Source organism: Exiguobacterium sp. RIT594 (assembly GCF_003339585.1).
GTDB lineage: Bacteria > Bacillota > Bacilli > Exiguobacteriales > Exiguobacteriaceae > Exiguobacterium_A.
In genome coordinates, this window is the sequence record NZ_QPKF01000001.1 from 692,059 (window position 1) to 1,150,192 (window position 458,134).

Consider the following 458,134-nt stretch of genomic DNA (forward strand, 5'->3'; position numbering starts at 1 on the left):
TTGGTAGGCGATGCGACACAAGGATTAGCTGTCGTCGCTGACGGCATGGGGGGACATGCAGCCGGTGAAACGGCGAGTGCCATCGTCAAGCAGATTTTTGCCGAAGCATACGCAGATATGCCAAACCGCCCGATGGAGTTATCTTCCTGGATTGAACGATTAGTGAAAGAAGCCAATGCGCAGATTCAACGTTTTTCTCAAGTCGAAAATTTGTCGATTGTCGGCACGACGATGGCCTGTGTCTGCTGGTCGGATGATTTACTTGTCATTGGACACGTAGGGGACAGCCGCGTCTATGCCCTGGAAGCAGGACAATTAAAACAGCTGACGGATGACCATTCCTATGTCAACATGCTCAAACAATTAGGGGAATTATCGGAAGCAGAGCTTGAAAATCATCCCCGTCGTAATGTCATTACACGATCCGTCGGTTCGAACGAGTCCGTGGATGTCGACATTCAAGTCCGGGATGCACCGGACTATGATATCGTGTTAGTGTGCAGCGACGGCTTGTCGGATGAGGTGCCTCATGAAGTCATCGAGCAGTTGCTTCAAGAAGATGCACCGCTCGATACGATTGTCGAACGTCTCGTATCCGAGGCGAATGACCGGGGAGGCGCAGACAACATTACGATTGCTGCAATCCGTTTTAAAGAAAGAGAGAGGATCTGAATATGCGTTACGGAGATCGATTGAACGACCGCTACCGCATAGAACGGTTAGTTGGAAATGGCGGGATGGCAAACGTTTATCAGGCATATGATGAAATCTTGAATCGAACTGTCGCAATCAAAATTTTACGTACAGAGTTTTCGCATGATGAACAATTCATCCGTCGATTTGAACGAGAGGCACATGCTGCGACGAGTTTAAATCATCCCAACATCGTCGCGGTTTATGACGTAGGAGAAGAAGAAGCGATTTATTATATCGTAATGGAATATATTGATGGCATGACGCTGAAAACGTATTGTGAAGGGCGGGCACTGCCGGTCGCAAAAGCGATTGACATCATCAGCCAAATTTGTGATGCAATTGATCATGCCCATGCACACAGGATTATTCATCGCGATATCAAACCGCAAAATATGTTGGTACGTGAGGATGGGACTGTCAAGGTGACCGATTTCGGCATTGCGGTCGCCATGTCGAATGCGACCCTGACCCACACGATGTCAGTCCTCGGATCCGTGCATTACTTTTCGCCGGAACAGGCAAAAGGAAAATTTGCGGATGAAAAATCAGATATTTATTCGCTGGGAGCCGTTTTGTACGAACTCGTGACGGGGCAAGTGCCGTTTGAAGGCGATTCACCGGTTGCTGTCGCCCTGAAACATCTGCAAGATACCGCCCGTCGTCCGACCTCGTTAAATCCGGCTGTGCCGCAAGCTTTAGAAAATTGCATCATGCAAGCTCTCTCAAAAGCGCCGCATGATCGGCAACAAACGGTTGCTGCCTTCAAAGAAGACATGGTGACCGCGATGTCAGCTGAACGGGCCAATGAAGGCATTCGCGGGGACGATTTGATGGAAAAGACGATGGTGCTCAGCCCTGTGTCCCTGCCAACAGCCGACATTGAACACACAGCACCGGTTCCGAAGGTCGCTACTGTCATGCCGAAACCAGAAAAGAAAAAGAAACGTGCGTGGTGGATCATCTTATTGTTTTTATTCATAATGGGCGGAGCCGCAACGACTTTTGCCATGTGGCCTGACCCGACGGTCGTCGTACCGGATGTAACAGGCAAGGATGCCGACGAGGCGGAAACGAAGCTTGAAAAAATGGGATTCGTCGTGGAATCGACCGAACGCTCAAGTGATACGGTGGAAGAAGGGTTCGTCATCAGTCAGTCACCGCGTGAACAGGCGACGGTTAAAAAAGGATCGACGGTGGATTTGATTGTTTCGACAGGAAGCGATCCGGTCGAGGTGCCGGACGTCTCAGATGAGACAGAGAAAAAAGCGATCGCCATCTTAAAGGACAGCGGTTTTGAAAAAGTGGATGTCGAACGGGAAGAATCGGAAGACATCAAACGTGGAAATGTCATCCGGCAGTCGATTTCAGCTGGAACGGAAGTCATCGCGAAAGAACAGATGATTACCATCACGGTCTCAAACGGATCACCCGTATTCGTTCTGAAAGATTTGACCGACTTATCGAGTGCTGAAGCAAAAGCTTATTTGGATGAGATGGGACTGGACGGAACGTTTGAACAGGAGTTCTCAAGTGAGGTCGCGCTCGATCAGGTCATTCGTCAATATCCGCAAGCCGGTGCGCAGGTCGAACCAAACGATTCGGTCACGGTCTTTATTTCTCGCGGAGAGGAAGAAAAGACCATCACGGCGACGTTCCCTGAAAAAGTAGTCTATGATGGCGTCAGTGAAGACGAGGAGCCTGCGCCACGTCAACTCGTTCGGATTGAGACGGAAGATGCCAAAGGAAAACGAACCGTCATTGAAGAATCGATTGATCAGGATGAAACATTTGATGTTCCCTTGACGATTGATCCGGGAGAAGAAGGTAAGATTACGATTTATAAAGATGACGAAGTGTACCGGGCGAAGACGATTACGTACAATCAGGCAAAATCACAAGAATAACGAGCAGGACGTTAATCCTGACAAAGGAGGGCATAGGATGGCAGAAAATCGAATTGAAGACAATCGGGATGGAACGATTATCCGTTTACAGGGTGGATTTTATGATGTCATGACGCCTCAAGGTGAAATCCGTTCACGGGCACGCGGTAATTTCAGAAAACGGGGCATCAGCCCTGTCGTCGGCGATGAGGTCGTGTTACACATCGAAAGTGAGACCGGATATATCCTGGAAGTAAAGGACCGTCAAAATTTCCTGGTCCGCCCGCCAGTTGCCAATATCGATCAAGCGTTGTTGGTCGTATCGGCAGCAGAACCTGATTTTTCTGCCCATCTGTTGGACCGGTTTTTAGTCTTGATTGAAGCAAAGGAAATTCAACCGATCATCATCTTGACGAAGATGGACTTGTTACAAGGTGAAGCCGAACAAGGGGTATTGGAAGCAATTTCCGCGTACCGGACCATCGGATATCACGTCATCGAAACGTCAAGTGAGACATTGGCCGGAGTCGAATCCGTCCGTCCATTGTTAAAAGATAAAACGAGTGTGCTGGCCGGACAATCCGGTGTAGGGAAAAGTTCGTTGTTGAATGCCTTGGAACCTTCGTTGGCACTCGAAACGAGTCATATTTCGAAGGCGCTTGGTCGTGGACGCCATACGACCCGTCATGTGACATTGATCCCGCTTGGCGAAGGATTGATTGCAGATACCCCGGGGTTCTCGAATCTTGATTTTCCGCACGAAATGGAACTCGAGGAGTTACGGTGGTGTTTCCCTGAATTTGTTGCTTTACAGGACGAATGTAAGTACCGTGGCTGTCTGCATTTGAATGAGCCTGGTTGTGCCGTTAAACAAGCCGTCGAGGCCCAGGAAATCATGGCTTCCCGGTATACGAATTATGGTATGTTTGTAGAGGAAATCAAGAATCGGACGCGGAGGTATTAAGATGATTAAAATCGCACCATCAATCTTATCAGCAGATTTTGCAAATTTAGAGCGGGATGTCAAAGCCGTTGAAGCAGCCGGAGCCGATTATATCCATTTCGATGTCATGGACGGTCAATTTGTTCCGAACATCTCATTCGGACTTCCTGTCTTAAGCAGTTTACGTCAAAAAACAGATATGGTTCTCGACGTCCATCTCATGATTGATCGTCCGGAAAACTTTGTCGAAGCCTTCGTTGCAGCAGGGGCTGATATCGTGACCTTCCACGTCGAGGCGACGAATCATGTCCATCGTGTGCTACAACAAATCAAAGCAGCCGGAGCAAAAGCGGGTGTCGTGCTCAATCCGCATACGCCGCTGTCGACGATCGAACACGTGCTCGAGGATGTGGACATGGTCTTATTGATGACGGTCAATCCGGGATTCGGCGGACAAGCGTTCATTCCGGGTGTCATGAAGAAATTAAATCAACTGGCTGCAATGAAAGCGGAACACGATCTATCGTTTGAGATTGAAATCGATGGCGGAGTCAATGCGGAAACAGCGAAATTATGCATTGAGAATGGGGCAAACGTACTTGTTGCAGGTTCCGCTATCTACAATGCACCGGATTATTCAGAAGCAATCACTAGTATTCGGAATGCCGCTCACGTATAATAAGAGCAGAATCAAAATTGAATGAAGACCGCAAGGGGTGTCGCGTCAAGCGGCTGAGAGAAGTGATTGGACTTTAACCCTTCGAACCTGTTCCGTTCAGACGGACGTAGGGATGTGGCGCACGCAGGCAGTACGGCGTTCGTCGTACTGTCTTTTTGCCGTCCTGCGATTTTATTTTTAGGAGGAAAAAAGGATGAAACGGCTACAAATGTTAATGGAAATTGCAATCTTTGCAAGTCTTGGTGTGGTGTTCGATTTATTAATCCCGTTTAAAATGCCGCAAGGGGGTTCGATCAGTTTGGCGATGCTGCCAATCTTCGTCATGGCCTTTCGTCATGGTGTCATCGGTGGGGTCGTGACGGGAGCGCTCGTCGGAACGATCCAACTGATGTTCGCTCCGCAAATTCTGACAGTCATTCAGCCGTTACTCGATTATACGATTGCGTTTGGAGTCGTCGGACTGAGCGGACTATTCGCACGGCAAGTCAAAAAAGCAGCAGCAGCCGGGAAGAATGGCCGTTTGATGGCGATTGTACTAGGTGCGACATTGCTTGGTGCAGGTTTGCGTTATGTCTGTCACGTCATCAGCGGAATCGTGTTCTTCGCTGAATATGCGGAAGGGCCGGTCGTTCCGTACTCGTTGATCTATAACGCGATGTATATGGTTCCATCGTATCTGTTATGTGGTATTGTCGCAGGACTTCTGTTTACGACAGCGCCCCGACTTCTTCGTTATTCGGCACGAGGTGTCTGATGCGGGTCGTGATTGTAGCGGCCGGTCCGACAGAAGACATCCCGTCCCTGAAACCGTTTCTGAATGAGAAGACGGTTGTCATCGCCGTTGACGGAGGTGTCACCGAATTGGCGCAGCAAGGTCTCGCTTTTGACTTGGCGATTGGTGACTTTGATTCGCTCGGATACAAACCGGAAGGAGCGATCATCCATCCGGCTGAAAAGGATGAGACCGACTTGGAACTGGCTTTACGCCATGTCAGTCAACAGTATGAAGCAACGGAAGTGTTCATATTCGGTGCGACCGGAGGACGACTTGATATGACGCTTCAAAACGTCTATCTGCTAAAACAATTTCCGGCAGTCCGCTTGATGACGAAGCGGGAAGAGGTTCGTTTCTTACAGCCGGGGACGTATGAGATTGAGGCAGATGGATTTCACTATCTCTCTTTCATCCCGCTCGTTCCGACACGTCTGACCCTCCGCGGGGTCAAGTATCCGTTGACGAATCATGACGTGCCGATCGGCGGATCATTGACCGTCAGCAATGAATGGACACAGCACGGAGTGGCGAACGTGACGGTGCATACCGGTGAAGTGATTGCTTTACGAAGTTTGTCAGACCACTAAAAAACGTGATCGGCTTTAGGATATCCTAAAAGTCGATCACGTTTTTTTGTAGTTTTGTTTTTAAGATTCCAATGTCGAGCTGGCTGCCTGACGTTCGGTTTGAGCCGCAATATGTTTTCCTTTGACAAACAGATGGTAAGAGGCCCACGTCAAGACGAAGAACGGAACGCCGATATACAGCGCAATCCGTTGATCCGCTTGGAAAGCCAGGCTGATCAGTACAAGCATGTTCAAAGAAAACGAGATAATCGGCAAGACCGGGAAGAACGGGGTCTTGAATTTTAATTCGCTGACAGCATGTCCCTCTTTGATGAATTGACGACGGAAGGCAATCTGCGAGGCGGAAATCGAAATCCATCCGACTTGTGCCCCGAGTCCGGCGAGTGATAACAGCCAGATGAAGACGGTATCTTCCGCGAAAAAGGCAGTCAACAGCGATAACATCGCAAACAACATCGTAAAGCATAAAGCACGCATCGGTACCCCACGTGAGTTGACGATGGCAAGTTTCTTCGAAATCATACCTTCCTGTGACATCGACCATAACATCCGGGTAGCAGCGTATAACCCCGAGTTTCCGACCGACAGTAAGGCGGTCAACACGACGATGTTCATTAAATCGGCTGCATACGGAATTCCGATCGCATCAAATACCATGATGAATGGACTGCTGATGCCGCCGGCTGTTTCATAAGGAATTAACGCCCCGACGATCGTAATCGAGAGGACGAAGAAGATGAACGTCCGCCAGACGGTATTACGGATTGCTTTTGGAATCGATTTTTCTGGATCATTCGATTCTCCGGCAGCAACCCCGATCAATTCGGTCCCTTGGAATGCAAAGTTGACGGCAATCATCGTTGTCAATACCCCAAGAGCACCGTTCGGGAATAATCCGTTTGATGTAAAATTGGCAAATAAACTTTCCGGACGTGCTGCTGTCATATCGATCCAGCCAAACCAAGCTGCTCCCCCGAGCGCGATGAAAAATAGAATGGCAAGGACTTTCAGACTCGAGAACCAGAATTCAGCCTCCCCGAAGGCTTTTGCGGATACCGCATTGAGACCGAATAAAATAACGGTGAAAATTGCACACCAGATGACGATTGGTGTATCCGGAAACCACCGGTCCATCAGACTGCCGGCTGCCGTGATTTCGAGCGCCACCGTGACCGCCCAACCGAGCCAGTAAATCCAACCGACCGCAAATCCGATACCCGGTCCGATGAACCGTGTCGTATACGTTTGGAAAGATCCGGAGACCGGCATATGGACAGCCATCTCTCCTAAACATAACATCGTCAGATACATGATGGTCCCACCCACGATGTAACTGAGAACCGCCCCGAGCGGTCCCGCTTGCGAAATCGTCAATCCAGAACCGAGGAACAGTCCCGTACCGATAATCCCTCCAAGTGAAATCATGAAGAGATGCCGGCTTGTCATTTCTCTTTTTAACTGCATGTTGACCCTTCCCCCTTGAAAAAAATAACTGCTCATTTATTGTAAGCGTTTTCAATTAGTCCGACAATTAGTTTATAAGAAAAATAAAAAAAGACCAAAAAAAGAACCGGAAGGGAAGATTCCCATCCGGTTACTGCGCCTTATACGCGTTCGACTTTACCTGATTTGAGCGCTCGAGCTGAAACCCAAACCTTTTTAGGTTTACCGTCAACGAGGATACGTACTTTTTGTACGTTGATTCCCCAAGTGCGTTTCGTTTTGTTCAATGCGTGTGAACGGTTGTTTCCCGACTTCGGCGATTTCCCAGTAACGTAGCATTTACGTGCCATGTGTTCCGCCTCCTTTTATGTTGTTTTGCGTTCGTCCTAATAGACACTTTGCTATCTTAGCATGCTGTTAAGACGGTTGCAACATAAAAAAAGTAGCTGACAAGAAAAAAACTTGACAGACAACCTCAAAATTTAAAATAATGAATGAGGATGATGGTAAAAGTTCATTTGACCGCTACTATTTTTCACATATTCATTGTATAGTCAGTACGGCGACTTTTCAATAGTAGGTCCTTATAGTAGAATTATGAGAAGAACACAATTAACAAAGGGGGCTACTCAAGTGGCGATCGAGATGAAAACGACTTATGGAAAAATTGACGTAGATAACGATGTCGTTGCGCAACTTGCAGGCGGAGCAGCGATGGAATGTTTTGGTGTCGTTGGTATGGCATCCCAGTCGCAGATCAAAGACGGACTGGCTGAACTGTTGAAACGCGAAAACTTTGCACGCGGTGTCATCGTCCGGCAGGTATCGGAACAAGTTCACATCGATATGCATATCATTGTTAGTTACGGAACAAAAATCTCAGAAGTCGCAAACAACGTCCAGAGCCGTGTGAAGTATTCACTCAGCCAGGCACTTGGTTTAGAAGTGACATCTGTGAATATTTTTGTCCAAGGAGTCCGCTTGACGAATGTCTAAGGCGGGAATAGAGGAGGAAACTTTAGTGAGCGTAGATCGTTTAACAGGAGCGCAACTGGTCAAGATGATCCAGAATGGCGCAGCGAATCTCTATCAAAATGCGGATTTTGTCGATTCGCTGAACGTTTTCCCGGTCCCAGACGGTGACACGGGAACAAACATGAATTTGACGATGACGTCGGGCTCGAAAGAAGCCGCAAAAACAACGACAGACTCAGTCTCAGAAGTTGCCACGGTTTTTGCGCGTGGTCTTTTAATGGGAGCACGCGGGAACTCCGGCGTTATCTTAAGCCAATTGTTCCGGGGGTTCTCGAAATCAATCGAAGGCAAAGATGCGATTGATACAAAGGAATTCGCAGATGCCCTGCAAAAAGGGGTCGACACAGCGTATAAAGCAGTCATGAAACCTGTCGAGGGAACGATTTTGACAGTGGCACGCGAGACAGCTGTCGCAGCCATTGCCCAGTCAGAAACAACGACTGATCTGCTTGAATTGATGCGCGGTATCGTTGAAGCGTCAAAAGTATCACTCGAAGGTACACCGGACTTGTTACCTGTACTTAAAGAAGTCGGCGTCGTCGATTCCGGTGGTCAGGGACTTGTTTGTATCTATGAAGGATTCCTTGCGACACTCGAAGGGAAAGAGCTTGAAAAGCCGCATGCACCGGTCATGGAAGCACTCGTCGAAGCAGAGCATCACAAATCGGCTCAAAGCTTCATGTCGACGGAAGAAATTCATTACGGCTACTGCACGGAAATCATGGTTCGTTTCCAGGACGATAAATTGGCGAAAACACCATTCAGCGAAGAAACCTTCCGGAACGAACTTGCGGAATTCGGAGATTCTTTACTCGTCGTTGCCGACGAAGAGTTATTGAAGGTTCACGTTCACGTTGAAACACCGGGTGAAGTCATCACGAAAGGTCAACGGTTTGGTGAACTCGTCGCCGTCAAGATTGAAAACATGCGTCAACAACACTCGACAATCCTCGAAGAAGAGGGTGTCAATCAGGTGGCAGCTCCAGTCGCGACGAAAGCGAAAGCACAGTCGGCACTTGTGACAGTAGCGATGGGCGAAGGAATCAGCGAACTCTTTAAATCACTTGGTGTCAGTGTCGTCATTGAAGGCGGACAAACGATGAACCCGTCAACGGAAGACATCGTTAAAGCCATTGAAGATGCCCATGCGGAACATGTCTATGTCTATCCGAACAACTCAAACATCATCATGGCGGCAGAACAAGCGGCATCGGTTGCTTCTTGCGGTGTGACGGTCGTGAAATCGAAAACAGTTCCTCAAGGGCTTGCCGCGACAATCGTCTACAATCCGGAAGCGACAGTCGCTGAAAACGAACGTCATATGACGGATGCGATTGCAGCTGTTAAATCCGGTCAAGTCACATATGCCGTCCGCGATACGAGCATCGATGGTGTCGAGATTAAAAAAGACGATCATATGGCGATCGCCGAAAAACAAATCATCGCAACGGATCATTCGAGTCTCGGTGCGGTCAAGAAACTCGTTGACACACTCGTGACGGACGAAGATGAAATCATCACGGTCCTGTTTGGTGAAGGCGTGGCGCAAGCAGAGGTTGACGAACTTGTCGCCTACATCGAATCCATCAATCCGGAAGCGGAAGTAGAAGTGCATGACGGCAAACAGCCGCTCTACTCGTATATCCTGAGCGTCGAATAATATAAAACGTGAACGTACCTTTTCACACATCCCACCATCTGCGATAATAGAGGTGGGATTTTTGTTTAGTTGGAAGAGAGGGGAAAAGAAGATGAAGTACCGGAGTGTATTTGATATCATCGGTCCGATCATGGTCGGACCATCCAGTTCGCATACAGCGGGGGCAGCACGGATTGGATTAATGGCAGGGAAACTGTTTGGTGAACAGCCGACGGATATTACGATTACGTTTTATGGATCATTTGCGGACACGTACCGGGGACACGGAACGGACGTCGCCATTATCGGCGGTGTTCTCGGCTATGATACGTTTGACGACCGGATTCCGGAATCAATCAAGATTGCGGAACGAAAAGGGATCCGGATTCATTTTGAAACAAGTGAGGCGTTGACGGACCATCCGAATACGGCACGTGTTCATTTGACGGATGGACAGGCGGAGTTTGAACTCGTGGGTATTTCAATCGGCGGGGGAACGATTGAGATTACCGAGTTGAACGGTGTGCCGTTAAAGTTATCAGGCGGCGGACCGGCCCTGATCGTCCTGCATCATGACCGTTTTGGTGCGATTGCGGCCGTCACAAGCATTTTGGCCGATTATGAAATCAACATCGGACACATGGAAGTATCGCGCCATGAAAAAGGCAAACAGGCATTGATGGCCATTGAAATCGATGACCGGATGCCAACTGCTGTACTTGAAGAAATCAACCGTTTACCACAAGTCGAGCGTTCTGTCATGATGGGAGAGTGAAGAGATGTTTAAATCCGTAAAAGAACTCGTCGCACTGGCGACTGAAAAAAAGGTACCGATTTCAGAAATCATGATTGAACAGGAAATGACCGTTCGGCACCTTGAGCGGGATGAAGTCCTCGGGATGATGGAACGGAATCTCGAAGTCATGGAAGCGGCGGTCGAACGTTCGCTGACAGGGGACGGCGTCGAGTCCGTCACCGGTCTGACCGGCGGCGATGCCGTCTTGCTGCAACGCTACCGGGCGAGCGGTCAAGGGTTATCCGGTGATCTGTTGTTAGATGCCGTCAGCAAGGCGATTGGAACGAATGAAGTCAATGCCGCGATGGGCAAAATTTGTGCAACGCCGACGGCCGGTAGTGCGGGCGTCGTCCCGGGAACATTATTCGCAGTTCGGGAACGCTTGAATCCGAGTCGCGAACAGATGCTACGTTTCTTGTTTACATCCGGAGCATTCGGCTTCGTCGTGGCGAACAATGCGTCCATTTCCGGTGCGGCGGGTGGATGTCAGGCGGAAGTCGGTTCGGCAACGGCCATGGCGGCGGCGGCAATCGTTGAAATGGCGGGTGGAACACCCGATCAATCGGCCCATGCCTTTGCAATCGCCCTGAAAAATATGCTAGGACTCGTCTGTGATCCGGTTGCCGGACTTGTCGAAGTACCGTGTGTAAAACGGAATGCGATGGGCGGAGCGAATGCGCTTGTCGCTGCTGATATGGCGTTAGCCGGCATCACGTCACGGATTCCGTGTGATGAAGTCATCGGCGCGATGTATGAAATCGGTCAAATGATGCCATCCGCTTTACGGGAAACGGCCAAAGGAGGACTCGCCAACACACCGACCGGACGTTGGCTCGAATCAAAAATCTTTGGGGAACTCTCGAATGAATCCATTAAGTAAAGTGACTGCATTAAAAGGAGTGGGGCGTGATTTAGCCCGTAAACTCGAAGAAATGGATATGCTGACGATTGCGGACGTGCTTGAGCACGTCCCGTTTCGTTATGACGATTTTGTGACCGGCAGTCTGACAGAGGCCATCCATGAAGACAAAGTGAAATTCACGGGACAGGTTCAATCGGAAGCGCTTGTCCGTTATTATGGAAAAGGAAAAAACCGGCTCACATTCCGTCTGCTTGTCGAAGACCGTTACAGCGTCACCGTGACGATGTTCAACCGTGCCTTTTATAAAGAGCAGTTAAAACTCGGCGAAGAAGTGACGGTCAGTGGTAAATGGGATTTACACCGCATGACGATTTCGGCGACGGAATTACAATTCGGAGCGATTGAAGGGGAATTGACGCCGGTCTATTCGCTAAAAGGAGATATGCGGATGAAGACATTCCGGCGGGTTGTCGAACTGGCTTTTGCCGAAAGCGACACACTCGAAGAACGCGTTCCAGATAACATTCGCAAAACGTATCGGTTACTTGATCGCATGACGATGTTGCGCCGGTTGCACTTCCCGACGACCCGGCAAGATTTGACGACTGCCCGGAGAAGTTATGTCTATGAAGAATGCCTGTACTTCCAACTGAAGTTACAGACGTTACGTCTCGGAAAACGAAAGGGACAAGGTCTTGCTTTGCCGTTGTTCCAGCAAGAAATCGACCGATTCATCGCAGCGTTACCTTTTCCGCTCACGGGAGCACAGCAACGTGTGACGGAAGAAATCTTAGCCGATATGCATCGACCGGAACGGATGAACCGGCTTCTCCAAGGGGATGTCGGAAGCGGGAAGACGGTAGTGGCAGCCATCGCCCTCTTCACCGCAGTCCGTGCCAATAAACAAGGGGCATTGATGGTGCCGACAGAAATTTTAGCGGAACAGCATGCTTCATCACTGGCTCCATTGCTCGAGCCGCTCGGAATCAAAGTAGGATTACTGACGAGCTCCGTCAAAGGAAAAAACCGGGTGCTCCTACTGGAAGCATTAAGGCAAGGGGAAATTGATGTGTTAGTCGGGACACATGCCTTGATTCAAGATACGGTCGTTTTTAAGGATCTTCATCTTGTCATCACGGATGAACAGCACCGGTTTGGTGTCGAACAACGAAAACGTCTCCGGGCGAAAGCGGAGCAGGCGGATGTTCTTTATATGACGGCCACACCGATTCCACGGACACTTGCGATTTCCGTGTTTGGTGATATGGATGTCTCAATCATTGACGAGATGCCGGCAGGAAGAAAAGAAATTGAAACTTATTGGGCAAAACCGGAACAAATGGAACGTGTCTTTGGGTTTGTCGAAAAAGAGTTACTGCTCGGTCATCAAGCGTATGTCATCACGCCACTGATTGAGGAATCTGAATCACTGGATGTGCAAAATGCAATCGAGCTGCATTTGCTTTTAACAGAACGGTTTTCCACGCAACGTGTCGGATTGATGCACGGCCGTCTCAGTTCGTCAGAAAAAGACGACGTCATGCAGGCCTTTAAAGAAAATCAAGTGCAAGTCCTGGTCTCGACAACCGTCGTCGAAGTCGGTGTCAACGTCCCGAATGCCTCGATTATCGTCATTTATGATGCGGAACGGTTTGGTTTGGCCCAATTACACCAGTTACGCGGCCGGGTCGGGCGGGGAGTAGCCCAATCGTTTTGTATCCTGATTGCTGATCCGTCTTCCGATACAGGAAAAGAACGGATTAAAACGATGACTGAGACAAACGACGGCTTTAAGTTGGCTGAAAAAGATTTGGAATTACGCGGAGCCGGAAACTTCTTTGGAACCGAGCAAAGCGGATTACCCCGATTCGTGCTGACGGATCCAGCACTCGACATCCAAGTGATGGAGACTGCACGAAACGACGCAGTTCGTCTGTTACGTTCCGATGCCTTTTGGCAACAACCGGAGTACGCAGTTTTACGGCAATACATCGAACAGCAGGGACTGCTGGACGGAGAAAGAATCGAATAATACTTGAAAGTGAACAACAAGGGATATATACTACTATTAGTACCAGGTGATAATGGTAGACATCCTTCTTGTGGGAGGAACATACATGCGGGTACCTAAAAAAGAGCGACAAACTGAATTACAGCATACAATTGAACAAAATCCGTTCATTACGGATGAAGCGTTAGCGACTCATTTCAACGTCAGTATCCAGACGATTCGTCTGGACCGGATGGAAATGAAGATTCCGGAACTACGTGAACGGATCAAACACGTCGCAACAGAACGGTTAGATGATGTGCGTACATTGACTGAAAATGAAGTCATTGGTGATATGATTGACCTGAAACTGGATACATCGGCGATTTCGATTTTAGAAATCCTACCGGAACACGCGTTCAGCCGAAATGCGATCGCCCGCGGACATATTTTGTTTGCCCAAGCGAACTCATTGGCAATCGCCCTGATTGATGATGAACTGGCCTTGACGACAAAAGCCAATGTCCAGTTTACGCGATCCGTCCATGTTGGTGAACGTGTCGTGGCGAAAGCTTTCGTCAGCTCGCATCGACAAGATGGACGATCGGACATCAACGTCGAGAGTTTTGTCGGCGATGAGTGTGTGTTCATCGGTGAATTTACGGTGTATCGAAGTAGTAAGGAGGAGTCAAGATGATTTTAGCAGTAGACGCAATGGGAGGAGATCATGCTCCACGCGCCATCGTAGAAGGAGTCGTCCAATTTTTAGCGGAACGCCCGACGGAACAGGTTGAAATTCGGTTGGTCGGCGATGAATTGAAGTTACGTTCGTATGACATCAAGGATCCACGTGTGAAAATCGTCCATGCTGCATCCGTCATTACCGGAGAAGATGAACCGGTCCGCGCAATCCGTCGCAAGAAAGATAGTTCACTCGTGGTGGCTGCAAACCTGGTGAAATCAAAAGAGGCAGATGCCTTGATTTCAGCAGGCAACACGGGTGCACTCATGACAGCCGGATTGTTCGTGATCGGTCGAATCGAAGGAATTGACCGTCCGGCATTAGCGCCGACCTTCCCGACCCGAAATGGAAAAGGGGTCGTCATCCTAGATGTTGGTGCCAATCCAGATGCAAAAGCAGAACATCTTTTGGATTATGCGATCATGGGGTCGGTCTACGCAGAACAAGTCAGAGGAATCAAACAGCCGAAAGTGGCTCTGCTGAATATCGGATCAGAAGCCGGTAAAGGCAACGCCCTGACGAAAGAGACCTATCCTCTGCTTGAGACCGCTCCGATCCATTTTGTCGGGAACGTTGAGGCGCGAGAAGCGATGAGCGGTGAAGTGGATGTCATCGTAACGGAAGGATTTGCCGGAAATACGCTCTTAAAGAGTACAGAGGGTGCTGCCAGCATGATCATGGGTGTCATGAAAGAACAATTCATGAGTTCATTCAGTTCAAAAATTGCGGCCTTGATTCTAAAGCCGAAACTGAAAAAAATGAAACAACTGCTTGCTTATGAAGAATACGGCGGAGCCGGATTGTTCGGAATTGCCGCTCCGGTCATCAAAGCACACGGCTCAAGCAATGCCTACGCATTCAGCCGGGCATTGGCACAAGCAGAACAAATGGTTGAACAGCAGGTAGTCACAAAAATCATCGAGGCAAAGACAACAAAAGAAATCTAAAGGGGTGAGACGGATGGGTAAAACGGTTTGGATGTTTCCAGGTCAAGGTTCACAAATGCCAGGAATGGGACAAACGCTTCTACATCATGAAGAGTCACGTCAAGCATTGATGGACCTTGGGACACGGATTGGTCTCGATTTGACGGATTTATTGACGACGGGCACAAAAGAAGATTTGAAGCCGACAGAAATCGCACAACCTGCCATCGTTGCACACAGCACATTGCTTGCGAATCGTTATGCGGCACTTGGCCATCGACCGGACTTTGTACTCGGACATAGTGTCGGAGAGTACAGTGCACTCGTTGCAGCGTCTGTGTTAACAGCAAGTGAAGCGGTTTACCTCGTTCGCGAACGAGGTAATCTGATGAATCAAGTGACAGGCGGTACGATGGCAGCTGTCATCGGGCTGAACGATGTCGAAGCCGCGCATCATGCAGTCGAGTCCATCGCAGCAACAGGAGAAATCGTCCAAATCGCAAACTACAACTGTCCGGGACAATTCGTGATTTCAGGACAAGTTGCAGCTGTCGAGACAGCGACTGCGAAATTAAAAGAGTTGGGTGCGAAACGTGTCCTGCCGCTTGATGTATCGGGAGCGTTCCACTCGTCGTTAATGACTCCATTCGCCTCACGATTTGAAGATATCTTGGTTTCTTCACCTTTCCAGGCGGCGAAAACAAAATTCATCTCGAACGTCGATAGTGATTTTCACGATCAGCCGGATGAATTGATTCGTTTACTGGTTCAACAATTGTATTCACCGGTTCGTTTTGAATCGTGCGTGGAAAAATTGATTGAAGAGGGTGCGGATACATTTATCGAATTCGGTCCGTCATCACCACTGAGTGGTCTCGTCAAGCGGATTAAAAAAGATGTCAAGATCGTCAGCATCACGACACTTGAACAATTGGAAGCGGAGGCGATTCGTTGAATAAAGTAGCACTCGTAACCGGTGCATCACGCGGAATCGGAGCCGCTATCGCCAAACGATTGGCGACAGACGGATTCCGGATCGTCGTGAACTACGCCGGTAATACAGCAAAAGCAGAAGAAGTCGTATCGTCTATCGTCGATGCGGGTGGGGAAGCCATCGCCGTCCAAGCAGACGTTGCAGACGCCGAACAGGTGAAAGCATTGCTGAAGACGACACTGGATACGTACGGCCAGTTGGATTGCGTCGTCAACAATGCCGGTATCACGCGGGATGGTCTGTTGATGCGAATGAAAGAAGCCGATTTTGACGCCGTTCTGAATACGAACTTAAAAGGTGCGTTTCTTGTGACGCAAGCAGCGACGCGCCCCTTATTGAAATCGAGCGGGCGCATCATCAATATCGCTTCCGTCGTCGGAATCACCGGTAATCCGGGTCAAGCCAACTATGTGGCGGCAAAAGCCGGTCTGATCGGATTTACGAAGTCGGTCGCACGTGAACTGGCGAGCAAAGGCGTTACAGCAAATGCGATTTGTCCCGGTTTCATTGAAACCGATATGACGGATGAATTGACAGAAACCCAACGCAATCAGACACTCGACCAAATTCCGTTAAAACGATTTGGTCAGACGGAAGATATCGCGTCGCTTGTCAGTTTTATCGCATCAGACAATGCCCGTTACATCACTGGTCAAACTTTGGCAGTCGATGGCGGCATGACAATGTAAGTGAACTGTGGTACTACTTTGCCAAATTGGCAATCATCTTATATACTCAACTCATGGAGGGATTTTCAAATGACAAAAGAACAAATTTTAGTAGACGTGCAAGAAGCAATCGCAGAGAAGTTAGGCAAAGAACAGAGTGAAATCACACTCGACAAATCGTTTAAAGACGATCTCGGAGCAGATTCACTTGAAGTCATGGAACTCGTTATGGATCTCGAAGACAAATTCGAAATCACAATCGAAGATGACCAAGCAGAAAACCTAAAAACAGTCGGCGATGTCGTCAGCTACATTGAAACACAAGTCTAATACATGAAGCTGGGCCCACCGCGTTTTTGCGGTGGGATTTAGCTGTTTAGGAGGCATTATGACGAATCAAAAAGGACGTCGTGTCCGAAAAGGACCGTATGTAAAGCGACGGAAAGACTCACGGGCTTTGGCGCAAATTGAACAGAAGTTCAGCCAGTTGCAAGAACGGCTGGATATTCATTTTGCGAATGTAGAACTATTGAAGCAAGCATTTACGCATTCTTCTTTTGTAAATGAACAACGTGAATCAGATGGGGATAACGAACGTCTGGAGTTTTTAGGCGATGCCGTATTAGAATTGACGGTCTCCAGGTATTTATTTCAGCACTATCCGGAACGTTCCGAGGGGGAATTAACAAAGCTGCGTGCGGCCATCGTGTGTGAGCCGTCACTGGTCCAGTTCGCGAATCATTATGAGTTTTCTGAAATGATTCTACTTGGTAAAGGGGAGGAACTGACAGGGGGAAGAAATCGTCCGGCGTTACTTGCGGATGTGTTTGAAGCCTTCATCGGAGCCTTGTATCTGGACCAAGGGATTGAAGCTGCAGAACGATTCCTCGCCGAAGCGGTTTTTCCGAAAGTGGCGTCTGGATTTTTTGAAGAACAAACTGATTTTAAAAGCCAGCTCCAAGAAGCCATCCAACGGGTCGGACTTGGACAAATCGAGTACGAAATCATTGAGGAACGTGGTCCGGCGCACAGTCGTGAGTTTATCTCGCGCGTACACATCGCCGATAAGCTGGAAGGCATCGGGACCGGTCGTTCGAAAAAAGAAGCCGAACAGCAAGCAGCTAAACAAGCCTTGCTGGAACTCAAAAACAGCTTCTGACATGCAAAAGGCACCCATTTTAAAATGGAGTGCCTTTTTTGAAGGATCTTAAACGGTTTTGAGTGATTTCAGTTCGTCGACGATAGCATCGACTTCTGCTAACGTCAAGGACTCACGCATCATGACGAAGTCGTAAATCTCTTTTAAATCATCATTTTTTGTGCCGTCGAATTGTTCCGCCTTGATGACGCCTTTGTTGATAATGTTTAATTTATCCAGAATGTCTACAATCATTTGTTCAATTGTCATGTCTTAAAATCTCCTCTTCATTTCTTTAAGCCTAACATTACCATAAAAGCTACCATTTTGTAGACCTTTCGGCTATGGTAAACTAAAAGAAAATCAAAAAGAAATTTAAACATATGGGTGGTCAAGATGTACTTAAAACGAATTGAAATCAATGGCTTCAAGTCATTTGCCAGTCGGACGGAGCTCGACTTCCTTCCGGGAGTCACAGCCGTCGTCGGACCAAACGGCAGTGGGAAGTCCAATATATCGGATGCTGTGCGCTGGGTGCTCGGTGAGCAATCAGCTAAATCATTACGCGGTGGGAAGATGGAAGATGTCATCTTTGCCGGAAGTATCACGGAACACCGGAAACAATTTGCGGAAGTCACGCTCGTGCTCGACAATGAGTCGGGGACTGTGGCCTTGCCGTATCAAGAAATCAATGTAACGCGGCGTGTCAGCCGGAACGGCGACAGTGATTATTTTTTAAATAAAAAACCATGCCGATTAAAAGATGTTCTGGATTTATTCATGGATACCGGATTGTCGCGTGACGCGTTCGCCATCATCGGTCAAGGACGGGTCGAACAAGTGATTTCCGGAAAACCGGAAGAACGACGCGCGGTCATCGAAGAGGCAGCAGGCGTCTTAAAATACCGGAACCGTAAAAAACAAGCCGAACGAAAGTTGACGGATACAGAAACAAATTTGTCACGGGTCGATGACATTTTATTTGAACTGGGTGGACGAATTGAGCCATTACGAGAACAGGCGTCACTGGCAAAAGAATTTTTAGTTGCGCGGGAACGGTACGACTTCTTGGAACGGGGCATCCTTGCAACCGAAATTCAACAATATAAGACACAGCTTGCTGACGTGTCGACGGAAATCGAATCGTGCCAAACTCAATTATTGACGGAACAAGACCGATTGCAAGATACGATTGCAACACGGGAAACGCAAGAAACGTCGCTAGAAGAGACGCGGCGACTTGAGACGGAGATGCAGGATCGTTTACGGCTTGTCTCGAATAAACTCGTTGAAATCGAAGGGGCTTTGAACCTCGCGAAAGAGCGGGAAAAACACGGGGCGGAAATGAAGGCGCGTCTGGAACAGGAAGTAGCAGTTGCTGAACAACGGGTAGCGCAAATCGAGCAAGAGGAACAGGCGGTGCTGAAACAACAGCAACAGACACAGCAACTGTACCTCGATACTGTGGCGCAACGGGAACAAGCCGATGCTGCCTTGTCTTACTCCGACCGGGATTTTGAAAAAGAAGCCGAACAATTACGTTCGGAAGCCTTTGAAGTAGCCAGCCGTCTGGCGGCGTCAACGAATGCTTACCACCGTGCCAAACAAGATCTCCTTCATGCAGAAGAACAGCAAATCAGCTTTTCGGAAAATGTCGGGTCAAAACAAACGGACCGCTCGACGTATGAAGCGGAAACGATTCGTCTCGGGCAACAGGTGGAAGAGTTGCGGAACCGTTTAGAAACGTTGCGTCAAGAAGAACACGCACAACAAGACCAGCACCGTCAGCAACAAGAGACGTTGCGGCAAATGGAGCAATCCATCATCGATCTCCACCGGCGTCGCGATAAGACGGAAGACCGGATCGAGTTTTTGGAATCGGTCAAAGCGGACTACAGTGGCTATTTCGGAGCCGTCAAAACCGTTTTGAAACAACGTGACCGGATTGCCGGTATCCATGGCGCTGTTGCGGAACTGATTACCGTTCCTGCCCGTTTTGAGGCGGCAATCGAAACGGCACTCGGCGGAGCGATGCAAAATGTCGTCGTCGATACAGATGTGACAGGCCGGAAACTGATTCAAGAACTACGCCGGTTGAATGCCGGTCGGGCGACATTCATGCCGCTCGCGTCCATTCAGCGTCGTGAACTGAGTGCTTCCGTGCAAGAAAGTCTGTCCGGCATGTCGGGCTACCTCGGCGTTGCGAGCAATCTGGTCACGACACGGGAAGATTTCATCAAACTGAAAGAGAATCTGCTTGGGACGACTCTGGTCGTGGAATCGCTTGAACAAGCGAATACGATTGCCCGTTCGACAGGACACCGTTACCGGATCGTGACGCTCGAAGGCGATGTCGTCAACGTCGGAGGATCGATGACGGGAGGCAGTCGGAAAAAAGGAACCCCTCTCTTCAGCCAGTCGCGTGAACTGGAAGAGTTGCAGACAGGATTAAAACAGGGTCAGGCTGTTATTCGGGAACAAGAGCGACGCCGTGATGAAATGAGAACAGCTAACGCACAACTTGCCGGTTCACTTGAAGAAAATGTCCGCAACATTCAACTGGTCCAGGCGCAACTGGAAAGTGTCCGTGAAGCCTTTACAGAGGCGAAACGCAGTCTCGCCGTCACCGCTTCGGAATTATCGGTTCACGATGGTCAGCTGAATCGCCTTGCTGAACAAGCGGCCGAAGCAAAAGCAATCATTGCAACATCAGAGCAGGACATGGAACAGTTGACGAAACGCCAAGTGGAACTGCGCCAGGCTCTCGATCAACTGAAAGAAGCGCAGTCACGCGGGGCTGTTGCAGTCGAAGAATTAAAACAACAACAAGCAGAAGCCTTGCTTGAAGAACGGACGGTCAGTATGACACGCGATCAAATCGATCGTGAAGTCATGCGTCTCCGCGAGACACTGAGTCATGCGAAATTAGAAAGAAGTCATAAACGACGTGATTTGAAACATATTCTAGAAGGATTCGATGAAGCGAAGATTGATGCGCTGCACGTTGAAAAAATGCAGATGCAACAAGAACAAACTTCAGTCGAACATGAATTGACGCTTGTGACGAAAAAAATCCGGCAGGCAGCAGAAGACTTGCGTCTGTTACGGATTCAGGAAGCGAAATTGACGGAAGCCCGTCAGGCGACGACGCAACGTCTTGATCAAGCCCGTCTCGCCCAGGGACGACTCAGCACACGTCTTGAGACACGTCACGAAACACTGGAAGAAATGGGACTGATCGCGGACTTGATTCAACCGTTGACCACTTCATTCGAGGAAGCCAAGGAAGAATTACATCTCTTGAAACGGCAACTCGAGGAAATCGGGATTGTCAATCTCGGTGCCATCGAGGAATTTGCTGAAGTCGATCAACGCTTTACGTTCTTGTCGACGCAGCGTGACGATTTAGTCAATGCGAAAACTGATTTGTATGCTGTCATTGAAGAAATGGACCGGGAAGTCGTCCGATTGTTCAAACAGACATACACAGCCGTTCGGGAACATTTCCGGGAAACCTTCCGGGAACTGTTTGGCGGCGGGGAAGCCGACTTGATTTTAGTGGATCCAACCGACCTGTTGACAAGCGGTATCGATATCGTAGCCAAACCACCCGGCAAAAAGTTACAAAATCTGTCCTTGTTGTCCGGTGGGGAACGTGCCTTGACTGCGATTGCGCTGCTATTCGCCATCTTAAAAACACGACCGGTCCCATTCTGTGTCCTCGATGAGGTCGAAGCGGCCCTCGATGAAGCGAACGTCGCCCGGTTTGGAGAGTTCGTCCATCAACTGGCACGCGAGACACAGTTCATCATCATTACCCACCGAAAGGGAACGATGGAGTCCGCCGATGTCCTGTATGGCGTTACGATGCAACAAAACGGTATTTCTGAAGTATTATCCGTTAAACTGGAAGAAGCGAGACGGACACTCAGTGAAGAAGTAGAACCAAAGGGGATAAAAAAATGAGTTTCTTTAAAAAATTAAAAGATCGTCTGACGACATCCACGCAAGAAGTGACGTCGAAGTTTACGGAAGGCTTGACGAAAACACGGGACGGGTTGGCGAATGCCGTCAACGATCTCGTCTACCGTTTCCGTGAAGTCGACGAAGATTTTTTCGAAGAGTTGGAAGAAGTATTGATTCAGGCCGATGTCGGTGTCACGACGACGATGGATCTTGTTGAAAAGCTAAAAGTTGAAGTCAAACGTAAAAATGTCAAGGATACAAAAGAAGTGCGTGACGTACTGGTCGAAGTCGTCGCGAGCATGTTGGTGGAAGAGGAAGAGTCGGAACTGGATCTCAGTCACGAACTCAATGTCATCTTATTTGTCGGTGTCAACGGCGTCGGGAAAACAACGACGATTGGTAAACTGGCGAACCGTCTGAAAAACGAAGGCAAAACGGTCATGCTTGCAGCTGGCGATACGTTCCGGGCCGGTGCCATCGATCAACTTCAAGTCTGGGGTGAACGTTCCGGTGTGCCTGTCATTCGTCAAGGTGAAGGGTCGGACCCGGCAGCGGTCATCTATGATGCGGTTCAAGCTGCTAAAGCCCGAAAAGTCGACGTCCTGATTTGCGATACAGCCGGTCGACTGCAAAACAAAGTCAATTTAATGAATGAACTCGAAAAAGTAAAACGTGTCATCGAACGGGAAATTCCGGGGGCGCCGCATGAAGTATTGCTCGCCCTTGACGCGACGACCGGTCAAAATGCGATGGTGCAAGCAAAAGCCTTTAAACAAGCGACGGATGTCAGTGGGATCGTTTTGACGAAGCTCGACGGAACAGCGAAAGGTGGAATCGTCCTTGCGATTAAGAACGAGTTGGATTTGCCGGTGAAATTCGTGGGTCTCGGTGAAAAAATTGATGACTTACAACCGTTCGATGCCGAACAATTCGTCTATGGATTATTCGGAGATGTCTTTGAAGAAAAAGAAACGGTCGAAGAAGTCCGAGAAGAGGACTGACCACGATTTCCTTGTAAAGAAAAAAACTTGACAACACACTGTGAGGGCTGTACTATACTATCTGTAAAGGAATTTCACTTAACAACCGCGGAGGTGTTCGAATGACACTTGATAAGACGAACCGGATGAATTATCTGATTGACTTTTATCAGGAGCTTTTGACGCCGAAACAACGGAATTATATGTCACTCTATTACCTAGATGACTTTTCGTTAGGTGAAATCGCCGATGAGTTTGAAGTCAGCCGACAAGCAGTCTACGACAACATAAAACGTACGGAAGCGATGCTTGAACAATATGAAGAACGACTGGGTTTGTTCGCAAAGTATGAACAGCGAAAGATACTTCTTGATCAGTTGAAGCAACTAGACCTTCCGAGCGAAGCTCACGTGACCATTACGGCACTCGAGCAATTAGAGTAGGGGGCAATTTCATGGCATTCGAAGGATTATCGGAACGGCTTCAAGCCAGTCTCGCTAAAATGCGGGGTAAAGGTAAGATTTCTGAAGCGGACGTAAAAGAAATGATGCGTGAGGTTCGCCTTGCGTTATTAGAAGCTGACGTCAACTTCAAAGTCGTCAAACAATTCGTAAATGATGTGAAAGAACGTGCAGTCGGGCAAGATGTCATGACGTCTCTCACGCCAGGTCAGCAAGTCGTCAAAATCGTCCATGACGAATTGACGAAACTGATGGGGTCAGAAGTTTCTCCATTGACGTTATCGAACCGTCCGCCAACCGTCATCATGATGACCGGTTTGCAAGGGGCTGGTAAGACGACAACAGTCGGAAAACTTGCGAATCATTTACGGAAGAAACAAAATCGCAGTCCACTGCTCGTTGCAGCGGATATTTACCGACCGGCTGCGATCAAACAGCTCGAGACGTTAGGAAAACAACTCGAACTGCCTGTTTTCTCAATGGGAGATCAGGTCAGTCCACAAGAGATTGTCACTAATGCCCTCGACTATGCAAAAGAGCATCACCACGATATCGTGTTGATCGATACGGCGGGACGCTTACATATCGACGAGGACCTCATGCAGGAACTGGTTGATGTGAAAGAAATCGCCAAACCGAATGAAATCTTCCTTGTCGTCGATTCGATGACGGGTCAGGATGCCGTCAATGTCGCCGAAAGCTTTAATGAAAAGCTCGGTGTGACAGGTGTCATCTTGACGAAGCTCGACGGGGATACTCGAGGCGGAGCAGCACTCTCCATCAAGGCAGTCACCGGAGCACCGATTAAGTTCGTCGGTCTTGGAGAGAAGCTGGACGCAATCGAGCCATTCTATCCGGAGCGGATGGCGTCACGGATTCTCGGCATGGGAGATATGCTGACGCTGATTGAAAAAGCGGAGTCTCAAATGGACGCGACACGCGCCAAAGAGCTCGAAGGCAAAATGCGCGATGCATCGTTCACGTTTGACGATTTCATCGAGCAGTTACAGCAAGTGAAACAGATGGGTCCTTTGGATGAGTTGTTAGGAATGATTCCGGGTGCCGGTAAAGGAAAGATGAAGGGTCTGAAAAATGCCCAAATCGATGAGAAGCAACTTGTTTATGTCGAAGCGATTATTCAATCGATGACAAAACGAGAGCGGACTGAACCGGAAATTCTCAATGCGAGTCGTCGGAAACGGATTGCGCGCGGCAGTGGTCGTAGCATTCAAGAAGTGAACCGATTGATCAAGCAATTTGAAGACATGCGGAAGATGATGAAACAATTCTCCGGCCAAATGGGCAAAGGGAAAAAGAAAGGCGGCTTTGGCCTCCCATTCTTCTAAAAGTCTTTTCACTTTTGCTGGAACGTTGTATACTAGTGAAGTTGTCAATTTGACTAAACCAAAAAACTATTTATTATCTGGAGGGACTTACGAATGGCAGTTAAAATTCGTCTTAAGCGCATGGGCGCAAACAAATCACCTTTCTACCGTGTGGTAGTAGCAGACTCACGTGCACCACGTGATGGTCGTTTCATCGAGCAAATCGGATACTACAACCCGGTTGCTAAACCAGAAGCAGAAGTAAAACTTAACGAAGAGCTTGCTCTTAAATGGCTCGCTGAAGGTGCTAAACCTTCAGACACAGTTCGTAACCTCTTCTCAAAAGCTGGTATCATGGAGAAATTCCACAACGCGAAACTCGCGAAGTAAGACGATTGGAGGTGAGCGAAAGCTTACCTCCTTTTTGTATGGCAAAATAATAACGGGAAACAAGACTTGGGAATAAGGAAGTGGAACAGATGGAATGGTTGGAAGTCGCAAAAATCGCCAACACGCACGGTTTGAAAGGCGAATTGAAACTACTGGCAAGCACAGATTTTCCGGAACAGCGCTTTAAAGTCGGCAATGATGTATTTTTAGAATCAAACGGAACATACACACCGTTTACGATCAGCAGTTACCGGAAACACAAACAATTCATCATGGTGACGTTCAAAGGAATGCAACACATCAATGATGTTGAGAAATACAAAGGCTTGAAACTGTATGTTCAGCCGGAAGCCTTACAGGAACTCGGGGAACATGAATTTTATTATCATGAAATCATCGGCTGTACGGTCTTCGACGGTGAAAACGAAATCGGTGTCGTCTCTGATATTTTAGAAACGGGAGCAAATGACGTATGGACGATCAAACGTCCCGGTAAAAAAGATGTGCTGATTCCCTATATCGAACAAGTCGTCGCCTCAATTGACGTCGAAGCCAAACGGATTCAAATCACACCGTTACCGGGTTTGATCGAAGGATGAACATTACGGTCCTGACGCTATTTCCGGAAATGTTCACAGCGCTTAATCACTCGATTGTCGCCCGTGCGCAAGAGGAGAAGCGGATTGAACTCAACTATGTCAATTTCCGGGACTATTCGACGAATCGTCATGGGCGTGTCGATGATTCTCCATACGGTGGAGGGGCCGGAATGTTATTGACTCCCCAACCGGTGTTTGACGCGATTGCGGCATTGCCTGAAGCCAACCGGCGAATCATTGCCCTGACACCGACGGGGCGGCGATTTGATCAGCGTCTTGCTGAAGAATGGTCAACCGAAACGGAGCTCGTCTTTTTGTGCGGTCATTACGAAGGCTTTGACCAACGGATCCATGATGAGCTCGTGACGGACGAAGTGTCGCTCGGTGACTTTGTTTTGACCGGTGGCGAGCTTGCCGCGATGACGATGATTGACGCCACCGTCCGCCTGTTACCGGATGTTCTCGGAAAAGCTGCCAGTCATGAAGACGACTCGTTTTCGACCGGATTGCTCGAGTATCCGCATTATACGCGTCCGGCTGACTTTCGGGGTTTAGTGGTTCCGGATGTCTTATTGTCCGGCAATCATGCCCGGATCGAAACGTGGCGCCGTGAACAGGCATTGAAACGGACACTGGAACGGCGACCGGATTTACTTGAGCAGGCCGATTTGTCCGAGACCGACCGTCGTTACTTGCAATCAATTTCAGGATTGTCAAACGACTGAAACTGTGATAAGTTAAAACATGTGGCAAAAGCCACATATTAACGATGTTCCGCTGTTGGATGCCAAGGGCAAATGAAGATACGAACATTGGTGAAAAAAGGAGAAATCATTCATGAACACACAACAATTGTTCCGTGAAATTACACAAGAACAAATCAAGTCAGACGTCCCTGCATTCCGTCCTGGTGATACAGTCCGCGTCCACGTTAAAGTCGTCGAGGGTACGCGTGAGCGGATCCAGCTTTTCGAAGGCGTAGTCATCAAACGTCATGGTGGCGGCATCAGCGAAACGTTTACAGTTCGTAAGATTTCTTACGGAGTTGGCGTTGAGCGTGCATTCCCGCTCCATTCACCACGTGTAGCGCAAATTGAAGTCGTTCGTTACGGTAAAGTCCGTCGTGCGAAACTTTACTACCTCCGTAACCTTCGCGGTAAAGCGGCTCGTATTAAAGAAATTCGTCGTTAATCATGTGAAAAAGTGGCTTGTCTCCGGACAAGCTTCTTTTTTTTACCGTTTATGCGTATACTAGGTTTAGGCAAGAGATTGAGTTGAAGGAGTGGAACGCGTGAAGGAGTTATTTAGTTGGATCAAGGCGCTGGTCGTGGCGCTCGTAATTGCGTTCATCATCCGAACGTTTTTATTCGTTCCGGTCATTGTAGACGGCGAATCGATGATGCCGACGTTACACAATTCGGACCGAATGATTGTCAATAAGGTTCCTTATTATTTCAATGAACCGGAACGGGGAGACATCGTCGTCTTCCATGCAACGGAGACACGGGATTACATCAAACGTGTGATTGCTGTTCCAGGTGATACGATGTACTACAAAGATGATACGTTATACGTCAACGATAAAAAAGTCGTGGAACCTTATCTGAACGAGTTTAAGGCGCAGATGAACGGTGTTCCGTTAACAGAAGACTTTACATTGGAAGAAAAAACAGCACAAACGACCGTTCCCGAAGGAAAAGTGTTTGTAATGGGAGATAATCGTCAAAACTCGAAAGACAGCCGGGACATCGGTTTTGTAGACGAAGACCAAATCGTCGGTACGACGAACTTCGTTTTCTATCCGTTTAATGATGTTCGATCGGTCAATTGATGATTTCAGCAAGTAATCAAGTAATTAAGTAATTAAGTAATTAAGAAACGGAGTTCACTGCATGTGGACTCCGTTTTTTTGTTCGGACCGGCACAGGGTTCTTTTCTGACGAAAAGTTGCGTATACTAGAGAATGGATCGTTTCTCTCGAACAGGCAGTGGATCGGTCACACGAGACACGATGTATAAATCGTTCATTATTAGCAGTCCAAGCACTATGAAAACTTGAGGTGGAAGAAATGACAATACAATGGTTCCCGGGACACATGGCGAAAGCACGCCGTGAAGTCACGGAAAAATTAAAGTTGATTGATGTCGTCATCGAATTGGTGGATGCACGGTTACCGATGTCGAGCCGTAATCCGATGGTCGAACAAATCACAGCAGGAAAACCGCGGCTGATCGTCCTGAATAAATCAGACATGGCTGATGCCCGTCTGACCGAAAAGTGGATGCAGGCACTTCGGAAGGATGGTGTCGACGTCATTGCAGTCGATGCGAAGCATAACAAGGGGTTAGGACAGATTCATGAAGGTGCCTTACGCCTGATGAAAGACAAACATGACCGGATGCGGGATAAAGGGCGGAATCCAAGTGCGATTCGAGCCTTGATCATCGGAATTCCAAACGTCGGGAAATCAACGTTGATCAATCGATTGGCTGGACGGAACATCGCGATTACTGGCGACCGTCCAGGTGTGACGAAGCGTCAACAATGGATCAAAATGAAGACGGGTGAGATGGAACTGCTTGATACACCGGGAATTCTCTGGCCGAAGTTTGATGACCAGCTTGTCGGCTACCGGTTAGCGGCAACGGGCGCCATTAAGGATGATATCCTAAATATTGATGATATTGCCTTGTTTGCCATCCGTGAGTTGATGACGCGTTATCCGGAACAATTAAAACTGCGTTATCGTCTCAAGGAAATCACGGGAGAAGCTGTTGATGTATTAGAAGCCATCGGAAAAAACCGTGGTTTCGTAACCGGCGGCTATGTCGACTTTGAGCGGACAAGTGAAATGTTACTTCACGAACTCCGAACGGAGAAAATTGGTCGGGTTACGCTCGAGACCGTCGAAGAGTGGGCGACCGTTACAGAATAAGACAGGCTTGGACTTCTCGAGATGAGAAATCCAAGCTTTTTTCGAAAAGGAGTCAAGTCATGAACATTTCTGAAATCAAAGCACGATTAGCAATCGTCTCACAGGAAGAATTTGAACAAGTAAAAATCGAGTTCGCACAAGATACCCGAAAAGGAGTCGTTGCTGCCCTGAAACAGGCAGAACGCCGGTTGTTAAATGAAGCGCAACAACGACTTCAGTTTCAAGAGCGATCGTGTTTTGAAGACGAGTACCGCGCGAAAGGTCACCAGCGCATTGCTGGAGTGGATGAGGTCGGCCGGGGACCGCTTGCGGGACCGGTCGTCGCAGCAGCTGTCATTTTACCGGTCGATTTTTATCATTCCGGGCTGACAGATTCAAAACAGATGTCGAAAAAACAGCGACTTGCTGCGTATGAGCACATTCAGGAAGTCGCAGAAGTCGCAATCGGTATCGTCGAACCGGAAGAGATTGACCGGATCAACATTTACCAGGCCTCTAAACAGGCCATGCAGCAGGCTGTCGCTCAATTGACGCCGGATGCCCTGTTAGTGGACGCGATGACGCTTGATGTCGATCTCCCGCAGGAATCCCTGATTAAAGGAGATGCCCGGAGCATCTCGATTGCAGCAGCAAGTGTCGTCGCGAAAGAAACACGGGATACGATGATGGAACAATACGCCATGATTTATCCGGAGTATGGCTTTGAACAACATGCCGGATACGGGACGGTACAACACTTACAGGCACTCGACCGTATAGGGGTGACGCCGATTCACCGGAAGACATTTAAACCGGTCCTCGACCGACTTTAGGAGGTGAGCTATCATGCAGATTGAGCATCGTGCCTTACTGCCCTTTAAAATAATTGATTCGGCCAACCAACCGTTACGTGAAGGGGCAAACGTCATCGGTAAAGTATTGAAACTGCTTCCGGACGGTCTGATGGAACTGCAGGTCGGACAACGTGTCTTGACGGCGGGAACGACAGCCGAGCTAAAAGAGGGAGCGACCTACCGGTTTTTGGTCACGAGTACAGATGGACAGCCCGTGTTAAAAATTGTTTCACAGGAAACCAGTTCTCCGAAATTACCGGTGCTTCCGACATTTGATCGGATCGCTCCACTTTCAGCGGAATCCGTCCCGCACACGACACGGGATGTCTTGCAACAGCTGGGGCAAAAAGTGATGGAAGGATCCGGAACAGCCTTCAAACAAGCCATCATCGAATTGGTTCAACTCGCTCGGAGTGCGGATGGGACAACAGAGGGGCAGCTCGACCGGAAGACGAGTGATCAGGTGCTGGCCCAACAGGTCATTCAAGCGACAAATGAAACCGGACGCGGTATATTTTTGTTTCAATTACCGCAATTTGGTCCGTTCGAAGAAGTCGATGTCACGATGGAGGCACCCTTTGATCAAAAAGAATTTAACCCGGATCACGCACGAATTGCTTTTTACTTAAAATTGCCGAAAGTCGGCGAAATTGCATTGGATTTATTAATCACGGATCGAAAAATCGCGATTTCCGTTTTCCATCCGGATGACCGGATTGCCGCTTTTATGTCCCACTATCAGCCGACCATCGAACAACGTCTGCACGAACAGGGATATGATTTGATCCGCTTCGAACAAATAGAAGCGGAAAAAGAACGGATACCGTTCCAACCGACGGATCGAAACGGAAGGGTGGATTATCAGATATGAAAAAAGCCATCGCCTTATCCTATGAAGAGCAGATGCAGGCTCCGAAGGTCGTCGCGAAAGGATCAGAACGGGTGGCGGAGCGAATTCTCGAAGAAGCCCTACAACACGGTATTCCGATTCGGCAAGACAAGACGTTGGTCACCTTGCTCGACGCCGTCCAAGTCTCAGAGCAAATTCCAAATGAATTATACGGGGTCATTGCCGAGTTATTCGCCTTTTTATATCAACTCGATCAAACAGGAATTTCGAAGAAATAAATGCTTTCGGTCGATAACGATAGACAGCGCTTCCAATTTTAACTACAATGAAAGAGCCGAAACTAAAGGGGTTAAGGGGGATTTTTTCATGAATGTACATGAATATCAGGCAAAAGAGTTACTTCGTTCGTACGGTGTACCTGTTCCGAACGGAATTGCAGCATTTACAGTTGAAGAAGCAGTCGATGCAGCAGAACAATTGTCAGGTCCGATCAAAGTCGTAAAAGCACAGATTCACGCAGGGGGTCGCGGTAAAGCCGGTGGTGTTAAATTGGCAAAATCGCAAGAAGAAGTGAAAGAATTCGCGACAGAGTTACTCGGCAAAACACTCGTCACGCATCAAACAGGTCCAGAAGGTAAAGTCATCCAACGTCTTCTTGTTGAGGAAGGTTGCGCGATTGACAAGGAATACTATCTCGGGATTGTCCTTGACCGTGTAACGGGACGTGTCGTCATCATGGGTTCAAGTGAAGGCGGAATGGATATTGAGGAAGTCGCGGAAGCAACTCCGGAAAAAATCATCAAAGAAGTGGTTGATCCGGCAGTCGGTTTACAAGCTTTCCAAGCGCGTAAATTGGCGTTTGCAATGGGTGTTCCGGTTAAACTTGTCAATAAATTCGTCGGTATGGTCACGAAATTGTATACATTCTTCGTCGATAAAGACTGCTCGATTGCTGAAATCAACCCACTCGTCACAACAAAAGACGGTGATGTCTTGGCACTTGATGCAAAACTCAACTTTGATTCAAACGCGTTATACCGTCATGCGGATGTCGTTGCACTCCGTGACGAGTCAGAAGAGGATCCGCGTGAAGTGGAAGCTTCTAAAAATGACTTAAACTATATCGCACTCGACGGAAACATCGGATGTCTCGTCAACGGTGCAGGTCTCGCGATGGCGACGATGGATATCATCAAGCATTTCAGCGGCGATCCAGCAAACTTCCTTGATGTCGGTGGCGGTGCGACAAAAGAAAAAGTAACAGAAGCCTTTAAATTGATTTTATCGGATGAGAACGTCAAAGGGATTTTCGTTAACATCTTTGGTGGAATCATGAAGTGTGACGTCATTGCAGAAGGTATCGTTGCCGCAACAAAAGAAGTGGGCTTAGAATTGCCACTCGTCGTCCGTCTCGAAGGAACAAATGTCGATGCCGGGAAACAAATTCTCAAAGATTCAGGTCTAGCGATTACAGCAGCTACATCAATGGCAGACGGCGCAGAAAAAATTGCTGCGCTCGTGAAGTAAGGGGGAGCTAAGGATGAGTATTTGGGTAAATGAATCAACAAAAGTCATCATTCAAGGAATTACAGGGAATCAAGGGATGTTCCACGGCGAACAGATGATTGATTACGGAACGAACCTCGTAGGTGGCGTGACACCAGGTAAAGGTGGAACGGAAGTATTAGGAGTACCGGTCTTCGATACAGTAGCACAAGCAGTCGAAAAAACAGCTGCCAATGCTTCAATCATCTATGTACCGCCTGCATTTGCAGCGGATGCCATCATGGAAGCAGCGGATGCGAACATCGCTTTGATCATTTGTATCACGGAAGGAATTCCGGTTCTTGATATGGTCAAAGTAAAACGTTATCTGGACGGAAAACCAGTCCGTCTGATCGGTCCAAACTGTCCAGGTGTGATTACGCCAGGCGTTGCGAAGCTTGGGATCATGCCAGGATACATTCATACACCAGGTCACGTCGGAATCGTTTCACGTTCTGGAACGTTGACGTATGAAGCCGTGCATCAATTGACGACAGCAGGAATTGGTCAATCAACAGCAGTCGGAATCGGTGGCGATCCGGTCAACGGAACAGATTTTATTGATACGCTCAAAGCGTTTAATGAAGATCCGGAAACAAAAGCCGTTATCATGCTTGGTGAAATTGGTGGAACGGCAGAGGAAGAAGCGGCTGAGTGGGTCAAAGCCAACATGACGAAGCCGGTCATCGGATTCATCGGTGGACAAACAGCACCTGAAGGCAAACGGATGGGTCATGCCGGTGCCATCATTTCAGGTGGTAAAGGAACAGCTGCAGAAAAAATCAAAACACTTCGTGCTAACGGTATCGAAGTGGCAGAAACGCCAGCTATCATCGGTGAGACGTTGATTCGTGTCATCAAAGAAGCCGGTATTTACGATGAATGTGTCACAGGTTCAACTGTGAACTAAACAAGAGGCCAGCTGTCCTGATTTAATCAGGACGGCTTTCTTCTATATAAAAGGAGCGGAATGAATGGACAGAGAACTGTATGCACGTTTTGCGACTTGCCGGGTTCCGTATTCAATCGTTGTCTTGATCGAGCAGTACGGTCTTTTACCGGTAGAGGATTTACCCGTGTCAAAATCCATCAAAAACCGTTATCAGCAAGCCCTACAATTGGATCAAGTCCCAACGAACCTTCTTGTTCCCGGAGACCCGTGTTTCCCGATGTCGTTACTTCAGATTCCTCAACCTGTCTACGGTCTTTTCTTCAGCGGTGACCCTTCCTTATTACAACAGCCGATGATCAGTATCATCGGAAGTCGTCAACCTTCTCCTTCACACTCAAAACGTTTATCTTTCTTACGTCCCTTTTTTGAGTCTCCATTCGTCACGGTGTCAGGTGGCGCCCTTGGCATTGATTCTCTTGTACATCGTCTTTCCCTTAAACATCATCAAGCGACGATTGCTGTGTTAGCGAGCGGTTTTGATTGCCTGTATCCCGTCCGGCATTCACAACTGTTTCAGCGGATTCAACAAGCAGGTCTGCTGTTATCGGAGTATCCCGCTCCAACCCCAGTCAAGAAATATCAGTTTTTAGAACGAAACCGGATCATCTCTGGCCTGGCTTCAGGATTGATCATCGTCGAGGCAACCCGGAAAAGCGGAACGATGAACACGGCCGGTCACGCGCTGGAACAGGGGAAAGACGTGTATTGTATCCCCGGTTGTCCGACAGAAAAACACTTTCAAGGGACAAATCAACTGATTGCGGAAGGGGCGATTCCACTCTTAAATCCGGAAGAAGTTTCAAAAAGTATCTTGATGAACGTTGACAAATGGGAATCGAGACTACTATGATAAGTGAGATTAAAATACGAGTACGCCTCTAATAGGGAGCGATTGTAATGGCAAAATATTTAGTAATTGTCGAATCACCTGCAAAGGCAAAAACCATCAAACGTTATCTCGGTTCAAACTATACCGTGAAAGCTTCGATGGGGCATGTCATCGACTTACCGAAAAGTCAAATGGGTGTTGACGTAGAACATGACTATGAACCAAAGTATATTACGATTCGTGGTAAAGGTCCGGTTTTAAAAGAGTTAAAAACGGCCGCTAAAAAAGCACAAAAAATCTATCTCGCAGCCGACCCGGACCGCGAAGGGGAAGCAATCGCTTGGCACTTAGCGAAAGCCCTCGGTGTCGATGAATCGACAGAATGCCGGGTCGTCTTTAATGAAATCACGAAAGACGCCATCAAAGATTCGTTCAAGAGACCCCGCAAGATCAATTATGATCTTGTCGATGCACAACAGGCACGGCGTATCTTGGACCGTCTCGTCGGTTACAGTATGAGTCCGTTACTTTGGAAGAAAATTAAAAAAGGATTATCAGCAGGACGTGTTCAATCGGTTGCTGTGAAGATGATCATTGACCGTGAACAGGAAATCAATGCCTTTTTACCGGAAGAATATTGGACGATTAAACTAGAGCTTGATGCCAATGGTGAAAAACTCGAAGCCAACTTCTACGGAGTTGACGGAAAGAAACGTGAATTGCACTCGGAAGAAGAAGTCAATGAAATATTGGCAAAACTGTCAGAGTCCTTCACGGTAGATTCCGTGACGAAAAAAGAACGTCGCCGGAATCCGGCCTTGCCGTTTACAACGAGTTCGCTTCAACAAGAAGCAGCCCGCAAGCTGAACTTCCGTGCGAAAAAGACGATGATGATTGCCCAGCAATTATATGAAGGAATCGAGCTCGGAAAAGAAGGGACGGTCGGTTTGATTACGTACATGCGGACCGATTCAACCCGGACATCTGAAACCGCCAACATTGAAGCACAAGGGTTCATCGAAAATGCGTACGGAAAAGAATATATCGCTGTTGAAAAACGGAAAGAGAAAAAAGCAGCGAATTCGCAGGATGCCCACGAAGCGGTTCGTCCGACATCGACGATGCGTGACCCGCAACTTGTCAAATCGTATTTATCCCGTGATCAGTTCCGGTTATACAAATTAATTTGGGAACGGTTTGTTGCGAGCCAAATGGCTCCGGCTGTTCTCGATACAGTCAAAGTCGACTTGGTTTCAAACGATGTCATGTTCCGGGCAAACGGTTCGACGGTCAAATTTGCCGGATTCATGAAAGTTTATATTGAAGATACAGACGATGAGACAGTAACAGACGTCAAGGACGGTTTGCTACCACCGCTTGAAGACGGTGAAGTATTGGAACAGGAAATGATTGAGCCGAAACAACACTTTACCCAACCACCACCGCGGTATACCGAGGCACGTCTCGTCCGAGCGATGGAAGAACTCGGGATTGGCCGTCCATCGACGTATGCACCAACACTCGATACGATTCAAAAGCGTGGTTATGTGACGCTCGAAGAGAAAAAATTCTTGCCGACCGAACTCGGGGAACTGGTCATTGATATGATCAGTGATTATTTCCAAGAATTCATCACGGTTCAATTTACGGCTGACATGGAAGCATTGCTCGATGCAATCGAAAAAGGGGACATGCAGTGGACGGAAGTCGTCGATCCGATTTATAAATCGTTTGAAAAACGTCTGACACGTGCAGAAGCCGAAATCGAAAAAATCGAAATCAAGGATGAACCGGCCGGAGAAGATTGTGAAGTCTGTGGTCACGCGATGGTCATCAAGATGGGTCGTTATGGTAAATTCATGGCGTGCTCAAACTTCCCGGAATGCCGCAACACCAAACCGATTCAAGTTGAGATCGGTGTCAAATGTCCGACGTGTGGAACAGGTGAAATCGTCGAACGCCGCAGTAAAAAAGGACGCCTGTTCTACGGCTGTTCGAATTATCCGGAATGTGAATTCGTCTCATGGGATAAACCGGTCGAAGAACCATGCCCGGTTTGCAGCAGTATGATGGTACAAAAGAAAATCAAGAACGGTGTGAAAGTAGAATGTACGTCTTGCGGACATCACGAAACACGCATCGATCAGGAGCAAGAGGAGGAATGACCGATGAAGCGGGTAACCGTAATCGGCGCCGGTCTCGCAGGTTCTGAAGCAGCATGGCAACTTGCGAAACGCGGTGTACAAGTAGATTTATATGAAATGCGACCAGTCAAGCAGACACCTGCTCACCATACCGACCAATTTGCAGAGCTCGTCTGCTCGAACTCACTTCGGGCCAATCAACTGACAAATGCAGTCGGTGTATTAAAAGAAGAAATGCGCCAACTCGACTCACTTATCCTCAAAGCTGCCGATCTTGCGAGTGTGCCGGCAGGTGGTGCGCTTGCTGTCGATCGACATGACTTTGCCGGATACGTGACGGAAACATTAAAAAATCATCCGAACGTCACGGTGCATCATGAAGAACTTGAAGCGATTCCGGATGGTCCGACCATCGTCGCGACAGGTCCTTTAACAAGTGCCGCCTTGTCCGAATCCCTGAAGCAGTTCACCGGAGAAGATTACCTGTACTTCTTTGACGCTGCCGCACCGATTCTTGACGGTGATACGATTGACCGCGATAAAGTGTATTTAAAGTCACGTTATGATAAAGGGGAAGCAGCTTACTTGAACTGTCCGATGACAGAAGAAGAGTTTATGCATTTCCACAATGAGTTGATTCAAGCGGAAGTCGTTCCATTAAAAGAGTTCGAGAAGGAAATCTACTTTGAAGGTTGTATGCCGTTTGAAGTACTGGCGTCACGCGGACCGAAAACACTGTTGTTCGGACCGATGAAACCGGTTGGGCTTGAAGATCCGAAAACGGGTGAACGTCCGTATGCCGTCGTTCAACTCCGTCAGGATAACTCGGCCGGAACACTGTTCAACCTCGTCGGATTCCAGACGCACCTCAAATGGGGCGAACAAAAACGGATCATCCGTTTGATTCCAGGACTTGAAAACGCTGAAATCGTTCGTTATGGTGTCATGCACCGCAATACGTTCGTCAATTCCCCGAACTTGTTGCAACCGACGTATCAAACACGGACACGTCCGGATCTATTCTTTGCCGGGCAGATGACAGGTGTCGAAGGATACGTCGAATCAGCTGCTTCCGGTTTGACGGCAGGTATCAATGCGGCTCGTTTAGTTAATGAAGCGGAACCGATCGCCTTCCCGAAGGAAACGATGATGGGTGCGATGGCGCATTATATTACGACGACAGAAGGAAAAAACTTCCAACCGATGAATGCGAACTTCGGACTGGTACCGGGACTTGCCGACCAAACCGGTCGAATGAGAAAACCGGAAAAATATGCGCTCCTTGCCGAGCGGGCATTGGATGCAATTAAAGACTTTACCGATATGTAAAGAGGATGGGGGAGAAGGCGCAAATCAGCGTTCTTTTCTCCCATTTCTTAATTTGTCATAAAAGCGTGATAATTTTGTTATTTTTCCGATTTTTGGTCTATTGTCAGACTACTTCCGGTGTGCTATGCTAAGGGCGATTCGAGTATGAAATGGTTAGAAGGGGGCTCATCAATGGGAGTAGACTCAGAGTTTGATGTACTGCGAAAATCGTTTTTACGGTACGTGCACATCGAGCGTCAATTATCTCCAAATACGGGCCGTTCTTATGATCAAACACTTCGACAATACGCCGCTTTTTGCCTCGATCATCAGCTGAGATCGATTGAATTGGCAACTGCACGGCGTTATTTGTTTGCTCTTTATGACCAAAAAGCATCTAAATCAACGATCGCTCAAAAAGTATCTTGTTTGAAACAGTTCGGACGTTTTGTGACGCGGGATACAAATGACGTCAATCCTTTTGAGGGATTAAAGGCACCGAAACGTGTCCAAACGTTGCCGACGTTTTTAGTACCATCAGAATACGAACGATTTTTAGAAGTTTTCCGAACGTCGGATTCATTAGGCGTACGGAATGTGGCATTGATTGAGTTGCTGTATGCGACAGGAATGCGTGTCAGCGAATTAGCCGGATTGAACGTAAAAGATTTGGATCCGGACTTGGAATATGTGCATGTATACGGAAAAGGACGAAAAGAACGGATTACACCGATCGGATCCTTTGCGAGAAAAGCCTTGTCCGAGTATTTGATGGAACGACAACCGGCCGAGGATGAAGCACAAGCCGTTTTTCTTTCTCGTTCTGGTCGCCGTTTGACAACGGACGGGATTCGGAAAATCTTAAAAAAGGCAGATCCGTTTTTATCGAAACACGTGACACCACATGCTTTACGACATAGTTTCGCGACCGATTTACTGGAACGTGGAGCAGATTTACGAGCGGTGCAAGAATTGCTTGGGCATGCTTCATTATCGACGACAGGGCAATATACACACGTCACGACGGAGCGGCTACGGCATGTTTATCAGCAAGCGCATCCGCGTGCCTAAGGGAGGAAATAGCATGTTTCATGCAACGACGATTTTTGCGATTCAACATAACGGTCAATCTGCAATGAGCGGGGATGGACAAGTGACTTTTGGTAATCAAGTCATCATGAAGAAAAGTGCAAAAAAAGTCCGGCGTCTCTATGGTGGAAAAGTGATTGCCGGGTTTGCCGGAAGTGTAGCCGATGCGTTTACATTATTCGAAAAGTTTGAAGCAAAACTTGAAATGTACAATGGAAACCTGCAACGGGCTGCCGTGGAATTAGCAAAGGAATGGCGGGGTGACAAAATGTTACGCCAGCTGGAAGCTTTGTTGCTTGTCATGGATGGAACACATTTACTTCTTGTTTCAGGTAACGGAGAAGTCATCGAACCCGATGACGGGATTTTGGCCATCGGTTCAGGCGGAAACTATGCGCTTGCCGCGGGTCGGGCACTGGCTCGGCACGCTGCACACATGACGGCTGAGGAAATCGCCCGTGCCGCTCTTGAAACAGCAGGAGAGTTGTGTGTATTCACGAATGATCAAATCATTTTAGAAACGATTGGGGGAAGTGCAGATGCATGAATTTACACCGAGACAAATCGTGGAAAAACTAAATGAACATGTTATTGGTCAAGCGGACGCGAAACGAGCCGTCGCGATTGCACTCCGAAATCGTTACCGCCGTCAGTTGCTCGATCCGAGTCTGCGGGATGAAGTGACACCGAAAAACATCTTGATGATCGGACCGACAGGAGTCGGGAAAACGGAAATTGCCCGTCGACTTGCGAAATTGGTCCGTGCACCGTTCGTTAAAATCGAAGCTACGAAATTCACGGAAGTCGGTTATGTCGGACGTGACGTTGAATCGATGGTTCGTGATTTAGTCGAAGCCTCACTACGGCTTGTCAAAGACGAGAAAAAGGAAGCTTTGAAAGAGCGGGCTGAAGCGGTTGCGAATGAACGAATCGTCGATGCCCTTGTCGGTAAAAAAGCTTCGGCGGGTCTTGGCGGAGGAAATCCGTTTGAGATGCTGTTCGGTGGGACTCCAAAACCGCCCGAGCAGGAAACTGCCAGCGATACAGCCGATCGGTCCGTCATTCGTCAACAATTGTTCCAAGGTCAACTAGAAGACCGCATTATTGATGTGGACATCGAAGAACGCCAAATGGATTTGTTCTCCGGTCAACAAGGCATGGAAGGTCTTGCGAATCTACAGGATATGCTCGGGCAAGTCATGCCGAAAAAAACAAAGAAACGCCAGCTGAGTGTCAAAGAGGCACGTCCGATTTTGACAGCAGAAGAAGCGGAACGATTACTCGATTTAAATGAAGTCCACGATGAAGCTGTTCGTCGTGCTGAACAGATGGGAATCATCTTCGTCGACGAAATCGACAAGATTGCAACGAAGGGGCAAGATAGTGCCGGTGTATCACGTGAAGGCGTACAGCGTGATATCTTACCAATCGTCGAGGGATCGACTGTCGTGACGAAGTATGGTCCTGTGAAGACGGATCATATGTTATTCATTGCAGCCGGTGCTTTCCATATGGCAAAACCATCTGATTTGATTCCGGAGTTGCAAGGACGTTTTCCGATCCGGGTGGAACTCGACAGTCTGACCGAAGATGACTTCGTTAAAATTTTGACTGAACCCAATCAAGCATTGTTGAAACAATATAAAGCTTTGCTTGGAGCGGAGCAAGTCCATGTCACGTTTACCGAAGACGCGATTCGTCAAATTGCACGGATTGCGGCACAAGTGAATGATGAAACAGATAATATCGGTGCTCGCCGTTTATATACCATCATGGAGCGTGTATTAGAAGAATTATCGTTTGAAGCGGCAGAGATGCCAGAGACAGACGTCACCATCACACCACAATATGTCATGGACCGCGTCGGAAAAGTAGCAGATGATCGTGATTTAAGTCAGTTCATCTTATAAGTGGAGGAAGAAAATCATGAATTTATTGGCAAAAACACGAAAGCTTAACACGATGTTACAACAAGAAGCAAGCACACATGTCGACTTTAAGGTCATGGCAGATCGTTTAAGTGAAGTCATGGAATCAAATACCTTTATCGTCAGCCGTCGTGGAAAGTTATTAGGAATTGCGATTAAACAACAAATCGAGAATGCACGGATTCGTGGATTCCTTGAAGAGCGTCAGTTTCCGGAAGATTATACAAAAAAATTGTTTAATGTGACGGAAACGACAGCAAACATCGCAATCGACAGTGAGCATACAGCTTTCCCGATCGATAACCGCGATATGTTCGAGACATCCAAAACGACGATCGTTCCGATCATCGGTGGCGGTGAGCGACTTGGAACACTTGTCCTTGGCCGGATGCTCGAAGATTTTAATGAAGAGGACTTAGTGCTTGCGGAATACGGAGCAACAGTTGTCGGAATGGAAATCTTACGTGAGAAAGCCCATGAAGCGGAAGATAAAGCGCGGAAGAAAGCCGTCGTTCAAATGGCAATCAATTCTTTATCCTATTCGGAACTTGAAGCCATCGAACACATCTTCGAAGAGTTGGACGGAAACGAAGGGTTGCTCGTAGCCTCTAAAATTGCCGATCGTGTCGGCATCACGCGTTCAGTTATCGTGAATGCTCTGCGGAAACTTGAAAGCGCCGGCGTCATCGAGTCCCGTTCACTTGGTATGAAAGGGACATATATCAAGATTTTAAATGACAATTTCCTCTATGAGTTAGAACGCATTAAATCGAACTAAAAAAAGGAAAAAATAGAATTTAAAAGAAGACCTAGTAAAGTACTAGGTCTTCTTTTTTTTATAGGTATTATTTATCATTTTTATAAGAAAAGGGTTTAAAAAGCGAAATATTAACATCTCATTACCCTATTTTTCAAAAAACTTCTTTTCAAACATTGACCTATTTGTTTCAATTATTTCAGATATGTTACTAACCGCTTACGGTATAATACTAAGTTTTACGAGATAAATAGAGGTGGAGGTTGAATGATGAACTGGCTTGGTTCAGATTATGCAACAATGACACAGGCTGTCGATCGGACGGTGGCAGCGCAGAAAGTAATTTCAGCAAACATTGCGAACGTCGATACACCTGGATATAAAGCAAAACGTGTAGTGTTTGGCGATGTTTTGGACTCAGAGATGAAAATGAGTTTAAAACGACACGCAACAATCGGTACTTCAGGAAGCATCGTCGAACAATCGTCTGCTATGCGTAATGATGGGAATGGGGTCGATATTGACCTCGAAATGTCTGAATTATCACGCAATCAAATTGAGTACGAAGCATTGGTTGAACAATTGAACCGGAAATTTTCCGGAATTCAATCCGTCATCCGGGGAGGACGTTAATTCATGAGTATGTTTTCAGGTTTTCATACATCAGCAACGGGATTGACGGCACAGCGTCTGCGACTCGATACCGTATCTGCCAATATCGCCAATGCTCAGACGACACGCGGTGAGCTTGTTAACGGAGAATGGCAACCATATGCCCGTAAGTTAGCCGTCTTGAAAGAAACAGGCAACGGGGTGACAGTCAGCGAGATTCGAAAAGACCAAGAACCATTTAAATTGGAATACAATCCGAATCATCCGGATGCGGATGAACTGGGATATGTAAAAATGCCGAACGTCGATCTCCTGAAGGAAATGGTCGACATGATGGGGGCGACGCGTTCTTATGAAGCGAATGTCACAGCGTTGAATGCAACAAAAGCAATGTTGGTCAAAGCGATGGAAATCGGCAAGTAAGAAGGAGATGACAAGATGGCGATTCAACCAATTCAAAGTATGCAGATGGTCTTACCGTCTCAATCTGTTGCTAAAACGACACCAAGTGATTTCAGTGAAGTATTGAGTCAGGCCATGAACGGTCTGAACGAGGCGCAACAAGCCTCTTCGCAAGCACGAGTCGATCTTGCGACTGGAAAAACGACAGACTTACATAACATCATGATCAAAACAGAAGAAGCATCGCTTTCTATGCAACTCGCTATCGAAGTCCGGAATAAAGGCATCGAAGCATACCAAGAAATGATGCGTATGCAACTGTGATTGTTGAGGAAAGCGTGGGAGATGTTTGATGAATGAAGGACTAAAAACGCGCTTTGGCGCATTAAAAACGACATGGCAGGAATGGTCGCTCGTCAAAAAAGCAACGATCATCGGAATGATCTTATTTCTAATTGCAGCTATCATTGTTGCAGCCATTTGGTTAAGTAAACCAACGATGACACCACTGTACTCAAAGTTGTCACCGCAAGAGGCTGGGCAAGTGACTGAGAAATTAAATGAAGATGGTGTACAGTCCGAAGTCGTCAGTGGGACAGACGGTGTAACGATTCTTGTACCGGAAGAAAGTGCCGAAAACTTAAAAGTGGAGTTGGCGACAGCCGGAATACCTAAATCAGGTCAAATCGATTATTCCTTCTTCAGCGAAAACGCCGGATTTGGAACAACAGATAAGGAAATGAACATTCTCGAGCGGGACACGATGCAGACGGAATTAGAAAATCTGATTACGCAAGTCAACGGGATTGATGCTGCGAAGGTCATGATTACCTTACCTGAAAAAAGTGTTTTCTTATCAGATAAAGAAGAGACATCAACTGTCTCGGTCGTCTTGACATCAAGCGCCGGCAGCGACTTGAACCAGCAGACGGTTCAAGGTCTGTATCATCTGATTGCGAAAAGTATCCCGAATTTAAAAGAAGAAAACATTACCATCATGGATCAGTACTTTACGTATTATGAGCCGGGTAAAGGAGCACAGACTGCAGGCGGAACGGATCCAATGCAATTGAAGAAAACGACGGAAAAAGATTTACGCCAACAAATTCAGCAGATGCTGTCAGTCGTTCTCGGTCCGCAAAAAGCATTGGTTTCTGTTACGGCAGATGTCGACGTTACGCAACGGCAAGAGGAACAAAAATTAGTCGAACCGGTTGATCCTGATAAAATCGAGGGAATCGTGACATCGGCAGAGAAAGTCGCTGAAGCGTATACGGGAGCGGCCAATGAAGGAACTGCAGGAACGGGTGAGAATGAGACCATTAACTTCCCGCAAGGTACGGGTACGGCAGGGGACACAAGTGAGAAGACACATGACATCATCAATTACGAAGTCAATCGAATTACAAAACAGATTACCGGTGCACCGTATGAAATTCGGGATTTGGGAATTCAAGTCATCGTTGAGCCACCTAAAGGACAAAATCAAATTGATCCGCAACTTCAAACAGATTTACAGACTATGATGTATTCGATCATTCGTACTTCACTGACGAAGACGGATGCGAAGACGACCTTAACCGATGCAGAGCTTGCGAATAAAGTCGTCGTCATGTCAAGACCGTTTGCCGAGACGCCGAAACAGACAGTAACAACGGAAACAACACCAATGTGGGTCTGGTTTGCATTAGGTGCCGCAGCACTGGTTGTAGTAGGAGCCATCTTCCTAATGTTGCGTAGAAGAAAAACAGCTGAGATTGAAGAACTGGAAGAGTGGACACCAATCGAGACAGAGATTCCTGAACTGTCGACAGAGGACACAAGTGAAGGAGCGGTCAAACGGAAACAGCTTGAGAAGCTTGCCGCATCCAATCCGGATGAATTTGCGAAGTTGTTACGCACCTGGTTAGCGGAGGATTGATGAGATGAAGAAATTAGAGATGAGTAGTCGGGAAAAAGCCGCAATTTTAATGATTTCGCTTGGTCCGGAAGTCGCGGCCAGCGTATATAAACATTTGTCGGAAGAAGAAATGGAGTGGCTGACATTACAGATTTCGAGCATGAAACGGATTGATCCGGATGAGAAGCTCGAAGTGTTAGTAGAATTCCATGAATTAGCGACAGCACAAAATTATATCACGCAAGGTGGTATCGGATTCGCCAAATCCGTGTTGGAAAAAGCATTAGGTGAAGAGAAGGCGATGGAACTCATTTATCGTTTGACGTCGACGCTTCAAGTGAGACCGTTTGAGTTTGCCCGCAAAGCGGATCCGAAACAATTGCTGAACTTCATTCAAAATGAACATCCGCAAACGATTGCCTTGGTCTTGGCACATCTGGATCCGGTCAAATCGGGACAAATTTTATCAGAACTTCCGGCAGAAGCCCAGTCAGATGTCGCCCGACGGATTGCAACGATGGACCGGATGAATCCGGAAATCATCAGTGAAGTCGAACAAATTCTTGAACGGAATCTATCGCAAGCGGGCATGCAGGATTATGCCCAGTCTGGTGGAATCGAGGCGGTTGTTCAAGTCTTGAACGGTGTCGACCGGACGACGGAACGAACGATTCTCGATACGCTTGAAATTCAGGATCCGGAATTGGCGGAAGAAATCAAGAAACGGATGTTTGTCTTTGAAGACATCGTTACACTCGATGCCCGAGCTATTCAACGGATTATCCGGGAAGTTTCGAATGAAGACTTGTTGCTTTCGCTCAAGGTGTCTTCAGACGACGTGAAGGAAATGGTATACCGCAACATGTCCCAACGAATGGTCGAATCGTTCAAAGAGGATATGGAATTCATGGGACCTGTCCGATTACGGGATGTCGAAGAAGCACAAAGCCGGATTGTCGGCATCATCCGTCGCCTAGAAGATATGGGTGAGATCGTGGTAGCCCGTGGTGGAGGAGATGATATCGTTGTCTAACGTCATTAAGCGTCAAGTTGTTTTCGACCGGACGCAACGAACGATTTTCCATCAGACGGAATCCGAGCAGGTGACTGAAACCGAACCGCTTGTTTCTTATGATGAGATGATGCGGGAAGGACAAGTCCAACTAAAGCAACAGCAACTGTTGATCGAACAACAAGAACAAATACGGCGGGCAGCTTTGGAGCAAGAGCGGCTCCGCGTGCTGGAAGAAGCGAGACAACAGGGTTACGAAGAAGGTTTTCAGTCGGGTCAACAAGCTGGACGAACACAATACGAACAACGGATTGAGGAAACGAACCAGCTTGCGAACAGGCTCGAACAGATGTTTTCAGAACGAGTCCTCCTGATGGAAGATGAATTGTGTGCACTGGCCCTTCAATTGACGCATCAGTTTATGGAGCAGCTTCACGATAAGGATGAAGAAGCACTTTATCAGACGATTCAACAGTTGATTCTTCAATTTAGAGATCGTGAAAAATTAATTGTCTATACATCAGCTGAAGACTTTGAACGGGTTGTCTTACTGGATGAACGGTTACAGACCATTTTAGGAGGGACGGCAACGATCCGTTTACGGATTGATCCCGAGCTTGATGCACGAGATTTCCGGATTGATTCAGAGAATGGTGCCATCACGGGTGGATTGTCAATCGGTTATCAACGATTAATGGAGCAACTCACCGAGGTGTTACACGATGTATAAACTCAAACAGTTACAAGCAGCGATTCGAGATATTCGTCGGGAAGAACTTGTCGAGCATTCTGGTAAAGTCGTTCAAGTCATTGGTTTGATGATTGAATCACGTGGTCCGACAGCTGTTGCCATCGGCGAGCGGTGCTTGATCCGGATTCATCGTGGAGACGAGATTGAGGCAGAAGTCGTTGGATTTCGAGAAGGACATGTACTATTGATGCCATATGGTGAAACGACGGCCATTGCACCGGGATCGATCGTCATCGCAACAGGAAAACCGCTTCATGTTCCTGTCGGAGATGATTTGATCGGGAAAGTCCTGGATGGTCTCGGACGATCATTAGACGGGAAATCACTGGCGCATTTACGGACGACTTCAATTGTCCGTAAACCACCAAGTCCACTCGATCGTCCGCGGATCGATCAAGTGTTATCAACAGGGATTCGTGCCATCGACGGCTTATTGACCGTCGGACAAGGGCAACGAGTCGGACTATTCGCAGGGTCGGGTGTCGGTAAATCGACATTACTCGGTATGATTGCCAAACGATCAACGGCTGATATCAATGTCATCGCCTTAATCGGTGAACGGGGCCGTGAAGTGAAGGAATTCATTGAGGCGGAGTTAGGTGAGGAAGGCATGAGCCGTTCGATCATCGTCGTAGCGACGAGTGACCAGCCGCCACTCGTTCGACTCAAAGGAGCGTATACGGCAACGGCGATCGCTGAATATTTTCGGGATCAAGGAAAAAATGTCGTATTGATGATGGACTCCGTCACACGTTTTGCCATGGCTCAGCGTGAAATTGGTCTGGCGACCGGCGAACCACCTGCTTCAAAGGGATATACACCGAGTGTGTTCGCCTTGCTTCCACAACTGTTGGAACGAAGCGGTAAAACGACAGAAGGTTCCATTACAGCATTTTATACCGTCCTGGTTGACGGTGATGACATGAACGAACCGATTGCGGATGCGGTCCGCGGGATTCTCGATGGTCATTTTGTCCTCGACCGAAATCTCGCAAACAAAGGGCAATATCCGGCAATCCATATCTTACGCTCCATCAGCCGGGTCATGAATCAAATTACTTCGACCGAACATAAAGATAGTGCGATTACGTTCAGACAGTTACTGTCGACATACCTCGATGCCGAAGATTTGATCAATATCGGCGCTTATAAAAGCGGTACAAACCCCGACATTGATCGGGCTGTTGAAAAATATCCTGAATTAATCGGATTTTTAAAACAACGTGTGGAAGAAAAAAGCCATTTTGAAGATGGAATGAGCCGTCTGATTTCGACAATCCGTTAAAGGAGGTGCACGAATGAAAACCATATATGAACGCATCATTCCTTTAGCGGAAGCGGAAAAGGATCGTGTTTCAAAACATACTGCTGAAAAAAAGAAACAATATGAAATCGAGGTCGAGAAATTGTACCATCTTCTCGTTCGTTATGAAGCTTTTTTAAAAGCACAAAATGAAACAGGAACGGTTGAGCTGCTTGCTTCTCAATACCGTGAACGTGCACGCGATGTCGTCAAACAACAGATTGAACGCCAACAATTATATGTTACCCAGGCGAAAAATCAGTATGAGCGGGCTCAAATCGATTTAAAAGAGGCTTTGATTGAAGAAAAGAAATTTACACGACTGCAATCAAATCAATTAGAAGAAAATCGGCGGACACTCGCTTTGGTGGAACAGAACCAAATGGATGAATTAGCATTATTGCAGTTTGGAAGAAGGCGAACGACATGAGTGAGAACAAGTCATCAAAACAATGGATTTTGCCCTTATTAATCATCCCGTTGTTATTGTTATTATTTACAGCCTATCTCGTATTAAATTACGCTAATGGGCGTCCGATTTTTTCATTACCTTTCGCATCGGAAGAAGTGACGGATTCAAAAGTAACGTCTTCGAAAAATTCAGAGATCGAACAACGCTTGAAATTAGCCAATGCTGAAATCAAAAAACTACGGGCGAAGACAACTGATCAAGCAGAACTCATCCAAGCAAAAGAACAGGAAGTCGTCCGGTTGATTGCGGAACGGGATCGGTTGAAAAACACGCCGGCTACACCTGCAACAACAGGGACAGATAAGTCTGCTTCGAAAAAGACTGCTGATGTGACAGATGTCTATGCGGAGATGACGCCGAAGGATGCAGCCAATATTTTCAACGAATTGAGTCCGACGGAAGTCGTTTCAATCATTAAAGAAATTGATGCTGAACAACAGGCAGCCATCATGGCAAAGATGGATCCTAAAAAAGCTGCAGCGTTGACACAATTGTTGGCAGTCCAATAAGGGGTGAGAAAATAAGATGAACTTGACGGATGTACAGCAAGCACAAACAGCTAAACCGGTTACGAAGTGGAACGGGAAAGAGCTCCCGGCGAATGGCGTTGGAAATTTTGCTTCGTTACTTCAATACTTAGTGCAACCTCTAGCTGAGGGCGTACAGAACCCTTCACTGGATCAACAGGCAATACCGACTGAAGGGGAGACGAATCTCGAAGTCAAACCGCTGTTGGAACAATTGACCGCACAGCCGGAAAAAGTGTTACAACTTCTGGAGCAACCTGAAGTAGAAGATATAATACATGATCCTAAAAAAGCAACGGAGCTGATTCAGTTCATTAAGACGATACAAGACGGACAGCCGGGAAAAGCGATGGAGTTATTCGAACAATTCCCAGCTTTCCTCCAACAAGTACTTGCAACGGTGATGTCGACCGTCGTCGCTAAGGAACATGTGAAAGGAAATGACTTACCGGCAGGACTAAATGCTCCGGTCATTCAGGCGACTGATGTTTCAGGGACTGTTGGACCGTTTCCGGTAATGCCAGTTGTAACGGCGGTTTCAGCTGTACCGCAAACTAATCCGACGTTAATGAATGCTCCAGGTACTAAAAAAGAGGCAGTGATGCCTTTGCTTTCAAATCGCCTTGTCTCATCTGAACAAACGACACCAACACTGAAAACCAATGTCATGACTAAAAAGGTGATTGAATCCATTCAGGTAGCTGCCGATCCGGAAGGGAAAGAACAACCATCACCGTTGACCGGATTGAAATTTGAACGTATGAACGGTGTATTAGGGGTAGGAGTTCGGCCATCCGTCATGCAACCAAATGTCGATGAACAACTCACGTCCCGGATTGAAGCGGCGATGAAACAAGCACCATTTTTAAAAGGCGCGGACGGTTCGACACGCATGTCGATCCGCTTATATCCAGAACAATTGGGTGAGGTCGTCATCCAGTTGGATAAAAAAGACGGTTTATTGACAGTAAAGCTTTTCGCGGCGACAGAACAAGCAAAACAAATGCTGGATCAGCAACTCGGAAAGCTACATACATCGTTGCAGCCGCAAGCACCACTCGTCAAAGTCGAAACCGGGATGTTGGCATCGAGTGTCAAAGACTTTGAACAAGGTTTGCCGCAAGAGCGACGGGAACGCCAGCAAGAAGAACCTGCACCGTACGAAGAAGAACTAGAGGAGGATGAAGATGACTGATTCCATCAAAAATGATGCGTCGTCCTATCAGTTACCGGAGAAAACGAAAGTACCATCCAGTAACTCGATGGACAAAGACATGTTCATGAAAATCCTGATTGCCCAATTGTCCAATCAAGATCCGACGGCACCGATGGAAGACAAGGAGTTCATTTCGCAGATGGCTCAGTTTTCTTCTCTTGAACAGATGCAAGCGATTGGCAAAGGGATGGATACGATGATGCTCAATCAGCATGCGGCGGCTCTGATGAACTACAGTAATTTGATTGGAAAAAGTGTCAGCTATGAAGGTGAGACTGTCACGAAAGATGCAACGGGAGCAGATGTGACATCGACCGGTAAAGTGACGGCAAACGTCCTCAGTGTAAAGCGTGACGGGGTCGATGTCATTGCCGAGTTATCAAACGGAAAAAGTGTCAGTGTCTACGAATTGACTGAAATTAAAACAAAGGAGGAAAAATAATGTTACGTTCAATGTATTCAGGAATCAGTGGGTTAAAGAACTTCCAAACAAAGTTAGACGTCGTCGGGAATAACATCGCCAACGTCAATACATTTGGTTATAAAAAAGGCCGTGTCACGTTTAAGGATCTTGTCAACCAATCAGTTGGTTCCGCATCAGGTAATGGTGGAGGTGTCGGTGGGACAAACCCGAAACAGGTAGGACTCGGGGCCTCGATGTCAACGGTCGATAACGTTTATAATCAAGGAGCGTTACAAAATACAGGTCGAACGCTTGATGTCGGGATTTCCGGTGAAGGATTCTATCAAGTCTTAACGGCAGACGGTGTGCGTTATTCTCGTTCCGGTAACTTTTATACAGATCTTCAAGGGAACATCGTAACGGGAGATGGAAATTATCTCGTAGGATTGTCTGATCCACCGCCTGCCAACCCTGGACAGCCACCTGCCGATCAAGCAAATCTACCTGCCAACCAATACGATGCTCAAGGGCAAATCACAAACAAAGTAAATAATGGCTACATGAAGTTACAAATTCCGACGGGAGCACAGAACCTTGCAATCGGAAAAGACGGACTAGTCACATTCGTTGATGGAACGGGTAACTTGCAACGAGTTGGTTACGTATCAATGGCCAATTTCGCTAACCCGGGTGGTCTTGAAAAATCAGGAGTGAACTTGTTTGCCGCTTCTCAAAACTCGGGTATCGCAGCGACTGGAACGCCAAGCACAAACGGTCTTGGTCAATTAACATCCGGAACACTTGAAATGTCGAACGTCGACTTATCGGAAGAGTTTACGGAAATGATCATCGCCCAACGCGGATTCCAGGCGAACACCCGGATCATCACAACATCAGATCAGATTTTAGAAGAACTCGTTAACTTGAAACGATGATTACTTTAACGACATTACGTGAAACACCGCTTGTCTTAAATGCAATCTTAATCGAAGCGGTCAGGTCGACACCCGATACGACGATCCAGTTGGTCGGGGGACAGACTTATGTCGTCAAAGAAACATTGGAAGAGGTAAAAGCAGCCACAATCGATTTTTACCGACAAGTCGGTTTAACGGGCTTGAACAGTGCTAGGAGGCTCGAAGATGGCAGAAGAAAAGAAGAAGAGTAAGTTGAAATTACCACTCATCATGGTTGTCGTCGCGATTATGATGGTAGGTGCGGGCTACATGCTTTCAAAATATTTGTTAACGAGTGATCCGACCGAAGCGAAAGTCGAACAACCGACAGGAGCGGAACTTGAAGAGCGAAGTTTTCAAACAGATGATTTGACGACGAACATTGCAGACGAACGATTCTTAAATGTTCAGTTTACAATCGTCACGGATGATGCAGCAACACGGGAAGAACTGGAATTACGCAAGTTTCAAATCAACAATATCATCTTAGGGGATTTAGCTTCGATGAAAAAACAAGATTTAGATTCTAAACAGGACATGGCGAAACTCGAAGAAAAATTACGGGGGCAATTTAAAAAGCTCCTGCAAGAAGGCGATGTTCAACGTGTCTACACGACGAAAAAAATCATCCAGTGAGGTGGCCGCATGAGCGAAGTATTATCACAACATGAAATTGACGCCCTGCTATCAGCCATTTCAAGCGGAGATATGGAAGTCGAGGAAATACGCAGTCAAGAAGAAGAACGTCGTGTGAAAGTATATGACTTTAAACGGGCGTTGCGATTCTCAAAAGACCAGATGCGGAACTTAACGCGGATTCATGAACAATTTGCCCGAGTCTTGACGACCCATTTCTCAGCACAGCTTAGAACATACGTCCAGTTTACGGTCAATACGGTCGAACAGCTTCCTTATGACGAATTCATTCATTCCATTCCGAACATGACCTTAATTAATTTAGTGAATCTTCATCCGTTAGACGGACGGGTCATCTTCGAAGTGAATCCGAACATCGCGTATGCGATGCTCGATCGATTGCTCGGCGGACCGGGGGAAGGTATGAATAAGATTGAGAACTTGACGGAAATCGAAACCCGGATCTTGACGCAGTTATTCAAACGCGCTTTTGTTCAATACGGGGCAGCGTGGGAATCGATTGCCGAAATCGAAGCCGAGTATGATGATTTGGAAATCAATCCACAATTTCTTCAACTCGTCTCACCGAATGAAACGGTCATTCTCGTCTCGATTTACGTGACGGTCGGAGAAGTAAGCGGAACGCTTAATGTCTGTCTGCCGTTCGTGACACTCGAACCAATCATTCCGAAACTATCGAGTCACTTTTGGATGCAACAAGAGAAACGAAAGTCAGCCGATAACCAAGAGTCAGAACATATGCAAACACAGTTGATGGGATCAATCGTCGATTTGAAAGCAGTGCTCGGCCAGACGGAACTTTCGTTTGGAGAATTGTTACACCTCGAGGTAGGCGATTGCCTGTCCCTCCAGACACGTACATCCGATCCGGTTGAATTGTTCGTCGATGATCGGAAAATGTTCAAAGCGCGGCCTGGTCTGAACGGGAAGCATCTCGCTTTACAAGTCTTACAACGAATTGAGGAGGAATAACATGAGCGATATGCTTTCGCAAGATGAAATCGATGCATTATTACGTGGAACCCCATCGGCTGAAGAACCAACCGATACCAGTTCAACGGATGATTTACATCAATTGGATGAGATGGAAATTGATGCGCTTGGAGAAGTCGGGAACATCTCGTTAGGAAATTCCGCGACAGCCCTTTCTGCATTGTTGAATCAAAAAGTCGAAATCACGACACCACACGTGCGGATGATTACGATGGAAGAATTGCGGAGTCGTTATCCGATTCCCCACGTCGCTCTTCGCGTTGGATATACAGAAGGATTCAAAGGAGAAAACGTTTTGATTTTGACACAACGGGATGCTTCCGTCATTGCGAATTTAATGATGGGCGGCGATGGTGTCGTTGATGAGAGCCTTGAGATGGAACCGATTGCGCTGTCTGCCGTTCAGGAAGCGATGAACCAGATGATGGGAGCGGCTGCGACCTCGATGTCGACCGTGTTCTCAATGCGCATCGATATCTCGCCTCCAGCGGTCGAAATTTTTGATTTCTCGCAAGAAAAAACAATTGTGGACAGCTTCTCGTTATGGGAAAGCATGGTCATCATCGAATTTGATTTGAAAATCGGAACGCTGATCGACTCAAAAATCGTCCAATTGGCACCACTTGAATTTTCCAAACAATTGATTCAGAAATTATTCAATGCCAGTACGACAACGAGTGAACCGGCACCCGCAGTTCAAGTCCCTGCACCAGAACCGGTCCGGGAACAGCCGGCCGCGTCTCAGCCGCAGCCGGAACCCCGGTATGAAGCACCACCCGAACACAAAAAGGAGCCGGTTGGCGTCAGTCCTGTTCAGTTCGGTCAGTTTTCTGAAGTGCAACAAGAAGGTCCGCCCGGCAACATCGGCATGCTCTACGATGTACCGTTGAATGTCACAGTCGAACTGGGACGGACGCGCCGGTCAGTCCGGGACATTTTGGAATTAACACAAGGTTCCATCATTGAACTGGATAAATTAGCAGGAGAACCCGTTGACGTGTTCGTCAATAATACATTGATTGCAACGGGAGAAGTCGTCGTCATCGAAGAAAACTTCGGTGTCCGGATTACAGAGATCGTCAATACAAAAGAACGTCTGCGGATGTTCTAAGGAGGAAATAGGATGAGTGCAAAAGTTTTGATTGTAGATGATGCAGCTTTCATGCGAATGATGATTAAGGAAATTTTATCGAAAAACGGCTATGACGTCGTCGGTGAGGCTGAAAACGGACGTGAAGCCGTTTCGAAATATAAAGAGTTAACGCCGGATCTCGTCACACTTGATATCACGATGCCGGAAATGGACGGGATTTCAGCATTAAAAGAAATCAAAGCCTTCAACCCGGCTGCCAAAGTCATCATGTGTTCGGCGATGGGACAACAATCGATGGTCATCGATGCGATTCAAGCCGGAGCAAAAGACTTCATCGTCAAACCGTTCCAGGCAGACCGTGTACTCGAAGCCGTTTCGAAAACCATTTCATCATGAGAAGACTGACCTGTTTGACCTGTCTTCTCCTGTTCCTGCTGACGCATCAGGTCGGTGCCGAAACAGTGGAAGAGAAGCTCAACCCATCTAAGAAAAATGAACCTACAACACAACAGGTCGACGGGTCATCGACAGTCGTCACGGTCGTAAAAATCGTCGTGACACTCGCAGTTTTGATTGGTGGATTCCTGCTTGCTGTCCGTTTCATCAATGAACGGACAAAGGGAGTCCGTCAATCGAGCCGACTGTCGCATCTCGGTGGTGTCCCGCTTGGCAAAGATCGATCCGTTCAGCTCGTGAGGGTTCACGGTAAGATTTATGTTGTCGGTGTCGGTCAAAACGTTGAATTGCTTGATACGATTGAAGAAGATGACGAATGGTTAGCAACGGATACATCCGACAGCCCACCACATACGTCAGCCGCATCTCCGTTTCTGGAATCATTTAAGCAACAGCTCGATCAGTTCCAGAAGAAACGAGGACGGTCATGACGACGATTGAAAACTTGATCTCCTTGGATACGCCGTCCGGGACGGCAACTTCCATCAAATTACTGGTCTTACTTACGCTTTTATCATTAGCACCGTCGTTACTGATTTTGATGACATGTTTCACACGCGTCATCGTCGTCTTATCCTTTGTGCGTTCTGCTTTAGGAACACAACAAACACCGCCGAACCAACTGCTTGTCGGACTGGCGTTATTCATCACATTGTTCGTTATGGCGCCTATTTTAACGGAATTGAACACGACGGCCTTACAACCGTACATGGACGACAAAATCAGTCAAGAGGAAGCCTTTGATCAAGCCGGAGGAACGATGAAACGTTTTATGTCTCAGTACACACGGAGCAATGACTTAGAACTCTTTTTGAAATATGGCAATTACGAGAAGCCGGAGAAGGTGGAAGATATTCCGCTCGTCGCGTTAGTACCGGCCTATGCCATCAGTGAGTTAAAGACGGCGTTTCAAATCGGATTTATGATTTTCATTCCGTTCCTCGTCATCGATATGGTCGTTTCGAGTGTCTTGATGTCGATGGGGATGATGATGTTACCACCGGTCATGATTGCCTTACCGTTTAAATTATTATTGTTCATTTTAGTAGATGGTTGGCATTTAATTGTCGAATCACTACTCGTCAGCATGCGATAGGGAGGGACGACATGACGCAGGAAATGATTATTCAATTAGCCAGTTCGGCCGTATGGACCTTGTTAAAGGTGTCAGCTCCGCTCTTGCTCGTCTCACTCGTCGTTGGACTTCTCGTCAGCATCTTGCAGGCGACGACTCAAATTCAAGAGCAGACCTTATCGTTTGTTCCGAAGATTGTTGCCGTTTTTTTAGCACTCGTCTTTTTCGGTCCATGGATCATGGAAGAACTCAAAACGTTTACGATTGAAATCTTCAAACAGATTGCCGAGGTTTCGCGGAAATGACGTTACTGTCCTTTGTCAGTGTTTTTTTACTTGTATTTGGTCGACTCGTTGGATTTTTAGTGGCTGCTCCTTTGTTTTCATCGAAGCAGTTACCCGCTCAGCATAAATTGGCAATCGCTGCCGGACTTGCCTATTTTGCCAGTTATGCGGTCAAGACGACGGTTCAAGTCGATGACATCGATTTCTTTTTTCGAATGGGAACAGAAGTCATCATTGGGCTCGCCCTCGGTTTGCTCGCCAGTTTTTTACTGTATGCGCCACAAATGGCCGGATCAATCATTGATTTACAGATGGGGCTGGCGATGGCATCGGCATATGATCCGATGTTTGGTGGTCAATCGCCGATCGTCGGCCGATTTTTTTACATGTTGACACTGCTCGTGTTGCTGGCATCAGATATGCATTTGATTTTACTGGATGGCATCTATACGAGTTTTAAAATCTTTCCGCCCGGTAGTGCGATTAACGTTTCCGGAGAAGCCGGCATGAGCTTAGTCGTTCGTGTCGTCGGGCTCGCGATGCTCACGGCTCTTCAAATGGCGATGCCACTTGTGGTCGCCCTGTTTTTAGTTGATTTGGCGCTTGGGTTTTTAGCGAAAACCGCACCCCAGTTCAATATTTTTGCGATTGGATTTTCTGTCAAGTTATTGATGGGTTATGCGATTTTGTTTTTACTCGCCGGAGCAACCATTACCGGGATTTCTCGATTTGTTCCCTTATTACAAGACGTATTGTCCGATGCGATTCAATTACTAGGAGGTTGAGATGGGAAAATATACATTAACGCTTGACCTCCAGTATTTTGCGGGCGAAAAGACGGAAAAGGCATCCCCTCGAAAACGTGATGATTCTCGAAAAAAAGGTCAGGTCGCAAAGTCGGCTGATTTAACAAGTAGTTTGATGTTGTTCGGAATGTTCTTGATTTTATTTTTCTTTGGTCCGTTTCTAGGGAAACGGTTCGTCATGGTATTAGAAGATGGACTGAGTGCCCAAACGGTCTTAGTCGCTGTCGAAGAAGGACGCGTCCAGGAAGTCATGATTGAAATGCTGGTCCAAATGAGTATTTTGGTTGCACCCTTCTTTTTGACAGCAGTCGTCATCGGCATTTTAGGGAATTTTGTGCAGATTGGAGCATTGCTCAGTACAGAATCGATTCAACCGAAACTCGACCGGATCAATCCGCTGCAAGGCGTCAAACGAATCGTCAGCATGAAAGCATTAATTGAATTCTTAAAATCGGTATTTAAATTACTTGTCATCGGTGTGACGAGTGGAACAGTCTTATGGAATAACAAAGTAGAAATTTCACGTTTGACGTCAGAACCGATTGGTGACGCCTTGGCGATTATCGGTCATCTGACGTTCCTGTTGGGGATTTCAGTCAGTATCGCGTTGATCGTCCTTGCTGTCCTTGACTTTGCTTATCAAAAATTCGATTTTGAAAAGTCGATTCGGATGAGTAAACAAGACTTAAAGGATGAGCATAAGAATACAGAAGGGGATCCGCAAATCAAAGGGAAAATCAAACAGCAACAACGGGAAATGGCGATGCGGCGGATGATGCAGGAAATACCGAACGCCGATGTAGTCATTACGAACCCGACCCATTACGCCGTAGCGATTCAGTATGATGACGGCAAACATGCCGCACCTATTGTCGTCGCCAAGGGAGTGGATGCTGTCGCATTCCGGATTCGGGAGAAGGCGACAGCAGCTGAGATCCCGATTATTGAAAATAGACCGCTCGCACGAGCATTATTCGCAAAATCAGAAATAGGAATGGCAGTGGATGAATCATTTTATCAGGCACTCGCTGAAACACTCGCCTTTGTCTATCAAATGAAACAAGCGAAATGAAAGGATGAAGCATCATGACCATTTCAACACGAGATTTATCTGTCCTGCTAGGCGTCATTATGATTGTCTTCATGCTCGTCATTCCACTGCCAGGATTTTTACTCGATTTTCTTATCATCATCAACATTTTGATTGCCTTAATGGTCTTACTTGTCGCGATGAACGCGAAGGAAGCATTGGAATTTTCTGTGTTCCCGACCCTCTTGCTGATCGTGACCCTGTTCCGATTGGCACTAAACGTCTCGACGACCCGATCGATTCTCTCGAACGGGAACGGTGGAGAAGTCATTGAAGCATTTGGTAGTTTCGTTGTCGGCGGAAACGCTCTGGTTGGATTCGTCGTATTCCTGATTCTTGTATTGATTCAGTTTTTGGTCATCACGAAAGGATCGGAGCGGGTATCGGAAGTATCGGCCCGGTTTACGCTCGATGCGATGCCCGGAAAACAGATGGCGATTGATGCCGATTTGAACTCCGGTATGATCGACGAATTACAAGCCCGGACACGCCGCCAAAAAATTCAGTCGGAAGCCGATTTTTACGGCGCGATGGATGGAGCTTCGAAATTCGTCAAGGGAGACGCGATTGCCGGAATCATCATCGTCATCATCAACTTGATTTTCGGAATGATCATCGGTGTCGTCCAACAAGGGTTACCGATGACCGAATCAATCAGCTTATACACCTTGTTGACGGTCGGTGACGGTCTTGTCAGTCAAATCCCGGCCTTATTGATTTCTGTCGCAACCGGAATTATCGTTACCCGCTCGACTTCTGACGGTAACTTAGGGGAAGACATCATCGGTCAGCTCTCACGGACACCGCTCCTCGTCATGATTGGAGCCGGTGCCATCTTCCTGTTAGGTCTTTTTACAGCGATTCCCGATTACGTGACGATTCCTGTCGCGGCAGCAGCGGCCTTTTTCGCTTGGCGATTGACCCGAACGTCAAAAGCAGCTCAAGAAGAAGTCGCTGTCGAAGAGGCACCAACTGAAAACCTGCGATCGAGCGAATCCGTCATTTCCCTCTTGAACGTCGATACGATCGAGTTTGAATTTGGCTATGGTTTGATCCCGCTCGCAGATGAAGCACAAGGTGGGGATTTACTCGACCGGGTCGTCATGATCCGGAGACAGTTGGCACTTGAACTTGGATTCGTCTTACCGACAGTCCGGATTCGTGACCATCTGCAACTCCCGCCGAACCACTACCGGATTAAAATCCGCGGAAGTGAGATGGCAACCGGCGAACTGCTGCTCGATCATTATCTGGCAATGAGTCCGGGTGTCGATGATCCGGAAATCCAAGGGATCGAGACGGTTGAACCCGCGTTCGGGATGCCGGCCTTATGGATTGATGAACGGACGAGAAGCCGGGCTGAGATGTCCGGATATACAGTCGTCGACCCGCCATCTGTTGTCGCCACACATTTGACGGAACTTCTGAAAAAACATGCGGCCGATTTACTCGGCCGGGAAGAGACAAAACAACTGGTCGATCATTTAAAGGAATCGCATCCGATTTTAGTCGACGAAGTGACACCGCAATTGTTGTCGATCGGCGAGCTGCAAAAAGTGTTCGTGCAGTTGTTAAAAGAAAAAATCTCAATTCGAAACTTACCGCTTATCTTTGAGACACTCGCTGATTATGCGGCTGTGACGAAAGATAGTGATTTGTTAGCTGAATATGTCCGTCAAGCATTAGCCCGACAAATTACGGAACAAGTCTTACAAGGAGACATATTACACGTTGTGACGGTATCGAGTGAACTGGAGATGGAGATCCAGTCAGCGATTCAAAAAACGGAGTTCGGCAATTATTTGGCGCTTGATCCGGATAAGGCAACACATTTCATTGAGTCATTAAATGAATTGACGGCAGAATTCGAACGGTACGGAGCTCAGCCAATCGTTTTGGCATCACCAAGTATTCGGATGTTTGTTCGTCAATTAACAGAACGTTATTTCCCGGATGTACCTGTTCTGTCTTATAACGAATTGATTCCGACAATTGAAGTCAAGAGTATTGGGGTGATTTAACACATGATGGTAAAACGAATTATCGCAAATTCTGTCAGCGAAGCGATGGAACTGGTTAAACAAGACTTAGGAAATGATGCCATCATTTTGAACACACGACAGATCAAAGTGGGCGGTTTGTTCGGCTTATTTGCACAAAAAAAAGTGGAGCTCGTCGCCTCAGTCGAAGAACATCCGATCGAAAAAATAATACAGCCTGTAAAACAGGTTACGGCTGAGCTGCAACCAACTAAATCAGTCGTTCAAAGTCATCCGTCAATGATCGAGCCGCTTAGTCCGAAGATTGTCTCGTTCGCTTCACGGCGGTTGCCGGAAGCGCTGAGCTCATACGAAGTTTTGCTTGCTGAACCTGCCCTGCAACATGAAGCGGAGGCACTCTATGATTTATTGGTGTCCACTTACTACAAGACCAATGATGTGAGACAGGTCGAACAAGCCTTCATCGCGACTGTGACTGCTCCTATTCAAGTCACGACGGCAACTTCCCGTTTCATCATGGTGACCGGACCGACGGGAGTCGGAAAAACGACGACGCTTGCTAAACTGGCTGCTTATTACCGCCTTACGAAACAACAAACCGTTGGATTGATTACGACGGATACATATCGGATTTCAGCCATCGAACAATTGCGGACTTATGCCGACATCATCGATATTCCGTTACGCGTCGCCTATGATTTACAAGAATTCGAACAAGCGAAAGTCGACTTATCCGACTGTGACGTCATCCTGGTCGACACGGCGGGAAGAAATTTTCTTGACGCGGGTTATGTCGAACAGTTAAAAAAGCGGCATGATTTTTCAGAGACGGATGTATTTCTTGTACTCAGCTTAACGTCGAAGTACCGCGATTTAGAACAGATTCAACAACGGTTCGATCAAGTCCCGTTGTCCGGATTCATTTTTACCAAAGCCGATGAGACAACAGATTTGTGGTCGATTTACGGACTGACGAAAAAGACACAGTTGCCTGTGTTTTGTCTGACGACAGGACAAGAAGTACCTGAAGACATCATCTGGCCGACAAGTGCAGAAGTTTCCCGAATGATTGTAGAAAGAGGGTTAAGATGATGCCAGAAGATCAGGCACGAGCGTTAAGATCAAAAGTTTCTGTACGGCAGACCAAAACCATTGCAATCGTCAGTGGTAAAGGCGGGGTCGGAAAAACGAATGTCGCGGTGAATCTCGGTGTCGCGCTATCGTTGCAAGCCAAAAAAGTATTAATCATTGATTTGGACATCGGCATGGCGAATGTCGGTGTGCTGCTCGGAAAATCGTCTAGAGTTTCATTGATGGATTGTGTCAAGGAACGGTCACCCTTGACCCAAGCCGTCGTCGAAGCGACGCCGGAGCTGCATTTCATTCATGGCGGAAGCGGATTCACAGAATTAATGGATCTGACGGATCACGATGTCGAATTCATGATGAGCGAGTTTCGGTTTTTCTATGAATATGATTTCGTCTTACTCGATCTGGGTGCCGGAGCAACACATCAGACTTTTGATTTCATCAGCAGTGCGGATGAAGCATGGCTGGTCGTGACGCCTGAACCGACGTCAATCATGGACGGATACGCTTTCGTCAAACTTGCGCATCACCACGCACATGAACTTCCTGTCGCAGTCATCGTCAATCGGGCAACGAACGGCCAAGAAGCGCTTGAAACATTTGACCGTCTACAACAGGTCAGTCAGAACTTTTTGGAAAAATCGTTGCGCTTCGTCGGTTTTTTGCCGGATGATCCGACTGTCATGAAGGCAGTCAAAGCCCAACGACCATTTTATGTATTTGATCGGACGAGTGATGTCAGTTGGCGACTTGATCATATTACGACATCGCTGACGGGGCTTCAGGTCCAGGAACAGAAATTTTTAGACCGGTTACTGAATCGTTTGAAAAAACGGCATAACCGTGTCCGCTAACCATAAAGGAGGATACGTTCCATGGATTTAAATGAATATTTAGGATTGTTTCTTGATGAATCGATTGAACATTTACAAGCCATTAATTCGAGTTTGCTGATTTTTGAACAACGGCTCGACGATGAAGCCGTCATCGATCAAATTTTCCGATCCGCTCATACGTTAAAAGGGATGGCCGGAACGATGGGGTATGATGCCATTGCCGATTTAACACATGAAATGGAAAGTGCACTTGATTTAGTCCGTTCGAAGACACAACCTGCCACACCCGAATTGATTGATGTATTATTTGTCGCAGCTGAACAGCTGGAAACGATGGTCGAGGACATCAGTCAAGGTGGTACCGGGAAGCTGGATGTGGCAACAACCGTCGTTCGTTTGAAACAGTTTATCAATATGGATTCGGAACCAAGTCAGGATACGGACAAACCTGCAGCAACAGTCATGAAAAACTTTGAGTGTGATGTCTATTCCGAGTCGGTTGTCCGTCAATCGATGGCTTCCGGTTATCAAGCCTATGTCATTACGGTGGAGTTATCGGCGGATGTCATTTTGAAGGCGGCCCGGGTGTATATGGTATTTGACCGCTTGCAAAACCTTGGGGATGTCATCTTGTCGAATCCGACTTCGGATGAACTGGAACAAGAACAATTCGAGACCCGTTTTGATGTCTTGTTCGTGACGATGAAATCTGCTGACGACATTCAAAGTGAAGTCAAAGCCGTTTCGGAAGTCGCTCAAGTGTTGATACAGCCATTCGAAGTGCCGGTCGAACCAGCAGCAGCGGCGACGTTGCTCGAGCCGGTTGAAACGCCGGTCATCAATCCGGCGACGGATACTTCGAACGAGACACAAACACCGGTTGCGGCAAAAACGATTCGTGTCAACCTCGAGCGGATTGATCGATTGATGAATCTGTTTGAAGAATTCATCATTGACCGTGGACGTCTCGAACGGATTGCGGCGGAAGCCGGTTCTTCTGATTTGACGGAGACGGTTGAACGGATTAAACGCGGAACAAATGAACTGCAGTCACTTGTCCTGACATTACGGATGATGCCGATTGAACAAGTCTTCAATCGTTTCCCGCGGATGGTACGTTCGGTATCGAAAGATGTCGGTAAAAACATCAAGCTCCACATTACAGGAGCGGAAACAGAACTCGACCGGACGGTCATTGATGAAATTGGGGATCCGCTCGTCCACTTGATCCGAAATGCAGTCGATCATGGAATTGAAAGCAAAGCTGACCGGATTTTAGCCGGAAAAGCAGTCGAAGGAAATCTGTCACTCCGGGCTTACCATTCCGGAAACCGTGTGTTCATCGAGATTGAAGATGACGGCGCAGGCATTAATCAGGAACGGGTGACGAAAATTGCCCTTGAAAAAGGATTGTTGACGGAAGAAGAGGCAGCGTTGTTGACACCGGAAGAAGTATCGATGTTATTGTTTGCGCCTGGATTCTCGACGGCAGAAACCGTCACCGACTTATCAGGCCGTGGTGTCGGGCTGGACGTCGTTAAATCGAAAATTGAATCGCTCGGTGGAGAAGTCTTCGTCGAGACGAAACGCGGAGAAGGAACGATTTTCAGAATCAGTTTACCGCTGACGTTATCGATTATTTCTGCGATGCTCGTCAAATTGGGAGAAGAAACATATGCGATCCCGTTGACAGCCATCCTTGAAACGACATCGCTGAAGCAGGACGCCATTTTACAAGCCCACCGGGAAAAGGTATTCGATTTCCGTGGCCAGCTTGTTCCATTGATTTCATTAAATCAAGTATACGGATTACCGCATGCGGAAGCAGACGCCTATTCTGTCGTCGTCGTCCGAAGCGGCGAGAAATTAGCAGGGTTGATAGTCTCAGAACTGATAGGACAACAGGAAATAGTCATGAAACCGCTAGGCAGTTATCTTGAGGGGATTCGTGCGATTTCAGGTGCGACGATTCTGGGTGACGGACAAGTTGCGTTAATCATTGACAGCAATGCACTGTTACGAAAGTGAGGGAATGAAGAATGGAACAAAAATGGGTCGTCTTTCAATTAGAAGAAAATGCATATGGAATTGATGTGCAATCGGTTCGTTCAATCGAACGTGTCATTCCGATCACACGTATCCCAAATGCCGCATCTTATGTCAAAGGTGTCATCAACTTACGCGGAGTCGTTACACCCGTGATTGATTTGCGGACACGTTTAGGATTTGAGTCCGTCGAGGAAACAGAAGAAACACGGATCATCATCGCAACACTGGAACATGGAGATGCAGGATTCATCGTGGATTGTGCAAATGAAGTCGTTGAAGCAGCAGATGTCCGGATTGAACCGCTGGCAGATTCAAAACAAGACGAGACCAACTATTTAACGGCCATCGCTAAAGGGGAAGATCAACTGTTCTCTTTACTCGAGCCAAACCGTTTATTTGAAGAGATTATCCATGCTTAATCGAATGGAACAGGATGTCTTTCGAGAAATTGGTAATATCGGGGCAGCACATGCGGCAACCGCTTTATCCACGTTGCTGGGGCAACCGGTTGAAATCGAAGTCCCTTCAGCGGACTTGGAAGGGTTCTCGACCATCATTGAGCGGGTCGGAGGTGCTGAAGCTTACACAGCAGGAGCACTCCTTCGATTTTCTGGGGATATTAAAGCATCCTTATTATTTTTAATGCCACTCAAGGATGCTGAGAAACTCGTTTCTCAGTTATTGCAACAGCCATTTCAATTTTTTTCGGAGCACCATGCACTTGGTGTTTCAGCATGGGAAGAGATCGGGAATATTTTGATCGGCGCTTATGCCCGCTCGATTTCCGATTGGCTGGATTTATCCGTCCATGTCACGGTCCCGGCCTCTGCTTTTGATATGGTGGGAGCAATTTTGGAAGTTGCCTTACTTGAGTCAACAAAATTTGGTAACATGGCAGTATACATCGATACACGTTTATCCAGTTCAGGTAATGATTTGAATGGTCATTTATTGTTACTACCTGAAGAAGGTGCCTTTGATTCGGTCTTTCAACGATTGGGTGTGGATATTGATGGATGAAGTCGTTCGGATTGGAATTGCAGAATATGCAGTCAGCCAAAAACCGATCATTCTTCGGACGGCTGGTTTAGGTTCTTGTGTCGGTGTCATCATCTACGACCAAGAGCGTGGGCTGTCGAGTATGGCACACGTGATGTTACCGGACTCGTCAATCAGTCGGAATATCGCACTGGAAATCGGAAAGTTCGCCGATACAGCAGTCGTCGAGTTGGCACGTCGTCTTCGTCATAGTGGAGCAATTCGTCTCCGGGCAAAAATTGCCGGTGGTGCACAAATGTTTCAATTTAAATATGAACACGAATCGATGCGAATCGGTGAACGAAATATTGCGGCGGTAAAATTGGCTTTACGAAAAGCGAACGTCCCACTCGTTGCGGAAGACGTTGGTGGAACAAATGGTCGAACGATCGAGTTCCATTCTCAGACTGGTCGGTTAGTCATCCGGACAGTCAACGTCGGAACGCTGGAAATTTAGAGGAGGAATGGTCATGCGTGAGGAATTACAACAACTTTGGAATCAATGGCTATCGACGCGTGATGTAGCGGTAGCTGACCAGTTACTGCTAAATTATGAACCTCTTGTGCACTACCACGTTCAGCGTCTCAGCGCGACACTTCCGAAGAGTGTCGATCGTGATGAATTAAAAAGTCTTGGGATGATGGGATTGTATGATGCGCTTCAAAAATTCGATCAAAATCACAACAATAAATTTGATACGTATGCAGCATTCCGTATTCGCGGCGCCATTTTGGATGGCTTACGGAAAATTGACTGGTTACCCCGGTCGTTACGCGAAAAATCAAAGCGGGTCGAAGCCGCTGTCGAGATTTTAGAACAAAGTCTTCAACGGACCCCGACGATTGATGAGGTTTCATCGATTGTTGATATGAATCCGGAAGAAGTCAAGACGGCACTGGCTGAGAGCTATTTTGCGAATATTCTATCGATCGATGAAGCCGTGACACTTCAAGACGAAGGAAAAGCGATGGCCGTTTCCTATCTGGATCCGGATGCAGCAACACCTGAGGATACGCTTTTGATGCGGGAACTGATTTCGAAATTGGCGGAAGAAGTGGAGCAATTATCCGAGAAGGAACAATACGTCGTATCCCTCTTTTACTTTGAAGAACTGACATTGACGGAAATCGGGGAAGTCCTTGGTTTATCTACTTCACGAATTTCACAGATTCACTCGAAAGCGCTCCGAAAACTGAAACAAGCGTTAGGGAGTGCTTATCTTTCTGACCGCGTCGCGATGTGAAAGGACATACCATGACACTTTTTTATATTTTGCTAGCAGCACTCATTTGTTACGGTCTTTTGTTATTGTTTAAGCAACAAGCCCTTTTGAAGGACCGCGTCACACACCTTGAACGACAGAAGCAGGAAACGGAAGAAATTCTGTTACAATTCATGCAACAGGTGAATGAGCTGACGGAAGGGGAGGTAATATCCCGCCCGTCGACTCCGGTCGGACAAGAATGGAAAGGCGAGATCATTGTAGCTGAAGAATCAGAGCGATCCGATTATCCGTCTGCACCGGTAAACGTACCTGGAAATGAGGACAAACCGGACGACCGGGTAGAAGAACCGCCTCTATTGGATGTTAAAGATCAACTCGAAAAAGGTGCTGATTTAGATCAATTGGCCCGTTCATTGAACCGGGGAGCCGGAGAAGTGGCCTTGATTGCTAAACTTTCTCAGAAAACGAAGGTTGCCCGGCGTTAAACTTTATGCTATATTAGTCTACGGTGTTAATTACGCACGCATGTATCGCCGGCTGCGGTGCCTTTAATAGGTTAGCTGGAACAACGATCATCGCGGAGGACATCCAAAACCCAAAAGGAGGAATTCATCATGGCAGTAATCTCGATGAAACAATTGTTAGAAGCTGGTGTACACTTTGGTCACCAAACACGCCGTTGGAACCCGAAAATGGCAAAATACATCTTCACAGAACGTAACGGAATCTACATCATTGACCTACAAAAAACGGTTAAAAAAGTAGACGAAGCTTACAACTTCATCCGTGAAGTAGCGTCTGAAGGCGGAAACGTTCTTTTCGTTGGTACGAAAAAACAAGCTCAAGACACTGTGAAAGAAGAAGCGATCCGTGCTGGTCAATACTTCATCAACGAACGTTGGTTAGGTGGAACACTCACGAACTTCTCTACAATCAAAAAACGTATCAACCGTTTAAAACAACTCGAAAAAATGGAAGAGAACGGTACATTCGAAGTTCTTCCTAAAAAAGAAGTCATCATTCTTAAAAAAGAAATGACTCGTCTTGAGAAATTCCTCGGCGGTATCAAAGATATGCCAGGCGTTCCAGATGCACTCTTCATCGTTGACCCACGCAAAGAGCGTATCGCGATTGCAGAAGCACACAAACTCAACATCCCAATCGTTGCGATCGTTGACACAAACTGTGATCCGGACGAAATCGACTACGTCATCCCAGCAAACGACGATGCGATCCGTGCAGTCAAATTGCTTACTGGTAAAATGGCTGACGCAATCCTCGAAGTTAAACAAGGCGAAGATAACGTAGCACCTGAAACTACTGAAGAAGTAGTAGCAGACGCTGAGTAATTCGTGATGCCAGGTGATAAAGGGAATTGACCTTTTATCACCTTTTTTTTGAAAATAAGGACGTTATAAGGAGGAATATCGAATGGCTATTACAGCAGCTATGGTAAAAGAACTTCGTGAAAAAACTGGTGCAGGGATGCTTGACTGCAAAAAAGCACTCGTCGAAGCAGATGGGGACATGAACGCAGCAATCGACTTCTTGCGTGAAAAAGGAATCGCTAAAGCAGCAGCTAAAGGCGACCGGATTGCAGCAGAAGGTTTGACAGCTGTTGCAGTTAACGGCAACAAAGCAGCACTTGTTGAAATCAACTCGGAAACTGACTTCGTTGCGAAAAACGAACGTTTCCAATCACTCGTTCAAAACATTGCAGACGCAGTACTCCGCAATGGTTCTGAAACGGCTGAAGCAGCACTTGCTTCTGAATACGAAGCAGGAAAAACAATCGACACATACATCTCAGAAGAAGCATCAACAATCGGAGAGAAAATCTCACTCCGTCGTGTAGCGCTCTTCGCTAAAGAAGACAACGCAGCATTCGGTTCTTACCTCCACATGGGTGGTCGTATCGGTTCTGTCGTCGTCGTCGAAGGCACAACAGACGAAACTGTTGCAAAAGATATCGCAATGCACATTGCTGCAGCGCGTCCACTTTACGTCGACCGTTCTTCTGTCACAGAAGAAGAAAAAGCACGTGAAGAAAAAGTTCTTACAGAGCAAGCACTCAACGAAGGCAAACCTGCTAACATCGTTGAGAAAATGATTGCTGGTCGTATGAACAAATTCTACGAAGAAATCTGCCTCGTTGACCAAACATTCGTCAAAGATCCAGACTTCAAAGTTGGTAAATATGTAGAATCTAAAGGCGGGAAAATCGTTTCATTCGTACGCTTCGAAGTTGGAGAAGGTATGGAGAAACGTGAAGAAAACTTCGCTGAAGAAGTAATGAACCAACTTAAAAAATAAGAATCAGGATTTCCTGATGACAAGAGAAGGAACACGTATGCTTCAATCCACTTTCGTGTGGAAGTGGGTCGTGTTCCTTTTTTACGGAATTTAGCAAGGGGGACATAGTCATGCAACCGAAATATAACCGGATTGTGTTAAAATTGAGCGGAGAAGCGCTCGCAGGAGATCAAGGGTTCGGAATTCATCCTGGGATTGTCAATTCGATTTCGAATCAAATTAAAGAACTAGTCGAATTGAACGTAGAAGTCGCAGTCGTCGTAGGTGCAGGAAACATTTGGCGCGGTAAGACGGGAGCGGAGCTTGGGATGGACCGGGCAAATGCCGATTATATGGGAATGCTTGCGACCGTCATGAACTCGCTCGCTTTACAAGATAGCCTGGAATCCGTTGGTGTCGAAACACGTGTTCAGACGTCGATTGAAATGCGACAAGTCGCTGAACCATACATCCGCCGCCGGGCAATGCGTCATCTTGAAAAAGGACGGGTTGTCATCTTTGCAGCCGGAACAGGAAATCCGTACTTCTCAACAGATACGACAGCGGCGCTTCGGGCAGCTGAAATCGAGGCGGAAGTCATCTTAATGGCGAAAAACAACGTCGATGGCGTCTACTCGGCTGATCCAAATGTTGATCCAGATGCGAAGAAATTTGAGACATTATCTTACTTGGATGTTCTTAAAGACGGTCTTCAAGTCATGGATTCAACGGCAACATCACTTTGTATGGACAATGACATCCCGCTCATCGTCTTCTCGTTGATGGAAGAAGGAAACATTAAACGAGTCGTCATCGGTGATGAAATCGGGACACTTGTAAGGGGGAAATAACATGTCACAAGCAATTATGAAACAAGCAGAAGAACGGATGGAGAAAGCACATCTGTCATTGAAAAAAGAACTTGCGACGTTACGTGCAGGACGTGCAAACGTATCAATCCTTGATCCGGTTCAAGTGGACTACTATGGTTCACCGACACCACTCAATCAAGTCGCAAACGTCAACACGCCGGAAGCGCGTTTGATTTTGATTACACCGTGGGATAAATCGATGGTGACAGAAATCGAAAAAGCGATTCAACGTGCAGATTTAGGGCTTGCTCCTTCTTCGGACGGGACAGTGATTCGTTTGGCAATTCCGCCGCTGACAGAAGATCGTCGGAAAGAACTCGTGAAACTTGTCAAAAAGTACACGGAAGAAGGAAAAGTCGCTCTTCGGAACATTCGTCGTGATACGAACGAACAACTGAAAAAACAAGAAAAAGACGGCGTGTTGACTGAAGATGACCTCCGCGGTTACACAGAAGACGTTCAAACATTAACGGACAAATTCGTTAAAGTACTTGATCAAACGGCGACGGATAAAGAACAAGAAATTATGGAAGTATGACATGTAATATTGTCAGGTTGGGGACTCTTTGTCACACGAAGAGTCCCTTTCTTCTTAAACTAAACGAGGGGAGGAAGAAGTAAATGTTTCAATGGTTAAATCAGACTAAAGAAGTAATTGAACAACAAGTTCCTGAACACATTGCGATTATTATGGATGGAAACGGACGTTGGGCAAAAAAACGAGGCCTTCCCCGTATCATGGGGCATCGTGAAGGGATGAAATCCGTCCGGGAAGTTGTTCGGACGGCAAATGAATTAGGTGTAAAAAGTTTGACGTTATATGCTTTTTCAACCGAAAATTGGACGCGTCCTGAAGAAGAAGTCAGTTTCCTGATGAAACTGCCGGCCCAATTTCTAGAGTCGGATCTGAAAGATTTGAATGAACGGAACGTCAAAGTCGAAGTGGCGGGAGAAGTTTCGCGTCTGCCGATTTATACACGGGAAGCCGTTCAGCAAGCCAAAACGGATACAGCAGACAATACAGGACTTCGATTGATTTTTGCCCTCAATTACGGAGGACGGGATGAAATCGTTCAAGTCATGCAAAAAATTGCTGAAAAAGTACAGGCCGGTGTATTGCGGCCTGACATGATTACGAATGAAGTCATTGAACAAGAGTTAATGACAGGTTCGATGACAGATGTCGATCTCGTCATTCGTACGAGTGGGGAACAACGACTTTCCAACTTTTTATTATGGCAAGCTGCCTATGCCGAGTTTTACTTTACGGATGTCTTATGGCCCGAGTTCCGGCGTGACCAGTTCTTAGCGGCGATTGAAGACTATAATCAACGGACGCGTCGTTTTGGCGGAGTCTGACTAAACGAGGACATATCTTATGAAAACACGAATTATTACAGGAATATGGGCAGGTGCCATCTTTTTAGTATTACTTTATCTAGGAGGACTCCCATTCCTTGCTTTTATGGCAATTTTGACGATCATCGGCTATACCGAACTGATTAAAATGCGACAATTGTCGTTCAAGTCAATTCCGGTCCTGTTGTTTGGAGCGGGAACCTTACTTCCGTTCATCGGATTGTATGAACAGGCTAGCGAACAGTCGCTTTCACTCGGATTGTCTCCGATTGGATGGGGCATGTTAATTGTCTTGATCGGTTTATTTTGGACAGTGTTCTCCAAAAATGTCTTCACCTTCGACGATGTGGCATTTTTGCTGTTGACTGCAGTCTATGTCGGAGTAGGATTCGCATCGTTTACGTACATTCGTCTGCTTGAAAACGGCCTGACGTTTTCCTTACTGATCATCTTGTTGATCTGGTTTACGGATTCGGGTGCGTACTTCGTTGGGAAAAGTCTCGGGAAAACAAAATTGTGGCCGGCCATCAGCCCCAATAAAACAGTTGAAGGAGCACTCGGTGGTGTCGTTCTTGCGATCATACTCGGAGTGGTGTTTGAACTGATTCATCCGACAGTCGGTCTCGGAACCGTCGTATTGTTGGCACTGATCGTTGCCGTTGTCGGTCAATTAGGCGATTTAGTCCAGTCAGCGTATAAACGTCATTACGGTGTAAAGGATTCCGGAGCATTATTACCCGGACACGGTGGGATTCTTGACCGGTTCGACAGTATGATCATTGTCTTTACCGTTCTGATTGTACTCGGTATATTCGGATAAGGAGGAAAAAAGATGAAACAGGTTAGTATCATTGGGGGAACTGGGTCGATTGGGACCCAAACGTTAGATGTCATCGCAGCAAATCCGGACCGTTTCCAACTGGTCAGCTTTGCGTTCGGGAAAAACATCGAGGTTGCCTTACCCTGGCTGAATCGTTTACGTCCGGAGCTGGTAGCTGTCTTAGACGAGACGGTAAAAGAACAACTCGAAGCAGTTCTTGATTACGCGCCAACAGTGCTCGTCGGTGAAGAAGGATTGATTGCTGTCGCAACGGCAGAACAAGCGGATATCGTCATTACAGCCGTCGTCGGTGCCGTCGGGCTTCGTCCTACGCTTGCCGCCATTGAAGCGGGAAAAGCGATCGGATTGGCAAACAAAGAAACACTGGTGACAGCCGGACACCTCGTCATGAAAAAAGCACGTGAAAAAGGTGTCGCGATTCTTCCGGTCGATAGTGAACATGCCGCGATTTTCCAATGTCTGAATGGCGAACGGCGTCAGGACGTCCGACAAATCATCTTAACCGCATCCGGCGGCAGTTTCCGAGATCAAACACGGGAACAGTTGGCAAACGTAACGGTGGAGCAGGCGCTAAACCATCCGAACTGGTCGATGGGAGCCAAAATTACGATTGATTCGGCGACGATGATGAATAAAGGATTTGAAGTCATCGAAGCGCACTGGTTGTTTGATGTCACGTACGATGAAATCGATGTCGTTCTTCACCGGGAATCCATCATCCACTCGATGGTCGAATTCAATGACGGTGCGGTTATGGCGCAACTCGGGATGCCGGATATGCGTGAACCGATTCAATATGCCCTTACATATCCGTCCCGCCTTGAAATCAAAGGGGGAGAACGGTTAAACTTAAAACAAATCGGACGCCTGAATTTTGCGGAAGCTTCATTTGAACGTTATCCCCTGCTTCGTCTTGCGTTTGAAGCAGGACGTGCCGGTGGATCGATGCCTTCCGTGCTCAATGCTGCGAACGAACAAGCTGTCGACCGTTTTTTAAAAGGGGAAATCAGCTTTTTAGAAATTGAAGCGAGCGTCGAGGCGGCTCTTCAAGCACATGAAAACATCGAAGATCCGTCTTTGGACCAGATTTTAGAGTCGGATCGTTGGGCCCGTGCGTTTGTTGCGTCCCTCTCACTCACTAACTAAGGATGGGATAACAATGACGACCTTTATATCAATCGTTTTGATGTTCGGTGTACTTGTTGCCGTGCATGAATGGGGTCATCTCGTCATGGCAAAACGGGCAGGAATCCTCTGTCGCGAATTCGCCATCGGATTTGGTCCGAAAATTTTTTCTTTTTTCAAAAATGAGACGTTGTACACGGTCCGCCTGTTACCAATCGGCGGATATGTCAAAATGGCCGGGGAAGAACCGGAATTCGTTGAAGTCAAACCGGGGCAAACCATCGGGTTGGGGCTTCGTGACGGTGTCATTGAGACGATGTATCTGGATGCTTCCCGTCCGGAGGCGGATCAAGTCGTAACCGTCGAAAAAATTGATTTGTTGAACAAGTTAGAAGTCATCGCCTTACAAGATGAAGTATCGACACGTTACCCTGTCTCGAAGACGGCGTTTCTTGTTGAAGGACAAACCAAAACTCAAATCGCGCCATACGATCGAACGTTCGGATCGAAATCCGTTTTCAAACGTGTTCTAGCCATTGCGGCAGGTCCGGCCATGAACTTTGTCCTCGCGTTTGTTATCTTGTTCGGTTTAGCATTGTATAATGGTTCACCGACCGGAGAAAGTGTCATTGGTACTGTCCAAAAAGGATCTCCGGCCGACAAGGCAGGTCTTGTCGAAGGAGACCGGATCGTTTCCGTCAATGGAACAGAGACGGATAAATGGACGGATTTACGGGCCGGGTTCCAAGATCAGGCCGGAAAAAAGACAACCGTCGTCTACGAACGAGATGGTCAGGAACAAACGACGTCCATCACACCGAAGGTCCAACAGCAAGGTGATCAAAAAGTCGGAATCATTGGTGTGACGAATGAGACAGAAAAATCATTTGGAACAGCTTTACAGACAGGGGTTTCCGAAACATGGCGGATGTCGACCTTGATCGTCGGAGCGGTCGGAGATCTCGTAACGGGTGTCGTCGGTGTCGATCAATTATCCGGTCCGGTTGGAATCGTCAAAATGACGGATCAAGTTGCCGACAGCGGATTTTCGATGTTGCTGACATGGACTGCATTGCTTTCAGTCAACTTAGCAGTGTTCAACTTATTACCACTACCGGCTTTAGACGGTGGCCGATTATTGTTCCTGTTTTTAGAGGCGTTACGCGGGAAACCGGTCGATCCGCAAAAAGAAGGCCTGGTCCATTTTGTTGGATTTGCACTGTTGATGCTCTTGATGTTGGTCGTCACATGGAACGATATCCAGAAGTTCTTTTAAATTATTAGTCAAAGGGGTTCACGACTCACATGAAACAATCCAAATTATTTATGCCAACTTTACGTGAAGTACCATCCGATGCAGAAGCCATCAGTCATCAGCTTTTGTTACGGGCAGGGTTCATGCGTCAAAATGCAGCCGGAATCTATTCATATCTTCCACTGGCGAAACGTGTCCTGTCGAAAATTGAGACAATCATTCGTCAAGAAATGGAGGGAGCTGGTGCGCAGGAATTGTTGATGCCAGCTATTCAACCGGCAGAACTATGGGAAGAAACCGGACGCTGGGATATTTACGGTCCGGAACTGATGCGTTTGACTGACCGTCACGATCGGCGGTTTGCGCTTGGTGCGACACATGAAGAGTTGATTACGTCCATCGTCCGTGATGAGCTGAACTCCTATAAAAAATTACCGGTCAATTTGTTCCAGATTCAAATGAAGTACCGGGATGAGCGCCGTCCACGGTTCGGATTACTCCGTGGACGTGAATTCATCATGAAAGATGCCTATTCATTCCATTCGTCGCAAGAGAGTTTGGAAGAAGAGTATCAAAACATGTTTAATGCTTATTCAAAAATCTTCACACGTGTCGGACTCGAGTTCCGTCCGGTCGTCGCGGATTCCGGTGCGATTGGCGGTAGCGGAACACATGAATTCCATGCCTTGGCTGCCATCGGCGAAGATACGATCGTGTATTCTGATCAGTCGGATTATGCGGCGAACCTGGAGATGGCCGAATCGGTCGATCAGTACACGAAACAAGATAAAGCATCAGAAGCGTTGGAAGAAGTTCACACAGGTGACGCCAAAACAATTGAAGCTGTCAGTGCAGTACTTGGATTACCGGAACAGGAGTCAATCAAAACGGTTGTCTTCAAAACGGAACAAGGTCTTGTCATGGCGCTCGTCCGTGGTGATCATGAAGTCAATGACATTAAACTGAAGAATTATCTCGGTGCTCTCGATATCATGATGGCAACGGATGAAGAAATCGAACAGGCGCTCCATTCGACACCGGGAACACTCGGACCGATCGGAGCCGACATGAAGGTTGTTGCGGATTACGCTGTTCGAGCATTAACAAATTCTGTTTGCGGCGCGAACAAGCCGGAAACGCATTACGTGCATGTCGATCCAAGCCGCGACTTTGAAGCAGAATACACAGATTTACGATTCGTTGAAGAAGGTGACCTCTCACCGGACGGACAAGGACACGTCAAGTTCGCTCGGGGAATCGAAGTCGGACAAGTCTTTAAACTCGGGACACGTTATTCAGAAGGCATGAATGCTACGTTCCTTGATGAAGGCGGGAAAGCCCAACCGTTGATCATGGGTTGTTACGGGATTGGTGTCTCGCGGACGATGTCTGCTGTCGTTGAGCAACATTACGATGAGCGCGGTATCATCTGGCCAAAAGCCATTGCCCCATTTGATGTTCATCTGATTGCCGTCAACGGTAAAAATGCAGAACAAATGCAAGTGGCGGAAACGGTCTACCGTGACCTGACAGCCGCCGGATTCTCAGTTCTCTTTGACGATCGGAAAGAACGTGCCGGAGTCAAATTCGCCGACGCAGACTTGATTGGACTGCCAGTAAGAATCAATGTAGGTAAAAAAGCACCGGACGGTATCGTGGAACTGAAAGCACGACGCGGTGGAGAAGCAGAAGAAATTCAACAAGCAGATCTTCTTGAAGCTGTTCGTTCGCTTTACGAAGGTTTACAATAAGTAATGGGAACGGTCACTTTTCGTAAAGTGACTGTTTTCTTGTCTCACACCCATTCGCCCCTTGGGCAATCTGCAAGAGGAGGAGGAGTGGCTGTCATGGTGTGAAGCAACAACGACAGCACAAATGCGAGTGGACACACAACAACGCATGTCGCTCTTGATGAGCGATTTAGAATTACCGACCGGCATCGTCGAAGAATTTTTTACAGATGCTTCACTTGAAAAATTACGGGTCCAAAAAGCAACTGCGACATGGACTTTCCATATCCGACTGGCTCAGGTCTTACCTCAAAACGTTTATCAGATGTTTTACAGTCGACTGAAAAGCCGTTACCAACAGTTTGCGGAGGTCAAATTACTGCTTGAATCCGAGCAACGTCCCGACGCCAAACTGTTTATTGATTATTGGCCGTATATCGTCGAGGATTTAGCTGATGCCTCGTCTGCGATGCGGAGTCATTTAAGCCGTGTTTTGCCGGAATACCGGGACAATAAGCTGTTTATTCCGGTTCGCAGTGAACCGGAAGCCGGGTTCCTGAAAAACGATCTTTGCGGTGAAATGCAATTATTGTACGGGGCATACGGATTTCCGAAATTTGTATGTGAACCGGTCGTCCAGATGGATCAAACCGAGCAGGAAGAATTACGGAACCAGGTCAAACAGGAAGATATTGATGAAGCCAAACGAATGCTTGAACTTCAATTCAAACGGGAACAATCCCGTGACGATGACGAAGGCCCGATTGATATCCGGATTGGAAAACCGATTCAAGACGAAGTGGTACCGATTAAGACAATTCAAGATGAGGAACGCCGGATTGCGATCCGGGGACTTGTTTTTGCGGCAGAAAGCCGGGAACTCCGCAGCGGAAAAACGATCTTTACCTTTAAACTGACCGACTATACGGATTCGTTGGTCGTCAAAATGTTTGCCCGTGACGAGACCGATGTCAAAATCCTGTCGGCTATCAAAAAAGGCATGTGGATTCAAGTAGCGGGCCGTGTCGAATTTGATACGTTCTTGCGTGACTTGTGTATGATGATCGCCCAATTGTCCGAAGTCAAAATGGAACTGCCGGCCGATCCATGGGCGGGTGAAAAACGTGTCGAGTTACATGCCCATTCCCAAATGAGTCAGATGGATGCTGTCATGAACGTGACGAAATATGTGGAGCGAGCAGCTGCCTGGGGGCACCCGGCAGTCGCCATCACTGATCACGCGGGGGCGCAAAGCTTCCCGGATGCGTATTATGCCGGAAAGAAAAACAACATCAAAGTGTTGTACGGGATTGAAGCGAACGTCGTCAACGACGGGGTCCAGGTCGCGTATCATCCGGTCGACCAGGACTTGGAAAAAGCAACGTTTGTCGTCTTTGACGTCGAGACCACCGGATTATCTGCGATGTATAACAAAATCATCGAGTTAGCCGCTGTTAAGATTTACGATGGGGACATCATCGACAAGTTCGAAGCGTTTGCTGATCCAAAACATCTCTTGTCAGCGACAACGATTGATTTAACGGGAATTACCGATGAGATGGTCCGCGGAAAACCGGATCCGGAACAAGTCGTTAAAGAATTTATGGACTGGGCGGGCGATTCGATTCTCGTTGCCCACAATGCTTCCTTTGATATCGGGTTCTTAAATGCCACATTACGATCCGGCAATCATGACGAATCGGCTTTACCCGTCATCGATACGCTCGAACTCGCCCGTGTCCTGATGCCGAGCCTTAAAAATCACCGTTTGAATACGCTCGCTAAACGATTTGATATTGAATTGACCCAGCATCACCGGGCAATCTACGATGCGGAAGCGACTGGCTATTTGATGCTTAAACTACTGCAAATGGCGGATGAGATGTTTAACATGAAAACTCACCTTTCGCTGAACCGGGAGATGGGGAAAGATATCTCCCGATCACGTCCGTATCATGCGACGGTCTATGCCAAAAACCGGACGGGTCTGAAAAACCTGTATCAATTGATTTCACTCGCGCATACAAAACACGTCCACCGGGTCGTCCGGACACCGCGTTCGCAACTCGTTGCACACCGGGACGGTTTGATCATCGGTTCGGCCTGTGACAACGGGGAAGTATTTGATGCCGCTCTCAATAAATCAGATGAAGATTTGGCGAAGGTCATGCGGTTTTACGACTTTATTGAGATACAGCCGCCTGCGATGTACGGCCATTTAATCGAACGGGAAATCGTTCAAAATGAATTGGAACTGCGGGATTTGATCAAAAAGGTCATCCGGGTTGCGGAAGAAAACGATATTTTGCCGGTCGCGACGGGCAATGTGCATTATCTGGATACACATGACGCCACCTATCGGGAAGTGTTGATTCGGACGCAGGGCGGTGCCAATATGCTGAATATGCGCAAACAATTGCCGCCGGCCCACTTCCGGACGACACAGGAAATGATGAGTGATTTTAAATTTTTAGGGCCGGAACTGTCGGAACGGCTTGTCATCACCAATAGCCAGGAAATTGCCGGCTGGTTTGAAAATATCGATATCATTCCGAAAGATTTGTTCACGCCTAAAATTGAAGGCGCGGATGAAGAGGTCCGGTCGTTGTCATATGACATGGCGCATCGTATTTACGGCGATGTCCTGCCGGAAATCGTCGAGGCTCGTCTGGAAAAAGAACTCAAATCGATCATCGGTCACGGATTTGCTGTCATTTATCTGATTTCGCACAAGCTCGTTAAAAAATCACTCGATGACGGATACCTCGTCGGGTCCCGGGGATCGGTCGGGTCGAGCCTTGTCGCGACGATGACGGAAATCACGGAAGTGAATCCCCTGCCACCGCATTACGTCTGTCCGAATTGTAAGGAGTCGGAATTCTTTGATGATGGATCGGTTGGTTCCGGATTCGACTTACCGGATAAAACGTGTAAGACGTGTGACGTGCCGTTAATCAAAGACGGGCACGATATTCCGTTTGAGACGTTCCTTGGATTCAAAGGGGATAAAGTACCGGATATTGATTTAAACTTCAGTGGAGAATACCAGCCGAAAGCCCACGCCTATACAAAAGTCTTGTTTGGTGACGACTATGTGTACCGAGCCGGGACGATTGGGACGATTGCCGAGAAAACGGCTTACGGCTACGTCAAAGGGTATCAATCTGAAAATGACCTCAATTACCGGAATGCTGAAGTCGACCGGCTTGTCAGCGGTGTGACCGGTGTCAAACGGACGACGGGTCAGCACCCGGGTGGGATCATCGTTGTTCCGGATTATATGGACATTTATGATATCAGTCCGATTCAATTCCCGGCGGATGACATGGGGTCCGAGTGGAAAACGACCCACTTTGATTTCCATTCGATCCACGATAACCTCTTGAAACTGGATATCCTCGGACATGATGATCCGACGATGATCCGGATGCTGCAAGATTTATCGGGACGCGATCCGAAAACGATTCCCGTCGATGATGCAGAGGTCATGAAGATTTTCAGTTCGACAGAATCGATTGGCGTGACACCGGAACAGATTGATTCGAAAACCGGGACGCTTGGGATTCCGGAGTTTGGGACAAAATTTGTCCGACAGATGCTTGAAGAAACAAAACCGACGACTTTTTCAGAGCTTGTCCAGATTTCCGGTCTGTCTCACGGCACGGATGTCTGGCTCGGTAATGCCAGTGAGCTGATCTATAACGGAACATGTGAACTGAAAGACGTCATCGGTTGCCGGGATGATATCATGGTCTATTTGATTTATGCGGGTCTTGAACCGTCACTTGCCTTTAAAATCATGGAATCGGTCCGTAAAGGGAAAGGTCTTTCGATTGAGATGGAAGAGGCGATGATTGAAAATCATGTACCGCTGTGGTACATCGATTCGTGTAAAAAAATCAAGTACATGTTCCCGAAAGCCCACGCCGCGGCCTATGTGTTGATGGCTGTCCGGATTGCTTATTACAAAGTCCATCATCCGATGTACTATTATGCCTCTTACTTCACGGTTCGTGCCGGTGATTTTGATATCGGGGCGATGAACAAAGGATCGGCAGCGATTCGCAAAGTATTGCAGGATATCAAAGATAAAGGATTTGAAGCAACGGCGAAAGACAAGGGACTGTACACCGTGCTTGAGATTGCGCTTGAAATGATTGAACGGGGCTTTACCTTCAGCAAAGTTGATTTGTATAAATCGAGTGCCTCCGAGTTTCTGATTGATGGAGATTCGCTATTGCCGCCGTTCGATGCTGTCACCGGTCTTGGAACGAATGCGGCGAAACAAATCGTCGAAGCCCGAAAAGGCGGTGAGTTCCTGTCGAAGGAAGATTTGCAAAAACGGGCGAAACTCTCGAAGTCGATTATCGAAACGCTGGATAATCTAGGTTGTCTGGAAGGTCTTCCGGATGAGAACCAACTCTCGTTATTTGACCTCTAAAGCCTTGCGGATGCTTGCTTAAGAAGGTGCATTATGCTATATTGAGTGAGGAAATGTTTTTTATACTACGACCTGGAAGGAGTAGGGGGACCTGCTCCTTTCTTGTTTGTTTTTTGAAGGAGGATGAAGATGACGAACGTAACTGAGAAGGTCGAACAACTCGCAAAACCGATCGTAGAACGAGAGGGGATGGAGCTTGTCGACGTCGAATTCGTCAAAGAGGGGGCGGATTGGTTCCTACGTGTCTCCATCGATAAAGAAGGTGGCGTTGACCTGGAAGACTGTGTCAACATCAATGAAAAGTTATCGGAAGCATTGAATCAAGATGATCCGATTGACGAACCCTACTATTTAGATGTTGCGAGTCCAGGTGCTGAACGACCACTCAAAAAAACCGAGGATTTCGAAAAGGCGATTGGCAAACATGTCTATATCAAGACGCATGATCCCGTCAAGGATGCGACAGAATTTGAAGGTACATTACTGACTTATTCTGAAGAAATGCTTGAACTCGAAGTCCGTGTGAAGACACGAAAATTGAAAATTGAAATACCGGTGAACAAGATCGCGATGGCGCGGCTTGCGGTAGTGTTCTAAGGAAAGGAAGAGAACGATGGGACCACAGTTACTTGAAGCAATCGAACAAATCGCTAAAGAAAAAGAGATTGATAAGAATATCATCATCGATGCGCTGGAACAGGCATTGATTTCCGCTTACCGCCGCAACTTCGGAAAAGAGTCGGAGGCAGTAAAAGTCGAATTTGACCAACAGACAGGAGATATCCGTGTCTTTGCCTTAAAAGAGGTTGTTGAACGTTTGACACAGCCGGAAGAACAGCTTTCACTCGAGGAAGCACACGAAATCGATCCAACGTATGAACTCGGTGATTTCCACAAAGTCGAAGTGACACCAGGTGATTTCGGACGTGTCGCAGCACAAACGGCGAAACAAATCGTCACACAAAAGATGCGTGAAGCAGAGCGGGAACGTATTTACAATCATTTCGCCGACCGGGAAGATGAAATCATGACCGGAATGGTTGAACGTCAGGATGCACGTAATCTGTACGTTAACCTCGAGGGGATTGAAGCCGTACTGACGACACACGAACAGATGCCGAATGAACGTTTCGGAATCCGGGAATACATCAAAGTATACGTGACGAAAGTCGATCCAATGGTCAAGGGGTCAGGCGCATCGATTCTTGTATCGCGGACACACCCGGGTTTATTAAAACGTCTGTTTGAAATCGAAGTACCTGAAATCGCCAGCGGCGAAGTTGAAGTGAAATCGGTAGCACGTGAAGCCGGCGACCGTTCGAAGATTGCCGTTGCTTCCGACGAGATTGATCCTGTCGGTGCATGTGTCGGTCAAAAAGGAGCGCGTGTCCAACGGATCGTTAACGAATTAAACGGAGAAAAGATTGATATCGTCCGTTATTCAGATGATCCGAAAGAGTATGTTGCCAACGCTCTGAGCCCGGCACAAGTCGTTGCCGTATATGTCAATGAGCCGGCAAAAGCGACAATCGTCGTCGTACCTGACTTCCAATTGTCACTTGCGATCGGGAAACGTGGTCAAAATGCCCGTTTAGCTGCCAAGTTAACAGGATGGAAAATTGACATCAAGAGTGAATCAGAAGCAGAATCGATGGAATTGAAAGATGTCTTCATGAAAGTCGAACCTGCGGCAGCAGAAGCAGTTGACGTGGAAACGGTCCAAGTCGAAGGCGAGGAATAATTCGTGCAAAAAAAGGTACCATTACGCAAATGTGTCATCACACAAGAAATGCGTCCTAAAAAAGAGTTGATTCGGGTCGTCCGGACACCTGACAGTGAGGTTGTCGTCGATCTTAATGGTAAAATGAATGGGCGAGGCGCCTATTTGACGAAAGATGCAACTGTCATTGCGACAGCCAAAAAGAAGCGCACACTCGATCATCATCTGAAAGTCAAAACAACAGATGCGTTATATGATCAATTGCTTGCGATCGCGGGAGGTACACATGAGTAAATGGGAATCGCTCCTTGGTCTCGCGAACCGAGCGCGGAAAGTGACGACTGGAGAAGAACTCGTACTAAAAGAAGTACGGGGAGGACAAGCCAAACTCGTCCTCTTAGCAGCAGATGCGGGGGCTGCCACGCGTAAGAAAGTGACGGATAAATGTACAAGTTATCGTGTTCCGTACATCGAAGTCGGAGATCGAAACATTCTTGGACATGCACTTGGGAAAGACGCGCGTGTTGTCGTGTCAGTCAACGAAGCCGGATTTGCGAAAAAGCTAACGGAACTCCTCTCGAACGATTAACTGGAGGTGGATCTTTTGGGTAAACGTGTATACGAATTCGCGAAAGAACAGAATGTAACGAGTAAGCAGGTCATCGCCCAGCTCGAAAAGCTGGAAAAACCCGTTAAGAATCATATGGCGGTTTTAGATGAACAGACAGTACAGCAACTCGACAAAGTATTTAATCCCGAGAAACATCGGGTCCAAAAAACGGAGGCTCCAAAACAAGTGAAATCAGACAATAAACCGAACAGACCAGGAACAACTAACAAACCAGCAGGGAACCAATCACGCAATACAAAAGGCGGACGTCCGGAATTCGGAAACCGCAATAACCGCGGTGGAAAACGCCGTCCACAGAAAAAAGTGGAACCACGTAAACTGGAAGTAGCAGATCCAAATTCAAAATCAAGTCAACGAAAAGCAGCACGTCGGGCGCAAGAAGAAGCAATGGCGAACGTCGTTCAATACGCAGACAACTTAACAGTCGGCGAATTGGCTGAAAAAATGGATAAAAAACCAAACGAACTGATCATGAAATTGATGGGAATGGGCGTTATGGCGACCATTAACCAGGACCTCGATGATGAGACGGTTGAATTGCTTGCATCTGACTTCGGATTTGAAGTCGAGAAAACAGTGAAAGTCGATGAAACAGACTTCGATGCATATGAACTGAATCTCGATAACTACGAATTGTCAGAACGTCCACCGGTCGTTACGATCATGGGTCACGTTGACCACGGTAAAACGACATTGCTTGACTCGATCCGGAACACAAAAGTCACAGCAGGCGAAGCCGGCGGGATTACGCAGCATATCGGTGCTTACCAAGTTGAAATCGAAGGAAAGAAAATCACATTCCTCGATACACCAGGTCACGCCGCGTTTACAACAATGCGTGCACGCGGGGCAGATGTCACGGATATCGCCATCATCGTTGTCGCAGCAGATGACGGCGTCATGCCGCAAACGGAAGAAGCGATCAGCCACGCAAAAGCAGCTGGTGTTCCGATCATCGTTGCTGTCAACAAAATGGATAAAGAAGGCGCTAATCCAGACCGCGTCAAACAAGAATTGACGGAATTCGAACTCGTAGCCGAGGACTGGGGCGGCGATACGATCTTCGTACCGGTTTCAGCACTTAAAGGAGACGGAATCGACGAGTTACTTGAGATGATTCTGCTTGTCTCGGAAGTACAAGAATACAAATCAACACCGGACATGCACGGACGCGGAACGGTCATCGAAGCGAAACTCGATAAAGGACGCGGGCCTGTCGCAACATTGCTTGTCCAACACGGAACACTTCGTGTCGGTGATCCAATCGTCGTCGGTCATACGTTTGGCCGGATCCGGGCAATGGTCAACGATATCGGTCGTCGTGTCAAAGAGGTTGGTCCATCGACACCAATCGAAATCACAGGCTTAAACGATGTACCAAAAGCCGGAGATCAATTCTTTGCGTTTGAAGATGAGAAAAAAGCCCGTCAAATCGGGGAAGCGCGTTACCAACGTGAAATCGAGGCACAACGCCGTGATTCAGCGAAAGTCAGCTTGGAAGATCTCTTCGACCGGATTAAAGAAGGCGAAGTCAAAGACCTTAACATCATCATCAAAGGTGACGTTCAAGGTTCTGTCGAAGCCCTCGCCGGTTCACTTAAGAAAATTGACGTCGAAGGTGCGAAAATCAACATCGTCCACTCAGGTGTTGGTGCGATCACAGAAGGTGACGTCATCTTGGCTTCAGCAGCTAACGCCATCATCATCGGCTTTAACGTCCGTCCAGATGGTAACGCGAAATCGATGGCAGACCAAGAGAAGGTTGAGATTCGTCTCCACAAAATCATCTACAATGCGATTGAAGAAATCGAGCAGGCGATGAAAGGTCTTCTTGATCCGGAATTCGTTGAGAAAATTATCGGTCAAGCTGAAGTTCGTGACGTCATCAAAGTCTCGAAAGTCGGAACGATTGCCGGTGGTTATGTCACAGAAGGTAAATTGACACGTGCTGCAGGTGTCCGTGTTGTTCGTGACAGCATCGTTATTTATGAAGGAAAACTCGATACGTTGCGCCGCTTCAAAGACGATGTCAAAGAAGTAGCAGCCGGTTACGAGTGTGGAATCAAGATCGAACGTTACGACGACATCAAAGTAGACGATGTCATCGAAGCATTCATCATGGAAGAAGTAAAACGCAAGTAACAGAACGGATCAGAATCCGAACTGGAGGGATATAGAATGAGTGTACGTTCCAACCGTGTAGCAGAACAGGTGCGTAAAGAAATTACGCAAATGTTGATCAAAGATGTGAACGATCCGCGTGTCAAGGCGGTGACGGTAACTGGTGTTGAAGTCACAGGTGACTTACAACAAGCAACGATCTTTTATTCGGTGCTCGGTGATGAAACGGTGCGTGAAGAAGCGCGCGTTGGTCTTGAAAAGTCAAAAGGGTTCATGCGTAAAGAAATCGGATCACGGATCCGTTTACGGAAGACACCTGAATTGCTGTTTGAGATCGATACATCTGTCGAGTACGGATCACGGATCGATGAATTGCTCCGGAACTTGAACAAGGATTAACAAGACAAGGGCAACCACACCTGTGGTTGTCCTTTTTTAGGAGGGACGAGGATGGAACCCATCGGAGTATTACCGTTAGATAAACCAGCAGGTATGACGAGTCACGATTGTGTTTTTCGACTGCGTCGCCTTTTCCAAACAAAAAAAGTCGGACATACCGGAACGCTTGATCCGGAAGTGACAGGTGTCTTGCCGATTTGTCTCGGACGAGCAACGAAGCTTGCGCGCTTCATTACGGACGAAGGAAAGAAGTATGTCGCAGAAGTGACGATCGGCTATGCGACGACAACCGAAGATGCCCACGGGGAAACCGTTCGGGAAACGCCGGTTCCACCTGATGCATTTACGGAGCAGCAAGTCGATGAAATACTCAATCAACTGACCGGACAGCTGGAACAGACACCGCCCTATTATTCGGCCGTGAAAGTAAACGGGAAAAAATTATATGAATATGCCCGTAAAGGCATCGAAGTGGAACGACCGACCCGGATCGTCCAAATCGATACACTGGACCGAACATCTGAATTGACTTTTAAAGACGGTGTCTGCCGTTTTCAAATCGAGATTGCCTGCGGAAAAGGCACATACATCCGGACACTTGCGGTTGAAATCGGTGAACGGTTAGGTTATGCGGCTCATATGAGTGAGTTGCGGCGGACGAGCTCGGGTGCGATGTCCGAAACAGAAGCGGTGACACTTGCAACACTTGAAGCCTGTGAGACGGTGGAAGAGCGGATGCAGTACGTTTTACCGATTGAACAAGTCATTCAAAAGTGGCCGCGGTTGACTGTAGACGCCGAGACAGCCGCCCGTGTCTTGAATGGTGCCAAGTTACCAGGCATTCCGGTCGAATTTGAACGCTTTACTGTCTATAATGAAGAGGGCATCCCTTTAGCAATCTATCGGCTTGATTCCGAAATCAATATGGGACGCGTGGAAGTCATGTTACAAATCGATTAGGATCGGAGAGATCAGGAATGGACATCATTCATTTAACATATCCAGAACAACCAGTAGAAGATCCGGCTGTCATCGCACTCGGTTTTTTTGATGGCGTACATCTTGGACACCAACGTGTATTACAAACCGCAATTGAAAAAAGCCGCGACTTACATCTGCCGGTAGCGGTCATGACGTTTGATCCGCATCCGAAACAAGTACTTGGTAACGGCACGGAACAGATTCTCTACATTACACCGCTGGACCGGAAACTCGAAAAGATGGCGCAACTGGGCATCGACCGGGTGTATGTCATTGAATTCACGGTCGCTTTTTCAGAGTTGTCCCCACAAGACTTCGTTGACCACTATTTAATTGCTGCCGGAGCACGCCACATTGTTGCAGGATTTGATTATTCGTATGGACGGTTCGGGGCAGGCAAAATGGCGACGCTTGATTTCCACAGTCGTGGACGATTTGATCATACGATCGTTTCAGAACACCAGGCAGACGATGAAAAGATCAGTTCGACACGAATTCGTCGTTTACTCGCAGATGGCGCCGTCGCAGAGGCAGCCCTGTTGTTAGGTGAGCCGTATCAAACGAAAGGGATTGTCATTCATGGTGACGCCCGCGGTCGCCAAATTGGGTTTCCGACCGCCAACATCCGCCCGGAATTTGCTTATGTCATTCCGAAACTCGGTGTTTATGCGACGTTTGTTCATCTAGAGGATGGGCGGAAATTTCCGGCAATGACGAACATCGGACGGAGACCGACGTTTTATGAGACGGGAGAAGTCAGTATCGAAACTCACCTGCTCGCATTCGACGAAGATTTATATGGACAGGAACTGAAGCTCGAATGGATGGCTTACTTACGGGACGAACAAGCATTCGATGGAATCGAGAGTTTAAAAAATCAACTTGCCCAAGATAAAATTCACGCGATGCAGGCATTAACGGTTTGACAGACGGTGACAGGTTCGTTATGATGGGTCAGTACGAATACGTACAGCCGGTTGGCTTGGCATCAGGTCTCACCATCCGATGCTCGGCAATACGGTCATTCAAAAGATGGAGGTGGAGTGACAATGGCACTCACTAAAGAACGTAAAAATGAAATTATCGAAGCTTATGCTACGAAACAAGGCGATACTGGTTCGCCGGAAGTACAAGTTGCTGTTTTAACTGAACAGATCACAACTTTAAACGATCACTTACGTACACACAAAAAGGATCACCACTCACGTCGTGGTCTCTTGAAAATGGTTGGTCGTCGCCGTAACTTGCTCACATACCTTCGTAACAAGGATGTTTCACGTTACCGTTCATTGATCGAGCGTCTTGGTCTTCGTCGCTAATCCGAACAGATCAACAAGGAAGCAGGAGCATCGTCTCCTGCTTCTTTTTTTTGCCGATTCATGGACATTTGACGCAAGAACATCCATAATTAGATTTGAATGAAAAAACGGATAGAAGTGAGAGGGGATTTGTGCATGTCACAAACAAAGCAGACGTTTTCGACCGAACTCGGTGGACGTCCATTAACAATTGAAATCGGTCAACTGGCCAAACAAGCAAACGGAGCAGCATTGATCCGTTACGGTGAGACGGCAGTCCTTGCGACGGTCGTAGCATCAAAACAACCGAAAGACTTAGATTTCTTCCCATTAACAGTGAATTATGAAGAAAAATTATATGCAGCAGGTAAGATTCCAGGCGGCTTCCTAAAACGTGAAGGACGTCCGGGCGAAAACGCGATTTTGACATCACGTTTGATTGACCGTCCAATCCGTCCCTTGTTCCCGGATGGATTCCGTCATGACATCCAAGTCGCAACGACGGTCTTATCTTCAGATGAAGACAATTCACCAGAAGTCGCAGCGATGATCGGGGCTTCCATTGCCTTATCGATTTCAGACATTCCATTTGATGGTCCGATTGCAGGCGTGACGATTGGTCGCGTGAACGGTGAGTTCATCATCAACCCGACAATGAGTCAAGCAGCTGAAAGTGATATCGACCTTCAAGTTGCCGGAACGAAACATGCGGTCAACATGGTCGAAGCCGGAGCAAAAGAAGTGTCGGAAGAAGCAATGCTTGAAGCGATTCTTCTCGGACATGATGTCATCAAGGCATTGATTGCGTTCCAAGAAGAAATCGTCGCAGCCGTTGGTCAAGAAAAATTCGCCTATACGGTTTCTTCGTTTGACGAGACACTTGTCAATCGCTTGAAAGCCGATGCACTTGCAGAAGTGACGATGGCCGTTCAAGTCGAAGAAAAACAAGCACGCGATCTTGCCATTAATGAAGTCATTTCGAAATATATCGATCAGTACGCAGCAGATGACTCGATTACGGAAGCGCAATTAGCAGAAGTATCGGGTGTCTTGAACAAATTCGTCAAAACAGAAGTCCGTCGTTTGATTACAGAAGACAAAGTCCGTCCAGACGGTCGTGGTCTTGCTGAAATCCGTCCGCTTGACTCGGAAATCGGATTGTTACCACGTGCACACGGTTCAGGTTTGTTCACACGTGGTCAAACACAAGTCTTGTCTGTTGCGACGCTCGGTGTCGCAGGAGATGCGCAAATCATCGATGGACTTGGACTTAAAGCAGAAAAACGTTTCATGCACCATTATAACTTCCCGCCGTTCTCAGTCGGAGAAGCTCGTCCGATGCGTGCACCGGGTCGTCGTGAAATTGGTCACGGAGCACTCGGGGAACGTGCACTGTTACCAGTTCTTCCATCAGAAACAGATTTCCCTTACACGATTCGTCTTGTATCAGAAGTACTTGAATCAAACGGTTCATCTTCACAGGCGTCGATTTGTGGATCAATCCTTGCCATGATGGATGCAGGTGTGCCGTTGAAAGCACCGGTTGCCGGAATTGCAATGGGCTTGATTAAAGAAGGCGAAAACTATTCGATCCTGACAGATATTCAAGGGATGGAAGATCATCTCGGCGATATGGACTTTAAAGTCGCAGGAACGAAAGACGGAGTGACTGCGCTTCAAATGGATATGAAGATTGGCGGAATTACGCGTCAAATCTTAGAAGAGGCGCTTGAACAAGCACGTCTCGGTCGTTTACACATTCTCGAACACATGAATTCAGTCATTGCTGAACCACGTGTCGAGTTGTCTAAATATGCACCGAAAATCGTCACATTGAAAATCAATCCGGATAAAATCCGTGATGTGATTGGACCCGGCGGTAAAGTCATCAACAGCATCATCGATGAGACGGGTGTTAAAATCGATATCGATCAAGACGGAACAGTCTTTATCGCGTCAACGGATCAAGACGGCATCAATCGTGCTCGTCAGTTGATTGAAGATATCGTCCGTGAAGTCGTCATCGGAGAAGAATTTGACGGGACAGTTCGTCGCGTCGAAAAATTCGGTGCTTTCGTCGAACTATTCAAAGGAAAAGATGCTCTTGTACACATTTCGGAATTAGCACTTGAGCGTGTTGGCCAAACTGAAGATGTCGTCAAATTAGGCGATAAATTGAAAGTCCGTGTCACAGAAGTCGATGACAAAGGACGTGTCAATGCATCGCATAAAGTATTGCTTGTTGAAGGTATGAGTGCGGAAGATCGTGCTGCATACGATGAAAAGAAAAAAACAGAGCGTGACAGCCGCCCGCCGCGTCGGGATACTGGATCTCGCCCACCACGTGACGGACAACGTCCACCGCGTCGTAACTAATGAAAACAAAGGTGGCTCAACGGTGCGAATACGTGCACCGCGGGCCACCTTGTTTCATATTTCAAGGAGGAATGAACGATGGTCGAAAGACTTGTATTAAAGAATGGGGTTCGAATCGTCAGTGAACGGATCGAGAATGCCCGGAGTGTAGCAACCGGTATTTTCATCAAAGCCGGTTCGCGGACGGAAACAAAAGAAGAACATGGCATCAGCCATTTGATTGAACATATGATGTTTAAAGGGACGAAAAAACAATCGGCAAAAGAAATTGCCGTTTATTTTGACCGCTTGGGTGGTAATATTAATGCATTCACGAGTAAAGATCAGACCTGTTATTATGTAAAGACATTGGATGAACATGCCATCACGGCGTTTGATGTCCTCGCTGACATGTTTTTGGAGTCGACGTTTGACGAAGAGGAACTGGAAAAAGAAAAGCGGGTCGTGATTGAAGAAATTAAAATGTATGAAGATACACCGGATGATTTGGTACATGAACTGTTAGCCGTTGCGGCGTATGGGGAAGATGTCATGGCCCGACCGATTCTTGGTACGGAAGAAAGTGTCAAGCAACTCAGCCGTCAAATGATTGTAGCCTACCTGCAGGAAGCGTACGCACCGGAACAAATCGTCATCTCGGTTGCAGGGCATGTGACGGACGAACTAATTACACAAATTAAAAATCGATTCAGTACACTGCAGGCAAGTGAAACCGTCCGCCAGATTGAAGAACCGATTTTGAAAAGTGACTCGTTGCAGAAGGAAAAAGACACGGAACAAGTCCATGTTTGTTATAATTTCCAGGCAATCCCTTCCGCTGACGATCGTTTGCCGACGTTAGCCTTACTCAATAATGCGTTCGGTGCGACGATGTCAAGCCGCTTGTTCCAATCGATTCGCGAAGACCGTGGATTAGCCTATTCCGTCTTTTCGTACTATACGACGTTTGATGATCATGGCACGTTTACGATTTATGTCGGAACATCAAAAGAAACGCTGGAAGAAGTTGAAACCGTTCTTTCGACGGAAATCAAGCAACTGCTCGAACATGGTCTGACGACGAAAGAGCTCGAAGATGGAATCGAACAATTAAAAGGATCGCTGATTTTAGGAAATGAGAGTATATCCAGTCATATGAACCGTAATGCCCGGAATGAACTCCATTTAGGAATGCATCCGACACTGGAAGACGTCCTTGCAGAAGTGGAACAGATTACGTCTGCTAGCGTTCAGGAAATGATTGCCTATATCTTTAGTGAGCCACCGGCTAAAGCTTACATCTTGCCGGAAATCGATGAGGCAGACCTTGAAACCGAGTAAGCCTTACCCTACACTGAAATAGCATGTAACTGAAAAACAAGTTGTTGAGAAAGAAGGAATACCCTTGAATTTAGCTGAACTAATCGAAGTCATTCAGACTCAAAAAACGGAACGTATGGTAGAGGCAGTCGTGACGTCTTTAACAACCGATTCACGTGATGTGAAGCCAGGTACATTATTTGTCGCCATTAAAGGTTATACAGTGGATGGACACGATTATGCCAAACAGGCCGAAGCACAGGGGGCTGTCGCTATCGTGTCGGAACGCCTGCTCGATGTGACGATTCCTGTCATTCTTGTCAGAAGTACGACCCGGGCGATGGCAGAACTTGCCGGTAAGTTTTATGATTACCCTTCTGAAAAGATGCGGATGATCGGAATCACCGGAACGAACGGAAAAACGACGACGACGACGATCGTCCGGGATGTCTTGGCTCAGTTGGGCCGGAAAACGGGAATCATCGGTACCGTCGAAGTCAAAATTGGTGACCGGGTCGTCCCGAGTCGCAATACGACACCTCAAAGTTCGGAACTGCAAGCCTTTTTCCATCAGATGCACCAAGAAGGCGTCGAGGACGTCATCATGGAAGTCTCCTCACACGGATTGGAGCTTGGACGGGTGACCGGAACAGATTTTGACGTGGCCGGTTTTACAAACTTGACACATGATCATCTCGATTTCCATAAAACGTTCGAGAATTATGCACGGGCAAAAGGCTTGCTCTTCGCACAACTCGGGCAACGGCTATCCGATAAAAAAGTCGCAGTCCTGAATGCAGATGATGAGATCAGTCAGTTATTTGAGATGATGACGGGTGCCCGTGTCATGACATACGGGATTGATCAACCGGCCGACTTGATGGCTACAAATATTACACAAACGCTTCAGGAAACAACATTTACGATGGTCTATCAGGAACAAACGGTCGAACTGACGGTTCAATTCATCGGTCGATTCAACGTCTATAACTTACTGCTTGCCACAGGCATCCTTCTTTCAATCGGCTACAGTTTAACTGAGATTTCGAATGCGATCACTCAGATTCAGCCGGCAAAAGGTCGGATGCAACGTTTGCCGATTGACGGTTATAACATTTATGTGGATTATGCGCATACGCCGGATGGTATCGAACAATGTTTGAAAGCATTAGTTGATGTTCCAAAAGAAAATATCGTCTTTTTAATTGGAACAGGCGGTAATCGGGATGTGACCAAACGGCCGATGATGGGACAACTTGCCTCGACGTACGCGGGAACAGTCGTCATCACGACGGACGATCCCCGTTTTGAATCGTATGAGTCGATCACATCCGGAATCGCATCCGGTATGCTTCACGATCAATTCGTTGAAATCGGAGACCGGGAAGAAGCAGTCCGCTACGCAGCGAGTCTCGCTCGACCGGACAACATCGTCATTCTAGCAGGAAAAGGGCATGAAAAATATCAAATCATTGGGGATGAGAAGACACCCCTCGACGAAGAAGTACTCGTCAAAGAGATGATACGCCAATTGGAGGAAAAGAAGTGACTTATCAACAACTTGAAATTGAACAGGCGCAGTTTGAACAGTTTGTAAAAACCCATCCGAAAGGAGACCTTTTGCAGCTACCTGCTTGGGGATCCGTCAAGGCGGCAACTGGCTGGACACATGAGCGGATTGCGGTCGGAACGTCAACCGGTCAACTGGTCGGCGTCGCGCTGTTGTTATTTAAAAAAGTTCCGAAATTACCGTTTACATTATGTTATGCTCCCCGTGGATTTGTCGTTGATTATACGGATCAGGCAGCCGTTGCGGCATTACGGGATGCGGCGATTCGAGTCGCAAAAAAACGAAAAGCGATTACGATTAAACTCGACCCGAACGTCGACCGGACGGAATATCCGAACTTGCTTCAAGAAATGAAGGAACTCGGATTTAAGCACAACGGATTCGGAGGCGGATTTGATTATGCGCAACCGCGCTTTACGATGGAGACGAGTCTTGAAGGATCGGAAAAAGAAATCTTTGACCGTTTTCATTCCAAGTTTCGTTATAATGTCCGTTTGGCCGAACGAAAAGGAATTATTTGTTACGAAGCATCGCGGGACGAGTTAAAAACATTTGCGAACCTGATGGTCGAAACAGGAGAACGCGACGGATTTTCGATTCGCGGTCTCGATTATTTTGAAAATCTCTACGATCATCTGCGTCCGACTGGAGATGCGGCATTGTTTTTAACTAAACTGGATGTCGTCCGGGCGCTTGAAAATACGGAAGCCGCCTTATTACAAGCAGATAAGGAGTTAACAAAAATTCATCGACAGTTGGAAAAAGAAACGGTCGAGAAAAAAATCAACAGCTTAAATAATCGACTCGAACAGACGACTGCCCAGATTGAAAAGGCAGAGAAGTCCAAAACTGAACTGATGGCGATTGCGGCAAAACATCCAAACGGAGTGATTCTTTCGGGTGGTTTGTTGACGCTTGCCGGTCGCCGGTCGTATTACCTATACGGTGCCTCGTCAAATGAATACCGTGAATTCATGCCGAACCACTTGATGCAATGGACGATGATGCGTCATGCGAAAGCGCACGGAGCCATTTCATATGACTTCGGAGGTGTGAGTGGATCCACGGATCCGGACGATCATTATGCCGGGTTATACGCCTTTAAATCAGGTTGGGGCAGTGAAATGATTGAAAAAATCGGAGAATTCGACTATGTCCTGAACAAGCCGTTATACTTGTTGCTTGAAACAGGATTGCCGATTCTTCAAAAACTCCGGAAGAAGTTACGCCGTTAATGAAACGGGGAACAATCTTCATCTGGATTTTGTTCCTGCTGGTCATGTTTGCCATCGGATCCTTTCTTGCCGCGTCTACTAATCGGATGCCAAGCATTTTGATGGATCAGCCGGAGTTGGGACTGGAAAGTTGTCCACGAGACCGTGCCGGCGAGAACCGTCTCATTAACGACAGTGCCAATCAATTGAAGCAACTTCATCCGGCCGTCCGTACCGGTGCGGAGGATTTGATTCGTCTCAGTCATTCCTGCTACAACATTGATATCCGGATCACACAAGGGTATCGGACAAAAAAACAGCAGGATGCACTGTATGAACAAGGCCGCTCACAAGCAGGAGACGTAGTGACCAACGCGCGCGGTGGAGAATCGATGCACAATTATGGTTTAGCGATTGACTTCGTTCAAATGATAGACGGAGATATTTCTTACGATTTAGAATACGACGGAAATCAATCAGGTAAAAGTGACTGGCGTGAGGTGGCTGCTGTCGGGAAAGCGCTTGGCTTTGAGTGGGGTGGCGACTGGAAACGGTTTGTCGATTATCCGCACTTCGAGATGACATTCGGTTATTCCTTGAATGAGCTTCAAGCAGGCGAGAAACCGAGCCGGCAGGAAAAAGCAAACCGAACAGAGGAAATCGAGAAGCTGTTGAATCCGTAAAACGAACATCGTGTGGACCGAAAGAGTGGTCACACGATGTTTTTTTTCGTTTTCACCATCCCTGTTGTTGGCAGAATGGCAAAGTTCGGCTAGAATAGTGATAGTGATAAGTGGACGGCTCACGAAAAGTGAATATAAATAGGAGGTCATATCGTGTCAAAGAAAAAGACGGAAAAGGTAAGCGTCTTTGCTCTTGGTGGCGCCGGTGAAATCGGTAAGAACATGTACGTCGTCGAACTCGACGAGGACATCTTCGTAATCGATGCCGGGTTAATGTTCCCAGGAGATGAGATGCTTGGAATCGATAAAGTCATTCCAGACATTAGTTATTTAAAAGAAAACAAAGAGCGGATTCAAGGGATTTTCATTACTCATGGACATGAGGACCACATTGGTGCCCTCAGTTATGTCTTACGGGACTTAAAAGTACCGGTTTATGGAACACGTTTAACGCTTGGTTTGATTGAAATTAAATTAAAAGAAGCCGGTTTATTGAAAAAGGCAGATCTTCGTCCAATTGATGCCAAGACGAAATTAACCGTAGCAGGTCACTTCATTACGTTCTTCCGCGTTAATCACTCGATTCCGGATGCAGTCGGGGTATGTATCCAAACATCGCAAGGGGCGATTGTCCATACGGGAGACTTTAAATTTGACTACACACCAGTCGATGGCAAACAAGCTGATTTCGGGAAGATTGCCGCAATCGGTCAGCGTGGTGTCCTGTGTCTCTTATCGGACTCGACGAATGCCGAACGTCCTGGAATGTCCGGCTCAGAATCAACGGTCGGTTCCGAACTGAATGATGTCATCTACGAGGCACCAGGTCGCGTCATCGTAGCTTCATTCGCATCAAACGTTCACCGTCTGCAACAGGTCTTTGCAGCGGCAGAAGCGAACAACCGGAAAGTTGCAGTTGTCGGTCGCAGCATGGTCAATATCGTGGAGGTCGCTCAACGTTTGAACTACTTGCGCTTTAAACAAAAAACGTTGGTTGAACTGTCGGAAATCAATCGACTTGATGACAATCAAGTTGTGATCTTAACGACGGGTTCGCAAGGCGAACCGATGGCAGCTCTCACACGCATGGCACGGAATGCGCATAAGCAGGTTAACATTCGCTTAAACGATACAGTTGTCGTTGCAGCGTCACCGATTCCCGGAAACGAGAAATCCGTTTCGAAAACAATTGATCTCTTGTTCCGCGCCGGTGCAAACGTCATCTACAACCAGCGGAAAGTTCATGTATCCGGTCACGGACACGCAGAAGACTTGAAGTTGATGCTGAACCTGATCAAACCGAAATTCTTCGTTCCCATCCACGGGGAGTTCCGGATGCAAAAGGCTCACAGCCGTTTAGCACAAACGGTTGGTGTCAATGCGAACAACATCTTTATCATCGAAAACGGGGATGTCGTCGAGTTTGAAAAACGGAAAGCCCGGATGTCGCGTAAAGTGAACGCCGGAAACGTCCTGATTGACGGAATCGGTGTCGGGGATGTCGGAAACATTGTCTTACGTGATCGTCGTCTGTTGTCACAAGATGGTGTTGTCCTCTGTGTGATTACCATCAGCCGAAAAAATAAAACGATTGTCTCCGGGCCAGAAATCATTTCCCGCGGATTCGTTTATATGCGCGAATCAGAAGATATGATTAATGAAGCCAACCGTATCGTTGCCAAGCAATTGCAAGGGAAATTGACTGGTGAGCTCGACTGGACAGAAATGAAATCATTGATTCGTGACAAGTTAAGTTCATACTTGTATGAACAGACGAAACGTCGTCCGATGATTTTACCAATCATCATGGAAATTTAACAAAAGGAGCGACTCAGGGAGGCCGATGGATGGTCAGCTGAGTCGTTTTTTTATCAGGAGGTCAGAGAAAGATGGCAACAGCAAAAAAAGGACCGGTCCGGAAAACATCACCACAAAAGCGCTCCACGGCGAAAAAACGGCCACCCGCGAAAAAACAGCGTCAACCGATCCAATATCGTACATATGCAGCAATCATCGCGGTCCTTTCGTTGCTGGCGTATGTTTTAGCACTTGGACAGTTTGGACGTGTCGGTGAAGTACTGGCCGAGTTTGCGAAAGATCAGGTCGGACAGTTTGGTTCCCTCCTGTACGGTTTAATCGGTGGAATGCTGTTACTGATCTTATCAAACCAAGAACGGGTAGCCAAATGGGCCTGGTCCTCCTTAATTTTAGGTGGATTAATCTGGATTGATTTGCTACTCGGTCAACCGCGTGGTGCCATGAATGCATGGCTCTATCAAGGTTCTTCCTATTACATCTCTAGTTTTGGGGCATTTATGATCGGTTTATTTCTGATTGTGACAGGGATTCATCTCCTTCAGCCGACATTTTTCAGTGAACTGGCTTTCGGGGTCAAGGAACGGATTCAGGAATTCCGGCAACGCGAGCGGCAGACAGTAGCAAAAGAAAGTCCTCAGAAAAAGAAACCGACCCAGTCAGAAACGCTGGAACAACCGGTTGATAAAAAGAAAACATTGAAAAAACAAGCCGTCGAAGAACTCGTGCCGGAAGAAGCACCGGTCAATCTTCAAGATGTACCAATCATTGGATTTGCGGATCATGTCGAACCACAAGCGAAAGAACCGCAAGGACCGTTGACGATGACGGAGACACCGGACGGATATCAATTGCCGTCGCTTGATTTACTGTCAGAACCCGTCACTAAAGATTTATCAGGCGAAAATAAACGATTAAAAGACAATGCGACGAAACTGATTGCTACGTTAAAGTCGTTTGGAATTGGAGCAAAAGTCTTAAAAATCCATCTTGGGCCAAGTGTGACGAAATATGAGATTGAACCGGATCAGGGTATCAAGCTAAGTCGAATCACCGGACTGGCCGATGATTTGGCACTTGCGCTCGCAGCAAAAGATATCCGGATTGAAGCACCGATTCCCGGAAAAGCTGCCGTCGGAATTGAAGTGCCGAACCGTGAAGTCGCGATGGTCTCTTTACGAGAGGTCTTAGGGGCGGAAAGTGTCCAGGCAGACCCGGACCGCTTACTCGTTGCGCTTGGTCGAAGCATTTCCGGTGAGACGGTCACAGCGAAACTGAATAAAATGCCGCACGTCTTAGTCGCCGGTTCAACCGGATCCGGGAAATCGGTTTGTATCAACGGGATGATTGTCTCGATTTTAATGCGGGCTCGACCGGATGAAGTCCGGCTGATGATGATTGATCCGAAGATGGTCGAACTGAATGTCTATAACGGGATTCCCCATCTGCTCGCACCTGTCGTGACGGATCCGAAGAAAGCGGCACAGGCTTTAAAACAGGTCGTTTCGGAAATGGAACGGCGGTATGAAATCTTTAGCCAAAACGGAGCACGGAATATCGAAGGCTACAATGCCTTGATCGATAAGATGAACGCAGAGGAAAAAGTCCACCAACGTCTGCCGTATATCGTCGTCATCGTCGATGAGTTAGCCGACCTGATGATGGTCGCCTCAAACGAAGTCGAAGATGCCATCATGCGTCTCGCTCAGATGGCGCGGGCCGCCGGGATCCATATGGTCATCGCGACACAACGGCCAAGTGTCGACATCATTACCGGCGTCATCAAGGCCAACATCCCGTCCCGGATCGCTTTCAGCGTTTCCAGTGGGACGGATTCCCGGACGATTCTTGATACAAGCGGAGCAGACAAGTTGCTCGGACGAGGGGACATGTTATTGCTCGGGAACGGAATGAATAAACCGGTTCGTGTCCAGGGAGCATTTTTGTCAGATGAAGAAGTCGAAACAATCGTCAATCATGTCATTTCCCAACAAAAGGCACAGTATGTCGAGGCGATGATTCCGAAGGATATTCCAGAAGGGGAGACGGAAGTCGACGATCCGTTATACGATGAAGTTGTTCAGTTCATCTTGACGCAAGAGACAGCATCCACCTCGATGATTCAACGGAAATACCGGATCGGCTACAACCGGGCCGCCCGACTGATTGATGCGTTGGAAGAAAATGGTTTGATTGGTCCGTCTGAAGGATCAAAACCGCGTCGTGTCATGGGGCATTAACGGTTGAAAGAGGAGAGAGCCACCTGAGGCTTTGTCCTCTTTTTTCAGGTAAAAACCAAAAAACGAAAACTTAAACCGTTTTCATCAAAATAGTTGTCAGACGTCTGTTGATTTTGTGCGGGATATTTGTCATACTCAGTCATATGAGTTGGCGTACCCGATAAAGGTACGTGAGCGACTTTTTCACAAATAGATAATGAAAGCGCTCACATTACAGGAAGAGGAGTTGGCGATGATGAAAAAACAGTATGCATTCGCATCAATGATGACTGTTGCGACAGTCGGATTAGCAGCATGTGGAGGTTCGGCGGACAACGATTCAAATAAAAAGGAACAGTTTTCTGTAGCGATGGTTGCCGATAAAGGCGGAATCGACGACAAATCATTTAACCAGTCGGCATGGGAAGGGCTTCAAGCGTACGGAAAAGAAAATCAGCTTAAGCAAAATGAAGGCTACTCCTATCTTCAGTCTAAGTCCCAACAAGACTACCAACCGAACTTGTCCCGACTCGCACGAGGCGGGGAAGATTTAGTATTCGGAATCGGGAATACGTTTAACGAAGACATCGAGACTGTAGCGAAACAATTTAAGGATACTCAATTTGCCATCGTCGACAATGTCGTACCGGGTAAAAATGTGACATCAATTACGTTCAAAGAGAACGAAGGCGCTTATCTTGCAGGAATTGTCGCAGCCATGCAGACAAAAACGGACCATATCGGATTTGTCGGCGGCATGAAGATGGATGTCATTGAGCGATTCCGTGCCGGATTCGAAGCAGGCGCGAAATCCGTTAATCCAAAAATCAAAGTCGACGTCCAGTACGCTGAGGACTTTGCAGCACCGGAAAAAGGACAGGCAATCGCAGCCGGAATGTACGGAAAAGGCGCAGATATTATTTTCCCGGCTGCCGGCGGAACAGGAAACGGTGTCTTCACAGAAGCGAAGAACCGTAAGAAAAACGGCGAAGATGTTTCAGTCATCGGAGTCGACCGGGATCAAAAAGAAGAAGGGATGCCGGAAGACGTGACGTTGACATCGGTCATCAAGCGCGTAGATCGTGCGGTTCAGGATACAGCCAATGCGGCGAAAGACGGAAAACTAACGGGTGGGAAAACGATTCGTTACGGTTTAAAAGAACAAGGTGTCGATTTAGTAGAGTCAGACAAGCTGTCAAAAGAGACATTGAAAAAAGTCGAACAAGCTAAAAAAGCTGTTGTTGAAGGAAAAACAGTTGTCCCTGAACAATAAGCGATAGGTGGAAAAGGGGTATTCTTAGGTAGAATGCCCTATTTTCTTCCAATCTTATTTACGTTATGAAAAGGGTTACAAAAGCGCCAGAAGTCAGACTTCTAACCTGTTACAAAATGATTGCAGGATTGAGTCCGGCATCATATACTTATCTTGGCTGGAGTTCTCATACGTCAGAAGTCTGAGCACTGGTTACAACTAGATAGAGGATGGAGATGCGTCATGTCGATTAAATTAGATCATCGTTTGCTTTATTTACGTGTGATTGAAAAAATCAAGTCTGACATCGATGACGGCGTTTACAAGGAAGGCGAAAAGTTACCTTCAGAGTTTGAACTTTCAAAGCAACTTGGCGTTAGTCGAGCGACTCTTCGAGAGGCTTTACGAATTCTTGAAGATGAGAACATTGTCATCCGTAAACACGGTGTCGGTACGTTTATCAATGCAAGACCACCGTTTACTTCAGGGATTGAGGAGCTTTACAGTGTCACGGAGATGATTGCGCGTGCAGGTATGATTCCGACCTCAGAAGTCCTGTCATCAGAAATGGTACAACCAACTGAACGTGATCGAGAACGTTTTCAGTTAGGACCGGATGAACTGGTTTATCGAATCGAACGAATCCGACTTGCGGGAGATGTTCCTGTCGTCTATTGTGTCGATAAGATTCCAAGCCATTATATTAAAAATGAAGAACAGTTTACGTCCTCGACGTCACTGTTTGACGCCCTAGAAAAAGAATTAGGACGCCGTGTCACTCATGCGGTCACGCACATCGAGCCGCGGATTGATCCCAAAATCGCTGAACAATTACATACGGACCAACCGTTACTCGTATTGCGGCAAACGCATTATGATGAGCTTGACCGATCCGTTCTTTATTCAGCGAACTACTTCCGTGCGGATAAGTTTGATTTCCATGTCATCCGTAAGCGTGTCTAACCACTCGTTTTAGGGGTTCCACTGAAAGCGCTTTCCACCTACCTACGTAACGCTCCTCATCACCAGCCTCAGGTGCTTGACGTAGTCAGGAACTTTGTATGACCATATTCGAAAGGGGATTATTTCAGATGAAAAAGAAGTCACTTCTCGCATTAGCAGCAACAGGTTTAGCAATGAGTTCGGTACTCGCAGCATGTGGTGGTAACGATGATTCGAAAGATTCAAGCGGCGGAGACGAAAAAGCAGGCTTCAAAGTAGGTATGGTTACAGATACGGGCGGTGTTGACGATAAGTCGTTCAACCAATCAGCGTGGGAAGGGATTCAGAAATTCGGTAAAGACAACGACTTAAAAGAAGGTACAGGCTACAAGTACCTCCAGTCAGCGAAACAATCGGATTACCAACCGAACCTTCAGCAATTGGCTCGTGCGAAATATGACTTGATTCTCGGTATCGGATTCTTGATGGCAGAAGATATCGGTAAAGTTGCCGATCAGTTTAAAGACAACAACTTTGCACTCGTCGACATGGTCGTTGATAAGCCAAACGTAGCCTCAATCGTCTTCAAAGAAAACGAAGGATCATTCCTCGTTGGTGTTGTTGCCGGTTTGACAACAAAATCAGATAAAGTTGGTTTCGTCGGTGGTGTTAACTCTGACTTGATCAAAAAGTTCGAAAGTGGATTTAAAGCCGGCGTTAAAGCCGTCAACCCGAAAGCAGACATCGAAGTTCAATATGCAGAAGACTTTAACGCTGCTGAAAAAGGACAAGCAATTGCTTCAGGTATGTACGGTAAAAAAGTCGACGTCATCTATCATGCTGCTGGTGGAACAGGACAAGGTGTCTTCACAGAAGCGAAAAACCGTAAGAAAAACGGCGAAGATGTTTGGGTAATCGGTGTCGACCGTGACCAAGTTGAAGAAGGTATGCCAGAAAACGTTACATTGACGTCAATGGTCAAACGTGTAGATACAGCAGTTGAACAAGTAGCAAAAGATACGAAAGACGGTAACTTCCCAGCTGGTAAAGTCGTTGAGTTCGGTCTCAAAGACGGCGGAGTTGATATCGCACCATCACAAGACAACGTAGCGAAAGACGTCTTGACGAAAGTGGAAGACTTCAAAAAACAAATCATCGCTGGCGACATCAAAGTTCCAGCTACTGACGACGAGTACAAAGAATACGAAGCGTCACTGAAATAAACTGGAAGCGGGGGTCGCTAGTACTGCGGCCTCCCCTTTTAAACTAAACATGGGAGTGGATTTTCTTGGAATACGTCATTGAAATGCTAAACATACGAAAAGAGTTTGGCAGTTTCGTCGCAAATGATAACATCACGCTCCAGCTTCGGAAAGGTGAGATTCACGCTTTACTTGGTGAAAACGGTGCCGGAAAATCGACGCTGATGAACGTCTTATTTGGTTTGTATCAGCCTGAGGCTGGAGAGATTCGTGTACGTGGTGAGAAAGTCAATATTACGAGTCCGAACGTTGCGAATGATCTGGGGATCGGGATGGTACACCAACATTTCATGCTCGTTCAAAATTTCACGGTAACAGAAAACATCATCTTGGGTGCAGAACCGAAAGCCGGTCTAAAGATCGACCGAGCAGCGGCACGTGAAAAAGTCCGCCAAATTTCGGAACAATACGGTCTTGCCGTTGATCCAGATGCAAAAATCGAAGATATTTCGGTAGGGATGCAACAGCGTGTTGAAATTTTAAAAACACTGTACCGTGGTGCGGATATTCTAATCTTCGATGAGCCATCTGCTGTTTTAACCCCACAAGAAATCAAAGAATTGATTCAAATCATGAATCGATTGATTGCTGAAGGGAAATCGATTATCTTGATTACCCACAAATTGAAGGAAATCATGGAAGTCGCCGATCGCTGTACGACGATTCGTCGTGGTAAGTATATCGGAACAGTTGATATCGATGAAACGATGACCCAATCAAGACTGGCTGAGATGATGGTAGGGCGGGAAGTAAACTTCAATGCGGAGTATTCCAAGGCAACTCCACAAGAACTTGTACTGGACATCAAAGACTTAGTCGTCAAAGACAGTCGCGGTATCAAGGCAGTAGACGGATTGAACCTCGATATCCGGGCCGGTGAAATCGTCGGAATCGCTGGAATCGACGGGAATGGACAAACGGAGTTGATTGAAGCCATCACTGGTTTGCGTAAAGCAGACAGCGGTGAGATTTTCCTCAATAACAAATCCATCAAGAACTTAAAACCACGAAAAGTGACGGAATCCGGAGTCGGACATATTCCACAAGACCGTCATAAACACGGTTTGGTCCTCGACTACTCGATCGGGCACAATATGGTGTTACAAACGTATTATCAAAAACCGTATTCAAAAGCAGGCATCATGAACTACGGTCAGGTCATGGAAAAAGCAAAAACCTTAATCGAGAAGTTCGACGTCCGAACTCCGAGTCCGGAAACATTTGCCCGCGCCCTGTCAGGTGGAAACCAGCAAAAGGCAATCATCGCCCGTGAAGTGGATCGTTCCCCTGACTTGCTGATTGCGGCACAACCAACCCGTGGACTAGATGTCGGAGCCATTGAATTCATCCATGAACAATTGGTGCTCGAACGAGAAAAAGGCCGTGCTGTTCTATTGATTTCATTTGAATTGGAAGAAATTCTACAGGTGTCGGACCGGATTGCGGTTCTTTATGAAGGACGTACAGTTGCTTTCCTTGATCCAAAAGAAACAAACGAAATCGAACTTGGCTTCTTGATGGCCGGCGGTAAGAAAGAGGAGGTCGGTCGTTCATGAAACTGGAACGTTTTTACGGAATATTGATTCCGATTCTGTCCATCATCCTAGGAATGGTCGTCGGTGCAATCGTTATGCTGGCTGGCGGTTACAATCCGGTTGATGGGTTTGATCAATTGTTTTATGGAATATTCGGAGAGCCCTACAGTATCGGTGAAACATTACGAGCTGCTGCTCCGCTGATTTTTGCGGGTCTTGCTGTCGCCTTCGCTTTCCGGACAGGACTCTTTAACATCGGAGTGGAAGGACAAGTGTTGGTCGGCTGGATGGTTGCCGTCTGGATCGGGATTGAGTTTGACCTCCCGACAGCGATTCACTTGCCGCTCGCGCTGATTGGAGCGGGACTTGCTGGAGCACTTTGGGCATCCATCCCGGGTATCCTAAAAGCAAAATTCCACGTGCACGAAGTTATCACGTCGATCATGATGAACTATATTGCCCTGTATGTGACGAATGATATTTTACGTCACGTCATCGGGATTGAAAACGAACGGACGGAGTCAGTAAAGGAATCCGCTTCACTTGCTTCACCATTCCTGCAAGAATTGACGGATTTCTCACGTCTGCATAACGGGATTTTCATTGCTGTTCTCGCAGCACTCGTCTTTTGGTTCATCCTTTGGAAAACGACGCTCGGTTATGAATTACGGGCAGTTGGTTTCAATAAGAGTGCAGCAGAATATGCCGGTATGGGCGTCAACAAGAACATTGTTCTTTCATTCGTCATCTCAGGTGTATTTGCAGGACTCGCCGGAGCGATGGAAGGATTAGGAACATTCCAAAACATGACGCTGAATGCCTCATTCACAGGTGTCGGATTCGACGGGATTGCCGTTGCTTTACTAGGTGCCAACAATCCGATTGGGGTTGTCCTTGCCGCCTTACTGTTTGCAGGTCTGAACATCGGTGGTCTTTCGATGCAACAAATCGGAATCCCGCCAGAGTTAATTAAAATCATCATCGCGTTTATCATCATCTTCGTCGCATCGGGTTACGCGATCCGTCTTTTGATCGAGAAGTTCACGGTCAAGAAACCCGAAGATAAAAAAGTGAAAGGAGCCGATAAATAATGGGCTTTTTAGAAGTACTGTATATTATCGTACCGATCGCACTTGCCTATTCGGCTCCGTTGATCATTGCAGCACTCGGTGGAATCTTCAGTGAGCGTTCTGGTGTGGTCAACATCGCACTTGAAGGATTGATGGTCATGGGGGCATTCTCAGGTATCGTCTCGGCCTTAACGTTATCGAAGATGGGTTTAGGCGCTGCCAGTCCTTGGATTGCCATGCTGATTGCCATCGTTGTCGGAGCCGTCTTCTCGTTGTTCCTCGCAATTCCGGCCATTTTATTCCGTGCCGATCAGACGGTTCTCGGAGTAGCGATTAATATGTTAGCTGTCGGTCTGGCGATTTTCCTTGTGCGTGCGTTTTATGGAAAAGGACAGACGGATTCGATTCCGAACCGGATTTCGAAAGAAAACGTCCCGTTTTTATCAGATATCCCGGTACTGAAGATGTTTTTTGCTAACGTCTATTACACGTCATACATTGCGATTGCGTTGGCATTCGTCGCATGGTACGTCATCTTTAAAACACCGTTCGGTCTCCGTCTTCGTTCGGTCGGGGAACACCCGATGGCGGCAGATACGATGGGAATCAATGTCACGAAAATGCGTTTCATCGGTGTCATGATTTCAGGTGGTTTTGGTGGTCTTGCCGGCGCTGTTTACGCGACATCGATTTCACTCAACTTCAGTGTCACGACGATTCTTGGACAAGGATTCCTTGCGATTGCAGCCATGATCTTCGGAAAATGGAATCCACTCGGAGCAATGGGCGCAGCCTTATTCTTCGGATTCGCTCAAGCGATTTCGATCATCGGGCAACAGTTACCGCTTTTGGATCAAATTCCACAAGTCTACTTGTTGATTGCACCATACTTGCTGACGATTTTGGCACTTGCCGGTGTCGTTGGACGGGCGGATGCACCGAAAGCTGTCGGTGTACCGTATATCAAAGGAAAACGGTAACGTTTCCTGTCTTATATCACTTTTCTGCGCTCGCCGTAGAAAAGTGATTTTTTTTACGAAAAAAAAGATCTGCTCCTGTAAGAGCAGACCGGTGAGTCGAATATTATTCGTATTTAAGCGCGTCGCCTTCAAATGATTCGTCCGCTACTTTGATAGAATCTGTCGGGCATCCTTCGAAGGCATCGATCATATCATCAAATAACGCTTCTGGAATTTCAGCTGTTCCCTTGTTATCATCTAAAATGACATAAGCCAAGCCCTCGTCATCGTAATCATAAATATCAGGGGCAGCTGCGCCGCAAGCACCACATGCGATACATGTGTCTTTGTCAACAATTGTAAATTTAGCCATCGGTCATTCTCCTCTCGATTCGAAAACATTGGAAACTAAGTACTGTTCTCATCTATAAGTCATTGTATCGGACTCATGCGCGCATTTCAATGAAGAAGAGGCAGAAGTATGTGAATAAACCAATTGAGGGAGTAAAATCGCCGTTACCGATTCTTTAGTAGATTCAACATAGCGTAAATCAGATAGGGAATGTAAAATAAGAACGAATGTACGAATTGGGAGTCGGATGTATTCGGAACATGAACAAGGCATCCCGGTAACAACTTGCGATATGACGGAAAGGAGGACTGACATGGAAAAAACAATCGTCCGACAAATCGTACTAGAAGCCATCAGTCGTTTGCAAAATGAACGGACAGATCGAAGCTTATTTCATCTGATTCAAGGAAAACGTTCAGCGACTTCCTTACAAGATGCCCATTTTTACGGACTGGAAGCTATTTTTGGAATGGTTCCATTAAAAAAAGACCGGTTTGAACAACTGTTACAGGAGCTGGAACATGCCGGCTGGATCGAGCGGGAGCAAACTTTGATGATTACAGATGCCGGAAGAGCACAAATCACTTCGCCTTTTTTACTGGATGACTTAGGGGGAGAACTGCGCGGTTATCCGATGCAGTTGTGGAAACGGATCAGTCTGTTGATTCAATCGATTGTCTGTCTCGATCAAAACACTTTTTTTATTCCGATACAACAAGACAGCGGGATAAAAGAGTGGGTCAGACAACAAATCCGTCAGATACCCGAACGGTCGGTTTGGATAACGGCTGTATATCAAGAACTGAATAAGGCGTTACATCAATTGACAGAACGAGATGCGATTCTCATCAGTTACCGGTTATCCGGACAAAAAACGGGGTTATCGTTTCCTCAATTGAGTGAACGGCTGGGAACGGACTTGCTTTCGCTACAGTTGGAATTTGTGATGGCCTGGCGAAGATGTCTACGGGCCTTACCTGAAGACGGTCTGATCCTGTCGCTAGGCAACGATATTGATCATTTTAAAATGACGCAGTCTGCGAAAAAGACCTGGGAATTACTGAAACAAGGCTACAGCGTTCAACAAATTGCCGAGAGGCGACGATTAAAAAAAAGTACGATGGAAGATCATCTCGTCGAAATCGCAATGTATGCTACTGCTTTTCCGCTCGAACAGTTTGTGACTGCTATCCAATATGAAGAGGTTGTCCGGGTCTCTGACCAGTTACAGACGTTCTCACTGAAACGGATTAAACAGGAATTGACGCAGGAAATGGACTATTTTCAAATCCGTATCGTCCTGGCAAGAAAGGTGGATCGTCCATGATGGAAGACGTATTAAAACAAATCTTTCGATATGATGGATTTCGTGACGGGCAACGTCAAATCGTCGAATCGGTCCTTGACGGTCATGATACAGTCGCTATCCTGCCGACAGGCGGAGGGAAATCGATTTGTTACCAATTGCCGTCTTATCTGCAAACGACCGGACTGACGTTAATTGTATCCCCATTGCTGTCACTGATCGAAGACCAGGTCATGCAGATCAAACGGCGGGGGGAACGATCCGTCGCCAAGTTGACGTCGCTTGAGTCGCGTGATCAAAAAGACCATATTTTACGCCATCTGAATCAGTTACGTTATTTATATCTGTCTCCTGAGCAGTTGGCTGTCCCGCAAATCCAACAACGGTTAGCGGACATCAAAATCAATCTGTTTGTCGTCGATGAAGCCCACTGTATCTCGCAGTGGGGGCACGAGTTCAGAACGGAGTATGCCAAACTGGGGTCTATCCGAAAACAGCTGGGTAATCCGACTTGCCTGGCTTTGACGGCTACGGCAACGAATCAAGTCGAACAGGACATCATTCAGGGGCTGGCACTTACACAACCTAACCGGATCCGTCATTCCGTCAACCGACCGGAAATTCAACTCATTGTTGAACAAACTGAACAAAACGAAAAAGATGCAGTGTTGAAAAGACGATTGAAGACCACCAATCGTCCATGCGTCATTTATACGACGACGCGGAAAGAAGCAGAACGAATCGCGGCGTTTGTTCCTCAGGCGGCCTATTACCACGCCGGTCTTGAACCGGAAGATCGACAACTGATTCAACAACAGTTCCTGCACGACGAAATTGATTGTCTGGTTTGTACCAGTGCATTTGGTATGGGTGTTGACAAAGGAAATGTCCGGACCGTCATTCATTATACGATGCCGGCGACGATTGAAGCCTATATGCAGGAAATCGGACGAGCGGGACGGGATGGTCAGCCCTCGACTGCTGTATTACTCTATGCACCAGGTGATCCACAACTGCAACAATTTTTAGCGGATAAACAATATGCGTCGTTGCTTTGGATTGATCAAGTGACACAATCCCGCGGACAAGGGGAGTCTTTTGAATCGATTGAACAACGCCTTCATCTCGAACCGGATGATCCCGCCTATCGATTGTTAAAAAGTCAACTTAAGGAAGGGAAAACAAAATCGCAAATTATTGACTGGCAGGAAAATCGGAAAAAAATACGTTTACGTGAACTTATGCAAATGATAAATTATATTCAAAATACGTTTTGTCGCCGTGCCTTCATCTTGGAGCATTTTGGCGAGAAGCCAGTTGTACAAGACCGGTGTTGTGACAATTGCGGTACGCTCACGGTGGACGAACCCGTCATAGAGGTCGATGTGAATCAACTTGACTGGAAACGTCGGCTAGAAGAAGTCTTTTTTTCATCCCGTCCTTCAGTGTAAACTAATAGTATTCCTTATTTTTTAGAAAAGGTGATGAAATTGAGTAAACACGATCAACGAAAAAATCGGCAAGATGAACAACAACGAACATCATTACCTCCCCGTTCCTCGAGAATCGAACACGTTCGAAATGAACGGTTAAAACAACCATTTGCTAAAAATCCACTCGCGATTACCCTCACCGTTTTGATGATTACCATTATCATTGCCTTTGTCTCCATCGGTTTCATGATGTAAGCGCACATTGTGAACGGAGATTTTTTTCCTTTACGGGTATACTAAAGGGAAGAAGAAAGGAGGCACGGTGCATGGATCGTGGGAAATATAATATCAAAGCAGTTGCTGCATTGGTGGGACTCAATCCGACGACCATTCGTGCTTGGGAACGGCGGTATCAAGTATTGGATCCGGATCGGAGCGAATCAGGCCATCGTATTTACAGCGATAACGATGTTGCCAAGCTGCGGTGGATTGTCGACAAACAAAAAGAAGGGCTATCGGTTTCGAAAGCCATTCAACTATATGAAATGCCGGTGAACCGAACGGAGGTTCCAACCGATTATGGAATCGAACTGCGTGACCAACTGTTCGAAGCACTGACGAGTTTCGAAGAACGGCACGCGCATGACATCATGAACAAAGCCTTTTCGATGTTTAGCTTTGATAAGGTCATTCAAGACATCGTCGGTCCGTTGTTACATGAAATCGGGATGCGATGGGAAAAAGGAACGATTACGATTGCCCATGAACATTTTGCGACGGCGTTCTTACGGGCGCGTCTCTCGACGTTATCCCTTCAAATGCCGATTAACCCCTTTTTGCCACGCATTCTGTGCGTTTGTGCACCGGAAGAAGAACATGAACTTGGATTGCTCTTCTTTACGCTGTATCTGCGTCAGAGCGGATTCGATGTCATTTTCCTTGGCGCGGGTATTCCAGTACCCGATCTTGTGGCAGTAACGAAACAGCTGACTCCTCGAGCAGTTGTTTTATCTTGTACGATTTCCGATCATTTAAAGGACCTGGATGAAGCAATTAACGAGATTCATCTGCATGCGCCGCAAACGGAAATTGGTTTGGGTGGCTATGCCGTTGACCAACATCCGGAAAAGTACGGGGATATGTTGCTTGGATCAGATGATACCGCTTGGAAAAGTTGGTTAAGTCGACTCACTCCGACAACTGGTGTATAGTGTGAGTCATATCGAACGGAGAGCTTTTGTACTCTGCCGAGTAACTGGAGGAGTCTAACATGAGGTTTGAGCAATTTAAACAAGGTCACTTACGGGTCTTCGTGTCAAAGCAAGAACTGTCTGCCCATGACGTTCGACCAGAAACGTTGGCTGTCGGAAAAGGACAAACATTATTACGTAATTTACTAGAAGAAGCAGAATCAAATTACGGATTTCATGCCGTCGGGACACTCGACTTTTTCGTCACATTTTTTCCGAATGACGGGATGTTGGTCGATGTTCGGCGTGAAGGTGCCTTGCCGGAAGAAACGTTTGAAGAATTTGATCAAGTGGAAATCAGGATGACGGTCGATATCGTGCATCATGTCTTATATCAACTGGATCAGTTGGAAGATGTCATTCAAGCGAGTCATGGTCTTGGGCGTCACATCGATCAAACGGAAACGGGTGGTACGCTGTATTTCTTTGAAAACCGTTATTATTTATACTTCCAAGAACAAATGAAGCAACACGTTGAGCAGACGATTACAACGATTCTGTCGGAATACGGATCACCGAGTCCGAAAAGTCCACTCGTGATGTCGGAATACGGCAAAACGATTCTGTTGGAACAAGCGGTTCCGGCTCTGATCGCAACCTTTACACCTTGATTCGGATGACCCGTTTTAATCGGGAATCGTCAACGTGTAGCTAAAAAGTCACTTCACCGAATGGATTCGGGAAGTGACTTTTTATGTGTCTGAACGGTTCTTGCGACCATTTTGTGTTTTTTCATACAAAAAGTGATGGTATGATAAGCATTGAACGTAAGATGAAGGAGTGAACAAGATGAAAGTGGCAGTATTGTTTGGCGGAATTTCTGGTGAACGTGAAGTTTCATTAAATAGTGGGAAATCGGTAATTAATGCGCTGGAAAGTAAAGGGCATGAAGTCGTTGCCGTCGACTTTCATCCAGAGCGTGCGGAGGAAATCTTAAATCTACAAGTCGAGGCCGCTGTCATTGCCCTTCACGGCAAGTTTGGTGAAGATGGTCGTGTCCAAGCACTACTAGAGATGGCAGGCATTCCATATACAGGTTCAGGAGTATTGGCGTCAGCGTTAGCGATGGACAAGGCGCGCTCGAAAGTACATTTCGAAAAAGCAGGCATTCGAATTGCGCGGGATGTGTTGGTCGAGCGAGGGGACGACATCGAACAAAAAGTCAAACAATGGGACAAGCAATTCCCTTGTGTCGTCAAGCCGGCACAAGAAGGTTCTTCGAATGGTTTAACGATTGCGACGGACGAACAGATGCTGCGTCAAGGCATCGAACTGGCTTTTGAGGCGGATGATGCGGTTTTGATTGAACAATTCATCAAAGGGCGTGAAGTTACAGTACCGGTTCTCGGGGCGAAAGGACAAGAAAAAGCCTTGCCGGTCATTGAGATCATTCCGAAAAATGAATTTTATGACTATGAGTCAAAATACGCAATCGGTGGATCGGAACATATCTGTCCGGCACAGTTTGACGACAAGACGACACAAACCTTACAGGAATGGGCTGTTTTAGCCCATCAAGTGTTAGGATGCGCCGGTTATTCGCGGTCCGATTTCCTTGTTCCCGATGAAGGGGCACCGGTTATTCTGGAGACGAATACGTTACCGGGGATGACCTCTACGAGTCTGTTCCCGGATGGTGCACGAGCTGTCGGAATCGACTATCCGGAACTGGTCGAAACATTTATTGAACTGGCGATTATGCGTCATCAAAGTGAATCGGCAAGCAAAAAAAAATGAAAATGAAGTAGATGGTAGAAAGCGCTTACAAATATGGTGGTAACCCCTTTCATTACGGCTCGGAAAAAGGTATACTTTATCCGAACAAGGAAACGGCATAGGGGATGCCACTTATGGGGAGGAACGTTGGAATGATCACTGACCAACAACACGCAAATCATCGCAAGAATGTACTCGAAGCAACACAAGAAATCGTCAAGGAAGCACTTGAAAAACTTGGTTACCCAGACGAGATGTATGAACTGTTGAAAGAGCCACTCCGGATGTTGACAGTCCGGATTCCGGTTCGAATGGATGACGGATCAACCAAAATCTTTACCGGTTACCGTGCCCAGCATAATGATGCTGTCGGCCCGACGAAAGGTGGAATTCGTTTCCATCCTAACGTAACGGAAGTCGAAGTCAAGGCATTGTCCGTCTGGATGAGTCTCAAGGCAGGAATCGTCGATTTACCTTACGGCGGGGGTAAGGGCGGAATCATCTGTGACCCACGTGAAATGAGTTTCCGTGAAATTGAACGGTTAAGTCGCGGATATGTTCGTGCCATCAGTCAAATCGTAGGTCCGACGAAAGATATTCCGGCACCGGACGTCTTCACGAATTCACAAATCATGGCGTGGATGATGGATGAGTACAGTCGAATCGATGAATTCAACTCACCAGGCTTCATTACTGGGAAACCATTAGTGCTTGGTGGTTCCCATGGTCGTGAGACGGCAACGGCAAAAGGTGTCGCCATCATGATTCGAGAAGCGGCTGCCAAAAAAGGAATCACGCTTGAAGGGGCACGTGTCGTCGTTCAGGGATTCGGTAACGCGGGAAGCTTCTTATCGAAATTTATGCATGATCTCGGTGCGAAAGTCATCGCCATCAGTGATGCATACGGAGCATTACACGATCCGAACGGTCTTGATATTCCGTATCTACTCGATCGTCGCGATTCATTTGGTACGGTAACGACCCTTTTCAAAAATACGATTTCGAATAAAGAGTTGTTGGAACTGGAATGTGATATTTTAGTCCCGGCAGCCATTGAAAATCAAATTACAGAAGACAATGCCCATGACATTAAAGCGAGTATCGTGGTCGAAGCGGCAAACGGTCCGACGACGAACGAAGCGACGAAGATTTTAGCGGACCGTGATATTTTGATTGTTCCGGACGTTCTCGCTTCAAGTGGTGGTGTAACAGTCTCTTACTTTGAATGGGTTCAAAATAATCAAGGATACTACTGGACGGAAGAAGAAGTGCATGAAAAACTTGAAAAAGTGCTCGTGAATTCCTTTAACCAGGTGTATCAAACGGCTCAGACAAGAAATGTCGACATGCGACTTGCAGCATACATGGTCGGTGTCCGGAAAATGGCGGAAGCGTCACGATTCCGTGGTTGGGTTTAATCTAAGTCAAGCTCACTTCTAAGTGAAGTGAGCTTTTTTGTATGGTTATTTCTTTCTTCAGCCGGAAAGATTTGCTAAGATGAAAAAAAAGCAAGCGGAAGAGGCGAAAGAGATATGTTGGATTGTATCGTCATCGGCGCAGGACCTTGCGGGTTATCAGCTGCAATTGAAATGCAGGACCGGGGATTGTCCGTCGAAGTGATTGAAAAAGGAAATATCGTGGAAGCCATTTATCAGTACCCGACACACCAGACGTTTTTTTCAAGCAGTGAAAAATTAGAAATCGGCGGTGTGCCTTTTATTAATAAAGAATTGAAACCGAAACGGCAAGATGCACTCGTTTATTACCGGGAAGTGGTACGGCGAAAAGAAGTTATCGTGCGACCATTTGAGACGGTTCAACACGTCGCGCACATCGACGGCGGGTTTAACGTGACTTCGCTTCGCAATCAGCAAGTCGTGACACGGGAAGCCAAATCGGTTGTTCTCGCGACCGGTTATTATGGACTGCCGAATAAGATGAATGTACCGGGGGAAGAGTTGCCACACGTCTTCCATTATTTTAAAGAAGGTCATCCGTTTTATGGCCAGGACGTTGTCGTAATCGGCGGGAAGAATTCGAGTGTCGATGCGGCAATTGAACTTGAAAAAGCAGGTGCCCGTGTGACGATGTTGTATCGCGGCGAATCGTATAGTCCATCGATTAAACCGTGGGTCCTGCCGAATTTTGAATCCCTGGTCCGGGCGGAAAAAGTGACAATGGTGTTTGACGCAACGATTGAAGAAATTACGAATGCGGAAGTGTTATATTCTGTTCACGGCGAACAGTTGGCTGTCAAAGCTGATTTTGTCTTCGCGATGACGGGTTACACACCGGATATCGGACTGTTCGCCGATGCCGGAATTGAAATCGATTCAGAAACAGGCATCCCTGTATTTGATGAAGTGACGATGGAGTCGAACATCGACGGCATCTATATCGCTGGTGTTGTTGCAGCCGGATATGACGCCAATAAAATCTTCATCGAAAATGGACGATTCCATGGTGAATTGATTGCCGACAGTCTCCTGCATCGTCTGAAACAAGAAACTGCACGATCATAATGTATATGTACACAAAGGGAGAGGCGTTCATAGCCCCTCCCTTTGTTGTCTGTTCTTTTATTCGACGCGGAAAGATTCTTCCAAAGCAGGGTGCGTCGCACTAATCTCAAGTTCGATCATTAATTTCAACCGTGCTTTTTGAGAATTCAGTCCATTTGAGAAAATCACACCGAGTTCTTTTAACTGTTGTCCGCCCCCGGTATACCCGTATACATCCTGGACGATTCCGTTGAAACAACGACTGACGATGACGATCGGCATTTGTTGTGTCAGTGTCTGAATCGCATCGACCAGGCTCGGCGGCACGTTTCCTTGACCGAGTACTTCTAGCACAAGGCCATCGTAACCGAGTTCGCTGACCGCAAGCAGTAAATCAGGCTCCATCCCGGCATAGACTTTGAGGACAGCAACGCGTTTGCTCAATTGTGTCACCATGTGGGTTGGTTTGAGAAGCGGTGTGTTAAATAAGTAAACATGATCTTTCGTCACCATACCCAAATTTCCGAAATGGACGGATTTAAAAGTATCGACGGAAGAAGTATGAGTTTTTGTGACGTTAAATGCAGAGTGGATTTCCCCGTTGAAGACGACGAGGACCCCTTTGTCTTGAGCAGCCTTACTGACGGCAACCCGTAAGGCGGTAATCAAATTAAATTCACCGTCTGATCCGACCTCATTGGAAGAACGCATCGCACCAGTCAAAACGATCGGGATCGGCGCTCCAATCGTGAGCTGGAGAAAGTATGCCGTTTCCTCTAACGTATCCGTGCCGTGTGTGATGACGACGCCGTCATATGCACCGTCCTCTAATTCCTTATCGATGAAGTGAGCAAGTCGCAACATGATTTCTGGTGTGATATGCGGAGACGGCAGATTGGAAAAGTGGCGTGTTGTAATGTCAGCAATGTCGGTCGCTTTGGGCAATGAGGCATCCAACGGATTGATTTCATTAGGTAAAACGTGACCGGAATGGTTTTGCGCCATGGCGATGGTGCCTCCGGTATGAATCAAAAGTAGTTTTTTCATTAAGTAGTCGTCGTCGTAAAACGAGCAACCTTCACCTTCTTTCCCGTCATTTTCATTAACATTGTACCCTTTTTTTCCAGAGAAACAATGGGTGCGGTTTTCTTTTTTGATAGAAACCTTTATTCTAAGAGAATAGGAAGGGGGAGGAGACGTGTTACCAATCGTTTTCTCAGGAATTGCCCCAGGAATTGCATTGCTGACATATTTTTATCTGCGTCACGAACATGAATCAGAGCCCGTAGGGTATATCCTGCGTAGTTTTATTTTCGGGATACTTCTTGTTTTTCCTTTAATGTTCATCGAATACATCATTCAAAATGAGTTTGGAGGACTGGAACCGATTCAATTGGTTCGTTCTGCTGTGACGGAAGAATTTGCAAAATGGTTTGTTGTGTTTTATACCGTCTATATCCATCAGCGGTTTAATGATTATTATGACGGAATCATTTATGCGGTCGCTTGTTCCTTAGGATTTGCGACACTGGAAAATATTTTATATTTGATGGTCAATGGGACGGTTGAACATATGATTTTCCGGGCGTTGTTACCGGTCTCCGGACATGCTTTATTTGCAGTCATCATGGGATTTTTTATGGGGAAAGCTAAATTTTCGAATCATCCGTATCGCTGGCTCGGATTATCGATTTTTGTTCCGATGATTGTACACACTATCTTTAATTTGTTAATATTGGAAAATGGTGGTATATCTATTGTGCCGATTTTATTTATGATTGGATTATGGACGGTCGGTCTGTATCAAATTCGAAGTGCAAATCGTTTGAACCAACGCCACAATAGAAAAAGTAACTGAATAGAATGGGCTGGGAGAGAGTAAGATGATAGAAACCGGAGATTTAGTCATGTTGACCAATCAAGAGGACCGTCAAGGGCGAACGAAAGTGACAGCCGTGACGAACCGACTGATTTGGATTGAGGCACCAAGTGAAGTCTCGACGTTAAAAACTTTTATCTTGTCAGATCAAGAACAAGTCGGATTTTACTTTTTTAAGGAAAAAGGAAAGCTGTATGGATTTGAGACGGAAGTCGTCGAACGTCAAAATGATCCGTTACGAGGTCAACGGTATGCGTTACGCCGGCCAAAAGAAGACATGATTCAGCGTGTCCAGCGCCGGCAGTTCGTCCGTGTGCCTCAATTGTTGGATGTAGCTGTTCATCCACATAAAACGGCTTTTGAACCATTCACTTCTGTGACGCTTGATTTATCGGCAGGCGGAATTTTAGTATTGGCTAATCAAATTCCAGTCGAAGTGAAGGAAGAGCTGGAATTAACCTTTTTATTGCCGACGGGAGACGGCGTGACTCATACAGTCGATGTTTTGGCAGAACTTGTCCGTGTTGACCCGAGAGAGGCCCGTTACGAACTAGCTTTTCAGTTTACTCGGATCAATGACCGAAATCGTGAACTGGTCTTACGGCACTGTTATCAAGCGCAAATGAAAAATTCACGGCGTGGGACGAATCCATTCACGTAAGGGCATTTTTTTGCTATGATAACGGTCGATACTACACACCACTTACGTTGGTGATGATGGAAGGAACGAAGTCACTCATGAAGAATATTCAAATTGCCTTAGACGGACCTGCAGGGGCCGGGAAAAGTACGATTGCCAAACAGTTAGCAGCACATCTCGATTATGTGTACATCGATACAGGGGCCATGTACCGTGCCGTCACGCTGGCCGCGTTAGAACAGGGGCTTGATTTAGAAGATGGTCCGGTCCTTGGAGAATTGATGAAATCACTCGATCTCCGTCTGACACCGGGAGAACACGGTCAACGGGTCTTCATCGGAGAACGGGAAGTGACGGAAGCGATTCGAACGAATGAAGTGACGAATAACGTTTCGTTTGTCGCCCGTCAGGCAGAAGTCCGGTCGGCGCTTGTCATTGCCCAACGCAAACTGGCGGAACATGGAGGAATCGTCATGGACGGTCGTGACATCGGCACAGTCGTCCTGCCTGAAGCCGAACTGAAAGTCTTTTTGACGGCATCGGTCGAAGAACGCGCCAGCCGCCGCCACCGTGAGAATGTCGCCCGCGGAATGGACAGCGATTTAGAAGCATTACAGGAAGAAATTGCCCTGCGCGATCAGCGAGACAGCGAACGGAAGGTTTCCCCGCTTAAGCAAGCAGAAGATGCCATTTACCTCGATACGACAGAATTGAACATTGATCAGGTCGTCGCCCGGTTAACTGAACTTGCAGAAGGTGTCCTGAAATGAAGAAAAACGAATTTGTTTATCGATTAGCACGATTCATCGTCCTGATGATTGCTAAAACGGTTTTCCGTTTAAAAGTGACGGGGAAGGAAAATATTCCGTCTGACGGATCACTCTTAGTCTGTGCCAACCACAGTTCCAACTGGGACCCGGTCTTTTTGGTCAGTGCCATTCCGACCAGCCGCTCCGTACGCTACATGGCGAAAGAAGAATTGTTCAATATCCCGGTTCTCAAGCAAATCATGATTTCAGCCGGAACTTATCCGGTCGGTCGCGGACAAGGTGATCGTCAGGCACTGAAGCGGACGATTGAATTGTTAAATTCGGATGAAACGGTCGGAATTTTTCCAGAAGGGACCCGATCGGCGCCAGGAGAGTTCACATCAGCCCAACCCGGTGTCGGATTCTTCGCTTTGCGTTCGCCGGCCCAGATCTTGCCGATTGCAATCATCGGCGATTACCGTCCGTTCCGAAGAATGCGCGTTGCCATCGGAAAACCGGTTGACATTACGGATTTAAGAGATCAACGAGGAGCGGCGAAGGCGATTTCCGAACGGATTTTGGAAGAAATCAAAACCGTCTACTTCAATCACGCGTAATGCCTTGACAAATAGTCAGAATTGTAAGAAGTTAGAAGAAGGATAAACGTATTCATACGTTTCTTGTACTCATCGTGAGGAGGTTGTGTTGGAATGGTCGAAGAAATGAAAGATATGCCTGATTTTGAAATTCATCGGGACCAGGTAATAACCGGAACGGTCGTGAAGATTGAAGACAAGCAAGCACTCATTGATATCGGATATAAGACAGAAGCAATCCTGCCGATTAGCGAAGTATCGAGTCTCCATTTGGATGACATTCAAGGTGCGCTCAAAGTCGGTGATGAACTACAAGTAAAGGTCAAGAAAATAACAGATGAAGAAGTAGTTGTTTCCAAACGTGAAGTAGATGCCTTGCAGGCATGGGAAAAAGTTGAAGCGAAATACGCATCGGGTGAAATTTTTGATGTTGTTGTAAAAGACATCGTCAAAGGCGGCCTTGTCGTCGATATCGGTGTTCGTGGATTCATTCCGGCTTCTCTTGTAGAACGACATTACGTGGAAGACTTTTCGGATTATATTGGTCGGACGATTGCTGTTAAAGTCGTCGAACTGGATCAAGAAAAAAATCGTGTCATTCTTTCGCATAAAGCCGTTGTCGAAGGCGAGCTGAATGCGAAGAAAAAAGAAACACTCGAACAGCTTGAAGTGGGCCAGATTTTAGAAGGAACAGTTCAACGCTTAACGGATTTTGGTGCGTTTGTTGATATTGGCGGTGTGGATGGATTAGTCCATATTTCTGAAATGGCACACCACCGTGTAGAACGGCCGTCTGATATCGTCACGGAAGGACAACAAGTCGAAGTGAAAGTACTTGGTGTCGACCGCGATACGGAAAAAGTAAAACTTTCAATTAAAGAAACGCAGCCGGGTCCGTGGCAACAGATGGAAGGTAAAATCGAAGCGGGAGATATCGTCAAAGGACGTGTCCGTCGAATCGTCCAGTTCGGTGCTTTCGTTGAACTAGCGCCACAGGTGGAAGGACTGCTTCACATTTCGCAAATCGCGAACCGTCACATCGGATCGCCGTCAGAAGTGCTTGAAGAAGGCCAGGAAATTGAAGCAAAAGTTCTTGAAGTGCATCTTGCGGAGCATAAAATTTCCTTGTCAACACGTGTGCTGGAGCAGGAAGAATCGTCGGAAGATGACTATTCTCAGTATACGGATCAAAACGAAGGATTTTCAGTTGCTGATCTTGCTGAGAAAGAATCGGATTCAAAAGAATAACGTAGTAAAAGTGGACACGAAACGTGTTCACTTTTTTTATGTTCCGATAGATATGGTATAAAACCGCTTCATTTGGTACAATAGAACGGCTATGAAGCGAGAGAAGAGAAAGAAGGTGTTGGGATGGCAATTCCAGTAGTGGCGATCGTAGGTCGCCCAAATATCGGAAAGTCGACGATTTTTAACCGGGTGATTGGAGATCGGGTTTCGATCGTAGAAGACAAGCCAGGCGTTACCCGCGACCGTATATACGGAACTGGAGAATGGCTGAATCGTCATTTTCATTTGATTGATACAGGTGGAATCGAAGTCGGGGATGAGCCCCTACTTCAAATGATGCGTCATCAGGCGGAACTCGCCATCGATGAAGCGGATGTCATTATTTTTATGGTCAACGGCCGTGAAGGCATTACATCAGCAGATGAAGAAGTTGCAAATATGTTATTCCGTTCAAATAAACCCGTGGTCATTGCGGTCAACAAAGTCGATAACTTTGAAATGCGCGATTTGATGTACGAGTTTTATTCATTAGGATTTGGTGATTTGTATCCGATTTCCGGAACGCATGGTTTAGGACTCGGGGATATGCTTGACCGTGTGCTTGAACTGGCACCGGATAAAGAAGATATCGAATACGATGAGGACACGATTAAGTTTGCTTTAGTCGGACGTCCGAACGTCGGGAAATCAAGTATGACGAATTCGATTCTCGGTGAAGAACGGGTCATCGTATCAAGTGTCGCCGGTACAACGCGCGATGCAATCGATACACCGTTCTCACGGGATGAACAAGAATACGTCATCATCGATACAGCCGGTATGCGCAAACGCGGAAAAGTCTATGAATCAACAGAACGATTCAGTGTCATGCGTGCACAAAAAGCCATCGAACGGGCGGATGTCGTCTGTGTCGTATTAGATGGTGAAGAAGGTATCATCGAGCAAGATAAAAAAGTTGCCGGTTATGCCCATGAAGCAGGTCGTGCAATCGTCATCGTCGTCAATAAATGGGATGCCGTTGAAAAAGACGATAAAACAATGAAAAAAATGGAAGAGGAAATTCGCGAAGAATTCCGGTTCCTTGATTATGCACCAATCGTTTTCGTCTCGGCGAAAACAAAACGTCGCTTACAGACGTTACTTCCTGTCATCAAACAAGCAGCGAAGAGTCATGCACAACGCATTCAGACAAGTGTCTTGAATGATGTCATCGTAGATGCGGTGGCGATGAATCCCGCACCAACGGATAAAGGTGTTCGTCTGCGGATTAACTATGCGACACAGGTCGCTTCCCGTCCGCCGACATTCGTTTTATTCGTCAATGATCCGGAATTGTTACACTTCTCGTACAAACGTTATCTGGATAACCGGATTCGTGAAGCCTTTGATTTTACAGGAACACCGATTCGGATTCTGGCACGTCAAAAACAATAAGGACAAGGTGAATCATGATGAAAAAAATCGCAGTCATTGGAGCCGGGAGTTGGGGAACCGCACTCTCACTCGTTTTAGCCGATAACGGTCATGAGGTCATTCTTTATGGTCGGGATCAAAAAAATGTTGATGCCATTAATCAAAATCATGAAAATACGCAGTTCTTACCAGATGTGACGTTGCCGGAATCACTTCGGGCAACAACTGTTTTAAGCGAAGCTGTTGAAGGGGTCTCACATATCTTGATTGTGACGCCCTCTTCTGCGATTCGTTCTGTATCGCGTCAACTGAATGAATTGTTGACGGAACCGGTCGTGTTGATTCATGCCTCGAAAGGGATTGAGCCTAAAACACACTTGCGGCTGTCGGAATTGATGGAACAAGAAATTGACGCCTCTAAACGTTCGGCAATTTGTGTGTTGACGGGTCCATCCCACGCGGAAGAAGTCGCATTACGCAAGCCGACGACTGTGACGGTTGCTTCAACGGATATGGCAGAGGCTGGACGTGTGCAGGAATTATTTACGAATGATAATTTCCGTGTCTATTTGAATGCCGATATCATCGGAGCCGAATTGGGCGGAGCATTCAAGAATATCATTGCTTTAGCAGCCGGAATGGCGGACGGGTTAGGGTACGGCGATAATGCCAAAGCGGCCTTGATCACCCGTGGAATGGTTGAAATTGCACGGCTCGGCACATTGTTCGGCGCTAATCCGATGACGTTTACCGGATTGACCGGCATGGGAGATTTGATTGTCACGTGTACATCGGTCCACAGCCGGAACTGGCGTGCAGGAAATGCGATTGGCCGGGGGGAAAAACTCGAAACCGTTCTCGAAAACATGGGAATGGTCGTCGAAGGTGTCCGGGCGACGCAAGCCGCTTATGATTTAGCAGAAACCAAGCAATGTGAGTTACCCATCACGACAGCGCTCTATCATGTCTTATTTGACGGACACACTCCGGCAGAAGAAGTACAGAAGTTGATGCGCCGTCCGCAAAAAAATGAGATTGAACATCTGTTTACGATGAAAGATTAACGGAGTGGGGTGGAAACCTTGAGTCCTGGATTACTAAAAATGTGGATTTCATTCGCCGGGATCGGTTTGTTTGCGATCAGTGTCTTATTGGTCACGATCAGTCGGACCAAATTATCCGGAGGCTGGCAATTTTTGATGTCGACCATTGCTTTTCTTTGTTTCATCGTCGCATCAATCATCATGGTCTTTATCGTCATGGCAGGTCCGAGCGCATGAAAAAACTTCTAGTGGTTTTCATGCTGGTCCCGGTCATGTTGTTATCCGGTTGTCTGTTTCCGGACAGTCAAAAACCGTCGAATCGGGTTCCTTATCCGGAACAGATTCGGACGGTCCAAAATGCAGTGGACGCGTATCAAAAGGATACTGGGGTTTTGCCGATTAAAACACGAGAAGCAGATACGCCATTAATGGAACGCTATCAAATCGAACTGGGACGTCTGATTCCGCGATACATGAGTGACCCGCCTCCAAACAGTTTTGAAGGTGGCGGTACATTCATTTATTTACTCGTCGACGTCGAGAAAAAACCGACCGTCAAATTGATGGATTTGCTTGTAGCAGAAGAACTTCAAAAGCTTCAAGTACGGATTGATACGTACCGTAAGAAAAATGACAAGTATCCCTTCAAAGGTTCGATCGGGAAAAATCAGTTCACGCTGGATTATAAAAAGTTGTTTATTAAAGAAGAACCGAAAGTGCCAAGTCCGTATTCGGACGAAAAATTGTCCATCTATGTCGATGGGCAAGGGCAGTTGTTCATCAACTACTTGCCTGAACTCGAAAAAGCCGTCGAAACAGCGAAGAAAACACCAAAACCCGGTCAAGATATTCGGCATTTGCTTTACGATGAACAACCTTTTGTTCCTGCATACTCCCAAAGTTACACAATCAACAAAAAAGGCGAACCTGTGTTTTCTGAAGAATCGATCGAAGAATCAGAAAATTAATAGGGATTCTAACGAAAATGTTGTAATATCAACGTTTATAAGGTATGATTAGCCTCGAAGAAGTGATTGGGAGGGGGTGAACGTAATGAACAAAACTGAACTCATTCAAGCAGTTGTCGAAAAATCAGGTCTGACTAAAAAAGACGTGACGAAAGTTGTAGAATCAACATTCGAATCGATCACTGAGACACTTCAGTCTGGAGAGAAAGTCCAATTGATTGGCTTTGGTAACTTCGAAGTCCGTGAACGCGCAGCTCGTAAAGGTCGCAACCCACGTACAAAAGAAGATATCGAAATCCCAGCAAGCAAAGTACCGGCTTTCAAACCAGGTAAAGCATTGAAAGATGCGGTTAAGTAATTCGGCTACATAGTCGTTCGAGGAAATCCTCGGACGGCTTTTTTTGTGGACATTGAGAGACGAGAAAACGGACTGATTATGGTATATTAAAAAAGAAGAAAATCCATCAACGAGATGGCACTGGAGATCGGGGGGTAAAAGCATGAATCATCAAGAGCTGCTCGTGGAAGAAATGGTCACTGCACTCACTACAAAACAAACAACACAATTGGCTCGGCATGTGGATTTCCCTTCCATCAATCGTGAACAAATCAGTTGGTTGATCGATGTCGCCCAAAATGAAACGTTGGCTTGGCAATCACTTGTCAAAGGTGTGCATTATGCACAAGTGGCCTTACTGTTACACGAACGTGTCGGAGAGACCGAAAGAGGTTCAAAAGAACGACAATTGCTGGTTTTGGCGGGGGATTTGTTTTCGAGCTATTTCTTCGAAGAATTGGCGTCTCTTCCCCAAACGGCACTCGTAACACTCGGGCGGACCGTTCAGCATGTGAACGAAGCAAAATGTGCCCTTCATGAGGAAAACTACGATTCAACCGAAGAGTATGTCTTATTATGGTTAAAGGCAGAATTCGGATTGGTTCAAGGACTAGCAACGATTAGCGGAAGAGACTGGTTGACGGAGGACGGACAACGTTTAATCCGTCAACGGGCACGAAGCTTACAGGCAAGTGCCCAACAACTGTTATTATCTCATCTGGAACAGATGGCAGTAGCGTAATATCTTCGAAAGGGTGAACTGCGTGCAGACACAAGAAAAAGAGAAAAAAGTATATGAAGTGTTTCAATCGATTTCGAGTAATTATGATCAAATGAATTCCATCATCAGCTTCCGTCTTCATAAATTGTGGAGAAAAGAAACGATGCGGCGGATGAATGTGTTTCCGGGAGCAAAGTGTCTCGACTTATGTTGCGGAACTGCCGACTGGACGATTCAACTTGCGAAAGCAGCCGGTCCGACCGGTGTGATCAAAGGGCTCGATTTTTCTGAAAACATGTTGAAAGTCGGCGTGGAAAAAGTTGAAGCGCTTGAAATGAAAAATGTCGAACTGATTCATGGAAACGCGATGGACCTTCCGTTTGGCGACCATTCGTTTGATTACGTGACAATCGGCTTCGGACTGCGGAACGTCCCGGATTATTTGCAAGTCATTAAAGAAATGCACCGCGTCCTAAAACCGGGCGGGACGGTCGTCTGTCTCGAGACGAGCCAACCGACAGCACCGTTATTTAAAGAAGCCTACGCACTGTATTTCGGGAAAATCATGCCGCAAGTCGGTCGTTTGTTTGCAAAATCCTATGATCAATACAATTGGTTGCAAGAATCGACCGAAGTCTTTTTAGATCGTGTCGAGCTGAAGCAGCTGTTTGAACAGGCCGGTTTTATGCAAGTTGAAGTAAAAGCATTTGCAGGTGGGGCGGCTGCAATGCACCTCGGAAAGAAGTGGTGAGATGTCACTGCATTCAATTTATCGGGATGTAACAAAAGAAGTGAATTTAGTGGATCAATTTTTGATCAGTCACATCGCATCGAACGATCCGACAATCGATGCTGCCGGACAACAATTGCTGCAAGCAGGCGGCAAACGGATCCGGCCTGCGTTTGTTCTGTTGGCATCAAAATTCGGGCGGGCGGACCGCGATGAACTCGTTCGTGTTGCAGCCAGTCTCGAACTGGTCCATATGGCTTCGCTCGTGCATGATGATGTGATTGATGATGCCGAACTGCGACGCGGAAAACCAACCGTCATGCAACATTTTGATGAAGAAGTTGCTCTCTATTCCGGTAACTTTTTATTCGGGGAAGCGGTTAAGTTGATTGGTGAAGTCGGGAAACCGGAACTTGTCCAAGTGATGGTCCATGCGATGCGTGAAATCTGCGAAGGCGAAATCGAGCAGATTTACGATCAGTACGACTGGGAACAATCCATCAAACGGTATATCAAGCGGATTGAACGGAAAACGGCGATCTTGATTGAAGCCAGCTGCCACCTTGGGGCAATTGTCGCGAACTGTTCACCGGAAGATACAAAAGCGTTACGACAATTTGGGCGTGACATCGGTCTAGCTTTCCAAATTGCAGATGATTTGCTTGATTTTACGGCCAAACGGACGGAACTCGGAAAACCTGTCGCGGAAGATTTACGGCATGGTCATAAAACCTTGCCTGTGTTTTATGCTTCGGAAGATCAAGACTTTTTTCGGGAGTTACAAAAGATCCGTTCGATGCCGAGTCATGAAGAAGTCGCTCCTTTACTGGACCGGCTGCAACAATCAGATGCGTTGGAGCGCACGCAACAAACCGTTGATTTATATATCCGGCGGGCGATTCTTCGCTTGAATCAGCTGCCAAAATCGTCAGCCAAACGTTCTTTGGAAGAAGTCGCTCGATATGTCGGGAAACGTAAAGGTTAAAAAAATGTAAAAAATTTCTTGCCGCTTGTCCATTTACGCAGTAAACTTACTATGTAAGCGCTTTTTTATCTGTATTTCATAGGGGGAACTAGCAATGGAGCAAACGTTTTTAATGGTAAAACCGGATGGTGTTGAACGAGGTTTGATTGGGGAAATCATCTCTCGTATCGAACGTAAGGGATTTGTCATTCGTGAAATGAAAATGATGCAGGTATCTGAAGAATTGGCTCAAGCTCATTACGCGGAACACGCAGAAAAACCATTTTTCGGAGAGTTGGTCACTTTCTTGACATCTGGTCCAGTCGTCGCCCTTCGTGTTGAAGGCGAAGATGTCGTCACGGTTTCACGGATGATGATCGGGAAAACGAAACCGACGGAAGCACTGCCAGGAACGATTCGGGGCGATTTCGCGAACACGATGAGCGAGAATGTCATCCATGGTTCAGACAGTGTGGAAAGTGCCGAGCGTGAACTCGGTCTTTGGTTTCAAGGACAACCATTAAACGTTTAATGTCGGCAAGACGATTGAGCAGCTGCTCAATCGTCTTTTTTTGTTTTTTGGAAAGGAAATGGCTTTATGCTAAGATAGAAAATAAGATAGGGAGTGTATTAAAAACAATCCCGACAGAGAGAGGATTTGTGAGGTGGACTATGCAGGACTATGAGCTTTTCATCCAACGTTTCTTGAAAAAATCAGGAATTGATTTAGGACAATATAAAGAAGCCCAGATGAAGCGGCGATTGACAGCGCTACGCGATAAAAAAGGATATAGTACGTTTGCTTCCTATATGCAGGCGATGGAAAAAAGTGCGACATTGTATGACGAATTTCTGGATCGCATGACCATTAACGTCAGCGAGTTTTTCCGGAATCCGATTCGATGGCAACAACTCGAACAAGATATCTTACCTGTATTGCAAGCCCGTGCTCACGGACGAATCCGAACCTGGAGTGCTGCCTGTTCGACAGGGGAAGAGCCGTATTCGTTAGCGATGATCTTAAACGAAAAGATGGATCCGGCACAATTTACGATTCAGGCAACGGACTTGGATGACCTGGTTCTCGAAAAAGCGAAACAGGGCCGTTACGGGGCATCCGCTTTAAATGAAGTGGAGGACGCACGAAAAAAACGGTACTTCATCGAACAAGAACAGCAGTTTGAAGTCGTTCCGGAAATCAGACGTCTCGTTCGGTTCAGTAAACATAATTTGCTCGGTGACCGATATGATACCGGGTTTGATTTGATCATCTGCCGGAACGTCTTGATTTATTTTACAGAGGAAGCCAAGGCGCATGTCTACCGGTCGTTCGTCGACGCCTTAAAACCGGGCGGTATTTTGTTTGTCGGTGGAACAGAACAGATCTTCCAACCGGAACGGTTTGGTCTGAAGATGAAGCAAAGCTTTTTTTACGAAAAAATCCAAGGATAAGAGGGGATGAGGCAATATGCGTTACATGACAGCAGGTGAATCACACGGTAAAGGATTATCGGTCATCATCGAAGGAATCCCTTCTGGTCTTATCATTGATTTTGACGAAGTACAACGTGAGATGACACGTCGCCAAGGTGGTTATGGTCGAGGGCGGAGAATGCAGATCGAACAGGACGCGGTAGATGTCCGTGGGGGAATCCGCCATGGCTATACGACGGGCGCACCGATCAGCCTGTTCATTGAGAATAAAGATCATACCCACTGGACACAAGTCATGCAGGCAGAACCGTTACAAGAAGAGTTGGAGCGTCCGCGGACGCTAACCCGTCCAAGACCGGGACATGCCGATCTGGTTGGTGGATTGAAATATGGGCACCGGGATTTACGGGATGTCCTCGAACGTTCATCTGCCCGGGAAACGGCGGCACGTGTCGCTGTCGGTGCGATTGCCAAACAACTGTTGCGCCAACTGGAGATCGATTTATTCTCGCATGTCCGCTCGATTGGTGGCGTCGATGCGGATGTCATCAATCCACTAACATATCGTGACGCGATTGAGACATCACCTGTCCGCTGTGCCGACGAAGAAGCAGCGGAGCGAATGATGGCAGCGATTGATCAAGCCAAAAAAGACGGAGATACGTTAGGCGGGGAAGTTGAAGTGGTCGTGACGGGTGTCATGCCGGGAATCGGCTCCTTTACGCAAAACGAGACGAAACTCGACAGTCGTATCGCCCGGGCTGTCATCAGTGTCAATGCGATGAAAGCAGTCGGATTCGGAGACGGATTTGAGCTGGCACGACGAAAAGGCAGTACCGTCCAAGACGAGATTCTGCATGATGAGACCGGTTACTTCCGTAAAACGAATCATCTGGGCGGGATTGAAGGAGGTATGTCGACCGGGATGCCGATTCGGGTTCAGGTAGCGATGAAACCGATACCGACGCTGTACCGTCCCCTGCAATCAGTCGACATTGAAACAAAAGAACCATTTGTTGCCCAGATTGAACGAAGTGACGCATGTGCCGTTCCGGCTGCTGCGGTCGTACTGGAAGCCGTCGTAGCCGTTGAGATTGCGGCAGCTGTCCTTGAGATGTTCGGTACATCGACGCTTGATCGTCTTAAGCAGGCTGTTACAGACTACCGGGAGGAGGTGCGTCTCTTTTGACGCATCTGATCATCGAAGCAAGCCGTCCTTATCCGGTCTATGTCGAAGCGGAGGCTATCCGTCATATTCGTGAAATCAAACAAGCGCAAGAAGCAGATCGGTTTTGGATTATTACGGATCAGACCGTAGCGGATTTGCACATGGTGTCGATTCGAAGTCAGCTCGAAAGCTGTTTTCCGTTGACATCTCAATGTGTCAGTACCGTCGATCCGGGAGAAGGCAGCAAATCATTATCCGTCTATCAACGGTTATTAGAAGAGGGAATTGAGCTGGGTGCAACCCGTAAGACGATGATCCTTGCCGTCGGAGGCGGCATGATTGGTGACTTGGCCGGATTCGTCGCAGCGACTTTCCTGCGCGGAGTTCCCTTCATTCAAATCCCGACGACCCTGCTTGCTCACGATTCGAGTGTCGGGGGAAAGGTTGGATTAAACTTACGTTGGGGTAAGAACTTAGTAGGTGCTTTTTATCAGCCTTCTGCTGTTTTGTACGATCCCGCCTTTTTACAAACATTGCCTGACCGCGAATGGAGAAGCGGTTTTTTTGAATTAGTGAAGCACGGATTATTGGCGCGTCCGACATTTGCTGAAGATTTGCTCGGACTTGAATTGGCAGATATCAAACAGTTAGCGCTGGCAGACTGGATTTCAGCCGGGATTAAAGTGAAACAACATATCGTCGAGCAGGATGAACGTGAGGCGGGCATCCGCGCCTTTTTAAATTATGGACATACGTTTGGCCATGCGGTCGAATATGCGAGTGCGGATCTTTCCCACGGAGAAGCGGTCGGAATTGGACTGGTCTTTGTATCGTTACTCGAAGGAAATGAGCGTCAAGCCTGTCAACTGGTGGAACTGATTGGTCGAATCGGTGTCGTGTTACCGGAACGTCAACCGTTTGAAAGATACTTGGAGTTGATGAAACGGGATAAAAAAAATGATGCGTCGATTCGATTTGTTTTACAAGGTCAAGACGGATTTGGCTTAGAAGCAATCAACCGGAAACGTCTAGAAGAAGCATACGATCAAACAGTGAGGTGTTTACAGTGGGTTTAAAAGGGACAGTACGCGTACCAGGCGATAAATCAATGACCCATCGTGCATTTTTGATGGGTGGAATCGCAGAAGGGACAACCGTGATTTCAAACGCCTTGCTAGGAGCAGACTGTTTGGCATCACTCGCAGCAGTCGAGGCACTTGGGGCAAAAATTGACCGGACGGAACAAGACATTCAGATTACCGGTACCGCTACTCTGAAGGCGGCAACGATTGACTGCGGCAATTCAGGAACGACAATTCGTTTGTTGAGTGGGATTTTGGCCGGCGGACAGGAAACATACATTTTAACAGGAGATGCATCGCTACAGCGACGGCCGATGGACCGGGTGACTGTCCCGCTTGCGACACTTGGCGCGGACATTGAGGGCACAAACGCCCCGCTGACAATCCATGGTCAACCGCTTGTGGGCACGACCTACACACTGCCGGTAGCGAGCGCTCAAGTCAAAAGCGCGGTGTTATTGGCCGGATTGTTTGCAACAGGAGAGACGACAGTCGTCGAACCGATTTTATCGCGGGATCATACGGAGCGGATGTTACCGAAATTCGGAGCAAATCTGACGATTCAAGAACAGGAACAAGGACGACAGATTCGTCTGCAAGGACCGGTCCGACTAAAGGCAACGACGATCGATATTCCGGGTGACCCTTCCTCGGCGGCTTTTTGGTGGGCAGCGGCGGCTTTAGGGGACGATAGCCAAGTCACGACGGAACATGTCTTGATGAATCCGACTCGGACTGGATTTTTGCAAGTGTTACGCCAGATGGGTGCCAGTGTCGAAATCACAAATCGCCGTGAAACGGCGGGAGAAGAGACTGCGGATGTAACCCTGACGACGACTCACTTGCAGGCAGTAGCCATCGAAGGGGAGCAAATCCCTTCGTTAATCGATGAAATCCCGTTGCTTGCTTTGCTTGCGACGCAAGCAGAAGGACGGACAGTCATCCGGGATGCAGCAGAACTGCGTGTCAAAGAGACGGATCGAATCGAGACGGTCGTATCGACCCTTCAAAAAATCGGGGCAACGATTGAAGCAACGGAAGATGGCATGATTATTGACGGACCGACACCACTCACAGGAGCGACGGTCGACAGTGCGGGGGACCATCGTCTGGCCATGATGTTGACGATTGCCTCGACATTACAGCCGGAAATTCAAGTCCTTGGGAATGAAGTAGTTGAAGTCAGCTACCCGACGTTTTATGATGATTTAAAGACACTGCAACAAACGAATCCCTGACAAAGATCGCGAACAGTGAAATAGAGGAAAGTGAGGCGTTTGCCTTGAACGAAAACGTATTAAAAGAGATCGTCGAAAGTCTCGAACATGGTCACACGTCAGAAGCATTAACGGCGCTCGAACAGCTTGAAAAAACCGGGACGGATGAAGACCGTTTAGCGGTCGCCGATTTGTATATCGAACTGGGCTTATCCGATCGGGCAGTCGATTTACTGGCACCTTTGTATGTCGATTATTCGGGAAATGCCGGTGTAGCTTTATTACTGGCAGAATGTTACATCGATCTGGACCGGGAAGAAGAGGCCATCACTGTGCTTGAGCAGGTCGATGTGACGGATATTGAGAATGGCCCCCGGACACTGGTTTTGCTGGCTGACCTGTATCAGTCCCAAGGGCTCGATGAAGTGGCGTTAGCTAAATTAAAACAAGCGCGTGACCTGGCCCCGAACGAACCGCTGCTGGCATATGGACTGGCGGAACTCTATATGACACTCGGTGCCTTTGATCAAGCCGTTCCTTTGTTTGCGGAAATCGCGGCTGATCCGCTTTTACGCGAAGAGTTACCGCTTGATGCCCTCTATGCGGAATCACTGGCGATGATCGGTGAGTTCGAAGAAGCGATTCCACTGTATGAACGTGCGGTTGCCGAGCGCTCGGATCTGCATACATTATTCGGTCTCGCCATGACGGCACACCGGGTCGGACAACACCAAAAAGCGGTCGAGACATTCCAGCAACTGATTGCGCAGGATCCCGACTATACGTCGGCCTATGTTCCGTACGCGGAAAGTCAGTCGGAACTCGGCTTGACGAAAGAAGCACTCAATGTCATCAAGCAAGGAATCGAGCGTGATGATTACAACGATGAGTTACGGACGATGGAAGCCTTGTTCCTCTTGAAGCTCGGTGACCGGGAAGGCAGTGTCAAAGCGTTACGTGAAGCGTTGGCCCTCAACCCGGAATCGCTCGTCGCAGCGGAACGTCTGTTGGCTTTACTCGCAGAGGACGAAGATCATGATGCGACGCTTGAGACGATTTCCGCCATCGAAGAACATGTGACGGCACCAATCCTGACGTGGTATCGTGCCCGGTCGCTATACGCGCTCGAAGAATATACGCAGGCGATGGAGAAATATGCGCAAGTGGAAGCTGCTTTTGCAGATGATGCATTATTCTTAAAAGAGTACGGATATGCTCTCGTAGAAGAAGGGCGCCGCGATGAAGGACTGGTCTTATTACGCCGGGCAGCCAATCTGACACCGGAAGATGCCGATCTAGTCGACTATGTCGAACGAATGGATGGATGACTTCACTGGAGAAGGGAGTAGGATTAAGATGACAGAGAGAAAGCAGCGTTTCTTGCGCCGCATCTTGACCTATTATACGTTGAAACGTCGGGAATCAAAGTGGATCATCGATTATTGGCTTCGAAACGATTCGAAGCTTGAACAGGTTCATTTTGTTCAAAATGCCATGTTTGCGCCCAAGGCAATAATCATTACGACCTATGGATTTGATGCAGACCCTTTTCTCTTTAAAAAAGGAGAGGTCAAGACGACCGATCCGGAAAAAGCCTATCATGATATTCGTTTGACCGATGAACCGATCTATATCGAGTTGAATTTTCAAGGAATGATGATGGATGACGAGTACCTCTCGCTGTTAGAGGAAAATCCTTTTCGACCGGAAGTGGCCGTTGAACCGAAGTTGGCAGATGCGGCAATGAATTTCATTGCGGCGACCGTCAACCGTCAAGAAGAAGAACGTTTGGTCCGATTGATTGACGAGGCGCTCGATGCCCGGGATAAAAATCGTTTCCAATCGCTTTCGGACGAATTACGGATCATTCGCAGTCAACTTTGATCGGAGAATCGAGTCGTTTGCCTCCCTTCGACTGAACCGAAGGGAGGCTTTTTTTCGAAATCGAAACTAAGGGAAAAATATGAAGAAAAATTGTAGCTAATTTCATAAAACGTTCACATTAAAGAAGCAGTTCCAAAAGCGGATATGATACATTAAATGTGACGAAATGTAAGTGAACAGGAAAGGGGGGAATGACTTGCGTTTCAAACCATCCGATGTTCAAAGGACGAGAAACGAACAAGCGTATATCGATACGTTGATTGTCCCATTGATTCCCGTCGGATTCGACGAAGCGATGCATGCTTTCTCGGAATGTGCAGATATGACGATGACTGTCGCGACGGAAGTCGAACGGCAACTGTCGGGACGGGCGATGCTTGTTCCGCCAATGACGTATATTGGTGAACCGTCCATCGACCAGCTCACCAGTTGGGAGCAGGCCGCATCTTCAGAGCAGTTTCGATTTGTAACGTTCATTACTGCCGATTTACGGTGGAAAGAGACATCGGTCACGGACATCATTTATGTCCCGCGTTTATCACTTGAGACGATGAGTCGCGATCAACAAGGTCAGATGGTCGGGAATTTTGTCGGGCAAGTCTTAGAGCAGTTAGGAAACCGCTGGACCGCGCTATGAAGCGGTTGACGCAATGATTTTATTAAGATACTATTACCATGTGAGAAATTTGTGTGAAGTACTGTGGTCTTGGGGCACAGCGTACATCACGAGGGGGGATCGAGATGGCTCAAAACGGGTCTAACGTAACACGTCGTCAATTCTTGACGTATACATTGACTGGAGTCGGCGGCTTTATGGCGGCGACGATGGTCATGCCGATGGTCAACTTCGCAGTTGACCCAGTCCTGAAGAAATCAGGAGCAGGCGATAAAGTAAAAGTAATGAAGTTGTCGGACATCACGACAGAACCAAAACGGGTTGACTTCAAAAAACAAACACAGGATGCGTGGTATGAGTTTGAAGAAACGTTATCTGCGTGGGTGTTTAAAAACGATAAAGGCGAAGTATTGGCTTTATCACCGATCTGTAAACACTTAGGATGCCAGGTCAGTTTTGGAGCGGATCCGACGCACCCAGAACAATTCTATTGCCCATGTCACTTCGGCCGGTATACGAAAGATGGCGTTAACGTACCAGGTACGCCTCCGACGAAACCGCTTGATGAATATGAAAAGCAAGAGAAAGATGGTTTCCTTTACCTAGGTAAACCAGTCGAAAGAGGTGCGTAAGCGATGATGCAAAAAATTTATGATTGGATTGATGAGCGCGTTGATATTACGCCACTTTGGCGAGATATCGCCGATCATGAAGTTCCAGAACACGTTAACCCGGCCCATAACTTCTCAGCATTCGTTTATTGTTTTGGCGGGTTGACATTCTTCACGATTGTCATCCAGATTCTTTCAGGAATGTTCTTGACAATGTATTACGTACCAGACATCATCAATGCGCATGCTTCCGTGTATTATCTTCAAAACGAAGTAGCACACGGTCAAATCGTCCGTGGTATGCACCACTGGGGTGCATCGGTCGTCATCGTAATGTTGTTCTTACATACATTACGTGTCTTCTTCACAGGTTCATACAAAAAACCACGTGAATTGAACTGGGTTGTCGGCGTACTGTTATTCTTCGTTGTCTTAGCACTTGGTCTGACAGGATATCTGTTGCCATGGGATATGAAAGCATTGTTCGCAACGAAAGTTACGATTCAAATTGCGGAAAGTATTCCTGTCATCGGTGGTATCGCGAAAACACTCCTGGCGGGTGGGGAAATCGTCGGTGCAAGCACAATCGCTCGATTCTTTGCGATTCACGTCTTCTTCCTTCCTGCAGCATTGTTCGTCTTGCTCGGGGCCCACTTCATGATGATCCGGAAACAAGGGATCTCTGGACCACTTTAAACCGACACTTATCATTAGACAACTAAAAGGGGGAGAACACGATGCATCGTGGTAAAGGAATGAAATTCGTCACCGATTCACGGGTGTCGATCAACAACCGGATGCCGAATAAGTCAAAAGACTATTCGGAGTATCCAGGTCGGACGGAAGCGTTCTGGCCAAACTTCTTGCTTCGCGAATGGATGGTAGGAGCGGTCTTCCTGATCGGCTTCATGACATTGACTATCGTTGAAGCAGCACCGCTTCAAAATATCGCTGACCCGACGAATACGTCGTACATTCCACTTCCGGACTGGTACTTCTTATTCCTCTATCAGCTCTTGAAATATCAATTTGCGGCTGGTCCGTACATTTTAATGGGTACCGTCATCCTTCCGGGTCTTGCGTTTACGGCACTGCTTGTTGCGCCATGGCTCGATCAGGGACTCGAACGTCGCCCGGCAAAACGCCCGATCGCGGTCAGCATGATGTTACTTGCAATCGTATCGATTGTCTTCTTGACATGGGAATCAGTTCAGACAACACACTGGGATACTATCCATAAACAAGGTGAGTTGACAATGAACGAAGGTCCAAAAATCGATACAGCAGCAAAAGGTTTCGAGATTTACTCGAACCAATCATGCGTCAACTGTCACGGGAAGAACCTCGAAGGCGGCGCAGCAGCTCCAGCCCTCGTCGGGACGAAGAAGACAGAAAAAGAGATTTATGATATCGCAGTTAAAGGTATCGGTTCGATGCCTGCTGGACAGTTCAAAGGTTCAGACGCCGATCATAAAGAACTTGCTAAATTCATCGCATCATACGGTGAAGGCGGAGAAAACAATAAATAAGACAACCGGCCGGGGGAATTTTCCTCCGGTTTTTGTCTATCATGAGGTGACGATATATGCCGTTCATTCATATTTTAAAACATAAAGCTGTACTTTGGCTGCTCGCTTTGATCAATCTGGGCGGAACATTATACGGCTATTACTGGTATCAGCCGCAACTCGCGCAGTCGAAATGGTACTATTATCCGTTCATTCCGGATAGCCCGACAGCCTCATTCTTTTTTACGATTATCGTCTTTTTATGGATTTTCAATCGACGATCGCGTTTATTTGAAGCCCTTGCTTTCGTCACCTTGATTAAATACGGGGTTTGGGCAGTTGTCATGAATGCGTTGATGTTACAGGAACTCGGGACGGATGATTCCTTTTTGACCGCGATGGCTTTGATGCTGATGGTCTCACACGGAGCGATGGCATTTCAGGCACTTCTGTATGCGCCAGTCATGACGTTTCGGGTCAAGGAACTGGTCCTCGTCTCGATTTGGGTCATTCATAACGATGTCGTGGATTATGTGCTCGGACAGTGGCCGCGGTATCCGGCACTTGCCGAACATATCCAGTGGATCGGATACGGTTCATTCTGGTTGACCGGATTATGTCTTTTGATGGGATATTGGTTTGTCGCACGCGATTCAATTGACAATAAGTTCGCTTGAACATAAAATAAGACTATAATCTTTTTTTATGAAAGGAAGCGACGATATGGCGAACTATTTAATCTATCTGGCGATCATCATCATCGTGCCGATTTGGGCGCAGATGCGTGTCAGAAAGACGTACAAAAAATATCAGGAAGTTCCGATTCACAGTGGAGTGACAGGAGCGCAGGTCGCAGACTTCATCATGAAGCAAAACGGGATTACGGATGTTCGTCTTGAGCCGATTGGCGGAACGATGTCCGATCATTACGACCCTACGAATAAAGTCGTCCGCCTGTCGGAAGATGTCTATTACGGTTCGACGGTATCAGCGGTTTCAATCGCGGCACACGAAATCGGCCACGTCATCCAAGATGCGACGGATTACGGAATGATGCGGGTCCGTCACCGGATTGCCCCGGTGGCTTCGATTACGTCTAACTTGTCATTCCCGTTACTATTGATCGGTTTCTTGGCGGGCATGAGTGGACTGGCGATGCTTGGAGTCATCTTGATGCTAGGTGCAGTCATCTTCCAACTCGTGACGTTGCCGGTTGAGTTTGATGCTTCCAAACGGGCGATGGTCCAGTTAACGGAACACGGGATCATCGACGCGGAAGAAGAACGCGGTTCGCGCCGGGTCCTGAATGCAGCAGCTTGGACATATGTCGCTGCGACGCTCGTTGCGGTTGCCGAGTTTATTCGCTTAGCATTGATTGTCTTTGCACCGTCAAGTGATGATTAAAAACAGGTAAATAAAAAGACGAGGAATCCAATCGGATTTCTCGTCTTTTTTTGTAAGGTATCCAATCACGTTTCTTTGATCGGAATTCGGTTTTCATCGAAGGTGAATCCTTCTCCTGTCACTTCATAAACGTCATGCAAGGTGATGAAGGCATGTTGATCGACTGATTTGACAAGTGTCTTCAATCGTGTGATTTCATTTCGGGCGACGACGACATACAGTACTTCCAAGTCGCGTCCTGAGTACCCGCCCTTGGCGATCAGGCGAGTCGTCCCGCGGTTCATCGTCGCATGAATACCATCCGCGATTTCCGTTCGTTGATCACTGATGATCATTGCGGCTTTTCCGGCATACGTCCCTTCTTGCATCCAGTCGATGACGCGAGCACCGACATAGACGGCAAGTAACGTGTACATCGCCTGTTTGTAATCGAGATAGCTCAGTGATGCGATAATGACAAAAAAGTCGAAGACCATGAAGGTCCGGCCGATCGACCAACCAAAATACCGTTTGGTCAAGCGGGCGATGATATCGACACCACCGGTCGTCCCGCCGTTATTGAAGATGATGCCGAGACCGACACCGATAAAGACACCGGCAAATAAAGCCGCGAGGACCATATCATCTTTCAAGAAAATTTCAAGCGGTGAGTATTTGGCAATCAATCCATACCAAATCGAAAAACTGAACGTCCCGATCAACGTATAGACGAATGTCGTCCGTCCGAGCAACTTATAACTGACGAAGAATAACGGAATGTTGAGCAATAAATTCGTGACGGATGGGGAAAACCCGAATAATCCCTTTAAAATCAAGGTGATGCCGGTAAATCCTCCCTCGGCCAACTCGTTCTGCACGTTAAAATGATAGATACCAAAAGCGAAAATAAAGGATCCGATCAAAATCCAGATGATATTTTGAATGCGAATCGGAAACTGGAATGGGGGTGCCATCTGATTGCTCCTCTCTGACATGACTCTTTCTCTAGGGTAACGGCAGACGTCAAAAAAGACTAGCTTTTCTGATGAAAATCACTTGAAAAGTGGCAGATGTAGTTTTTAGTCGGCAATTTGATTACAATGAGCAGGGGACAGGACATTACTTAATGAAGAGAGAGTGAACTAGATATGAAAAAAGCGATTGGGATTCTCTGTTATCCATCAGTCGGCGGCAGTGGTGTCGTAGCGACGGAACTCGGTATGAAATTGGCAGACCGTGGACATGATGTCCACTTCATCACATCGAGCATTCCGTTTCGACTGACCGAGTACCGGCCGAACATCACCGTTCATTTGGTCGAGGTCAATCAATATTCGGTTTTTAAATATCCACCGTACGATATCACGCTGGCGTCGAAAGTAGCGGAAGTCATTGACTTGTTTGATCTTGACGTCATTCATGCCCATTACGCTGTGCCGCATGCCGTTTGTGCGGAGCTCGGGCGGAACATGGCGAAGAAAAAGGGAGTGGCTGTCGTAACGACTTTACACGGGACGGATATTACCGTCATCGGACAAGATTTAGAGATGCAGCCGGCGATCCGGTACGGCATCGAAAGTTCGGATGCCGTGACGGCAGTTTCCGAAAGTCTGGCACTTGAAACAAACATGACATTAAACGGACAGTATTCGATTGACGTGATTCCGAACTCGATTGATGAAAGCATGTATTATCCGATGCGCGATGAACGATTGAAACGCCATTATGGCATTGAGCCGGATGAGGTCGTTGTCATCCATATTTCAAACTTCCGACCGGTCAAACGAATCGACGATACGATTGCTGCGTTTGCGATTGCGTCAAAAGATCGTGCCATGCGCTTGTTATTAGTCGGAGACGGCCCGGAAATGGGGCAGACGAGACGACGGGCAAAGGAACTGGGGATTTACGACAAAATTATTTTTGCCGGCAAACAGGAACATGTCGCCCAGTTGTTGGCGATCAGTGATATTCATTTACTGTTGTCGGAAAAAGAAGCGTTCGGACTTGTCGTCCTCGAGGCAATGGCCGTCGGTGTGCCGAGTGTCGTCTCGAGTGCCGGTGGATTACCGGAAGTGATACAAGACGGGAAAACGGGATTCATCGTGCCGACGTATGATGTCAAGGCCGCAGCGGACCGGATTGGACAGTTGGCGGATGATGCGACACTGCGGGAAGAATTGGCGGAGGAAGGGATTCGCGATACCCGGAGACGGTTTGATTCCAATCAGGTCGTTCGTGCCTACGAACTGCTGTATGAACGGGTGTGTGCACGCTATGAAAATGCTTGACTACGCCAATCAGATCATTCGAACGATTGAAGAGGCGGGCGGCGAAGCGTATATCGTCGGTGGAGCGGTCCGGGATATGTTACTCAAACGGGAACCCGGAGACTACGACCTGGCCACTTCTCTTCTTCCGGAAGCAGTCATGCCTCTCTTTCCGGTCGTGATTCCGACCGGACTCGATCATGGCACGGTCACGGTTGTCCTCGATCATGTCCCGTTTGAAGTGACGACATTTCGTTCGGAAAGCACGTACAGTGACCGCCGGCGTCCGGATGAAGTGACGCTCGGTGTCAGCTTGGAAGAAGACCTGACGCGTCGTGACTTTACGATCAATGCGATGGCGTTGAAGCCGACCGGGCTCGTGGATCTGTTTGGCGGTCAAGACGACTTGGCAGCAAAAGTCGTCCGGACGGTCGGTCGAGCGGAAGAACGTTTTAATGAAGATGCCCTGCGGATGGTCCGGGCATTTCGATTTATGAGTCAGTTGGACTTTATGCTCGACCAGGAGACGGAACTGGCGATCAAAAACCAAAAACAGCACCTTCAATCGGTTGCTGTTGAGCGGATTGCGATCGAGTTCGAAAAACTGTTGTTAGGTCCCGGACGTGAAGCGGCCTTGGCGGCGATGCTCCGAACCGGAATCCAGCAGTACATGCCCCATCTGAACGAAACAATCATCAAGCAGTTGATGACGCTCCCGTTTAAAGGTGTATCGTCAGATGACGTCTGGACACTCGTCTTAGTCGCAGGACTCCGTCCGGAAGCGTTACGGGCCTGGAAACGTTCGAAAAAACAGGAAGGGCGTGCGAAGACACTGGCTCCGCTTGTTCAGGAAGCGACGTTATCCGATTGGCAGCGTTACCGGCTGTCGGACGAAGAGTTGGAACATTTGAACGAGATGACAGGACGCCGACATGAAGCGCGGACGTCCTTGCCGATCCGGCGGCTGCAAGACTTAACGGTCAACGGGCGTGACATGATCGAGCTCGGTTTGCAAAAAAGCCAGATTAAAGAAGCGCTTCATCACCTGGAGCGACAAGTCGTACACCGCCAACTGGACAATCAACGCGAGATTCTGTTAAAGGAAGTGATGAGTTGGAAAAAACAACACGGGACCGAGTCCTCCACGCACTGATGCAGACCGACTGGATATCGGGACAAGAGTTGGCAGATCATTTAAATATTTCACGTACCGCTATTTGGAAACAAATTGTAGCATTAAAAGAAGCCGGATACATCATCGAAGCGAATAAAAAAACAGGCTATCATTTAGCCGATCAAGGTGACCGGTTGACCCCACTTGCGATTCAACAACATTTGCGGACACAGACGCTTGGACAACGGATCATCCATCTCGAACAGACAGAAACGACGCAACGCATTGCCCATGAACAAGCTCAGCAAGCCGCAAACGAAGGTACACTGATCGTCTGTGACTTTCAAACCGGCGGTCGGGGGCAACTCGGACGCACGTGGTATGAGACGCGGGGAGCAGGCATTGCGATGAGTTTGATTTTGCGACCGGAAGCACCGCTTCACCAAGCCGGTCAATTGACATTACTTGCCGGTATCGCTTTAGCTGAGACGTTACGAACGCTCGATGTTCCGGCAACGATTAAATGGCCAAACGATTTGCTGATCGGCGGACGAAAAGTAGCCGGTATCTTGACAGAAATGCAAACGGAAGCGGATCGTATTAATTCCGTCATCATCGGAATCGGTATCAACGTTCATCACGAACAGTTTTTGGAAGAGTTGGCAGATCGGGCGACGTCGTTAAAATTAACGACAGGAAAATCAATTGCCCGCGCTGAAATCGTCGCGTTGTTTTTAAATACGTTCGAGCCGATGTACCGGAAGTGGTTGACGGACGGATTCGCCTCATTTGTTCCGGCATGGGAGAAACATGCCGATCGATTGAACGATTTAGTGACATTACGCACACGACAAGAAACCGTGACCGGAATCTTACGCGGAATTCGGACGGATGGGACTTTGCAGCTCGAAACGGAGACGGGGCTGAAAACTTTTCATTCCGCCGAATTGATTTACTGGACGGAAATGTAAGCTCGGACGTTTGCAGTCTGCTTTTTGAATCATGTATAATGAATGCGAGGATGATAGCCATTTGGAGTCATACCGGTTAGAGGCTTTTATTCATAACGTTTATTTGACTGCCTTGATCCTACTCGGACAGGGACAGAAGGATGATATTGCACTTATCCACGCCTTCTTTCCTATGGATTATTTTAGGAAGGAAGGCGTTTCCTTTTGTCCTCTCTAAACTACGAAGGAGAGAACACACATGCATACGATGACACCTTTATTAAAAAAACAACAGGCGGGCGAAAAACTCGTCATGCTGACGGCATACGATTATCCGTCAGCCAAACTGGCAGAAGCCGGACAGGTCGATTTGCTACTTGTCGGTGATTCACTCGGAAACGTCATTCTTGGCTATGATTCGACGATTGCCGTGACCGTAGACGATATGGTCCATCATGCGAAAGCCGTTCGACGCGGGGCGCCGGCGACATTCATGGTCGTCGACATGCCGTTTGCCAGTTACCATGGTTCGTTTGACCGGACGCTTGAAGCAGCAGCCCGTATTTTCCAAGAAAGCGGAGCAGACGCCCTGAAACTTGAAGGAGCCGGAGACATCTTGACGACGATCCGCCGTCTGACCGATGCCGGGATGCCGTGTGTCGCACATTTAGGACTGACACCACAATCGGTCGGGGTGCTCGAAGGATTTAAAGTCCAAGGGAAATCGCTTGAAGCAGCGGAACAGTTGATTGCCGACAGTTTGGCAGCAGAACAAGCGGGAGCGAAGATGCTCGTCCTCGAATGTGTGCCGCATCCCCTCGCAAAACGTGTTCAGGAACTCCTGAAGATTCCTGTCATCGGGATTGGTGCAGGGGCGGATGTTGCCGGACAAGTATTGGTTTATCATGATCTTTTGACGTACGGTGTCGGCCGGCTTCCGAAATTCGTCAAAGCGTACACGGATTGGAACACATCAGGTACGGAAGCGATTGCGCAGTATGTCCAAGAAGTCAAAAACGGGACATTCCCTGAACTCGCCCATTCCTTTATGATGGATGAAGAATTGATCGGGGCGTTATATGGAGGATCAAAAGAATGAAAATCATGCAGAGTGTCGAACAACTGAGGGAAGCGTTGGCAGGACAAACATCGATCGGATTCGTTCCGACGATGGGATTCTTGCATGAAGGACATGCCTCTTTACTGAACCAGGCACGTCAGGAAAACGATATCGTTGTCTTGAGTATCTTTGTCAATCCGACCCAATTCGGTCCAAACGAAGATCTAGACCGTTATCCGCGCGATGAACAGCGCGATCAACAACTGGCGCAAGCAGCAGGCGTCGATTACCTCTTTTATCCGACGAATGATGTCATGTATCCGCTCGATATGGCGCGGGTTACCGTTCGTTCGGGGGATGACGTCTTATGCGGTGCATCACGTCCGGGACATTTTGACGGAGTCTTGACGGTCGTCAGTAAATTGTTTAATATTGTCCAACCGACGCGTGCCTATTTCGGATTAAAGGATGCACAACAATTGGCATTGATTGAAGGATACGTCGCAGATTACTTCGTCCCGGTTGAAATCAAGCGGTGTCCGATTATTCGTGAAGCGGATGGACTGGCGAAATCGTCGCGTAACGTCTATTTGTCGGAAGCAGAACGCAAGCAAGCGCCCGGAATCCAGCAGGCGTTGCAACAAGCCAAACAAGCGCTCGACGCCGGAAAACCACTTGAAACGGTTCTTGCACAAACCCGTACGTCCCTTCAATTTGAAGGAACGACGATTGATTATGTGGAAGCCGTCGCCTATCCGACGCTCGGACCGGTTGAAGCGGAAACAGAAACGATTTTACTTGCGGTTGCCGTTCAATTTGCATCGGCACGGTTGATTGATAACTTACTATATACGAGAGGAGCATGATCATGTTACGCACATTCATGCATGCAAAATTACACAAAGCCCGTGTCACGGAAGCAAATCTCCATTACGTCGGCTCGATTACGATCGACGAGGATTTGCTCGATGCGGTCGGGATTCTCGAAAATGAGAAAGTCCAAGTGACGAATAATCAAAACGGCGCACGGATTGAGACGTATGCGATCAAGGGTGCCCGTGGTTCTGGCGTGATTTGTTTGAACGGAGCAGCTGCCCGTCATTTCCAAATCGGAGATGAAGTCATCATCATGGCCTATGCGCAGTTGACGAACGAAGAAATTTCATCACATGTTCCGAAAGTCGCGGTCCTTGATCAGGATAATTCAATCAAGCAGATGTTATCGCAGGAAATCGCACATACGATCTTATGATTTTTGAGGGACCCGAGATACATTCGGGTCTCTTTTTTGTTAAGATGGAACTTGAGATGCCATATATAGAAGATATGGATGGTTAAAGGTGGAGATGAGTCGTGAAAAAGAAGTTTGTTGTAGTGGATTTAGAGACGACCGGACATTCGATTAAATCCGGCGATGAGATGATTGAAATCGGAGTGGCAGTAATTGAAGATGGTCAGATTACAGATCGTCTGTCGGCATTTGTCCGTCCACAAAAACCGATTCCGCCGTTTATTTCTCAGTTAACCGGTATTAAAGATGAGGACGTGGCGCAGGCGGAGTCCTTCGCGACCATTGCACCGCGTGTGCTTCAATTACTCGATGGCGGTGTGTTCGTCGCCCATAATGTGCAGTTTGATTTGACCTTTTTGAATGAAGCACTAGAGGAAGAAGGATATTTGCCGTACTCCGGTCCGGTCATTGATACAGTGGAGCTGGCAAGAATCTTATTGCCGACTGCCGAAAGTCATTCCTTGTCCCATTTGACGGAAGCGTTACAACTGACGCATCATGAAGCACACCGGGCTGGGAGTGATGCCGAGGCAACAGCGGAATTGTTACTCCATCTACTTACGCGTCTACAGGATTTACCGCTCGATACATTACGACATTTACGTCGGTTAGCGGGAAAGCTGTTTAGCGCCATTGAAGAAGAAATCGACCAAGCGATTCAAACGGTGGGATTGGAGCCCGATGACCGTTTTGATTATTTCCGTAAGCTGGCTTTAAAGAAACGTACCGAACCGGAAGAATGGATGGAACGGACAGAACTGGAACCGTTCAGTCCGTTCGTCGACCGCTTGAATGAAACGGTATTCCCGCAACTGTTTCCTGGATATGAACCGCGTATGGGACAACTTGAAATGATGCGTCACGTCTATCAGTCGCTTGATCAAGAAACGCCATTACTGGTCGAGGCAGGAACAGGAACCGGGAAATCGCTTGGTTATCTTGTACCGGCGGCGCATTATGCGATTGAACATGAAACGCCGATCATCGTCAGTACGCACACGATTCAACTGCAGGAACAATTATTTGCAAGGGATTTGCCGCTTTTACGCCAATTGTTTGAAGCACCGGTCGACATCACCCTGTTAAAAGGCCGCAGCAATTACATGGACTTGCGCAAGTTCGAGTTTTTCCTCAGTGAAACGGAAGAACCGTATAACTTCACGCTCGCTAAAGCGATTTTGTTGGTCTGGTTGACGCAGACCGAGACAGGAGACCTGGAGGAAGTCAGTTTACCCGGCGGGGCAGCGCAAGGTAATATCGCCATCAAACAACTGATTCAGTCGGACAGCCAGTCGCAACTCGGACGATTTGACCCCTGGTACAGCCGCGATTTCTTCCATCATGCAGTCCGCCGGGCAAAACAGGCGACGATTATCGTCACGAACCACGCCTTGTTGTTCAGTGATATTCAATATGAAGCCGGCGTCTTGCCAAAGGGATGCCCCTTGATTTTAGATGAAGCGCATCAAATCGAAGAAGTGGCCAGTCATCATTTTGGATTGGTTTTTGACGGCCATTCCTTTGACCGGATTTTCAGACAACTTGGATTCTCTTCCGATAAAAAATTATTGACGCGTCTGATTAGTTTATCGGATCAATATGACTTGACGGAGTTGGTCGAAGCGCACAGTGAAACGATCGATGAGACGTTGACGGCACTGCTTGAAGAAGCAGACGGACTGTTGACGATCATTCAAGCCTACGGTCTTGAACTCGCATCACGAAAAGAACGGCGTGAAGGACGGGTTACAGTTCGTTTCAAACGACTGGATCATTCGATGCGTGCCGTACAGGAGAGCGCGAAACGGGTCGAACTGGTCTTGAGACGGTTACGGCAAGCCATTCGGGCGATTCATAAACTGTTCCATGATCAACGGGAACATATGAGTTACCGTGAGCGCTCGGTCGTAGCCGATCTGAAGGCTGTCATCGGCCAACTGGAAGAAGTCGAACAGGCGATTTTCGAGACGATGCTCGCACCTCACGACGAGACGGTTTCCTGGATTGAAACGACAGCTAAAAATCGAAAGTTAACACGGATTTATACGCAACCGATTGATATTTCAGACCGTCTGCACCGGGAAGTGTTTTCGAAGCGGACCTGTATCTTAACGTCTGCGACCTTGACGGTTTCGAATAAATTCCAGTTCATCGAAAAACGGCTTGGACTATCGGAACTTGAGACACGGCGTTTCATCGTCCCATCGCCGTTTGGCTATGCCGAGAAAGTCCGGCTGATGGTCCCGACCGATTTACCGTTATTGCAGGATGTGCCGCAAGCGACATATTCTGAAGTCATTGCGGATGCGATCATCCGGATTGCCGAAGTGACGGAAGGCCGGATGTTGGTACTCTTTACGTCAAACGAGATGTTACGTCAAACACATGATGCGACGAAAATGGCCTTGCCGGAACGGTTTACGCTGCTGTCCCAAGGTATCACCCAAGGGTCACGACAACGGTTGATGAAACAATTCAAACAGCTCGATGCCTGCATCCTGTTCGGTACAGCCAGTTTTTGGGAAGGCGTTGACGTTCCGGGTGATGATCTCAGCTGTCTTGTCATTGTGCGCCTGCCGTTTGCACCACCCGATCAACCAATCGTTCAAGCACGTTCCGAGCAGATTGAACAGCAAGGCAAATCATCGTTCTTCGAATACAGTTTGCCGCAAGCGATCATTCGCTTCAAACAAGGATTTGGCCGCTTGATCCGGACGACAAATGACCGGGGGGTCGTCTTCATTTTTGACCGCCGGATCGAGACGACACGGTACGGAAAACGATTCGTTTCCAGTCTGCCCAATGTCCCGCTTTTAGCGCAACCGCTCGACGAATTAACGGCTGAGTTGGAATTGTTCTTAAATGAGACGGATTGAGTCTGTTAAAATAAGCATTATCGCATTATAATAGATGTAGAAAAATGAGGGAGGATATAAGATGGATTCGAAAATCGAGACGCTAGCAACCGTCAAGGTCAACCGCCATGACGATACGTACAAGATTGTAGACTTATTGAATCGCACGTTAAAAACAGAAGATTTGATGTTTGGTCTGGCACTGGACGAAAAAGATAAGGAGCAGATGGTCTTCACCATCTACCGCACATGAAGTGGAAGATCGTCATTGGTCTGATCGGCTTCATCCTTTTGATTACGCTCATCGGGACAGGTGTGTATCAATTCACCATTGCTGAGGCAAAAGAACGTGAACAAACCGTTGCCGTACAGGCGGAAGCACGTTTGAAAAAAGAAGTGGCACCGCAACAGATTCAATTTAATTATGTATTTAATGGAAAAACCCAGTATAGTGTCTTTACGATTAAACAGGATGGTCAAGCATTACGGGCATTCGTTCCAAAAAAAGGTGAAATCGAGACGAGACGTGTCAAGGATGGGATGAAGATTGCCGATGTCATTCGACAAGCGGGCAATCCGGAGAACATCGTTTCAGCGAAATACGGTTTTGAAGACCGGGCGCTGATTGAGATTGTCACTAAAACGACGACCGGATACGATTATTCGTATTATACCTATCAAGAGGGATCCTTCATCAAACGATTACGGATCAACTAAAAAAGGAGTGGGCAGGATGTTATCGAAACGGGTACAACAACTGACACCGTCAACGACACTGGCGATTACTGCAAAAGCGAAAGCCTTGCGTGAAGAAGGACAAGACATCATCGGACTCGGTGCAGGCGAACCGGATTTCAACACTCCAGAATTTATCATCCAAGCGGCATTTGCAGCAGCTGAAGCGGGCGATACGAAATACACGCCGTCCGGCGGAACAGTGGCTCTAAAAGATGCCATCATTGAAAAAACACGCCGTGATTTATGGGTCACGTACGACCGTTCGGAAGTCATGGTCGCTTCAGGTGCAAAACATGCCTTATCGACATTGTTCCAGGCGATTTTAGATCCGGGCGACGAAGTCATCGTCCCGGCTCCGTATTGGGTCAGCTATCCGGAGCAAATCAAACTGAGTGACGGCGTTCCTGTCATCCTCGAGACGACGGAAGCATCACGCTTCAAAGTAACGCGTGATCTGCTCGAACAGCACATCACGCCCAAAACAAAAGCACTTGTTTTAAACTCGCCTTCCAATCCGACAGGGATGGTCTACACGAAGGAAGAACTTGAAATGGTCGCAGATGTGGCGATTGCCCACAATTTACTTGTCATCAGTGATGAAATCTATGAAAAGCTGTTATATAACGGTGTGACGCATTTATCGATTGCGACGTTACCACATATGCGCGAACGGACCATCATCATCAACGGCGTGTCGAAATCGCATGCCATGACAGGCTGGCGGATTGGTTATGCCATCGGACCAAAAGACATCATCAGTGCGATGACGAACCTTGCCAGTCATTCGACCTCAAACCCGACATCGATCGCGCAAGCGGCATCGGTCGCAGCCTATGCGGAAGGTGACGCACCCGTTGAGGCGATGCGTGTTGTGTTTGAAGAACGCTTGGAACAAATTTACGACCGGTTGATTCAAATTCCAGGCTTAACCTGCCTGAAGCCGGAAGGTGCTTTTTACCTGTTCCCGCATGCCTTACAGGCAGCCGAAATGTGTGGCTTCTCAAACGTCGATGACTGGTGCACAGCGGTCTTGTCGGAAGCGAAGGTCGCCCTGATTCCGGGATCCGGCTTCGGCGCACCAGAATATGTCCGGTTATCGTATGCGACAGACCCGAAACGGGTACTGGAAGCATTAGACCGGATCGAAGGATTTATCACGGCACATACGGCCGTTTAATAGAGAGAGGATGTTGACTTTTGAAAGCAATGATTCGGGATGTAGAAAAACACGTAGGCGAGGAAATCACGATTGGCTGCTGGCTCGCCAATAAACGTTCGAGCGGAAAAATTGCGTTTCTTCAATTACGTGATGGTTCAGGCTTCATGCAAGGAGTCGTCGTCAAAGAAACAGTCGGAGAAGAATTGTTCAAAACGGCGAAAGGCTTGACGCAGGAAACATCGATGTGGGTGACTGGCGTCATCAAGTCGGATGGTGGACGGACAGCCATCGGTCACGAAATGGAAATCACAGCGATCGAAGTGATTCATGAAGCGGTCGATTATCCGATTACACCAAAAGCGCACGGAACGGATTTCCTGATGGATAACCGTCACCTCTGGTTACGATCGAAACGTCAACATGCCGTCATGGTTGTCCGGAACGAACTGATTCGGGCGACATATGAATTCTTTAACGAAGAAGGATTCATTAAAGTTGATCCTCCGATTTTAACCGGCAGTGCACCGGAAGGAACAACTGAACTGTTCCATACAAAATATTTTGACGAAGATGCCTACTTGTCGCAATCCGGTCAGCTTTATATGGAAGCAGCCGCGATGGCACTCGGTAAAGTCTTCTCATTCGGTCCGACATTCCGCGCCGAAAAATCAAAGACACGCCGCCACTTGATCGAGTTTTGGATGATGGAGCCGGAGATGGCGTTTTATGATCATGACATGAACCTCGAAGTTCAGGAAAACTACGTGTCGCATCTTGTTCAATCGGCTTTGAAAAACTGTCGTCCGGAACTTGAGTTGCTCGAACGTGACTTGACGGTTCTTGAAAACATTCAAGCCCCGTTCCCGCGTGTAAAATACACGGAAGCGATTGACATGTTAAAAGAACAAGGTTTTGACGATATCGAATTCGGCGACGATTTCGGTGCGCCTCATGAAACGGCAATCGCCAACACGTTTGCGCGTCCCGTCTTCATTACACACTGGCCGAAAGCCATCAAACCATTCTACATGAAGGAAGATCCGGAAAACCCGGGCTTCGTGTTATGTGACGATTTGATTGCGCCGGAAGGTTATGGAGAAATCGTTGGTGGTTCGCAACGGGAAGAAGACTATGAGAAGTTGCTTGCCGGTATGAAGGAACATGACCTGGATGAAACCGGTGCTTACAAATGGTACTTGGAAACACGTAAATATGGATCAGTACCGCACAGTGGTTTTGGTCTTGGACTTGAACGGACTGTCGCCTGGATCACAGGAGTCGAACACGTCCGCGAGACGATTCCATTCCCACGTCTGCTGAACCGATTGTATCCGTAATAGTGATCGAAATCGACCCATCCCTCGGACGGGTCGATTTCTTGCTTACAATAAAGAATCGAGGAAGTATCATGGATCATAATTTAATTCAGCTGTTTGAAGAAGGAACGGTTGTCCTTCCCAAACGATTGTTTACAGAAGCCAAACGTCTTGGCATCAGTTTTGTTGAGTTTACGCTGATTGGACAATTGTTTGCCTGTCGCGCCGAAGGGATGGAGATGCCGTCGCCAGAGGAGCTCAGTAACCGGCTCGGACTTTCGGAAACGGAAACGATTGAGACGACACTCGGATTGCTTCAAAAAGGATTACTCGCCATGGAGAACGTTGCCGGCTCGGAACGTTATTCCCTGGTGCCGCTCTATGAAAAGTTAATGGCACCACCGGAACAGGAAGCGCCAAACTTCGATACGATCAATCCGTCTGTCTTCCAGCATTTTGAGCGCGAACTTGGGATGATGTCGCCGTTTCAGATGGAACAAATCATTCAATGGTTGACGATTGAAAACATTGCAGAAGAACTTGTTCTCGCAGCTTTACGGGAAGCCGTCTACCATAATGTCCGGAAGATGACGTACATCAATCAAATTCTCCGGACGTGGGAACGAGAAGGCATCAAGACGCTCGAAGATCTTGCGACGAGAGGGAGCTGATAAGGATGTTACGCAAAGCAGAGATTGATCGAATTGAATCGACACTCGAAGAGATGTTTCCGGAAGCTTTCTGTGAACTGGTTCATCAAAATCCGTTCGAACTCGTCGTTGCCGTGGCACTCAGTGCGCAAGCAACCGACGTATTGGTCAATAAGGTGACCCCTGGGTTATTTGCCGCTTATCCGACACCGGATCAGTTGGCCGCAGCACCGGTCGAAGAGATTGAGGAAAAAATCAAACGGCTTGGTTTGTATCGCAACAAAGCAAAAAACATCAAAGCGTTGGCGGAGCAACTGCTGGTTCTTCATGGTGGGGAAGTCCCGACGGATCGCGCAGGGCTTGAAGCCTTACCGGGCGTCGGACGAAAAACGGCGAACGTTGTGTTGTCCGTTGCGTTTGACGTGCCGGCCTTCGCAGTTGATACCCACGTCGAACGGGTATCGAAGCGTCTTGGCATCTGCCGCTGGAAAGACAATGTGACGCAAGTCGAACAGACCTTGATGAAACGCTTTAAGCGGGAACGATGGTCGAAGCTGCATCACCAGTTCATCTTTTTTGGGCGATATCACTGTAAGGCTCAACGACCAAACTGTCTGGAATGCCCGTTGCTCGATATGTGTCGGGAAGGGAAAAAACGGACAAAAGGATTATTGCCGCCTGTTGAGGGAGAATGACAAAACAGCGTCCTGCCACTTTTGGCGGGACGCTGTTGTTGGTTGGAAAATTACCCGTTCCATGGTGTATCGGACCATTCGCGGCGCTTTTTCGTAATCGGAACCTTTTTGAAGCCCCAGTTTCGGAAATCCTGATCGGGACTGTCACGGCGGATATAAATTTTATTTTTGATGGCTTTGAAAATTCGGTTTTCGTCCCCATAATGGACAAACCGGGGTTTCACCTCAATGACACCACGTCGGACGCGGGAAAGAGGAAGACAGACGAGATCGGCAATCTCAAGACCCGATTGGTAGAGGTCGCTATCTTTTTCAGCAAAAATAAAGCCTTTAATTTTTTGACGGCTTTTCTCCACATCCAAATGAACGGTGCCGGAGTTGAAGATATCAAAAAATGCTTTTTGAATCAGTAGATTCTGATAATCATCCCGACTTTCAAGCACGACACGGGCGCTTGTTGCTTCCGTCTCCTCAAGAAACGCGTAAAATGATTTCATCAGGTGGGCAAAGGCAACGACATACGGATCTTTCGGTGTCGAATAAAATTCATGTAGTTTTTGTTTATCGACTTCGACGCTGACGATCGTACAATCGATGTCGACTAAAAAGTCCGGTAAGGCGACCCAAAAATGCCGTAACATATCAATCGTGATTCCGTCTTCTTTGCCGTACGGGTGTTCCGCCTTTAAGATTTCTTTCAGATGAAGCGGAATATGCGGATCTTCGAAAACAGATGATTTGAACGCCATCAATCGTTTGCGTAATGGACTCGGCTCACCGGTTTCGTCTGAGTCGATGGCATATTTATATTCCATCAAGACCCCGGTCAGATTAAACTGGGTATTTCCTTTTGGTGTCCCGGTCTCATCCACGAACATGACATATTTTTTGGCTGTTGGGTTTGTAGTCCTAGGAAATCCTTTGACATCAACGTTTTTCACGTTTTTGGGTTCTCTTTTATTCAAGCGAATCTCCTCCAATTGCACACATACTGCACACTTTTATTAAAACCAAGCACATTTATTACCTCTTTATGTAACTTTACACTGACACGGCCATATAAATCCATGGTTATTGCACAACTTGCATGACCAATCTTTCTTGGATACTGTTCCGTAGACTTCGTCAAGGTATACGAGAGGATGTGTCTCAATATTGCTTTTCTCGTTCATCGCATCCAAAGCGGATTCGGACTGCCTGTTTACCGGGAAGGGGGTTCTTTTTTATATTCGTCATATCGCTTCTCCTTCCTGCCTGATAGGAGTAGCTTCAGAAAAAGACACATGATGTTTCTCGTTAAAAAAGGAATAAGCAGCTTGGTAGAGGCGTGAACAGCCCGGTTTATAAAAAAAAGCCGTCAACTAGACGGCTGGGATGTTACCATTCAAATCCTTCTTCACTGTAAGATCCATCAGAATTAAAGAATTTTTCTTCTGCTTTACCGCTTGACGTATTCGTATAGATGACATAGACATCGAGTTGATCGTACGTATCCGCCATTTTTTTAGCAGCTTTACGAGCATCGGCCTCATTCGTAAACGTTTCAGTCATAGTTGCTTTTTGATGATTCTCTACACCGTGTTCTTCATAACCTTCTACTGACCAGACTTTTTTTGATGACATAACCAACATCCTTTCATTGTAGAGCGAGTTGTGTAACGCTTTGCTGTTTATCATTATGCTTTGTTTGATTAAAATCCGTCAAATTGTCATTCTGACATCTGACTCATTGCATCAGTTGATCGATATAACGGACAGACTTGATCGTTTCGTTAAAGCGTTTTAAACTGGTTTTCGGTTGAAATGCCTGGACGGACAGTTGTTTTAACTGGTCAACGGCACTCTCGACCATCGCCGGACGCAAATAAGGACTGTTCTGTGCATTTTGTTGCCAGGCTTCGATCAGGACGTCTGCTTGTGCGACGAAGGGCATGACATCCGTTTGAAAGTCATATTCCTGACCATTTCGTCCAGCCTGGTAAATCCGTTCGATATCCTGAAGTAACGGTTCTATTGTCATTTGTTTTTAACTACTCCTCTCGGCCGATACGATACAATCACATATCATGGTACAATAAACGCGTTAGGAGGGGAATCCTTTTGAATTACCCGAACGGTAAAAAATTTCAGAAACCAGTAGAACCGCATGGTATGGCGATCCGAAGTGCACGCTCTAAGGAATCGACTTTTTCAAATCGCGGAATGAAGCTTGAGAAACTCATCAATGAAAGTAATATGTTTTATTTGACGCATAATCGGGCAATCATTCACAAGAAACCGACCCCTCTACAAATCGTCCAAGTCGATTATCCGAAACGGTCGGCAGCCGTCGTCAAGGAAGCGTACTTCAAGCAACCTTCGACAACCGACTATAATGGTGTGTACCGCGGAAAATACATCGATTTTGAAGCGAAGGAAACCAATCATAAAACATCCTTCCCCTTAAAAAACTTTCATACCCATCAAATCGAGCATATGCGTCAATGTATCGCACATGGAGGAATTTGTTTTGTCATCATTCGATTCAGTATGTATAATGTGCAATATGTGTTGTCTGCAGAGCATTTGTTCCCCTGGTGGGAGCAACTGGAAACGGGTAGAAAATCGATTCCGCTAGACGAAATCGAACGGCATGGAAAAAAACTCGAGACAGGTGCGTTTCCTGCGATTGATTATTTACCAGCAGTGGACGAGTTATATTTCACTTGAGAAACTTTACAGATTGAAGGAGAAGGATAGCATATGGAAAGAAGTCGTGTCGCACGTCGTGAAGAAACGAAGACGTCAGCCAAACAAACGAATCGGACAAAACGTCCGAAAAAGAAAAAATCAGGCGGGACCGGCGGTAAAGGTCCACTTTGGAAAAAGCTCCTACTGATCGCGACAGGATTGTTCATCCTGATGATGATTGCAGGTGGAGGGTTTGCAGCATATGCTGTCGCGACCGCACCGGAACTTGATGAATCAAAGTTACGTGATGCACTCCCGCTAAAAATTTATGCGAGCAATAAAGAAGAAATCAAAAAGGGTGGGACGAGTCGGGAGTATGTGTCGATTAAAGAAGTTCCTGATGTCGTAAAAGATGCCTTTATTTCAATCGAAGATCGACGCTTCTATCAGCATAACGGAATCGACTTCCGTCGCTTGGGCGGCGCCATCATTGCCAACATCACAGATGGTTTTGGTTCTGAGGGAGCTTCAACGATCACGCAACAGGTCATCAAACAATCGTTTTTAAGTTCAGACAAGACCATTACCCGGAAAGTCCAGGAACAATGGTTAGCGATCCGGTTGGAACGGGACTACACGAAAGAACAGATCCTTGAGATGTATTTGAATAAAAACTATTACGGTCAAGAATCATACGGCATTCAAACGGCTTCAAAAGCCTACTTCGACAAGACGGTCGATAAGTTGAACTATGCGGAAGCGGCGATGCTTGCCGGCTTACCGCAACGTCCATCGGCTTACGATCCGATTCAAGGAGATCCGAAGTTGACGAAATGGCGTCAAACGCAAGTACTGAACGCAATGTTGACGACAGGTGTCATCACGCAAGCACAACGTGACAAAGCAGTTGATCAACCGATTTCAAAATTGATCAACCCGGCACCAAAATCAAAAGATGATGCGGCTTACGACAGCGTCATCTTCGATATGGTGTCGCAGGAGTTAGAGGATGTCTTCGGTTTAGAAGGCAAGGACATCTACGGTCAAGGATTGAAAGTTTATACATCAATTGATAAGCCGATGCACGATTATATGAACGAAGCGATTAAAAAAGATCAAGTCGTCCAGTTGCCGGATTACGCGGAAGCAGCGGCAACGGCAGTCAATACACAAACGGGTGAAATTTTAGGGATTGTTGACGGAAAAAAACCGGGTACAGGCACTTCACGGCGTAACTTTGCCAAAGAACCGCACCAGCCCGGTTCATCAGCGAAACCATTTTTCGCATATGGACCAGCCATTGAAAATGAGAAATGGTCAACGGCTAAAATGATGACCGACCAGGAAACAGAAGTAAACGGCAAAAAAATCGGCAACTACTATGATGGTTACCGTGGGACAAATACAATTCGCTACTGGCTGAAGATTTCTGCCAATACGCCTGCCATTCAAACGTTCCAACAAATCGGCGGTGATACGGTCGAAAGTTTTGCAGCTAAGTCTGGATTAGGTTTAGAAAAAGACGAATCGATTTCACCGGCTTATGCAATCGGTGGGATGAAACACGGATTCAATACGACGCAAATGGCTTCTGCCTATGCGACGCTTGGTAACGGCGGTGACTACATCAAACCGCACATCATCAAAACGATTGAATACAGCGACGGGTCAAAAATCAAATCACCTGTCAAACCGAAAAAAGCAATGCAGGATTATACAGCCTATATGTTAACGGATATGTTACGTGATGTTCTCAAACCGGGCGGGACGTTCCCGAGTGCCGCTCTTGCTTTTGACGCAGCAGGTAAAACCGGAACCACCAATGCGTACAAAGATGTTTGGTTTGCCGGTTACACCTCTGATGTCTCGATCAGTGTCTGGACGGGAACAACGAAGTCGGGTAACAACAACGGTGCCGGTTTAAGCGGACCGACAAACAGTACAATGGCACAAAATATTTGGAAAGATTTTGTCACGAAAACGCGTGACCGGACGCCTGCTCCGTTTGAGCAACCGAGTTCTGTCCTCAGTATCGGTGAGGAACTGTATGTCAAAGGGACAAAAGAGCCGGTTGTCGAAAAAAAGGCAGTACCAGCTCCGACTGGCTTACAAGCATCTTACAATGAAGACTCGGAGTCTGGTGAACTGACATGGAGTTACAATGATTCTGCCCTTCGGACAAACGGCTATGACAGCGTGTCGTTTGAAGTGACGATGACGGATCCGGATGGAAAACAGTCGGTGCTTGGCACCAGCTCAACGAATCGAATGGGCATTAATCGACTTGATCCGGGTCGGACGACGTTCACAGTCGTTGCGAAAGCATCCGGAGAAAAGTCTGGTCCGGTATCGACGACTGTGACTGTTGCAGACGTCGAAACAGAAGAACCGACGACGGACGAACCGACAACGGATGAACCAACGACGGACGAACCGGCAACGGATGAGCCAACGACGGACGAACCGGCAACGGATGAGCCAACGACGGACGAACCGGCAACGGATGAACCGACGACGGACGAACCGGCAACGGATGAGCCAACGACGGACGAACCGGCAACGGATGAACCGACGACGGATGAGCCGGCAACAGATGAGCCGGCAACGGACGATCCAGCCTCAAGCGACGGAGCATCCACTCAGTCGGACCGAGGAAATTCATCGAACGGCAACCAAGGGCGCGGTCAGGATAATGCGCCCGCCGATCCACAATCAGAATCAGAAACGCAGCAATAACGAGTAGAGCGATTACTTGAAGAAGATAAGACCGGAGAAACGGGTATGTTTCTTCGGTCTTGCTTCTCTTTTTTTGTATAATGGAGGTCAGGAAGGAAGTGAGGCAATGGAATCAAGACAATCACTTGTCACCTATTTAGAAGAATTAAAAGCCGATCGTTCCTTCATGGAACGTGTCACATATATGAAAACGATGGAAGCGACTGTCGGACGTTATGCACCGTTTCCAAAAGAGATGCCGGAGCGTTTACGCCAGGCACTAGAAGGCAGAGGCATCACATCGTTGTATCGCCATCAGGAACTAGCGTTTCGAACGGTCCAAAGCGGCGCATCGACGGTGATTGTAACACCGACGGCTTCAGGGAAAACCTATTGCTTTAATTTACCAATTTTATCCCATCTCTTAGAAAATCCAAATGCACGGGCACTATATCTGTATCCGACTAAAGCATTGGCTCAAGATCAAAACAGTGAGTTGTTGGAGCTGATTGATGAGATGGAAGCGCCGATCCGTTGTTTTACGTACGATGGAGATACGTCACCGACGATTCGGACAAAAGTTCGAAAAGCCGGGAACATCGTGATTACGAATCCGGATATGTTGCATTCCGGAATCTTGCCACACCATACGAAATGGATTGAACTGTTTGAAAATCTATCGCATATCGTCATTGACGAACTGCATACGTATCGTGGGGTATTTGGAAGCCATGTCGCGAATGTCATTCGACGGTTGCGACGGATCTGCCGCTATTATGGCAGTGATCCGATCTTTATCATGACGAGTGCGACGATTGCCAATCCGAAAGAATTAGCGGAACGTTTGACAGAGAAAGAAGTCCAATTGATTGACGACAACGGGGCACCAACCGGTCGAAAACACTTTATCGTCTATCAACCACCAATCGTCAATGCGCAGCTCGGCATCCGTCGTTCGGCAACCCTTGAGACAAAACAATTGGCATCGCGATTCATTAAAAAGAAGTTTCAAACGATTGTTTTTGCCCGCTCACGGGTACGGGTTGAAGTGTTATTAACCTATCTCCGAAGTTTGATCCGGTTTGAACTGGGACCGAAATCAATTGAAGGATATCGAGGCGGATATCTTCCGAGTGAACGCCGGGATATTGAAAGACGCTTGCGTAAAGGTGAAATCACCGGGATTGTCTCGACCAATGCACTAGAGCTCGGTGTCGACATCGGGCAACTACAAGTCTGTATCATGAACGGTTATCCGGGAACGATTGCTTCCTTATGGCAACAAGCCGGTCGAGCCGGTCGACGACAAGACGACGCGTTGATCATCTTAGTCGCTTCTTCCGGGATGCTCGATCAGTATGTCGCCGAACGTCCGGAATTGTTTTTAAATCAATCACCGGAAGCGGCACGGCTCGACCCAGATAATCTGATTATTGCCGTCGATCACATTAAATGTGCGGCATTTGAACTGCCGTTCCGGCAGGGGGAGGCGTTCGGGACACTGGAGACAGAAGATATCCTCGAATACCTGGTCGAAGAACGTGTTTTGCATCAACGCGGGGAACGTTATTATTGGATGAATGATGCGTTTCCGGCGCATGGTATTTCTCTGCGCTCCAGTGATCAGGAAAATGTCATCATCGTGGATCAAACAGAAGTCCCGAATCGTGTTATCGGAGAAATGGATACGTTTAGCGCGATGACCCTGTTGCATGATGAAGCGATCTATTTACATGGGGCGGATCAATATCAGGTCGAGGTCTTGGATTTTGAAGAGAAAAAAGCCTTTGTTCGTGCCGTAGACGTCGATTACTATACAGATGCCAATTTTTCAGTCGAACTTTCTGTCCTCGATGAGGATGACAGTTACACGAACGGAGACTTTAGTGTCGCGAGAGGGGATGTCAGTGTCCGGGGTATGGCCACGATGTTCAAGAAAATAAAGTTCGGAACACATGAAAACATCGGATCAGGTCCGATTCATCTTCCGGAACGGGAAATTCACACAACGGGTGTCTGGTTTTCGTTGCCGGAAGAAGCTTCCTCGAGTACGGAACTGGAACAAGTCATCGAGGGGGTCGCGAACAGCTTGAGACGGGTCGCGCCGCTGTATTTGATGTGTGATGCCAGTGATGTCTTCGTTGTGCCCCAGGTCAAAGCAACCCATACACAAAAACCGACCATCTATCTGTATGACCGTTACCCTGGCGGTGTCGGATTGGCAGAATCGATTTACAAACAACGTGGCGTCATGCTACGTGCCGCACGGGATTCAATCGAGACCTGTCCTTGTCAGGATGGTTGTCCGGCATGTATCGGAATGATCGGCTTGTCTGATGAAAAAGAGCGGACAATCAGAATGCTAGCTGAAATGGAGAAGGAATTATCATGAAAAATAAGCTGAGACGGATGTTGAAGACGACGGAGACCGAGCCGACAGCAAGCTCCTCATCGACGGATCAGGAACAAATGACATCAGCCGAACAAACCGCATGGCTCGATCGAGGAGCAGATATCCTCACGTTTGAAGACGAATGGATTGTCCGGATTGATCACCGGTATCCACTGCATGCCAAACATGGATATCGTTCGTATGCCGAAGTGTTTGAATCGTTGCAGTTGCCCCATCCGCCACTCGCCCTCGATGTCCCGCTCGAACAGGTCATATTTTTCGATACGGAGACGACCGGATTAAAGGGGACGGGAACGACGATTTTTTTGCTCGGATTCGCCCGCTTTGAACGAGGGGAGTTGCTGATGCGGCAGTATTTTTTACCGCATCCGCATTATGAGGCGGCTCTTTATCATCATTTTCTGCATGATATCGGGGATGATGTCCGGTTCGTCACCTATAACGGAAAAAGCTTTGATTGGCCGCAGATTAAGACCCGTCACGTTTTTGTCCGGGAGCGTGTCCCCCGTCTGCCGAAAGTCGGTCATTTGGATTTACTCCATGTCTGCCGACGGATGTTCAAAGGAATGTACGATTCATTCCGTTTGACGGCAATGGAGGAGCGAATTGGATTTGAACGAATGGATGATTTACCTGGATTTTTAGCACCGATGCATTATTTTCAATACGTCGAACACCAGAATCCGGCGATTATGGAAGGCGTATTAGAACACCATTTGCATGATTGTTTGACACTGGTGAGTTTATATGACGAATGTAATCGGCTTGTGACGCACCGCCAAGAAGCCACGTCACGGATTCGTGAGAACATCGGGGTCTGGTTAGCGGATTTAGGTATAAATGAACAATCAGCCGAACATTTTGGACAAGCTGACGAATTGACGGCTCAAGGCTGGTTGCGTCAAGGACGGTTATATAAAAAACTGCAGCAACATGAGAAGGCTAAAATCTGCTTTGAAAAAAGTGGAACGTATGAAGGATTCATCGAACTGGCAAAATGGGCCGAGCACATTGCCAAACAACCTTCCGTTGCTTATGATTATACTGAACGAGCCAAATGTCTATTAGAAAATCAACAGTTGTTAGCTTCGCGGCGAGAACGATTGTTTGCTGAGTTGGACCATCGGAGCTTACGCCTGCAAAGGAAGTGTCGCGGATGAATGTCGTTGCAGTAACAGGGTATAAACCGGCGGAACTCGGGATTTTTGATCAAAAACATCCAGGAATCAATATCTTAAAAGCTGCCTATCGGGAACGGATAATCCGTTTGATTGAGGACATGGGTACGACCTGGTTCATTACGAGTGCCACGCCAGGGTGTGAACTTTGGGCATGTGAAGTCATTCTGGAACTTAAACAAGAGTATCCGGAAATACGGTTGGGAATCCTGCTTCCTTTTTTGGAACAAGAGTCAAAATGGAAAGAGCCGGTTCAAGCGCAATACCTGGCTGTGTTGAATCAAGCGGACTTCGTGGATGCCATCAGTCAAAAACCGTATGAAAATCCATCCCAGTTCCGAAACAAAACAGAGTTCATGATTCAAAAGAGTCAAGGGTTGTTGTCTGTCTATGATGAAGAACACGGCGGATCCGCCAAGTATTTAGTGGAACGTGCTAAACTAGAGATGGAACGTTCGGATTATCAATTGTTTCTGATTACGCAAGATGATTTAGCGATGATGGAACAAGAGCAGAACTACAATGAACAGTGGGAGTGAAGCATATGTATAAGCCGTTATTGACAGCAGATGATATTTACAAAAAAGAGTTCAAAACCGGACTACGCGGATATGTGATTGAAGATGTCGATGGTTATCTTGATCAAGTCATCAAAGATTATGAAGGATTTGAACGGGAAATCGAGCGTTTAAAACGAGAACTGGAAGAAGCGAAATCTTCATCTTCTTCTGTCGGTTTCAAACGGGAAGAACGAAGAGTGGAACCGGAAGTGACGGCTCCACCATCTAATTCGTCCAACTACGATATGTTGCGCCGGATTTCTAATCTTGAAAAAGCGGTTTTCGGACGTCCCCATCAAGAAGATTGATTGCTGCCTTACTTATAGCAAGTATCAGGACATGACATGAAAAAACGGATCCTCTGTATAGAGAATCCGTTTTTCGTATTACGAACGATGCAGAAGCACTTCAGCTTCCGGTAACTCTTCTTTTAAGACATAAAGCGCCACACGATCATCTAAATCCTTACTGAAACGACGGAACAGAAACGACGTTTTGACGCCGCGTTCCATCCGGACATGGAGTCCTGCTTGTTCGAGCCGGTCATGATCACGGGCCAACCGCTCTCCCTTTTCTCCAAACTCTTCGCCGAGCAAGACCCAGCGCAACGACTCTTTTGTCCGCCGTGTCACGATGAAGAGAAAACACAAAACAAGTACTACAATCAATATAATCCGAATCGTATTAAAGTCCATGGAAAACCTCACCTCATCTTTATCATACGTTCTTAACGGGCATAAAGTAAACGTTCAAGATAACGTGAGAAGGGTTGAATCTTCAAACCTTGTTGACGATACGCAATGTACCCGTCTGGTCGAATCAAATAGAGACCGGCCTGTTTGATTCCGAACTTCCGGGCGAGTTCACCGCCTTGGTCGACGACACCGTCATCTTTCAGTTCCTGATGAATCGAAACGGTCTCAAACAAATCTGGATAAGAATAAGCTAATTCCTTAAACGGCAGGAGAATCTGTTCGTTCGCTTCCCGGGGGAGAAACAGCAAGAGCAGGAAATTACGATCCGCACGCCGTAATAACAGTTCATTTTTTTTCGTTCGCGGATTCACGACTTCACTATAAGGCATCGGTTCTCCCGGACGTGGTGTCAAAAGTGGGAACCGTCCTTGTGTAACAAACAACCGTGACGTTTGATAGTTGCTGTTAAGTTGCGCGATCCGGTTCGTGACGTAGTGATGTAACGGTGTAATCTTTAAGCTGTTCCGAATGACTTTTTCCTGAAGCGGTAGTAAAAATGGAATGTTAATCTGTAATAATTCAGTCGCGAGGTTCGTAGAACGTAGAATACCGCGTGCCGCTTCACGCCGCTCGACGCTGTAAGAATCGAGTAAAGGGAAACTTGCCTTGAACCGGTGAACACACCAAAGTTTCCAGGCTAAATTCATCGCATCGGCGATTCCGGTGTTCATGCCCTGCCCGCCAACCGGTGAATTGATATGGGCAGCGTCACCAATTAAATAAATCCGGTGGTGCCCGAATTTTTCAATGATTCGGTTGTGCACCCGGAACATGGAATACCAATGGACCTTCTTCAATGTAAATGGAACCTTTGCACGATTTTTTAAGAAATCTTCAATGGCAGAATGATCAGTCGGGACAGTCCCGTTTGTCAGATTTCCTGTTATCCGGAAAAGATTCGACTGAAGTGGGAAGGATTCAATGACACCATGATCAGAAAAGAAGATATGCACTTCTTCGGAAGATAATGGCCAATCGACTTCAATGTCGGCCAGTGCCCAAGATTCCTTAAAAGACTTACCGCTGAACGGAAGTCCAAGTTCGCGCCGGACGAAGCTGTTGGCTCCATCCGCCCCGATGATAAAAGAAGCATCAACGGTTTCCGTGACATCGTTTTTTCGAATCGATGCGGTAACAAACGTCGGAAATTGGGCGAAGCCGGTCAACTCTGTTTCGCGTTCGACCGTATGACCGTCTTCTTTTAAACGCGTTTCAAGAATACGTTCTGTTTCGCTTTGCGGCAACAACGTGACGAAAGGAAACGGTGTATTTAAATCCGTAAAATCAAGTTTTGCCTGCCAGGCTCCATTAACATATAAGTTCCCTTGATTGATTTTAATGGCATTCTCCATTAAAGCATCCGCTACACCAAGGCGTGCAAACAATTCGAGCGACCGGGCCTGAATGCCGATTGCTTTTGAAACGACAGATGGACCGCTTGCCCGTTCGATGATTCGAAACGTCAATCCGTAACGGGACAAGGCAAGCGCTAATGTTAAGCCGGTCGGTCCAGCCCCAATGATCAGTACATCTATTTTTTTCTTCACGGATAGCCCCCCTTATTTTACTTCTTAGCCGAAACTCGCTACCATTAAACTATCGACTGGACGGCAAACCGTCTGAAAGGATGAGAGCAGTGAACGAGCAATTATTTACGACAGAACGTTTGATGAGTAACTTTAGAGAATACATGCAGCAAAACGAAGCGTACATGACGAAAATTCAAGCATTAAATGCCTATTATAAAGTTGTGGCCGGATCAATTTTAGCGGATCGAATCGCCAAAAATGCCGATTTAATCGTTCGGATGCGTCATCTCGAAGAAGCGTATCAGAAAGTGGCGCAGGAAACACGATGAAGGATTTCCAATTAAATGATGTCAAGCGTGCATTTACGTCTTCGACAGAACAACTTCCTAAAAATGCCGCTGCAGTTTTAGTTCCTTTAGTGGAGCGGGACGGAGAAGTGCATCTGTTGTTCCAAGTGCGGGCGAAGACATTACGATCGCAACCGGGAGAAATTGCTTTTCCGGGTGGAAGGATTGATCCGGGCGAACAACCAAGAGAAGCGGCGATTCGTGAAACGATGGAAGAACTGAACGTCAGTTCTACGGATATTGAGATCATCGGGACATTGGAGCCACTTGTGACGCCGAATCGCTCCATCATCTACCCGTACCTCGGCATTCTGACAGCGGAGGAAATCGACCCATCCCCGATGGAAGTCGATCACATCTTTTATGTAGCACTCGCTGATTTACTTGCAGCGGAACCGATTCAAGGCGAAATGGAGTGGCGAATTCGTCCCGGTAAAACCGTACCCACGGATCGTCTGGCGAATCGTGATGCATACGTCGACCGGACGTATAAAACGGTCGAACATTTTTATGAACATGAAGAGTATTTAATTTGGGGGCTGACAGCCAAAATTTTACGGCAGATGTTACGGACATTGACGCAATACTAGCTTTTTCACAGGTTCTTTTATATGATTAAGAATATCTGAACGTGTCAGGAGATGAAGAAGATGGAAGAAGAAGAGTTATTTGATTATATCGTCGGTGATATGGTAAAAACAAAAGAAGGTTGGGTGGCAGAAGTCACGGCTGTATTAACCAATACAGTAGTGGGTGACCTCTCGCATACTAAAAACTTTGAATCTCTCGGTTTTGAATTCGAGAAACAAGTTTTGATCAAATCAGAGATTGAATTATTAGAGCGTAAAACAAAATAAACAGCGAACCGGACAGAATCTTCTGCCGGTTTTTTTGTGTTTCCTAATCGTGTAAATCAGGTTTCAGAAAAGTTAAATGAGGGAAATTTTACAAAGATAATAAAGAATAGACTTGACTACATTAAGGTGTTGGAGGGATCGTACGTGATTGAATTTAAAGCAGTTGGAAAAACATATCCAGATGGAACGAAAGCGGTCCGAGATTTAAATTTTACAGTCAATCAGGGGGAAATCTTTTGTCTGATTGGTCCATCCGGTTGTGGGAAAACGACCACGATGAAAATGGTCAATCGATTGATTGATCATACGGAAGGACAAATTTGGATAAATGGTCAACCGATTATGTCAATCGACGAACACGAATTACGTCGTCAAATTGGTTACGTCCTTCAGCAAATTGCCTTATTTCCGCATATGACGATCGAAGAAAATGTAAGTGTCGTGCCGCATTTACTGAAATGGGACAAAAAGAAGGTAGAAGAACGTGTCCATACCTTGTTCCAACTCACCGGATTAAATGAGAATTTAAGAAAAAAGTATCCGGGTGAACTTTCAGGCGGCCAGCAACAACGCGTTGGTGTCATGCGGGCGTTAGCGGCAGAACAAGACGTCATCTTAATGGATGAGCCGTTCTCGGCACTCGATCCGATTTCGAGAGATCAATTACAAAATGATTTATTGCGATTGAACGCAGAACTCGGTAAAACTATCTTATTCGTAACCCATGACATGAATGAAGCGTTAAAACTCGGCAGCCGGATTTGTTTAATGAACGAGGGCGAGATCGTTTTAATCGGGACAAAAGAAGAAATCTTGGCCAGTAAGGATGAATTCGTTCAAGAGTTCATGGGACAAGTCAGGGGGACTTTCCAATGACAGGATTGTTTGAGACGTATCAGGACCGTAAAGCTGAATTACTGCAGGCTTTAATTGAACATATTCAACTGTCTGTTCTATCACTTGTAATTGCCTGTCTGATTGCAATTCCCCTCGGTATTTATCTGTCGCGGCATAAAAAGTTTAGTGAATGGTCAATTGGCGTCACGTCAGTCATCCAAACGATTCCTTCACTTGCGTTGCTTGGCTTGATGATTCCGCTCGTTGGAATCGGGACGGTTCCGTCAGTCATCGCTCTTGTTTTGTATGCTCTTCTTCCGATCGTTCGTAATACGTACACGGGCTTAGCAGAAGTAGACCCTTCCTTGAAAGAAGCGGCACGCGCTTGCGGGATGACACCGATGCAAAGTCTGATGAAAGTCGAGTTGCCGCTCGCCTTACCTGTCATGATGGCCGGCATCCGGACAGCAATGGTCCTGATTATCGGGACAGCGACGATTGCCGCCTTGATTGGTGCAGGAGGACTCGGCTCAATTATTCTGCTCGGGATTGACCGGAACGATAATTATCTCCTCTTACTCGGTGCAATTCCTGCCGCTTTGTTGGCACTTTTGTTTGATGCGTTGTTAAGACAGACGGAAGTTGCTACAAAAAAACGCCAAACGGGCCGACTCGTCGTCGCACTTGCCTTAATCGCGACATTGATCATCACACCGTTTGCGCTCGGACGGACCGAGCAACCGGATTTGGTCGTCGCCGGAAAATTAGGTGTCGAACCAGAAATTCTGATGAATATGTACAAATTAGTCATCGAAGATCAGACGGATTTGAATGTCCAAGTCAAACCGAACTTCGGGAAAACGACATTTGTCTATAAAGCTCTACAGTCCGGCGACATTGACTTGTATCCGGAATTTACGGGAACAGTCCTTGCCAGTCTAATCAACGAAAAGCCGGTCTCAAACGATAAACAAGCCGTCTTTGAACAGGCACGTGACGGACTTGTTAAACAAAAACTGGCATTACTGCCACCGATGAACTACAACAATACGTATGCCGTTGCCGTTCCGAAAAAAGTAGCGGATCAATACAAATTAAAAACGATTTCCGATTTACAGCAAGTAGCGGATCAATTAAAAGCCGGATTCACATTAGAATTTAAAGATCGTCAAGACGGTTACAAAGGGATTCAGGAAAAGTATGGCGTTAACTTTAAAGAAGTCGTGACGATGGAGCCGAAATTACGGTATAAAGCTGTAGAGTCGGGAGACATCCAAGTCATTGATGCCTATTCGACCGATCCGGAAATCGCAAAATACAATATGGTTGTCCTGGAAGACGATCAACAGTTATTCCCGCCTTACGAGGGAGCACCTCTTCTTCGTCAAGAGACGTTAGATGAGTATCCGGAAGTCGAACAGGCATTAAAACAGCTGGACGGAAAAATTTCCGATAGTGAGATGTCGAAAATGAATGAAGCGGTCGCTTATGGTGGAAAAACGGCGAACGAAGTCGCACGCGACTATTTACGGAAAGAAGGAATTTTGAAATGAGATTATTATTGATCAGTAATCCGACGGCAGGAACGAACCGCGCCGGACTTTTACAGGATGTGATTGATCCGTTGGCAGCGATGTTTGATGAAATCGTCATCCGTCAGACGGCTCAAGCCCTGGATGCCTTACATTTCGCGGAAGAAGCGGATGGTTTTGACGCGCTCGTCGTCATTGGCGGAGACGGAACAGTTTTTGAAGTCATCAACGGGATCGCGAAACTGGAAAACCGTCCGGTTCTCGGTATCATTCCGGGAGGCACATGTAACGATTTTGCGCGGACCTTGGGCTTGCCGATGGTTCCCCGGCTAGCTGCTGAGATGATAGCGACCCAGCAAATCGTCGAAGTCGATCTTGGTCAAGTCAATGATACGTACTTCTTGAATTTCGTTGGTTTGGGTCTTGTTGCGGAAGCGTCCATCGGGATTGATACGGAAGAAAAAGCACGCTTGGGTAAAATGGGATATTACCTCTCGACAATCCGGTCAAGTATGGAAGCAGAGCCTTTTTCGTACGAACTGGAGTTAGCGGAAGGTCAAAAAATGACCGGAGAAGCGGTCTTGATTTTAGCTGCGAACGGCGAATCACTCGGCGGCATTGAAACCAACCTGTCGCAAGGGGCTTACAACGATGGAAAACTGGATCTTGTAATCGTCGACGAAGTGAACTTGACGACGATCCGAGATGTCATCTTACAAAAAATCGGTCTAGCGACGGAACCGTCGTTTACGCATGTTTTGACTAGCGGCTTCACCCTGAAGACCGATTCTCCGAAAGTCATTGATACGGATGGAGAAAAGGCGATGCATTCGCCAATCGAAGTCAAAGTATTACCGGAATATTTAAAGATGTACAGTGGTCGAATCGATACATTAGTATAAAGCTGTCCACCAATTGAATTATTTACTAATCGAAGTCCATTACGCGGACTTCGATTTTTTTATCTTAAAACCCATTTGATTCATCACGAATATGCGGTTATGCTTTGACGCTTTAAAGAAAATGTTTGATAAAGGATGACTTCCCGGACGAACTTTTGTACAATGGAAAAGTATTTTTGAAAAGGAGGTCGAGTGCCATGAAAGGAAATGCATGGGCTTCGAAGATCGGATTTATTTTAGCGGCAGCTGGATCAGCGATTGGGCTGGGCGCCATTTGGAAGTTTCCCTATACAACGGGAACAAACGGAGGTGGGGCATTTTTATTATTATTTTTAGCCTTTACGCTCTTGCTCGGATTACCGGTCCTGATTGCAGAGTTCTTAATCGGTCGGACGAGTGGAAAAACAGCGTTACAGGCTTTTTCAGAGCTTGGTCATAAAAAATATACGTTTATTGGCTGGCTTGGTGTCATCGCCTGTTTTCTGCTACTCTCGTTTTACAGTGTCATCGGTGGCTGGGTTCTCATCTATATCGTGTTAGGGTTTTCCGGTAATTTAACCGCGATGAGCGGAGCGGATTTAGGAGAATTATTTGCCACAGTCTCGGGTTCTCCCGCTTACGCCATTACTGGACAGCTGATTTTCTTGCTCATTACATGTGTGATCGTTTTACGCGGCGTACAGGCCGGAATCGAAAAAATGAGTAAAATCATGATGCCGCTACTGTTTCTGTGTTTCATCATTCTTGTTGTCCGTTCGTTGACGCTTGAAGGCGCAGGGGCAGGAGTCCGCTTCTTTATCGAACCGGACTTCTCTGCCTTAAACCGGACATCGGTCCTTAGTGCATTAGGGCAAGCATTCTTTTCTTTATCGTTAGGCGTATCAGCGATGCTGACTTATGCTTCATACATGAAGGAACGGGGGCAAATTAATCGATCCGCTGCGTGGATTGTGTCACTGAATGTCGTCGTCTCCTTGCTTGCTGGATTCGCCATTTTCCCAGCAGTTTTTGCCTCGGGTCTTGATCCGGCAGAAGGACCGTCTTTATTGTTCATCGTCCTGCCGACGGTGTTTAGTCAAATCCAATTCGGTTCCCTGTTTTTGGTCCTGTTCTTCCTCTTGTTTGCATTCGCATCAATCACGTCTTCGATTGCGATGCTTGAAGTGGTAGTATCGGCAATTACTGACCGGAAAGAAACGGCGACCTTCCGAGATAAAAAGCGCAATACGATGATTGCGACAATATTAATTGGTGTGATTGGTATCCCGTCCGCTCTGTCGTTTGGTTTGGCATCTGACATCACGTGGATGGATAAGACGATTTTTGACTGGATGGATTTTACCGTTTCAAACATTCTCATGCCGATCGGCGCCTTGTTAATTTCATTTTTTGCCGGATTTAAATTGGACCGGACCCTGGTTGAACAAGAACTTGTGACAAGCCCGATGATGAAACGCTTACTGCCATTCTGGCGTTTTAGTATTTGTTATCTGAGTCCGGTCGCGATTTTGATTATCTTGATTTGGCCGCTGTTCGGTTCTTAAGAAGAAAAATATAGTGACTACCTGTCTTTTGAAAAAGTTCGTCTGCATTTTTTTGCGGATGGACTTTTTTTGTCGCCGGTAAGGTCGCAGAAATCAAACTTGAGGCGGATGCAACACGTCATAGATTATGGTGAAATAAGAAATACAGAGGACTAACATTTCGCTAAAACGGGAAACTTTTTGTTATATGATTCGTAATGGTAAGATATAAGTAATAAATAACTAACCTGAAGACAGATAGAAGAAACAATCAAAAGGGGTGGTGATGAAATGAAGCCTTCTACATGGTGGGTCCTTGGATCAATCGGTCTGATGTTCGTATTTCTTCAAGTGGCGGATGCCTTGAATTTTTCCGGTATCTTCATTGCATTAGGTCTCTGGTTCATCTGGAGCGGTTATCGCGCTAAACCGGGAAAACGGTATCGGACTGAACGGAAATCAACGGAACTAAAACGCCAAAACGTTAAAAAGAAACTGTTACTGGATGACGAAGACGAGTTCGTCGGAAGTGTCATCTTAAAACCGGAACAAGCAACACGCAGATTTGATGAAACGGATGATTTAGAGCTTCAAGTCTTACAACGAACAGTCGAAGAAGGATTCGTCAAACTTCAATCCTTTGATCAAATTATTCCGGCGATTCGTGATAGTGAAATCCGGTCCGAGATGCGGATCGTTTCCCGTGAAGCCCATGTGTTGTTTGAAGAACTGTTTACGGCGCCGCGTGAAGTCAAAAAAGTCCGTGATTTCTTTACATTCTATTTAGATTCCCTGCTCTCGATCTCAGAAAAATTTGCAGATCTCGAACGACGAGGGGCGCAAGTTCAAATGGAAACACGGGAACAATTACAATCCAACCTCAAACTCATCGCTGAAAAACTAAAACAACAGCAAACACTGTTGTTGGAAGGCGATACGGTAGATTTAGAACGTGAATTGTTGACGATTGAAAAGGTTTTGGCACAAGAGTCGGAACAACGAAAACAGGAGGAGAGTTATAAACATGACCCATTCTGATAACAATAGCTGGCAACAATGGCCGGAGGAAGAATCAACGACACAACCGACGATTTCAGATCCGTCCGTTGATTTAAATCTTGCGGAAACTTCATCCCAACCCACTGTACCGGTCCGTCCGGTTGAAGACATGATTCCAAGTGACGTTCCGGTCGAACAACGCCAAAAAATTGAACGGTTACTTCAAGTCATCGATTTAAAAAAATCAGATGCCGTCATGCAGTACGGAGCACCGGTTCAACGCGAATTGTCACAGTTTTCAGATCAAGTGTTGAGTGAAGTGAAAATGAAAGACGGCGGTGATGCCGGGAAGCTGTTGTCGGATTTAATGCAACGGGTGCGTCAGATGGATCCTGACACGTTACAGGAAAAGAAAAGTTTCTGGTCAAATGTTCCGGTTATCGGCCGGGCGAAGAAAAAAGCAGAAACGTACTTTTTACAGTATGAAAAAATGAGTGCTTATCTGGAAGAAGTCGTCCATAATCTGGATCGCTCCAAATTTGGTCTGATGAAAGATATTACGTTGCTTGATCAAATGTATCAAAAAAACAAACGATACTTCGAAGAACTGAATCTTTACATTGCAGCAGGGGAAACAAAAATCGCACACGTCAGAGAAAACGAAATCGAACCGTTACGGATGGAAGTCGAACGGTCACAGGATCAGACCCGGTTACAGGAGTTGAATGATATGATTCAGCTTGCTGATCGATTCGAAAAGAAAATTCACGATTTAAAACTATCACGGACGATTAGTTTACAAATGGCTCCCCAAATTCGTGTAATTCAGCAAAACAATCAAATCTTGGCAGAAAAGATTGAATCGGCGGTCGTTAATACGATTCCACTCTGGAAAAACCAAGTGGTGCTTTCGCTGAGTCTATCACGGCAAAAAACTGCCTTGCAGATGCAGAAAGACGTCACGAATACGACCAATCAATTACTGGAACAAAATTCGCGGTTGCTAAAAGATTCTTCCATCGAGATTGCAGAAGAAAATGAAAAAGGAATCGTATCGGTCGAATCCTTGAAAGTGGCGCATCAAAATCTGATTGAAACGTTGGACGAAACGTTACGGATTCAACAGGACGGTAAACAAAAACGTCGTGATGCGGAACATGAGCTGGAACGAATGGAAAATGAATTAAAACAAAAAGTCATGGAAGTGGCTTCAAAAAATCGTGAATTACCAAACCGCCCTTACTAAGGAACACATTTATGTGTTCCTTAGTGGTTTATTCAAAAAGGAGAGATGTGTGATGAAAAAACAACATCAATGGGATACAACCTGGCTTTTATTTGCGCGGATGATGGCGGATCGGCATTCGAAATGTGCTTCAAAATCTGTTGCCTGTGTCATCGTCAAGGATGAAAAACCCATTTCGATCGGAATCAACGGCACACCGAGTGGACACATGAATTGCAATGAAATTTATTTAAAACAAGAGAACATTCTTTATAAAGCCGCAGCAGAAGGACAAAGTCAAAAGCATCCTGATTTGTCTATCGTACATAACGGTCAAGTCTTTTACCGCTGTGACAATCAGGAAGAACACCATGAATGGTCGAAGATGAATGAGATTCACGCTGAAATCAATGCACTCGGAAAACTGGCGGCAGATTCGACCAGTGCCCGTCATGCGACAGCATACGTGACCCACAGTCCATGCCATGCCTGCAGTTTGGCTTTGATCGCCTCAAAAATCGACCGTGTTGTTTATTCGACAGGATATGAATATGGGGATGGATTGACACTCATGCGTCAAAGCGGGATTGAAGTGCTTCATCGTCCCTTAACAGAAGAATATTTTCTTGAAAGAATTTTCGATAAAGACTTGTAAACGCTTCCATCACATTGTATTATGAAATTAAGCATTGCCATGGTAATTATTCACTCTTCCATTCGGGATAACTTCAGACGAAGTTGTCCCACTTTTTTTTGAAAAATAAATTGACATATTTCCAATATTCTGCAATGATGTATATAGAATATGACGAAGCGGAATGCCGCATTTTCATTAGAATTGTCTATCAAGGAGCTGGAATGCCAGGTCGTTGAAAAAAAGTCCTGACTCAAATGAGTCAGGACTTTTTGTATGATTACTGCAGAATAGCCCAGGAAGTTTGAAGACGCTCGGCTCGAATGAGCGCCTTTTTCGCTGTCGCGCCGGCTAACACCGTCAGCAAACGTTGGCAGAGAATGTCCGGTTGTGTTTGATGAAGAAACAGTTGTTGGATGAACCGCGAGAAAACGACATCGTTCGTTGCGAGTTGCCGTTTTAACGTTGAATGGGACATCTGATTGATTTCATCCGCACCCAAACCCGCTCCCGGATTAAATGAGGATATAATCAACAGCTTAACAGGAGTAGCATCAAGCGATAAACCAAGTGATTCAACCTGTTGGCATGCTAAGACCATTTCTTGATAGATGAGTTGGTGTAACAAACAAGGCTCTTTCAGAACAAGCGGATCATAAACAGAGACGGCTTGGCGAAGTTGTTCACGTGTTACGGTAGATGGATTCGGCTCCGATACTGAATCTTGAACCATGTCATAACAAGTCGATAATGAAAAAATCATCCGGCATTCCTCCTTATCATGGATAATTTGTCTTCACTTGTCATTTTAAATCATAAATGAAGCGCTTACAATGAATGTTTTAACATATGCAGGAACAGAAAAGATTTGTTATCATGAAAGGCAGAGTAAATGAGAGGAGTGTTGACGATGATTCGATTATTTAAAGCCATTCCGGAGCTTGAGATGCCGGTTTATAGCGGACAAGACTATCCACTCGAAGGAACCGAGACGACATCCGGCTTTCTGATTTCCAATCATGTTCCGGGAGAACAGGTAGAAGAAACCCTACTCGTCGCATCGGCTGAAATTAAAACGAGCCAGACAGGTCGTGAATGGTTACAATTTACCTTCAACTCTCCAAGTGGTGCATGTAAGGGAAAACAATGGTTGAACCAAGGGACAGCGGAAGAGGCGATGCGTCCTTATCTTGAGACCGGTATCGTGCATATCTCTGCCAAAGTCGAAGAATATCCCGTTGATTCCGGCAACAAGTCATTAACCGTTCAGCGGGTGAAAGCGGTTCACGATCAATCCGGCACGGCATTTTTACCGCAAATGCCTGCCGGTGAATCTGCACGTGACTACCGTAATCAATTAATTGGTCTGATCGATGAGATGCAGGCACCGCTTCGACAAGTAGCACACCGTGTTTTATCGACATATTGGGAGGATTTTTCGACCCGCCCGGCGGCATTGTATCATCACCATGCCTATATCGGCGGATTGTTGAAACATACGGCTTGTATGATGACGATTGGTTTTGGAATCTGTCAATCGGAACGGCCGAACTTGACGCTCTTACAATGTATCCAAGAAGCCGAAGCGGATCATAAAAACGACTTGTTCCAGGCGAGTGACCGGGATATGCGTCAATTTGCCTGGGATGACAGTTTTGATGCCTTATATCAGGCGGCACGTTCGATTGCCTTGTTGAACGAACGTCCACATCAGGATGAATTACTGTTGGGGATTTTGTTGCATGATATTGGAAAAATCTTTGAATATACCCATCTCGGAGCGAGCGAGGACCGTTTTTCCCGTTTGGTCCAAGCAGAACCGGTCGATGAAAAACTGTCCGGTATTGCCTTAGATCCGAACGGTGTGTTGATGGGACATATGCCATATGGATGTTTTGTTTTGGAACAAGCGCTACAAACAGAAGCAGTCCGACTTCCGGTTGATCAGTACCACCGGTTAATGCATATGATTTTATCGCATCATGGCAAAAAAGAGTGGGGATCAAGCGTCACCCCGCAGACGACAGACGCCTGGTATTTACATGCCATCGACTTACTGGATGCACGAAAAGAAAAATGGCGGCAGTCGCAGTTAACTTAAGGAGTGAACACATGTCATCACGAATTCAAACAACCCTCGTCACGGGTTTTTTAGGGGCAGGGAAAACAACATTATTGAACCGGATTGTTGCGAATCCGATTGAAAAAGTGGCTTTACTTGTCAATGAAGTCGGTGCCGTAAACATTGATGAGGCGCTGATCGAACGCAGTGACGAGGAAGTCATTGAACTTACAAACGGCTGTATCTGCTGTTCCATTCGTGGCGATTTGCGGGATGCGTTGCTCCGGATTGCTAAAAAAAGACGGGACGGTGAGATGGCCTTTGACCGTTTGATTGTCGAAACGACAGGGATTGCCGATCCGGGTCCAATCTTACAGACGTTTTACTTTGAACCGGCAGTCGAGCAACAGTATCACATCTCGAGTGTCATTACAGTCGTCGATGCCTATCAACTGGAACGGCAATTGACGTTTGAAGAAAATGTCCGTCAAATCGGCTTTGCGGACACTTTGTTGTTAAATAAAACCGATTTGATTTCGGCGGACGAGGTCACGGTGGCAGCCAAACGCTTATCGGAACTAAATCCAACGGCATTGATTCTACCGACGATCGAATCGGACACGCCGATTCAACAGTTATTCGAAACGTTTCATTTCCCGAAGCAGGAAGAAGAGCGGCTGGCACACCAAACAGACGGTTTGCAAAAAGCAGCGGAGTCCTTCACCGCGTTGACGATTACCGAACAAGTCCCGTTGCACCGGCAACGCTTCGGTGCCGTTCTTCGGGAAATTCTCGAAGCGTATGCGGAAGATTTATATCGTTATAAAGGAATCATTCATTTCTCGGATACGAATCGGAAAATCATTTTACAAGGAACAGGCATGATTTACGGAACGGCAACACGTGGTGAATTTGAAGGACTGAAACAAACAACGCTGGTCTTCATCGGAAAAAATTTAGATGAACAAGCGATTCGAAAAGGTGTAAAGGCGGCGAGAGAACATGGTTGAATTATATTTTGACGGAGCAGTCCGTCCCTCGAATGATGATGCGGCAGTCGGGATTTTTTGCAAAAATTCAGAAGGTCAGGTCATCGAACGGACATTTAGGATTACGGCTGAGAATAATCATGAAGCTGAATTTCAGGCATTTTTAAAAGCAGTGGAATTAGCGGAAGAATTATTGGCACAAGGGGAAAGTGTATTTTCTTTCCGAACGGATTCAGAAGCCGTTTCGTTGGCAGTCGAACGCGAGTTTGCCAAAAATAAGCGGATTCAGATTTATTTTGATCCGGCATTCGAACGGTTTTCCCGTTTACCGCTAGCATTCGTCAAATGGATTCCGCGATCGGAAAATAAAGCTGATCGAGTGGCAAAAGATGCTTTAAATGAATATTAATCAAAAAACTGGTCGGATCTCACAGATCCGGCCAGTTTTTTCATGGAGACGTCTCATCGACCGGATCTTCCAGTCGTTCGACTAAGATTTGATCAATCCGCCGACCATCCAAGTCAACGACCTCGAAACGATAACCGTTGCTCGTCACGTGACTTCCCCGGACCGGAAATTCGCCGAGCAGATATAAGACGAGTCCAGCCACCGTATGATACGTGTTTTTTGCTTCGCCCGGTAAATCTGTTTTGATACCAAGAACACGTTTCAGGTCATCAATATGCAACAACCCATCCGCCAGGTAAGATCCATCCGTCCGTTGCACCAGTTCCGGCTCCTCTTCGACCGTCGAGATTTCACCGACAAATGCTTCGAGAATATCAAACAACGTAATCATTCCCAAAAAACCGCCATACTCGTCGAGCACAAAGGCAATCGAAACCGTTTCCTTCCGCATCCGTTCGAGCAGGACGGTCGCTTGCAATTGTTTTGGGACAATGAGGGGTGTATGAATCATCGATTCAATCACAGCTATCGGTTGCTCGGCAGCCAGGATTTCCTTCGCATCGATGTATCCGACGAAGTGATCCAAATCACCGTGACCGACGGGAAGATTCCGGTGTTTTGCAGTCCGTAAATCAGCTAAGATTTGTTCCGGTGAGTCCGTTAAGTCAATCCATTCCGTCACCGTACGCGGTTCCATTAATTCATAGGCTAACTGATCATGAAAGGCAAATACCCGAGAGACCTGTTCTGCTTCTGACATGGCGAACGTTCCTTCTTTCGTCCCGCGAATCAGTAATTGTTTAACCTCATCTTCCGTCTCGTCTTCCGTTTGAAGGCGATCAAGTCCGATCATCCGAAAAATAACACTTGTGGATTTACTTAAGATGAAGATAAATGGTCTTAAAATACTCGAGAATAAGCGCATTGGTTGTGCCAAGACCATCGTGACACGTTCCGGACTGACAAGGGCGATGCGTTTCGGGACCAGTTCACCGACAACGAGCGATAAGTAGGTGATGATGGTGACGACCACGATATAGCCGACCGTACTGGCATAAGGAGCCAACCACTCAAAACGGGCGAGCCAGTCAATTAACGGAGCGGATAAAGCAGCACCGCCAAAGGCCCCGTTGATGATGCCAATCAAGGTAATGCCGACTTGAACGGTCGACAGCAAATCCGTCGGACGTTCCAAAAAGTCGAGGGCTATTTGAGCGGATTTTTTTCCGTCGTCCGCATATTGTTGCAGCTTGGATTTTTTGGAGGACAGTAAAGCCAGTTCCGTCATCGCAAATACTCCGTTCGCCAGAATTAAAAGTAAAACAATTGTTAAGTTAATCAACCACATCTAGCATTCACTCCTTTTTGATAACAAACTATTCCCCAAACTGGCCTCTATCATTCCCATTCGTGACGGTTTCCGTTAAACTATTAATGTATCAGCAGATAAAGGGGGAAATTAGCATGGAATACCGTTTAGAACACGACACGATGGGGGAAATTCGTGTCCCGGAAGCACAAGAATGGGGAGCACAAACACAACGGAGCTTGGAAAACTTTAAGATTGGAACAGAAAAAATGCCGATTGAAATCATTCGGGCATTTGCGGTTCTCAAAAAAGGAGCGGCTTTAGCCAATCGTGATTTAGGTGTCCTTGATCAAGAGAAAGCCGAAGTGATTGCCGAAGTATGTGACGAAATCATCGCCGGACAATTCGACGCAGAATTTCCACTGGTCGTTTGGCAAACCGGATCCGGTACACAGTCGAACATGAACGTCAATGAAGTCGTCGCACGTGTCGCGACACGGAAACTTGCCGAACGGGGAAGCAAGCAAGTCATTCATCCAAATGACGATGTCAACAAATCACAGAGTTCGAACGATACATATCCGACCGCGATGCATATCGCAGCGAAAACGATTGTCATCGATCAACTGTTGCCAGCGATTGATGCCATCCATGCGACGCTCGACGAGAAAGCAAAAGCCTTCTCAGACATCGTCAAAATTGGCCGGACACATTTACAGGACGCAACACCAATCACACTGGGACAAGAAATCAGTGGGTGGGTCCGTATGTTACAGCTTTCGAAAAAGATGATTGAGTTGACGTTAGAGCCATTGACGGAGCTAGCCATTGGCGGGACTGCAGTCGGAACCGGAATCAATGCCCATCCAGAATTCGGAGACCGGGCAGCTGAAAAAATGAGTCAAGAAACGGGGAAATCATTTGTCAGCGCAGAAAATAAGTTCCATGCCTTAACAAGTCATGATCAACTCGTCTTTTCACATGGCGCCATCAAGGCGCTGGCGATGGATGCGATGAAAATCGCCAATGATGTCCGCTGGTTGGCATCGGGTCCTCGTGCCGGAATTGGTGAAATCACGATACCGGAAAATGAACCGGGAAGTTCCATCATGCCTGGAAAGGTCAACCCGACACAAAGTGAAGCGCTGACAATGGTAGCCGCTCAAGTTCTCGGAAATGATGCGACAATCGGTTTTGCAGCAAGCCAAGGGAACTTTGAATTAAATGTCTTTAAACCGGTCATCATGTATAACTACATCCAATCGGTTCGTTTATTGACGGACGCCCTTCAATCCTTTAATGACCATTGTGCCATCGGAATCGAGCCGGAACGGACGGTCATTGCCGAGAACGTCGACCGGTCGCTGATGCTTGTTACGGCACTGAATCCGCATATCGGCTATGAAAATGCAGCTCGGATTGCTAAAGCGGCTCATAAAGAGGGTACAACTTTAAAAGAGGCTGCGCTTGCAACCGGTTTATTGACAGAAGAACAGTATGACCAGTGGATCGTTCCAGCAGAGATGGTCCATCCTAACCTAAAGGCATAATCGAAAACGAGGGTCTTCCCTCGTTTTCTTTTCAGTCGAACGGATGATTTCGGCTGTATAGAAAGAGAGGGAAGACTTGTGGAAACAACAAAAAAACAAATTGAAAAACAAATCGATCAAACGATTCTCATGGTCGAACGTTTACTCCGGATGGATTCTGTTCCAAAATCGGAGTTGCTTGTTTTCGCACAGTGGCTTAACCGATTTAGCGAACACGATCAAGCAGAATTTTTCGAACGGCAGACTGCTCGCTGGGTGAGTGAGTTGGACAGCGTGGTAGAAGAAGTGCCGCATGAACAACTCGTCACACTACTCGCACCTGTCATAGATCATCTATCAGAACGGGGACGGAAAAAAGTCGTCCGGAAAGAAATGATTCTTTCGGTCACAAAACGGTTTTTAGATAATATCCAGTGGAAAAAAGCACTGGAACAAGAACGATACATGACCCGTTTTTTTGGATCCATCGAAGATACATTGGAAGTCGGATACGATTTGCATGTCGATGCGATGTTGATTGACTACGAAATCATCCGAATGACGAATGATGCATTGATTGTGAAGTTGTTTAAAAAATTAGAAGCATCGTTTATTCCGCTGATTTTGATTGGACCAAATGACCCGGGTGTCCGTCAAGCTTGTTATGCGCTCGGGACAGACGACTATTGGGATGAAACCGTCGGAATCGATGAACGTAAAATTCGTCTGAAGCGTTTGCTCCGAAAACTACGGACAGTTTCTTCGTCGATGTTAGTCGATGAATTGACAGGAGCCTTTAACCGGAAATACCTTCAAAATGCTTACCGGAGACGGACATCCCGCTTAGAACGTGATGGTCAATTGTTTGCCTTGGCCATCTTTGATTTAGATCACTTTAAACGGATCAATGATTTGCATGGTCATCCAACGGGGGATCTTGTGTTGACCGAACTGGCGTCCTTGACGAAACAAGCCCTTCGACAAGACGACGAATTGATTCGTTTTGGGGGAGAAGAATTCATGGTGTTGTTTAGTGCGGATGATTCGAATCATGCTACAGAAATGATGGAGAAAGTTCGGGCACGGATTGAACGTCATACATTTCCAAATGGATTGAAAGTGACGGTTTCCATCGGATTAACAGTCATTGACGATGTAATGCGGGATTTGGAGGAAATGACATCTGAAGCGGACGAAGCGCTTTATCAAGCTAAGCGAAATGGGAGAAATCAGGTTATCGTCTATGCAATGGCTACTGCCAAAGAGAAAGTGAAAGCCGTCATTAAAATCGAAAAGACGATTCTTCCATCTCTTTCGCTGATGGAAATCCCGAGCCATCCGAAATATGATTTTGACCTCGTGGCGGACAATCAAAAAACAGCGGGTGTGATTCAATTGTATGTCATGCCGCTTGAACAACTGGCAGCATCAAATTTTAAGCTTGTCGATGAATGGAAGCAGACACGTGACCAAATCATTGACGTGATTGCGATTGCCGGCGAAGAAAATCAATTGCTTGGTCAAGCGCTTGAACGAGGCGTTACGGATTATTGTTTGTCTCCTCTCGATCCACATCAGTTGGAAGAGCAAATTCGACAATGGGCGATTCGTCTTCCGTAACGGCAGTACACTAAAAAGACACCTCGACTTTCTGGAAGTCGAGGTGTCTTTTGAAAACAAAAGAATGTTAACGGAGCGGACGATCAAACTGTTTGATCGTAAAAGCTTCTGAATGTTGTGGATCAACCGGATGAAACATCTCGGACAAACAAACGAAGTCATCCGGAATCTCGGGATAATAAACATCCCCTTCAATGACGGCATCGATTTCCGTTGCATAAATCCGCTTGGTAAGTGGCAGTGTTTGCTGGAACAGTTCGCCACCGCCAATCAAAAAGACTTCCTCTTCCGACTCCGCGAAAGCAGCCAGTCCGTCTAAATCATGCCAGATGGTAATTCCTTCTGAATGGAAATTTGGATCACGCGTAATGACAATATTTTCGCGACCCGGTAATGGACGTCCGATTGACAGAAATGTTTTTCGGCCCATGATGACCGGTTTGCCGTAAGTCGTTTTCTTGAAATGGGCCAAATCAGCGGGGAGATGCCAGGGCATCTCGTTATCCCGACCAATGACCCGGTTTTTTGTATAGGCAACGATCTGCGAAATCATACGGCGACGACTCCTTTAATATGCGGATCAGGATCATATCCTTCAATGATGATATCGTCAAACGTAAAATCTTCAATACGTTCCACTTCCCGGTCAAAACGAATCGTCGGTAAAGGTTTTGGATTCCGGCTCAATTGGAGATTGACTTGATCCAAGTGATTTGAATAAATATGGGCATCACCTAAAGTATGAACAAAATCGCCGACCTCAAGTTTACATACATGGGCAATCATATGGGTCAATAAAGCATAGGAAGCAATATTAAACGGTACACCCAAGAAGACATCTGCTGACCGCTGATAAAGCTGGCAAGATAGTTTTCCGTCCGCGACATAAAACTGGAACAGCAGATGACAAGGCGGTAAAGCCATCTCTTCCAATTGACCGGGATTCCAAGCGCTGACAATTAAACGACGTGAATCCGGATTGACCTTGATTTGTTCAATGACCTCGGCTAATTGATCGACGGTCGTTCCGTCCGGTTTCGGGAAAGAACGCCACTGGGCACCATAGACCGGTCCGAGGTTGCCCTCTTCGTCCGCCCACTCATTCCAAATGCGGACACCATGTTCTTGCAGGTAGGAGATGTTGGTTTCACCGGAGATAAACCAGATCAATTCATGAATGATGGACTTCATATGTAACTTTTTCGTCGTTATCATCGGAAAACCATCCTGTAACGGGAACCGCATTTGATGACCAAAAATACTGATGGTCCCGGTTCCCGTCCGATCTTCTTTTTTGATGCCGTTCGTTAAGATTTCCTGACAAAGCTGATGATACTGTTTCATGAATAATGTCCCCCTATTAAAGCTATCTTCCTATTGTAGCCGAACCTCCTGGATCGAATCAACCGTTGGAAGAGGACGGAAGATGGCGGCGGAACAAATAACTGAACAGACCAAACAACGGTACGATGTCCCGCCAGCCAAGGCGTATGTCCTGGCGTGCCCGTATCCGGTGTAACATGAACAGCTGTAAAATATAAAACATTACCAAATCGACCGTCATCGTGCGAACGAATTGATTGGTCGTGAAATAGACTTGGAAAATGGCCCAGTCTGAACGTGCTAAAGCTAACCAGATGATGACAGCTGACAGAACAGTCAGCAGGGCGACAACGTAAGGAATGAATTTCCGGCGTCGAAACGGCAAAAACGTTTGTCGCGGGATGGCGAGAGCTAGATACGGCATGAGAATAAAGGATCCTAACGCAAATGCGCCAAAACTTGCTAACATCGGTGAAGGTTTCAAGAACCGTTTTTCATCTAAAAAAAGCATGAAAAACGCGGCTGGATAGATGCCAAGTAACGTAAATAAACTGAGTGCAGACGTATCGAACTGGCTTTGATCAAACCGTAAAAAGGACAGGAGAAAACCGGAAGGAAAAACTCTGTTATTCCCAAACAGTAGGATGAAGACAATGGCAATAGCCCAGACTAGAAACAATAAATAACGACGGTACATGTTGGTACGCCTCCTCTCTTAAATCATTTTCCTCTATCGAAAAAATTCAAACGTGAAACGCTAGGTCCAGTATACAGGAATCCGGATGAGGGAATCCTCTTGTCCTGGTTACAATATTCGTGATACGCTAACGATGAAATAAATGGAAGCGCTTTATCGATAAATGCAATCGCTTGCATAAATTGTTCATAAGAGGAGTCGATCAATCATATGGAACGAAAATGGTGGCATGACAGTGTAGTCTATCAAATTTATCCGCGTAGTTTTAAAGATTCTAACGGAGACGGAATTGGAGATCTTGTCGGTATCATCGAAAAATTGGATTACTTAAAAGAACTTGGAATTGATGTCATTTGGCTGAGCCCTGTCTATGACTCACCAAACGATGACAATGGATATGATATTCGGGATTATGAAGCGATCATGGCTGAATTTGGAACGATGGCAGACTTTGATCGTCTGCTCGATCAAGCACATGAGCGGGGCATCAAAATCGTCATGGATCTTGTAGTCAACCACTCCTCGGATGAGCATGCCTGGTTTGCAGAGTCACGGAAAAGCAAGGACAACCCGTATCGCGATTATTACATTTGGAGAAGTGCCAACGAAGACGGTACGTTGCCGAACAACTGGGGATCGATTTTTTCCGGACCGGCTTGGGAATTAGATGAAACGACAAATGAATATTTTTTACACCTGTTTTCTAAAAAACAGCCCGACCTCAACTGGGAAAACGAAAAACTCCGTCAAGAAGTGTATCAGATGATCACCCGTTGGTTGGATCGCGGGATTGACGGTTTCCGGATGGACGTCATCAATTTAATTTCGAAGACACCCGGACTTCCGGATGCGACGGTTCCTTCCGGTGCTTTGTATGGAGACGGCGGACAACATTATATTAACGGACCACGAATTCATGAATTTTTAAAAGAGATGAATGATGCATCGTTTGGTCAATATGATGTATTGACGGTCGGGGAAATGCCGGGAGCGACGACCGAAGATGCAATCCTTTATACAGATCCGGAGCGAAAAGAAGTCAACATGGTCTTTACATTTGAACACATGGACCTGGATTCCGGTCCAGGAGGCAAATGGGATGTCCAACCGTTTAATCTTCAAAAACTAAAAGAAAACTTTACGAAGTGGCAAGTTGCCTTACATGAGAAGGGCTGGAACTCGTTGTACTGGAATAATCACGATCAGCCGCGGGTCGTCAGTCGATTCGGAGACGATACGACGTATCGTGTTGAATCCGCTAAAATGTTAGCGACATTGCTTCACCTGTTAAAAGGAACACCTTACATTTATCAAGGGGAAGAAATCGGCATGACGAACGTTGCCTTTGAATCGATTGAGGAATATGAGGATATCGAAATCCGCAATATGTGGAAAGAGCGGACCGAGCAGGGGGCTTCACCGGCAGAGTTATTGCGTGCTGTCCACATCAAGGGGCGGGATAATGCCCGGACACCGATCCAATGGGATGCAACCGAGCACGGTGGTTTTACGACAGGTACACCCTGGCTGAAGGTCAATCCGAATTATCCATCGATTAACGTCGAACAGGCCTTAGCAGATTCCGATTCAATCTTCTATTACTATAAACAGCTGATTGCGTTACGTCATCAGCACGATTTAATCGTGTACGGCGAGTATGCGTTGATTTTAGAAGAGGAGACCGATGTCTATGCCTATACGAGAACATATGAAAATGAAACATGGTACGTTTACTGCTCATTCAGTAAAGAGAAAGTAACCGTTCCACTTTCACACGATACCTCTGATTCAGTCATCGGAAATTACAATGAATCTCCGTTGGTCTCGAAAGAAGAGTTGGTCCTTCGGCCATATGAAGCAATCGTCTACCGAATATTCCGGTAAAAAAGAACAGCATGTAAACAAGGAAAAAACAAGGATGGCGGACATGAAATCCGCCATCCTTGTTTTTGGTTGTTGAAGTCCGTTCTTTCGATTAAAGAAAAGTCACAAACTTCTATTCTAAGTAAACCACACGACATTCAAGAGGTCGCTTTGACGACTTGTTTAATCGTATCGATAATCTGCTGTTGCTCATCTTTGGTTGTTTCGAGTCGTATGCCATATAAACGCTGGGAATCAAGCCATTTTTCATGTAAAATCCGTCCGTTCAGCTTTAATGGTTCGAGACCGCGTATAAGAGAAAATTCGACGACAATCGACGTCGAACGGTCGATCGGCAGCTTCAGCGGTGTTGCAATCGCCATGCCACTAGGTGAGATATTATGGATCTTCATCGATCCAATCGGCGTCCGTTGTCCACCTTTGACAAGATAAAATTCACCAGCAACCGGTTCATCAAAATGAAACCGGAAAGATTCGTTGCGTTTAATCTTCAAGATGAACACCTCCTGATTTCCATTATCCGTTAAAAGAGGACAATCTTCTAGCGAAATGTTAAAAATCAGGAAGGTGATTGTATCAAGCTGCTAAATCCTTAGAGGGAGTGGTCGGGTGAATCCGTTTAGCAAGATACATGAAGGGAGTGGCGACCCAGGCAATGACGAATTTGGCGAGATAAGTGGTGATGAAAATCTGCCACCAAATATCAAACGGTAAGCTGTGAAAGGCAATCGCACAAAACGTCAACGTATCAATCAATTGACTGAGGACCGTCGACCCGGTTGTCCGTAACCAAAGTTTCTTTTCCCCCGTCTTTTGACGGATCTTGGAATAGATAAAGACATCAAATAATTGTGATACCAGGTAGGCAGACAAACTACCAAGCGCAATCCAAGGAAGTAAACCGAATAACAGGTTCAATGAACTTGACATGTCTTTCGCCAGGGTGTCATTAAGTGGCGTGTACAATATGCTGTATTGCATCAATAACGTTGTCGTGATCAATGAGAAAAATCCCATATAGACGCCTTGACGCGCTACTTTTTTTCCGTACTTTTCATTTAAGATGTCGGTAGCCAAATAACAACTTCCGTATACGACGTTCCCTAATGTGAAAATATAAGAATAAAGTTCAACTTGTTGTGTGACTTGGATATTGGCAATGATTGTTGCGATGGCAATCCACATCATCAAACCGGTTTTGCCAAACAGACGATAACTGAGTAATAACAATCCCATCGTAAGTAAGATGGAAGGAAACCATAACCATTCGTTCATGTGAGAACTCCTTTCTGAATCATACAATCCAAAATTTTACGCTTTTTTTTGGTCGATGTCAAAAAAAAACCGACGCCTGATTGCGTCGGTCGAGCCTCAAGGGCGTTGTAAGGAATAGCGTTTACGACGGCCCTTACTAAAATAACCGTCTTGTTTGACGAATCCGTTTGTCTTCAAAATCTGAGAAGCGATCTCTTGATGGGGAGATGTCGGTAAGACACGGGCACGTACTTCGTAAAGAGACAATACATTTGATTGCTCAAGTGCCTGTTGTACTGCCTTTGTTCCAAAACCGCGGCCGCTGTACGGGTCGAATATCATCAAATCAAGTTGGAAATAATGCCCCATTTTTAATAAGAGTACACGACCAATCAGTTGTTCGTCGACGAGAAGATCAAAGTAGAAGTCTTCGGAATAACTGTGTTCAACAGAATCGAAAGCGCGCTCGACCCCAAGCTCATGGTCGTATCCTTGAATTTCCTGTCGAGATAATCCGTAAGCCTGTTCGCCGTACTTTAAAAAGTGTTCGAATTCAGTCTGATCTACATGACGTAGTGTTCGGCGTTTTAAATCCATGACGGTGTCCTCCTCTGATCGCAATTCACTCTGCTCATTTATTATAGCGACTTCAGGAAACAAATTGCAAAAGATAGCTGAAGAAGTAAGGAACGGGGGGGAAGCGAAAAAGTAAGTTGTAAACGGATTGTGATTGTTTCAATTCGTGATGAATATGGTAAAGTAATGATGTAGACATCTGGATGCTGGAAGGGGTTGGAAAATGTGTTCACAGAACGGGATGGAATCAAATTACGCTTAGAACAAATCGAACGCTTATATTCTGATTTGAATCGGGAAGCGAAACAATTGACGGAGCGGTTACGCCAACTTGACGAACAAGGGGACGAAGTCCGTCATGATCTTGCATTAAATAAAGAAGATCGCGACCACTTGAAATCAAGTATCGATGAGACATTGCAGGCATTGTTACAACGGACAACTGTTGATGCCAAAGTCGAGCAGGAAAAACAAGAAGATTTAATTTCTAAAAAAGCACTCATCGAAGATATCGAAGGGTTATTGAAGAAAAAGAAATAAGCTGGCGCAGGCTAGCTTATTTTTTTCTGGGAGTGAAACGGATTGAATAAACAAAAAGTCGTATTGACGACGTGCTTAAGGCCCACAGATAAAGTCAGGACCAGATTACAGCGACTTTATGAAACAGAGCGAACCATCGACTTCGACGTCATCGAGCGAAAAAAAATAGGACTGCAGGCACTTCGCGAGCAGTATCAGCGTCCCGTTCTTGTCGTGGATAAAAACCGATTGGAATATTATCCGCAAGATGCAGACAGCTCTTTTTTCTTTCATCCGTCCAGTGCGGTTTTTCGAATCAAACAATTTGACCGGAATGGTCATGATCCATTGATTACAATCGCCCGGTTGCAAAAGGGGATGACAGTCCTTGATTGTACGTTAGGCTTAGGAGCAGACGCCATCGTCATGAGTCACGCAGTCGGACAGTCTGGTCAAGTCATCGGTTTAGAAAGTAATCCGGTGACAGCCTTGATCGTACGGGAAGGGTTACAACAATGGATCGAAGGATACCAACCAATCATTGACGCGATGCGACAGGTTGAAGTTCAGTGGGCGGAAAACTTCACGTACTTGAAGCAATGTGCCAGCAAATCGATAGATGTCATTTATTTTGATCCGATGTTTGAAAAAACCGTTTCAGAATCAACGCATCTTGACGGACTGCGACAACTGGCAAACTATGAAGCGTTGACCGAACAAGTAGTAGCCGAAGCGAAGCGTGTCGCGCGACAAAGAATCGTCTTAAAAGCTCATTTTGAGAGTGAGTTATTTGAACGATACGGATTCGAACGGACGAAACGAAAATCGTCCAAACTTCATTATGGTGTCCTTGAATTATGACGACAAAACCCCCTCTGAGTCTGACTCAGAGGGGGTTTACCTATTAGTTAGGATTATTCGACTGCTTCTTTTAATTCTTCTTCCATATCGTCAAATTTCTCTTGAACCGATTCAACCGGTTGTTTCGTCAAGAGACTAACGACAACGGTGAAGAATAAGCTAGTGAAGAATCCGGGTACCATCTCATAGAGTGTCGTACTGAGACCGAGCTGAACCCAAATGATGACGGTGATTGCTCCGGACAACATACCGGCAAGCGCACCTTGTTTCGTCATCCGTTTCCAGTAAAGCGAAAGCAGGATAATTGGACCAAAGGCGGAACCAAAACCAGCCCAGGCATAACCGACCAATGATAAGATCGTGGCAGACGGATTCCAGGCTAAGACGGAACCGATGACAGCGATGACCAGGACGGCCATTCGTCCTGTCAAGACGAGCTGTTTATCTGTCGCTTTTTTATTTAAAAACGTTTTATAAAAATCTTCTGTTAAAGCACTTGATGTGACGAGCAACTGCGACGAAATCGTCGACATGATAGCAGCTAAGATTGCTGCCATCAGGAATCCTGTGATGTAAGGATGGAATAAGACGTCAGAGAAACGGATGAAGACGGTTTCTGGGTCGCCGAGACCGTTTCCTTGTCCTTCAAAGTAAGCAATTCCGACAAGTCCTGTCATCATGGCACCGAGAATCGAAACAAACATCCAACTAATTCCGATGCGGCGTGCTTTTTTCAAATCTTTGACCGAACGAATGGCCATAAAACGGACGATGATGTGGGGCTGTCCGAAGTAGCCGAGTCCCCAAGCAAGGAATCCGATGATTCCGAGGAATGTCGTACCTTTTAGCGGATCAAACAATGTAGGATCCAGATTTTCTGCATAGTTGTAGGCACCATCAATTCCGCCTACATCTGTCAACGCCACGATCGGTACAAGAACGAGGGCGATGAACATGATACAACCCTGGACGAAGTCGGTCCAACTGACTGCGAGAAAACCGCCAAACAATGTATAGGCGACGACGACCGCAATCGTCAAGAGCATACCATAATGATAATCAAAGCTGAATGAGCTTTGGAACAGCTTACCGCCGGATACGATACCAGCTGATGTATAAAACGTGAAGAAAACGATAATGACGACGGCAGAAACAGTCCGTAAGACACGTGACGTATCTTTAAAACGATTTTCTAAGAAGTCAGGAATCGTAATTGAATCATTTGCCATTTCCGTATAAAGACGAAAACGTGGCGCTAAAATCAAATAGTTTACGTAACAACCAATTAACAGCCCTAAAGCAAGCCATAAAGCCGATACACCGGTCGCGTACATCGCTCCGGGTAATCCCATCAACATCCAGCCACTCATGTCGGATGCTCCGGCGGATAGTGCCGTGACTCCGGGACCTAAATCCCGACCACCTAACATATAATCTTCCGTGTTTGTCGTTCGCTTGTAGGCAATGTAGCCGATGGCGAGCATCATGACCAGATACAAGCTGATTGAAATCCATTCTTGCGTCATAACAATAAAGCCTCCAATAATCTTTTTTTTGCGCTGTTCATTCATCTGTCAAAATAAGCACAATCGATTTGTTCCCCACCTTACAGGGTCTAAAACGACAAAGCAAGTCTTCACAATGTCATGAAAAGTGGCTTCAGCCCTCGTCTATCAAGGGGTCGGGACACTTTCCGTCCCTCTTAATGTTCTATTTTTCTGAATTCGGTCATGAAAATGTCGTCAAATGGAAAGGAAATAGAAATGAAGAGTGTTATTAAAAAAGGTATAATTAAAATTTTTTCTGCATGAAAAAAGGCGATTCAAGTGATATAAAAATCACTTGAATCGCAGGTGGAAACGTAACTTAATCTGTAAAGACAATCGTCTGGTAAGCCGTTTGAAGACGGTCAAGAGCTTCGTCCAACTGACTTCGCGGGCATCCGAAATTCAGGCGTTCAAACGTCGAAGCATTTTTTCCGAACGGTTCTCCGTGTGTCAGTGCGAGACCAGCCTGGTTGACTAACCAGTCAGCCCGCTCTTTCGAATTAAACGGAAGAGCGGCACAATCAATCCAAAGCAAGAAAGTGGCGTCCGGTGTAACGACGGTGAGACGAGGCATTTCCGTCCGAATCCGTTGTATGGCATGGTTACGGTTCTCTTCCAGGTAAACCAACAACTCCTGTAACCAGTGTTCACTTTCCGGGTCCTCATAAGCAGCAATAATAGCGGTTGCCGCAAAAGCATTCGGATGCACGAAGTTCGCCTGCTGCACCTGCTCGATTTTAAGACGCAAGTCAGCGTTCGGTACAATCAGATATGAAGCATAAAGTCCCGGGATATTGAATGTTTTAGATGGGGCACTGACCAGTATTACCTGATCGTATTCAAACGCGATAATCGGATGATGCGTTACATTCGAAAACAGCAAGTCGGCGTGGATTTCATCCGACAAGACATAGACGCCGTATTGTTTAGCAAGTGCAACCAGTCGTTTCAATTCATCGAAGCTGAATACGCGACCGGTCGGGTTATGCGGATTACATAAAATGATCATGCGCGCTGTCTTCATCTGTTGTTCGAGCAATGTAAAGTCGATTTCATACCGGTCATGTTGTAAACCAAGCGGATTTTCGACTAAACGTCTTCCGTTCGCTTCTATAACATGATGGAAAGGCGGATAGACAGGGGTCTGGATGATGATTTCATCATTTTTTTCCGTCAATGCCAATACACTATGTGCGAGTGCGGGAACGACGCCGCTCGAATACAGGATCGTTGCCGGATCAACCGATTGGTCATAACGTTTGTCAAACCAATGTAGAATGGCATGTTTGGCTTTTTCTTCGAACAGAGAATAGCCAAAGTTGCCGCTTGCTGCCCGTCTTGTCAAAGCTTTTGTTATCGAGTCGGCAGGACGGACATCCATATCTGCAACCCACATCGGAATCAGTTGATCCGATCCGAACAGTTGTTTCAAACCATCCCATTTGGCGGACCCGGTTTGTCTTTTCTCCAACACTTCATCAAACATATGCTCATTCATTTTGTTCAGTCCTTTCAATATAAACTTAACTATATCTTCACAGTACCGAACAGGTCTCAATTCGGCAAGTTAGAAAAATAGAGGTTTTAAACAAAGGACGCATGGGAAAACTCAATATCGTACACAAAAAAAAGGACGGGGTGGATTTTATGTTACATTCAAAAGTGTTAGTAGGACGATCACCAGAAGAACTCGAAGAACGACTTAATCATTTCTTTGAGGAAAATGGTGTCGGTTCAAATTCAATCATCACACTTAAATTCTCGACATTCGTCGCATCGAAAGCGGATGAACATTATTCTGTGTTGATTGTCTTTGATAACTCATTAACTAAAACAGTCCTTTAATGCATCAGAAAACAGTTAGGGGGAACTGAGTTTCCCTTAACTGCTTTTTTTGTATTTTCCTGAAAAAGTTGATATTCATTTAGGCTTACGTTATACTAATATTAGAAAAAACAGGCTTCCGTAGGTTAATGGCAGACCTCAGCAATGGTAATGCTGCAGTGCGAGTTCGATTCTCGCCGGAAGCATCAAAATAAACAGGTCTTCCGTCACAAGTTAATCACTTGAACGGAGGACCTGTTTTTTTGTTTAGAACAGGGACTGATCTTGAAGGAGACATCCATGAATCAATTAAATATTTCGATTGGTAACGAAATCAAGCGGATCCGGCAAGAACGGAATTGGACACAAGCCGAACTGTGCCAGGGGATTTGTAGTCAGGCAGAAATCAGTAAAATCGAGAACGGACGAAATTCACCGACAGTTGATTTATTACAACAACTTGCGGAACGTCTTGAAATACCTGTTTCTTTCCTACTCGAAAATCGAAAACAGCAAGAAAGTATAAAAAAAATAGACCATACGTTGCTACAATTAACTCGAGAAGGAAACTATGAACAAATTCTATCGTATGATATTACTACTGGTGATAGATTTCATGAGACAACATTATTACTTGAATATTATCGAATCATTAGCGAGTATCGTATAGATAATTATGATTATCGGACAACATCGGTTCAACTTTCTCGATTAATTGAACATAATGATATTAAATATAATTATCCGGATTTATACTTAAGAGCAAAGATGGCAATAGCTATATTGTACGCAGAAAATCAGGAATATAGACAAGCTGAAAAGCTGTACAAAGAGTTAGAAGAGACGCATTTTGAATTTAGTAATGAAAAAGTGATCGAACAGCAATTAAAAATTATATATAATCATGCAAAACTACTGTTTAAGATGGGGAACTTTGAAGAGAGTCTGACTACTGCATTAAAAGGTATTCATTCGAGTGTGCTGTTGAGTAATGCTTCTTATATCGCACATCTTTATTATCAAAAGGGAGAAGTGTTAGAAGTACTGAACGGTGATGGTGAAGAAACCTCTCAAAGTTATGTTATCGCATATGAATTATTTAAAGCATTTCACATGACTCGATATGCGAATACTGTTAAAGAAGTAAAACGAAAATTTCTTTTTACCGAATAAAATGAATATTGATTAAAAAAGGGCTGTTTATAAAATGATTCCACTTTCAAATTCAATCGGAAATCAATTAAGGCGAATTCGACTTGAACAACAACTTACTCAAAAAGAAGTTTGTCAAAATATTTGTAGCCAAGCAGAATTAAGTAAAATTGAACAAGGAAAAGTATCCGCAACGATTGAAACAATTCAAAAAATCGCAAATCGACTAAATGTTTCAATGCTACAATTATTCGAGGAAGACGCACAAGCGGTATTGTTTCAAGAATATGATCAGGGGTGGACACAACTCTTTCGTAATCAAAAATTTGATGCTGTTATTAATTCTGTTAAAGAAACTTTATCTACTCCAATAAATATTAATGTATATCTACTTGCTAAATATTTTGAATTAATCGCATTAGAAGGTAAAAAAAGGTTGGATTATCGATCCTGTATCTCGGAATTATCATTTTTAGCAGATCAAGAAGAAGTATGGTATGAATCACCGTTAATGTATATAAGAATCAAATTAGCAATCGCAAATTACTATTATTTAAATCATCAGTTCGTACATTCTAGAAAGATTTACGAAGCATTACTAGTGATGGATTACAATACAGAAGAATTAAAAAACTTACGGATTAAGATTTTATATAACCATGCCCAACAACTGTTCTTTCAAGAAGACTACCGTGAGGGAATGAAAGTGACGGAAATAGGTATATCTGAAAGCATAGAACGAAAAAATTCTTCTTTTTTAGGACATTTTTTTTATCAACGTGCGAATTTTAAAGAAAAGCTAGAATTTGATGAAATCAAAAAAATAAAAGAAGATTATACGCTATCATATACGTTATTCACTGCATTTAATTTAGAGCGTTACGTCGAGATTGTTGAAAAAGGAAGAAATGATTATTTATTATTTAAGTTCTTATAAGGTTATATCTAAGGGAGAAAGTTAATGAATTCACTACCTGTATCAATTGGAAATGAAATCAAACGCATTCGTAAGCAAAAGAAAATGACGCAAAAAGAGTTGTGTGAAGGTATATGTAGTCAGGCGGAAATTAGCAAAATTGAAAATGGACGCAATTCACCAACAATTGACTTGTTGCAACAAATTGCCAAACGGTTGCGTATTCCGATGTCGATGTTGTTTCGTGACCAATATAAAAGTGAACAATTCCGTGAATGTGACCGACTTCTCAACGGCTTATTCCGAAGCCAACAATTTGATGAGCTAATGAATCAAATTGAACAAATAAGAAGTCGGTCAACAGTCAAGGAAATTCTACTCTTGTTGAAATATTTTGAAATCGTGTGTAATGAGCGTACTAAAAAGGTCGATTTCCGAACAAGTATCTCACAATTAGTTCGTTTAACGGATACGGCAGAAGTTTGGTTTGAATCGCCTCAAATGTACCTCCGTATCAAGATGGCGATTGCAAATTTTTACTTTGAAAACAAGCAGTTTGTTCATTCAGAAAACGTATATGAAGAAATATTAAATTTAAATTTTGATACGATTGAACTAAAGAAAACCAGAATTAAAATAATGTATAACCATGCCCAACAATTATCATTTCAAAAAAATTATGAAAAGGGTCTAAACGTAGTAGCGACTGGAATCAAAGAAAGTCTTGCGTTGGACGATGCATCATTTTTAGGGCATTTTTATTTTCAACGCGGCTACTTTACCAAAAAAACCAATGGTGATATCAAAGACGTTAAGAGAGACTTTACGCTTTCTTACAGCATGTTTAAAGCCTTTGAGATGCCGAGCTATGAACAACTTGTCATTGATAGCCACGAAGAATTTTTACTCTACAGATTTTAAAATGTTTCCCCGGCCTTCTCACATGCAGAGAGGGCTTTTTTGACGAGTTCCTCCGCCCGGTCCGGATATTGCTGATGTCCTTCCAGGATAATGGTCTGGACATCTTCAATCCCGAAGAAACGAAGGATGTCGAGCATGTAACGAACGGCATGTTCGGAATCAGCTTTATCCGCTGTTGAATAGTCCCCGCCGCGTGAATGCAGCAACAAAACTTGTTTGCCCGTCACTAAGCCGACAGACCCTTCTGCTGTATAACGAAACGTCTGACCTGCTTGTGCAAGATAGTCCATATAATTATGAAGCGGAGCCGGAACGGTCAGGTTCCACATCGGGAAGGAAAAAACGACTTTATCCGAGTCGAGAAACCCGGTCAGATATTCTTGTAATTTGTCGAGCGGCACATGTTCATCGGTCTCAACAGATTCTCCACGAAATAGTTGGGCGGCAGCAGTGGCGAGACGTAAATCAAAAAACGGTAACCGTTCCTCGAATAAATTGAGTACGACGACTTCATCATCCGGATGATGGGTCCGGTAACTCGCGAGAAACGCTTCGTTCATGTGCGAACTGATTCCTTTCTTTTGATGGGTACTATCATTTGCTTCGATAAATAACAAACGGCTCATGACATAACACTCCTTTCAATCTTTACTAGTCAAATACCCGATTGAAGACTTCTTTAGACGTGGAGAATGAAAAGCAAATTGATGGAGGATTTAGGTTTTAATTCCAACTTGATAAGGAAAAGGAAAGAATGAATTGACAGAAAAGAGGGGATGATATGAAGGCGCATAACCGTCCTTCATCAGCAAATCTTCACTATCATCGCGAAGTAAACGCAAATTATCGGCTGTTCGGAATGATTATCTTTGTGCTGACTACTTGCGGTGCCGCTCTGTATGTTTTTTCAAGTAGCATCAGTCAAACTGGTTTAGAGCAGTCTGTCGGATGGCGGGCATTTTTAATTTTCATCGTGGGTGTAGTTCAATTTTTAATCGGAAAAAGTAGTCTGACCGATCGGTGGAAACCGCATGTGATGTCAAGCGTCTTCCTATTGATACCTTTTATCTACTATCCATATATCGACAATGGAGCACAGACGGTATGGGCAGCCTCGTTGTTGTTTGTCTTGACGTCTCTTGTCGTGATCAATCGGACGATGTTGCTGTATGCGACAGGAATCAGTGTCCTTTCCTTGCTGTATGTCTGGTTAAAAGAACCGACAGGAATCTCGACCTTCAGTCTGACCGATCATATCGCGCGAATTGGATTGATTCTGATTGCCACTCTCATCAGTCTGTTGATTCATAGACAATATGTCACACGTTTGGAACGAAACATCGATTACCTGACACGATTAAAAGAACAAGCTTTCTTCGATCCGGTTACGGAACTGGCGAACCGGTCCTTTTTTGTCATTGAAACGGAGAAAAAAGCAGTTTCGGGAGATATCATCTGTCTGATTGATCTCGATGATTTTAAGACAGTCAATGATGCGTTCGGTTACCGGACGGGGGACCGGACGCTTCATGTGATCGGAAAGCGCCTGATGACCCGTTTTTCCGATTGTATCGTGGCGAAAGCGAGTGGAAGTGCTTTTTTATTACATGCAACATCTACGCCACCGCATCAACTATGTGATGAGATTTTAGCCAATATTTCTGAACGTGTCCAGATTGATTTTAAGCAAATCAATGTAACGGCAAGCATCGGGGTTTCATTCGTCAACGGGGAATCGATTGATCACGTCATCAATGATGCCGAGATTGCTTTATTTACGGCAAAGTCAAATCGAAAAAATACGTTTGCGATTACGGATCAGGTAACCCAAAATGAACGCAAACGAGCAATGCAACTGACACGGGACCTGTATGATGCTGATCTTGACCGGGACTTTTTTGTGCTGTTTCAACCACAAGTCAGCGCAGCTAATCACCGCATCACGGGTGCTGAGGCACTAGTCCGGTGGAATCATCCGAAATATGGCCTGATTTCACCACTGGAATTCATTCCATTGGCAGAACGGACACGATTCATCGAGACACTTGGAGGATGGGTAATGCGTAAAGCCTGCCTGCAAGGACAGAAATGGTTAGACCAAGGACGAAAACCAATAACGATTGCCGTCAATGTTTCGCCTTGGCAGTTGCGACAAGAAGACTTTACCGAAAAGGTTTTGGAGATTCTACGAACGACCGGTTTTCCGCCCTACTTATTGGAGATTGAAATGACGGAACATATCTTTATTGAGGGAACGGTACAAATCATTGAAACCTTAAATGAGTTGCATCTCCACGGGATCCGGATTGCCCTTGATGATTTCGGAACGGGCTTTTCATCGATGCAGACGCTTGTCGAATTACCCTTCGATCAGTTAAAAATTCCGAAAGAGATTGTCCGGGAGGCGGTTGACTCGGAAGAAAAACGAGCCATCGTCGAGACGATCATTCAACTGGGAAATCGGTTGAAGATGACAATTGTCGCAGAAGGAATCGAAGCGATGGTAGAAGCGGAACTTTTGACAGGATTAGGATGTCAGACGCTTCAAGGGTATTTGTTCCACAAACCATTGGAAGCGTTATCAATTGAACCATTACTCGAGTTAGAAGCCTAACACAAAAGCTCAACCATTTTCACTTTCGTCACGAGACGTCTGTAGAAAACGGTTGAGCTTTTTCACGTTATAAATAGCGGGCGAAACGCCGTTCAAGCATTTCCTGACCGGCAGCGATGACGGCACAGATTCCCCAGTAAATGAAAGCGATGACAAAATAAACTGTCATGTAGTCAAACTCCCGTCCACCGACAATCTTTGCCCGTTGAAAAATCTCCGGGACTGTAATCATGGCGGCAAGCGAAGAGGCTTTCACCAAATCAAGAAGGACATTTGACAGCGGCGGAATTGCCAGTCGAACAGCCTGAGGCAGGGTGATGCCGACGAACACACGGTATCTGGAAAGTCCTAGTGACTGGGCAGCCTCCCGTTGACCGCGGTCCACCGACAAAAGGGATGAACGAATGATTTCAGCCATATAGGCAGCGCTATTCAGACTAAAGCCGGCAATGGCAGCGGTCAAGGCATCCAGTTGAATATTGATGACCGGTAAACCAAAATAAAACATGAATAACAAGACGAGAATCGGGACACCACGCATAAATGAAATATAAAGGGTGGCAATCGTCCGTAACAATCGTGATGTGGATAACCGCGCCAAAGCAAGTAACAAGCCGAGACCAAGGCCGATCATCATGCTGAGAACCGAAATCCAAAGAGTATGGCCAAGACCACCTAAAATGTAGGGAAACGCTTCTCGTGCTAATTCTGGATTAAAGACGGACCGCCATTCAATTTCAAAGAAGCTGTTCAATTCACGTCAACGAGCGTCGTCTTGATATCAGGCATTTTCGAGACGTCTTTGTTGGCGTAAAATGTCTTCGACAGTTTAGCAAGCGTTCCATCTTTCTTCATCTTGTCGATTTCAGCATTGATGTTCGACTGTAATTCTTTATTGTCTAAATCCATGATGAGTCCGACCTGGCTGGGATTATAAGCGATATCAGGATGAATCGTAATGTCAAAATCTTTAAAGAAATCGACAGCTAAACTTTGTAAATAATAATCGTTTAAGATGACATCTGTCCGTCCGTTGGAAACATCACGCAAATATTGATCATTCGTCGCATTATCATAGGTGACTTCTTTTGCACCGAATTTCTTAGCGACTTGCATATAGGTCGTCGTCGCTTCTCCCGCTGCTTTTTTGCCTTTTAAATCTTCGAGAGACTTGATGCCGGATAAATCACTTTTACGGACAATCGCCGTCCCGTACGTATATTTGTATGGTTTAGAGAAAGCAAACTTTCCTTTACGTTCATCGGTAATCGTAATATCATTGGCGGCTAAATCAACTTGACCGGTGTTTACACTCGTCAACATACCGTCAAAAGACATTTCTTTAAATGCCACCTTCAAATCAAGACGTTTAGCGATCTCTTTGACGACTTCGACATCAAAGCCGGTTAATTTATTACTTTTTTCTTCATGGAATGAAGTCGGATAAAGTGTACCAGCCGTTGCAACTGTCAAGGTTCCTTCTTTTTGAATCTTATCGTATGCGGTCATCTGTTTTTCTTCCTGACCACATGCACTAAGGACCAGGGCAGTTCCTGCAATCAAGAGGCCCGTCCATTTCACAGAGTTTTTCATCGTTTCCATTCTCCTTTTCCTTATAGACACTGATAATTTATTTTCTATTTAAAAGTACCATGGAAAATGGAATTGGCGCAAAAAAGAATAGCTTCTTGAAAAATATTTTATGCAAAAAAATTATTCACCCATATGTAAGCGTTATCATCAAGATGAGACGGTCTATCAAGGGATTTGAAGAACTAGATTTTAGAAATATACATAGTGGCGAATAAACATAAAAGAGTGTAAAGTGTATTTTAACAGAATATACAGAAAATTTAGAACGGTTAGGAGCGTGGTAATATGTCATTTCATCAAATGCCGCAACGGCAAGGACTATATGATCCGAGACAAGAACACGATGCGTGTGGAATCGGGGTTTATGCTCATCGGACGGGACGAGTAAGTCATGAAATCGTTCAAAACGCCTTGAAGATGTTGTGTCAGATGGAACATCGGGGGGGACAAGGGAGTGACGCCAAAACAGGCGATGGAGCCGGCGTCCTCACACAAATACCAGATCGTCTTTTCCGCCAAACGTTACGAAATATCAACTTGCCGCGCAGTGGGGACTACGGGGTGATGATGATGTTTTTGCCGCGGGAAGACCGCTTCCGTCAACGGTTGGAACGTGTTTTGGAATCGATCATCTTATCGGAAGGACAAGGGTTAATTGAGTGGCGAACGGTCCCGGTTACGAACACGGTGATCGGAGATAAAGCGCGTCAAACGGAACCCGTCATCCGGCAATGCTTTATTGAAGCCAAAAACGTCGAAGGATTAGCGTTCGAGCGGACACTGTTTTTGATTCGCCGACTGTTTGAGCGAGAAGCGGAGCAACTCGGTATCGAACAATACGTCTTAAGCAGCTCCAGCGAGACGATTGTCTATAAAGGACTGGTAACGACGGATCAGCTCGGTCTGTATTTTAATGATTTGCAGGATGAACGGTACCAGTCCGGTTTCGCGATCGTCCACTCGAGATTCAGTACGAACACTTTTCCGAGCTGGAAACGTGCCCATCCTAACCGTTATCTCATCCATAATGGAGAAATCAATACGTTACAAGGGAATGTCCGGGCAATGCGGAGTCGTGAAAACGGCTTGGCCAAGACGACATACGGCCGTCGGGCAAAAGATGTCTTACCGATTTTGGACGAGTCGGGCAGTGACTCCTCGATGCTTGATAATGCGTTCGAGTTTTTATATCTGTCTGGCTTGACACTGGCAGAAACAGCATTGATGCTCGTGCCGGAACCGTTTGAACATGCAGAGGTCCGACCGGCCAAACGGGCCTATTACGAATACCACAGCAGCATGATGGAACCATGGGATGGTCCGTCAGCGATTGTCTTCACGAACGGCAAACAGATTGGGGCGACACTCGACCGAAATGGTCTGCGACCGGCGCGGTATATGATGATGCGGGACGGTCACTTCATGTTATCTTCCGAATCCGGTGTCTTACCGGTAGCTGAGCACGATATCTTATTCAAGAAACGTCTTGTTCCGGGAGAGCTGCTACTTCTTGACTTTGCGTCCGGCCAATTGATTTCCGATGAAGAGGTCAAGCGTGAACTTGCGATGCGTCATCCGTATGCCGAGTGGTTGGCGGAAGAGATGATTTCATTACCGGCAGGCGTGAAAACGGAAGAGGTCTCGAATCTCGGAACGTTCCAGCGGTTGTTTGGTTACACACGGGAAGACATCGATCAGTATTTGATTCCGCTGGTGGAAGAGAAAAAAGATCCGTTAGGTGCGATGGGAACGGACATCCCGCTCGCTGTGTTAAGTGAACGGCCGCAATCTTTATTCCGGTATTTCAAACAGTTATTCGCACAGGTGACAAATCCGCCGATTGATGCGTTGCGGGAACAAATCGTCACGTCGACAATGACCTGGCTCGGTCAACAAGGAGAACTGTTGACACCGAACCGGCAAAATTGCCGTCGGATCCGTCTGAGCTCACCGGTTCTTACGCCAGCGGAAGCAGCGGCGTTAAAGCAGACGAAACTCGTCCACAAGACACTCTCGACGGTGTTTGACGGTCAGCTGGAGGAAGCGCTCGAATCGTTACTCGAGCAAGCTGTCCATGCCGTCCGGGGAGGCTGTGAACTGTTGATTCTTTCCGACCGGAATGTCCGGCCGGGTGCTGTCCCGATGCCGATTCTCCTCGTCACGAGTGCCGTTCACCATCATTTGATCCGGGAAGGTTTACGGACGAAAGTCAGTTTAATCATCGAAGGCGGCGAAGTCCGGGAAGTCCACCATTTTGCCGCCCTGATCGGATACGGAGCTGATGCCGTTCATCCTTACCTTGTCTATGCGACGTTACAGGATGCCGTTGTCGAAACGATGCCTGACTATGCGGAGCGATACCGGTCCGCAGTGACAGAGGGTGTGGTCAAAGTCATGTCGAAGATGGGCATTTCGACGGTCTTCAGTTACCGGGGCGCTCAAATTTTTGAGGCTGTCGGGATTTCCGAAGAAGTCATCAATCGGTACTTCACAGGAACCGTCTCGCAACTCGACGGTTTGACCTTGTCACTGATTGAACAGGAAGCGCTTCGTCAACATGAAGAAGGAATCAAACGGACACGCCTCGAGTCCGGCAGTGTCTTCCGCTATCGCCACGACGGGGAACATCATGCGTTCAATCCGGCAACGATTCATTTACTGCAACATGCTTGCCGAACCGGACGGTATGATTTGTTCAAAACCTATTCTTCCCGGATCCAGGAAGAACCGGCGACATTTTTGCGTCATCTGATGTCTTTCCGGGAAACGGCACCGATTTCACTTGCCGAAGTTGAACCGGTCAGTGAAATCGTCAAATATTTCAAGACGGGAGCGATGTCTTACGGTTCGCTGTCGAAAGAAGCGCACGAGACGTTAGCGATTGCGATGAACCGGTTGGGCGGTAAAAGTAACAGCGGTGAAGGCGGTGAAGAAGAGGACCGGTATCATTTGGATGAAAACGGGGATTCCCGGATGAGTCGGATCAAACAGATAGCATCTGGTCGATTCGGTGTCACGAGCGATTACCTCGTCCATGCCGACGAACTGCAAATCAAAGTGGCACAAGGAGCGAAGCCGGGGGAAGGCGGACAGCTGCCGGGTGAAAAAGTCTATCCGTGGATTGCGCGTGTCCGTGCCTCGACACCGGGCGTCGGATTGATTTCACCTCCACCGCACCATGATATTTATTCAATCGAAGATTTGGCGCAGTTGATTCATGACTTGAAACGCGCAAATGACCGGGCACGGATCAGTGTCAAACTGGTCGCAAAAGGCGGTGTCGGAACGATTGCTGCCGGCGTCGCCAAAGGATTGGCCGATGTCATCGTCATCAGCGGTCATGACGGGGGAACCGGTGCTTCACCGAAGACCAGCATTCAGCATACGGGATTACCGTGGGAGCTGGGCTTGGCCGAAACCCATCAGACGCTGGCTTTAAACGGTTTACGGGACCGTGTCGTTCTGGAAACGGACGGAAAGTTATTGACGGGACGCGATGTCGTCATCGCTGCGATGCTCGGTGCCAATGAATACGGCTTTGCGACGGCACCGTTAATTGCCGTCGGCTGCATCATGATGCGGGCCTGCCATCTCGATACATGTCCGGTCGGCGTTGCAACACAAGATCCGAAGCTTCGTGAGAAATTTACAGGGTCAGCGGATCATGTCGTTCACTTCATGGAATTTGTCGCCGAAGAAGTCCGCGAATATTTAGCGCAGCTCGGTGTGAGACGTTTAGCCGATTTAGTCGGCCGGACGGATCTGTTGCAAACATCGGACCGGTTAAAGACGCATTGGAAAGCAGCCAGTCTCGATTTATCCCGTCTGTTCGTCATGCCTGGATATTCGGCAGAAAATCGGCAGTATCAGGAGCATCGCGTCTCGGATTCCTTTGACGGACGGGAACTGGAAACTGTCATCACGGATGATTCCTTTACGGAACAACAAACCTTTGCCTTCCCGGTCACCAATACGGACCGGGCCATCGGGACGAATACCGGATCACGTTTGACACGGCTTTACGGCGCGATGGGGCTTCCGGCGGATCGGTTAACGCTGAATCTGACGGGTTCAGCCGGTCAAAGTCTTGGTGCGTATATCCCGCGTGGCATGACGTTAAATGTGTCGGGAGATGCCAACGATTATGTCGGCAAAGGACTATCCGGCGGCGTCATCGCCGTGCGTCCGCAGGCAAAATCCAGTTTCGTCTCCTCGGATCAGGTCATTATCGGGAACGTGGCACTGTACGGGGCAACGAGTGGAGAGCTTTACGTCAACGGTCAGGCCGGGGAACGATTCGCTGTCCGGAACAGCGGAGCGACGGCAGTCGTCGAAGGGATCGGAAATCATGGTCTCGAGTATATGACGGGCGGAAGTGTCGTCATTTTAGGTGATGTCGGACTGAACTTTGCCGCCGGAATGTCCGGCGGTGTCGCGTACGTCCTGCCAAAAGACGTCACCCGTTTTGAGGCCCGGATCAACCGAGAGCTTGTCGTAACCGGAGCTGTTTCCGACCCGGAAGAGGCCACCCGCTTAAAAACGTTCATCGAGCGGCATGTCGCCCGGACGAACAGTGAACAAGGTCATGCGATTTTAGCAAACTGGGATCATGTCCTCAGCTCGTTTATCCGTGTCATCCCGACAACCTATCAAGCTGTCACGACTTTGATGGCAGGCTACGCGCAACAGGGACACAATACAGAAGAAGCGATGTTGCTGGCATTTGAGACGCATATCGGTCGCGGAACAGGAGGGAAAAAATGAAGAGACGAGATCAATTCATGAACGTTCCTCGCCAGGCAGGCAAGGAACGTGACAGCAGGGAACGAGTTGGCGATTTTAATGAGTACAAAGAACGTTTTTCTGAAGCGGAAGCGTCGGAGCAGGCCAGCCGTTGCATGGATTGCGGGACACCGTTTTGCCATGTCGGTGAGACGTATGGACAAGTCAAAATCGGGTGTCCGGTCTACAATTTGATTCCGGAATGGAACGTGCTTGTCGAACAGGGAAATTTTCACGAAGCCCTGCAGCGGCTCCAAGAGACAAATAACTTCCCGGAATTCACAGGACGCGTCTGTCCCGCGCCGTGTGAAGGATCATGCACCCTCTCGATCAACGAACCTGCTGTCACAATCAAACAGATCGAACGGACCATCATCGATATCGGTTTTGAAAAAGGATGGGTCCAACCGCGTATTCCGTCGATCAGAAGTCAACACCGGATTGCAATCGTCGGTTCAGGGCCGGCCGGCTTAGCGGCAGCCGATCAATTGAACCAAGCGGGGCATCAAGTGACGGTGTTTGAACGGGAAGACCAAATTGGTGGATTATTGACGTACGGAATTCCGGCGATGAAACTTTCGAAAGACATCGTTGCCCGTCGTGTCCGCCTGCTCGAGACGGAAGGGATCACGTTCAAAACCGGTGTTACGATCGGTCTTGATTTATCACTGGATCAACTGGAAGCCGATTACGATGCGGTCATCCTCTGTGTCGGTGCAACTGAACCAAGAAAAATACCGGACGCTCCGAGTAGTGGTGTCGGATACGCGATGGATTATTTAACAAGCGTGACGCGGCAACTTTTGACAGGACAATCGTTAATCGACCTGCATGACACACGGGGGAAAGATGTCCTCGTCATCGGAGGCGGCGACACGGGAGCGGACTGTGTAGCGACGGCACTGCGGCAAGGCTGCCGCTCCGTCGTCCAGTTCGGGAAACACGAGATGCCGGGTCCGGAACGGGCACCGGACAACATGTGGCCGGATACACCGAACCTGTACAGCCTCGATTATGGTTATGAGGAAGCGCTCGTTCAATTCGGTCGTGATCCACGGGAATACTTGATTGCGATTGAGCGTTACACGACGGATGAAGCCGGACGTTTGACCGGCGTCTGGACGATTCATAATGAAAAAATCCGCCATGGCGATGGACGGGTTGAGTTTCAGAAGCTTCCCGGCACCGAAAAATATTATCCGGTCGATACGATGTTGATTGCAATCGGGTTCAGCGGTGTCGAGCAGGATGTTCTACGTCATCTACCGGTTGAGACACAGAACGGGAAGATTAAAACGCAGTCGTACGCGACCGGCCGACCGGGTGTATTTGCCGCCGGCGATGCCCGGCGCGGTCAGTCATTGATTGTTTGGGCCATCCGGGAAGGACGGGAAGTTGCTGAAAAAGTTGAGCAACACCTCCAGACCTTGCACCAGCAAACCGGTTGATCAGTAGTGAAATCAAAAAACGTTCGAGACTCCTCACCACACGGGGAGATTCGAACGTTTTTTGGTTTGTCATGAATGTTGGACAATGTTAAAAAAAGAAAATCGATAATCCAGTTTATCTTGTACCCATTTCGAAGCGCTTTCAGCTAGGATAAAAGAGAAGGAGTGATCAGGATGGATGCCATTACTATTATCTTTGTCTGTGACTCGGGGCTGGTCAGCAGTGTCATGGGAGCCAAAGTGTTGCGGAATCGATTACAAAAAGAGCAGCTTCATGTAACAGTCGAGACATGCCGGGCGAAAGAAACCCCGACAGAGACCAGGTTTCTAGTCGGTCCCCGGCAAATCGTATCCGATTTGCCGATCGATTCTACGTGCAAGGTATTTGCTGTCGATCATCTGTTGGCAGCGGCGTCCTATGATGATTTAATTAAGACCATTAGAAACGAGTTGATGCAATGTGACTGATTTTACGGCCCGCGAGCGGGAAATCCTATTTTATTTACTGACGAAATCAGAACCGGTTCAGATTCAGGAAATCGCAGAAGCACTCGAAACTTCGGAGCGGACGATTCAACGGGAACGCGAGCGGCTTGGACAAACGGTAGCGCCGTTTCAGTTAGAAATGAGTTACATCCGGGGAAGGGGCTTACAGTTGAGTGGCGATGAGGGACACAAACGGGAACTCCGTGAAGCATTGTTGTTATCGCATCGGCAGTTACCATCGGCGGAAGATCGGCAAGTCGAGCTTGCGTATCGCCTCTTACAAGAAGAAGGAATGATCAAACTGCAGGCTTTGGCACATGCCATGTACATCGCGCCAAGTACGATCAGTCAAGATTTAGAACAGGTTGATGAATGGTTTTGTCAGTATGCGCTGGAGTTAAAACGTAAAAAGGGATTAGGGGCGGAGGTCATCGGTGAAGAAATCGACAAGCGCCGCTTGCTGGTATCATTGATTTTCACCCAATGGGATGTCTTGTCCTTTTACCGATTTCTTCAGGGGCACGTCGATCAATTGCCTCATTTACTTCAAATCCACCAGAGGGAGTGGATTGAGGCAATTAACCAATCGTATGCCGTCATCGTTCCTTTGACGAAACAACAGGATATCAGTGACCGTCTCCTGATGCGGGCGGCACTGAGTTTAGCGGTGCAAGCAATCCGGATGGACCGGTTCCCGATGGTCTACGAACTGAAAGCGTATCCGCTCGAAATACTGCATCACGTCGATACGTTACAGCAACGGTTGCCGTATCCTTTATCGATTGCCGAGCGGCAATGGATTTCTGAGGAATTACGGAATTTCCAACAAGATCAGCTGGAGACCGGTGAAGAATTGGTCATTCGACTGCGTGTTAAACGACTCATCGAACAAGTTTCCTTATTGTACGGGGAAGCTTTTATGGAAGACCGGGCACTCGAACACGGTTTAGTCAGCCACATCATGTCATACACGAAACAAAACATCGTCAATCCGTCCTATGTCATCAAACAAATTGAACGGGAATATCCGCGTCTGTTTGATGCCGTCAAACAAGCAGCTGAATTCGTCTTCAACGATCAAACGTTTGCAGATTATGATTTGGCATTTTGGGTGATGCACTTTGGTGCCGTTTTAAGTAAACCATTGCCGAAAATCCCGTACCGTGTCCTGGTCGTCTGTTCAGCGGGACTGGGATCATCCAAATTATTGATGAACCGGTTGCGACAGGAGTTTACGGAATTGGAGCAGGTCGAAAGTTCGTCGCTCTTTGGCATCGGACGTCTACAGTTGAAAGATTATGACTTTGTGTTATCGACGGTGCCGTTACCGGATATCAGTCAACCGCATCTGCTCGTCAACCCGTTATTGCCCAAAGAAGAGGTTGAGCGAATCCGGAAGTTGCTCGTTTCCTTACCTAAATCCTTCCAAGCCGCTCCTCGACAGGAATCATCCGGCTGGCTGGATTTATCCAGATTGGAAGAATTGGTCAAGACGGCCCGTCAATTAAGTGACGCCTTTTCCATCGAAACGATTTCCGCACAAACGGAAGGATTGGAAGAAATCCTTCTTGAAATCAGCAACGGACTGGTCGATAAAAATGTCACCTCATCGGCGGTTCAGTTGTCAACGCAATTGTTACGCCGGCACGAGATGTCCGGACTCGGGATTCCCGGTACACGCCTGGCATTGTTTCACGGTCGCGACGATTCGATTCACCGGGGGGGATTTTTCATCTATGAGCTCGAACAACCGATTGAGCTGCTCGGGATGGATCAAGCAATTCAACCGGTCGAACGGATGTTAGTTTTGGCGGCACCGGAAGAAGCGACGGATCAGCTGTTGCAACTGCTCAGTTCGATTAGTGGCGCCATCATCGAAAATGATCTGCAAACCCATCAGTTTGAATACGGAGATATCCATCAGCTCCGGCAGATCTTGAACCGGACGTTCCGGAAAGTCATTGAACGGGAACTGCAGCCGGTCGAGCAACCGCTTGATTTTTCATTGTGACGGCAAATCAGGAGAACCATTCGTTGGTACGGATGGTTCTTTTGGTCTTGTCCAAGAAGGTTGCCAAAACGTGAACTAGGAAAGATTGAGTAAGCGTTTCCAGAGCGCATACAATAAGGGCATAGCAAAGCACTTATCCTACGATGCAAATGAAATGGAGGGTACACCAATGACAACAACACAAGCAGGAAAACGCGGATTGCGTGTCCAGGTTCAACGGTTCGGAAGTTTCCTCAGCGGAATGGTCATGCCGAACATCGGTGCGTTCATCGCCTGGGGAATCATTACGGCGTTATTCATTCCGACCGGGTGGGCACCGAATAAAAGTCTGGCAGAATTAGTCGGTCCGACGATCACGTATCTGTTACCGCTACTGATTGGTTTTACCGGCGGGAAGCTCATGCATGATGTAAGGGGAGGCGTCGTCGGAGCACTGGCGACGATGGGGGTCATCGTCGGAACAGAAATTCCGATGTTCCTCGGCGCAATGGTCATGGGACCACTCGGGGGATTCACAATCAAGAAATTTGATCAACTGATTGAAGGGAAAGTCAAACCGGGTCTTGAGATGCTCGTCAACAACTTCTCAGTCGGAATTATCGGCGGTTTGCTGATGATCGGTGGGTTTAAACTGTTTGGTCCATTAATGACAGGACTGGATGACATCATGGCAGCAGCAGTCGGAGCAATCGTTAGTGCACACCTGTTACCGCTCGCCAGTCTGTTCATCGAACCGGCTAAAATCTTGTTCCTCAACAATGCGATTAACCACGGGATTTTAAGTCCGCTCGGCTTGGATCAAGTCAGTGAAGCCGGAAAATCAGTTCTGTTTTTACTTGAAGCGAATCCGGGTCCAGGTCTCGGTTTGTTACTCGCCTATTCGGTCTTCGGTTCCGGAGCGGCGAAAAAGACGGCTCCAGGGGCGGCCTTCATCCAATTTATCGGCGGGATTCATGAAATTTACTTCCCGTATGTGTTGATGAAACCCGTACTCTTGCTCGCGATGATTGCCGGAGGAATGAGCGGTATCCTGACATTCGTCTTATTTGATGTCGGCCTTGTCGCACCCGCTTCACCCGGAAGTATCATAGCCGTCCTTGCGATGGCGTCGCGCGGTTCATACGTTGGCCTCGTTGCCGGCATCTTGATTTCCGCATCGGTAACGTTCGTCGTCTCGGCGGTCTTACTCAAAACGAGTAAAGCAAAAGAAACATCACTTGAAGAAGCGACAGCCAATGTCAGCGCGATGAAAGGCAAAAATTCGATTGCTTCATCGCTCGTCTCGGCTGAATCGGCAACTTCGTTAGCAGAAGTCGAACACATCATTTTTGCCTGTGATGCCGGAATGGGGTCAAGTGCGATGGGAGCATCCGTCTTACGTAACAAAATCAATAAAGCCGGATTGCCGATTAAAGTGACGAACACGTCAATCAGTCAACTCCCGAAAGACGCAGAGTTCATCATTACGCACCAGGATTTAACGCAACGGGCGAAGGAACAGGTACCGCAAGCCGAACACCGGTCCGTCGAAAACTTCTTGAATGCCGGTTACTATGATCAACTGGTCCATGAAATTGAAACGGCGCGTAATAAAATTTCTTAAAAAATAGATAGGAGTGAATGCATGATGGCAACAGCGATGAAATTAGAAAAAGAGATGGTGTTACTGAATCAACACTTTAGTTCAGACGAGGAAGCGATTGAAGCAGCCGGAGCATTACTTGTTAATCACGGGTATGTCCGTCCGAACTATATCGAATCGATGAAAACCCGTCACCGCTTATCGACGGTCTATATCGGTAACCACGTCGCGATTCCCCATGGTACGGAAGAGTCGAAAGGCGAAGTCCTGAAAACGGGATTATCGATTCTGCAAGTTCCGAACGGTGTGTCGTTCGGAACAGAACAGGCGAAGCTGATCATCGGGATCGCCGGCATCGGCGACGAACACCTGGAACTGCTGTCGCATATTGCCATCATCTGTTCGGATGAAGAGAATGTCGAACAGTTGGTCAAGGCGCAAACAGCCGAAGACATCATTCAATTGTTAACTGTGGAGGTGTAAGGCATGAAAGCCGTTCATTTTGGAGCAGGAAACATCGGTCGGGGATTCATCGGCTTACAATTGGTTAAATCCGGTTATGACGTCTGTTTCATTGACGTCAACGCCGAAGTCGTCGAAGCATTGCAGTCGCGCCGGGCATATACGGTTGGCTATGCGGCAGAAGAAGCGGCGGCAGAGGAGGTATCCAACGTGACTGCCTTGAATAGTCAAACTGAAGCCGAGCAGGTGATGGAAGCAATCGCTACAGCCGATGTTGTGACGACGGCAGTCGGTCCAACGTTGCTCGCAAGAATCGCGCCGTTACTGGCAGAGGGAATCAAACGGCGGACGACAATGAAAAACGTATATGTCATCGCGTGTGAAAACATGATTGAGGGGTCCAGTCACTTGCAGCAAGAAGTGATGCAACATCTGGATACGATGCCGCCGGGCGTCTTTTTCCCGAATGCCGCCGTCGACCGGATCGTTCCATTACAACATCATGAAGATCCGTTATATGTCGAAGTCGAACCGTTTTTCGAATGGGTCATTGAGACGAAAGACTTACCAGACGGGTATCCGACGTTTGAAGGGGTAACGTACGTCACGGACATTACACCATTCATCGAACGAAAGTTATTCACCGTTAACACCGGACACGCGATTGCCTCATACCTCGGTGCGTTATTTGGAAAAGAGACGATTGCTGAAAGTCTGCAGGACGTCCGTGTCCGACGCGGTGTCCAGACCGCTTTGTATGAGACCGGTTGGCTGTTGCTTGAAAAATACGGCTTTGATCCAAAAGATCACAGTGCGTACATCCAAAAAAATATTAAACGATTTGAAAATCCGCGGATTCATGATGAAATCGTCCGCGTCGCCCGTTCGCCGATTCGTAAACTCGGACCACGCGACCGCCTGGTCAAACCGGCCCGTGAATTAATGGATCGCGGAATCGAAGCGAATGGATTGGCCTTAGGGATTGCAGCCGCCTTAACCTATTCCGATCCAAATGATTCAGAATCTTCTGAATTAAATACCTTTATTGAACAAAATGGCATCCGAAAAACCGTCGCGACTTATCTGGGACTGGAAGCAGACGAACGTCTTAGTCAACTGATCGTCAGTCAGTATGAACAGATGCACCCGATGAGTGATTCCATTGCCTAATTCCGTTTGACTTGAACCAGTTCCGGTGTTTACCAGAGACTGGTTTTTTTGTCTTTAACTAAATTTAGCGAGAATTCTCCCACCTCTAAGCGTCTCAGGGCGAAGCCCAGCATAGGTGGGAGATGAATCGCCCTGTTTTTCAAGACTGAGATTGTTTGATAAAATCAGTGTAACGAATCAAAAGGAAAGGTGTGATTGCGTTGCTGAAGGCGTACAAGTTTCGACTCTATCCGACGAAACCACAACAAGAATATTTCGTGAAGACGTTGGATGTGCGAGAGTGGACATGCACTTGCGGTGCGCATCATGATCGAGATATCAACGCAAGTATCAACTTGTTGCTGTTAGCAGACTGAAAACCCTTCAGGGTGGGAACCACCCGATGAGATTGGTCAATAATCGTAGCTCGTAAAAGTACGGTCTTCCCAAGAAGCTCCCACTTCAATTTGCGAAGCAAATAAGTGGTGAGTAATTCACGTCCAATTGTTTTAGGACAAGCATTATAGTTTTCTAATTTCCAAATCATTAACATAAATCAATCGTCTTGTGTATAACAGATTTAGAATATTCGTTATCGAATATTTTTTGTGGTTATTGCGATGTACGCTATAGAAACGGAACTATTCTCCGATCCGATTCTTAGTTAAGAGAAGGTGGCATTATGCAAAATTATAAAGTGAACGTATATATGGTAAAAGGAGCACGATTAAAAACCAATCATTCATTGACAGCTAAACACTTGATTTATACAAGTCAATTTTCATCGCACACACCGGTTGAACTGCTTCATCAATTGCTGTTAAATCGTCTGACACTCGAGCAGGAAGAGAATCATCACTTGATGTATACCCTCGAAGTCAACACGGTCGTTGACCAATACGTCATCGATGTCCGTCTTTCTTCTGAAGTAGACGTGTCGGAAACGATGGAACGTGGACTGATTGAACTGATTGAACGAGAAGAGGTGAGACATATTCAAGCGCTCGAAATCGGGAAGCCGGACTATGCCGAATTTGCTCATTTGGTTTTGCATGTCAAACCGGGAGCACTTCGTGTCGATCAAGAGAAAATGCAGCGTGTGTTCGACGGATCTGGTGTCAACGGTCAAATCATTTTACAAAAAGAGCGGATCGACAGCCGGGAACCGTGTCACTCGATTCAATTGTTAATCGGCGGGATGGAAAAAAGTTTATACAGTCTATCGCATTATCAACTAGATCCGCTGTTCCGGAAATACGGCTTAGTCATCCAGTCCTTAAATCTGTTACCGTTTGATCTGTTTTTGATTCGTGATAAAGTGGCGATGTTATCGTCTGCTGACGCCACTCGGCTATGGATTGATGACATTACGACTTCCAAAAACGGCAGAAGCCATCAAATCTGCTTTAAGGACGGTCAAGAATTCATGACGGTCATCTGTGATTTACACGGTTCGATCCGCTCGTATAAATGTTCTTGAGAGGGTCTTTGACGTTTAACATGGTTTCATTTCGGTTAAATCCTTTAGAGAAGAAGCTGAAGCTAAAGAATTGGAGATGAAGGCTATGTTATCAGAAAAGCAAATTGAGACATTCAAAACACGTTTGTTAAAAGAAAAAGATAAAACGGAGACAAATATCGAAAATCGTGAAGTTGATTACGACACAGGGGAACTGTCGAGCTACGATAACCATCCGGGCGATTCAGGAGACGAACTCTTTTTACGGGAACGGGATCAAGCGATGACGGATATGCAGGAAGAGATGTTATCAGACGTTGATGTCGCTTTAAAAGCAATCGAAGATGGTACGTACGGTATCTGTAAAATCTGTGGAAAAGACATCGAAATCGAACGTCTTGATATCATTCCGGAAACGTTGTTATGCATTGAAGACGCTAAAAAAGAAGAAGAAAAAATCGGGAACGATCCGGCATCCCGTCCGAGTGAAGAAGCGGTACTTGATCCGTCCGTCACGGCAACCGGAAAAGATATCGACGGGGCAACCGACGGATTCAGTAAGGTCGGTGAGTTCGGTAACTCAGACACACCTTCTGACAAAGAGGATGGTATTGACCCGACACGCTAAGTTAAACGAGCAACACGTCCATCCATTTTAGGAGGACGTGTTTTTTTTATAAAAATTTCTGAATAAAAAATATCGGAAAATTTTGACTTTTATCAAACATTTGGTACGATAGAAACGAGAAGACGTTTCGATAGGGGTAAAATGAAAGCGTATACATGGGATACCTTCTCGTCGTTTGACCATTTTATTTGAGGGAGGAACAATCAGATGATTTATGAGATTCCAAACACGCAAGGGTCGAAGGTACAGTACAAGGATCGTTATGAAAATTTCATTAATGGCAAGTGGATGGCACCGGTCGGTGGAGAATATTTTGATAACGTGACGCCGATTACGGGGAAAGTATTATGTCAAGTAGCCCGTTCAGGGAAAGAAGATGTCGAATTGGCACTGGATGCGGCACATGCGGCAAAAGATGCCTGGGGCAAGACGTCAGTCGCAGAACGGTCAAACATCTTAAATAAAATTGCGAATCGGATGGAAGAAAATCTTGAAATGCTCGCCTATGCAGAAACGCTTGAAAACGGCAAAGCTGTACGCGAGACACTGAATGCCGACCTTCCGCTCGCTATCGATCACTTCCGGTACTTTGCAGGGGTCATCCGGGCGCAAGAAGGTTCAATCGGGGAACTCGACAACGATACAGTCGCCTATCATTTCCATGAGCCGCTTGGAGTCGTCGGTCAAATCATCCCGTGGAACTTCCCGATTTTAATGGCTGTCTGGAAACTGGCACCGGCACTCGCGGCAGGAAACTGTGTCGTCTTGAAACCAGCGGAGCAAACACCGGCAAGTATTCTGTTGCTGACGGAACTGATTGAAGACTTATTACCTCCAGGTGTCTTGAACATCGTCAACGGTTTCGGACTGGAAGCCGGAAAACCGCTCGCCTCAAGCAAACGGATTGCGAAGATTGCCTTCACGGGTGAGACGACGACAGGACGACTCATCATGCAGTATGCGTCGCAAAACATTATTCCGGTCACACTCGAGCTCGGCGGGAAATCCCCAAACATTTTCTTTGCTGATATCATGGATGCCGATGATGCCTTCTTCGATAAAGCGATTGAAGGGTTATTGATGTTTGCCTTGAATCAAGGGGAAGTCTGTACATGTCCATCGCGTGCCTTGATTGACGAATCGATCTACGAACCATTCATGGAACGTGTACTGGAGCGGGTCAAAGCAATCAAACTCGGCAATCCGCTTGATGCTGATGTCATGATGGGTGCCCAGGCGTCGAGTGAACAAATGGAAAAAATTCTGTCGTATCTTGAAATTGGAAAATCTGAAGGGGCCGAATGCCTGATTGGCGGCGAACGGAACCATCTTGACGGCGATTTGGCGGATGGTTATTACATTCAACCGACAATTTTTAAAGGACACAACAAGATGCGGATTTTCCAAGAAGAGATTTTTGGTCCTGTTCTATCGGTCACAACGTTTAAAACAGAAGAAGAAGCGTTGCAAATCGCTAATGACACACTGTACGGCTTAGGTGCCGGTGTCTGGACGCGTGACATGAACCGGGCATACCGCTTCGGACGAGCGATTGAAGCAGGACGCGTCTGGACAAACTGTTACCACCAGTACCCGGCACACGCCGCGTTCGGCGGTTACAAAATGTCGGGAATCGGCCGTGAAAACCATAAAATGATGCTCAACCATTACCAGCGGACAAAAAACCTTCTCGTCAGTTACAGCCCGGATAAACTTGGTTTCTTCTAATCGAAGAAAGGATGTGGCGACATGGTCGAACGTGTACTTGCGACCGATGCCGGCTTGGAATTGATTGAACGGTTGAAAGCGAAACACGGACCGTTGATGTTTCATCAATCGGGTGGATGCTGTGACGGCAGTTCCCCGATGTGTTTTGCGGAAGGCGATTTATTTTTAGGCGACCAAGATTTATTGATCGGTACAATCGGTGGCTGTCCTTTTTATATCCATGAGGATCAATATGCCTACTGGAAACATACGCAACTGATCATTGATGTCGTTGATGGTCGAGGCGGAATGTTTTCCTTGGAAGGTGTCGAGGGCAAACGATTTTTGACACGTTCTCGCGCGTTTACGTCCGAAGAATATGCGGAGCTCACAGCTACTGCCAAACCATAGAACAATCAAAAGAAGACACCTCGCCCGAGTATTTAAGTGCTTGCGACTTAGATACACAGGGTGGAAGGTGTTTTTTTTGTGGCATCACGTTATAATTAAAAGATATTTTACAAAAAGAGGAGGACGAAACATGGCGACTTTTCAAGAGTTGACGTCCATTGAAGCCGTGAGGGATTTTTATCTCGGACAGCGGGCGAGTTTTATTTATGTTTCGAGTCCGGGCTGCGGTGTCTGCGCTTCGTTGTTTCCGCAGATTGAGCCGATATTAGCAAGTCATCCCGAATTTCGGTCGGGACATGTCGATTTAGGAAGCGTTCCGGAAATTGCCGGAGAATTTTCCGTGTTTACTGCTCCGGCTTTGCTGTTTTTTGTGAACGGGAAAGAAATTCACCGGGAAGTACGAATCGTTCCAATTGAACCGTTTACTAAAAAAGTCGAACAGCTCAGCCGATTGGTGGCATCGCTCGATTAACAATATCACATCGTCAGGAGGAAACAGACATGCGTTATCCTTATTTAGGTTGGACCGGACAAACAATCGGTGTGACGGCTCCGTCTTCCGGATTACCGGAAGAACTGCATCCGATGATTGAAGAGGCGACGAATCGATTACGGGATCGACAAATGACTGTTCAAGTCGGACAAACCGTTTGGACACAACAGCAGGCAGCAAGTGCGCCGGCTCAAACGCGGGCGGACGAGCTGAATGCAATGCTGCAAAATCCGGAAATTGATGCAATCATTCCACCGTTTGGAGGGGAACGGGCGATTGATGTGTTACCATTCCTGGATTTCGAACGAATTCCGGCAAAGTGGTTGCTCGGGTATTCGGATATCAGTACATTACTGTTTGCGATTACGGTCAAGACCGGCATTGCGACGGCGCACGGACCAAACTTCGTCGACATGCGCAGTGAAGAATGGGATGAAACGACGACAGCTTGGCGACGAGTTCTCGCGACGCCTGCCGGAGCGACCGTGACACAGTGGACATCTGATTTGTATCAGACGAATTGGAATCATGCGGAACGGCCCGAACGTTACATGTACCACCTCGACGCGGCAACAGAGTGGAAAACAATCGATTCGGTCCAAAAACAGGTATCCGGCCGGTTGCTTGGAGGATGTCTTGAAACGATTCGTCATCTCATCGGAACGCCGTACGGAGATGTGGTCACGTTTCAGACGGATCAGCTGAATGAAGAACCGATTCTTTGGTACTTTGAAGTATCGGAAGCGAGTGCCACCGACGTTCACCGTTCGCTGATGCAGATGTACCTTGCGGGGTGGTTCGAGCGGGCATCGGGCATCGTGTTCGGACGAACAGCCGGCGGGCGGACGGTTGAGGAGTATACCATCCTCGACGTGTATGAAACGTTTAAAGAACTGTTGGACATTCCGTTATTTTACGATCTCGATATCGGTCACCAACCGCCGCAAATGACACTCGTCAACGGAGCATCAGCTACCATCACGATTCAAGGAAAAGATTCTAGATTAGACATGACATTCCAGTAATCTAGAAGAGGAGGACAGATATGGCGAGTCGGAAATTTCAATCGTTAGCAGCGTACAAGCGGGTGCACATCAATCCGGAAACACGGCGGATGACCCTGCCTGAACCGTTTTATGATGCGTTACAGGTAAAAGATGAACTGATGTTAGCACAGGTTGGTCAAGTGCTGATTATTCGTAACCCACAGGAAATAGTCACGACGGAAACGGATTTGCTGTCGGACATCGTCGAAGAAGGATTTACGGGACAAGAATTGGTTCAGGAATTTGCTTACCGAAAGGCACAACACGAACATCGTCTGCGGCAACAAATTTTACAAGAAGAGGATGCCGAGTCTTCGGCACAACTACAAATTGATCTTTAAGAGCAGATGAGGAGTGGGAGCAATGCGAACACGAACGAAAATCGGTTTAGGTGTAATCGGTTCCGGGATGCTTGCAGCGAGTTATTACTTTTATGAAATGGCGATCGCGACCAATCCGAAACCCTTTTTATCCAACAACCGTGATTTGAGTGACGAGATGGTCCGTCTGATGCAGCCGGGGCAGACGTGGATTAAAGAACAGCCGCTGGAACTGATTGAAGTCAAGGCGCATGACGGATTAACGTTACGCGGGCATTACTTACCACCGCTTGTTCCATCGAATCGGGTCGTCATTTTAGTTCATGGATACGGCGGTGTCGGAACAGACTTAGCCGGATTTGCGTATCTGTATCATCAAGCCGGTTTCCATGTCATGATGCCGGATAACCGCGGACACGGAAAAAGTGACGGGAACTATATTGGATTTGGTTGGCATGACCGGGAAGATTGTCTCCGGTGGACCGAATATCTGGTAGCTCGTCTTGGCCAGGAAAGTGCAATCTTTTTGCACGGGGTCTCGATGGGAGGAGCAACCGTTCTGATGACCAGTGGAGAACTATTGCCGCCGCAAATCAAAGGTATCATTTCCGATTGTGCCTACACGTCGGTTAATGCGGTCCTTGCCTATCAAATGAAACGGATGTACCGTCTGCCGCATTTCCCATTCCTGACGATGACAAGTATTTTGACGAAATTAAAAGCCGGTTATTTTTTCAGTGAAGCCTCGGCACTTAAGCAAGTAAAACGAGCGACGGTTCCGATTCTGTTTTTACACGGCGGAGCCGATACGTTTGTTCCGACCTCGATGGTCTATGAATTGTATCAAGCCTGTCCGACAGAAAAAGAATTGGTGGTCATTCCGAATGCAGCGCATGCGATGGCTTATTTCGAGGATCCGGACACATACGACACGGTCGTGGAACGATTCGTCCGGCGGATTTTAGACGAACCGACAGAAAAGGTGTAAAAAAATGCATGAAACCGTTGACACGAAAAAAACTATTTAGTATTCTAATAACATAAATAGAAGTCGTCGTGGCGGAACTGGTAGACGCGCTAGACTCAGAATCTAGTGGTGGCAACACCGTGGAGGTTCAAGTCCTCTCGGCGGCATTTTAAGATGAAAACAGGAGTACTCTTCGCCAGAAGAGTGCTCCTGTTTTTTTATTTCGAAAAATTTTGATTCATGCCCTTAACAAGTTTGTTCGTAAAATTTGAATTTTTCTGATAAAATATGTGTTAAGGAAAAGTTTTTGAGGAAAATACATGAAAGAAGGCCTTTGTCTTCAGGAGAGGAGTAACAACATGAAAAAGCATTTATCGGTATTATTTTTATTGCTCAGCTGTCTCGTGGTATTAAGCGCATGTAGTATCGGTTCACAGGACGAGGTCTCGAAAGACAAGACGTACAAGGTTGGAATCGATGTTACGTATCCGCCGTTCGAATATAAAGACGGGGACACGTACAAGGGAATCGATATCGACCTCATCAAAGCGATTGCAAAGGATCAAGGATTTAAAATCAAGTTTGAAGCGATGGATTTCAGCGGAATCATTCCCGCTCTTCAAGCGAATCAACTGGATGTAGCGATTGCCGGAATGAGTATCACACCGGAACGGAAAAAAGTCGTGACCTTCTCTGATCCTTACTTTGAAGCCGGATTGATCCTGGTCGTCAAAGAAGATGAAAACAAAATCAAATCAGTCGATGATTTGAAAGGCAAGAAAGTTGCGGTTAAAAAGGGAACTACAGGTGCAAAATATGCGACGGACAATGCAGATAAACTAGGCATTACAGTTACTCAATTCAATGACAGTCCAGCGATGTTCCAAGAAGTCAAAAACGGAAACGCGGCGGCATTGATTGAAGATTATCCGGTCATCTCGTATGCCAACAAACAACAAAATCTTGGTCTGAAACTCGTCGGAGACCGTTTGAATGGTGATAATTACGGAATTGCCGTCCTCAAGGGTGAAAACGAAGAGTTGATGAAAAAAATCAACAAAGGACTCGCAAACCTGAAAGAAAACGGGGAGTACGACAAAATCGTCGATACGTATTTGAAATAAGCCATTTGAACGAATGACAAGGGAGTTGAGTCACTGATGGAAGTCGCAAAAACGGCGTTTCCGTTTTTTCTGGAAGGGTTACAGATCACCCTCTATATCTTTATCATCGCGGTCATCGTCGGATTTTTAATCGGCTTGATCGTCGCCTTGATGCGTTTATCACCACTTAAGATTTTAAACGGGATTGCCATCGTCTACATCGATGTCATCCGGGGAACGCCCTTTATCGTCCAATTGTTCTTCATTTATTTTGGACTCAATTCGCTTGAGTGGCTGTCGATGGACCGGATGTATGCCGGAATCCTGACAGTTGCGATCAACGCCGGAGCATATTTCGCCGAGATTATCCGGGCCGGGATTCAATCGATTGATAAAGGGCAGACAGAAGCGGCGCGCTCTCTCGGTATGACAGGACGTCAAACGATGACGCAAATCGTTTTACCGCAAGCCTTCCGCCGGATGTTGCCGACGATTACGAACCAATCGATCATCAGTTTAAAAGATACGTCGTTGCTATCGATCATCGGGATCGCGGATTTGACGCAACAGGGACAAGTGCAACAAGCAACGACATTTGAACCGTTCATCGTTTGGACAGTTGTCGGTCTGATGTACTTCGTCGTCATCTATCTCCTTTCATTGTTAGGGAAATTCTTGGAACGGAGGTTTACACTGCGATGAGTATCATTGAAGTAAAACAATTGAAAAAGTCATTTGGTTCAAATGAAGTGTTAAAGGATATTTCGGTTGAGATTCAAGAAAAAGAAGTCGTTTGTGTCATCGGACCTTCAGGATCCGGAAAAAGTACGTTTCTCCGCTGTTTAAACCGGCTCGAAGATATTACAGGAGGGATCGTGATTGTTGATACACACGACATTACGGATCCGAAAGTCGATATCAATAAAGTACGGGAAGAAGTCGGGATGGTGTTTCAGCATTTCAACTTGTTTCCCCACAAGACAGTGCTTGAGAACGTCACACTTGCACCGATGAAAGTCCGGAAAACGGACAAAACGCAAGCGAAACAGCGGGCTTTCGAATTGCTGGATAAAGTCGGATTACGGGAAAAAGCCGATAATTATCCGGGAGAACTGTCCGGTGGTCAAAAACAACGGGTCGCCATTGCCCGTGCTCTGGCCATGAATCCGAAAATCATGTTGTTCGACGAACCGACTTCGGCACTCGATCCAGAGATGGTCGGCGATGTTCTTGCCGTCATGAAGCAATTGGCACTCGAAGGGATGACGATGATTGTTGTTACGCACGAGATGGGATTTGCCCGTGAGGTCGGGGATCGGGTTCTTTTCATGGACGGTGGTTTCATCGTCGAAGAAAACATTCCGAGTTTATTGTTTGATTCTCCGCAACACGAACGGACGCAGTCATTTTTAAGTAAAGTGTTATAAATGATGAAATGAAGCAGGAATGACCTTCAGGGAGGTCATTCCTGCTCTTTTTTTGATGGAAACGCCTGTTTTTGCTTAGAGACGTTTCAATCATAAAGAACACAGGGTACAGTCATAAGAAAAACTTATACATTTGTGACTGAGAAATTGGGAATTCGAAACGCACTGACCTAAAAGAAGTAGTAATATAATAACTAAGGCAAACACTTTTGACATACAGGCCTTCGTTAAGGGTTATGTTCGGATGAAATGTCAGGAACATGACGATTACCGAATTTTTATGTCATATGATTTGAAAGCGCTAACAGGTAGAGAGCTGGAAACGTACTGATACAGTACAGGAGTGAAACGAATGAAACGGGGGGAACCGTACATGGCAAGCCAGGACCAACAAGCATTTTATGGACCGAACCTTGGGTACATCATTGAATTGTATGAACGTTTTTTAGAAGATGCTTCTTCAGTTGATGAAGAAACACGGACATATTTTGAACAGAATGGTGCTCCGGTTTCAGAACGTGAAACGAAGCAACCGGTCGAAACGGGAGATTTCGAAAAGTATTTGGCCGCGAGTCGTTTAGCTGATCAGATTCGGGCGAAAGGTCATCTGGTGGCTGATATTTATCCGCTCAAAGATCATCCACGGGAAACAGAACTGCTCGAGCTCCGTCAATTCGGATTGACGGAAGCCGATCTACGCGCCATGCCTGTCACACTCGTTTGTCCAGAACCACCGGCTCATCTTCAAGATGCTTTTGAAGGAATCGAGCACTTAAAGGCTCAGTATACAGGGGCGGCAGCGGTTGAATTTCAGCATGTCGATGACTTGGATGAAAAGAAATGGTTGCGGCAAAAGATTGAACAAGGGGCGTTGACAGCTAAGCTGACAATCGATCAAAAAAAGCAATTGTTCAAACGTTTAGCGGAAACCGAATTATTTGAGAAATATTTGCACAAAACGTATGTCGGACAAAAACGTTTTTCAATCGAAGGACTCGATGCGATGGTTCCGCTACTCGACACGATTGTTGGACATCTGATTGCCAACGGATCGGAAACGATTAACATCGGAATGGCGCACCGGGGAAGACTGAATGTCTTAGCGCACGTTTTAGGAAAACCATATGAAATGATTTTTGCAGAGTTCCAACATGCGCCGAACCATGATTTGGTTCCTTCAGAAGGATCAATCGGGATCACGTACGGTTGGACGGGAGATGTCAAGTATCACCTCGGATTAAACCGGAAGATGGAGCAACAATCGAGCAACGTTCGAATGACGCTTGCGAACAATCCGTCTCACCTTGAATTCGTCGATCCAGTCGTCGAAGGCTTTACACGGGCTGCGCAAGACGATCGCTCACAAAAAGGAGCACCTCGTCAGGAACAGGGAAAAGCGGCTGCCATTCTTATTCACGGTGATGCTGCGTTCCCGGGACAGGGCATTGTTGCTGAAACGCTCAATTTAGCTAACTTAAAAGGATACAATACAGGCGGAACGATTCATATCATTGCCAACAATACGATTGGTTTTACGACAGAACCGACTGATTCCCGTTCAACACGCTATTCGAGTGATTTGGCAAAAGGTTACGAGATTCCTGTTTTCCACGTCAATGCGGATGAACCGGAAAGTTGTCTGGCCGTAGCACTCCTTGCCAGCGAATACCGGGCAACATTCAACAAGGACGTTTTGATTGACTTGATCGGGTACCGTCGATTCGGACATAACGAGATGGATGAGCCGATGAATACGAATCCCGTTCTCTACGATTTAATCCATAAACATGATTCAGCACGCGTTCTGTATGCCAAGCAACTGGTCGAACAGGGCGATGTCGCAAAAGAAGATGTGACGAAGATTGAATCTGACATCAATGAGATGATGAAAGCGGCACGGGAGAAAGTCCCGAATGTGGAAAAAGAATACGGCGGAGTCATGCCGGATGTCGTCTTCAAAGGAGTCCCGCACATCGAGACGGGAGTTGCGGTCGAGAAATTGACGGACTATAACGAGCAACTCCTCGAGTGGCCGAGTGGATTTAACGTTTTCCATAAACTTGAGAAAGTCCTGAAACGCCGTACGGACGCCTTAACGACGAAAAACGGCATCGACTGGGGTCATGCTGAAACATTGGCATTTGCTTCAATTCTTTCCGATGGCACACCGATTCGATTAAGTGGTCAGGATTCGGAACGGGGAACATTTGCCCAACGAAATATTAATCTGAATGACGTGAAGACCGGTAAATCGTTTTCACCGATGCACAGCTTGAAGTCAGCAACAGCATCGTTTGCTGTCTACAACAGTCCATTATCGGAAGCAGGCGTTCTCGGATTCGAATACGGCTATAACGTCTTTGCGCCGGAAACACTTGTTTTATGGGAAGCTCAGTACGGTGACTTCGCAAACTCCGGTCAAGTCATCTTTGATCAGTTCATCTCGGCAAGCCGTGCAAAATGGGGGCAGACGTCCGGACTTGTCATGCTGTTACCACATGGATACGAAGGACAAGGGCCGGAGCACTCAAGTGGCCGTTTGGAGCGGTTCTTGACGTTATCGGGCGAAAAGAACTGGACAGTTGCCAATGTTTCAAGTGCGGCACAGTACTTCCATCTGCTTCGCCGTCAAGCCGCGATTCTTGGAAAAGAAGAAGTACGTCCGCTAGTCGTCATGACACCGAAAAGTTTACTCCGCCATCCACTCGCGACGTCCGATTTATCTGAACTGACAGACGGTTCTTTCAAACGGCTTGTCGAGCAGGAGGGGTTGGGACAAACACCGGAACAAGTTGAGCGGATTGTCTTCTGCAGCGGAAAGGTTGCAATTGACTTGGCAGAAGCCGTCTCGAAATCAGACGATGATTTCAACTGGTTGCACATCGTACGGATTGAAGAAATTTATCCGTTCCCGGCCAAACAGTTAAACGCGTTGTTGGAACGATATCCGAATGTCAGTGAATTTGTCTGGGTTCAGGAAGAACCGAAAAACATGGGAGCCTGGACATACATCGAGCCGCGTCTTGAATCGGTTGCCATCAACGGAATTACAACCGTCCGTTACATCGGTCGTCGTCGACGTTCGAGTACAGCGGAAGGTGATCCGACGGGGCACAAAGTTGAACAGGCGCGAATCCTGACAGAAGCCTTGACACGAACGACAGTCGATCAACCAAGCACATCAGCTACTTCCGAAACAAATGTCTAATCTGAAATCAAGTGGGGTCAAACACGAAAAGTCTTAGGGGGACGAATTAACATGGAAATCAAAGTGCCAGAACTTGCAGAATCGATTACGGAAGGTACGGTCGCATCGTGGTTAAAACAGCCCGGCGATCAGGTAGAAAAAGGGGAAGCCATCGTCGAACTGGAGACAGATAAAGTCAATATCGAAGTACCGTCTGACGAAGCTGGAATCCTGTCTGAAGTAATGGCTGCCGAAGGGGATACAGTCCGCGTCGGAGAAACGATTGCTATCATTACAGCAGGTGGGGAATCGGCACAACCGACAGAAGCAGCTCCAGCACCTGAATCAAAAGAAACACCTGTTGCCGAAGAACCGAAAAAAGAACAACCGGCAGCCGTCGCAGCAACAGAGGCGACGTCACACGCCGATCGTCCAATCGCTTCACCGGCTGCCCGGAAAATGGCACGTGAAAAAGGAATTGATTTAGCACAAGTCGCGACACAAGATCCACTCGGTCGCATTCGTGTGCAGGATGTTGCGACATTTGAAGTCGCACCACGCGAACAGGCACAAGCACCACAAGCTCCGGCGCCGCAAGCCGCACCGCCTGCTGCTGCCCCTGGCAAACCGGAAGAACGGATTAAAATGTCGCGCCGCCGTAAAACAATTGCCAATCGCTTAGTCGAAGTGCAACAAACAGCGGCAATGTTGACGACGTTCAATGAAATCGATATGTCTGCCGTCATGTCCTTACGGAAACGCCGTCAGGAAAAATTCGTCAAGGACAATGAAGTCAAACTCGGTTTCATGTCGTTCTTCACGAAAGCAGCCGTTGCCGCCTTGAAAAAAATGCCGTATTTGAATGCTGAAATTCAAGGGGACGAAATCGTACTCAAGAAATTCTACGATATCGGAATTGCGGTTTCCGCACCGGACGGTTTGGTTGTACCGGTCGTCCGTGACGCTGATAAAAAGAACTTTGGCGAAATTGAAAAAGATATCATCAATTTGGCGGTCAAAGCCCGGGACAACAAACTCGGCTTATCGGATTTGACAGGCGGAACATTTACGATCACAAACGGCGGAACGTTTGGTTCATTGATGTCGACACCAATCCTGAACGGACCGCAAGTCGCGATTCTCGGGATGCATGCGATTAACCTGCGTCCGATTGCCATCGACGCTGAGCGGATGGAAAACCGTCCGATGATGTATGTCGCACTTTCCTATGATCACCGGATTGTTGACGGGAAAGAAGCCGTCACGTTCCTGAAGCACATTAAAGACTTGCTGGAAGATCCGGAATCATTGATCTTTGAAGCATAAGTCGATTTGAGAAAGAGGTGTTCTTCCTACGAGAGGGAGAACGCCTCTTTTCGTTTTTTCAGATAAGCTGGTGATCCGTTTGATTACAAGTCTGTCATCGATTCTAAAAACTTCTTCACCTTACCTATATGTTTCCTTCACAGTCGTCACGTAAGATTCAGTCTGTAAGTTACTTTTAAGGGGGAAATACAACATGATGAAACAGATTGGCGTTACCGTACTTACAGGAGCAATTGCCGCAACGAGTTTTGGGAGTATTGACGCTTCGGCACATGGCAAACATGATCTACTCGATCCAAATCGTGTCGTTAACATTGCCCACCGAGGTGCTTCCGGGTATGCACCGGAACATACGATGACAGCGTATCAACTAAGCCATAAAAAATTAAAAGCCGACTACATCGAAATCGATTTGCAGATGACGAAGGACGGTCAATTGATTGCGATGCACGATGAGACGGTCGATCGGACGACGAACGGAACCGGTGCCGTCAAAGACAAGACATTAGCTGAAATCAAACGCCTCGATGCGGGAAGCTGGTTCAATACAGCGAATCCTGATTATGCGAAGGCTGAATATAAGGGACTCCAAGTTCCGACACTTGATGAGATTTTTGATAAATATGGCAAACATGCGAACTATTATATTGAAACAAAATCACCTGAAGTTTACCCGGGAATGGAAGAAAAACTACTGAAAACATTAAAAGATCATGGTCTATCCAGCGAGCGTGTTAAACCGGGACAAGTCATGATTCAATCGTTCAGTCAAGCAAGTCTATTAAAAGTTAAAGCACTTGATGAAGGGTTTCCACTCGTCCAGCTGATGGAAGCATCAACAGTCCAATCACTCACGCCTGAGGCACTTGACGAAATTCAGACATACGCAGTCGGACTCGGACCCTCATTTAAAGGACTGACGCGCGAAAATACGGCAATGATTCGGGAACGTGGCCTGTTGCTTCATCCTTACACGGTGAACGAGAAAGTCGACATGGAACGGATGCTCGATTACGGCGTGACAGGAGTTTTTACGAACTATGCGGATCGCTTCAACGAAGTATTACATGACATGAAAAAGAAATGAATCGTTTAAAAGTCAGTTTCCTGTTCAGGAAATTGACTTTTTTTGTTCAGATGACATCTAAGTCTCTTTCCGTTACGTATACTGATAAAAGCACATCGTTTATGTTCGATTGGTATCGAACATGATACGATGTAACAACAGTGTTAAGTGGGATTTAAAACGGGTTCCATGAACAGGGAAGAGAGGAAAGACATGCGAATCACTCAATATACAGACTATGGACTTCGCGTTCTGATTTATTTAGGTCTTCACCGAGAAGAAGTCACACCGATGCCGGCGATTGCCAATCATTATGGGATATCTTCCAATCATTTGATGAAAGTGACACAACAATTGACGAAGCTTGGATACGTGGAATCGACACGCGGACGAACAGGCGGACTCCGGTTGATTCGCGATCCGGAGGAAATCAATATCGGAAAAGTCGTTCGTGAGATGGAGCCGATGGATATCGTCGAATGTTTTGCCGCAGATGGCCATTGTGTCATCGAACCTCAATGTCAACTCAAGGGGATTCTTGGTCGTGCGTTGCGCGCCTTCATCCGTGAACTGGAGCAACATACATTAGCCGAGCTACTCAAAAACCCATACGAACTGAATTTGTTATTTGCAAAAACGGATGCTAACCCTTCACGTTAAGTGAACGGTGGCATCCGTTTTTGTATGTGTGTCTAGTTAAGTTAAAAAGGAGTCAGCTCATTTTAATTTTGGACCGGGCCGTTTTTTAGGCGTTACATGTTCCGGGTTTTTGGCAAGGTCATCTTGAACAGATCCTTTCCATAGCGGAACATCACTGTAATACGCGGCGCGGGCAATTAAATGTCCGCCGATTGGTGCTGTAATCAAAACAAACAGGATTCCGAGCAAGACGCGGGAAGAGAAAAATCCATCTTCCACGACGAAATAGATGATGACGCCAATGAGGATGCTCATGACGCCGAGTGTCGCACTCTTAGAGGCGGCATGCGCGCGTGTGTAGAGGTCAGGTAACCGGATAAGGCCTAGTGCCGTCACAAGGCTGAAAAATGCCCCGATCAATGCAAAGGCAGCTACAAAATAATCACTGATTGCGGTCACGTTCGATGATCTCTCCTTTCTCGATGAATTTAGAGAAGGCGACGGTCCCGATGAAAGCTAATATCCCAATCAATAAAATGACTTCAAGATAGTCGCTTGTCCGAAGGATGATGGATACGAGACCGACGACGGAAATCAAGCTGATCCCGATCGAGTCGAGGGCGATGACCCGGTCAGCAACGGATGGTCCTTTGATGACCCGGTAAAATAAACCGAGCATGGACAGAAAGACGCCTCCTAAAGCGATGAATAGTAACGTCTCGAACATCAGCGGCTCACCTCCAAGATGGCTTTCTCAAAACTGTTGCGGATCGAGGCGACGGCATCATCCGCCTCGGGCATGTGCAGGGCATGAATGTACAACGTTTTGTTATCGTCCGAAATATCGACGACCAATGTACCCGGTGTCAACGTAATCAGCATCGATAGCAATGTAATTTGCCAATTGTGTTCGAGTTCGGTTTCATAGGCAAAGATACCGGGCTTAATATCAAGACGCGGTTTCAGGATGATGGACAGCACCTGAAGGTTCGCAACAACCAGTTCATATAAAAAACGAATGACAAGTCGGATCAAGGCGATGAACGGTCCGAGATAAAACCGGCTGCTGAACCCCCGCCGCATTGCGAACATCGCAATCAATCCTAGTAAATAACCGATGATGAACGATGACGCCGAGAAGGAGTTCGCAAGAAACATCCAGAGGAACGCAAGCAAGATATTGAGTAATAACTGAAATGGCATGGATTAATCCTCCTTCAGTACAGCTTGAATATAAATTGAGGGATCGACAAGTGGATCAACCGCCTGCGAGATGAACGGCCGGACCGCTTCCGTTCCGATACCGTACAAAACGGTAATCCCAACCAAAATAAGTGCCGGTGCGAGCAACTGCTTCATCAGGTGGCGTTTCGGTCCACTGTAGGTTTTCGGTGTTCCCCAGAATCCCCGGATGAAAATCTGCATTACGGAATAGAGCACGAGCAGACTTGAAATCAAGACGACGAACGGACCGACTAAATCCCCGGCTTCAAAACCACCCCGGACGATCAGCAGTTTTCCGATGAACCCGCTGAGTGGCGGAATTCCGGCGAGTGATAATGCAGCGATGAAATACGTCCACCCGAGTAAGGGATAGTCTTTGATCATTCCGCCCATGTCTTTTAGACGACTTGATCCGGCGATACCAATCATGACACCGATCAACAGGAACAAGGCCGCCTTGATCAACATGTCATGAATCAGGTAGAAGACCGCTCCTTCAAGTGACTGACGGGTCATGACGGAAACACCATACAAGATGACGCCGACCGCAACGATGATGTTATAGATTAAGATTTGTTTCACGTCACGTGTCGCCAGCGCACCGATGACACCGATGACGATCGTTGCCAGTGCAAGCCAACCGAGAATTTGGTGCGTAAACTCTTGCTGGTGCGAGAAAAACAGGCTGTATGTCCGCAAGATCCCGTAGACACCAACTTTCGTCAACAAGGCGCCGAACAGCGCAAGAACGGGTGTCGGAGGCACTTGGTAGGAGCCCGGAAGCCAAAAGTACAACGGGAAGATGGCGCCCTTTAAGCCAAAGACAATTAAAAACAGAACTGCGATGACACTGAGGATACCGGGTTGATTGATTTCAGTAATCTTTTGTGAAATATCAGCCATACTCAAGGAACCAATGACACCATATAAAAAGGCGACGGTCATGACGAACAAAGCGGATGAAATGACGTTAATCAACAAATACTTCAGTGATTCCCGAAGTTGCGCCGGCTTGCCTCCAAGAACAATCAAGACGTAAGACGAAATTAGAAACACTTCGAAAAAGACGAACATGTTGAAAATATCACCTGTCGTGAAAGCACCATTGACCCCGACGAGTAAAAACTGAACGGCGATGTAATAGTAAAACCGTTGATGCAAGTCGGATAAATAATACATGGAATACCAGACGACAAAAAAGACGAGTAAGCTTGTCGTCAGGACGAGCAAGGCTGATAACATATCTGATACGAGCGTGATTCCGAACGGAGCCGGCCAGCTGCCGAGTGTAACGGTCAGAATGCCGTCTTGGCGGACGCTATAAACGAGATAGCCGGCTGCGACGATCGTTAAAAAGGTCGAAGCAAGCGAAAACGTTTGTTGCAGATGAAGCCGGTTCGGAAACAGCATCAAGATGACACCGGTGATCAGTGGAATTAAAAGCGGTAGTAACGGTAAATTAATCATGCGTATCGGTTCCTTTCATTTCCTCCAGATTGTCTGTTCCCAGTTCCTGATAAGCCCGATAAGCCAGGACAAGGAAAAATGCGGTCACTCCAAAGCTGATGACGATAGCCGTCAAGACAAGCGCTTGTGGCAGTGGGTCCGTATACTGGGTGACGCCGTCTTTGAGGACGGGAGCGGCACCAGTCTTCAGACCGCCCATCGTCATGACGAGCAAATGAGCGGCGTGACTGAGTAAGCCCGTTCCGATAATGATACGTAAGACACTTTTTGAAAGAATGAGATAGACGGCACACATCGTCAGGATGCCTGCTGCAATCGCCATGATGATTTCCATGCGTTAATCACTCTCCCCAATCGTTTGAATAATCGTCATCGTCACACCGACGACGACAAGGTACACCCCTAAATCGAACAGCATCGCCGTGTGTAAGGACGTTTTTCCGAACAGCGGCAAATTAAAATAGTCGTGGGCATGTGTGAAAAATGGTTTGTTGAACAACAGGGCACCTGACGCTGTCAGGACGGAAATCAGCATTCCGATGGCTGTCATCTGTTTATAATCGACGGGCAGGATTTGCCGAAGCGTCTTGATATCAAAGGCAAGCAAGATCAAGACGAGGGCGGAAGCCGTTACAAGACCGCCGACGAAGCCGCCGCCCGGTGTGTAATGACCGGCGAAAAACAGGTAGACGGCAAACAAAAAGATGATGAACGTGATGAACGTCGTCGCAGATTCCAAGATGACGTCATTCGTATGCTTTTTGATCGGATTTTTCATTTATCGGTTCCTCCTGTCTTCCGGAAATTAATCATCGCGTAGATACCAAGACCGGCAATTGCTAATACACTGATTTCAAACAACGTATCAAAACCCCGGAAGTCGACGAGGATGACGTTGACCATATTACCGCCGGCGGCTAAGTCCGCCACGTTGTCGATGTAATACTGGGCAATCGAAGCGAATGAACGTTGGCTGAGTGAAGCCAGTGCGACCAATGTGACGCTTAACCCGACGAGTGCCGAGATGGCGGCATTGCCAAGTTTAAACTTAATCCGTTCCTCTTTCCGGCTGATTTCCGGCATATGATAAAACACAAGCAGGAACAAAGCGACGGACACCGTTTCGATGACGAGTTGCGTCAAAGCCAGGTCCGGTGCCCGGAATAAGACGAAGAACAGCGCGACCGTATAACCGACGACACCAAGCAGAATAATCGATGTCAAACGGGACCGGGCAAACGTAATCGACAAGGCGCTGCCCACGAGGACAAGGACTAAGACGACTTCATAAGTGTGAACCGTACTGAGTGGATTCACATCAAACCGGAAGGCGTCAAGGAAATACAGGCTCGATAAAATCAGGATGACGATAAAACCGAAGATGTAGACCAAGTAAGACCGCATGTAGCCAGTCATGACTGTATCATGGATAGCGGTCGATGTCCGTTCCCCTCGACGCAACAGGGCGTCATATTGATGATTGAGTGAAACCTGTTTCGGCATCCGGTGATACAACGAGCGCCATTTCGGTAAAGTCAGGAATAAAACCGTACCGACTGAGATGATCAGGACGGTTAAGAACAGTTCCAGGTTAAATCCGTGCCAGAGTTTGATCTCGACTGGAATCGTCCCGCCATTTGCAATCACTTTCGGTAAAATCGCTTCAGCGGCCGGACGGATCAATGTGTTCGACAACAGGTTCGGGAACAAGCCGATCAAAATGACCAATGAAACAAGAACGAGCGGCGGAATCAGCATGCCGATCGGTGCTTCATGCGGTTTTTTCGGCAACTTCTCGAGTTGTCTTGGACCGAGGAACGTCCGGTAGACAATTAAAATACTGTAGACAAATGTAAAGATGCTGCCGATGACCGCAACGAACGGGAACAAGAGTCCGATTGTATCGAGATGGAACAATCCGGACTCTGATACTTCGAGCACACCGGTTAAAAACATTTCCTTACTCAAGAAACCGTTGAAGGGTGGGACCCCTGCCATCGACAACGTGCCGATCGTCGCGATCGTAAACGTCACCGGCATCAGTTGCGATAAGCCGCCGAGTTTTCGGATATCCCGTGTGCCGGTCTCGTGATCAACAATCCCCGCCATCATGAAGAGACTTCCTTTGAATGTGGCATGGTTAATCAAATGGAAGACGGCAGCAACGGTCGCAACCGTATAGAGGCTGTCCGGTAAGATTTCGACCTGCAATGCAGCAGCTCCGAGTCCGAGCAATGACATGATCAGACCGAGTTGGGAAATCGTCGAATACGCTAAAATCGCTTTTAAATCGACCTGTTTGACGGCGTTGAGCGACCCCCAGAAGAGTGTGAACATTCCGACAGACGAGACCAGATAAAACCAGAGTGGTGTTTCAGCAAAGATGGGACTCATCCGGGCGACGAGATACAGACCGGCCTTGACCATTGTGGCCGAGTGGAGGTAAGCACTGACCGGGGTCGGCGCTTCCATTGCATCCGGTAACCAGATATGAAACGGGAACTGAGCCGATTTTGTAAAAGCTGCCAGTAAAAACAGAACAAGCGACACGGTGAAGAGCGGATCACCTGAATAAGTGCCGACCGTCGCCAGCGATTCCCGGATACTGAATGAACCGGACAGCAGCGACAGCAGGGAGATTCCGCCGAGCATCGACAAACCACCGAATACAGTAATGAGCATCGACTTTTGTGCACCGTAACGGGAGCGTTCCCGCTCGTACCAATAACCGATTAAAAGGAAGGACGAAATTGATGTCAATTCCCAAAATAGATACATGACGATCATATTGTCAGATAAGACGATTCCGAGCATCGCCGTCATGAAAAGAAGTAGGTAAACATAAAAATTATGAAGAGCTTCTTTTTTAGCATCAAGATAATAGATGGAATACAGGACGACGAGCGAACCGATTCCGGTAATCAACAATGCAAACAGCAGACCCAGACCGTCCACGTAAGCAGTAAAGTTGATATCGAGCGAAGGAATCCATTTCATCGTCGCAACGACTGTTTTTCTGGCCATCGTCTGGCTGAGGAATTGACTGAAATAGGCGACCAATGTCAGCGGAACGAGTAAAACGAACCAGCCGGTGTGTACCGATCGAATTTTTTTATACAGCAATGGAATGAAGAGACTGACGAGTAGCGGCAATAAAATTGCCAAATGAAGCAATGACACATGATTCCCTCCTTTTCATATCGTTCATTTCATCGAAAAAAATGAAAGAAGGACGTAGTACGCAAGCGAGCAGTCGTGCTTGTGACGAGTCCTTTTTATCCAATCATTCGATTCTCATGAAGCATCTGTTAAAAGTATAACGTAGATTTCGGCTCTCTGCATGACGCGAACCTTCCTGATGTAGTGCAGGAAAGCGGTTTTTGAGTAAATTATTAAATATGTAGGAACACGGCAGAAAAATGAGAAAAAAAGTCCGAAAAAATTTTAAAAGACAAGGGTAATTTGATTACAATCGTCTTTTTCAGGGAAAACCAACTAAGTCTAAAAATTCAGCGAACAGAGGTGCCGTCATGAAAAAGTCATTTAAACAAGGTTTGGTCATTGGTGGAATCGCAGCCCTATCTGCGTTAGTCATCAAGCGTTATAAGCAAGCGGGGGATTCGTCAGAAGGATTCAGCAATCCAGCTGCACTCGATCGTCAACCGAGCATTGATGCCAAAAAGGATGAAACAGAAGTCGGACTGACACAACTCGATTCGATTCACCGGGCGGATTGGCAAGCCAACGGGTTTCCGCAAACGCATGCCGAACTGGAACGTCTGGAAAAAGAAGATAACCAGTAAAAAACACGCTCTCGTCTGAGAGCGTGTTGTCATGTATAGAATTAAGCGCTTGTCGAAACAAGTGCTTGAATTCGTTCGCTGTGCGCAGCATACGAAGAGAGATGCTCAAATTGATGTAACGTTAGAGTCGTCATCCGACTATGGCCGGTACTGGATTCAAGAGACAGGTACGCTTCGTTTTGATCTTGACCACCACCGTCAAAACGAATTTTTGCCGTAATCGTCCGTCCATCGTTTGCTTGCATATAAATATCGTAACCGCCGAAATCAACTCGGTTGAAGCGGTTAGCTTCGCTTACGATTCGTTTAAAAGTTTCAATCAATGAATATGACATGCTATTTCCTCCTTATGTGAAAACCATGTGACCTAACGAGCAATCACCAATCAGTATCGATTATGTCTTTTCCCAGTATATAGAAAAATTAAACCTTTTAAAAGAATCTTTATTTTTTTAAGTTTTATTTGCTATGAAACGCGTTTCATACTTTATGATAATTCACGACAGCGCGTGACTATCGTAAACGATGGGCGTGAGCTGAGTAGTAGTGGAGGAGACCTGTTCTTTTCTAAACAGAGGTCTTAAAATGTGTCAGATGTAGCTGAAAAAAAAGACACAAAAAGGAGTTGGATGTAAGTCCAACTCCTTTTTGTGTCTAAAAACCGGTATTAAACTAATTTGTTAATGAATCGATACTCAAAGTTCAACGTTGTGATAGACTTGCTGGACGTCTTCCAAGTCTTCCAGTGCATCAATCATTTTTTCGAACTGTTGGACGTCTTCGTCGGATAACGTCACTTCATTTTGGGCGAGCATGACCAGTTCTGCAACTGAAAAGTCAGTGATTCCTGCTTCTTTCAGTGTTTCTTGAACAGTATGGAACTGTTCCGGCTCGGCATAGATGATGACCGATTCTTCTTCTTCCAAGATGTCACGGACATCGATATCCGCTTCCATCATCAATTCTAGGACATCGTCAGCTGATTTGCCTTCGAAAGCAAAGATGGCTGTCGCATCAAACATGTAAGCGACCGATCCACTGACCCCCATGTTTCCGCCGTTTTTACCAAAAGCGGCCCGAACGTCTGAAGCTGTCCGGTTAACATTGTTCGTCAATGTTTCGACGATGACCATTGAACCGCTTGGTCCAAATCCTTCGTAACGTAACACGTCAAAGTTTTCTTCTGCGCCGCCTTTTGCTTTTTCGATGGCCCGATCGACGATAGCGCGTGGAACACTATATGTCTTCGCACGCTCGAGAACCACTTTTAACGCCTGGTTGGATTCAGGGTCCGGCTCCCCTTGTTTAGCGGCCACATAAATCTCCCGACCGAACTTCGCATAGACGCGACTAGTATTTTTGTCTTTCGACGCCTTTTTTTCTTTAATGTTATTCCATTTACGACCCATCAGAATCCACTCGCTTTCACATGACTTCGATTTAATTAGGAACTTACTGGTTCCTTCTGCCTCATCAGTATACCGCATAAGTTGTTGATTGCTAAACTGAAAAGATAGCAAAATACGTGTTTTTTCATGATTAACGTTTACAACCAGTCTGAAATCGGGAAGTAACAGAAGATGAAATCTAGCATGTGAGAGGAGAGGGACTATGAATAAAGCAGCTGTGTTTCACCGGGCCCTGTCGCCGTATGTCTATACATACGATCGAGATACGGTACATATCCGTCTGATGTCGGCAAAGGGAGACGTGGATCGTGTCGAATTGATTCATGGCGATCCTTATGAATGGGATGCGGAAAAAGAAGAAGATCGGGATTGGAACTTTGATCCGGATAAAGAGAAGTTTTGGAAAACGGCGACGGCAGAGATGACGTTCGCGGGATCGGATGCGACACACGATTTTTGGTTTATCGCGATTCAACCGAAAAAGAAGCGGGTCCGTTACGGCTTCAGAGTTCATGCAGACGGTGAATCCGCCGTTTACACCGAACGCGGGTGGTACGATGAGGTACCGCTTGATCACCCGGGCTACTATTTTGCTGTTCCGTATATGAATGCGGTGGATGTATTTGACACTCCGGCATGGGTGAAAGATACGGTCTGGTATCAAATTTTTCCAGATCGGTTCGCAAACGGGGATGTAACGAATGATCGGCCGGATACCATCGCCTGGGGTGCCGAGGCACCAGCCTTTAATAATCACTTCGGAGGCGATTTTCAAGGAGTGATCGATCATATCGATTACTTAAAAGACCTGGGGATTACCGGCATTTATTTTTGTCCGGTCTTTGTCGCACCGTCTAACCATAAATACGACACTCTTGATTATTTACGTCTGGATCCGAGTTTCGGGACAGAAGAAACGTTTCGGGAAATGGTTCGATTGCTTCACCAAAATGGAATCCGGATTTTACTCGATGCGGTCTTTAATCATGTCAGCGTCGAGCATCCGGCCTTCCAAGACGTTTTAGCTCATGGGAAAGAATCGCAGTATGCAAACTGGTTTATGATTGATTCGTTCCCGGTCCAATCAACACCGATACCCAATTATGAAGTATTTGCTTTTGAAAGCAATATGCCGAAACTCAATACGGCCCATCCGGATGTGAAAGACTATCTATTAAAGGTAGGGCGTTACTGGGTGGAAGAGTTCGGGGTTGATGGTTGGCGACTGGATGTCGCGAGTGAAGTGGACCATGCGTTTTGGCGCGAGTTCCGGCGGGAAGTGCGTGCTGCTAATCCTGAAGCGTATATCGTCGGGGAATGTTGGACGGATTCGCAAGGGTGGTTGCTCGGTGATCAGTTTGATGCGGTCATGAATTATGGCTTGACGGAAGCCTTTTTAACCTTTTTTGCGACGAACGAAAGTACGGCCTCTGCATTCAGTCATGCCGTCGCAAGGAATTTAAACAGCAACACGATGAATGTCAACGAAGTGATGTTTAATCTCGTTGATTCCCATGATACACCTCGTGCTTTGACGCGGGCAGACGGGAACCGTGAGCGGATGAAGCTGTTGATGTTGTCGCTCTTGACGTTCACGGGAAGTCCGGTCATTTATTATGGCGATGAAATTGGTTTGACGGGTGGCCAGGATCCGGATAACCGGAAGTGTATGGTCTGGGATCCGGCGGAACAAGATGCGGACCTCTTGGCGTATATTACGCGGTTGATTGATTTACGGAAGCAACATCCGGGTCTCGCCAATGCCAGCGGCTATCAATTCGAACAACTGAATGACGCGTCGGCAAGTTTTCTGATTCGTCGCCAATCCGATGAAGCGACTTATTTGATTTTGTTTAACAATGGTTCAGAGGACGTCCATTTTGATTTGACAGATCCAACCGTTGATTTGATGGACGGACAACGTTATACGGAATCGGTCACTGTAGGAAGGGTGTCCGGGAAAATTCTCCAAATAGAACAAGAATAACCGAACAAAAAACATCTGTTCAGAAAAGACTACTTTCTGAACAGATGTTTTTTATATGCTTGGAAAGACTCAGAAAAACGGATGAATCAGCAGACCACTTCTCAATTTAGGTTCGAACCAGGTCGACTTCGGAGGCATGACTTCGCCCGCATCAGCAACTGCCATCAGCTCGGTTAAGCTGGTTGGATGGAGATGGAACGCGACAGCCATCGTACCTTGGTCGACGAGTTGCTCAAGCCCGGTATAACCTCTCACACCACCGACGAACTGAATCCGTGCATCCGTCCGAGGATCTTCGATTCCGAGAAAGGGTGTCAACAATTCATCTTGAAGGATGGCAACATCGAGATCCTCTTTGACAGAAGGACGGTTTTTCTCATAATCGAGTGTGTACCAGGTCTGTTTGACATACATTTCAAACCGGTGTCTTTTTGTTTCTGTTGCGCGTCCCTTCGTAATAGTGAACCGGCTGCTGATTCTTTCCAGCAAGTCATCGACAGACTGACCGTACAAATCTTCAACAACGCGATGGTAACCTTGGATGTTCAATTGATCACTTGAGAAAGAGACGGCGAGAAACAGTCCGGCATCTTCGTGAGGATTCAACCGTGCCACTTGTGCGGCTGCTTCCGCCCGGTGGTGTCCGTCAGCAATATACAGGTGATCGTGACGGGCGAACTGACTGCCGATTGTCATCATGGCATCGCGGTCCGTAACTTTGTAGATCGTATGTTCAATCCCGTCTTCAGCTGTAAAGTGATAGAGGGGGACTTGATTGGTCTGTTCCGTGACGACTCGGTTCAGTTCGTCATCTGCGTGATGGGCCAGCAAAATCGGACCGGTATGGGCAGCAAGTGACTGGACGTGGCGGACGCGATCCCGTTCTTTATCCGGTCGTGTGAATTCGTGTTTCCGAATGATGCCCTGATCATAATCCGCGACAGAGACACAGCCGACAAAACCGGTCTGCGTGTGCTCACCGTCGGTTAGACGATAGAGATAATAACTCTCGACCTCGTCTGTCAGGAGAATACCGCGTTCCATCGCTTCCTTGAAATGCAGAGCAGCTTGTTGATACACACGCGAATCATGATCATCGATCAGATCCGGTAACGTCACTTCTGCCTTATCGATTCGTAAAAAAGACAGCGGACGCCGCCGGACTTCTAAACGTCCCTCCGCCCGATTAAAGACATCGTACGGGAGGGAAGAGAACGCTTCTGCATATTTCGGATCAGGTCGCAAGGCGTGGAAAGGTTCAAACGTAGGCATAATCATCGCTCCTTAAAGTAGTCTTGTTTTTAATACACCTGGAATGGCATTTAGTTGTTGTAATGAGATGGTTTCATCGAGATGGTTATCAATATCGATGATCGTGTAGGCGATGCCATCTTTACTGCCGTTGATCATGTTGGCAATGTTGATTTGTTCGGTCGCAAGGACTGAGGCAATTTGACCGACCATGTTCGGAATGTTTTGGTGCGCAATCGTGATACGTCGTTTACCGGAATAGGGTAACTCGACGGACGGAAAATTGACTGCGTTCCGAATATTACCGGTCTCAAGGAACAACTTCAATTGATCAACAGCCATGATGGCACAATTTTCTTCTGCTTCCGCTGTCGACGCTCCGATATGCGGCAACGGAGTGACACGAGGCAGAGAGAGAATGAAGGCATTCGGGAAATCGGTGACATAATTGGCCAGACGGCCGGACTTCAAGACGGTGGCCAAAGCCTGTTCATCGATCAATTCACCACGTGAAAAATTAAGCAAGGTTGCACCTTGTTTGATTTTACCGAGCAACCGCTCATCAAGCAGATGCTGGGTCGCATCAATTAATGGCAGATGCAACGTGATGTAATCACTTGTTGCCAGCAACTCTTCGAGATTGGTGACACGATGGACCTGATTCGAGACACGCCATGCGGACTCGACAGACATATGGGGATCATAGCCGGAAACCGTCATGCCGAGTTCGTGGAGTGTATTCGCTAAACTCGCTCCGATGGCACCAAGTCCGACGATGCCGATTCGTTTCCCGAGTAATTCCGTACCGGCAAATTGTTTTTTATTCGCCTCGATCCGTTCGGGGATATCCGGTCCACGCAGGTTGTTTGTCCATAGGATACTCGGGATTAGTTTTCGGGCCGTCAAGAACAGGCTGGCAATGACAAGCTCTTTGACGGCATTGGCATTCGCACCAGGCGTCGAAAAGACGGGAATCCCCCGATTCGCCAGTTGATCAAGTGGGATGTTATTGACACCGACGCCGGCACGGGCGACCGCTTTCAAGGAAGTCGGAAACTTCATGCCATGTAAATCTTTACTGCGAACAAGAAACGCATCCGCTGTTTCGATGTCTTGTTTGACGACATATTGATCGGTGAAGCGTTTTAATCCTTTTTCCGACACGTCATTCCAAAGTTGTATATGATGCATTTAACGTTCCCCCTGTTCAAATCGTTTTAAGATGGCAATAAGGGCATCGACGCCTGCAGTCGGCATCGCGTTATAGAGACTTGCGCGCATTCCTCCGACAGATCGATGTCCTTTTAAATTGACGAGATGATGACGTTCTGCAAATTGCAGAAATTGTTTATCTAATTCCGTGTGACCGGTAGTAAAAGGAATGTTCATTCGGCTCCGGTCCGGCAGGGCGACGTGATTTGAAAATAGGGCAGACTGGTCCAAGTACGCGTAAAGGGAAGCCGCTTGCTTGTGATTACGCTCGACGACCGTATCGAATCCCTGCTCCTTGATCCATTCGAGGACCAGTTTCGTCAAATAGATGCTGTATGTGGGCGGTGTATTGTATAAAGAATGATGAGCGGCATGTGTATCGTACCGTAAATAGGAACCTAAACGGTCTGGTGTACGTTGTAACAGCTCATCTTTTATGATGACAAGCGTCATTCCGGCTGACCCGAGATTTTTTTGAGCTCCCGCATAAATCACATCAAACTGACTGACATCAATCGGTTCCGATAAAATGGAGGAGGAGAAATCAGCCACTAACGGAACATCGACTTGTGGAACGTCGGTGAAAGTCGTTCCTTCAAGCGTATTGTTCCATGTGAGATGCAGATAATCCGCGTCAGAATAAATGGGACCGGCCGGAATCGAACGGTAGTTGTCCGCATTAGATGAAGCAACGATACTTGTTTTTACAAAAGCCGCGGCATCCTGCATCGCTTTTTGTGACCAGCTGCCTGTATCGATGAAGTCGACGCGTTGCTGATTCGTCGCCAAGTTCAACGGCAACATGGAAAATTGAAGCGTTGCCCCGCCTTGTAAAAATAAAACATGGTAATGATCCGGAATCTGCAAGAGTTCCCGAAGCAAAGCCTCTGTATCCTGAAGGATATTTTCAAACAAGGCAGAACGATGACTTAATTCCAAAACGGATTGTCCAGAACCTTGGTAGTTCAGAAGCTCAGATTGAGCCTTAAGTAAAACCGGTACCGGTAGGACTGCCGGACCAGCTGAAAAATTAAAAACCGTCATCTCATTCCGCCTCCAATAATTTTCAGAAAATATTCACAACTAAAGTGTAACGGAATGAAAACAGTTAATCAAACTCCATTTCGAAAGGAACTTGAATTTTTTGGAACAGGGGGAGCGTTCGACAAAAAAAGACCAGTTCTCCTAAAGGGAGACTGATCCGATCGATGTATCTGAAGAAAGTATGGAATTCAGGACGGGTCAAGCGGCGTAAGTTGATGAAAGTGCCACTTCCAGCCTTCGCTCGTCCAGTGATAAAGCGAAACACTTCGGAAGCGACCGACATACATGCTGCGACCGTATGAGAAATGATCTTCCACGATTTCCTGTACCAGGGCCGTCGTTTCGAAAACTTCGACGACAATCGACTCGCTGAGTTGATCGCTCCACTGAATTTGATCCGGATCGACATAATGATCGAGATACGTCTCGGCATCGAACTGCCGGCCTTGTCCGTCAACAAAAGAAAAATCGGATGATAACAATTGATGCATCTCTTTCCGGTTACCTTGCATCAAATAATCATGACGGTTTGTCAAGAGGAGTTGAAGCTGTTCATGTTTAGCTGAAGTTTCCATGAGAATCATCCTTTCGTCCTTACCTGAATGATGAGATTTCAAAAAAAGATAAAACAAAAAAAGACCCTGCAACAGCAGAGTCTTGAAAAATTAAAGTTTAGTAACGTTAGTTGCTTGTGGTCCGCGTTGGCCTTCTTCAACTTCAAACGAAACTTCTTGACCTTCGTCAAGTGATTTGAAACCGTCTGTTTGAATAGCTGAGAAGTGAACGAAAACGTCGTCGCCGCTTTCACGTTCGATGAAGCCAAAACCTTTTTCTGCGTTAAACCATTTTACTTTACCTTGTTCCATGTGTGTTGCCTCCTGCGTATGACTGAGCCATACTGATTATTACTACCGTGATCAATTTCATCGAGTCAAAAGTGTAACCTTTATATCTCCACCGAACAACAATAATTACTTAATAATATACCATGTCCGGTTTGAAAAAGATAGGGGTAGGCGGAAAAGAATTAAAAAAGAGGATCCGCAGCTGCGGATCCTCTCAGGAAAATTAAAGTTTAGTAACGTTAGTTGCTTGCGGTCCGCGTTGGCCTTCTTCAACTTCAAACGAAACTTCTTGACCTTCGTCAAGTGATTTGAAACCGTCTGTTTGAATAGCTGAGAAGTGAACGAAAACGTCGTCGCCGCTTTCACGTTCGATGAAGCCAAAACCTTTTTCTGCGTTAAACCATTTTACTTTACCTTGTTCCATGTGTGTTGCCTCCTGCGTATGACTGAGTCACACTGATTATTACTACTGTGATCAATTTCATCGAGTCAAAAGTGTAACCTTTATATCTCCACCGAACAACAATAATTGTTTATAATATACCATGAAAAAATGAGAAAAGGAAGTAATAAACAAAAAAAGTGGCAATTCCCCCTAAAATTATCAAACTCACTTGAAGAAAAGTTATTCCTTAAAGGAATGTATGCATGCAGTTCGAATATCTATATTCGAATATCTATATAGGAGGAACAAAATCGCGAAAGGATTAATGGATCGGTTCGCGTTGGGATCGGACTTGTTTTACAGCAGTAATCAAATAGCCGTGAATAGAAGGGTGTTGGTTCGGGCTTGTCCAGACATCCTGAAAAATTTGTCTTAACGTAAGTTGAACTCTTTTTTCGTCATTCAACATACGTGTGAGAAGTAAGTATAAGGACTTTTCGTACCGATCGTATAACGCTTCGAGAGCGTGCTTATTTTTTAATTCGATTTGTTTAAATAACTCTGTATCTGTATTTATACGCATGCTCTCCTCCTTTTAATTGTTTACAACCCGTTTGTAAACATTTTGTTACTTATTCAGATATTTTATAGTTTTCCCGAAAAAAGAATTATCAAACGCTTTAACTCTCTAAAGTTAAAGAATTATGAATTCATACTATTTTTTAAAGGAGGAAATTAATCATGGGAACCATTTTTCTTCGACCATATCAACTGTCTGATGCAGAGCAGCTACTCCGGTTAAATCTTCGGAATCAAGTACATTTTGAATACTGGATGCCTGTAAAACCGAAACCAGGTAGTTATACATTGCCGAAGCAATTGGAACGAATCGAACAGATGCTTGAAAACAGTTTGGCGGATCGATCATATGCCTATGGAATCTTTTTAACGGAAACCAATCAATTAATCGGTGAAGTTTCTGCAGCTTTCGTCGAACGGTTTCCGGCCGAGACATGTATGATCGGATATCAATTGGACCGCGAACACAATGGAAAAGGAATCATGGCGGAAGCTGTTCGACAGGCGGCAAGGCTTTTATTTGAGACCCATCAGTTTCACCGTCTACGGGCGGAAGTGATGCCGGAAAACATCGGTTCCATCCGAGTATTAGAAAAAGTGGGATTCAGAAGAGAAGGGCTTGCGAAAAAAAGCTTGTACATAAACGGTGCATGGGAAGATTTTATTTTGTTCGCGCTGTTAAAAGAAGAGTTTGCACCCGGTTAACAGATCCATATCAAAGTGACATCGTCCTGATGACCGGGTTATAAAAGAAACGGAATCTATCTTTTTTTAAGATAAATCACTGAAATGGTCAATTGACAGAGTGGAATAACCTTAAATCCGAACGTTAAGTGCCTTTTTTTCCTGAAAGTATGTTTTTTGACGAAATGTTTTTGACAAACCATTAATTGTTCGTTACAGTATTATAGTACGAACGTTAAAGTGTTATTTATAAAAAATATTCGTTATTTGAGGTGTTAGTGATGGATGTAGTATTTGATTACGAAGATATTCAATTGATTCCAGCTAAATCAATCGTTGGAAGTCGTTCGGAATGTGATACGACGGTCGAATTTGGAGGACGACGCTTTAAATTGCCTGTCGTGCCAGCTAATATGCAGACGATCATCGATGAAAAAATCGCAACTTTTTTAGCTGAAAACGGCTATTTTTATATCATGCACCGGTTTGAGCCGGAAACGCGACTGAACTTTGTTCGCACGATGCAGGAACGGGGATTGATTGCTTCCATCAGTGTCGGTGTGAAAACGGAAGAATATGCGTTCATCGAGACATTGGCACACGAAGAATTGACGCCGGAATATATCACGATTGATATCGCGCATGGACATTCGGAAGCGGTCATCCGGATGATCCAACATATCAAACACGTGTTACCGGACAGCTTTGTCATCGCAGGTAACGTCGGGACACCGGAAGCTGTTCGCGAACTGGAACATGCCGGCGCAGATGCAACAAAAGTCGGGATCGGACCAGGGAAGGTTTGCATTACGAAAATTAAAACGGGATTCGGTACGGGTGGATGGCAGTTGGCAGCATTGAGATGGTGTGCCAAGGCTGCCAGTAAACCAATCATTGCAGATGGTGGTATCCGGACACACGGAGACATTGCTAAATCGGTCCGTTTCGGGGCGACGATGGTCATGATCGGTTCATTGTTTGCCGGACACGAAGAGTCTCCTGGTGAAATGCAGGAAGTCGACGGTTTACAGGTGAAGGAATACTTCGGGTCCGCTTCGGAATTTCAAAAAGGTGAAAAGAAGAATGTCGAGGGTAAAAAGATGTTCGTTGAATTTAAAGGAAGTTTGTCCGACACCCTGATTGAGATGGAACAAGATTTGCAATCGGCGATTTCCTATGCGGGCGGCAATAGACTGCAGGCGATTCGAACGGTTGATTATGTCGTTGTCAAAAATTCAATTTTTAACGGCGACAAAGTGTATTAAACAAGTCGGAGTGGGACCAATCTTGGGTCTCACTCCGATTTTTTTTGCAGTTAATTGTAAACGCTTACTTAAAAGGAAAACGGGTAAAGATAATGGTGTATATTTTCAGAATATTTCATTTAAAGGGAGTGGATGAATTGAGTCAAGAGATTACGACTTACTTAGCAGACAAGTTCAATACGGTCCGGAATCAGACATTAACCTTGATTGAACCGTTGGAACAAGAGGATTTTGTAATTCAGGCAAGTACGGATGTCAGCCCGCCGAAATGGCATATTGCCCATACGACATGGTTTTTTGAACGGATGATCCTTCAAGAGTATGACGATACGTATCACGTTTTTGATCCGGTATACAACTATTTATTTAATTCCTACTACAATTCGATTGGTCCGTATCAACCGCGCCATCAGCGAGGGGTGCTGTCACGTCCCACCGTCAAGGACGTCATTGCTTACCGTAAACATGTCGATCAGGCAGTCTTGACATTGTTGCGACAAGAACGAGAGACGGCGCTTCAACAGGTCATCGAGCAATTGGTTGAAATGGGATTGCAGCATGAACAGCAACATCAGGAGTTAATCTTGATGGATGTAAAATACAACTTTTTTACTAATCCGTTATTGCCGGCGTATCAGAACCGACAAGTCGAGCGACATGGAACGGATCAGTCGCTGCCGCTTACGTTTACACGATTTGAAGGGGGACTCGTTGAAATCGGTCATGAGGGTAGAGGATTTGCCTTTGACAATGAAAGTCCGGTTCATAAAGCGTGGCTAGAACCATTTGAACTCGCAACACGTCCCGTCACCAACCGGGAGTTCATGGCATTTATTGAGGCGGGCGGGTATGAGCAAGCTGAATATTGGCTGTCGGACGGCTTCCAAGTCGTGACGCAACAACAGTGGAAAGCACCTCTCTACTGGATGAAAGATCAACAGGGTGACTGGTCCATCTTCACATTGAACGGCGTTGAACCTTTGCAGTTGGATGAACCGGTTTGTCATGTCAGTTTTTATGAAGCCGATGCCTACAGCCGGTGGTGCGGGAAACGTCTACCGACTGAAGCCGAATGGGAACACGTCGGACGGCAAGTTGATCAACAGGGAAACTTCATGGAACAAGGTTCCTATCATCCCGTTCCGGTTCAAGTCGCGAATCAGTCGGTGAACGGTATGTTCGGTGATGTCTGGGAATGGACGGCAAGTGCATATGCTCCCTATCCGAAAAGTCGACCGCTTGAAGGAGCGCTCGGGGAATACAATGCCAAGTTCATGTGTAACCAGATGGTTCTTCGCGGCGGTGCCTGTGTGACTCCGGGTAATCATATCCGTGCGACGTACCGGAATTTCTTCCCACCTGCTAAACGTTGGCAGTTCAGTGGCTTCCGATTGGCGGGTGACCTCTAAATGCGGCAACAAGTCGAAAGTTTTGATATGTACACGGATCAGCAGAACATGCTCCAAGAAGTGTTACACGGTTTAGCGCAACCTCAAAAGGTATTGCAGGCAAAATACTTTTATGATCAAACCGGATCGGAATTATTCGAACGGATTACACAGCAACCGGAATATTATTTGACGCGGACGGAAATCGATATTCTATCCGAACACCAAGCGGCGATTGCAGATTGTATCGGACCGGTCCACACACTGATTGAGTATGGAAGCGGCAGCAGTCGTAAAATCAAAAGTTTACTCAGTTCCCTGCATCAATTGGAACAATATATGCCAATCGATATTTCGAAAGATTTTCTGATCCAATCCGCTCACCAATTATCTCAAGATTATCCGGGACTCCGGATCAAAGCGGTTTGTGGTGACTATTCCGCCCCTTTGCATTTACCGGTTGAAGATAAACAAAAAAAGGTGATTTTCTTTCCCGGTTCGACAATCGGAAACTTTAATCCGCAGGAAGCAGCAGCCTTTTTACAACAATCGAGTCAATTGCTAGAGAAGGGAGACGGTTTCTTAATCGGAATTGATACAAAAAAAGAAACCGATCTGCTCCATGCGGCTTACAATGATCGAGCCGGCGTTACGGCACAGTTTAACTTAAATATCTTGCGGCATATCAATGAAACACTTGGAGGGACGTTTGATGCCGAATTGTTTGAACATGTCGCTTTTTATAACGAACAGCAGGGGCGGATTGAAATGCATCTGAAAAGCCGGATCAATCAAATCGTCACGATTGCCGATCAGCGCTTTCCGTTTAAAGAGGGGGAAACGATTCATACGGAAAATTCCTATAAGTACAGTCAGGAAGAATTTCAAAGGTTGGCCAAACAAAACGGATTTACTCCAATCAGATGTTTTATGGATGCCAAGCACCAGTTCAGCGTACACTACTTGGAAAAGGCGCGGATCTGATTAAAACGATAAGGGGGAAACATCAGTCCGTTTCATAAGCCAAAAAGAAGGGATCGCTCATCTGCGACGATGGCGATTCCTTCTTTCGTTCAAGACAGCACGTTATCTGCTGACTTCTGCTTTTCAGTGTTAACTCAGTCGACTACCGTCAGGAAGCGGATGTTCCGGACACGCCAGTACCGGCATCAGATGATCTTGTGTCCCTAATTCGAGAATACGGCCGGTCGTACCGGTAACGATTCCCGGAACATTCAGCAGGACCAACGCCTGTTTCCCGACGATTTCTTCGTACTCGAACCGAGATTCTTTCCAATCCAGAAATACGGACTGTTGAAAGTCTCCGAACGCAATCAACAGATTTAAAAAGCTAGGTTCGGCATCTGAAACATGGAGGGAGCGGATGGTGCCGACACGAATATCCAGTGTTTCGAATTGTTCAGGGGTCACCATATCTTTTATCGGGTGCACATCCAAAACTCCTTTGAATTTCATTTTTAAGAACGTTTGTTCCTTTTTTAGAAAGGGTATACCTTTACTAAAGAGGGAAGTACATGAATCATCAGCAGGTTATTGCAAAAGATAATCGTTCAAATCAATATCCAAATCTTTTCCTAATGCCAATTTGGATAACTCCTGACCGAGATACGGACCAATCGTTAAACCGGAAGCCCCGAGACCATTTGCGACAAGAACATTCGGATGAGTCGTCAGTCGACCGATGACAGGTAAGGAATTGCTCGTATAGGGGCGAAGTCCAACCCGCATTTCGTTGATGTTGGCTTCTTCCAGTACCGGTGCGACCGGAATGGCACGTGTCAATAAAGCGTACATTCCTTTAACAGTCGGCTGAAGGTTGTAATCGAGCTGTTTTTCATGCGTCGAACCGAGTGCAAGTTTTCCATCTTCGATCGACACGAGATACAACCCGCGTTGTCCCATGATGACAGGCCAATCCTTTGATTGTTCATTCGAAATATCCAAATGAAGAATCTGTCCTTTTTCGGCACGAATATCAAGACGCGTTTGTAACGGTTCGAGTAATTCATTAATCCAGACACCGGCCGTCAAGATGATTTGATCGGCATAATGGATGTCGGGCCCGATTTGAACCCCTTTGACGTGACCGTCGACGACGACTAGCGAGGCATCGGCCTCAAGAACGGTAGCCTGGTGTTTGATTGCTCCGCTTTCTAAGGCCGCCCGTAAGGCACGTCCGTCGACACGGGCTCCTCCAGAGACGAATAAGGCATCCTCAATCGACTCGATCAAGGGAAACATCGATCGGACTTGGTCAGCCGTCAACCGTTCAATTTGTTGGATTGCCGGTGCTTCCGGAAAACGATTTTCTGCAATCGTCTGCATCTTTTCAATTTTTGACGTCTCATGTAAGGCGATGGTTCCGACTTTTTGATAGCCCGTCTTCGTTTCACCGAGCGCTTCCAGTTCTGGAATTAGCGTATCGTAATAATGAGCACCGTTATTGGCTAGTCGATACCAGGCTTTGTTGCGTCGTTGTGTCATCCAGGGACAGATGATACCAGCTGCGACATGAGTGGCACGTCCGGCTTCTTTCCGGTCAATCAGCAGGACCGTTGCACCTTGTTTCGCTAAATGATAAGCGGTCGATGTTCCGAGGATGCCGGCACCGACAACGATATGGCTGTACATGTTTTTCATCTCATTTCTAAAGTGATCTGTATCAAGTGTAAAGAAAAAACAGACAAACGACAAATCCAATCGATTCAGCACATTATAAATATGGGGAATGATGGGAAAGTAAAACTATTTATCAAAATGTTTCGTATACTGAATATAAACCGATATTTCACACAAAATATACGATTAGAAACGGTCCAATCAGGAAACATACCCTTATAGGCATTTGATCCCGACATCATCGACTCGAACATGTAGTCACTATTGAAGGAGGGGAAGGCAATGAACATTAGTCGCGCCATCGTACGCAAACGCTACACGGATCACACTTTGTTTTATTCTGCCATCCTAATTTGGAAGTTGCTCTTCTTCCTGCCCTTGCTCATGTATGTCAACAGTGGGTCGGACAACGTTTTTCGTCTTTATTTTGTACCTTATTTGACGGTCATCGTTTTATTTCGTGTCATGACCTATTTTGCCACGTATAAAGCGTCTTTTATGGAGATGACCGAGATGGGATTATCCGTCTTTTTAATCATCGCGGATTTTTATTTAATTGCGTTGTTTGATGTACCGTTACCGTTCGGGATGATCATCATGCTGTTATCGATTTTACACTTTACAGCTGCGTTTAGCCGGTTCCGTTGGTTCCGCCGCCGGTTATGGCTAAATCGTCATTTAGAGATTTTAAATTTTTTGACCGATCACGGAGAGACCCCCGTTAAGATTGCTGTCGTTTCGGAAGATGAAATGCTTGTGACAACAAAAAGTGGTAAAGAATTTACGTATCGTCATGTCTACTGGAATGGCTTTTACTTCGAACGGGGATAAAGCAAGGGGACTGTAGTGCTGAAATAGGGCTACAGTCTTTTTTTTATGGAAATCGAGCGGATTGTTTGCGATACTGTGTGAATAAACCGTAACGAAAAGAAGGTGAATGTTCATGATACGCTGTCTAATGGTGACGACAGATCATCAGGTTGTAGTGGATGATGGTTTAGATCGTCTTCGCGCACCCGATATCAAATGGTATTTTGTCGATTTTAATCAACCGACGGAGCAGGAAAAACAACAGCTGGTGTCTGCTTTTGATTTTCATCCGTTGGCCCTTGAGGATTGTTTTCAATACTTGCAGCGTCCGAAGTTAGAATATTACGACGGATACAGCTTTTTTGTATTGCATGCCCTGGATACGGAGTCACTCAAAGGAAAAGAAATTAACCTGTTCGCCAATGAGAACTATGTCGTTTCTTATCACGAGGAGCCGTCGAGTGAAATCGATGTCGTGTTTCAAGCTTTTCAGCGTATACATAATAATCCGGAACAGTGGACCATTGAGATCGTTCATAAAATCATGGATAAAATCGTCGATGGTTACTTTCCGATCGTACATACGTTAGAAGATAAGATTTTTGCACTGGAAGGGCGATACGAACAACGCGGAAATGATAAACGGATTATGGAAGAGATTTTTGAGATTCGATCCGATTTGCTAGTCGTCGCCCGGACGATTTTGCCGATGCGGGATTTGTTGTACCGGGTCGTTGAATCGCGCCGGCTTGCGATTCATGCCAATAAAAAAGCTTTTTTTCAGGATATTTATGATCATCTGCTTAAGCTGAACGAGATGATTGAGTACAACCGGGAGATGACGTCTGAATTCCGGGATAATTTCATTTCGCTCAACTCCTACCGGATGAATAATATCATGAAGACATTGACGATTTTTACGACCATCTTCATGCCTTTAACGTTCATCGCCGGCATCTACGGGATGAACTTTGAACATATGCCCGAACTGACAACGCGTTTCGGCTACTTCTTCACACTGGGAGGGATGGCAGTCATTGCGATGGGGATGATTCTATATTTCAGAAAAAATCACTGGTTCGATGAGTAAGAGGAGGAAGTCAGATGGACATTCGGCAATTGACATTTTTTACGACAATCGTAGATCATGCGTACAATTTAACGCGGGCTTCCAAGCATCTTCGTATTTCACAACCGGCGCTCAGTCAACTGGTGCGGGAATTTGAAGAGATGGAACAGGTAGAGTTGTTTATGCGTCACCATGGACGATTAACCGGTCTGACGGACGCCGGACAGCAATTTTATGAGGATGCCCTGAGTGTTCTGCACGGACACCAACAAATGATGGAACATCTTCACGAACGGTCGCGTGTCATCCGAGGAAAAGTCCGGTTAGGGATTCCACCGGTCATTTTGCCCGTCCTTTTTTCACAACTGATTCCGAAATTGATGGCGGAACATCCCGGGATTGAACTGGAAATCATCGAAGAGGGAGCGTTTGAATTGAAGCGCCGCCTGTTGCTCGAAGAACTGGACTTGGCGATTTTAATTGAACCGGGGGAATCCTATGGCATAGAACGGTATCGATTGATCGAGGATGAGGTCGTTGTCGCAGTGAGACCGAGTCATCCGTTAAGCGAAGCCAAAAGTGTCTCTTACCGTGATCTCTCAGCGGAACCGTTGGTCATTCTTAATGATAGTTTTATGCTGCATCATCAGATTTTATCCCAGTTCCGGCACGTACAAGTCGAACCGCAGATCTTTTTTACTTCCGGTGCGTGGGATTTGTTGATCGGCATGGTGCAGGAACTCGACGTCGTGTCGATTTTGCCGGAGCCGATTCTTCGATTCCATCATGCGGAAGACATCCGGATTTTACCGTTTGACCCCCCGATGCTATGGGACGTGTCGTTAAATCATTTAGCAGGAGTCGAGCAGCGTCCGCTTGTGCGTCACGTCCGGGACTATGTCTTACATTATTTTAAATCCTATTGGCCGCATCCATCCAATCGTGGAGAAAGCGTTAAAAAGAACCCGGATCAGTCACCTCTTCTCTAAGAAGTGGAACTGATTCGGGTTCTTTATATAAAAAGGGGGCCGCTCATGGAGGAAAATTAAACGGTTTGATTCAGATGGCTGATGCTCGAATAAGCTTGTTTGAATTGTTCGAGTCGGTCCGTCGTCGCCAAACTGTTTCGTTCCATCTCGATTTGTTTGTGTAACGTTCCGGATAATGCGGTATACATCTCGTCGAGCAAGTGGGCGATGTGTTGCTGCGCGAGCTCGCGCAACCGCTGCTCTTCCGTTTCAAGATAAGATGCCGCATCCGGTTTCGTCAACTGCATCAAGGCATCTTTTAGTTGTTCTTTTTCATTCCGTTCAAAAAAGGCTTTCGGATTACGGAAATACTGTTTGACGGACTGGTACGGTGTCGCATCTTGGAAAGGCCCCTCAAAATGGACGGATGTCATCGCCGGTGCTTCGAACGGCGAAAGTTGGAAAGAAGGGTTCAACTTCGTCGCATACCGCTCTTCTTCCTGGAAGCGTTGGATTAGAGCTGTTTTAATCCAACCGTCAATCCGGAAATGGGTCACGCGTAATTCTTGTTCGAAATCATATTTCAAAAAGCCGAGTAGTTCGACCAATGCTTCGTGTAAGGCTTGCTGCTTTGTAGCATTCGCAAAGCGGACGGGATGATATGCTTCTTTAAAGAAATCAGGAAAACGGTAATAGATCCGTTGGTTGACATGATGTAACAGTTCATGAATTTCAGCGAATAAGGCATGCCGGAGTAAATCGGTCCGCCGGTCTGAAAAGTGTGTGTCGATCGTCTGACTCAAGTCATCCAGTTCTTCTAGCCGTGTTTCTTTTCGGGCGATGTTGAATTCGGTCTGTTCCATCAATTGGCGTAAGCGATGGACGGTTTTCTCCGTTTCTTCCGACAACACTTGAACGGCCAGCCCTTTGAGATCCCGTTCCAGGAACTGATGGAAGGCGGATTCGAAGACTGGCAGACCTGAATCCAACGTGCGATCCATCTGCTTCTCGGCTAATGCGTGAAGGCTCGAGACGCCGAACAAACGAGGCGACCGAATACCGAACCGTTGTAATTCAGTCCCGACGTATTGCAGGACTGCTTGTTTTTCAGTGTCGTTTTGTGCCAGGTCAATTGCATTGACGATGAAAAACATTTTGTCCAGTTCAAACGCATCTTTGACACGACCGAGCTGAATCAGAAACTCACGGTCGGCACGGGCGAAGGCGTGATTGAAATACGTCACGAATAAGATGGCGTCCGCATCTTTGATGTAGTCAAAGGCAACATCGGTATGACGGGCATTAATCGAATCGGCACCCGGTGTATCGACGAGAGTGATCCCAAGGCGGGTCAACGGACTATCGAAGTACAAATCGATGACATCAACAAAGCAACTGAGATGCTCTTGGGCGACATAATCCGTAAACGTCGTTTGATCGACGGTTTGTATCGTTCCGACGAACGGCGAAACAGACGGATACCCTGTTAAAAAGGCACGTAAAAAAGAGGTATCCCGTAATGTATGGTCCGGTTGAGATTCAATCCAATGTGCTGCTTCCTGCAAGGACGTAATCGTCACATCAAAAGCCTGAAGCAGGTCATTTAATTCATCGACGAGTTCCTGTTCCGACTTAAAGCGGATCGTTGCAGTACCGTGCGGATGTACCGTACTGACCGGATTGATCCTGTTGATCGAAGCGGTCGTCGGATTAGGTGAGACAGGCAGAACCGGTTGTCCGAGTAACGCATTACAAAACGACGACTTGCCGGCACTGAACGCACCAAACAAAGCAATTGTGAACGTACTGGAGGAGACGCGGTTCAGTTTGTCTTGCAGGTAGGCGACCGTGTCTTCGAATCCGGAAACGGATGCTAAAATCGTTTGGATCTGTTGTATATCTTCCAACGTATAAGCCCGTGTCTCCTCGACGTCTTGTGAAAGAGTTGCTTCTTCAGCAACGGCGACTTCCCCGATTACTTCCTGCGGCTGGAACGGAACTAACGCTTGCTCGGCTTGGCTCAGGTCCTGTTGCCATTTCAAGACCTGTTGTCGAGCCGCTTCCAGTTGTTGGTTCGTCGGCGAGTCCGCCTGTTCAAGATACGTTTGGAGCAATTGCCGGGAGTCGGCTTCGGTTTTCAACAGCTCACATTTTTGGCGTAAAGCGGCTTGTTCCGTCAGCAGGTCCTGTTTGACACTGCCATCTGTCTGTTCCAGTTCTGTTCGAATGCTGTCACGCCAGCGGTTCGTCTCTTTTGTATACCAGTCGGCCGTCAAACTGACGACACGATTCGTAAACTGGAGGACGGACTCACCGGTAATCGTGATACCTTCCTGGACGGCATCCTCGATGACACGGAGTGGCGGGTCGAGTGGATAGGTATCAATCTGCATCGTGTGCTGATCAGATAAGAGGCCGGCTTCCGCTAAAGATTGTTTCATCAACTTCCGCAGATGCAAAGCGATTTCAGATGTCGTAACGGAGCGGTACGCCCTCATGAGTTCGTCCGTGACCTGTTGCTGGGTGATCTGCGTCTTTTTGGCACTTCTGAAGAACCCGACTTTAAAGGAGGGTTGTCGTGTTTCCAAAAAGGTCCGCATTTTTTCACGAAGCTCAAACGGCATTAGTGTAGCATTGCGCAATAAGCTTTCCCGGTGCTGTGAAAAACGGCCGACCCACTGTTCCGGTGCCATCAGTTCGAGTTGCAAATCGAGCTGATGCAACTGTTCAAACAATACTTCGGAGTGTTGCCGCTCGGACGAAGTGATGACTTCGTCCGTCGACTGGACCGCTTCTTCGATGCGTGTTTCAAGATACGTTACGTGTTCGGCGTGTAAGGACTCCAGTGTCGTAACAGCTGATTGCAATAGTTTCGGCTGGACGTCACGAATGCTTTGGTCGACAAGCTGTTTAACGGTCAGGAAATCATTTTCCGGATGATCCGCTTCCCGTAAGCTCGTAAAGAAAATTCCTTTTGGCTCGACGCCATGGGTTGCAAATGACTGAATGACCGAACGCTTAAAGGCGGCAAACGATAGTTCGCCGGACTGGTGTTTATCGATTTGATTGACGATCAAATATAATTCAGGCACGGAAGTCAACAATTCACGGGTGACGGTGAAATTCAATTCGGATTGGACATGGTTGTAGTCCATGACGTAAAAAATCATGTCCGCTAAGTGTAAAGCGGACTCCGTGGAAATCCGGTGGGCGTCATCGACGGAATCAACACCGGGCGTATCCATTAAAACAAGTCCTTCCGGTAAGCTTGAACCGGCATGTGTGATATCGATCCGTTCGACGGTGCCGTCCCGTCCTAATGTCTCGAGATGCGGTAAGTCGGTTGCGTCTAACTGGACGGCAGGACGATCATGAAAATGGACGATGGCCGCATCCTGCTCGTCCCGACGTAATGTGACGATATTGGCACTGGTCGGAATCGGGCTGGTCGGTAAAATGGACTCGCCCGTCAAGGCGTTGATCATGCTGGATTTCCCGGCAGAAAAATGACCGGCGAAAGCAATCGTAAATTCGCGTTTTAATAGTTTTTCGGAAAATTTATTTAATTTGTCGAGTCGGAGTTGATCCGACGAGGGTTGAATCAATGTCGTGAGAAGCGCGGTCGCTTCAATGTGATTCGTTAACCGTTCTTCAAATGAGCGCATGCGTGTGAAACCCCTTTCTTACAATCCAGTTTCAGTGTATCACGCTTATTTTGGTTCCGTCATCTGTTCATCGGTAAGTTCCGCAATCAAGCAGCAGGCGAGACATTAAAACTTACGGATTCCGCAAAATGATATATGATAATAACAAACCGATTACCATGCTATTTGTCGAAAACCCGGGATATGCAGAGGCATCAAAAAAGACTGAATTCCCGCTCTTCGGGGAATTCAGTCTGATAAGGAATCTTAGTTTTTTGAATCAACCGTTCGTTTCCGGGACGACCATATCCGACTCGTCAGGAGCGTGTTCCGTTGTCTGCATCAGTCGGAGAAGGTGGAGTTTAAACAGGTACATGACGAGCAGATGAATGTTGGCCTGCGTCGATTTGTAAATGATCCACGGTAAAGCCGGTACATACTCATGAATGGCAATCAGGCACTCCTGGGATCCGGGAATCTGTCGGAACTCAATCCGCCCTTTGCTGTCTTCCTGAACTTGTGCAAACAGTCCGCCGGTAATCCGGTACGTCGCTTGCTCGGCATCCTGAAACGGATCTTTTGTTAATTCAAGAAGCGGTGCATCGAGGAACGGCACTTGAATCTTTACGACGGTCTCATTCGCAATGCTTGAAGTCAGGAACGGTTTGGCGAATGAGGAAAGCCATGATACATAGTTATCAGCCGCCCAGTTGGCATCGCGACCTTCCGGCAAGCGGACGCGCTGAACGGATCGCACATCAAGCGCTTCCTCTTTTTGAGAGGAACGGCCCGACTGTTTCTTTTGGTCTTTTTCTTCCTGCTCTTCTTTTAACGCCATGCGGACAGACTCTTCAAACGTAATTTTTCCGTCGCTGATGCCGTCGACCATCTTATCTGGATCTGCGACCATCTCATGAACCATACTCTCGACAAGAGGATAGACCGTCTCTTTTGGTTCGCCCGAAACTAACGTCACCCAAAGGCGGGACAGTTTAACTGTCATTAATGGAATATCAAACGTCGGTTGGTGTTTCCCCATGACTTCTGCCGTTTTCAAAATCATTTCCTTATACGTCATCGATTCCGGACCGCCGATATCGATGGCACGGTCTTTCAAATCTTCCCGTCCGACACTTGCTCCGAGGGCATGAATGACGTCCGGCAATGCGACGGGATGTGTCTGATTCCGTGTCCATTCCGGTAGCAACATGACAGGCAGCCGCTTAACGAGCTTCGATAAAATGGGGAAGGAAGACCCTTTTGGGCCGACGATCAACGCGGCCCGGATCGTCGTTACCGGTGTCCCGTAAGCACCAAGCACACGTTCGACTTCCAATCGGCTTTTCAAGTGGCGCGACAAGTCTTCCGTCTCCTCCGGAATGATTCCGCTCAGGTAGACGATTTGCTGAATGCCATTTTCCTTGGCGGCGCGGGCATAGTTGTCGGCTAAAATCAAATCCATATCTTCGAATGAGCCCTGTGTCAATTTAGCGGACGGCATCATCGAATGGACCAGGTAGATCGCGATATCCGCGCCTTGTAATCCGTCGATGGTATCATTCAGCGAAAACAAATCACACGAACGCCACTCGACATGGTCTTCATCATCCTTGTCATCGCCGTTTCGGGATAAGGCGATGACATCATATTTTTTCTTGAGTTCGTTCAAAAGATTGTGTCCGATATATCCGGTTGCGCCTGCAAGTGCCAGGCGTTTGCGTGTTTGTGTCATATGTTTTCCTCCTTGATTGACATTACTTGTTGAATTTACCCGAATCAAACCGTTCGTAATCCCTTCAGATGTTTTCATGAGATAACAGGCTTGATGTGTGAAAAACAGGGAAAAAGAAAAAGAAGTCAAATGAGTGAAGACGAATTATCGTTTTCCAGGTACATACTACTTACTTTTTAATTTAAGGAGAGGGCGAAGATGAATGCAGTCTGTTTCTTAGATGATCAACATAATAAGCGGTATCAGATGATTTTAAAACGCTTGAGTACACGGAATCGGACGAAAACGCCGTTTCAGGCAATCCTGTTTTTAGCAACGGGGAATTTACAATTGATGCAACTGTTCAGTGATTATTTTTTTCCGGAAACAGGGGAGTTTTTTTATCAGGAAATGTTGGCTGAACCTGTTGATGACCGGATGATTGATGTGGAACGTCAGCTTTTGGTACAACTGTACAACGGCCGTACGACGGTGACCGTAATCGAAATCATCGACCAGTTGAACCCGAAAGAGTTAAAGTTGGCGCTCGGAGCGATTCAGGTGCGGATGTTTGGGACGGATGAAGAAGTGGGTCATCGTCAAACGTGACGGGGGTTTGAAAGAAAAGGGGCTGAATCAGCCTCTTTTTTTTGTTTTTTGTCATTGGGAAAAGCAAAGAAAAAAGAATAAAAGAAAAATCATTAAAAGATGTTTGTGATATCAGTTTATTATCATAAAACGGTATCCGAATAAAAGCTAAGCTTGTTTATTAAGATTTGATTGAACAGGTGAAACACTGGAAATAAGATGTAAGTAACAGGAAATGGATGACGTTACAACTGAAATTTCTGACTGGGATGTGAGAGGAGTGGACGTATGCAACTCAAGCAATCGATTTACTTTCATTCACCGATTTTTCTTCAAAATATCTTAACGACGATTTACGGTCGCGTGCTGTATCAGGAACGGTATGGTCCGGTTTACCAGAAACGGTTACAAGAATTAAAGGAAAAAGAACGTTTTCGGACGAATGCGCAAGTGGAACAACTGGCACGACTGAATCAATTTCTACTGTTTTGCCAGACGTACAGTCCGTATTATCAAGAACTGTTCGAGCAACACCAAATCAGATTACCGCTTCAAGCATTGGACGAGTTAAAGCGCATTCCGGTGTTGAGCAAGGAAATCCTCCGGACACGCAATGCGGATGTTCATGCAAAAATCCGGGCGCCGATTCTCGGGAAAACAGGCGGAACGACGGGGAAGTCGATTCAAGTCCATTATACAAAGGAAGACATGCAGATCCGGATGGCACACCTCGACTATTTTAAATGGACCCACGGGATCGAACGCGGCATGCGACGCGCCAGTTTTACGGGTCAGACATTGGCCGCAGCATCACAGAAAGCACCCGTTTATTGGCGGATGAATAAAACGATCAACCAGATGTTGTTTACGATCAAGAATATTAATCCGCAAACAGCAACCTTATACATCGAACAATTGAACCGGTTTAACCCGGAATCAATTGACGGCTTGCCTTCAGGCATGATCGAAGTAGCCCGTCATGCCAAAAAATACAATATTCCGTGTACGTTCCGACCGAAAGCAATTTTCCCGACGGCGGAAATGATGACGCCGGCGGAACGCCAATTGATTGAGGAAGTGTTTCATGCGCCGATTTTTGATCAGTATGCCTCATCCGAGGGAGCGCCTATCGTTGCGGAGTGTCGTTACGGTAAAAAACATCTGCATTATGAAATGGGCATCATTGAGGTCGAAGAAGATGGTCAGATTCTCGTGACGAGCTTTGATACACACGGCACGCCACTCGTCCGGTATCGTGTCGGGGATCGGATGACGCTGAGTGAAACAACGTGCCAGTGCGGGCACGCCGGGCCGGTCATAGCGTCCATTGACGGGCGGGGACGAAGTTTCATTCAACTGAAAGACGGTCACCGGATTTTCGAGGGAGAACTGGCCGGTATCGTTCGCGCCTTCCCGAACTGTATCGAACGGGTCCAGTATATTCAATCCGACAAGGAAGAAATCGTCATGCTGTACGTACCGGATGAACGTTGTTTTAAAGAAGAACATGAAAAGGAACTGTACTTCGTCCTGAAACGATTGTTTGGCGGACAAATGGAAGTATTGTTACGGGCAGTTCCGGAAATTCCGAAAGAAATCAGCGGGAAAACGTTGTTAATCAAACAATTGTTACCGGAGACCAGTTGAAAATTAAAAAATTTAAAAAAACAGATTACCTTTATTTTCCGAAAAGGTAATCTGTTTTTTTTTAATTTTTTTCAAAAAAGCACTAATTTGTTAAAGGTGGAAAATCATTAAAAAGGAAGCCGACGAGGTAGATTTTGTCATGTGATTGTCAGAATGCCGACGTAAACTGAACGTATTAAGGATACATTCTAATGAAGGCGTCAAGTCAGTGATCGAAAGGACGTGCGCAGATGGGAATCAAAGAGCAAGTCTATCTGTTTTCACCGGTGTTCATGCAAAATCTTCTCACCACCTTGTACGGCTATCGACTTCAACGGGAACGGTATGGACCAGCATACCAAAAACGATTTCAAGAATTAGCGGACAAATGGAAAAAGCCAATCGATGTGGAACGGGATCAATTGACACGTCTCAATACGTTTTTGCTGTTTTGCCAGCAACATAGTGTGTATTACAACTCGTTGTTCCAAGAATTAAAGTTGCAGTTACCTTTCCAGACACTGACAGAGCTTAAGCAAATTCCATCCCTGGAAAAAGAAACGTTACGGCAACGAATTGAATCGATTCGAACGGATCTCGATGCGCCGATTCTTGGTAAAACAGGCGGGACGACAGGGAAATCGATTCAAGTCCGGTATACAAAAGAAGATATGCAGGTGCGGATGGCCCATCTCGATTTTTTTAAGGCGACTCACGGTGTCCAAAAGGGCATGCGCCGGATCAGTTTTACGGCACAGGCCCTCGTTTCGGAACGTCAACAGAAACCCGTCTACTGGCGGAGGAATCATGCGCTGAACCAATTGCTGTTCACTGTCAAGAAACTCAATCCTGAGACGATGACCGCTTATTTGCAGGCAATCGACCGGTTTGATCCGGAATCGATTGACGGGTTGCCGTCAGCAATGATTGAACTGGCCTATCATGCCAAACGGATCGGGATGGAGTTGCAGTGTCGGCCGCGCGCCATCTTTCCGACGGCTGAGATGATGACCGCGACGGAACGGAAATTGATTGAAGAGGTGTTTCATGCGCCTGTCTTTGATCAATATGCGTCATCGGAAGGAGCACCGATTGTCTCCGAATGCCGCTTCGGGAATAAACATCTGCATTATGAGATGGGAATCATTGAAATCGAACCGGACGGACAAATTCTTGTGACAAGTTTTGATACACACGGGACGCCGCTTGTCCGGTACCGGGTCGGAGATCGCATGACGAGCAGCGGGAAAACCTGTTCCTGCGGGCATCCGGGTCCCGTGATGGATTCGATTGACGGTCGCGGACGAGGGTATATCGTCAAACAAAACGGTCAAAAGGTTTTTGAAGGTCAGCTGTCGAGTCTGGTCAAAGCGTTACCGAACAGCGTCGAACGGGTCCAATATATCCAAAACAGTGAACGGGACATCACATTTTTGTATATTCCGGACCGGACCCGTTTTTTATCGGAGCATGAGGAACAACTGTACCGATTTTTAAAAACCTTACTCGGCGCTGAGATGAACGTCTCGTTACGTGCCGTCGACAACATCCCGCGGGAAGTCAGCGGCAAGACGCTTTTGGTGAAACAGTTGATGTAAACGGAACACGGATCCAAGTGAGGATCCGTGTTTTTTTGATGGATTTTTTTTACAATTATTGTAGTATGAAAGAAGATCACCAAAAAGGAGGAAGACGATGAGGCGAAACGGGACTGTATTACTGATCGGGAGCATACATTTTGACCGACCGGATAACGGAGACTTACTTCATGTGCAAGGCATGTCGATCCTGACACCGGACCGGCAAAAACAAATTGAGGACGTATTAAATGTCCTGTCCGACTTTCGTCCGACGAAGATCATGATCGAAACTCGTTCTGAACATCAACGGGACTTGACGCAGGAATACAAGGCCTATCGTGCCGGGCAATTGACGCTGACCGCCGATGAACGGCATCAGCTTGGTTTTCGTCTGGCGGCTCAAATGAATCTTACCGATCTCCTGGCGATTGACTGGAATCAGATGCTTGACGGAGTGCCGTCGCTCGGTCAGCTGAGAGACGAAGAACCGGAACGATTTGACGAGATTATCGCAAAAGAGACGGAACGGATGCGACAGATGGAGTACGAGTTTTCTGAACTGCCGTTACTGTCGTTTCTACATAAAATCAATACAGACGGACGGACGCGGGAGATGCATCAAACCTATTTGACACTCGCCTGTCTTGGAGTGTCGGGGATGGAATGGATGGCCCGGTATTGGTATGCCCGGAACCTGATGATCTTTAAAAATATCCTGACACAGAGCGAAGGGCCCGAGGAACGGATTGTTGTCATATACGGATTGGCACATGTGTACTTGCTCCGGCAACTTCTGACGGATTGTGATGAGATTACGCTTTTAACACTCGACGATATCATTTAATAAAGGAGACATACATATGTTATTTCATTATCATCTTTGGACACCGTTCGTTGAAGAAACGGAACGGTTTTATCAGCAACTCGGTTTTCAGGTGACACAACGGATTGGTAAATACGAAGGCGCGTTCACCTCGTTTGATCCTCCGCTCGATTGGGACGATTTCCGTGAGCAACAGATTTTGTTTCGGATCATCGAGATGAAACGGGGGGCCATCAATATTACGTTTGGTTACGGAAAAAAGGTGATGTTCGATCATATCGGATTTCTCGTAACGGAAGCCGACCGACTAAAGGTAATCGACCGGGCGGAAGGTCTGGGACTGACAGTTCAGGCAAACGAACGCCGGACGTTCATCGGAACGCCGTTTGGTTTCCGGGTTGAATTGCAGACCCATCCGGATGCCGTCGAGTCAGAAACAGGGGACCAACTCCTGCAACTTGGAATCGCGACACCAAAGCCGGGACTTGAGCCGTTATTGTCTCAGTTACTGGATCGGGCGGTTCCGGAAATCACGACGTCTGTCTCGCAACGGATGCATGCCAGGAAGGCTGTATTTTCCGGAACACCTGCGCTATCGTTGCAAGATCCGAACGGTCTCGAAGTCCGGACGGTGAACCCGCTTGCGTTAATCAACGGACGGATAGAGGACCAGAACCTTTAAAGGTGTCGCATCTGTCAGCAAACGCTCAAAACATTCGGCTAAATCGTTGGAAGCAACTGTTTGCTCGAACAAATGTTCGAGACGGGGAACATGCGGTGCCGTCTTGAAAAACCATGCGGCATGTTCTTGGTAATCCCATCCATCACTCGAACCGACGAGCCGCAACTCCTTCTCGTAAAAAGCCGGTGTCAATGACAGTGTTTCATGATTCCCGTCTGAAAGAATGCAAAGCTGTCCATGGGGAACAAGTTTTTCCTGTAATAAGACGAAAGCGTCCTGTCGTGCGGAACATTCCAGTGCATGTGTAAACGTCTCATCAGTGTCTGAGTATAAAGCATGCGCTCCGAGTGACAGTGCAAGCGATGAGCGGACGGGATCAGGGTCAAAGACGACGATCCGGTCGACATGATAGAAGTGCCGCAGATAGAAGACTGTCAGCAGTCCCATGACACCCATTCCGGTCACAAGCACCGAATCTGTCGTTCGTGGCGCTAATTTCCGTACGCCTTTCGCGGCATCGCACGATAAGATGTTCAGTAACGCAAGTTTAGGGGATATGCCGTCCGGCACCGGGATCGCTTTGGACTCCTCGACAAGGGCAACATCCTGATGACCGTAAAAAGCGAGTAAGCGGTCGCCGACTTGAAAGCGGGTGACGTTGTCACCGACAGCGAGGACGGTGGCATAACTTTCGTAGCCGGTCTCTTTCGGATAGACAGGAGCCGGATCGGTCGGGTCGTCGCCCCGGACTTGCGGCAGTTCAGCCCCGATGCTGATTGCACCGGCAATCGTCCGGACAAGCAGTTCGTGTGCCTGTACCGGAGGAAGATGATGTCTGGTCCAGGTGAGAGACCGGGCTGCCGTGACCTGTAATCGGTGTTGATGCATTAAAAAAACCTCTTTTCTGAAAAAATTGTCTTCTTCTAGTATAAGGTAAATAATCCCTTATCCAATTAAAAATATGACAATTTTGTAAGTTTTAAACTGTTGGGTGAGGATCCATTTCCAATTCAAGATATGTTATTCTGAAAAAAAGATGGAATCAGAAAAGGATGTGGTCTTCATCGAACGAATCGAAATGTCCATCCATCGTGGATTAGTAGAGTTGAAAAGTTTAGATAAACGGATTCAAAAAGCGCAGACGAAATCGTTTATCGGTGTGCAAAGTGGCAATCAGGCACCGGCGGGATATCCGTCTGTTGTGGTATTTGCGGAAGAAGCGAAAGCGAACCTTCAGTCAGTCCGCGATTTAATGGAACGCCGGAACCGGATCAAGTCTGCTATCACGGCATCGAATGCCGTGACGATCGTCCGGATGGAGGGGCGTGAGATGACTGTCGCGGAAGCGATTGACCGTCGGGATACAGGCCTTGTGTATGAAAGGCAACTGTTGCAGACGTTACGCGAACAGCTCCGACAAGTCGAACAGACGATTGAAACGGAACGGCAAGACGTCGTACGGCGGGCAGACAGCCATATCGAAGCGACATACGGGTCACGGGAACAAGGGAATGCGGACGAGATGGAAAAGTCACGCCGTCTGTTTCTCGAGCGGCTGGAGCCGAATCTGATTGATCCGTCAAACCTGCGTCAAGTCATGACTGAACTCGATGAGACGATTAATATGTTTGAGACGGAAGTGGATTTTACGTTATCGGAAAGCAATACCGTAACGAAAATTTTCGCCTGAGGAACATCCCCTGTTTGCCTGATACTCCTGTGACCAAACACGCTTGTTTTGTGCGATAACAAAACAACGGTGCGCTGGCACCTCACATCGGTTCCGTTGAGAACCAGAAGTGAAAGTTCAACGTTGACAGCTCAACCGACAACGAACAACGCTGAACGCTCAGAGAATGAAAGTAGAACCTTTAACGAATAAAGAACGATCAAATCCACGAGATAATGGTAATAGAGAGGACTTGTTTGCTGCCTCTAGGAGTACCGCGTGGCTGGGCCGACAGGGGGCTTACATAATAGCCGACAGGAGAGGATGAGGAAGATGTTGAATGGGTATTTAATGATGCTTGATATCCCGAATCTTGCGCTTGCTGCACTCATTATCGGTATCGTTTTGACTGTAAGGTACGGACGACTTTTTGTTCGCCGAGACATCCCGGTATCAAATAAACGATTGGCAGCCGTTCTGTACGGTTGCTGTCTGTTCGGTTTGGGCGGGACTGTCCTGGTGTATACGTGACGAGACAACCTTTTTTGAAGCGGAGATCTCCGTTTCAAAAAAGGTTTTTTTGTTTCCATCACGAAGGAGATAATGTCAGTGGAATTGAAAAGAAGGAGGAACTGAACATGGATGGATTATTAAAACGCCGAATCGGAGCGGGAGTTGTCGACTTAGTTGTCCAAGGGATGGTTTCCGGTCTGCTCGAGAAAACGGTATTGAAGCGGATTAAGAACAAGGCAGTGCATTCACTTATTACGGAGCCGGTCGTTAATTTTTTGATTGAGACGGTCCAACTGTCAACAGGTAGCGGACAAACCGTCGGGCAACGTCTGTTTCAAATTCAGGTCGTCAGCGAGAACGGCCAGCCGCTCGCCGTCAAACAGATCGCGAAACGGATTGTGTACCGGGAGACGATTGCGCCGATTAAAGGCTGGAAAAATCGGAAAGTATATCTGCGAGACGGATCGATCCTGCCGGAAGATGAATTTGCCGGGACCCGGGTCATCCGGAAAATCAACTAGGTTCGCGGGTGGACTCGTAAAAACAAATCAAACGGAGGAGGATGACAGATGCACAGTCTGCTGTCCTCCTCTTGCTGTGAAATCAATACGTCGTGCTGAACGAATAAGTCGTCTCGTGAAAGGAGGGAATTGGACCGTTAATGAGAGATGACAGAAGGAAATCGGTTGAATCAAAACAAATACCGGAAAAAAAAGTATCGGTATGATGCGCTGCTGTAGACAACACAAAGCCGGGCTGGGAAGTTTCCATTGTCATCCAGCGGCCGCTTACGGCTTCATGAACAGAGATGACCGGTTGTTGATGAAATAAATAATAGGTATCGGCAGGAGACCTTGAAAACATCTTGTCTAAAAAGAAACGGTTCAGACGACGCCCTAACCGAAAATCAAAGGGTGTTCCTTTCGTCTGTTGCAAGCAGGGATTAATCGACAGCGCCGGTACAGGGTGGATGAAACAAGAACTGGAAAACTTTAAATCATGTTTTGTAATACTAGCTTTTAAATTACCGCTTAGGTTAAAGAAAATAGGAAGCGACAAAGAGAGGCGAAGCGGCTGGTTGGTCGTCGCTGTATAACGGAGAATCAATTGATTGCTGTTAGTCAGTACATAAAGAACGTTGATTGCGATCACCTGTCCGTTGACAGCGATTTCCGCCGACAGACGAAGTCCGGATTCTTGTGTTGTCGAAAACGGTTCAGCTGTGAATAAAAGTTGATGTAATGCCAGATCGATTTCGTGAACGGAACCGGACGACGTATCATACAACCGGCCGGATAAACCGCGAGGAATCGCAGGAACCGTTACTAAAGAACAGTCAAACATAATATTTTCGGGATGACCATTTCGGTCAGGTACGATCAAACGTTCAATGCTTCCTCCTTTGCTTGCAATCTCGACTTCCATTCCCCGATCATTGTTCAAACGATATCGTGCCGACCGGTCTTTTTGTGAATTCATCCGGACCTGCAATTTCTTTCCTCCTCTTTTCGTGTGAAATTAAACCCTTTTTAACGGTATAATACATATACAATAATCAAATCAGTAAAATTATTCCCTTTTACTTTACCACGCATAAAATATTTTAATCTATTTATTTACTAAAACTTTTTACTTAAAATAATTAAAAAAAGAGGCGGATGCATGATGGCGACGATCAAAGATATTGCAAAAGAAGTGGGTTGTTCGATTTCGACGGTATCCCGCGTATTGAATAATGACCCGACGTTATCAGTGGGAGACGAGACGAGAGCCAGGATTTTTGAAGTGGCGGAAGAAATCGGGTACCGGAAAAAAACACTGAAAACACTCGTGAAGAACATCGCGTTTTTATATTGGCTGACCGATAACGAAGAGCTCGAAGATGTCTATTTTCAAACGATGCGGGTGGAAATCGAAAAAAAAGCACGGGAAAACAACATCGAATTGACGACCTACAAACTCGAAGGCGGGATTGAAAAAATCCCGTTGGATATCGACGGATTCATTGCCGTCGGTTCATTCATGAACCGGGAGCTGGAATATTTGAGAGAACTGACACCGCATGGCGTATTCATCGACTCTACACCGGATCCCGCGCATTACGATTCGGTTCGTCCGGATCTTGCGCAAATCACCCGTCAGGCAGTTGAAGTGCTGGTGGAGCAAGGTCATGAAAAGATCGGGTTTATCGGCGGCACGTATCATAACCTCGATACGGACGCGGAAGAGATGGATGGACGGGAGCGGGCGTTTCGTCAAACGATGGAGGAACGTGACTTGTTGCGGGAAGATTTCATCTTTTGCCGGCGGGGATTTTCGGTCGACAATGGACATTACTTAATGAATCAGGCGGTCGAACAACTTGGGGAAGAGTTGCCGACAGCGTTTTATGTAGCGGCGGATCCGATTGCAGTCGGTTGTTTACAAGTCTTGAACGAGCAACAGATCGAGATTCCGAAACGGGTCAGTCTGATCAGTGTCAATGATACAAGTATTTCGAAATATGTGTCGCCGCCTCTGACGACGTTCCATATTGACCTTGAGGAGATTTGTCAAAATGCGATTCAACTTTTACTGGAACGTGTGTTAAAGAAACGAAATATCGTCAAAACGGTCTATATCGGTGCGGAATTGATTACGCGTAAAAGCACTTTGTAAATAAATTTAGTAAAATTTTTTACTAAATTTATTTACAAAGTTTTCTTGTGGTGCTATATTTTGATTATTAGAGCGCTTACAAAAAGTGTTTTAATCTTTTCATAATATGATCCACAGGAGGAAAAAGTAGATGAAAAAAACCATTACATATATGACGGTCCTGAGTAGTCTGGCATTGACAGCCTCGCTCGCGGCATGTGGTCCCGGGGAAGAAGCGCAGGGAAGCAAGGAACAATCATCAAACAAAGAAGCGAAGCTGATCGTCTGGGAAGACATTGAAAAAGGTGAAGGGATCAAAGACATCGTTTCAAAATTCGAACGGGACAACGATGTCGACGTAAAGGTCATCGAAAAACCGTACGCCAAGCAAATCGAGGATTTACGATTAGATGGTCCGGCAGGGACGGGTCCCGATTTATTGACGATGCCGGGGGATCAGATTGGGACTGCCGTAACAGAAGGAATCATCAAGGAGATGGATGTTCCGAAAGAGGTCCAGTCGATTTATACCGATGTTGCCCTTGATTCGCAAAAAGTGAACGGAAAACTCTACGGTGTCCCGAAAGCGGTGGAAACAACGGTTTTATACTACAATAAAAAACTGGTCTCAGAAGACAAGTTACCGAAAACACTGGAAGAGTGGTACGCCTTATCGAAAAAAACGACAACCGGGCAATCGTTCGGATTCCTCGCTTTGTTTGATCAAATCTATTATGCCCAAAGTGTCTTAAGTGGATATGGCGGTTATATTTTCAAACAAGATGATCAAGGAAAATACCAGACAAAAGAAGTCGGCCTTGCGAATACCGGAGCCATCGAAGGCGCGTCCTATATTCAAAAGTTCTATAAGGAAAAATTATTCCCGGCAGGCATCATCGGTGAGCAGGGAATCAACGTTCTTGAATCCTTGTTTACGGAAGGGAAGGCAGCCGCCATCATCTCTGGTCCATGGAATGTCGAGCCGTTTACGAAAGCCGGCATTGATTTCGGTATCACAAAACTGCCGGAACTTGAAAACGGGAAAAACATGAGTTCTTTCATCGGCGTCAAAAGTTATAATGTCAGTGCCTATTCCAAACGATCGGAGCTTGCGAGCAAACTTGCGCTTTATTTGACGAATGCGGAAAACTCTAAAAAACGTTTTGAAATCACAAAAGAAGTTCCTGCTGTCAGTGCGTTGGCAGAAGACTCTGCCGTCACAAAAAGTCCAGCCGCACAAGCAGTAGCCGAACAATCTAAATTTTCCGAGTTAACACCGAACGTCCCCGAAATGAATGAAGTCTGGAAGCCGGTTGATGCCGCACTTCAAACGATTGCCACCGGAAAAGCGGAACCGGAAGCAGCGATGAAGCAAGCCGTCAAGACGATTGACGGTCAGATTAAGGCGAAACACGGAACGAAATAACCGTGTTTGATATGACAATGCCTGACAGTCGGATACTCTAATAAAGAGGTGAAGGACGTGCAACATCGGAAAATTGGATTAGTGTTATCAATCATTCCAGGACTTGGCCAACTGTATCACCGGCAATGGATGAAAGGCGGACTCTTGCTCGCAGTCAGCATTGCCTTTTGGATAGCGTTCGCCGATCTGCTCAACATGGGGCTATGGGGAATCGTAACACTCGGAACAGAAGTGCCACGCGACAACTCGATTTTCCTATTGGCACAAGGCATCATCGCGATCATCGTCCTGTTATTTGGGATCGGTCTGTATGTATTTAATTTACGGGACGCCTACCGTAATGGAGAAAAGCGGGATCAAGGCGTCCGACCGGATTCTTTGTGGTCGGATTATCGGAATTTAATGGATCAGGGTTATCCCTATTTAGTCAGCGGACCTTCGTTGTTTCTATTGATCTTTGCCGTAATCTTTCCCATTTTGTTCAGTTTCGCCTTGGCGTTCACGAATTATGATTTGTACCATTCCCCGCCTGCCAAACTGGCGGATTGGGTCGGATTTTCTACCTTTGCTCAAATCTTCACAGTTGATATTTGGCGGTCGACGTTCTTTGATGTGTTGTCTTGGACAATTGTCTGGACCTTGGTCGCCTCGACCTTACAAGTGTCGCTCGGTATTTTTTTAGCAGTACTCGTCAATCAAAAAGAGGTCCAGTTCAAACGTGTCATTCGGACGATTTTCGTCTTGCCGTGGGCGGTTCCCGGCTTTGTGACGATTCTTGTCTTTGCCGGACTCTTTAATGACAGCTTCGGTGCCATCAATCTGGACATCTTGTCTCTGTTCGGTCTTGATCCGGTCCTGTGGTTAACGGATGAGAAGTGGACACGTGTTGCCCTCGTTTTTATGCAGGGATGGCTCGGATTCCCGTACGTCTTTTTAGTGACGACAGGTGTCCTGCAATCAATTCCGAATGATTTATACGAAGCGGCAACGATTGACGGGGCGTCGATGTTTGCGAAGTTTCGACATATTACGATGCCGATGGTACTGATTGCAATGTCGCCGATCATCATTACCCAGTTCACGTTTAATTTCAATAACTTTAATATCATCTATCTCTTTAACGGGGGCGGACCGTCCGTACCGGGTTCCAATGCCGGCGGAACGGATATTCTCGTCTCCTGGATATATAAATTGACGATGCAGTCCGGTCAATATGCGTTAGCGGCCGCCTTGACAATCTTACTGTCGATTTTTGTCATCGCGATTGCGTTATGGCAGTTTAGACGTACGAACGCCTTTAAGGAAGGAGCGTGATCGGGATGGCGACTGGAAACAAGACACGGACGGTTCGTCTGACGCTGACCTATTTGATTCTGCTGTTCGTTGCGACCTGCATCATCTATCCCCTCCTGTGGACGATTGGTGCGAGCTTTAATCCGGGCAACAGTTTAGTCAGCACGTCGATCATTCCAAAAAATCCGACACTGGATCATTACCGGGAATTATTTGCCGGAAAAGAAAGTCTGCAATACGGTCATTGGTATATGAATTCTTTGAAAATCAGTCTCTTTACGATGCTCGGGACGGTTGTCAGTGTTTCTTTTACAGCCTATGCTTTTTCAAGGTTTCGCTTCAAAGGACGCCAGCAAGCCTTGACGTTGTTCTTGCTGTTACAGATGATTCCGCAGTTTTCAGCCTTGATTGCCCTGTTCGTGCTGGCCCAGCTACTTGGCATGATGAATAGTCATTGGCTGCTGATTCTGTTATATATCGGCGGGCAAATTCCGATGAATACCTACTTGATGAAAGGATATATGGATTCAATTCCGGTCGACCTCGATGAAAGTGCCAAACTCGACGGCGCCGGTCATACCCGGATTTTCATCCAAATTATTTTACCGCTCTGTCGTCCGATGCTTGCCGTGGTCGCGATGAATGGATTTACGGGACCACTCGGGGATTTTGTACTGGCTTCGACAATTTTACGGACGCAGGAAGCGTATACGTTGCCGATTGGACTGTTTAATCTTGTCAACGAAGCGATGGGAGCGAGCTATACGACGTTTGCTGCCGGAGCGATTTTGATCAGCATCCCGGTCGCAGTTCTATTTGTCCTGCTGCAAAAACATTTTGTGTCCGGACTGACGGCCGGGGGAACAAAAGGGTAAGAGAGAAAGAACAGCTAAATTGGTGAGTGAGGGAGAGTTTAATAATGGGACGAAAAATCTATACATCAAAGGCCAGACATCTGTTGCACGGCGGGGACTACAATCCGGATCAATGGCTCGATATCCCGGACGTCTTACAGGACGATTTACGGTTGATGCGTCTCGCGCATACGAATACGTATTCCATCGGCATTTTTGCCTGGAGTGCGCTCGAACCGACCGAAAATCAGTTCACGTTCGACTGGCTTGACCGGATAATTGACGATATTCACGCAAACGGCGGACAGGTCATTTTGGCGACACCAAGCGGGGCACGTCCGGCCTGGTTATCGCAAACATATCCGGAAGTGTTGCGTGTCGACGAGCGCCGTGTCAGACAGCTTCACGGCGGGCGTCATAACCACTGTCTGACATCACCGGTGTACCGGGAAAAAACACAACGGATCAATCGCTTATTGGCCGAGCGGTACGGGAATCATCCGGCGCTGTTGATGTGGCATGTTTCGAACGAGTACGGCGGTGAGTGCCATTGTCGGCTCTGTCAGGCAGCCTTTCGTGATTGGCTGAAAGTGAAGTATGAGACGCTCGAGGCACTGAATGCCTCCTGGTGGAGTGCCTTTTGGAGTCATACGTTTGACGATTGGTCGCAAATCGAGTCGCCGTCACCAATCGGCGAAAGTATGGTTCATGGTCTGAATCTCGACTGGAAACGTTTTGTGACCGAGCAGACGATTTCATTTTTTGAGCAGGAAAGTGTTCCCCTGCGCGAGTTGACACCAAATCTTCCCATCACCACCAATTTCATGGCGGATACCGAGGACCTGATTCCGTTCCAGGCCCTTGACTACAGTCGATTCGCGAAGAATGTCGATGTCGTCAGTTGGGATGCTTATCCGACCTGGCACAATGACTGGGAAACAACAGCTAATTTAGCGATGAAGGTCGGATTCATCAATGACTTGTTCCGGAGTTTGAAGCAGCAACCGTTCCTCTTGATGGAATCGACGCCGAGTGCCGTCAACTGGCATCCCGTCAACAAAGCGAAACGTCCGGGCATGCACCTGTTGTCCTCGATGCAAATGATTGCCCACGGTTCCGACAGCGTGCTGTACTTCCAGTGGCGGAAATCCCGCGGCTCGTCGGAAAAGTTCCACGGGGCGGTCGTCGATCATGACCGGTCGGAAGAGAACCGGGTCTTTCAGGAAGTCGCCCAAGTCGGACGGACCCTCGAGCAACTGGACGCCGTCGTCGGCACGACGCGTCCCGCAGAGGTCGGGATTCTTTACGACTGGGAAAACAATTGGGCCTTAAATGATGCGCAAGGGTTCGCAAACGACACGAAACAGTATCCGCAAACCCTCCAGGAACATTACCGCTTTTTTTACGAGCAGGATATTCCGGTTGATGTCATCACGAAGGAACAGCCGTTTGATGCTTACAAACTGTTGATCGTGCCGATGCTGTATCTGGTCAGTGCGACGACCCTGGAGCGGTTGCAGCGTTTTGTCGAACAGGGCGGGACGTTAGTCACGACGTACATGACGGGTCTCGTCGATGAGCATGATTTGGCGTATGCCGGATGGCCGGAAGAACTGCAGACAATCTTTGGGCTGACACCGGCGGAGACGGACACGTTGTATCCGAGCGACCGCAATCACGTGATGTTCAACGGGAAACAGTATGAACTGCAGGAGTATGCGACGGTCATTCAGGTCGACGAAGCGGAGGTCGTCGGCCGCTATACGGACGACTTTTATCGACAGACGCCGGCTGTGACGAAACATCGGCTGGGACAAGGAGAGGCCTGGTATATCGGCGGGCGACTCGAGGCTGCCTTCCAGCGTGACCTGTATACATTACTGACGGACCGTTTACGGATCGAGGCACCGCTCGCGACATCGCACCGTGCGGAAGTATCCGTTCAAGTACGTCGCGGTCAGGAGACGGATTACGGATTCATCCTGAACTTTTCCGAAGTCGAGCAATCCATCGAACTGTTGGAACCGTTGCTGGAATCTGCGACACAAACGGAGATCAGCGGTCAGTTGATACTTGCCCCGTATGAAGTCAAGATGGTCGAACGGAAGAATCGCGATCAAGTATGAATGTAATCAAAACGGCTTTTCAGACAGAAATAACTTCTGTCCGAAAAGTCGTTTTTTGATATGTCCGTTAAAAGACGGTTTTCTCTTGTGGAAAGCTCATCCATTCGAGCAGTGTTTTAGCCGGACGCGACAAGACCGCTTGTTTTTTCCAAATCAAGTAGGTGTTGGCGGTGAGCGCCGGCGTCAGCGGGACGAAGGTGAGTTCACTTCCGCTCGTATTGACGATGCGGTCGAGACACAAAGCATGACCGACTCCTTCCTTGACGAGGAGCGAAGCGTTGAACAGCAGGTTGTATGTTCCGACGATATGGACCGTGTCCCAGTCCAAACCGGTCCGTTCCGCGAACGTCCGGTTTCCTTGGAGTTGTTCCGAAACGATTAACGGGAGGTCCCGTAAATCGTCTGCTGTTACCGTCGCCTGTTGCCCGAGCGGATGATCGCGCCGTGTCAAAATCCCCCACTGATCAGGCTGATTCAGTTTCAGGTAATGATAGGCCTTGACGTCAAACGGTTCAATGACCAGTCCGAAATCCAGAATTCCCTTATCGAGCTTATCCAGAATATCCTGACCGTTCCCGCTGTGTATCCGAATCGTGACGTCCGGATGCTGTGATTGCATTTGTTTGAATGACCGGATGACCGGCAACAGACTTTCCGTTTCACCGCCGCCGATATAAAGTTCGCCACGCAACGTTTCCTCGGTCACAAGATTGGTGACGATTTTATCGGCCAGCGTCACAAGTTCGCGCGCCCGTTCCGCCAAATAGTACCCGCTTTCCGTCAGGACGATGCCTCCCGGAGTCCGGTCGAACAACGGACCGGCCAATTCGTCTTCTAACCGTTGGAGTTGACGGGAGAGTGCGGGCTGGGAAATCCGGAGAATCCGGGCCGCCCGGGTGATGTTTTTTTCCTCGACGACTGCCAAAAAATAACGTAATTGTTGAATTTCCATGACGTCCTCCTATGCGTTTTAGTTATGGATAATGATTTCATATTAGCATTAGACATGGAGGATGGATACTCGTAACCTTGTAGACAAGCAACAACTAAGAGGAGGAATACAAATGAACACACCACTGAATAAAGTCATCGTCATCATGGGCGCGTCAAGCGGAATCGGCGAAGCGACGGCACGACTGCTCGCGTCACGCGGAGCCAAATTAATGCTCGCCGCCCGTCGAATCGAGCGGTTACAAGTCATTCAGGAAGCCTATCCTGAAGCGTATATTCAAATCAAACAGGCCGACGTCACCCGATTCGATCAGGTTGAAGCCGTCGTCGAGGAATCAAAAGCCGTCTACGGACGGATTGATGTTCTCTTCAACAATGCCGGCATCATGCCGACCGCTCCGCTTGCGGCCGGACACCGGGAGGACTGGAAAAACATGCTCGACATCAACGTGATGGGCGTCTTGAACGGAATTGCCGCGACACTGCCAATCATGGAACAGCAACAGTCCGGTCATATCATTGCGACAGATTCGGTTGCGGGACATGTCGTCTATCCGGAATCCGCCGTCTATTGCGGGACGAAGTTTGCCGTCCGGGCAATTATGGAAGGATTACGTCAGGAGCAACGTGAAAATAATGTCAAATCGACAATCATTTCACCGGGAGCCGTGCAGACGGAATTGTATACGACGATCAGAGATCAAGCAACAGGCGAGTCACTGCGTCAAGCGCAACAAGAGTGGGGATTGACGAGCGAAGATGTCGCCCAAGCCGTCCTGTATGCCATCGATACACCGGACCGTGTCTCAATCAGTAACTTAATCATCCGTCCGACGCAACAACAAGTGTGATGCGGATGGAGCATTCATCGATCTACCATCAAATCGAAAATCGGCTGGTCGAGTCACACGATGCCGTATTCGAGCAAATTCATGCCGTACAGCGGGACGGGGAACGACTGCTCCACCGGTTGAATCAGCACCTGTTGTCTCCGGCCGAGTTTCGCGAGACGCTGGGCGAGCTGATCGGTCAGCCGGTGGATGAGAGTGTAGTCGTTTTACCCCCGCTTTATACAGACTTTGGACGGCATATCTCACTTGGGAAAGACATCTTCATCAACCGCGGAGTCATGTTGACGGATCTCGGTTCGATTCAAATTGATGATCATGTGCTGATCGGTCCGTTTGCCAAGTTGTTGACCGTCAATCATCCGGTCAGTCCGTCGAAACGGCGGGGGCTGACGGTGAAACCGATTCACCTGAAACGAAATGCCTGGATCGGAGCAGGGGCAACGATTCTGCCGGGCGTGACCGTCGGTAAACATGCGATTGTCGCAGCAAATGCGACCGTGACAACAGATGTACCGGACTTGGCGATTGTCGCCGGCACTCCGGCACGAATCATTCGTTATATCGATGAATCAGAAGACTGATATGAAGCGTCGAGTCGGGATTGTCACCGTTCTCCTCTCGCTCGGACTTTCAGGTTGCGGTCCGTCAGTTTCGGTTTCAACCGAAGTCAAACAAGAGATCAAGGAGAGCGATACTATGAACATCAACGTCAACGGTCAGGTTGCTTCCGTGCAACTGGAAAATAACGCGACAGTAAAAGCTATACTTGCGGAAATGCCGTTTACAATTCAGATGGACGATTTACACCAGAATGAGAAATACTATTATTTCGATAAGTCGTTTCCGGCGAATCCCCAACCGATTCAGACGATTGAAGCCGGAGACGTGCTGCTGTATCAAAATAACTGTTTGGTGATTTTTTATCAAGCGGCTGAACCGATTGTTCCGTATACACGAATTGGAAAAATTAGTCGTTTTCAGGAGATCCAGGCGTCGTTCGGCAACAAGTCTGTTTCCGTGCAATGGTATGAAGGAGAGGGAGGACAATTATGACAAAATCCAAGACACCCGTAGAACATCCTTTTCAACGGGGAGAAAAAAATGAAGCCTTTGAAGCGTATTTCACGGGACAAAGTTACCTCCATCCGTTCGTCAATGATTCATCGCTCGAAATTTCAGTCGGTCAGGTGACATTCGAACCGGGCTGTCGCAACCATTGGCATATCCATCGGGGCGGATATCAAATCCTACTCGTGACAGATGGGGAAGGGTGGTATCAGGAGATGGGCAAACCGGCCCGTCTGTTGCGAAGCGGAGATACGGTCGTCACATATGACGGCGTCAAGCACTGGCATGGCGCGACGTCAGACAGCTGGTTTTCGCACCTGACCATCACGGCAGGGACTCCGGACTGGCTGGAGCCGGTTTCGGAACGGGAATATGACTTGCTGAAGAAATAAATGAAAAACGAGATCTACCTTCAGTCCGTCATTTGGACTAGAGCGTAGATCTCGTTGTCGTTTGGAGGGAAAAAATTAAAACGAACTTCCGAGAGTCCAGAAGGAATCTCCCAGTTGCTGCATCAGTTCGTTGGCCCGACTTTCAATGCTTTCCGGTAACGTCGCTTGACTAAAGTAGGCCAGGTCAAGACTTTCTCCGTCAAGCATCGCAAGTGTCCCCGTGACGTTTTTCGCATGATAGAGATGAATGACGCCATGCACTTCATCGCCGTTCGGATATCGGTAGTAAAAGCGAGGACCGGAAAAGACGCCGATCAGTTCCAGTTCGCTTGTCTGTAATCCGGTTTCTTCGTGTAGCTCGCGAATAGCGACTTCTTCGAGCGTTTCGCCGAGTTCCATCGATCCGCCAGGCAATCCCCAGTCGAGCGTATCGGACCGGTGTTGGAACAAAACTTCCTGCTGGTCATTTGTCACAAGGACGGTAGCGCCGACACTGATGATCGGACGACTGCCGATGAGTTGTCGTAATTCTGAGATGTATCCCATTTAAATCAATCCTTTCTTTTTCATCGTTTTGACAATATGGATGTTTACCGTGCGAATCCACCTTCGGCATGGATGACTTGTCCGGTGATCCAGGCGGCGTCTGCACTGACGAGAAACGCAATCGTCCGAGCAGCGTCCTCCGGTGTCCCGATCCGTCCGAGCGGAAACTGCGGTATCAGGTGCGTCCGGATGTCGTCCGTCATCCAGGTCGAATCGGTCGGTCCAGGATTAAGCGCATTGACGGTAATGCCGAGCGGTGCGACGGCTGTCGCAAAGGAAGTCGTGAAAGACGAGACAGCCCCTTTCATTGCAGCATAGGCCAGTTCTTCGGGCATCGCGCCAAGATCCTGTCCGGACGTCAAGTTGACGATCCGGCCGGCCTGCAAACCGGCTTCTGCGAAAGCCCGGGCAAACAAGGTCGATAATAAAAGCGTACTCCGGACATTGACGGCGTAATGAGCATCGAGTGCCGTCGCGTCAAGCGTCGCGAGATTCGTTTGTGTCGAATGTGCCGCATTGTTGATCAGGACGGACGGGGTGCCGAGAGTCGAGCACGTATGCGCAAGCACACGTTCTGCCGCATCCGGCGCCGACAAGTCAATTTCGAGCGCTTCGCTTCGGACATCGTTTACTGCCAGTTCTGCTTGGAACGTCTCAATCCATTTACGATCCGCTTTCCAGTATGTAAAACAAATCGTCATCCCTTCTGCCGCAAGTTTCCGGCAAATGGCCGTCCCGATATCGCGGGGGTGGCTTGCCCCGGTAATGAGGGCAATCCGGGGAGTATACGACATAACAACGCCTCCAGTTCCATTAAGTATGTGCTTGTTCATCTTACCGCTCCCGAAGGAACAACGTCCAGAAAAAAGAGGGATTTTTTTACAAAAATCAATAGGAACAGTCGATACGGAAATGATAGGATGGAAAAAAGAAGGAGGGAGCCGTTGTGAAACGTAAATATGCCACCCGATCTTCATGGAAGCGGATCGTAAAACGCGATTACCGGGAGCTTTATCTTGAGACAACATCGTTTACGGGTTATGTGACACGGCTTGATCTGATCCGGGTGACAAACCCGTTGTCGGTTCGTTATTCCGAGCAGGAGATTCAGATTGTGGGTGACGGCTATGTCTGGCTTCAACAGTTTCCGGCAGGGCAGAAGCACGTCATCACGACGATGTTTAATGCACACGGACAAATCGTACAGGTATACGTCGATATTTGTCTTCGGCATGGACGGGATACGACCGGGATTTTTTGGGACGATTTAATGCTCGATCTCGTATTATTGCCGTCCGGAGAATGTTTTGTGCTGGATGCGGAGGAACTCGAGTTGGCCCGGGAAACAGGGGTGGTCAATCAGGACCAGTACGCGGCAGCATGGAAGGAAACGAAGATATTGCAAGATCAAATCCGGACGAACAAGCTGTTGTTCCAGCCGCTTGCCCGTGTGCACCATGATTTACTGGGTAATGTGTGATTAGAACAAGCATATCCCGTTGATTATAAAGAAAATCAACGGGATAGCGGGAATCTGAAGTAATCGCAATCAAAGGTATGCTGCTAAACGATTTTGTTATGGTTATTGTAGAGAACAAACAGAACGATACTGATGACGGCTAAGCCGACCACGATGAGCACCATCATGATGGTTCATCTCCTTTTTTCTACTACAACACGATAAATTCCGTTAGTTATCTTTACCCGAAAATCAACAAAATGAGTAAGTTGTCTGAAGAAATCTGTTACTAAATCGAGACAACTGATAAGAAATCGTCTCTTAACCGTCAAGGAGGAAATCATCATGAAACAGGCGTACATCTTTGATATGGACGGCACGTTATTTCAAACGAATCGGATTCTGGGTCATGCGTTAGAAGATGCATTCGACTTCTTACGCATGAATGGCCGCTGGAGCGGGGCAACACCGCTGGCTGAGTATCAGGCCATCATGGGAGTGTCATTGCCGGAAGTCTGGCAAACCTTACTGCCGGCGCATTCGGATGAAGAGAGGCTGTGCGTTGACCGGACGTTTCAAGACGCGTTGATCCGTCACATCGAACAAGGACACGGTGCCCTGTATCCGGGAGCGGAAGCGACACTTCACGCCTTAAAAGAAGCAGGGCATCGGCTCTATGTCGCAAGCAACGGCTGGAAAGTGTATTTAACGGCCATCGTCCGGCAGTATGGACTGGACCGCTGGCTCGATGGCGTTTATAGCATCGAAGACGTCGCGTCGTCACAAAAAAGTGATCTCGTCGCCTACATCTTGTCTGGGCACCAGTTAACGGAAACGGTTGTCGTCGGAGACCGGATGTCTGATTTTCAGGCGGCTAAAGTCAATGGGTTACCAGCAATCGGCTGCCGGTTCGATTTTTCAAACGAAGCCGAGCTGGAACAGGCCGATGCCGTCATTGAAGACTTACAGGAACTGATGCAACTGGATTTAAAGGCCATAACACCATGACAGAACAGACGAAAACCGGCTCCTCTCCTAAAGCGGAAGAGACAGCCGGTTTTGGTTTACCCGATCAGTTTTTTTGGAACAGGGCGGTCCACAGTCCGGACAGTCCGAAGACGGGATCGGTTGGAGCGGCCTCCTGCATCAAGCGGATGTCATTCACAGCGAACGTGTCGAAAATCGACCGCAGTTTCTCTTCCGTAAAGCCGAGACCGCCGTTTAGGCTCCGTTCGCGGTAAACATCCCAGTCGGTCATGTCGGATCCGCCGTACTGTCCGCCTTCGACGAAGCAGGTCAAAGCAAAGCAGCCGCCCGGCCGCAGGGCATCCGAGACGATCCGGATGTAGTCGGGCCGCCGGTGCGGAGCGATATGATGAAAACAGCCGGAATCATAGACAAAATCGTAGGCACCGTGTTCGAACGGCAGTTCAAAGAGATTTCCTTGACGGAACGAAACATTGAGTTGCCGCGCCCGTGCCCGTTCATTGGCCCAGTCGACCGAGGTTTTCGCGAGATCGACCGCGTCGACCTGACTACCGTGTTCCGCGAGATACAAAGCATTTCGTCCGGGACCGCTTCCTAGTTCGAGCACCCGGTTCACCGGAATCTCCAGTTGTTCGACATAGCGGACCAGGTTCTCATCCGGTTTGTCGACGAAAAAAGGGATCCGTTTCGTCCGGTCGGCATAAAATCCGTCCCAAAAAGCGGTCGGTTCCCGAAGTAAAGCGTCAAGCATCTGTAACAGATCGTCGTGCGTCCGAATTGTTTCGTTCATCATTAGTCCTCGTTTCTTCCCGGCAGGTTTCGCAGGCGGACTGCCGTCGTGAGTGTTTCTTTCAAGTGTTCCGCCCGTTTTTCGGTAAAGGTCGTCCAAAACGTCTCACCGATGATTGCGAGTTCGTCCGGCGAATAGACACCGGGTTCAAAGCTTCCCCAACAACCGTCCGTCGTCAGTTGATCCCAAAAGACATAATCAGCAACAGGATAATGGGACAGCGGAACGTCGCCGCCCATCGGTTGCAGGTCAACGAGCTCTGGACAAAGCCACATCGCGGTCGCGACGGACAACAGACCGCCGTGCCGTTCGTTTAATCCGTCGAGTCCCGCAGCATGCAACGCTTCCTCGAAGGCCCGGTAGCGGTGTGTCGTGATGACGACGAGTTCCGGATACTTAAAATTGATCTGTTTGACGAATGCCGATTCTCAGTATGCCCCTCCGTGCCCGTTGCAAAGGATGAATCGAGTGAACCCTTGCCGGTGCAGATTAACGATGATTTCTTCGAGCATCATTGAGATCACCGTCGGACTGACGGTGACGGTCCCGATTTGATTGGCATGTTCTTCGGAGGTGTTAAACGGCAGTGTCGGTAAGACATAGGCGTTTAACCGTTCACCGAAAACAGCGGCCTGGTGCTCGGCAATCAATGTATCAAGATGCATCGGCAGATACGGTCCGAACTGTTCGGTTGCCCCGACCGAGAGAATCGCGGTGACAGTCTGACTGTCTTGAATAACCTTCGTACTGTTTTTATAGTTGAGCATGAATTCATTTCCCTTCATTCAAAAACTTGGCGTAACTCGATTTGTCCTTCGCCGTGACCTTGCGGATCCGGCATACGTCTGGCCCAAGTGATCGCTTCCTCTCTTGACGCCACATCGATCAAAATAAATCCTGCCAATTGATCCGCCGACGGTTCAAACGGTCCGGATGTGACGTCCGGTTCTTCATTTGGTTGGTGAAACGAAAAGCGAACGGCTTCCCGCGTCGGGTGCAGTCCTTTTGCCATGACCCGGACCCCGGCTTCGACCAGGTCCCGGTTAAAGGCGGCCATCGCTTCCTGAAGGAGTGGATCCGGAAACAGACCGGCTTCAGAGCGGTTTGACGCTTTAACGAGCAATAGGAATAACATGGACCAACCTCCTTGCGATAATTGAACATATAGGTAAAAAAACTTCTACTGTTTCTTATTCGACAAATGGGTTGTAAATCCTGTTTTTTTAACTAAAAAATGGGTGTTAAAATTCTTTTGATGGAAGAAGAAAGGAAAAAGTTGCTCCGTCAAACCCCTTCGTTTAGCATAAAGTCAGAAGAATGAAATCAATTCTTATCAGGAAAGGAGCAGGGAAATGGTCTATTGTATCGGCATGTTTGTGCTCGGTATCGTTGCTCTGACGGCGCGGGGACTGTATTTTGACATCTTCCGCTGGACGGAGTGGGGGAGTGTCTTCGTTTTTCTCCCGGCAGCTCTGTTGCTTTTTTGGGTGGAACGGTGGCAACAAAAACAAGATGCGGCATTCAACGGAAGCGGGACCGGTTACACGTCGCGTCTTAGTGACCGGCAATCAACGGGGATCAAACAGATCTACCAGGCGGAGACGGTCGTCGGTTCCTACCGCCGGACGTTTAAGAAGGCCTGGCACCGCTGGTTCGTCGCTTTTCCGAAAGTGGAGAATTTTTTCCTGAATCTCGATTTTGATCTGTCGCAGCGCGAACTCCGGTTCGAGGAAAAAGCGGGGCAACGGCTGTGGAGCAATCAGACCGAATGGACGATTGAGGAAGGTGGCGAAACCGTCGGCGACATCCAAACTGAAAATACGGTCCGGCACGCCGTCGAATTTACTGAAGTACTAAAGATGACGTACCATGGTGAGACGTATCAGATCCGGTCACCCCGGTTATCCCGACGGATTGAGGTAAGGCGTGCTAAGAAAACGATTGCGACAAGTCACCGGAAACGGCACCTGCTGACGTTTGATGTCCCGGATCTTGAGACACGGTCGGTCCTACTCGCTGGCATGATTTTGTTTCGTCTCCATTTTCGCGAGTGAAGCCGGATAATTTTACATGACTTGGTACAGACAGGGAAATCAGCTATCCTAGACAGGTAAGCAAAATTAAAAGCAGAAAGCAGGCGATTTTTGATGAGCAATCCACTGAGTCAACTCGCATGGACCTTTGTCTCCGAGTGTGACATCCCGCAAGACGTAACAGGATTATTGATTCAAGGGGAAGAGGCGTTGTCCGCCTATAAAACGATCCGGGACGTCGCGATTTTTACGACACACCGGCTGATCATTCGCGACGCGCAAGGGTTGACGGGGAAGAAGGTCGAAGTCTATTCAATTCCCTACAAGTCGATCAACATGTATTCAACGGAAAACGCCGGCGGGATGTTTGACATCAATTCGGAAGTCCAACTGTTTACGCGGGCCGGAACGATTAAAATCAATCTCAATAAAAAGGTCGATGTCCGAAAAATTGACTTGCTGATTGCGAACGCGATTCTTTAAAAAGGGGGACTGGACGATGAGACGAGGAATTCAAAAAACGGCGTTGCTGGTTGTCTTGACGTTACTTGCAAGCCTCTGCCGGACGAAACGGGTTCGTTAATTTTATTTCAATTCCCGTAATTCGTGTATAAAATGATTTCATACAGGCACGGGCGATGCTACTCCTTCCAAACCTTCAGCTGTCATAACAGGTAAAAAAAGAAAAATGTTCAAAAAAAACGGATCCGTCAAGGACCCGTTCCGCAACTGACGCTATACTGTTGTGCTGTTTTTTTGCTGTAACAGATCGTCGGGGTCATGCCGGTTTCGCTGTCATAGTCGTACCACACGACATCATACATGCGACCGTAGTCCGGGTCGACCATTCGTTTGTCGAGGATGGCGGTGTAACTCTGATACGGATGACCCTGTTCATACAAATAATGGCGGATGGCGCCGCTTTCGGTCTCATTTGAAAAGACGACCTGCGACAGCAAGGGGAAGACGATTAACAAGGTGATTACGAATCCACCAATCCACAGACCGATTTTTTGCCAACGCTTCATTTGAAAATCACTCCATTTCAGTTAAAATATTGAAGTTTTATGTAAAACAACGACCGACAGCCACTGGATTGTCGGTCGTTTTGGTTTACCCTGTCTTTCGCATCGACTCAAACAAACGTCCCTTGTAGACGTCCGCGATCGTGTTCAGGAAGGATTCGGAAAAACGTTTCGGGAAATACGGTTTCGCATAAAAATACTGATAGGCCCGTTTTAAGTCATCCCACTGCGTACACGGATCCGTCTGCCGGAACCGGGCGACATCAATGATTCGCGTGCCGGTCGGCGTCAGCAGAATGTTTCGTAAGTGAATGTCGGATGGGTTCAAGCCGACCGAGCGGGCTTCTGCTAAAGCCTGATCGACGGTCTGGATGACATCGTCCGTTATTAGCGTGCCGCTGATCAGACATTCGAACAATGTCTGTCCTTCGATGTATTCGATGACGAGGTAGTCCGAACCATACTCATACTGTTTGGCGTACGTCGCAAACGAATCCAATTGTTCGTAAATCGATCCTTCAATTGCTGCCAGATGTCGGTGCGACGGGAAAAATTTTTTAATCACCCGGTCGGTTCCGGTGATGCGAAATACAAAAGCACTGCGGCCTGTTCCAATCCATTCCAGTTCGTCCGGATACGACGTTACCGTAAATCCCTCCGGCGTCTCCGTCAGATGGATGGCACAAGCCAGTTCGGAATCTGTCTTCACACATGCCACTTCCTTTCTCTTCTTTTATATTATACGACGTTTGGCCGCGGATGGTTTCATAAAACGGCTCCTGTGTGAAAGTTTTGAACATTTTGTGATATGCTGAAAATGTACGGATACTACTTAGCTCAAGGGGGCATTTTGATGACTACTTTACAACAATGGCGTGACCATTTTGAAGCGCTTCGTGCATACGATGAAGCCGTCGCATTACTTTACTGGGACATGCGGACATACATGCCGGAACAATCCGCCGACAACCGTTCGAAATCAATCGGCTTCTTATCGACGGAAAGTTTCCGCCGCCGGACGGGAGCAGCGTATCAAACGTTGCTTGAAGCGATGGGGCAAGAAACGTTGACAGGCGTCGAAGCCGTTTCCTACGCCAAAGCAAAACAAGCGTACGACCGGGACTCGAAGATTCCGGAAGCGGAATACCAGACGTTCATCACGTTAATTTCGGAAGCGGAAAGTGTCTGGGAGAAAGCGAAGGACGCAGATGATTGGGACTTGTTTGCACCTTACCTGGAAAAGATTGTCGCGATGGAACGGAAGTTCGTCGAGTACTGGGGGTATGACAACCATCCGTACGATGCGTTGCTCCATGACTATGAACCGGGCATGACCGTTGCGGAACTCGATCCGTTGTTTGCCGAACTGCGCCAGGCGATCATCACGCTCCTGCAACAACTCGACGGAAAAACATTCCCGACACTCGACTGGTCAGCCGACCGCGAGACACAGATTCGATTGAATCACGAGTGGCTGCAGGATATCGGTTATGACTTCACGGCGGGGCGACTCGATGAGACCGTCCATCCGTTCCAAACGACGATTAACCGGAAAGATGCCCGCGTCACGACGAAGTACGATGAAAATGATTACCGCAATTCGGTTTTCGGAACGATGCATGAAGCCGGACACGCAACATATGAACAAGGCATCGATCCGAATCTCGATACGCTCGGACTCGGGGACGGGGCCTCGATGGGGATCCATGAATCACAGTCGTTGTTCTTTGAGAATTTCATCGGCCGGAATCAAGGATTCCTGTCTGCCCGCTATGCCGGTCTGCAACGAGCGATTCCTTCATTGACGGATGTCCTGTTTGAGACGTTTTATGCCGCGGTCAACGAAGTCAAACCGTCGCTGATCCGGATCGAAGCGGACGAATTGACGTATGCTTTGCATATCATCATCCGCTACGAGCTCGAAAAACGCCTGATTACGGGCGAACTCGAAGTCAAAGACCTGCCGGCGGAATGGAACCGTCTGTACAAGGAATACCTCGGAGTTGATGTTCCGACGAACGCAAAAGGTGTTCTGCAGGATGTCCACTGGTCCGGCGGATCGTTCGGTTACTTCCCGAGTTACGCGCTTGGTCTCGTCTACAGTGCTCAGCTGAACGAAGCGTTACGCCGTGACGTCAATGATGTTGATCAACTTATTGCCGACGGAACACTGGCACCCATCAAGGAATGGTTGAACGTCAACATTCACCGGCACGGAAAAGCGAAGACCCCGGCGGAACTGATTCAAGCAGCAACCGGACAATCGATTTCCGTCCAGCCGTTGATTGACTACTTGACGGCGAAATATACGCGGGTCGTCGAAGCGTTATGATGCGCTGGTTCGCCCATCGCGGAGCGAGTGACCGGTTTCCGGAAAATACGCTCGAAGCGATTGAAGCAGCAATTCCGTTCGTCGACGGCATTGAATTCGATGTTCACTTTTCACGTGACGGAGTCGGAGTCATCATTCATGATGAGACGGTGAACCGGACGACGGACGGAACGGGGCGGGTCGTCGATTTGACGCTCGCTGAACTGAAACAGCTCAACGCCGGAGCCCGGTTCAAAGGAGACGGCGGACCGGTTCAAACGACGATTCCGACTCTTGATGAAGTACTGACCCTGCTTGCACCGACAAAGCTGTTGCTCAACATCGAGCTGAAGACGGATACGATCCGGTATCCCGGGATCGAAGCGTACACACTCGAACGGTGTCGTGCCCACGGTATTGCGAATGACCGCCTGATTTTTAGTTCGTTTAATCATTATTCGGTCGCGACCGTCCGGGAACTTGATCCGACGATCGAGACAGCGATTCTCTATCCGTATCCGTTGTACCACCCGGAGCAACAAGCCATCCTGCTCGGGGCAAAGGCGATTCATCCGGATTACCGCCGCGTAACACGAGAAGATGTCATCCTTGCCCATCAGGCCGGGATTGAAGTCCGGGTCTATACGCCGAAAACGGCTGCTGATGTCAGACGGATGATGGAGATCGGGATTGACGCCGTCATCGTCAATGATCCACAAGCATTTCAGAAAAGTCTATCCATCCCATAAGGAGGTAGCGTCATGCGGAAGGAGCATCTGTTCATCATTTTAGCGTCATTGGTCGCACTCGTCATCGGTCTGCAGATTGGTTTTGCCAGTCTGCCGGCACCAAAACCAAAACAGGTCGAGGAATCGGTGACGCGACCGGATGATTTTCAGGCAGGACTCCGCGACGCCAAAACCGAATTAAAGATGGTACAACGGTTTGCCCGTACCAGCACGCTCGAGCACACTCGTTCGAGCCAAACCTGGATTTATTCCAGTCCGACACCGACGCGTATCGCCGTCGATTGGTATTACGTTGCGAGTTATCCTGAAAAAAATGTTCAGATGACCCGAAATGACGTGTCCCGGATTTTAACGTATGACCGGTACCTCGTCGTCATCCGCCCGATTTACGGGGTGATCGAAGACAGTGAACTGGAACAATTTGCGCTTCGCTTTTCGAGCTATTTCATGACAGTACAACAACAAAAGGAGGATGACGATGTCAGGTAAAATCATTCTGTTGATTGGTGGATCGGGCAGCGGGAAATCTTCCTTGATCAAACGCTTACGCCAGGAATATGAACGGGTCCGCTTTATTCCGTCTGTGACGACACGTCCGAAACGTCCGACGGAACATGACGGGGAAAGTTATCATTTCGTTGACGTCAAGACGTTCCAACAATTGATCCAGGAGAACGGATTCATTGAGTATGCCCACGTACACCGGGCATGGTACGGTACGCCACGAAAGGCATATGAAGAAATTTTAGCGACGGACGGAATCGTCATCAAGGATATTGATCCGAAAGGGGCGGCAGCGTTCAAGACGTTGTATGCCGACCACGTCATCACGATTTTCGTCTCCGTTCCGCCGGATTTGATGAAGGAACGGTTGCTGATGCGGGGGGATACACCGGAGTTTGAAGCGCGGCTCGTCGATTATGCCGATGCCTGGAAAGAACGGGATCATTACGATTACATGATTGAAAACATTGATTTTGAACAAGCCTATGCCGATCTGTTAGGAATCATTTCCGCGTATATTCCCGGACAACCGTCCGAATCATAACAGCAGGGAAATTCCCTGCTGTTTTTTGATGCCTGTCTGGAAGAAAGGAGAACCTGCGATGGATGGACTCGTTCAGCTTTTGCAACAGCAACCGGAACTCCGGCATCTGACCGGCTGGACCCGTCTGCCGACGCGTTACTCTGCTTCACCGAAATATACAGTCCATGACGAAAGCGGACTGTCGATCCTCCATACGGCTCCGCTCACAGCATTTCGGCGGAAAAAACGGGAGTTTGAAATTTTGCGGCAACTGAAACAAGACGGACTGCCGGTCCCGGAACCACTCGGCTTAAATCAGCTTCCGGAAGCCGCTGTCTGTTACAGCCGTTACCGTTTCCTGACCGGTTCGACGATCCAAGATTGTGTACCGCTTGGTCGAGACATCGAGTACCGGCTTGGTCAGGAGACAGGACGGTTATTGAAGCAAATCCACCGTTATGCAGGACCGCCGGCAACGAAGTGGGCGGTCCGGTGTCGGGCGAAACACAACCGGTACGTCACGCTGTATCAACAGGAAGCGTTACCGTTGACTGGCGATCAAGCAATTTTGTCCTTCATTGAACAAAACATCGGATGGATTGCAGACCGTCCGAATCGTTTGCAACACGACGATGTTCATCTCGGCAATCTGATTACGGACGGGGAGCATCTCGTGGGAATGATTGATTTTTCGAATCACGATAGCGGCGATCCGTGGCATGATTTCGTCAAAATGGGATTGTTTCAGGTCGAAAACAGCATTCCGTTTGCCGTCGGTCAAGTCGATGGTTATTTCGGAGGGGACGTTCCGGAGCTGTTTTGGCGTGTCTACAGCATCTATCTGGCGATGGCCTGTTTTTCATCCATCGTCTGGACAAGCCGGCATGCACCGGAAGAAATGGACCAGATGCGCCGGCGGATCGAACGTGTACTGTCCGACCACCGGCGGTTTGAGCATACTGTCCCAGATTGGTATGAGACGTTTGACCGGACGTGATCGTCTGAGCGGAACTCCCGTTCGACAGGAAAAACCGTGCCCTTTACCGATTGACTCGGTCAGGACACGGTTTTTTTTCGGTTCAGTTCCCGTCCCATGTTTCGTTGACACGGGACGCATAAAAGCGCAGGGCGCTGCCATAAGCACGGATTTCGGGATTCTCCGTCGTATCAACAAGCGTTCCGATCAATCGTTCGATTGCTTCGGCCGATCGGTCGAGATTATGTAACGTCAGTGCTAAAAACGTCTGTAAGGCGGCATGATTCGGGAAGTGAACGAGTCCCTCTGTTAGGGTCTGATACGCGTTATCGTATCGCCCGAGGGCACGGTAGGTACTGCCGAGTCCGACGTACGCTTCCTGCAAATCGGGTTCGGGCAGCCCCAGTTCGATGGCAGCGACGTAATGCGGGACGGCAGCCGCTTCCTCTCCGAGGTTATCATGACACCAGGCCATCTGGTAATGAATTAACGGATCGTCCGGTGCTTGGTGCAGATAAGAAGCGACCAAGGCTTTCGTTGCGTGATACTGTTTCGCTTGACGGAGACGCGAGACGGCAGCAAAGTCGAAATGAACCTCAGAAGATATGTTGACGGATGGATGATAGACGAAGGTCAGAGGATGACACGGCTGTTCATCCGGTAATACGCTGTAGCGAAACTGCAGACCGAGCCGAGAAGCGATAGCGAGCGCCGGTTCGTTATCCGGATGGATGAAAGCTTCAATCTGTTGAAAATCAAGTCTTGTGAAGACAAATGTCAGCACGGCAGGAAGGGCTTCCGTAGCATAGCCCTGTCGTAAAAACAGCGGATTGATCTGGCAATGGACGTGTGCCGTCCGGATGTCCGGACGATGAAGGGCTGAGACTATAACCGTTCCGGGCACCGCTCCATCGTCCGAACGAAACAACTTAAACGTATACGCGTCTTGCCCGGAAGGATCGTCGGCGCCTTGAATCCGTAACCGCTTCGTCTCAAGCGTCATGGAAACTGTCATCTGAAGTCACTCCTCGCATGTGGTATCAGTAGAAAAACCCTTCAACCAATGAGGTTGAAGGGAACGAGATTAATTTTGTTGTTCGAGTTTCGTCAAGAGTGTCCGGAACGTATCCAGTTCAGCATCCGAAAAGTCAGCAAAGACGTCAGACAGGTATTCCATCTTCATTGCTTCGAGCTTCCCGTATAATTCGATGCCGTCTTCTGTGGCCCGGAGTTCAACGACACGACGATCGAGTTCGCTGCGTTCACGTGAAATCAAGCCTTTTTTCGTCAACTCATCGGCCAATGCCGTAATCATACTCGCTGAAAACTGAAATTCGTTGGATAAAGCCGATGCGATTTGAGGACTGCTTGTGCAAAGCGACTTTAGGATAAAAAATTCGTTTCGCGTCAAGTAAGTCGTGAACATACTCCGGACATCTTTTTTGATGGCGCGGTAGTTCATGCGTAAGCCTTTTTCTGTATCGACGATCAACTGATCGCGGTTTGCTACTTCTAATGTAGTTGCCATAGTTTCACTCTTTCTGTACCGTAGTTTCTTCTTCCGAGATTTAGTATAGTGAAAAATTTTAGTTTAATCAATATTTTTCTCTTGAATCATCTGTTTACTTAACGGTTGGACCTGTTTGATGATGTCCTCGACGTTTCGGAGTTCCGGGTAGAACCGGCGGAAGAAATAGTCAATCCGGTGCGGATCGTTCCCGGCAATCGTCACGGCCATACAGATGTAGGCGATGCCGATTCCTTGGCGGGGCAGGAACGGATTCGGCATGACCTGGGCACATTTCAAGGCGAGCGGACTATGGACGGAGACGGCTTCGATCAATTCTCCGTAATTGCGGATATCGACGTAATGGAACATCCGGATGAGTTCATTGATCAACTGTTGATCGGAATCAAGCATCATCTGGGACGTGACCAGTTGTTTGTCGAGATCGTTGATGACGGCGGAGTGATCAATGAAATAGTTTAAGTTGTCCGATGTGATCCGAACTTTATGAGGATCCGATAAAATTTGTTGGACCGTCTCGTCTTCAAATTGTTTCAATTGTTTTTTGATGTTGACGAATTCCTGATCGGCGATTTCAAGGAGTCCCGCGACACGGCTGAAACTGCGGCGGACTTCAGCCGGTACGCTGTTCGGATTTTTGTATCCTAAATCATGTTCGATTTCGGCCCAGGCGTGTTGTAGAATCGAACGAATCTGGATTTCGGCGGTATGTTCCTTAAAACGTCCGTATTCGCTGAGGGCGAGCCGCTGTTCATTCAACGCAGCAACGAAGTGGACGGACAGATAACCGAACTCGGTCGTGTCGAGCAAAGTGGATTTGTCGACGGATTGATCCCGGTCAATTGAAAATTCATTTTCGATGATCCGGGCCGCTTCCCGGACATCATCGTGAAAATACGTCACGATCCGAATCCCCGTTAAATCGTGGACATCGCGAAGCGATTGGTATTTATTCGGTTGCCGTAACACTTTTTGGTACAGACTGTCGGACTCTTTCGTCCGGGCGACGATCGAATGGTATTTGATGCCGGCTGCATCGAGCAATTCCGATAATAAAACTTTTAATTTATCGGCAAAGGCATCATAGTCTTCCTTGTCATTGACATATTCGAGCATCATCGTATTTAAGTCCTGCGATTGCACGGGATTCACCTTCCTTGTCATGTCTTCTTCTGACATTATTGTAGCACTCGTTTTCACTGGACGCACGGCAGGACCCTGTTTCAAGGAGGACGCTTCGTGGGAAAGACAGAGTAGAACATCTGGGAGGGGTGCTAGAATGGAAATTTTGGACGCGCGGGCGTTGCCAGCTGATCATTCTGATATCTTACATGTCACACCATCATCGGTTTATTTCCGCCGCCGACTCAACGACAGTCAATTTCATATCAGCCGGTTTGATTTAGAGGATCAAGAACAGGTCGATCTGACGCCTGACGTGTTGCAGGACCACGGACCGACCCGGCCATTCGTCAAAAAGGGAAAAGTCTATTGTCTGAACGAACAGAACCGGGAAGACGGTGGAGAAACACAGCTCCTTTCCATCGACCTGAATTCAGGAAAAAGCGAACATCTCGCCACGTGGCGTCTTGGCGGCGATTTGACGCTCTACTGGGTCCTGAATGAACGGTATATGGTCTTGTTGCATGTCGACAAAGCGACGACAGCCTTTTTGTATGATGTCGAGACGACGCGTGAGCATCCGATTAAAGATGAACGGTTGTACGGCATCACGGAAAACTACCGTGAGCTGTACTTTTTCCTCGTCACGTTAGCGGATGCTGATTATATCGTCTGCAATGCCCGGCTCGATGAATTTTCCTTTTATGATGCCCTGGAGAGCGGCGTCATTTCACCCGAAGATCCGATCGACCATTCGGAAAGTCTATTGATTGCTCCGCTGTCAACAATCGTCGCGGAAATCGAGCAAGGAGTGAAACGCCTATCCTTTCGGACGTTGTTGCGGCTGGACGGAGAAGGGGATACCGTCCAGTACCTGGGCGAACAGGACGGCCATCTCGTGTTTAGTGCCTATACAGAACGGCTGAATGAAGAAGTATTTTATGAAATCAAGGAACAATCGGCCGTTACGGAGCGGGAACGGATTCGGTGGAGTGATTTCGAACCGCTGGATTTCACGTATGACGATGTCGAGTCGACGATTTTCATCGTCAATGACCGGTCGGATCAGCACCATGAAGTGATGAACCTGCGGACCGGTGCCCGTTATCTGGACCGTGACCCGTTTGAGCGGGTGTTGCGTGACCGGTTTTACCTGCATGAATCCATTGGGACGGACGCCGAACCGATGGTCACGGTGTATGACGGCGAGCAGGCGGTCCGTCACCGGTTCGAGGATGCCTATTATATGATTGTATCCGGAGAATTGGTCATTCTGTCCGTCAATCAGTTAAAATGAACGAAACAGCCGAACATTTCATGAGATCACACTGTGAAGAAGACAGTGTGATTTTTAAAGAGAAGATACGTTTATTTCATATACCGAAATTAATGTAAAAAAAAACAAAAAGAAGAATAAAAAGTATAACCTTGCATTCGTTAAAAACAATAAAAAACTCCCCTCTTTCAGCGAAATACGCCAAGCAGGAGGAGGAGTGGTATGCTTATTCTGAGTCAGTCGTCCGTGTGAAGATGTCGACCTGAATGTTTCCGGCCGTCGCACGTGAGTATGGGCAAACACTGTGTGCGAGTTTACCAAGCTCCGCAGCTTGTTCTTCTGAAACACCACGGACAAGAACATCAAGTTCTACTGAAAGTGTGAATCCGTCTGTTGCTTCATTCAACGTGACATGTGCCGTTACTTCACTGCCGTCATGTTTGATACCTTGTTTCCGGGCAACCAGGTTTAAAGCGGAATCAAAACAAGCCGAGTATCCGGCAGCAAATAATTGTTCCGGGTTGGTTGCTTGTTTTTTAGATCCCGGTACAGGCATGGCGAGTGCAACGTCTAAGATACCGTCTTCCGATACGACGCGGCCGTCACGGCCTCCGACAGCTGTAGCAGATGATGTGAACATTGGTTTCATAATGATAACTTCCTTTCGGGTTGGCTGATTATTTTAAGTAGCTTACAATTAGATTTTATACAATCTATATAAGAACGCAACTATTATGCTTGAAGGAGGAATTTATATGCCGAATCCCTTATTACTGGAGGAACAACTCTGTTTTCCGTTTTATGCGATTTCCCGTGAAATCACGAAGCGATACCGTCCCTTGCTCGAACCGCTGGGGTTAACCTACCCGCAATATTTGGTCATGCTTGTCCTGTGGGAGCAGGATCAACAATCGTTAAAAGCGGTCGGGGAGCGATTGCACCTCGATTCGGGAACATTGACACCCTTATTAAAGAAATTAGAAGCTTCCGGTTTAGTCAAACGGGTCAAAAATCCGGCGGACGAACGTCATATCCAAATCACGTTGACGGCAGACGGTCAAGCCCTTCGAAATGAGGCCGAACAAATTCCGCTGGCTTTAAAAGAATTACTGGGTGTATCGGACGAAGACATGGAACTGGTCAAGCAGACCTTAAATCGCCTGACCATAAAAATGAACGGGACTGATTGACAGTCCCGTTCATTTTGACTATTTATTTGCGGCGGAATCCTTCTTCTTCAAGGTAGTTCGCTGCTTCTTTATACGAATTGAATGCACCGTCAAGCAAGTCGCCCGCGTACACCAGCCATGTATCGAGGTCTTCGTTTAATAACGTCAGCTCGAACTGGTTGTCGTTGACCCACGTTTCTTCCAGCGTTTCGACCGTTTCGACCGTTTCGAGCGCTTTGATCGCATCTTGTAACAAGAGGATTAAAGCGGGCTCGGAGAACTCACGGATGTTGACGAAACCTTTCCGGTCCGTCTCATATCCCGGTAATCCTGCAGCGTAGACAAAACCGTTGCCGTTCGGGTGAAGATGATAGACGACGATTTTTTTCTCGAACTGACTCTCCGGGAAGTGGAAATTGACACGGTTAAGCGAAACTTCTTTCCGGACAAGTTGTGGGAAAGTCTCGATGATGTTTAATTTTTCTTCAAATGTTAGCATGGTTCCTCCTTGAAATACATTTCTACTCTCTTATATATGCGATGATTCGCAGTGAAATGTCAACGTCTGTTTGATGACAGTGAAACTTGAGCAAGTCTCTTCCCGTATGAAAAAAGGAAAGGCAGGGGATTGGATGCAACCAAATCAACCGACCGGGGACTGGCAACGTCTGCCACGTGCCTCGGTGACCGCCGAACGTCAATACGTCGGCATTAAGTATACCATTTATTTGCTACTGATCGGAACGGCAACCGTGGTTCAGGTCAAGTGGCTAGATTTATCCCCCTGGTGGATGTGGATTCTCGCCGGGTTGTGGACAGGATTCTTTTTACTCCAGTTCGTGTACATCCCGAAGATCCGGCAAAAGTATTTTAAATACCGGGTAGATGATGAGTTTTTAGTCGTTGAGTTCGGAATCTTTATTTTACGCCATGTCGTGACACCGCTCGTCAAAGTACAAATCATCGATACGTCGTCCGGTCCGTTGCTTCGCCGATTGAATTTGATGAACATGAACGTTCATACAGCGTCCGGTCAAATCGAATTGCCTGGACTCGATGTCACACAAGCGGTTCTCTTGCGACAACGGATTGAACGATTTGCGAAACTCGAGGAACAGGAGGAGGAGTCGTTATGACACGGAGGGTGCATCCCTTGTTCATCTTAATGACGACGTTGACGCAGCTCCGCTCCCTCGTCATCCCGATTGCGGTCATTTTATTTAATGATTTAAAGAATGACGGATTTGGCATGTATACGATGATCGGCGCTGTGGTCATCAGTTTCCTCTTACTCGTGTTCGGCATCATTTCGTGGTACTTTTATACGTTTACGATTGATGAACAGTCGATTCGGGTCAACAAAGGAATCTTTCGAAAAAGTGAACGGACAACGCAACGCCAGCGAATTGAATCGATCGGGATCAATCAAAATCTGCTGGAACGAATCCTTGGTTTAGCGACACTGACCGTTGAGACTTCATCCGACAGCGGAAAGCCGGAAGTCGAATTAAAAGGGGTCCGGCTCGAGTTTGCGAAACAATTGAAGTCGACGATTGCAACAAGAGTGTCGCAACCAACTGAACATACTGTTCCGGCTGCCACCTATACCGTCGGCTTGATGGATTTAATCAAAGCAGGCGCGTTATCAGGCCGACTGGGTCTCGCGCTCGTCGGGTTCGGAGCCGTCTATCAGTTCGCTAACCGGTTCATTGAGAAATACATCAGCCGGGCATTTGATGAGCTGTTGCATCTATCACTGGTCTTGTTACTGATCCTTGGCGGGTTACTGTTGCTCTTGATCTATCTTGGGTCAATTTTAGTATTCGTCCTCCGCTACGGAGCGTTTCGGGCAACACGCGAGAAAGAGCGGATGACGATCGGCTACGGTCTCCTGAACCGGACGGAAGTTGTGTTTCATCAGGATAAGGTGCAGGCACTCGTCATCGAGGAAAGCTGGATCAAACGGCGGTTGAAGCGGGCCCATCTTTCGCTGCACATCATCTCGGCAAGCGGCGAAGAAGAGAAGTTGCTGTTACATCCGTTCATTCGGACCGGTGAGATTGATTCCTTTTTACAGGAGTTTTTACCGCGTTTTCAATTGCAACATCCACACAAGCGGGCCGTTGACCGGGGATTTTTTTACGTCGTCCGTTGGCCGCTGCTCGGTTACAGCCTGGGCTTAATCCTGCTGAATGGAGTAATGGTGTATGGCTTACCGGAACCTTTCCGTTACTTCGGGTTACCGTTTCTCCTGCTGTTACCGGTGTACTATGCGGTCGCCCGGTCCGGCTATCAAAATACCCGCTATGGACATCACGACGATTTGTTTGTCTTACGAAAAGAACTCGTCAACCGGGAAACGATTTATGCGCCCCGCCTGAAAATTGAAGCTTTCTCCGGCCACGTTTCTCGTTTTCTCGAACAGAAGGATATTCTGAAGTTTCAACTCACATTACGCGGATCCAGCGTGTTTCATGCCGGTTACTTTACACAGGCGGAGTTTGAAGATGTTTTAGCATGGTACCAACAGACTTTTCTTAAACCCCCAACTCCACCGGCAGGGACACCACTGTCCGGTGACGAATAGACTCTTAGTAGAAACAGACGAAAAAGGGAGTGAATCATGGTGCGGAAATGGATGTTTATTCTCTTGCTGATTGTGCTTGGGATTGGAAGTCTGATCGGATACGACGGATACCGGATCCAGCAAACGTTAATCGGACAGTCCGACCGCTCCCGCCTCCTGCCTGCCGAGAAGAAGAAGGACGATACAGCGGATCAAGCATGGATGAAGCAACAGGACACGGAACAACTGCAATTGACGACGACGGATGAAGTACGCATCGGGCGTTATCTCCCGGCCGCATCTTCTTCTGACAAGACGGTTGTACTCCTTGCCGATGATGTTCGTTTCGGTTCGTCACAGACGGCACCACTGATCCGCTTTTACCAGGAACAGCTGGGCTATAACGTGTTCGTCCCGGACCGGCGTGGTCAAGGAGCGAGCGAGGGGACAGTGAATTATGGCTGGCTCGACCGGTTGGATCTGATTGATTGGACCAACCAATTGATGGAAGAGACCGGAACCCGGCATGTCGTATATCACGGAGTAGGGATTGGCGGGGCGACGGTACTGCTCGCTGCAGGAGAACCGACCGTCCCGAAACAAGTGAAGGCCGTCATTTCTGAAGGCGCTTATGCCCGCCTGGATGACTGGTTCCAGTCACTTGCGAAAGTCAACCTGCCGTATCCGGCCGGACCATCTCTTGCTGTCGCAAGTAGTTTTAATAAAGTCGAACAGGACTTCTTTTATGGAGATGTCTCCGTCACGCGACAAACGAGTCGGATCATGGTACCGACGTTATTCATCCAGGGGATGGAGGACAAGGTGGTTCCGCCCCGGATGGTGTATGAACTGTATCAGGCTAAACCTGGCATCAAACAATTGTATCCGGTTCGCGGAGCCGGTCACGGCAGTACCTATTCCGATAATCCTGAGAATTACAAAAAGCGTCTCCGCTTATTCGTTCAACCTTTTGTCAGGACACCGTAATCCGTGGTGGAAAGAGAAGGACTGACGAATGTTCGGAAAGAGAGACGGAAAGGGGCGACAAGAGAAATGCCCGAGTTAGTTTGGGTAGGCAATGAAACACCGTTTGTCGATGTCATCTCGATGGAATCCGTCGGACCGATCACGGTCGGACGATTCGGAGGTTGCAGCCGTTCCGGACAAACCAAAAATGAAGATGGATGTATCGTCTGGATCGGGGCGGACTGGGAATGGACGATGTTGCTCGACGCGCATGATACTGCCGAGAGTGCCGTCTTATTGATTGATTACTTGACGTCGCACCGTCTAGAGATCGAACGGATTCTGAACGAACCGGTCGAAACGATGTTTGCCTCTCTGGAGCGGTATGTCGTCTCGTTATTGGAAAACAAAACATTTCGGACCGCCTGTCAAACCGTTCAGGGTGAGACCGCCTGTCTGTTTCTTGTCCGCAAGGGAAAATATGTCTGGTGGTTATCGGTCGGCGATGTTCTCGCCTATCTGTTCCATCCCGATTTAAGTAACTATCTGCAATATAAATTAAACGAACGGCAGTTTTTTGAATGGATCGGCCGGGTGAATACGTTTGATTTACCCGTTCCCTGTTACAGCCGGGGAATTCGTGAATTACGACAGGGAATCAATCAGCTGCTGTTGACGACGGACGGATTGATTGAATGTCCCGGAGCGCCGTTCCAAGACGGGAAACAGCTGGAACAAGTAATGACGACGTCGTATGTCGGCGTCAAGACATTATTGACGACGATTGAACAGCTTGGTGTCCGGGACAGCACAACCATCTTAGCCTGGGCAGTCGAAGTCGAAGAAAATGTAACGATGCCCGGTAATTCAAAATAAAAGCATGACCCGTCTTTTCCATATGTAAGGGAAAGGGGTCATGCTTTTATTCGGTTGCAGTCGGTTCAGGATCCGTCTGATTGGTTGGCAAGGGAATCGGCTCATGCGAGGTATCTTGTTCTGCATGGGTCAACGGTAAGGCAATCCCGACGCTTGTCAACAAAGCAATCAGTGTGGCATTCGTTAAGGTTTGGTACATTCGTTACCCCTCCTTTCCTAAAAGTGTGTCACCTTTTTAACTATTCTGAATATTTATGTATGATTCGTCAAGTAATCGCCATCTTCGTAGTATTCTTTTTTCCCGTTAAACCGGTATACTTAAACGTGAAAAAGGGGGATCTCGCTTGAAACTTACTAAAGCCAACACACGTATTTTAGAGTCACTGTTACCACGTTTGAACCTGAACGTCGAAGAACCGGAACGGACGGATATCGAGCGCCGTCTCCAAGCGGATCTTTATGAAGCCCAACGCTTACAAAAACCGTTTGAAACGGTCCACGGCCAATCACCGGAAGAACGGCTGAATCAAATGATTGCCGAAATTCCGGAATTGCGACGGGTCGAGACCCAAAAGCGATGGACGCGAAATTACGTTTCAACGATTTTGATGTTTATTTTCATCGAAGGCATCGATGGGATTTTCCAGTTCGCCCTCGCGGATTACATCTTATTTTCCATCATCGCCTTATTTTTGATTGACGCGATGTCGATTTTGATCACGTCCCCGAAAATCCGCGACGTCAAAAAGCGGGTCTGGGTCCAATTTTTAGTCAGCTTCATCTTGTTTGCTACCTATAAAGCAGTCTTGATTCAATTCGTGCCGAATCCGGTCGTCCTGATGCAAGTCAGCGGTACCCCGGCCTATCTGATTGGAATCGGTGGATTAGTCGGACTGTATCTCTATTGGTCCAAAAATCCGCTTCGTAAACGCGCATAAGGCAGAAGGAGGGAAAAAGATGGAGTTCACGCACTGGAAAAGACGTTTGCAAGATCATCTGGAACGGATGGGATTTGATTTACGACTCGAACGACTTGCCATGCAAGACATCCTGAAACTTGAGGCAACCCATGGTGCTTTCTTATTTTTCCCGATTACAATCAATTTATATGAACGGATGGGATGGCAGATGGTGGCGATTGAATCGCACCATCCGGAGGATATCGACGATTTGTTTGCCGAAGCCCAGGTCCAGTCCTTATTTCAAATGACGATGATGACCTTTGAAGAGGAAGAACGGGAATTCATTTTAGGGTTCTACAGCAATACCGGCCGTTATCTGACAGATACGCTGTCATTGACCGGACAACTGGTCCGCATCATCGAAGAAGAATGGAATGACGGCGAACCGCTCCGGATTGCGACGTTCGAACCGTTCCCCGGTCTGTTCGTCGCTCCATCCTTTGCCCATCAGACGTATGCCTTTGCTGCCGTCGAAGACGATTGGCAAATGTTCGTCGGACGGACGGGACGTCCGGCAAGTGATTACCGTTTGGATGGAACGATCCTTGCACCGCATCGTGTCCCGGAAGGCGAGCTGTTTACCCGGATTCCACTGACCGTCCCGCTCCATCAGTTCGAGGATGTTCGGACACAATTGCAGTCGGAGCAGGAGGAAGTTCAAACGTTCCTCGCGCAAGCGATGGCGACGATCCAAGCTTACGATCCGTCATTCGGTTTTGCCTGGCGGGGGACGGTGACGTTTTTCCATGGCATTCCCGTCAATCCGTTCGCCCAGCGACTCTGGCTGGAAGACGGACAAAAACGGTTCCGCATCATGCAACAGGGATCACGGCGGATTTTAGCGATTGGTGACACGGCACCGGAAGCCATCGAACGTCTCGACCAAGCAGTCGGGGCGGGCGAACCGGACGGAACACCTGTCAGTGCCGTCGGTCAGCTGTTGTTAGGGATTTGGAAACAATTTGAGTCCGATGAGACAACCTATTTAACGGACGTGACCTGTGAGGGCATTTCAAGACAACAGGTCGAGAACCGGATCCGTAATGCCTTGGCGCGACAGGAAACGATTGAATGGATCGTCCAGGCACAAAACAGTAATGACAGTTGCCGATTCGCAGGGCTGACCATCACGTTCCCGCATCGCCCACCGGGTGTTGTCCAGATTAAACGGGCGGATGATGTGACCAGAAGCAGCTGATGATTTGAAAAAAACAGATTAAAAAACCGGACGCCTGCAGGTGTCCGGTTTTTTGTCTTAAATTCCAAGTGAGGCAATCAGCTTCCGAATGCGTTCTTCCGATTGTTTCGGCGTCAAAATCAACAATTGATCGCCTCCGATCAACCGGGTTTGCCCGCGTGGTGTGATGATGGCGTCGTGCCGGATGACGGCGACGACCAGCAAATCCTGGGGCATCTCAATCTCCTGCAGTGTCTTTCCGTCAATTCGGCAAAAGGACGGAACGCTGACTTCGACGATTTCGGCATTCGGATTCGCGACCGTCATGAATTGAATCAACGGTTCGATATCGATTGCCGGTTTCGCATCGAGCTTCATCAGCTTGACGATCCAGGGTAAGGCCGTTCCTTGCAAAAGCGCCGACGTCATGACGGCGAAAAAAACGATATTGAACAACGGATAGGCATCCGGCAGACCACTGGATAACGGATAGGTCGCGAGAATAATCGGGACGGCGCCGCGCAAACCGGCCGCTGTGATGACACTCTGTTCGCGGAAATTGTACCGAAAAGGCAACAAGGACAAATAAACGGCAAGCGGACGGGCGATGAGAATCAAGGTCAGAACGATGACACCTGATACGAACAACGTCTGAGGATCAAGCAGTTGCCTTGGGAACACAAGCAGTCCGAGCATGATGAACATCCCGACTTCTGCCAGGTGGGAGAGACTGCCGCTGAACCGAACGAGAATATCACGGTAAATCAAATCATGATTACTGAGCCAAATCCCGGTGACGTAAACGGCTAAGAAGCCGCTCGCATGAAGGCTTGTCGCGACACCGTAGGAAAGGAGCGCCCCACTGATCAGCAGCGTCGGATATAAAGCCGACGACTGCAACTGAATCCGGTTCATCAAGGAGGTCAACAGCCAGCCGACGAACAGCCCTATGACAAGACCGATTCCCATCTCGTAAAACAACAGCCAAATCCCTTGTACGATAGAAAAGGCTTCCGGATTTAACGCAAACTCAGTGAACAGAATCGTCAAGAAAACGGCCATCGGATCATTCGTTCCCGATTCCGCTTCCAGCGTATGTTTGACTTTCTGGTCAATCGGTCGACCGTTCAGCAATGAAAAGACCGCTGCTGCATCGGTCGAGCCAATCAACGCGCCGATGAGTAACGCCATCGGCCAGCTGAAATCCAGCAGGTAATGTGCCACCGTTGCAATCAGGCCGGTCGTGACCAGGACACCGACGGTTGCAAGCGATAATGCTGCCGGAAGAACCGTTTTGAAATGACGCCACTTCGTATTCAAGCCGCCGTCAAATAAGATGATGACGAGTGCGATCGTACCGAACAGACGGGCCTGCTCGAAGTCCGCAAAATCAATTAATCCAGAGACATCCGTCCCGGCCAGGATACCGACGATCACAAATAAAATCAGGGTCGGGACGTTCAGACGGACAGAAAATTTCGTCGTGACGATAGCAAGCAACAAAAGAATACCGGCAAGCAACAGGACGGTCCCTTCGTTCATAGGCGATCCCTTCCTTCGATGAAAGACGTCTTTTTTTTAGTATACGTCATTCCTCGTTGCAGCTTCAGAAAATAGTTTGCCGGAAGATGTGTATAAATCCGTAAAAAAAGGAAAACACGTATCATAATGGATTATGGAATAAGGAAAGAGGAGGCATCTTATATGAACATCTGTGTAGTCACAGGAGCAAACTCCGGTATGGGAATGGTGACGATTCAAGAATTGCTCGAACGTGGTGACCGTGTCATCGCGACCGTCCGATCGGAGAAAAAAGCGACGTTATTAATCCAACTGTTGCGGGAACATGCGGTGTCGGACAAGAACCTGGAAGTCGAGGTCGTACAGCTGGATCAACTCGATTCCGTCCGGCGTTTTGCGGATGTGTTGTTTGACCGGATCGGTCGGATTGATCGCTTGATTCTGAATGCCGGTATCATGGTTCCCCCGTATCATGTGACGAAGGACGGGTTTGAATCCCAGTTTCAGGTCAATTATCTCAGTCACTTCTATTTGATTGAACGATTGTTGCCGTTGATTGAGCAGGGACATGATCCCCGCGTCATTTCGATTTCCTCCTTAGCAGGAGAAGGCGGAATGATCCGGACCGATATCGAGCTCGAGGCGATCGCGCATGTCAAAAAAGAACAGTATAATCCGATGAAGTCTTACCGGGAATCAAAGCTGTTACAAATGGTCCATATGCGGGAGTTGGCCGAGGTATACGGGACGCGGGCGACGTTCGTCAGTGTCCACCCGGGAATCGTCAACACCGACCTGTTCTACCGGGGGAAATACGGAAAAGTATTGAAGACCGTCCTCAAACCGATTGCCCAAGTCGGATATTGGACTGGAAAACTGTATACACCGGAATACGGAGCGAAAACCGCCCTGTACCTCGCAACGACGGACGATGTGCTCGATAATGGGGGATACTATGCCGATTCCGCCCCGCGTCTCAGTAATCCGGTCGTTGAGGATGAGGCGTACCGCAAACAGGCCCGTGCCCTGTCAAAACGTTGGGTCGGACTTGTCTAAATGATAAAAAAGGTCTACCGACTCGTGGGAAGTCGGTAGACCTGTGTTGTGCAGACTGGGGGTCTGTTCACCCCCTGACTATACAATAGGGCGAGAGAGAATTTTGAAATATGAAAAATTTTACAAAGTCCTGCGATTTGATGATTTTTTGATGTCTTGAAGCAAAACGGTTTTCTTCTGGCGTTACTTTCGTTAGGATGAAAGTAAATTTTTAAAAAACGGGAGGAACACGATGATACGATCAGCTACTACACACGATGTCCAACGGATTGCGACCTTGTTGCGTGAAAAAGCCGAACTGTTTAAGAAACGGGGAAGCCGCCAATGGTCCGCGTATCTCGAGACCGATCTAGAAGCGCTCGTGAAGCGCGACCTGCACGCCGGAAGACTTTTTGTCTATGAACAAGGACCGGACTTACTGGGTTCGATTGCGTTATTGCCGTCACTCGAATGGGATCAGACACTATGGTCGGACAAGGAAGGGCTTTACATCCACCGGATCGTTGTCAGTGAATCTGCAAAAGGTTTAGGAATCGGAACACGTTTATTGCAGCACGTGATCGCCGTCGCCCAAGCGGAACAAGAAATATTACGACTTGATTGTTTGGCGTCGAATGACTTTTTAAACGGCTACTATGCGTCATTCGGTTTTGTCCCTAAAGGTGTTCGTGACGGTTTTGCGACATATGAGCATGTGGGGATGCCGGTGCCGAAATAAAGCGGTATTTAGATAGGACAAGTGATGGATGCTTTGGTATGGTTAGAGAAAGAATTATTCGAGGAGTGATCGGATGCGACTTCAGATTGGTTTTATCGGCTTTGGAAAAAGTACGACCCGTTATCATCTGCCCTATGTCATGATTGAGGACCAGTTTGATATCACCTGGATTTATAACCGGAAATCAAAACCGGAATTAGAGGCAACTTATGAATCCAAATTGCCTCATGTCCGGTTCACAACGGATCTCGATCTGATGTTGAAGGACCCGGAGCTCCAGGTCGTCGTCATCAATACTCCGCCGGCGACGCATTTTGCCTATGCGCTGCAAGCATTACAACACGGAAAACATGTGCTGGTCGAAAAACCGTTTACCGTGACGGAGCAGGAGACCCGTCGACTGTTCGAAGAAGCGCACCGGCAAGGCGTTAAGTTGCTCGCGTATCAAAACCGGCGTTTCGACAGCGATTTTCAAGTCGTTGAACAAATCATCCGATCCGGTAAGCTCGGACGCCTCGTTGAGGTCGTCTCACACTTCGATCTCTATCGACCGGAGGCTGCCCCTGCCATTGCGCGTCCGGAAAATGGCGCCTTATATGGTCTCGGTGTGCATACGATTGATCAAATCGTCGCTTTATTCGGGAAACCGGAACGGGTCGGATATGATATCCGGACGGTTCGCCTAGCCGGTAATCCGGATGATACATTTGCCCTCGATTTTTACTACCCGGAGTTAAAAGTCAGTGTCCGGACCAGTCATATCGCATTGGCCGGTGCGCCGCGCTGGATGCTTCACGGGACGAACGGGACGTTCATCAAGCAGCATATTGACCGGCAGGAGCTGGATCTTAAAGCCAACTACTTCCCGGGAGAAGAAGGATTCGGTGAAGATTCCGAAGATGATTTCGGTCGATTGTTGTACCATGACGATCATGGTCATTTACAGGATGTCCGGATTCCGAGCCCGGTCGGAGATTACGGTAAGCTGTATCGTGCCTTTTATGAAAGCATCGTCCACGGTACACCGTTACCGGTCTCGGAAGAAGACACGAAATTGGTCGCTCACCTGATGGAACAAGGGTTCTCGAAGCCGTCCCCCTTCATTTTAGATCTCTGAAATTAAAAATCTTTAGATATCAATATAATTACATCTCAGCGATCTGCCTATGCAGCGCTGAGATTTTTTGTTATAAAGGAAAAGATATCACAATTTTTCAGAATTTTCTTATGGAATATTGATTAAAATTTCAAAAAGATGGGAAAAATTGTGTATACTACAGACACAAGGGGGTTTATCATGAAAAAAATCATTACGTCCATCATTCTGGCAGGTGTTTTGTTCGGTGTGTTCAGTCCATCGCTCATTGCAGAAGCAGCCACGAAATTGACGGTCACGACAGATGTGTTACGCGTTCGTGAAAAACCATCGACAACAAGTAAAATCCTGGGGAACATCACTAAGGGAGCCGTCTATACTTCGAACGGGACATCCGGCAGTTGGTATAAAATCACGTACAAATCAAAACCGGGCTACATACACAAAGATTATGTCCGTACCTCTACGACATCGAAGTATACATCGACCGGCGCCCGTTATACGACGGTCGGTACACTGAATGTCAGAACTTCTCCCAGCTTAACAGCAAAAACCGTCACGCAATTGAATAAAGGCGTCAAGGTGGCATCTTACGGGACAACGGGCAGCTGGACACGTATTTTATACAATGGCAGCTACCGTTATGTATCGACACAGTATTTGACGAAAACAGCACCAAGCAGTTCATCAAAACAATTAAACGTCCCGTATTACAATCAATACACACTCGGCTATCCGTCAGGCTGTGAGTTCGTTTCACTAAAAATGGCACTCGAATATAAAAAGAAAGCAGTTTCTGCTTCTTCTTTATATAATCAAATGCCGAAAAGCATGGCAAACGCCACTTATAAAAACGGCAAGTATTACTGGGCAGATCCGGAAAAAATGTTTACCGGTAACCCGGCAGGAACACTCGATTATTATAAAAACTGGGGCATTTATCCGAAAGGCATCCTGCCGCTCGCGAAAAAATACCGGAGTGGTGCCGTTGACATTTCTAAACAAGGGGTCAGCAAAATTGAAAGTGAAATCCGGAACGGCAACCCGGTCATCGTTTGGGCGACCGTCGATTTCAAAAATCCGTACGGCTACTTCTCATGGATCAAGCCGGACGGTAAAACGTTTACAGGGTACCGCAACTACCACGTCATGCTCGTGACAGGTGTCTCAAGCAGCGCGTTTACTGTGTCGGATCCATACCGTGGAAAATACACGGTCAGCCGTTCACAATTTACGTCTGTTTACAATACGACAGGACAGTACGCATTATCCGTCCGTTAATCGATTGACCGGTGAAGCCTTCCGCTTCACCGGTTTTTTTCATGGCACGGATGTGATGGTAGAATGAGGAATGTTCCAAATTTAAAAGAATTGGGAATCGATTAAAAAGTCGTGTAAAATAATGACAACCTCGAACGCTTTCTCTCGAAAGGAGTGGTAAAGAAATGGATGAAAAACGACTGGAACAGCTGGAGCAGGAAATCGTCCGATTAAAAGCACGCGTCGATCAGTTGGAACGTCAGCCGGCGAAAGACCCACAACCGGAACCGGTCTCTTCCGTCGCACGACCTGCCGTCCGCCCGGCATTCGTCAAAAAGACCCGGACACCGGTCATAAAACAAGCGCGGACGCGGGATGAGTGGGAAAATGTCCTGGCGACGGTCTGGCTGCCGCGAATCGGGGCGATTTTTGCCGCCATCGGAGCGATTTTTCTCTTTTCCTACGCGTCGTTAGCGGGACTGATCAGTCCAGCCGTCCGGATTGGGAGTGGAGTCGTCATCGGCTTACTCGTCATGGCACTGGGGGAGTTTCAGTATGAGAAAAAACGACGGGATCTCGGCGTCGGACTGGTCGCGACCGGGACAATCGTTTCCTTGTCCGCCTTATTTGCCGGTATGGCCTTATATCAATTTTATCCGCCGTTGTTGGCTTTTTTCCTGGAAATCGTCGTACTCGCCATCGTTTACGGATTGATGTTGTGGATGCGCTCGACGGCGTTACTCGTGTTAGTCTCGATTACCGGCTTTTTATTGCCGTTTCTCCAGTTAACGGATGAGCCGAACGTCTTCTTATTTTTACTGTATGAAGTCCTGTTATTTACCGCTTTAGTATTTGCCGTCCTTCGTCTGAAGGCGGTCAAAGCGTACCCGGTTACTGCCGGGATCTTTTTCCTGGCCCTTATCTTCGGCAGTCTCACCGTCAATTTTGAGACACGTCCCTTGATTGACGAAATCACTTTACTCGGGGCATCTCTCATCGCCTATCTCGGTCTCGCGTACGTCGGGACCAAACTTCCGATCACCTACAATTACCCGAGCTGGATAGCGGGTGGATTCGTTCTGCTCAGCCTGTCCGTAGTCGACTGGCCGTTTGCTTACGGACTCGCGGTTCTGTTTGCACTCATCGCTTACGCCGTCGCGAATCGAACGAAAGAGGCGTGGCAAAACGGCGTTGGACATGTTGCCATCCTGTTTGCGATTTCGCAGATTCCGGTCGATCCGCTGAGCTTCGGTGATCAATTCCGTTCACTCCTCTATGCTCTTATGATTGCCGGATTGTGGTTCATCAAGCGGCAGGAAGTACCGCATCAACGCTTTTTCGGAATTGTCGTATACGTGATGTTCGTCCTGTATACGATTGGAACGTATGAGACGTATCGATTCAACGACCGTTCGTATGCCGTCGCCGTATTCGGTCTGACGCTCGCGACGACAGCCTTCATCGTCTTGCTCGTCCGGACACACGGGGAAGCGATCTGGAAAAAGTATTGGCAAATCGTTCTGCTTTTTGCAGCGGCCGGTGTGTTCGTGACCTATACGCTGATCGTGATGGAACTGCCGTTTTACGCTACGCTTGATCAAACGGACCGGAGTACGACGTTATCTGTTGCCTACATCCTGTTATCGTTTGTCCTCGTGGCGATCGGCCGGATTCGCGGGACAGCGGCCTGGCGCCTGTCCGGTCTGCTGTTATTGTCGGTCAGTGCCGTCAAACTGTTGCTGTTTGACTTGTCGTTCTTGTCGTTGATTCAAAAAGCGTTTGTATTCATCGGCTTCGGCATCGTCGCCTTTATCATTTCGCGGACGTATTTCAAGAAACGTGAATCCTGAATCAGTCATCCTCCCTCCGGACAATGCCGTCTGCAAGGGAGGATTTTTTTATTGAAATATATTGATAACGATTATCATTATCGACTATACTGATTGATGAACTTACTTAATCATCAGGGGGAACCATTCATGCGACATAACAAAACACTGACAATCAGTCTCTTATCCATGACGGCTTTACTGGGAGCCTGTACCGAACAACCCGCGACGACCGAACCGGCAGCAGCCAAGCCGAATCAATTCGAGCAAGTCGTTGCCGATTACCGGACATATGCGATTGCGGAACTGGAACAGTTCACGAAGCAGACGGAAGCGTTCACGACAGCCGTCAAAGACGGTGACTTGGCACGGGCGAAAGCACTATATGCACCAACACGGATGCATTATGAGCGGGCGGAACCCATTGCGGAAGTATTCGGAGACCTCGATCCGAAAATCGATGCCCGTGAAGGGGACGTCAAAGCGTCGGAGTGGGGCGGCTACCATCGGATCGAACAGGGCTTGTTTGAAAAAGGAACGACAAAAGGATACGAAGAGTATGCCGACCAATTGATGAAAGATGTCCACCTGCTCCGGGCGAAAGTCGAGACGGTCGAGGTGACGCCGGAACTGCTTGTAACCGGTGCGACTGATCTTTTAAACGAAGTCTCGACGTCAAAAGTCACAGGGGAAGAAGACCGGTATTCGCATACCGACCTGTATGACTTTGCAGCCAACGTCCAAGGTGCGGAAAAAATTTATCATTTGTTAAATCCGGCTCTGAAAAAACAGGATGATGCCCTGTCGAAAGAGATTGCAGCCCGCTTTGCTGATGTGAACGGATTATTGGAAGCGAAAAAGAAAGATGACGGATACGTGCTCTATACCGAGTTGTCCAAATCAGATGTCAAACAATTGAGTCAAGCCATCAACGAGCTGGCGGAACCGCTCTCGAAGATGGGGATCGTACTGGAGGGCTGAACGATGACACGGACTACTTTAGAAGCCGGAGTCACCCGGCGTGACGTCCTGAAAGTCGCCGGTCTGACAGGGCTTGGAGCCGCTCTTTACGCAAGCGGACTCGAACGGTTTTTACCCCGTGCCCTGACGGCTCAGGCGACAGATCAAGTCCCGTTCTACGGCAAGTATCAAGCGGGTATTCTGACACCGCCCCAAAACCACGTCCAGGTCGTCGCCTTTGATGTCCAGACGACCCGGCGCGATGAATTGATTGATCTGTTGAAACGTTGGACGCGGGCATGCGCCCGGCTGACAGCCGGATTACCGCTCGGCGACGCGGACAGTGCCTATGTTCCTCCGGAAGATACGGGCGAAGCGGAAGGACTGTCAGCGGGCCACCTGACGTTTACATTCGGTTGCGGTCACAGTTTATTTGCCAAGGACCGGTTCGGGATTGGTCATAAACGTCCGGAGTTGCTGCGGGAGTTGCCGGTCTTTGATCTCGATCAACTGGATCCGCAATGGGCGGGCGGCGACCTCGTCGTCCAGATTTGTGCCGACGATCAACAAGTCGTGTTTCATGCGTTACGGAATTTGACCCGGATTGGTCGCGGTGTCGTCAAGATCCGCTGGACACAAGCCGGTTTTCAACGCTCCAAGGCGGCGGATGCAGCAGGTGGGACACCACGGAATCTGTTCGGATTCAAGGACGGGACGGGGAATCCAGACGGGACGCAGGACGCTGTCCGAAAACAACACCTCTTTTACCAGTGGCAGGACGGTTCACCTTGGTTGACGAACGGTAGTTTCCTGGTCGTCCGCCGGATCCAGATGCATCTTGAGGTATGGGACCGGACGATCCTGAAAGAGCAGGAGCGGACATTCGGTCGCGAACGCGCATCCGGTGCCCCGCTTGGGTCGAAAGAGGAATTTGCAGCGGTGACACCAAGCAAACGGACGGCGCACGGTGAAGCACAACTTCCAAGTGACTCGCACACAGCAGTCGCCCACGGATCAGGAAAAGAACAACTGTTGCGCCGCTCCTATTCCTACCAGGCCGGGATTCACGAAACGACCGGTGCCCTCGATGCCGGCTTACTGTTTTTATCGTATCAACGGTCACCGGAACAGTTCATCACCATTCAGAGACGGTTAGCAGCGTCGGACCGTTTAAATGAATACATTACCCATCGTGGCAGTGCCGTTTTCGCCTGTTTCGGCGGAATTCAAAAAGGAGGCTACATCGGTGATGCGCTTTTTGCTTAATTTCTTTTTACCGGTACTTCTCTGTACGATGATCGGGATGCCGGTCGTTCATGCCGATGCGAAAACCGATGCCTTGTATGTTTCAATCGGTCAAGCTTTGTCGGCGGTCAACGACGGTGACCGGAGCAGCTTACAGACAACGCTCGCGACGCTTGAACAGCAGGTCACCCGGTTGCCGGCTTCTGCCGAACAACAGAATATCGAACAGAAGCTGACGGTCGTCAAGCAGCAAACCGCTTTGCCTGCCGTCAAGCAGCAATTGACGGAATTGTCGACGGCGGTCCGGGCGCTGGAAAAAACCAAACAGCCGAAGGACGATTCAGCCGCTAAAAAACGGTTAAAAGAACTGTTCACTCTAACGAAGCAACTGAGAATGGCGACTGACATGTCCGAGCGTCAGCAGTTGCAGTCGGAATTGCTGACAGCCTGGACGGACCGGGAAACAGTCGTCCGGGAAACGAGCATCGGGCACTACGGTCAGGTCGAGATGGGGCTGTCCGCAATCCGGATTGCTTTGGCCCGTGAAACATTTGATCCGTCGGAGTTGAATCAGGCACTGGAGCAGTTTGATGCCAGTATCCGTTCTTTTCTGAACGGGGATACGGTGAAAGCCGCGAAGCAGACAGGTCTCGTCGAGTTGACCGCGTTACTGAGACAAGCGGACCAGCAACTCGCGAATCAGGACGTCCCGGCAGCGCAGAAAACGCTGACGACCTTTATCGAACGTTGGCCGAGCGGGGAAGGGGAAGTCCGGACCCGGAGCAGTTCTCTGTATACGACGATTGAATCGGATGTACCCGTTTTGTTGTCGCGTTTAGATGAAACGATGGTAGCTTCCACCCGGACTGACTTAGCCCCGATCATCACGTCACTTGAAGTGTTAGCGCAGAAAACGACGTATTCGTTTGTCGATGCGATGCTCGTCATGTTGCGGGAAGGGCTCGAAGCCTTGCTGATCATCAGCGCGCTCGTTGCCTTTACCCGAAAAGCCAAGGTGCCAGGCGAACGGATGATTTGGAGTGGGGCACTGTTCGGATTGCTCGCGAGCGGCGCACTGGCGCTCGTGATTCAACAGTTCTTTTCAACGGCACTTGCTGCTGTCGGACGGGAACAGATTGAAGGATGGACCGGACTGGCCGCAGTCTTGATGATGCTGCTCGTCGGTTCGTGGTTACATTCGAAAACGGCGGTTGCTTCTCGTCAAACGGAACTGGCACTGAATCTGGCGGGACGGTCTTTGTTTGCCGTCAGCTTTTTGACGATTTTCCGGGAAGGGGCCGAAACGCTGCTGTTTTATGTCGGCATGGCCCCCGCCATGACATCGACCGCTTTAGCCGGAGGGATCGTGCTGGCAATTGCGCTCATCGGGCTTCTTTCGCTTGCTGTCATTTATTTAGGGGTTCGCTTACCAATCAACCGGCTCTTTATAGGAGCGACCGGATTGATTTATCTCATGGCGTTCAAAATATTAGGTGCCAGTCTGCATGCCTTGCAAATTACGGGCCTCTTGCCGATCCATGTCATGTCATATATCCCGTCATTGCCTTGGATGGGGATCTATCCGACGTATGAGACAATCATTCCGCAAGTCGGACTATCTGTTTTAGTTGGTTTGTTGATCTATCTGAGACGTCGCTCTCCTTCGGGTCTTCGGAAAGCGGTTTAAGCCGTTTTTCAGTTTCATGTTTTATTCATTATGTTTCGGGAATAACTTTATATCGAGAGTAGATTGTTGGCTCGCATGAAGGAGAGGAAACAAGATGATTGAAACAAGAATCGTACGGAACATGACAGCTGTCGACGCAGAAGTGACGAGCTTGAAGTCAAGCGGCTATTCGAATAAACAAATTTACATCTTTGCGAAGGATGAAGAATTGGCGGAACGAATTGCCAATGACACTCAGACGTTGGCATATCGGGTAACAAAAAAATCATTTTTTGAGACATTGATGTCGACAGTCCGCAGCAACCGAAAAGACCGCATTGCCCAGTTGTCGGAACTCGGAATGACAAAGGATGTAGCAGAAGATTTGGAAGAGGAAGTTCGCCACGGCCGGATTGTCATCGTCGGCTCAAAATCTGACTTACTGAATCCGGCGTTTGCCGCTTCTTATGTCGAAGATGAGACGACAGAGTACGGCGCAGGTGTTCCGAAACTCGAAGAGGAAGAAACGACGACGACCTTACCGGCTGACCAAAACGTCAAGTTGGATAAAAAATAAGGGACGCCGATTAAACAGGAACTGGCAACAGCATCAGTTTTCCGACGAACAAGGGTGACGGAATCGAATCCGTCACCCTTGTTCGTTTATACACGATCATTCTTTTATGGGTCTTCTATCGAGTGATTCATGTAAATTCATTACCTCATTATACGGAATATGACGCCGTAAACCGGTTGATGTTTTGATTTCAATGATTCCGTGGGCGTGAAAAAGAGCGGTAACCGTTCCCGTCAATGCGGTCTCGGTTCCCCGGTCGAGGTAATGGACGGTTACCAGACTACCGCTTCGAATGGCATCTTCTAACACTTGTGGAAAAACAGTTTTTGTTTGTGTCGTCGGTCGGGCAGGATGCGTTTTGTACAAGTGTTCCAATTGCAGGATATGATTCCGTGTCGTGCGTTGTCGCCACTTTCGCTCCGTTCGTTTCTTGGACTGTAACACGTCGTTCCACCTCCGATAGAATCGTTTAAATGTAGACGAGACACTGCATCAAAATATTCCCCATTTATTTGGGAGATAAACCCGGTTGTGGAAGAGAAAGACACCGTACCGGAGCAAAGAAACAGAGGTTGGTTTTGAATGTCCGATTTGCGGAAAAAGACTAGAAGTATGCCAGGAATAGAGGAGGAACTGTCTGATGGAACGAAGTACGTTAATTGCCCTTGAAAAACATTTATATGCCATTCAACTTGAACTGGACGGCCTTGCCCGTCTAATTACCAAACAGTTGATGCAACTCAGTCAAGTCGCCGCTTCAGTCGAACACTTCCGGCGGATGAGCTTTGATTTATACCAAAAGCGGGAGACACTCGACCGGATCCCGCCCCAGGTTTTATATGAAACAGCGTTAGATTATGAAGATTTTCTCGATGAAGAGTTTGATGATATCCCACCATCCTGGGCATTACGTCAGGATGAAGCAGAAGCACTCGATCAGTTATGGTGGTTTGAGTTTTTCCGGATTCAGGCCGACGTGGAGGATTGGTTGAGTTTGTACCTGATTCGGCGTATTCGGGAAGATATCCGTTATGTGCCGCCGGTCATTGAAAAAAATGCGTACGCGTTATCCGATGATGCGCGGCAGGTTTTTTGGCGTCTGTTGCAACGATCCGTCGCCAAACCGTCTTCGAAAATCAAGGCCAACCAACTGTCTTGCCGGATGGGCATATCGGAGATTGCCCGGTACGCACGGTTTAACCTGGAACGGACACGCCTGGCGATTGAAGAACTGACAGCACGGGGCATCATCTCGATTGAAGAAGAAAATGAAAAGCTGAATCTTCGTGTTCGTCTACAAGTGATTTAAGGAGATGAAACGTTCAATCATGCGTTCATCGTGACGCGCAGATGGGCCGATCCAAATCAAATGACCGGGACTCGCCGACTCGATGAACTGGGCATGCGCAATCGCACGCCGGGCATAGAGGGCATGTTCGAAGGGAACGGCCCGGTCCGCCTTGGAATGGATGATCAGTACCGGACAGCGGATAGCTTGCAAAATCGGCCGGTCGATCTGTTGCGTCAAATCAAACAAGACGCCCCGCCCCGGTCCGTTCTGCAGTCCGACTTGATACAACAATTGTTGATCGACTCCATTCAGTTGACGCCGAATCTCGTCCCGTTGCAACAGGCTAGTCATTTCGACCATCCGGACAGACGCTTCTTGCGGAAATTTGACCAACTTATCTTTTACGTAATGCCACAGGACCCATTGCAGGAGCTGTAACGGACGTTGAAGGAGCGGTTGGACAAGCCACGCCTGATAAGGAAGCGAGATTTCGTGTGTCATCGCACAGGCAAGGACAAGTGAACGGACAGCCGGATTATTGCTTGCCAACGCAATTGCGGTCGGTCCACCGGCGGAAATGCCGTAGACGGTATAATGTTCGATGTGGCGCGAAGCCAGCCATCTTTTGTAAAAAGCAGCCAATTCGCTTGGCGATGAGGCGACATGGAGCGGTGTTTTCCCGTATCCCGGACGAGACGGAACGATGACCCGGTAACCGGCTTCGATCAATCGTTCCACATGATAGACTTCCCGGTAATCAGACTGTGTGCCATGAATCAGTAAAATGACGGGACCCGTTCCGCTGTCCCGGTAATCGAATCGGTAACCCTCCCAATCGGCAATGTGCTGCATCCAAATTCTCCTATCTCTTAAATATTTCCATATTATTGTTAATTTTCCTACCTATTTAAGGTATAATCCAAGTATAATCAAACATCTTATGGATAGGAAATGAGGATGCCCCGTGCCAAATGAAAAATTATCCAATCGGGATCGATTACTAGCGGTTCGAGAAATTTTTGAACAGTATTCCGATGAAGAAGAGACGTTGACATTGGAAGAATTAAGTACAGAATTGTCGAAAAGGGGACTGATTGAAAAGCTGTCCCGGAAGTCTTTAAAAGAAGATATCGCGGCTCTTGCCAAATCAGGTTTTGACATCCATGCGGAAGAAACTAAAAACGGTCTGGCGATTCCGTATCATCTGGTCAGCCGTCCGTTCGAATACCACCACTTGCGTTTACTTGTAGATGCGATTGCCAGTGCGAAGTTCATTTCTGAGAGTGAAACGGAAGTTTTGGTCCGCAACATTCATACTTTGACGAGTAAACGTCTTGCGAAAACGTTGACGCCGGTCATACATACCGTCAAGAAACCGAAAGGCGTCATTCCTTTTTCGATTGATACCATCCAAAAGGCCATCATCGAACAGGACATCATCAGTTTTCAATATCAGGGAAAGTTCAATGAACGGACTCGAAAATTTGAGTTACGGCGGGACGGCGACTATTATCTCGTTACCCCGGCTCATTTAATTGTTGATAATGGGAACTACTACTTGATCGGCCGTGATGAACGTGTCGAAGAAATTCGGACGTACCGGGTCGATCGCATCGTCAATTGCAGTGTTTTTGAACCGGCGCAGACACCGGTCGAGGTCGAATCGACGTATTTGAGCAGCATGTTCAATATGTACGGGGGAGAACAGGAACAGCTGACGTTGAAGTTCCATGAGAGCGTCATGCCGACAGTCGTCGATCGCTTCGGGACGGACATTCGTTGCCGGCGTTTAGAAGGGGACTGGTTTGAGGTCAAGGTGGGAGCACTGTTCTCTCAAGGTTTCATGATGTGGCTGATTCAGTTCGCGGAACAAGCGGAGATTCTTGAACCGGTCTTTTGTCGGGAAGCCTTTAAAAACAAAGTCCTGGAGCTTGCTAAAGTCTATCAAACGGGAATTGCGGTCAGTCAACCGATGAATGAGAGTGTCTAATACGATAGAAGCAGATCTTTTGCCGAACGGGGCAGAAGATCTGCTTTTGTCGTTTTTTGTCGTATATTCATATTTGAATATTTTTGAGCGGTTTTTCCGATTACCATTAAGGATATCTTATTTTTGTTACAGGAGGGGCATCATGCAACATATGGAAAAACCACGGATGGGAAGCGTTATTGCGGGCGTGTCATACCTCTTTTTTATCTGTCTGTCGTACACGTCTTGGTATTTATTATCGATTTTTGCATTTAATCTTCTTTTCAGTACAGAGCTCTTAATGTCGATGGATCTTGTAGTCTTCGGCTTTAGTCCTTTATTTGCATTAGGCATCACGATGTTTTCGCTGAAAGTGTTGAAGCGGCATGCTCAGCCGAAATTCGGACCTTACATATTGGTAATCTATAGTATCTCGACCAGCGTCTTGATTTATTACTCTATCGTCTACTCGATATTGCCGCGAATCTGACGAGGCTTGCATGGTGCGGTCTTTTGGAATATGCTACGGATAGAGTATTAGCATGTTTTGGAGGAGGGGATACGATGAATACACAGTATATCCTGGACTGGATGCCACTCGTGCTTCCGGTTGCTGCCATCGTCTTTATTGTCATCATCGCGCGTAAAGCGTCTAAAATTGATTCTAAATAAGCAAAAGAAGGTGTTCCGGTATCGGAGCACCTTCTTTTTGATTTAACGTTCGATTTGTTCCCGGACATACTTTCGGAACAGTTGGAGATCGTACGCCGGTTCACTGCGGCTGAATTCAATCCCGTCGAGAAGGCGTGCGTGGGCAACGGCTTCCGGAAAATCGATCCGCGTTAACCATTCGACGGTTGTTTCCTCGTGACGGCGCGGGAATGCCTGTTCGAGTTGTGAAGCGATTTTCAGAAGCGGATGCTGGCTGTGTTTTTTAATCGGAGCCGGTTGCTTCATCCCTGTCATCCGGACGACGGGTTCAGGTTCTGTGGAAACGACCTGTCGTTTCCGAATCAAATAGAAGGTGATTCCGACAGCAAGAATCGCCAACACAATCCCTGCCATGTTCAGATAAAACAGTGTATCGGAACTCATACTGGCCGCTTTCAGACTCTCTTGCGGGGCGATGTTTGATAAATCCGTCGCCTGCGCTCCCGTCTTTTGATCAATCTGTTCTGCGAGCGGTAACGTCCAGGTAAAGAGAGAGCCGAATGCTTCAAGTGCCGGACGGGTCAAGTTCGCGACAGAACCAAACAGTGCTTCTTTGAGCAAGCGGATCACGGTAACGAGGATCAGACTGCCCCCTAGAAACAGCGAGACACCTGCAGTAATCCGGCGCCATTCTACGAGATGCTGTCTTAAGAAGGGAATTGCCCATAACAGACCAAGCAGCAGATAGGTGCCGATCGGCGGAGAAAGGCCGGGGAACAACAGGGTCAGCCCGGTCAGCCCCGTCGCACTGATAGCAAATTTATACGGATGATCGACGGTCTCGAGCCACGCACCGACGGCGGTGGCGAGTAACAGCAGAATACTGATCAACGGAGAGACGAACAGAAACGCGATGGCCGCGACCAGTTGCACGCCAATCCGGATGTTGCGTGCCGGAATGACTACGAGCAGCGGGAAAATCAAAATAATGAGTGGTGCCTGCAGGAGACTGATGACGAGAATCCACCAGAGAATCATGCGCTCACCCCCTTGTGCCGGTGTCCAAGATGAATTTCCGCGGTCGTCGAGGGGACGGTCCGTTGAAGACGTTTCGTGAAATAGCGGCGTTCGAGCGGTAAATCATATTCTGAAATCCGGGCGAGACACTCCATCGTCCGCAAAAATTGGTCCTTTCCTTTTCCCGAGGGAACGTGATACCACTGCCCATCCCGGTTGACCATTGAAATCCAGAGACTGTACGAGGCGCCTTGTTTTTCAAGTTCCCGGATAATCGTCGCCGCCCGCGAAAGTAACTTTTCAAAATCACCGCGTAAGGCTAAACCGTCCGCGGACAGCCCATCAATGATGACGGCATAATCATGATTGCGCATCCGGTCATACTGATAGGAATACAGTTCTCCTGTTTTCGCATAAGCCGACCAATAGATCGTCTTCGCATCACCTGCGTAAGGGATGACGGAGTGAAAGCTCGACCGATCCGTGAACGGACTCGACCGGTCAATCGTGTCACCGGGAATTTGGCGTTCGTTCCATTCGACCGAGGCCGGTGCAAAATCCGGGAAGACATGCCCGAGTTGTTGAATCGGCAACGTCAAGTAGAGCGTCATCAGATGGAACGGGTCGGAAATCATGATATCAAACGACTGAATCCGGATCGTGCCCCGTTTGGCTGCCGTGACGTCGATTTGAAACGGGACGCTGGCCTGACGCGGAACAAAGACATGTTGACGCCAAAACTGGCTGCTCGCGTCCTCGATCCGGACCTGTTCCCCGAGAAGACCGGATACCGTCACTTTACCAAGGGAAAACCGTGTCGGATTATGGATTTCAAACGGGATGAGTAACGGATCGTCCCGGAAGGCGCGGACGGTTTCGACGAGCCGGACGCTCAGACGTGCTCCGAGGTACTCGAGGTACTTCGGTAAGAGGTAACCATATAATGTGTACGCGACGAGCAGTGTCGCAAGCAGGAGCGAGCCGTACAGCGTACAGATGCCGGCAGCGACGGCAATCCAAAATAAAATCATCGGATGAAAGGACTTCGGTGTAATCAATTGCATATTACACCTCGGTCGGAACAGTCAACGATTCCAAAATCTGTTGGACCAAGCGGCCGTTCGTCATCTTCAATGTCGCTTCAAGTGTCAGGACAAGCCGGTGGGCAAGCAGCGGCGTTGCGAGTTGCTTAATGTCTTCCGGTGTCACGTATGTCCGGTCATGCATCCAGGCCCGTGCTCGTGCGGCTTGCAGGAGTGCCAAGGTAGCACGGGGACTCGGACCGATTTCCACGTCACGGTGCGCCCGCAAGGCATCACAGACGTCGAGCAGGTAATCTTCGACCGCATCTTCGATCGTGACGGCCTGTACCTCCTGTTTCCAGGTATTCAGTTGCTCAAGCGGCAATTGGAACGTACTCGGTTGTAAGTGAGCTCCCTGCAACAAGGCTTTTTCGACCCGGCGATCAAGTGGAGCGAACGACAGCTTAAACAAAAAGCGGTCGAGTTGTGCATGGGGGAGGGGAAACGTTCCCTGACCGTCAAACGGATTTTGAGTCGCGATGACTAAAAAGTGTTGCGGTAACGTATAAGAGGTATCTCCGATCGTGACCTGTGCTTCACCCATCGCTTCGAGCAGGGCGGACTGTGTCCGCGGCGTCGTCCGGTTAATTTCGTCGACAAGAACGATATTAGCGAACAGCGGACCAAACCGTTGTTCGAATGAACCGGTCAACGGATTAAACAATTCCATGCCAAGCAGATCGGTCGGTAACGTATCCGCGGTACATTGGACGCGGGAAAACTTGGCATCAAGTGTATTGGCCAGTGATTTGGCCAGTGTCGTCTTACCGGTACCCGGCCGGTCCTCAAGCAGAACGTGACCTTCCGACAACAGACCGATCAGCAGATGATCTATGACATGTTCTTGTCCGAGGACTGCTTGCTTTAAGTTCGTTCGTAATTGTTGGAACATGGATAAATCCCCCTTTTTATTTCGTATTCTTAAAGTTTACGAAAATTCAGATAAAACTGCCAGTGATTTAAGTCTGTTTTCCAGATTTAGTGGTTTTACTAGGAGAGAAACGAAAAAATCCTTGACCCGGGACAGGTCAAGGAGCGGCACTTAGTCTTCAAACAGTTCATCCATTAAGCTGTCAATTTCCTGGCGGCGGTTATTCGTTTCGTCCCGGAGAATCCGGATCGAACGACCGCGCCATTCAAGCCAGTCGCCGATCGTTGCGGCACGGGGCAGACGCGAGCGGGGGACTTGAACCGTTTCACGGCTCTCCGTCTCACAAATTGCCTGATCCCCTTCAAATTCCGTGACGGTCATTTTCATCGTGAATCCTCTCCTTTACTCAGGGCGTAAGTCGGTCCGGCTTTTGACTTGAATCGTCTCCCCGTCTGACGTGTACTGAACGGTGCCCATCCGGTCCGTCCGATCGACCTGGATGCTTTCTGCCGCGAGCGCATTCATGACGGTCGGACGCGGATGACCGTAAGCATTACCTTCACCGGCTGAAATCAAGGCGCGGGAAGGGTGGACTGCTTGTAAAAAGGGAATCGAGGACGAGGTATCCGCACCATGATGCCCGACTTTTAACACATCAGCTTTTAAATCCATTCCGGATTCGAGCAAATCCTGTTCCGTCCGAATCGGAGCGTCTCCCATGAAGAGAAAAGTATTATTGCCATGAACGAGTTGCAGAACTGTACTCCAGCTATTTAAATCACGGGTGCCGTCGCGGAGCGGGGCGAGTAAGTTCAGTTTCACTTCGTCACTCGGAATCGAGACACCGGCCTTAGCCGTTTTAATGGTGATTCCTTGCCGTTTGACGGCGAGTAAAAAGTCCCGATAGGTTTCCGTCGTGTGGTTGACGCGTGGGGCATAGACTTGATCAACGGGCAGGGCATCGAGAATCGTATCGAGACCACCGATATGATCTGCGTCCGGATGTGTCGCGATGACGGCTGTTAAGCGGGTGATGCCAAGGTCCTTCAGATAGCGGACGACATCGTCTCCTTTCCCGTTGTTCCCACCGTCAATCAAAATCGTTTCGTTTTTCGTCTGAATCAATGTACTGTCACCCTGACCGACATCAAAGCCGTAGACGTGAATGACGGAACCTGATTCCGGACGATCACCAGGTGACGGTTCGTCGTCGCGTGTCATATAAAAGACGACAATCAGACACAAGGCAAGCAACAGAACGGAACCCCATTTCATGGCTATCCCTCCCGTTTCTCAAACAGATACAACATGCCGTTACGCGGATGACCGAAGCGGGGACCGACATACCCCCGTTTTTTTAAGGCAGACCGCATCAGAATCATCATACCGCCGTGTCCGACGAGCAGGACCCGGTCATGTTCTTGTTGTTCAAACGTCAACTGGTTCAGGAGAACCGTAATCCGCTCGTTGGCATCCTTGATTTCCGCTTGAATCCGCTTGCTGAAGGGGGCGACAAGTCGTCCTATCAACGCCCAGGCGAGAAACGGGAGGCGGATTCGCGAGCGGATGGTCGGGAATGGGACTTCCCGTAACAGGTCCGTTATGATGATGTCGTTTCCATATACACTTTTCGCTGTCTGAACGGCACGCGGCATACTGCTGGCGTAACAAATCGTCCAGTCGATGTTTCCGAGTTCAACCGGCTGGACATCGATGGTCGAGACGTCATAACGTTCAATCCAGGCCTCGATATCGGCTGCGCTGATCCAGCCTTTGGTCGGGTAACCCTCCGTTACCCGGTGGTGTCTGACTAATCCAATCTGTTTCATATGTTTGCGACGGTCGCTTGCATCAAGAAACCGTCCACCTCTCTTTCCATCTCTCTCTATCGTCTAGCTGTCATTATAGGGCAAGGCGGATCGCCATGCCGCACAGTAAGGCACCAAGAATACTCAGTAAACTGCCGATGATATAATATTCCGCAAAACGGCGGTCGTCAAACTGTTTAAAGCGGGCCAATGCCTTTAAGGCAATGATGAATCCAATGGCGCCCGTTGCATTGACTGCCACCAAAGAGACGATGATGGCCCGTTCGACGAGTCCGATGTAACGGCCGACGCCGTTGATTTCCGTCGTATAACTGCGGGCGGAATCCTCGACTTCATGCGTGACGGACCGCTTCAGACCGTCCAGTTGTTCTTTTCGTGTGACCTTCCGCTCAAAATGCGATTCAATCAAGCGGGGCGCAAAGGGGGCAAGCAGTGGGGCAATCCCGCGTCCGATTAACTCCGTTGCAATCAAGCCCCAGACGCTGATCCACAGGATTTGATCCGGTAACGTAAACGATGCCGGCCAAGCGACAGGGGTGAAAAAGAGGACGATACCGGTCAGAATCCCGATATGGAGCAATTGATCGATCCAAAAGGCAAGTGCCGGAGGCAACAGTCGCTTTAAGGGCGAACCGTCAAGCAAGGCATGTGTGACGATGATTCCGGCGCCGATCATCCAGGCCGTCTGACCAGTCACGTCATTCATCTGGTAAAAGAGTCCGAGGACGGCGGCTGTGCCGATGCTATGTATCGTTATATGTTCGAGTAATACCCGAAACGTGCGTTGTTTCAACTTCGCCATCCGTTGACTCTGGAACGGAAAATCCGCCAACAGATGGACGAGGAGCAGACTTAAGAGCAAAGTCATCCGATCGCCTCCCAGACTTGTAACTGGTTTAAGGCATCGATCAATGCCTGTTCGAGACGTTTACGTTGTTTACGTTGGGAACGGGCGACAAGTTTCGCGACATTCATCCGGGCATCTTTTTCGTGAAAGCCCATCTTCAAACCGATTTCTTCGTAAGTAGCGTCCGGATGCTGATCCATCAGCCGGTGTAATTCGATTTGCCGGTCCGTTTTGCCGAAATACGCCGGGTATAACATCTCGATATAACCGTTCAGCAGGGCGGTCGGCAAATAAGGCGGTCCGGCAAAGGAAATCCGGTTTGCGGTCTGTTTTGCCGCTTCCTGGGCCTCAAAAGCGAAAATGATGGCACTTCCGTTTGCTTCATCGGCATGAGTCGTCGATAACGTCTCATATTGACCGAATCCGATTCCGATATAACCGTTTAACGGTTGATTCAACAGCATCAACATGAGCGGATAACTGACGGCATATTCGTTGAATACGCCAAGCAGACTGTCACCGGACTTGATTTGAAACGGTACGAGTGCTGCCGGAAATGCTCGGTTCAGCTGATCCGCCAACCGATGCAGATCGGTTAATAATTGTTCTTTACTGGAATACGCACGGGAATTTTGAATATCAAATGAAACTGCAACAGCTTGCATACAGATCCTCCTTGTTACCGAATATGCGGTTACTTATCGGTTGTTACCGATTAAAGGGTAACAATAGATTTGTTACTGTATTTAGAGTAACAGGGAAGCGTAAAAAAACAAAGACTGATTCAAATCTTTTTTATTTTTTCTTTAAGTTAACATAACATATATTATCAATAGTTAATAATTATTGTCTCATAAGTCAGGTAAACTCAATATAGTGAGACAAAACAAAAAAACACGGGATTAACCGTGTTTCCGACAATCGTAATGATGTGTCCGTTCCAAGCGGCTCATCAAACGATCCAAGAAAATATGATGCCGGCGTTCGAGCTGCGTGATTCGTTCAAGCGGTAACCAGGCGAAATGGAAAAAATCACCGCAATCTTGACCGTCACCAGCAACACAATGCGTCCATCTGTTTTCCTGACATTCGATATGAGCATGATAGAAATACGTGTAATGCACCCGCATGCGTTCCGGATAACGCATTTCTTCTTCACCTACGTACTGGACGGTCGCGAGCGATAAACCACTTTCCTCGAGCGTTTCCCGAACTGCCGCTTCCTTGGCGATTTCGGCATCTTCGATTGTCCCGGCAGGAATTTGCCAATCACTGTCTGGAGCGGATTGCGGATGAAAAACAAGTAGTTCCCATCCCTCTGGTTGCTCCCGTGTGATATAGATTGCTACTTTTTCGCGTCTTCTGAATTTCATCGTCATCACCTCTCCAGTTGGCAGATGGCACAAAAGCAGCCGAGGAACATGTCCGTAGCTGCTTGATGAAACGAATCCTATAAGCTAAAGCTCCGAACTGCCCGCTCCACATACTTCGTGGTAATCTTGCCTGACCATTTTCTTTTATTGTAGCGGTTATTGGCGGTCGTTTCAATTTGTAAACGGGTGATTTGCCGATAATTCGAAGAAAAGTCTGATAAAGCGGTCAAAACAGGCGCCAGAAAGCTAGAAACGAACGGGAAAGAGCGACTTTACGCCATATTTCATAAAAAAAGACACCCCTCTATCAAAATGAGGGGCATCTGACCATCAAACGGTATACCAATCGAGAAGCGGACCGAATTTTTCTTCATCATAGGCAAACGAACCGTTTGATAACCGGTCGAGGAAGGACAACGATTGGACTTGAATCGTCTTTTCCTGCTCTTTTCCGATCAAAATCAGTTCTTTTGCTTGTGTGACGTCGATTAATGCCGCGACCTGATGCGGTTTTGATTTTAAATCACGTAACAGTTGTGTACCACGCAAGGCACGGTTCGAGACCTGGAACTGATCCGCCAGGCGCATCTTCTTCAAGGCACCACGTTGCGTCAACAGGACGATATTGGGTGCTTGTTTGAAGCCGATCGCTCCGGCGACGACATCCTGGTCACGCAGATTGATCGCTTTCACACCAGCTGCCCGGACACCGACGACCGGGACATCGTCTTCCGTGAACCAGAGACCAAATCCATGCTGGGTCGTTAAGAACAATTGCTCTTGTCCGGTAGAAACCTTGGCATACAGGACTTCGTCATCCGCTCGTAAACGGACACCCTGAAGCGGTTTTGACTTCCGCTGGGCATTGTAGTCGCTCAATTTCGAGCGCTTGACCATCCCTTGGCGGGTCACGAACAGACAGTGTGAGGTCTCGTCAAACGTCCGGACGAGGTCAACCGATAAAATCCGGTCGCCGGAATCAAGCGGCACGAGATTGGCGACGTGTTGTCCGCCGTCTTTCCACTTCGTATCCGGCAACTGATGGACCGGAATCAGGAGATAATTTCCCTGAACGGTCCAGACGATGACATGATCCGTTGTCATCGCTTGTCCTTGATACAGGAGACGGTCCTGCTCTTTCATCTCCGGCAAATCGTTGGTCGCTCCGAAAGAACGCATCGAAGAGCGCTTGATATAGCCGTTTTTCGAGACGAAGACCATTGTTTCCTCGACCGCGATCATGACTTCCGTCTTCAGTTTCAATTCTTCGACTTCCGCTTCAACCGTCGAACGCCGGTTATCCGCAACCTGCTCTTTTAAGACCGTCAATTCCTTGATGATCAATCGGTTCCGCGTTTTTTCGTCGTTTAGAATCTTCTCAAGACGGGTGATTTCTTTTTCGAGTTTTGCCGCTTCGTCCTGTAATTCGACGATATCGGTGTTCGTTAACCGGTACAACTGAAGCATGACGACCGCTTCTGCCTGGCGGTCCGTGAAACTGAACCGTTCAACCAGCTTGTCTTTCGCTTCCGATTTGTTGGATGCGGAACGAATCAACGCAAGTGTCTCGTCGAGGACTGAAATCGCCGTCATCAAGGCAGAAACGACCTCTTGGCGGCGTTTCGCCTGCTCGAGATCAAACGACGTCCGGCGGATGACAACATCCTTGACGTGGCTGAGGTAAGCATCAAGCAGGGCAAGAACGCCCATCTGACGCGGTGTCCGCTCGTGAATCGCGACCATGTTGTAGTTATAGGCGACTTGCAGATCGGTCTGCTTCAAGTAGAAGTGAAGCACCCCTTCTGCGTCCGCTTCTTTTTTCAGCTCGATGACGACACGAAGACCGTCGCGGTCCGTCTCGTCGCGGACTTCCGCTACCCCTTCGACTTTACGGTCCAGGCGGAGTTCTTCCATCCGTTTGACGAGGTTGGCCTTATTGACTTCATACGGGAGTTCCGTAATCAGGATTTGTTGGCGCCCGCCGCGTAACGTCTCAATCGTTGCCCGAGAGCGGATGATGACTTTGCCACGTCCGGTTTCGAACGCTTTTTTGATCCCGTCAAGCCCTTGGACGACTCCGCCGGTCGGGAAATCGGGGCCTTGCATGTGGGTCAATAAATCATCGACGGTATGAACCGTTCCGGAAATTCGGCCGATCGCGGCATCAAGGACTTCACCGGCATGGTGCGGCGGGATTTCCGTCGCATAACCTGCTGAAATTCCAGTCGATCCGTTCATTAACAGATTCGGTAAGAGAGACGGAAGAACAAGCGGTTCTTCGGTCGTATCATCAAAGTTCAATGTATAATCGACGGTCTGCTTGTTAATCCCGTCTAAAATCAGACTCGATACTTTCGACAAACGGGCTTCCGTATACCGCATTGCTGCTGCACTGTCGCCGTCAATCGAACCGTTATTCCCTTGCATGTCGATTAATGGATAACGCAGTTTCCACTCCTGGCTCAAGCGGACCATCGCTTCATAGACCGATGAATCGCCGTGCGGGTGATAGTTACCGATGACGACGCCTACCGTTTTCGCAGATTTCCGGTAAGCGCGGTCGAACAGGTTGCCTTCCGTATGCATCGCGTACAAGATCCGGCGTTGAACCGGCTTCAAGCCATCACGTGCGTCCGGCAAGGCCCGGTCCTGGATAATATATTTCGAGTAACGTCCGAACCGGTCCCCGACGACTTGCTCGAGGGACAGGTTCAAAATGTTTTGCAGGTTAGACATATCAGTTCACACTCTCTTTCGTCACATGTTCATTTTCAATGATCGAGAGGTCTTCCGTCAGTCCGAACGCTACATTGTCTTCAATCCAGCTCCGGCGGTGTCCGACATTGTCGCCCATCAGCACGGAAACTCGTTTCTCAGCGACAGCTGCATCATCGATCGTGACACGAATCAACGTCCGTGTATCGGGATCCATCGTCGTTTCCCATAATTGCGGGGCATTCATTTCACCAAGCCCTTTATACCGCTGAATCATATAGCCTTTACCGAACTTTTTCGTTGTTTTCGCCAGGGTTTCTTCATCCCAGACGTACTCGAACTTCTCGGATTTGCCCTTCCCTTTCGAGACACGGTAGAGCGGCGGCAAGGCGACGAAAACTTTTCCGGCATCAATCAACGGACGCATGTAACGGAAGAAGAACGTCAATAACAAGACTTGGATATGCGCCCCGTCCGTATCGGCATCCGTCATGATGATGACTTTGTCGAAGTTGCAATCGGACAGGTCAAAATCTGCTCCGACGCCACTCCCGATCGCATGGATGATCATATTGATTTCTTCGTTTTTCATGATGTCGGCAAGTTTGGCTTTTTCCGTGTTCAGGACTTTCCCGCGTAACGGTAAAATCGCCTGGAACGTCCGGTTCCGGCCTTGTTTGGCTGAACCGCCGGCAGAATCTCCCTCGACGAGGAACAATTCATTTTTCTCAGCATTTTTCGACGCGGCAGGAGTCAGTTTCCCGTTTAAGATGCTTGAACGTTTCTTTTTCTTGCCATTGCGGGCTTCTTCGCGGGCTTTCCGCGCTGCTTCGCGGGCTTGAGCGGCGCGGATCGCTTTTTTGATCAGGAGGGTCGCCGTTTGCGGGTTTTCCTCGAGATACGTCGATAAGCGGCGTGTGATGACGGCGTCACAGCTCGTCCGGGCTTCCGGTGAACCGAGTTTTGATTTCGTTTGTCCTTCGAATTGCAGGAATTCTTCCGGAATCCGGATCGAGACGATCATCGTCAGTCCTTCACGGATATCATTACCATCGAGGTTTTTATCTTTTTCCTTAAGCAGCGTGTTTTTGCGGGCATACTCGTTCATCACCCGTGTCATCGCTGTTTTGGCACCGACTTCGTGGGTTCCGCCGTCGCGTGTCCGGACGTTGTTGACGAACGACAGGACGTTTTCCGAATAGGCATCCGTGAACTGGAAGGCGATATCGACTTCGATCTCATTTTCCGTTCCTTCAAAGGCGACTGTCGGATGTAACGTATCTTTGTCGTCATTTAAATAGCCGACGAATTCGCTGACGCCGTCTTCGTATTGGAACGTGTCCGCTTTGTCCGACCGTTCATCGGTCAGGGTGATTTTCAGACCTTTCAGCAGGAAGGCTGATTCACGCAGGCGTTCCGCCAACGTATCGTAATTGTATGTCAAAGTGCTGAAGATTGTTCCGTCCGGCTTGAAATAGACGCTTGTTCCTTTTTGGCGCGTCGTTCCCGTTTCAAGCAAGGTCGTTTTCGGAATTCCCCCGTCTTCGAACGTTTGCTCAAACTGTTTCCCGTCGCGGTAAATCGTGACTTTTAACTGTGTCGACAGCGCGTTGACAACAGATGCCCCGACACCGTGCAGTCCGCCCGATGTTTTATAACCGCCTTGACCAAATTTACCGCCGGCATGAAGCACCGTGAAGATGACTTCCGCCGTCGGTTTTCCGGAAGCATGCATTCCGGTCGGCATACCGCGCCCGTGGTCACGGACCGTGATTGCATTATCTTTATGGATGATGACATCGATCTGTTCCCCGAATCCGGCCAGCGCCTCATCAATCGCGTTATCAACGATTTCATACACCAAATGGTGGAGTCCGCGATGATCGGTCGAACCGATATACATACCCGGGCGTTTCCGGACTGCTTCGAGTCCTTCTAATACCTGTATGGCATCATCATTATAATTGTTTAAATCTGTCGCCATGTTTTTCACCTCAAATAGAAAAACGTCGAATATTCCAAACGTTCGTTCGTTTTTCTAGTAGTCTGTATCTAATTGTAGGCATCTTCTTGCTATCTGACAAGGATAATCTAAAAAACAAATAAAAAAGACACCGGCGTTCAACGCTTGGTGTCTGGTCAAATCCTGTTCATAGATACTGATGTTCAATTTTAATACACCGGTTTTCGATGTACGGAATGCCGGCGCCGAGGGCTAAACTTTCTGCTTCGACACTCGATAATCCGAGTTGATTCCAAATCATGCCGACGTCACCGTGAGCGACGGCATCCTTCGCAGCGTCCGCCAAAAACTCCGAGCGACGGAAAACATCGACGATATCGATACGGCCCGGGATGCTGGCGACACTCGGATACACTTTCTGGCCGTTCCATTCATTTAAGGTTGGATTGACCGGAATGACTTCGTACCCGTGTTGGACGAGATAATCGGCAATCCAGTTCGCCGTTTTTCCGGAATCGCTCGATACCCCGACGACGGCGATCCGTTTCGCTTCTTTTAACAGCTGACGTGCTTGTTGATCTGAAATCATATTATTTCCCCCTTATGTTAAATACAAGATAGTCTTAATCTATATACCCGATTCAATTTGGATTAAGCCTTTCAACTGGAGGAAGGAACGCGTCCAAAGTGTAAAAATCAAAAACGGTCTGTACGAAAACGAGACGACCAACTACCCGTCGGATGGAATTTCGATGCAACTGAGAGCGAAATGATTTTTTTGCGGAAAATAATCGTTTTAAAAGTTTACATAATACTATTATTGTATTTTATTGCAGTTATAACGATGAAAAGCTGATTTGCAACGAGTCGAATGATTACCCGTCTGCACAGTTTTCGATGCAACTGAGCGCTCTCTGTCTGACAATTTAACGTTGCGTGAAATAACTATTTCACGCAAACTAGTGTACCAACTACCAACGTTTGGTATACTCATGACAGAGAGGGGATAGAATGATGAGTTTATTTAAAAACCTGGGAAAAACCGTGAAAACGGCCCCCCTTCCCGCCCATACGATCGATCTTCCGGGATATGTCCGGATGCCGGATTTTATCCGGTCTTACATCGATCATCTGGCGTCGAAAAATTTCTCGAAGGCGACGATGCGGCGGTATGTGTATGATTTTGATTCATTTTTCCAGTTTGTCGCGGAAGCGTCGGGGGAAGCGATTGAAGCGCGCGATATCACGCAGGAAGCGTTTCTTGAAATTGATGGGTCCGGGATTGCCGCTTATGCGGAATACTTAGCCTTAACAAAGCAAAATGCCCCGAGTGTCATCAACCGGAAACTGTCGGCACTGCAGTCCTTGTTCCGGCATTTGATCGATATCGGGGTCCTGTCGGAAAATCCGGTCGCAAAAATCAATCGTCCGAAACAGGCGAAACGAGATCCAGTCTACTTAACAAAACGGGAATGGGATGAGTTGATCCAACTGTTGCCGTCAAATATCGAGATGAATGCCCGGGAAGCGGCCCATTATGAACGGGATCGTGTCCGGGATATCACGTTGTTCCAGGTGCTCGGTTACAGCGGCATGCGGCTCAGTGAAATGACGCAATTGACCTGGAGTGCCATTGATTTTCACGAAGGAACGATTCGGGTCATCGGAAAAGGTAACAAGGAACGGGTCATTCCGCTTGCGAAGCCGGTCCGGGTCGCCTTGCGGAAATACGCCGCACACTATAGTCTGACTATGCGGGGACCAGAGCCGATTTTTCAAAAGCAAGGCAAAGCGCTCAGTCCCCGGGCTGTTCAACATATCTTAAAACGCCACGTTGACCGGTTGCGCCCCGTGCTGCCGTTTTTGGAACGGAAACAGATCACACCCCATAAATTACGGCACACGTTTGCGACGCGCCTGGCGACAGGCGGGGTCGATGTTCTGACGATTCAACAATTACTCGGTCACGAATCGGTCGCGACGACGCAGGTTTATGCCCACATTGGTGATCAGGAGAAAAAACGGGCAATCGAATTATTTGATAGTGAACGATAATTGTATTATGTCACCTAAGTAGCACGGAAAGGAGAACTTGGATGAATTATGGATTAAGTGAACGGAAAATCAAACAAATGTCGGATACTTATGCCTTTCGTCGCGGGAAACGTTACGTCGCTGCCAAAAAAGTGACATTACGGAACTACCAATCCGGTGATCTGCTCGTCGAAGCCGCCGTGCAAGGTGAATCCGTCTTTACGGTCACGGTCCGCGTGAAGGAACACGGTGTTGATGCCGGTTGCAACTGTCCATCGCTTGCAATGGATCAATCGTTTTGTGGGCATATTGTCGCCGTGCTGTTAGCGATGCATCATGTCCAAGTCTACGGCACACCTGCCGGAAAGCAGTCGTTGATTCGTCCGTTTGCGACGACGCGACAGACGGAAGACGCAGCGGTAACGGCTTATTTGCAAACATTAAATAAGACGGAACGGGCAAAAATCAGGTTTGATGTCAACGGTTCGGCAGTTGTGATGGAAAGTATCACGGCACAACAGCGGTTTACGATCAGTCCCGCCTATTTCGACCGACTCCTGCACACGGGTGACCACTTACGGAGTTTGGCCGATGTTTGGCTCAGTCCCCCGCTCAAACAGCGTCTCGTCAGTGGTCCGCCGGTCGTAGAACTGGCGCTCGACCGGGAAGCTGGTGGACTTGAACTGCTCGTGACGTTTAGCTATCGGGGGGTTCGGATCAATCCGTTACAAGAGACGGATTGGCTCGGGCGCGATGTATCGCTCGAAGGGGCCATCCTCCGCTACGTGACGGAGAGTGGTTTTTCCGAGCAGAACGGTCGCTATCGGTTAGAGGAAGAAGCGGCAGAATATCAATTTCTGAAAGGTTTGCTCGATCCGCGCGTTGTTTACGGGGAACTCGTCGTGCAAGTGACGGAAAGTATCCGCCAATCCTTACCGAGCGGACCGTTTCATCCGCGGATCGATGTCGAGACGACCGACCGCCTGGATTGGTTAACCTTCCGCTTTTCCATGGACGGGATTCCGGAAGTGGAACTGAAACAGGTCTTGCAGTCGCTTGTCACCCGGAAAACGTACCACCGGTTAAAAAGCGGTCAGTTCGTCTCATTTGAGACCCGGGCGTTCGAACAGTTGCAACGTGTCTTTCGGCAACTCGAAGCCACGGAGCAGGACCAACTTGAAGCGATTCTTCGCGCACCGGCCCTGCCGAACCTTAAACATCTGGTCGGCGCCTCCTTCTTGCATATCCATAAACAATTGACGGAACGGTGGCTCGAGCTGAAAAATGGAACCGGTGTCTACCTGAACTTCCCGGAAGTACTCGACCGGCACTTGTATCCGTACCAACGGGCAGGCATCCAGTTCATGGCGAATCTCGCCGGGCATGACGGGCACGGGATTTTGGCGGATGAGATGGGACTCGGGAAAACGATCCAGGCGATCGGTTATCTCGAGACGCTTCCACCGGGCCGGATGTTGATTGTTGCCCCTGCTTCACTCCTTCACAACTGGCAGGCGGAACTTACACGATTTGCCCCGACGAGAACGGTGCATCTGTTGACCGGAGCGCGGAAACAACGGTTGAAGCAGCTTGAAACGTTACCGGCGGACGGGATTTTTCTGATTTCCTACCCGTCGTTACGGGCCGACATGGAGGCACACCAGACCGTCGAATACGATGTCGTAATTTTCGATGAGGCACAACACCTGAAGAATCCAACGTCACAAACCGCTGTCCGCTTGCGCCGTATTCGGGCGAAACGTCGGTTTGCCTTGACCGGAACGCCGCTTGAAAACCGGACCGATGATCTCTGGTCGATTTTCCGGGTCATCTTCCCCTCCTTGCTGCCGGACTTACAGACGTTTCAAACGTGGTCGCATGACGAGATCAAACGATTCATCCGACCGTTTCTGATGCGCCGGACCAAAGGCGAGGTGTTGCAGGATTTACCGAAGAAGCGGATTGTTCACCATTATACGGAACTCGGTCCGACACAGAAAAAGCTTTATGCGTCCTACTTATCTAAACTGCAACTGGAAACATTGCAGCATCTTGACGAAACGAAGCGCGAGGACCGGATCAAGTTGCTCGCCGGTTTAACACGTTTGCGGCAGATTTGCTGTGATCCGGCGTTGTTTGTCGACGGCTATACAGGCGAATCAACAAAACTGGAACGGTTGCTTTTGTTAATTGAAGAAAAATTAGCCGCCGGACACCGGCTGCTGATTTTTTCCCAGTATACGAAGATGCTCGGTCGGATTCAGGAGCGGTTGGCCGAGCGGCAACATAACCACTTTTTATTGACCGGTGAGACCCCAATCGAAGACCGCGTCTTGATGTGTGACCGGTTTAACGCTGGTGAAACGGATCTGTTTTTAATTTCCTTGAAGGCTGGCGGAACCGGTCTGAACCTGGCGACGGCGGATACCGTCATTTTATACGACAGCTGGTGGAATCCGGCCGTCGAACAACAGGCGGCGGACCGGGCCCACCGATTAGGGCAGCAGTCTCCCGTCGAAGTGATTAAATTACTGATGACCGGGACAATCGAGGAAAAGATGGCCGAATTACAGGATCGAAAGGCTTCGATGATCGATGCCGTCCTGTCAGACCAAAAACCGGACGCACTGACGATTCATGAGCTTGTCCGACTGCTGGAGGATCCCCCGGTTCCGGTCGACCTGACAGCCGATTAACAATACAAATCAAAGAAATCTCCAAAAAAATAAAGGACCTTCAATCCGTTGCCTATCAACAGGTTTGAAGGTCTTTCGACAATCAAATTCAGAAAAAAAGGTTTTAACTTTTGAAAGACAGGGGTATATCTACATTAGCACCGTACAACACGGTCGCTTTTCAATTATTGTTTCTCAATATCAGCGTAATGACCTGGGAGAGAAATGCTACTTACTCACTTCGTTTTTCATTTCTGAATGAAATCCAATGAAACTAGCATTTAGCGCACGATTTTCTATATGGGACCCGCTGTCCCACTCCTACATGCATTACCTTTTGAGGGCTATACCAAATTCAAGGGGGAAATGAACATGTCAGTAACATTAAAAGTAGAAGAACGCGAAGTACGCCCACGCTCACTTAGAAAGCAATTACGTCATGAAGGAAAAGCTCTTGGTGTCGTGTATGGCTACAAAGTGGAAAGCACGCCAATCGCATTTGATGAAAAAGCATTGGTCAAAGTCATCCGTGATCACGGTGAAAACGTCCTGGTCGCTCTTCAAATCGGCGGCAAGAAAGTCAACACGTTGATCAACAAGCTTGATATGGATATCTTCACACCAACAATCAAACACGTTGAATTCATCGCTGTTAAAATGGATGAAGAAACAGAAGTCGAAACGGATATCGTCCTCGTCGGCGAAGCAGCCGGTGCAAAACTTGGCGGATTCCTTTCACAAACACTCTTTAAAGTAACAGTTGCTGCAACGCCAGATAAATTACCGGAACGTATCGAAGTGGACGTGACGGATCTTGCAATCGGAGATTCAATCACAGTAGCTGATCTTCCGGAAGAAAAAGATTTCCGTGTTGTCACAGAAGGTGACATCCAAGTCGCAGCTGTCGTTGAATCGACACTTGAAGCTGAACTTGAAGAAATCGAAGAAGCTGAAGCTGAGGCACAAGCAGCTGACGCAGATGCATCAACAGACGATTCAGAACAAACTTCTGAAGAGCAGGCTGAAGAAAACAAAGAAGACAAAGAATAATGGTTTCTCCCCTCCCCTCGCGGAGGGGTTTTTTTATGGGGATTGACAAGTTAGAGCGTCAGACGTACAGTGAAAGCTGTACACTATATTACACATCCACTAGGGGAGCCAGTTGGCTGAGACGATTCACTTCGGACCCTTTGAACCTGATCTAGTTCATACTAGCGTAGGAAAGTGGAGCGGAATCCTCGTGCTCTTTTTCTGCCTCCGTGCAGGTTACACGACCGCTCTCTTTTCATAGAGGGCGGTCTTTTTGTGGTTTCTTTGTGGGTGTGCATTTAAAGGAGAAGTGATTATGAACAGTTGGAAAATGAAAGAAATCATCGTCATGATGATGCTCGCCGTTGCGTGCGGCGTTCTCTACTTAGGCTGGTCGACGTTATGGTTGCCGATCTCCGCTATCTTCGGCCCGGTCGGCTCAAACTGGATGTTCGGCATCTGGGTCATTGCCAGTCCCCTCGTCGCCTACATCATTCAAAAACCCGGTGCCGCATTGATTGCCGAGGTCGTCGCAGCAGCGGTCGAATTGTTTACCGGCAGTCATTTCGGCTTGTCCGCCTTATTGATTGGCCTGGCGCAAGGCATTGGAGCGGAAGTTGCCTTTGCCTTGTTTGGTTACCGGACATTCAACACCTTTACCTTGATGCTGTCCGGTCTGTTTGCCGCAGTCGGCAGTATGGTCTATAGTCTGATCGTCAATGGGTTCGCCTACTATACGACGACCACTCTTCTGTTGACGTTTTCACTGCAACTGCTCAGCGGGGCCTTGCTTGGCGGATTACTTGCGAAAGTCATTGTCGATGCTCTCGTTAAGACAGGGACACTGAACGGCTATGCCATCGGACGGCAACGAAAGCAGCGTGCCGCATGATGCAGTGCGAGCACTTGACAGTCCGCTATCCGGATCAGGATTACCCGGTCTTACACGATTTGTCGGTTACGATCGATAAAGGAGAAACGACATTGCTCGTCGGTCCAAGCGGCAGCGGCAAGACGACCTTTTTACATGTCCTCGCCGGTCTGATGCCGGAGACGATTGAAGCCGATGTCAGCGGTGAATGGACGACGGACGGAACCGTCGGGATGCTATTCCAACAGCCGGACGATCAGTTTTGCATGCAGACGGTCGGGGCGGAAATCGCCTTTAGTCTGGAGAACCGGCAGATTGCCCGCGGTGAAATGGAGGACCGTATTCGGATCGTGTTGACACGGGTCGGACTCGACCTCGCCTTGACGACGCCGATTGCCGAGCTGTCCGGCGGGATGAAACAACGGCTCGCTCTAGCCTGTGTGTTGGCACTCGAACCGGACATCCTGTTACTCGACGAACCGACGGCGCAACTTGATCCGCACGGTCAACAATTGATGATGGAGCTGATTGAAGAATTACACCACGATCCGGATGTAACGCTTGTTCTGATTGAACATCAACTGGAGCGTTGTGTGACGTTCGCTGACCGGGTGCTGGTTTTTCAAACCGGACAGATCCGTCTTGACGGACCGCCACGGGACATCTTTTCAGAGCATCGGACCGTTTTTTTGACTAAGCTCGGGATTGCGATACCGCGCCTCTACCCGTATACACTCGGAACGATGCCGGCCGAGGTCGCGGCAGAACGGGAGCTCGATCGTCCGCCTGTCCGCGAACCCGTGTCAACCGAACCGACATTTGATCTTGTTGACGTGACTGTCCGGTACGGAAAGCAGACGGTTCTCGAGCGGATCTCGCTGACCGCCCACGCCGGAGAATGGATCATGCTCGTCGGACGCAACGGGGCCGGTAAAAGTACCCTGCTTGAGACATTGGCGAAACTGTTGCCGGTGCAAAGCGGAACGATTCAGTTGTTTCAGACGGACTTGAAGAAATGGCGGGACCGGATGTTTTACCGGCAGGTCGGCTTCGTCTTTCAGCAACCCGAGTTTCAGTTTCTTAAACAGACGGTTCTTGACGAGCTGGCAATCAGTTGTCCATCACCGTCGTCCGGTCAGATGAACGACGCCTTGCAGCATTATCGATTGGCGGATGTCGCCGCCCAGTCGCCGCTCGCGCTCAGTCTTGGTCAAAAGCGGCGTTTGAGCGTCGCGACGATGTTGCTCGAACGAAAAGCTGTCTTGTTGCTCGACGAACCGACTTTCGGACAGGATGCCGAGACGACAGCACAGATCATCGATGTCTTACGTCAAGCCTGTGCAGCCGGGACGACGCTCATCATGGTGACGCACGATATGGAGCTGGTATACCAACAGGCGGACCGGGTGCTCGTCCTCGGTTCGGGAAACATTCAATTTGACGGTTCACCGGAGGAGTTATTTCAGGAAACCGAGATTTTACGCGACAATCAGCTGTTTTGTCCGGTGTCCTACCGGTATCAGCAACAAAAGGAGGGGATCCGTCATGCAGGAAAACCATTCATGGTTCGCTCAAATTAATCCGTCCGTCAAACTGGCGGCCCTGCTCTATGTCATGCTGTTGTTGATTTCGACGTCCCGGCTGCAGGTGACATTCGCCTTGCTTGTTCTTGCTGCAGTCGGCGTATGTTGCTCCGGCTGGCAGCTGTCGACGCTGTTCCTGCGGCTCATGCCTTACAGCGTTTTATTCCTGCTGACGTTTTGGATGATGGCCACATTCGGTAAAGGAGAGACGGAACTGTGGACGTTCGGTTGGTTTCGGATTACGGAAGAGAGCCTGACTCACGCCTGGCTGGTCGCGACACGGATGCTCGCCTTTGTCCTGTTGAGTGTAACGTTCGTTGCGACGACTGACGCAACACGGTTCGTCATGAGTCTGATTCATCAATGTCGTCTGCCAGTTCGCCTGGCCTACGGGTTTTTAGCCGGTCTCCGTTTCATTCCAATCTTTCGGCAGTCGATTCGAACGATCCGTCAAGCGCGCCGTGTCCGGCAACAACGGTCATTTTGGCCGTGGCAAACGTTTTTTGACATCAGTCTGCCGTTGTTTACGACCAGTATCCTCCGCTCGGAACAGATTGCGATTGCGATGGAAGCCCGTCAGTTTCGGGTAAATCGGACCTATTATGTCGAGCCGGTCGTGACACGAGGGGATCTTGCCTTTCTGTTGATAATCGTCACGCTTGCGACGTCGCTTCGCCTTTTTGTCTGACAAGCAGAAGATTACGTCCTCTCAGTTGAGGGAATCATATTCTCAGATGCAGAGAATTCAAAAAAAGCAGGTGAATGTCGTGAAACGAATGGTCTTAATCGGCGCAGGTCATGCGCATTTAGAATGCATCAAACAAGGGAGTCATCCGGAAATCGACTGGATTGTCGTCACCCCCTCCCGTTATCAGTATTATTCCGGCATGTTTTCCGGACTTGCGGACGGAACCTATACACTCGACGAGACACGCATCGATGTCAAAGCGTTATGTGAACGGCACGGTAAGACGTGGATGGAGGACCGGGTTGTGCGAATCGATGCCGCCAATAAACACGTTATCTGTCAGTCCGGACAGGTCGTGCCGTACGATATCGTGTCGTTTAATATCGGTTCGAACGACTGGGAAGCACGCACCCCGAACCACGTTACGATCAAACCGAACTATCGTATAGAACAAGCGTTACAGACGTTCAGGAGTGCCGTCTCCCCTGTCATCGTCGGCAGTGGTGCGGCGGCCGTCGAGATGGCGGCGTCCTTTCAGTCAAACAGTACACCGGTCACCCTGATTCATGAAGAACCGTTGCTCAGCGGTCATCCGGCCGGTCCGGAACTGGCCGCGCGACTCGATCAGTTGGGTGTCAACCGAGTCATTGACCGTTTCGAAACGCTTGATGGCCAAACAGCAACGCTCCAATCCGGCCGCTTGCTCGAGACGGATGCCGTTTTGTTTTTAGGCGGTGCAACGGCGCATGAATTGTTTCGGGTATCCGGTCTGTATTGTGATGACCGCGGATTCTTACTGGTGCATGAGACGCTGCAGTCACTCGAGGATCCGTCCATCTTTGCTGTCGGTGACTGCGCGACGCTTCCTGCCTATCCGGAAACGCCGAAGAATGGTGTGACGGCGGTTCGCCAGGCACCGCTGTTGCTTCAGAATCTGATCCGATACGTGAATGAAGAACCGTTACGGACGTTTCGACCGCAACGGCGTTATTTGACGCTTCTTGCGCTCGGTCATCGCCAGGCTACCCTGCTGTACGGGCGATTTTACCGAACCAATCGGCTCAGTTGGTACCTCAAACAATGGATCGACCGGAGATTTATTAAGAAGTATACGGAGTAGCGTCCACAAATAAGCCCTATCCGCTTTTCCTCTAAGAGGAGCGGATAGGGCTTATTGAGTGAGTTGAATCAGACAGTCTGATTTGATTTTAAATAAGCGACCAGTGTTTCCGTGAACTTCTCACGTTCATCGAGGAACATTCCGTGTCCGCTCTCTTCAAAGACTTCGAGGCGTGAACCGTTGATGTTTTCATGCATGACTTCGGCAAATTCAAACGGACAAACTTTGTCTTGTTTACCGTGCATGATGAGCGTATCGACCGAAATCTTCGGCAGACCGTCGCGTAAATCTTCGTCCCGTAACGCAATCGCCGATTGAATCGTACCGTGGGAAGAAGCTTCGACACTGAGGTTATGGAACCATTGTTGAAGCGGTTCCGGATGTTCTTTCGCAAAGAAGATTTCCCCGAATCCCTTCAGCATCGACGGACGGTCCTGTTTCGTATCCTCGATCAAGGCATCGACTTCCTCTTTCGTCATGCCGTACGGATAACCATCGCGTTGCGTGAAGACCGGTGCGGCTGCTCCTGCCAAGATCAATTTCGAGACGTTGGATTCCCCGTGGTTTAAGAGATATTTTAACGCGATTCCGCCGCCCATCGAGAAACCGAGTAAGGTGACGTTCGTTAATTTCAATTGCTGAATCACTTCGTTGATATCCGACGCCATCGTCGTATAGTCATATCCGGTAGCCGGCGCATCCGATTTTCCGTAGCCGCGGTAATCGACGCCGATGTAGCGGTACCCTTCTTCGAGCAGACGGTTTTTTTGATATTCGAACATGTTATTGTTGGCCGGCCATCCGTGTAACATAACGACCGGTTGTCCTGAACCGATATCTTCTACATAAATCTTCGTTCCGTCAACTGCTTGAATAAATGTACCCATCTGTGAAAACCCCCATTGTTTTAGTTAGTCTAGCTTCCGTGCACAATTAGAAGATACCCGGTTGTAACAGAAAACTAACATCTTAATTTTAAACTGTTTTCGTAAAGTCTGTCGTTTTTGAAAGGATGATTGATTTATCTCTAAAATAACACATAATGGAAATAGATGTTATTCAACGAACAGGGCAGGATGGATGAATGGAAATATGCAGAAAAGGTGGTAGGTTCAATGGAGATAAAGACGGAACGATGTACTGTACGTCGGTTTGAAAAAGAAAATCTTGATGATTTTATGAAATATAGAAATGATGAAAACTGGATGCAATTTCAAGGATTTAAAGGATTGACCAAGCAAATGTATGCTAAAGAATTACTTGGTGAACCCTCTCTTTTAAAAGGTGTACAACTTGCTATAATCAACAATGCAACTAATCGATTGATTGGTGATATTTATTTAAAAAGGGATCATGACACTTTTTGGGTGGGATACACGATAAGTCCTTTTCACGCTAAGCAAGGCTATGCATATGAAGTACTTTCCGCAATTGTCGCCTGGGTCAAGCAAAAAGGTTGTGTCAGAATAAATGCGAGTGTGTCACCTGAAAATCTTCCTTCAATCAACTTACTTAAAAAGCTTAAATTTACTTTTCTATCTTCAGATGAAGGAGAACATATATATATATTGGATTTACAAAAGATGTGAACTAATTCTTAATGATCAATTTTCTTAAATTTGTGAAGTTATTACTTAAACTATCGCGGGCTTTAATTAAAAAAGGACCGTCAATAGTTAATCCTTTGCATGTTTATATAGCCTAGTCCATATGGTCCAACTCCTCACTGGATTGGATTATACCAACTCTCTATTTTCAAATGTGAATTTTTATGGAATTAAAAGGGTATCATCATGGTAAAATATTGTTAAAAGAATGAAGGAGCGATTACCATTAAGAAATCTGTACTCGCAATCAGTCTCATCGGCAGTTTATTCCTGACCGGATGCGGAACGGAGCGGCTGTTGGAGTTAAAACGATCCTCCACGTATTGGGAAGCTATTAACTATACAGATGAAGCGTATGAACCGGTTTCAAAAAAACAGTCTGCCCGCCTGTTGCAGACATGTGAAGATAAAAAGAATATCGTCACGATGCCGAAGCGTTACCGGACGCTCGATACATATGGTCTTTACTTTAATTTACAACAACTCGGGAACTATACCGCGCCGATCGAGCTGCAGTATATCGCGACAGGCGATGACTATTACCTGACGTGCCGTTCGCCGAAGACGTCTCGCCTGACAACGCATTTGATTCAGCTAAACGCCCATCCGTGGCTGAAGCAGAAAAAGGGGCAAGAGTTCTCGTCAGTTGCGGAACCGGTTTTGACGACCCGGACCGATGAAAAGGCGATGAAACGGAAACATGAGGTCGTCGACGAGACCGGACAAATCCGGCGGGTCTTCGTCCAATTTCCCGTAACGGGTCAAGTCGTTTTTCTGGAGGAGGAAGATGGTCAGCAGCAACCGCTGTTTGGATTACCGGCTTCGTTTGTCTATCAAAAGCTTGAACTGTCCGTTGAAAAGACGACAGACGGTCTGCCGTCTACGACCTATACCCTGTTACTGAAGGACGATTTGTATCAAAATCAGCAGGATCTGTTGACGCATCACGGGAAACAATCCATCCGATTGACCTATCACCCGCTCCCTGATGTCTTACCGGCAAACAAAACAATTCCCTACTTGACGCTCCAATCCAAGGATCCGGAAGAGCCGATGAATAAAACGATTTCCCTGCGTTACGAGACGACCGTCAAAGACTTGTCTGTCCACGGATTTAACGGCATAGGCACCGACAACAAAGAAATTCACGGGTTCCTTCATCCGAACGAGGCGGCCTTACGTGACGGCAACTTCCGGCAACTGTCGTTAATATCCGACAAGTTAGCGAAGCGGATCGCAGATGAATTAAAAGACGTCACACTTGAAAAACAGCAAGGCAGTCGGGCGGATTTCCGTTATCTGACCTTGATTCAAGACGGAAAAGTCCAGACGTTTGATTTGTATCTTAAAACACGGGCAAACAAAACAGATTTCTATGTAACAGACATCCGAACCAAAAAAACGGCGAAGCTGTCCGGTAAACTGGCGACCGCTTTGGCTGCTGAACTGGAGGACTAAAGATGCGGAAAATCGTGTTGTTAAGCATAGCGGCCATCCTGTTGAGCGGATGTAGTCCGGACGCCAAACCGATTGAATATACCTATCTGCCCGAAGTGTACGATACATTGAATCTGACAGACTTCAAGGATGACGATCCGGCCATTGGCGTCCTCATCAAACAGGTGTGTGCGACAAAAAAAGTTCCGGCTCCGAAAGACTATTCTGTCGGGACACAATACTTTGTGAATCTGGTCAGCCAATTCCCGGAATCGCGCGGGGTGCAGGCAGTCTATTTGAAAACGAAACAGGACCGTTTCTTATACTGCCATGATTATATTTCAAAGCCGGGATTCCACAAATTAACGAAAAAACAGGACCACTTCTCATCGGATGATCTGACGACACCTGAAAGTCAGGTGAAGATTCATCCGCTATCGCCGGAATTCGAGGAATCGGTCCGGGTATCCGGGTACGCCTTCATGAAGTCCGCGCGGCAGTTGACCGTTCCGACGACGGGGTATCTTGTCGTCCGGGCCACAAACGAACAGACGAAACAGACGGTTGTCACGAATGTGATGGAACTGACACCGTTTGTCGGGACCGTTCCGCTTGTTCTCGAATCGAATATTCAAATTCAGGAACCGTACGAACTTCAGCTGAGTCTGATGGGTCAAGCACGGTATCGTGCCGCGATTCACGCTTCGAAGGAACCGACTACCATCGAGTTTAAGGAAACGCCGCATGCAGACGGGGTTTACGGTACGGTCACGGTTAAGGAAAAAACGGGAAAGACGACCCGTTATCAGCTGACTGTCACGCAGGAACAACAAATGCCGTCCGGTCTGAACGTAGCACCGGATGAGCTGGACGACGCGGACTACTCGGTGCCGCGGTTCGCCCTGTTTCATGACCGTCCGTTCCCGAAAATGAAAATCGACCGAGACGACGGGCAATACGAGACGGACCCACTGGTGCCAGATACGTTTATCGAGACTTCGCTCGAAGAATCGAAACAGCTGGTTCGTTTGATTAACGCAAGCGAAGAGACCGAGCAGAAAGGACGACTCGCCGAGCGTCCGTACTTGACGTTGATGAAGGACGGAAAAGCACAACAATTCAAGATTTATCTCGACCGGCGGATCAAAAAAACCGATATCTATCTGGAAGATGTCCACCGAAAAATCAGCTTTAAGTTGCCTGCAGAAGGGCGAGATTTGCTGCTTGATACCTATCAGATCAAATGAGTTAAAAAATCAGATGTTCGACGAGGAAAATGGTCGCACAAAACAAGATAAAGGCGATGCCTTCCTGCAACCACTCCCCGCGCGTCAGCCGTTCCCGCAAAAAGGATGCGCAGGCAATCAGCAGGGCAAAAAAGTACAGGTAGACAAAACCGCCGGATAACAAAAAACCGATGATGAACATCATGCCGAACAAGACCGTCAAACCGGAAACGATGCCTTTACGTGTCGTCATCTTCCGTCACCTCTCGAGGTTCAGTTTTAATTCTTTTACCCGCTTTCCGAATCATCCATTCCACACAAAAAGCCGTCTCTTCCCGTTTGCCGGGAAAAGACGGCTTTACTTAAGCATGGGCATGATCTGCGACGACGGCATATTCCGTGACCGCGTTTGAGAGGACAAGCGGTTTGACTTCCGATGTCCCTTCGTCCCGTTTCTTATGGACACCTTTATAGGCCTGACTTGCTTGCCAAGCACGGAAGTGTTCCTGCTTTTCCCACGTCGTCATGATCGTGACGATATCATGCTCGTCCTGACTGAGATCCACTAAGACCTGCATCCGGACAAATCCATCCATCTGCTCAATTCCTTTTGTCGTCTGAAAACGTGCCGCGACTTGATCGGCTTTCCCGTTTTGTACACGCAGTTGATTCATGACAATCCACATACTATGTCCCCCTCTGTCTTAACTATCCTCAGTATACCGAACGTAAGACAGCTCTTCCCAGTCCGAAGACTTCAGTCGAGCGTATTCGACAACCGGCGCAACTGTTCGTTGCCCTGTGCATCGACAGCATGAATATCAAAAAAGAGCGACCGGGGAAAGGCTTCCGGCAAGGCTTGAATCGTATGGAAACTGTCTTTTTTCCGGACATCCAGCGTCCGTTTGATATCTTTCAGCGGTACGTTCCGTTCCTGTTTCCCGTCGTACGTCGCTTTATACGGATCAAACGTCAACCGGTTCAGGTTTTGGGAGCGGTTTTCCCCATAGACGACCAAATAACGTTTTTGCTCGACTTCCAGTAATCGTCCTTCAAACCAGTCGTTTGGTTGCGGCGCTTGGCGGATCAGGCGGACGATCCGATAGGTCGCGTCCGTTTGCTGCAACACGAGTAACAGATGCGCTTTTTCCGTTTTGACGAATGCAATCGTATGCCGGTCACCGAGCGGTTCAATCCAGTAGACCTGTTTCGTCGAAAATCGCACGTCCGGCTGATGCTGACGGACAGTCTCGACAATCAGTTGCGGCGTCACATCTTGAGGAGACGCCTCGTTCGTTTGAAAATAAAACAAGCTTCCTCCGAGAGCGAGCAGAAAAAATACACATAACAATAGCCGGTGTTTCATGACAGACCCGCATCACGAACCCGATGACAACCCGCCATCCCTCGTTTCATGATGCTCGCCCTCCTTTCATTTTCCAAGCGAAAAACCGTCAAAATAACGGCCGCCGTTTTCGATAAGCCACTGTTCCACTAAATCAATGACCGGTTGTTTTTCATCGAACCGGAAAAAAGCTTCGAAAGCGTCCGCCAATCGTTTGGCCTCGACCGAATCGACAATTGCCAGACTGCGGATCAGCCACTTCCCCTGTCCTGTCCAGTGACCCGACGTCCGCAGGCGAAAATCCGTCGCCTGCTCGAGCAACCGGGCCGCGATTCCAAGTCCTTCCGACCGCTCCGTCACACCGATGAAATCATCGAGCAAATCGGTCAGAAAGTAACGCGCACGATCCGTTTCGGCAGGTGACAGCACAGGTGGACCGGCGAGCAGCTCTGATTCCGCATACTCTTTCAATGGTTTGAGCAGATCATGATTGCGCAGGACGAGTCCTTCTGCGACCATCCGTTGCATCGACGGACGTCCGCGTTCCCGGTCCTGCCGGAAAAAATCCCGGATGGTCGTACTCGAATGAACAAATGCTTCGACCGGGTATTCATCGAAGGTGAACGATTCCCGGTAAGAAGCCGGGATGGATTCCCGAAATATGATCAGATCGAGGTCAGATGTCGCGGTTGCCTGTCCTCGGACAAAACTTCCTGCAAGTAACGCAGCATCACAATCCGGATAACGGCTCTCGACGATCAAACGGGCAGTCTGCTCGGCATGCGTCAGCAAATCACTCATGTGTCTGGTTCTGTAACATCGTATTATCGGAAGCGAAAACAGCCAGTTCATCGCCCGGTACAGCGACGATTGAGACAAGGCCTTTATCCGGTAATGTCATATCGATGGCCCAGGATTCGTAATAGGTGTCTGATCCGTTGATGACCAGCGTTTTCCCCGAACTGAACGTAATGAACAGATGTGGAGCGGCTTTTCCGATCCGGACGGCAATGATTCGTTCGGTATGTAACGTCACGATCAGGTGAAGCATCTCTTCTTTCGGCATATGGCGGACGACCCAATCCTTCGACGATTCGACATCCCCGTAATACAAACGGTCCGTCTCGATCCGGATCGTGATATCCGGAATCGTGGCGTCATAGAGATTGATCAGTTCGATGCTGATGAAGCCTGTCAGGTGAATTGTCGAAATTTGAGTTCCGGTCAAATAAGTAGAAACGAGCTTTCGGGCGATTTGATGATCTTCTTTATTCATAATTCCACCTCTTCACAAAATAGTTGACGATGATGTCAATCGTGTTGTCCTTTTTCTTTCTTATAAATTTACCACATATTAGCAAAGGACGGGAGAACGAACAAAAAAACAGATGACCGTCCGGTGAACGTCATCTGTCTTAAAAGATCAATTCGCTTTTTTCAGGATGTTCAGCAACCATTTCTGCAAATCTTTGCCGCCTTCATAAAACGAACAGTCGCGGAGTTCGATTGTGTGTCCGCCTGCTTGGATCAATTCGTTGAACGTGTTTCCGAGATCGCGGTTTTCCCACTGGCGTTCATCGTTTAAATACTTGAAACCAAAGTTGCATTCGACGTTAAAGATAATATGGAACGGTTCCTTGAACGATTGAACGGCGCGGATCATTTCAACTAAAATCATCCGTTTTGGTGTTGATTTTTTAAAGGTATCGATGACCGTCGTCCGGCGTCCATGAAATTCGACGACACGGACCGCACGTCCTTCATCGGCCTTGAAATCATAACTCGTCCGGATAGAGACGATGATTTCACGTTGATCAGCTTGTTGCATATTCTACCACTGCCTTTCTCTCGCTTGAGTATACATCACCCGCGCCATGTCTTGAAGGGTTATTTCACAATCCGCCCCGAGAACGATTGAAACCTCCCATTATTTGTCTTATAATGAAAAATATGCTGAAAGGAGCTTGATTGTGAAACCGTTATTTTCCATTATCTTAACTGTTTGCTTACTTTTCACAGGGTGTTACTGTACGCTCGATGAGCAGACGGACGGCCCGCACTTCAAGTCTCGTGCGCGGACGATTTCGAAGTATCACACGTTTGATATCGAATTTTCGAAAGGACTGCGTCCGGATCAAGTCTCGGACCGTACGGTTACGATCACGGACTCGACCGGCGAACGGATGCAGACGGAGCTTGAAGTCATTGACGGCAAGGAACTCCGGATCAAGCCGCCCCGCTCGGGTTATCAAAAGGGACGCCGTTACATCATACATATCCGGGATTCGATTGATGCACGAAAACAAATTAAAAGTAACACGATAAAAGAACGGACCTTCACTGTTGATCGTTAAACAGGAAGATCCGTTTTTTCGTTATGTGTTTCAAACACAGACGATCTCCGGCGCTCCGCCAAATGCAGGGAGACGGATCGCATCAGACCGAAACCGATGAACGCCAGCCACACGCCGTGGTTGCCGATCCAGTAGACCGACAGCAACAGTAGTGCAAAGACCAGAAAAGCCTGAATCATCGAGTTCCGGACCGGTTTTGCCTGAGCCAGACCGGAAAAAACGCCTTCATAGAGCATCGCAAAGCCACCGGTTAACGGAAAGATGAGAATCCAGCCATAATACAGACGGGCGAAATCAAGCAGGTCCGAATCAGCAGAAAATGACCGCAATAACGGGTGCTGAAAAATAACTAGCAGAACCATCATCAAAAGAATGGAAGCGAGACCAAACTGTCGGGTTAAGCGGACACTTTGCCGATAACCGGCTTCATCATGGCGTCCGCGCGACCGTCCGACGAGAATCGTCGAAGCACTGCCGAGTCCCCCGAACCAATAGGCAATCAAATACTGGATTTGTAGCAAAATGGCATTGGCTGCGAGAACATCCGGTCCAAAAATTGCTCCTGTCCGGGTAAACCAGCCGGTCACGATCAAAAGAAAGATCGTCCGGACGAACAGATCGGCGTTGACCGTAAAAAATTGCCGGTACGCCTGGACATGGAACAAAAGACCGCGGTAGTCCGGTTTCCAATCTAACTGCCGGAACATAAACAGGAATCCGAAAGCGACGATACTGATTTCAGAGACAAGTGTCGCGATCGCGACGCCGGCGACGCCGTATCCCAATCCGAGGACGAAGACGATATCCAGCACGATATTGATGACGTTACTGAATACTTGAATCAACAAGGCGCGTTTTACCTGTCCCTGGCCGATCAGCCAGCCGAGGACGGCGTAACCGATCAGGACGAACGGTGCCCCGTACATCCGATAATCGATGTATGTCGTGACATCCGGCAACAAGGTTCTGGGTGCTGCCAGTAAGTAAAGCCCCCCTGCCGTCAACGGAGCACGAAATAGCATCAGTGCGAGACCAATCAGCAAACCGAGCAAAACAGGACGGTATAAAGCGAAATGCAAAGCCGTTTCGTCATGATGGACACTGGCTTGGGCACTGAACCCGGTCGTACTGACTTTTAGAAATCCAAACAGCCAGTAAATCGTATTAAAGAACACAGCAGCAATCGCAATCGCCCCGATCGCGACTGCATCGCCGGTTTGTCCGATGACGATTGTATCGGTGACACCGAGTAACGGCGTCAATATACTCGACAAAATCAACGGATAGGCAAGCAGTCCATACTGGCGTGCTGTAATGGTCGTCAGTACCGACATGATCAGCCCTCCTTTTTTTGAGTAGCCAGGCTACTTTGGATTTCATGAAACATCTGCTTATTATAAAGTATTTTTGACTGTTTGACGTAAAAAGACCTTCTTCCGTGTGACTCTTGTCAGAATCATACGGAAGAAGGTGGTAATGAATTACGAAAAAAATATAGGTGTCATAACACCCGTACAAATTCTCGGGCCTGTTGTTCCAACTGTTTGGCGGAATCCGCCAAGAGGTCAAATTCACGGACCGTCTGTTCGAGCTGTCCGCTGCTCGTTTTAACTTTTAAGGAGATGTGTTCGATACTCGTTGAGACTTCCTCAATCCGTTTAACGATCCCTTCGATGTTATCTTTGATTTCACCGATCGATTGGGAGACTTTATTGGACAGATTGCGGACTTCGGTCGCAACGACGTTAAAACCGCGGCCGTGTTCTCCGGCACGTGCCGCTTCGATCGCTGCGTTCAGAGCCAGCAGATTCGTCTGGGCGGCGATGTCACGGATCGTCTTGACGATATCGGTGATGGAATCAGTCTGCTCCTGGAGTTGGACGAGATTCGCGAGACTTACTGTCGATTCCGCTTCGACCTGTTGCACGGTCGCAAGCACATTCAGTCCGTCCTGCCGTCCGCTTTCGGATTTCACCGTCAAAAAAGCCGATGTTGCATTCAATTCATCCGCCATCCGCAAGACGTCCTGTTGCCGAACGGTGATGTCGGTTGCGATTTTCGACACGCCGACGACACGGCGGCCGTCTTCCGAGAAAATCGGCATATACGTCGCTTCGAGCCACTTTTGTTGTCCGTCCGCCGCCCGTCGTTCGATTTTGTCCTGATACGTGATGCCCTGCATCAGCTTGCGCCAAAACAGTTCGTAAGTCGGACTGTCCGCAAATCCGGAAAAACAAAGATCCCGGTGGTACCGCCCGATCAACTCCTCGACCTCATAACCCATCGTCCGGGCAAACAACTCATTGACATAAGCCACCTTACGTCGGTCATCAAATCGGATAATCGCCAGATTTTGTTCAATTGCCCGGATGACCTGGGTATCCGTCACACGTGTCGTCTGTTCCTGCATCAATCAACCCGCCCTTTCCCGTCTGCTGAATCATCAATCTGGTACACTATCTTATTATCTCTTTTATCGACTAATTCCTTCCAGGTTGAATAGTATTTCGTAAACTAATTATCGTCTCAAATAATGAATCAATCAAAAAAAGTCCCCTTTGATCCGGGAACCTTTAAAAATATCTTTAATAGGCACTCCAGCCGCCGTCCGCTACAACGATGGCTCCGTTGACGAAGCTGCTGTCTTCGGAGACGAGGAACAAAGCAAGCTGTGCGATTTCTTCCGGTTTTGCCGTCCGGGGGTTCAGTCCCATCCCGAGCATCGTCCGTCCCATCCCGAATTCATTGATATTTGTCATCGATTGCCCGATATTCGTCTCGACTGCGCCGGGGGCAATTCCGTTGCAACGGATTCCTTCTTTGGCGTACAGATAGGCGGTATTTTTCGTCAAGCCGACGACGGCGTGTTTTGAGGCGGTATAGGCGGCTCCGGCCCGCGCACCGTTCAAACCGCCAATCGAAATGTTGTTGAGGATGACACCTTGACCTTGTTTCTGGAATAACGGAACGGCAAGCCGCATCGCACGCATGACGGCTGTCGTGTTAATGGAGAAAACGCGTTCCCAGCGTTCATCCGAGATATCGGCGACACCTTCCATCCCGTCCATGATGCCGGCATTGTTAACCAGCACATCGAGTTTACCGTATGCCGTAATGGTTTGATCAATCAACTGTTGAACGGCTGTCTCCTCTGCCACATTCGTTTCGACTGCGAGTGCGGTTCCACCGTTTTCGGTGATTGTCTGCACGACTTGCTTCGCCGCGTCCCCGTGAATATCCGAAACAACGACATGTGCCCCCTCCGCTGCAAATACCTCTGCCATCGCCTTACCCATTCCGGAAGCCGCTCCGGTGACGATAATGACTTTTCCCTCTAAACGCATGATTTCTCATCCTCTCTGATTGGATTGAAGTCTTCCTTTGTCTTTTCCCGTTTTCCATCCGGACAGTCACTCTGATTGATGGCAATTCGGTAAACGTTTTTATGAAAAACACAAAAAAACCGGGACCCTCTGATGAGAGCTCCCGGACGTTTCGATTATTTTAATTCGCGGCTTGTTTTTTCTTCCGCCGCTTCATTGTTTTTGCTTTTCGCCTCGAATTCGGCCCGTGTCATGACGTCTTCGACATGCATGTTGACTTCGACGACTTCAAGACCTGTCATATCGCCAATCGCTTTTTTGATTTTTGCGACCGTTTCCTGGAAAATTGTCGGGATGTTTTTGCCGTATTCGACGATGACGCGGAGGTCAAGCGCCACCTGGCGTTCACCGACTTCTGCGCCGACACCTTTTGTAATGTCTTCCGTGCTGCGGAGGCGATCCGTCAAACCGCTCATGAATCCACCACTCATTGATAAAATGCCCTGGACTTCGTTTGACGCAATCCCGGCGATTTTTTTAATGACCTGATCTTCGAACGTTAATTTGTTTGAACGTACCTCTTCCGTTTGTCCAGTTGTGTTTAATGATTCGTTTGCCATTTGAAATCTCTCCTTTTGAATAAAATGTAGGTTGTTTTATATATGAATCAGTCCCGGTTAAAGAACTGAATCCATCCTTCAATATCAAGTGCTCCATCCCGCCACTTCCCGATCAAAAAGCCGATCGCGGTGAAGACGAGCAACAGCATCGTGGGTCCGAAACCGATTGTCAGGAACAGAACCGCGATCACGAGTCCAACGAGACCGCCGATTAATCGGAACCGGTACGGATACAATTGTTCTTTCGTACTCATGTTCAATTCCTCCCTTTAGACGACACGTTCCGACGTTTTGGTTTTCGTATCACTGATTTTGACTTTTGTACTCGTCACCGGCAATTCAAGCAAGGACTCGACGGCGTGTTTGGCACGCTCTTGGATGTCTTTCCCGATCGTCGGCAGTCCTTCCTGTCCGAAAACCGAACAGTCAACGGTCAAGGCGACCGTTTCTTTTTTCGAATGGATATCCGCATGGACACTTGGTGTCCGGACACCATTGATCCCACGAATCGACTCGAGGGCCGTCCGTTCGATGGTTTCTTTCGAAATCGTGATGTTACCGTCTCCTGTCCGGATCAACAACCGTTGACCTTTCGAGCGGCTGAGTAACCCGGTGAATAAGAGAATAACGAATACGAAAGCTAAAAACCCACCAATCGAGAGCACTGTGTAGCTGTACCATTGTTGATCCTGCCATTGTTCAAGTAACGGGCTGAGTCGTGGAACATCGTAGACGCCGAGAACCAGTAAGCCGACGCTCACCAACCCAAGCAGACCGATGAGAACGAGTAAGAAACGATTGAACCCATTCATCTTCATCTCTCCTTTTACATAACGTTGTAAGATTCTTTCACATAAGACTTTCGCTAGCTGAAATATTATGTGTATGGTGTGTTTATTCCCGTTCACTAGACCTTAAAACATCTAAGTGCACTTTTAATTAATGTTCCATTATTCTGGTAATTTAGCTTTTAGTAAGTGAAATCCAGTGTTCCATTTACTATATTTAATAAAAAAAAGTCCCTTTCACCAAAAAAAGATGAAGGAACTTTCGTTTTCGAACAGTTTTTCACTATTTATCACACTGATATAGCGCTGTCAACATCATTTTACTTGAACAGAAAATGCGACGTTTCCATCACCTTTCTTCCACCAGGCCGAAACGTGATAGATATACAGACCTTTTTCCGTGGGTACGGTTAAGTCTTCATTCTTCAGCTGAACGGTTTTCGTCCTTCCATCCTTCAACCATTGTTCCGTCTGAATCCGTTCCGGCGCGGGACCGTCGTTAAAGGCGACCTCAATCTTCTGACCGGGTTTGACGACGGTTGGTGTCTGGTCGGCTGCCATGTCGAGCGGGGTCGTATCACTAAGGTCGATACATTTGCTGTTCAACAGGCTGTGCCAGCAAGACGATCCGCTGGTCACACCGATGTTTCTTCCATTGACGGAAACATCCGGTTCCGGCGGCGACCCGCGAAACGGCTCGACGTATAAAACCAATCCGACTACTACTATAAGAAGAACGAGCCAAAAGCCTTTTCGCATCGTATTCATCCTTTCCGTCTTCGAACTGTCCGTTCGAGGTTTGCTGATGTTTAAAAGAGGTTAATACTTCTAAGTTGAGTTAAAAAATATGTAGGAGGGTTTCTAAATGATCGAAAACAAAGTCGTCATCATTACAGGAGCATCAAGTGGCATTGGGGAAGCTACTGCTAAGTTACTCGCTAAACAAGGTGCGCAACTGGTCCTCGCAGCGCGCCGGGAAGATCGTTTGAAAACTTTGCAACAGGAAATCGAACAACTCGGCGGTAAAGCCGTCTATCAAGTGACGGACGTCACGGATTCGGCGCAAGTCGAGCAACTCGCAAAACTTGCACAAGATACGTTCGGTTCGGTCGACGTTCTCGTCAACAATGCGGGCTTGATGCCGCTTTCGAAACTAAACAAAAATAAACAGGATGAGTGGAACACGATGGTTGATGTCAACATCAAAGGTGTCCTCTACGGCATCGGTGCGGTTCTGCCTTATATGCGCGAGCAGAAACGCGGACATATCATCAACATCTCGTCTGTCGCAGGACACGACGTCATGCCGTCGAGTGCCGTTTACAGCGGGACGAAATTTGCCGTCCGTGCGATTACGGAAGGTTTGCGAAAAGAAGAGTCGGTCGAAAACAATATCCGCGCGACGATCATTTCACCGGGAGCCGTTGATACCGAGCTGAAAGATCACATCACGGACGAAGAAATCAAACAAGGCATCGGCGACTTAAAAGCGATGGACGCTGACGCCATTGCCCGTGCGATTGCTTACGCCGTCAATGAACCGGACGATGTCGCGGTCAATGAAATCCTGATCCGCCCGACTGCCCAACAATAAGTCAAAACGAACACCGCCTGTACGCAGGCGGTGTTTTTTAATGGAGCAATCGTTCGGCAATCAACTGATAGGACCGGAGCCGCTTGTCCTGATCAAACGCATTATTGATCAACAGAAACTGATCGGTCTGGTAACGGTCGGACAACTCCTGCAATTCTTGCGCGACGGTTTCCGGTGTCCCGACGATCGTCCGCCGGCGGTCGTGCTGGATTCGTTGTTGTTGCTCGGCATTCCACGACTTGCTTTCTGTAGTCGCAAACGACGGCACGATCGAATGGCCAAGCCGGATTCCTTGAATCCAGGCGTCTTGCGTCCGTGCCAAGGTTTCCGCTTCTTCCATCGTTTCGGCACAGATGACGAAAACGCAGACGATGACATTCGGTGTCCGTCCGTCGACCGGAACGAATGCGTCGCGATACGTCTGCAGCGTTTCTTCCCACTTGTCGGGATTGATGAAATGACCAAACACGAGTCCGTGTCCCCGCTCGGCAGCAAGTGCGGCACTGCGCGTAGACAGTCCGAGCACGGATAACGGTAACCGTTCCTTAATCCGCGGTGTCGTCTTGACGATCCGGTACGGGTGGCGCGATGATAACCGGTCGGTCAAAAAGCCGTCGACTTCATCAAGCAGTCGCGGAAACTCAGCAGCGGCATTCTCGGCCCCGTCCGTCAAGGCACGCCGGGTCCGTTCACTGCCACCGGGTGAATTGCCGATTCCGAGCTCGATCCGGTTCGGATAAAATGCGGCAAGGGTCGAAAATGACTCGGCGATTTTGAGCGGATGATACTGCGGCAATAAGATCCCGCCGGAACCAAGTTTAATCTTCGAGGTCGCGTCCCCCATCCGGGCAATGAATAATTCCGGTGCCGCACTGAGCAAACCGTTCGTGTTGTGATGTTCGGCAAACCAGTACCGGTCATAGCCGAGACGTTCCGCCTCGACGACCAGTCGTTTTGTTGACTCCATCGTCTGTTCGATCGTATCCCCCTCGTGAAGCGGGACCTGATCCAAGATTCCTAAGCGCATACGCTCGCCTCCTCTACACATTCAGTGTACGCGGTCGCTGCGGTGAATTCAAAAAGAAGGAATCAGGCGCGGATGAGCCGGCGGTCTTCGATGATCAGACCGTCCCGCATTTCGATTTTTCGGTCGGCCCGTTCGGCGAGAGTGGGATCGTGGGTGACGAACAGAACGCCGCACCCCTTCTCTTCATTCAAACTGCGCAACAGGTTAAAAATGATTTCACCGGTTTCGGTATCGAGATTGCCGGTCGGTTCGTCCGCCAGCAACCATTTCGGTTCGTGGACGAGAGCCCGGGCGACGGCGACCCGCTGTTGCTGACCGCCGGATAACTGCGACGGGAGTGAACCGGCTTTATCCGCCAGTCCGACTTTCTTGAGCAGCGACAAGGCCCGCTCTTTTTTATCGTACGTCACTTTCCGCCCGAATAACGGCGCCATGACGTTTTCGAGCGCGGTCAGTGTCGGAATCAGATGAAACTGTTGAAAGATGAAGCCGACGTTCTCAAACCGGAAATCGGACAGTTCTTTGCTCTTGAGTTGATGAATCGCTTGATCGCCGTATGACAGCGTGCCGCTCGTCGGACGGTCAAGTGTGCCGATTAAGCTGAGCAATGTCGATTTTCCCGAGCCGGACGGACCGATGATCGAAATGAAGTCCCCGCCATCAAGTGTCAGGTTAATATCCGACAAGGCATGTGTCTCGATGCCGTCACCGGTAAAGGATTTTCCAAGTTGCCGGCAAATGAATGTATCTGGCATGCGTGTTCTCCCCCTTTAAATGTAGCTGTCTACCTGTTTCTCCTTTTTATTGGGAATTCCTGCAAAAAAAGACCTTCTTTTCAGAAGGTCAGCGTCAAGAAGACATCGAAGGGTGATTTGGCGACGATTTTTTTTGATACAGCCATTCATACGGCACGATATAAAACAGGCAGGCCAATGTCGCGAAGCGGACGATGCCGCTTAAGTTTTGCCGGGACTCGACAAAAGTCTCCTGACCGAAGTAGTCATAAAATCCGACGAACAATAAAATCGTAAAGACACCGGCCGTCACATAAATCAAACAGCGTAAGGAAAACGGATATTGCCTTGTAATGAAGAGCATCGGCAGACCTACGGCAAAGGTAAACAAGGTCGTCGCGAACGTCCCGAACTGATATAAAAACTCATTTTCGACATTCGTTAAAAAGGCATACGTAGTGAACAATAAAAAGGATCCGATTGCACTGACGGCTGAATAACTGATCAGTCGCATCTTGACATTTCTCCTTTCAAAATTGAAGGCGTTTTCATAAAAAGGCAGACCAACATCATCTTGCCCGGACAAGACGATGGAGGATATCAGATAAGGTTTCGTTCCCGAGTTCGGCTTCAAGCGCCTGTTGGGCACGTGTGAAGGACTGGTTGAGGGTCGATTGGATGTCGCGGCCGACCGGACAGGCAGGATTCGGCTGATCATGGATTGAGAATAACGTCTCTTTCGGTTCGACTGCCCGGTAAATCATCAATAATGTGACGTCATGCGGATCTTTCGTCAACGTCGCCCCGGTTTTTCCGGCGACCGTCGAAAGCAATCCGGCTTGTCGTAACGATCCGATCAAGCGACGGATGACGACCGGATTGGTATTGACACTTCCGGCGATATAGTCAGAAGACAAGGCTTGGTCCGGATGTGTCGCGATCAAGGCCAGGATATGAACAGAAACCGCAAGTCGGCTATTAATCATTTGTTTCACCACCAATGCATTTATTTTAATGAGCATCTCCTTTAATGTCAATTGCCTTGACAATAATAGATTCTGTAACTAAAATAATTACATGTACAGCTACATACTAATAAAGGAGGCGTTTTTGGTGAAGGTTGCCATCATTGGAGCGAGTGGAAAAGCAGGACGGATCATTTTAGAGGAGTTGGCAGAACGGGGTCACGCCTTGACGGCCATCGTCCGTGATGCTGCGCGGACGCAACACGATACGGTGCTCGAACGGAATGCGTTCGCACTGACGACGGAGGAATTGACGGATTTTGATGTCGTCATCAATGCCTTTGGAGCATCACCCGGAAATGAGCACCAGCATGTTGATTTAGGCCGACACTTGATTGATCAGTTACGCGGTACTCCGACACGTCTGATTGTTGTCGGAGGAGCCGGCAGTCTGTACGTCGACCAGGAACAGACACTCCGTCTTGCTGATACACCGGACTTTCCGTCCGCTTACCTGCCGACCGCGAAAAATCAGGCGAAAAACCTGGAAGATTTGCAACAGACTGTCGATCTACACTGGACGTTCATCAGTCCCGCCGCCTTCTTTGATCCGGAAGGACCGCGGACCGGAAAGTACCAATTGGCGCAGGATGTCTTGACGCTGAATGCCGCGGGTGACAGTTACATCAGTTACGCCGATTATGCCGTTGCGTTAGCGGATGAAGTCGAGCATCATCGCCATGATAAGGAACGGATTTCTGTTGTATCCGCTTAATGGATTGCCGACGTTCTCGTCTGACGAGGACGTTTTCATTGTATTAAAAATCAGGTTATGCAGAAAGTGTTCTTGCTGTTTACTTCTCTACCGCTTCCTGTATAGTACCCCACCTTTCTTCTCGTCCAGGTTTCCCTTATACTAGGAAGTGAAAGATAAACACCGCTGGATGAATCTTGAATACGAGTTTCATCTAGAACAGATCCGCGTATTCTTTTCATCGCAGCAGGTATTTTGATTCGAGCGAGGAGAACACTATGATTATTGGTTACATGCGCCCCTATTTTGAAGATCCGACGTGTGAGAAGCAAGCCGAGACACTAAAGACCTATGAAACCGATCAAGTAAGGATCGAGGAGCACAGTTCATCGAAACGACGTTACGTGCTTGATCAATTGTTAGAAGATATCAGACCGGGTGACATCATCCTCGTCTCTCATTTGTATGTGTTGGCGGATTCGACGCGTCATCTGATCGAAGTGTTGAACGCTTTGGATACGAAGCAAGCCTTCCTCTTGTCCATCCGGGAAGACATTGATACCCGGCATACCCTGAACCAGTCGTTCCGTGACATCGTCCAGCATCTCGTGACCCTTCAAAGTGACGTCGTCAGCATGGCGACCCGCGAAGGACTATCTAAAGCAAAGGAGCTCGGCAAACAGACGGGACGCCCGCGAAAGCCGGATGAAAACGTCAAACGAGCAATCGACATGTATCAAAGTAAACAGTACAGTCTGTCCGAAATCCGGGAGCAAACGGGCATCAGCAAAAGCACCCTCTACCGTTATTTGGAAAAATGATGTACATTCCATACATCTTATAAAGGGATTAAACTATCATCGAAAGGCGGAAAAGACATGGATCAAGCGACGTTGATTGACATCCTCCACCATCGGTTCACGGATCATCCCGACCGGCATCCTGCTGTGAAGTGGGATGATATCGTGTCTCGGTTATCCCCGGAAATGCTCCGTTCCCTTGACTGGATGGAACAGACCGGCGGTGAACCGGATATCGTAGCAATGCCAAATGGTCAATGGGTTTTCGTTGATTGTGCAGCGGAAAGTCCATCGGGCCGCCGCAGCTTATGTTATGACGAGGCTGCACTGGAAAAGCGGAAGAAAAATAAGCCTGCCGGCAGTGCCGTCGCGGAAGCTGTTGCACACGGTGTCGCTTTATTGACAGAAGACCTTTACCGTCACCTGCAAACGATTCAACCGTTCGATGTAAAGACGTCGAGCTGGATTGAGACACCGGAAGCGATTCGGACGCAAGGCGGCGCGTTATTCTGTGACCGGCGGTATGATCATGTTTTCGTGTACCATAATGGAGCCGACTCGTATTACGCCAATCGCGGATTTCGAACGTATCTCATGCTAGGAACGATTTAAAGAGGCTGACTCCAAAAGCCGATCTCTACAAAGTTAAGGGTGGCAGATTTCAATTCTGCCACTTTTATCGCGTTTAAAAAAAGAACCACTCTTTTCACGCAACTCCTACAGGAAAAGCGCATTTTTGCGCTGTCAGAGACAAGCAAGACCCGCTTTCCTGCCTGATTAAGGCAGAAAAACTGGGTTGTGTCTCGCCTGAGGAAAGGACGTGAAAAAATGAGTGGTTCTTTTTTTAAGTCAGCATCTTTTGATTTTCTGTCATGGGATGATGACTAAGGACACGGTTCTTTTTGTCTCCTCCTCTTCGTGATGTGCGGATAAGCCGTGATACTTTTCCAGTAAGGCAGCGAGCTCGGATTCAAACGTCCGGAATGTTTCATCGGGTAAATTGAGTTTTACAAGAGAGAATGTCGCCTGATCCGGTCTGTCGGTTAAAGAAAGCGTCTCCTGATAGTTCTTATAATTTTGCAAGATATACATAAAATAAAGCGAGACGAAATTGACTTTTTCGTCGTAAGTCGCAGAAACCCAGTCTTCCTCTTTAATCTTATATCCGGAAGTGTTCAAGGCATAAATTTTTTCCTCGACTTTTCCTGCACGCTGCGCGCCGATTACTTTCAACAAAGAATCTTGAAGCATCGCATTCACATGACGGTACAGCGTAGCTTGGGGAACATCATCGAGCCGTTTGTTCAGCTGCATGATGGACATTCCTTCATCACGATCAATTAATTCCAGTGCGATTTTGAATCGGACCTGATTCTTAAACAAATCTAAATTCATTTCATTGCTCCCTTTCCTGGCACATTAAATGTGCCGTATTCCAAACAAGACACGTTCCGCTACATGAACATACCATATGTACAGTGCAATTTTTAAAGGTTTCACTGATTTGATCAAAAGTAAAAACAGGTTGACTTATTAATTATCATTATTGATAATGATAATAGAAAGGAGTGACTGTATGAATACAGAGATAACGCCTTTACTTGAGATTGACTGGTTGCAATGGCTTCCCCTCCTCATCCCGATGTTCTTCTTACATGTATTGCTGATCGGAATCACCCTTTTCGACTGGTCGAACCGAAAAAAACAGATTGCTTTGCCTTATGTCTGGTTATTCGTCATTTTAAGTATGCAACTGATCGGCCCGATCTTATACCTGATCGTCGGAAGGAGGAGCATCCGTCATGATTACCATTCATAATCTCCAAAAAACGCTGAATAAACGAAAAATTCTTGACGGAATTGATTTTTCGATTCAGGAAAACGAATGCATCGGCTTACTTGGCCCCAATGGAGCAGGTAAAACAACGCTGATCAAATGCCTGATGGGAATTCTTTCATATGAATCAGGCGAGATTGCATTTCAGGATCAGCCGATTGAACGATACAAAAAACAGATTGGTTACTTATCGCAATACACGGATTTTAAACCCTGGATGACGTGCCGGGAGTCTTTGCTCTTTTTCGGAAAATTATCCGGCATAAAAAAAGAGTTGCTGGAGAAGCGTATTTCAGAAACATTAAAAGAAGTCGGCCTTCAGGACAAACAAGATGTTCCGGTCGAACAGTTATCAGGCGGAATGAAACAACGGCTCGGAATTGCGCAAGCCATTTTGCATGAGCCGCAATTTTTAATTTTAGACGAACCTGTCGCCTCCCTCGATCCAATTGGGCGAAATGAAATCCGGAAACTGATCGGTCGTTTGAAGCAACGGATGACGATTCTGTTGTCAACGCACATACTGCATGATGTCCGGGAGATTTGTGACCGTTATATCATCATGAAAGACGGTCGGATCATCAAACACCTTTACCGGGAGGAACAAACGATTGATCTTCAACAGGTGCGCCTTCAGTTCAGGAATGCTGTATCAGTAGATCAGGTCCTGGAATGTTTCCCATCCATCACCGTAGAAAAATTATCCCCTGTCGCCTTTCGCATCACCGGAACACACACGTTCGATCTCAAACGCGTCTTAACCGTCTGCTCTTTAAAACAGCTGGACGTGACATCCGTCGGTTTCCATGAAGTGGAACTGGAAGACACATTCCTCGAACTGGCGGCGGATGTATGAGTCAATTTGCGGCACTCGTACGGGTAGAACTGACAGAAGCAGCAAAGGAATATAAATACGTTTGGTTGACGATTTTTTTTGTTCTACTTGGTTTGACCCAACCGTTGATTAATCTGTACATGGACCTCATTTTGCAACAGATGGGCGGTTCGATCGGAGTCATCCTCGACCCGGACAAACCGGATCCCACTGCAAACGAAGTATTTTTATCGACCATTTCCGGTCAATTTAATCAAATCGGACTGATTATCTTACTGATCAGCTTCATGGGACTGATTGCAACGGACCGCCAAAACGGGATGCAGGATTTTATTCTGACGCGCCCGGTCTCGATACACTGTTATGTCTCCGCCAAACTGATTGCCCATTGGCTCATCAGCATGTTCAGTCTTGGATTCGGGATTCTGACCTCCTACGGCTGTACCGTGTATTTGTTCGACGTGTTCTCGATGACGAAATTGATTTCTTTTTCCATTCTCTACAGTCTGTGGATTCTTTATCTGATCAGTTTGGTCATTGTCATCAGCATGTATGTAAGACATCAGGTCCTGATTGCGATCTCTGCCATCGGAATCAGCTTTCTCCTCCTGGTTCTCAAGAACCTTGACCCTATGTTTTCTGATTGGTTACCCTCGTCGATCTTAAACGTCGCGAAGCATCAACTGGTCAGATCATCTGCTGTGTCTTATGGAAGTATCTTTTCGTGTCTACTGTTCACTTTTTTGAATTTGATGTGGGCCGGTAAAAAACTCAAAAACTAACGGTTTTCCATTTCCCTTATTAAGATTACGACAACACGGCACCTGCCAAAACGGGTGCCGTGTTTAGGGTGTTCTGAACTTTTAAAAATGAAATGGGATTTTATGTATAGTACAAACAGTTTCTTTGCTATACTTTACTGTGTCTGGTTTTACAAATCATTCCATCTTCATATTAAGGAATAACTACATAAGGCAGGTGAACCCGTGTGCTGTGGGTCGGAATCATGATTGGGGCTGTATGTACGCTGCTTGGACGCTTCATGTTCCAAAAAATGAATCGGTCGTCTTCCGTCCAGTCGACGATCGCAACATTCGGAAAACATTCGAAAGATATCATGTACATTTTTGAAGTGAGACCGGTCTACCGGTTCCGTTATATCAGCCCTGCCCTCGATGAACATATCGGACCGGGGACGGTCGAAGCGAGTTATGCCGACCCGTCTGATTGTTTCGACCGGATTCATCCGGATGATGTTGAGATTCTAATGTCGAAAATCTCCGGCAATTGCAACTATGACGAACCATTTCCGCAACGCTGGCGGACGAATGACGGGACATACATTTGGTTTGAAGAATATACGACGCCCATCTACGAAAACGGTGAAATCGTCGCCGTTCAAGGGGTGATTCGGAATATGGACGCTGCGAAAGCAAAACAGCTGGAACTTGAGCAAATGTGCCAGCGGGATTCCCTGACAGGACTGTATAACCGGCATGCGTTTGATGGTCTGGTCGCGGAACTGCAGGACGGTCCCCCGCTTGATCTCGGTGTGGTCACACTTGACCTCAATGATTTAAAGCAGGTGAACGACCGGTTCGGACATGTCGCGGGAGATGCCCTGCTCGAACAGACGGCTCTTTGTTTAAGCCGATTCAGCCAGGATACGTTTCGTCTCGGTGGTGATGAATTCGTCATTGTCTGCCGACAGAAAACGGAACAAGCCGTTTTCGAGATGGTTAAGAAGTTACGGCACGATTTTACCCGCCATGAGTTGTCGGTCTCACTCGGTTCTGCCTACGAGACGGGAACGGCAGATCTTCCCGGTTTATTACGACAAGCGGATCGAGCGATGTATCAGGAAAAGCAGCGTACCAAAACATGAGTATGACCGGCTTAAGATGCGTCCCGATTGTTCATTAAATGCTACCGGTTGATTGAGCTTTGCAACGGCTAATGTTTCTTTTTGACACAGCTTTTTTAAGTGAAGTCGAGTTTGGTAACCGCTGAGAGGACGAGATCCGGACGGTCCAGGTGGATGGAATGTCCGGCTTCGGTTGCTGTGACGAAAATGGCTTCTTCTGTTAACGTTGCCTGCCGTAGGACCAATCGATGCCAAGTTTCTTCAACTTGCCGTAGTTCTGACTCCGGTAACCCTTCATCGTCCGTCCTGGATTGCCCGTTCGGCATCCCGAGCGATGACGATCAACGGAAGATCCGGGAATGGATCGATTCGAATCCGCGCGGCATCCGCTTTCCAGTATTCGACTTCCGATCCCATCATTGCATATAAGGCCGGCTCCTTCTGAAAATCGATTAATGCGGACTGGACGGCTTTTGGCAATCGCTGTTGTGCGTCAGTCAGGACCGGTTTCAATAACTGATTTAATTGTTCTTTCGTTTTTGTGGCGTAATGCCGGCATTGTTCCTGCCACGCCGCGTCCGAGGAAAAGCCATCAAGAACTGGTGTATCAAGCGCGTCGAGTTCATGTAAGTCGACGGAAGTAGAATCGACCAGTACCAGGCCCTTAATCTGTTCCGGAAACCGTTTCGTAAACTCCTGGGCAATGAGTCCGCCGTAAGAATGACCAATCAATAGGATTGGTTCTTGAATTTTGGATTTCCTCAACAGCGTTTGAAGTTGCCGCACAGCATGACTTGTCCGGTGAACGCCGTCCCCTTCTGTCCAAGCATGGCGGTGAAAACTGAGAACACGATTCGTTTGTTGCAGCGATTGAATAATTTCATACCATTCTGCATAAGAACAGCCCATTCCGGTTAAAATGATGACCGGTGTTCCAGGCGATTTTGTATCTAAATAAGGGTCCGAGTAGCTGATAGTTGAACGAAATGACATCATTATCCTCCTTTAGGGGTTATACGTTGTATTGGACAGCGAGTTATTTTATCCTTTATTGCATCTTAAAAACAAGTTTAATATTACGGTAATTGAAATATATATACTATGTAGGAGGTGACCCGTCATAATGATTCAAGGCATCTTGTTTGATCTGGACGGAACATTACTGGACCGTCCGGCTTCTTTAACACGTTTCCTGACTTCTCAGCATCAGCGACTGATTGCCCCGGTGTCAGACTGTCCGCTTGAACCCTATCACGGCTTGTTCATCGAACTCGATCAGCACGGTCGCGTATGGAAAGACGTTGTCTACCAACAACTTGTCACCCATTTTCAGCTGCCGCTTGATCCGGCTGTTTTGCTCACCGACTATTTGACAACGTTCGCCACAACAAGTGTCCTGTTCCCGGGAACGAAATCCATGCTGACCAGCCTGGCGTCCACCTACCGGCTCGGTCTGATCACAAACGGCCGGAGCGACTTGCAACGTTCCGTCATCGATCATCATCAATTAACGTCCTTTTTTAATCCGCTTTTGATTTCAGAAGAAGTCGGTCTGGCAAAACCCGATCCGGCACTTTTCCTTCGCCCCGTTCAGGACTGGGAACTGAAACCGGAACAGGTCCTGTTCATCGGCGACCACCCGCTGCATGACATCAACGGTGCTGAAGCCGTCGGGATGGCAGCATTGTTAAAATCGACGGCTCCGTTACCCGGTGCTTTGAACGACTGGTCGGAACTTCCACCCTTTTTAATAAAATTAGAAAATGAAAGCAGGTCAAAAACATGAAATCAGACTATCAGATCCGCCCCTATCAGGAACAGGACTTCCCCGCGATCCAGCGCTTAAATGCAGCGGAAGGCTGGAACCAGCTCGTCCGTCTGCATGACCGGACAAAACTGGCTTGGCAACATTCCAATGCGGCTCTTGTCGTCGAACATGCGGGGAACGTCGTCGGGTATGTCCGCGGAATGACCGACACCCAAGTCACGTTATACATCTGCGAATTACTGATTGATGCCGAATTCCGCGGACAAGGTCTGGCGCAACAACTGTTCGCCCGTCTGCATGAGGCGTATCCGACAACTCGGATTGAAGTCCTGGCATCCAGCAGTTCAGAAAGTTTTTACCGCGGTCAGGCGTTCCGCCCGTTTTACGGTTTCCGCAAGTCGTTTGAGTGAGGGATTCACCGCATGCTCTGCCAAATTGTTTCAAAAGCCGTTCCCTTTACGTCAAAATAAGCATGGAGCGGTTCATATAATACATATCCGCCTTCCAGCAGCTGAAACTGGTTCGTGACCCCGTCGGTCATCGTCACGTCGACAATCTGGATTTGCCGATCATTCAGTACATCCGGCGGCAGTTCAGCGCTTGAAAGTGGTACGGCCTTACTCAGACCGGTCAACAGATCCGTCCAGGCTGCGGAAGGGGCAAGCGGCTTTTTCTGCTCCGTCTCCCGCGTCCGTTCAGTTTGATAGCTGATTTGCTTGATACCTTGATCGAGCCGGAGTTTTTGGAAATAGTCCGCTTGGAAGGTCGTCCCGTCCAGGATCCGGATCATTTGCTTGCCCTCTTCCCGACCGATCGCGAGCAACCGGACCGTCGGAGCATATCCGTCCAGCTCATAAATCGTATAGTCCGCCATATTCGAGGCAAAGGAATCGTTTAACCGTGCCGTTTCATTTTCTTCCGTCCACGTGTTTTCAGACATACCTAACTTCCGGCCGCGCAACTGTTGCGCCGCTGCTTCGGAGACCGTCGTCCCGGTCTCGGTATACAACGTTCCTTGATAAACCAGCCCCGGAACCATCGAAGCGGTCGTTTGCCCGGTCGGTGGATCCATCCACGATTCGATCCGGTCGACTTGCATCCATCCAATCAATAGACCGGCCGCCAAAATCAGTTGCGGTAACCGGTGTTTCCGTTTTGTCCGGCGGATTCCCTGCTCCATCCGTGCATGGACGCTGTCCGGTACGGGAAGTTCTTCTAACGCTGACTCCAGTTGCTGTTTCATCCGGACTCTCCTCCTTTTAGTTGTTGCCGCTGTAATTTTTGAATTGCCCGGTACAACGTACTTTTGACAGTACTGACCGGAATATCGAGCAGGTCGGCGATTTCCTGAAGCGAATAGTCGGCTTGATACCGTAACGTCACTAACGAACGTTCCTTGACGTCGAGCCGTTCGAGTAAGTCAGCCAGAAACAGTTGGTCCACGATAACGTGTTCAAACGAAGCGGTATGCGGTTCGTTCAGCTCTTCTATTCCGTCGTTCGTCCAGACGCGCGCTTGGTGTTTCTTGAGCTGATCAAGTGCCGCATTGATCGTAATCCGCGTCAGCCACGTTTTGAAATACGTGATTTCCTTCAGTGACTTGCGATACTTCCAGGCCCGAAAAGCAACTTCCTGCACGTTTTCGAGTGCTTCCTGTTCGTGCTTCAAATACAGAAATGACATCCGGTAAATGTAATGTTCTTCGGCATATAACGCCGCAAGGAACGTTTCATCCGTCCAACTGCCGGCACGCTTTTTTCGGAACACGGGACTTCCCTCCTTTCTTCTCTCTTCATTAGACTGAGCATACACCGTTTTAGTTTCAAAAATCTGTAAAAAAATAAGATGGGAGATCAACACATGAACTTTTATACCGCCAGCAGCTTTCGAAACATCAAAGACGTCCGTTTCATTAATGATCAATTGATCCGGCAGGGTCATCAGCTGACATACGACTGGACAAGAGCAGAGCGGGTCGAAACAGCGGCAGAACTGAATCAAATCGGCCAACTGGAACTCGACGCCGTTCAGGCAAGTGATTATTTGATTTTGATTCTGCCTGCCGGGAAAGGCAGTCACGTCGAACTTGGGATTGCTCTCGCGGAACAGATTCCCGTTTTCCTTTGCATGACGGACGCGACCGGTTGGACCGGTCCGGAAGCAAGTACGTTCTATCATGTTGGTGATGTGACACCATGTGTCGGTACTGTTGACGACTGGATCCGGACAATCCTTGACGCGATGAAGGAACGGGCTGGCAAGTGATATTCATCTTTAAACAGCATCCTGACATAAGCGTTCTCTTACGCAGCTAACTATCGGTTTAGCTGTTTTTTGTTATCGTCTTTTTCATGTTCCTTGCTTCTTCAGTTTTACCTTTTTAAATAGACAAAATTTTCAAATAATATTACACTTATTTTACCTTAATTTGTAAAAGGAGTGTTTCGATGGATATTTTTGTGAAAGACGTTTCGCATACGTTTAGTCAGGCAGGGTTACAGAGTGATGTTCTGCAAGAATTAAACTGTCAGTTTTCCGCTGCTGAAATTACAGCACTTGTCGGTCCGTCCGGCTCGGGCAAATCAACGTTTTTAAGCCTGATCGGTTCACTCGACCGGCCGACGGGAGGTCAGATTACATACGACGGACAGGACATTACGAAGTGGAAGAACCGGCAACTGTCAAAATTCCGGGCGCAGGAAATCGGTTTTGTTTTTCAGCAGTTTCATCTGTTGCCGGCGTTGACGGTCAAAGAGAATCTGCTCGTCCCCCTGCTGAAACAAAAGACTGACTTCAACAAAGAAAAACGGATTGCGGAAATTCTCGAAAAAGTCGGGCTGACGGAGAAACAGCATGCCTTGACGGCGCAGTTATCCGGCGGGCAGCAGCAACGGGTCGCGATTGCCCGGGCCCTGATTAATCGCCCGCGCTGGATTCTCGCGGACGAACCGACCGGTAATCTCGATTCGGTTAACGGGGAGATGATTTTCCAACTGTTGCTCGACCTGCATCAGGAAGAACAATGCGGCATTTTGTTTGTGACACATGATTTGTCACTGGCTGAACGGGCGGACCGGATTTTATTCATGCAGGACGGCCGGATTGTTGAAGACCGGCGGAAACAGACTGTTCGAAGTATTTGAAGATGAAAAAATAGAGGAGGTATACCATGTTACGTTTTGTCCTGAATCACTGGCGCCGGCAACGGTTTAAGTTCATCTTGACGCTTATCGGAGCGCTGATCATCAGCGCCGGACTCAGTTTGATGTTCAATCTGACTGACTCGAGTCAAGGCACGGTCGAACAGACGTTACAGAAAAAATGGTCGTCCGCCTACGATATCGTCGTCCGGCCAAAAGGCAGTCAAATGTCGACCGAATCAAGTGACCTGCTCGAACCCAACTATTTAAACGGCATCAACGGTGGGATTTCCTTAAAACAATACGAAACGATTAAACAAATGAAGGAAATCGATATCGCCGCACCGATTGCTGTCATGGGATATGCCCATACATTTGTTACTTTTAAGAAAGCCATGACGTTTCCAAAGGAGCCCGGTATTTACCGCTTCAAGAGAACAACCTACACCGAGTCAGGACTCGGTAAAGAACAGCAATTCGAAGACCTCATTCATATTGCTCAAGGAACGAAGATCCAATTACCTGAAAAGGTCCCCTTCTCAACATCGCCGGTGGAAAGCTTTCGGGATGTCTCTGCTGGGAATCCGGTTCTGATCGTCGCCGTCGATCCGAAAGAGGAGGCCAGACTGGTAGGGCTCAATCAAAGCGTCAGTTCCAAAAACAATTCACGGTACTTTTCACAATTGGATCAACGGGAGTCTCCTCGGGGAGCTAAAGATAATGTCATTCCGGTCCTTATCAATCCGCATTCTTTTAATAAAGGGATGTACGAATTTACGATTGAAAAGCTGGATGCCCCTTATCAAACCAAGCAGGATCAGGAAAAGCTGGTCCAAGAATTGGCCCAGAAAAAGCCGGACGGAGATCTTGTAAATTCTATTCTTAAGACCTATCCGGCCAAATTGACCCAACGTCTTGAGATCCCTTCTTCTAAAGTGGAAGAAACATATCTCAAAACATTATCGGAAGGGACAAACCTCCAGACGTTTGTTGCAGAAGATGCTCCAGGCGCCCAATTGCTGTATCAATCAGGTCCGCTTCAGTTCAAAGAAACCAAAAGTCCATATCCGACGCGCTGGAAAAATGCTTTTGAAGTCAGCACGTCCGCGATTCACTTAAAAAACTGGTACTTTTCGGAGTCGACCTATCCTTCCAAAGGATATCGATCACTCGTCTCGACCGGAAAAAAGATCAAAAATCCTTCCGAGATGCAAATTCCGTTTAAGTATCCTTACCTCACCTTTAAAGTCGTCGGTTTGTATGATCCGAACAAAATCAAAGTCTCCAAAGATCCGCTTAATGAACTGCCGATGGAAACATACCGTCCGTCCTCTGCAGATCTCGTCCTTGACGCGAAAGGCAATCCTGTTAATCCGGCCAAATCAATCGACACGTCTGGTAATCCGGTTGGTTTATTGACAAACTCACCAAACATCCTGACGACGCTGGACAGTGCGTTTGCTGTCAACGGAAAACAGGCCATCTCGTCAATTCGTCTGACCGTCAAAGGTGCAACGACCGTCAGTGAAGAATCGGAACAATTGCTGCAAGACGTCAAGACACAAATCGAACAGGAAACCGGACTGCTGGCAACAATCACCAAGGGTTCGTCCCCGCAACCCGTCGTGACGAAAGTCGTCGATAACGGCAAGACACTCGGCTGGATTGAACAGCCGTGGGTCCATATCGGTGCCGCGATGACGATCTTCCGCGAGACGAGTGTCGGCTTCTCCGGTGTCATCTTCGCAATGCTCGCTGTTGCCATCGTCTACGTCCTCGCGACAAGTTATGTCTCGATGCTCGCCCGGCGGAAGGAATTTGCCGTCTTGCTGGCACTCGGTTGGCGGACAAAGGACTTGTACCGGATCGTCCTGATCGAGGCGGCACTTCTTGCCGGATTTGTCTCCATCGTCGCGCTGATCGTCGAAAGCATTTTCTCATATGTCCAAAGTGAGACGATGAACGGTTGGAGTCTGCTCTGGATCACGGTGTTCAGTCTCGTGATTTATTTTGCCGGTGCCGCCTGGTCTGCCTTTACGATCCGGAAGATTTCGCCGTACGAAGCGATCAAGACCGGCGAATATGCGTCCTCGTCGCACGTCAAGCTCAGTCTCCGGTCGACCTGGACGCTCGCACTGAAAGAAATCTTCGGCAAATGGAAACGTAATGCGCTGTCGATTCTCTCGATTGCGTTACCAACAGCCTTGCTGACGTTTTTCCTGTTCGTCACATTCCACCTGCAAGGCGTCCTGTATACGTCCTGGCTCGGTCAGTTCGTTGCCTTACAAGTCGGACCGATGCATTACTTGACGATGGGCGTTGCGATTACGATTGCGATCTTGACAACCGGGGAAATCATGTGGCAAAACGTCACCGATCGACGAGCGTCACTCGCAATTTTAAAAGCCGTCGGTTGGACGAACGGTTCTGTCCGGCAGTTGATTGTCTTGGAAGGGATGCTGATCGGATTTGTCGCCGGAATCGTCGGCCTGAGTATCTCGTATCTCACGATTTATGTCTTGTATGATCTCGTCCCGTGGGATGAGCCGCTTTTGATTGCTGTCTCCCTGCTTCTGCCGGTATTGTTCGGAACGATTGCTTCCCTATTGCCGGCGCAAATCGCAGCTCGCGTCAATCCGTATCAGGAGCTGAAGGACGCCGGGTGACTTTAAAGTGAATCCGCCTGAGGATGGACTCGCTGTACGGGAACACGTGCTACACTGGGTTCACATCAATTCCGTACAGAGAGAGGATGTTCGAGATGGGAAATTGGCAATCGTGGCTTGATTTGTACAGTTACTGGGGTGTCCTGCTCGCTTTACTGGCCCATTTCATCCCGACTGAACTGATTATGGGCTATGCCGGCTATTTGGTGGCCTCCAATCAGATGTCGTTTCTCCTGATGTTCGCAGCCGGTTTAGTCGGATTTTATGTCTCCCAATCGATTCTGTACGTTCTCGCCTATTACGGCGGCGAACGGGTCTTGTCCTTCTTAACGCGGTTGCTTCATGTCAATCCGGTCCGGATGCAGCTGGTCGAAGCGAACCTCCGGGCGTACGGCGGCTGGTATCTGTTGCTTTCGCCGATTTGGAAGACTTTATTCGGTCTGCTGGCCGGGACGTTACGGATTCGTTTTTCAACGTTCACCCTCTCGACATTACTTTCCTTCACCGTCTGGTCGTTATTTTTCATGACGAGCGGTTATCTGTTACAGGAGCGATGGACGCTTGTCGCGACGTTTGCATCACGTCATCTCAGCTGGATCATCATCGGCAGCATCGTCCTTTTCCTTCTCGTGCGAATGGTCATCAAAAGACGGAAGCAGAAGAAAAATCAACCGGAAGATTGACTTCATTCACAAATTCCCGGAAATAATTTTTAAAAAATATTGATACACTTAGCTAAATTCGATTGTCAGAGGAGGATGTCTTGATGTTAGGTGGAATTCCGCTTCACCCGTTACTCGTGCACATGCCGATCGGTCTCTTGTTATTCGCTACGCTGCTGCTCCTCGGAAGCCTGAAGTGGACGCAATTGAAACTTTTTTCGCTGATCACCTTATGTGTTGGACTATTGTCCGGTATTGCCGCTTACTTAACCGGAGACGGCGCAGAGGAATTTGCGGAAAGTCAGTTGAACGTGGCACGTGATGCCATTCATACTCATGAAGACTTCGCCTTGTACAGTCTGTTGACGTTTGGTCTCTCGCTGGTCCTGCTCCTGCTGCATTACCGTTCCAAGAAACAACCGTTGCTGCTCGCAAGTCTGGTCGTGGCGATCATCGGCAGTGGTCTTCTCGCCTATGCCGGCCATCTCGGCGGACAGATGGTTTACGTGAAATAAGTCAAGCCAAGCTATCTTTTCTCGATGTGAGAACAGATCAGCTTGGCTTTTTGAATACCCAATAGTTTTGTCCGATAAAATTCAAAATCGTGTACAGGACCATTCCAATAAGAATCGCCCCCGTTCCGCCGAACGACGGAACGAACAGGTCGATTACGAACAGGCTGAGACGATAAGCAATCAGGTAACTGATCAGTACGACGAGCAAAAACCGAATCCAGTCCGTTTTCAAGCTGGTCGTTGCAGAAAACGTAAATCGCCGATTCAGCAGGTAGCTGATCACGATGCCGCATCCATTCCCAAATGCCGTCGCCACCCAGTACCCAGTCTGAAAGCCATGGTACAACAAGAGGGTCAGACCTAATCCGACGAGAGTGTTCACGATTCCAACGAGTAAAAAGCGAATGATTTTCTGAGTCATTTCAACGTTTCCTCAATCGTATACGAGGGGCGCCGTTTCACTTCACTGAAAATCTTACCGACATATTCCCCGATCAAACCGATCCCGAACAGCTGCAGTCCGCCGATGAACCAGATCGACAGCATCAAGGACGCCCAGCCGCTCATCGTTTCCCCTTCCGCAAACCGGTACAGCGTATATCCGACGAAACCGCCGGATACGAGAACCATGAATAACGACAGGAAAAACAGCAGCTTGATTGGCCGGACACTGAAGGAAGTTACCCCGTCCCACGCTAATCCAAGCATTTTCCGCAACGGATATTTCGATTCACCGGCCGGGCGTTCTTTCCGGGCATACGGTACTTCCTCTGTCCAAAATCCGAGTTTCGGGACAAGTCCCCGCAGATACAAGTTCCGTTCCGGGTAACTGGCTAAGGCAGCCACTGCCCGTCGGCTCATCAATCGGTAATCCGCATGGTTATAGACGGTTTCTACCCCAAGCATTTTTTCAACCCGGTAAAACCACTGGGCAGACGTCCGTTTAAACCAGCTGTCACTTGTCCGGTCAGTCCGGACTCCATAGACGATGTCCGCTCCACCCTGAAAGCGTTGCAAGAAGGTTCCGATGATGCCGAGGTCATCCTGCAAGTCGGCATCGACCGACACGAGACAGTCTGCCGTATCATACGCCTCCATCATCCCGGCATGAAGGGCATGCTGATGTCCGACATTATGTGCCAGTTTGATTCCCCGAAACCGTGCGTCCCGTCGATGAATCTGTTCGATTTGATGCCAGGTGTCGTCTTGACTGCCGTCATCGACAAAAAAGACAAACGACTGTCCGGACAGTTGACCGGTCGAAATCCATTCAGTTACTCGTTCTTGAAGTGCACGGATGGTCATTGGTAACACTTCTGACTCGTTGTAGCAAGGAATCACGATTCCGAGAATCGGTGCATCAGACATGATTCATCCTCCTTCAGGCGCGACACGATACAAGTAAATGATCCAGGCAGACTGGTTGTCAAGAAACGTTTTCTCAAGTTTCAGACCAATCGATGATGCATTGCGGATCGGGACAGCCGACAACAGATAATCTCCACCCATTCGTTTGAGCTGAACGATGTCGATATCCAACTGACGGACCGACTTCTGATTCGCTTTGGTATAGTCGTAGTGTTTGCCAAGCTCTGCAGCATAGATGTAGACACGATTCCCCCAGTCGTCAAAATAGTGCTCGAGCTTGGAACTTTTGTTCAGTTCACCTTCAATAATCGTTCTGAATTTTTGTTTATAGGTCAGCGGATAAAAGTTAACATACCCGTCCAGTGTCCGAAAACGGTTATACTGCGCGATTGCCGGATGTAAACCTAACGACACGACCTGATAAGTATTGACCGGCTTTCCGATGTATGACTGAATCCGCGAAAACTGTTGGACCGCGTAAAATTCGCTGAAACTCGGTTGATCGCGATAGACGATTTCTGGATTCCAGATGATTAGTACAACCGCTTGAAGGAACAACACACCGATGACAAGCCGCCTCCAGGCACGCCGCCACAACCAATCGAGCGCCAGAGCAAAGAGGATGTACCACAGCATCGGTTCTATAAAATGAAAGCGGGCAAAATTAAACGTCTGCATCACATGAATCCGCTCTTTCAATGGTTGCCATCCCGTATAAAACCAAACGGCGTACCACAACGATAGTCCGGCAAGTAACACCAGTCCTTGTTTCAACCAACGGACGGTAGGATCTTTTTTGTGAACCGCGACGACGAGGACACTCAGAATCAGCACAAGCAGGACCGGAGTCTGTGCCGCCTCGGCATGGGTATGACCTAACACAAACTGTTTGAAAAACAAGCGAATCGTCCGGAAGATTCCGTTATGTCCTAAATCGAATTGATCGCGACTCGTCGCTTCCCCTTCCCATAGCATGGAATAGACCAACCGGTACTCAATTGCAAGGTAGAGTAGGATTTGTCCTACGAATGCCGTCCAAAATAAAGCGTGGAACGATTTTTGACGCCACTCTCTGTACAAACCGAACAGGGCTAACAAAGCTAAGAAAAATACGATGCCGAGAACGAAGCTCGAGTAAAATGGCACAAGTGCGAGGGTAAGCAGACTCAATCCGATTCGTTGTTTCTGCCACAGGTTCAGGTAAGCCCATAACAGGAGCGGCATGCCGAGTGTACTGAGCATCCCGGACGGCCAAACCGGTGTCCAGGCGAACAACACCGCAACGAACATGATGACGGCTCGCGGCAACTGAAGCTTCAAATGATCCCGTAACAGCAGATACAGTCCGATAAAGGCAAAGATCCGTGTCAAGGCTTGACTGACGGCATACGCCGTGAACGGTGAAAACCATTGATAGAGCCAGATGATGCCCGTCCATTCACTGACGAAGGCATTTCTAGAGACGACACCGCCCACAAGATTCGGTACCTTATCCTGTAATCCGGCATAAATACTGTCCGACTCGACCAGATTTTTATACCAGACGACGTTCGAATCGAGGTTATCGTGAATCCGGACGTGTGCCTGTTCTCCTAACCAAAAGAGCGGCAGGAGATAACAGAGCGTCAGCAACACGCCAAGACCAATCCAAATCGGCTCTTTTGTTTTCATGTCACGCTCTCCCCCCGAGACGAACAGACAGTTGTTTGATCAACACAGCAACAGACAAAATGAACGGGAAAAATTGTAACGGAAACAAAAACAACAGCAAGGTTGCGGTGACAAACGGTTGCTTGAGGATGACCGTACAACTGGCGGCGACGCTGACTGCAATCAGCAGGCCCGGTGTATACGGGAAAACGGACGCTAAGGCAAACGCCATCGCTGTACTCGAAAAGACCGCGGGAAAGATTTTTCCGCCCCGCCATCCGAATGAAAAACAGACATGTGTCAACAAAGCCTTTCCGACGGCAATGCTGATTAAGAATAAGACCGATTGATCAAAGGCAATCCGCGAGAATTCGAGGATTTTTTGTTCGCCGGAAAATAAAAAATAGGACGACATGCTGCCAAACAGACCTAAGAGTGCGCCGGCTGTCAGGGCCAGTCCCAGTGGATGCGGATACTTCCGTGCCACCGCATCCGTCCAGCGACCAAACATTACAAATAGATACCCGAATCCGGTCCCAATCAAAATCGCCGGAAGCAGTAAGTAGATCACCTCTACCGTCCAGTTGACTTTCGGCGTACTGATGGAAAACAAGACTTCATGCGGAAACAGTCGATTCAGCGCCGTAAAAGCGAAGATGCCGCAGGCTGTCGTCAGCGCATACAACACGACTTTGACGGACTTACGCTTAAAGTTGGACCGGTTCACCCCGTCTTCGAGTGCTTCACTGACACCGATCAATGGAGCGTAAAAAATTGTTGATAACATCGCTCCGATCCCTAGATCCAGCAACTCTTTTTTCTTCTGCAACGTCCAGGTCATCCGGTCGCCGGCCCACGTCATCCATCCGCCGAGGATGCTGATCAGTGCCGCTTCCGGACCAAGACTCGCTCCAAACGTCAGGACGAGTAAGGCAGCCACGATATTTTTAACAACCGTCCCTTCATACGCGACCCGACCCGTTGTCTTGAATTCCTCAAGCGTCTGATGCATCGTCCGGGGATAGTCGCCGATGTACGTTTGAAACAGACCAATCAACAGTCCGCCAAACAGACAAATCCAAAAGGGATAAAACGTGGTGTCCAGCTGTTCCGGAACCGTCGTCCAGACAAGATGAATCAATAGATTCGACAATGCCAGAAACATTGACGCGAGTGCCCCGACAATCAGACCGAGCAGACAACTGTAGAGGACGAATACCAGATTGAAGTTCATACGCTTCACTCCTTATTCACGATTACCGCCTGTCACTTCCCGTCTGGTTTATTTTTATTTGAATGGAACTCTTTTAACGCCCGGTTAAAATTGACGATCAAGGCACTGATGACACCAATTCCGAGCAAGACGTACCCCATCGTAAAAATCTTGCCGATTGGTGTGATCGGATGAATATCGCCGTAGCCGACCGTCGTCAGCGTCATGACGGAAAAATAGAGGGCATCCAGATAACTCAGCTGTTCGACGCTGTGGTAGAAAAACATCCCGACCGCAAGGAGAAAAGCGACGGAGAACATGACGGCTTTTTGTTCATCCTGTCGAAACAGAATTCGTAATACGTGGTACATATTGCGCATCAAGATGAAAAACGCAATCATCTTCGCCGCTCCCTTCGCAGGTGATCACGACTGTCCGCTGTTTCACTCATCTGTTAGAGGAATACCCGAAAAAAGGGAAGACGATTCCTCCATCGTCTTCCCTGTCCGTTCTATTCTTATTTCAGTCTGTCATGGTAAGCTAATCCACAGAAACTACACATCATGTGTCAAGGAGGTCATCCCGTGCGCATTCAAATCATCGGTGGTTCCGGCACCGGGAAAAGTACGCTCGGCAAGTGGATTGGGCAACAGGAAGGGATTCACTGGATCGACAGCGATCATTATTTGTGGAAAGACCAAACATTTACCGAAAAACGATCGGTCGCGGAGCGGTATGCCTTATATACACCGGATATCGAAAACCATCAGCAGTATGTCGTCTCCGGTTCCGTCTTTTCGTGGAATCCGAACGGCTTCGCCAACCGGGAGTTGCTTGTCTTTTTACGCTTGGATGAAACCAAACGGATGAACCGGTTAATCAAGCGGGAACAAGAACGGTATCCTGATTTCACCGGATCCAACGCGTTTCTCGACTGGTGCGGGACGTACTTAACGGCGACGGATCCGGAGATGATTGGAACGTACGCCGAGCACCGTCTCCAAATGGAACAATCCGCTTCTCCCGTCATTCAGATTGATGCCGCTTTGTCGACGGACGCCATGTACAAACAAATCAAATCTGCCTATCAGAAACTATATCCGTAATGGATATGAGCCCTATCGGACGGCATCATAAATCTTTAGACCCATCCAGACGGTCAGCGTGCACCAAAGCAACAGGATCAACGCGCCGACAAACCAATTTTTCGGTTTATCCGCCCCCATCCATTGTTCTGCCTTTACGGTAGAGTCGTCGATGACTTCCTGCGGTAACATCCTTAACGCGAGCAGGATACCTAAAGGGACAAGAATGAGATCGTCCAGATACCCTAACACCGGGATGAAATCTGGAATCAAGTCAATCGGACTGAATGCATAAGCGACAACGCAAGCCGTAAATAATTTGGTATACCAGGCGACCCGGTCGTCCTGATAGGAAAAATACAAAATAAAAATCTGCTTTTTTATTTTTTTCGCGGTATCCTTCAATTTTTCCAACATGATGCTTCTCCATTCTTCGTCCGTTTAAACCGGCGGCGAACCCTTTTAACATTTCCGGTTCACTGGAACCAGTCGGCTCCCTCGCGTTCGAGAAAATCGAGTTCTTGTTCGTAATGCGTGACGTGCCCCTCTTCGATCATCCGTTGAAAAGCTTCGTCACCTTCCGCCGCTTTCCGGTGAATCGTTTTGATCAATGCTTCCACACGAAGCAGCACGGTTTCGTACATCTTGCCCTTTAGCTCCGTTTTGCCGTAGGAAGACAAAAACAGGTTGATTCGGTGCCGAATCCGTTCCTGATCGTTAACCGGATTATAATGAGCCGGCTCACCGTCTGCCGTCATTTGATGCCGGCTTAACGGGACACAGGTGTAGAGCGTGTAGGCCACATCCCAAATCCGCGGTCCCGGGGCAGCAACGTCGAAATCGATGATTCCGACAGGTCGTTCGCTTCGGAAGATGAGATTATAGACGGCAAAGTCATTATGACAAATGAGTTCGAGCGGTTCCGGTGTTCCGTCGAGCGGCTGCCAATCGTTTGGTACCGGAAAATCAGCGATGGCATCATGGTATCCCCTTAACAACCGAGCCGTCTCCTCGAGGACACGGTCTGACCGCATATACGGCTGAAGCGGATAATTCCCGGCTTCGCCTTCGATGAACGACAGAATTTCGCGCCCCTCTGGATCCATTCCTAAAAAACGCGGACTTCCTGCAAATCCTTTTTGCTCAAGATGTTGCAGTACCCGATGGACTCGAAGACTCTCCGGTTTTTGTTCCCGTCTGACCGTATCCCCGATCCGTGAGACGTCGGAGACATTTCCTCCCGTCAATGGTTCTTCCTGTTCCGATTGTTTCATATTTTTTCCTCCCCTTTTGACTGATTGAATACCGGAACAAGAATCGCCGCTCCGGCTAAACTGATGATGAGATCGCGCCATGAGACTAACCCGATATCAAAATGAAGTATCGTTGCCACTCCGTTCGTGACAATCAGTAAGAGGACATACAATGTCAGACTGAGCGGCACCATGCGTTTAACGAACCGCGGCACACGTATCCACAGCCGTAACAATCGTTCTCCGGTCTTGTTCATCTCATTCACCCCAAACTCCAGTTTTTCCCTGTTCCTGTTTAGCTTATCATGTCCGAATGAATCACTCAAAGTGTTCTCCCGCTGGATCAACTGGTAGACTAAAAGCAGAAGAACCAGGAAATGGAGAGGATTTTCATGAAAGCGATGACGATTTCAAAATACGGTCAGGTCCCGCTCGAACAAACCGAACAGCCCCGCCCGAACGTCCGGCCGCATGACGTTCTTGTGGAAATTCACGCAGCTAGCATCAATCCGGTTGATTTTAAGATTCGGGACGGTGACGTCAAGCTGTTGATTCCATATCAGTTCCCGCTGATTCTAGGCAATGACTTCGCCGGAGTCATTGTTGGGGTTGGTCATGCCGTAAAACAGTTTCAAGTCGGGGATGCCGTCTACGGACGGGCTGAGAAAAACCGGATCGGCACCTTTGCCGAATACATCGCAATCGATGAACAGATGGTTGCCCTAAAACCGGCTTCGCTCTCGTTCGAGGAAGCAGCGTCGATCCCACTCGTCGGCTTGACATCTTATCAAGCATTACACGATGTCTTACAGGCGGCACCGGGACAAAAGATCCTGATTCAGGCAGGCGCAGGCGGCGTCGGAACCTTTGCCATCCAACTGGCGAAAGCGATGGGCTTGTATGTCGCAACGACGGCAAGCCCCGCCGGACATGACCTCGTCGCGTCACTCGGCGCTGATGAAATCATCGATTACCGGACCGAATCGTTTGACGAAATCCTGCATGATTATGACGGCGTCTATGATACGATCGGCGGTGAGACACTCCGGCGGTCGTTTAAAATCGTCCGTCCGGGCGGACACATCGTCTCGGTTTCCGGACTGCCGAACGGCCGGTTCGGGAAATCCTACCGGTCCGGTTTCCTGAAGACCAATCTGTTCCGCCTGCTGACTCTTCGCGAGACATGGCTTGAACGGAAACACCGGGTCACGTACACGTTTTTGTTCATGCGACCGAGCGGACGCCAACTGGAACACATCTCAGAGTGGATTGAAACCGGACAAATCAAACCGGTCATTGACCGAATTTATCCGTTTGAAGAAGCACAGGCTGCGCTCGAGTACTCCGAGTCAGGCCACGCCAAAGGAAAAGTCATTTTAAAGATCAAGTAAGAGACGAAAAACGGTCCAGCAGTCACCCGACGACGGGGGGGGTTGCTGGACCGCTTTTTATTGATGGTTTATTTAAATTTATTCATCGAATTAAACAATAAATAATATAATATGTTAAATATAGGATAATTAATTTGGATATGGGAAGGAAGAAATCAATGGACGACCGTACCGGCACTCCGTACAAGTATTATTTCTGGAAACGATTTTTCCTGCTGTTCATTCCGCTGTTTTTGATTGGGGTTCTACCTGAGCCGTTCATCACAGAAAATCCATTCAACAGTCTTGAAGATTATGGTGAATTCGCCTTCGTCTTTTTGTTGTATCTGATTGTGATGTCCGGAATTTCCGCTTTTTTGGTTTCTTTACGTTGGCGAATGAAACAAAACCGCCGTTGAGCCTGATTCCCCCACTTTACGTTAGTTAAAGGAGACAACATACTATGTCCCGGAAGACTTTCTTTACGGCCGCGTTGACTTTAACGCTTGTCGCCACGGCAGGATGCACTGATTCGACGGTTACGAAGGAACACCCGAAAGTTCCGGCAGACCAGGCTCAAGCTGCGCCAACCCTTGAACCTGTCAGTGCCCCATTGTCCGACTATGGAAAATATGTACCGCTGAAGAAAAAGACGGACCAGATTTCACTCGGAACACATCAGACATACAATTTATCGTCATTTTTTACGGGTCAAAACGTCCTGATTGCTCCGGATTATCTGTATGAGCAATCGATCTACTACTATACATACATTAAACAAACGAGTGACACCGCCGGTAAAAGCTACATTTACCGGTACAGCCAAGGCTCAAACGATAATCAAGTATTGCATACGGTCAAGCGGACGATCGGTATGATGACCGGGGTATCGCATTATCTGTTCTGGGTCGAATCCAATCCGATCAAGTCGGGACAAAAATGGACGATTCGTTCGATGGACTTAAAGACGGGAAACGTCAATACACTGGATCAGGGTATCAGCCGTCATGACACGGCGATTCCTTATCTCGATGCCTCCTCAAAACGGATCTCCTGGATGACGCAGGAAGCGACACCGACGCGAACGAAAACGCTCCTCAAGTCGTTTGATGTGGCGGAAGACACGATCATCATCCATCAGCAGTATATTTTAAAGGAAGGCGTAAAACGGAATGGACAGTATCCATTTGACTTCCGCCGGAGCGATGCCGGACTGATTTTGCATACAAGCACGTTTAAGAACGGTCATAAAACGCCGACACTTGAGACATTTGATGGCACGTTCAAACGACGGATGAACGGGCTGATTGATTTTGAGCACAGCAAAAAGTATGTCGCGACCGGTGAAGAAGGATCAGCCCTCTTCCTGAACAAGAAGTCGCAAAAAACAGGTTACCAATTCAAACCGGCCGATAACCGGCTGACAGTCGACGCGTTCCGCTTTTTGTCGGCTGACCGTGTGATTTTCAGGGAGAGTATATCAAAACTTTGGTACGCCGATCTTGTGCATGGGACCGTCGCTCCTTTGACGGATATGGCCGATACGATATCCAAGCCGATTTATGCCAACGGAAAATTGGCATACGGGGTATCAGACGGAGCACAGATTGAATTTCATGTCATCGATTTGAAAAAATGATTGTATGCAGACCATTCTGTTCAAATGAACAAGATGGTCTGTTGTTTATTCGGGTGTCGAATCAAAGCGTTCGATATGCTACACTTCTGGTAATAATTAGGTTCAAGGAGGGAGTACGATGACGAAACATCGGTTGTACACGACAGCGTTTTCGAGTGTCTATCCGCTTTACGTGACAAAAGCGGAACGCAAGGGTCGGACGAAACAGGAAGTCGATACGATCATTTGCTGGCTGACCGGTTACTCGGAGCAACAACTCGCAACGCTGACAACAGATCAGACGACATTCGAAGCCTTTTTTGCGGAGGCGCCGGACATGCAGGAACGGCGATTGTTAATCAAAGGTGTCGTCTGCGGCGTCCGGGTCGAAAACGTCGAAGATCCGTTGATGCGGGAAATCCGCTATCTTGACAAGCTGATTGATGAACTGGCAAAAGGGAAAGCGCTTGATAAAATCCTGCGGTAGAAAACAAGCAAGACAACCAGTATGCTGATAATGATTGCATCATGTCTCGCCATCGCGACACTAGTGATGAGCGTTTTGGATGGATCACTCAGTAAAAGAACCGGGCACCTCAGGCAGGTGTCCGGTTCTTCCGTCTAACATTAAAAGCGCTGATTTAACCAATCCAGGACATCCGAAACCATCTGATCAGATACCGTATGATTGATGGACGGATATTTAAGAAACGTCAAATCACGATTCAGTTCCGTTGATTGTTGCACGCAGTGTTCCTGCGTCTCGATCGGAATGACCGTATCGCACTGACCGTGTACGAATAACGTCGGTGCGGACGTTGCTTGCAGGACAGGATCATATGCCTTCAAACGTTGTTCTTCTTCCATTGTTAAATCAGCTCTGTTATCGCGCTGTCGAAAAAGCTGTTCCGAAAACAAAAAGGATCCGGAGCCGTTGATATTGATTACCCCGGCACTTCCCTGTTGTTTCGCAGCGATACCGCTCGCGATGAATCCCCCCATCGAAACACCGAGCCAGATGGTGTCTGCTTGTGTTACGTTCAACTGCTTCACGAGCGTAACGGACTCCTCAATGCTCTGAAAAACGATCTGCCAGAAATGTCGTTCGACGACACCGTGGTCAAAGTATGCCTCCAGCCGATCGCGGCTGTCATGCAGGTGGAGTTCCGGCACGATGACCGTAAATCCTTGTTCCGAAAGCATCCGGGCGAAATCTTCATATTTTGTCACGCTTGATCCCCATCCATGGTACAAACAGATGATTTTGCGGGATACAGAGTGTTTCGACGGAAAGATTTCTATGGGGAAGTTAGGTAGTTTTATGAATTCCATCAATATCACTCTTTTCTGGATTTTATCTGAATAACAAGAAGTTCATTTGCCTTAATTAACCATTTTTGTTATGTTTGTGAATGAGAGGAGGAAGATGATGCATTTTCTTTTATTTAATTTAATCATGCTTGCCTTTTACTTTCCGAGTCTGATTCTGCACGAATACGGGCATGCGTTTGCCGCCCGGTTAGTCGGTTTGCGCTTAAAATCAATTTCAATTGGGAAAGGTGAACCGTTTCTGCGAATCGGTCATTTTTCCATCGCTCGAAAGCAATTTTGGGAAGGACTGCATCAATCTGAACCGTCAGAGATTCCGGTCAGCCGCGGACAACGAGCTATTGTATTACTCGGCGGAGTTGGTGCCAACTTGATAGGTGGTATAATTATTTTGATCCTGAGTCTGCTGTTTCCGAGTCCGACCATGCATTTTTTTACTCAGCCTTTCATTCAAGTTTCAGTCATCTTTATCCTGTTTAACCTTCTTCCGATTCGCTTATCCAGTGGTCTTGCTAGCGACGGCCTGCAGTTGAAACAACTGTTTTTCAACAAAAATCAACGGATATCCTGACAGGAGTGGAATTCATGTTAAAACCATTGCTGTTCGCAAGTAGCCTACTGCTCGCCGGATGTGCTGCCGAGCAACCGAAAACCGTTCCATGGGGTGAAGAGACACCGGCTCAAATCGAGCGTCTGAAAGCTCATGATATTGAGTTTACGGTCAAAGACGGCCAAGTCCTGATTCCGGAAAACCAGGTCGAAGAAGCAACGAAGTGTTGTACTTAACTTAAAACATAATCATGCGGTTATTTCCTTTAAAAGTTCAGGGGATAGCCGTTTTTTATTTTCAATTTTTTCAATAAAATTCATACAATCCGTCATCGAAAAAGCGGAATGTTTCTTCTGAGATTGATGAAAATCCATATCCTGAGTAGAAGGCATCGAGCATCTTGATATCCGTCCCAAAAGATCGTGTCGCCAAAGCTTCATCGTAGCGGCGATCACCGACCGTCATTCCGGCTAGATCAATAAACGCAACAATTGCGTTGTCTCGGACCAATAGATTATCCGTCGTGCAATCCCCGTGTATCCACGTCGCCGGAACAGGTTCCGGATGCTTGGTGGATAACGCGTGAAGCAACTCGCTTGAACCACTTGTCCATCCCTGTTTCATGTAGTGATCGGCTTGCAGCAATTGTTTATCCAGCCAATCTTGTGAAGAATGGGCAGAGCTAATCTCCTTCGTATGGAGCTGTCGGAGAAACCGTCCAAATGCTCGAATCAACTCAAGACGCTGCCGTTCGGAAGCATTCGCCAGTGCCGTTGTCAACGTCTCACCTGCTATGTAGGACATCAGTAAATAATCCTGTTGCTCGTCTTTCATATAATCAATATATGTCGGGATGGTGATATGTTGTTGTGACTTAAACGTCTGCATTACTGTCGCTTCCTGCGCCAACCACTCGCGGTAACGGGGTAAGCTTGCCTGCTTGAGGATATAGGTGCCATCTAACGTTTTCACATAGTAGACGATGGCTGTTCCCCCCTGCTCTGCAATGGGACGGATCGAATCGATCGAACCGACTTGTTGTTCGATTCGTTGCCTGATAACACTTTTCATATCAGTACTCCATCTCCGACCGTAAACGCCTTAAACGCGACGGGTGACGACAACCGGATCCAGGTCGACGGTTTGCCGTACTTCATCGAGGCATCGATAAACGTTTCCAGTGTCTCGACCGACGGCGTGTACAATTTGACCATGAAGTTAAACGTCCCGGCGAGCCGGTGACACTCGACGACATCCGGATGATCCTTGCAAAACGCGATAAACGCGTCACACCGCGTATCTTCGAACATCAAAATTGCCATGATGGTTTTGTCGAGCGCAACGGGATTGATAACGGCTCGGTATCCTTCAATGATCCCCCGGTCCTCGAGTTTCTTGACGCGTTCGTTGACGGCCGGCGTCGAAAGCCCTACCGTTTTGCCGAGTTCCGTCCAGGACATCCGCCCGTCCGCCTGCAATGCCCGGATAATTGCGTAATCAATTTCATCCATTTTCCATCCTCCTAATATTATGAAGACATATCTTAAAATTACCATTCATTTTCAGGCGAAGCTACTGAATTACAAGGAAAATCGTCTGTCCGGTTCCGTTCTGCTTTCGTACAATGAAGACAGATCAAATATAAGTGAGGTGAACGACATGCAGGCAACCAACTGTACCCGCTGTGCGGAGACATTTGAAGACGGGCAGGAAACGTATCACTGTTCGCACAACTGTACCTTTTGTAAAGAGTGTACCGAGACAATGAATTCGATTTGTCAAAACTGCGGGGAAACCTTAGTCCGGGTAGAACAGTAATACATACAGCAAGGGAGCGGATGATTGAAATCCGCTCCCTGTTTGCGTTATTTACGTGTCGATATCTTGCGTTCGGCCAGCCGGTCCTTCGCCTGTTCCTGATGTGTCTGAATCGCACTTTCTCCGACCGCTTTTGCCAGTCCCCGTGTCGGCAGATTGACATACATCGTCTCATAATTACTGACTTCAAACGTTTCATGAAAAATCCCGACGGCGTTACTTGCCCGGGCCGACTGATTGAACTTTTTCCAAGCTGCCAGGTGCCGGTTGCCGTGCGAATAGGCAATCAAGGCGTCCGACGAACGCCAATACTGAATTAATGTCACCGAACGCCATCCGACGAGCATCTCATGCGACAATAAACCAACCTGTTGCTCATAACATTCCTCAATCATCGGAGTCATCGCCTGAACGGTCGGCCACCACTTCGGGACTGATCGCAGACGGTTGATCCGTAAGCCGATGATGAATACGACGATGTCTTCATTTGGTGTTGCGATCACGCGTTTCATGATGAGTTTCCTCCTTCGAGTGTCTGAACGGACGCTTCACACCATTCCAGCAGTGCTTGTGTCTTTCGTTTGCCGTAATCAAGTGTCAGCAGCCAATACATGGCGTCATCCGCTTCTGTGTAGGCCAAAATCGATTGTTCAATCATTTGGTACGTCTCTAATCGCTCCCGGAGCAGAGCGGCATGCTGATTAATTTTTTGAATCGTCGTGTCCTTCGATTCATGACGGGCGAAATAGAGTTTCAGCAACAGTTCATTCCGCTGGACCGGAAGTTCGGTCGTCGGCTCCTCGACCCAGCGTCCGAGTTCCGCCTCGCCGTCCGGTGTCAGAACAAACGTCTTCCGGTCATCCCCTTCTCCGGTCTCTTCGACGATTAACCCTTCCTGCACCAACGTTTTCAGCATCGGATAAACCTGTCCGAAGCTGATCTTCCAAAAGTGGTTGAGACTCGTATCAATCGTATGTTTCATTTCATAGCCGGACGTACAGCCGCTTGCCAGTAAACCTAAAATCGCATACCGGGTCATGTTTTCTTTTGGCATAAGTCGCTCCTATATCTTTTAGATAGTATCTTTTAGATATATATTCCCGGTCTTTCAGTTACTAAACGAATATTCAGAATATTTATAGTTAGAAAATTATCTTACATTTTTGTAAGTCCCATTTCTTTTTTAGGGGAATGGATTTATTTCCCTATACACTAATAGAGTTTTCATTTTCTTAAAACAGAACGGGAGTTTTCCGCTATGCCTTATTTTTTAAAACTCAGCTTATTCAGCCTTGTCCTGCTGCTTGCCGGATGCAGTCAGCCGAAGACGGAATCAATTCAGCCGGTACCGGTACCAACAGAATTAATCCGCAGTGAGGGTTTTTCGACACTTGGACCAAGTACGAATTACGACTTAACAGATGTCTATCAACGTTACCCTTACCTGTCCGGTCCAAGCTATATCGATGAAGCGGCCGTGTACTTTTATGCCTCAAGCGAAAAAAGCAGTTCGGTTTTCCGTTACTCGCTGACGGATCGGCACCTGAAAAAACTCTATTCAACGAACCAAACCATCTATAAGTTGGTCGGCGTCGGACGACAACTGTATTGGATCCGTTATCAGGACAACGGAAAAAACAGCAACTGGACGCTCGACGTGATGGATTTAGCAACCGGGTCGCTTCAACAACTTGACCACGGAACAGAACCGTCTCGTTTTTATCCGGATTTGCAAGCCACGTCGGCACATGTCTCCTGGATCAAACATATCAATCAGAAAGATAAGACCCAGTCACTCGTCCAGAAATATGATGCAGCGACCGGGTACGTCACGACACAAAAAACACTGACAGTGAAAGAAACAGCAACCCGGAGCGGCGACTATGCCCAGTACTTACGGGACGGTGATGCGGGAATTCTTCTTGATCAAACGACCTACAAAGCAGATGAAAAAACGACCGCCTATACGACGCTTTCCGGAAAAGCAATTAAAAAGACGACGATGCCGTTTGATTTCGCCTACGGTCAGCATTATCTGGCGACGGGCGCGGAAGGATCTGCGGGATTTCAAGCACATGTGTCGAATCATACGTCCTATCGTTACAAGACGCCGGAACCGTATTTCATCCTTGATGGTTTTTGTTTCCTGACACCGGATCACATCGTCTTCCGGGAAGAACAGCATCAACTCCTTTATGCGGACCTGATAAACGGGACGGTTGTCCCACTGACGGATAAGGAAGGCGAGTATTCGAAACCGGTTTTCACAAATGGTCGGCTTGGTTACAGCGTCGTCCAAGATGGTGGAACCGTGTCTTTCCGCATCATTCAAGTCAACAACTGAACATGAGAAAAGCCCGTTCCAGATTGGACGGGCTTTTCTCATGTTCGTATTCACTGTTGTTCCGCGTATGCCTTGAAGCGGTCAAGAATCGCCTGCCACCCGGCCTGTTGCATTTCCGGCGGATTCATCGACTCCGCCTCGAATGTTTCCACGACTTCCGTTTCCTCCCCGTTCGCCGTAAACCGTACCGTTACATTCCGACCGTCGTCGAGCGTATAGGCCAGTTTTTCATACAGGATCACTTCCTGATAGACGCCCGAGAAGTCAAACCCCATACTGCCGTCTTTTGCCGCCATGTGACTGGAAAAACGACCACCTGCTTGAACATCATTCGTCGCTTCCGTCGTATGCCAATCATCCGATGCCGCATTCCATGCTTTGATGTGTTCCGGTTCCGTCCAATACGTCCAGACTTCGGCGACCGGACGTTGGATTACGGTCTGGATTTGAATTTCTTGAGCTTGGTTCATATGAATCACTCCTCTGTAAGTTCAGAATCTGTTCTTTGTTTAACGTTCTGTTTTAACTGAACAAATCCTTCTTTTAAAAAATGGTTTATTTTGTCAATCATTCAGGTATACTAGCTTTACAGTTAATAAAAGTTAACCGGTTAATAAAAAGGAGTGTTAATAATGGAACAGCAGGCGATTTTGATTCTCGAACAGTACGAACAACTCAAAGTCATCAGTGATCCGATGCGGACAAAAATGCTGATGCATCTGATTGAACAGCCACATACCGGCCAGCAATTGGCACAAAAACTTGACGTCTCACGGGCAAAGATTTTGTATCATCTGCGTGAACTCGAAAAGTATCAGTTGATTCAACTCGTCGAGGAAGAAATCCGAGGCGGAAATGTATTGAAGTTTTATCAGGCCGTCGCCCGCGGATTCATTCCGGCTGATCATCTCCTGAATCTTGTCGAGACGAAACAAGCGACACGCCAGTCTTATGTCGAGGTCCTCGACCGGGCGAAAACACGTGTCTTGACGGCGCCTGACCGCTCGTTTGCCCCGCGTTCCTCTGACGTAGAGGACTGGGAAAGCCTGTCGTTCCAACAAGAACTCCGACTTTCACCTGAGCAATTCTTGACGTTTACGAAACGGTACCGGGAACTGTTGCAGGAAGTCGAACACGATGCATCAACGGATGAGACAGATAAAAAATTGTATTACGTGATGGCGACGGCGTTTGAGATTGATGCACCGTTAGTTCAAGCGGACGAGGAGGGAGGACATGCAGGCAACTGAGCAAAAACCACATCACCCGCTCTTGCGGAATCGTTCGTTCCGAGCACTTTGGCTCGCCAGTACCTGTTCCTTCCTCGCCTTATCGACCTACCTGTTTGCCGAGCAATGGTATATTCTCCGTGTCTTGAAACTGGATGCGTATTTAGGTCTCGTCTTGATGTTGACGTTGTTGCCGCGGATTTTTTTAATGGTGTTTGGCGGTGTCATTGCTGATCGGTTCAACAAATCGATCATTTTACGCTATTCCAGTCTGCTGCGATTTACCTTTGTTCTGCTGTTGCTGTCCGTCTATCACTTCGAGCTGTTGACGATTGTTCCGCTTGCATTATTTGCGTTTACGTTCGGTTGCATTGATGCCTTTTTCTCCCCTGCCAGTGCGTCCCTGTTGCCCCTTCTCGTTTCAAAAGAAGATCTGACGCGGGCCAACTCAATTCTTCAAACCTCCAATCAGATGGCCTTGTTCTCCGGACCGTTGCTTGGCGGCGTACTGCTGACCTTCTCATCGTTCCACTTCATATTTTTGACGATTGCACTGTTTCTTTTGCTCGCATCGCTCGGTACTTTGTTGATTCGTGAACATCCGGTCAACAACCCAACTCGGACATCTGCCCGGATTGAACTTGCTCAAGGATTTCATTATGTGTTTGCCGACCCATACTTAAAACGGATACTCTTCCTGCTAATCATCATCAACTTTTTCTTTTTTGGTCCGTTGCTGATGGGGATTCCGTTACTCGTCAATCGGGTTTTAGGCGGTCAAGCCCTGGACCTCAGTTATCTCCAAGGCGCGTATCAGCTCGGCATGCTGCTTGGTGCCGCCTGGATCGGCTTCAGCAACCTAATCAATCAATCTTTTCGCCTGTTGCTATCGCTGATTGGTCTGCTTGGAGTCGGTCTTGTATTACTCGGACAAATCGGACACGTCTGGCAAGGCGTTCTGCTGTTGCTGACAATGGGAGGCATCTCCTCCATCATCAATGTTCTGATTTTGACGACGATTCAAACGACGACACGACCACAGATGATGGGCCGGGTCATGAGCCTTGTCAATGCCGCGTCAAACGGTCTGGTTCCATTGTCTTACGCTGCCCTGTCCCTCACCTTGTCGTTTGAGGTGCGTCTCGAACAGATTCTTTTCTTCTGCGGTTGCGGAATCGTTTTTGTGGTGTGTGCTGCCTTCGTCCGTATCAGGTGATTACGTAAAAAAGTCATGTCCCGTCCGTTTCAGGTGGATATGACTTTAACTTGTAAAATGAATATACAGGAATGAAGAATATTGAGCTCATGAAGAATGAGTGTATTAAAACTAACCGTGAGGAGCATACGTGTATGAATATAAACATCCGTCAATTGTCAGCTCATGAGAAGCCGCCGATGGAGCTTTTGCTATTAGCGGATCCGTCTCAGAAAATAGTCGCAGAATATTTGCAAAGAGGCGATTGTTTCGTCGCTGAAATAAGGCATCAGCTGATCGGGATACATGTGCTGCTACCGACAAGACCGTACACGATCGAAATCGTAAACATTGCAGTAGACGAACGGTATCAAGGGAAAGGTGTCGGAAAAATTCTCTTACAACATGCCATCGAAACCGCTAAAGCGATGGGATATACAACCATCGAAATCGGGACAGGAAATTCAAGTATTGGCCAGTTGGCCCTTTATCAAAAATGTGGATTTCGTATTATTGGAGTCGACCCGAACTTCTTCTTACGGCACTATGAACAGGACATTATAGAAAACGGGATCCGGTGTACCGATATGATTCGGTTATCTCAAGACATCTAAGAGTCTTCCACTTAAACAACTTAATGGATCAACGTATGTCTCAGGAAAACGACAAAAAAGCGGTCCTTCTCGATAAAGAGAAAAGCCACTTCGTCTTCAATCGTAAGTCATGTCCAAGCATAGGGCATGACTCTTTTATTTAAATGACCGTCGTAAATTTCTTTGCCGTTTCATTCAGTTCATGCGCCGACTCGCTGACGGTCTCGAACCGTTGTAACGTTTCTTCCATGACGGAAACACTCGAAGAGGCATCGGTGTTTGCCCGCGAGATTCCCCGCTGAATCTGCTCCAGCTCCTTGTTCATCTGTTCCGTCGTGTCGCGGACGTTGATGACGGCGAGTTCAACGAGTTTTGAGAGATTGCGGACTTCCGTCGCGACGACGTTAAAGCCGCTTCCGTGCTCACCGGCACGAGCTGCTTCGATCGAGGCGTTCAGCGACAATAAGTTGGTCTGCGCGGCAATCTCTTTGATTGTCCCGGTGATCTTTGTAATCTCGGAAGACTGTTCCTGCAGATTCGCTAAGGTCCGTAAATTTTCCTTGGCATCATCCGCCATCTTCTCAATCGTTTGTTTCAGTTGCCGGCTCTCCTGTTTGCCTTGTACGGAACGGTTATCCAGATCCGTTGCGATGCCGGCAAAGGACGACGCATACTCTTGGATGGTTTCTTGCCGGTCCGTGATATCAGAAGCGATTTTGACGACGCCGACGACTTCGTTTGCTTCGTAAATCGGCATATAAGTTGCTTCGAGCCATATCGAGTCGCCGCGGGCATCAATCCGTTCAATCTTATCTGCCGAGCTGAAACCGGCCAGTAGTTTGCTCCATAATTTCTGATACGCCTCACTGTTTGCAAAATCTGCTCGACAAAACAGGTGGTGGTGCATGCCAATCATCTCATCACGTTTGTACTTCATCGTCTTCGCAAACAAGTCGTTGACATCAACGACCCGGCGTTGCCTATCAAATCGAATCATTGCGACATTGTGAGTCAGCGCTTCCAGAATATCAGGTGAAGTCAGGGTTGGGTTTGTTAGTTGGGGTGTCGTCATGTGGTTAATCTCCTTCAGGTCATCATTTCAAATTCCATCCATTTAGTTTCGAAACTATTTTGTGGAAAAATGATTTTATCTGCCACTTATCATAACAAGTCCCATTTCCGCTTTACATCAATCTGCTCATTTCAAGAAAAACATTGACCCATCGCTCAAAATAGGTCTTTTTTGGGAATACCTTTTTCCTTCTTTACAACTTCATACCAATCATCAATATCTTTCGTCAGGAAGTGATTCGTGAAAATCCGATTCATTGAAAAAGCCCTCTCCGATTCGCGAAGAATCGAGGAGGGCTTCCTTTACAAATCAATTAGATAAAGTTTGTGAAAACGGTCGAAATCGATCGTTTTTTTCTTATTTGGCTTGATATCAACGCTAACGTTGCGAGGAATTGTCATTTTACGCAAGGATACAGTTTTTAGGGTCAGATACAGTACAAAACAAAAGAAAGATAAAAGAAAATCGCAGTTGCCATCAGCAAAGTATTTTGACGATTTGTCCAAAGAAATAAGAGCAACATTCCTAACAAAGAAACAAACGAGGCAATCAAAAGTCCTCTAGCTCTACCACTACCATCTTCTCGATCAAGGTAAAAAAGAAATAGGAATAGAGCAATGTCGAATAAAATAAAATAGACGATTCCTCGAAGTCGGCTATCTTCAATCCATTTCATGTGAACACCTCTTATCCCTCATCATTATTTTTGTCTTCTTACGTAATCCTGCAGCAGACCTTCAACCAATTCATACAATTTCGCGTCATTCTCGAGCGCAATATACTTCAAACGCTTATAAAACCACATTAAGATTAAGCGAGACTTTCTTTCGAATAATCTTTTCCGGCTTCGTCTCGATGTCGAAATAACCATCATCTAATTGAGATTGTCCAGTCACTGTATCCACTTATAGAGGCTCTTGCGGTTTTTCTTGCTTAGGTTCACTGATTCATCTTGATTGAATGAAATCTATCACTCTTTTCTTTCTGTTCGTATACTCTTTTTGTACCTTACAACACTTCGTCTGTTGATTAAGCGTAGCTTTAAAAGGTTTCATCACTTCACAAAGACTGTTACTACCTACTCGCTTTGCTTCTCGTAAATCCAAATAATAGAAATCTTCCCGTCAACCGTAAGGTCGAGTGGCAGTCCGAGTACATTTCAAAAGTTTACCACTCCGAAGGTATTTTATATTGTCTCAAAATTTTAGGTTAGCCCAGATTTTATTGTAAATCGAAGAGGTTTTGCTTATTTCAAGGCATAGCCTTGCTCGTTCAATACTCGTTCCCATTCACTTAAGTACATATAGTCCTTCGCACCCAGCGGATTGTCGAGCTTCGTAATGAACTCGAGACTGTTACCGTCCGGATCATTGAAATGAATCTTTGCATGAGCATGCTGGGCGATCGGCATGACAAACGGTTCCATTCCTTCAAAACCAAACGCTTTGCGCGGCGTAAACCCGCGTTCCGTCAGCCAAGCGACCGACTCACGCAAGCCTTCGAGCGAGACGTGAAAGGCGATATGCCGGATCGACGGATGATACGGCAGTTCGACTTGATCCGTCTGCCAAAGACCAAGCCAACTCTGATCCTCGACAATCCAGAGAAAGGCGATTTTTTCATCCACGATGTGATCGAGTGTCAGACCAAGTCCGGTGTAGAACGCAATCGATTGCTGTAAGTCGCGGACCGGCAGATGCGCTTCGTATAACCCGAGAATCATCGACGAACCCCGTGCTTGCCGTTTAACGCCTCGATATAGCGGCTTGCCGAACGCGCGACGGCGGCCTTCGCATCCGTTACGACGACTTTATGAAACGCATCATAAATCTGATTAAAACGGACATTGTCGAGAGCTGCCACCATCTCCTCCACCGTCACGGCCGGCAGTGGAATCAGGTTCGGATAACTGTACATGAAGCTGACCCACGCCCGGTCGGCGACGACACGGACAATGTCTCCCGTCAATAAAATCCCGCGTCCTTCGTCACCAGTCGTCCATTCGAGCACAGTCGCTCCGTCAAAATGACCGCCGATCCGGTGTAACACGACATCGTCAGCTAGCTTCAAACGGTCACCCGACCAAAAGACAATCCGCTTACTCGGACGGGTCACCCATTCCTTGTCCGCTTCATGAATGTACAGCGGAATTTCAAATGTTTCCGCCCACTCGACCTGAGTCGCGTAATAGTGCGGATGCGACAAGGCCATCGCGTCGAGTTGTCCCACTTCCTCGATCACACTTTGATCGAGATAAGTGATGCAGTCCCAAAGAATCCGTTTTGTCCCTGTGACGAGGTAAGCTGTCTGCCCGATCCCGAACTTCGGGGTTGTGACGAGACTCGAAAGTCCCGGTTGTTCCTCCGTCACGGTCGTCTGATATGTACCGGACGAAATCATATCCGAAAGTGTCGTCCACGATTGACCGTTTGGATTCACATACTGCCGTTCATCGGTGCAAATAGGACAGATGTCGTCCCGCGTTATGTTCTCATCCATTTGGACTCCGCATGTCGTACAAATTAAGTATGTCATGTCTATTTCCCCCTGCTGTTTAAGATTTTCTGACGCGTACCCAAATGATGTTGATCAGGGCAAAAATCAAAGCCCCGGCTACAAATCCAAGTAGGACGCTGCCGTCAAAGGTTCCGTTCGCTTCGTACACAATCAGTAAACCGACAATCGCGCCGATCAAAACACCTAACACACGAAGTGCAATCTTTCCATTTGTCATCGTCATGCCCCCTTTTGTTCATTTGTTCTACAACGTTCTTGGTGCATCCGCCATCGCGTTAGCGAGAATCATGTAAATGATTAAATTGATCGGAAGCGGAATGACAATGAAAATCAGGCGGACGGCCAGTGACGAAATACCGAAGTGTTCCGCGAGACCGCCGCACACTCCCTGAATCGAGCGGTCTGTCGCTGATCTGCGTAATGATTGTGCCAATCGTCTCCCCTTCTTTCTTTGATTCCATGTTGGGTGAATCATCCATATGTTACAATAATTAGTATAACGTAAGGGCGTCCGATTTTGCAGGGGACAGCCCTTGTGAATCGGAACCCGAAAGAAAGGACGTGTAAGACGTTGGAACTTTTTTATTTGATCCAGGAACGGGCGTTACCGTTCTCGATTTTGGCTTTACTGATGATGGCGAGTGCCGTCGTCGTATATGTCGTCTGGAAAAGACAGGTCAGCCTGCCGTTGCCGCTACGTATTTTTACGACCGTCGTCTGCCTGACCTGCATCATCGGTTCAGCCGGTTTGATGCTTTTCACACTGTTCGTCGGCTACAATGCCTAAAAAATACGAGTCCGTTAAACAAACAGACGTCACTTTCCCTCGAGGAGGAGAATGACGTCTGTTTTTCGTTCATCGCATGACTGCCCGCTCAAAAGCGGACGGAGTGCGGTATTCGTGATCCTGCCAAATCCAACGCTTCGCTGTTCCTTTCGCCAAGCGATACGTGTTCTGTTCGAACTGATTCCCGGAGCTTGTCTTAAAAAAGTGGGCGACGAACAAATTATCCGGTCCCGTCGTAAACGTATTGTGGTCAATTCGGTTATCGCGGACATCATGCTGGACCAACAGTTGTCCCCCTTCCAGCCCTTTCGTATCATTGCCGGTGACCTGATTCCGTGTAATCCGGACCTGCTTCGTTCCACCGCGCTTTTTATCGTAGCCGCCGATTGAAATGCCGGTAAAGCGGTTTTGTTGGATCAAATTGCCGCGGACCGTGACGTTTTCCGCGTACTGTTTCGCATGTTCACTCGTCACTTCGATGCCGATATCATTCCGCTCGACGGTATTATTTTCGATCGTCAGCCGTTTGCCGCCGTCGACGTAAATGCCGGCTGCGTTGTATTCCTTGCCGTAGACCGGGTTGTCGTAACTTGAACTGTCGGAAACAACATTGCCGGAAATCGTTCCGTTGCGGACATAATCCTCGGCCTTATTTATCGCAACGCCTTCATAACCGATCAAGTCGATCCCGATGTTATCGTTTCGGCGGACGGTATTGCCCGTGACGGAGAATCCGTCGATGTTGCCGTTCAGGACCAACGCTTCACTGGCCCCGAGCCGGTTATCTTCGACCTGGTTCCCCCGAACGGTGATCTGCTTCAAGCGACCCGTGCCGTAGATTGCAATCCCGTGGGCGTTGCCGTCTTTCGCATGGGTTTGAATTCGCCGGACCTGGTTGTCGATCAATTGAATGTTCCGTCCGGTTCCTGTAACAAAAATTCCGATCGGTGTCTCATCGGTTCGTTTCGTCGCAATGTCGGCGACAATCAGTCCTTGAATCGTCACGTACTGTCGATTTTCGATCCGGACGAGTGCCGTGTCCCCGTCTTTCTGCTTCAGCGTCTTACCACTTAACACCACTTTCTCCTTTTGATAGTTCCGGAAGACGACCGGTGCGTGCTTCGTCCCGCTGTGCTTGACCGTCAACGCCTCCGGATATGTTCCTTGACGCAGATAGACCGTTGTCCCGGCTTTCGCGAGCTGACTGGCCCGTTTCAGCGTTTTCAACGGTTGTTTGATTGAACCGGCATTCGTATCCTTGCCGGTCGGAGCGACATACAGAATGTGTTTAGCTGCTGTCGACTCCGCCGGTTCTTGATTCCAAGTCGCCGAACAGCCAAACAGTCCGAGCGACAGCAAGAGAATAAAACGTTTTTTCATATAAATCCGTCCTTCCTGTGACATCTAATCAGATTGTAAATATCATCCATTCCCCTTACACTGAATATACTTACAGATGAAGGACGTGACGTGGATGTTGAAACAACTGCTTGTCTGTTCACTATCGGCACTTATACTTGCCGGTTGCAGTACGGAAGAAGCCGTGCCGAAAAAAGTCGTCAAACCAATGGAACTGCCATTAGAATTCAAACTCGATACTTCTAAAAATCCATCAGATCCGGACAAAACTGAAGCTGTTTATACTATGACCGGGAAAATCGACAACCCTCTTTACCTGACCGGAATTGAGTATTTTGCATCCGGCGAACAAAAAATCTGGTTTACAGAGACCATCAAACCTGGTCAATATGACGGGGAAAAACTGAAACTCGGGCAAGAGTTCAATACGACAAAAGGCTATCGTTCATACATGTATGACTTAGATGGTCTCATGCAAGAAAAATCAGAGGAATCTGATACTTTAAAGAGATTCATGATGAATGGCGTCGAGTTTCGTGACAAGTCATTTCGACCATCTGAATATGAACTGTTGATGTTTGAGAAATCGACTGTTCAAACATCCATGAGCGGTAAATCCATGGATACCATCCATTCCCCTAAAGGCATTAAACTCAAAAAAGGCGAGCGCGCTTTTACGATTTCGTTATCGACAACTCCGGTCGGCGGATCGAGTGACGATACATTATAAAAACAGACCTGTCTCTTCATAAAAAGAGGCAGGTCTGTTTCGTTCAGTGCCGTTGATGCGGCAAGGGAATCGTCAATGGTTTAAAGTCCGGTCCGAGCAGGATTTTCATCAAAAAAATCAGCTGTCCGGTGTGATAGGCATAATGCGCAAGCTGCCGTTCAATCGCGTCGACGACGAGATGCGGTTCGCCGCGTATTAATACGGTCCGTTCCAGATCGTCCGGTGTCAAGGAAGCAAGCGTTGATTCGACGAGTTGCCAGCTGTCGTTCCACAGTTTCAGCAAGGTCTCTTTATCATGCCCCTGGTCGACAAACTCGGCGTCCCGGTTACGGTCCGGCTTTTCCCCGTCCGTCGTCAAAAAGTCGGTCCAGCGTGACGTCATATTGTTTGTCATATGCTGAATCAACAGTGCCACGCTGTTCGTGTCGGGTGCAAGTGTCTGATGGAACTGTTCCTCATTCAGCCAGCCGAGTGCCTGCTCTGCCGGTTCGCGGACGGCCCGGAACCGTGCTTGAATTGCCGTCAAATACACCTCTTCAAAAGCCATTTTATTTCCTCCCTTTGCTGTTAATCCATCACAAAGTCCACACCATTTGCTCCTTCGACCGGTATCGTCCGTAACGTTTTTAAGTTGTCATCCGTGATAATCAATCGGCCTTTTCCGGAAAATGATGTTTTACTTTCCGTGAAATATGACGTCTTCTTATATGGATTCCGGTAGAGGTAACGGTAATAGTTTCCCTCCTTCCAAAAATCAGGTCGGACCGGTTCAACCCGGAACGCTTGTCCGAACGTCCACTTAACGAGCCGTTGATCCGTATCGTTTTCACCGGTGCCGATGATTTGATAACCGGTCTGTTTGTTGATCATCCGCATCGGTTCCGTCGCCCAGTAGTTGACATCATCCAATACTGAAAATGACTTTTGCTGCATCGTTCCGTCCGTCTTCAGCCGGATCATCACGCCGTCGGTCGTTGCAAAATATGCGGTCTCTTTCGCACCGTATAACGCCGTACAGGCATACGGTTCGTCCGCTTTTCGAATGACGCGTGATTTTCCGGTCGTCTGGTCGAGCAGGACCATTCCGGCCGCCCCTTCTTTATCATCCTCGGTACCGTTGTTGGCATAAGCAATCGTCTGATCCAGTTCAAGAATCGGTGAATCAAAGACCGGCATCAGCCGGTCTTCAATCGGATACCGTTTGTCTGTCCGGACGTTGATCAACTGAATTTTTTCCTTTGGCTTCGAGGCATTCGATTCCAGCCAAACATCTTTCCCGTAATGGGCAACGGATGTGATCGCTGTATTCGGCACCTCATGTTTTGTAAACGTGTCCCGTTTTAAATCATACGTAAAAAAGTGATCGGCTTCGATGCCATCCGGGTGATGCGCATAGATGTGGCGCGGGTCGGTTCCTTTTTGTGACAGCCTCATCCAATAGAAATCCGGGTCAGCAATTGCTTCTGCCTTCAGCTCTTTCCCCGTTTTCGAGAGTGTCGTCATCAATCCCGGTTCTTGCGGATCATCCTGTGTTTCTTTATAACGGTTAATATCGCTTCCATACAGCAGGATGACCTGACCATCTTTTGGTGTAAACGTCATCGTCGTGAGATCCTTCGAAATGACCGGATAGGAAACGGCTTTTGGTTCCTCCGGACGCAATCCGAGATATAAAGCACCTGCACTGACCAAAACGGTCAGGCCCGCCGATCCGTACAGCATTCGTTTTTTCCATGATTGAAGCATGAATATCCACTCATTTCGTTTGTCATTTTCACCTTCCATTGTACCGTTTTTTTTGTAAAAAAATTCTTTAAAAACGGATTTTCATTACCAATTGACCTATTGTTCCATAAAAAAGACACTGTCGGATGGACAGCGTCTTTCATTTCATTTCATTTCAGTTATCTGGCTGTGACGCCACCATCTACCGGAAGACCGATTCCCGAAATATGGCTCGCTTCATCTGTTGCGAGGAAAAGAACAGCGTGCGCGACTTCTTCGGCTTGTCCGACATGGCCAAGCGGAATTACCTGTTCAAAATAGTCTTTATACGCGGCCATCGACGGGGCACTCATCTTCGTCTCGATGTACCCCGGATAGACGGCATTGACCCGGATGTTGTACTTGCCGTAATCGACAGCCGCCGCCCGCGTTACCGCATCGATTGCCCCTTTTGATGCCGTATATCCGCCGGCTCCCGCCATTCCGCTGATGGCAGAAATCGAGGCGATGTTAACGATCGATCCACCCGTTTCCTGCATCAAGTGAATCGCCTGTTGCATCCCGAGCAGAACGCTGTTGACGTTGATGTTAAAAATCCGGGACCAATCGGTTTCATCCTGCTCTAAAAACGGCGTACTTAGTGCAATGCCTGCATTGTTGACCAACACATCCAGTCGATTAAACTCCCGCTTGATCATATCCGTAACATCCTGCCAACTTTCGCGGGAAGAAACGTCGTGGTGTAAGGCATACGCTTGACCGCCTTCAAGCAGAATCTGTTTGACGACAGCACGGACGGCCTCCTCATTAATGTCGGTCGCGACGACGACGGCACCTTCACGCGCCGCCATTAATGCGGTTGCTTCACCCATGCCACTCCCGGCACCGGTAATTAACATGATTTTTTCTGCTAATCGATTCATCTTCATTCACTCCATTTCTGAATTACTGCTGCATTGCTAAAAAATCGGGACTAGTCGGATTGCCGATATAATGTCCACCTTCAATCTGAAGGGTTTGTCCGGTCATGAATTTTGATTCGTCCGACGCGAGATAAACGACGGCATGTCCGATGTCATCGGCTTCGCCGTGATACGGAAGTGCATTATATTTTTCGAAGGTCGCAAGCAGACTTGGACTCATGTTGGCTTTGGCCGCCGGTGTCAAAATCAAACTGGGGGCAATCGCATTACAGCGGATTAAATCCTTCCCGTACTGTGTCGCGATATACTTCGTCAACTGGACGACGGCAGCTTTTGACGTCCCATAGGCAGAACGGATGCTGTCACCCGCAAAAGCCGACATCGAAGCTGTATTGATGATTGATCCGCCACCTGCTTCCTTCATATGTGGAATAGCATATCTTGCACCAAGCAAAACACTTTTGACATTGACGTTCATTAATCGGTCCCATTCCGCCAAGTCCATTGCGACGACATCGAGATCTTTCTGAAGGTTCGTCAGACCGACATTATTGAACAACACGTTAATTTTCCCAAACGACTCGACGGTAAAATCGACAGCATGCTGGATCGATTCAGCTTCAGACGCGTCCAAGAAGACGGCAGAAGCTTGTCGTCCTTGTTTCCGTAACTTAGCCGCTACTTCTTCCGCTCCATCGACGTTATAATCTGCTACGACGACGGCGGCTCCTGCTTCGGCGAGCAAAGTCGCCGCCGATAAGCCGATACCTGACGCACCACCCGTCACCAACGCTACTTTTCCCGCTACTCGATTCATCGTTTCACTCCGTTCTCCCGCTTTGTCCGGATATGGGTCAACAGTTTTTCGTTGATTGCTAAATAAAGCCGAATCTCTTCTTCATCTAACACGTCATACAGTTCAAGATACTGTTGTTTCCCGATAGCCTGAGCTTCACTTAAGATTTGCTCTCCCTGTTGCGTAATCTGCAGCAAGACTTGCCGGCGGTCCTGTTCGTTATAGACCCGTTCGACGAGTTCAAGTTGAATCAGTTTTTTAGCGATGTTCGTCATCGCGCCTCCTGAAAAACCAAGTGTTTCTGCCAACTTCATCTGATTTTGAGGACCTTTCCGTTTCAGCTCACCTAATGTCAGAATCGGCGATATCCCGACATTGTATGGAAAACGGGTATTCCAATCGATGATCGCTTCATTCGTCACGGCTTCCACCGTATGGATCATTTTAAAGAGTTGATCTTGTTCCATTCGTTCGACATCCTTTCTTGTTGCAACGTTTTTTCATCATGCAAAATCTAATCCATTCCTTATCGCATTGAATAATTTAACACTAAACTATTTAGTTGTAAACATTTTTAAAGATCCTTATAATTTCTATTGTCGGGTGATTATGAAACGCAACAAAAAACAGCCATTTCTCGAAGACAGATACGAGTAATGGCTGCCCTTTTGCCTTTCAGCTCATACTGAAGTGATGTTATGCCTTCGTCCAGTTGGCGATAAGCGTCACGCCCGCTGCAGTCAGCGTCGTCGAAATCGGACAACGTACGTCAACGAGGCGTTGCAGTTCCTGGATCCGTTCGTCCGTTTCAGACGTTGTCACTTTGGCATGGACCGTTACACGCTGGAATTGTGTCCGGACGGACGGGTCGCCCATCATGCCCCGTGGATCGATTGATCCCTCGATTTCAAATTCAATTCCGCGCAAATCAAATTGAATTTCCTTTGCGACGAAGTGCGCGACGACATTTTCACATCCGGCGAGGGCGACGAGTAACGTCGCAAGCGGATTTGCCCCGTGATCAGCTCCGCCCATGCTTTCAGGTTCATCAATCCGAATCGTATGGTTTCCTGACTTTCCTTCCGTATACATCCCGTTTGAAACTGCTGTAACTTTTTCAATCACTGCAATCCCCTCCTTTTATCAGTCCTTTTTTCGACGGTTCTTCATTTCATTTCTCTACAATTCCTTTGTTCTGAACTTGTCAAACCTCGTTCCTTTTTGAAGATAATGAAGCTAAACCGTGTATCTTCCCCTGTCACTTGGGGTTCATCCGAATCGTTTAGAAGAGAGCGTCTTCTCGCCTGATTTTGATAAAAAAATCTGCTACTTTATTTGAAATCTATCTAAAAAATAAAAAACGAGACGATAGTATATATATATCACCTAATGAATCCTGCAGGAGGTCCACTCATGACAGAAACACACACACACTCCATCCGTACACGATTATTACTGATTGTCAGTTCCATCCTCATTTTGTTTTTCCTATTCAGCAGTGCTGCCCTTTACTACAACACGAATCAAACTGCCGTCTCGACGCTTAAAAAAACGGCGGAACAGGATGCACAGCGTATCGCCAATACATTTGATACAGCAACGTACACTGATTTTTTGAACAATCCGCGCCCTTCCGAAGATTACGAGAAACTCCGGAAATCGCTTGATACATTACGGAAGCAGAACGGGCTTCTTTACGCCTATACGGCTACTGTCGACCAAAACCAAGTTAAGCTGTTGATTGACGGTCTTCCGGTCGCGGATGCCGCCAAGATTAATGATCCGGCAACAGGAGCCGTCGCGTCTGATATGAAAGAAGTCTTACAAGGTAAAACTCACACGACGGACGTCATAGATGATCCGAAGTACGGTCAATATATCAGTGTTTACGTCCCGCTTAAAAGTGAGACGGGTGAAACCATCGGCATATTAGGTGTCGACATCGCGGCAAAAGACGTCGAGACGTTGACGACGACGCTGTTAAAACAGACGTTGCCGCTGTTTCTCGGTTTACTCGTCTTACTCTTACTGTTGACGCTCGGGTCACTGTATTACATACTCGGTCGAAAATTGAAACCGCTCGAAACACTTCAATCCGTCGCGCAGATGATTGCCGACGGAAAACTTTCGCAAGCCGATCAGACGATGCAACAACTGAAGATTCCGGCAAAAGATGAAATTTACACGCTCGCCCGCTCGATTCAACAGATGAATCAAACACTCCGCCTGATGATCGTCGACATCAAACGGACAACTGCTCTCGTCACGGACACGAGTCAGGCGATTGACGCCGGGACAACGGAAGTCCTCGACGGTTCAACGCAGATTGCCGAGACGATGTCGGAAATTGCGACCGGTACCGAAAGTCAGACGCATACGACACTCGCCTTGACGGATGAGATGAGCGGCTTCTCCTCGCTCGTTCAAAAGACGACCGACGACAGTCAGCACATCGAACAGACGGTCGAGACGATGCGCGTTGCAACGCGCGACGGACAAACGCAGATGAAACAATCCGTCACCCGGATGAACATGATTCATTCGCACGTCGTCGAAGCAACGGAGCAGGTCCGTCAACTGAAACAACAGTCCACCGACATTCAAGCGCTTGTGACAATCATCCGCGACATCGCGGCGCAGACGAACTTACTGGCCCTCAATGCCGCCATCGAAGCGGCGCGTGCCGGCGAACAAGGCAAAGGATTTGCCGTCGTCGCAACCGAAGTGAAAAAGTTATCCACACATGTCGCGAGCAGCGTCGATCAGATTGCGGCAATCGTTCAGAATATCACCGGGAATTCGACGCAAATGGAAGTCCGGTTCGCTGAGACGTTACAGGAGACGGTCTCCGGTCAACAGGAGATTCAAGCGACGGACGGCTCGTTCACCCAAATCGCGGAACAGGTCGGGACAGTCGCGTCGTCCGCTGCCGGGATGCGGCAACAAATGCTTGACGTCGCCAGAACGGAAGCCCGGATCCGCAATGCCCTGACGGAAATTGCCGCCGTCGCCGAAGAACATACGGCGGGCAACGAAGAAGTTGCGGCGGCGTCCGAGCAGATGATTGCGACGATCACCGGACTGCATGTCCTAGTCGAGACATTAAACGAAACATCTTCTTATTTAACAGATCAGACAGAGAAATTCGATCTGACGTAATCAACAAGCGTCCGTCTCCCATGAAGGAAACGGACGCTTGTTTATGATAAAATTTGGTTTGATATTGCTGTAGACTACATACGATCCGCACCACCTGAAAGGATGATTGACGATGAAACAAATCCATCACCTCTGTATTCAAACGACCGACTACACCGCGTCGAAAACATTTTATGAACAACTGGGATTCGAACTGGTCCAGGAATCCCCTGATTTCCACACCCGTGCTTTTAACAGTTGGCTGAAGCTCGGTGACTTTTACATCGAACTGCAGACGAACAAAGTTGACGAGACATTGACGCCTTATACGAAACATACGTCCGGTCCCGTTCATTTCGCTTTGTACGTCGATGATCTGCAGGCAGATGTCGCACGGCTCGAACAACTCGGCATGCCGTTTTTGCCGAAACACGGCGGTAACATCTACTTCGTCGTCGACGGTCACCTCAGTAAGTTAAAAGCACCGGAAGGAACGATCATCGAGTTGCGGGATACGTGGACGATCAACGGCTGAGGCATTTTCCGTGTTACTTATGATTGATCGATTCATTTAATTTGGTACGATATCGATCATTCCAGGAAGGTTCGCCCTTGATGAGATCGTCACAGAACGCGGCGACATCCGGTCCCGTGATCTCTGTGACGGTTTTGCCTTCTGCTGCCCCCATCTCAAACAAGTCGAGTAATCCCTCAAAAATGCGACGAGTCGACGGCCAATCAACCGGTCCTCCGGCAATCGCCAGATACTTCTGAATCGCACGATAGGCATGGAGATAGTCGGCAGGTAAAGTTTTCACGCGACGCTCCATCGCGCGGTAGTGCCGTTTATCCTCTAAGTTACCTATGATTTTTTCAACGATACTCATACTCGTTCTCCTTTCGGTTGACTCATTTTCAGCTCTGTCAGCTTGCTTGAAACGAAGCGCCAACGCTCCCAGAACGAAGCCAGCCGCGCTTGACCGGCAGCATTCAAAGTATAAAACTTCCGTGGCGGTCCTTGTGTCGATGGTTTTTTGACGGTATCGACGAGTTGATTTTTTTCAAGCCGCATCGTGATCGTGTAGACCGTTCCTTCCACGACATCCGTAAAGCCCAACTCACGTAACTGTCTTGTGATTTCATATCCGTACGTCTCTTCCCGGCTGATGATTTCGAGCACACATCCTTCGAGCACGCCTTTCAACATTTCTGTGATGTCTTCCACGGCATTCCCTCCACTTCAGTACTCTGTACTACTATCTACAAGTATATAGTAATACTTACTAGTGAGTATGTCAAACGTCCATTCCGAAGAAAAACACATATTCAAGTAAGAGATTGGGAAATTAATTCCCGCCCCTACTTCAATATGTGTTCTTAATTCATACCGCTGATTACTGATCAACTCGATTAAAGCGTTTGGATTTTGCGAATACCAATGTCAGGATAAAGGAAACGATGACGGATAATAGGACGGCAATTAAAAAATCGATGATACTACCGGGTTTCATCGTGACGAAGCCTGTGATTCCGGCAGGACCGGGCGCGACATTCAAGATTTTTGTAAATGCCGCGTAGGCTCCACCTACCGCTGACCCTAACATCGCCGCATAAAATGGATACTTCAAACGAAGATTGACACCGAACATAGCGGGCTCCGTAATCCCGAGCAGCGCGGATAATCCGGATGAAACGCCGATACTTTTTAATTTCGAATCGCGTGTCGTTAGCATCGCAGCAAATGTTGCGCCGCCTTGCGCTACGTTATTACAGGCGACCAGTGCCAGTAAAAAGGATCCGCCACCTGCAATCAGCTGGATATCAACCGGTAACAAACTATGATGCATACCGGTCAATGTCAACGGAGCTAAAAAGAGTCCGAAAATCGCACCACCGACGAATCCTAACGTGTCGTACATCCAAACGAGGCTTTCGGCAAGGACGTTCCCCGCACTCCGCATCACACCTCCTACAAAGACAAACGTCAAGACGGCCGTAATGAACACTGACAACAACGGAGTCAGCAAATTATCGAGCGCAGACGGCATGACTCTGCGAATCCGTTTTTCTGTAAAGGCTAATACGAAAGACGAGGCTAGGACAGGTAAGACCGTTCCCTGGTAGCCCACTTTCTCAATTTCAAACCCGAATATGTTCCACGCCGGAACGGTCTGATCAATGACTGCCTGACCGTATCCATAAGCGTTCAGCAAGTCCGGATGCACCATGATCATCCCGATGACGGCTCCCAGGTAGGGATTCCCACCAAAAATCCGTGTCGCCGAGAAGCCGATTAATATCGGTAAGAAGACAAACGCCGCATTGGCGAAGAGATTGATCATGCTCGCCAAATCAGCAATTCCGGGATACAGATCAATCAAAGATTTTCCGCTGATGAACAGACCCTGAGATGTCAGGACATTGTTGATTCCCATCAGTAAACCGGCTGCGACAAGCGCCGGAATGACCGGAACGAAGATGTCCGACAATAATTTAATCAAACGCTGAAAGCGATTCATTTTTTGATCAGCATCTTTTTTTACATCCTTTTTATTCGAAGTCTCGATGCCCGCAAGTTGGATGAATTCCCGGTAAACTTCGTCGACCGTACCGGCTCCGATAATGACTTGGAATTGTCCGCCACTTAAAAATTGACCTTTGACTAAATCGATTTCCTCTAATACTTTCGTGTCGACGCGCTTGTCATCCTGGAGGACAAGGCGCAGCCGTGTCGCACAGTGCGAGGCACTGATGACATTATCCGGGCCGCCAATCGCTTCCAGAATTTCTTCTGCTACCACGTCGTATGTATTTTGCTTAATCTTCATTCCCTGATTCTCCTCTTTTCTCAAGATACATGATGGCTTCATACGGACGCAGATACACGTCTTCCAGTTCAACGGAAGAATCTTTATAATTGCTACTCAAAATGATCCGTTTTTCCGCTCCCGGAAAGACGATTGAGACGGGTTGTTCATAAAAGTTACAGACGACGACCAGTGTCTTGCCTTGAAAATGACGCTCGTATGCAAAGACTTGTTCATGTTGTTCAAGAATCAATCTAAAGGATCCATACACAAGGACGTCATGTTTTTTCCGAAGGGCAATCAATGCCTGGTAATGATAAAAGATGGAGTCCGGATCATGTAGTGCCTGCTCGACGTTGATATCCTCATGATTTTCGTTGAGTTTCATCCATGGTGTCGCGTCTGAAAAACCGGCATGCCGGTCCCGATTCCACTGCATCGGCGTCCGTGCATTGTCTCTCGCCTTTAATCGGATGGCTGCCATCGTTTGTTCATGACTGAACCCTTTTTTAATCCGTTCACGGTATATGTTTTGTGTTTCGATATCTTTATAATCCGCGAGGGAGGCATAAGCCGCATTCGTCATCCCAATCTCTTCCCCTTGATAAATATAAGGGGTACCCTGCATGCCGTGTAAAAGTGTTGCCAACATTTTCGCTGATTCCACTCGAAATTCCTGATCGTTCCCCCATCTGGAAACGATCCGCGGCAAGTCGTGATTATTCCAAAATAAACTGTTCCATCCGTTAGAATGAAGAGCTGTTTGCCATGTATTCAAAACACGCTTCAACTCTGTTAATACGAGCGGTTGTACATCCCAACGTTGTTTTCCGGGGATTTTATCCAATTGAAGATGCTCGAACTGAAATACCATACTCAATTCCTGCCGTTCCGGATCAGAGTAAAGGGGTGCATTTTCTGGCGTTGCCCCCCACGTCTCACCGACCGTCAATAAATCATGGCTTCCAAATGTATGCTCGTACATCTCTTGTAAGTACGGATGAAGCATGGGTCCGTTTTCCTTGATTTGATGGTCCGGATCTTTACCAATCAAATCGATGACGTCCATTCGGAATCCACTCACCCCTTTATCAATCCAAAAATTCATCATGTCATAGATATCATGACGTAACTTTTGATTCGACCAGTTTAAATCAGGTTGTGCGTCGCTGTAGAAATGTAAGTAGTACTGATCCGTTTCAGCATGCCATTTCCATGCCGCCCCACCAAAGTTAGACTGCAACTCATTCGGAACCCCTCCCTTTATAGGATCGCGCCATATATAATAATCGCGGAACGGATTATCTTTTGCCTGCAATGCTTGTTGGAACCAGTGGTGCTGATCGGACGTATGATTGACGACCAAATCCATGATCAGTCGGATACCACGATTTTTACATGCCTCAATCAGCTGTTCAAAATCTTCCATCGTGCCATATTCAGGCGAAATCGAATAGTAATCACTAATATCATATCCGTTATCGATTTGAGGCGATTGATAGACAGGACATAACCAGATCACATCTGCTCCTAATCTTTTGATGTAATCTAACTTCTGGATAACACCCTTTAAATCGCCTATACTTGTATCTGGACGACCAGCTTTAAAACTTTTTGGATAAATTTGATAAATCACACTTGTGTGCCACCATTTTTTAATCATTTCTTTTCACACCCCTTGTTGAAAACCCTTACAAGAAGTAGTGTAGCCGTTTTTGAAAGCAATATTCTTGTACAAAAATGAATAATAAATAGCACATTTTTGACAAAGGAGAAATTAGGATGCATCTTCAGCAAGAGTTGCGCGAGACTTCAATTCATGGGACATTGGATTTTCCGTTACATATTTACAGTAAACAAAAACCGAATGGTTATCATGTCGGTTTTCATTGGCATAAAGAGATTGAACTAATTTTTGTCGAGGCGGGCGAACTGGTTCTTGCCCTTGATTCGGAGGTCCATCTTTTACAGGCGGGGGATATCGCACTGATCAATGCCGAGGATTTACATCAATTATCAGCGTCCGGTTCGTCTTTTCATCACGCAATCGTTTTTCACCCGAAGATGTTTGGCTTTGATTATCCGGATGCCATCCAAACACATTACATCCGACCCTTGATTTCAAACAAAGTCCGCTTTCGTTCCGTACACGAACTGCCTAACGCAGTTCGTCTTCAACTACGGACGTACATTCAAGAAATCATTCAGCACTACGAGGAAGCGAATCAATTAAAGTTATTCCATGTCAAAACGATTCTTTTCCAACTTCTTTATGTGCTGTTTAAAGAGGATGTGTTTGAGCCGGTTCAACCTGAAATGAAGCGGAAACAAGCAAACATTCAAAAAATCCTGACGTATATCACGGAACAGTATGCCACTAAAATCACGATGGAGGATTTAGCAGGAATCGTCCAAATGAACACTTCCTATTTTTCACGGTATTTTAAAAGCGTGATTGGGGTTTCACCGCTCCATTATTTGAATCAGTATCGGTGTGAACAAGCTGCCATCTTGTTACGCGAGACCGATTATCTTGTCCTTGATATCGCATTGATGACCGGATTTGACCATTTCAGCTACTTCATTAAAAAGTTTAAACAAGTCAAACAAATGACACCTTCTGAATTTAGAAAAGCGCATGCTGCTTTTTCCTCCCATCGCGTTTGAATTCAAGTAAATTTTTCATTCAGATGCACTAACAGCAAGGCAACAAAAAATGCTTATACCGATTTAGCGTTCCGGCATAAGCATTTTTTGATAACTCATGATGATTCCTTTCATTTGATTCCCAAATTCTCGAGATACGTCGTTTTTGCCTTGTCGAGTTGATCGGACACCGTCTTTATATCCGTCACCCGCACGTACCGGTCACCCTGCTTTTGGTAAACACTTTTTTTATCTCCCTGCAGAGGTGCATCATAGTACAGTTCAATCCAGTCCCCATCGTCACTCACCTCGATACCGGTCTCTTTCCGCTCGATGGGTGCCTCGTTCTGACGAATAAGTTCTTCGTTTTCCAGTTTAATCACGGTCTCGATGGATTCATTAAATTTCTTTTTATAGTCAGGCGCCGGTGGTTCCCGGAATAGATAAAAAATCAGTATGGCACCGAGACCGGCAACCAGCATCTTCCGAAAATCCATCTGATCCCTCCTTTGACAGTTGATCCTGATTTTTTAGAACCGGTCGACGATCCGTAAATCAGACCGCTTGTCCCATCCCTTACCGGTGACGCGTTTTTGAAAAATCGCATGACGCGGTAATCCTTTTGAGAACAGCGGGGTCGGGCGAATCGTCCGGGTCTGTAAATCGGCTGCGCCGTAGGCCAGATACAACTGGAACTGTCCGTCTGTTAACTTCGCTGCAATCGCCGTCACCGTCTCCGGAAAATGCGCGATCGCGTCACAGGTCGAGTGATACGGTGGTAACTCGTTTTTCAGATGCATCCGCGCCTGATTTTTAACGGACCACGGCAACGGTTGCCAAGATTTCAATTGCTCTTCGTACTGTTTTTCCGTCGCTTCCGATCTATCGGTCGCGTCGTAATAGACGACATCAATGTCCTGTTCCTCAGTCAAAGTCAGTCCCCAAATCAACGACCGGATGTAACCGGCGCAAATCCAGGCATCCGGCAGTCCGAGCCGGTCGACGAGGATTAACTGTTCGCGCAGTGTTTCATTTTCGCGTAATGCATGGTGAATTTCGTTTGTTTCCTGCATTGCTATGCCCCCATTTAAGTCTTCAGCTTCTTCCACGTCTTCGGATAGGTCCGCAACTCTTTTTTCGTCGGATGCTCGGGATCGAGTACTTTTCCGCGGCGTTCAAGAACCGTATCCGTCAGTAAGAGCACAACGGCGAGCAACAGATAAACACCGATACTGGTGAAGAACGGCAGACTCAGATTTAATACGACCGGCAGAAAAAGACCGACCAATACGATGAAACAGTAATCAATTACGTACTGGATCTGGATGATCCGTTTCATTGCCGGGTTCGGTGTCAGCGCCATATCCCGGTTGACTTCTTTTGAGTGCAGACGGGCAATCAGGACCAGCGCAACGATGAGAACGGCGAACGGCCAGTAAGCCCCGCGATTGGCGACAATCAGGACAATACTTGTTCCGTACAACAGTGCACTCAATATGCGTTGTTTCATCAGTCGCCGTTTTGCCTCCTGAATGAACCGGGTCCGCTCCTGTTTATTTTTCATGGATATTTCCTCCCCCTTACCAGGATGGCGGGTCATTTCGATGATGGATATCCAGTTCGTGATCGTTTGACGTATACGTACGATCATCCATTGACCGTTCCCGGTAACCGCGTCGTGCCGCTAAAATCGTCATTCCTACAGCAATCACGGCAAATATACCAATCATGATTATCGCCATTCCTCCTTTTAAAAATCCGCTACTTATATCCTATTCGCTTCCATTTACCGGATGTCCTTTAACCAAATTAAGCAGTCATTCCGGACGATTCGTAAAAATAAATTGATGGAATTTTTAGATAATTATATCCATTCTGAACCAAAAAGGCTCTTTAATTGTATATAATGGTAAAATAATCATTTTCACATGAAAAATATGACATACAACTTTTGAGGGAGGAACTGTGATGAGCGATGTACGTAAAAATCCAATCGTCATCCGAATGAATGAACCATCATTTATTGAACCTGTTGTTTCGTTTTTTTCTAGTCAAAGGATGATTGGAGGAACGGCTGATGCTTAAATTCATCTGGAATTCCTGGTGGCGTAACAAGGAGCGGTTCATCCTGCTCCTCGTCGGTGTCCTGATTGTCAGCACCGGACTCAGTTATCTGATTGGGACGACGCAGGCGAACAACGGTACCGTCGTTGATGAACTGCAAAAGCGCTGGGGCTCGTCTTACGACATCGTCGTCCGACCGCCGGACAGCCGCAGTGTAACGGAAGACTTGAAGCTGCTTGAGCCAAACTATATGAGCGGTCTCGACGGCGGCATCACAATGAAACAGTACAAGACGATTCAACAGATAAACGATATTGAAGTCGCGGCTCCGATCGCGATGATCGGGAATTATTATGCGGATGCCCAGATTGGGACATACGATTTTAAAGAACAAGGCATCTATAAAGTCACGATTCAAGATGTTCAGGATACCGGTTTACAAAAAGAACATCAGACGAACTCCTACTTTTTAGGTGCCGGGTGGTCTCCTTCCGAAAGCGATGGCCTGAATCGTGATCTTTCGCCGCAAGAGTTGGGAAAACAACCGCTGATGGAGTTCGGCAGCGCAACGATGCTCGCCGGAATCGATCCAAAAGCAGAAGCCCGGCTCGTCGGTCTCGATCAAGCGACGAAAAAAGCGACACACAGCCGCTATTTCACAAAAGACGATATCGCGACAGACAACGGAGATGATGTATGGAACATCCCGTTGATTTTAAACAGTCACGAATATGTCGATGCGTACCGGAAGTATCGCTATGAAAAAGTCGATGTTCCCTTAGTTAATGATTCGATGACCGAGACCGTCCAAGACATTATGAAAAAAGGCGGGAAATCGTATCTGAAGACGCTTCCGGTGCAACCGGCTAAGGTGTATAAAATCACGACGAGCGAAACCTCGAAAGAGCTCGTCAACGATATTTTAAAAGGAACGGTCCCGTCCAAACCAGCTGGAAGCTTTGACTGGATGTACTTGAAGCCTTCCTCCGTCGAATACCAGGCGCTCGCGAGTCCGTTCGCTACACGATGGCCGTTTGCCTATCAGGTCATACCACAGGAAGTGCCGGAAGATGTTCAATTGGCCAAACGAACGATGTACCGAAAAGCCCGGTCGTTTGGAGATACATCCATCAATTTAAATTCCGTACCAAAGATGAAGTTAAAGTTTATCGGTGTGTTCGACCCACAAAAGCTGAACATTTCGAAGGATCCATTGACGGAGCTGCCGATGGAGACGTACTTCCCGGCGAAAGCCCAATGGGTCATGGACAAAAATGAACGGCCGGTTAATCCGGTCCGCGACGTTAAGCCGACAAATGATCCGTATGACTTCCTGACGAAACCGCCTTCGATGCTGACGACACTCGATGCGGCGTTTAAACTTCGCGGCGATAAAGCCATTTCGGCGATCCGGGTCAACGTCAAAGGGGTCGAAGCGATGAATGCGACGAGCGAAAAAAAACTACAGGCGGTCGCTCAAGAGATTGAAGACAAGACAGGACTGATTACCGATGTGACGCTCGGGTCCTCGCCGCAACTCGCCCTGACCTACCTGCCCGGCTTAAAAAATGAATCCGCTTTAGGATGGGTCCAGCAACCGTGGATCAAACTAGGTTCCTCGATGGCGATTTTTCAAGAAGCGAAAGTCGGCATGAGCGGCGTCATCGCAAGTGTGATTGCGGTCGCGCTCGTTTACGTCTTCAGTTCAAACATCATCTTGCTGTATGCCCGTAAAAAAGAATTTGCGATTTTACTGTCGCTCGGCTGGCGTCCGCGTCAATTGTCAAAGCTGCTATTTTTGGAAGCGACGCTACTCGGTACCTTCGTCGCCCTGATTTCCTGGACGATTCTCGGATCGTTCTGGCTGACGACGGATCATCCGATCGCCCTCGGCCGCATCCTGTTGATCGGACTCGCCGGTCTGTTGATTTACTGGGGCGGTACACTCGTCCCGATGGCGCTCATCCGCCGCATCCAGCCTTTTGAAAGCATGCGGTCCGGTGAAGTCTCAAAAGGCCGCCGGTTCGTCCGGTCGCAATCGATTTTCGGGATGAGTCTTAATCAACTGTTCACGTATTGGCAACGGACGTTACTGTCCATCGTCGCGATTGCCCTGCCGACTAGTCTGTTCATCTTCTTCCTCTTTGTGACGTTCCGACTGAAAGGTGTCTTGTATGCGACCTGGCTCGGCGAGTACGTCGCGCTTGAAGTCGGGACGATGCATTACGTCGCGATGGCGGTCGCCCTCTTGATCGCCATCCTGACGACAACGGAAATCATGTGGCAAAACGTCAATGAGCGGAAACCGCAACTCGCCGTCTTAAAAGCAACCGGTTGGCGCGACAGCTGGATCCGGCTGCTTGTCCTGACGGAAGGCATGTTGACCGGGTTATTCGCCGGTGTCATCGGTCTCTTACTTGCGCTCGCCATGATTGGATACGTCTATAACCAGTTCCCGGTCAATGAGCTGTTGTTCCTCAGTGTGATGCTGTTCATCCCGGTCGTGACCGGAGTGCTCGGTGCGCTGTTGCCGGCACAACGGGCCGTCCGGATTACGCCGAATGCAGCGATCGGCAGTGTCGCCGTCAATACCCAGGCGACGGAACGCCGTTTTAAACTGGCCCTTGGCACGATCGGCGTCGTCTTAGCCGCTGGCGTCTCCAGCCTGTTCCTGTTTGCTGCAAACGAAGACATCACGCAAGCACCAAAACAGACGCAGGATAAATCGTCTGCCGTTCAAACGACCGGTACGAAAATCGCTGATTTAAAACAGACCGAGTCGAAGAAAACAGCGGCTGTTTCTCAGTCGGAAACCGACAAAAAAATCAAGAAGCTGATGAAAAAAGGTATGGTGCAGACGACTCCAGGCGGCGAACGGATCAATAATCAGTTCTTTTATGTCGATCCGCTGATCGAGACACCAAAAGAGCTCGATTTAAAAGAAAAACCCGGCTACCGTTTTGTAACGGTTCCGGCGATTATGCAGGATAATCAGGATTCCTCAATAAAAGGTGCCAAGTCCATCTATCGGCCAAGCACCTATGCGATGACCGCTCCTGACGGAAAGGAATATTTGCCGGTTGATTATGTCAATCATAATGAAAAAGCCTGGAAATTCAGTTATCAGTATTTTCCGCCCGAAAAATCACGCGTCGATCTCGTCTATCAAGTACCGGAAGACGAAAAAGTATTGGTCCTGTATGCATCAGATAGTGCGTTCCCGAGAACGGTCACCGTCAAAATCGAATTGCCTCCGGTAGCAAAGGAGTTGACGAATCAAGAAGAACAAGCGGTCAAACAGATGATGAATAAAGGTGTCGTCAAGACCTATCCCGGTGATCCGCTTCAGAAAAAAGCAGTGTTTCATGTCGATAGCCTGTTGCCGAATCCACCGAAAGAGTTGAAATTAAAACCGCGGAGCGGTTACCAATTGGTCACGTTGCCGTTGATTTTTCAGGATACGTATTACGATTATGACGGAAGTTCCGTGAATTACCGTCCGAATACGTTCACGCTGCAAGCACCGGACGGAACCGAGTATGAACAAATCGATTACGTCAACCGAAATGAAAAAGCGTGGAAAAATGGATTCCAGTATTATCCTCCGTTTCGTTCGCGAGTCGATTTTGTTTATGAAGTGCCAGCCGATCAGCACGTTTTCGTCATGTATGCGTCAAGTGAAGCGTTCCCGAAACCAACAACCGTCAAAGTCGAACTGGACTAAAAAATGCTCTCTTCCGTCATTGGAAGGGAGCATTTTTGATTAGAGCCGGATCAGCACGATGCCGACAATCATCAGCACGAGGCTGACGATTTGAACACCTGTGACTGGCGCTTTCGCTGCGCCAAACAATCCGAACCGGTCAATCAGCAGACTGCCGGTCAACAGACCAATGGTGACGATGACGACAGCAGCACCCGCTCCGACAAGCGGCACGATGACGGCATTCCCGGCGATGAACAAAGCACCGATCAAGCCGCCAATCCAAATCCACCATGGTGTCGGGAGCGACCGATCAAACTGCCACTTCGTCCGGACGATTAGATTGACAAGCAACAACGTTACCGTTCCGACGATAAAGGAAATCAATGCTGCTTTAACGGCGGAATCGAGCACCACTCCGAGATGCCCGTTGATCGCAGCTTGAGCGGCACTCATCATTCCCATGACGACACCCATGATCCGCCAACCGTAGATCGTTGGATCGACCGGCTTCGCTTGTTCTGGATAGCGGCGTTTTGTAAGCCAGTCACCGAGTGCAACGGTACCGACGACACCAAGCAGCACAAATCCAGCGCCGAATAGTCGCGTCGACGACAGTGGTGTGACGGCGGTCGAAAACCAACCGAAGTTGTCAATCAACAGGCCCATTAAGACCTGACCGAAAATCGGCATGATGACGGTCTGGACACCGCCGATTCGCGGAAACAACAGAATGTTTCCAGTCAAGAAAATGACACCGAGCACGCCGCCGATCCAAGTCCAGCCGGGTTCCGACCAGACACCCGGATTCAGACGGAAATTCTGTTCAACGAACAGCGTCAGTACGATCAAAAAAACCGTCCCGATGCTGAACGACAGCAGAGATGCAAGGAACGGCGTGCCGACAATGCCGCGTAAGCGTGTATTGACACTCGTTTGAACGGGAACGAGGATCCCGATGATTAATCCGATGATAATGGCAAGAATAAGAAGCCCTCCTTTTGTACGCGTCGTTCCTATCATATGTCAGAGGCGGACAGGAAAGCGATTTGCCTGCTTATACCGTCAGTTGAACACAAGAAAAAGCATCCGAATGCTATGGATGCTTTTCCAACAAAATGTATTTAGTCAGCGGTATTCTTTGCTCATCGGCTGTTCCGGATCGGCTCGACGGATCCGGTGCTCGATGATGGTTTCGATTCCAATCCCAAGCAGCATGAAACCTGCCACGTAAAGCAGTGACATGTCCGTATCACCTCTCCGTTCTGTAGTGATGATCAGGAGCAGCATGAGTGAAATGATGCCAAAACCCATGATGGACCGGAGTCGAATCAATCGTTTGGCACGTGTCGAGTCTGACAGTCGGCTGATTTCGAAACTTTCACGACTTAACATCACGCCGGAAATCACCAGTGCGCAGAGGAACACCAAAATCGACCAAATGGATTGGTCAAAAAAGTGAGTTGCCGAATAAGCACCGCCGGTAAAAACGACCGACAGAATCCGTCTCGGTTGCATTTGCTTGCGAATGGTTTGTATGGTCTGAATCCGTTCTTGTTTGTTCATTTTCTCACCTCATGACGATAATACGTGTATTGACTATAAGGGTTCCCTCTTTTTGGAAAAATTATACCAATCCTTTGCCCCCATGTGGCTGATCTTCAAGCACCCGTTCGACATGTAACAGAATCGGTCGCGCCTGTTCAATCAACTGTCTCGTCGCCGGCAGTTGCAATGACGCTGTATGTGCCGCTTGGTCCGTCCAAATCTCCCGGACTATTACGGTATCGGATTCTTCAGTCGTGCTGACGACATACTGCTTACAATCCGAGACATCCTGTAAGGAAGTTGCTGCTTCTAACAATAAGTCCACCAATCGTTGTCCCTCACCTGCTTGCGTCGTAAACTTTGTCCATAATCCGTAAAACATCTTCATTTCCCCTTTCATGACATGGTGATTGCTTGTTTAAGTAAAGAATTCTGGGAACACTTGGTTAAAACGGACGTATATGAAGTCATAGCTTACATAAGAAAAAGGAGGATTCTCTCTTGAAGAACCGTCTGATGTTAACAACTGGTTTGTATCTGCTCGTCATGATGATGACGATTTACGCCATTTTTTTTGAACAATCCGATTCTACTTTCTTACTGATCGTCCAACTTGGACTGTTGATCCACTTCTACTTTCAGTACCGGATGTCATTCCTAGTACCTGATCAGGATGTTCCAACTGCATCATTTCGATTAAATGTCCTTCGAACCGGACTTATTGTAGCAGCCGTCGTCTCGTACATAATGCTTGACTCAGTGCCGCTCCTGCTCGCGACGGCTGTCGCTTTGGCGCTGGCTATCCCGACACTTGTCTCCTACATCAGGTTACGAACACAGGAAAACTGATTCATTCCCGTTCCGGCAACGAGCGTGTCCGGCCGACGAAGACGACCTGCTGCTTCGCCAGTCGAAAGACCTGATATTCACCACGCGGATCGGTGTTCAGCTGGACGGCAACCTGATGCCGGGCTTCTTTTGAAGAAGCTGTCTTGTCATAGGCAGACCGGACCGCAATGATTGTTTCTTTGCCATATTGCTCGGCGACGTGTGTCGTCACCCGAGCCCGTACGATTTGTTCAAACGTCTCATCCTGTTCCTGCTCAAGAAAAAACCAACCGATGCCGCCGATCATTCCTAATAAGAGTAGTGCCAGTACCGTCTTTCGCATTTCGAACGCCCCGTTTCCGTTTTGTTCTCTTTAGACAGAATTCGCTGTTCATTCCCCTCCTCCTGCTTATTGAAGAAAAGCAGGAGGAGAAAGGAGGTCTTCATTTGTCTTCTCGCACTTTTCCTTTAGTGTTTCGCTTGTTATTGGCGGGATTGATTCTCGTCAATCTGCTGAACACCACCCTCCTTGATCTGCCGCGATTGACGCTCGTAACAAATATTCTACTTGTGCTGGTTGCATTCTTCTTTTTCGTCCGCTTGCTGAAAACTTCTCAGAATAAAAAAAATCCGTGAATCCATTCCTCTTTCAGGAATCGGGTTCACGGTTTTTTGTAATCATTGATTCAATTCTTCGACTAGATTCTCCTGGTTCCGTCTTGTCGTGAACCAGATCAGTCCAAACACCAACACGACAAGTCCGACAACCGTCATGTTGATACTCGTCAAGTCCAGTGCGATGTTTCCGCCATCGACGCGTGAAATCAAGAAGGTGGTGCCAATCCCGGTGACGAGTCCGAATCCGATGCCGCTACCGATGAAAATCAGCATTTGAATCAAAATCAAACGTCGGAGCGACGACCGGGTCAAGACCAACGTGCGCAACAATGCATACTCGCGTCGTTTCGTCGCCAAATAATTCAATAACGAATTGGCGAGACCAAACCAGACGGATACACTCATGACAGCCAGCGCGACGATGAAGACGATCCATCGTTCTTGCAGTTGCTGATTCGCCAGGTTGACGGACGTCTCATACCGGTTCAACTGGAGCGTCGGATAACGTGTCGTCAGTTCCTGCAACACGGTCTGTGTCTGCTTCGTGTCGGCTGCATCGATATACAGTGCACCAAGCCGGTCTTCAGAAGTACGGATCGACGACCGCCAGTCGAACCAGGCGTCCGTTGGTAAGTCCGGGTCAATCTGTCCGACTTCAAATTGACCAATCGAGACGGTCCCCATTTCTCCGTCGATAAAACGCCCCACCTCAAGACGGTCACCAACTTCCAATTCATTCGCTTGCGCAAATGCTTTAGAGACGATGAATTGATCGTTTTCTAAAGAGCGAACGGGTTTACCAATTGCGTCAAGTTTTTCAAGGTCTGTCAATGCGTAATTAAAAGTAATGGTGTGATCTGATTTGATGATTTCAAGTCCACTTACCGGAGAAACGAACGTACTTTTTGCTTCCGGCAGCTCCTCTTCAATCGTCTGTGTCAGTTCAAGTGGATCAGCTTTTGTCCCTTCAATCAAGCGGCTTTTCAGGACCAGTTCCGTCGGATATTGTGTCTTCAGATAGGTCAGCTCATTTTGTTTAATTGTTTCAAGGAAGGTCGAACCGAGGACAACAACAACCAGCAGGATTTGGACGATCAACATCAGCAACGCGTTTTTCCGTATTTGCGGCAAGACACTCCGAACAGCCACAAACGTCGTCGGTCCAGCCACTTTTTGAAGCAACGGTTCAATTCGGACCAACAGCCACTTCAGCAACAAGGGCGTTGCGCTGTACATCATCAGAAGAAAACTGATAGTCGACACGAGATACCCACCGGCTCGGTGATTGTCTGTTTGCGCGAGAATCGTCGCATATAACAGCGCCCCTGCTGTGAGTGAGACGAAAAATTTAACGAAACGTCCACTGAGCTGCGACGCTTTAGGTCTATCATGATTTTGACGCATGACATGGAGCGGCAGAATCCGCCGGTTGCGGTAAGCAGCAGCACTCAGCAATAAAAGAATCAACAGGCTACTGCCGATTGTAACGAGAAAGGCCAGTTGCCCATCAAACGGAATGACCGCTCCCTTCAATGCAAACAGTTCCCGCAACTGCTCCTGCAACGCTCCATAAAATAATCCGCTTAATAAGAAAGCCATCAGTGCTCCGGCGCAGACAATCAGACCCGACTGGATCATGAAGATCTGAAACAATTGCCGCGTCGTCGCCCCAAGCGTCCTCAGGATCGCGAACTGATAGCGGTGTTTGCGGAGAAAAACATCAAAATTCGTCATCAGGATAAACGCGGAGACGATTAAAATCAGTCCGGCAATGATGCCGACATAGACCTGCATGGCCGAGACACCGTTGACGTTCGAAGTTTCGGTTTCGGCAAGTTCGACGCGCAGTCCAGATATGGCTTGTGTCAGTCGATCCGCATAGGCAACGACATCCGAATCCTTTTTCAACTGAACCAAGACATACGTCGCAAGACCTTCTTGCCCGACGGTTGCATTTAATTCTTTGACATCCGCATACGACATCACTAGCGTATCCGGTGCTGCTCCGCTCGCTGATGCGTCCGGCTGGATTTCAATCACGCGGTACTTGTTACCTGCAATCGTGAGTGTCTGTCCTACTTTGACGTCATAGGCTTTGGCTAATCCCGCATTCGGAATGACCTCGCCCCGCCCCACTGATTGCTTAAAATGATAGCGGCTTTTGGCGAGCGTATCGTTTTTTGTCCCAATCGTATAAACATCCGCCGTCGTTTGTCCGGTGACCGTCAAATTCGTAATCAAAATCGGTGAAATCTGCCGGGTCTGTTGATCTCCTGTCAACCTGTCCAAAAAGGATTGATCGATGATTTTGGTTTGTCCACTTTGATAGCCGACCGACAAGTCCATCTTGCCGAAGAGCCGCTCGATATCAGCTTGAACCGAAGCCTGGCTTTGCGAAACAAACAAGACCATCGACAGGACAAGTAAAATCGAAATCATCACGCTACCGATTGAGGTCAGAAGAATCATCGGACTTTTCCGGTATAATCTCAGTGCTAATCGGAACAAATGCTGTTTCTCCTGCTTCATACCGACCTCACGTAACGCTCGAACGTCTCCATGATTGGTCCAAGTTCTCCGGTCGACAGCTGATCGGCTACGATACGTCCGTCGTGGAAGTACAATACCCGGTCAGCGTAAGACGCGACCTGCGCATCATGCGTGACGAGCAGGATGCTGGTCTGTTGTTCTTTGTTCAGCGCCTTTAGCAGCGTCATGATTTCCGTCGACGTCCTGTAATCAAGATTCCCGGTCGGTTCGTCTGCTAAAATAATTGGCGGCTCTGCAATCAACGCTCGGGCAATTGCCACGCGTTGCTGTTGTCCGCCAGACAACTCGGTCGGCCGGTGTTTCGCCCACCGTGACAGACCGACGTGTTCGAGCAGATCGTTCACGCGCCGGCGAATTGTTGCGGTGTCCGCTCCTTTTAACATCAACGGCAACGCGACATTCTCCGAAACCGTCAAATCGTCGAGCAGATGGAACGATTGAAAAATGAAGCCGATGTTTTGTTGCCGATATAACGTCGCCGCCGGTTCCGTGAAGATTTCACGTTGCGCTTCATCCCGCAACCGCAACGTACCGCTTGTCGGCTGATCGAGAGCACCGAGAATGTTCAGCAGGGTACTTTTTCCGGAGCCGCTCGTCCCCATGATGGCAATGAATTCCCCTTCCTGCATCGAAAACGAAACATCGTCCAGTGCATGAATCGTCTCCGTTCCCCGTTGGTACGTCTTTGTCATGTGTTGAATTTGCAATAATGATGTTGTCATTTCATTCTCCTTTTTATGTATATTACATTCATATAATACCATTAAAAGGATATTCAACCTTTACGAAATTTGAATGGATGTTTAACGAGTATATTATAAGTAAATTAGTTTTGAACCTAAACCGACGTGGAATATCTAACCATATGTAGTATGACCTGCCTCTGACATTGATTTTGTACTTCTATTTCCTTCCTAATCCCACATTGACCTTGCACCTCTCACTTTATGAGGAGGAATTGAATATGGATGCAGATCGAACACAGACGATGCAGACGACGAACGTCCGATTAATACTCGGAGCCTTTTTGTTGATCTCCGGATTTTATGCTCTCACCTCTTTCAGCTGGGCCTGGTGGGGATTGTTCATCGGAGGTGGGCTAGCGTGGCTGATTGCTTTTCAAACCGATAGTAAAATTGCCTTCTCCCGTCCACGGAAACTTTGGCTGATTCCTGTCGGCGCCATCGTCTATCTTGTCACCGCCACGCTGACCGGATTACTTGCAAAAGGAATCGGCTTTGATTGGGCCGCCAATCCGGGAGCCGGGCACCTGAATCAATTGATCTTCATGTTACCGTTCATGCTGATGGGGGAAGAATTGCTCGGAATCGGCATTTTGGAAGGTTTGCGGAGTAAAGGACTATCCTTCTTACTCAGTTCGCTGATCAGTGCACTCATTTTTGGCTTGATGCATGTCTTTTCCTATTGGGACGGTTCAGTCTTCTCGACAGTCGCCCACGTGCTTTTACTTCAAGGTGTCGCCCGTTTAATCTTCAATTACGTCTATTTGAAGATGGGACGCAGTATCTGGGGTTCTTGGCTGACCCATCTTCTGATCGATCTCATCGCGCTCGCCCGTTGAGACCACTTCACCACTCGCTCAAGTCGCATGGAATGTCTTATTTTTTTATACGACAAAGGGTGCCGGATTTGATTCCGACACCCCTTTTTGTATGCCCAGACAAATAGGACACATTTACTTATCTGCCTTGCGGTAAGTCAAACCGATGAACTGTGACTTCTGATTAAAAAGTTTCCGATAAGACATGTAACCGACGAGTACGGCGGACGTTGCTGCCGTCGTAAGCAAGAGGAATAAGATCAGCAGTTGATACAGAACGGCTTCCATCGGGTCGGCCCCGCCAATGATCAGACCGCTCATCATGCCCGGCAGTTGGACGAGGCCCATCGTCTTTTGCGCTTCAATCGTCGGAATCATACTCGTCCGGACGGCACTCTTGAGGCTTGTATCGATGGCTGTTTTCGTATCACCGCCGAGCGATAAGATCAGTTCAATGACTTCGTCGCTCCGTTCGACCTCGTCCTTGAACTTATTGAGAAATAACAGCGACAGAATCATACAGTTCCCGATGACCATCCCGCTGATCGGGATGACTTGCTGGGCTTCAAACGGAATGATGTTCAATCCAAGCATCAGTCCCATCGTCAGGACTTCGACCGAAATCAGCGTCGCGAGAACAATCCACTGGATCCCCGGGATGCCGTCGCCCTTGCGGATGACGTTCAGCGTCGCGGCACCAATCATCAACAGAATCATCAACAGGATGTAAATCGGACTGTCGCTCTCAAAAACGAATGTCAGGATATACCCGATGATCAGCAGTTGAATGATCGAGCGGACGGTCGCAATTAAGATATCTTTTTCAAGCCCAAGTTTCAGCGTAAAGGCGAGAATCAGTGGTATCGCGATGAAAATCAGGGAAGTTGCCAGTTGGACGTAACTCATGACAATTCCCCCTTTAGGAACGCCTGAATGTCCGAACGTGCTCCGTCCGGCTCAAGCAACGAAACGTCCCCCTGCTCAAGCAATTGACCGTCTTTTAAGAACCAGACCTCTTCACTGACCCGGCGTGCCTGATCAAGATCATGCGTGATCCAGATGACGGTCACCTGAAGCTCGCGTTGCAGGCGCTGAATCAGCTGTTCGATTTCCTTGACCATCCGAAAATCAAGACTGGCCGTGATTTCGTCGAGCAACAAGACATCCGGTCGATTGACGAGCGTCCGGGCAATCGCAAGCCGGCTCCGTTCACCGCCTGACAACTCTTTGACCGGCTGCTTTAAGTCGACATGGAGGTCGACTTGTTCCAGCAGTCGCTTTGCTTCGTCCGGTGCCAAGGTCTCGTGGAAAATCGTTTTCGGCAAACTGAGATTATCCAGGACGGACCCCGGCAACATCGGCGCACTTTGAAACGCCATCCCGATTTGTTTCCGCAGTTCGACAAGGTTCATCTGTTCTAAGTCCTCGCCGCGGTAACGAATCCGTCCGCTGTCCGGAGAAATCAGTCCGTTGATTTGTTTTAAGCACGTCGATTTGCCGGCACCGCTTGGTCCGACGAGCGTCGTGATTTTTCCTTCCGTAAACGCACCCGAGATGCCACGGAGTATGTGTTTGTACTGCACGTCTTCAAAGGTAATGATCGACACGTCTGCTTCACCTGACTTTCTGGTTTCTGTTGATAGCTATGAAACAGGTATACCCGAAAATCACAAAAACATACAACGCATCAATGCGCTGTATGTTCAAAAAACCGTCTATTTTGCTTCTTTCGGATTAATCAGCGGTCGCACTTCCATCCGCCAGCCGTACTTCTGTGCTTCCGGTAACTGGGTCGTCGGATGAAGCAACGCCAAGTCGACCGCCTGTTCCAAATCATCCGCTTCAAACACGATCAGACTGCCGATCTGTTCCGTTTTGTCCGGGTCCGGTCCGTCCTGATGCTGAATCTGACCGTCGAGAAGCCGGGCCCGTTTCGTTTCGGCTCCCGGATGCCATTCATACAAAACGTTGAGTTTCGTAAAAAAGGTCTCGAGCGGTGGATTACACCGTTCCATGACGGCATCGAGCTCTTGTTGCGAGGACTGATTCATCTTTTCTGCATCGTAATAACCGATGAATAGAAATAACATCTGATCCCTCCTAGTTCCAAGGCCTCCTGAAGACGCCGTTCATTATTTAAATACCCTGTTTTTAATGGATGTAATACAAAACACCTTGTCTCCTTCGAGGAAACAAGGTGCCGCTTATTTATTAGCAATCTTCCGCAACAGATACAACGCGTACACCATTGACGGGATGGCCATGACGAGGACTGCTATGCGCAGCAAACCAAAGATAAAATTCAAGTCTGTATAATCCATTCATACTTCCTTCTTTCTTAATTTAACGATTTCGCGACGACTTGGCGCATCTTTTCAAAGCCAAGCCGTTCGTAAAAGACATCAACCCCGTCATTGCTCATCCAGTAGTCGAGATCGATTTTATGTATGCCCTGCTCTAGTGCCCTGCGCTCGACTTCAAGCAACAACTGACGGCCAAACCCTTGCTGCTGTTTGTCATCGACGATACAGAGATGATGGACGCGGGCTTTCGAATTGGCAAACTGAAAGGCACTTTCCGGACGGCGCAGGTATTCGATCCAGACGTAGCCGATCGCTTTCCCGTCGAGTTCGGCAATCAAAAACTGATGGGTGCCGGATCCGACGATTTTTGAAAAAAACGCCCGGACCGTCGCAAAGTCGTACGGTTTAAAGAAATCCGGCTGCTGCGCGACGTGCGGCTCATGGACGTAGCGATTCAGCCTAGCTAGTGTATCCAGGTCCGTTGTCTCGACAATCTGCATGTGTATCCCTCCGCTCAGTGTGTAATTTGTCCATTAAAGACGTACGGAACCGTCTGCTGCGTCGTCAAAATCTGTTCATATTCTTTCGACAAGTTCATGAACTGAACGGCGTCGGCAATCGTCACCCACGAAATCTCTTCGATTTCATCCGGGAAAATCGTACCGAGTTCACCCCCGCGAATTTCCGACTGGAAAAAGAAGAACAGACAATGTTCCTCGACTTGCGGGAAAAATGCTTCGCTGACGTGTAACAGTTCCCCGACCGCGACGTCATAACCGGTCTCTTCCTTCGCTTCCCGGACGGCTGCTTCCGGCAACGTCTCCCCCGCTTCTACCGTCCCCCCCGGTAACGTGTAGTACGAATACGACGGTCCGATGTTTTTGACCATCAGGACCTGGTCCCGTGTCTCGTTTAATAAGACGTTATAGACGATATTTTTTTGACGTGTCATGCTCATTCCCCCTCAAATCGGTAGATGGTATTTTTTAACTTATTTACTATAGCATATTCCTTTTTTCATGAGATAGTTGATTTTTTTAATCATTTCAGACACGAGCAGAGTCTTTTGACGTTTGAAAAGGAAAATGAATTCCAATTTAAAATGATTGTGGTAAAATTATTCCATCTTCAGTTTGAGGATCGATATTGGTGCTCGAGAAAAAATGAAACGAGGTCCGCCTGAATGAATATCCGGTTAGAACAAGCAACAGACCTGGACGCCCAAGCTATTTTCGATTTACAAGTCGCCGCCTTTTTACCGCTGCTCGAAACGTACCAGGATTACGCGACGAACCCTGCCAATGAAACGATTGACCGGGTCTATCAACGGATCAACTATCCGAACGGACGGTTTTTTAAGATTATCGCTGAGGACCGTCTCGTCGGTGCAATCTGTATTCTGTGGAAAGAAGACATCCACTTTCGAATCAGTCCAATCTTCCTCGCGCCAAACGCACAGGGAAACGGATTTGCGCAACAAGCGATGCGGCTCGCAGAAGCCCGATATCCGCAGGCCGAGACATGGGAACTGTCCAGTCTGCTCGAAGAGACGAAGACATGTCAGTTGTATGAAAAGATGGGATACGTCGAAACTTGTGTCCGTAAACCGCTGAACGACAACGCGACACTGATCCATTATCAAAAAATCATGGCATGAAAAGGGAGCGTGAGGATGTCGATTAAAAAAACAATGTCTACTGCTATCTTTCGCTTTACTCGTTCCATTGTCACCGGACGCGATTGCTGAGACAAAGGGATCGATAGAGGAGAATGCTATGATACTCCTCTTGAAAAGTGAGTGAAGAAGTCATTCCACTCTTAATCAAACGGTTGACAGCCCAACGCGTTAAGATTTACGAAGTTAAAATCGAGGTCACCTCGTTAGAAGATGTCTTCATGGCAGTTTAAATGTAGCCCCCGCTTCTGTTTATACAGGAGTGGGGGTTGTCGTTTATTGGACACTGTTTTTGTACCGGTACTCCTTAACGATGTCCTGCGTCTTCGCATTCGTCCAGTCCTTGATCGATTGGTCCGGGTAACGTTTGAGATAGTCCTGCATGAAGTCTTTCCCGAGTGTATAACTGCTCCAGCGAGGAATGTTCTTGTCATTATTGCCTTCCGTTAAATCGGTAGATGTAGCAAGATTTGTTTTGATTTGATATAGTACGTTTTGTTTTGTTCTTGAATCCATCTCCGTTTGCCAGACCGGTTTAAAATCATTAACAATTTGCGTCGCAAAAACATCCGCTTTTCCTTCCATGATGACATAACCCATGATGTCAGAGGGGTGTAACGCACTATTCTCGTACACAACAGCATGATGATATTCATGAGCCGTCGCAAAAGCGAGGGCTTTTTCATCAAACTTCGAATCGAGATATAACACAACAACATCCTCAGAAAAAGTAACGGCGGTCAATCCACCCATCGGTTCAATGAAACTCGTAACGTCAGAATCAACCGGCACGATGAAGATCGTTTTATCCCCTCCTGGTAACTTCATGCTAGAGGCAAGAAGCTGTCTTTTGACGACTTCTTTGATCCGCAAATCATTTTTCACCAGTTCCGCTGTCCGAACCTCCAGTTCTGACGGATAATTTGTTGACCGAAGATAGTTTTTTTCAAATAATATACCGGTGTGTAACCGGTCACCTTTCACTATTTTCTTTACTGCATCAGTGACCGTTTGATCAAATACTTCCTGATTTTTCGTTTGATCCTGTGTATCTCCTGCTTTTTGAAGGTATTGCAGATATTCCGTATACAAAGGAACAATCTTGATTGTAGATCCTTGTTTTGTTTGAATCACTTCTTGTTTGATTTCGACTGGTTTTTTCTTGGCTTCCGGTGTCTGGTCGGTTTGGCATGCAGAAAGGGTCAGACAGCCTGTCACAATCAATATGAATCTTAAGCGTTTCATGCATTCACTCCTAAAAATCAATGATTTTGAGTACGTTGCAACCTCTCGACTTCTTCCTGAACAAAACAAACGAGTGCTTCCATCTCGTGTTCAGAGACATCAAACGACACTCCCGCCAACGCGTAGACTTCTTTGACTGAGTGTGTTCGGGTCGCACGGAGCGCTGTTTTAAAAGCTTCGATTGTTTGTTGCGGTTGCTCTTTATATTTCCGGTACATCTGTAAGGCCGCAATTTGCGCCATCGCGTACTCGATGTAATAAAAAGGTGTCTCAAACAAATGAATGATGCTCAGCCACTCCTCTCCTTTCCACCTCGAAAGTGTACTCCAGTCGATGGCGTTGGAGTCAAACCGGTCGCGCAGGGAGGCAAACCGTTCATTTCGTTCTTCAACGGTATGTACTGGATTTCGATACAACCATTCCTGAAACTGATCGACGATGATGGTTTGAGGTAAAAACTCGATGACCAGCCTGAATTGCTCGAGTTTTGCCTTCCGGACATGTGCTGCATCTTCAATCGCCAGATGCCAAAAATCCATGGAAAGAAGTTCGAATGTCATCGCTGCGAACTCCGCTACTTCCATCGGGATCTGCTGAAAGTTGTCCGGCGCATCTTTCATTAAATCATGATGGACCGCATGTCCCAGTTCATGAATGAGAATGACCACATCATCAAATGTTTGTGTTCGATTCATGAAAAGAAAGGACGTTTCAGACTCCGGGAGGAATTCACAAAAACCGCCACCCGCTTTGTTGGCTCTTCCTTCAAGATCTAGATGCTTTTGAGATTTAAGTTCTTCCAACACTTTATGAAAAGATGGATCCAGATTACTTAAAATTGTTCCGACCGTCTCCAACAGACTTTCAACAGATGTACTTGCCGTCTCTTGGACGTCCGAATACGGAGAGATCCGTACATCCCACGGGCGAAGTTGTTGTTTCCCCAAAAATCTGGTTTGTTCCTCTTGAAATACTTCTTTCAGCGGCACGATATGCTTTTGGACAGCCAATGCCAGTTGCAGACATTCTTTCGAGGTATAATCAATCCTCCCCAATTCCATGAAGGCATATGCCACATAGTGTTCAAGTTCCAGATTTTTGGCTTTCTCGTGGCGTAATCGAATCAGCTCTGAAAAAATACTTTGAAGTGATTCGGCGTGATGTTGATAGGAAAGATGAATCGCCCGGTAGGCAGTCTCGCGTACGTCTTCATCGGATTCAAAAAGTAACGCTGTTAAGTCATGGATCAAGACAGCTTCTTCATCCATGGATTGCAGACTCCCGATTAATTGGATGTATCGATTAATTTGTTCATCCTCTTGTTGACGGATCAAGATGTTTTTGTCTGAAAACGATGTTTGTTGGTATATTAAAATGGTTTGCATTCGTGTAGTTTCAATTGCTTCGCCGTGCTTCTCGAGACAGATATCGTACAGTCTTTTTTTACAAACTGCCAAGAGCGGTTTGATGTCACACTGCACTTCTTTCAGCCGGTCTTCGTATTGTTGATTTGATGTATCCCTTTGAAAATCAATCGATGCCCAAATGACCATTTCATCATACTTATGAATAAACGCTCGACTCTGTTCTATGAATCGAGGAAACGTGTCCGCACTCTTCATTAACTCATTAAAATCATTTTCTAGTTTGCGCTTTACGGTCTTCATCTGTTTCCCCCCTCATCGTATATACTCTCTACTGAACAACCCAAGCGGATAAACCAAAATTTGTTAAAATCATCATTATTCTATATATGACTATACGATTATTTGATGTCTTTTTCTAGTTCGTGAAAATCTGTCTCTGTCTTTTCCTGACAAGTTTTTTTCTGGAATGACTAGTTTCATTATCTTTTTGACTATTATCGTTGTCATTAAGACAAGTATCGTTTACAATTCAAGTGAGGTGAAGGAAATGAAATCAAAAGTAAAGGAACTACGGGCACGCCATGGATGGAATCAGACAGAACTGGCAAAACGCGCCAATATTTCACGCCAGACAGTCAGTTTGATTGAGCGGGGGGAGTTCATGCCGTCGCTTCTGATTGCCACTAAAATTGCCCGGGTCTTCGAAACGACAATCGAGGATATCTTTCAATTCGACGAGGAGGAGTTACTGTGAACAAAAATCTACAGTTCATTTTACAGATGCTTGTTGGCGGCGCTATTGGATTTTTCTTGATGTACTGGATGTTGAGCAGTCCGCTTGAGGGAATCGCCTTTTCAGAGTACAGCGTGTGGGTCAATGGCTTTTTGCTTGTTGTCCTGATCGGTTTACTACTGTTTTCGCTGATTCGTTATCGGCAAATTCAACGCCTTCTTAACCAACCGTTGACGGGAGACACGGAAGACGCGGCTGATCACCAGATGTATCGCTGGTTCAGCGATGGCACACTGAGTTTAAACTTATTGCTTCCGCTGAGTCTTGTATTGGTCAGTGTGAATTTAGTACTCGATCAACAGCTTTCATTGGTCGTGACTGGTTTCATCGTAATGGGTGTCGGACTGATTGGTTCGATCCGGTTTCAGACGCTGGTCCAGCACATGTATCCGGAACGGAAGCTTCCGGATATCAGTGAAACGGATTATGCCATGAAGCTCCTCGCGGCATCGGATGACGGAGAAAAACACGTCATGCTCGAAGGACTGTACAAAACACATTCTCTTGTTAATATGATGCTGATCGTTGGAATCATCTTGCTGCTCTTCTACTCGCTGTCGACATCGAGCTCTCAGCTATTCAGCATTTTCGTCATTACATCCATCTTGATGGTCAGTAACGCAAAATATTATCTGGCGATTCGTAATCGTTAAGAACAGGGGGAATCAGCATGCTTCGAAGCATTATTGCCGGTGTGTTCACCTCCGTTTTGATTACCGGTGTTTTAACCTGCTGGTCCTATACACCCGTGTCGGAACGAGCCAGTGACACGATGTACACATCAGCGAGTGGCATCTTCATTCTGTATTTGATTTATGCCCTGCCGATCATTTTAATTTCCGGTTTTTTGACGGATCTATTAATCCGAAACAAGTTAAAACATCTATCCACCCGGATCCGGTTTTTCTTATTAGCTATTTTGTATGGTCTGTCCGGCGTGTTGATTGGAATGCTTTTGATTCTGACACTCACGAAAGATGATTTCGATATCCCGGTTTCCCTTTCGATTGCCGGAGGTTCTGCCGTGCTTTACTACCTGATCTCTCGTCTGCTCGAACGGGCTTTCTGGCGAGTTCATAAAAAGGAGACTTCCGTATGTTGAACAAAATGTTGAACAAATTTTTCGCGGCCGCTCTGACCGCAATCGCCACTTCCGGTCTGTTGACGTTGGTTTTATCCGTTTATGCATTTTTCGAAGAATCAGATGAAGATGTCTTTAGCGAGGTTTTCGATTATTTCCTCATTTACACGTTCTATTCGTTTCCCGTCATTTTCATTTCAGGAATCCTCGTCGACTGGCTGAAGAAACGATTTGTTTCATTCTTCCCTAAGCGCCGGAAGACAGTCCCTTTTTTGTATGGTATATCAGGCAGTACAATCGCCCTGGTTATTGTTTTACTAAATCATAACGGAGCCGTTCGGTTCAGTGAACTGTTGTTCTTGCTGCCTTTCCTGATGCTTTGCGGCGCATCAGCGATTCTGTATTTTTGGATTTCGCATAGGATTCTCAAAAAATCGTATAATAATCCTAAAAAATGACTCGCGGTTAAAACTACCGGAGTCATTTTTGACGTCAGTCGAGCATCGTCCGTTTGAACTGAATGAGCATCATTCGTTGACCATTCAGTTCGACTTCTACTGCTTTGCTTTCTTGTTGGAATCCGTTACCTATCAGGATTTTTTGCGAAGCGATGTTTCCGTCCGTCGTTTTCGCTTGAATTTCCTTAATATCAAGTTTCCGACATTGTCCAATCAACAACCGGACGGCCTCTTTGGCAATCCCCTTACCCGTATGATTCTGTCCGACTCGGTACCCAAGTTCTGCCCGTTTCGTAGTTACATCCCGATCGACGAGATTGATACGACCGATAATTTCTCCGCCTTCATCTGTGATCAGGTAAAAGAACGAAGTGCCATCTCGCTGTTCCTGCAAAAGCGACGCATGGCGTTGCTTAAAAGTCTCAGGCATATAATAGTCATCTCCGCGTGACGGAATCAATTGTTCAAAATATGTGCGGTTCTTGAGTTCAAATGTATATAACTCTTCTGCGTCCAGTGCCGTACAGGCCTTCAACTGAATTTTCATATCACCCCTCCTAACCCCCTAATTATTCCTTTCAAATTCCATATATTATCATTATAATCATATAAGATACAGTTTATCACCGATTCATCACTACAGGTCAAGTTAGGAAACAGCATGTTCATCAAACGAAATCATCATAATTTAGCTATCCATAATGTCCGTGTCTTTTATTTCATCACTTTATTCGGCACGATCAATCTCCTCGATCCGGTCATCACCTTGTTTTATTTTCATCGCGGTTTGTCGGCATCTGACATTCTGATCATCCTCTTCATGTATTGTGCCGCGACGTTAGTATCGGAAATCCCGACCGGTGCCTTTGCCGACCGCTTCGGACCAAAAGCGTCGTTTTTAACCGGCAGCCTGATCAGTATTTTCTCAACCAGTCTGTTGCTGGTCGCAGACAATCTCTGGTGGTTTTCGATTCAGGGACTGCTGTGGGGATTATCCACGTCCTTCTTTTCCGGTTCAGACGATGCCTTAATTTACGAATCATTAAAGGAAAGCGGTCAGGAAAAGACGATGAGTCAGGTCATGGCGAAGATTTCGTCCGTCATGTTCTCCGTCACGATTTTTACCAGCCTGATCGGCGCCTATCTCGTCCGCGATTTAGCGGAAAGTCAGTTCCAATTTCTGATCCTCATCGGAATTCTCTTCAAAATCATCGAATTCTTGTTGATTTTCAGTCTGATCAATCCTAAATCGTTTGATCAGTTCCGGGACAACCCGTATACCCATGTTAAAAACGGTTGGCAGATCATCTGCCGATCACCGGATCTGATTAAAGTTTTTCTCAACTTTACGATAGTATTGATTCCATCTGTCGTCATTTTCGGAAAGTTTGAGCAACCGTATGTGACGGGAGCCGGACTTCCCGTTGCGTGGCTCGGTGTTTTGTACGCAAGCGCCGCTCTATTCAGCATGCTGATCACCCGACATCTCGCGTGGCTGTTGCTCCGGTTTAAACGGACGACGTTGATGCAACTATCGGGCGTCGTCACACTGCTTGCGGTTACGTCAGCCAGTTTCCTGTTTGACAGCTTATGGATTGCCTTAGTACTCTTTTTTGTCCTGCGGATGATCCGATCAATCCGACAACCACTTTATTCCGGCATTATTAACGAACATATCCCGTCCGGCAGCCGGGCGACGACACTCTCACTGCTCAATCTCGTCGATTCCGCGTTCGACTTAATCATTCTCGGAACGATGTCATTTGTCGCGACCCTTGGATTACCGGCCATCTTTATCGGTTGTGCTCTGATTATCGGAGTCGGTCTGTTGTTTCCGGTGCGGGAAGCGAAGCATGTACAGGAGCAAGAAGGGAGACACATTGTATGATTTACCGGAAAATAATTGCGGCTTCCATCTCTGGCCCTATCTTCGCTATTTTGTTCGGTCTGTTTGTTCCGGGTCCGACGAGCGCTCCTGACAACTCAATTTGGCAGTATCTATCAAGTGTTTTAATCAGCATTCCAGCCTACCTGATGTACAGTTTTCCATTCATCCTGATTTACGGCGGGATGACGTCACTGCTCAGTGATATGATCAGCCGACGGATCACTAAACATCAAAAAGCCGAATTCGCTGTATCGGGTGTATTGCATCTGGCATTCGGAGCCGGGTTTTTCCTGATATTTAATCCTTACGCCGGTATCCTCAGCTTAGCTGCAGCACTCCTGTTTTTCGTGACGGATCGTTACTTACAGAACAAACGGGCTTCGTACCGGCTGACGCAAGCCTTGATGAGTCTAGAAATTCCGATTGGTGTCTGGATTTTGTTCATGGGAATCGTTTACCTTCAAAGTTTGATAACTGGAAACTGAACAAGAGCGGACGACCTGACACTCCAGGTCGTCCGCTCTTTTGTTAAAAGTACGTATTAAATCCGATTTCATCTTCCCGCAGAAAACCTTTTTCATTGATGTATTCCGTGGTCAGATTTCCGTGCCGGAGCAGTTTCTGTTTCTTTATAGCTGTTGCCAGCCGGTTCAGATTCTTTTCTTCAGTCGGTAACCGGTCCCGTTGCAGTGTAATCGTAATGAATGGCGGAATTTTGGCTTTCTGATATTCGCTTGACGATGATGGATCCAGCTTCAATTGTTGGACAGCGTCCGGATAATAGACGGCCCTGTACGCCGTCCCTGGACCGAAGATGTTTTCGACAAGCGGACGAATCTGTTCCGTCAGTTTTTGCGACCACTGTTCAGACAAATAGGTATCCGTGACCTGCTTTGTCTGCTGATCGATGTAGACGAAAAATTCCGTATCAGTTTTTGGATCCTGTAATTGTACGGCATAATCAAAATCAGAGTATTTTCCCGCAGCATCATAAAAGGCGCCTTCCAGCTCTGCCTGTTTGAAATGCTTTGCGATATACGATTTTGTCTCGCGCACGACACGGTCGGCTTCCGGTTCGTCCGGTTCCATCGACTGAACATACAGGAAAACCACCAGACCGGACATCACGACCATGACGCCGAAAAGGATCAGTACTTTTTTAGCAAAAGCATTCATGACACCCCTCCTTTTCCTTAATATTACCATCCATTTTGTCAAATTGACTAAATTCATCCATATTTCACTTTCGCATTTCGTTTCCTATCCCTACAATGAACATAACCAATTAATTTCTGAATCCTACCAATGAAAGTGTGGTGGAAACATGCGCCGAACCATTTGGCTGATGTTGTTGAGTCTATTTATAGTAGGAATTTTTTCCGGTTGTTCCGATCAGGCATACGTGATCGAAGAACTGAACGGCAACCAGCTTTCGCTCGGTCCGGACGAGCAAAATCCGGAGGAACAGTATGCCTTGACCGAAGTCACACTGGACAGCGAGACAAAAATTGACGGGCGGACGAATCAATTATCCGTTCTCCAAAAGGGTGATATTATCCGCTTTGAATACCGAAACGACAAAAAACCGCTCGTCGCAACGATTGAGCGGGTGAAATAATTTAGAAAGAAGGTTGAACAGATGGAACTGTCCGGAAAACGGATTCTCGTCACCGGTGTCACCGGGACGCTTGGACTGCGCATCGCAAAACGATTATTGTCAGAGGCGCTTGAAGTCCGGGGATTGATACGACAGGCGGAGCGGTTCAACGAATTCGAATCACTCGGGATCACGCCGGTTTTTGGTGATTTGACCAATCAAACGTCACTTGAAAAAGCGATGGATCAGATTGACTGGGTCGTCCATTGCGCCGCCTATCTCGGTGATGATGAAAATCTTGCCCGCCAGTCGAATGTTGAAGGTGTCATTCATTTAGCAACGGTCGCGTTAAATACCGGAGCACGTGTCCTTCACATCTCGACGACATCCGTTTACGGGGAACCGGCAGATGGTCATTTGACGGAGTCGTCGCCGCTCGCGGTTGAACATCCGGCACCCTATATCCAAACAAAAATCCGGTCGGAACAGATTCTAAACGATTACGCCGCCCGCGGCTTGGACGTCCGGATTCTCCGCCCCGGTGCCATTTGCGCCGAACAGGATTCCCACTGGGGCGACCGGCAAGTCAGACGGATGCAGGAAGCGGATTTCCGGATGCGGCTGATTGAAGCGTCCGGCAAACCGTATCAGGTGCCGGACCGCGCGTTGGAACGTCCGACCTATGCAACAGACAAAATCAAGACGCTTGGTTACAAACCGGTTCGATCGTTTGACGAAACGATGGATGCATTGCTGGCCTTGTTTTCTCTACCAGCGACACGCGAATGACATTCGGGACTATTGTCGACTCCAGAACAACATCAGCTGTTGCTGCAGCATCCAAACAACCCACCAACAGGCTCCGGCGCAAAGAACGCTGAAAATCAACGATCCGCCCCGGCTCAATAACAGGTACAACACAAGCAACAGAAGAAACGTCGCCGGTAATCCGTACAAGACACTTTTGACAAAGAGCATCAGTTCCATCTTTGATTGTCGCTGCCGGACGAGCCAAATGAGGCTGATCAGGCTGACGAGCGGCAGGGCGGCAATTACCCCGCCATACGTCGGTGACCGTCGGGCAATTTCCGAGACGAGACCAATGATGACGGCACTGGTCAGCGTCTTAATCAGAAAAGCAGTCATCGGTCGCCTTTCGAAACAACTGAAATGCCGCTTCAATCATTTGTTGTTCTGCCGGGGAAAGTTGTGCTAAGACCTGTTCGACACGACTGGCATCGAGTTCGGTATGGCTTTTGACGGCGGATCGCCCTCCTGTCGTCAAGCTGACCTCGACAACCCGTTGGTCCGTTGCCGAACGTTGTTTGACGATGTACCCAAGCCCTTCTAACTTTTTCACGTGCTCCGACGCGGTATTTGGAGATAATCTGAACCGAGTTGCGATTTCTTTGACTGTCATCGAACCGTTCATTTGAATCGATTGTAAGACCCGCACACTTTGGTGCGACAAATTTTCCGTCCATTTCGGATGCAGATGATAGTACAACCGGGCAAAGTCTTCATGAATCGCTGACATCTCGTTCACTCCCTTTTATATCGATACATCCGATTATATCGTAAATTACGACATAAATAAACAGTCAGGAAAGCGAGGACAGACCATGAAAAAACGAATCACGCTGTTCGTCATGAGCAGTCTATTCTTTACAGCAGGATGTACGACTGACACAACGACTTCGACGACGGATTCAATTGCGACGGAAGCCCGTCAAGATCCGGCAGCTGATTTAATCCGGGCAGACGACCGGGTGTATCGGCTCGACGGAAAAGACGCGACGATCAAAAAAGAGAATGTGACTTCCTTTTCAACTGTTACGAAACAAGTTACCGCCAAACAACCGTTGACGGACCAATCGGCAACAGACTGGCAATCCGGAACGAAGTTATACCGGAGTGAAGACGCGACCGGCATGCTGTATGTGTTCAAAGGAACGACCGCTTACCGGTATACGGCCATTCCGGAAGGCTGATGGATGTGCAGCCCTTCTGTCCGAGCCGGCTGTCCCTTCGAACCTTACGATTTTGTTAGTTAAATCTCTTTGACCTGGATGGTACACTAATCCCATTACGTTCCAACGATCCACTAAGGGAGACTTCTTGATGAAAGAAACCACGCACACATCCACTTCCACCTTGACGACGGATGAAAAAATCATCCGCTTGATCCAAGGTCTTCACCAGTTACATACAACACCGATGAAAGCAGCACATTACCAAAAATTAGCACATTACCTGCCCTATCCCTCTTTACAGGAAATTGAACAACGGTTTGGCTCTTGGACCAAACTATTGGAACAAGCGGGCATCGTCAAACCGTTCGAGTTGTCCACCGAGGATCATCTGATGCTGAACCGGGCAAAACCCGATACGTCCAGCCAAAAACGCTGGAGTGTGGATGAAAGTATCGCTTTTTATATCAAGACCCGTGGCTCGCGCGTGACCATCCGTTCCTACTCGGAGTTACGGGAAAAACATTCGCAGATGGTGAGCGCGAACACCATCATCCGGCATTACGGGACATGGAAACAGGCACTGGCACATTTCCAGTTGTCGTCAAACGGTTTTTATTCCGACGCAGATTGCCTGAACGCGTTGCGCCAGGCATACGAAGAGCTCGGACCTGACTTAACGAGCCAAGAGTATGTCCGGTTTGCCCGTAAGCACCAGGCCCCTTCCTTAACCTTATTAATCGAACGATTCACGAGTTGGCGGGAAGCTTTACGGATTCTCGAAGAGACACTCAACTAAAAAATGGTTGATCCTCGCATGATTCGGAGGATCAACCATTTTTCATTTTTTAAGTTCACCTGGATTTGATTTGAAAATCTCATGATCCTGCCCTTCTTGGCAATCGGTCAGGATAAAAGTTTTCCCTCCATCAGTTGTTTGCTGCTCAAGGTTTTGACAGATTTCCTTGTTCCGGTCGTCTGTCTGCGCACCGTATTCATCACGCGAAGAATCGAGGGAATAGGTAAAGCGTTTCCCGTCATATATGACATCTTCAAGGATTGCATCGCCTTCCGTCGTATACCCCGTGATTCGGATCGTGTCCGGTTCCTTCGCGTCCACCCGTTTCAAAAAGGTATTGAACCGGTCGATGTTCGCCCGTTCCGGCGTCGTGACGATGTCTCCGTTTTTGACGGCTTCCTCTGACGGGTAATCGTTACTTGCACAACCGGCAAGCATCAGAATTCCAACTCCAAACAACAGATGGATCCGTTTTCTCATCTCTATTCCCCTTTCAGAGTGTCGTCGCGACGGACTGTAAATCGTCTGCCGTCTCCGCAATCGATTCCGCGATATGGCGCATCCCTTCAATCGTTCCGGCGACCTGTTCCGTGTCCTGTGACAGCGTAATGATTTGTTTCGAGACATCGACCGTTTGACGGGAAATCGTCATAAAGGCGGTGACGACACGGGTCAGTTCTTCCGTCGTTTGCACGACCGACTGCTCGGTCCCGCTCATCCGCTCCGAGACTTGTCCCATTTTCGAAGTGATTTCCTGGGCGATGCTTGATGCTTCTGACGCGGACCGTTTACTTTCTTCCGCCAGTTTCCGGATTTCCTGCGCGACGACGGTAAAGCCACGTCCCATCTCACCGGCCCGGGCGGCCTCGATCGAAGCGTTGAGACTCAGCAGGTTCGTCTGATCGGAAATCGCTGTCACCATCCCGGCAATCCGTTCGATTTCCCGCGACAAAAAGGCGAGCTGCGTCATCTGTTCCGTCGTCAGCGTCATCTCTTGGACAACTTCCTCAAACCGTTTCGTTTCCGCCTCGACCAATTCGACACCGTCTGCCGCTTCTTTGGCGGCCTGGGTCAATTGTGTTGCAATCGCCCCTGTCGTCACGGATACCTGTTGGGCATGCCGCTCCATTTCCTGAAAACTGGCAGACGATTGTTGACTCATCGCGGCCAGTTCCTCTGTCGACTTTTGAACAGTTTGTCCGACACGCTGTTTCGCATCCGTGACCGTCTGCCGCTCGGCTTCGACCATCTCCTCATACATCGTCAAAACGATCTGTTGTTCGAGATTAAACAGTTTCCCGGCGGAGCGGACGATCCGGACCTGTTCCGACTCCGGTAACGTACTGTCCTCGATTTGCCGGCTTAAGACGTTTAATACCTTTTGGAAGGCGGCGATGTACCACTTATTTTGCAGACCAATCCGGACATGCCGGTCGGCGATCCGTTTTCGGACATTGATGTAGTCCGGTGTAACCTGTCCGTCAAACATCTGGAGAATATGCTTGGCAAGCGTTCCTTTTAACCGTTCAAGTGTCGAATGCCGTTCAATCAGTTGTTTCAGCTCCGGCACCCGGACCAACTCCGCATAAAACGCATCGACCATCTGCGGCATCCACTCCGCGACATCATGACGGATCAAACGGACGATTTGTAAATCCTCGACCGTCAAATCAATCAGCTGGAGTTGTTGCGCAAATGCTGCTCCCGCTTCTAAACGAACATGTTCCCGTTCCTGATTCATTCGATCTGCAAACGTCATTTCCTGTTGTTTTGACCACCATTTCACACCATCGCGCTCCTTTTCGTTCATCTCACCTTATATAACGGTACCAGAGAAGGAAAAGTGAAGTATTTTCCCTTTTAATTCCCAAAAACATGTCCGTTAAACAGCAGATCCGATTCCCGTTTCCCCCGATAAAAAACGTCCCGTCATCAAACGGGGCGTTTAGCGATTTATTATAGGGTTCGTTGACTAAGCCATTGATCGAGACGATGCAATTGTGAAGTGAATCCTTCTTTCATTCCCATCTCAAGGACTTGTTTAACGGCTTCCTCGGTCTTGAAATCGGACCGGAACAACACCCGTGTCCGATTGCCGACGGATTCAAACGTCGTCGTGTTTTCACTACCGGGTAATTCCTCCGAGATCATCCCTGACGCGTCCGAGAAATAATCGGCGTGGGCGTAACTTTGCGGAGCGTCGATTTGACGGAAAATGGCTTTGCCCCAAGATTCCATTCCGTAGAAGTCGCCTTGCGCGGGATCGATGCACCGCATACAGTAATGCCAGATACCGCCCTCAACAAAATCAAAGGTCGTGATTTCCGTTTGCCAGCCTTCCGGACCCCACCAGGCTTCCAGTTGCTCTTTTTCCGTGAACGCGGCAAAGACCAGCTCACGTGGAGCATTAAACGTCCATTCCATCTGTAAAATGGAACCGTCGACCGTTGTTTTTAATTTTTCCTGCATCTTCATTCACTCCTTTGGATTGACTGCATTCTGCTTCTGCTCCAAATACGTTTCGAGTCGTGTCATTCGGCTGATCATCTGCTGTTCAAACGATTGGCTCCACGCAGTGAGTCCTTGAAACGGCTCTGTCCGCAAATGATAGATTCGGCGGTTGGCGACCGGTTCAATCCGGACGATATCTGCTTCGAGCAAAACTTTCAGGTGTTTCGATGTTTGCGGTTGGTTGAGACGTAACTGCGCCGCAATTTCACCGACCGGTAACGGACCTGTCTTCAACAGTTCGACGATTTTCAAGCGATTAGAATCGGATAAAGCAAATAACGTACGTGCAAGCCCATCTGACATGATTTCCACCTCTTCTGTATCTATATACCCTTTAAGGAATATTCCAAACAAGGAATATATAAAATTGAGCGAAACAGTTGTCAGAAGAAACGAACGTACAGTATCGTCAAAGCACACGCATGTAAAGAGAGAGTGAAGTCTTATGAAAACCGAATGGCTCGAAGCCTTTCACGTCACGGCGGAAACATCCAGCCTGACGAAAGCGAGCGAACTTTTGCATATGACGCAACCGGCGCTTAGCAAACAAATCAAAAATCTCGAACAGGCGGTCGGTGCTCCGCTGTTCACACGGACGACGAGCGGCGTCTCATTGACGCCGGCAGGAGAAATCGTCTTCAAAGACGGACAAAAAATTCTCGAACAGCTCGATGACATGCAACGAAAAATTGATCAGTTGCAGGGACAGACGTCGTTTACACTCGGTTCATGGCCGAGTGTCGCCATGTCTTACCTGCCGCAACACTTCGCCAACCATCCAACAGTGGGCGGTCCGGAACTGAAGATCAAGACGGCCCATACGTACATCGAACTGATGGCCGGTTTGGAGCAGCATCAGTACGATGCCGTATTGCTCGACGATCGGCAAATCGAGCATCCGTATCCGTCGACGCATCTGTATACGGAACCGTTTTTACTGTACTTCCATGAAGCCGATGAACGGTTCGAAGGCTGTGTCGATGTCCGGTTCGATCAAATCGAAGCCTCGTCGTTCCTGTCTTTGCCGATTGACTGTGACTCGACGAATATCCTGAAAGCCGCGTTTGCGGAACGCGGGGCGACCTATACCGTCGCCTCGGAAATGGAATTTGGTTCAAGCGTCCTTGGCTTCATCCGGGCAAAACTCGGGATCGCGATTTTACCGGCAATCTTTCAGGATGGTCTCCCGCCGGAAGTCCGGACATTGCCGATCACCGGCTTTGACGTGACACGGGAACTATCTCTCGTAACACGGGATGCAGAACACCATCAGACATTACTCCGTTTGATTGGTCATCCGCGTAGCCGTTGATTCAGTCGGTTCCGCAGAGCGTCGATTTCGGAACGGTCGAGCGTCTGATCGTCGATTTCACCGTAACGGACCACATGATAGAGCATCGGATCAATCGTCAACTTGATCCGGTCGAGCCAGTCCTGGACCGTTTCTTCCGGCCGGCGTTTTGATCCGTCCGGCAGCTGCCGGTCAAAAGAAGCAATCAATTGACGGACTTCGGAAACGGAGTCCGTTTGTTGTCGTTGTTGCTCCAGATGCCAGTCAAGCGGTGCTATCTTCGGACGTAAGATTTGCGAATCCCCCTCTTCCGTCGGTTCATGCAACTGTTTACGCCGACGGTATCCGAGTAACCGGCGGAACACAAACACAGATAAGAAGGCTGTGACCAGTGCTCCGACCGGCAGCAGCATATCCGGCAAGAACAAGGAGGCACCTTTGATCATTGGACCTTTCGGGAACGGTTTTGCTCCAAATTTCGGCCCCTTCATTGCTTTGCGCGGCTTAATTTTGTAATGGAAGGTATAATCTGCCGGTTTATAAATATAAGTCGTGTAGACATAACGTTCAAAAGCAACCAGCGATGCGGCCATTACCAAAACAGATAGAATCATCAGTCCGAGCTTCCGTTTCATGTCGCCCCTCCTTTTTTACCAAATAATAACATATCGTTATCAGTCCATCAGCATTTTTCTTTCTTTTCAGTTAATTTGAGCGTACAGTAAAATTACACTGTCAGAATAGGATGTGATCATATGTACTTACCTTCGTTTCAACTGGACCAGAAAACCGTTCTTGTGACCGGTGCCGGTCGCGGCATCGGCCGTGCCCTGGCGATCGGAATGGCGGAAGCTGGCGCGGATGTCTTACTGGTCGCCCGGACGGAATCCGATTTACAGGAAACCGCAAAACAAATCGAACAGCTTGGACGACGGGCCTTTGTTTTGAAGTGCGACATCACCGACCGGACGCAGGTCCAGGCGACAGTCGACCGTGCCTATACATATGTCGACCGGATCGATGTGCTCGTCAACAACGCCGGAATGAACATCCGCTCGAAAGCACTGGATGTCACCGAGGACGAATGGGAAACAATTCAACAGACGAACTTAAAGTCTGCCTTCCTGTTCTCACAGGAAATCGGGCGCCGGATGCAGGACACGGGCGGCAGTATCCTGAACATTGCTTCGGTTGCGGGACATGTCGCCTTACGGACCGGTGTCGTCTATGCGACGACGAAAGCCGCCTTGATTCAGATGACAAAAGTCCTCGCGCTTGAATGGGGTCCGAAAAATATCCGCGTCAATGCGATCGGTCCGTGGTATTTCAAGACGCCGCTGACGGAACCGTTGCTCGCCGATCCAACTTACTTACAGGACATCGTTGACGTGACACCGCTTGGACGAGTCGGTGAACTGACGGAACTGGTTGGACCGGCCGTCTTCCTTGCGTCGGACGCCGGAACGTACGTTACCGGACAAACGCTGTTTGTTGACGGCGGGATGACGATTAAAGGGTTTTAACGTGAAACGAAAAGGACTTCCGATTTTAATCGAAAGTCCCTTTTTATGTCGTGCCCTATTTTTAAAGTGAGGTGGGAAATCTAGATGGGTGCTTTAAAAGGTAGAATTGCTGTTGTCACAGGTGCATCCCGTGGTGCCGGTCGCGGAATCGCCTACGAGCTCGGACAGGCTGGAGCAATCGTCTACGTGACGGGTCGCAGTACTCAGGAAAGCTCCACCGACGATCGCCCGGAAACGATTGAACAGACGGCCGCCGGTGTCACGGCTCGCGGTGGTTTTGGTATCGCAATCCGCTGTAACCATACGGATCCGGACGACATTACTTGTTTGTTCCAACAGATTCAAGACCGGCACGGGCGGATTGATCTGCTCGTCAACAGTGTGTTCGGCGGTTCGGAAGCCTCGCTTCCCGCGGGACAAGGCAAACACTTTTGGGAACGGCCACCGGAACACTGGGACGCGATGATGGTCGCCGGTCCGAAAGCCTATTTGCTGACGACGCGGGCGGCTGTTCCGTTGCTACAACAAAGTCCGACTGCGTTGATTGTCAATTTGACATCATTCACGCCGAATCAAGCCGCCGGCAACCTGTATTACGATTTGGCAATGCAGTCGATTAACCGGATGACCTTTGTGATGGGTCAGGAACTTCGAACGTCTCGCGTCGCTTCAATTGCCCTTTGCCCCGGTTTTATGCGGACAGAACGTGTCGTCGACGCAGGCTTCAGCAGTGATGCGACTGAGACCACTGCTTATGTCGGACGGGCTGTCGTTGCCCTTACACAGGATCCGGACATTCTGCAACGGACCGGGCAAGCCTTGTTCGTGTCGGATCTCGCGCGTGACTACGGCTTCACGGACGAGGACGGAACGCAACCGGCGTCTTTTGTTTTGTAAGCGGTTTACACAAGAAGGTTCGGCTTGGTCTCGCGACAGCCGAACCTTCTTGTATTTCATCATGCCATTCTCCGGCCAATTACCCGGTACATCAGTTTGATTAGAATGAGTGTCGTGATAAGTGTGACAACGAGGACGGCAATCGGCAACAAGACCGGATAACCGAAAACATTGACTGTCACATACTCTCGGAATAAAACATAAACACTTAGTGCCTGTCCCTGTGTGAACTTCACCAAAGTCCACATGAACGCCGGTGTGTCTGTATTAAACAGAACCGTTTCAATCAGGAAAGGTCCCCCGACAATGAGTCCACCGAGGAATACAGCGACCACCGTCTGTTTAATCAACATCGACAGGAACAACAGGACGATGACAAGCGAAACGGCAATCACCCACTGATACAACACGGAAATCCCATACAGTTCAGCGAACGTCAACGGGTACGGTGACTGGCCGTAAGCCGCTTGGATCGGAATATTCCAACCGGAATGCCCGCGGAAGAAACACAGCAGTTGAACCAGATTGTAGATTAGAATCGTCCCCGTTACCAGTGCAACGGATACCAGCAGCTTGGCCGTCAACAATTGTTTTCTCCCATGCCGTGAGGAATAAAGATACGCCGCAACACCGGTCTGATATTCATTCGAGAAACTGACGGCTGTTCCAAAAATCAGGACCACTGCCAACAACGCATATCCACCGGTTCCTGAAAACGTCAGCAGTTGATCAAACGTTTGATAGTTTCCGACCGGACGATAATCAATCGCTTCTGTCAATCCGGCTTGTAATGAGAATTGACGTTTTTCATATACAGTTGATGCCTCCTCTCCTTCCTGACGGAGCGAAGATACAACTTTAGATTGCCGGTCATAAGCCGATGCAGCCTCGAGCACGTTATGATAGGAAGCATTTTGTTTCTTTTCCACTATCGTCGGATTACTTTTTTTGAAATAGGCTTCACTCCCGGCTTCCGCACGCGCAATCATTTCTGAAGTCAGTTCCCCTTCAAAACCTGTGTTGACGCGATCCGCCCACGGCCATCCCATGCGTTGAACCGAAAAATACAATCCGACAACCAGGATGACGAGTAACAATAACCATAAAAAACGTTGCTGCAACAACTTGTAAAACTCAAAGCGGATTAACTCCCGCAACGTACTGTCTGATTTTTTCATACGCCTTGCCTCTTTCGACTAGTTTGATAAAGAACCTTCAATACAATCAGGGTCACGATCACCTGCACAAGCAGGATGGCTGCCGGCAGTAACAGCGGAATTCCGAGATTGATGGTCTGATACGTCTTAAACACTTCTCCGGTCAACAAGGCGCGGCTCGGGAAAAATAAAATCCCTTGCTCAAAAACTTTTGTTTCCGGAAAAAAGATGCCCGAAATCACGAATTGGTAAAGAAGCGGGACACCCATTAAAATGCTCGACCAGAGAATCGCTTGAATCGCCGTTTTAGCGAAAAATGAGATTGCGAGCACCCAAATACCAAGCACGATTAATACAAATGTCTGATAACCAAACGATACCAACCAGTATTGTCCGATGGAGAACGGATACGGTGAATTGGTCAAACCATCCATCACTTGCATCGGAGCGAACCAATCAATCGTTCCAAAACGATACCAGGTAAGACCCAATATCCCGAGATGTACTACCAGACTGATGCCCGTCAGGAATATCGATCCGGCAAGCAGTTTTGCCGTCAGTAACTTCGTTCGACCGTTCACAGCGGGCAGTTGATATTGATCGACGCCCGAAACCCGTTCTTTGGAATAGATGAAAGCAATCAGTAACAGCAAAGGGAACAGCAGAACAGCAACGCCGGCTTGAGTCGTAAACGTTACTGCTTTTTCTGCCGGGATGTGGTACTGGATCGTGTCCAAATTGATTTGTTCCACCATACTGGTATGTAAGGCACGATCCCGTTCTTCAAAGCCCGGTTTGGCCAATCCGTTCGTTAAAGCTTCCAGCCCCTGTGCTTTAAAAGTTTGGGCTTCTTCAATGTTAAATAAGTGGGCGAATGCTTCGTTTTCAAACGAAACAACGGAATCAAACTGACCATCTAGGTTATAGCTTTCATCATTAATTTTATTTGCGCGGTCATGTATTTTCTTAAATGTTTCTGCCGTCGCCGGACCTTCCCAGACCGCATATTTTTCGCGGACATTTGCTTCCTCTTCTGAAAAGACCGAAGACATCAAGTACAGCAATAAGGCGGCGATGAACAGCATGGCAGGAATCGATGTGCAAAGTTTATACAATTCAAAGCGGATCAATCGGCTCATGCACTTTTACTCCGTTCGTCCAAGTGATACAAATATAAGTCTTCCAGCTGCGGCTCATCTTGGACCGCCTTCGGATGCGGCATTTGGCTTGAAATGATTCGGACCCGGTTTTTACCTTGCCGCGTTTGTTGGATTGATCCGATTTGATACGTGTCTTGTAATTCGAGCAATTCCTGATCCGTCACATCAACGGTCCAGATTTCAGTCGCAATTTCATCCAACAGCTCATACGGATTGGCCTGTTTAATGATGCGTCCCTGCTTCATCAAAATGATTTCACGCGCTATCGATCCGACATCGGAAACGATATGGGTCGACAGCAGTACAATTCGCTTCCGGGCAATCGACGCAATCAGATTCCGGAAATGAATCCGTTCCTTTGGATCAAGGCCAGCTGTCGGCTCATCAATGATCAAGAGTTCCGGATCATTCAGCAACAATTGGGCAATCCCGATTCTCCGCTTCATGCCGCCGGAAAAGCTTTTCAACTTCTTATTGGCGTGTTCTGTCATGTTGACCGCTTCGAGGGCGGACATGACGCTTGTTTGGACATCCTGTTTTGGCACCCCTTTGACGGTCGCGAGATAACTTAAAAATTTAGCGGCGGTAAAGTTGCTGTAGATTGGCGTGTCTTGCGGAAGATAGCCGATTTTTTCGCGGTACGCGTCAGCAAGCGGCGACATTTCTTGTCCGTCAACAAGAATTTTACCCGTTGATGGTTTAAGCAATCCTGCTAAAATCTTCATCAATGTTGACTTACCTGCCCCGTTTTCTCCGAACAAAGCATAGACGCCCGGTTCTAACGTGATATTGGCATCCATCAATGCCTTTTTTCCATTTAGATATGTTTTTGAGGTGTTCTGAATCTCAATCTTCATTTCATTTGACTCCTTACATTCATGATTTAATCTAGCATCTTACACATTATACAAAATTTGTATCTTTTAACGTAATGGATTTCAAATAAATGTTTTTGCTATAATGGGTATTCTTCGGATTTAATTGAGAATGTATACAGAAAGGAGTCTGTCTATGGAACAGACCAAACCATTTACTTTAATCAATCAGGCAGTCATGAGTTACAATCTTGACTTTCAATCGCTTGAACTCATCCGTGTCTCTTTGACGACACATGGTCAGCATGGTGATCTCCACTACAAAATCCTGATTGATGGACATCCTTATTCGATTCGTCTGTTACCAAAAAAGCGTTATGTCAATTCTGATTTGTCCCAATCTACACCGGATCTACTTACAAAACAGTTGCGGTACACCGATTATCTGCGGGCAAACGGCATTCCTTTCATGAAGCCCGTGAAACCAACAGATGAGGCTCTTTTTACGACAATCATGGATTCAATCGGACAGGAGTGGACATGTTGTCTGTTCCACTGGATCGACGGACACCACGTGACAGCGAATACAGAACAGACAGCGGCTCGGATGGGTCAGTTAGCCCGTCAGTTACATGATGTCTCGTTGCATCAACACGATATCTGTTTTCCATACATTGACCATAAGATTGTCTATCAACGTTGGCTCGGCGATTTACAACGCCTTTTGGTCTCACGGATGCCGGAATCGGCCCGAAATTCCCTGCAGGAGTATCTGAATCTAGCACAATATCATCTCGACACCGCACAACATCACCAGTCTCCTTCCTTTCAACCGGTCATCTCGACTGATTTGAATTCGCTCAACATCTTATGGAGTCAAGATCAACAAATCATTGGAATCGTTGATCACGAACACATCGGTGCAACCGACCGCGTGCAGGATTTGGCCTGGCTGATCAAATGGTATGCCCGGACGGAAGGCATTGGCTCGCATGACGTGTCCGGTCGCTTGGCAAAGACGTTACTTGCCCATTACAACTCGCCGACCGTCCTCGTATCGCAAGACGATCCGCGGTTGGCTGCCTTGTTATGGCTCTCGGGCTGTTTTAATCTGCATTTCATTGAACGGACGAAACAGCTTGCGTTCGATGCAGAAAACAACCCGGTCGGTTATGATCAGTTCCAACTTCACTTGCAGACATACCGTGCAAGAGGTGAACAACTTTCCGTGCTGTTACGCAATTAAAAAAAGAAACAAGTCGTGGGACTTGTTTCTTCACAACACACGAAATGGACTAACGCTGTCGGATGGTTTTAAACGATATGTAGCAATTGATTTAAAGTGGCTGTTCAGCGTCTTGACCTGGTACTTGCCTGTTTGCGTAACTAACTCAAGGACATGATAGGTTTTCGTTTTGCTGTCGTACGCGTAGTCGATCAAATCATGATCATTGTTATACAAAAGACGGGCTTGTTTCGTCCGATGATTGATTTCAAAGAAACAGTCCATATTGAAAATCAGTTCGGTTTCCCGTGAGAGCATCTGTGTTTTCTCTACTCCACCTTTTACATACTGGTTCGAAGTCATCGTTTTCGTGCTGCGTTGCTTTTTTGTATCATAAGACAGAATCGTTAATTTATTATCGTTCTTAGGTGAGGTACCGTAAATCTTCAGTTGTGAACCGGCCAGGCGAATGTAATCGGCATAGATTAATTCTTTGATTGTTTCCTGCTGGAGAGGATTCAATGATGTTGTATCAAAGGTATGGAGTTTGATCGAGTCATCGGTTCCTTTCATATGCTCTGCCAGCACATATAATTTGTCACCGGTCACGATCAAATCTTTTCCGAAGCCGCTATAACGTTTCGTCGCACCGATTTTCTTGAAATCCAATGTATATTTCGTCAGCGAAAATTGATTGATTGCCGATAAACTCATCATGTAATAGGCATTTTTATACTTCTTGATTCGCATCGGTGCCGGCTCAATCTGCTTGATGGTCGTCTTACTATTTTTCAAGTTGATGACACGGTTATGATACGAGCTGTACAACAGTCCGTCATGCAGACGATCAGCGCCTTTCAGCGCATAGCGCACCGTTTCGATCTTTTTATTGCCGATATAAGTCTCGAATGTCGTGAGCGGCTGTTCGTAACTTGTTGAAACGACTTGATACGTATCTTTTTGCGCCGCTACAGCGTGATTAAATCCAACAGTCATACTGACAACTGTTGCTGCCATCAGCAGCTTATAGGCTTTTTGCATAAGTTAGACCCCTTCCTGAATTTGTCACAATACCTGAAACGGCATCAAACGGCCGATTGACTGAAACTTATAATCGTCAACCGGTTTAAAGTGGCTGTTCAGCGTCTTGACCCGGTAGTTACTTGTTTCATAATTTCCTTCGAGCACGTGATACATTTTTGTTTTGCTGTCGTACGCATAGTCAATCAGTGCCTGTTTACTGCTGTACAGAACCCGGACCTGTTTCGTCTTTTGATCGACTTCGAGCATGGAATACATATTGAAGACTAAATCTTTTGTCGGTGACAAGGCCTTTGTTTCGTTGACCCACATGACGGGTTGCTTAGACGTCAAAACGATTTTGCCCTGTTGTTTTTTCAAATCATACGACGCAATCGAGAGTTCTTCCCCTGCTTCTGTTTTATTGCCGTAAATTTTCAACTCGTTAACGGTATGCCGGAAATGAAAAGCAAAAATCATCGGCTTGATTTTCTCAAGATGGAGAGACGTAAAGTGTTTCGTATCAAACGTATGTATTTCAACCGAATTCGTTTCCGTTCTCATGTTATTGGCGAGGACATACAATTTATCCCCTGTTACAATCATATCCCGTCCGTGACCGACAAATCGTTTTGTCTGACCGATTTTTTTGAAGTCGAGTGTGTATTTCGTCAGCGAAAATTCATTGAGCGCGGATATGGTTAAGACATAGTAGGCATTTTTATATTTCGTAATCCGCAGTGGCGAATCCTCGACTTTTTTGAGTGTCGTCTTGCTGTTTTTCAGATTGATGACACGGTCACCGTAGGAACTGTACAACAATCCGTCATGCAGACGATCGACACTGCCTAACGTGTAACGTACCGTTTCCACTTTCTTTCCGCCGATGAAGCTCTCAATTTGGGTCAACGGTTGACTGTAACTCGTCGACGCGATTTTGAAGCTGTACGCCTGAGCAGATGCTGCTTCACTGAAGGCGAATGTACTGCCCGCAACCAGGCAACCAATCAATAATGTATTTCTGATGGACATGTCTTTTATCCCTCTCCACGCAAACTGTATTGAGGTTTAGGCAACCGTCACATCCTGACGTCCACTTTCTCCTCTATACAAATAATACCCATTTAATGTCACTTAGAAAGTCGTGAATCATTAAATGGGTCAATTTGTTTTTCAGGAACAGAATTATTTTTTAACGACCGGCCGCATCGGATCAAAGACGGTTTTCGAGTCAAAGAACGGATCCAAGACTTTGGTCTTCCCGGCAATCGCCTGGCGGAGCCGAATCCCATCGACATTGATCCGCGCCTGACGGTAATAATCTTTCCCTAACTGTTTCCAGGCATGCTGCGACGCATCGACATTATAAAAATAATGGAACCCCTGCTGCGTCAAGTAGCGGTATTTATCTCCCGTATATCCATGCCAATTCTGAATATCACTGCCAAACGGATAAATCAACTGCCGTGTCGTACCAATCAATGGGGCGACATCACGTTTATAGCGCGCCGTGTCCGCCTGAATCGTTGCCAGACTGACTTTCCCGATCGCGATGTGACCATACGTGTGGCTGGCAAACTGCCACCCGTCCTTCTTCAAGGCCGTCGCCGTCGCTTTCGCCTGTTGACGCGCCTGCTCGACTTTAGTCGATGAACCGTACTGCGCATATGACGACCGGTACCCGAGGACGCCGTTATAGCCCGTGATACCAAGCAATCCTTTTGCACCGTGGTAAGAGAAGTCCGGATGGCGGTTGACGAACGCGTCCACGATCGGCACGAGATCATACGCACCATCCGGTTTTCCGGTCATCGAATTGGTGATCCGCCCGTTTTTCACTTTCAACGTCGTCGCAAAACCGTCTCCCGTCATGTATTCATAGTAGTTGACGTCATCCTGCGACAGGACAAGCGGCTTCTTGCCCTTTGGAAAAGAAAGCCCCTTTTCCGTCATCCGTCCGTCTTTCCACACCGCAAGATCGGTCGGCCGGACAAGGACATAGTTCCGCTGATACAAGGCAGTCAAAATCCGTTCGAACTCCCCTTGCGTCACCATATAATCATCGTAGCCCTGCTGTTTCCGGTCCCCGTCAAAGGCACGTTTCGGCTCGGCGATCAAGGAGTGGAAAAACAGGTGCGGGACGGACGTACCGGCTTTCACCGTACCGAGATTCGCCTGTTTCGCCGCGTATTCCTTCCGCTTTTGTTTCGCTTCCGTCGTCTTTAGGCGGTCGACAATCCGGATCGCCCTGGCGTAATCATACTGGGCGGCAATGAAATCGGCGCGCTTTAATTCTTGACGTATGTAGCTTGCGTCTGCCGCTTGACGTACGACCTGCTTCGTTTTCGTTTCTGACCCAATTGACGGTTGACCGCATCCACTGATCAATACGATTCCTGCAAGACTGACGCCCATCCATTTTTTATTCATCTGAATTCCGTCCTTTCTCCGACAAACAACACTCCACTCCGCTTACTTTTTATATTCCCGATTATTCAGTCGATTAACTACTTTGAGAGGGGTATTCCAGTTCGTTATGTCCCCCATCCAAAGCGGAAGTACACAAACCGGTCGGATGGGTGTTTAATAAGGGACGTAATGAAAACACACGGAGGTGCAACACATGATAGAACAAAACGTAATCAATGGAGTATGGTATGACACAGAAGAAACGATTCCGGTCTTTAACCCGGCAACAAAAGAATTGCTCGGACACGTCCCGAGCAGCACAGCAGACGATGCAGCACGTGCCGTCGATGCGGCAAGTACAGCATTCATCGACTGGTCACAGCGGACAGCCGATGACCGCGCGGATAAGATCGATGCCTGGTACCGCTTGATCCAGGAACACCGTGACGAGCTCGCGGACATCATGACTCGCGAACAAGGGAAACCATTCGTTGAAGCACGCGGCGAAATCGACTACGGCAATCAATATGTCCGCTGGTACGCAGAAGAAGCACGCCGGATTTACGGCGAAACGATTCCGGCATCCGTTCCCGGGAAACGCCTCTTCGTTGAAAAAGAACCGGTGGGTGTCGTTGCAGCGATTACACCGTGGAACTTCCCGGCAGCGATGATCACACGGAAACTCGCTCCGGCACTCGCTGCCGGCTGTACCGTCGTACTCAAACCGTCGGAAGAAACACCATATACGGCACTTCGCCTTGTTGAACTCGCAATCGAAGCCGGTATCCCGGCTGGTGCGATCAACGTCCTGACAGGTGACGCCGCAACTATCAGTGGGGTCTGGCAAGCGGATTCGCGTGTTCGTAAAATCACCTTTACCGGTTCAACAGCGGTCGGTAAATTGATCATGCGTCAAGCAGCGGATACGATGAAAAAATTGTCGCTCGAACTTGGTGGTCATGCACCGTTCATCGTCACAGAAAATGCCGATCTCGATAAAGCCGTTCAAGGTGCCATCCGGTCGAAATTCCGCAACGGCGGACAAGCCTGTGTCGCAACAAACCGCTTTTATGTCCAGGCATCGGTTCTCGACGCGTTCACTGAAAAATTCGTCGCCGAAGTCAAGCGTCTGAAAGTCGGCAACGGACTCGACGCGGATTCGACGATTGGACCGTTGATCAATGCGAAAGCGGTCGCCAAAGTCAAAGCACATATTGACGATGCAGTCGCTAAAGGCGCAACAATTCTTTCCGGCGGTACGATTGATGATTCAGTCGGTTACTTTGTTGAACCAACCGTTCTCGGCAATGTCACGGAAGACATGATTTGCATGCAGGAAGAAACGTTTGGTCCGCTCGCACCGATTTCCGTCTTCGATACGCTTGACGAAGTCATCGAACGTGCGAACAACACACCATACGGTCTTGCGGCGTATGCATTCTCGGAAAAAATCGACGAAGCGCTTCAACTCGGTAAAAAACTCGAGTACGGCATCGTCGGTCTCAATGACGGTGCTCCATCCGCTGCCCAAGCACCATTCGGCGGTTATAAAGAAAGTGGACTCGGCCGTGAAGGCGGTGTCTACGGCATCGAGGATTACCTCGAAGTCAAATACTTGTCACTCGGTTAATCACAAAGCAGCCCCTGTCCAGTGGACAAGGGCTGCTTTTTCGTTTACTCGACGTATTCGTAGAGGACGACACTCTCAATATAATGAATGAAGCGGCGCAATTCTTTTTCTTCCTCGCCGGACAAATCGCCTTCTTTTGACATCGAAGCGATTTCCTGGCGCTGGACTTCGATTGCCCGCAGACAGAGTTCTTCTTTTTGTTGATCGACGTCGGCTTTTCCGCCGACCGGTGACGACCAACGGGTATGCTTGAACCGTAACCGTTTGTAGAATTCGAGCACGCTTTGAACGACATCGACCGGATAATCACCACGGCATCCTTCGAGCCGGGTGATGACTTCAGTCATGACTTGTTCGTACAGTTCATGTTCGACCTGCGTCAGACGAATCAACTGCTCGGACGACATGTTCGACCGTTTCCGTTTCCAAAGGATTTTCCGGAGGGGTTGCGATAAGCGGAAGCGCGCTTCCTTCTCAATCGCTTCGATCCGGTTATCAATCGAGCGGAACACTTCTTTTCTTAATTGTTCCGGCACCTCATGATTCGCAAGAAACTGTTGCGTGAAATCGCGTTCCCACTTAACAGCTTCAAGCCGTAAGTGTTTCAGTTGTTCGTTAAAACGCATCAATTCTTCTTCACTTTTCTCCTGTGCCCGCAACAGACGTAACATGACATGATATTCATTTAATAAATCAAAGGCGACGGTCGAGTTTTCTTCCTGCACGACCTGTTTGATTTCCGTGATCGCCCGTTTGACCATCCGCTGTTTATACGAATTCAAATCGAGTTCCGGCTGGGCATCGGCCTCACCGCGGTTGAGCAACGGTAAGAGGATTGTCGCGAGAACCAGTGTGAAGATGATGACACCGGCCGCGAGGAAAATGATCAGCGACCGTTCCGGGAACCCTTCTCCTGATTCGGTCACGAACGGTAATGACAAGACCCCGACCATCGTGATCGTTCCGCGGACGCCGACGAGTGTCGTGATGACATCCTGCTTAAACGACGGTTTGCGGTGATCCGCTTTTTTCAGGAAGCGATGGTCGAACCAATTGAAGAACATCGTCCAAATCAAGCGGATCAACAGAATGACACTTCCGATTTCAATGACAAACGACATTAAACGCCAGTTATTGATCGCATCGTCAGCAAAGATTTCGCGTGTCGCTTCCGGTAACGTCAGACCGAGTAACAAGAAGATGATCCCGTTCAGGATATAGGCAATCATCGTCCAGATGTTGTCGGTCAACGTCTGTTCCTGGGCAAAAAACGTTTCCGTCCGTTCTTTGATCAAGGCGTGGAGAATCCCGCCGGTCACGACGGCAATGACGCCGGATGCATGCAAGACTTCTTCTGCAACAAAAAAGATGATGAACGGTGTCAGGATTTGCAGTAACGCATAAAAAACGACATCTTCAATTCCGGTCCGCCGTAATTTCATCTTCAGCCAGTTCATCGCGACACTGATGGCGAGACCAACGACCGCTCCGACGGCGAACATGTAGACGAATTCCGTCGTCGCCTGTTGAATTGAAAAGTAACCGGTGACGACGGCTGCGACCGCGTAACTGAAGGCGACCAGTCCCGACGCGTCATTGATCAGTGATTCGCCGCGGACGAGATTTAAAATCTGTTCCGGAATCTGGACCCGTTTCGCAATCCCGTTGACGGCAATCGGATCGGTCGGTGAGAGGATCGCAGCGAGCGCAAAGGCCGCAGCAACCGGAATGACCGGTACAAGCCAGTTGATGAAGTATCCGCCGATGACCGTCGTCAATAAGACGAGGACGATGGCATTACCGAAAATGGCAGCGCGCATCTTCCACAGTTCATCGCGCGGAAAATGTGAACTGTCGTTATAGAGCAATGGTGCGATGAATAATAACAGGAACCATTCCGATTCGACTTCAATCTTCAGTCCGCTGATCAATAGTGCCGTAATCGTCCCAACGAGAATTTGAATCAGTGCCGTCGGAATGAAGCGGATGTAATGACCGAGGACTTGCGTCAAGATGATTAAGGCAAGCATTAACAAAATAAGTGATAACGTTTCCATAGAAAACCCCTTCCATTCTTACCATGTTTCTCTGGTTATATCGTAACATAGTTTCTTACTGACTTAGGAATAGGACCCTTTGTCATACCTGATAGATTGCCAGCACCTCACTGGCATGGCGCCGGATTTCTTCCTGTAACGATAACGGTTCGAGTATCTTGACTTCCCGACCGAGTCCGAATAACTGCCGGCCGAGAAACGGGAGTTCCAGTCGTGGTACCGACCATGTCCGTTGCTCGTTGAGCGGTAAAATCCCTTCGAGCAACCGTTCTCCGAGCGGCGTCAACTCGAGATGGACCGTCACCTGTTCTCCTGCTTCATTTGAATGTTCTGCTTCTTCGAACGTCATGCGTTTCGACGGGATCGTCGTCTCAGTCACCTGTTCTATCCGGTCAACACGGTACTGGCGCAATCCCCGCTCCGTCTGCGCGAGCAGATACCAGCGGTTGCGCTCAAATGTCAGACCAACCGGGTCAATGACAATCGTTCGGCATCCGCTCGTCGTACGATAGACGATCTCTCCTTTCACTTCTGCTTCCATTAAACGCAATAGGTTACGTGTCAAGGGAGACGCCGGTGTATCCGGTCGCGCAAAGCGGACCCGCCCTTTGAGACGGTCGAGCTTGACTTCGAGATCGGACGGCAGTTCATGCAGATACCATTCGGCAAGATTGCCCCTCAATGCACCAAACGGCAAATCCGGAATCTGTCCGACCCAGTCGAGCATCAAAAACAACGTGATGGCTTCCTGTTCCCGCAAGGCAAGCGGCGGCAACAACCGGTTCGGCAGGACCCGGTATCCACCTGCCGCTCCCCGTTCGCTGTAAATCGGATATCCGTTTGCTTCAAGCTCCAGTAAATCACGCTGGATCGTCCGCAAGGAAACTCCGCAGGCTTCCGCCAGTTCTCGCGCCGTCAGCAGTTGTTGCCGGTTCAGCAGACGCATGACTTTTAAATGACGACTTTTCATAAAAATCCCCTCTTTAATTACGACATCTTTTGTCATAATTATACCGTAGACTAAGTATAGATTGAACATAAGGAGGAATTACGATGACAAAAACCGTTTTATATATCGCCTGCAGTTTAGACGGGAAAATCGCCCGTTCAAACGATTCACTCGATTGGTTGTTCGCCGTTGAAGGAGACGGTGACAACGGCTACGCGACGTTCATGGAAGACGTCGGTGCCGTCATCATGGGACGGAAAACGTTTGACGAAGTCTTGGTGCTGAGCGAAGAGTATCCGTACCCGACCATCGACAACTATGTCTTGACCCGGCAACCGGACAAACAGTCGGAACACGCGACCTACACGAATGAACCGCTCGATGCCTTAATCAATCGGATCGGTCCGACGATCGACGGGAAGATTTGGCTGATCGGCGGTGGTGAATTGATTCAGGAAGCCTTACGGTTGCAACTGATTGATCAGCTCGAACTGGCGATCGCACCGGTCGTTCTCGGCAGCGGGATTCCGCTGTTTCCGGAAGGGACGCTTGAGACCCGCTTCCGGCTGACCGGTTGCCGTCCGTCCGGACAATTCGTCATGGCAACCTATGATGTCTTGGAGTAATCTACAGCACAAGCAAAAACCTTTGAAACGATGCATTTGATTCATGCACGTGTTCAAAGGCTTTTCCTTACATGATTGTATTTCATTTTATCCGTTCAGCCATGATCGTCGGCAACCGACACAATGACATTGCCGTGCTTCTGTCCGGAATCGACGTAACGGTGAGCAGCGACGATGTCGTCAAGCGAATACACCGTATCGATGACTGCTTTGATCTGCCCCGCTTCAAACCACTCATTCAGCAGGGTTAAATCTTTTTTCAGCGCACGGGCGACACCTTGTCCGGCGACTGAACGAAACGCTCCGTTCGGTCCGACATGCTGACGGGCTGTCCGTTTATCGACCTTCCCGGACGCATCAAATACGGCGTCATACCTCGTTAACGACGCATCGTAGCCCGGCTTTGTATAGTCGACGACGACATCCGCCCCAAGACGTGTGACCAGTTCAGCATTCCGCCCGCTACAGATGCCCGTTACATGAAGACCATACTGTTTCGCGATTTGGACAGCAATTGAACCGACGGCTCCGGACGCCCCGTAAATCAAAATCGTCTTCGCCTGCTCGAGGTTCAGTTTCCGGAAAAAATGCAGGACGGTCGTTCCGCCAAACGGAAGGCTGGCTGCTTCTGCAAAGCTCGCGTTACGCGGCATCTGCTCCACACATTTGTTTTCCTTGATGCAGGCATACTCGGCGTAACCGCCAAAGCGCATCCCGGTCAGGGCGTAGACCCGATCGCCGACTTTGAAGTCCTTCACACGGCTGCCCGTCGCGACGACTTCGCCTGCTAAGACGACTCCTAAAATCGGCTGTCTCGGTGCTTTCCATCCGACGACGAGACGCATCGGAAGCTTTCCTGCTGCCGGGACATCGAGTGCCCGCATCCGCCGGTCTCCTGAGTGAACGGCGGAGGCATATACCTGAATCAGCAGATCAGATGCTTTCGGGACAGGTTTTTCGACCTCTTGCAATTTCAATACATCCGGTGGACCATAGGCAGTACAAATGACGGCTCGCATCGTATCCCTCCTTAAGCAGATTTGTTACTTAAGGAATACGACAGCGGCGTCTTAAAAACCTGCTTATCGCGATTTCGTTTTCGATTTTTTCGGTTTCGGCTCCGTCCATTTAAAGATTCCGTTCATGAATTTAAAGATCCGTTTCGATTCTTTTGTCATCAGTGGTCCGAGGATCGCGAGGATCAAGACATACAAGGCGGAGAACGGTGACAGGATGTCCATCAGTCCACCGGCAATCCCGAGATTCGCGACGATGATCGAGAATTCACCACGGGAGACGATGGTCAGTCCGATGTTCGAGGATGCTTTGTGTGACAGTCCGGCTCTCCGTCCGGCAATCATTCCGGCGACATAGTTCCCGACAATCGTGATGACGACAGCCCCGAGAGCAAGCCAGACAGCGTCAAGCAGCATCGTCGGATCAATGCTCAGTCCGAAGCTGAAGAAGAAGATGGCTCCGAAGAAATCACGGAACGGGACGACGAGATGTTCAATCCGTTCTCCTTGATCCGTTTCCGAAAAGACGAGTCCGAGCAGTAAGGCTCCGATTGCTTCTGCAACATGAATCGTCTCCGAGAAGCCGGCGACGAAGAACAAGGCGGCAAAGACGACGATGATGAACACTTCATCCGAGGCAATCTTCAGCATCCGGTTGAGGAGAGGTGTTGCCTTGCGAGCAATGATAAAGAACAGCAGCATGTAACCGAGAGCAATCAAGATTGACGTGACTGAAGACAATAAGGTTGTTCCGTCGCCAAGCAGAAGTCCCGACAAGACGGACAGATAGACGGCGAGGAAGATATCTTCAAACATGATGATTCCGAGAATCAACTCGGTTTCCGTATTGCCGGTCCGGCGTAAGTCGACCAGGACTTTCGCAACGATCGCACTGGATGAGATCGTGATGATTCCGGCAATGATCAACACTTCATATAACGGGAAGCCGGCGATGAAGCCGTACAGCAAACCCCCGGTAAAGTTGATCGAAAGATAAATCGTTCCGCTCGTGACGATGGATTTGCCAGACCGGATCAACTTACCGATCGAAAACTCCAATCCTAGATAAAATAAGAGGAACAGGACACCGATGCGTCCGAGAAAACTGATGAACTCTGCACTTTCAATGAACTTGAAGTCTAGTATCCCGATTGTCGGAGCGTGCGGTCCGACGATCATCCCTAAAATGATTAAAAACGGAATGATCGAAAAATTCAATTTATTCGCAAGCAATGCTGCGATCGCCACTAAGATAAGCGCGGTACCGACTTCAAATATTAAATGATCCATATATCATCCGCCTCCTTCAATTGAGAATAGAGCTTTCGTGATGTGGCGGACGTTTTGACGTTCTCCGGACAAAACGATGGTATCTCCTGCTTCAAGACGTGTCTCCGGTCCCGGATTCAATGATTTTGATTTATCGTGTTTCAGAACCGCGATGATTGAGATGTCATATTGATTGCGAACATCAAGCTCACCGATCGTCCGGTTATTGACGGCGGAATCCTGTCCGATCTTGAACCATTCGATGACGAGATCGTCAAACGCCAGTTCAATTTTTTCCAAGTCTTTCGGTTTATAGGCCAGGCCACCTAAAATACCAGCCATCTGACGGGCTTCGGCGTCATTAAACGTCACGCTCGAGATGCTCTCATCAAAATCGTCATCGTCGTAATGGTGCATTTCCCGGCGTCCGTCGTCATGGACGATCACGACCACCTTATCTCCTCGAGTTGTGATGCCTTCGAACTTCCGTCCGATTCCCGGTAAATCTACTTCGCGCATATCCATTTTTCTATTTCCTCCTTTGAGTTGGTCAATCTGATTGGTTCACAGATGATGATGTGCTTTTTGGATGAGCGACTTGAACTTTTCGTCACTCAATATATCTTGAAGGTCATGCAGCTGTTTTAAATCCGCTTTCGCCATGATGACAAACCCGTCTTCCTCGATGAATGCAACGCGATCTCCTTCCTCCACCTGTAACGCTTGTCTAATTTTTTTCGGGATCGTAATCTGTCCCTTAGACGTCAACTTGGATAGCTCCATTCCGAACTTCCTTCTTTCTTTTTCTGATTTTCCTTACTTCCTTACTTTTCTTATTTATAGCATAACATAATCTCATTTTAATTCCGAGTACTTTGCTTTGAATTAATAAAAAAGAATCGATTCCCTCGCTTAAATCCGCCTTCAGACGGGCAATCTTTCATGTCGGTTGTTCTATACTGACAGAAAGAAAGGAGGGATTGATCATGAAAAAATGGCGTCTCGTTTATTTGCAACTGGTTTTCACTGGAATGCTGATTGGTTTGTTCGGATTAGCAGGAGTCGCGATTTCCTTGCTTATTAAAAGAGCACAAAAAGGATTCTCGCTGGATATTTTACTGGATAAGCCGGGCTATTTTATTTTGATGGCGGGACTATTAGCATTCATCCCTTGTCTGATTGCCTTCATCCATATCTTGAAAATTCTTCGTTCCCTCAAATCGAACGCAACCGTTACACCGATTGCCGCTTCATTCGGGATCATCACAACGTGTTGTTATATCATCAGTACCGCCGCACTCTGTTTGTTTCCCGTCATGTTCATCGTCGCCGACCGTGATGATGCGCCCGGTCTCATTCTTTTTGCTTTCCTGCTGATTTTGATCCCCTTTACATTCAGCGTAATCAGTTCGCTTCTACAGTCACTTCTACAGAAACCGGATTCACGTCCTGAATAAGTAATTGAATTCTCGTATAGCACATCATCCACACTTCCTGTATACTTTTGGTAAAATATGTATGACCAAAGTAGGTGGACTATCGTGTCTCGCACTTCAACGCTACTTCTCTCATTCGGTATCTCCCTGTTCGGAGATTTTGTGTATTTAGTCGCCATCAATGTTTACCTCTATCAATTGACCGGATCAGCCGCTGCCGTCGCCGGTCTTTGGATCATTGGTCCACTTGCCTCCCTGTTCATGAAATTTTGGGCCGGCAGCGTGATTGACCGGGTCGATGTCCGGCGATGGTTGATTGGAACAGATGCGATCCGTGCACTGCTCGTTGCCTTAATTCCCCTGATTTCGACGTTACCGTTGATTTACCTGACGTTGTTCGGACTTGCGCTCGTCAAAGCGTTTTTTGAACCAGCCGCAATCAGTTATCTGACGCAAATCGTCCCGGAAAACAGCCGCAAATCGTTTAATGCGTACCGGAGTCTGATTACATCAAGTGCTTTTTTGATTGGTCCGGCCATCGCCGGATTATTGTTGCTTTTCGCAACACCGGGAGTGGCCATCTGGATCAACGCGGTGTCGTTCCTCGTATCCGGTCTGTTACTGCTTACTTTGCCGTCTGTTCCGCACGCAGCATCTACTCCAAAACTACAGGTCGGGGATCTCGCAACAGATTGGCGGACTGTGAGCCGCTTCAGCCGTACCAATCGTTTCGTTTGTCTGATTTACATACTCGGGATTCTGTCCATGAGTCTAGCTCTCGCGCTGGATGCCCAGGAAGTCGTGTTTCTACAGACAGTCGTCGGTCTGACCACAACCGATTACGGACTTCTGATCAGCATCACGGGAATTGGTTCCGTCCTCGGTGGTCTGACCGTGGCACGTTTTGCGAACCGGCTGTCGCTCAAGGCATTACTAGTCAGCGGTTATCTGTTTGTTGCGCTCGGTTACTTACTTTATGCGACTGCCGACTCATTCCTGATGGTGACGGTCGGATTTTTGTTACTCGGCTTTTTTAATACGTTTTCCGGAACCGGTTTCTTGACGTTTTACCAAAACAATGTCCCGCACGATTTGATCGGGCGCTTCACGAGCCTGTATGGTCTTGGTCAAAGCCTGGTTCAAATCCTGTTCATTTTAGTGATTGGTTTTACCGGTGATGTGCTCCCGCTTCGGTTCAGCATCATCGTTGCCGCCGTCCTGCTTGCGGGACTGAGTGTCGTGCTGATTGTTAGTGTTCTGCGATCAAACAAGGAAGCATTTTTCCGCGAAGATCAGACAACAAAACAAATTTCTTAATTCCTACACTACTTATAAGGATGTGCTCCACTATGAAAATTTTAATCGGCCAACCCAAACAGGAAACCCAACTCGAACAATTACGACGTGAGATTGCCGCCTATCCGGACATCAATCTCCTTCTCTATCCGGAAGGGTATTGCCGCGAGACAGATGTCGCGACGTTGCGCCAGTTAGCAAAACAGTATGCGACGATCATCGTGACCGGTTACCGCGACGCAAACCGTTTGGACCGGGCACTGATTATCAATGCAGAAGGAGAGCTCCTGCTCGACCGGGCGAAGACACCGGAAGCGGGTCCGCTCTATACGCCGTCGACCGCCATCGTTGCCGGGCAAGCAGCCGGATATCTGCTTTGCCGCGAGGTTTTTCTCGGACTCGATGGTCTGAAGCACGATACGGTGGATATCATCTTTAATCCAATCGGTGTCGGAATGTTTAGTGAGGAACAATACACGGACTGGTCCGGTGAAGCACAAAAAATCAGCCGCCAGCAATCAGCACTGTTCATCGGAACGAGTCACGCCGACGGGTCATACCGGAACTGCGGCTTCTCGATTCCGACGGCGTTTGCCTTTGACGCGACCGGGGAAGCGATCTTCCTCTCAAAAGATGATCCACGGACGCGGATTCTTGATACGGTGACGCATACGGTTGAATTCGTGGATGCTTCATCCGTCGAGCAGACAATGTAATCAGAAAAACCCCCAAACCGGCAAACCGGATTGGGGGTTTTGACTCATTGATGTTGTTTCGTCTGTTGTGTCGACCCTTGGCGCATCATGGAATACTCATCCCGTAGCATCGAATACATCTTGACGTCGTGAAACGCTTCTTTGATGAAGATTAACCGGCGTAACGTTCCTTCGTACGTCATGCCGACTTTTTCCATCACCCGGGCGGAACCGATGTTGCCTTCCATGCACCGGGCCTGAATCCGCTCGAGCTTGAGTTCTTCAAAACCGTATGCCATGACACGTGCAACGGCTTCTGTGACGATGCCTTTGCCCCAGAGCTGGCGCGATAACGCATAACCAAGTTCCGCCTGTTTATTGTCGTCAAGCAACAAGTGGATGAAATCAATCGTCCCGATCATCTTGCCGGTTTCCTTCCAGACGATCGCCCATGGTGCTTCTTTCCCTTGCTCGTAGTTCGACAGGACGTAGTTCAAAAACTGTTCCGCCTGTTCAATCGCCTGATTGGCATTCCAGGTCACATAACGGGCGGTTTCCTCGTCTTGTGTGTATTCAAATAGATCGTCGAGATCTTTCCCTTGCAGTGGTCGCAACACCAATCGTTCGGTTTCAAGGACCGGTAAGTGTTGATAAAACTCCGTTGTCGTCATGTTCGTTCCCCCGTTCTTTTTTTACATTATATAGAAAAAATAACAGGAATGCGATACAGTGGAGAAAATTATATCCGGAGGTACAAGTTATGACATTTCAAGCTGTCCCGATGACCGTTGATCAAGCAACTGCGATTCTGAAGTGGACCTATCCGCCGCCGTACGACTTTTACAATATGGAAACGTCGGAGGAAGCGTATGCCGAACTGCTCGATGGTTCCTATCAGGCCGTCATCGATCAAGCACAACTGGTCGGCTTCTTCTGTACCGGTCGTTCGGCTCAAGTTCCGGCCGGTCGTCCGCTCGGACTGTATGCTGATGATCATTTAGATATCGGACTCGGTCGTCACCCAGAACTGACTGGGCAAGGAACTGGTTTTACCTTTTGCTCGTTTGTCCTCTATACCGCCAAATCCCAGACTTCCTTACCCCTTCGTTTGACGGTCGCTTCGTTTAATGAACGGGCGATTCATCTGTATGAACAGCTCGGATTCCGGCAGCAATCGACTTTTTCGAGCGCTCACGCCACGTTTCTTGTCATGACGCACTCTCATACGTAAAACGCCATTCCACTGTTATGCCGGAATGGCGTTTTCCTGTTACTGCCGTTGTTTGTTCTTTACCGTTTCCACTGTTTGAAAGACATTCGAATACATGGCGGTAATATGTCCCTTCGTTTTCACATCGTTGTATAACCCGTACGTCCAAAACAAGGTCGTTTTCCCGTTTAAGTAACCGGCTGCATAATCGGTCGTCTCCCCCGCCGCTTCCTTGTACGAAATCCAGTCCGCGATGAACGGCACATGCCCCTTATTCGACCCGATGAAAAACGTCGGAATTCGCATTTTCAAGTAGGTATCGGCATACTCGCCTTGATCCGCTTCCAGTAATTTATTCGGCATGATCAGTACAGCGTCGAACGTCGAAGCGACCTGCTTGCGATTTTTTAATTCAGCGAATGAAATTTCCTCTAGACGGACGTTGTCTTCCCGGACTTCCGGCGCTTTCCCGATATAGGCAATGTGTAAGTATTCGCCCGTATACCGAGGGAAGTCGGGCTCTTTCGGTTGTCCGATTCCACATCCGCCAAGCATCAGCGCAATCGTGACTGAACAAAAAACTCGTTTTTTCATAACGGCACTCCTTTTATATGAATACGTGCAGATAGTCGTCAAAAATCCGCGTCATGACCTTCGGTGTATTGGCGATGTAGACGTTGATCTGCTCCTGATTCGACTGAAGCGGATCAAGATCCGTCTCATCCGTCGGAACATCCGAGATGCCTTTGATGATGATGCATTCGACCGCATTCTTTCGGCAGATGTAGGCAATCGCTGCTGCTTCCGTATCGGCAATCGTGATGCCGTTCGCCTGCAGTTCGAGATAATCATTCCACATGACGACGGCGCGGTCAGCCGTCCCGATCGTCCCGTTACCTTTAATGCCGTATTTCAGCACATCGATTTCAACGATGAACGACGGTTTCAGCAACGGCTCGACTTCCTTCACCGTACAATCATATTGAACCGCACGATCCGGAATAATGATGTCGAGTACGTCAAACCGTTCATCGATCCCGGCGCACGTTCCGACGACGAGCACTTTTGTGATCGGAAAATGCGATAGCATGTACTGAGTACCACCGACACCATTCACTTTCCGGACACCGGTGCTGTAAAAAACGACAGGTTTCCCGTTGATTGTCCGGCAAAAGTATTCACCGTACGGGTACGTGATCCGTTCCGTCTCTTGTACATGAAAGTAATCCAGCGTCGCCTCAAATTCCCAAACCGTCGCGATGCTGACACCCACCATCAGGCGATTCTTGACACCCGTCTCCGAACTTAATCCCATTTTTCCTCTTCATCCATCCAAATCTGCCGCTTCAAATCAAACGTTTCTCCTTCGTCGTGGACATTAAAATAAGCTGGCAGTTGAACCCGCTCTCCACCGGCTTGTTGCCAACACGTGCTGAACCAATCCGCAAAGAGTTGTCGCTCCTGTTCGATCAAGATTTCTTCATTTTCCTCATGGAACACATCAAAGTCATCCGATTGTTTCGGTGTAACGTGATAATACACCGCCTCGTCGAGCATCGATTTACTGCCGGCAAATCCGGGTGTCCCTGCTTCTTCAAACACTTCATTTGCTTCCCGGTCCATCGAAAAGAACATGACTGATAGATCATGCTGCGAAGGTTCGATAAATGCTGAAAAATCAAGAATCTCGACATCCGGTGCAAAGGTTGCCTCTGTGATTGTCTTCAAATTTTTGACCAGCACGTCTGTGTGCTGCGCAAGATTCGTTTTGATTGAAGCTAAATACTCATCAACTGTAAACATATGTATAACCTCCATCATATTTTTTAATCATCCTGTATTTAGGATGATTTTTATTAATCCATACAAAAAATGGATGACATCTTCTTTATCATCCTGTCTTTCGCTTGATCAAGCAAGTCTTTTTTCGATACAACAAATAACCTCCACCCGCTTCAGGTGGAGGTTTGCCGGCTTAACGTTGTGTTGCTTTGTCATACGCCAAGTCTTGTCCGTTTGTTGCAATGACCTGTTTATACCAGTCGAACGAATCTTTTTTCATCCGCTCCATTGAACCGTTGCCTTCATTGTCACGGTCGACGTAAATCATGCCGTAGCGTTTTTTCATCTCACCTGTCGTAAACGACACGATGTCGATGATGCCCCATGGTGTGTAGCCCATCAATTCGACGCCGTCTTCCGTGACCGCTTCCGTCAACGCCTCGATATGCGTCTTCAGATAGTCAATCCGCGCTGCGTCATGAATCTTACCGTCTTCAATCGTATCGACGGCCCCAAAGCCGTTTTCGACGATGAAGAGCGGGAGTTGGTACCGGTCATACAGACGGTTCAGGACG

Annotated in this window: 495 protein-coding genes, 2 tRNA genes and 2 riboswitches (2 of these 499 running past the window's edge); of the genes, 325 read left to right on the forward strand and 172 right to left on the reverse strand. The window is 47.7% G+C overall.

Translation table 11 applies throughout. The annotated features are described in order from the left end of the window. The 6 genes from DVG79_RS03415 to DVG79_RS03440 form a co-directional block, all read left to right on the forward strand. Window positions 1-672, forward strand: the 3' portion of a protein-coding gene (locus tag DVG79_RS03415) for a Stp1/IreP family PP2C-type Ser/Thr phosphatase (RefSeq protein WP_114595464.1). 63 nt of this gene lie to the left of the window's left edge; 672 of the gene's 735 nt are visible here — the last part of the coding sequence; its start codon lies beyond the left edge, outside the window; its stop codon occupies window positions 670-672. Window positions 673-674: 2 nt separating this feature from the next. Further along, a complete protein-coding gene (pknB, locus tag DVG79_RS03420; RefSeq protein ID WP_114595465.1) occupies window positions 675-2,600 on the forward strand; it encodes a Stk1 family PASTA domain-containing Ser/Thr kinase in 1,926 nt (641 codons plus the stop codon). A gap of 37 nt (window positions 2,601-2,637) precedes the next feature. After that, window positions 2,638-3,543: a ribosome small subunit-dependent GTPase A gene (gene rsgA, locus DVG79_RS03425; RefSeq protein WP_114595466.1), complete on the forward strand. Its 906-nt coding sequence runs from the start codon at window positions 2,638-2,640 to the stop codon at window positions 3,541-3,543. A gap of 1 nt (window position 3,544) precedes the next feature. Further along, window positions 3,545-4,201: a ribulose-phosphate 3-epimerase gene (gene rpe / locus DVG79_RS03430; protein ID WP_114595467.1), complete on the forward strand. Its 657-nt coding sequence runs from the start codon at window positions 3,545-3,547 to the stop codon at window positions 4,199-4,201. Between the two features lie 23 nt (window positions 4,202-4,224). Next, window positions 4,225-4,331, forward strand: a riboswitch (TPP riboswitch). A gap of 63 nt (window positions 4,332-4,394) precedes the next feature. Continuing rightward, entirely contained in the window at window positions 4,395-4,955 is a 561-nt protein-coding gene (gene thiT, locus DVG79_RS03435) for an energy-coupled thiamine transporter ThiT (protein ID WP_114595468.1), read from the forward strand. Next, window positions 4,955-5,563 carry a thiamine diphosphokinase gene (locus tag DVG79_RS03440; RefSeq protein WP_114595469.1) on the forward strand — a complete coding sequence of 203 codons (609 nt, stop codon included), beginning with the start codon at window positions 4,955-4,957 and terminating at the stop codon, window positions 5,561-5,563. Before thiT ends, DVG79_RS03440 begins: the two co-directional genes overlap by 1 nt. A gap of 60 nt (window positions 5,564-5,623) precedes the next feature. On the opposite strand, the gene DVG79_RS03445 is transcribed toward DVG79_RS03440, so the two are convergent. Both DVG79_RS03445 and rpmB read right to left on the reverse strand, forming a co-directional pair. Continuing rightward, window positions 5,624-7,027: an amino acid permease gene (locus tag DVG79_RS03445; RefSeq protein ID WP_114595470.1), complete on the reverse strand. Its 1,404-nt coding sequence runs from the start codon at window positions 7,025-7,027 to the stop codon at window positions 5,624-5,626. A gap of 140 nt (window positions 7,028-7,167) precedes the next feature. Further along, on the reverse strand, window positions 7,168-7,356 hold the full coding sequence (gene rpmB, locus DVG79_RS03450; protein WP_012370787.1) for a 50S ribosomal protein L28: 189 nt from the start codon (window positions 7,354-7,356) through the stop codon (window positions 7,168-7,170). A gap of 283 nt (window positions 7,357-7,639) precedes the next feature. On the opposite strand from rpmB, the gene DVG79_RS03455 reads away from it, so the two are divergent. The 11 genes from DVG79_RS03455 to rnc all read left to right on the forward strand — a co-directional run bounded on the left by DVG79_RS03455 (window position 7,640) and on the right by rnc (window position 17,817). Then, entirely contained in the window at window positions 7,640-8,002 is a 363-nt protein-coding gene (locus DVG79_RS03455) for an Asp23/Gls24 family envelope stress response protein (RefSeq protein ID WP_026827974.1), read from the forward strand. A 25-nt stretch (window positions 8,003-8,027) separates the two neighbouring features. Next, complete coding sequence (locus tag DVG79_RS03460) at window positions 8,028-9,701, forward strand: DAK2 domain-containing protein (RefSeq protein WP_233494515.1); 1,674 nt, start codon at window positions 8,028-8,030, stop codon at window positions 9,699-9,701. Between the two features lie 91 nt (window positions 9,702-9,792). Next, complete coding sequence (gene sdaAB / locus DVG79_RS03465) at window positions 9,793-10,455, forward strand: L-serine ammonia-lyase, iron-sulfur-dependent subunit beta (protein ID WP_114595472.1); 663 nt, start codon at window positions 9,793-9,795, stop codon at window positions 10,453-10,455. 4 nt (window positions 10,456-10,459) lie between these two features. Continuing rightward, window positions 10,460-11,356, forward strand: coding sequence for an L-serine ammonia-lyase, iron-sulfur-dependent, subunit alpha (sdaAA, locus tag DVG79_RS03470; RefSeq protein WP_114595473.1), 897 nt, complete (start codon window positions 10,460-10,462; stop codon window positions 11,354-11,356). Further along, window positions 11,340-13,370 (forward strand): ATP-dependent DNA helicase RecG, encoded by a 2,031-nt coding sequence (gene recG / locus DVG79_RS03475; RefSeq protein WP_114595474.1) that lies wholly within the window; start codon window positions 11,340-11,342, stop codon window positions 13,368-13,370. The genes sdaAA and recG overlap by 17 nt, the downstream gene beginning before the upstream one ends. 85 nt (window positions 13,371-13,455) lie before the next feature. Further along, window positions 13,456-14,025, forward strand: coding sequence for a transcription factor FapR (gene fapR, locus DVG79_RS03480; protein WP_114595475.1), 570 nt, complete (start codon window positions 13,456-13,458; stop codon window positions 14,023-14,025). Continuing rightward, window positions 14,022-15,017 carry a phosphate acyltransferase PlsX gene (gene plsX, locus DVG79_RS03485; protein WP_114595476.1) on the forward strand — a complete coding sequence of 332 codons (996 nt, stop codon included), beginning with the start codon at window positions 14,022-14,024 and terminating at the stop codon, window positions 15,015-15,017. Before fapR ends, plsX begins: the two co-directional genes overlap by 4 nt. Window positions 15,018-15,030: 13 nt before the next feature. Next, on the forward strand, window positions 15,031-15,951 hold the full coding sequence (fabD, locus tag DVG79_RS03490; protein ID WP_114595477.1) for an ACP S-malonyltransferase: 921 nt from the start codon (window positions 15,031-15,033) through the stop codon (window positions 15,949-15,951). Beyond that, window positions 15,948-16,679, forward strand: a complete 732-nt coding sequence (fabG, locus tag DVG79_RS03495; protein WP_114595478.1) for a 3-oxoacyl-[acyl-carrier-protein] reductase — start codon at window positions 15,948-15,950, stop codon at window positions 16,677-16,679. Before fabD ends, fabG begins: the two co-directional genes overlap by 4 nt. 69 nt (window positions 16,680-16,748) lie before the next feature. After that, the gene (acpP, locus tag DVG79_RS03500; RefSeq protein ID WP_012370777.1) at window positions 16,749-16,988 is read left to right on the forward strand and encodes an acyl carrier protein; all 240 of its coding nucleotides are present in this window, start codon (window positions 16,749-16,751) and stop codon (window positions 16,986-16,988) included. A 58-nt stretch (window positions 16,989-17,046) separates the two neighbouring features. Next, window positions 17,047-17,817, forward strand: a complete 771-nt coding sequence (gene rnc / locus DVG79_RS03505; protein WP_034769816.1) for a ribonuclease III — start codon at window positions 17,047-17,049, stop codon at window positions 17,815-17,817. A 48-nt stretch (window positions 17,818-17,865) separates the two neighbouring features. On the opposite strand, the gene DVG79_RS03510 is transcribed toward rnc, so the two are convergent. Then, entirely contained in the window at window positions 17,866-18,066 is a 201-nt protein-coding gene (locus DVG79_RS03510) for a DUF1128 family protein (RefSeq protein WP_026827983.1), read from the reverse strand. A 126-nt stretch (window positions 18,067-18,192) separates the two neighbouring features. Between DVG79_RS03510 and smc the strand changes: the two genes are divergently transcribed. The 85 genes from smc to DVG79_RS03935 all read left to right on the forward strand — a co-directional run bounded on the left by smc (window position 18,193) and on the right by DVG79_RS03935 (window position 104,216). Further along, window positions 18,193-21,762: a chromosome segregation protein SMC gene (gene smc / locus DVG79_RS03515; protein ID WP_114595479.1), complete on the forward strand. Its 3,570-nt coding sequence runs from the start codon at window positions 18,193-18,195 to the stop codon at window positions 21,760-21,762. Beyond that, on the forward strand, window positions 21,759-22,763 hold the full coding sequence (ftsY, locus tag DVG79_RS03520; RefSeq protein WP_114595480.1) for a signal recognition particle-docking protein FtsY: 1,005 nt from the start codon (window positions 21,759-21,761) through the stop codon (window positions 22,761-22,763). Before smc ends, ftsY begins: the two co-directional genes overlap by 4 nt. A 101-nt stretch (window positions 22,764-22,864) precedes the next feature. Beyond that, complete coding sequence (locus DVG79_RS03525; RefSeq protein WP_114595481.1) at window positions 22,865-23,185, forward strand: putative DNA-binding protein; 321 nt, start codon at window positions 22,865-22,867, stop codon at window positions 23,183-23,185. Window positions 23,186-23,196: 11 nt separating this feature from the next. After that, on the forward strand, window positions 23,197-24,549 hold the full coding sequence (ffh, locus tag DVG79_RS03530; RefSeq protein ID WP_026827987.1) for a signal recognition particle protein: 1,353 nt from the start codon (window positions 23,197-23,199) through the stop codon (window positions 24,547-24,549). Between the two features lie 93 nt (window positions 24,550-24,642). Beyond that, entirely contained in the window at window positions 24,643-24,918 is a 276-nt protein-coding gene (gene rpsP, locus DVG79_RS03535) for a 30S ribosomal protein S16 (RefSeq protein ID WP_012370770.1), read from the forward strand. Between the two features lie 89 nt (window positions 24,919-25,007). After that, entirely contained in the window at window positions 25,008-25,517 is a 510-nt protein-coding gene (rimM, locus tag DVG79_RS03540) for a ribosome maturation factor RimM (protein ID WP_114595482.1), read from the forward strand. Continuing rightward, the gene (gene trmD / locus DVG79_RS03545) at window positions 25,514-26,242 is read left to right on the forward strand and encodes a tRNA (guanosine(37)-N1)-methyltransferase TrmD (RefSeq protein ID WP_114595483.1); all 729 of its coding nucleotides are present in this window, start codon (window positions 25,514-25,516) and stop codon (window positions 26,240-26,242) included. The genes rimM and trmD overlap by 4 nt, the downstream gene beginning before the upstream one ends. A 112-nt stretch (window positions 26,243-26,354) precedes the next feature. After that, window positions 26,355-26,708 carry a 50S ribosomal protein L19 gene (rplS, locus tag DVG79_RS03550; protein ID WP_012370767.1) on the forward strand — a complete coding sequence of 118 codons (354 nt, stop codon included), beginning with the start codon at window positions 26,355-26,357 and terminating at the stop codon, window positions 26,706-26,708. A 100-nt stretch (window positions 26,709-26,808) separates the two neighbouring features. Next, window positions 26,809-27,348: a signal peptidase I gene (gene lepB / locus DVG79_RS03555; RefSeq protein WP_114595484.1), complete on the forward strand. Its 540-nt coding sequence runs from the start codon at window positions 26,809-26,811 to the stop codon at window positions 27,346-27,348. Window positions 27,349-27,586: 238 nt separating this feature from the next. Continuing rightward, window positions 27,587-28,453, forward strand: coding sequence for a ribosome biogenesis GTPase YlqF (gene ylqF, locus DVG79_RS03560; protein WP_114595485.1), 867 nt, complete (start codon window positions 27,587-27,589; stop codon window positions 28,451-28,453). A 59-nt stretch (window positions 28,454-28,512) separates the two neighbouring features. Beyond that, window positions 28,513-29,265 (forward strand): ribonuclease HII, encoded by a 753-nt coding sequence (locus tag DVG79_RS03565; RefSeq protein WP_114595486.1) that lies wholly within the window; start codon window positions 28,513-28,515, stop codon window positions 29,263-29,265. 13 nt (window positions 29,266-29,278) lie between these two features. Next, on the forward strand, window positions 29,279-30,157 hold the full coding sequence (locus tag DVG79_RS03570) for a hypothetical protein (protein WP_114595487.1): 879 nt from the start codon (window positions 29,279-29,281) through the stop codon (window positions 30,155-30,157). Continuing rightward, window positions 30,154-30,414, forward strand: a complete 261-nt coding sequence (locus DVG79_RS03575; RefSeq protein ID WP_114595488.1) for an EscU/YscU/HrcU family type III secretion system export apparatus switch protein — start codon at window positions 30,154-30,156, stop codon at window positions 30,412-30,414. The genes DVG79_RS03570 and DVG79_RS03575 overlap by 4 nt, the downstream gene beginning before the upstream one ends. Before the next feature lie 88 nt (window positions 30,415-30,502). After that, window positions 30,503-31,663, forward strand: a complete 1,161-nt coding sequence (sucC, locus tag DVG79_RS03580) for an ADP-forming succinate--CoA ligase subunit beta (protein WP_026827995.1) — start codon at window positions 30,503-30,505, stop codon at window positions 31,661-31,663. A gap of 13 nt (window positions 31,664-31,676) precedes the next feature. After that, on the forward strand, window positions 31,677-32,591 hold the full coding sequence (gene sucD / locus DVG79_RS03585; RefSeq protein ID WP_114595489.1) for a succinate--CoA ligase subunit alpha: 915 nt from the start codon (window positions 31,677-31,679) through the stop codon (window positions 32,589-32,591). Window positions 32,592-32,655: 64 nt separating this feature from the next. Next, entirely contained in the window at window positions 32,656-33,483 is an 828-nt protein-coding gene (gene dprA / locus DVG79_RS03590) for a DNA-processing protein DprA (protein WP_114595490.1), read from the forward strand. A gap of 47 nt (window positions 33,484-33,530) precedes the next feature. Next, entirely contained in the window at window positions 33,531-35,627 is a 2,097-nt protein-coding gene (topA, locus tag DVG79_RS03595) for a type I DNA topoisomerase (RefSeq protein WP_114595491.1), read from the forward strand. A 3-nt stretch (window positions 35,628-35,630) separates the two neighbouring features. After that, on the forward strand, window positions 35,631-36,935 hold the full coding sequence (gene trmFO, locus DVG79_RS03600) for an FADH(2)-oxidizing methylenetetrahydrofolate--tRNA-(uracil(54)-C(5))-methyltransferase TrmFO (protein ID WP_114595492.1): 1,305 nt from the start codon (window positions 35,631-35,633) through the stop codon (window positions 36,933-36,935). Window positions 36,936-37,106: 171 nt separating this feature from the next. Then, window positions 37,107-37,985: a tyrosine-type recombinase/integrase gene (locus DVG79_RS03605; protein WP_114595493.1), complete on the forward strand. Its 879-nt coding sequence runs from the start codon at window positions 37,107-37,109 to the stop codon at window positions 37,983-37,985. Beyond that, window positions 37,954-38,550, forward strand: a complete 597-nt coding sequence (gene hslV / locus DVG79_RS03610; protein ID WP_369835017.1) for an ATP-dependent protease subunit HslV — start codon at window positions 37,954-37,956, stop codon at window positions 38,548-38,550. The genes DVG79_RS03605 and hslV overlap by 32 nt, the downstream gene beginning before the upstream one ends. Continuing rightward, the gene (hslU, locus tag DVG79_RS03615; protein ID WP_114595495.1) at window positions 38,543-39,913 is read left to right on the forward strand and encodes an ATP-dependent protease ATPase subunit HslU; all 1,371 of its coding nucleotides are present in this window, start codon (window positions 38,543-38,545) and stop codon (window positions 39,911-39,913) included. Before hslV ends, hslU begins: the two co-directional genes overlap by 8 nt. 16 nt (window positions 39,914-39,929) lie before the next feature. Beyond that, window positions 39,930-40,709, forward strand: a complete 780-nt coding sequence (gene codY / locus DVG79_RS03620) for a GTP-sensing pleiotropic transcriptional regulator CodY (protein WP_012370753.1) — start codon at window positions 39,930-39,932, stop codon at window positions 40,707-40,709. A 246-nt stretch (window positions 40,710-40,955) separates the two neighbouring features. Further along, entirely contained in the window at window positions 40,956-41,321 is a 366-nt protein-coding gene (gene flgB / locus DVG79_RS03625; RefSeq protein WP_233494516.1) for a flagellar basal body rod protein FlgB, read from the forward strand. Window positions 41,322-41,324: 3 nt separating this feature from the next. Next, entirely contained in the window at window positions 41,325-41,723 is a 399-nt protein-coding gene (gene flgC, locus DVG79_RS03630) for a flagellar basal body rod protein FlgC (RefSeq protein ID WP_026828004.1), read from the forward strand. A 15-nt stretch (window positions 41,724-41,738) separates the two neighbouring features. After that, window positions 41,739-42,026, forward strand: a complete 288-nt coding sequence (gene fliE, locus DVG79_RS03635; RefSeq protein WP_026828005.1) for a flagellar hook-basal body complex protein FliE — start codon at window positions 41,739-41,741, stop codon at window positions 42,024-42,026. A gap of 28 nt (window positions 42,027-42,054) precedes the next feature. Further along, the gene (gene fliF / locus DVG79_RS03640) at window positions 42,055-43,623 is read left to right on the forward strand and encodes a flagellar basal-body MS-ring/collar protein FliF (protein WP_114595496.1); all 1,569 of its coding nucleotides are present in this window, start codon (window positions 42,055-42,057) and stop codon (window positions 43,621-43,623) included. A gap of 4 nt (window positions 43,624-43,627) precedes the next feature. Continuing rightward, complete coding sequence (fliG, locus tag DVG79_RS03645) at window positions 43,628-44,635, forward strand: flagellar motor switch protein FliG (protein WP_114595497.1); 1,008 nt, start codon at window positions 43,628-43,630, stop codon at window positions 44,633-44,635. Beyond that, window positions 44,619-45,344, forward strand: coding sequence for a FliH/SctL family protein (locus DVG79_RS03650; RefSeq protein WP_114595498.1), 726 nt, complete (start codon window positions 44,619-44,621; stop codon window positions 45,342-45,344). Before fliG ends, DVG79_RS03650 begins: the two co-directional genes overlap by 17 nt. Continuing rightward, on the forward strand, window positions 45,337-46,650 hold the full coding sequence (fliI, locus tag DVG79_RS03655) for a flagellar protein export ATPase FliI (RefSeq protein ID WP_114595499.1): 1,314 nt from the start codon (window positions 45,337-45,339) through the stop codon (window positions 46,648-46,650). Before DVG79_RS03650 ends, fliI begins: the two co-directional genes overlap by 8 nt. A 13-nt stretch (window positions 46,651-46,663) precedes the next feature. After that, window positions 46,664-47,098 carry a flagellar export protein FliJ gene (locus tag DVG79_RS03660; RefSeq protein ID WP_114595500.1) on the forward strand — a complete coding sequence of 145 codons (435 nt, stop codon included), beginning with the start codon at window positions 46,664-46,666 and terminating at the stop codon, window positions 47,096-47,098. Next, on the forward strand, window positions 47,095-47,649 hold the full coding sequence (locus DVG79_RS03665) for a MotE family protein (RefSeq protein WP_114595501.1): 555 nt from the start codon (window positions 47,095-47,097) through the stop codon (window positions 47,647-47,649). The genes DVG79_RS03660 and DVG79_RS03665 overlap by 4 nt, the downstream gene beginning before the upstream one ends. 16 nt (window positions 47,650-47,665) lie before the next feature. Next, complete coding sequence (locus DVG79_RS03670; RefSeq protein WP_114595502.1) at window positions 47,666-48,862, forward strand: flagellar hook-length control protein FliK; 1,197 nt, start codon at window positions 47,666-47,668, stop codon at window positions 48,860-48,862. Then, window positions 48,855-49,325, forward strand: a complete 471-nt coding sequence (locus DVG79_RS03675; protein ID WP_114595503.1) for a flagellar hook capping FlgD N-terminal domain-containing protein — start codon at window positions 48,855-48,857, stop codon at window positions 49,323-49,325. Before DVG79_RS03670 ends, DVG79_RS03675 begins: the two co-directional genes overlap by 8 nt. Then, entirely contained in the window at window positions 49,325-50,221 is an 897-nt protein-coding gene (flgG, locus tag DVG79_RS03680) for a flagellar basal body rod protein FlgG (protein WP_014970679.1), read from the forward strand. The genes DVG79_RS03675 and flgG overlap by 1 nt, the downstream gene beginning before the upstream one ends. Beyond that, complete coding sequence (locus DVG79_RS03685; RefSeq protein WP_026828015.1) at window positions 50,218-50,454, forward strand: flagellar FlbD family protein; 237 nt, start codon at window positions 50,218-50,220, stop codon at window positions 50,452-50,454. Before flgG ends, DVG79_RS03685 begins: the two co-directional genes overlap by 4 nt. Continuing rightward, window positions 50,429-50,878: a flagellar basal body-associated FliL family protein gene (locus DVG79_RS03690; RefSeq protein ID WP_026828016.1), complete on the forward strand. Its 450-nt coding sequence runs from the start codon at window positions 50,429-50,431 to the stop codon at window positions 50,876-50,878. Before DVG79_RS03685 ends, DVG79_RS03690 begins: the two co-directional genes overlap by 26 nt. A gap of 9 nt (window positions 50,879-50,887) precedes the next feature. After that, entirely contained in the window at window positions 50,888-51,871 is a 984-nt protein-coding gene (fliM, locus tag DVG79_RS03695) for a flagellar motor switch protein FliM (RefSeq protein WP_012370738.1), read from the forward strand. 1 nt (window position 51,872) lies between these two features. After that, window positions 51,873-53,003, forward strand: a complete 1,131-nt coding sequence (gene fliY / locus DVG79_RS03700; protein ID WP_114595504.1) for a flagellar motor switch phosphatase FliY — start codon at window positions 51,873-51,875, stop codon at window positions 53,001-53,003. Window positions 53,004-53,015: 12 nt separating this feature from the next. Further along, window positions 53,016-53,381, forward strand: coding sequence for a response regulator (locus tag DVG79_RS03705; protein ID WP_012370736.1), 366 nt, complete (start codon window positions 53,016-53,018; stop codon window positions 53,379-53,381). Between the two features lie 14 nt (window positions 53,382-53,395). Beyond that, window positions 53,396-53,872, forward strand: a complete 477-nt coding sequence (locus DVG79_RS03710) for a flagellar biosynthetic protein FliO (protein ID WP_233494517.1) — start codon at window positions 53,396-53,398, stop codon at window positions 53,870-53,872. Further along, window positions 53,869-54,537, forward strand: a complete 669-nt coding sequence (fliP, locus tag DVG79_RS03715; RefSeq protein ID WP_114595506.1) for a flagellar type III secretion system pore protein FliP — start codon at window positions 53,869-53,871, stop codon at window positions 54,535-54,537. The genes DVG79_RS03710 and fliP overlap by 4 nt, the downstream gene beginning before the upstream one ends. 11 nt (window positions 54,538-54,548) lie before the next feature. Further along, window positions 54,549-54,821, forward strand: a complete 273-nt coding sequence (gene fliQ, locus DVG79_RS03720; protein WP_012370733.1) for a flagellar biosynthesis protein FliQ — start codon at window positions 54,549-54,551, stop codon at window positions 54,819-54,821. Beyond that, window positions 54,818-55,585: a flagellar biosynthetic protein FliR gene (gene fliR, locus DVG79_RS03725; RefSeq protein WP_114595507.1), complete on the forward strand. Its 768-nt coding sequence runs from the start codon at window positions 54,818-54,820 to the stop codon at window positions 55,583-55,585. Before fliQ ends, fliR begins: the two co-directional genes overlap by 4 nt. A 1-nt stretch (window position 55,586) precedes the next feature. After that, window positions 55,587-56,678, forward strand: coding sequence for a flagellar biosynthesis protein FlhB (flhB, locus tag DVG79_RS03730; protein WP_114595508.1), 1,092 nt, complete (start codon window positions 55,587-55,589; stop codon window positions 56,676-56,678). 14 nt (window positions 56,679-56,692) lie between these two features. Further along, window positions 56,693-58,717, forward strand: coding sequence for a flagellar biosynthesis protein FlhA (gene flhA, locus DVG79_RS03735; RefSeq protein WP_114595509.1), 2,025 nt, complete (start codon window positions 56,693-56,695; stop codon window positions 58,715-58,717). 3 nt (window positions 58,718-58,720) lie between these two features. Next, window positions 58,721-59,788, forward strand: a complete 1,068-nt coding sequence (locus DVG79_RS03740; RefSeq protein WP_114595510.1) for a flagellar biosynthesis protein FlhF — start codon at window positions 58,721-58,723, stop codon at window positions 59,786-59,788. Beyond that, on the forward strand, window positions 59,785-60,639 hold the full coding sequence (locus tag DVG79_RS03745; RefSeq protein ID WP_114595511.1) for a MinD/ParA family protein: 855 nt from the start codon (window positions 59,785-59,787) through the stop codon (window positions 60,637-60,639). Before DVG79_RS03740 ends, DVG79_RS03745 begins: the two co-directional genes overlap by 4 nt. A 21-nt stretch (window positions 60,640-60,660) precedes the next feature. Next, a complete protein-coding gene (locus tag DVG79_RS03750) occupies window positions 60,661-62,649 on the forward strand; it encodes a chemotaxis protein CheA (RefSeq protein WP_114595512.1) in 1,989 nt (662 codons plus the stop codon). Window positions 62,650-62,660: 11 nt separating this feature from the next. Further along, on the forward strand, window positions 62,661-63,089 hold the full coding sequence (locus DVG79_RS03755; protein ID WP_114595513.1) for a chemotaxis protein CheW: 429 nt from the start codon (window positions 62,661-62,663) through the stop codon (window positions 63,087-63,089). Further along, the gene (locus DVG79_RS03760; protein ID WP_114595514.1) at window positions 63,082-63,690 is read left to right on the forward strand and encodes a chemotaxis protein CheC; all 609 of its coding nucleotides are present in this window, start codon (window positions 63,082-63,084) and stop codon (window positions 63,688-63,690) included. Before DVG79_RS03755 ends, DVG79_RS03760 begins: the two co-directional genes overlap by 8 nt. Beyond that, on the forward strand, window positions 63,683-64,165 hold the full coding sequence (locus tag DVG79_RS03765) for a chemotaxis protein CheD (protein WP_114595515.1): 483 nt from the start codon (window positions 63,683-63,685) through the stop codon (window positions 64,163-64,165). Before DVG79_RS03760 ends, DVG79_RS03765 begins: the two co-directional genes overlap by 8 nt. Before the next feature lie 13 nt (window positions 64,166-64,178). After that, the gene (locus DVG79_RS03770; RefSeq protein ID WP_114595516.1) at window positions 64,179-64,952 is read left to right on the forward strand and encodes a FliA/WhiG family RNA polymerase sigma factor; all 774 of its coding nucleotides are present in this window, start codon (window positions 64,179-64,181) and stop codon (window positions 64,950-64,952) included. Between the two features lie 11 nt (window positions 64,953-64,963). After that, window positions 64,964-65,419, forward strand: a complete 456-nt coding sequence (locus tag DVG79_RS03775) for a hypothetical protein (protein WP_147269811.1) — start codon at window positions 64,964-64,966, stop codon at window positions 65,417-65,419. Between the two features lie 129 nt (window positions 65,420-65,548). Next, entirely contained in the window at window positions 65,549-66,283 is a 735-nt protein-coding gene (gene rpsB / locus DVG79_RS03780; protein WP_012370721.1) for a 30S ribosomal protein S2, read from the forward strand. Between the two features lie 82 nt (window positions 66,284-66,365). Continuing rightward, window positions 66,366-67,247 carry a translation elongation factor Ts gene (tsf, locus tag DVG79_RS03785; protein ID WP_114595518.1) on the forward strand — a complete coding sequence of 294 codons (882 nt, stop codon included), beginning with the start codon at window positions 66,366-66,368 and terminating at the stop codon, window positions 67,245-67,247. Between the two features lie 110 nt (window positions 67,248-67,357). Then, window positions 67,358-68,077, forward strand: coding sequence for a UMP kinase (pyrH, locus tag DVG79_RS03790; RefSeq protein WP_026828033.1), 720 nt, complete (start codon window positions 67,358-67,360; stop codon window positions 68,075-68,077). A 1-nt stretch (window position 68,078) separates the two neighbouring features. Further along, the gene (gene frr, locus DVG79_RS03795) at window positions 68,079-68,636 is read left to right on the forward strand and encodes a ribosome recycling factor (RefSeq protein WP_114595519.1); all 558 of its coding nucleotides are present in this window, start codon (window positions 68,079-68,081) and stop codon (window positions 68,634-68,636) included. Between the two features lie 83 nt (window positions 68,637-68,719). Continuing rightward, window positions 68,720-69,457, forward strand: coding sequence for an undecaprenyl pyrophosphate synthase (locus DVG79_RS03800; protein WP_114595520.1), 738 nt, complete (start codon window positions 68,720-68,722; stop codon window positions 69,455-69,457). Window positions 69,458-69,476: 19 nt separating this feature from the next. Then, window positions 69,477-70,277, forward strand: coding sequence for a phosphatidate cytidylyltransferase (locus DVG79_RS03805; protein ID WP_114595521.1), 801 nt, complete (start codon window positions 69,477-69,479; stop codon window positions 70,275-70,277). 12 nt (window positions 70,278-70,289) lie between these two features. Next, window positions 70,290-71,444: a 1-deoxy-D-xylulose-5-phosphate reductoisomerase gene (locus DVG79_RS03810; RefSeq protein WP_114595522.1), complete on the forward strand. Its 1,155-nt coding sequence runs from the start codon at window positions 70,290-70,292 to the stop codon at window positions 71,442-71,444. Between the two features lie 13 nt (window positions 71,445-71,457). Continuing rightward, window positions 71,458-72,699 carry an RIP metalloprotease RseP gene (gene rseP, locus DVG79_RS03815; protein ID WP_114595523.1) on the forward strand — a complete coding sequence of 414 codons (1,242 nt, stop codon included), beginning with the start codon at window positions 71,458-71,460 and terminating at the stop codon, window positions 72,697-72,699. Window positions 72,700-72,728: 29 nt separating this feature from the next. Beyond that, window positions 72,729-74,429 (forward strand): proline--tRNA ligase, encoded by a 1,701-nt coding sequence (locus DVG79_RS03820; RefSeq protein ID WP_114595524.1) that lies wholly within the window; start codon window positions 72,729-72,731, stop codon window positions 74,427-74,429. A gap of 124 nt (window positions 74,430-74,553) precedes the next feature. Next, window positions 74,554-78,849, forward strand: coding sequence for a PolC-type DNA polymerase III (locus DVG79_RS03825; protein ID WP_199505840.1), 4,296 nt, complete (start codon window positions 74,554-74,556; stop codon window positions 78,847-78,849). Window positions 78,850-78,978: 129 nt separating this feature from the next. Then, window positions 78,979-79,446: a ribosome maturation factor RimP gene (gene rimP, locus DVG79_RS03830; RefSeq protein WP_114595525.1), complete on the forward strand. Its 468-nt coding sequence runs from the start codon at window positions 78,979-78,981 to the stop codon at window positions 79,444-79,446. Window positions 79,447-79,462: 16 nt separating this feature from the next. Further along, complete coding sequence (nusA, locus tag DVG79_RS03835) at window positions 79,463-80,590, forward strand: transcription termination factor NusA (protein WP_026828042.1); 1,128 nt, start codon at window positions 79,463-79,465, stop codon at window positions 80,588-80,590. Between the two features lie 3 nt (window positions 80,591-80,593). Continuing rightward, window positions 80,594-80,863: an RNase P modulator RnpM gene (rnpM, locus tag DVG79_RS03840; RefSeq protein WP_012370709.1), complete on the forward strand. Its 270-nt coding sequence runs from the start codon at window positions 80,594-80,596 to the stop codon at window positions 80,861-80,863. Beyond that, window positions 80,856-81,158 (forward strand): YlxQ family RNA-binding protein, encoded by a 303-nt coding sequence (locus DVG79_RS03845; protein WP_012370708.1) that lies wholly within the window; start codon window positions 80,856-80,858, stop codon window positions 81,156-81,158. Before rnpM ends, DVG79_RS03845 begins: the two co-directional genes overlap by 8 nt. Before the next feature lie 15 nt (window positions 81,159-81,173). Continuing rightward, a complete protein-coding gene (gene infB, locus DVG79_RS03850) occupies window positions 81,174-83,342 on the forward strand; it encodes a translation initiation factor IF-2 (protein ID WP_026828043.1) in 2,169 nt (722 codons plus the stop codon). A gap of 36 nt (window positions 83,343-83,378) precedes the next feature. Beyond that, window positions 83,379-83,720, forward strand: a complete 342-nt coding sequence (gene rbfA, locus DVG79_RS03855) for a 30S ribosome-binding factor RbfA (RefSeq protein WP_012370706.1) — start codon at window positions 83,379-83,381, stop codon at window positions 83,718-83,720. A gap of 51 nt (window positions 83,721-83,771) precedes the next feature. Next, a complete protein-coding gene (gene truB, locus DVG79_RS03860) occupies window positions 83,772-84,680 on the forward strand; it encodes a tRNA pseudouridine(55) synthase TruB (RefSeq protein WP_114595526.1) in 909 nt (302 codons plus the stop codon). A gap of 17 nt (window positions 84,681-84,697) precedes the next feature. Continuing rightward, the gene (locus DVG79_RS03865; RefSeq protein WP_114595527.1) at window positions 84,698-85,627 is read left to right on the forward strand and encodes a bifunctional riboflavin kinase/FAD synthetase; all 930 of its coding nucleotides are present in this window, start codon (window positions 84,698-84,700) and stop codon (window positions 85,625-85,627) included. 123 nt (window positions 85,628-85,750) lie between these two features. Beyond that, entirely contained in the window at window positions 85,751-86,020 is a 270-nt protein-coding gene (rpsO, locus tag DVG79_RS03870) for a 30S ribosomal protein S15 (protein WP_012370703.1), read from the forward strand. A 135-nt stretch (window positions 86,021-86,155) separates the two neighbouring features. Further along, window positions 86,156-88,375, forward strand: coding sequence for a polyribonucleotide nucleotidyltransferase (pnp, locus tag DVG79_RS03875; RefSeq protein ID WP_114595528.1), 2,220 nt, complete (start codon window positions 86,156-86,158; stop codon window positions 88,373-88,375). Between the two features lie 78 nt (window positions 88,376-88,453). Next, window positions 88,454-89,695 carry a M16 family metallopeptidase gene (locus DVG79_RS03880; protein ID WP_114595529.1) on the forward strand — a complete coding sequence of 414 codons (1,242 nt, stop codon included), beginning with the start codon at window positions 88,454-88,456 and terminating at the stop codon, window positions 89,693-89,695. 64 nt (window positions 89,696-89,759) lie between these two features. Next, complete coding sequence (locus DVG79_RS03885) at window positions 89,760-91,223, forward strand: UDP-N-acetylmuramoyl-L-alanyl-D-glutamate--2,6-diaminopimelate ligase (protein WP_114595530.1); 1,464 nt, start codon at window positions 89,760-89,762, stop codon at window positions 91,221-91,223. Continuing rightward, window positions 91,220-92,479, forward strand: a complete 1,260-nt coding sequence (locus DVG79_RS03890; protein WP_114595531.1) for a lipid II:glycine glycyltransferase FemX — start codon at window positions 91,220-91,222, stop codon at window positions 92,477-92,479. The genes DVG79_RS03885 and DVG79_RS03890 overlap by 4 nt, the downstream gene beginning before the upstream one ends. Then, the gene (locus DVG79_RS03895) at window positions 92,479-93,141 is read left to right on the forward strand and encodes a M15 family metallopeptidase (protein WP_114595532.1); all 663 of its coding nucleotides are present in this window, start codon (window positions 92,479-92,481) and stop codon (window positions 93,139-93,141) included. The genes DVG79_RS03890 and DVG79_RS03895 overlap by 1 nt, the downstream gene beginning before the upstream one ends. Before the next feature lie 153 nt (window positions 93,142-93,294). Continuing rightward, complete coding sequence (locus DVG79_RS03900; RefSeq protein ID WP_114595533.1) at window positions 93,295-94,959, forward strand: ribonuclease J; 1,665 nt, start codon at window positions 93,295-93,297, stop codon at window positions 94,957-94,959. Window positions 94,960-95,030: 71 nt separating this feature from the next. Next, window positions 95,031-97,196, forward strand: coding sequence for a DNA translocase FtsK (locus DVG79_RS03905; RefSeq protein WP_114595534.1), 2,166 nt, complete (start codon window positions 95,031-95,033; stop codon window positions 97,194-97,196). A gap of 232 nt (window positions 97,197-97,428) precedes the next feature. Then, the gene (locus DVG79_RS03910) at window positions 97,429-98,448 is read left to right on the forward strand and encodes a BMP family lipoprotein (RefSeq protein WP_114595535.1); all 1,020 of its coding nucleotides are present in this window, start codon (window positions 97,429-97,431) and stop codon (window positions 98,446-98,448) included. Between the two features lie 222 nt (window positions 98,449-98,670). Next, window positions 98,671-99,390: a GntR family transcriptional regulator gene (locus DVG79_RS03915; RefSeq protein WP_012370694.1), complete on the forward strand. Its 720-nt coding sequence runs from the start codon at window positions 98,671-98,673 to the stop codon at window positions 99,388-99,390. Between the two features lie 128 nt (window positions 99,391-99,518). Beyond that, window positions 99,519-100,592: a BMP family lipoprotein gene (locus DVG79_RS03920; protein WP_114595536.1), complete on the forward strand. Its 1,074-nt coding sequence runs from the start codon at window positions 99,519-99,521 to the stop codon at window positions 100,590-100,592. Window positions 100,593-100,657: 65 nt separating this feature from the next. Then, complete coding sequence (locus DVG79_RS03925) at window positions 100,658-102,187, forward strand: ABC transporter ATP-binding protein (RefSeq protein ID WP_114595537.1); 1,530 nt, start codon at window positions 100,658-100,660, stop codon at window positions 102,185-102,187. Then, window positions 102,184-103,257: an ABC transporter permease gene (locus DVG79_RS03930; RefSeq protein WP_114595538.1), complete on the forward strand. Its 1,074-nt coding sequence runs from the start codon at window positions 102,184-102,186 to the stop codon at window positions 103,255-103,257. Before DVG79_RS03925 ends, DVG79_RS03930 begins: the two co-directional genes overlap by 4 nt. After that, on the forward strand, window positions 103,257-104,216 hold the full coding sequence (locus tag DVG79_RS03935) for an ABC transporter permease (RefSeq protein ID WP_114595539.1): 960 nt from the start codon (window positions 103,257-103,259) through the stop codon (window positions 104,214-104,216). Before DVG79_RS03930 ends, DVG79_RS03935 begins: the two co-directional genes overlap by 1 nt. Window positions 104,217-104,319: 103 nt before the next feature. Here DVG79_RS03935 and DVG79_RS03940 read toward each other — a convergent pair whose 3' ends face one another. Beyond that, window positions 104,320-104,568: a ferredoxin gene (locus DVG79_RS03940; protein ID WP_012370689.1), complete on the reverse strand. Its 249-nt coding sequence runs from the start codon at window positions 104,566-104,568 to the stop codon at window positions 104,320-104,322. A gap of 292 nt (window positions 104,569-104,860) precedes the next feature. Between DVG79_RS03940 and DVG79_RS03945 the strand changes: the two genes are divergently transcribed. From DVG79_RS03945 to DVG79_RS03980, 8 genes are all read left to right on the forward strand, one after another. Beyond that, window positions 104,861-105,874 carry a YpbB family protein gene (locus DVG79_RS03945; RefSeq protein WP_114595540.1) on the forward strand — a complete coding sequence of 338 codons (1,014 nt, stop codon included), beginning with the start codon at window positions 104,861-104,863 and terminating at the stop codon, window positions 105,872-105,874. After that, window positions 105,871-107,304: a RecQ family ATP-dependent DNA helicase gene (locus tag DVG79_RS03950; protein WP_114595541.1), complete on the forward strand. Its 1,434-nt coding sequence runs from the start codon at window positions 105,871-105,873 to the stop codon at window positions 107,302-107,304. Before DVG79_RS03945 ends, DVG79_RS03950 begins: the two co-directional genes overlap by 4 nt. A 39-nt stretch (window positions 107,305-107,343) precedes the next feature. Then, the gene (locus DVG79_RS03955; protein WP_233494518.1) at window positions 107,344-107,541 is read left to right on the forward strand and encodes a hypothetical protein; all 198 of its coding nucleotides are present in this window, start codon (window positions 107,344-107,346) and stop codon (window positions 107,539-107,541) included. A 71-nt stretch (window positions 107,542-107,612) separates the two neighbouring features. Beyond that, window positions 107,613-108,497 carry a MerR family transcriptional regulator gene (locus DVG79_RS03960; protein WP_114595543.1) on the forward strand — a complete coding sequence of 295 codons (885 nt, stop codon included), beginning with the start codon at window positions 107,613-107,615 and terminating at the stop codon, window positions 108,495-108,497. A 59-nt stretch (window positions 108,498-108,556) separates the two neighbouring features. Continuing rightward, window positions 108,557-109,147, forward strand: a complete 591-nt coding sequence (locus tag DVG79_RS03965) for an adaptor protein MecA (protein WP_114595544.1) — start codon at window positions 108,557-108,559, stop codon at window positions 109,145-109,147. A 178-nt stretch (window positions 109,148-109,325) separates the two neighbouring features. Then, window positions 109,326-110,273 carry a D-alanine--D-alanine ligase gene (locus DVG79_RS03970; protein WP_114595545.1) on the forward strand — a complete coding sequence of 316 codons (948 nt, stop codon included), beginning with the start codon at window positions 109,326-109,328 and terminating at the stop codon, window positions 110,271-110,273. A gap of 131 nt (window positions 110,274-110,404) precedes the next feature. Then, entirely contained in the window at window positions 110,405-111,670 is a 1,266-nt protein-coding gene (locus DVG79_RS03975) for a Glu/Leu/Phe/Val family dehydrogenase (RefSeq protein ID WP_114595546.1), read from the forward strand. A gap of 114 nt (window positions 111,671-111,784) precedes the next feature. Then, window positions 111,785-112,774 carry a YpdA family putative bacillithiol disulfide reductase gene (locus tag DVG79_RS03980; RefSeq protein ID WP_114595547.1) on the forward strand — a complete coding sequence of 330 codons (990 nt, stop codon included), beginning with the start codon at window positions 111,785-111,787 and terminating at the stop codon, window positions 112,772-112,774. A gap of 57 nt (window positions 112,775-112,831) precedes the next feature. Here DVG79_RS03980 and DVG79_RS03985 read toward each other — a convergent pair whose 3' ends face one another. After that, window positions 112,832-113,800, reverse strand: a complete 969-nt coding sequence (locus DVG79_RS03985; protein ID WP_114595548.1) for an asparaginase — start codon at window positions 113,798-113,800, stop codon at window positions 112,832-112,834. Between the two features lie 151 nt (window positions 113,801-113,951). On the opposite strand from DVG79_RS03985, the gene prsW reads away from it, so the two are divergent. From prsW to DVG79_RS04115, 26 genes are all read left to right on the forward strand, one after another. Beyond that, the gene (gene prsW, locus DVG79_RS03990; RefSeq protein WP_114595549.1) at window positions 113,952-114,611 is read left to right on the forward strand and encodes a glutamic-type intramembrane protease PrsW; all 660 of its coding nucleotides are present in this window, start codon (window positions 113,952-113,954) and stop codon (window positions 114,609-114,611) included. Between the two features lie 25 nt (window positions 114,612-114,636). Then, window positions 114,637-115,293 carry a flagellar brake protein gene (locus DVG79_RS03995; protein ID WP_114595550.1) on the forward strand — a complete coding sequence of 219 codons (657 nt, stop codon included), beginning with the start codon at window positions 114,637-114,639 and terminating at the stop codon, window positions 115,291-115,293. Window positions 115,294-115,370: 77 nt separating this feature from the next. Then, complete coding sequence (gene cmk, locus DVG79_RS04000; protein ID WP_114595551.1) at window positions 115,371-116,042, forward strand: (d)CMP kinase; 672 nt, start codon at window positions 115,371-115,373, stop codon at window positions 116,040-116,042. Beyond that, entirely contained in the window at window positions 116,039-116,638 is a 600-nt protein-coding gene (locus tag DVG79_RS04005; RefSeq protein WP_114595552.1) for a lysophospholipid acyltransferase family protein, read from the forward strand. Before cmk ends, DVG79_RS04005 begins: the two co-directional genes overlap by 4 nt. 93 nt (window positions 116,639-116,731) lie before the next feature. Further along, window positions 116,732-117,865 (forward strand): 30S ribosomal protein S1, encoded by a 1,134-nt coding sequence (gene rpsA, locus DVG79_RS04010; protein ID WP_114595553.1) that lies wholly within the window; start codon window positions 116,732-116,734, stop codon window positions 117,863-117,865. 123 nt (window positions 117,866-117,988) lie between these two features. Then, window positions 117,989-119,299 (forward strand): ribosome biogenesis GTPase Der, encoded by a 1,311-nt coding sequence (gene der, locus DVG79_RS04015; protein ID WP_114595554.1) that lies wholly within the window; start codon window positions 117,989-117,991, stop codon window positions 119,297-119,299. Window positions 119,300-119,316: 17 nt separating this feature from the next. Continuing rightward, window positions 119,317-120,342, forward strand: a complete 1,026-nt coding sequence (locus DVG79_RS04020; protein WP_199505853.1) for an NAD(P)H-dependent glycerol-3-phosphate dehydrogenase — start codon at window positions 119,317-119,319, stop codon at window positions 120,340-120,342. Window positions 120,343-120,381: 39 nt separating this feature from the next. Further along, window positions 120,382-120,558 carry a DUF2768 domain-containing protein gene (locus tag DVG79_RS04025; RefSeq protein WP_034769842.1) on the forward strand — a complete coding sequence of 59 codons (177 nt, stop codon included), beginning with the start codon at window positions 120,382-120,384 and terminating at the stop codon, window positions 120,556-120,558. Further along, window positions 120,555-121,289, forward strand: a complete 735-nt coding sequence (locus tag DVG79_RS04030; RefSeq protein ID WP_114595556.1) for a hypothetical protein — start codon at window positions 120,555-120,557, stop codon at window positions 121,287-121,289. The genes DVG79_RS04025 and DVG79_RS04030 overlap by 4 nt, the downstream gene beginning before the upstream one ends. A gap of 85 nt (window positions 121,290-121,374) precedes the next feature. Beyond that, a complete protein-coding gene (locus tag DVG79_RS04035) occupies window positions 121,375-121,647 on the forward strand; it encodes an HU family DNA-binding protein (RefSeq protein ID WP_012370671.1) in 273 nt (90 codons plus the stop codon). Window positions 121,648-121,789: 142 nt separating this feature from the next. Then, entirely contained in the window at window positions 121,790-122,368 is a 579-nt protein-coding gene (locus DVG79_RS04040) for a heptaprenyl diphosphate synthase component 1 (protein WP_114595557.1), read from the forward strand. Between the two features lie 22 nt (window positions 122,369-122,390). Beyond that, window positions 122,391-123,098 carry a demethylmenaquinone methyltransferase gene (locus DVG79_RS04045; RefSeq protein ID WP_114595558.1) on the forward strand — a complete coding sequence of 236 codons (708 nt, stop codon included), beginning with the start codon at window positions 122,391-122,393 and terminating at the stop codon, window positions 123,096-123,098. A 1-nt stretch (window position 123,099) separates the two neighbouring features. After that, on the forward strand, window positions 123,100-124,062 hold the full coding sequence (locus tag DVG79_RS04050) for a polyprenyl synthetase family protein (protein ID WP_114595559.1): 963 nt from the start codon (window positions 123,100-123,102) through the stop codon (window positions 124,060-124,062). 94 nt (window positions 124,063-124,156) lie between these two features. Beyond that, entirely contained in the window at window positions 124,157-124,573 is a 417-nt protein-coding gene (ndk, locus tag DVG79_RS04055) for a nucleoside-diphosphate kinase (RefSeq protein ID WP_114595560.1), read from the forward strand. Window positions 124,574-124,713: 140 nt separating this feature from the next. Next, window positions 124,714-125,493 (forward strand): CheR family methyltransferase, encoded by a 780-nt coding sequence (locus DVG79_RS04060; RefSeq protein WP_114595561.1) that lies wholly within the window; start codon window positions 124,714-124,716, stop codon window positions 125,491-125,493. A gap of 16 nt (window positions 125,494-125,509) precedes the next feature. Next, a complete protein-coding gene (gene aroC, locus DVG79_RS04065) occupies window positions 125,510-126,664 on the forward strand; it encodes a chorismate synthase (protein ID WP_114595562.1) in 1,155 nt (384 codons plus the stop codon). Continuing rightward, a complete protein-coding gene (gene aroB / locus DVG79_RS04070; RefSeq protein WP_114595563.1) occupies window positions 126,661-127,719 on the forward strand; it encodes a 3-dehydroquinate synthase in 1,059 nt (352 codons plus the stop codon). Before aroC ends, aroB begins: the two co-directional genes overlap by 4 nt. After that, complete coding sequence (aroA, locus tag DVG79_RS04075; RefSeq protein ID WP_114595564.1) at window positions 127,710-128,963, forward strand: 3-phosphoshikimate 1-carboxyvinyltransferase; 1,254 nt, start codon at window positions 127,710-127,712, stop codon at window positions 128,961-128,963. Before aroB ends, aroA begins: the two co-directional genes overlap by 10 nt. A 44-nt stretch (window positions 128,964-129,007) precedes the next feature. Further along, window positions 129,008-130,270 (forward strand): tetratricopeptide repeat protein, encoded by a 1,263-nt coding sequence (locus DVG79_RS04080; protein WP_114595565.1) that lies wholly within the window; start codon window positions 129,008-129,010, stop codon window positions 130,268-130,270. A gap of 28 nt (window positions 130,271-130,298) precedes the next feature. Beyond that, a complete protein-coding gene (locus DVG79_RS04085; RefSeq protein ID WP_114595566.1) occupies window positions 130,299-130,826 on the forward strand; it encodes a ReoY family proteolytic degradation factor in 528 nt (175 codons plus the stop codon). Between the two features lie 196 nt (window positions 130,827-131,022). Next, window positions 131,023-131,463: a DUF2487 family protein gene (locus DVG79_RS04090; protein WP_114595567.1), complete on the forward strand. Its 441-nt coding sequence runs from the start codon at window positions 131,023-131,025 to the stop codon at window positions 131,461-131,463. A 104-nt stretch (window positions 131,464-131,567) separates the two neighbouring features. After that, window positions 131,568-132,074: a ubiquinol-cytochrome c reductase iron-sulfur subunit gene (locus DVG79_RS04095; RefSeq protein ID WP_026828085.1), complete on the forward strand. Its 507-nt coding sequence runs from the start codon at window positions 131,568-131,570 to the stop codon at window positions 132,072-132,074. A 3-nt stretch (window positions 132,075-132,077) separates the two neighbouring features. Further along, complete coding sequence (gene qcrB / locus DVG79_RS04100; RefSeq protein WP_012370658.1) at window positions 132,078-132,749, forward strand: menaquinol-cytochrome c reductase cytochrome b subunit; 672 nt, start codon at window positions 132,078-132,080, stop codon at window positions 132,747-132,749. A 41-nt stretch (window positions 132,750-132,790) separates the two neighbouring features. After that, window positions 132,791-133,582 (forward strand): menaquinol-cytochrome c reductase cytochrome b/c subunit, encoded by a 792-nt coding sequence (locus tag DVG79_RS04105; RefSeq protein WP_114595568.1) that lies wholly within the window; start codon window positions 132,791-132,793, stop codon window positions 133,580-133,582. A gap of 56 nt (window positions 133,583-133,638) precedes the next feature. Beyond that, window positions 133,639-134,238, forward strand: a complete 600-nt coding sequence (locus tag DVG79_RS04110; RefSeq protein WP_114595569.1) for a DUF1405 domain-containing protein — start codon at window positions 133,639-133,641, stop codon at window positions 134,236-134,238. 46 nt (window positions 134,239-134,284) lie between these two features. Continuing rightward, window positions 134,285-134,965 (forward strand): zinc metallopeptidase, encoded by a 681-nt coding sequence (locus DVG79_RS04115; protein WP_114595570.1) that lies wholly within the window; start codon window positions 134,285-134,287, stop codon window positions 134,963-134,965. 65 nt (window positions 134,966-135,030) lie between these two features. Here the strand turns inward: DVG79_RS04115 and DVG79_RS04120 are convergent, their stop codons facing one another. After that, entirely contained in the window at window positions 135,031-135,918 is an 888-nt protein-coding gene (locus tag DVG79_RS04120; protein WP_114595571.1) for a YitT family protein, read from the reverse strand. Window positions 135,919-136,092: 174 nt separating this feature from the next. Here DVG79_RS04120 and bshA point away from each other — a divergent pair, with 174 nt between their 5' ends. The 13 genes from bshA (at window position 136,093) to nth (ending at window position 149,042) form a co-directional block, all read left to right on the forward strand. Next, entirely contained in the window at window positions 136,093-137,235 is a 1,143-nt protein-coding gene (gene bshA / locus DVG79_RS04125; RefSeq protein WP_114595572.1) for an N-acetyl-alpha-D-glucosaminyl L-malate synthase BshA, read from the forward strand. Continuing rightward, window positions 137,222-138,367 carry a CCA tRNA nucleotidyltransferase gene (locus DVG79_RS04130; RefSeq protein WP_233494519.1) on the forward strand — a complete coding sequence of 382 codons (1,146 nt, stop codon included), beginning with the start codon at window positions 137,222-137,224 and terminating at the stop codon, window positions 138,365-138,367. Before bshA ends, DVG79_RS04130 begins: the two co-directional genes overlap by 14 nt. Further along, complete coding sequence (locus DVG79_RS04135) at window positions 138,328-139,299, forward strand: biotin--[acetyl-CoA-carboxylase] ligase (protein ID WP_114595573.1); 972 nt, start codon at window positions 138,328-138,330, stop codon at window positions 139,297-139,299. Before DVG79_RS04130 ends, DVG79_RS04135 begins: the two co-directional genes overlap by 40 nt. A 238-nt stretch (window positions 139,300-139,537) precedes the next feature. Continuing rightward, entirely contained in the window at window positions 139,538-140,377 is an 840-nt protein-coding gene (gene panB / locus DVG79_RS04140; RefSeq protein ID WP_114595574.1) for a 3-methyl-2-oxobutanoate hydroxymethyltransferase, read from the forward strand. Beyond that, on the forward strand, window positions 140,374-141,204 hold the full coding sequence (panC, locus tag DVG79_RS04145) for a pantoate--beta-alanine ligase (protein WP_114595575.1): 831 nt from the start codon (window positions 140,374-140,376) through the stop codon (window positions 141,202-141,204). Before panB ends, panC begins: the two co-directional genes overlap by 4 nt. A 2-nt stretch (window positions 141,205-141,206) precedes the next feature. Beyond that, window positions 141,207-141,590 (forward strand): aspartate 1-decarboxylase, encoded by a 384-nt coding sequence (gene panD / locus DVG79_RS04150; protein WP_026828094.1) that lies wholly within the window; start codon window positions 141,207-141,209, stop codon window positions 141,588-141,590. A 101-nt stretch (window positions 141,591-141,691) separates the two neighbouring features. Continuing rightward, window positions 141,692-144,505 (forward strand): ATP-dependent DNA helicase DinG, encoded by a 2,814-nt coding sequence (gene dinG / locus DVG79_RS04155; protein ID WP_114595576.1) that lies wholly within the window; start codon window positions 141,692-141,694, stop codon window positions 144,503-144,505. Window positions 144,506-144,566: 61 nt separating this feature from the next. Further along, on the forward strand, window positions 144,567-144,737 hold the full coding sequence (locus DVG79_RS04160) for a YpmA family protein (protein WP_012370646.1): 171 nt from the start codon (window positions 144,567-144,569) through the stop codon (window positions 144,735-144,737). Further along, window positions 144,734-145,201: a hypothetical protein gene (locus tag DVG79_RS04165; RefSeq protein ID WP_114595577.1), complete on the forward strand. Its 468-nt coding sequence runs from the start codon at window positions 144,734-144,736 to the stop codon at window positions 145,199-145,201. The genes DVG79_RS04160 and DVG79_RS04165 overlap by 4 nt, the downstream gene beginning before the upstream one ends. Before the next feature lie 16 nt (window positions 145,202-145,217). Then, on the forward strand, window positions 145,218-146,399 hold the full coding sequence (locus DVG79_RS04170) for a pyridoxal phosphate-dependent aminotransferase (protein ID WP_114595578.1): 1,182 nt from the start codon (window positions 145,218-145,220) through the stop codon (window positions 146,397-146,399). Window positions 146,400-146,428: 29 nt separating this feature from the next. Further along, a complete protein-coding gene (gene asnS, locus DVG79_RS04175) occupies window positions 146,429-147,718 on the forward strand; it encodes an asparagine--tRNA ligase (protein ID WP_147269819.1) in 1,290 nt (429 codons plus the stop codon). Window positions 147,719-147,789: 71 nt separating this feature from the next. Further along, the gene (locus DVG79_RS04180; RefSeq protein WP_026828099.1) at window positions 147,790-148,368 is read left to right on the forward strand and encodes a DnaD domain-containing protein; all 579 of its coding nucleotides are present in this window, start codon (window positions 147,790-147,792) and stop codon (window positions 148,366-148,368) included. A gap of 5 nt (window positions 148,369-148,373) precedes the next feature. Next, a complete protein-coding gene (nth, locus tag DVG79_RS04185) occupies window positions 148,374-149,042 on the forward strand; it encodes an endonuclease III (RefSeq protein ID WP_114595580.1) in 669 nt (222 codons plus the stop codon). A 50-nt stretch (window positions 149,043-149,092) separates the two neighbouring features. On the opposite strand, the gene DVG79_RS04190 is transcribed toward nth, so the two are convergent. The 3 genes from DVG79_RS04190 to DVG79_RS04200 form a co-directional block, all read right to left on the reverse strand. Then, on the reverse strand, window positions 149,093-149,983 hold the full coding sequence (locus tag DVG79_RS04190; protein WP_233494520.1) for a DUF3800 domain-containing protein: 891 nt from the start codon (window positions 149,981-149,983) through the stop codon (window positions 149,093-149,095). A gap of 436 nt (window positions 149,984-150,419) precedes the next feature. Further along, on the reverse strand, window positions 150,420-150,665 hold the full coding sequence (locus DVG79_RS04195) for a hypothetical protein (protein ID WP_114595582.1): 246 nt from the start codon (window positions 150,663-150,665) through the stop codon (window positions 150,420-150,422). Window positions 150,666-150,768: 103 nt separating this feature from the next. Further along, the gene (locus DVG79_RS04200; RefSeq protein ID WP_114595583.1) at window positions 150,769-151,062 is read right to left on the reverse strand and encodes a DUF1798 family protein; all 294 of its coding nucleotides are present in this window, start codon (window positions 151,060-151,062) and stop codon (window positions 150,769-150,771) included. 74 nt (window positions 151,063-151,136) lie between these two features. Here DVG79_RS04200 and recU point away from each other — a divergent pair, with 74 nt between their 5' ends. The 6 genes from recU (at window position 151,137) to gpsB (ending at window position 158,886) form a co-directional block, all read left to right on the forward strand. Beyond that, complete coding sequence (gene recU, locus DVG79_RS04205) at window positions 151,137-151,751, forward strand: Holliday junction resolvase RecU (RefSeq protein ID WP_188005442.1); 615 nt, start codon at window positions 151,137-151,139, stop codon at window positions 151,749-151,751. A 33-nt stretch (window positions 151,752-151,784) separates the two neighbouring features. After that, window positions 151,785-154,448, forward strand: coding sequence for a PBP1A family penicillin-binding protein (locus DVG79_RS04210; protein ID WP_114595585.1), 2,664 nt, complete (start codon window positions 151,785-151,787; stop codon window positions 154,446-154,448). A gap of 106 nt (window positions 154,449-154,554) precedes the next feature. After that, complete coding sequence (locus tag DVG79_RS04215) at window positions 154,555-156,819, forward strand: DEAD/DEAH box helicase (protein WP_114595586.1); 2,265 nt, start codon at window positions 154,555-154,557, stop codon at window positions 156,817-156,819. Then, on the forward strand, window positions 156,816-158,000 hold the full coding sequence (locus DVG79_RS04220) for a ribonuclease H-like domain-containing protein (RefSeq protein WP_114595587.1): 1,185 nt from the start codon (window positions 156,816-156,818) through the stop codon (window positions 157,998-158,000). The genes DVG79_RS04215 and DVG79_RS04220 overlap by 4 nt, the downstream gene beginning before the upstream one ends. Next, on the forward strand, window positions 157,997-158,557 hold the full coding sequence (locus DVG79_RS04225; RefSeq protein WP_026828107.1) for an SLOG family protein: 561 nt from the start codon (window positions 157,997-157,999) through the stop codon (window positions 158,555-158,557). The genes DVG79_RS04220 and DVG79_RS04225 overlap by 4 nt, the downstream gene beginning before the upstream one ends. A 5-nt stretch (window positions 158,558-158,562) precedes the next feature. Next, entirely contained in the window at window positions 158,563-158,886 is a 324-nt protein-coding gene (gene gpsB, locus DVG79_RS04230; protein ID WP_114595588.1) for a cell division regulator GpsB, read from the forward strand. 78 nt (window positions 158,887-158,964) lie between these two features. On the opposite strand, the gene DVG79_RS04235 is transcribed toward gpsB, so the two are convergent. Both DVG79_RS04235 and DVG79_RS04240 read right to left on the reverse strand, forming a co-directional pair. Further along, entirely contained in the window at window positions 158,965-159,273 is a 309-nt protein-coding gene (locus DVG79_RS04235; protein WP_114595589.1) for a hypothetical protein, read from the reverse strand. Window positions 159,274-159,305: 32 nt separating this feature from the next. Continuing rightward, a complete protein-coding gene (locus tag DVG79_RS04240) occupies window positions 159,306-160,880 on the reverse strand; it encodes an FAD-dependent monooxygenase (protein ID WP_114595590.1) in 1,575 nt (524 codons plus the stop codon). A gap of 80 nt (window positions 160,881-160,960) precedes the next feature. Here DVG79_RS04240 and yvfG point away from each other — a divergent pair, with 80 nt between their 5' ends. From yvfG to DVG79_RS04290, 10 genes are all read left to right on the forward strand, one after another. Further along, on the forward strand, window positions 160,961-161,191 hold the full coding sequence (gene yvfG, locus DVG79_RS04245; RefSeq protein ID WP_233494521.1) for a protein YvfG: 231 nt from the start codon (window positions 160,961-160,963) through the stop codon (window positions 161,189-161,191). Next, entirely contained in the window at window positions 161,188-161,799 is a 612-nt protein-coding gene (locus DVG79_RS04250; protein WP_114595591.1) for an NUDIX hydrolase, read from the forward strand. The genes yvfG and DVG79_RS04250 overlap by 4 nt, the downstream gene beginning before the upstream one ends. Window positions 161,800-161,859: 60 nt before the next feature. Beyond that, on the forward strand, window positions 161,860-162,066 hold the full coding sequence (locus DVG79_RS04255) for a hypothetical protein (RefSeq protein ID WP_012370627.1): 207 nt from the start codon (window positions 161,860-161,862) through the stop codon (window positions 162,064-162,066). A gap of 144 nt (window positions 162,067-162,210) precedes the next feature. Then, entirely contained in the window at window positions 162,211-162,942 is a 732-nt protein-coding gene (locus DVG79_RS04260) for an ABC transporter ATP-binding protein (protein WP_114595592.1), read from the forward strand. Beyond that, the gene (locus DVG79_RS04265) at window positions 162,939-164,456 is read left to right on the forward strand and encodes an ABC transporter permease/substrate-binding protein (RefSeq protein WP_114595593.1); all 1,518 of its coding nucleotides are present in this window, start codon (window positions 162,939-162,941) and stop codon (window positions 164,454-164,456) included. The genes DVG79_RS04260 and DVG79_RS04265 overlap by 4 nt, the downstream gene beginning before the upstream one ends. Continuing rightward, window positions 164,453-165,337 (forward strand): diacylglycerol/lipid kinase family protein, encoded by an 885-nt coding sequence (locus DVG79_RS04270; RefSeq protein WP_114595594.1) that lies wholly within the window; start codon window positions 164,453-164,455, stop codon window positions 165,335-165,337. The genes DVG79_RS04265 and DVG79_RS04270 overlap by 4 nt, the downstream gene beginning before the upstream one ends. A gap of 197 nt (window positions 165,338-165,534) precedes the next feature. Further along, on the forward strand, window positions 165,535-166,881 hold the full coding sequence (locus DVG79_RS04275; RefSeq protein ID WP_114595595.1) for a sodium-dependent transporter: 1,347 nt from the start codon (window positions 165,535-165,537) through the stop codon (window positions 166,879-166,881). A 270-nt stretch (window positions 166,882-167,151) separates the two neighbouring features. Continuing rightward, window positions 167,152-167,898: a 5-bromo-4-chloroindolyl phosphate hydrolysis family protein gene (locus DVG79_RS04280; protein ID WP_114595596.1), complete on the forward strand. Its 747-nt coding sequence runs from the start codon at window positions 167,152-167,154 to the stop codon at window positions 167,896-167,898. Next, window positions 167,885-169,105, forward strand: a complete 1,221-nt coding sequence (locus DVG79_RS04285) for a toxic anion resistance protein (protein ID WP_114595597.1) — start codon at window positions 167,885-167,887, stop codon at window positions 169,103-169,105. The genes DVG79_RS04280 and DVG79_RS04285 overlap by 14 nt, the downstream gene beginning before the upstream one ends. A 52-nt stretch (window positions 169,106-169,157) precedes the next feature. After that, complete coding sequence (locus DVG79_RS04290) at window positions 169,158-169,739, forward strand: deoxycytidylate deaminase (RefSeq protein ID WP_114595598.1); 582 nt, start codon at window positions 169,158-169,160, stop codon at window positions 169,737-169,739. 259 nt (window positions 169,740-169,998) lie between these two features. Here DVG79_RS04290 and DVG79_RS04295 read toward each other — a convergent pair whose 3' ends face one another. Continuing rightward, window positions 169,999-170,481, reverse strand: coding sequence for a hypothetical protein (locus DVG79_RS04295; RefSeq protein WP_114595599.1), 483 nt, complete (start codon window positions 170,479-170,481; stop codon window positions 169,999-170,001). Window positions 170,482-170,628: 147 nt separating this feature from the next. Between DVG79_RS04295 and DVG79_RS04300 the strand changes: the two genes are divergently transcribed. From DVG79_RS04300 to DVG79_RS04310, 3 genes are read left to right on the forward strand one after another with little or no spacing between them, the layout of a single operon-like run. After that, window positions 170,629-171,819: an HD domain-containing protein gene (locus tag DVG79_RS04300; RefSeq protein ID WP_158537515.1), complete on the forward strand. Its 1,191-nt coding sequence runs from the start codon at window positions 170,629-170,631 to the stop codon at window positions 171,817-171,819. Window positions 171,820-171,830: 11 nt separating this feature from the next. Beyond that, window positions 171,831-172,790 (forward strand): CobW family GTP-binding protein, encoded by a 960-nt coding sequence (locus DVG79_RS04305; RefSeq protein ID WP_158537516.1) that lies wholly within the window; start codon window positions 171,831-171,833, stop codon window positions 172,788-172,790. Further along, a complete protein-coding gene (locus DVG79_RS04310) occupies window positions 172,783-173,178 on the forward strand; it encodes a ribonuclease HI family protein (RefSeq protein WP_114595601.1) in 396 nt (131 codons plus the stop codon). Before DVG79_RS04305 ends, DVG79_RS04310 begins: the two co-directional genes overlap by 8 nt. A gap of 40 nt (window positions 173,179-173,218) precedes the next feature. On the opposite strand, the gene DVG79_RS04315 is transcribed toward DVG79_RS04310, so the two are convergent. Further along, window positions 173,219-174,526, reverse strand: a complete 1,308-nt coding sequence (locus tag DVG79_RS04315; RefSeq protein ID WP_114595602.1) for a hemolysin family protein — start codon at window positions 174,524-174,526, stop codon at window positions 173,219-173,221. Window positions 174,527-174,642: 116 nt separating this feature from the next. Between DVG79_RS04315 and fumC the strand changes: the two genes are divergently transcribed. Together fumC and DVG79_RS04325 are read left to right on the forward strand one after the other, a co-directional pair. Then, a complete protein-coding gene (gene fumC, locus DVG79_RS04320; protein WP_114595603.1) occupies window positions 174,643-176,037 on the forward strand; it encodes a class II fumarate hydratase in 1,395 nt (464 codons plus the stop codon). Between the two features lie 78 nt (window positions 176,038-176,115). Then, complete coding sequence (locus DVG79_RS04325) at window positions 176,116-177,636, forward strand: diguanylate cyclase (protein WP_114595604.1); 1,521 nt, start codon at window positions 176,116-176,118, stop codon at window positions 177,634-177,636. Window positions 177,637-177,703: 67 nt separating this feature from the next. On the opposite strand, the gene DVG79_RS04330 is transcribed toward DVG79_RS04325, so the two are convergent. From DVG79_RS04330 to DVG79_RS04340, 3 genes are read right to left on the reverse strand one after another with little or no spacing between them, the layout of a single operon-like run. Continuing rightward, the gene (locus tag DVG79_RS04330; RefSeq protein WP_114595605.1) at window positions 177,704-178,189 is read right to left on the reverse strand and encodes a dihydrofolate reductase; all 486 of its coding nucleotides are present in this window, start codon (window positions 178,187-178,189) and stop codon (window positions 177,704-177,706) included. Then, window positions 178,186-178,980, reverse strand: coding sequence for a thymidylate synthase (locus DVG79_RS04335; RefSeq protein ID WP_114595606.1), 795 nt, complete (start codon window positions 178,978-178,980; stop codon window positions 178,186-178,188). The genes DVG79_RS04330 and DVG79_RS04335 overlap by 4 nt, the downstream gene beginning before the upstream one ends. Window positions 178,981-179,038: 58 nt before the next feature. Further along, window positions 179,039-179,656 (reverse strand): hypothetical protein, encoded by a 618-nt coding sequence (locus tag DVG79_RS04340; RefSeq protein WP_114595607.1) that lies wholly within the window; start codon window positions 179,654-179,656, stop codon window positions 179,039-179,041. Between the two features lie 210 nt (window positions 179,657-179,866). Here DVG79_RS04340 and DVG79_RS04345 point away from each other — a divergent pair, with 210 nt between their 5' ends. Beyond that, window positions 179,867-181,540, forward strand: coding sequence for a glycoside hydrolase family 13 protein (locus tag DVG79_RS04345; RefSeq protein WP_114595608.1), 1,674 nt, complete (start codon window positions 179,867-179,869; stop codon window positions 181,538-181,540). A 137-nt stretch (window positions 181,541-181,677) separates the two neighbouring features. Here the strand turns inward: DVG79_RS04345 and DVG79_RS04350 are convergent, their stop codons facing one another. The 3 genes from DVG79_RS04350 to DVG79_RS04360 form a co-directional block, all read right to left on the reverse strand. Continuing rightward, entirely contained in the window at window positions 181,678-182,034 is a 357-nt protein-coding gene (locus tag DVG79_RS04350; RefSeq protein WP_114595609.1) for a PilZ domain-containing protein, read from the reverse strand. An 82-nt stretch (window positions 182,035-182,116) separates the two neighbouring features. Continuing rightward, the gene (locus tag DVG79_RS04355) at window positions 182,117-182,815 is read right to left on the reverse strand and encodes a queuosine precursor transporter (protein WP_114595610.1); all 699 of its coding nucleotides are present in this window, start codon (window positions 182,813-182,815) and stop codon (window positions 182,117-182,119) included. A 96-nt stretch (window positions 182,816-182,911) separates the two neighbouring features. Then, entirely contained in the window at window positions 182,912-183,391 is a 480-nt protein-coding gene (locus DVG79_RS04360; protein WP_114595611.1) for a GNAT family N-acetyltransferase, read from the reverse strand. A gap of 204 nt (window positions 183,392-183,595) precedes the next feature. Here DVG79_RS04360 and DVG79_RS04365 point away from each other — a divergent pair, with 204 nt between their 5' ends. Continuing rightward, on the forward strand, window positions 183,596-183,910 hold the full coding sequence (locus tag DVG79_RS04365; RefSeq protein ID WP_012370605.1) for a hypothetical protein: 315 nt from the start codon (window positions 183,596-183,598) through the stop codon (window positions 183,908-183,910). Between the two features lie 42 nt (window positions 183,911-183,952). Continuing rightward, complete coding sequence (locus tag DVG79_RS04370; RefSeq protein ID WP_114595612.1) at window positions 183,953-184,750, forward strand: class I SAM-dependent methyltransferase; 798 nt, start codon at window positions 183,953-183,955, stop codon at window positions 184,748-184,750. 53 nt (window positions 184,751-184,803) lie between these two features. Here the strand turns inward: DVG79_RS04370 and putP are convergent, their stop codons facing one another. Together putP and DVG79_RS04380 are read right to left on the reverse strand one after the other, a co-directional pair. Then, window positions 184,804-186,276, reverse strand: a complete 1,473-nt coding sequence (putP, locus tag DVG79_RS04375; RefSeq protein ID WP_114595613.1) for a sodium/proline symporter PutP — start codon at window positions 186,274-186,276, stop codon at window positions 184,804-184,806. A gap of 340 nt (window positions 186,277-186,616) precedes the next feature. Then, entirely contained in the window at window positions 186,617-187,795 is a 1,179-nt protein-coding gene (locus DVG79_RS04380) for a MalY/PatB family protein (protein WP_114595614.1), read from the reverse strand. 149 nt (window positions 187,796-187,944) lie between these two features. Between DVG79_RS04380 and DVG79_RS04385 the strand changes: the two genes are divergently transcribed. The 5 genes from DVG79_RS04385 (at window position 187,945) to DVG79_RS04405 (ending at window position 191,110) form a co-directional block, all read left to right on the forward strand. Then, on the forward strand, window positions 187,945-188,142 hold the full coding sequence (locus DVG79_RS04385; RefSeq protein ID WP_014970552.1) for a hypothetical protein: 198 nt from the start codon (window positions 187,945-187,947) through the stop codon (window positions 188,140-188,142). 114 nt (window positions 188,143-188,256) lie between these two features. After that, window positions 188,257-188,327 (forward strand) — tRNA-Thr (locus DVG79_RS04390). Between the two features lie 94 nt (window positions 188,328-188,421). Then, entirely contained in the window at window positions 188,422-189,294 is an 873-nt protein-coding gene (locus tag DVG79_RS04395) for a helix-turn-helix domain-containing protein (RefSeq protein ID WP_114595615.1), read from the forward strand. 34 nt (window positions 189,295-189,328) lie between these two features. After that, window positions 189,329-190,210 (forward strand): helix-turn-helix domain-containing protein, encoded by an 882-nt coding sequence (locus tag DVG79_RS04400; RefSeq protein WP_114595616.1) that lies wholly within the window; start codon window positions 189,329-189,331, stop codon window positions 190,208-190,210. A 24-nt stretch (window positions 190,211-190,234) separates the two neighbouring features. Next, window positions 190,235-191,110: a helix-turn-helix domain-containing protein gene (locus tag DVG79_RS04405; protein WP_114595617.1), complete on the forward strand. Its 876-nt coding sequence runs from the start codon at window positions 190,235-190,237 to the stop codon at window positions 191,108-191,110. On the opposite strand, the gene DVG79_RS04410 is transcribed toward DVG79_RS04405, so the two are convergent. Beyond that, window positions 191,107-191,736 carry an FMN-dependent NADH-azoreductase gene (locus tag DVG79_RS04410; RefSeq protein WP_114595618.1) on the reverse strand — a complete coding sequence of 210 codons (630 nt, stop codon included), beginning with the start codon at window positions 191,734-191,736 and terminating at the stop codon, window positions 191,107-191,109. The two genes, DVG79_RS04405 and DVG79_RS04410, sit on opposite strands and share 4 nt — an antisense overlap. Before the next feature lie 155 nt (window positions 191,737-191,891). Here DVG79_RS04410 and DVG79_RS04415 point away from each other — a divergent pair, with 155 nt between their 5' ends. After that, entirely contained in the window at window positions 191,892-193,724 is a 1,833-nt protein-coding gene (locus DVG79_RS04415; RefSeq protein WP_114595619.1) for a putative bifunctional diguanylate cyclase/phosphodiesterase, read from the forward strand. Window positions 193,725-193,791: 67 nt separating this feature from the next. On the opposite strand, the gene DVG79_RS04420 is transcribed toward DVG79_RS04415, so the two are convergent. Together DVG79_RS04420 and DVG79_RS04425 are read right to left on the reverse strand one after the other, a co-directional pair. Beyond that, window positions 193,792-194,478 (reverse strand): amino acid ABC transporter permease, encoded by a 687-nt coding sequence (locus DVG79_RS04420; protein ID WP_114595620.1) that lies wholly within the window; start codon window positions 194,476-194,478, stop codon window positions 193,792-193,794. Further along, window positions 194,475-195,317, reverse strand: a complete 843-nt coding sequence (locus DVG79_RS04425; protein WP_114596547.1) for a transporter substrate-binding domain-containing protein — start codon at window positions 195,315-195,317, stop codon at window positions 194,475-194,477. The genes DVG79_RS04420 and DVG79_RS04425 overlap by 4 nt, the downstream gene beginning before the upstream one ends. A gap of 285 nt (window positions 195,318-195,602) precedes the next feature. Between DVG79_RS04425 and gltB the strand changes: the two genes are divergently transcribed. From gltB to DVG79_RS04545, 24 genes are all read left to right on the forward strand, one after another. Continuing rightward, complete coding sequence (gene gltB, locus DVG79_RS04430) at window positions 195,603-200,081, forward strand: glutamate synthase large subunit (protein WP_114595621.1); 4,479 nt, start codon at window positions 195,603-195,605, stop codon at window positions 200,079-200,081. Continuing rightward, the gene (locus tag DVG79_RS04435) at window positions 200,078-201,547 is read left to right on the forward strand and encodes a glutamate synthase subunit beta (protein ID WP_114595622.1); all 1,470 of its coding nucleotides are present in this window, start codon (window positions 200,078-200,080) and stop codon (window positions 201,545-201,547) included. Before gltB ends, DVG79_RS04435 begins: the two co-directional genes overlap by 4 nt. Before the next feature lie 174 nt (window positions 201,548-201,721). Beyond that, entirely contained in the window at window positions 201,722-202,015 is a 294-nt protein-coding gene (locus tag DVG79_RS04440) for a PTS sugar transporter subunit IIB (RefSeq protein ID WP_114595623.1), read from the forward strand. Beyond that, window positions 202,008-204,044, forward strand: coding sequence for a BglG family transcription antiterminator (locus tag DVG79_RS04445; RefSeq protein WP_114595624.1), 2,037 nt, complete (start codon window positions 202,008-202,010; stop codon window positions 204,042-204,044). The genes DVG79_RS04440 and DVG79_RS04445 overlap by 8 nt, the downstream gene beginning before the upstream one ends. A gap of 169 nt (window positions 204,045-204,213) precedes the next feature. After that, window positions 204,214-205,647 carry a PTS mannitol transporter subunit IIBC gene (locus tag DVG79_RS04450; protein WP_114595625.1) on the forward strand — a complete coding sequence of 478 codons (1,434 nt, stop codon included), beginning with the start codon at window positions 204,214-204,216 and terminating at the stop codon, window positions 205,645-205,647. A gap of 24 nt (window positions 205,648-205,671) precedes the next feature. Next, window positions 205,672-206,109, forward strand: a complete 438-nt coding sequence (locus DVG79_RS04455) for a PTS mannitol transporter subunit IIA (RefSeq protein ID WP_114595626.1) — start codon at window positions 205,672-205,674, stop codon at window positions 206,107-206,109. Window positions 206,110-206,112: 3 nt separating this feature from the next. Then, entirely contained in the window at window positions 206,113-207,258 is a 1,146-nt protein-coding gene (locus DVG79_RS04460) for a mannitol-1-phosphate 5-dehydrogenase (RefSeq protein WP_114595627.1), read from the forward strand. 191 nt (window positions 207,259-207,449) lie between these two features. Beyond that, entirely contained in the window at window positions 207,450-207,614 is a 165-nt protein-coding gene (locus DVG79_RS16290; RefSeq protein WP_255412931.1) for a zinc ribbon domain-containing protein, read from the forward strand. A gap of 305 nt (window positions 207,615-207,919) precedes the next feature. Beyond that, complete coding sequence (locus DVG79_RS04470) at window positions 207,920-208,717, forward strand: hypothetical protein (RefSeq protein ID WP_114595628.1); 798 nt, start codon at window positions 207,920-207,922, stop codon at window positions 208,715-208,717. Between the two features lie 85 nt (window positions 208,718-208,802). Beyond that, window positions 208,803-209,324: a TraR/DksA C4-type zinc finger protein gene (locus tag DVG79_RS04475; protein WP_114595629.1), complete on the forward strand. Its 522-nt coding sequence runs from the start codon at window positions 208,803-208,805 to the stop codon at window positions 209,322-209,324. A gap of 207 nt (window positions 209,325-209,531) precedes the next feature. Next, window positions 209,532-211,052 (forward strand): aldehyde dehydrogenase, encoded by a 1,521-nt coding sequence (gene adh, locus DVG79_RS04480; RefSeq protein WP_114595630.1) that lies wholly within the window; start codon window positions 209,532-209,534, stop codon window positions 211,050-211,052. Between the two features lie 21 nt (window positions 211,053-211,073). Continuing rightward, the gene (locus DVG79_RS04485; protein ID WP_114595631.1) at window positions 211,074-211,442 is read left to right on the forward strand and encodes a DUF779 domain-containing protein; all 369 of its coding nucleotides are present in this window, start codon (window positions 211,074-211,076) and stop codon (window positions 211,440-211,442) included. Between the two features lie 130 nt (window positions 211,443-211,572). Further along, complete coding sequence (locus DVG79_RS04490; RefSeq protein ID WP_114595632.1) at window positions 211,573-211,914, forward strand: thioredoxin family protein; 342 nt, start codon at window positions 211,573-211,575, stop codon at window positions 211,912-211,914. Window positions 211,915-211,943: 29 nt separating this feature from the next. Beyond that, entirely contained in the window at window positions 211,944-212,960 is a 1,017-nt protein-coding gene (locus DVG79_RS04495) for a S66 family peptidase (protein ID WP_114595633.1), read from the forward strand. A 20-nt stretch (window positions 212,961-212,980) separates the two neighbouring features. Next, entirely contained in the window at window positions 212,981-213,322 is a 342-nt protein-coding gene (locus DVG79_RS04500) for a hypothetical protein (RefSeq protein ID WP_114595634.1), read from the forward strand. A 22-nt stretch (window positions 213,323-213,344) separates the two neighbouring features. Further along, on the forward strand, window positions 213,345-214,289 hold the full coding sequence (locus DVG79_RS04505; RefSeq protein ID WP_114595635.1) for an alpha/beta hydrolase: 945 nt from the start codon (window positions 213,345-213,347) through the stop codon (window positions 214,287-214,289). A gap of 62 nt (window positions 214,290-214,351) precedes the next feature. Then, window positions 214,352-214,435, forward strand: a tRNA-Leu gene (locus DVG79_RS04510). A 192-nt stretch (window positions 214,436-214,627) separates the two neighbouring features. Further along, the gene (locus DVG79_RS04515; RefSeq protein ID WP_114595636.1) at window positions 214,628-215,392 is read left to right on the forward strand and encodes a transporter substrate-binding domain-containing protein; all 765 of its coding nucleotides are present in this window, start codon (window positions 214,628-214,630) and stop codon (window positions 215,390-215,392) included. A gap of 36 nt (window positions 215,393-215,428) precedes the next feature. Next, entirely contained in the window at window positions 215,429-216,073 is a 645-nt protein-coding gene (locus DVG79_RS04520; protein ID WP_012370579.1) for an amino acid ABC transporter permease, read from the forward strand. Then, a complete protein-coding gene (locus DVG79_RS04525) occupies window positions 216,070-216,798 on the forward strand; it encodes an amino acid ABC transporter ATP-binding protein (RefSeq protein WP_114595637.1) in 729 nt (242 codons plus the stop codon). The genes DVG79_RS04520 and DVG79_RS04525 overlap by 4 nt, the downstream gene beginning before the upstream one ends. Window positions 216,799-217,150: 352 nt before the next feature. Then, on the forward strand, window positions 217,151-220,006 hold the full coding sequence (locus DVG79_RS04530; protein WP_114595638.1) for a 2-oxoglutarate dehydrogenase E1 component: 2,856 nt from the start codon (window positions 217,151-217,153) through the stop codon (window positions 220,004-220,006). Between the two features lie 51 nt (window positions 220,007-220,057). After that, window positions 220,058-221,311: a 2-oxoglutarate dehydrogenase complex dihydrolipoyllysine-residue succinyltransferase gene (odhB, locus tag DVG79_RS04535; protein WP_114595639.1), complete on the forward strand. Its 1,254-nt coding sequence runs from the start codon at window positions 220,058-220,060 to the stop codon at window positions 221,309-221,311. A 193-nt stretch (window positions 221,312-221,504) separates the two neighbouring features. Then, window positions 221,505-222,398 carry a glycerophosphodiester phosphodiesterase gene (locus DVG79_RS04540; protein WP_114595640.1) on the forward strand — a complete coding sequence of 298 codons (894 nt, stop codon included), beginning with the start codon at window positions 221,505-221,507 and terminating at the stop codon, window positions 222,396-222,398. Between the two features lie 192 nt (window positions 222,399-222,590). Beyond that, on the forward strand, window positions 222,591-223,037 hold the full coding sequence (locus tag DVG79_RS04545; RefSeq protein ID WP_114595641.1) for an Rrf2 family transcriptional regulator: 447 nt from the start codon (window positions 222,591-222,593) through the stop codon (window positions 223,035-223,037). A gap of 57 nt (window positions 223,038-223,094) precedes the next feature. Here DVG79_RS04545 and mnhG read toward each other — a convergent pair whose 3' ends face one another. From mnhG to DVG79_RS04580, 7 genes are read right to left on the reverse strand one after another with little or no spacing between them, the layout of a single operon-like run. Then, on the reverse strand, window positions 223,095-223,475 hold the full coding sequence (gene mnhG, locus DVG79_RS04550) for a monovalent cation/H(+) antiporter subunit G (protein ID WP_114595642.1): 381 nt from the start codon (window positions 223,473-223,475) through the stop codon (window positions 223,095-223,097). Then, a complete protein-coding gene (locus DVG79_RS04555) occupies window positions 223,459-223,743 on the reverse strand; it encodes a Na(+)/H(+) antiporter subunit F1 (RefSeq protein WP_114595643.1) in 285 nt (94 codons plus the stop codon). Before DVG79_RS04555 ends, mnhG begins: the two co-directional genes overlap by 17 nt. Further along, window positions 223,743-224,219: a Na+/H+ antiporter subunit E gene (locus DVG79_RS04560; RefSeq protein WP_114595644.1), complete on the reverse strand. Its 477-nt coding sequence runs from the start codon at window positions 224,217-224,219 to the stop codon at window positions 223,743-223,745. The genes DVG79_RS04555 and DVG79_RS04560 overlap by 1 nt, the downstream gene beginning before the upstream one ends. 3 nt (window positions 224,220-224,222) lie before the next feature. Continuing rightward, the gene (locus DVG79_RS04565; protein ID WP_114595645.1) at window positions 224,223-225,707 is read right to left on the reverse strand and encodes a Na+/H+ antiporter subunit D; all 1,485 of its coding nucleotides are present in this window, start codon (window positions 225,705-225,707) and stop codon (window positions 224,223-224,225) included. Continuing rightward, a complete protein-coding gene (locus DVG79_RS04570; protein WP_114595646.1) occupies window positions 225,700-226,041 on the reverse strand; it encodes a Na(+)/H(+) antiporter subunit C in 342 nt (113 codons plus the stop codon). Before DVG79_RS04570 ends, DVG79_RS04565 begins: the two co-directional genes overlap by 8 nt. Window positions 226,042-226,044: 3 nt before the next feature. Continuing rightward, complete coding sequence (locus DVG79_RS04575; protein ID WP_034769866.1) at window positions 226,045-226,485, reverse strand: Na(+)/H(+) antiporter subunit B; 441 nt, start codon at window positions 226,483-226,485, stop codon at window positions 226,045-226,047. Next, window positions 226,482-228,887 (reverse strand): Na+/H+ antiporter subunit A, encoded by a 2,406-nt coding sequence (locus tag DVG79_RS04580; protein ID WP_114595647.1) that lies wholly within the window; start codon window positions 228,885-228,887, stop codon window positions 226,482-226,484. Before DVG79_RS04580 ends, DVG79_RS04575 begins: the two co-directional genes overlap by 4 nt. 350 nt (window positions 228,888-229,237) lie before the next feature. On the opposite strand from DVG79_RS04580, the gene DVG79_RS04585 reads away from it, so the two are divergent. Further along, window positions 229,238-229,510 (forward strand): hypothetical protein, encoded by a 273-nt coding sequence (locus tag DVG79_RS04585; protein ID WP_114595648.1) that lies wholly within the window; start codon window positions 229,238-229,240, stop codon window positions 229,508-229,510. A gap of 41 nt (window positions 229,511-229,551) precedes the next feature. On the opposite strand, the gene DVG79_RS04590 is transcribed toward DVG79_RS04585, so the two are convergent. Continuing rightward, window positions 229,552-229,845 carry a hypothetical protein gene (locus DVG79_RS04590; protein ID WP_114595649.1) on the reverse strand — a complete coding sequence of 98 codons (294 nt, stop codon included), beginning with the start codon at window positions 229,843-229,845 and terminating at the stop codon, window positions 229,552-229,554. A 360-nt stretch (window positions 229,846-230,205) separates the two neighbouring features. Beyond that, on the reverse strand, window positions 230,206-230,919 hold the full coding sequence (locus tag DVG79_RS04595; protein ID WP_114595650.1) for a YebC/PmpR family DNA-binding transcriptional regulator: 714 nt from the start codon (window positions 230,917-230,919) through the stop codon (window positions 230,206-230,208). A 202-nt stretch (window positions 230,920-231,121) separates the two neighbouring features. Here DVG79_RS04595 and DVG79_RS04600 point away from each other — a divergent pair, with 202 nt between their 5' ends. Beyond that, window positions 231,122-232,906 carry a glycoside hydrolase family 13 protein gene (locus DVG79_RS04600; RefSeq protein ID WP_114595651.1) on the forward strand — a complete coding sequence of 595 codons (1,785 nt, stop codon included), beginning with the start codon at window positions 231,122-231,124 and terminating at the stop codon, window positions 232,904-232,906. A gap of 69 nt (window positions 232,907-232,975) precedes the next feature. Here the strand turns inward: DVG79_RS04600 and DVG79_RS04605 are convergent, their stop codons facing one another. From DVG79_RS04605 to DVG79_RS04630, 6 genes are all read right to left on the reverse strand, one after another. Continuing rightward, a complete protein-coding gene (locus tag DVG79_RS04605) occupies window positions 232,976-234,178 on the reverse strand; it encodes a DUF1015 domain-containing protein (protein WP_114595652.1) in 1,203 nt (400 codons plus the stop codon). 12 nt (window positions 234,179-234,190) lie between these two features. Next, window positions 234,191-235,348 (reverse strand): phosphoglycerate dehydrogenase, encoded by a 1,158-nt coding sequence (locus DVG79_RS04610; protein WP_114595653.1) that lies wholly within the window; start codon window positions 235,346-235,348, stop codon window positions 234,191-234,193. Continuing rightward, window positions 235,349-236,413, reverse strand: coding sequence for a 3-phosphoserine/phosphohydroxythreonine transaminase (serC, locus tag DVG79_RS04615; protein ID WP_114595654.1), 1,065 nt, complete (start codon window positions 236,411-236,413; stop codon window positions 235,349-235,351). It abuts the gene before it with no gap. 188 nt (window positions 236,414-236,601) lie between these two features. Next, entirely contained in the window at window positions 236,602-236,988 is a 387-nt protein-coding gene (locus tag DVG79_RS04620) for a nuclear transport factor 2 family protein (protein WP_147269812.1), read from the reverse strand. A gap of 90 nt (window positions 236,989-237,078) precedes the next feature. Continuing rightward, on the reverse strand, window positions 237,079-237,279 hold the full coding sequence (locus DVG79_RS04625) for a cold-shock protein (protein WP_012370557.1): 201 nt from the start codon (window positions 237,277-237,279) through the stop codon (window positions 237,079-237,081). Between the two features lie 202 nt (window positions 237,280-237,481). Then, window positions 237,482-237,682, reverse strand: a complete 201-nt coding sequence (locus DVG79_RS04630) for a cold-shock protein (protein WP_012370557.1) — start codon at window positions 237,680-237,682, stop codon at window positions 237,482-237,484. A 702-nt stretch (window positions 237,683-238,384) separates the two neighbouring features. Here DVG79_RS04630 and DVG79_RS04640 point away from each other — a divergent pair. The 4 genes from DVG79_RS04640 (at window position 238,385) to egtD (ending at window position 242,543) form a co-directional block, all read left to right on the forward strand. Then, window positions 238,385-238,927, forward strand: coding sequence for a GNAT family N-acetyltransferase (locus DVG79_RS04640; RefSeq protein WP_114595656.1), 543 nt, complete (start codon window positions 238,385-238,387; stop codon window positions 238,925-238,927). Between the two features lie 260 nt (window positions 238,928-239,187). Then, window positions 239,188-240,171: a GMP reductase gene (gene guaC, locus DVG79_RS04645; protein WP_114595657.1), complete on the forward strand. Its 984-nt coding sequence runs from the start codon at window positions 239,188-239,190 to the stop codon at window positions 240,169-240,171. A 137-nt stretch (window positions 240,172-240,308) separates the two neighbouring features. Further along, the gene (egtB, locus tag DVG79_RS04650; RefSeq protein WP_114595658.1) at window positions 240,309-241,580 is read left to right on the forward strand and encodes an ergothioneine biosynthesis protein EgtB; all 1,272 of its coding nucleotides are present in this window, start codon (window positions 240,309-240,311) and stop codon (window positions 241,578-241,580) included. Beyond that, entirely contained in the window at window positions 241,581-242,543 is a 963-nt protein-coding gene (gene egtD, locus DVG79_RS04655; protein ID WP_114595659.1) for an L-histidine N(alpha)-methyltransferase, read from the forward strand. It begins immediately after the preceding gene. Between the two features lie 129 nt (window positions 242,544-242,672). Here egtD and DVG79_RS04660 read toward each other — a convergent pair whose 3' ends face one another. Both DVG79_RS04660 and DVG79_RS04665 read right to left on the reverse strand, forming a co-directional pair. Continuing rightward, the gene (locus tag DVG79_RS04660) at window positions 242,673-243,011 is read right to left on the reverse strand and encodes a hypothetical protein (protein ID WP_114595660.1); all 339 of its coding nucleotides are present in this window, start codon (window positions 243,009-243,011) and stop codon (window positions 242,673-242,675) included. Window positions 243,012-243,110: 99 nt separating this feature from the next. Beyond that, window positions 243,111-244,211 (reverse strand): NAD(P)/FAD-dependent oxidoreductase, encoded by a 1,101-nt coding sequence (locus tag DVG79_RS04665; protein ID WP_233494522.1) that lies wholly within the window; start codon window positions 244,209-244,211, stop codon window positions 243,111-243,113. 270 nt (window positions 244,212-244,481) lie between these two features. Here DVG79_RS04665 and DVG79_RS04670 point away from each other — a divergent pair, with 270 nt between their 5' ends. From DVG79_RS04670 to DVG79_RS04680, 3 genes are all read left to right on the forward strand, one after another. After that, complete coding sequence (locus DVG79_RS04670; protein WP_114595662.1) at window positions 244,482-245,030, forward strand: hypothetical protein; 549 nt, start codon at window positions 244,482-244,484, stop codon at window positions 245,028-245,030. Window positions 245,031-245,142: 112 nt separating this feature from the next. Then, on the forward strand, window positions 245,143-246,099 hold the full coding sequence (corA, locus tag DVG79_RS04675; protein ID WP_114595663.1) for a magnesium/cobalt transporter CorA: 957 nt from the start codon (window positions 245,143-245,145) through the stop codon (window positions 246,097-246,099). Between the two features lie 14 nt (window positions 246,100-246,113). After that, on the forward strand, window positions 246,114-247,067 hold the full coding sequence (locus tag DVG79_RS04680) for a LysR family transcriptional regulator (RefSeq protein ID WP_114595664.1): 954 nt from the start codon (window positions 246,114-246,116) through the stop codon (window positions 247,065-247,067). Window positions 247,068-247,123: 56 nt separating this feature from the next. Here the strand turns inward: DVG79_RS04680 and DVG79_RS04685 are convergent, their stop codons facing one another. Both DVG79_RS04685 and DVG79_RS04690 read right to left on the reverse strand, forming a co-directional pair. Continuing rightward, entirely contained in the window at window positions 247,124-250,711 is a 3,588-nt protein-coding gene (locus DVG79_RS04685; protein ID WP_114595665.1) for a dynamin family protein, read from the reverse strand. 259 nt (window positions 250,712-250,970) lie between these two features. Next, on the reverse strand, window positions 250,971-252,422 hold the full coding sequence (locus DVG79_RS04690; protein ID WP_114595666.1) for an NAD(P)H-binding protein: 1,452 nt from the start codon (window positions 252,420-252,422) through the stop codon (window positions 250,971-250,973). A gap of 198 nt (window positions 252,423-252,620) precedes the next feature. Between DVG79_RS04690 and DVG79_RS04695 the strand changes: the two genes are divergently transcribed. The 5 genes from DVG79_RS04695 (at window position 252,621) to DVG79_RS04715 (ending at window position 257,700) form a co-directional block, all read left to right on the forward strand. Beyond that, on the forward strand, window positions 252,621-253,010 hold the full coding sequence (locus DVG79_RS04695; protein WP_114595667.1) for a hypothetical protein: 390 nt from the start codon (window positions 252,621-252,623) through the stop codon (window positions 253,008-253,010). Between the two features lie 267 nt (window positions 253,011-253,277). Further along, window positions 253,278-254,636, forward strand: coding sequence for a phenylacetate--CoA ligase family protein (locus DVG79_RS04700; RefSeq protein ID WP_114595668.1), 1,359 nt, complete (start codon window positions 253,278-253,280; stop codon window positions 254,634-254,636). A gap of 230 nt (window positions 254,637-254,866) precedes the next feature. Then, a complete protein-coding gene (locus DVG79_RS04705; protein ID WP_114595669.1) occupies window positions 254,867-256,213 on the forward strand; it encodes a phenylacetate--CoA ligase family protein in 1,347 nt (448 codons plus the stop codon). A gap of 97 nt (window positions 256,214-256,310) precedes the next feature. Beyond that, a complete protein-coding gene (locus DVG79_RS04710) occupies window positions 256,311-257,039 on the forward strand; it encodes a DUF5694 domain-containing protein (protein ID WP_114595670.1) in 729 nt (242 codons plus the stop codon). Between the two features lie 16 nt (window positions 257,040-257,055). Then, window positions 257,056-257,700, forward strand: coding sequence for a VOC family protein (locus DVG79_RS04715; RefSeq protein ID WP_114595671.1), 645 nt, complete (start codon window positions 257,056-257,058; stop codon window positions 257,698-257,700). Here DVG79_RS04715 and DVG79_RS04720 read toward each other — a convergent pair. Beyond that, window positions 257,665-258,588: a zinc-dependent alcohol dehydrogenase gene (locus DVG79_RS04720; RefSeq protein WP_114595672.1), complete on the reverse strand. Its 924-nt coding sequence runs from the start codon at window positions 258,586-258,588 to the stop codon at window positions 257,665-257,667. The genes DVG79_RS04715 and DVG79_RS04720 overlap by 36 nt on opposite strands. A 217-nt stretch (window positions 258,589-258,805) precedes the next feature. Here DVG79_RS04720 and DVG79_RS04725 point away from each other — a divergent pair, with 217 nt between their 5' ends. The 3 genes from DVG79_RS04725 to DVG79_RS04735 all read left to right on the forward strand — a co-directional run bounded on the left by DVG79_RS04725 (window position 258,806) and on the right by DVG79_RS04735 (window position 260,403). Next, window positions 258,806-259,390, forward strand: coding sequence for a hypothetical protein (locus DVG79_RS04725; protein WP_233494523.1), 585 nt, complete (start codon window positions 258,806-258,808; stop codon window positions 259,388-259,390). Window positions 259,391-259,702: 312 nt separating this feature from the next. Beyond that, window positions 259,703-259,900, forward strand: a complete 198-nt coding sequence (locus DVG79_RS04730; RefSeq protein ID WP_114595673.1) for a hypothetical protein — start codon at window positions 259,703-259,705, stop codon at window positions 259,898-259,900. A gap of 107 nt (window positions 259,901-260,007) precedes the next feature. Then, window positions 260,008-260,403, forward strand: a complete 396-nt coding sequence (locus tag DVG79_RS04735; protein WP_114595674.1) for an RDD family protein — start codon at window positions 260,008-260,010, stop codon at window positions 260,401-260,403. Window positions 260,404-260,485: 82 nt separating this feature from the next. Here the strand turns inward: DVG79_RS04735 and DVG79_RS04740 are convergent, their stop codons facing one another. Beyond that, the gene (locus DVG79_RS04740; RefSeq protein ID WP_114595675.1) at window positions 260,486-261,373 is read right to left on the reverse strand and encodes an aldose epimerase family protein; all 888 of its coding nucleotides are present in this window, start codon (window positions 261,371-261,373) and stop codon (window positions 260,486-260,488) included. Window positions 261,374-261,547: 174 nt separating this feature from the next. Here DVG79_RS04740 and DVG79_RS04745 point away from each other — a divergent pair, with 174 nt between their 5' ends. The 5 genes from DVG79_RS04745 to DVG79_RS04765 all read left to right on the forward strand — a co-directional run bounded on the left by DVG79_RS04745 (window position 261,548) and on the right by DVG79_RS04765 (window position 268,218). Beyond that, window positions 261,548-262,540 carry a LacI family DNA-binding transcriptional regulator gene (locus DVG79_RS04745; protein WP_114596551.1) on the forward strand — a complete coding sequence of 331 codons (993 nt, stop codon included), beginning with the start codon at window positions 261,548-261,550 and terminating at the stop codon, window positions 262,538-262,540. Window positions 262,541-262,670: 130 nt separating this feature from the next. Further along, window positions 262,671-263,945, forward strand: a complete 1,275-nt coding sequence (gene ganS / locus DVG79_RS04750) for a galactooligosaccharide ABC transporter substrate-binding protein GanS (protein ID WP_114595676.1) — start codon at window positions 262,671-262,673, stop codon at window positions 263,943-263,945. A gap of 57 nt (window positions 263,946-264,002) precedes the next feature. Next, entirely contained in the window at window positions 264,003-265,259 is a 1,257-nt protein-coding gene (gene ganP / locus DVG79_RS04755) for a carbohydrate ABC transporter permease (protein ID WP_114595677.1), read from the forward strand. A gap of 5 nt (window positions 265,260-265,264) precedes the next feature. After that, window positions 265,265-266,113, forward strand: coding sequence for a galactooligosaccharide ABC transporter permease GanQ (gene ganQ, locus DVG79_RS04760; protein ID WP_114595678.1), 849 nt, complete (start codon window positions 265,265-265,267; stop codon window positions 266,111-266,113). A gap of 44 nt (window positions 266,114-266,157) precedes the next feature. Further along, the gene (locus DVG79_RS04765) at window positions 266,158-268,218 is read left to right on the forward strand and encodes a beta-galactosidase (RefSeq protein ID WP_114595679.1); all 2,061 of its coding nucleotides are present in this window, start codon (window positions 266,158-266,160) and stop codon (window positions 268,216-268,218) included. 67 nt (window positions 268,219-268,285) lie between these two features. On the opposite strand, the gene DVG79_RS04770 is transcribed toward DVG79_RS04765, so the two are convergent. Beyond that, window positions 268,286-269,170 carry a LysR family transcriptional regulator gene (locus DVG79_RS04770; RefSeq protein ID WP_114595680.1) on the reverse strand — a complete coding sequence of 295 codons (885 nt, stop codon included), beginning with the start codon at window positions 269,168-269,170 and terminating at the stop codon, window positions 268,286-268,288. Window positions 269,171-269,282: 112 nt separating this feature from the next. Here DVG79_RS04770 and DVG79_RS04775 point away from each other — a divergent pair, with 112 nt between their 5' ends. The 4 genes from DVG79_RS04775 (at window position 269,283) to DVG79_RS04790 (ending at window position 271,480) form a co-directional block, all read left to right on the forward strand. After that, window positions 269,283-270,020, forward strand: coding sequence for an SDR family oxidoreductase (locus DVG79_RS04775; RefSeq protein ID WP_114595681.1), 738 nt, complete (start codon window positions 269,283-269,285; stop codon window positions 270,018-270,020). 5 nt (window positions 270,021-270,025) lie between these two features. Beyond that, window positions 270,026-270,601, forward strand: a complete 576-nt coding sequence (locus DVG79_RS04780) for an LbetaH domain-containing protein (RefSeq protein ID WP_114595682.1) — start codon at window positions 270,026-270,028, stop codon at window positions 270,599-270,601. 115 nt (window positions 270,602-270,716) lie between these two features. After that, window positions 270,717-271,073 (forward strand): cyclophilin-like fold protein, encoded by a 357-nt coding sequence (locus DVG79_RS04785; RefSeq protein WP_233494524.1) that lies wholly within the window; start codon window positions 270,717-270,719, stop codon window positions 271,071-271,073. Further along, a complete protein-coding gene (locus DVG79_RS04790) occupies window positions 271,070-271,480 on the forward strand; it encodes a cupin domain-containing protein (RefSeq protein ID WP_114595684.1) in 411 nt (136 codons plus the stop codon). The genes DVG79_RS04785 and DVG79_RS04790 overlap by 4 nt, the downstream gene beginning before the upstream one ends. 75 nt (window positions 271,481-271,555) lie before the next feature. Here DVG79_RS04790 and DVG79_RS04795 read toward each other — a convergent pair whose 3' ends face one another. Both DVG79_RS04795 and DVG79_RS04800 read right to left on the reverse strand, forming a co-directional pair. After that, window positions 271,556-272,026: an NUDIX hydrolase gene (locus tag DVG79_RS04795; protein WP_114595685.1), complete on the reverse strand. Its 471-nt coding sequence runs from the start codon at window positions 272,024-272,026 to the stop codon at window positions 271,556-271,558. Between the two features lie 44 nt (window positions 272,027-272,070). Then, the gene (locus DVG79_RS04800) at window positions 272,071-272,820 is read right to left on the reverse strand and encodes an SDR family oxidoreductase (protein WP_114595686.1); all 750 of its coding nucleotides are present in this window, start codon (window positions 272,818-272,820) and stop codon (window positions 272,071-272,073) included. Between the two features lie 152 nt (window positions 272,821-272,972). On the opposite strand from DVG79_RS04800, the gene DVG79_RS04805 reads away from it, so the two are divergent. Beyond that, window positions 272,973-273,506: a DUF402 domain-containing protein gene (locus DVG79_RS04805; protein WP_114595687.1), complete on the forward strand. Its 534-nt coding sequence runs from the start codon at window positions 272,973-272,975 to the stop codon at window positions 273,504-273,506. 324 nt (window positions 273,507-273,830) lie between these two features. Further along, window positions 273,831-274,493 (forward strand): HAD hydrolase-like protein, encoded by a 663-nt coding sequence (locus DVG79_RS04810; RefSeq protein WP_114595688.1) that lies wholly within the window; start codon window positions 273,831-273,833, stop codon window positions 274,491-274,493. A 64-nt stretch (window positions 274,494-274,557) separates the two neighbouring features. Here DVG79_RS04810 and DVG79_RS04815 read toward each other — a convergent pair whose 3' ends face one another. From DVG79_RS04815 to DVG79_RS04825, 4 genes are all read right to left on the reverse strand, one after another. Continuing rightward, window positions 274,558-275,262, reverse strand: coding sequence for a class I SAM-dependent methyltransferase (locus tag DVG79_RS04815; RefSeq protein WP_114595689.1), 705 nt, complete (start codon window positions 275,260-275,262; stop codon window positions 274,558-274,560). A gap of 2 nt (window positions 275,263-275,264) precedes the next feature. Continuing rightward, complete coding sequence (locus DVG79_RS16230) at window positions 275,265-275,603, reverse strand: hypothetical protein (RefSeq protein ID WP_233494525.1); 339 nt, start codon at window positions 275,601-275,603, stop codon at window positions 275,265-275,267. An 87-nt stretch (window positions 275,604-275,690) separates the two neighbouring features. Next, window positions 275,691-276,029 (reverse strand): creatininase family protein, encoded by a 339-nt coding sequence (locus DVG79_RS16235; RefSeq protein WP_233494526.1) that lies wholly within the window; start codon window positions 276,027-276,029, stop codon window positions 275,691-275,693. A 14-nt stretch (window positions 276,030-276,043) separates the two neighbouring features. After that, complete coding sequence (locus DVG79_RS04825; RefSeq protein ID WP_114595690.1) at window positions 276,044-276,397, reverse strand: YciI family protein; 354 nt, start codon at window positions 276,395-276,397, stop codon at window positions 276,044-276,046. Window positions 276,398-276,614: 217 nt separating this feature from the next. On the opposite strand from DVG79_RS04825, the gene DVG79_RS04830 reads away from it, so the two are divergent. Both DVG79_RS04830 and DVG79_RS04835 read left to right on the forward strand, forming a co-directional pair. Then, window positions 276,615-277,316: a tubby C-terminal domain-like protein gene (locus DVG79_RS04830; RefSeq protein WP_114595691.1), complete on the forward strand. Its 702-nt coding sequence runs from the start codon at window positions 276,615-276,617 to the stop codon at window positions 277,314-277,316. Between the two features lie 93 nt (window positions 277,317-277,409). Continuing rightward, window positions 277,410-277,778, forward strand: a complete 369-nt coding sequence (locus tag DVG79_RS04835) for a PH domain-containing protein (RefSeq protein ID WP_114595692.1) — start codon at window positions 277,410-277,412, stop codon at window positions 277,776-277,778. A 227-nt stretch (window positions 277,779-278,005) separates the two neighbouring features. Here the strand turns inward: DVG79_RS04835 and DVG79_RS04840 are convergent, their stop codons facing one another. Beyond that, window positions 278,006-278,323, reverse strand: coding sequence for a hypothetical protein (locus tag DVG79_RS04840; RefSeq protein ID WP_114595693.1), 318 nt, complete (start codon window positions 278,321-278,323; stop codon window positions 278,006-278,008). A gap of 85 nt (window positions 278,324-278,408) precedes the next feature. Next, complete coding sequence (locus DVG79_RS04845; RefSeq protein WP_114595694.1) at window positions 278,409-279,029, reverse strand: serine/threonine protein kinase; 621 nt, start codon at window positions 279,027-279,029, stop codon at window positions 278,409-278,411. 144 nt (window positions 279,030-279,173) lie between these two features. Between DVG79_RS04845 and DVG79_RS04850 the strand changes: the two genes are divergently transcribed. From DVG79_RS04850 to DVG79_RS04870, 5 genes are read left to right on the forward strand one after another with little or no spacing between them, the layout of a single operon-like run. Further along, window positions 279,174-280,652 (forward strand): carboxypeptidase M32, encoded by a 1,479-nt coding sequence (locus DVG79_RS04850; protein ID WP_114595695.1) that lies wholly within the window; start codon window positions 279,174-279,176, stop codon window positions 280,650-280,652. Next, window positions 280,649-281,380 carry a glycerophosphodiester phosphodiesterase gene (locus DVG79_RS04855; protein WP_114595696.1) on the forward strand — a complete coding sequence of 244 codons (732 nt, stop codon included), beginning with the start codon at window positions 280,649-280,651 and terminating at the stop codon, window positions 281,378-281,380. Before DVG79_RS04850 ends, DVG79_RS04855 begins: the two co-directional genes overlap by 4 nt. Window positions 281,381-281,392: 12 nt before the next feature. Then, window positions 281,393-281,869 carry a hypothetical protein gene (locus tag DVG79_RS04860; protein ID WP_114595697.1) on the forward strand — a complete coding sequence of 159 codons (477 nt, stop codon included), beginning with the start codon at window positions 281,393-281,395 and terminating at the stop codon, window positions 281,867-281,869. After that, on the forward strand, window positions 281,859-282,428 hold the full coding sequence (locus DVG79_RS04865; protein WP_114595698.1) for a guanylate kinase: 570 nt from the start codon (window positions 281,859-281,861) through the stop codon (window positions 282,426-282,428). The genes DVG79_RS04860 and DVG79_RS04865 overlap by 11 nt, the downstream gene beginning before the upstream one ends. 58 nt (window positions 282,429-282,486) lie before the next feature. Further along, window positions 282,487-283,404, forward strand: a complete 918-nt coding sequence (locus tag DVG79_RS04870) for a phosphotransferase family protein (protein ID WP_114595699.1) — start codon at window positions 282,487-282,489, stop codon at window positions 283,402-283,404. 82 nt (window positions 283,405-283,486) lie between these two features. Here DVG79_RS04870 and DVG79_RS04875 read toward each other — a convergent pair whose 3' ends face one another. From DVG79_RS04875 to DVG79_RS04885, 3 genes are all read right to left on the reverse strand, one after another. Beyond that, window positions 283,487-284,398, reverse strand: a complete 912-nt coding sequence (locus tag DVG79_RS04875; protein WP_114595700.1) for a tetratricopeptide repeat protein — start codon at window positions 284,396-284,398, stop codon at window positions 283,487-283,489. A gap of 69 nt (window positions 284,399-284,467) precedes the next feature. After that, window positions 284,468-284,911: a MarR family winged helix-turn-helix transcriptional regulator gene (locus DVG79_RS04880; RefSeq protein ID WP_014970479.1), complete on the reverse strand. Its 444-nt coding sequence runs from the start codon at window positions 284,909-284,911 to the stop codon at window positions 284,468-284,470. A gap of 63 nt (window positions 284,912-284,974) precedes the next feature. After that, the gene (locus DVG79_RS04885) at window positions 284,975-286,054 is read right to left on the reverse strand and encodes a GTP pyrophosphokinase (RefSeq protein WP_233494527.1); all 1,080 of its coding nucleotides are present in this window, start codon (window positions 286,052-286,054) and stop codon (window positions 284,975-284,977) included. A 136-nt stretch (window positions 286,055-286,190) separates the two neighbouring features. On the opposite strand from DVG79_RS04885, the gene DVG79_RS04890 reads away from it, so the two are divergent. Next, window positions 286,191-287,330, forward strand: coding sequence for a Six-bladed beta-propeller, TolB-like protein (locus DVG79_RS04890; protein ID WP_114595701.1), 1,140 nt, complete (start codon window positions 286,191-286,193; stop codon window positions 287,328-287,330). Window positions 287,331-287,535: 205 nt separating this feature from the next. Here DVG79_RS04890 and DVG79_RS04895 read toward each other — a convergent pair whose 3' ends face one another. After that, window positions 287,536-287,958: an organic hydroperoxide resistance protein gene (locus DVG79_RS04895; RefSeq protein WP_012370502.1), complete on the reverse strand. Its 423-nt coding sequence runs from the start codon at window positions 287,956-287,958 to the stop codon at window positions 287,536-287,538. Between the two features lie 106 nt (window positions 287,959-288,064). On the opposite strand from DVG79_RS04895, the gene DVG79_RS04900 reads away from it, so the two are divergent. After that, entirely contained in the window at window positions 288,065-288,499 is a 435-nt protein-coding gene (locus DVG79_RS04900; RefSeq protein ID WP_114595702.1) for a MarR family winged helix-turn-helix transcriptional regulator, read from the forward strand. Between the two features lie 22 nt (window positions 288,500-288,521). Here the strand turns inward: DVG79_RS04900 and DVG79_RS04905 are convergent, their stop codons facing one another. Next, complete coding sequence (locus DVG79_RS04905; RefSeq protein WP_114595703.1) at window positions 288,522-288,977, reverse strand: hypothetical protein; 456 nt, start codon at window positions 288,975-288,977, stop codon at window positions 288,522-288,524. Window positions 288,978-289,110: 133 nt separating this feature from the next. Between DVG79_RS04905 and DVG79_RS04910 the strand changes: the two genes are divergently transcribed. From DVG79_RS04910 to DVG79_RS04925, 4 genes are all read left to right on the forward strand, one after another. Further along, on the forward strand, window positions 289,111-289,614 hold the full coding sequence (locus DVG79_RS04910) for a PH domain-containing protein (RefSeq protein WP_233494528.1): 504 nt from the start codon (window positions 289,111-289,113) through the stop codon (window positions 289,612-289,614). Beyond that, window positions 289,611-291,065, forward strand: coding sequence for a PH domain-containing protein (locus DVG79_RS04915; RefSeq protein ID WP_114595705.1), 1,455 nt, complete (start codon window positions 289,611-289,613; stop codon window positions 291,063-291,065). Before DVG79_RS04910 ends, DVG79_RS04915 begins: the two co-directional genes overlap by 4 nt. Before the next feature lie 36 nt (window positions 291,066-291,101). Beyond that, on the forward strand, window positions 291,102-292,031 hold the full coding sequence (locus DVG79_RS04920) for an alpha/beta hydrolase (RefSeq protein ID WP_114595706.1): 930 nt from the start codon (window positions 291,102-291,104) through the stop codon (window positions 292,029-292,031). 66 nt (window positions 292,032-292,097) lie between these two features. Continuing rightward, window positions 292,098-292,886 (forward strand): PP2C family serine/threonine-protein phosphatase, encoded by a 789-nt coding sequence (locus DVG79_RS04925; RefSeq protein ID WP_114595707.1) that lies wholly within the window; start codon window positions 292,098-292,100, stop codon window positions 292,884-292,886. A gap of 46 nt (window positions 292,887-292,932) precedes the next feature. On the opposite strand, the gene DVG79_RS16160 is transcribed toward DVG79_RS04925, so the two are convergent. Continuing rightward, the gene (locus tag DVG79_RS16160) at window positions 292,933-293,085 is read right to left on the reverse strand and encodes a hypothetical protein (RefSeq protein ID WP_199505842.1); all 153 of its coding nucleotides are present in this window, start codon (window positions 293,083-293,085) and stop codon (window positions 292,933-292,935) included. Window positions 293,086-293,230: 145 nt separating this feature from the next. On the opposite strand from DVG79_RS16160, the gene DVG79_RS04930 reads away from it, so the two are divergent. Further along, window positions 293,231-293,824 carry a hypothetical protein gene (locus tag DVG79_RS04930; protein WP_114595708.1) on the forward strand — a complete coding sequence of 198 codons (594 nt, stop codon included), beginning with the start codon at window positions 293,231-293,233 and terminating at the stop codon, window positions 293,822-293,824. A 19-nt stretch (window positions 293,825-293,843) separates the two neighbouring features. Beyond that, window positions 293,844-295,046, forward strand: coding sequence for a hypothetical protein (locus DVG79_RS04935; protein ID WP_114595709.1), 1,203 nt, complete (start codon window positions 293,844-293,846; stop codon window positions 295,044-295,046). 57 nt (window positions 295,047-295,103) lie between these two features. On the opposite strand, the gene DVG79_RS04940 is transcribed toward DVG79_RS04935, so the two are convergent. Further along, the gene (locus DVG79_RS04940; RefSeq protein WP_114595710.1) at window positions 295,104-296,567 is read right to left on the reverse strand and encodes a potassium/proton antiporter; all 1,464 of its coding nucleotides are present in this window, start codon (window positions 296,565-296,567) and stop codon (window positions 295,104-295,106) included. A gap of 162 nt (window positions 296,568-296,729) precedes the next feature. Between DVG79_RS04940 and DVG79_RS04945 the strand changes: the two genes are divergently transcribed. The 9 genes from DVG79_RS04945 (at window position 296,730) to DVG79_RS04985 (ending at window position 306,953) form a co-directional block, all read left to right on the forward strand. Beyond that, entirely contained in the window at window positions 296,730-297,602 is an 873-nt protein-coding gene (locus DVG79_RS04945; RefSeq protein ID WP_114595711.1) for an SDR family NAD(P)-dependent oxidoreductase, read from the forward strand. A 232-nt stretch (window positions 297,603-297,834) separates the two neighbouring features. Beyond that, on the forward strand, window positions 297,835-298,320 hold the full coding sequence (locus DVG79_RS04950; RefSeq protein WP_114595712.1) for a GNAT family N-acetyltransferase: 486 nt from the start codon (window positions 297,835-297,837) through the stop codon (window positions 298,318-298,320). Between the two features lie 73 nt (window positions 298,321-298,393). Beyond that, window positions 298,394-299,437 carry an oxidoreductase gene (locus DVG79_RS04955; RefSeq protein ID WP_114595713.1) on the forward strand — a complete coding sequence of 348 codons (1,044 nt, stop codon included), beginning with the start codon at window positions 298,394-298,396 and terminating at the stop codon, window positions 299,435-299,437. A gap of 180 nt (window positions 299,438-299,617) precedes the next feature. After that, entirely contained in the window at window positions 299,618-300,697 is a 1,080-nt protein-coding gene (locus DVG79_RS04960; RefSeq protein WP_114595714.1) for a C39 family peptidase, read from the forward strand. Window positions 300,698-300,861: 164 nt separating this feature from the next. Next, a complete protein-coding gene (locus DVG79_RS04965) occupies window positions 300,862-302,526 on the forward strand; it encodes a DUF2339 domain-containing protein (protein WP_114595715.1) in 1,665 nt (554 codons plus the stop codon). A gap of 129 nt (window positions 302,527-302,655) precedes the next feature. Then, window positions 302,656-303,486 carry an iron uptake system protein EfeO gene (gene efeO, locus DVG79_RS04970; RefSeq protein ID WP_114595716.1) on the forward strand — a complete coding sequence of 277 codons (831 nt, stop codon included), beginning with the start codon at window positions 302,656-302,658 and terminating at the stop codon, window positions 303,484-303,486. A gap of 3 nt (window positions 303,487-303,489) precedes the next feature. Then, window positions 303,490-304,731, forward strand: coding sequence for an iron uptake transporter deferrochelatase/peroxidase subunit (gene efeB / locus DVG79_RS04975; protein WP_114595717.1), 1,242 nt, complete (start codon window positions 303,490-303,492; stop codon window positions 304,729-304,731). Beyond that, the gene (locus DVG79_RS04980) at window positions 304,715-306,397 is read left to right on the forward strand and encodes an FTR1 family iron permease (protein WP_114595718.1); all 1,683 of its coding nucleotides are present in this window, start codon (window positions 304,715-304,717) and stop codon (window positions 306,395-306,397) included. The genes efeB and DVG79_RS04980 overlap by 17 nt, the downstream gene beginning before the upstream one ends. A 94-nt stretch (window positions 306,398-306,491) precedes the next feature. After that, window positions 306,492-306,953, forward strand: a complete 462-nt coding sequence (locus tag DVG79_RS04985; RefSeq protein ID WP_114595719.1) for a YflT domain-containing protein — start codon at window positions 306,492-306,494, stop codon at window positions 306,951-306,953. Window positions 306,954-307,049: 96 nt separating this feature from the next. On the opposite strand, the gene DVG79_RS04990 is transcribed toward DVG79_RS04985, so the two are convergent. Then, on the reverse strand, window positions 307,050-307,397 hold the full coding sequence (locus DVG79_RS04990; protein WP_114595720.1) for a hypothetical protein: 348 nt from the start codon (window positions 307,395-307,397) through the stop codon (window positions 307,050-307,052). Between the two features lie 196 nt (window positions 307,398-307,593). Here DVG79_RS04990 and DVG79_RS04995 point away from each other — a divergent pair, with 196 nt between their 5' ends. Continuing rightward, on the forward strand, window positions 307,594-308,262 hold the full coding sequence (locus DVG79_RS04995; RefSeq protein ID WP_114595721.1) for a hypothetical protein: 669 nt from the start codon (window positions 307,594-307,596) through the stop codon (window positions 308,260-308,262). On the opposite strand, the gene DVG79_RS05000 is transcribed toward DVG79_RS04995, so the two are convergent. Continuing rightward, window positions 308,248-309,096, reverse strand: a complete 849-nt coding sequence (locus DVG79_RS05000) for an alpha/beta fold hydrolase (RefSeq protein WP_114595722.1) — start codon at window positions 309,094-309,096, stop codon at window positions 308,248-308,250. The genes DVG79_RS04995 and DVG79_RS05000 overlap by 15 nt on opposite strands. A 112-nt stretch (window positions 309,097-309,208) precedes the next feature. On the opposite strand from DVG79_RS05000, the gene DVG79_RS05005 reads away from it, so the two are divergent. Further along, complete coding sequence (locus tag DVG79_RS05005; protein WP_114595723.1) at window positions 309,209-310,234, forward strand: helix-turn-helix transcriptional regulator; 1,026 nt, start codon at window positions 309,209-309,211, stop codon at window positions 310,232-310,234. A 142-nt stretch (window positions 310,235-310,376) separates the two neighbouring features. Next, window positions 310,377-310,703 (forward strand): hypothetical protein, encoded by a 327-nt coding sequence (locus tag DVG79_RS05010; RefSeq protein ID WP_114595724.1) that lies wholly within the window; start codon window positions 310,377-310,379, stop codon window positions 310,701-310,703. Between the two features lie 224 nt (window positions 310,704-310,927). Here DVG79_RS05010 and DVG79_RS05015 read toward each other — a convergent pair whose 3' ends face one another. The 12 genes from DVG79_RS05015 to DVG79_RS05070 all read right to left on the reverse strand — a co-directional run bounded on the left by DVG79_RS05015 (window position 310,928) and on the right by DVG79_RS05070 (window position 323,150). Then, window positions 310,928-311,902, reverse strand: a complete 975-nt coding sequence (locus DVG79_RS05015; RefSeq protein WP_114595725.1) for a hypothetical protein — start codon at window positions 311,900-311,902, stop codon at window positions 310,928-310,930. Continuing rightward, complete coding sequence (locus DVG79_RS05020) at window positions 311,899-312,945, reverse strand: DUF58 domain-containing protein (protein WP_114595726.1); 1,047 nt, start codon at window positions 312,943-312,945, stop codon at window positions 311,899-311,901. The genes DVG79_RS05015 and DVG79_RS05020 overlap by 4 nt, the downstream gene beginning before the upstream one ends. Window position 312,946: 1 nt before the next feature. Further along, window positions 312,947-313,855, reverse strand: a complete 909-nt coding sequence (locus DVG79_RS05025) for an AAA family ATPase (RefSeq protein WP_114595727.1) — start codon at window positions 313,853-313,855, stop codon at window positions 312,947-312,949. A 150-nt stretch (window positions 313,856-314,005) separates the two neighbouring features. After that, window positions 314,006-314,221 carry a DUF3006 domain-containing protein gene (locus tag DVG79_RS05030; protein WP_114595728.1) on the reverse strand — a complete coding sequence of 72 codons (216 nt, stop codon included), beginning with the start codon at window positions 314,219-314,221 and terminating at the stop codon, window positions 314,006-314,008. 15 nt (window positions 314,222-314,236) lie between these two features. Further along, a complete protein-coding gene (locus tag DVG79_RS05035; protein WP_114595729.1) occupies window positions 314,237-315,109 on the reverse strand; it encodes a ComEC/Rec2 family competence protein in 873 nt (290 codons plus the stop codon). A gap of 2 nt (window positions 315,110-315,111) precedes the next feature. Beyond that, window positions 315,112-315,663 carry a histidine phosphatase family protein gene (locus tag DVG79_RS05040; protein WP_114595730.1) on the reverse strand — a complete coding sequence of 184 codons (552 nt, stop codon included), beginning with the start codon at window positions 315,661-315,663 and terminating at the stop codon, window positions 315,112-315,114. A gap of 73 nt (window positions 315,664-315,736) precedes the next feature. Beyond that, on the reverse strand, window positions 315,737-316,531 hold the full coding sequence (locus tag DVG79_RS05045) for a DUF3307 domain-containing protein (RefSeq protein WP_114595731.1): 795 nt from the start codon (window positions 316,529-316,531) through the stop codon (window positions 315,737-315,739). Continuing rightward, on the reverse strand, window positions 316,528-317,175 hold the full coding sequence (locus tag DVG79_RS05050; protein WP_114595732.1) for a hypothetical protein: 648 nt from the start codon (window positions 317,173-317,175) through the stop codon (window positions 316,528-316,530). The genes DVG79_RS05045 and DVG79_RS05050 overlap by 4 nt, the downstream gene beginning before the upstream one ends. A 237-nt stretch (window positions 317,176-317,412) precedes the next feature. Then, window positions 317,413-317,883 (reverse strand): NUDIX domain-containing protein, encoded by a 471-nt coding sequence (locus DVG79_RS05055; protein ID WP_233494529.1) that lies wholly within the window; start codon window positions 317,881-317,883, stop codon window positions 317,413-317,415. 330 nt (window positions 317,884-318,213) lie between these two features. Beyond that, window positions 318,214-320,619, reverse strand: coding sequence for a DNA topoisomerase IV subunit A (gene parC / locus DVG79_RS05060; protein WP_114595733.1), 2,406 nt, complete (start codon window positions 320,617-320,619; stop codon window positions 318,214-318,216). Window position 320,620: 1 nt separating this feature from the next. Beyond that, the gene (gene parE / locus DVG79_RS05065; protein ID WP_114595734.1) at window positions 320,621-322,582 is read right to left on the reverse strand and encodes a DNA topoisomerase IV subunit B; all 1,962 of its coding nucleotides are present in this window, start codon (window positions 322,580-322,582) and stop codon (window positions 320,621-320,623) included. A gap of 166 nt (window positions 322,583-322,748) precedes the next feature. Continuing rightward, complete coding sequence (locus DVG79_RS05070; RefSeq protein ID WP_114595735.1) at window positions 322,749-323,150, reverse strand: CoA-binding protein; 402 nt, start codon at window positions 323,148-323,150, stop codon at window positions 322,749-322,751. A 425-nt stretch (window positions 323,151-323,575) separates the two neighbouring features. On the opposite strand from DVG79_RS05070, the gene DVG79_RS05075 reads away from it, so the two are divergent. The 7 genes from DVG79_RS05075 to DVG79_RS05105 all read left to right on the forward strand — a co-directional run bounded on the left by DVG79_RS05075 (window position 323,576) and on the right by DVG79_RS05105 (window position 332,561). Next, on the forward strand, window positions 323,576-324,616 hold the full coding sequence (locus DVG79_RS05075; RefSeq protein WP_233494530.1) for a tyrosine-type recombinase/integrase: 1,041 nt from the start codon (window positions 323,576-323,578) through the stop codon (window positions 324,614-324,616). A gap of 41 nt (window positions 324,617-324,657) precedes the next feature. Then, complete coding sequence (locus DVG79_RS05080) at window positions 324,658-327,291, forward strand: DEAD/DEAH box helicase (RefSeq protein ID WP_114595737.1); 2,634 nt, start codon at window positions 324,658-324,660, stop codon at window positions 327,289-327,291. A 351-nt stretch (window positions 327,292-327,642) separates the two neighbouring features. Next, a complete protein-coding gene (locus DVG79_RS05085; RefSeq protein WP_114595738.1) occupies window positions 327,643-328,320 on the forward strand; it encodes a 50S ribosomal protein L25/general stress protein Ctc in 678 nt (225 codons plus the stop codon). Between the two features lie 91 nt (window positions 328,321-328,411). Continuing rightward, window positions 328,412-328,510, forward strand: a riboswitch (TPP riboswitch). 105 nt (window positions 328,511-328,615) lie between these two features. After that, on the forward strand, window positions 328,616-329,191 hold the full coding sequence (locus DVG79_RS05090) for an ECF transporter S component (RefSeq protein ID WP_114595739.1): 576 nt from the start codon (window positions 328,616-328,618) through the stop codon (window positions 329,189-329,191). Continuing rightward, window positions 329,188-330,750, forward strand: coding sequence for an ABC transporter ATP-binding protein (locus DVG79_RS05095; RefSeq protein WP_233494531.1), 1,563 nt, complete (start codon window positions 329,188-329,190; stop codon window positions 330,748-330,750). The genes DVG79_RS05090 and DVG79_RS05095 overlap by 4 nt, the downstream gene beginning before the upstream one ends. Next, complete coding sequence (locus tag DVG79_RS05100; RefSeq protein WP_114595740.1) at window positions 330,716-331,441, forward strand: energy-coupling factor transporter transmembrane component T family protein; 726 nt, start codon at window positions 330,716-330,718, stop codon at window positions 331,439-331,441. Before DVG79_RS05095 ends, DVG79_RS05100 begins: the two co-directional genes overlap by 35 nt. Before the next feature lie 88 nt (window positions 331,442-331,529). After that, window positions 331,530-332,561, forward strand: a complete 1,032-nt coding sequence (locus DVG79_RS05105; RefSeq protein WP_233494578.1) for an FAD-dependent oxidoreductase — start codon at window positions 331,530-331,532, stop codon at window positions 332,559-332,561. Window positions 332,562-332,629: 68 nt separating this feature from the next. On the opposite strand, the gene DVG79_RS05110 is transcribed toward DVG79_RS05105, so the two are convergent. Next, complete coding sequence (locus DVG79_RS05110) at window positions 332,630-333,448, reverse strand: alpha/beta fold hydrolase (protein WP_114595741.1); 819 nt, start codon at window positions 333,446-333,448, stop codon at window positions 332,630-332,632. Window positions 333,449-333,637: 189 nt separating this feature from the next. Here DVG79_RS05110 and DVG79_RS05115 point away from each other — a divergent pair, with 189 nt between their 5' ends. The 3 genes from DVG79_RS05115 (at window position 333,638) to DVG79_RS05125 (ending at window position 336,852) form a co-directional block, all read left to right on the forward strand. Further along, window positions 333,638-334,150 carry a GNAT family N-acetyltransferase gene (locus tag DVG79_RS05115; RefSeq protein ID WP_199505843.1) on the forward strand — a complete coding sequence of 171 codons (513 nt, stop codon included), beginning with the start codon at window positions 333,638-333,640 and terminating at the stop codon, window positions 334,148-334,150. Between the two features lie 315 nt (window positions 334,151-334,465). After that, on the forward strand, window positions 334,466-335,626 hold the full coding sequence (locus DVG79_RS05120) for a hypothetical protein (RefSeq protein WP_114595743.1): 1,161 nt from the start codon (window positions 334,466-334,468) through the stop codon (window positions 335,624-335,626). Between the two features lie 2 nt (window positions 335,627-335,628). Further along, a complete protein-coding gene (locus tag DVG79_RS05125; protein WP_114595744.1) occupies window positions 335,629-336,852 on the forward strand; it encodes a hypothetical protein in 1,224 nt (407 codons plus the stop codon). A 1-nt stretch (window position 336,853) separates the two neighbouring features. Here DVG79_RS05125 and DVG79_RS05130 read toward each other — a convergent pair whose 3' ends face one another. The 6 genes from DVG79_RS05130 to DVG79_RS05155 all read right to left on the reverse strand — a co-directional run bounded on the left by DVG79_RS05130 (window position 336,854) and on the right by DVG79_RS05155 (window position 340,004). Then, window positions 336,854-337,084, reverse strand: a complete 231-nt coding sequence (locus DVG79_RS05130; protein WP_114595745.1) for a hypothetical protein — start codon at window positions 337,082-337,084, stop codon at window positions 336,854-336,856. 109 nt (window positions 337,085-337,193) lie between these two features. Beyond that, on the reverse strand, window positions 337,194-337,517 hold the full coding sequence (locus DVG79_RS05135) for an antibiotic biosynthesis monooxygenase (RefSeq protein ID WP_114595746.1): 324 nt from the start codon (window positions 337,515-337,517) through the stop codon (window positions 337,194-337,196). A gap of 71 nt (window positions 337,518-337,588) precedes the next feature. Next, window positions 337,589-338,197, reverse strand: coding sequence for a hypothetical protein (locus DVG79_RS05140; protein WP_114595747.1), 609 nt, complete (start codon window positions 338,195-338,197; stop codon window positions 337,589-337,591). 66 nt (window positions 338,198-338,263) lie between these two features. After that, window positions 338,264-338,977, reverse strand: a complete 714-nt coding sequence (locus tag DVG79_RS05145) for a nucleotidyltransferase domain-containing protein (protein ID WP_114595748.1) — start codon at window positions 338,975-338,977, stop codon at window positions 338,264-338,266. Continuing rightward, complete coding sequence (locus DVG79_RS05150; RefSeq protein ID WP_114595749.1) at window positions 338,970-339,452, reverse strand: hypothetical protein; 483 nt, start codon at window positions 339,450-339,452, stop codon at window positions 338,970-338,972. The genes DVG79_RS05145 and DVG79_RS05150 overlap by 8 nt, the downstream gene beginning before the upstream one ends. Window positions 339,453-339,599: 147 nt before the next feature. Then, a complete protein-coding gene (locus DVG79_RS05155; RefSeq protein ID WP_114595750.1) occupies window positions 339,600-340,004 on the reverse strand; it encodes a hypothetical protein in 405 nt (134 codons plus the stop codon). 142 nt (window positions 340,005-340,146) lie between these two features. Here DVG79_RS05155 and DVG79_RS05160 point away from each other — a divergent pair, with 142 nt between their 5' ends. Then, entirely contained in the window at window positions 340,147-340,530 is a 384-nt protein-coding gene (locus tag DVG79_RS05160; protein ID WP_114595751.1) for a hypothetical protein, read from the forward strand. Here the strand turns inward: DVG79_RS05160 and DVG79_RS05165 are convergent. The 7 genes from DVG79_RS05165 to DVG79_RS05195 all read right to left on the reverse strand — a co-directional run bounded on the left by DVG79_RS05165 (window position 340,527) and on the right by DVG79_RS05195 (window position 346,020). Then, window positions 340,527-341,864, reverse strand: a complete 1,338-nt coding sequence (locus DVG79_RS05165) for an MATE family efflux transporter (RefSeq protein ID WP_114595752.1) — start codon at window positions 341,862-341,864, stop codon at window positions 340,527-340,529. The genes DVG79_RS05160 and DVG79_RS05165 overlap by 4 nt on opposite strands. A 167-nt stretch (window positions 341,865-342,031) precedes the next feature. Beyond that, entirely contained in the window at window positions 342,032-342,940 is a 909-nt protein-coding gene (locus DVG79_RS05170; protein ID WP_114595753.1) for a methyl-accepting chemotaxis protein, read from the reverse strand. A 175-nt stretch (window positions 342,941-343,115) separates the two neighbouring features. After that, complete coding sequence (locus tag DVG79_RS05175; protein WP_114595754.1) at window positions 343,116-343,874, reverse strand: SDR family oxidoreductase; 759 nt, start codon at window positions 343,872-343,874, stop codon at window positions 343,116-343,118. Window positions 343,875-344,029: 155 nt separating this feature from the next. Next, complete coding sequence (locus tag DVG79_RS05180; protein ID WP_012370440.1) at window positions 344,030-344,473, reverse strand: Asp23/Gls24 family envelope stress response protein; 444 nt, start codon at window positions 344,471-344,473, stop codon at window positions 344,030-344,032. A 47-nt stretch (window positions 344,474-344,520) separates the two neighbouring features. Then, window positions 344,521-344,727 carry a DUF2273 domain-containing protein gene (locus tag DVG79_RS05185; RefSeq protein WP_114595755.1) on the reverse strand — a complete coding sequence of 69 codons (207 nt, stop codon included), beginning with the start codon at window positions 344,725-344,727 and terminating at the stop codon, window positions 344,521-344,523. 15 nt (window positions 344,728-344,742) lie between these two features. Next, window positions 344,743-345,285, reverse strand: coding sequence for an alkaline shock response membrane anchor protein AmaP (gene amaP, locus DVG79_RS05190; RefSeq protein ID WP_012370438.1), 543 nt, complete (start codon window positions 345,283-345,285; stop codon window positions 344,743-344,745). A 291-nt stretch (window positions 345,286-345,576) separates the two neighbouring features. Then, window positions 345,577-346,020 (reverse strand): hypothetical protein, encoded by a 444-nt coding sequence (locus DVG79_RS05195; RefSeq protein ID WP_114595756.1) that lies wholly within the window; start codon window positions 346,018-346,020, stop codon window positions 345,577-345,579. Between the two features lie 106 nt (window positions 346,021-346,126). Here DVG79_RS05195 and DVG79_RS05200 point away from each other — a divergent pair, with 106 nt between their 5' ends. Continuing rightward, entirely contained in the window at window positions 346,127-346,855 is a 729-nt protein-coding gene (locus DVG79_RS05200) for an SDR family oxidoreductase (protein ID WP_012370436.1), read from the forward strand. A gap of 37 nt (window positions 346,856-346,892) precedes the next feature. On the opposite strand, the gene DVG79_RS05205 is transcribed toward DVG79_RS05200, so the two are convergent. The 4 genes from DVG79_RS05205 to DVG79_RS05220 all read right to left on the reverse strand — a co-directional run bounded on the left by DVG79_RS05205 (window position 346,893) and on the right by DVG79_RS05220 (window position 349,602). Further along, window positions 346,893-347,882, reverse strand: a complete 990-nt coding sequence (locus DVG79_RS05205) for an LLM class flavin-dependent oxidoreductase (protein ID WP_114595757.1) — start codon at window positions 347,880-347,882, stop codon at window positions 346,893-346,895. A 62-nt stretch (window positions 347,883-347,944) separates the two neighbouring features. Further along, entirely contained in the window at window positions 347,945-348,637 is a 693-nt protein-coding gene (locus DVG79_RS05210; RefSeq protein ID WP_114595758.1) for an ABC transporter ATP-binding protein, read from the reverse strand. Window positions 348,638-348,731: 94 nt separating this feature from the next. After that, entirely contained in the window at window positions 348,732-349,130 is a 399-nt protein-coding gene (locus DVG79_RS05215; protein ID WP_114595759.1) for a hypothetical protein, read from the reverse strand. 55 nt (window positions 349,131-349,185) lie between these two features. Further along, the gene (locus tag DVG79_RS05220; protein ID WP_114595760.1) at window positions 349,186-349,602 is read right to left on the reverse strand and encodes an Rrf2 family transcriptional regulator; all 417 of its coding nucleotides are present in this window, start codon (window positions 349,600-349,602) and stop codon (window positions 349,186-349,188) included. A 127-nt stretch (window positions 349,603-349,729) separates the two neighbouring features. On the opposite strand from DVG79_RS05220, the gene DVG79_RS05225 reads away from it, so the two are divergent. From DVG79_RS05225 to DVG79_RS05235, 3 genes are all read left to right on the forward strand, one after another. Next, complete coding sequence (locus tag DVG79_RS05225) at window positions 349,730-350,356, forward strand: NAD(P)-dependent oxidoreductase (protein WP_114595761.1); 627 nt, start codon at window positions 349,730-349,732, stop codon at window positions 350,354-350,356. 257 nt (window positions 350,357-350,613) lie between these two features. Continuing rightward, complete coding sequence (locus DVG79_RS05230) at window positions 350,614-351,156, forward strand: recombinase family protein (protein WP_114595762.1); 543 nt, start codon at window positions 350,614-350,616, stop codon at window positions 351,154-351,156. 57 nt (window positions 351,157-351,213) lie between these two features. Further along, a complete protein-coding gene (locus DVG79_RS05235; RefSeq protein ID WP_114595763.1) occupies window positions 351,214-351,747 on the forward strand; it encodes a DUF4256 domain-containing protein in 534 nt (177 codons plus the stop codon). Between the two features lie 258 nt (window positions 351,748-352,005). On the opposite strand, the gene DVG79_RS05240 is transcribed toward DVG79_RS05235, so the two are convergent. Beyond that, entirely contained in the window at window positions 352,006-352,530 is a 525-nt protein-coding gene (locus DVG79_RS05240; RefSeq protein WP_114595764.1) for a helix-turn-helix domain-containing protein, read from the reverse strand. A gap of 181 nt (window positions 352,531-352,711) precedes the next feature. On the opposite strand from DVG79_RS05240, the gene DVG79_RS05245 reads away from it, so the two are divergent. The 4 genes from DVG79_RS05245 (at window position 352,712) to DVG79_RS05260 (ending at window position 355,692) form a co-directional block, all read left to right on the forward strand. Next, window positions 352,712-352,954: a PLDc N-terminal domain-containing protein gene (locus DVG79_RS05245; RefSeq protein ID WP_114595765.1), complete on the forward strand. Its 243-nt coding sequence runs from the start codon at window positions 352,712-352,714 to the stop codon at window positions 352,952-352,954. Next, on the forward strand, window positions 352,938-353,828 hold the full coding sequence (locus DVG79_RS05250) for an ABC transporter ATP-binding protein (protein WP_114595766.1): 891 nt from the start codon (window positions 352,938-352,940) through the stop codon (window positions 353,826-353,828). The genes DVG79_RS05245 and DVG79_RS05250 overlap by 17 nt, the downstream gene beginning before the upstream one ends. Beyond that, the gene (locus DVG79_RS05255; RefSeq protein ID WP_114595767.1) at window positions 353,825-354,589 is read left to right on the forward strand and encodes an ABC transporter permease; all 765 of its coding nucleotides are present in this window, start codon (window positions 353,825-353,827) and stop codon (window positions 354,587-354,589) included. Before DVG79_RS05250 ends, DVG79_RS05255 begins: the two co-directional genes overlap by 4 nt. A gap of 224 nt (window positions 354,590-354,813) precedes the next feature. Beyond that, window positions 354,814-355,692 (forward strand): sensor domain-containing diguanylate cyclase, encoded by an 879-nt coding sequence (locus DVG79_RS05260; protein ID WP_147269813.1) that lies wholly within the window; start codon window positions 354,814-354,816, stop codon window positions 355,690-355,692. 95 nt (window positions 355,693-355,787) lie between these two features. Here the strand turns inward: DVG79_RS05260 and DVG79_RS16040 are convergent, their stop codons facing one another. Together DVG79_RS16040 and DVG79_RS05265 are read right to left on the reverse strand one after the other, a co-directional pair. After that, the gene (locus tag DVG79_RS16040) at window positions 355,788-355,997 is read right to left on the reverse strand and encodes a hypothetical protein (RefSeq protein ID WP_147269814.1); all 210 of its coding nucleotides are present in this window, start codon (window positions 355,995-355,997) and stop codon (window positions 355,788-355,790) included. Beyond that, on the reverse strand, window positions 355,966-356,664 hold the full coding sequence (locus DVG79_RS05265; protein WP_158537517.1) for an alpha/beta fold hydrolase: 699 nt from the start codon (window positions 356,662-356,664) through the stop codon (window positions 355,966-355,968). The genes DVG79_RS16040 and DVG79_RS05265 overlap by 32 nt, the downstream gene beginning before the upstream one ends. Before the next feature lie 130 nt (window positions 356,665-356,794). Between DVG79_RS05265 and DVG79_RS05270 the strand changes: the two genes are divergently transcribed. Together DVG79_RS05270 and DVG79_RS05275 are read left to right on the forward strand one after the other, a co-directional pair. After that, window positions 356,795-357,457, forward strand: coding sequence for an HAD family hydrolase (locus tag DVG79_RS05270; protein ID WP_114595770.1), 663 nt, complete (start codon window positions 356,795-356,797; stop codon window positions 357,455-357,457). After that, window positions 357,454-357,849, forward strand: coding sequence for a GNAT family N-acetyltransferase (locus DVG79_RS05275; RefSeq protein WP_114595771.1), 396 nt, complete (start codon window positions 357,454-357,456; stop codon window positions 357,847-357,849). The genes DVG79_RS05270 and DVG79_RS05275 overlap by 4 nt, the downstream gene beginning before the upstream one ends. 5 nt (window positions 357,850-357,854) lie before the next feature. On the opposite strand, the gene DVG79_RS05280 is transcribed toward DVG79_RS05275, so the two are convergent. Both DVG79_RS05280 and DVG79_RS16080 read right to left on the reverse strand, forming a co-directional pair. Beyond that, window positions 357,855-358,682: a hypothetical protein gene (locus DVG79_RS05280; protein ID WP_114595772.1), complete on the reverse strand. Its 828-nt coding sequence runs from the start codon at window positions 358,680-358,682 to the stop codon at window positions 357,855-357,857. Then, entirely contained in the window at window positions 358,679-359,206 is a 528-nt protein-coding gene (locus DVG79_RS16080; RefSeq protein ID WP_158537518.1) for an RNA polymerase sigma factor, read from the reverse strand. Before DVG79_RS16080 ends, DVG79_RS05280 begins: the two co-directional genes overlap by 4 nt. A gap of 93 nt (window positions 359,207-359,299) precedes the next feature. Between DVG79_RS16080 and DVG79_RS16085 the strand changes: the two genes are divergently transcribed. The 5 genes from DVG79_RS16085 (at window position 359,300) to DVG79_RS05305 (ending at window position 364,422) form a co-directional block, all read left to right on the forward strand. Continuing rightward, the gene (locus DVG79_RS16085; RefSeq protein ID WP_158537519.1) at window positions 359,300-359,704 is read left to right on the forward strand and encodes a group-specific protein; all 405 of its coding nucleotides are present in this window, start codon (window positions 359,300-359,302) and stop codon (window positions 359,702-359,704) included. 182 nt (window positions 359,705-359,886) lie between these two features. Beyond that, entirely contained in the window at window positions 359,887-360,582 is a 696-nt protein-coding gene (locus DVG79_RS05290) for an ABC transporter ATP-binding protein (RefSeq protein WP_114595774.1), read from the forward strand. A gap of 26 nt (window positions 360,583-360,608) precedes the next feature. Next, window positions 360,609-363,245 carry an ABC transporter permease gene (locus DVG79_RS05295; RefSeq protein WP_114595775.1) on the forward strand — a complete coding sequence of 879 codons (2,637 nt, stop codon included), beginning with the start codon at window positions 360,609-360,611 and terminating at the stop codon, window positions 363,243-363,245. A gap of 95 nt (window positions 363,246-363,340) precedes the next feature. Further along, window positions 363,341-363,928, forward strand: a complete 588-nt coding sequence (locus tag DVG79_RS05300; RefSeq protein WP_158537520.1) for a DedA family protein — start codon at window positions 363,341-363,343, stop codon at window positions 363,926-363,928. A gap of 83 nt (window positions 363,929-364,011) precedes the next feature. Beyond that, complete coding sequence (locus DVG79_RS05305; RefSeq protein ID WP_114595777.1) at window positions 364,012-364,422, forward strand: DUF2231 domain-containing protein; 411 nt, start codon at window positions 364,012-364,014, stop codon at window positions 364,420-364,422. 37 nt (window positions 364,423-364,459) lie between these two features. Here the strand turns inward: DVG79_RS05305 and DVG79_RS05310 are convergent, their stop codons facing one another. Genes DVG79_RS05310 through DVG79_RS05330 form a run of 5 tightly spaced genes read right to left on the reverse strand, consistent with a single transcriptional unit; the run spans window position 364,460 to window position 369,054 of the window. Beyond that, window positions 364,460-364,843 (reverse strand): GtrA family protein, encoded by a 384-nt coding sequence (locus tag DVG79_RS05310; protein WP_114595778.1) that lies wholly within the window; start codon window positions 364,841-364,843, stop codon window positions 364,460-364,462. Continuing rightward, window positions 364,840-365,790: a glycosyltransferase family 2 protein gene (locus DVG79_RS05315; RefSeq protein ID WP_114595779.1), complete on the reverse strand. Its 951-nt coding sequence runs from the start codon at window positions 365,788-365,790 to the stop codon at window positions 364,840-364,842. The genes DVG79_RS05310 and DVG79_RS05315 overlap by 4 nt, the downstream gene beginning before the upstream one ends. 3 nt (window positions 365,791-365,793) lie before the next feature. Beyond that, on the reverse strand, window positions 365,794-367,461 hold the full coding sequence (locus DVG79_RS05320) for a DUF6044 family protein (protein ID WP_114595780.1): 1,668 nt from the start codon (window positions 367,459-367,461) through the stop codon (window positions 365,794-365,796). Between the two features lies 1 nt (window position 367,462). Continuing rightward, window positions 367,463-368,674, reverse strand: a complete 1,212-nt coding sequence (locus DVG79_RS05325) for a chloride channel protein (RefSeq protein WP_114595781.1) — start codon at window positions 368,672-368,674, stop codon at window positions 367,463-367,465. Between the two features lie 32 nt (window positions 368,675-368,706). Next, complete coding sequence (locus DVG79_RS05330) at window positions 368,707-369,054, reverse strand: potassium channel family protein (protein ID WP_114595782.1); 348 nt, start codon at window positions 369,052-369,054, stop codon at window positions 368,707-368,709. Window positions 369,055-369,237: 183 nt separating this feature from the next. On the opposite strand from DVG79_RS05330, the gene DVG79_RS05335 reads away from it, so the two are divergent. Further along, window positions 369,238-369,759: a shikimate kinase gene (locus DVG79_RS05335; RefSeq protein WP_114595783.1), complete on the forward strand. Its 522-nt coding sequence runs from the start codon at window positions 369,238-369,240 to the stop codon at window positions 369,757-369,759. A gap of 12 nt (window positions 369,760-369,771) precedes the next feature. Here DVG79_RS05335 and DVG79_RS05340 read toward each other — a convergent pair whose 3' ends face one another. Genes DVG79_RS05340 through DVG79_RS05350 form a run of 3 tightly spaced genes read right to left on the reverse strand, consistent with a single transcriptional unit; the run spans window position 369,772 to window position 371,248 of the window. Further along, entirely contained in the window at window positions 369,772-370,155 is a 384-nt protein-coding gene (locus tag DVG79_RS05340) for a YkvA family protein (protein ID WP_114595784.1), read from the reverse strand. 59 nt (window positions 370,156-370,214) lie between these two features. Beyond that, window positions 370,215-371,012, reverse strand: coding sequence for a phosphotransferase (locus DVG79_RS05345; RefSeq protein WP_114595785.1), 798 nt, complete (start codon window positions 371,010-371,012; stop codon window positions 370,215-370,217). Further along, window positions 371,009-371,248 (reverse strand): hypothetical protein, encoded by a 240-nt coding sequence (locus DVG79_RS05350; protein ID WP_233494532.1) that lies wholly within the window; start codon window positions 371,246-371,248, stop codon window positions 371,009-371,011. Before DVG79_RS05350 ends, DVG79_RS05345 begins: the two co-directional genes overlap by 4 nt. A gap of 135 nt (window positions 371,249-371,383) precedes the next feature. Between DVG79_RS05350 and DVG79_RS05355 the strand changes: the two genes are divergently transcribed. The 4 genes from DVG79_RS05355 to DVG79_RS05370 all read left to right on the forward strand — a co-directional run bounded on the left by DVG79_RS05355 (window position 371,384) and on the right by DVG79_RS05370 (window position 374,466). After that, window positions 371,384-372,382, forward strand: coding sequence for an NADP-dependent oxidoreductase (locus DVG79_RS05355; protein ID WP_114595787.1), 999 nt, complete (start codon window positions 371,384-371,386; stop codon window positions 372,380-372,382). Window positions 372,383-372,540: 158 nt separating this feature from the next. Beyond that, a complete protein-coding gene (locus tag DVG79_RS05360; protein ID WP_114595788.1) occupies window positions 372,541-372,780 on the forward strand; it encodes a hypothetical protein in 240 nt (79 codons plus the stop codon). 44 nt (window positions 372,781-372,824) lie between these two features. Continuing rightward, window positions 372,825-374,000, forward strand: a complete 1,176-nt coding sequence (locus DVG79_RS05365; protein ID WP_114595789.1) for a hypothetical protein — start codon at window positions 372,825-372,827, stop codon at window positions 373,998-374,000. A gap of 118 nt (window positions 374,001-374,118) precedes the next feature. Then, window positions 374,119-374,466, forward strand: a complete 348-nt coding sequence (locus DVG79_RS05370; RefSeq protein WP_114595790.1) for a DUF2200 domain-containing protein — start codon at window positions 374,119-374,121, stop codon at window positions 374,464-374,466. A gap of 140 nt (window positions 374,467-374,606) precedes the next feature. Here DVG79_RS05370 and DVG79_RS05375 read toward each other — a convergent pair whose 3' ends face one another. Next, window positions 374,607-375,311 (reverse strand): alpha/beta hydrolase, encoded by a 705-nt coding sequence (locus DVG79_RS05375; protein WP_114595791.1) that lies wholly within the window; start codon window positions 375,309-375,311, stop codon window positions 374,607-374,609. Between the two features lie 97 nt (window positions 375,312-375,408). On the opposite strand from DVG79_RS05375, the gene DVG79_RS05380 reads away from it, so the two are divergent. Together DVG79_RS05380 and DVG79_RS05385 are read left to right on the forward strand one after the other, a co-directional pair. Further along, a complete protein-coding gene (locus DVG79_RS05380; protein ID WP_114595792.1) occupies window positions 375,409-375,879 on the forward strand; it encodes a site-2 protease family protein in 471 nt (156 codons plus the stop codon). A 14-nt stretch (window positions 375,880-375,893) separates the two neighbouring features. Next, window positions 375,894-376,094 carry a hypothetical protein gene (locus DVG79_RS05385; protein WP_114595793.1) on the forward strand — a complete coding sequence of 67 codons (201 nt, stop codon included), beginning with the start codon at window positions 375,894-375,896 and terminating at the stop codon, window positions 376,092-376,094. Window positions 376,095-376,164: 70 nt separating this feature from the next. On the opposite strand, the gene DVG79_RS05390 is transcribed toward DVG79_RS05385, so the two are convergent. Beyond that, window positions 376,165-376,929, reverse strand: coding sequence for a phosphotransferase (locus DVG79_RS05390; protein ID WP_114595794.1), 765 nt, complete (start codon window positions 376,927-376,929; stop codon window positions 376,165-376,167). Further along, window positions 376,926-377,369 carry an Lrp/AsnC family transcriptional regulator gene (locus DVG79_RS05395; protein ID WP_114595795.1) on the reverse strand — a complete coding sequence of 148 codons (444 nt, stop codon included), beginning with the start codon at window positions 377,367-377,369 and terminating at the stop codon, window positions 376,926-376,928. The genes DVG79_RS05390 and DVG79_RS05395 overlap by 4 nt, the downstream gene beginning before the upstream one ends. Window positions 377,370-377,517: 148 nt before the next feature. Here DVG79_RS05395 and DVG79_RS16090 point away from each other — a divergent pair, with 148 nt between their 5' ends. Continuing rightward, window positions 377,518-377,676, forward strand: a complete 159-nt coding sequence (locus tag DVG79_RS16090; RefSeq protein ID WP_081578956.1) for a DUF1272 domain-containing protein — start codon at window positions 377,518-377,520, stop codon at window positions 377,674-377,676. A 47-nt stretch (window positions 377,677-377,723) separates the two neighbouring features. On the opposite strand, the gene DVG79_RS05405 is transcribed toward DVG79_RS16090, so the two are convergent. Further along, complete coding sequence (locus DVG79_RS05405; protein WP_114595797.1) at window positions 377,724-378,188, reverse strand: DUF4188 domain-containing protein; 465 nt, start codon at window positions 378,186-378,188, stop codon at window positions 377,724-377,726. Then, window positions 378,185-378,730 carry a PadR family transcriptional regulator gene (locus tag DVG79_RS05410; RefSeq protein WP_114595798.1) on the reverse strand — a complete coding sequence of 182 codons (546 nt, stop codon included), beginning with the start codon at window positions 378,728-378,730 and terminating at the stop codon, window positions 378,185-378,187. The genes DVG79_RS05405 and DVG79_RS05410 overlap by 4 nt, the downstream gene beginning before the upstream one ends. Before the next feature lie 204 nt (window positions 378,731-378,934). On the opposite strand from DVG79_RS05410, the gene DVG79_RS05415 reads away from it, so the two are divergent. Then, window positions 378,935-380,020: a hypothetical protein gene (locus tag DVG79_RS05415; protein ID WP_114595799.1), complete on the forward strand. Its 1,086-nt coding sequence runs from the start codon at window positions 378,935-378,937 to the stop codon at window positions 380,018-380,020. A gap of 50 nt (window positions 380,021-380,070) precedes the next feature. Here DVG79_RS05415 and DVG79_RS05420 read toward each other — a convergent pair whose 3' ends face one another. Further along, a complete protein-coding gene (locus DVG79_RS05420) occupies window positions 380,071-380,490 on the reverse strand; it encodes an SRPBCC domain-containing protein (RefSeq protein ID WP_114595800.1) in 420 nt (139 codons plus the stop codon). Between the two features lie 162 nt (window positions 380,491-380,652). Between DVG79_RS05420 and DVG79_RS05425 the strand changes: the two genes are divergently transcribed. The 3 genes from DVG79_RS05425 (at window position 380,653) to DVG79_RS05435 (ending at window position 383,058) form a co-directional block, all read left to right on the forward strand. After that, window positions 380,653-381,270: an ArsR/SmtB family transcription factor gene (locus DVG79_RS05425; RefSeq protein WP_114595801.1), complete on the forward strand. Its 618-nt coding sequence runs from the start codon at window positions 380,653-380,655 to the stop codon at window positions 381,268-381,270. After that, window positions 381,257-382,465, forward strand: coding sequence for an MFS transporter (locus DVG79_RS05430; protein WP_114595802.1), 1,209 nt, complete (start codon window positions 381,257-381,259; stop codon window positions 382,463-382,465). The genes DVG79_RS05425 and DVG79_RS05430 overlap by 14 nt, the downstream gene beginning before the upstream one ends. A 140-nt stretch (window positions 382,466-382,605) precedes the next feature. Further along, on the forward strand, window positions 382,606-383,058 hold the full coding sequence (locus tag DVG79_RS05435; protein WP_114596555.1) for a GNAT family N-acetyltransferase: 453 nt from the start codon (window positions 382,606-382,608) through the stop codon (window positions 383,056-383,058). 139 nt (window positions 383,059-383,197) lie between these two features. On the opposite strand, the gene DVG79_RS05440 is transcribed toward DVG79_RS05435, so the two are convergent. The 6 genes from DVG79_RS05440 to DVG79_RS05470 form a co-directional block, all read right to left on the reverse strand. After that, on the reverse strand, window positions 383,198-384,109 hold the full coding sequence (locus DVG79_RS05440; RefSeq protein WP_114595803.1) for a methyl-accepting chemotaxis protein: 912 nt from the start codon (window positions 384,107-384,109) through the stop codon (window positions 383,198-383,200). Between the two features lie 427 nt (window positions 384,110-384,536). Further along, window positions 384,537-384,785 carry a hypothetical protein gene (locus DVG79_RS05445; protein WP_114595804.1) on the reverse strand — a complete coding sequence of 83 codons (249 nt, stop codon included), beginning with the start codon at window positions 384,783-384,785 and terminating at the stop codon, window positions 384,537-384,539. Window positions 384,786-385,355: 570 nt separating this feature from the next. Then, window positions 385,356-385,832, reverse strand: coding sequence for a VOC family protein (locus DVG79_RS05455; protein ID WP_114595805.1), 477 nt, complete (start codon window positions 385,830-385,832; stop codon window positions 385,356-385,358). Next, complete coding sequence (locus DVG79_RS05460; protein ID WP_114595806.1) at window positions 385,829-386,644, reverse strand: hypothetical protein; 816 nt, start codon at window positions 386,642-386,644, stop codon at window positions 385,829-385,831. The genes DVG79_RS05455 and DVG79_RS05460 overlap by 4 nt, the downstream gene beginning before the upstream one ends. Window positions 386,645-386,663: 19 nt before the next feature. Then, window positions 386,664-386,843, reverse strand: coding sequence for a hypothetical protein (locus DVG79_RS05465; RefSeq protein ID WP_114595807.1), 180 nt, complete (start codon window positions 386,841-386,843; stop codon window positions 386,664-386,666). A gap of 27 nt (window positions 386,844-386,870) precedes the next feature. Further along, window positions 386,871-387,059 carry a PspC domain-containing protein gene (locus DVG79_RS05470; RefSeq protein WP_012370394.1) on the reverse strand — a complete coding sequence of 63 codons (189 nt, stop codon included), beginning with the start codon at window positions 387,057-387,059 and terminating at the stop codon, window positions 386,871-386,873. Window positions 387,060-387,197: 138 nt separating this feature from the next. On the opposite strand from DVG79_RS05470, the gene DVG79_RS05475 reads away from it, so the two are divergent. Continuing rightward, window positions 387,198-387,413 carry a hypothetical protein gene (locus DVG79_RS05475; protein WP_114596556.1) on the forward strand — a complete coding sequence of 72 codons (216 nt, stop codon included), beginning with the start codon at window positions 387,198-387,200 and terminating at the stop codon, window positions 387,411-387,413. A gap of 69 nt (window positions 387,414-387,482) precedes the next feature. Here DVG79_RS05475 and DVG79_RS05480 read toward each other — a convergent pair whose 3' ends face one another. Next, entirely contained in the window at window positions 387,483-388,793 is a 1,311-nt protein-coding gene (locus tag DVG79_RS05480; protein WP_114596557.1) for a right-handed parallel beta-helix repeat-containing protein, read from the reverse strand. Between the two features lie 94 nt (window positions 388,794-388,887). Here DVG79_RS05480 and DVG79_RS05485 point away from each other — a divergent pair, with 94 nt between their 5' ends. Further along, window positions 388,888-389,502: a hypothetical protein gene (locus tag DVG79_RS05485; RefSeq protein ID WP_114595808.1), complete on the forward strand. Its 615-nt coding sequence runs from the start codon at window positions 388,888-388,890 to the stop codon at window positions 389,500-389,502. 43 nt (window positions 389,503-389,545) lie between these two features. Here the strand turns inward: DVG79_RS05485 and DVG79_RS05490 are convergent, their stop codons facing one another. The 6 genes from DVG79_RS05490 to DVG79_RS05515 form a co-directional block, all read right to left on the reverse strand. After that, window positions 389,546-390,049: a DUF1572 family protein gene (locus DVG79_RS05490; RefSeq protein WP_114595809.1), complete on the reverse strand. Its 504-nt coding sequence runs from the start codon at window positions 390,047-390,049 to the stop codon at window positions 389,546-389,548. Window positions 390,050-390,069: 20 nt separating this feature from the next. Continuing rightward, window positions 390,070-391,248, reverse strand: coding sequence for a hypothetical protein (locus DVG79_RS05495; protein ID WP_114595810.1), 1,179 nt, complete (start codon window positions 391,246-391,248; stop codon window positions 390,070-390,072). 158 nt (window positions 391,249-391,406) lie between these two features. Next, window positions 391,407-392,150 carry an SDR family NAD(P)-dependent oxidoreductase gene (locus DVG79_RS05500; protein ID WP_114595811.1) on the reverse strand — a complete coding sequence of 248 codons (744 nt, stop codon included), beginning with the start codon at window positions 392,148-392,150 and terminating at the stop codon, window positions 391,407-391,409. Between the two features lie 22 nt (window positions 392,151-392,172). Next, window positions 392,173-392,967, reverse strand: a complete 795-nt coding sequence (locus tag DVG79_RS05505) for an SDR family NAD(P)-dependent oxidoreductase (protein WP_114595812.1) — start codon at window positions 392,965-392,967, stop codon at window positions 392,173-392,175. Next, entirely contained in the window at window positions 392,964-393,413 is a 450-nt protein-coding gene (locus DVG79_RS05510) for a MarR family winged helix-turn-helix transcriptional regulator (protein ID WP_114595813.1), read from the reverse strand. The genes DVG79_RS05505 and DVG79_RS05510 overlap by 4 nt, the downstream gene beginning before the upstream one ends. 229 nt (window positions 393,414-393,642) lie before the next feature. Then, the gene (locus DVG79_RS05515; RefSeq protein WP_114596558.1) at window positions 393,643-394,038 is read right to left on the reverse strand and encodes an OsmC family protein; all 396 of its coding nucleotides are present in this window, start codon (window positions 394,036-394,038) and stop codon (window positions 393,643-393,645) included. A 321-nt stretch (window positions 394,039-394,359) separates the two neighbouring features. Here DVG79_RS05515 and DVG79_RS05520 point away from each other — a divergent pair, with 321 nt between their 5' ends. After that, window positions 394,360-396,105 carry a methyl-accepting chemotaxis protein gene (locus tag DVG79_RS05520; protein ID WP_114595814.1) on the forward strand — a complete coding sequence of 582 codons (1,746 nt, stop codon included), beginning with the start codon at window positions 394,360-394,362 and terminating at the stop codon, window positions 396,103-396,105. A gap of 112 nt (window positions 396,106-396,217) precedes the next feature. Then, window positions 396,218-396,619 carry a VOC family protein gene (locus DVG79_RS05525; protein WP_114595815.1) on the forward strand — a complete coding sequence of 134 codons (402 nt, stop codon included), beginning with the start codon at window positions 396,218-396,220 and terminating at the stop codon, window positions 396,617-396,619. A 13-nt stretch (window positions 396,620-396,632) separates the two neighbouring features. On the opposite strand, the gene DVG79_RS05530 is transcribed toward DVG79_RS05525, so the two are convergent. The 4 genes from DVG79_RS05530 to DVG79_RS05545 form a co-directional block, all read right to left on the reverse strand. Beyond that, a complete protein-coding gene (locus DVG79_RS05530; protein ID WP_114595816.1) occupies window positions 396,633-396,971 on the reverse strand; it encodes a DUF1048 domain-containing protein in 339 nt (112 codons plus the stop codon). Continuing rightward, window positions 396,968-397,309 carry a PadR family transcriptional regulator gene (locus tag DVG79_RS05535; protein WP_114595817.1) on the reverse strand — a complete coding sequence of 114 codons (342 nt, stop codon included), beginning with the start codon at window positions 397,307-397,309 and terminating at the stop codon, window positions 396,968-396,970. The genes DVG79_RS05530 and DVG79_RS05535 overlap by 4 nt, the downstream gene beginning before the upstream one ends. A gap of 169 nt (window positions 397,310-397,478) precedes the next feature. Then, window positions 397,479-398,912: a sucrose-specific PTS transporter subunit IIBC gene (locus tag DVG79_RS05540; RefSeq protein ID WP_114595818.1), complete on the reverse strand. Its 1,434-nt coding sequence runs from the start codon at window positions 398,910-398,912 to the stop codon at window positions 397,479-397,481. After that, on the reverse strand, window positions 398,902-400,554 hold the full coding sequence (locus DVG79_RS05545) for a glycoside hydrolase family 13 protein (protein WP_114595819.1): 1,653 nt from the start codon (window positions 400,552-400,554) through the stop codon (window positions 398,902-398,904). Before DVG79_RS05545 ends, DVG79_RS05540 begins: the two co-directional genes overlap by 11 nt. A 119-nt stretch (window positions 400,555-400,673) precedes the next feature. Here DVG79_RS05545 and DVG79_RS05550 point away from each other — a divergent pair, with 119 nt between their 5' ends. Next, a complete protein-coding gene (locus DVG79_RS05550; RefSeq protein WP_114595820.1) occupies window positions 400,674-401,558 on the forward strand; it encodes a helix-turn-helix transcriptional regulator in 885 nt (294 codons plus the stop codon). A 110-nt stretch (window positions 401,559-401,668) separates the two neighbouring features. Here DVG79_RS05550 and DVG79_RS05555 read toward each other — a convergent pair whose 3' ends face one another. From DVG79_RS05555 to DVG79_RS16095, 4 genes are read right to left on the reverse strand one after another with little or no spacing between them, the layout of a single operon-like run. Beyond that, a complete protein-coding gene (locus DVG79_RS05555) occupies window positions 401,669-402,034 on the reverse strand; it encodes a hypothetical protein (protein WP_114595821.1) in 366 nt (121 codons plus the stop codon). A 33-nt stretch (window positions 402,035-402,067) separates the two neighbouring features. Continuing rightward, window positions 402,068-402,610 carry a nucleotidyltransferase family protein gene (locus tag DVG79_RS05560; protein ID WP_114595822.1) on the reverse strand — a complete coding sequence of 181 codons (543 nt, stop codon included), beginning with the start codon at window positions 402,608-402,610 and terminating at the stop codon, window positions 402,068-402,070. 14 nt (window positions 402,611-402,624) lie between these two features. Beyond that, window positions 402,625-403,101: a hypothetical protein gene (locus DVG79_RS05565; RefSeq protein ID WP_114595823.1), complete on the reverse strand. Its 477-nt coding sequence runs from the start codon at window positions 403,099-403,101 to the stop codon at window positions 402,625-402,627. Window positions 403,102-403,117: 16 nt separating this feature from the next. Further along, the gene (locus DVG79_RS16095) at window positions 403,118-403,267 is read right to left on the reverse strand and encodes a hypothetical protein (protein ID WP_199505860.1); all 150 of its coding nucleotides are present in this window, start codon (window positions 403,265-403,267) and stop codon (window positions 403,118-403,120) included. Window positions 403,268-403,614: 347 nt separating this feature from the next. Here DVG79_RS16095 and DVG79_RS05570 point away from each other — a divergent pair, with 347 nt between their 5' ends. Next, window positions 403,615-407,325 (forward strand): ABC transporter permease, encoded by a 3,711-nt coding sequence (locus tag DVG79_RS05570; RefSeq protein WP_114595824.1) that lies wholly within the window; start codon window positions 403,615-403,617, stop codon window positions 407,323-407,325. 39 nt (window positions 407,326-407,364) lie between these two features. On the opposite strand, the gene DVG79_RS05575 is transcribed toward DVG79_RS05570, so the two are convergent. The 3 genes from DVG79_RS05575 to DVG79_RS05585 form a co-directional block, all read right to left on the reverse strand. Next, window positions 407,365-408,327: a DMT family transporter gene (locus DVG79_RS05575; protein ID WP_114595825.1), complete on the reverse strand. Its 963-nt coding sequence runs from the start codon at window positions 408,325-408,327 to the stop codon at window positions 407,365-407,367. 105 nt (window positions 408,328-408,432) lie between these two features. Further along, the gene (locus tag DVG79_RS05580; protein ID WP_114595826.1) at window positions 408,433-408,870 is read right to left on the reverse strand and encodes a hypothetical protein; all 438 of its coding nucleotides are present in this window, start codon (window positions 408,868-408,870) and stop codon (window positions 408,433-408,435) included. Window positions 408,871-408,931: 61 nt separating this feature from the next. Continuing rightward, window positions 408,932-409,234 carry a putative quinol monooxygenase gene (locus DVG79_RS05585; RefSeq protein WP_114595827.1) on the reverse strand — a complete coding sequence of 101 codons (303 nt, stop codon included), beginning with the start codon at window positions 409,232-409,234 and terminating at the stop codon, window positions 408,932-408,934. 119 nt (window positions 409,235-409,353) lie between these two features. On the opposite strand from DVG79_RS05585, the gene DVG79_RS05590 reads away from it, so the two are divergent. Continuing rightward, window positions 409,354-409,701 carry a hypothetical protein gene (locus DVG79_RS05590; protein WP_114595828.1) on the forward strand — a complete coding sequence of 116 codons (348 nt, stop codon included), beginning with the start codon at window positions 409,354-409,356 and terminating at the stop codon, window positions 409,699-409,701. A gap of 1 nt (window position 409,702) precedes the next feature. Here DVG79_RS05590 and DVG79_RS05595 read toward each other — a convergent pair whose 3' ends face one another. The 3 genes from DVG79_RS05595 to DVG79_RS05605 all read right to left on the reverse strand — a co-directional run bounded on the left by DVG79_RS05595 (window position 409,703) and on the right by DVG79_RS05605 (window position 413,570). Continuing rightward, complete coding sequence (locus tag DVG79_RS05595; RefSeq protein ID WP_114595829.1) at window positions 409,703-410,023, reverse strand: hypothetical protein; 321 nt, start codon at window positions 410,021-410,023, stop codon at window positions 409,703-409,705. Between the two features lie 335 nt (window positions 410,024-410,358). Then, window positions 410,359-412,806 (reverse strand): FtsX-like permease family protein, encoded by a 2,448-nt coding sequence (locus tag DVG79_RS05600; protein ID WP_158537523.1) that lies wholly within the window; start codon window positions 412,804-412,806, stop codon window positions 410,359-410,361. A gap of 17 nt (window positions 412,807-412,823) precedes the next feature. Then, the gene (locus tag DVG79_RS05605; protein ID WP_114595831.1) at window positions 412,824-413,570 is read right to left on the reverse strand and encodes an ABC transporter ATP-binding protein; all 747 of its coding nucleotides are present in this window, start codon (window positions 413,568-413,570) and stop codon (window positions 412,824-412,826) included. A 242-nt stretch (window positions 413,571-413,812) separates the two neighbouring features. On the opposite strand from DVG79_RS05605, the gene DVG79_RS05610 reads away from it, so the two are divergent. Continuing rightward, window positions 413,813-414,430 carry a CPBP family glutamic-type intramembrane protease gene (locus DVG79_RS05610; protein ID WP_114595832.1) on the forward strand — a complete coding sequence of 206 codons (618 nt, stop codon included), beginning with the start codon at window positions 413,813-413,815 and terminating at the stop codon, window positions 414,428-414,430. A gap of 114 nt (window positions 414,431-414,544) precedes the next feature. Here DVG79_RS05610 and DVG79_RS05615 read toward each other — a convergent pair whose 3' ends face one another. The 5 genes from DVG79_RS05615 to DVG79_RS05635 form a co-directional block, all read right to left on the reverse strand. After that, window positions 414,545-415,315, reverse strand: coding sequence for an ABC transporter permease (locus DVG79_RS05615; protein WP_114595833.1), 771 nt, complete (start codon window positions 415,313-415,315; stop codon window positions 414,545-414,547). Further along, window positions 415,312-416,016, reverse strand: a complete 705-nt coding sequence (locus DVG79_RS05620) for an ABC transporter ATP-binding protein (RefSeq protein WP_114595834.1) — start codon at window positions 416,014-416,016, stop codon at window positions 415,312-415,314. Before DVG79_RS05620 ends, DVG79_RS05615 begins: the two co-directional genes overlap by 4 nt. Window positions 416,017-416,124: 108 nt before the next feature. Next, window positions 416,125-416,499: a YciI family protein gene (locus DVG79_RS05625; protein WP_114595835.1), complete on the reverse strand. Its 375-nt coding sequence runs from the start codon at window positions 416,497-416,499 to the stop codon at window positions 416,125-416,127. Window positions 416,500-416,747: 248 nt separating this feature from the next. Beyond that, a complete protein-coding gene (locus tag DVG79_RS05630; RefSeq protein ID WP_114595836.1) occupies window positions 416,748-417,212 on the reverse strand; it encodes a GNAT family N-acetyltransferase in 465 nt (154 codons plus the stop codon). Window positions 417,213-417,226: 14 nt separating this feature from the next. Beyond that, window positions 417,227-417,664: an NUDIX domain-containing protein gene (locus DVG79_RS05635; RefSeq protein ID WP_158537524.1), complete on the reverse strand. Its 438-nt coding sequence runs from the start codon at window positions 417,662-417,664 to the stop codon at window positions 417,227-417,229. A 231-nt stretch (window positions 417,665-417,895) separates the two neighbouring features. Here DVG79_RS05635 and DVG79_RS05640 point away from each other — a divergent pair, with 231 nt between their 5' ends. Continuing rightward, window positions 417,896-418,369 carry a GNAT family N-acetyltransferase gene (locus tag DVG79_RS05640; RefSeq protein WP_114595838.1) on the forward strand — a complete coding sequence of 158 codons (474 nt, stop codon included), beginning with the start codon at window positions 417,896-417,898 and terminating at the stop codon, window positions 418,367-418,369. Between the two features lie 294 nt (window positions 418,370-418,663). On the opposite strand, the gene DVG79_RS05645 is transcribed toward DVG79_RS05640, so the two are convergent. Together DVG79_RS05645 and DVG79_RS05650 are read right to left on the reverse strand one after the other, a co-directional pair. Beyond that, on the reverse strand, window positions 418,664-419,632 hold the full coding sequence (locus tag DVG79_RS05645) for a DUF2268 domain-containing putative Zn-dependent protease (RefSeq protein ID WP_114595839.1): 969 nt from the start codon (window positions 419,630-419,632) through the stop codon (window positions 418,664-418,666). Between the two features lie 17 nt (window positions 419,633-419,649). Further along, window positions 419,650-421,299 (reverse strand): M3 family metallopeptidase, encoded by a 1,650-nt coding sequence (locus DVG79_RS05650; protein WP_114595840.1) that lies wholly within the window; start codon window positions 421,297-421,299, stop codon window positions 419,650-419,652. A 247-nt stretch (window positions 421,300-421,546) separates the two neighbouring features. Here DVG79_RS05650 and DVG79_RS05655 point away from each other — a divergent pair, with 247 nt between their 5' ends. Genes DVG79_RS05655 through DVG79_RS05670 form a run of 4 tightly spaced genes read left to right on the forward strand, consistent with a single transcriptional unit; the run spans window position 421,547 to window position 423,331 of the window. Then, window positions 421,547-421,753 carry a helix-turn-helix transcriptional regulator gene (locus DVG79_RS05655; protein WP_026833000.1) on the forward strand — a complete coding sequence of 69 codons (207 nt, stop codon included), beginning with the start codon at window positions 421,547-421,549 and terminating at the stop codon, window positions 421,751-421,753. After that, entirely contained in the window at window positions 421,750-422,445 is a 696-nt protein-coding gene (locus DVG79_RS05660) for a DUF3169 family protein (protein ID WP_114595841.1), read from the forward strand. The genes DVG79_RS05655 and DVG79_RS05660 overlap by 4 nt, the downstream gene beginning before the upstream one ends. 17 nt (window positions 422,446-422,462) lie before the next feature. Further along, window positions 422,463-422,894 (forward strand): hypothetical protein, encoded by a 432-nt coding sequence (locus DVG79_RS05665; protein ID WP_114595842.1) that lies wholly within the window; start codon window positions 422,463-422,465, stop codon window positions 422,892-422,894. Beyond that, the gene (locus DVG79_RS05670; protein WP_233494533.1) at window positions 422,888-423,331 is read left to right on the forward strand and encodes a hypothetical protein; all 444 of its coding nucleotides are present in this window, start codon (window positions 422,888-422,890) and stop codon (window positions 423,329-423,331) included. Before DVG79_RS05665 ends, DVG79_RS05670 begins: the two co-directional genes overlap by 7 nt. Window positions 423,332-423,365: 34 nt before the next feature. On the opposite strand, the gene DVG79_RS05675 is transcribed toward DVG79_RS05670, so the two are convergent. Beyond that, on the reverse strand, window positions 423,366-423,878 hold the full coding sequence (locus tag DVG79_RS05675; RefSeq protein ID WP_114595843.1) for a GNAT family N-acetyltransferase: 513 nt from the start codon (window positions 423,876-423,878) through the stop codon (window positions 423,366-423,368). A 114-nt stretch (window positions 423,879-423,992) separates the two neighbouring features. Between DVG79_RS05675 and DVG79_RS05680 the strand changes: the two genes are divergently transcribed. Both DVG79_RS05680 and DVG79_RS05685 read left to right on the forward strand, forming a co-directional pair. Then, complete coding sequence (locus DVG79_RS05680; RefSeq protein WP_114595844.1) at window positions 423,993-425,219, forward strand: MFS transporter; 1,227 nt, start codon at window positions 423,993-423,995, stop codon at window positions 425,217-425,219. Continuing rightward, window positions 425,216-425,704 carry a hypothetical protein gene (locus DVG79_RS05685; RefSeq protein WP_114595845.1) on the forward strand — a complete coding sequence of 163 codons (489 nt, stop codon included), beginning with the start codon at window positions 425,216-425,218 and terminating at the stop codon, window positions 425,702-425,704. The genes DVG79_RS05680 and DVG79_RS05685 overlap by 4 nt, the downstream gene beginning before the upstream one ends. Window positions 425,705-425,747: 43 nt before the next feature. On the opposite strand, the gene DVG79_RS05690 is transcribed toward DVG79_RS05685, so the two are convergent. After that, a complete protein-coding gene (locus DVG79_RS05690) occupies window positions 425,748-426,395 on the reverse strand; it encodes a hypothetical protein (protein ID WP_114595846.1) in 648 nt (215 codons plus the stop codon). 148 nt (window positions 426,396-426,543) lie between these two features. Here DVG79_RS05690 and DVG79_RS05695 point away from each other — a divergent pair, with 148 nt between their 5' ends. Together DVG79_RS05695 and DVG79_RS05700 are read left to right on the forward strand one after the other, a co-directional pair. Continuing rightward, window positions 426,544-426,837: a hypothetical protein gene (locus tag DVG79_RS05695; RefSeq protein WP_114595847.1), complete on the forward strand. Its 294-nt coding sequence runs from the start codon at window positions 426,544-426,546 to the stop codon at window positions 426,835-426,837. Window positions 426,838-426,858: 21 nt separating this feature from the next. Then, window positions 426,859-427,605, forward strand: a complete 747-nt coding sequence (locus DVG79_RS05700; RefSeq protein WP_114595848.1) for an NAD-dependent epimerase/dehydratase family protein — start codon at window positions 426,859-426,861, stop codon at window positions 427,603-427,605. A 9-nt stretch (window positions 427,606-427,614) separates the two neighbouring features. Here the strand turns inward: DVG79_RS05700 and DVG79_RS05705 are convergent, their stop codons facing one another. Together DVG79_RS05705 and DVG79_RS05710 are read right to left on the reverse strand one after the other, a co-directional pair. Then, on the reverse strand, window positions 427,615-427,962 hold the full coding sequence (locus tag DVG79_RS05705; protein WP_233494534.1) for a DUF3147 family protein: 348 nt from the start codon (window positions 427,960-427,962) through the stop codon (window positions 427,615-427,617). Continuing rightward, a complete protein-coding gene (locus DVG79_RS05710) occupies window positions 427,943-428,353 on the reverse strand; it encodes a MarR family winged helix-turn-helix transcriptional regulator (protein ID WP_114595849.1) in 411 nt (136 codons plus the stop codon). The genes DVG79_RS05705 and DVG79_RS05710 overlap by 20 nt, the downstream gene beginning before the upstream one ends. A gap of 85 nt (window positions 428,354-428,438) precedes the next feature. On the opposite strand from DVG79_RS05710, the gene DVG79_RS05715 reads away from it, so the two are divergent. Both DVG79_RS05715 and DVG79_RS05720 read left to right on the forward strand, forming a co-directional pair. Further along, the gene (locus DVG79_RS05715) at window positions 428,439-428,807 is read left to right on the forward strand and encodes a hypothetical protein (RefSeq protein WP_114595850.1); all 369 of its coding nucleotides are present in this window, start codon (window positions 428,439-428,441) and stop codon (window positions 428,805-428,807) included. A gap of 130 nt (window positions 428,808-428,937) precedes the next feature. Further along, window positions 428,938-429,585: a homing endonuclease associated repeat-containing protein gene (locus DVG79_RS05720; protein ID WP_114595851.1), complete on the forward strand. Its 648-nt coding sequence runs from the start codon at window positions 428,938-428,940 to the stop codon at window positions 429,583-429,585. Between the two features lie 42 nt (window positions 429,586-429,627). Here the strand turns inward: DVG79_RS05720 and DVG79_RS05725 are convergent, their stop codons facing one another. The 4 genes from DVG79_RS05725 to DVG79_RS05740 all read right to left on the reverse strand — a co-directional run bounded on the left by DVG79_RS05725 (window position 429,628) and on the right by DVG79_RS05740 (window position 432,399). Continuing rightward, window positions 429,628-430,065, reverse strand: coding sequence for a DUF4362 domain-containing protein (locus DVG79_RS05725; RefSeq protein ID WP_114595852.1), 438 nt, complete (start codon window positions 430,063-430,065; stop codon window positions 429,628-429,630). Between the two features lie 13 nt (window positions 430,066-430,078). Then, entirely contained in the window at window positions 430,079-431,371 is a 1,293-nt protein-coding gene (locus DVG79_RS05730) for a globin-coupled sensor protein (protein ID WP_114595853.1), read from the reverse strand. Between the two features lie 170 nt (window positions 431,372-431,541). Then, window positions 431,542-432,054, reverse strand: a complete 513-nt coding sequence (locus DVG79_RS05735) for an SRPBCC family protein (protein ID WP_114595854.1) — start codon at window positions 432,052-432,054, stop codon at window positions 431,542-431,544. A gap of 6 nt (window positions 432,055-432,060) precedes the next feature. Further along, window positions 432,061-432,399, reverse strand: a complete 339-nt coding sequence (locus tag DVG79_RS05740) for an ArsR/SmtB family transcription factor (protein WP_114595855.1) — start codon at window positions 432,397-432,399, stop codon at window positions 432,061-432,063. 142 nt (window positions 432,400-432,541) lie between these two features. On the opposite strand from DVG79_RS05740, the gene DVG79_RS05745 reads away from it, so the two are divergent. Beyond that, window positions 432,542-433,408 carry a LysR family transcriptional regulator gene (locus DVG79_RS05745; protein ID WP_012370354.1) on the forward strand — a complete coding sequence of 289 codons (867 nt, stop codon included), beginning with the start codon at window positions 432,542-432,544 and terminating at the stop codon, window positions 433,406-433,408. Here DVG79_RS05745 and DVG79_RS05750 read toward each other — a convergent pair. Next, window positions 433,390-434,022, reverse strand: coding sequence for a hypothetical protein (locus DVG79_RS05750; RefSeq protein ID WP_114595856.1), 633 nt, complete (start codon window positions 434,020-434,022; stop codon window positions 433,390-433,392). The genes DVG79_RS05745 and DVG79_RS05750 overlap by 19 nt on opposite strands. A gap of 120 nt (window positions 434,023-434,142) precedes the next feature. On the opposite strand from DVG79_RS05750, the gene DVG79_RS05755 reads away from it, so the two are divergent. Then, window positions 434,143-434,910, forward strand: a complete 768-nt coding sequence (locus tag DVG79_RS05755; RefSeq protein ID WP_114595857.1) for an SDR family NAD(P)-dependent oxidoreductase — start codon at window positions 434,143-434,145, stop codon at window positions 434,908-434,910. 84 nt (window positions 434,911-434,994) lie between these two features. Then, window positions 434,995-435,807: an SDR family NAD(P)-dependent oxidoreductase gene (locus tag DVG79_RS05760; RefSeq protein WP_114595858.1), complete on the forward strand. Its 813-nt coding sequence runs from the start codon at window positions 434,995-434,997 to the stop codon at window positions 435,805-435,807. 59 nt (window positions 435,808-435,866) lie between these two features. On the opposite strand, the gene DVG79_RS05765 is transcribed toward DVG79_RS05760, so the two are convergent. The 3 genes from DVG79_RS05765 to DVG79_RS05775 are packed head-to-tail and all read right to left on the reverse strand — an operon-like array spanning window position 435,867 to window position 438,981. Next, window positions 435,867-436,985: an ABC transporter permease subunit gene (locus DVG79_RS05765; RefSeq protein ID WP_114595859.1), complete on the reverse strand. Its 1,119-nt coding sequence runs from the start codon at window positions 436,983-436,985 to the stop codon at window positions 435,867-435,869. Next, window positions 436,982-438,103 carry a hypothetical protein gene (locus tag DVG79_RS05770; protein ID WP_114595860.1) on the reverse strand — a complete coding sequence of 374 codons (1,122 nt, stop codon included), beginning with the start codon at window positions 438,101-438,103 and terminating at the stop codon, window positions 436,982-436,984. The genes DVG79_RS05765 and DVG79_RS05770 overlap by 4 nt, the downstream gene beginning before the upstream one ends. Next, the gene (locus tag DVG79_RS05775; RefSeq protein WP_026833021.1) at window positions 438,100-438,981 is read right to left on the reverse strand and encodes an ABC transporter ATP-binding protein; all 882 of its coding nucleotides are present in this window, start codon (window positions 438,979-438,981) and stop codon (window positions 438,100-438,102) included. The genes DVG79_RS05770 and DVG79_RS05775 overlap by 4 nt, the downstream gene beginning before the upstream one ends. 154 nt (window positions 438,982-439,135) lie before the next feature. Here DVG79_RS05775 and DVG79_RS05780 point away from each other — a divergent pair, with 154 nt between their 5' ends. Further along, window positions 439,136-440,185 (forward strand): phosphotransferase enzyme family protein, encoded by a 1,050-nt coding sequence (locus DVG79_RS05780; RefSeq protein ID WP_158537525.1) that lies wholly within the window; start codon window positions 439,136-439,138, stop codon window positions 440,183-440,185. A 30-nt stretch (window positions 440,186-440,215) separates the two neighbouring features. Here the strand turns inward: DVG79_RS05780 and DVG79_RS05785 are convergent, their stop codons facing one another. The 3 genes from DVG79_RS05785 to DVG79_RS05795 form a co-directional block, all read right to left on the reverse strand. Next, window positions 440,216-441,205: a hypothetical protein gene (locus tag DVG79_RS05785; RefSeq protein ID WP_114595862.1), complete on the reverse strand. Its 990-nt coding sequence runs from the start codon at window positions 441,203-441,205 to the stop codon at window positions 440,216-440,218. Between the two features lie 24 nt (window positions 441,206-441,229). Next, the gene (locus DVG79_RS05790) at window positions 441,230-442,216 is read right to left on the reverse strand and encodes a hypothetical protein (RefSeq protein WP_114595863.1); all 987 of its coding nucleotides are present in this window, start codon (window positions 442,214-442,216) and stop codon (window positions 441,230-441,232) included. Window positions 442,217-442,369: 153 nt separating this feature from the next. Next, window positions 442,370-443,614, reverse strand: a complete 1,245-nt coding sequence (locus DVG79_RS05795; protein WP_233494535.1) for a polysaccharide deacetylase family protein — start codon at window positions 443,612-443,614, stop codon at window positions 442,370-442,372. 193 nt (window positions 443,615-443,807) lie between these two features. Here DVG79_RS05795 and DVG79_RS05800 point away from each other — a divergent pair, with 193 nt between their 5' ends. Beyond that, window positions 443,808-445,223 (forward strand): NAD-dependent succinate-semialdehyde dehydrogenase, encoded by a 1,416-nt coding sequence (locus DVG79_RS05800; RefSeq protein ID WP_114595865.1) that lies wholly within the window; start codon window positions 443,808-443,810, stop codon window positions 445,221-445,223. Window positions 445,224-445,267: 44 nt separating this feature from the next. Here the strand turns inward: DVG79_RS05800 and DVG79_RS05805 are convergent, their stop codons facing one another. Then, the gene (locus DVG79_RS05805; RefSeq protein ID WP_114595866.1) at window positions 445,268-447,280 is read right to left on the reverse strand and encodes a Na+/H+ antiporter; all 2,013 of its coding nucleotides are present in this window, start codon (window positions 447,278-447,280) and stop codon (window positions 445,268-445,270) included. Window positions 447,281-447,362: 82 nt separating this feature from the next. Further along, entirely contained in the window at window positions 447,363-448,250 is an 888-nt protein-coding gene (locus DVG79_RS05810) for a helix-turn-helix transcriptional regulator (RefSeq protein WP_114595867.1), read from the reverse strand. 83 nt (window positions 448,251-448,333) lie between these two features. Here DVG79_RS05810 and DVG79_RS05815 point away from each other — a divergent pair, with 83 nt between their 5' ends. Further along, window positions 448,334-448,855 (forward strand): dihydrofolate reductase family protein, encoded by a 522-nt coding sequence (locus tag DVG79_RS05815; protein ID WP_114595868.1) that lies wholly within the window; start codon window positions 448,334-448,336, stop codon window positions 448,853-448,855. Window positions 448,856-448,950: 95 nt separating this feature from the next. Here the strand turns inward: DVG79_RS05815 and DVG79_RS05820 are convergent, their stop codons facing one another. From DVG79_RS05820 to DVG79_RS05835, 4 genes are all read right to left on the reverse strand, one after another. Then, window positions 448,951-449,874, reverse strand: coding sequence for an NAD(P)-dependent alcohol dehydrogenase (locus DVG79_RS05820; RefSeq protein WP_114595869.1), 924 nt, complete (start codon window positions 449,872-449,874; stop codon window positions 448,951-448,953). Window positions 449,875-449,937: 63 nt separating this feature from the next. Further along, complete coding sequence (locus DVG79_RS05825) at window positions 449,938-451,161, reverse strand: cation:proton antiporter (protein ID WP_114595870.1); 1,224 nt, start codon at window positions 451,159-451,161, stop codon at window positions 449,938-449,940. A 3-nt stretch (window positions 451,162-451,164) separates the two neighbouring features. Next, window positions 451,165-451,665, reverse strand: a complete 501-nt coding sequence (locus DVG79_RS05830) for a cation:proton antiporter regulatory subunit (RefSeq protein ID WP_026828404.1) — start codon at window positions 451,663-451,665, stop codon at window positions 451,165-451,167. 39 nt (window positions 451,666-451,704) lie between these two features. Then, complete coding sequence (locus DVG79_RS05835; RefSeq protein ID WP_114595871.1) at window positions 451,705-451,923, reverse strand: AbrB/MazE/SpoVT family DNA-binding domain-containing protein; 219 nt, start codon at window positions 451,921-451,923, stop codon at window positions 451,705-451,707. Between the two features lie 203 nt (window positions 451,924-452,126). On the opposite strand from DVG79_RS05835, the gene DVG79_RS05840 reads away from it, so the two are divergent. The 3 genes from DVG79_RS05840 (at window position 452,127) to DVG79_RS05850 (ending at window position 454,588) form a co-directional block, all read left to right on the forward strand. After that, entirely contained in the window at window positions 452,127-452,597 is a 471-nt protein-coding gene (locus tag DVG79_RS05840) for a DUF2975 domain-containing protein (RefSeq protein WP_114595872.1), read from the forward strand. An 84-nt stretch (window positions 452,598-452,681) separates the two neighbouring features. Continuing rightward, the gene (locus DVG79_RS05845; RefSeq protein ID WP_233494536.1) at window positions 452,682-453,893 is read left to right on the forward strand and encodes an MFS transporter; all 1,212 of its coding nucleotides are present in this window, start codon (window positions 452,682-452,684) and stop codon (window positions 453,891-453,893) included. A 32-nt stretch (window positions 453,894-453,925) separates the two neighbouring features. Beyond that, window positions 453,926-454,588, forward strand: coding sequence for a hypothetical protein (locus tag DVG79_RS05850; RefSeq protein WP_026828408.1), 663 nt, complete (start codon window positions 453,926-453,928; stop codon window positions 454,586-454,588). A 44-nt stretch (window positions 454,589-454,632) separates the two neighbouring features. Here DVG79_RS05850 and DVG79_RS05855 read toward each other — a convergent pair whose 3' ends face one another. After that, on the reverse strand, window positions 454,633-455,238 hold the full coding sequence (locus tag DVG79_RS05855; RefSeq protein ID WP_114595874.1) for a GNAT family N-acetyltransferase: 606 nt from the start codon (window positions 455,236-455,238) through the stop codon (window positions 454,633-454,635). A gap of 89 nt (window positions 455,239-455,327) precedes the next feature. Here DVG79_RS05855 and DVG79_RS05860 point away from each other — a divergent pair, with 89 nt between their 5' ends. Further along, entirely contained in the window at window positions 455,328-455,798 is a 471-nt protein-coding gene (locus DVG79_RS05860) for a GNAT family N-acetyltransferase (RefSeq protein WP_114595875.1), read from the forward strand. 39 nt (window positions 455,799-455,837) lie between these two features. Here DVG79_RS05860 and DVG79_RS05865 read toward each other — a convergent pair whose 3' ends face one another. From DVG79_RS05865 to bglA, 4 genes are all read right to left on the reverse strand, one after another. Next, window positions 455,838-456,371 (reverse strand): hypothetical protein, encoded by a 534-nt coding sequence (locus DVG79_RS05865; protein WP_114595876.1) that lies wholly within the window; start codon window positions 456,369-456,371, stop codon window positions 455,838-455,840. 13 nt (window positions 456,372-456,384) lie between these two features. Then, on the reverse strand, window positions 456,385-457,053 hold the full coding sequence (locus DVG79_RS05870) for a 5'-methylthioadenosine/S-adenosylhomocysteine nucleosidase family protein (RefSeq protein ID WP_114596561.1): 669 nt from the start codon (window positions 457,051-457,053) through the stop codon (window positions 456,385-456,387). Between the two features lie 29 nt (window positions 457,054-457,082). Next, the gene (locus DVG79_RS05875) at window positions 457,083-457,580 is read right to left on the reverse strand and encodes a hypothetical protein (RefSeq protein WP_114595877.1); all 498 of its coding nucleotides are present in this window, start codon (window positions 457,578-457,580) and stop codon (window positions 457,083-457,085) included. 172 nt (window positions 457,581-457,752) lie between these two features. Beyond that, window positions 457,753-458,134, reverse strand: partial view of a 6-phospho-beta-glucosidase BglA gene (bglA, locus tag DVG79_RS05880; protein ID WP_114595878.1) — the end only. It continues 1,079 nt past the right edge of the window; the window shows 382 of its 1,461 coding nt (coding positions 1,080-1,461); the start codon falls outside the window, past its right edge; the stop codon is at window positions 457,753-457,755.

Excerpts from the sequence above, each read along its gene's own strand:
- pknB (WP_114595465.1), top strand. The coding sequence starts at position 675 with ATGCGTTACGGAGATCGATTGAACGACCGCTACCGCATAGAACGGTTA.
- rsgA (WP_114595466.1), top strand. The coding sequence starts at position 2,638 with ATGGCAGAAAATCGAATTGAAGACAATCGGGATGGAACGATTATCCGT.
- rpe (WP_114595467.1), top strand. The coding sequence starts at position 3,545 with ATGATTAAAATCGCACCATCAATCTTATCAGCAGATTTTGCAAATTTA.
- thiT (WP_114595468.1), top strand. The coding sequence starts at position 4,395 with ATGAAACGGCTACAAATGTTAATGGAAATTGCAATCTTTGCAAGTCTT.
- DVG79_RS03440 (WP_114595469.1), top strand. The coding sequence starts at position 4,955 with ATGCGGGTCGTGATTGTAGCGGCCGGTCCGACAGAAGACATCCCGTCC.
- DVG79_RS03445 (WP_114595470.1), bottom strand. The coding sequence starts at position 7,027 with ATGCAGTTAAAAAGAGAAATGACAAGCCGGCATCTCTTCATGATTTCA.
- rpmB (WP_012370787.1), bottom strand. The coding sequence starts at position 7,356 with ATGGCACGTAAATGCTACGTTACTGGGAAATCGCCGAAGTCGGGAAAC.
- sdaAB (WP_114595472.1), top strand. The coding sequence starts at position 9,793 with ATGAAGTACCGGAGTGTATTTGATATCATCGGTCCGATCATGGTCGGA.
- sdaAA (WP_114595473.1), top strand. The coding sequence starts at position 10,460 with ATGTTTAAATCCGTAAAAGAACTCGTCGCACTGGCGACTGAAAAAAAG.
- recG (WP_114595474.1), top strand. The coding sequence starts at position 11,340 with ATGAATCCATTAAGTAAAGTGACTGCATTAAAAGGAGTGGGGCGTGAT.
- fapR (WP_114595475.1), top strand. The coding sequence starts at position 13,456 with ATGCGGGTACCTAAAAAAGAGCGACAAACTGAATTACAGCATACAATT.
- plsX (WP_114595476.1), top strand. The coding sequence starts at position 14,022 with ATGATTTTAGCAGTAGACGCAATGGGAGGAGATCATGCTCCACGCGCC.
- fabD (WP_114595477.1), top strand. The coding sequence starts at position 15,031 with ATGGGTAAAACGGTTTGGATGTTTCCAGGTCAAGGTTCACAAATGCCA.
- acpP (WP_012370777.1), top strand. The coding sequence starts at position 16,749 with ATGACAAAAGAACAAATTTTAGTAGACGTGCAAGAAGCAATCGCAGAG.
- rnc (WP_034769816.1), top strand. The coding sequence starts at position 17,047 with ATGACGAATCAAAAAGGACGTCGTGTCCGAAAAGGACCGTATGTAAAG.
- DVG79_RS03510 (WP_026827983.1), bottom strand. The coding sequence starts at position 18,066 with ATGACAATTGAACAAATGATTGTAGACATTCTGGATAAATTAAACATT.
- smc (WP_114595479.1), top strand. The coding sequence starts at position 18,193 with ATGTACTTAAAACGAATTGAAATCAATGGCTTCAAGTCATTTGCCAGT.
- ftsY (WP_114595480.1), top strand. The coding sequence starts at position 21,759 with ATGAGTTTCTTTAAAAAATTAAAAGATCGTCTGACGACATCCACGCAA.
- DVG79_RS03525 (WP_114595481.1), top strand. The coding sequence starts at position 22,865 with ATGACACTTGATAAGACGAACCGGATGAATTATCTGATTGACTTTTAT.
- ffh (WP_026827987.1), top strand. The coding sequence starts at position 23,197 with ATGGCATTCGAAGGATTATCGGAACGGCTTCAAGCCAGTCTCGCTAAA.
- rpsP (WP_012370770.1), top strand. The coding sequence starts at position 24,643 with ATGGCAGTTAAAATTCGTCTTAAGCGCATGGGCGCAAACAAATCACCT.
- rimM (WP_114595482.1), top strand. The coding sequence starts at position 25,008 with ATGGAATGGTTGGAAGTCGCAAAAATCGCCAACACGCACGGTTTGAAA.
- trmD (WP_114595483.1), top strand. The coding sequence starts at position 25,514 with ATGAACATTACGGTCCTGACGCTATTTCCGGAAATGTTCACAGCGCTT.
- rplS (WP_012370767.1), top strand. The coding sequence starts at position 26,355 with ATGAACACACAACAATTGTTCCGTGAAATTACACAAGAACAAATCAAG.
- ylqF (WP_114595485.1), top strand. The coding sequence starts at position 27,587 with ATGACAATACAATGGTTCCCGGGACACATGGCGAAAGCACGCCGTGAA.
- DVG79_RS03565 (WP_114595486.1), top strand. The coding sequence starts at position 28,513 with ATGAACATTTCTGAAATCAAAGCACGATTAGCAATCGTCTCACAGGAA.
- DVG79_RS03570 (WP_114595487.1), top strand. The coding sequence starts at position 29,279 with ATGCAGATTGAGCATCGTGCCTTACTGCCCTTTAAAATAATTGATTCG.
- DVG79_RS03575 (WP_114595488.1), top strand. The coding sequence starts at position 30,154 with ATGAAAAAAGCCATCGCCTTATCCTATGAAGAGCAGATGCAGGCTCCG.
- sucC (WP_026827995.1), top strand. The coding sequence starts at position 30,503 with ATGAATGTACATGAATATCAGGCAAAAGAGTTACTTCGTTCGTACGGT.
- sucD (WP_114595489.1), top strand. The coding sequence starts at position 31,677 with ATGAGTATTTGGGTAAATGAATCAACAAAAGTCATCATTCAAGGAATT.
- dprA (WP_114595490.1), top strand. The coding sequence starts at position 32,656 with ATGGACAGAGAACTGTATGCACGTTTTGCGACTTGCCGGGTTCCGTAT.
- topA (WP_114595491.1), top strand. The coding sequence starts at position 33,531 with ATGGCAAAATATTTAGTAATTGTCGAATCACCTGCAAAGGCAAAAACC.
- trmFO (WP_114595492.1), top strand. The coding sequence starts at position 35,631 with ATGAAGCGGGTAACCGTAATCGGCGCCGGTCTCGCAGGTTCTGAAGCA.
- DVG79_RS03605 (WP_114595493.1), top strand. The coding sequence starts at position 37,107 with ATGGGAGTAGACTCAGAGTTTGATGTACTGCGAAAATCGTTTTTACGG.
- hslV (WP_369835017.1), top strand. The coding sequence starts at position 37,954 with ATGTTTATCAGCAAGCGCATCCGCGTGCCTAAGGGAGGAAATAGCATG.
- hslU (WP_114595495.1), top strand. The coding sequence starts at position 38,543 with ATGCATGAATTTACACCGAGACAAATCGTGGAAAAACTAAATGAACAT.
- codY (WP_012370753.1), top strand. The coding sequence starts at position 39,930 with ATGAATTTATTGGCAAAAACACGAAAGCTTAACACGATGTTACAACAA.
- flgB (WP_233494516.1), top strand. The coding sequence starts at position 40,956 with ATGATGAACTGGCTTGGTTCAGATTATGCAACAATGACACAGGCTGTC.
- flgC (WP_026828004.1), top strand. The coding sequence starts at position 41,325 with ATGAGTATGTTTTCAGGTTTTCATACATCAGCAACGGGATTGACGGCA.
- fliE (WP_026828005.1), top strand. The coding sequence starts at position 41,739 with ATGGCGATTCAACCAATTCAAAGTATGCAGATGGTCTTACCGTCTCAA.
- fliF (WP_114595496.1), top strand. The coding sequence starts at position 42,055 with ATGAATGAAGGACTAAAAACGCGCTTTGGCGCATTAAAAACGACATGG.
- fliG (WP_114595497.1), top strand. The coding sequence starts at position 43,628 with ATGAAGAAATTAGAGATGAGTAGTCGGGAAAAAGCCGCAATTTTAATG.
- DVG79_RS03650 (WP_114595498.1), top strand. The coding sequence starts at position 44,619 with ATGATATCGTTGTCTAACGTCATTAAGCGTCAAGTTGTTTTCGACCGG.
- fliI (WP_114595499.1), top strand. The coding sequence starts at position 45,337 with ATGTATAAACTCAAACAGTTACAAGCAGCGATTCGAGATATTCGTCGG.
- DVG79_RS03660 (WP_114595500.1), top strand. The coding sequence starts at position 46,664 with ATGAAAACCATATATGAACGCATCATTCCTTTAGCGGAAGCGGAAAAG.
- DVG79_RS03665 (WP_114595501.1), top strand. The coding sequence starts at position 47,095 with ATGAGTGAGAACAAGTCATCAAAACAATGGATTTTGCCCTTATTAATC.
- DVG79_RS03670 (WP_114595502.1), top strand. The coding sequence starts at position 47,666 with ATGAACTTGACGGATGTACAGCAAGCACAAACAGCTAAACCGGTTACG.
- DVG79_RS03675 (WP_114595503.1), top strand. The coding sequence starts at position 48,855 with ATGACTGATTCCATCAAAAATGATGCGTCGTCCTATCAGTTACCGGAG.
- flgG (WP_014970679.1), top strand. The coding sequence starts at position 49,325 with ATGTTACGTTCAATGTATTCAGGAATCAGTGGGTTAAAGAACTTCCAA.
- DVG79_RS03685 (WP_026828015.1), top strand. The coding sequence starts at position 50,218 with ATGATTACTTTAACGACATTACGTGAAACACCGCTTGTCTTAAATGCA.
- DVG79_RS03690 (WP_026828016.1), top strand. The coding sequence starts at position 50,429 with ATGGCAGAAGAAAAGAAGAAGAGTAAGTTGAAATTACCACTCATCATG.
- fliM (WP_012370738.1), top strand. The coding sequence starts at position 50,888 with ATGAGCGAAGTATTATCACAACATGAAATTGACGCCCTGCTATCAGCC.
- fliY (WP_114595504.1), top strand. The coding sequence starts at position 51,873 with ATGAGCGATATGCTTTCGCAAGATGAAATCGATGCATTATTACGTGGA.
- DVG79_RS03705 (WP_012370736.1), top strand. The coding sequence starts at position 53,016 with ATGAGTGCAAAAGTTTTGATTGTAGATGATGCAGCTTTCATGCGAATG.
- fliP (WP_114595506.1), top strand. The coding sequence starts at position 53,869 with ATGACGACGATTGAAAACTTGATCTCCTTGGATACGCCGTCCGGGACG.
- fliQ (WP_012370733.1), top strand. The coding sequence starts at position 54,549 with ATGACGCAGGAAATGATTATTCAATTAGCCAGTTCGGCCGTATGGACC.
- fliR (WP_114595507.1), top strand. The coding sequence starts at position 54,818 with ATGACGTTACTGTCCTTTGTCAGTGTTTTTTTACTTGTATTTGGTCGA.
- flhB (WP_114595508.1), top strand. The coding sequence starts at position 55,587 with ATGGGAAAATATACATTAACGCTTGACCTCCAGTATTTTGCGGGCGAA.
- flhA (WP_114595509.1), top strand. The coding sequence starts at position 56,693 with ATGACCATTTCAACACGAGATTTATCTGTCCTGCTAGGCGTCATTATG.
- DVG79_RS03740 (WP_114595510.1), top strand. The coding sequence starts at position 58,721 with ATGATGGTAAAACGAATTATCGCAAATTCTGTCAGCGAAGCGATGGAA.
- DVG79_RS03745 (WP_114595511.1), top strand. The coding sequence starts at position 59,785 with ATGATGCCAGAAGATCAGGCACGAGCGTTAAGATCAAAAGTTTCTGTA.
- DVG79_RS03750 (WP_114595512.1), top strand. The coding sequence starts at position 60,661 with ATGGATTTAAATGAATATTTAGGATTGTTTCTTGATGAATCGATTGAA.
- DVG79_RS03755 (WP_114595513.1), top strand. The coding sequence starts at position 62,661 with ATGGAACAAAAATGGGTCGTCTTTCAATTAGAAGAAAATGCATATGGA.
- DVG79_RS03760 (WP_114595514.1), top strand. The coding sequence starts at position 63,082 with ATGCTTAATCGAATGGAACAGGATGTCTTTCGAGAAATTGGTAATATC.
- DVG79_RS03765 (WP_114595515.1), top strand. The coding sequence starts at position 63,683 with ATGGATGAAGTCGTTCGGATTGGAATTGCAGAATATGCAGTCAGCCAA.
- DVG79_RS03770 (WP_114595516.1), top strand. The coding sequence starts at position 64,179 with ATGCGTGAGGAATTACAACAACTTTGGAATCAATGGCTATCGACGCGT.
- DVG79_RS03775 (WP_147269811.1), top strand. The coding sequence starts at position 64,964 with ATGACACTTTTTTATATTTTGCTAGCAGCACTCATTTGTTACGGTCTT.
- rpsB (WP_012370721.1), top strand. The coding sequence starts at position 65,549 with ATGGCAGTAATCTCGATGAAACAATTGTTAGAAGCTGGTGTACACTTT.
- tsf (WP_114595518.1), top strand. The coding sequence starts at position 66,366 with ATGGCTATTACAGCAGCTATGGTAAAAGAACTTCGTGAAAAAACTGGT.
- pyrH (WP_026828033.1), top strand. The coding sequence starts at position 67,358 with ATGCAACCGAAATATAACCGGATTGTGTTAAAATTGAGCGGAGAAGCG.
- frr (WP_114595519.1), top strand. The coding sequence starts at position 68,079 with ATGTCACAAGCAATTATGAAACAAGCAGAAGAACGGATGGAGAAAGCA.
- DVG79_RS03800 (WP_114595520.1), top strand. The coding sequence starts at position 68,720 with ATGTTTCAATGGTTAAATCAGACTAAAGAAGTAATTGAACAACAAGTT.
- DVG79_RS03805 (WP_114595521.1), top strand. The coding sequence starts at position 69,477 with ATGAAAACACGAATTATTACAGGAATATGGGCAGGTGCCATCTTTTTA.
- DVG79_RS03810 (WP_114595522.1), top strand. The coding sequence starts at position 70,290 with ATGAAACAGGTTAGTATCATTGGGGGAACTGGGTCGATTGGGACCCAA.
- rseP (WP_114595523.1), top strand. The coding sequence starts at position 71,458 with ATGACGACCTTTATATCAATCGTTTTGATGTTCGGTGTACTTGTTGCC.
- DVG79_RS03820 (WP_114595524.1), top strand. The coding sequence starts at position 72,729 with ATGAAACAATCCAAATTATTTATGCCAACTTTACGTGAAGTACCATCC.
- DVG79_RS03825 (WP_199505840.1), top strand. The coding sequence starts at position 74,554 with ATGCGAGTGGACACACAACAACGCATGTCGCTCTTGATGAGCGATTTA.
- rimP (WP_114595525.1), top strand. The coding sequence starts at position 78,979 with ATGACGAACGTAACTGAGAAGGTCGAACAACTCGCAAAACCGATCGTA.
- nusA (WP_026828042.1), top strand. The coding sequence starts at position 79,463 with ATGGGACCACAGTTACTTGAAGCAATCGAACAAATCGCTAAAGAAAAA.
- DVG79_RS03845 (WP_012370708.1), top strand. The coding sequence starts at position 80,856 with ATGAGTAAATGGGAATCGCTCCTTGGTCTCGCGAACCGAGCGCGGAAA.
- rbfA (WP_012370706.1), top strand. The coding sequence starts at position 83,379 with ATGAGTGTACGTTCCAACCGTGTAGCAGAACAGGTGCGTAAAGAAATT.
- truB (WP_114595526.1), top strand. The coding sequence starts at position 83,772 with ATGGAACCCATCGGAGTATTACCGTTAGATAAACCAGCAGGTATGACG.
- DVG79_RS03865 (WP_114595527.1), top strand. The coding sequence starts at position 84,698 with ATGGACATCATTCATTTAACATATCCAGAACAACCAGTAGAAGATCCG.
- rpsO (WP_012370703.1), top strand. The coding sequence starts at position 85,751 with ATGGCACTCACTAAAGAACGTAAAAATGAAATTATCGAAGCTTATGCT.
- pnp (WP_114595528.1), top strand. The coding sequence starts at position 86,156 with ATGTCACAAACAAAGCAGACGTTTTCGACCGAACTCGGTGGACGTCCA.
- DVG79_RS03880 (WP_114595529.1), top strand. The coding sequence starts at position 88,454 with ATGGTCGAAAGACTTGTATTAAAGAATGGGGTTCGAATCGTCAGTGAA.
- DVG79_RS03895 (WP_114595532.1), top strand. The coding sequence starts at position 92,479 with ATGAAACGGGGAACAATCTTCATCTGGATTTTGTTCCTGCTGGTCATG.
- DVG79_RS03905 (WP_114595534.1), top strand. The coding sequence starts at position 95,031 with ATGGCAACAGCAAAAAAAGGACCGGTCCGGAAAACATCACCACAAAAG.
- DVG79_RS03910 (WP_114595535.1), top strand. The coding sequence starts at position 97,429 with ATGATGAAAAAACAGTATGCATTCGCATCAATGATGACTGTTGCGACA.
- DVG79_RS03915 (WP_012370694.1), top strand. The coding sequence starts at position 98,671 with ATGTCGATTAAATTAGATCATCGTTTGCTTTATTTACGTGTGATTGAA.
- DVG79_RS03920 (WP_114595536.1), top strand. The coding sequence starts at position 99,519 with ATGAAAAAGAAGTCACTTCTCGCATTAGCAGCAACAGGTTTAGCAATG.
- DVG79_RS03930 (WP_114595538.1), top strand. The coding sequence starts at position 102,184 with ATGAAACTGGAACGTTTTTACGGAATATTGATTCCGATTCTGTCCATC.
- DVG79_RS03935 (WP_114595539.1), top strand. The coding sequence starts at position 103,257 with ATGGGCTTTTTAGAAGTACTGTATATTATCGTACCGATCGCACTTGCC.
- DVG79_RS03940 (WP_012370689.1), bottom strand. The coding sequence starts at position 104,568 with ATGGCTAAATTTACAATTGTTGACAAAGACACATGTATCGCATGTGGT.
- DVG79_RS03945 (WP_114595540.1), top strand. The coding sequence starts at position 104,861 with ATGGAAAAAACAATCGTCCGACAAATCGTACTAGAAGCCATCAGTCGT.
- DVG79_RS03950 (WP_114595541.1), top strand. The coding sequence starts at position 105,871 with ATGATGGAAGACGTATTAAAACAAATCTTTCGATATGATGGATTTCGT.
- DVG79_RS03960 (WP_114595543.1), top strand. The coding sequence starts at position 107,613 with ATGGATCGTGGGAAATATAATATCAAAGCAGTTGCTGCATTGGTGGGA.
- DVG79_RS03965 (WP_114595544.1), top strand. The coding sequence starts at position 108,557 with ATGAGGTTTGAGCAATTTAAACAAGGTCACTTACGGGTCTTCGTGTCA.
- DVG79_RS03970 (WP_114595545.1), top strand. The coding sequence starts at position 109,326 with ATGAAAGTGGCAGTATTGTTTGGCGGAATTTCTGGTGAACGTGAAGTT.
- DVG79_RS03975 (WP_114595546.1), top strand. The coding sequence starts at position 110,405 with ATGATCACTGACCAACAACACGCAAATCATCGCAAGAATGTACTCGAA.
- DVG79_RS03980 (WP_114595547.1), top strand. The coding sequence starts at position 111,785 with ATGTTGGATTGTATCGTCATCGGCGCAGGACCTTGCGGGTTATCAGCT.
- DVG79_RS03985 (WP_114595548.1), bottom strand. The coding sequence starts at position 113,800 with ATGAAAAAACTACTTTTGATTCATACCGGAGGCACCATCGCCATGGCG.
- DVG79_RS03995 (WP_114595550.1), top strand. The coding sequence starts at position 114,637 with ATGATAGAAACCGGAGATTTAGTCATGTTGACCAATCAAGAGGACCGT.
- cmk (WP_114595551.1), top strand. The coding sequence starts at position 115,371 with ATGAAGAATATTCAAATTGCCTTAGACGGACCTGCAGGGGCCGGGAAA.
- DVG79_RS04005 (WP_114595552.1), top strand. The coding sequence starts at position 116,039 with ATGAAGAAAAACGAATTTGTTTATCGATTAGCACGATTCATCGTCCTG.
- rpsA (WP_114595553.1), top strand. The coding sequence starts at position 116,732 with ATGGTCGAAGAAATGAAAGATATGCCTGATTTTGAAATTCATCGGGAC.
- der (WP_114595554.1), top strand. The coding sequence starts at position 117,989 with ATGGCAATTCCAGTAGTGGCGATCGTAGGTCGCCCAAATATCGGAAAG.
- DVG79_RS04020 (WP_199505853.1), top strand. The coding sequence starts at position 119,317 with ATGAAAAAAATCGCAGTCATTGGAGCCGGGAGTTGGGGAACCGCACTC.
- DVG79_RS04025 (WP_034769842.1), top strand. The coding sequence starts at position 120,382 with ATGTGGATTTCATTCGCCGGGATCGGTTTGTTTGCGATCAGTGTCTTA.
- DVG79_RS04030 (WP_114595556.1), top strand. The coding sequence starts at position 120,555 with ATGAAAAAACTTCTAGTGGTTTTCATGCTGGTCCCGGTCATGTTGTTA.
- DVG79_RS04035 (WP_012370671.1), top strand. The coding sequence starts at position 121,375 with ATGAACAAAACTGAACTCATTCAAGCAGTTGTCGAAAAATCAGGTCTG.
- DVG79_RS04040 (WP_114595557.1), top strand. The coding sequence starts at position 121,790 with ATGAATCATCAAGAGCTGCTCGTGGAAGAAATGGTCACTGCACTCACT.
- DVG79_RS04050 (WP_114595559.1), top strand. The coding sequence starts at position 123,100 with ATGTCACTGCATTCAATTTATCGGGATGTAACAAAAGAAGTGAATTTA.
- ndk (WP_114595560.1), top strand. The coding sequence starts at position 124,157 with ATGGAGCAAACGTTTTTAATGGTAAAACCGGATGGTGTTGAACGAGGT.
- DVG79_RS04060 (WP_114595561.1), top strand. The coding sequence starts at position 124,714 with ATGCAGGACTATGAGCTTTTCATCCAACGTTTCTTGAAAAAATCAGGA.
- aroC (WP_114595562.1), top strand. The coding sequence starts at position 125,510 with ATGCGTTACATGACAGCAGGTGAATCACACGGTAAAGGATTATCGGTC.
- DVG79_RS04085 (WP_114595566.1), top strand. The coding sequence starts at position 130,299 with ATGACAGAGAGAAAGCAGCGTTTCTTGCGCCGCATCTTGACCTATTAT.
- DVG79_RS04095 (WP_026828085.1), top strand. The coding sequence starts at position 131,568 with ATGGCTCAAAACGGGTCTAACGTAACACGTCGTCAATTCTTGACGTAT.
- qcrB (WP_012370658.1), top strand. The coding sequence starts at position 132,078 with ATGATGCAAAAAATTTATGATTGGATTGATGAGCGCGTTGATATTACG.
- DVG79_RS04105 (WP_114595568.1), top strand. The coding sequence starts at position 132,791 with ATGCATCGTGGTAAAGGAATGAAATTCGTCACCGATTCACGGGTGTCG.
- DVG79_RS04110 (WP_114595569.1), top strand. The coding sequence starts at position 133,639 with ATGCCGTTCATTCATATTTTAAAACATAAAGCTGTACTTTGGCTGCTC.
- DVG79_RS04115 (WP_114595570.1), top strand. The coding sequence starts at position 134,285 with ATGGCGAACTATTTAATCTATCTGGCGATCATCATCATCGTGCCGATT.
- DVG79_RS04120 (WP_114595571.1), bottom strand. The coding sequence starts at position 135,918 with ATGGCACCCCCATTCCAGTTTCCGATTCGCATTCAAAATATCATCTGG.
- bshA (WP_114595572.1), top strand. The coding sequence starts at position 136,093 with ATGAAAAAAGCGATTGGGATTCTCTGTTATCCATCAGTCGGCGGCAGT.
- DVG79_RS04130 (WP_233494519.1), top strand. The coding sequence starts at position 137,222 with ATGAAAATGCTTGACTACGCCAATCAGATCATTCGAACGATTGAAGAG.
- panB (WP_114595574.1), top strand. The coding sequence starts at position 139,538 with ATGCATACGATGACACCTTTATTAAAAAAACAACAGGCGGGCGAAAAA.
- panC (WP_114595575.1), top strand. The coding sequence starts at position 140,374 with ATGAAAATCATGCAGAGTGTCGAACAACTGAGGGAAGCGTTGGCAGGA.
- panD (WP_026828094.1), top strand. The coding sequence starts at position 141,207 with ATGTTACGCACATTCATGCATGCAAAATTACACAAAGCCCGTGTCACG.
- DVG79_RS04160 (WP_012370646.1), top strand. The coding sequence starts at position 144,567 with ATGGATTCGAAAATCGAGACGCTAGCAACCGTCAAGGTCAACCGCCAT.
- DVG79_RS04165 (WP_114595577.1), top strand. The coding sequence starts at position 144,734 with ATGAAGTGGAAGATCGTCATTGGTCTGATCGGCTTCATCCTTTTGATT.
- DVG79_RS04170 (WP_114595578.1), top strand. The coding sequence starts at position 145,218 with ATGTTATCGAAACGGGTACAACAACTGACACCGTCAACGACACTGGCG.
- asnS (WP_147269819.1), top strand. The coding sequence starts at position 146,429 with ATGATTCGGGATGTAGAAAAACACGTAGGCGAGGAAATCACGATTGGC.
- DVG79_RS04180 (WP_026828099.1), top strand. The coding sequence starts at position 147,790 with ATGGATCATAATTTAATTCAGCTGTTTGAAGAAGGAACGGTTGTCCTT.
- nth (WP_114595580.1), top strand. The coding sequence starts at position 148,374 with ATGTTACGCAAAGCAGAGATTGATCGAATTGAATCGACACTCGAAGAG.
- DVG79_RS04195 (WP_114595582.1), bottom strand. The coding sequence starts at position 150,665 with ATGTCATCAAAAAAAGTCTGGTCAGTAGAAGGTTATGAAGAACACGGT.
- DVG79_RS04200 (WP_114595583.1), bottom strand. The coding sequence starts at position 151,062 with ATGACAATAGAACCGTTACTTCAGGATATCGAACGGATTTACCAGGCT.
- DVG79_RS04210 (WP_114595585.1), top strand. The coding sequence starts at position 151,785 with ATGGAAAGAAGTCGTGTCGCACGTCGTGAAGAAACGAAGACGTCAGCC.
- DVG79_RS04215 (WP_114595586.1), top strand. The coding sequence starts at position 154,555 with ATGGAATCAAGACAATCACTTGTCACCTATTTAGAAGAATTAAAAGCC.
- DVG79_RS04220 (WP_114595587.1), top strand. The coding sequence starts at position 156,816 with ATGAAAAATAAGCTGAGACGGATGTTGAAGACGACGGAGACCGAGCCG.
- DVG79_RS04225 (WP_026828107.1), top strand. The coding sequence starts at position 157,997 with ATGAATGTCGTTGCAGTAACAGGGTATAAACCGGCGGAACTCGGGATT.
- gpsB (WP_114595588.1), top strand. The coding sequence starts at position 158,563 with ATGTATAAGCCGTTATTGACAGCAGATGATATTTACAAAAAAGAGTTC.
- DVG79_RS04235 (WP_114595589.1), bottom strand. The coding sequence starts at position 159,273 with ATGGACTTTAATACGATTCGGATTATATTGATTGTAGTACTTGTTTTG.
- yvfG (WP_233494521.1), top strand. The coding sequence starts at position 160,961 with ATGAGAGCAGTGAACGAGCAATTATTTACGACAGAACGTTTGATGAGT.
- DVG79_RS04250 (WP_114595591.1), top strand. The coding sequence starts at position 161,188 with ATGAAGGATTTCCAATTAAATGATGTCAAGCGTGCATTTACGTCTTCG.
- DVG79_RS04255 (WP_012370627.1), top strand. The coding sequence starts at position 161,860 with ATGGAAGAAGAAGAGTTATTTGATTATATCGTCGGTGATATGGTAAAA.
- DVG79_RS04265 (WP_114595593.1), top strand. The coding sequence starts at position 162,939 with ATGACAGGATTGTTTGAGACGTATCAGGACCGTAAAGCTGAATTACTG.
- DVG79_RS04270 (WP_114595594.1), top strand. The coding sequence starts at position 164,453 with ATGAGATTATTATTGATCAGTAATCCGACGGCAGGAACGAACCGCGCC.
- DVG79_RS04275 (WP_114595595.1), top strand. The coding sequence starts at position 165,535 with ATGAAAGGAAATGCATGGGCTTCGAAGATCGGATTTATTTTAGCGGCA.
- DVG79_RS04280 (WP_114595596.1), top strand. The coding sequence starts at position 167,152 with ATGAAGCCTTCTACATGGTGGGTCCTTGGATCAATCGGTCTGATGTTC.
- DVG79_RS04285 (WP_114595597.1), top strand. The coding sequence starts at position 167,885 with ATGACCCATTCTGATAACAATAGCTGGCAACAATGGCCGGAGGAAGAA.
- DVG79_RS04290 (WP_114595598.1), top strand. The coding sequence starts at position 169,158 with ATGAAAAAACAACATCAATGGGATACAACCTGGCTTTTATTTGCGCGG.
- DVG79_RS04295 (WP_114595599.1), bottom strand. The coding sequence starts at position 170,481 with ATGATTTTTTCATTATCGACTTGTTATGACATGGTTCAAGATTCAGTA.
- DVG79_RS04300 (WP_158537515.1), top strand. The coding sequence starts at position 170,629 with ATGATTCGATTATTTAAAGCCATTCCGGAGCTTGAGATGCCGGTTTAT.
- DVG79_RS04305 (WP_158537516.1), top strand. The coding sequence starts at position 171,831 with ATGTCATCACGAATTCAAACAACCCTCGTCACGGGTTTTTTAGGGGCA.
- DVG79_RS04310 (WP_114595601.1), top strand. The coding sequence starts at position 172,783 with ATGGTTGAATTATATTTTGACGGAGCAGTCCGTCCCTCGAATGATGAT.
- DVG79_RS04315 (WP_114595602.1), bottom strand. The coding sequence starts at position 174,526 with ATGTGGTTGATTAACTTAACAATTGTTTTACTTTTAATTCTGGCGAAC.
- fumC (WP_114595603.1), top strand. The coding sequence starts at position 174,643 with ATGGAATACCGTTTAGAACACGACACGATGGGGGAAATTCGTGTCCCG.
- DVG79_RS04330 (WP_114595605.1), bottom strand. The coding sequence starts at position 178,189 with ATGATTTCGCAGATCGTTGCCTATACAAAAAACCGGGTCATTGGTCGG.
- DVG79_RS04335 (WP_114595606.1), bottom strand. The coding sequence starts at position 178,980 with ATGAAACAGTATCATCAGCTTTGTCAGGAAATCTTAACGAACGGCATC.
- DVG79_RS04340 (WP_114595607.1), bottom strand. The coding sequence starts at position 179,656 with ATGTACCGTCGTTATTTATTGTTTCTAGTCTGGGCTATTGCCATTGTC.
- DVG79_RS04345 (WP_114595608.1), top strand. The coding sequence starts at position 179,867 with ATGGAACGAAAATGGTGGCATGACAGTGTAGTCTATCAAATTTATCCG.
- DVG79_RS04355 (WP_114595610.1), bottom strand. The coding sequence starts at position 182,815 with ATGAACGAATGGTTATGGTTTCCTTCCATCTTACTTACGATGGGATTG.
- DVG79_RS04360 (WP_114595611.1), bottom strand. The coding sequence starts at position 183,391 with ATGGATTTAAAACGCCGAACACTACGTCATGTAGATCAGACTGAATTC.
- putP (WP_114595613.1), bottom strand. The coding sequence starts at position 186,276 with ATGACGCAAGAATGGATTTCAATCAGCTTGTATCTGGTCATGATGCTC.
- DVG79_RS04380 (WP_114595614.1), bottom strand. The coding sequence starts at position 187,795 with ATGAATGAGCATATGTTTGATGAAGTGTTGGAGAAAAGACAAACCGGG.
- DVG79_RS04385 (WP_014970552.1), top strand. The coding sequence starts at position 187,945 with ATGTTACATTCAAAAGTGTTAGTAGGACGATCACCAGAAGAACTCGAA.
- DVG79_RS04395 (WP_114595615.1), top strand. The coding sequence starts at position 188,422 with ATGAATCAATTAAATATTTCGATTGGTAACGAAATCAAGCGGATCCGG.
- DVG79_RS04400 (WP_114595616.1), top strand. The coding sequence starts at position 189,329 with ATGATTCCACTTTCAAATTCAATCGGAAATCAATTAAGGCGAATTCGA.
- DVG79_RS04405 (WP_114595617.1), top strand. The coding sequence starts at position 190,235 with ATGAATTCACTACCTGTATCAATTGGAAATGAAATCAAACGCATTCGT.
- DVG79_RS04410 (WP_114595618.1), bottom strand. The coding sequence starts at position 191,736 with ATGAGCCGTTTGTTATTTATCGAAGCAAATGATAGTACCCATCAAAAG.
- DVG79_RS04415 (WP_114595619.1), top strand. The coding sequence starts at position 191,892 with ATGAAGGCGCATAACCGTCCTTCATCAGCAAATCTTCACTATCATCGC.
- DVG79_RS04425 (WP_114596547.1), bottom strand. The coding sequence starts at position 195,317 with ATGAAAAACTCTGTGAAATGGACGGGCCTCTTGATTGCAGGAACTGCC.
- gltB (WP_114595621.1), top strand. The coding sequence starts at position 195,603 with ATGTCATTTCATCAAATGCCGCAACGGCAAGGACTATATGATCCGAGA.
- DVG79_RS04435 (WP_114595622.1), top strand. The coding sequence starts at position 200,078 with ATGAAGAGACGAGATCAATTCATGAACGTTCCTCGCCAGGCAGGCAAG.
- DVG79_RS04440 (WP_114595623.1), top strand. The coding sequence starts at position 201,722 with ATGGATGCCATTACTATTATCTTTGTCTGTGACTCGGGGCTGGTCAGC.
- DVG79_RS04450 (WP_114595625.1), top strand. The coding sequence starts at position 204,214 with ATGACAACAACACAAGCAGGAAAACGCGGATTGCGTGTCCAGGTTCAA.
- DVG79_RS04455 (WP_114595626.1), top strand. The coding sequence starts at position 205,672 with ATGGCAACAGCGATGAAATTAGAAAAAGAGATGGTGTTACTGAATCAA.
- DVG79_RS04460 (WP_114595627.1), top strand. The coding sequence starts at position 206,113 with ATGAAAGCCGTTCATTTTGGAGCAGGAAACATCGGTCGGGGATTCATC.
- DVG79_RS04470 (WP_114595628.1), top strand. The coding sequence starts at position 207,920 with ATGCAAAATTATAAAGTGAACGTATATATGGTAAAAGGAGCACGATTA.
- DVG79_RS04475 (WP_114595629.1), top strand. The coding sequence starts at position 208,803 with ATGTTATCAGAAAAGCAAATTGAGACATTCAAAACACGTTTGTTAAAA.
- adh (WP_114595630.1), top strand. The coding sequence starts at position 209,532 with ATGATTTATGAGATTCCAAACACGCAAGGGTCGAAGGTACAGTACAAG.
- DVG79_RS04485 (WP_114595631.1), top strand. The coding sequence starts at position 211,074 with ATGGTCGAACGTGTACTTGCGACCGATGCCGGCTTGGAATTGATTGAA.
- DVG79_RS04490 (WP_114595632.1), top strand. The coding sequence starts at position 211,573 with ATGGCGACTTTTCAAGAGTTGACGTCCATTGAAGCCGTGAGGGATTTT.
- DVG79_RS04495 (WP_114595633.1), top strand. The coding sequence starts at position 211,944 with ATGCGTTATCCTTATTTAGGTTGGACCGGACAAACAATCGGTGTGACG.
- DVG79_RS04500 (WP_114595634.1), top strand. The coding sequence starts at position 212,981 with ATGGCGAGTCGGAAATTTCAATCGTTAGCAGCGTACAAGCGGGTGCAC.
- DVG79_RS04505 (WP_114595635.1), top strand. The coding sequence starts at position 213,345 with ATGCGAACACGAACGAAAATCGGTTTAGGTGTAATCGGTTCCGGGATG.
- DVG79_RS04515 (WP_114595636.1), top strand. The coding sequence starts at position 214,628 with ATGAAAAAGCATTTATCGGTATTATTTTTATTGCTCAGCTGTCTCGTG.
- DVG79_RS04520 (WP_012370579.1), top strand. The coding sequence starts at position 215,429 with ATGGAAGTCGCAAAAACGGCGTTTCCGTTTTTTCTGGAAGGGTTACAG.
- DVG79_RS04525 (WP_114595637.1), top strand. The coding sequence starts at position 216,070 with ATGAGTATCATTGAAGTAAAACAATTGAAAAAGTCATTTGGTTCAAAT.
- DVG79_RS04530 (WP_114595638.1), top strand. The coding sequence starts at position 217,151 with ATGAAACGGGGGGAACCGTACATGGCAAGCCAGGACCAACAAGCATTT.
- odhB (WP_114595639.1), top strand. The coding sequence starts at position 220,058 with ATGGAAATCAAAGTGCCAGAACTTGCAGAATCGATTACGGAAGGTACG.
- DVG79_RS04540 (WP_114595640.1), top strand. The coding sequence starts at position 221,505 with ATGATGAAACAGATTGGCGTTACCGTACTTACAGGAGCAATTGCCGCA.
- DVG79_RS04545 (WP_114595641.1), top strand. The coding sequence starts at position 222,591 with ATGCGAATCACTCAATATACAGACTATGGACTTCGCGTTCTGATTTAT.
- DVG79_RS04555 (WP_114595643.1), bottom strand. The coding sequence starts at position 223,743 with ATGTTCGAGACGTTACTATTCATCGCTTTAGGAGGCGTCTTTCTGTCC.
- DVG79_RS04560 (WP_114595644.1), bottom strand. The coding sequence starts at position 224,219 with ATGCCATTTCAGTTATTACTCAATATCTTGCTTGCGTTCCTCTGGATG.
- DVG79_RS04565 (WP_114595645.1), bottom strand. The coding sequence starts at position 225,707 with ATGATTAATTTACCGTTACTACCGCTTTTAATTCCACTGATCACCGGT.
- DVG79_RS04570 (WP_114595646.1), bottom strand. The coding sequence starts at position 226,041 with ATGGAAATCATCATGGCGATTGCAGCAGGCATCCTGACGATGTGTGCC.
- DVG79_RS04575 (WP_034769866.1), bottom strand. The coding sequence starts at position 226,485 with ATGAAAAATCCGATCAAAAAGCATACGAATGACGTCATCTTGGAATCT.
- DVG79_RS04585 (WP_114595648.1), top strand. The coding sequence starts at position 229,238 with ATGAAAAAGTCATTTAAACAAGGTTTGGTCATTGGTGGAATCGCAGCC.
- DVG79_RS04590 (WP_114595649.1), bottom strand. The coding sequence starts at position 229,845 with ATGTCATATTCATTGATTGAAACTTTTAAACGAATCGTAAGCGAAGCT.
- DVG79_RS04595 (WP_114595650.1), bottom strand. The coding sequence starts at position 230,919 with ATGGGTCGTAAATGGAATAACATTAAAGAAAAAAAGGCGTCGAAAGAC.
- DVG79_RS04600 (WP_114595651.1), top strand. The coding sequence starts at position 231,122 with ATGAATAAAGCAGCTGTGTTTCACCGGGCCCTGTCGCCGTATGTCTAT.
- DVG79_RS04605 (WP_114595652.1), bottom strand. The coding sequence starts at position 234,178 with ATGCCTACGTTTGAACCTTTCCACGCCTTGCGACCTGATCCGAAATAT.
- DVG79_RS04610 (WP_114595653.1), bottom strand. The coding sequence starts at position 235,348 with ATGCATCATATACAACTTTGGAATGACGTGTCGGAAAAAGGATTAAAA.
- serC (WP_114595654.1), bottom strand. The coding sequence starts at position 236,413 with ATGACGGTTTTTAATTTTTCAGCTGGTCCGGCAGTCCTACCGGTACCG.
- DVG79_RS04620 (WP_147269812.1), bottom strand. The coding sequence starts at position 236,988 with ATGGAAACTTCAGCTAAACATGAACAGCTTCAACTCCTCTTGACAAAC.
- DVG79_RS04625 (WP_012370557.1), bottom strand. The coding sequence starts at position 237,279 with ATGGAACAAGGTAAAGTAAAATGGTTTAACGCAGAAAAAGGTTTTGGC.
- DVG79_RS04630 (WP_012370557.1), bottom strand. The coding sequence starts at position 237,682 with ATGGAACAAGGTAAAGTAAAATGGTTTAACGCAGAAAAAGGTTTTGGC.
- DVG79_RS04640 (WP_114595656.1), top strand. The coding sequence starts at position 238,385 with ATGGGAACCATTTTTCTTCGACCATATCAACTGTCTGATGCAGAGCAG.
- guaC (WP_114595657.1), top strand. The coding sequence starts at position 239,188 with ATGGATGTAGTATTTGATTACGAAGATATTCAATTGATTCCAGCTAAA.
- egtD (WP_114595659.1), top strand. The coding sequence starts at position 241,581 with ATGCGGCAACAAGTCGAAAGTTTTGATATGTACACGGATCAGCAGAAC.
- DVG79_RS04665 (WP_233494522.1), bottom strand. The coding sequence starts at position 244,211 with ATGTACAGCCATATCGTTGTCGGTGCCGGCATCCTCGGAACATCGACC.
- DVG79_RS04670 (WP_114595662.1), top strand. The coding sequence starts at position 244,482 with ATGAACATTAGTCGCGCCATCGTACGCAAACGCTACACGGATCACACT.
- corA (WP_114595663.1), top strand. The coding sequence starts at position 245,143 with ATGATACGCTGTCTAATGGTGACGACAGATCATCAGGTTGTAGTGGAT.
- DVG79_RS04680 (WP_114595664.1), top strand. The coding sequence starts at position 246,114 with ATGGACATTCGGCAATTGACATTTTTTACGACAATCGTAGATCATGCG.
- DVG79_RS04685 (WP_114595665.1), bottom strand. The coding sequence starts at position 250,711 with ATGCGCTCATTTGAAGAACGGTTAACGAATCACATTGAAGCGACCGCG.
- DVG79_RS04690 (WP_114595666.1), bottom strand. The coding sequence starts at position 252,422 with ATGACACAAACACGCAAACGCCTGGCACTTGCAGGCGCAACCGGATAT.
- DVG79_RS04695 (WP_114595667.1), top strand. The coding sequence starts at position 252,621 with ATGAATGCAGTCTGTTTCTTAGATGATCAACATAATAAGCGGTATCAG.
- DVG79_RS04700 (WP_114595668.1), top strand. The coding sequence starts at position 253,278 with ATGCAACTCAAGCAATCGATTTACTTTCATTCACCGATTTTTCTTCAA.
- DVG79_RS04705 (WP_114595669.1), top strand. The coding sequence starts at position 254,867 with ATGGGAATCAAAGAGCAAGTCTATCTGTTTTCACCGGTGTTCATGCAA.
- DVG79_RS04710 (WP_114595670.1), top strand. The coding sequence starts at position 256,311 with ATGAGGCGAAACGGGACTGTATTACTGATCGGGAGCATACATTTTGAC.
- DVG79_RS04715 (WP_114595671.1), top strand. The coding sequence starts at position 257,056 with ATGTTATTTCATTATCATCTTTGGACACCGTTCGTTGAAGAAACGGAA.
- DVG79_RS04720 (WP_114595672.1), bottom strand. The coding sequence starts at position 258,588 with ATGCATCAACACCGATTACAGGTCACGGCAGCCCGGTCTCTCACCTGG.
- DVG79_RS04730 (WP_114595673.1), top strand. The coding sequence starts at position 259,703 with ATGTTGAATGGGTATTTAATGATGCTTGATATCCCGAATCTTGCGCTT.
- DVG79_RS04735 (WP_114595674.1), top strand. The coding sequence starts at position 260,008 with ATGGATGGATTATTAAAACGCCGAATCGGAGCGGGAGTTGTCGACTTA.
- DVG79_RS04745 (WP_114596551.1), top strand. The coding sequence starts at position 261,548 with ATGGCGACGATCAAAGATATTGCAAAAGAAGTGGGTTGTTCGATTTCG.
- ganS (WP_114595676.1), top strand. The coding sequence starts at position 262,671 with ATGAAAAAAACCATTACATATATGACGGTCCTGAGTAGTCTGGCATTG.
- ganQ (WP_114595678.1), top strand. The coding sequence starts at position 265,265 with ATGGCGACTGGAAACAAGACACGGACGGTTCGTCTGACGCTGACCTAT.
- DVG79_RS04765 (WP_114595679.1), top strand. The coding sequence starts at position 266,158 with ATGGGACGAAAAATCTATACATCAAAGGCCAGACATCTGTTGCACGGC.
- DVG79_RS04770 (WP_114595680.1), bottom strand. The coding sequence starts at position 269,170 with ATGGAAATTCAACAATTACGTTATTTTTTGGCAGTCGTCGAGGAAAAA.
- DVG79_RS04775 (WP_114595681.1), top strand. The coding sequence starts at position 269,283 with ATGAACACACCACTGAATAAAGTCATCGTCATCATGGGCGCGTCAAGC.
- DVG79_RS04780 (WP_114595682.1), top strand. The coding sequence starts at position 270,026 with ATGGAGCATTCATCGATCTACCATCAAATCGAAAATCGGCTGGTCGAG.
- DVG79_RS04785 (WP_233494524.1), top strand. The coding sequence starts at position 270,717 with ATGAACATCAACGTCAACGGTCAGGTTGCTTCCGTGCAACTGGAAAAT.
- DVG79_RS04790 (WP_114595684.1), top strand. The coding sequence starts at position 271,070 with ATGACAAAATCCAAGACACCCGTAGAACATCCTTTTCAACGGGGAGAA.
- DVG79_RS04795 (WP_114595685.1), bottom strand. The coding sequence starts at position 272,026 with ATGGGATACATCTCAGAATTACGACAACTCATCGGCAGTCGTCCGATC.
- DVG79_RS04800 (WP_114595686.1), bottom strand. The coding sequence starts at position 272,820 with ATGTCGTATACTCCCCGGATTGCCCTCATTACCGGGGCAAGCCACCCC.
- DVG79_RS04810 (WP_114595688.1), top strand. The coding sequence starts at position 273,831 with ATGAAACAGGCGTACATCTTTGATATGGACGGCACGTTATTTCAAACG.
- DVG79_RS04815 (WP_114595689.1), bottom strand. The coding sequence starts at position 275,262 with ATGAACGAAACAATTCGGACGCACGACGATCTGTTACAGATGCTTGAC.
- DVG79_RS16235 (WP_233494526.1), bottom strand. The coding sequence starts at position 276,029 with ATGCTCAACTATAAAAACAGTACGAAGGTTATTCAAGACAGTCAGACT.
- DVG79_RS04825 (WP_114595690.1), bottom strand. The coding sequence starts at position 276,397 with ATGTTATTCCTATTGCTCGTTAAAGCGTCAAACCGCTCTGAAGCCGGT.
- DVG79_RS04830 (WP_114595691.1), top strand. The coding sequence starts at position 276,615 with ATGGTCTATTGTATCGGCATGTTTGTGCTCGGTATCGTTGCTCTGACG.
- DVG79_RS04835 (WP_114595692.1), top strand. The coding sequence starts at position 277,410 with ATGAGCAATCCACTGAGTCAACTCGCATGGACCTTTGTCTCCGAGTGT.
- DVG79_RS04840 (WP_114595693.1), bottom strand. The coding sequence starts at position 278,323 with ATGAAGCGTTGGCAAAAAATCGGTCTGTGGATTGGTGGATTCGTAATC.
- DVG79_RS04850 (WP_114595695.1), top strand. The coding sequence starts at position 279,174 with ATGACTACTTTACAACAATGGCGTGACCATTTTGAAGCGCTTCGTGCA.
- DVG79_RS04855 (WP_114595696.1), top strand. The coding sequence starts at position 280,649 with ATGATGCGCTGGTTCGCCCATCGCGGAGCGAGTGACCGGTTTCCGGAA.
- DVG79_RS04860 (WP_114595697.1), top strand. The coding sequence starts at position 281,393 with ATGCGGAAGGAGCATCTGTTCATCATTTTAGCGTCATTGGTCGCACTC.
- DVG79_RS04865 (WP_114595698.1), top strand. The coding sequence starts at position 281,859 with ATGTCAGGTAAAATCATTCTGTTGATTGGTGGATCGGGCAGCGGGAAA.
- DVG79_RS04870 (WP_114595699.1), top strand. The coding sequence starts at position 282,487 with ATGGATGGACTCGTTCAGCTTTTGCAACAGCAACCGGAACTCCGGCAT.
- DVG79_RS04875 (WP_114595700.1), bottom strand. The coding sequence starts at position 284,398 with ATGACAGTTTCCATGACGCTTGAGACGAAGCGGTTACGGATTCAAGGC.
- DVG79_RS04880 (WP_014970479.1), bottom strand. The coding sequence starts at position 284,911 with ATGGCAACTACATTAGAAGTAGCAAACCGCGATCAGTTGATCGTCGAT.
- DVG79_RS04890 (WP_114595701.1), top strand. The coding sequence starts at position 286,191 with ATGGAAATTTTGGACGCGCGGGCGTTGCCAGCTGATCATTCTGATATC.
- DVG79_RS04895 (WP_012370502.1), bottom strand. The coding sequence starts at position 287,958 with ATGAAACCAATGTTCACATCATCTGCTACAGCTGTCGGAGGCCGTGAC.
- DVG79_RS04900 (WP_114595702.1), top strand. The coding sequence starts at position 288,065 with ATGCCGAATCCCTTATTACTGGAGGAACAACTCTGTTTTCCGTTTTAT.
- DVG79_RS04905 (WP_114595703.1), bottom strand. The coding sequence starts at position 288,977 with ATGCTAACATTTGAAGAAAAATTAAACATCATCGAGACTTTCCCACAA.
- DVG79_RS04910 (WP_233494528.1), top strand. The coding sequence starts at position 289,111 with ATGCAACCAAATCAACCGACCGGGGACTGGCAACGTCTGCCACGTGCC.
- DVG79_RS04915 (WP_114595705.1), top strand. The coding sequence starts at position 289,611 with ATGACACGGAGGGTGCATCCCTTGTTCATCTTAATGACGACGTTGACG.
- DVG79_RS04920 (WP_114595706.1), top strand. The coding sequence starts at position 291,102 with ATGGTGCGGAAATGGATGTTTATTCTCTTGCTGATTGTGCTTGGGATT.
- DVG79_RS04925 (WP_114595707.1), top strand. The coding sequence starts at position 292,098 with ATGCCCGAGTTAGTTTGGGTAGGCAATGAAACACCGTTTGTCGATGTC.
- DVG79_RS16160 (WP_199505842.1), bottom strand. The coding sequence starts at position 293,085 with ATGTACCAAACCTTAACGAATGCCACACTGATTGCTTTGTTGACAAGC.
- DVG79_RS04935 (WP_114595709.1), top strand. The coding sequence starts at position 293,844 with ATGGAGTTCACGCACTGGAAAAGACGTTTGCAAGATCATCTGGAACGG.
- DVG79_RS04940 (WP_114595710.1), bottom strand. The coding sequence starts at position 296,567 with ATGAACGAAGGGACCGTCCTGTTGCTTGCCGGTATTCTTTTGTTGCTT.
- DVG79_RS04945 (WP_114595711.1), top strand. The coding sequence starts at position 296,730 with ATGAACATCTGTGTAGTCACAGGAGCAAACTCCGGTATGGGAATGGTG.
- DVG79_RS04950 (WP_114595712.1), top strand. The coding sequence starts at position 297,835 with ATGATACGATCAGCTACTACACACGATGTCCAACGGATTGCGACCTTG.
- DVG79_RS04955 (WP_114595713.1), top strand. The coding sequence starts at position 298,394 with ATGCGACTTCAGATTGGTTTTATCGGCTTTGGAAAAAGTACGACCCGT.
- DVG79_RS04960 (WP_114595714.1), top strand. The coding sequence starts at position 299,618 with ATGAAAAAAATCATTACGTCCATCATTCTGGCAGGTGTTTTGTTCGGT.
- DVG79_RS04965 (WP_114595715.1), top strand. The coding sequence starts at position 300,862 with ATGGATGAAAAACGACTGGAACAGCTGGAGCAGGAAATCGTCCGATTA.
- efeO (WP_114595716.1), top strand. The coding sequence starts at position 302,656 with ATGCGACATAACAAAACACTGACAATCAGTCTCTTATCCATGACGGCT.
- efeB (WP_114595717.1), top strand. The coding sequence starts at position 303,490 with ATGACACGGACTACTTTAGAAGCCGGAGTCACCCGGCGTGACGTCCTG.
- DVG79_RS04980 (WP_114595718.1), top strand. The coding sequence starts at position 304,715 with ATGCGCTTTTTGCTTAATTTCTTTTTACCGGTACTTCTCTGTACGATG.
- DVG79_RS04985 (WP_114595719.1), top strand. The coding sequence starts at position 306,492 with ATGATTGAAACAAGAATCGTACGGAACATGACAGCTGTCGACGCAGAA.
- DVG79_RS04995 (WP_114595721.1), top strand. The coding sequence starts at position 307,594 with ATGGAACGAAGTACGTTAATTGCCCTTGAAAAACATTTATATGCCATT.
- DVG79_RS05000 (WP_114595722.1), bottom strand. The coding sequence starts at position 309,096 with ATGCAGCACATTGCCGATTGGGAGGGTTACCGATTCGATTACCGGGAC.
- DVG79_RS05010 (WP_114595724.1), top strand. The coding sequence starts at position 310,377 with ATGCAACATATGGAAAAACCACGGATGGGAAGCGTTATTGCGGGCGTG.
- DVG79_RS05015 (WP_114595725.1), bottom strand. The coding sequence starts at position 311,902 with ATGATTCTCTGGTGGATTCTCGTCATCAGTCTCCTGCAGGCACCACTC.
- DVG79_RS05020 (WP_114595726.1), bottom strand. The coding sequence starts at position 312,945 with ATGCAATTGATTACACCGAAGTCCTTTCATCCGATGATTTTATTTTGG.
- DVG79_RS05025 (WP_114595727.1), bottom strand. The coding sequence starts at position 313,855 with ATGTTCCAACAATTACGAACGAACTTAAAGCAAGCAGTCCTCGGACAA.
- DVG79_RS05030 (WP_114595728.1), bottom strand. The coding sequence starts at position 314,221 with ATGAAAATGACCGTCACGGAATTTGAAGGGGATCAGGCAATTTGTGAG.
- DVG79_RS05035 (WP_114595729.1), bottom strand. The coding sequence starts at position 315,109 with ATGAAATGGGGTTCCGTTCTGTTGCTTGCCTTGTGTCTGATTGTCGTC.
- DVG79_RS05040 (WP_114595730.1), bottom strand. The coding sequence starts at position 315,663 with ATGAAACAGATTGGATTAGTCAGACACCACCGGGTAACGGAGGGTTAC.
- DVG79_RS05045 (WP_114595731.1), bottom strand. The coding sequence starts at position 316,531 with ATGACTTTGCTCTTAAGTCTGCTCCTCGTCCATCTGTTGGCGGATTTT.
- DVG79_RS05050 (WP_114595732.1), bottom strand. The coding sequence starts at position 317,175 with ATGCAAGCTGTTGCAGTTTCATTTGATATTCAAAATTCCCGTGCGTAT.
- DVG79_RS05055 (WP_233494529.1), bottom strand. The coding sequence starts at position 317,883 with ATGAAATTCAGAAGACGCGAAAAAGTAGCAATCTATATCACACGGGAG.
- parC (WP_114595733.1), bottom strand. The coding sequence starts at position 320,619 with ATGTCTAACCTGCAAAACATTTTGAACCTGTCCCTCGAGCAAGTCGTC.
- parE (WP_114595734.1), bottom strand. The coding sequence starts at position 322,582 with ATGGCGACAGATTTAAACAATTATAATGATGATGCCATACAGGTATTA.
- DVG79_RS05070 (WP_114595735.1), bottom strand. The coding sequence starts at position 323,150 with ATGATTTCAGATCAACAAGCACGTCAGCTGTTAAAAGAAGCGAAACGG.
- DVG79_RS05075 (WP_233494530.1), top strand. The coding sequence starts at position 323,576 with ATGAGTTTATTTAAAAACCTGGGAAAAACCGTGAAAACGGCCCCCCTT.
- DVG79_RS05080 (WP_114595737.1), top strand. The coding sequence starts at position 324,658 with ATGAATTATGGATTAAGTGAACGGAAAATCAAACAAATGTCGGATACT.
- DVG79_RS05085 (WP_114595738.1), top strand. The coding sequence starts at position 327,643 with ATGTCAGTAACATTAAAAGTAGAAGAACGCGAAGTACGCCCACGCTCA.
- DVG79_RS05090 (WP_114595739.1), top strand. The coding sequence starts at position 328,616 with ATGAACAGTTGGAAAATGAAAGAAATCATCGTCATGATGATGCTCGCC.
- DVG79_RS05095 (WP_233494531.1), top strand. The coding sequence starts at position 329,188 with ATGATGCAGTGCGAGCACTTGACAGTCCGCTATCCGGATCAGGATTAC.
- DVG79_RS05100 (WP_114595740.1), top strand. The coding sequence starts at position 330,716 with ATGCAGGAAAACCATTCATGGTTCGCTCAAATTAATCCGTCCGTCAAA.
- DVG79_RS05105 (WP_233494578.1), top strand. The coding sequence starts at position 331,530 with ATGGTCTTAATCGGCGCAGGTCATGCGCATTTAGAATGCATCAAACAA.
- DVG79_RS05110 (WP_114595741.1), bottom strand. The coding sequence starts at position 333,448 with ATGGGTACATTTATTCAAGCAGTTGACGGAACGAAGATTTATGTAGAA.
- DVG79_RS05115 (WP_199505843.1), top strand. The coding sequence starts at position 333,638 with ATGGATGAATGGAAATATGCAGAAAAGGTGGTAGGTTCAATGGAGATA.
- DVG79_RS05125 (WP_114595744.1), top strand. The coding sequence starts at position 335,629 with ATGCGGAAAATCGTGTTGTTAAGCATAGCGGCCATCCTGTTGAGCGGA.
- DVG79_RS05130 (WP_114595745.1), bottom strand. The coding sequence starts at position 337,084 with ATGACGACACGTAAAGGCATCGTTTCCGGTTTGACGGTCTTGTTCGGC.
- DVG79_RS05135 (WP_114595746.1), bottom strand. The coding sequence starts at position 337,517 with ATGTGGATTGTCATGAATCAACTGCGTGTACAAAACGGGAAAGCCGAT.
- DVG79_RS05140 (WP_114595747.1), bottom strand. The coding sequence starts at position 338,197 with ATGAAACACCGGCTATTGTTATGTGTATTTTTTCTGCTCGCTCTCGGA.
- DVG79_RS05145 (WP_114595748.1), bottom strand. The coding sequence starts at position 338,977 with ATGAGTGATTTGCTGACGCATGCCGAGCAGACTGCCCGTTTGATCGTC.
- DVG79_RS05150 (WP_114595749.1), bottom strand. The coding sequence starts at position 339,452 with ATGAATAAAGAAGATCATCAAATCGCCCGAAAGCTCGTTTCTACTTAT.
- DVG79_RS05155 (WP_114595750.1), bottom strand. The coding sequence starts at position 340,004 with ATGCAACAAGCTGATCAACGTGAAATCATCGTCTCTATCCGGACGAGT.
- DVG79_RS05165 (WP_114595752.1), bottom strand. The coding sequence starts at position 341,864 with ATGTCGGTACTGACGACCATTACAGCACGCCAGTATGGACTGCTTGCC.
- DVG79_RS05170 (WP_114595753.1), bottom strand. The coding sequence starts at position 342,940 with ATGCAGGAACAGACGACACGTGTGACGGATACCCAGGTCATCCGGGCA.
- DVG79_RS05175 (WP_114595754.1), bottom strand. The coding sequence starts at position 343,874 with ATGCGTTTAGAGGGAAAAGTCATTATCGTCACCGGAGCGGCTTCCGGA.
- DVG79_RS05180 (WP_012370440.1), bottom strand. The coding sequence starts at position 344,473 with ATGGCAAACGAATCATTAAACACAACTGGACAAACGGAAGAGGTACGT.
- DVG79_RS05185 (WP_114595755.1), bottom strand. The coding sequence starts at position 344,727 with ATGAGTACGAAAGAACAATTGTATCCGTACCGGTTCCGATTAATCGGC.
- amaP (WP_012370438.1), bottom strand. The coding sequence starts at position 345,285 with ATGAATGGGTTCAATCGTTTCTTACTCGTTCTCATCGGTCTGCTTGGG.
- DVG79_RS05195 (WP_114595756.1), bottom strand. The coding sequence starts at position 346,020 with ATGCGAAAAGGCTTTTGGCTCGTTCTTCTTATAGTAGTAGTCGGATTG.
- DVG79_RS05200 (WP_012370436.1), top strand. The coding sequence starts at position 346,127 with ATGATCGAAAACAAAGTCGTCATCATTACAGGAGCATCAAGTGGCATT.
- DVG79_RS05205 (WP_114595757.1), bottom strand. The coding sequence starts at position 347,882 with ATGCGCTTAGGAATCTTGGATCAGGTCCCGCTTCACGAGGGGGATACG.
- DVG79_RS05210 (WP_114595758.1), bottom strand. The coding sequence starts at position 348,637 with ATGCCAGATACATTCATTTGCCGGCAACTTGGAAAATCCTTTACCGGT.
- DVG79_RS05215 (WP_114595759.1), bottom strand. The coding sequence starts at position 349,130 with ATGCGACTGATCAGTTATTCAGCCGTCAGTGCAATCGGATCCTTTTTA.
- DVG79_RS05220 (WP_114595760.1), bottom strand. The coding sequence starts at position 349,602 with ATGATTAATAGCCGACTTGCGGTTTCTGTTCATATCCTGGCCTTGATC.
- DVG79_RS05230 (WP_114595762.1), top strand. The coding sequence starts at position 350,614 with ATGATTATTGGTTACATGCGCCCCTATTTTGAAGATCCGACGTGTGAG.
- DVG79_RS05235 (WP_114595763.1), top strand. The coding sequence starts at position 351,214 with ATGGATCAAGCGACGTTGATTGACATCCTCCACCATCGGTTCACGGAT.
- DVG79_RS05240 (WP_114595764.1), bottom strand. The coding sequence starts at position 352,530 with ATGAATTTAGATTTGTTTAAGAATCAGGTCCGATTCAAAATCGCACTG.
- DVG79_RS05245 (WP_114595765.1), top strand. The coding sequence starts at position 352,712 with ATGAATACAGAGATAACGCCTTTACTTGAGATTGACTGGTTGCAATGG.
- DVG79_RS05250 (WP_114595766.1), top strand. The coding sequence starts at position 352,938 with ATGATTACCATTCATAATCTCCAAAAAACGCTGAATAAACGAAAAATT.
- DVG79_RS05255 (WP_114595767.1), top strand. The coding sequence starts at position 353,825 with ATGAGTCAATTTGCGGCACTCGTACGGGTAGAACTGACAGAAGCAGCA.
- DVG79_RS05260 (WP_147269813.1), top strand. The coding sequence starts at position 354,814 with ATGATTGGGGCTGTATGTACGCTGCTTGGACGCTTCATGTTCCAAAAA.
- DVG79_RS16040 (WP_147269814.1), bottom strand. The coding sequence starts at position 355,997 with ATGCCGAACGGGCAATCCAGGACGGACGATGAAGGGTTACCGGAGTCA.
- DVG79_RS05265 (WP_158537517.1), bottom strand. The coding sequence starts at position 356,664 with ATGTCATTTCGTTCAACTATCAGCTACTCGGACCCTTATTTAGATACA.
- DVG79_RS05270 (WP_114595770.1), top strand. The coding sequence starts at position 356,795 with ATGATTCAAGGCATCTTGTTTGATCTGGACGGAACATTACTGGACCGT.
- DVG79_RS05275 (WP_114595771.1), top strand. The coding sequence starts at position 357,454 with ATGAAATCAGACTATCAGATCCGCCCCTATCAGGAACAGGACTTCCCC.
- DVG79_RS05280 (WP_114595772.1), bottom strand. The coding sequence starts at position 358,682 with ATGAAACAGCAACTGGAGTCAGCGTTAGAAGAACTTCCCGTACCGGAC.
- DVG79_RS16085 (WP_158537519.1), top strand. The coding sequence starts at position 359,300 with ATGAACTTTTATACCGCCAGCAGCTTTCGAAACATCAAAGACGTCCGT.
- DVG79_RS05290 (WP_114595774.1), top strand. The coding sequence starts at position 359,887 with ATGGATATTTTTGTGAAAGACGTTTCGCATACGTTTAGTCAGGCAGGG.
- DVG79_RS05295 (WP_114595775.1), top strand. The coding sequence starts at position 360,609 with ATGTTACGTTTTGTCCTGAATCACTGGCGCCGGCAACGGTTTAAGTTC.
- DVG79_RS05300 (WP_158537520.1), top strand. The coding sequence starts at position 363,341 with ATGGGAAATTGGCAATCGTGGCTTGATTTGTACAGTTACTGGGGTGTC.
- DVG79_RS05305 (WP_114595777.1), top strand. The coding sequence starts at position 364,012 with ATGTTAGGTGGAATTCCGCTTCACCCGTTACTCGTGCACATGCCGATC.
- DVG79_RS05310 (WP_114595778.1), bottom strand. The coding sequence starts at position 364,843 with ATGACTCAGAAAATCATTCGCTTTTTACTCGTTGGAATCGTGAACACT.
- DVG79_RS05315 (WP_114595779.1), bottom strand. The coding sequence starts at position 365,790 with ATGTCTGATGCACCGATTCTCGGAATCGTGATTCCTTGCTACAACGAG.
- DVG79_RS05320 (WP_114595780.1), bottom strand. The coding sequence starts at position 367,461 with ATGAAAACAAAAGAGCCGATTTGGATTGGTCTTGGCGTGTTGCTGACG.
- DVG79_RS05325 (WP_114595781.1), bottom strand. The coding sequence starts at position 368,674 with ATGAACTTCAATCTGGTATTCGTCCTCTACAGTTGTCTGCTCGGTCTG.
- DVG79_RS05330 (WP_114595782.1), bottom strand. The coding sequence starts at position 369,054 with ATGATTGCGTTTTTCATCTTGATGCGCAATATGTACCACGTATTACGA.
- DVG79_RS05340 (WP_114595784.1), bottom strand. The coding sequence starts at position 370,155 with ATGTTGGAAAAATTGAAGGATACCGCGAAAAAAATAAAAAAGCAGATT.
- DVG79_RS05345 (WP_114595785.1), bottom strand. The coding sequence starts at position 371,012 with ATGAAACAATCGGAACAGGAAGAACCATTGACGGGAGGAAATGTCTCC.
- DVG79_RS05350 (WP_233494532.1), bottom strand. The coding sequence starts at position 371,248 with ATGAACAAGACCGGAGAACGATTGTTACGGCTGTGGATACGTGTGCCG.
- DVG79_RS05355 (WP_114595787.1), top strand. The coding sequence starts at position 371,384 with ATGAAAGCGATGACGATTTCAAAATACGGTCAGGTCCCGCTCGAACAA.
- DVG79_RS05360 (WP_114595788.1), top strand. The coding sequence starts at position 372,541 with ATGGACGACCGTACCGGCACTCCGTACAAGTATTATTTCTGGAAACGA.
- DVG79_RS05365 (WP_114595789.1), top strand. The coding sequence starts at position 372,825 with ATGTCCCGGAAGACTTTCTTTACGGCCGCGTTGACTTTAACGCTTGTC.
- DVG79_RS05370 (WP_114595790.1), top strand. The coding sequence starts at position 374,119 with ATGACGAAACATCGGTTGTACACGACAGCGTTTTCGAGTGTCTATCCG.
- DVG79_RS05375 (WP_114595791.1), bottom strand. The coding sequence starts at position 375,311 with ATGGAATTCATAAAACTACCTAACTTCCCCATAGAAATCTTTCCGTCG.
- DVG79_RS05380 (WP_114595792.1), top strand. The coding sequence starts at position 375,409 with ATGCATTTTCTTTTATTTAATTTAATCATGCTTGCCTTTTACTTTCCG.
- DVG79_RS05385 (WP_114595793.1), top strand. The coding sequence starts at position 375,894 with ATGTTAAAACCATTGCTGTTCGCAAGTAGCCTACTGCTCGCCGGATGT.
- DVG79_RS05390 (WP_114595794.1), bottom strand. The coding sequence starts at position 376,929 with ATGAAAAGTGTTATCAGGCAACGAATCGAACAACAAGTCGGTTCGATC.
- DVG79_RS05395 (WP_114595795.1), bottom strand. The coding sequence starts at position 377,369 with ATGGATGAAATTGATTACGCAATTATCCGGGCATTGCAGGCGGACGGG.
- DVG79_RS16090 (WP_081578956.1), top strand. The coding sequence starts at position 377,518 with ATGCAGGCAACCAACTGTACCCGCTGTGCGGAGACATTTGAAGACGGG.
- DVG79_RS05405 (WP_114595797.1), bottom strand. The coding sequence starts at position 378,188 with ATGAAACGCGTGATCGCAACACCAAATGAAGACATCGTCGTATTCATC.
- DVG79_RS05410 (WP_114595798.1), bottom strand. The coding sequence starts at position 378,730 with ATGCCAAAAGAAAACATGACCCGGTATGCGATTTTAGGTTTACTGGCA.
- DVG79_RS05415 (WP_114595799.1), top strand. The coding sequence starts at position 378,935 with ATGCCTTATTTTTTAAAACTCAGCTTATTCAGCCTTGTCCTGCTGCTT.
- DVG79_RS05420 (WP_114595800.1), bottom strand. The coding sequence starts at position 380,490 with ATGAACCAAGCTCAAGAAATTCAAATCCAGACCGTAATCCAACGTCCG.
- DVG79_RS05425 (WP_114595801.1), top strand. The coding sequence starts at position 380,653 with ATGGAACAGCAGGCGATTTTGATTCTCGAACAGTACGAACAACTCAAA.
- DVG79_RS05430 (WP_114595802.1), top strand. The coding sequence starts at position 381,257 with ATGCAGGCAACTGAGCAAAAACCACATCACCCGCTCTTGCGGAATCGT.
- DVG79_RS05440 (WP_114595803.1), bottom strand. The coding sequence starts at position 384,109 with ATGACGACACCCCAACTAACAAACCCAACCCTGACTTCACCTGATATT.
- DVG79_RS05445 (WP_114595804.1), bottom strand. The coding sequence starts at position 384,785 with ATGAAATGGATTGAAGATAGCCGACTTCGAGGAATCGTCTATTTTATT.
- DVG79_RS05455 (WP_114595805.1), bottom strand. The coding sequence starts at position 385,832 with ATGATTCTCGGGTTATACGAAGCGCATCTGCCGGTCCGCGACTTACAG.
- DVG79_RS05460 (WP_114595806.1), bottom strand. The coding sequence starts at position 386,644 with ATGACATACTTAATTTGTACGACATGCGGAGTCCAAATGGATGAGAAC.
- DVG79_RS05465 (WP_114595807.1), bottom strand. The coding sequence starts at position 386,843 with ATGACAAATGGAAAGATTGCACTTCGTGTGTTAGGTGTTTTGATCGGC.
- DVG79_RS05480 (WP_114596557.1), bottom strand. The coding sequence starts at position 388,793 with ATGAAAAAACGTTTTATTCTCTTGCTGTCGCTCGGACTGTTTGGCTGT.
- DVG79_RS05485 (WP_114595808.1), top strand. The coding sequence starts at position 388,888 with ATGTTGAAACAACTGCTTGTCTGTTCACTATCGGCACTTATACTTGCC.
- DVG79_RS05490 (WP_114595809.1), bottom strand. The coding sequence starts at position 390,049 with ATGGCTTTTGAAGAGGTGTATTTGACGGCAATTCAAGCACGGTTCCGG.
- DVG79_RS05495 (WP_114595810.1), bottom strand. The coding sequence starts at position 391,248 with ATGCTTCAATCATGGAAAAAACGAATGCTGTACGGATCGGCGGGCCTG.
- DVG79_RS05500 (WP_114595811.1), bottom strand. The coding sequence starts at position 392,150 with ATGAATCGATTAGCAGAAAAAATCATGTTAATTACCGGTGCCGGGAGT.
- DVG79_RS05505 (WP_114595812.1), bottom strand. The coding sequence starts at position 392,967 with ATGAATCGAGTAGCGGGAAAAGTAGCGTTGGTGACGGGTGGTGCGTCA.
- DVG79_RS05510 (WP_114595813.1), bottom strand. The coding sequence starts at position 393,413 with ATGGAACAAGATCAACTCTTTAAAATGATCCATACGGTGGAAGCCGTG.
- DVG79_RS05515 (WP_114596558.1), bottom strand. The coding sequence starts at position 394,038 with ATGTATACGGAAGGAAAGTCAGGAAACCATACGATTCGGATTGATGAA.
- DVG79_RS05520 (WP_114595814.1), top strand. The coding sequence starts at position 394,360 with ATGACAGAAACACACACACACTCCATCCGTACACGATTATTACTGATT.
- DVG79_RS05525 (WP_114595815.1), top strand. The coding sequence starts at position 396,218 with ATGAAACAAATCCATCACCTCTGTATTCAAACGACCGACTACACCGCG.
- DVG79_RS05530 (WP_114595816.1), bottom strand. The coding sequence starts at position 396,971 with ATGAGTATCGTTGAAAAAATCATAGGTAACTTAGAGGATAAACGGCAC.
- DVG79_RS05540 (WP_114595818.1), bottom strand. The coding sequence starts at position 398,912 with ATGAAGATTAAGCAAAATACATACGACGTGGTAGCAGAAGAAATTCTG.
- DVG79_RS05545 (WP_114595819.1), bottom strand. The coding sequence starts at position 400,554 with ATGATTAAAAAATGGTGGCACACAAGTGTGATTTATCAAATTTATCCA.
- DVG79_RS05550 (WP_114595820.1), top strand. The coding sequence starts at position 400,674 with ATGCATCTTCAGCAAGAGTTGCGCGAGACTTCAATTCATGGGACATTG.
- DVG79_RS05555 (WP_114595821.1), bottom strand. The coding sequence starts at position 402,034 with ATGGATTTTCGGAAGATGCTGGTTGCCGGTCTCGGTGCCATACTGATT.
- DVG79_RS05560 (WP_114595822.1), bottom strand. The coding sequence starts at position 402,610 with ATGCAGGAAACAAACGAAATTCACCATGCATTACGCGAAAATGAAACA.
- DVG79_RS05565 (WP_114595823.1), bottom strand. The coding sequence starts at position 403,101 with ATGAAAAATAAACAGGAGCGGACCCGGTTCATTCAGGAGGCAAAACGG.
- DVG79_RS16095 (WP_199505860.1), bottom strand. The coding sequence starts at position 403,267 with ATGATTGGTATATTTGCCGTGATTGCTGTAGGAATGACGATTTTAGCG.
- DVG79_RS05570 (WP_114595824.1), top strand. The coding sequence starts at position 403,615 with ATGCTTAAATTCATCTGGAATTCCTGGTGGCGTAACAAGGAGCGGTTC.
- DVG79_RS05575 (WP_114595825.1), bottom strand. The coding sequence starts at position 408,327 with ATGATAGGAACGACGCGTACAAAAGGAGGGCTTCTTATTCTTGCCATT.
- DVG79_RS05580 (WP_114595826.1), bottom strand. The coding sequence starts at position 408,870 with ATGAACAAACAAGAACGGATTCAGACCATACAAACCATTCGCAAGCAA.
- DVG79_RS05585 (WP_114595827.1), bottom strand. The coding sequence starts at position 409,234 with ATGTTTTACGGATTATGGACAAAGTTTACGACGCAAGCAGGTGAGGGA.
- DVG79_RS05595 (WP_114595829.1), bottom strand. The coding sequence starts at position 410,023 with ATGCGAAAGACGGTACTGGCACTACTCTTATTAGGAATGATCGGCGGC.
- DVG79_RS05605 (WP_114595831.1), bottom strand. The coding sequence starts at position 413,570 with ATGACAACATCATTATTGCAAATTCAACACATGACAAAGACGTACCAA.
- DVG79_RS05610 (WP_114595832.1), top strand. The coding sequence starts at position 413,813 with ATGGATGCAGATCGAACACAGACGATGCAGACGACGAACGTCCGATTA.
- DVG79_RS05615 (WP_114595833.1), bottom strand. The coding sequence starts at position 415,315 with ATGAGTTACGTCCAACTGGCAACTTCCCTGATTTTCATCGCGATACCA.
- DVG79_RS05625 (WP_114595835.1), bottom strand. The coding sequence starts at position 416,499 with ATGTTATTTCTATTCATCGGTTATTACGATGCAGAAAAGATGAATCAG.
- DVG79_RS05630 (WP_114595836.1), bottom strand. The coding sequence starts at position 417,212 with ATGCAGATTGTCGAGACAACGGACCTGGATACACTAGCTAGGCTGAAT.
- DVG79_RS05635 (WP_158537524.1), bottom strand. The coding sequence starts at position 417,664 with ATGACACGTCAAAAAAATATCGTCTATAACGTCTTATTAAACGAGACA.
- DVG79_RS05640 (WP_114595838.1), top strand. The coding sequence starts at position 417,896 with ATGAATATCCGGTTAGAACAAGCAACAGACCTGGACGCCCAAGCTATT.
- DVG79_RS05645 (WP_114595839.1), bottom strand. The coding sequence starts at position 419,632 with ATGAAACGCTTAAGATTCATATTGATTGTGACAGGCTGTCTGACCCTT.
- DVG79_RS05650 (WP_114595840.1), bottom strand. The coding sequence starts at position 421,299 with ATGAAGACCGTAAAGCGCAAACTAGAAAATGATTTTAATGAGTTAATG.
- DVG79_RS05655 (WP_026833000.1), top strand. The coding sequence starts at position 421,547 with ATGAAATCAAAAGTAAAGGAACTACGGGCACGCCATGGATGGAATCAG.
- DVG79_RS05665 (WP_114595842.1), top strand. The coding sequence starts at position 422,463 with ATGCTTCGAAGCATTATTGCCGGTGTGTTCACCTCCGTTTTGATTACC.
- DVG79_RS05670 (WP_233494533.1), top strand. The coding sequence starts at position 422,888 with ATGTTGAACAAAATGTTGAACAAATTTTTCGCGGCCGCTCTGACCGCA.
- DVG79_RS05675 (WP_114595843.1), bottom strand. The coding sequence starts at position 423,878 with ATGAAAATTCAGTTGAAGGCCTGTACGGCACTGGACGCAGAAGAGTTA.
- DVG79_RS05680 (WP_114595844.1), top strand. The coding sequence starts at position 423,993 with ATGTTCATCAAACGAAATCATCATAATTTAGCTATCCATAATGTCCGT.
- DVG79_RS05685 (WP_114595845.1), top strand. The coding sequence starts at position 425,216 with ATGATTTACCGGAAAATAATTGCGGCTTCCATCTCTGGCCCTATCTTC.
- DVG79_RS05690 (WP_114595846.1), bottom strand. The coding sequence starts at position 426,395 with ATGAATGCTTTTGCTAAAAAAGTACTGATCCTTTTCGGCGTCATGGTC.
- DVG79_RS05695 (WP_114595847.1), top strand. The coding sequence starts at position 426,544 with ATGCGCCGAACCATTTGGCTGATGTTGTTGAGTCTATTTATAGTAGGA.
- DVG79_RS05700 (WP_114595848.1), top strand. The coding sequence starts at position 426,859 with ATGGAACTGTCCGGAAAACGGATTCTCGTCACCGGTGTCACCGGGACG.
- DVG79_RS05705 (WP_233494534.1), bottom strand. The coding sequence starts at position 427,962 with ATGACTGCTTTTCTGATTAAGACGCTGACCAGTGCCGTCATCATTGGT.
- DVG79_RS05710 (WP_114595849.1), bottom strand. The coding sequence starts at position 428,353 with ATGTCAGCGATTCATGAAGACTTTGCCCGGTTGTACTATCATCTGCAT.
- DVG79_RS05715 (WP_114595850.1), top strand. The coding sequence starts at position 428,439 with ATGAAAAAACGAATCACGCTGTTCGTCATGAGCAGTCTATTCTTTACA.
- DVG79_RS05720 (WP_114595851.1), top strand. The coding sequence starts at position 428,938 with ATGAAAGAAACCACGCACACATCCACTTCCACCTTGACGACGGATGAA.
- DVG79_RS05725 (WP_114595852.1), bottom strand. The coding sequence starts at position 430,065 with ATGAGAAAACGGATCCATCTGTTGTTTGGAGTTGGAATTCTGATGCTT.
- DVG79_RS05735 (WP_114595854.1), bottom strand. The coding sequence starts at position 432,054 with ATGCAGGAAAAATTAAAAACAACGGTCGACGGTTCCATTTTACAGATG.
- DVG79_RS05740 (WP_114595855.1), bottom strand. The coding sequence starts at position 432,399 with ATGTCAGATGGGCTTGCACGTACGTTATTTGCTTTATCCGATTCTAAT.
- DVG79_RS05745 (WP_012370354.1), top strand. The coding sequence starts at position 432,542 with ATGAAAACCGAATGGCTCGAAGCCTTTCACGTCACGGCGGAAACATCC.
- DVG79_RS05750 (WP_114595856.1), bottom strand. The coding sequence starts at position 434,022 with ATGAAACGGAAGCTCGGACTGATGATTCTATCTGTTTTGGTAATGGCC.
- DVG79_RS05755 (WP_114595857.1), top strand. The coding sequence starts at position 434,143 with ATGTACTTACCTTCGTTTCAACTGGACCAGAAAACCGTTCTTGTGACC.
- DVG79_RS05760 (WP_114595858.1), top strand. The coding sequence starts at position 434,995 with ATGGGTGCTTTAAAAGGTAGAATTGCTGTTGTCACAGGTGCATCCCGT.
- DVG79_RS05765 (WP_114595859.1), bottom strand. The coding sequence starts at position 436,985 with ATGAAAAAATCAGACAGTACGTTGCGGGAGTTAATCCGCTTTGAGTTT.
- DVG79_RS05770 (WP_114595860.1), bottom strand. The coding sequence starts at position 438,103 with ATGAGCCGATTGATCCGCTTTGAATTGTATAAACTTTGCACATCGATT.
- DVG79_RS05775 (WP_026833021.1), bottom strand. The coding sequence starts at position 438,981 with ATGAAGATTGAGATTCAGAACACCTCAAAAACATATCTAAATGGAAAA.
- DVG79_RS05780 (WP_158537525.1), top strand. The coding sequence starts at position 439,136 with ATGGAACAGACCAAACCATTTACTTTAATCAATCAGGCAGTCATGAGT.
- DVG79_RS05785 (WP_114595862.1), bottom strand. The coding sequence starts at position 441,205 with ATGCAAAAAGCCTATAAGCTGCTGATGGCAGCAACAGTTGTCAGTATG.
- DVG79_RS05790 (WP_114595863.1), bottom strand. The coding sequence starts at position 442,216 with ATGTCCATCAGAAATACATTATTGATTGGTTGCCTGGTTGCGGGCAGT.
- DVG79_RS05795 (WP_233494535.1), bottom strand. The coding sequence starts at position 443,614 with ATGAATAAAAAATGGATGGGCGTCAGTCTTGCAGGAATCGTATTGATC.
- DVG79_RS05800 (WP_114595865.1), top strand. The coding sequence starts at position 443,808 with ATGATAGAACAAAACGTAATCAATGGAGTATGGTATGACACAGAAGAA.
- DVG79_RS05805 (WP_114595866.1), bottom strand. The coding sequence starts at position 447,280 with ATGGAAACGTTATCACTTATTTTGTTAATGCTTGCCTTAATCATCTTG.
- DVG79_RS05810 (WP_114595867.1), bottom strand. The coding sequence starts at position 448,250 with ATGAAAAGTCGTCATTTAAAAGTCATGCGTCTGCTGAACCGGCAACAA.
- DVG79_RS05815 (WP_114595868.1), top strand. The coding sequence starts at position 448,334 with ATGACAAAAACCGTTTTATATATCGCCTGCAGTTTAGACGGGAAAATC.
- DVG79_RS05820 (WP_114595869.1), bottom strand. The coding sequence starts at position 449,874 with ATGCGAGCCGTCATTTGTACTGCCTATGGTCCACCGGATGTATTGAAA.
- DVG79_RS05825 (WP_114595870.1), bottom strand. The coding sequence starts at position 451,161 with ATGGATCATTTAATATTTGAAGTCGGTACCGCGCTTATCTTAGTGGCG.
- DVG79_RS05830 (WP_026828404.1), bottom strand. The coding sequence starts at position 451,665 with ATGGATATGCGCGAAGTAGATTTACCGGGAATCGGACGGAAGTTCGAA.
- DVG79_RS05835 (WP_114595871.1), bottom strand. The coding sequence starts at position 451,923 with ATGGAGCTATCCAAGTTGACGTCTAAGGGACAGATTACGATCCCGAAA.
- DVG79_RS05840 (WP_114595872.1), top strand. The coding sequence starts at position 452,127 with ATGAAAAAATGGCGTCTCGTTTATTTGCAACTGGTTTTCACTGGAATG.
- DVG79_RS05850 (WP_026828408.1), top strand. The coding sequence starts at position 453,926 with ATGAAAATTTTAATCGGCCAACCCAAACAGGAAACCCAACTCGAACAA.
- DVG79_RS05855 (WP_114595874.1), bottom strand. The coding sequence starts at position 455,238 with ATGACGACAACGGAGTTTTATCAACACTTACCGGTCCTTGAAACCGAA.
- DVG79_RS05860 (WP_114595875.1), top strand. The coding sequence starts at position 455,328 with ATGACATTTCAAGCTGTCCCGATGACCGTTGATCAAGCAACTGCGATT.
- DVG79_RS05865 (WP_114595876.1), bottom strand. The coding sequence starts at position 456,371 with ATGAAAAAACGAGTTTTTTGTTCAGTCACGATTGCGCTGATGCTTGGC.
- DVG79_RS05870 (WP_114596561.1), bottom strand. The coding sequence starts at position 457,053 with ATGGTGGGTGTCAGCATCGCGACGGTTTGGGAATTTGAGGCGACGCTG.
- DVG79_RS05875 (WP_114595877.1), bottom strand. The coding sequence starts at position 457,580 with ATGTTTACAGTTGATGAGTATTTAGCTTCAATCAAAACGAATCTTGCG.